This window comes from Nocardia sp. NPDC051321 (genome assembly GCF_044455225.1).
In the GTDB taxonomy this organism is placed as follows: Bacteria; Actinomycetota; Actinomycetes; order Mycobacteriales; family Mycobacteriaceae; genus Nocardia.
This window is the reverse complement of record NZ_JBITEM010000004.1, coordinates 115344-512620: the sequence shown is the minus strand read 5'-3', so window position 1 is coordinate 512620 and position 397277 is coordinate 115344. Positions and strand designations below refer to the sequence as shown.

Below are 397277 nucleotides of genomic sequence, written 5' to 3'. Positions count from 1 at the left end.
ACCGCACCGTGCGTAACACCGCTGAGCGAACCACCCAGGCCCGCACCGGTATCCACCGCACCGTGGGTAATCCCACCGAGCGAACCACCAAGTCCCGCACCGGTGTCCACCGCACCGTGCGTAACACCGCTGAGCGAACCACCCAGGCCCGCACCGGTATCCACCGCACCGTGGGTAATCCCACCGAGCGAACCACCAAGTCCGGCACCGGCATCCACCGCACCGTGCGTAACGCCGCTGAGCGAACCACCCAACCCCGCACCGGTATCCACCGCGCCGCCGAGACCGGTGGACAGGTCGCCGCCAAGACTCGCGGCCGAACCGATCCCCGTCGACAGCCCGGTCTCGAGCCCGGTCGCCGCGTGCGCACCCGCGTCGATACCACCGCCGAGGCCGGTCTCGAGACCCGTCCCGACCTGCGCACCGGCACCGGCCGCACCGTCGAGCCCGGCCGAAAGCCCACCACCCAGACCGGCACCGGCATCCGCCGCGGCCCCGATCCCGGCGGACAAACCCGTCGCCAGCCCGGTTACCGCGTGCGTGCCCACATCAATCGCGCCGCCTACGTGCGCACCCGTATCGAGGGCACCGCCGAGACCCGTCGCCAATCCGGCCGCGGCTTGGCCGGTTGCGTCGAGCGCGCCACCGACACCGGCCGACAGGCCCGTGCCGAGGTTCGCGGCGGTCGCATTGATCCCGGTGGACAAACCACCGGCCAACTGACTGCCGGCATCCACCGCGCCGTGCAGACCGGCACCGAGATCAGCACCGACGGTCGCATCGATGCCGGTCGTCACACCGGTCACCGCGTGCAGCGCGCCTTGCAACCCGGTGGAGAGATCGGCACCGACCTGTGTGCCCGCGCCTATCGCGCCATCGAGTCCGGTAGAGACCTGCCCCACCGCGCCGAGCGCACCGCCGATACCCGTGGACAAACTGGTTTCCAGCCCCGTCCCCGCGTGCAGTCCGGCATCCACCGCACCCTGCACGTCGGCACCGATACCGGTCACCGCCTGCCCCGCCACCCCGAGTGCGCCACCGACCGCGGCGGACAGATTCGCGCCGATATCGGCGACGGTTCCGAGCCCCGCGGACAGACCAGCGCCGAGGTCGGCACCGACCTGCAGCCCGGTGTCGATCGCGGAGTTCAACCCCGCGCTGAGGTCGAGCCCCGTGCCGACCTGACCGCCGAGGTCGATGCCGAGATCAGCGCCGACGTTCAACCCGGCGTCGGCCGCCGCGGCGGCACCGACGGTGCCCGCGGCACCGAGCACAGCGGCAGCACCGGTCTGCGCCCCGGCGGCGACGATCGCCGACAGCTGGGAGCCGCCCGCGACCAGCGCCGACTCGGCGACCATCGGGGCGACGGCGGCGATGTCCTCCGGCGTGACAGCGGGCAAACCCGCCGCCACCAGCGCTTGGGTGGGGTTGGCGCAGTAGCCGACCGCCGCCTCGTGGTCACGCAGCAGGTTGAGGATGAACTCGAGAATCGCGTTGGGTGTCATCAGAAAATCTCCTGAGAGCCGGCGGACCTCCGCGATCCGCATCGTTGGAATGCATTTCACGCTAAGGGCGCCACTCGTTACGCGTAACGGGGCCGACCCCCACAACTCACCCCGGCCCGCCCTTAGGGGCACCGGTGCCATTAGGGGAATTTCCCCGGAACTTCCCCGGAAGCGGTAACGGCTGACCGCCAGCAACCGAAACAACGAGTGCGTCGGCGTGCTCCTACCGCGTGCCGCACTCGGACTACACAACAGCGACACCGGACCACAGAGTTTTCGAACGGGGTTCACGAATGACAGAGCGTCTGGCGCTCGGCATCACTGTCGGGTCGTCGAATTCGGTCGCCGTGGCGGCGCCGGGGGATGGCGGCGACCGCGTGGTCACCCATCCCAGCGTGCTACGGCTCGCGGCCGACGCGCCGCCCGCCCTCGGCGCACCCGTGCACGCCACCGGACGGCATTCCAGCGACGTGCGGCTCGACGGCTTCGTCGCCAGGGTCGGCGATCCGGTCGACATGCTCGCCGAAGACGGCACGGCACATTCCGCCGCCGACCTCGTTTCCGCCGCCGTCGCCTGCCTGATGGACGAAATGAGCACGCAGGCACGCGAGTACGGTTCGACGGTCGTCTGCCACCCGGCGTGGTGGCCGCGGCACACCGTCGACGTCCAGCGCGCCGCCCTCGATCGGGAGGGCTTGCGCGAGGTGACTCTGGTGCCCGAACCGACGGCCGCGGTCGGCTGGCTCGAATCCGCGCACGGCCCGCTCGGCGATGGCGCGGTGCTCGTATACGACCTCGGCGCCACCGGGCTGACCGTGTCGGTGGTGCGGACCGGCGACCATGCCGGGGTGCTCGGCACACCACTGCGGACCACGGACATCGCCGGCGCCGAATTCGATCTGCTGACCATGCGCTACGTGCTGGCAAACGCTGTGCTCGCAAATGATTTCGACCCGTTCGACCCGGTGGTCGAGCGGAAATTGTCGGCATTGCGCGAGCAGTGCCGAACCGCTAAAGAAGAGCTCTCGATAAATACGGCAACCGTCGTTCAAGTGCGGTTGAATCCGGCGGACACGCACAGCGGCAACGTCCGGCTGGTGCGCGGCGAGCTGGAGGATCTGCTGCGCGGGCCGCTGCTCACCTCGACCGAGCTGATCCGCGACGCGGTGCATCGGGCCGGCCTCGAAATCGGCGATATCGGCCGGGTGCTGCTCACCGGTGGCGGCGGCGCGATCCCCTTGGTCGCGGAGCTGATCTCGACCGAATTCGGTCTTCCGGTGGTCGCCGCCGCCGATCCGGCCAACACCGGCGCCCGCGGTGCTGCCGTGCTCGCCGCGGATCTGGCGTCGGTCCGCACACCGGTCACGCCGCCGGTACTGACCGAACCGGCGACCAAAGAACTGCCCTCGGTGGCGATCTCGTCCCTGCCGAGCGCCGACGCCCCGCGCAAGCCGCGATTCGGCGGCAGGCGGCGGGTCGCCATCGTCGCGGGCGCCGCGGTCGTGATCGGATTGCTGGCCACCGGCACCGTCGCGATCGGCACGGGCGCTCAGCCCGGCCCGAACCCGGCGTCGACCGAACAATCGTCCCCGGCGCGGGCGGCGGAGATCGCCGCGACCACCGGCGGGCAGGCCGGTAACTCCAATCTGCCTGCCGCCGCGACGAAACCAGTCACCTCGCCTGCGGGACGCCCGAAATCCGATGCGGGGCAACCGGGTTCCCCTGCCGCGACGACAGTTGCCGTGGTGAACAGCCAGCCCGTCGCCGACCAGCCCGTCGCGCCGCCCGCGGAACCAGGTGCGCCGCAACCGGCCCCACAACCGCAGCCCGCTCCGGCACCCGGGCCCGCCCCTGCGCCAGGCAATTACCCCGCACCCACGCCGCCGCAGGCACCGAGCCTGCCGACCGGCGTCCTCAAGGACCCGATCGACTCCGTCGGCAACACCGTCGGCACCGTCCTGCGCACCCCCGGCCAGATCCTCGGAGGAAACGGTGGCTGACATCGCCTTCGATACCCTGCCGTCCGCGCGCGAGATCCTTCGGGAACTGGAGTCGGCCGACCAGGAGCCGGTAATCTTCCTCATCCGCGGCCGCTCGCAGACCGGTAAATCCACCCTGCTCAACGAGATTCGCAATCGGCTACGCGCCCGCGGCATCCCGCTCCAGGACACTGCGGCGGTCGAGCCGGCGCCAACCGGTAACGGCGGCTCCCCCAACGGATCCGGCGCCCGCCCCGTGCAGGCGACCGAGCTCCGCCCGGCGCTGATCGTCGACAACGCCCACACGTTGCACCAGTCCGAGCTCGAATACCTCTGCACCACCGTCGAATCCGGTCAGCGCACGGTAGTGATCGCGGCCCAGCCGCGCCCGCACGACCTGCGGCTGCGCGCACTCGCCGACACGGTCGCCCGGCGCGGGCGGGTGGTGGAGCTGCGCGCCCTCGGTGTGGTCGACATCGCCCCGTTCGCCAGGGAACTCGGCATGATGGTGCCGCGCCAGGTGTCCCAGCACATTCACCGGCAGACCGACGGCATCCGCGGTGGCGTGGTCGCCGCGCTGGCCGCCGCCTGCTCGGCCCGGCTCGACGCGGGCATCGGCGCGGTCGACGTGGCCGTCGCCGCCTGGGCGCGCTCGCTGCTGGACAACCTCGCACCGGACCTGCTGGAAACCCTGGTGGTCGCCACCACCGGCGCGGGCCTGGACGCCAGCGAGCTCACCGAGGTGCTCGGCGTGGAACCCGTTGCCGCACAGCACCTCATCGACCGGGCCAGGGCCAGCGCCCTGGTCACCGACGCAGACCTGTTGCTCGCCCCTGCCGTCGGCCCGCTGCGCACGCTGCTCGGCGACCGCCGGTTCGTCGCGGTCCAGCGCAAACTGCTCGGCGCGCGACTGGACGCGGGCCTGCTGCGCGACCACACCGCGCTGCTGCTCGCCGAATCCGGCGTCCGCGACCAACGCCTGGCCGAATTCCTCGCCGCCGCCGCGGAAAAGGCGGGCCGCGAGGCGGTGCGCTACTACGCCGCGGCCGCGGCGACCGGTGCCGACCCCGATCTCATCGCACTGCGCTGGGCCGAGGCGGCCGGGCGCAACGGCGACGGCGAGACAGCCATCCGGCTGGCCGAGCCGGTGCTGGCCCGTTCCGGGGTGTCCAGCGCGGAGCTCGCCGACGCGGTGCGGATCTGCGCGGCGGCACTGACCCGACGCGGATTGGTTGCCCGTGCGGCCCAACTGTATTCGTGGCTCGGCGCGCAACGAGTCGGCGCCGATTGGGCCATCGGGGCCACCGTGCTCTCGCTGGCCGGTGACGTGTCCGGCGCGGCGGAGATGGCCGACTCGTCGACGCAGTGGCCGCCGACCGAGGCCAACGCCCACGCCCGGCTGATCGCCACGGCACTGGCCGCTTCGCTGAGCCGGCGCGACGGCGGAATCCCCACCACACCAACGCTATCCACGAATGGCACACCGGCTGCGGTGTCCGCGCTGGTGCAGGCCGCGCACGCCGACTCCGGCGTCGACCGATTCCTGCCATGCACAGCGGTATCCATCGCGACACTGCTCTGCCTTGGCACCGGCGAGCCGCGCCGCGCGGGCGACGCACTGCGCCGCGCCACGGTAAGCGGCCTGCGCTGCCACCAGCTCCAGGTGCTCGCGGCCTGGTCGGCCATGCTCGGCGGCGACGAGCGCGCCGCCGCCGCGACGGTCGCCGCACTCGATCACGACTCGCAGGACGTGCGTGATCGCCTGCTCGCGCACGGTGTCGCGGTCGGCCTGGCCAGGCGGACCGGCGATCACGCCGCGCTGTCGCGGGCCTGGCAGGCGGCCTACCTGATGTTCGACGACGTGGAGGCCGACCTGCTCGCGCTGCTGCCGATCGGCGAATTGTGGCTGGCCGCAATCCGATTGCGCGACGAGGGCCGGATCGCGCCGCTGGTCGACTCCGCAAAGGCCCTGCTTCACCGCATGGGCGATCCGCCGGCCTGGGCGAACGCCTTCCACTGGTACGGAGTGCAGGCCGCGATCCTGCACGAGAGCCCGCGAGAGTTGCTCCCGCATGCCCGGTCGCTGAAGGCCGCGGCCGAGGCGGGTGACCGGCACGCCGCCGTGCTCGCCGACGCGGGCCGCACCTGGGTGCTCGTGCTGCGCGGTGAGGTATCGGCGGCACCGGTGGAAGCCGCCGTCGCCGGATTGAGCGAGATCGGCATGACCTGGGACGCCGCCAGGCTGGCCAGCGAGGCCGCCCTCGCCGCCGCCGATTCGGCGACCGCGACCGCGCTGCTCAAGCTGGCCCGCACGGTGCGCGCCGACGCCAAACCGCAGGACCCGATCGGGCCGCCGACCGCGACACCGCCGCAGCAGGGTGCCGAACCCGCCCCCGATCCGGCGGTCGGCGAACAGACCGCGATCCTCAGCGAGCGGGAACGGGAAGTCGCCGAGCTGGTCCTGCTCGGGCTGACGTACCGGGAGATCGGTGCTCGTCTGTACATTTCCGCCAAGACGGTGGAGCATCATGTCGCCCGTATTCGGCGCCGGATCGGTGCTCGGTCCCGATCGGAGTTATTGTCGATGCTCCGCGCCATGGGACACGGCTCCCTACTGGTGTGACAGAGTGCGGATTCGTCAGCCGGGAAGCCGAAGCGAGGTACTGAGGATGGCCACAGGGGTGGGCCTGCGCATCGCCGAGGACGAGTGCACGGCGGCGATCGTCACCGACGGCGGCGAAGAGCCGTTGTTCATCGTCCGCGAGTCGTTGCTGTACATGTCCGACGACGGTGACGCCACGCTCGGCGGCCCGCCGCCGGACGAGAATGCCCATGCGATCACCGGCTTCGCGCTAGCCGTCGGCGATCCGGCGGGCATCTCCGTCGACGACGGCGAGGCCTACCGGGCCGAAGATCTGGTCGCGACGGCGCTGTTCTGCCTGATCAACCTTACCGCTGACCACCTCAACGGTCCGGCCGAGTTCTACGCGACCCACCCCGGCGACTGGCCGCGCGAATACATCCAGGCCCTGCGCGACGCATTGGACTACTTGGGTCTGCGGTCGGTGCTGCTGGTCAGCGAGGCCGACCTGCCTGCCGCCGAGGCGAACGCACCGGGCAGCACCTTCGCCTACGACGCCGCCCGCGCGGCGCTGGCAGCGGTGCTGTCCACCCCTGCGGGCAGCACCCCGCCCGACCCGAGCCACGCCGAGAACTCGACGGTGGACACCGTCATCATCCCGGCCGTGCCCACGTCCGAACCGACGCCGCAGGCGTACTCGGCGGCCATCCCGATGGCCGAACCCGTGCCGACGGAAGCAACCGAGGTACCGGCGGAACCCGCTCGGAAAGCCGAGCCTGCGAAGGACCGCAAACAGCTCCCGTTGCTGATCAGTGCCGCGGCCTTGATCGGACTCGTGCTCGGCGGCTTCGCGGTGGCCGTGCTGTTCCGCGACGACGGCACCACGCCGGTGCCGCCGCTGCGCGACGCCAAATCGGATCAGGTCTCGGTGAGTCCGACCCCGGCGCCCGCACCGCCGATCAACTTTCCGACGGTGACGCCGACGACCACCGAGGAACCGGTCACCACGACAACTCCGCCGCCACCACCGCCGGAGACGACACCCCCGCCGCCGACCACCGAGCCACCGACGCCGACACCGAGCCCATCCACGCGTCCCCGGCCCACCACCACGACGCCGTACAACCCGTTACCGCAGATTCCGACGATCCCTGGCCTGCAGATACCGGGCAGTCGGTGATTAGTAGAGCCCTTCCCCGGTTTGTACCCTAAAGTGATGCGCTGACCGGTGTTGTCGGATGAATTTGCAGGCGCCCGGTCTGTTGCTGGAGGACGACTGTGAGCCAACGGATTCCAGGCCCGTTGCCGCGGATTGAGCTGGCACGTGCGTGCCAACGAAGGGATTTCATGCGCAAGTTGGTGGCGCGCCGCGCCACGGTCAAAGCTGTCGCCCTCGCTTCGACCGTTTTCCTCGCACCCTTGCTCTGCACAACCGTTGCCGCGGCGGCGCCGGCGACACCCGCGCAGCTGAATGCCGAGAACCTGCCGCCGGAACTGGTGCAGGCGATCGCACGAGATCTGAAGATGACCCCGACGGAGTACCTGGACCGTGCGGCCCGCGCCCAGCAACTGCGCGACTACGCCCGCGATTTCCGCTCGGAACGCCCCGAGGCCTTCGCGGGCGCCTGGATCGGCAACGACGGCAAGCCGGTCGTCGCGGTCACCTCGCTCGACGCCGCCAAGATCGCCGCGGCCGACGGCTACCAGACCCGCCTCGCCCCGGTGTCCGCGGACGGCCTGGAAGGCTCGCTGATGCAGCTGAATCAGTGGATCACCAGCCTGCCGCGCGAGATCTCCACCGCGATCAACTCGGTCGCCATCGACTTCCTCAACAGCCAGCTGGTGCTCAGCGTGGCCAACACCCCGGCGGGTCACGTGCTGAACCTGCCGACCCTGATCGCCAACATCAAGGTCATCCTCTCGCCCGGCAGCGGCGGCGGGGTCGAGCGGCGCCCGATGGGCGGCGACACCTACATCAGCGCCCCGGTTTCGCTGCACGACGCCTCGCTCAAGGGCGTCGACGTCTGCTCGTTCGGCTTCAACAGTGTCGACGCGGCGGGCAACGCGCTCAATATCAGTGCGGGCCACTGCAATCCGAACGTCGACAAGGGTAGCCAAGACGCCACCGTCTACTTCCCCAACGTCAAGGACATCCCGAACAGCCCGGAACTCGGTTCCTTCGTGCAGGCCAAGCTCGGCGGCCAGAGCGCGCTGGACTACTCGGTGATCAAGCTGAACGACCGCGCGGTGCGCGCGGGCATGGACCAGCCGACGGTGCGCGGCGCCAACGGCACCACCATCGCCATCACCGGCACCGCCGACCCGATCACCGGCGCGCCGGTGTGCAAGTCGGGGCAATCGTCCACCTTCACGTGTGGCTTCGTGGTGGCCGATCGGGTCGAGACCCAGCTGTACACCGCGGAGGGCGAGAGCAAGACCGTGCGCGGCTTCGCCAGCTCGGCCTGCACGCTCGGCGGTGACAGCGGCGGCGCGATCGTGTCCGGCACCCTCGCACTCGGCATCACCAGCGGTTCCAACGCGGCCGAGGCACCGGACTGCAACGAGGCCAATATCGCGTTGGCGCAGTACGGCGGCACGGCGAGTCTCGGCATCCCGATCCGGCCGATCCTGGCCGATATCGACGCGTCATCGAACGGCGGAGTCGGCAGCGGCATCTCGGTGCGGACCCGGCCGAACGCCGGGTAGGACGCGCTGAGCACCGAGCGGCGAAACCGGGTCTCGTTATAAGTAGGCATACCGGCCCGGAGCCCATATAGTCTGGGCATGCTCCTGCCACGTATAGGTCATCTCCGATCAGCTGCGCGACAGACCCGGGTCCGAAAAACAGTTATCGCCGCCTCGGCGGCGATACTGCTGTTCGGGCCGACGGCGGCAGTGGCGACGGCACAACCCGATCCGGCGCCGAGTCTGCCCGCCGAACTGGTCAGTGCCATCGCCCGAGATCTGAAGATCTCCCCGGAGGAGTACCTGCACCGCGCCGACGTGGCACAGCAGGTCGCCGGGTTCGCCACCACCGCGCAGCGGCAGTTCCCGGCGGTCTTCGCCGGTTCCTGGCTCGACGACAGCGGTAAGGCCGTTGTCGCGTTGGCCCAGGGTCCCGGTGCCGACGATGCCCGAAAGGCCGCGGAGTCAGCGGGTTTCGAGGTTCGCAACGTCGCCAAGAGCGAGTCCGCGCTGCGTGGTGAGAAGACCGCGTTCCAGCGTTGGCTCGACGGTCAGCCCGAGGCGGTGTCGGCCCTCGTGCGTGGCGTGGTGATCGACACGGTCAATAACAGCATCGCGGTGCGCGTCGACAAGGCGGGCCTGCCGATGCCGAACTTCATCGACCCGGCCAGGGTCATCGTGATGGCGCCGCCGGTAGCCGGTGAGCAGGGCACGCTGCAGGCCACCGAGATCGCCGGTGCCGCGAACGGCGTGCTCGCGGGCGGCGACGGCTACGCCTCGGTCGCCGGTCGCCTCTCGCTGCGCTGCTCGCTCGGCTTCAACGGCACCGACCGCAACGGCAACATCGTGAATGTCACGGCGGGCCACTGCAACCCGGACATCCCGTCAGCGGGCAACGACAACGCCGCGCGGGTGCACGAGCTCAACGGCGACCGGCTCGGCAACGAGCTCGGCCGGTTCGAGAAGTCGGTGCTCGGCGCGCAGGACTACTCGATCGTCCGGATCGCCGACCAGGCGCGGGATCGCTTCAGCAACAACGAGGTCCGGGTGCCCGGTGCCGCGTCGGTGCGCATCGAGGGTGTCGCGACTCCGGTCGTCGGCGCGCCGGTCTGCAAGTCCGGTTCGCGTACCGGCTTCAGCTGTGGCGTTGTCAACGCGGTCGACCAGACCGTGCAGGTCGGCGAGCGTGAGCTCACCCAGGCCTTCTCGGCCAACATCTGCGCGCTGCCCGGCGACAGCGGTGGCCCGATCGTGACCGGCAGGCTCGCCCTCGGCATCTCCAGCGCGTCGTCGGTGGCCGACTACCCGATCTGCGAGATCCCCAACCTGATCGGTGCCCTGACCGGCAACGCGCCGCAGCTGTTCGCGCAGCCGGTGAGCGTGGTGCTCTCGGACAACCCGGGTCTGAAGATTCGCACCAACTAGTTTCACCCGTCGAGAGGCCGGCAGCGTTGCGCTGTCGGCCTTTTCGCTGTCTCGGCGACGCTTCCACTGACCCTGCGCGCCCCGTCCGACCGCCAATACCCGCTGCGTCCGGTAGCGGTGCGGCATCCTGGACTGCATGTGTTTGGTGTTGATCGGCTGGCGGGCTCATCCGGAGTATCGGTTGATCGTCGCGGCCAACCGCGACGAGTTCTATACCCGGCCGACCGAGTCGATGCGGTGGTGGCCGGAGGTGCCGGGGCTGCTGGCCGGGCGCGATCAGGGGGCCAAGAACAAGGCCGAGGGCGACCCGCCGGGCACCTGGCTCGGGTTGATGCGAGAGGACAAGGGCCGCAACCGATTCGCGACGGTGACCAATGTGCGCAACCCGAAGGACGAGCGCGGCGACGCCCGTTCCCGCGGTGCGCTGCTGATGGATTTCCTGCGCGGCGCCTCGGCGCGGCATCCCGGCGCCGATTTCCCCGGCCCAGAGAAGTACCTGCTCGACGTCGCGGCCGCGCCGGACGACTACAACGGCTACAACCTGGTGTTGTCCGACCTGGAATCGCTGTGGTGGCACTCCAACCGCAGCGATGCGCCGCCGCGGGAGCTGGCACCCGGGTTCCACGGCCTCTCCAACGGCACTTTCGTCGGCTCGGCAGGGGTGAACCCGGGCGAGACGGATTTGACCGCCTCACAGCCCATCTGGCCCAAGATACGAGGTGGTGTGATCGAACTGCGAGAGGTGGTGGAGTCCGATCCCGGCGCCGTCGACCGCTATTTCGCGGTGCTGGCCGATCGCACCAAGCCCGAGGACGCGGAGTTGCCGGACACCGGAGTCTCGCGGCTACTGGAGCGCAGGGTGTCGTCCCGGTTCATCGCGGACGCCGTGCACGGCACCCGGGCGAGCACGGTGTTGCTGGTGCGCGAGGACGGCTCGTTCGAGATGGCGGAGCGGACGTTCGGACTGTTCGGACGGCGCAAAGGCACGGTGTCGTTTTCCGGCACGCTGGATCTTCCTGCCTGAAAACGACAATTCGGCCCGCCTCTCCGAGGAGAGACGGGCCGAGCTGTCAGAGCGTAGTTCTTACTTGGCCGGGAGCGGCTTGTCGGCCCACTTGGTGGTGCCGTCCGCGGCCTGGAAGGTGTTGAGCAGCTCGAGGCCCGCGGCGATCAGGGTCGGGCCACCGACCACGATGGTGCCGAGGATGCCGCCGATGCCGGCACCGGCCACCAGGCCGGGGAAGCAGAACGCGGGAATGGTCAGGATGCAACCGATGGTGGCACCGATGGCCGTGCCGACGAAGCCGCCGATCGCGGTGGCGATGCCGAAGTTGCTCGCGAACTCGTTCTGCGCGCGCTGGTTCTCGATCGGCGACGCGATGTCCTGCGCGACGGAGGGCTTGGCGATGACCGGCTTGTCGGTGACGACCAGATCCGCGGGCTTCTGCGGGGTCACCTCGAGAACCGCGCCGTCCTTCTTCACCTCGGTCTTGACCGGAACGAGCTTGCCGTCGACGTCCACGTCGAGCGGGAACGAGACGAGGGTGTTGCCCTGTCCGTCCTTGACGTTGGCGACGGAGATCTTCGGATCAGCGGCGGTTGCTCCGTCCTTCTCGGTGACCGAGAAGGTGCCCCCCTTGAGCGACGCGACTACCGTCTTGTCGACCAGCTTGACGGAGTAGTTGATGCCGGGGTCGGCCGGGGCGGCGACAGGCTCGGCATGCGCGGTCCCGAGACCGATGGTCATCGCGCCGATGACCAACGCGGCACCCGCGGTGGTTCTGCGGAGGTTCATTCAGTTTCCAATCCATCATCAGGTTGCCTGCCAGCTGATCTCCGCACGCGAGAGCGCTCTCATCAAATCCGGGCGGTCGCCCCGGATCCTCCCCGAGCAGTGTGAAGACAGGCAGAGCAGACAGAACGTCGTGAGCGTAATCCACCGGCGACGCAAAGGCGAGATGCATTACGCGCCTTGAAGACTAAGCCTGTCCTTACCGATTAGGCCGGATGCCTCGACGTTTACGGTGGTGATCACCTGGACACGCACTTGGATGGGCAAACCATGTGTGACGTTCATCACAGGCAATTTTTGAGTCAAGCCCCAGCAAGAGGGGGCATAGCTCAGCTGCAAATGGTACGACGGATAGCATATGTTACTGGTGGGTAACTTACCGCCGGTTAGGATACGAGCCAATCGGGGCGGTGCGAACCGCCCTCGCTCGTGTTGCCTCTAGAGAAAGGTCGCGACATGAATGCCCTGACAGTGACGCTGGGCACGATTGGGGCGACGCTCAGCCTCCTGTGTTGGGCGTCGTTCTTCGGCGGCGTCCGCAGCATCGTCCGCGCCATCATGGTCGGGCAGCCGGCACCGGATCGCTGGCGACCGTTCTTCCCGCGTTTCAAGCAGATGGTCATCGAGTTCCTTGCGCACACGCGGATGGCCAAATTCCGCACCGTCGGCTGGGCGCACTGGCTCGTGATGATCGGCTTCATGGGTGGCGCCATCCTGTGGTTCGAGGCCTACGGTCAGACCTTCGACCCGTCCTTCCACTGGCCGATCGTCGGCAACTGGCCGATCTACCACCTGTGGGACGAGATCCTCGGCATCGGCACCGTGGTCGGCATCGGCACGCTGATCATCATCCGCCAGCTGAACCACCCGCGCCTGCCCGAGCGGCTCTCCCGTTTCAGCGGCTCGAAGTTCGGGCCCGCGTACGTGATCGAGCTCATCGTGCTGATCGAGGGCCTCGGCATGATCTTCGTGAAGGCGGGCAAGATCGCCGCCTACGGACATTCCGACCCGTACACCGATTTTTTCACCATGCAGGTGGCCAAGCTGCTGCCCGCGAGCACCACCATGGTGGCGCTGTTCGCGTTCGTGAAGCTGATGTCCGGCATGGCCTTCCTCTACCTGGTCGGCCGCAACATCACCTGGGGCGTGGCCTGGCACCGGTTCTCCGCGTTCTTCAACATCTACTTCAAGCGTGAGGACGACGGCGGCGTCGCGCTCGGCGCGGCCAAGCCGATGATGTCCAAGGGCCAGCCGGTCGACATGGAGACCGCCGACCCGGACAACGACACCTTCGGCGCGGGCCGGATCGAGGACTTCTCCTGGAAGGGCTGGCTCGACTTCACCACCTGCACCGAGTGTGGCCGCTGCCAGTCGCAGTGCCCGGCCTGGAACACCGGAAAGCCGTTGTCGCCCAAGCTGCTGATCATGTCGCTGCGCGACCACGGCAACGCCAAGGCGCCCTACCTGCTGGCCGGCGGCCGCAAAGACATGGGCGGCGACGAGATCGGGCTGGTCGACGCCGAGGGCAAGCCGAACGAGGCCGCGCTGGCGAAGATTTCGGACGCGGCGAAGGCCGAGGCGGAGCGTCCGCTGGTCGGCGGCGCCGACGTCAGCGGCATCATCGATCCAGAGGTGCTGTGGTCGTGCACCACCTGTGGCGCCTGCGTCGAGCAGTGCCCGGTCGACATCGAGCACGTCGACCACATCATCGACATGCGCCGCTACCAGGTGCTCATCGAATCGGAGTTCCCGTCCGAGCTCGCGGGTCTGTTCAAGAACCTGGAGAACAAGGGCAACCCGTGGGGCCAGAACTCCAAGGACCGGCTCAACTGGATCAACGAGGTCGAGTTCACCGTCCCGGTGTTCGGCCAGGATGCCGACAGCTTCGACGGCTACGACTACCTGTTCTGGGTCGGCTGCGCCGGTGCCTACGAGGACCGCGCGAAGAAGACCACCAAGGCGGTCGCCGAGCTGCTCGCCACCGCGGGCGTGAAGTTCATGGTGCTCGGCCAGGACGAGACCTGCACCGGCGACTCGGCCCGGCGCGCGGGCAACGAGTTCCTGTTCCAGCAGCTCGCCGCGCAGAACATCGAGACGCTGAACTCGGTGTTCGAGGGTGTCGAGGACAAGAAAAAGAAGATCGTCGTCACCTGTGCGCACTGCTTCAACGCGCTCAACAACGAGTACCCACAGGTGGGTGGCAGCTACGAGGTGGTGCACCACACCCAGCTGCTCAATCGCCTGGTGCGCCAGAAGCAGCTCATCCCGGTCGCCTCGGTGTCGCAGAACGTCACCTACCACGACCCCTGCTACCTGGGCAGGCACAACAAGGTCTACAACGCGCCGCGTGAACTGATGGAAGCCTCCGGCTCCACGCTGATCGAAATGCCGCGCCACGGCGAACGTTCCATGTGCTGTGGTGCCGGTGGTGCGCGCATGTGGATGGAGGAGCAGCTCGGCAAACGCATCAACGTCGATCGAGTCGACGAGGGGCTCAACACCCTCGCGGCGAATCCTGGTGCCACGCCCGGCAAGATCGCGACGGGCTGCCCGTTCTGCCGCGTCATGCTCAACGACGGTGTCACCGCTCGCCAGGAAAAGGGCGAGGGCGAAGGGGTCGAGGTCGTCGATGTCGCGCAGCTGATGCTGGACGCCATCGATCGGGTGGACGCGGCGAAGCTCAGCGAGAACCTGGTTGTCATCCAGCAGCCGAAAGCTCCTGCGGTCGAAGAGGTCGCCGAGCCGGAGCCCGAGGTCAAGGCCGAGACGCCGGCGGCTGCGAAGGCGGCGCCGTCCGGTGGCGGGCTTGCGATGAAGGGCCCGGCCAAGGCGCCCGGTGGCGGCGGGCTCGGCATGAAGGGTGCTGCCAAGGCGCCCGGCGCCAAGGCTGCGGAATCCCCTGCGGGCGAAGGTGAATCGACTCCCGAAGCACCGGTTAAGGGCCTCGCGATGAAGGGCCCCGGCAAGAAGCCCGGCGGGCTCGGCATGAAGGGTGCTGCCAAGGCGCCCGGCGCCAAGGCTGCGGAATCCCCTGCGGCCGAAGCCGAATCGACTCCCGAAGCACCGGCCGCACCGGTCAAGGGCCTCGCGATGAAGGGCCCCGGCAAGAAGCCGGGCGGGCTCGGCATGAAGGGTGCTGCCAAGGCTCCTGGCGCTAAGGCGACTCCGGCCCCGACCGCTGAATCCGCTCCCGCGGCAGAGCCCGCGGCCGAGGCTTCGGCACCCAAGCCGGTCAAGGGTCTTGGTATGAAGGGGGCCGCTAAGGCGCCCGGCGCCAAAGCACCGGCCGCACCCGCCGCACCCGCCGCGGCTGCTGCCCCGGAAGCGGCTGCCGCCGAACCGGTTTCGGAAACCACCGAAACCAAGCCGACGGTTCCCGCCAAGGGCTTGGCGATGAAGTCCGGCTTCAAACGTCCCGGCCCGAAGGCCCCCGGCAACTCGGCGCCCGCCCCTGCGGCTCCGGCTGAGCCGACCCCGGCTGAGGCATCGGTGGAATCCGTCGCGGAATCCACTGCGCCGGAACCGACTCCGGAGCCGGAGCAGCCCGCCAACGGCAACGGTGCCGCCGAGTCGGCTCCCCCGGCCGCCAAGCCGGGCGGCCTCGGCTTCAAGTCCGGCGCCAAGGCTCCCGGCCGCAAGAACTGATCCACACAACCTCATAGCAGTCCAGCTCGACCCGGGTCCGCACGATGGACCCGGGTCGAGCTGTGTCCGACGCCTCAATCAACCAATCAAGCGTCCGCTTTTCAAACATCTGCCGCGCCAATACGCTCTTGCTGAAAGTGATCTCGGGGGCTCGAGTTCCACCACAGACCAAAAAAGGGGGGCGCATGTCGACGCCTGAGGACAGTGCGAAAGCCAGCAGACCAAGACTGGTGTCGGTGGTGATTCCGGTGTTCACGCCTACACCGACCAAGACGATCGCGTCCATGCCGGTTGGCTGAGCGCGCTGGTTCGTGCCGCCGCCGACTACGACGCGGTCGGCGGGCCCATCGAAACCGAGACGCTCAACAGTCCGGCGGTGGCCGCCTGGCGGCCGACGCCCGCACCCGAGCAGCGCTTCACGACCCAGTATCTGCCGTTCGCGCACGGCAACAACATCGGCATGTGGCGCAACACTTTCGACAAACTCGGCGGCTACGACGAAACCATGCTCGGCGGGGGTGACGACGTCGACATCTCCTGGCGGGTCCAGCAGGCCGGGCTGACCCTCGGGCACGCGCCCGAGGCGATGGTCGCCTACCGGTTGCGCACGACGCTGCGGGCGACGTGGCGTCAGGCGGTCGGATATGGGCGCACCTCGACCGAGGTGTACGTCAAACACCGCGCCCTCGGCTGCCGGCGGCTGCCGCTCTCGATGACCTGGTTGTCGCTCATGATCGTGCTGCGCCACAATCCGGTTATTCCGTTGACGCGCACGCGGATTCCCACCGGCCTCTGGGTGCTGCACGCCGGTGTGCTGGCCGGGCGGATCCGGGCCAGCGTGCGGCACCGCACTTTCTACGTTTAGCGAAATCGCGAGCGACGAGTGGGGAGGCACTGGGGAGTGCTCGCTACGTAGCGCAACAATCGCCAGTTCCCTTACCGCGCTGACGATCCCGGCTGCGATATGGAATACGGGCGGTAGTGCGATAGCTGGGCCCCTTGCCGCGATTCCGGTCAGCGACTTATCGTTTCGGCACATTAAGAGCTCGAAATGTTTTCTCTGACATGACGTTTGATTACTGATCAGTATGCCGGCCGCTGCTGCTCAGGCTATTAGGAGCGCAATGATCAACAAACGAAAGCTGACGGTACTCGGGGCGGCCGTAGGGATTGCCCCTTTCCTGGCGATTCTGTTCCCGGCCGGTCTGGCGAACGCGCACGGTTACGTTTCCTCGCCGCCGAGCAGGCAGGCGCAATGCGCGGCAGGCACGGTGTCCTGCGGCCCGATCAAGTACGAGCCACAAAGCGTCGAGGGGCCAAAGGGCTTACGCACCTGCAATGGCAATCTTTCCCAATTCGCCGATCTCAACGACGACAGCAAGCCGTGGAAAGTGTCGACGGTCGGCCAGTCCGCCACCTTCACCTGGACGAACACCGCCCGGCACAGCACTTCCAACTGGGAGTACTACATCGGCAACACCCGAGTCGGCCTCGTACCCGGCAATAACCAGCAGCCCGGCCAAACAGTCACGCACACGGTGAATTTCGGCAATATCAGCGGCCGCCAGAAACTCCTGGCCATCTGGAACATCGCCGATACCGCCAACGCCTTCTACGCCTGCGTCGACCTGAACATCGGCGGCACACCCCCCACCACCACACCGACCACCACCCCACCCACCACAACAACAGCACCCCCGACAACCACAATCCCGCCCACCACCACCCCACCCGGCTCCCGCCCATGGACCGCGGGCACCAGCTACACGGCAGGCAACGAGGTCACCTACGACGGCCTCCGCTACCTCTGCCGCCAATCACACACCGCGGCCCCAGGCTGGGAACCCCCGAACACCCCCGCCCTATGGCAAAAAATCTGAGCCACCCTCATCCCGGACCTCGACCCACCATCGAGGCCCGGGATGTTTGCCCACGGCTATTCAGTTTCCTTCGGATGCCCAGGCAGGCACCGCTCGAGCAACACCCGCCCAGCAGTTTTGCTGCCCTTCGGCGCATATTCCACGAAGTACCAACGTCCTGCCGCTTGCTCACTCACCGCCCCTTGGGTCGCGCACCACCACCGGCTTGTCGAGGTAGCTGAGGTCGGTGGTGTCGACGCGGATCCTCGGATCGGCATGTGCCGCAGCGGTATCGCGCCACGCCGCCAATGTGGCGGTCAACCCGGCAAGCCGGCCGACGGCGAGCCCTCCTCGCGCATGATTGAGGAAGTCGGCAACGAACTCGGCCCGTTCCGACTCGGGCAGCAGTTCGATCCAGGGGAAGGTGATCGTCAGCCGCCCCACCAATCGTTCGAGGATTTCGTCATCGAGTGCGATCGCCAGCAACTGCGTCAGTGCGCCGAGCGTTTCCTCCGTCGCCGCCGACTCGGCCGCATCGGAAAGCCGCACGGGCGGCGCGGAGCGACGAACGAGGATCACATCCCCGTTCTCCTCCATCGACTCGATGACCCGGTTCGGATCGCGTAGGAACTCCGACCAGGTGGCTGTTGCGCTCATGCCTTCAGTATGTCAGAACTAGTTCAGATGTCGATAGCTGAGCCTTCAGCCCAGGTCAGGACCAGGAACTAGGGCCGGGTCAGGGCGGCGTAGCGGGTCAGGTGGTGGTCGCTGGTGCCGAATTCTTGGTCGATGGCGGTGAGGCGTTTGAAGTAGTGGCCGATGGCCAGTTCTTCGGTCATGCCCATGGCGCCGTGTAGTTGGACGGCGTTCTGGCCGATGAAGCGGGCGGCGCGGGTGATGGTGACCTTGGCGGCGGAGACGGCGCGGGCTCGGGTCGAGGCGTCGGCTTCCAGGGAGTAGATGGCGAGGTAGACGGCGGCGATGGCTTGTTCGAGTTCCATGTACATGTCGACCATGCGGTGTTGCAGGACTTGGAAACTGCCGATGGGCTGGCCGAATTGCTTGCGCTGCTTGACGTATTCGAGGGTGTCGGCGAGCACCTTGCGCATGCAGCCGACGGCCTCGGCGGCGACGGCGGCGATCGCCTCGTCGACGGTGGGTTCGATGGCGACCCAGGCGGTTCCTTCGACGCCGAGCAGTGCGTCGGCGGGCACGGTGAAGCCGGTGAAGACGATGTCGCTGGCAACGCGGTCATCGATGGTCCGATAGGAGTGCACCTCGACGCCGGCGGGCGGGTTGTCCGCGTCGAAGTCGGTGCAGAACAACGAGATACCGTGTTCGTCGCGGCGGCCGCCCGCGGTGCGCGCGGTGATCAACAGATGGGTCGCCAGTGGCGCGCTGGTCACGACGGTCTTGGCGCCGTCGAGGAGCCACGAATCACCTTCGCGCCGTGCGGTAGTCGACACATCGTGCAGCGTCTGACCCGAAGTCGGTTCCAGCGCGGCGAAAGCGGTGCGCACCTCGCCGGACACGATCTGCCGCAACAGCGCGTCGGCCCGCTCACCACCGGACCTGTTCAACAATCCGGCACCGACGACGACGGTGTCCACGAACGGCTCGACCACGAGTGCGCGCCCGAGTTCCTCGGCGATCACCATCAATTCGACCGGGCCACCGCCCATCCCGTCGACCCGCTCGGGCAGGGTCGCGCCGAGAATGCCCAGTTCGTCGGCGAATCCGCGCCACACCGCGGGCTGCCAGCCCGCACCGACCTTCGCCGCGGTGCGGCTCTTCGCCAATTCGTATCGGGCGCCGAGGAATCCGGCGATCGCGGTGCGGAGCAGTACCTGCTCGTCGGTAAGGGTGAAGTCCATCAGAGCCCCAATGCTGCTTTGGCGAGGATGTTTCGCTGAATCTCGTTGCTGCCCGCGTAGATCGAGCCCGCGCGGTCGTTGAAGTAGCGCAACGGCGCGACGGCTTGCCATGCCGCACCGCTGCGGTAGTCATCGGCAGGCGGGATGAATTCCGCTATCGGCCCACCCGGTTTCGTGGCATGCGGCTGGTACACGCGTCCGCGTGGACCGGCGGCCACCAATGCCAGTTCGGTCAGTTTCTGGCTCAGCTCGGTGGCCAGAATCTTCAGCATCGATGAAGCCGGTCCCGGGTTGTGCCCGCGCGACATCGCCGAAATCGTGCGGTACTCCAGGATTTCGAGCACCTCGGTGCGAATCCGTGCCTCGGCGAGCCGCGCCGCGAACCCCGGATCGTCGATCAGCGCATTACCATCCGGCCCAGGCTGTTGCGCCGCGTCGGCGGCGATCTCCTGCGCCATCGCCTGCAGGTACGGCGCCATCGCGCCGCCGCGCTCGTGCACGAGCAGGTACTTCGCGACGGTCCACCCGTCATCGATCTGCCCGAGCACGTTGCTCTTCGGCACTCGCACGTTGTCGAAGAAGACCTGGTTCTGCACCTGCTCACCCGAGGTCATCACCAACGGCCGAATCTCGATGCCCGGCGTGTTCATGTCGATCAGCAGGAACGTGATGCCCTGCTGCTTCTTCCCGGCCCGCGACGTGCGCACCAGGCAGAAGATCCAATTCGCCTCGGTCGCATGGGTTGTCCAGATCTTGCTGCCGGTGCACACCAGGTCGTCGCCGTCCTCGACGGCCGCCATCGTCAGCGACGCCAGATCGGATCCGGCCTCCGGCTCCGAATACCCTTGGCAGAAGAAGACTTCGCCGGTCAGAATCCGCGGCAGATAGAACGCCCGCTGCTCCGCCGTCCCATAAGCGATGATCGCGTGCGCCACCATCTTGATCCCCATCGGCGACAACGCGGGCGCCCCCGCCAGCGTCGACTCCCGATTGAAAATATAGTGCTGCGTCAAACTCCAGTCGCACCCGCCGAACTCCACCGGCCAAGCAGGCGCCGCCCACCCCCGCTCATGCAGAATCCGCTGCCACGCCATGCTCGCCTCGTGGTCCGGATACACACTCGTGGCCAGCCGCCCCGCCCGCCGCAACTCCGGCGTCAGCTTCGCCTCGAGAAACTCCCGCACCTCATCCCGAAACGCCAAATCCAACGCCGACCAGTCGTAATCCATCTGCCCTCCAGCGGGTGCGCACCATTGCTCGCCGTCGACCTGCGGGCCGAAACGCGCCAGGAACCTACGTATCGCTCACCACTGTAGCAAACTGACGGCGCCCGCCAGCACTTACTGCGACAATCGAAGTATCACCGTTTCTAAAACCATGCTGAACTGCATCTATTTACAGATATGGTCTCTTGAGAGACTATATATTCATGGCCGACATGACAGCTGCTGAAGCCGCCGAAGCGCTTGGCGTGACCCCCCGCCAAGTAGCGCGTTTGACAGCGGAAGGCCGAATCCAGGGCACGCGACGAATCGGCCGAACGCTGGTGCTCGACGCCGAGTCGGTGCGCCGGTTAGCCCAGCAGCGGCGGCGCCGCGGGCGGCCGTGGACTGAACGCATCGCTTGGGCGACGCTGATGATCCTGTCGGGCTCAGATGTAGCCTGGATCACCCCACCCGAGCGGGTACGCCTCACCCATCGCCTTCGAAAGGCGGAAGCCGACGACCTTGCCTACCTCACCAGTCAACGTGCAAAGGTCCAGCGATTCCGCTGTCACCCATCCGCACTCGATGAACTCTCCGCTCACGTCGTGGGATCAGGAGCGTCCGCCCTGACTGAGGCCGACCTGCGACGCCTGGGTTTGACCAGAGCCGCCGACCGCGTCGACGGCTACATTCCGTCCGATGCACTCGACCCCATCATCGACGGCTTCGGCTTGTCCGCAGATGTGACCGGAAACGTCATACTTCGAACGGTCGCCACCGAGGACGCCTTTGCCGACGGACAGACTCCACGCGCGGCTATCGCCCTGGACTTGGCCGAATCGCTGGATACGCGAAGCCGCGCGGCAGGGCTACGGGATCTGACAGCTCTTCTCGGAGATTTGAGCCATCGTGGGCGATAGGCACGATCGCCCACGATGGCAAATTCCCACTCCCACAGGCGGTTGCGGCCCCGGTGGCCTCAGGTCGCCGAACTAGTCACCGTTCTGCCCGGAGATCAATGGACGTTGATCGGCGGATTGATGGTTCAGCTGCACCCAATCCGAGCCGGCCTCCCAGCGATACGCGCGACCGTCGATGTCGACATGGTTTTGCATATAGAAGCGGGCGCTACAACTTTCGATCGAGCTCGGCGCGCGTTGGAGACACTGAGATACGAGTTGCAGATTCCGAGCCGTCGCCGAGCTCCGATCCACCGTTTTGTTCGTAAATCCGACCAGCTCGACGTCATGGTGGCCGACCACTTGGCGCCGAGTCACTGTCCAGCGGTAGCGGGGCGGCCGGTTTTTCAGGTGCCGGCGGGGACGTCGGCGCTCCGCAAAACGGCCAGTTGCGAGCTGGAGATCCGTCCCGGCGTCATTATCACGCTGAGCATTCCAGACGTTCTCGGCGCATTGGTACTCAAAGGTGCTGCCTACCTGGAAGATCCACGAGATCGGGACCGGCATCTCGATGACGCGGCAGTACTCGTCTGCGCGCTGACTACGCCGCGCGTCGAAGCGACTCGAATGGCGGGCAGCGACCGAAGCCGGATCCGGACACTGGCCCAGAAGCTCTCAGATCCCACCCACCGATCATGGCTACTGGTCCCCCGGGAGATCCGCCAGCACGGCTTCGATTCACTCCGTGTCCTCGCTCGCCAACCAGGGCAGGACGTCGAGATACCCCGCCTGGGCGGGAGTCGATAGGTTGGGCGACTAGCAGGGGTTGCGCTCGCCGATCTTTACTACGGAAAGCACCGCGTCTGCCTCGCCGATCGGCACTCCAGGCGCGGGAGTCTGCGCGACAACGATCCAATTCGCATCGAGCACCTGCATGCGGCCCTTGCCTGTCGCATCGGTCGACCTCGAATACCAGACTCCCCCTTCCTGGATCTTGTTCTGCGCGGCCTGCAGGTTCATGCACACCACGTTCGGCATCAATGCCTGCCTGGGCGGCGCCGGTTGAGAAGGCGCTGGAGGAGGCGAAGGCGTCGGAACCTCCTGCCGGGCGGTTGTTTTAGGGATAACGACGGCAGGTGATGTGATAGCGGCGGAACTCACCGGCGCGGCAACCGATGTGGTCGTGGAGGCAATGACCGCCTTACCGCTGACGGTGTTCGCCCCACAGCCGCTGGCGACGACCACAACCAATCCACAGATACCCGCGATCATCATTCCCCGCGTCGATGTCCGCCTGTTTCGCGCGACCCGGCACTCTTGCGGCGGCCCTTGCGGATTCGAATAGTGCGATCGGTCCGACGTCATGTCGTTCCCTGCTCCCGTAGTAAGTGAAGGGATCAACCGTACTTCCGCACACGCGCACACCGTGTCGGTCGATCGCCGGACACGAGCACGGCCCGATCGAAACCGAGGCCGCCGCTAGCACCCCTCGAAGGCCGCCTTGATATAGCCCGCGGATTGATAGACGTAGTCGTACGCCCAGCGGGCGACGGACAGTTGGGGTTTCGGGTCGGCGAAGAGAAGTTCACCGTCCCAGCACTTTTCGAGGATGTAGCGGGCTCGGGAGATGTGCGGGGTGAAGGTGACGACGATGACGCGGTGCCAGCCTGCGGCGCGGGCCATGCGGGCGAGTTCGCGACCTTCGCCCCTGGTGGTGCGGGGCGAGGGGTCGAAACACACCACCTCGAAGCTGTAGCCGCCGTGGCAGATTCGGTTGATCATGGCGCTGTGTTCGTAGGGGTTGGAGAAGAGGACGCGGGGAGCCAGACCGTCGTGAGCCATGTGCAGGGCCAATTGTTCGCGGCCGTCGTGGGCTCCGCCCAGTACGAGGATGGCGTCGGCGGGCACCGGAGTGTCGGTGCGCGGGCGGACGTAGACGGGCCAGAGCGACGACACGGCCACCGCGACGACAGCGACCAGAATCAGCCAGGTCCAGGCCCATCGGCGGCGTCGCATCCGATCGATGCTAGCGGGATCCGCGCAGGTCAGAGCATCCAGCCCGATATATGTCGCCACATGTACACCTACCGTTGCCGTGACCCTTGCCTCGGTGACGCGGGGTGGCCACCGGCAGCGCTTATCAATCGATCATGCGATGCACAGTCTTCGGAACCGGGTACCTCGGGGCCACGCACGCAGCGTGCATGGCCGAGCTCGGACATGACGTCATCGGGGTGGATGTCGACCCAGGCAAGGTCGCGAAGCTGTCCGATGGCGTGGTGCCGTTCTACGAACCGGGCCTGGAGGACGTGCTGCGGCGCAACCTCGACACCGGCAGGCTGCGATTCACCACGTCCTATGCCGAGGCGGCGGCCCACGCTGACGTGCATTTCCTCGGCGTCGGCACGCCGCAGAAGAAGGGCGAGTACGCCGCGGACCTGAAATACGTGCACGCCGTGGTCGATACGCTGGCACCGATGCTGGAGCGGCCTTCGGTGATCATCGGCAAGTCGACGGTGCCGGTCGGCACGGCCTCGGCGCTCGGCGTCCGGGCCCGCGCGCTCACCTCGACCGACGTCGAAGTGGCCTGGAATCCGGAATTCCTGCGCGAGGGCTTCGCGGTGAAGGACACGCTGCGCCCGGATCGTCTTGTGCTCGGGGTGGATCGGGAACGCGCAGGCGCGGACTGGGTGCAGGACAAGGTGCGCGAGATCTACGCGGACCTGATCGCCGCCGAGGTGCCGTTCCTGCTGACCGATTTGGCCACCGCCGAATTGGTCAAAGTTTCGGCGAATGCCTTTCTGGCAACGAAGATTTCGTTTATCAACGCGGTATCGGAGGTCTGCGAGGCGACCGGCGCGGACGTGACGATGCTTGCCGACGCGCTCGGCTACGACGCCCGCATCGGCCGTCGATTCCTCAATGCCGGACTGGGTTTCGGCGGCGGCTGTCTGCCGAAAGATATTCGCGCCTTCATGGCGCGCTCCGGCGAACTCGGCGCCGATCACGCGGTGGCATTCCTGCGCGAGGTCGACAACATCAACATGCGCCGCCGCACCAAGGTGGTGGACATGGCGGCGCGCGCCTGCGGCGGTTCGCTGCTCGGCGCGAATGTCGCGGTGCTCGGCGCGGCGTTCAAACCGGAATCCGACGATGTTCGCGATTCGCCCGCGCTGAATGTGGCCGGAATGATCCAACTGCACGGCGCGGTGGTCACCGTGTATGACCCTAAGGCGCTGGAGAATTCACGCCGGGTATTCCCGACGCTGAACTACGCGACCTCGGTGGCGGAGGCCTGTGAGCGAGCCGACGTTGTGTTGGTGCTCACCGAATGGGACGAGTTCACGGCGCTGCGACCGGAGGATCTGAATCGGGTAGTTCGGACAAAGTCGATCATCGACGGGCGGAATTGTCTCAATCGTGCCAACTGGCGAGCGGCCGGATGGGTGTACGCGGGACTCGGCACACCGTAGAGTTGCGTCGCGACGGCGGGTCTATGGCCGGACGAATAGTCCTGCCGTATGCACAGACGCTCGTCGACGGTATGGTCCGGGGAGCGGGCCTTCGCGCTGGCTCGCATGTCGTGAAGTGTGAACGAGATGGGCAGCTGATGAGTTCGGTATTGGGAGTTTCGGTGGGGGCCGGCGCTGTCCGTATGGCGCGTCCGCACACCGCGAACCCCCACGGGCACGTCGAGGCGCACTCTTTCGATCTGCAAACCATTCCGGTCGGCGAGCAGACGGTGGAGGAATTAGCCGCCGAGGCGATCGGCGTCACGCTGGAGACCACACCGGACATCACCGCTACCGCCATCGCGTACCGCAGCGAGCAGCACGCGCGCGCGGTTCGCGCGGCCATGGCGCGCCAGCAGCTCACCAATTACGAACTCGTCCCCGAGGTCGTCGCCTCGCTCGAATTCGCCCAATCCACCGGCGACATCCGGGGCATTTCCTCGCTGGTCGTCTACGACCTCGGCAGCTCAGGGCTCACCGTGAGCGTGGTCGACACCCAGTCGCGCGAGGTGCGCTACAGCGAGCGCACCAGCGATATCAGCGGCGACTATCTCGACTCGCTGATCCGCGAACAGCAGATCGCCTCCGGCCGGATCGCGCATCCGCCGGACGCCGCCGGTCTGGCCACGCTGGACGGGCTCTGTCGCGAGGCCAAGGAACAACTGTCCACGAACACCGCGGTCGCCCTGCCCAGCGAGCAGGGGCTGGTGTTACTGGCGCAGGAGAATTTCGAGTCGCTGATCATGCTGGCGATCGAATCGTCGGCGCGGATGGCGCGCGACGTGATCACCCGCTCCGATCGTCCGGTGCACGGCGTGCTCGCCATCGGCGGTTGCGCCCGGATTCCGCTGGTGGCCAGGGTGCTCGAACGCTGGATGGGCGTTCCGGTGATCGTGCCGGAGAGCCCGGAGACGGTGGTCGCCCGCGGTGCCGCACTGCTGGCAAGGCCGGTGCTGCCGGAGCCCGCGGTGGTCGTCCCCGCCGCGGCCCTGGATCCTGAGTTGTCCCCGGCGTGGTTATCGGCCCCGCCCAAGCGCCGCAAGCGCGAGATCAGCGGCGCGGTGCTCACCGTCAGCGCGCTCGCGGTGGTCGCCGCGATCGGCCTCGGCCTCGGCTACGGACCGCAAGTGCTGCAACGTGATTCACACAGCGAGGGCTCGCCCTCCGCGCCGACCACCACCTCGCCGCGTACCACCAACCTCGCTCCGCAGATCGCGGTCGCGCCCGCCACTCCGACCGAGTCGGCCGCGGAATCGGTCGCCGCACCCCCGCCGCGCCGCCAAACCACCACCGAAGCCCCACCCCCCGCCCCCGGCCCGAACACCATCGTCGTGCCCGGCCTGCCACCCATCGTGGTGCCAACCATCCCCCCGGAAGTCTTCCCCTTCCCCCCACCGCGCTGATCGCTCGCGTCGGCAAGGTGCGCATTCACGCACGCCTTCTGACGTCCCGCACCTGAAATCGCATGCGATTCTCGGTGCTGGAAATCAGTAAGCGTGCGGCGAGGGGTAACCGGAATCAGTTGCGCGCGTGGCGGGGTCGGCGTGGGGGGTCGGTGTGGTCGCGCCTGCCGAAGGGCTTGGCGAGCACGACCGCGATGGCCGTGGTCAGGGGGACCGACAGCGCGAGCGCGATGCCGCCGACGGATGAACGAGCGATCTCGATAGCCACGGCATCGCCGGTCAGCACGTCGCGGATCGATCGGCCCGCGACGCTGAACAACATCAGCAAGGGCAGCGCGCCGCCTGCGTAGGCGAGCACCAGGGTGTATACGGTACTGGCGATATGGTCGCGCCCAACCCGCATGGCCGCCGTGAAAACCTCACGGCGGGTGGCCGACTCGTCGATCGCCGCCAGCTCGAACGCGGCCGACGCCTGCGTGATGGTGACGTCGTTGAGCACGCCGAGCGAGCCGATGATGAATCCGGCGAGCAGCAGGCCGGTGATGCTGACGTGCTCGATATAGGTGGCGACGTTGGTGTTCTGTTCCTCGGAGAGCCCGGTGAGATGCGTCATTTTGATGGCAACCCAGGACAGCCCCGCCGCGACGAGCATCGAGGTCAGCGTGCCGAGCAGCGCCGAGCTGGTGCGCAGGTTCACCCCGTGCGCGAGATACAGCACGGCATACAGGATCAGCGCGCCGGCGACCAAGGCGACCGGGATCGCGGGTTTGCCGTCCAACAGCGCGGGCAGCAGGAACATCACCAGCACCGCGAACGCGAAAATCAGCCCGATCAGCGCGCGCAGTCCGCGCCAGCGCGCCACCACCACGACCACCACCACGAACACCGCGACGATCAGCAGCAACGGCATGCCGCGCGAGTAATCCTCGAACGAATACATCGGGGTGCCGCTCGGATCGGCCTGGCGCACCACCCGGATCTTGTCGCCGGCGTGCAGGTCGGGTTGTCCTGGGCCAGGCGGAAGTTCGAACAGCGTCTTGTTGCCCTTGTGCGGCCCGGACTCGATGTCGACCAGGCTGCGCTGACAGGTGTAGGGGCTGTTGCGCGGCACGTCCGGCTTCTCCACGAACACCTTGCCGTTCGACGCGCTGCCACACGGACCGACGTCCTGCATGACCACCGTGCCCGCCTCGGTCTGCACCGCGCCGCCGCCCGCGTTCTGCATCGGCAGCGGAATGTCGATGTGCTGATTGCTCGGCCATAGCAGGACGGCGCCGAGTAGCACGACGGCGCCGATGACGGTGAGCAACCCGACGACGACGCGGGCGGCGTTGGCACCGATCGCGATCGGACCGGAGTGGTCGTGGTGATGGTGATGCTCGGTCATGACTGCGCGGGGCTCCTACCCTGTAAGCAACGGCTGTTCAGCCCGAGTCGGCTGCCCGCAGCCGAGCTTAAAGGATTTCATTTTCAAAAGCGGCGCGGCGACCGGGAAAGATCGGGCCGAAGTCGGCACGGTGGCCGGGAAGGGGTTCGGAGGGGGCGGCGGAGAGCAGGGGGATGTCTCCGCCGCCCACAGGCCGGCGGCCCAGGGGGGTAGGCGGCCGAACCCGAGACCGGGTTAACCCAGGGGGGTAGGCAACCCGGTCGGGCACTCGAAAGTGCCGAGTCCTACTGTACACAAAAGTACTTCTAATGCGCTAGCTAGTCTCCAAACTTCGCATATATCCGTACATTCGGTCGGTTTATGAGCTAGAAGCGGGGCGACTCGGCGGACCGGATCCGGCCGCGCAACCTACTGGCGATAGCTCGACAGAAAGTTGCCGAACCGCTCGATGGCCACCGCGAGGTCCCTGGCCCACGGCAGCGTGACGATCCGCAGGTGATCATGCTCGGGCCAGTTGAAGCCGGTGCCCTGCACCATCAGGATCTTCTCCTGCAGCAGCAGATCCAGGATCAGCTTCGAATCGTCATGAATCTCATGGACATTCGGGTCCAGCCTGGGGAACGCGTAGAGCGCGCCCTTGGGCTTTACGCAGGACACACCGGGAATCATGTTGAGCCGCTCCCATGCGACGTCACGCTGCTCGAGCAGTCGCCCGCCGGGCAGGATCAGATCCTCGATGCTCTGATGACCGCCGAGCGCGACCTGAATCGCATGCTGCGCAGGCACATTCGGGCACAGCCTGGACGAGGCGAGCAGATCGATGCCCTCGAGCAGGCCGGACGCGTGCTCCTTCGGGCCGGTGATGGCGAGCCACCCCGCGCGGTAGCCAGCCACCCGATACGCCTTGGACAGGCCATTGAAGGTGAGGCACAGCAGATCTGGCGCAACCGAGGCCAGCGAAATGTGCTTGGCATCGTCGTAGAGGATCTTGTCGTAGATCTCGTCGGCGAGCAGCAGCAGCTGATGCTTGCGCGCTATATCGGCAAGTTGCTGAAGAATTTCCGCAGAATATACGGCGCCGGTCGGATTATTCGGATTGATCACCAAAAGAGCCTTCGTTTTATCGGTGATCTTCGATTCGATATCGGCGATGTCGGGCTGCCAGCCGCTGGACTCGTCACACAGATAGTGCACCGGCGTGCCGCCGGCCAGACTGGTCATCGCGGTCCACAGCGGATAGTCCGGCGCTGGGATCAGCACCTCGTCGCCGTTGTCGAGCAGCGCCTGCATGGTGATGGTGATCAGCTCGGAGACGCCGTTGCCGAGATAGACGCTGTCCACGTCCAGCTCCGGGAAGCCAGGCACCAGCTCGTAGCGGGTGACAATCGCGCGCCGGGCGGACAGGATGCCCTTGGATTCGGAGTAGCCCTGGGCGTATGGCAGCGCCGCGATGATGTCGCGCATGATCACATCGGGGGCCTCGAACCCGAACGGGGCCGGGTTGCCGATATTGAGCTTGAGGATCCGATGACCCTCGGCCTCCAGCCGTGCCGCCTGCGCGTGTACGGGTCCACGAATCTCGTAGACGACGTTCTGCAGCTTCGTGGACTGCTCCAGAACACGCGGCGGGCGATGCGGTAGATGACTTGGGCTCACCCGTCCTATGGTGCCATCTGTGGCAACCGGATAAAGTCCCGCTCGGTACCAATTGCCCGCATTTCACTGGCACGGCGCGAGCGTGTCCGTCGTCTTATCAGCCGATGTGATGAGGACCTCAGGAAGCGGGGTTGCCAGGCGGTATCCCTTTCGCTGCCGTCGCGCCGCAGAATTCCTCGATGCGCTCGTCCAGGAAGCGCGCCTCGACCGCGTCCCGGAAGTCCGGACCCGCGATCCGCCTGCGCACCCCGGTCAGCCGCTCCTCCAACTGCGCGATGCGCTTGTCCTCGGCGAGCCCGAGCACCGGCCGCAGCGCCTCGGCGGCGCCGTCGAGGCTGCCGTTGATCAGGTGCGCGGCGGCGCAGTCGACCCGGGCCAGCGACTCGGCGCCGTAGGAACGCTGCTCCGACGGCCCGCTCGCGTACAACTCGATGGCCCGCTGGGTGGCGGCCAGCGCGGGCTCGGCCTGGCCGAGATGGATGTAGGTCGCGCCCGCGTAGTACTGAGCCTTCGCGTCGTTGAACCCGAACACGCCGCCCACGTCGTCGTGCAGCGTGTCGGTCTCGGGCACCTCACGCGCGTCGTCGGCGGCCCGGATGCAGCGGTCGGTGTCGGACGGGCTGCCGAGCCGCGACCAGATCCGCGCCTCGATATTGAACAGCCGCACCTTCGCCGTCGCCGACTCCGCGTACTGATGACCGCTCTGCGCGAGCAACACGCCGCGCCGCGGGCGCTCCGCTTTGTATTCGATGAGCGCGTGCATGCCGCGGGTCCAGGCGCGTAACCCGTTGTGCCCGCACAGTTCGGCATAGGCCCACGCCGCTCTGGCCTGTTCACCCGCCGCGTCGAAATAGCCGAGATCGGTACTCGCGTTGGCCAGCAGACCCGACAGGGTGCCGGCCAGCAGGTAGAGGTGGCTGGTGTCGACGGGTCGCTGATGGCCCTCTAGCAGTCGATACACCCGGCGCCGCACCCGCAACATATCGACCATCATCGGCACCGGAGGAACATGCACATAGTCGTTGGCGATGCGTGTGACATCGGCATCGAGCTGTTCCAGGGTGGTCGCACCCACATTCGTGCTCTCCGCCTGGCCGGCGTGCTCGCTGGCCTCATGGGCAGCCGCCATGATCAGATCCCTCTCCGAAATCGCTGCTAACGCATCGCCTCTCATCGCACCGGCGTCTATGAGAGCCAAAAGGTCCGCGTCGCTCGAATATTGGACGCGCGCCGAGTCATCGGCGGGCGCATCGATTCCAGGCGGGGTGGGTCGGTCGGCCATCGATTGATCGATCATTGCCGCAAACCGTGCCCGCACAACGTCGTCCGACCTGGCCAGGGAGGTATCGAGAGCGGCTTGATTGATCGGACGTGGATGGACCCGGACGCCGCCGGCCTCCCACTTCGACACCAGGCGTTCGTGTACCCCGAGGTGGGCCGCGAACTGCCGGATGCTCATGCGCTTGGCATCGCGAAGGGCACGGGCCTCTTTACCTGACCATTGCCGGACCACGATGTCATCCCTTCCGAACGAACTCTTTCCCAGGGTACGAGGGGTTTGTGAGCACGGCCACATACGAAACAGAGCTGGTATCAGAAGAATCCGAAACGTCGGCTGGTGACAGAGGCAGCGGAAGGGCAGCAGAAGGCGGGCGTGCGGGCAATACCGCATCTGGGGTGGGACCGGGACCCTTGAGGGCGGGAGGCAAGGAGTTCGCCGTGAATGTGGAGAAACTCAGGACTGTTGACGATTGGGTGGCGTTTTATCGGCACGAGTTCGGACTACCGGTGACCGAGCGTGGCGGCTTCGTCATGCTGCCGATCACCGGCCGCGTTTGCGTTGTCCACTTGCCTACCGCTCGTGCCGAAAAGGTGCGTGCCGCACTGGATCAGCAGGGGACCAGGGGGCCCATGCTGGCCAGGCAGATCCGGTGGAGCTTTCTCGCCGAACCGGACAGCAGGCCGGGAACGCAGGTATTGGAGGTGCTCAATCGTCTCGATATCGGCATACCTGCCATCGGCAGTGCCGTGATGTTGCCGACTGGCCTCGGACGGTGGACCCGGGAAGGGTGCTTCTGGGTATCCCCGCCGAGACGCGGCGACACGCTGCCACCGCTATCCGTCATCATCACGACGGCGCTGGCGGTGGGAGCGGGCGGCGGGGACTGATCACGCGCCGCGATCGGTTCCCGTTGCCGCCCGGCGCCGGACCGGGCCGAGTCCGCCCCTTTTTTGGCAGTCGACGGGGCGGACTCGGACCGGGCTTTCGGTGGCACGAGACATGACCACGCAATCACGGCGCCTACAGGCCGAACGCCGCGCAGGCACCGAGGCGAAGCTGATCGACGCGACGATTCAGTGCATCGTCGAGATCGGTTACCACCGCATGTCGGTGCGGGAGATCTGTCAGCGCGCCGGGGTGTCGCACGGTGGACTGTTCGGTCGATTCGACACGTTGTTCGACCTGATCGCGGCGGCCGCCGTGGAGGCAGGGCGACGGTTGGCTACCCAGTTCGTGGCCCAGGTCACCGAACTGGCGGACGGTGCCGACCTCGGCGCGATACTCGAGGTCTTGCGCGACAGTGCGCGGCGGCCGACGAACGCGGTGTGGATCGAACTGAACGTCGCGGCGCGCACCGATCCCGCGCTGGCCGCGCACATGGCCGTCGCTCGCGCCGAATACCGTGCCACCATCGTGGAACACACGGTCACCCTGCCGGTGGCGGCCGGGGTTCCGGCCGAAGCCTTGCGCACGGTGGGCACAATTGCGCTGCAGTACTTCGACGCCAGCGCCATCACCGATGCCGCGTTCCCGACGCCCGACCAGGACAGCGCCCAGTTGGCGGCGTTCGCCACCATGGTGCGGGCCTACCTCGACTCGGTCCGGACCGACTGAGCGGCCTTTACTGTGGGGGAATGGTCAGTGATCGGCTGAGCGACCTGCGTGGGACCTATCAGGTGCGCGCGCACCAGATCGTGCCCGCGCCGGCCGCCGCCTTCGCAGGCCTCGACGTGGTGCGCTGCTTCGGATTCGACGTGATGGAGCCGAATCCGGTGCGGCGCAGGAAGATTCCGGGCGGCACGGTCAAGATCGTGTTCGCGCTGGAGGGGACCTTCGAGGGACGCGGTCTCGACCCCACCGCGCTGGTGATCGGCTTGCACGATCGGGCGGGGTCCGCCGGGCATGCCGGGCGGATGCGCAGTGTTCAGGTGCAGCTCGATCCGTTGACCGCGCGCCGCTTGCTCGGCATACCGATGGACGAATTGCGCAATGGCGCGGTAGAACTCGCCGAATTCCATGGCCGGTCGGTATCACGATTGGCCCAACGCCTCGCCGAAACACCCACCTGGTCCGAACGATTCGACCTGGTGGCCGACTACTTCCGCGCGCTGTCCATCGAACCGGACGAAGACCGCGCGATCACACATGCGGTCCGGGAATTGCGCCGATCGAAAGGAATCCGGCCCGTCGCCACCCTTGCCGCAGAAAGCGGTTGGAGCCCAAGGCATTTCCGACGCCGATTCGCTCAACAGGTCGGACTACCACCCAAGGACTACGGTTCGCTGCTCCGCTTCTCGGCCGCCCTGACCGCGTTGACGAGCCACCCCCGGTACGACATGAGCCGTCTCGCCAGCGATTTCGGCTACTACGACCAATCCCATCTCATCCGGGATTTTCAGCGTTTCGCGGGTTCGTCCCCAGCTCGCCTGCTCGGCTGAGCGTGTCCTATTCGTCCAATACCGCGGCGGGCGGCGGTACGTAGCGTTCCACGGACCTCGACCGCGAAGGAACGTCCATGATGTCCGCTGCACCGGTTGCCGTGCGGGTGGCCGCCCTCGGCATTGTCATTCACGCGATCAACCATGTTCTCGTCCTGGTGTTCTCGCCGTTCAGCTGGAACGTCGGCACCGTTTTCCATCTCATCCACGCACCGCTCTACGCCGCTCTGGTGTGGCCGGTGTTGCTCGGCAAGAACTGGGCGCGGATCCTCATCACCTTTTTGCTCGGTGGTCAGTTCCTCGGGCGGTTCGTCGTGTGGGTGCTGTTTCCCGGTGCGGGCGCGCAGCTGGCGCTGATCGGCGGTTGGGCGCTGTCGGTGGTGGTGCTGACGCTGCTGTGGGTGCCTGGATCGGCTCGTCGGTACTTTCGGCGGACACATACACACACGGTGCCGGAGTCCGCATCGGTCGCGGAAGTGACCGACTGACAGTCACTTTCAGCGCTATCGCGATTTCGCGGCGTCCACCACATCGGTGGGCAGCGGGAAGTTCAGGTAGGACTTCGACGGCGTCGGCCCGCGCTGCCCCTGGTACTTCGAGCCCGCGGTGGCGCTGCCGTACGGGTGCTCGGCCGGGCTGGTCAGCCGGAGCAGGCACAGCTGACCGATCTTCATGCCGGGCCACAGGGTGATCGGCAGATTGGCCACGTTCGAGAGCTCGAGGGTGATGTGGCCACTGAAGCCGGGATCGATGAAGCCCGCGGTCGAGTGCGTCAGCAGGCCGAGCCTGCCGAGGCTCGACTTGCCCTCCAGCCGACCCGCCAGATCGTCCGGCAACGTGCACACCTCGAGGGTGGAGCCGAGCACGAACTCGCCGGGGTGCAGCACGAACGGTTCGCCCGCGGCGGGCTCGACCAGGCTGGTCAGCTCGTCCTGGCGTTGCGCAGGATCGATGTGGGTGTAGCGGGAGTTGTCGAATACCCGGAACATCCCGTCCAATCGCACGTCGATACTCGACGGCTGGATCAGGCTCTCCAGGAGCGGCTCGACGCCGAGACGCCCAGCGGCGATCTCCGCACGGATGTCACGATCGGAAAGCAGCACGCCGAGCAGCGTAGCGCCTGCTCGTCCGTGCTCGGCAGCCGCACAGCGCCAGTGCCGGTCCCGGGCCGCTTTCGTCGCGCGGCGACCAAGCGAGGCCGATATTCTCGCATTCGTTCGGGCGCTGCGGCCCGCCACCGAAGGGATCTACGCATGACCGAGGCTTCGTTGTTCGACCTGACCGGGCACGTGTCCGTAGTCACCGGCGGAAATTCCGGCATCGGCCTCGGGTTCGCCCGCGGACTCGCCCGGGCCGGTGCCGACGTGTGCATCGTCGGACGCAACGCCGAACGCAATGCCGACGCCGCCGACATCCTGCGCGCCTACGGCGGTCGGGTGCTGGCGCTGTCCTGCGACGTCGCGGAGGAACAGCAGGTGATCGACACCATCGCCAAGACGGCCGACGAGCTCGGCCGCATCGATTCGTGCTTCGTCAACGCAGGTGTGCCCGCTGGCATTTCGACGTTCCTGGAGACCGAGCTGGCCGAGTTCCGCCGGGTCACCTCGATCAATCTCGACGCCGCGTTCGTCACGCTGCGCGAGGCCGCGAAGGTGATGGTGGCTCAGGGCGATGGCGGCAGCCTGGTCGGAACCGCCAGCCTCGCTGCCCGCCAAGGTGTTCCGCGCGGACAGTCCTATGCGGCCAGCAAGGCCGGGCTGATCGCGATCATGAACTCCATCGCGGTCGAACTCGGCAAGCACGGCATCCGCGCCAATTCCGTGCTGCCCGGATGGGTCGAAACACCCATGACCGACGGTGTTTTCGCGTGGGACCGGTTCCGCGACCGGGTGCAGCCGCGTATCCCAGCCAAGCGCTGGGGGCGGCCGACCGATTTCGAGTCGGTCGCGGTGTACCTGGCGAGCCCCGCCAGCTCCTATCACACCGGCGACACCCTGCTCATCGATGGCGGCTACAGCATGTTCTGATCGCTCCTCAGCCAATCCTCAGCGTCGGGATGGGATCGTGGGATGGTGACCACGAATCCCTTACCGGGCCGGAGCTGGAACCTGGTCCACGCACTCGCCGTGTCAGCCGCGATCTTGGCCGTTTTCGTCGTCGGATTGACGAGCAACGTGCTCGGGAAGAACGGGCTCACGGTAATCGACACTCCGGTCTCGGATTGGGCCATCGCGCACCGCAACGGCACGCTGACACCCCTCGCGAAAACAGTCAGCAACCTTGGCGGCACCCTCGCGATGACCATCCTGGCCACGCTGGCCGTCGTCGCCTTCGGCATGCGCGGCTACCGGCGGGAGGCCGCACTGATCGCCGCCACCGGCCTCGGCGCCTGGGTGCTGGTGGACGGTGGCAAAAACCTTATCGCCAGGCCACGCCCACCCATCCACGATCACCTCGTCGTCAAAACCAACTACGCCTATCCCTCCGGCCACAGTCTCGGCTCGATCGCCGTGATCGGCATCCTCGCCGTCCTGCTGATCCCCGGCATCCATCGCCCGATCGTCCGCTGGATCGCGGCCATCGCCGTCACCCTATTCGTTGCCGCAGTTGGCTTTTCCCGCATCTACCTCGGCGTCCACTGGCCCACCGATGTGCTCGGCGGCTGGTCGCTCGGCGCGCTCTTGGTGATCGTGTGTTTCGGGGCTTATCGGTACTTCGACCAACGACGAGACCTCGCTGTAGCGCGTGAATAACGTTCGCGTCGGCGGGATCTCGCAGCCCACCGGATGCCTGCGGCGGCTCGAACTGTCGAAAGCCGGGCTTGTCGAATAATGTCTTGGCCTCGAGGGGGTTTCGTAGATCGACGTGCCCCGGCTGGTCTGGTGAGGAGGCGTTCCCGTGGTGGACGGATTGGTCGAGCGTGGGTTCGAGGCGGTTCGCGACGCGTTCGCGCAGGCGCAGGCCGGTGACGAGGGCGCCGCACAGCTGTGCGTCTATCGGCATGGCCGGGTTGTCGTCGATCTGTGGGCCGGGCAGGACCCGGAATCCGGTATGGCGTGGGACGGGGAATCGCTGTCGGTGCTGATGTCGGTGTCGAAAGGGGTGACCGCGACCTGCGTGCACATGCTGGTCGAACGGGGACAACTCGAGCTGTCGGCGCCGGTCCGCGAGTACTGGCCGGAGTTCGCGGCGGGCGGCAAAGCCGACATCACCGTCGCCGAACTGCTCGCACACCGAGCGGGGCTGCCCGGCTTCGACCCGGCGGCAGGCATCGGGGCGCAGGAGCTGACGGACTGGTCGCTGTGCACGTCCACCCTCGCGTCGATGACTCCCCTGTGGCAGCCGGGAACCGCGTTCTACTACCACTCGATCACCTGGGGGTATCTGGCCGGCGAGCTGATCAGGCGAGTCACCGGTAAGAGCGTCGGCGACTTCCTCGCCGCCGAAATCGCCGGACCGCTCGGGTTGAGCCTGTGGATCGGGCTGCCGGAAAACGCGGAGCACCGCGTTGTTCCGCAGTTCAGCCGCAAGGAGCAGCCGACGGCCGCGCAGGTGGCGGCGGTGCTCGGCAACATGGGGATCGATGGCGAGGCACCGTTGATCAAGACGCTGCTCGCCACCGTGGAAACCCGTGAGGCCGGAATCGCGCTGCTCAACACCCGTGCGGGACACGCGGCCGAAGTACCGGCGGGCAATGCGATCGGCAATGCCCGCTCGCTGGCACGGATGTACGCCGCGACAATCGGCGAGGTCGACGGCATCCGCCTGCTGACCCCGGCCACTGTCGACCAGGCACGGCAACCGCAGACCGACCAACTGCGCGGCCCGGCACCCTTGGACATCCTCCCCGTGACCCACCGCTTCGCCAGCGGCTACGAGATCCCCGGCCCCGCCCACGCCATGCTCGGCGACGGATCGTTCGGCCACAACGGCACCGGCGGCCGAATCGGCTTCGCCCACCCCGAATCCGGCCTCGCCGTCGGCTACACCTGCACCAACATGATCTGGGACGATGTAGCAGGCCCCGACCCACGCTGGCTGCCCTGGCTCGCGGAGCTCGAGAAGGCACTCGACTAGGTCACCTCCTCAGGACCGCTTCATGGCGTGCGATGAAAGCACATCCCAGGTGAAACTGCCCGCATCCGGGTCCACGTCGACCGCCAGGAAGTGGAGGGTGTCGACGATCAGTGCGGCGGGGGTTCGGATGGCCGACAGCGATTGTTCGAGGGGAGCGGAATCGCGGTCGGCGGTGCCGTAGCCGAGCGATACGTGCGGCATCGGGGGCGGGGCAGGCAGCGCACGTTCCGCTCCGAAGATTTGCGTGGCCGCATCGCGGGTCGCGGTGCAGAGCTGTTTCCACTGCGCATCCTCGGGGGCGGCTACGCCGATGCCGTAGTCGTGCAGCCATGGGCCCTGCATCGGGATCTCGAACGCGGCGGTATCCGCGGCGACGGCCGCCAGCGCATCCGCATACCGATCGAGCGCATCGTCGTCGACTTCATTGCGCCACCACGGGATTCGAGTGACAGTCGCGTGCTGCCAGCGAGGTTCTACGGCGGCGCAACCCTCGAACGCGGCGGCGACATCCACTGCAGGCTGTACCGCCGCGATGAATTCAGGCTCGGGCAGCACATAGACATGCAGCGAACCGTGCAGCTGCGGCCAGTCGAGGTGTGGTGAATCGAAGAAGTTGCGCACCGGCCGATCCTATGGGCACAGACGACGCGACCGCATCAGTCGATCATCACGAGGGGCGGCCGATAGGCGGTTCGCCGGTGCGGGTGGCTGCCTCAGCGAGGACCGGCAGGTGGATTTGTCACGGCAGCGAACCCAACTCGCGCGCAATGCAATCCGCCGCAATATGGTCGCCGCGAGTGCGCAGTTGGGTAATCCGTTCCCGGACAGCATCGACGCCGTACGTCGCAACGATCTCGTTGATGCCGTGCCGCGACACCGAATAGGCAGCGCTACCCGCGATCTGCTCCCGCGACGCGTGCTGCCCTGGATGCTGGTACATGCCGAGACCTCCCATTACAGCCGAAAGCTTCATCTACACAACAGAATTGGCTTCCGGCGCGGGAGTCGCTCACCAGCCGGGTACTAACGACAGTTTAACACCCCGCAATCGCGGCGAACGCGCCGAAATACGATCCTTGCCGAACTAGGCTGCCCGGTCATGGACCTACCGAGACTGTGGGTTGGCATCGACCTGATCAGCACCCGGCTGCACAGCGAGATCGTTGTTCATTCGGCAGGCGGCCAGCGGGTGGCTCGACGGCTCCGCCGCGTCGCGGGCAAGCTCGGATACGACCACAGCGGGGAAGCCTTGTTTCGCGGTGTCGTCGCCGACGTCATGAACGGACCTCGGCTCGACCATGCACGCACCGAAGCCGGGATCGAATGCCGGACACACTGGATCACCGCCGCAGACGGCACCGCGGTCGCACTGCTCGTGTGGCTGGCGCCGCCTCCGGTGACACCGCGCCCGGTATACAACAGCTGGATTATGGACCTCCGCAGACTCGCCACCGCTCCCGACGGCGACGACTTGGAGCTCTACGGCGTCAAACGCACCGTGGGTGAGTACAAACCGATCACGGCGGTGTTCCGCACCCTGAACCCCGACGACGCACCCGCATGGACCGCCTTGATTCACAACGCCGGACACGAGCGTGAGGGCGTCACCCTCGACGCGGCGTGGTCGATCCGACCGGACAACAACTGGGTGCACTTCTGGTCGTCGACAACGAATCTCGGCGCACCGCGGCCAGGACGCGCCGTCTACGGGCTGACCGTGCAACTGCCCCATCGCGAGCTCGACACCCGGCTCGGCACCCTCGTCCGGTACACCGACGCCAGCCTGATCATGGTCGACGTGCGTACCCGCTGCGTGGTGGCCGGCTGCGGAGATCTCGCCGACGCGCTGCTCACCGACGAACCGCGCCTGGCGCGGGTACTCACCCAGATCGATCTGGACCGCCTTGTCGCGGCGCCCGCCTATGGTGTTGTCGAGCAGACGATTTCGATCGAAGGATCGCTGTTTCAGGCCGCGCTGTTCGCGATGCCCGCCGGTTCTCTTCGGCCCGGCTCGATGTTCGCGATCCTGCTCAGCCCAGCTTCGGACCGGGCACGGTGACCCGTCAGTGCGCTTCGGTAGTGTCCGCCTCCGGTGCGCGGCGCGGCCCGCGCGCGGTCCACACCGCGGCCGAGCCACGCGTGCCGACCTCCACCGACTCGAACGCGCGCTCGAGCGCGGCCACCAGGCCCGATAGGTCATCGGCTTCGTTGTGGAAGACGCCGGTACGCAGGAACCGGCGCATCGTGGCACGGCTCAGCGCCGTATGCGGGACACCGCCGGCCAGCACGGTCGCCCCGAAGAACACGCCGTCATCCGCCATGACATCGGCAATGTGACCGAAAGCCTCGCCTTTGCTGTCCAACCCGCCCGGCACGCAATGCATCAGCCAGGTCGCCGAGACCGACCTGAACCGGCGGCGGTCGGCCGGCAACGGCTGCAACACGCTGCCGACCCTGGCCACCGGGTCGATACCGCGGCGGCGCAACCGCCTGCTCGTCTCATCGAGCGAATGCGGATTCAAATCGACCAGGGTGACCGTTGGCTGGGTCGTCGGATAGGTGGTGTGACACAAATGCCACCCGGTGCCGGTGCCGATGTCCAGGTGATCGCTGGACATGTTGGCGTCGTACAGGGCCAGCGTATCGCGGAGGGGGCAGCGCCAAACGAAACGACAGTTGAACCAGACCCAAAGGTCATAGATGGCCAGGACTTTCGATGAGTACAGCGCCGCCCCGGCGCGCTCAGCCTGACTGATACCAGCCGTTGCATCCATTCCCGACTCCCTCGCCTACCAGGCAGGGCACTCCGAAAACGGATACCCGCCAAGGCATCTGCACCCCGATCGGGAATCACTCACCGACCCGCTATACGCCGATAATTCTACCGCTTCGGCCGTCATCCCGTCCGCGAGTGGATCTTCGGCGTCGATAGCGCCGCTTCCGAGATCGGCGCGGACGATCGCGCTATAGTATTGGCGGACAATCGATTTAGCCTCCTCGGGAGAGACGAGGTCAGCATCGTGTCAGCAGACAGCCGCGAGGGACAGGCGGTCAGCGCGAAAGCGCTCGCGCTCCATCACGTCTCGATCAACGTGCGCGACCTCGATCGAGCCCTGCGCTTCTATGTCGACCTGCTCGGCTTGACCCAGCGCACCGACCGCCCGCACGACCTCGGCATCGAGGGCGCCTGGCTGGATGTCGGCGACCGGCAGTTGCACCTCATCGTGCAACCCGACGTCCCGCCCGCCTTGGGCCAGCATTTCGCCCTTCTCGTCGACCAGCTCGACATCGCGGTGCCCGCGTTGCGATCGCAGGGACTGACCGTGTCCGATCCCGTCCAGATAGGTCAGGGCCGCCAGTCGTTCATGTCCGATCCCGACGGGAACGTCGTCGAGCTGCATCAAGCGTCTCGGACAAGAGCGTAACGACCGTCACCGCCCGCCGCCACGATTCCCCGTTCAAGCAGGTCAGAGGCATCTACCTGGACTTTTCCCACCCGCCTGCGGACTCTGCTAAAGTCTCGGAAGTACCTTTACCGGTCTGCCGATGTAGTTCAATGGTAGAACTTGTGCTTCCCAAGCACACAGCGCGGGTTCGATTCCCGTCATCGGCTCTCAGCAGCAAAAGCCCTGGCCAGCCACCCTGGTGCAGGGCTTTTTCTTTGCCATGCCTTGCGCGCAGTACCGGAGGGGGAGCCGGGATGGCTCGGTGGGGTGATGTGGGCTCGGGATAAGTGGACCGACGATCTGGGACATGTTGTTTGGTCGCGCTGTATTGATCGTGGGTCTGACTGCTGGGCTTGGGATCTCGCGGCGAGCTGCCGAGAGTACACCGGGTCGCTGATGGATCATCTCGATGCGGTGAGCGTCGCGCGGGATGTCGAGGCGGTGCGGGTGGCGCTCGGGGTGGACCAGATCAGTACCTACAGCAGGTCTTACGGGACGATGCCCGCGCAGGCGTACGCGGAGCTGTTCCCGAAACGCTTGCGCGCCATGCTGTTGGACAGCCCGCCGGCAGCCCGCTGCCGCCCGCCGCCCCGCGGCAACAGGGCAAACCGGCACCGATGCCGGAGATCATCGTCTGCTCCGACTGGCGTTTCGACATCGCGAGCCAGGATCAGTGGACGCAACTGTGGCGCGAACAGAACGACAACTCCGCGCCGCTGCGCGCCCACTTCGCCTGGGGCGCGGGCGCCATGTGCTCGGGCTGGCCGATCGCGCCGCCGAACCCGGCGCACCGCCCGCAGATCGTGGACGGGCCACCGGTGCTCATCATGAGCTCACTGCACGACCCGGCGACACCGCACGAGTGGGCGCTGGGCGTCGCGAAGAACACGCCACGCGCCACCCTGCTGACCTACCAGGGCTGGGGCCACGGCGTCTACGACCGCTCCCCCTGCACGACCACCGCCGCCGATCAGTACCTGATCAACCTCACCATCCCGCAAAGCAGCTGCCCCGCAGCCTGATTGGTTAGTCGACGACCAGCCGCCACAGCGAGGTGACTTCCGCGGACCGCGCGGCGTGCAGCGGGTCGGTGGCGTCCTGCGCGCGCGGGTGGCGCGGGGCGGTGTCGGCTTTATCGACGACGCGCAGCCCAGCCGACTCGATGAGGGCAAGCAGGTCGGCACGGGTGCGCAGGCCGAGGTGCTCGGCAAGGTCGGACAAGATGAGCCATGCCTCGCCACCGGGCTCGAGGTGGTCGGCGAGACCGGCGAGGAAGCCACGGAGCATGGCACTGTCCTGGTCGTACACGCCGTGCTCGATCGCGGAGGTCGGGCGAGCAGGCAGCCACGGCGGGTTGCAGACGATGAGGTCGGCGCGACCCTCCGGAAAGAGGGTGGGCCCGACGATATCGACAGACGAGGTGAGGTCGAGCCGCTCGATGTTCTCGCGGGCGCAGGCCAGGGCGCGCGGGCTGTCGTCGGTGCCGACGAGGTGGCCGACACCGCGACGGGCCAGCACCGCGGCCAGCACTCCGGTGCCGGTGCCGAGGTCGAAGGCGGTGCGGTGCGCGGTCGGCAACGGCGTGCGCGCGACCAGGTCGACGTATTCGCCGCGAATCGGGGAAAAAACGCCGTAGTGCGGGTAGATGCTGGCGTCCAGCGACGGTATCCGCACGCCCTTCTCCCGCCACTGGGCCGCGCCGAGCACGCCGAGCAGCTCGGTCAAGGCGATCAGCATGGGCCCGCGCGACGGCCCGTACACATCGTCACAGGCCTTGCGCACATCGGGCGCGCGGCGCAGCGCGAGCGCGTGATCGTCCTCGAGCTGAACGAGCAACTTGCCGAGCACCCGCGCGCGATGGTTGCGCGCCCTGCGCTGCAACCGGAACGACTCGGCCGGACTATCGCCTGGTCCAGGGGTTTTCCGGTCGACGCGGCGGCTCATCGCCTGAAGCAGCTGGCGGGCATTGTGGTAGTCGCCGCGCCACAGCAGCGCGGTGCCCTCGCAGGCCAGGCGGTACGCGGTCTCGGCGGTCATCCGGTCGTCGGCCACCACGATCCGGGTCGGCGCGGGTGTCGCGCTTTCGGAATGCCAGGGCGCGGACCGGACGGTATCGGCTTCGGTCCAGGTCATCGTGGACATCGGTCACCGAGAACCATGCCCACTGTCATGACCGACCCTTCCGAATAGACGCATCGCAGTTTCCCACACGGGCCGCAGAACGCCACGACCAGGGCTGATCGGGTCACGCGAGCTCGCTGGCCTGCGCGCGATCGGTCAACTGGCGATCGTGCTGCGCTCCTCGTGCAATCGACGGAATCGACTGCCATGGAAGACAAGTGGATCGACGTCGGTGCGCGTGGCGATGCGGTGGATCCGCAGAATGACCACCGCGTGGTCACCCGCGGGCACGTGCGCCTCCGGCACGCCCTCGATCCAGGCGGAAGCGCCGTCGATGAAGACCGCCTCACCGGTGCCACGGTGCAGTGTTTGCCCGCGGAACCGGTCGCCGTTGCGCGCGCCGAGCGTGCGGGCGGCTTCTTGCTGATCGGTGCCGAGCAGGCTCAGGCCGAGATGGCCTGCGGCGGCGAGCTTGGGCCAGGTCGAGGAGGAATTCTGCACGCAGAACGACACCAACGGCGGGTCCAGCGAAACCGGCACGAAGGTGCTCACCGCGAGACCGTGTGGGGTGCCGTCGATTTCGGCGCACACCGCGACCACACCGCTGGGAAAATTGGCGAAGGCACTGCGCAGCCCGCCGCCGTCCGCGGGAAACTCGAAGAGCTCATGCATGATTGGTCACCGCCGCGGTATCGGCCAGCGCCCGCACGACGGAGCGCCAGCGGACGCTGTATCTACCGATTGCGCCGTCGTCGTGGAAAGTCCGGTCCGACAGGTACAAACCGGGCAGCGCCGTGGTGGCACCGAGCTCGACGAGCACCGGCTTGAGCAACAGATCGGGTGCCAGCGCGTGCCCGGGACCCGCACCGAGCATCACCGGAACACCGAGGACGCCCGCGAGACCTGTCCCGCCGTCGAACTGTTCGAGAAACAGCTTCAGCAGCCCGGTATAGGTGGCCTTGAAGGTCGGGCTGGCGAAAACGACGAGCTCGGACTCGGATACGGTGCGCACCGCCGCGGCCACCGCCGGATCACCCCAGCCAAGCAGGGCGGCACCGAAATCGACCAGGTCGAGCACGGTGGGCTCCACCTCGGGCCGCAGCCCCTTCGCGACCAGCGTGGCCGCCGTCAAAGTGCGGGAGGCGGGCTTCGGATTGCCTACTACGACCGTCACTGTCACTTTTGTATCCTTTTCGATCACATGCTGTTTCGACCGGACGACCGGTCAGATCACCCCGTGCAGTGGTGGCGCGGTACCGTGCAACAGCGCACGGCCGAGGTGCTGGTACTTCCATCGGATCGGATCGTGCAGGGTATGCGTGCGCGCGTTGCGCCAGAAGTGATGAAGATTGAGATCGGCTGCGGCACTGCGTGTTCCACCCACCTCGAACAGCGCACTCGACACCTCGTTGGCCGCGCGATCGGCAAGCACCTTCGCAGTGGCTACCGCCAGCGATGCCCGACCGGCGGCATTGTCTTGTTCGCTATCAACTGTGCCACGCGAGGCGAATCCGGCAAGCCCCCCGTCGGGGGGTTCCGAAGTACCCTGCCGTCGTGCTCCGGTGGCCGCGTCGACGGCGACACCCGCAGCGGTGAGGGTCGCCTCGGCCGCGGTGACCGTGACGGACAGTTCGCCGAAACGCTGAATCAGCAGCGGGTCGTCGATGGCGTTCGAGACGCCGGACTCGAACCACGGGCGGCTGGTGGTGCGCACGAATTCCGTCGCGGCGGCCAGTGCGCCACGAGCGATCCCGGCATCGATGGCCACGTGCAGCAGCTGCGCGAACGCGCCGTAGCCGGTGGGTGCCTGCACCGCGGCGGAACGACGGATCAGCTGGTCCCGCTCGACCAGCACGTCCTCGAAGGTGACGGTGCCGCTGCCGGTGGTGCGCTGGCCGACGCCGTTCCAGTCATCGATGATCCGCACACCCGAGGTATCGACGGGCAGGTAAGCGATGTACTCCCCCGGCTCGAGACCGGTGTGCCCCGCTGGATCGTCGAGCCTGGTCAGCACGGCCAGTAGATTCGCGAACAGCGAACCGGTGCAATAGAACTTGCGCCCGTCGATGCGGAATCGCTGCCCGTTGGGCCGCAGGGTGGTGGAGATGTCGGCGATGGTGGCGCCGCCGCGCTCGGACTGGGCGTTGGCGATCCGGGCGCCGTCGAGCACCTGCGCGAAGTAGCGCTGCCGCTGGCCCGCGGTGCCTGCCAGCCGCACCAGATTCACGTACACGAAGTGGCTGTGCGGAATCTGCGCGATATTCGGATCGGCGGCCGCGAGGATCCGCACCACCTCGGCCACGGCGCTCGGCGGCAGGTCGGCACCGCCGTACTCGGCGGGCACGGTGATGGCGAGCAGCCCGCTGGCCGCGAGCCGCTCCACCTCCTGATGCGGCAGTATCCGGCCGCGATCCCGCGCGGCCGCCCCCTGGGCGAAATCCGCCGCGAGCTGTTCGGCGACCGAAAAGGCTTGCGCGGCCGACGTTATCCGGTCGGCCGCGGCCGTGGCGGCGAGAGCGCCGGACACCGTCATCAGCCGACCGCCGCGACCGGCCGCCGCGCGGCTTCCAGTTCCCGAACCAGCGGAAGCACTTTCGCGCCGAAGTACTCGATCTCCTCCTGAAAGTGCAGGAAACCACCCAGGATCAGGTCCACACCGAGGTCGCGGTAGGCGACGATGCGCTCGGCAACCTGCTCCGGCGTGCCGATCAGTTGGGTGCGGAAGCCGTCGTTGTACTGCACCAGATCCTCGAACGACGAGTCGGCCCACATGCCCCTGCGGTCCTTGGTGGACGCACCGGCCTGCTGCACCGCGTCCCGGAATCCTTCCACCGCAGGCTTGTTCGCCTTCTCGATGATCTCGCGCAGGGTATCGCGCGCCTCCTTCTCGGTGTCGCGGGCGATGATGAAGCCGTTAAGGCCGAACTTCACCTCGCGGCTGTTGGCCCTGGCGATCTCGCGCAGGTCGTCGAGTTGTTCGGTGACGCCGTCGAAGTCCTTGCCGTTGGAGAAGTACCAGTCGGCGTAGCGGCCACCATTTCGACGCGCCGCGGTCGAGTTACCGCCTTGGAACAGTTCGGGATTCGGGCGCTCGGGAGTGTTCAGCGGCTTCGGCTTGAGCGTGAAGTCACGGATCCGGTAGAAGTCTCCGCCGTAGTTCACCTCGTCCTCGGTCCAGATCTTGCGGATCACCTCGAGGAATTCGGCACTGCGCCGGTACCTTTCGTCGTGCTCCAGCCACGGCTCGCCCAACGCGGTGAATTCGCCGGCGAACCAACCGGATACGACGTTGATGGCGAAGCGGCCGTTCGAGAGGTGATCGGCGGTTGCGCCGAACTTCGCCAGTACCGCCGGGTGCCAGAGGCCGGGGTGAATGGCCGCGATCACCTTCAGCCGTTCGGTCGCGCCGAGCAGCGCGAGGCTGAACGAGGTCGACTCGTGCTGGAACTCGGCGCCGTAGGACGCGGTGTAGCGCACCTGCGACAACGCGTATTCGAAGCCGTTGTTCTCCGCGGTCTGCGCGAGTTTCTTGTTGTATTCGAAATCCCAGCCGGTGCGCTGTTCGATCTCGCTGGTGACCAATCCCCCGCTGACATTGGGCACCCAGTAGGCGAATTTGATCTCATCGGCGATCTGCTCCGTGGTCATAGCTGTGCTCCATGGGGTCGGGGGTAGCCGTCGATCTCCTCCACTCCAGCACCGCGATCCGAGCGGCACGAGGGTTTGAATCTGTGCGATCGGATCGCGGTGCGGGCGGTGTTCGGGTTCTCAGGCGTTGGTGAGGGTGTTCGCGAAGGTGGATCGATCGAACCTTCCGGCGGGTGCGAAGCGGCCGAGCAGCGCCTCCGCGTCCTCGCCGGTGACACGGGCAATGAAGGCATTGGCCGCTGCCACCGAATCGACAGCGAGGAACGGCTGCGGGTGGTGCAGCAGACCGACGAGGGCGGCGGCGAACTTCGGGTCGACGCTCGCCGCGGCGAAGAGCGTGTTGCCGATGTCGGCCAGCTCCGGATCGCCGAGGAACAGCCGGGTGACCTTGTTGGCGGCATCGCCGCGCACCGCGAGGAAGCCCGCGTACTGCTCGGTGAACCAGGCCTCGTCGAACACGCCATCGTGCACCGCGGCGGCCGCGACGAGCCGCTGGGCCTGGATGAGCCCGCTCTGCGCGCCCTGGCCCGCGATCGGGTCGTAGGCGGCGGAGGTGTCACCGAGCGAGGCCACCACGTGCCCGCCCGCGGTGTGCCCGACGGCGGACCGGACCACCGGCCGCACCGCGCCCTTCAACCAGGAATGCGGGTCATCGGCGATCACCTCGGTGGCCAGCACCTCGGGCAGATCCCAATCGATGAAGTCCCGGTACAGATCCTGCACGATCCGGTGCGCGGACTCGGCGGAATCCGCTGCGGCGAAAAGGGTTTCCCATTCACTTCCCGGACGAGCCCAGCCGAGGAAGGCCCAGCTCGGGCCCGCGTCCTTGTGCAGGTACGGGCCCCACCATGCCTCACCCTGCTCGGCAAGGATGGAGAAGCCGCTGTGCCCGCCGCCCGCCGGGCTGCGGTGCGCGAAAACGTCCTTGTCGTAACCGATTCCGGTCACCGTGACGGTGAGCAGCGAGCGCTGCGGTGCGTCGTAGGGGGTACGCGCCTGGTCGATCGCGAACAGATCGGACAGTCCGCCGCGGCCGGTGGCGACCAGCGTGAGGGCGTTGGCCGCGGCGATGGTGTCTAGGGTTTCCGGGGTCACCTGCTCGACGACGAAGCGGCCGCCGCGTTCCTGGAAGGCCGTCAGTCGTTCGTCGGCCTTCAAACGGGTGTCGACGGCGACGCCGACATAACCGTCGAAATGACCGTCGAATTGGATCAATTCGGCGCGATCCGGTCCGGCGATCCGGACACTGAGTCCGGTGTGCCGCGGTGCCCGCGCGGTGTAGGTGTCCAGGCCGAGCGCGGACTCGGCCTGCTGGGTGATGCCGAATTCGAGCGCGGTGCCGGTGGCGGGAACGTCGTCGCGCAGCGCACGTTGATCGCGGTCGCTGTAGAGGGTGACGTCGAATCCGGCGTCGAGTAAGCCGAGTGCCGCAGTGACGCCGGTTTGGCCGGCACCGATTACCGCGGCCGAACGGGTGGAACGGGGAACGGAATTCTGCGTTGTCATGCTCGGATCATCCGGGGTGTGACCCGGCCCTCGTGAGTGTTGCGATCAGCGAGAATCAATGAGCAGACGGGAGTTTTCGCTGGCGTACCATTCGGGCCATGTCGTTCACCGTTGCCGAGCTGACCGGAGACCGGGCCGAGCAGTACCAGCAGCTCGCCGCGCAGGCGGCGGCGCTGGTGGCCGGCGAGCCGGACCGGGTCGCCAACGCCGCCAATCTCGCGTCGCTGGTATTCCACGCGCTGCCGGAACTGAATTGGGTCGGGTTCTATTTCCACGACGGAAACGAGCTCGTCGTCGGCCCCTTCCAGGGCAAGCCCGCGTGCGTCCGCATCCCCATCGGGAAAGGTGTGTGCGGCACCGCGGCACAGACCGGGGAAACTCAGCTGGTGCCCGATGTGCACGCGTTTCCCGGTCATATCGCGTGCGACGCCGAGACACGCTCCGAGGTCGTTATTCCGTTGGTGCACAATGGCGCACTCGTCGGAGTATTCGATCTCGACAGCCCGAAACCGGACCGATTCGATGAAATCGACAAGGACGGGCTGGAATCCATCGCCAAGGCTTTCCTCGATTCGCTCCCGGCTTAGCCCGCCGTTCCGGCGAACACGGAGTGCTCGCCGGAACGACCGGTCTACGGCGCGGGGACGGCGGCTCCTGGACGCGAGACCTCGTCGGGTAACGCGGTGGATCCGGGTGCGCCCACCCGATAGCGCGCACCGCGATGCTCGTCGGGCAGCCGATCGCCCGCCTCGAACAGGGCGTTGCGTAGCGTGCCATGGACGTAGTCGGTGGCGTAGGCGCCGCGTTCGGTAAGGGCCGGAACAACGTGCTGGACAACGTCTTCGAACGAACCCGGGGTGATCGCGTAGGCCAGGTTGAAGCCGTCGAGATCGGTATCGGCGACCCATTCCTGCAGCCGGTCCGCGACCGTGGCACCGGATCCCACGAACACCGGGCCCATGCCGCCGATGCCTGCCCAGCGGCCGATATCGCGCACCGTCCACTCGCGGCCGTCGTCGTCGAACTCCTGGAAGGCGGCGACGGCGGACTGGATGGCGTTGCTCTGCACCTGCCCGATCGGATCGTCCAGGTCATAACCGGACAGGTCGATGCCCATCCAGCCGGACATGAAGACGAGGCCGCCCTCGATGCTGGCGTAGGACAGGTACTCCTCATGTTTGCGCTGCGCCGCTTCGTCGGTGGCGTCGGTGATGATGGTCGCCAGCGCGTAGATCCGGGCCGAGTACGGATCGCGGCCCGCGTCCCGCAGCGCCGCGCGGATGCGGGAAACGGTCTGGGCAAGTAGCCGTTTCGACGGCGCGGCGATGAAGATGGCCTCGGCGTTCTCCGCAGCGAAGCGAACGCCGCGAGTCGAGGCGCCCGCCTGATAGATGACCGGCGTGCGCTGCGGTGACGGCTCCGAGAGGTGGATGCCTGGCACCGTGAAGTGCTTACCCTGGTGGCCGATGTGGTGCACCTTCGCCGGGTCGACGTAGACGCCCGACGCGGCGTCACGGACCACGGCGTCGTCCTCCCACGAGCCTTCCCACAGCTTGTACAGGACCTCGAGGTATTCGTCGGCCTGGTTGTAGCGCTCGTCGTGGTCGAGCTGGTCGTCGGCGCCGAAATTCCTTGCTGCCGAAGGTAAGTAGCCGGTTACCACGTTCCAGCCGATGCGGCCGTTGGTCACGTGGTCGAGGGTGGAGAGCCTGCGCGCGAACGGAAAGGGATGCTCGAACCCGGTGCCGGTGGTGATGCCGAACCCGAGGTGCTCGGTGACCGCGGCCATCGCCGAGACCAGCAGCAGCGGATCGGCGACCGGGATCTGCGCGCCCTGCCGCAGTGCGGCTACATCGGTACCGCCGTAGACGTCGTAGGTGCCGAGCACGTCGGCGATGAAGATGCCGTCGAATCGCCCCTGCTCCAATAGTTTTGCCAGGTCGGTCCAGTAGCTCAGTTCCTTGTACCGGTGCGACTGATCGTCCGGATGCCGCCACAATCCCGGCGATTGGTGGGCGACGCAGTTCATGTCGAAGGCGTTGAAGCGAATTCGCCGGGTCACTGCGCCACCTCCGTCGCGGGCTTGCGTTCGCCCGCGCTCCAGGCGAACGGCAGATCGGCACCGTTGAGCAGGTGATCGCCGATCGCCCTCGCCTTTTGGATGGCCGGGTTGTGTACCGAGATGGTGCGTGCGTTGCGCCAGTGCCGGTCCAGCCGCTGGCGTTCCGAAACCACCGACGCGCCACCGACTTCGAAGAGCAGCGTGGTGGCGGGCAGTACCAGATCGATCACCGCGAGCTGCGCCTGTGCGGCGGCGAGTTCGGCTGCCACCAAAGACTTTTCGTCCTTGGCGCCACCGGCGAGTACCTCATCGAGGACATCGGCGACGGCGAGCACGGCGGACCTGGCGGCGAACGCGGCCGCCGACAGGCGCCCGATCACCTGCTGCACCAGCGGATCCTGCCGCGGCACACCCGCGGTGGAATGCGAGTAGCTGCGCGTGCGTCCCGCCACCCACTCCCGTGCGTCCAGCTCGGCGCGCTGTGCGATACCGGCGAGCACGGCGAGCTGAACCAATTGCAGATACGAGGTCGCGTAGGTCGGGCCGGGTGCGCCGTAGCCGGGGCCGAGGATTCGCTCGTCGGACACTACGACGTCGGTGAATTCCGTGGTGCCGCTTGCGGTCAGCCGCTGCCCGAAGCCGTCCCAGTCGTCGTGCTGGCGCACGCCTTCGGCATTCGCGTCGACCAGCACGCCAACGCGCTCACCGTCGCGGTCGGCCGCGACGAGGATGTAGTCGGCGTACAGGGAGCCGGTGCTGTAGTACTTCACGCCGTTGAGCAGCCAGCGGTCGCCGTTCTGGGCCAGCCGCGTCCGGTAGCGGTCGACCGCACCCACCCCGGGTTCGGTGATCGCATTGCCGACCAGCGTGCTCGTCGCCGTCCGCAGCCACTGCTCGCGACTCGGCCCCGGCTCGGCAAGCAGCTGGTCCTCGACGAACGAGAAGTGCACGCGCAGCGCCTGCGGCAGGTTCGACTCGGCCGCCGCCAGCTCGATCAGCAGCCGGAACAGCTGCCGCACCGAGACGCCGTACCCGCCGAACTCGACCGGCACCCGCAGCGCACCGAACTTCGCCTCGCGCAGCCATCCCACCTCCTCGAACGGCAGGCGACGATCGACTTCCCGCGCCACCGCCCCCTGCGCGATGCGCTCGAAGATCGGTCCGAAGACCGCATCCAGTTCGGAGTCTGTGGCGGATTTGGCCTCGAGGGATGTCATCACCCCACGATGGCGCAGCGCCGTGCTCGGCTCACGGGTTGCGCGCACCGCGATCGAAATGGTGGCCGATCGGCCTCGCCGTCGCCCGATGCGTTAGTGCGGGGCCGTGATGCATTCGGTGGCGATGCGGGCGCTCGCGGTGCGGGCCTTCTCCGCGTCGTCCTTGCTCATGCCGAGGGTTTCCTGGTCGGCGGCCTTGGAGTCGTACTCGTTGCTGACCATCACGCGCAGGCCGTCCTGCGAGATGCCCTGGTCGACAAAGAGTTTCGCGGCGCAGTCGGCGAGTTGCTGGCTCTTGAGGCCCTTGTCCTGCAGGGACTTGGCGAGGTCCGCCTGCGTCACGGTCGGCGCTGCCGCCGCTTTGTCGTTGCCGCATGCCGCGAGCACCGGCAGCGCGATGAGCGCCGCGGCGATCAGGGAGATCCGCACCTGAATCCCTATCTGTCGAATGGACACCGTCGAATGGACGCTGTGGGACGTCGGCCACGATGGTACCGATCAGGTCGGAAACCTTCGCGCGGTGCATGTTTTCACAAATCCATCGCGGCGCGCAGCGCGGTATCCAAACGTTCCAGCGTCTCGGTCTCCATTTCATCGACGCGTTCCGCGAGCCACCCACGGAAGATGCGCCCGATATTCCCGGCGTGCACCCAGCCGTAACTTTCCACCGGCACAGCGAGGATGTCCTGGGGATCGTCCTCGACCACCTCGGCGGCGATCAACCACGGCCTCGGCGACTCGTTGATGCCGTCACTGCTGATGAGCACGACTGTGCGGCGTCGCGGCGAACCATGCGGGTTGTAAATCCACAGTTCACCCCGCCGCACGCATCGCCTCCTCGGCGGCGGCCATCTCGGCCGCATCCGCGGCGGCCTGAGCCGTCACGTCCGACGCCGGACCACAGCCCGTGCGCACGGCTTCACGCCGAGCGGCCTTCGATATCCATGCCGACGGCGACATGCCCGCGCGGGCCGCGGCCTGCTCGGCGAAGGACCAGGCGGCCTCGTCCAGCGAAAGGGTGACCTTACGCGTTGCCATACCAATTACCTTACCCCTGTTCCGCCTCGCCGAGTCATCTGGCCAGATTCAGGTGCCGCTGCAGCAGCGTTGGCGGCCGCCGGTACTGCGGTGTGCGCGTTGGCCCGTCCCCGATGAGTTACCCATGTGCTTGCGAAATCAGTCGGCGCGTCAGCACAAAGATCCATGCGATGGCACAACTGATGGCTGGTGACTGCTGTTACTGTGGGCGCACCGCAGGAGAAGAGTTGGGATGGCTGGCAATGACTACGTTGAACCATCATCGGGTCGGTGCGGGCGAGCCGCTGGTTCTGGTGCACGGCATCGGTAGTCGGTGGCAGGTGTGGGAGCCGATCATCGACACCCTCGCCGAGTCTTATGACGTCATCGCTGTCGACCTGCCCGGCTTCGGCGATTCGGCAGCACTGGCCACCACAACCGTCGACACACTCGCCGATGCGCTCGCCGAATTCCTTGCCGCGCAAGGGATCGACCGGCCACACCTGGCGGGCAACTCGATGGGTGGGTTGATCACGCTGAATCTCGGTGCAAGGGGATTGGCTCGCTCGGTCACGGCTTTCTCGCCGATCGCGTTCTGGGACAAAGCAGGTCGCGTCTGGTGCCAGCAGTCGCTCGGCAAGTCGCGGCTGCTGGCGCGCCAACTGAAGCCGGCGCTGCCGACGATCCTCGGCACGGCCGCCGGCCGAACGGTGTTCCTGAGCCTGGTCTTCGGTAAGGCATGGGCCGTCAGCACGCAGGTGGCGGTGGATACCGCGAACGGTGCCGCCGACGCACCTGGATTCGAGCCCGCTCTCGCCTCGTTCGACAACGCGAAGTTACCCGAAATCGGCGGCCTGGCAGACATTCCCGTCACCATCGCCTGGGGCAACCGGGACATCCTGCTGACCTACCGCACGCAGAGCCGCCGCGCCCGGGCGGAACTACCGAACGCCGAACACCGCACCCTGCACGGCAGCGGGCACACGCCGTTCTACGACGACCCGGCCGCGTGCGCGCAGGCGGTGCTGGACACCGTCGGCAGAAACAGCAAGTAGGTCACCGCTGCTGACGCGGCTCGGTCAGCGTGTCCGGATGCGCCGTGCCAAGCAGGATGCGTACCGCATTACGCCAGCGGTGCTGGATGATTCGGTTCCGATCCACCTCGCCGGTCAACAGCACGCGCAAGGCGAGACCGGTCATGATCTCGATGGTGAACTCGGTGATCGTCGGCACCCGGGGGTCATCCGGGAACTCCGCGCGGAAGACGTCCCGAATGCTGGTGTGCATCAACTCGAACAGCCGATGCTCCAGCGGCAGGAACGCGGCGAGCAGTTCCGGATCGGTGCGCGCACCCACCCACATTTCCAGCGCGGCCCAGAACGACGGGCCGCTGAGCATCCGCATGGTCAATTCGACGGCGGCCTCCAGCCGATCCGCCGCGGCCGGTAGCTCGGCGAATTCCCTTGTCAGCTGGTCGAATCGGCGGGCGGCCAGATGCTCGACCGCACCGGCGAGCAGATCGGCCTTGGTCGGAAAGTGATGCTGCAGCGTGCCGCGCGGTACCCCGGCCCGCTTCTGCACCTCGAGCGTGGTTGTCCCCGCGTAGCCGACCTCGATCAGGCTCTCCACCGCCGCGTCGAGGAGCCGCGTGCGCATGCGCGCTCGGCGCTGCGCCTGCGTCTCCCTGACCCGTTCCCCGGCGGAAGTCAGCGTCCCCGCCATTGTGGTTCACGCTTCTGCGCGAAGGCGAGCGCACCCTCGGCAGCGTCCTTGGAAAATAGCGCGGGCAAAGCGATCTCGCCTTGTTTGGCGAACGCCTCGGTCACCGTCCAGTCCGGCGACTCGTCGATGATCCGCTTGCTCGCGGCGACCGCGAGCGGCGCGGCGGCGGCGATCGCGGCGGCCAATTCCAGAGCCACCTCCAGTGCGGCGCCGGGCTCGGTGATCCGATTGACCAGGCCCAGTTGGAAGAGCCGTTCGGCGCCGATCCGTCCGCCGGTGAGCGCGAGCTCGGCGGCGATGCTGCGCGGCAGGCGCTGGGTCAGGCGCAGCACGCCGCCGCCCGCGGCAACCAGGCCGCGCGTCACTTCCGGGATACCGAACTGGACGTTGTTCGCGGCGACGATGAGGTCGCCGGACAACGCCAACTCGAAGCCGCCGGCCAGCGCGAAACCCTCGACCGCCGAAATCATCGGCTTCACCGGAGGTTTCGCGGCGATGCCGAGCGGCCCGCGCCGCTGCGTCATCGGCATCTCACCCTTCGACGCGGCGACGAGATCCATGCCCGCACTGAAGGTTCCGCCCGCACCGGTGAGCACGAGCACCCTGGCGGTGTCGTCGGCCTCGAACTCGTCGACGGCGGTCTCGATGGCCTGCGCGGTCGCGAGGTTGATGGCGTTGCGGGCCTCGGGGCGATTGACGGTCAGCACCGTAATGGCGTCGCGCCGTTCGATCAAGATCAGATCGGTCATTCGACGGTCCTCTCGGAGAGCAGGGTGAGCTTGTCTGCGGCGGTGATGTCGGCGGCGGCGCCGAGCGGGTCGCCGTCATCGAACGCCGCGACCGTCTCGGCGTCGGACGCCCGGATCAGTATGCGGGCACCGGTCGGCGTCAGCGCGCTGACCACGACGGCTTCGGGCTCGTCGACGTGATCGGGCGCCGGGCCTTTGCGATAGGCAACGGTGTACGACTCGACCGTGGCCGGTCCGGTGTAGCCGGGCGCGGCGTCGCGACGGGCGACGGGCACCGCCGCCTCGATCGAATGAAACAGCCGCGCAGGCGGTTCGGCCGAATAGACGCCGACGCCATGCTTGGTGATGTACCAGCCGAGCGCGGTCGCGAGACCGTAAGCACCGGGGTCCGCGCGCAACAAACCGACCAGGGTCGCGATCGAATGGGTGCTGTAGTTATTGCCGGGACCGCCACCGAAGGTGAGGCCGCCGGTAACCGACAACGGCCGGGCCGGATCGTCGATCGGCAACCCGAGCGCCGCGGCCGCCACCTGCACCGCGACCGGGAAACAGGAGTACAGGTCGATGTGGGCCACCTCGTCGATGCCGATACCGGCGGCGCCGAGGGCAGCCCGTCCGGCGGCCGCGATGGCGGGCGATGCGGCCAGGTCCGCGCGTTCGGAGACGAACCACTCGTCGGTCGCGGTGGCACCACCGTGCGGGAACACCCACCGGTCGCGCGGCACCCCGGCCGCGGTGGCGGCGGCCGCGCTGCACACGATGAGCCCGGCACCTTGATTCACCGAGAGATTCGCGATGAGCAGCTTGGGATACGGCGTAGACACCAGCCGATTCGCCGGTGTCGGCATGGTCAGATCGGCGGCAGTGTGCGCTGTGGGCTGCCACGCGTATGGATTGCCCGCCGCCACGGCCGACAGCCGCGACCACAGTCCGCCGATCCGCGCGCGGTGCTCGTCCTCGCTCAGCCCGAGCCGACCGCGCAGCGCGGTCTCCATCAGCGCGTAGAAGTACACCGGACCCCACAGCCCGGCCGCGGTTTCCATGTCGGAGTTGGGCGCGCGGTCCGAGCCGATGAGTTCGGTCGGGCGCACATCGTCGGGCTGCTCGGGCCAATGCAGTGTGGCACCGGTGCGGGTGGCGGTGTTCCACGCGGCCACCGCCTCGGCGCCGGTGATCAACGCGATGTCGGATTGCCCATCGGCGATCGCCTGGGCGACGGTGTTGAGCAGGCGTTGTGGTGCGTCGCCGCCGAAACGCACGGACTGCATCGTGCGCTTGGGGGACGCGCCGAGCTCGGCCGCGACCAGTGCCCCGAGATCCGGGTAGGGCCTGCTCACCGGTGCCGCGGCCGCGATCAGGTCGGCGGCGCGCAGCAGCCGATCGCCGGTGCCGCTGTCGGCGCCCGCGCGGCGCAGGGATTCGGCGGCGAGTTCGACCGGGCCCGGCAGTCCCGACTCGCCGCTGCGGTGCACGATCTGCCCGGCACCGACCAGCACCGGCGTCCGTGGATCCATTCCCGCTGGCAGCATTGTTCCTCCGATGATCTTGCGGGGCGTCCACGCGCGCTAGGGCCGAGTCGACGCGAATACCGTCAGCATTGACGGTAACTCGGGTTCGATTAGAACAGAGACCGTCCGACCGGGCAATGGTCAGCTGCCGTTGAACTGACTCACGGGTAAGATCCGGGCATGGGCACCAACATCGCGCTGCGGTTCGACGGCGACCGCGCCTACGTCACCCTCGACCGGCCGGACAAGCACAACGGCCTCACCATCGACATGCTCGGCGAACTGATCGACACCGCGCACACCATCGCCGGTCGCGACGACGTGCGCGCGGTCATCCTGTCCGGCAACGGGCCGAGCTTCAGCAGCGGCCTGGACATCGCCAAGGCGACCGGCGACCCGCTGTCCATCGTGCGCAGCTTCGTTCCGCTGCCGTGGCGCGGCACCAATAGGTTCCAGGAAGCATGCTGGGCGTGGCGAAGGCTGCGGGTTCCGGTGATCGCCGCGGTGCACGGCCGCTGCTACGGCGGTGGGCTGCAGCTCGCGCTGGCCGCCGACTTCCGCTTCGCCACACCGGACTCCGAGTTCTCGGTGATGGAGGCCAAGCACGGCCTGGTGCCCGACATGACCGGCGCGGCCACCCTGTCCCGGCTGATCGGCGTCGACAAGGCGCTGCTGCTCGCGATGACCGCGGACACGGTCGACGCCGCCTACGCCGAGCGCATCGGCCTGGTCACCGAGGTCACCGCGGATCCGCTCGCGGCCGCGGAGAAGCTGGCCGACCGCATCGCGACTCGCTCGCCGCATGCCGTCGCCGGTGTCAAGCGACTGTTCGACAAGGCGTGGGAGGCTTCGACACGCCGCACCTTCGCAGTGGAACGCGCGACGCAGCTGCCGCTGATCATTCGGCTGGCCACGACGCGGGGTAAGCCCACCAAGAGCTAGCGGTCGCCGCCCCCTTTTGCGAGACGCACCACATTTTCGCCGACTGCGCTGCTAGCATTTCCTAGAGATTTGCCAGCCAGTCGAATTGTGGTGCGTTGCACACCGCGAGTGGTCTGAGTCTTGCGGTATCCCGTGTTTCGCGCTGCTCTCGGCGAGGAGACGGAGGGCACACGAACTTTGACCAAGACGGCAGCCATCTTACTTTCGGCGTTGACGGGCGCTTCGGCATTGTTCATCACGGCGAGTACCCCCGCCATCGCGGACCCGAACACCATTAATCCGATTCCGGTACTCAACGGAAGCAATGGCCTGCCCAACCTCGTCGGGCGCACCAAGGCCGTGTTTCAGATGACCGGAATGGCCAGCCCGAACAACACGCAGGCCTACAACGTACTCGGTACCGACCTCGGCATCATGTGGGACAACGGCAACGGCGAGTTGCTGACCGCATTCGGCGACACCGCGGGCGTCGGATTTCCGAACCTGCTGGCTGGAAGCATGTGGTCGTGGCGGTCCAATATTCTGACGCGCAGCCACACCCAGAACCCGGCGGGCGGCATCTATTTCGACAGCGTTGTGCGCGATGTTTTCGGTCAGGCGCGCGATCTGATTCCGAGCCCGAAAATCCCGTTTCTGGAAATTAGCCGTATTCCCACGGCGGGCATCTCGGTCGGCGGAGTCCAATTCATGAGCCTCATGTCCGTGCGGAGCTGGGACGAGGTCGGGCAGTGGACAACCAATTACTCCGGACTCGCCGCCTCCGGCGACAACGGGGAGACCTGGGGTGAGCTGCCCGCTACCCGTCGCCCGGATGACGGCGGCAACAGCAACTTCCAGATGAATGCCTTCCTCAAGGACGGCGGTTTCGTCTACGAATACGGCACCCCGTCCGGACGCAACCAGCAGGCGTTCGTCGCGCGGGTTCCGGAGGCCCAGATCGCCGACCTCGGCGCGTACGAATACTGGGACGGCGGCGCGTGGAAACGCGGCGACGTCAATGCCGCGGCACCGATCATGTGGGGCGTCGGCGAACTGTCGGTGATGTACAACGCCTATCTCGGCCAGTACATCTCGCTCACCACCGACCCGTTCAACTCGGTGGTGATGCGTCGCGCGCCGGCGCCGACCGGTCCGTGGAGCGATCCCGAGGTGCTGATCGACACCAGGGAACTGCCGAGCGCGTACGCGCCGTCGATCTTCCCGTATCAAACCGGTCGTGATCTGTACTACCTCACGACCGTGCACAGTCAGTACAACGTGCTGCTCATGCGCACCCCGCTGTAAGCGCTTTCCGGCACCGGGTTCCACACGATCCGGCACGGCCTTGACCTCAACATGACTTCATGTATGAGGCTTGGCTGTGCCGGATCGTCGTCGTTCAGGAGGAACCATGGAAACCGCCGCACCCGAGATCGCCACCGTGCGTGCCTGGCTCAGCGCCAATGCCCGTCCGATCGTCGATACCGATCCCGATTACACCGGACCAGACCTCGATCTCCTGATCGAGCGACTCGGGTCCGCGACGGTGGTCGGACTCGGTGAGTCGACGCGATTCTCCCGGCAGATCTACGGCGTGCAGGAACGGGTTTTCCGCGCACTGGTGCAGCGACATGGGTTCCGCGGGTTGGCGATTCAGGACAGCGCCCGTTCCGGCGAGCGGTGGGATCGGTATGTGCGCGACGGAGTCGGCGATCCCGAATCGGTGCTCGCCGGGTCGTGGCGACCGTGGCGGACGGCGGAAACCGTTGCGGCACTGCGGTGGATCCGCGCGTTCAACCAGGCGCATCCCGACGACCAGGTCCGGGTGTTCGGTGTCCAGCCGCCCAGCGCGGAGCCCGCCGACTGCGACGTGGTGCTCGATTATGTGCGCCGGGTCGCACCGGATCGGCTGGCGGCCATCGAGGCGCACCTCGCGCCGATCCGGACGGCGCATCAGGTGGACGAACACGTCCAGCGTCATCAGGGAATCCATCCGGGACGCCCCTTTGCCGAGCATGCGCGGGACGCCTTCGACTTGCTCGAAAGTCTGCCGACCACAACGGAATACGCACAGATCCGTGCTCACGCGAAGCTCATTCTCGACTTCCATGAGAAGAGCGTTGCCGGGCAGGGCGGGTTCGCCCGCGATGAGCGGTCCGCGGGCCAGCGGGTCATCGATTGGCAGCGCGGCACCGGCACGAAGATCGTCTACTGGGATGGCATCGCGCACACTACGAACCTCCGATTGGGCATGGGGACAGCGGAATTCCGCGGCGTCGGCGCCTATCTGCACGACGAGTTCGGCACCGGCTACGCCTCGGTCGCCCTTGGCTTCCACCACGGCGACCTCGGCATGAACACCGCGCCCGACCCGCAGCCCGATCTGCTCGACGCGCTCCTCGGCTCGGTCGACCTGCCCGCCTACTACCTAGACCTGCGCGACACCGCGCCGGAGGCGGTGCGCGAGTGGCGCGACAGGCCGGCCAAGGCTCGTGTCATCAGCGGCATCTACGACCCGGCCAAGGACGCCGACGCCAACATCTCCGTGGCCTCGCTGGCCGATGCCTTCGATGTGCTGGTGCACATCCGGGAAACCTCGCCGGTGCATTGGCTGCCGATCGGCGATCAATAGACTCGCGGTCATGGATGCGACCGATTGGGACGAGCGCTACGCGCACAGCGACTTGGTCTGGGGCGCACCGCCGAACAACACCGTGGTGGAGCACGTGTTCGGACTGGAGCGACGGATACCGCTGCGGCCCGACACCCCCGGCGGCGAACCGCCCGAGCTCCCGCGCGCCCTGGATCTGGCCTGCGGCGAAGGCCGCAACGCGCTGTGGCTGGCCACCCACGGCTGGCAGGTACACGCCGTCGACTATTCGCAGGTCGGCGTCGACAAGGGTCGCACCATCGCCACCCGGCTGTCGCGCTCGGTGCGCAGCCGGATCAGCTGGCAGTGCGCCGACGTCACCGATTTCGACGCCGCCGAGATCACCGGCCCGTTCGAGCTGATCCTCATGGTCTTCCTACATCTACCCGCCGACCAGCGGAGCAAGGTGGTCGGCCGGGCCGCGGAACTGCTCGCCCCCGAGGGCACCCTGCTCGTGCTCGGCCACGACACCACCAACTTCACCGACGGTTACGGCGGCCCCAAGGACCAGTCCGTCCTCTTCACCCCCGACGATATCGTCGCCGACCTCGGCGCGGCCGCCGCCGACCACCGCATTCGAATCCAGCTGGCCGAGCGTATCTTCCGCCCCACGGAGGGCCGCGACGCCATCGACGCCCTGGTCATCGCCAATCGCCCGGAGCCAGGGTCGGACGAGATCGAACCGGCCTCATGACGTCACGGCAGGAGTAACCGCCAGTACAGGGCCCAGGGTATGAACAAGGCGCCCGCGAGGATCAGTAGCGCGAGCCGGACCCGGACCGCCCCGCTAACCTGAGCCCGCGTCCGCCACCAGGTAATCGCGGTCGCGGCGATCGCGAGCAGCGCTGCACAGGTACAGATCTGCAGCAGTAGCCATGGCAAGGTCCGGCCTGCGACAAACGCGGTTGCCCCCTTGCCGCCGGTAGCGAAGATGCACAGCAGGTAGATCACGGTTCCGACGACGGCCACGAACCCGGTCACGGACAACCATCGGGCAGGCCACCTGACCGGATTGCGACCAGATTCCGCGCGCCGCCCGACCCAGGCGGTGAGCGGATATCCAGCGAATCCGATCAGTAATAGCGCCAGGGTGGCATATCGCACCGCGGCCGCCTCGTACCAAGCGCCACTCGACCGGGCCTGGCTCGTATCTTCTTGCGCAGGAACAGGTTCGACGCTGGACCGCGGTGCGTGTCCGGCTGCCACCGACTGGACCCACGAGGTCATCACGTCGGCATAGCCAGGTCCGAGCGCCCCGAGTGCCTTACCGCCGACGACCAGACCACCGACTTTGTCGAAGCCATCGGTGGTGGCGTGCCCGTTATGGCCGGCCCCGGGCACGAAACGTATGGTGGCGTGCTGGTTACCCGCGCGATCCAGCGCCCGCTGGAACACTGCGGCGCTCTCGGCAGGTGCGGCCTGGATGTCGTGCTCGCCCCACACCGCCAAAACGGGCAATCGAAGCCGCTCGAGCACTGGGACCGGGTCATATCCGGCCTCTGGGAACAATCCGGTGTCGGACATCAGCAACGCCCCCGGTTGCGCGACCGCATCGCGGAACGCTCCGGAAACCCCACGATGGCGTAGCCGATTGCCCAGATACCAGGTCTGCTGACGGAGCGGATCGAGTCCGGACGCGCCGATGGTGACCAGAAACGCGACGTCCGGTGACTTCGCGGCGGCGAGCGGCGCCACCCAGGCGCCCTCGCTGAATCCCCAGAACCCGACCTGGGCCGGGTCCACGTCGGCGCGAACGCGCAGGGTCTCGACACCGGCGAGCGCATCATCGGCGAGGAGGCTGAAGTCTCGTTCCATGAAGGAATAGCCGTCCGTGCGTTTGTCGAAGGCCAGGGTGACAATGCCGGCCCGGGCGAACGCTTCCGCCTCTGAGACGTATTCGCTTCGTGGACCAGGCCCCGCGCCATGGACGAGGACGATGCCGGGCTGCCTTGCGCCGGAGGCCGCGGCACGGGGTATGAACACGGTTCCGCGCAACGTCAACCCGTGGCTCTGGAACGAGACCTCCTCCTGGATCGGATCGTCGTCGGCGCGCGCACCGGCCGGGCCGATGCTCGCGCCGAGACACGCGGCCACGGCGATCGCGACGAGGACCGAGCGACGGAGGAAAGTTCGACGGATTGCTGGCGTGCGCTTCAGCCAGGCGACCAGGGCAATCTGCATGCCATGCACGCTAGAGACAGAAACATCGTCAGACATCGGGCCGCGGACCTAGACCCACAGTCCTACAAGCTCTTTCGACCTACCGCCACCGAGGGATGCGGTGGTCACGAGTCACGAGGTAGCGCAGCCGATGCTGCGGTCAACGACATTGGGGCGTGTCCGCGGCGGGCTGACGCGCTACATACTCCACCGCTGCAACCACGGCGTGACCGTGTCGGCGATGACGTCGAACCCAGTGCGGAACGAATGCGGCTGGCCGGGGATCACCCGCACCTCCGCGGCGTCGGCGGCATCGGGGATACCGAACGGATCGCTGCCGCCATTGATGACGACCACCTCGATGTCCCCGGCGTCGAGCAGCTCCTCGCGCCGGGTCTTCTCCGGCTTCCCCGGTGGGTGCAACGGAAACGACAGCGCGATCACCCCGCGCGCCTGGACCGCGACCGCCGTGCGGCAGGCCACCCGCGCCCCGTTGCTGCGCCCGCCCTGGATCAGCGGAACCTTCTTGATCCGAGTCCGCAGCGCGGCCACGATCTCCAGCCACGCCTCGTCCTGCTTCACCGGCGACCCCGGCGCACGTCGCCCCGCGACCCGATAGGGCTGCACCACCCGGGCCACCGCGCCACCGAGGTCGAGCGCGGCATCGCGCACGGTCAGGATGTCTTTCGCCTCGACGCCGCCGCCCGAACCGTGGGTAAGCAGCAGCAGGAAGGTGGGCTTGCGCGGCCGGTCGAGCTCGATCTCGGCCGGTCCGGCACTCGTCTCGATTCGCACAACTCACGGTAGCCCTGGGTCGGCGGGTCAACTGGTGACACCACGCGCGGCGCTGTTTTTCGCGTCACATTCCCGCTCGAGCCTTTGCCAGTCCATTACCGACCGGTAATATAGACCGTAAGTTACCCGCGAGTAGCATGCGGAAAACCGGCTTACCGGTGACGACAAACGGGCGGGAACGGTCAAACCAACCGACCGCACCAACTCAACGGAGAGTGAGTACTGACATGGGTCACTACAAGAGCAACGTCCGCGACCTGGAGTTCAACCTCTTCGAGGTCTTGGGTCTCGGGTCCATCCTCGACAGCGGCGCCTACGGCGACCTCGACACGGACACCGTCAAGGAGATGCTCAACGAGGTGCGTCGCCTGGCCGAGGGCCCGCTCGCCGAGTCGTTCGCCGACGCCGACCGCAACCCGCCGGTCTTCGATCCGCAGACGCACACCGTCGCGATCCCCGAATCGTTCAAGAAGTCCTTCCGCGCGCTGCAGGAAGGCGGCTGGGAGAAGCTCGGCATCCCCGAGGAGCTCGGCGGCCTCGGCGTGCCGCGCACCGTGCACTGGGCGATCAGCGAGCTGATCCTCGGCGCCCAGCCCGCCGCGTACATGTACGCCGCAGGCCCTGGCTTCAACACCATCTTCCACAACAACGGCACCGAAGAGCAGAAGAAGTGGGCCAAGATCGCGATCGACCGCGACTGGGGCGCCACCATGGTGCTCACCGAGCCCGACGCCGGCTCCGACGTCGGCGCGGGCCGCACCAAGGCCGTCAAGCAGGAAGACGGCACCTGGCACATCGAGGGTGTGAAGCGCTTCATCACCTCGGCCGACGCCGACGACATGTTCGAGAACACGGTCCACCTGGTGCTGGCCCGCCCCGAGGGCGCAGGCCCCGGCACCAAGGGTCTTTCGCTGTTCTTCGTGCCGAAGTTCCACTTCGACCACGAGACCGGTGAACTCGGCGACCGCAACGGCGTCTTCGTCACCGGCGTCGAGCACAAGATGGGCCTGAAGGTCTCGGCCACCTGTGAGGTCACCTTCGGCGGCAACGGCATTCCGGCCAAGGGCTGGCTCGTCGGCGAGGTGCACAACGGCATCGCGCAGATGTTCGACGTCATCGAGAACGCGCGCATGATGGTCGGCACCAAGGCCATCGCCACCCTGTCGACCGGTTACCTGAACGCTCTGGAATACGCCAAGCAGCGCGTCCAGGGTGCCGACCTGACCAAGATGACCGACAAGGCCGCGCCCCGCGTGACCATCACCCACCACCCCGATGTGCGTCGGTCGCTGGCCAGCCAGAAGGCCTACGCCGAGGGCCTGCGCGCGATCTACCTGTACACCGCCGCACACCAGGATCCCGATGTCGCCCAGCAGGTTTCGGGCGCCGATGCCGATCTCGCGGACCGGGTCAACGACCTGCTGCTGCCGATCGTCAAGGGTGTCGGTTCCGAGCGGGCCTACCAGTACCTGACCGAATCGCTGCAGACCCTTGGCGGCTCCGGCTTCCTGCAGGACTACCCGATCGAGCAGTACATCCGCGACGCGAAGATCGACTCGCTCTACGAGGGCACCACCGCCATCCAGGCGCAGGACTTCTTCTTCCGCAAGATCGCCCGTGACCGCGGCGTCGCGCTGGCCCACGTGGCAGGCCAGATCCAGAAGTTCATCGAGACCGAAGCGGGCAACGGCCGCCTCAAGGGTGAGCGCAAGCTGCTCGCCACCGCGCTCGAGGACGTGCAGGGCATGGCCGCGACGCTCACCGGGCACCTGATGGGTGCCCAGGAGAACCCGTCCGAGCTGTACAAGGTCGGCCTTGGTTCGGTGCGCTTCCTGCTCGCCGTCGGCGACCTGCTCATCGGCTGGCAGCTGCTGCGTCAGGCCGAGGTCGCCATCAAGGCCCTCGACAACGGCGCCACCGGTGCCGAGGAGTCGTTCTACCAGGGCAAGGTCGCGGTCGCGCAGTTCTTCGCGCGCAACATGCTGCCGGAGCTGACCGCGGTCCGCACCATCCTGTCGAACCTGGACAACGACATCATGGAGCTGGACGAAGCAGCGTTCTGATCCTGAAGTACTAACCGAATACGACGAAAACGGCCCGGATCGCTCCGGGCCGTTTTCGTGTTTCAGGCGACATTCGATTCGATGAATTCGTCGACGACGACCCGATTGCCGCCCAGCTGTTTGGCTTGATACATCGCGTCGTCGGCCCGCAGGATCAGCGAGGTGGGTATCGGAGAGTCGAGGCCGCCGTCGAAAACCGCGACCCCGATGCTTGCAGTGACCGCGATCGAGTTCTCCGGCTCGGCGACAGCTCGGCGCACCAGCTCCGCCGCGACCCGAGCGGTCTGTGCGTTCAGTTGCCCGAAGAGCACGAACTCCTCCCCGCCCGTCCGCGCCACGACCATCCCTGGTTCCCGCGCAGCACGCAACCGCTTCGCCGTCCGGATCAGCACCTCGTCGCCGCCCGCATGACCGAGACGGTCGTTGATGTCCTTGAATCGATCGAGATCGACCGCGATCGCGCAGATCGGCGACGAGCAACCGGACTCGACCAACTGATGCAGATACAACTCCAGACCGCGACGATTCAGCAGCGTGGTCAACGGGTCGGTGACCGCGTCCTGGCGCAACACCCAATAGCAGAACTGCATCGCGGGCAGCAGGACAACGCCCGCGGCCACCGAGATCAGCACGATCGCCAGGCCGACCATCGGATCGCCGCCCACCGCCACCATGCGAGCCGTCAGCGCCACCACCGAAAGCACCGTCCAGACCGCGTGCACCGCCAGAACCTTGGCGTTGTGCATCACTGCTAAATAGCCGCCGGTGACAACCAGCAGGATCACGCCGAGCGCGCCGTACACCCGGTTAGATTCCTGCAGGTTGGCTACCGTTATCGCGATATCCGCGGCCGCGAAGAGCACCAGGGATTCGGTCCGGCTCGGCCACGGCAACAACCACCACCGCAGGGCCCAGAACAGCGCGAACCCGGCAATAATCCAGTCAAGCGCCTGGCCGACCCGACTCGGCGGACCCGTCTCGGAAGACAACACCAGGATGGCGATGCCCGCGAGCACCAAGCCGCCCGTGCCGACGACCACCTTCGTCCAGTGCACCGCCGCGTGGGAGTGGAGGGCGCGCGCCAGCCAGTGGTAATCGGCGGGATCGTTCCACCAAGCCTTGAGCATCACGCGACCATTGGGCACAAGCCACCACCAAGCGCAGAAGGAGTCATTCCATCGCATACGCCGAGCGCGAGATTTCGCCGTCGGAATCTCACCAGCTAACTGGTCAAGTGTATGACTCTCCATGCAAGGGCGCACTCATCCGGCATGTGGCAGGCGACTCATTTGTGCAGTGTTCTTGCTGTTCAGCCCCATTTCTATCACAACGACCAAGGCCGCGACACCGATCGTCGCCCTCATCACGGTGCCCCATCGCCAGGCGCACCACACCCAGATCTGACAAGCGCCGGCCTCCAGCAAACGACCGATGGCATCCGCGCGCCTCCCGACGTGGAGCAGGTCGCGGATACGACGAAGCGGCCCGGATCGCTCCGGGCCGCTTCGTGAAATTCAGGACGCCCCGCCGTCCATCCCCAGCAGTACGCGGGGCCGCAGCACTTCGTTGAGCTACTTCCCGGCGCCCGCGGAGCCGCTCGACAGCGCCTTGACGATGTCCGCGATGGCCTTGCTCGAGCCCGTTCCGTTCGGATCCGGCTCACCGACGCCGATCACCGGCTGCACCGTGACACCCGGCTCCACAGTGATGGCCGGTGCCGCACCGGCGGTTGCCAAACCCGACCCGGCGACGATGACACCGGCCGCCGCGGCCAACACGACTCCGAACACACGCATTTTGCTCATTCAGCTGTTTCCTTTACAGAATCTTCCCTGGTCGAAAACCCCATTGGTATCGACCGAGGCAGTTCTATCACGCAGATTCCGCATCCAGCGACCATTCAGCCATCGCGGATTTTCGCCATTGATTGCTCGACGATTGCAAGTCGCAGGTCATGCAACTTTCAAAGTGTAAGCTGGCGTATAGCCAGGCCATGACCCGATTTCTATCGGCAATCCCGTTGGGGGCAGGCACTATAGGCGCTGGCAACTGACCGAATATCCAGAGCGATAGACAAACGACATCGACCATTTATGGCATCAGATAGATAGGTATAGCAAATAATTAGCACATACAATCGCGTGCTGAGAAATTCATCGAACGAACGAACCGCACGAACCCAGCAATCCACCGGCAACGCTGTGATTCATCGCATACAGAATGTACGTAACATCGGAGGCCGATCCGCCGAATACAGCGCTGCGATACCAAAGGGCCGCCGACATGCCGGTGACACGATGGTTACAGATCCAATCGCGCGATGCCGGGGTTATGGGCCACAAAAATCGCCTCAGCGATCACCGCTACGCCCTCCGGAGCACTCCTTCATCAGTCATGCCGTCTCCGTGGCTATCCGTTCCGCTTCCCCGTCGGCGAACCTGAGCGAATGGTTTTCCGCATTGGAACCGTCCAGCTGCCCGGCGAATGCCGCGTGCGCGGCCTCGATCAGCGCGGGCGCGATGTCCGGATAGGCGCCGGCCACGCGGGCCAATGCCCGAAAGGTCTCGTAGTCGAGACCCCTGTGGTTACGGATGCCCTGCCCGGCCAGCGCACGCGCGAACTCACCGTCGAAGGCCGCCCGCAGCTGCTCATCCTCGGGGTACATCAATCTTCGCGGTGCTCGTCGGGGTCAACCCGATCTCTGCCAGGCCGGTAGATTGATTGCGGCAAAGCTGACAGCGGTATTACCTTGGCGGCAGCTTCGTCATTCCACCAAAACGATTCGGGGCCATACATGATATCCCTCGCCCAGAAGCCCGCTTCTTCATGAAAGATAATATCGTCACCGGTCAACGTTTGCCCGACGAATCGAGCATTTATTCTGACAACCGCTTCATCTTCGGATATTCCGAATATCGCGATCATTTCATGCACTATAGACCGGACGAACTCCTCGGATTGCTCGTCGATTCGGAATTCAAACGCCCTCATGTAGATAACCTTCTCATATCTCAAATCAGCCCGCTCGGGAACAGGTCCGCCCGCAGAATCTACGTGGGCGTCCGCATGCCTGCCTCTTCGAGCTGTCGGCGAGTCGACTGCTATCCCGTTCCGGTGGAGACAGCCCACGACGGCAACGGTTCGCATCGATCGAGCCATTCAGCGGGTAGACCCGGAATGCCGAGGCGGGCAGCGAGGATGCCGCCGACGATGGCGCAGGTGGTGTCGACGTCACCGCCGGTCGCAGCGGTCGCCCAGCACGCCTCGCCGAAATCCTCGGAAAAGTGGGCGCAGATCCAGAGGCAGAACGGAACTGTGTCCGATGCGGATACCGCTTGCCCGTTGCCCAATGCCGCTGCGGCCGTTTCCGTATCGCGCATGTTCCGCGCGTCGAGGATGCCGTCACGGACAAGTCCGGTCGGGGTACGCTCGGCGACCGCCTCCAGCAAAGCGACTCCATGTAGGTCCGGTCGCGAAACCGCGAGTGCCGCAGCGACGGCCACCGCAATGGCGCCGGCAACGCCTTCTCGATGGGTGTGGGTCACCTGGGCCGATGCGGCGGCCTCGCGCACAACCGCGTCGAGGTCATCGGCGAAGTAGGCACCCAGCGGCGCAACCCGCATTGCCGCACCATTGCCCCACGACCCGCGGCCGCCTCTGGCCTCGGGCGCGAGCGTCCGCCAGTCACCGCCTTTTTCGCGTATCAGTCGCAGGATGCGATTCGTCCCTGGACCGTATCGCCGGTAAATGTCGTGATGCCGGGCAAAGGACTCGGCCAGCGCATCTTGCTCGATCCGCCCATACCGGCCGAGCACGACAACGATCGAGCACGCCATCTCGGTGTCGTCGGTCCACAGCCATGGACCGGGCAGCAACGAGTGCTCCTGCAGCGCAGTTCGATTGATCGGATCCGCAAAACACGACCCGAATGCGTCACCCAACGCCAACCCACGCAGCGACGCAAACGACCGCTGCCGGGCATCAGAAGTCATGACACCACTGCACCTTCTTCGTTATTTGTGGACTCGTCGTTTACTGAGATTCGGTCTCCGCGGCTATCCTGTCCGCTTCCCCGTCGGCGAACCTGAGCGAATGATTTTCCGCATTGGAGCCGTCCAACTGCCCGGCGAATGCCGCGTGCGCGGCCTCGATCAGCGCGGGCGCGATGTCCGGATAGGCGCCGGCCACTCGGGCCAATGCCCGAAAGGTCTCGTAGTCGAGGCCCCTGTGGTTGCGGACACCTTGCCCGGCCACCGCATGCGCGAACTCACCGTCGAAGGCCGCCCGCAGCTGCTCGTCATCGGGGTCATGACTCATCTGGCTCACTGCTGTCTCCTGGATTCGACGAGTAGTCGGTGCAGCACCTTGGCGGGTTCGGATGCGTTGGCACCGTTCATTTCTACCTCAACGAATGCTTCAGCGAGCGCTTCATCGGGGTTCAGTTTGGTGGGATCATTCTTGAGAAAACTGTATCGACTGAGTGCGCCGGTCCAGTCAGCGAACTCCGCATCCAGCTGAGCCGGATCTTTGGAGTGGGGCACGTTTCGGATGAAGTAATCCTTCAGCTCTTTTTCTGCGGTAGCGCTGGCCAGTCGGCGGCCTTGATCATCGAGGACGTGACCGAGCTCGTGCACTGTCACGGCGTAGTACGGACGCTGCTCGTGACCGGGCGGATGGTATCGGAGTGACATATCGTGCTCGATGGCGATCCGCATCCGCTCGGGCGAGATGGCGAACTCCCTGTTCAACATCAGCGTATGCGTGACCCAAGTCCCGTCGGGCTGCTCAAGGCTCCCGGTGGAGGCGTATGCCGTCGATCCTGGGCCTTCGTCGGCGATGCCGACAATCCTCGGCAATGTGATGTCCGGGTATCGCGCCACGACATCGTCGAATGCACGCGCGTACTCGGCCAGCGGCTCGACCGGTAGCCCGGGCTCGGTGAATCCGAAAACGCTGAGCCCGTGGCGATCCACCAGGTAGGCCTCGACCTCTTCGGCCGTCCTCGCCAGGTCGATGGTCGCAGGCACCGGGGCAGCGCCCGGCACTCGACGTTGCGGAAGGCGTGGCAGGCCGCTCGGGTTCTGGCCGGAGTTGCCGCTGCCGGTATTCGACAACCGGGTGGGTCCGCCGCGGGGTTCGGCCAAAGGTGTTTCGAGAACGTCGATTTCGTTGACGATTTCCGATGTCGGCCGGGCCTCGACTGATGGTTCTTTGACGTCAACCGTCGCCGAATAATCGGATTCAGCGCGCGGTTTCGCGGTCGAGGAGATTTTCGGTGCCGCGTCTGGATGTATCGGAGGCAGCTCGAGTCGGGGGGAGTTCGGGGCGCCGGCATGGGGCGGCGGGATGCGCGTGCGTTGATACGCCGTCAGGTCGTCGAGCAACTGCTTTGTCTGGAATTCGCTGCCGATCCTGGTGGCTTGGGCGGCGGTCTCGGCACCGGTCAGGGTTTCCCACAGCTTGGGGGCCGCGTTCCGGATCAGGGCTTTGGCACCTGCCGCCGCGGCAGCGCCGGGACCGGGCACCGTCAGCACGACGTTCACCCCGAGTTTGGCTGCGGCCCAGGTGATCTCCCAACCGCTGTGGTCACCTTCGCCATGCGCGGCCTGCCACAGCACCGTCGCCGGATCGATGAACATGTCGTCGATCGAGTTGTTGACCAGCTCGCGGATGGTGGTATCGGTCCGGTTGGCGTCGATCAACTGCTGGCGTAGCTGAGCAGGGGTGTACTTGGGCGGGGCAATCCAGCGGGCCGGTGCGTCGGGATCGGTGCTGACCGGGATGTTCTCCCGGTCGCTGACGAACTTTTCGATGGCGGGGTCACGCCACGGAATACCGGCCTGCCGCAACCGGATCAAGGCCGCCAGCTGCTGGGCGCGTGCCTCATCGGTCTTGGCGTTGTACTGCGCCCACAGCAGGTCGATGCGCTGCTCTTCGACGGTGTACTGCGCCGCCGACAGCCGCGCGTACGCGTCCTGATACGGATCGCCCGGCCCGACCCACTGGACTGGACCACGGCGCACGGTCGCCATGTCGGCGGCCAACTGCTCCGGCGTATAGCTGAATCCGTTGGCGTAGTTGGTACCGGTACGGAAGGTTGTCGTCGGGTTGGTGATCGATGTCGGCACCACTCCGGGTGTCGAGGAGACGGTGGTGGTGCAGTCCGCGGAAACGGTCACCGGCGACGGCTCTTTGTAGCCGGGCATCGCCAACTCGGCCAGGGTGGGCACCGTCGTCGCCACCGGACTCGGCGAACTACCGTCGAGTCCGCCATACATCTGCTCGAACGCGGTCGGAGCCCTGTTTTCCTGCTGCCCTTGGTTCGCTGGAACCGGGTTGCCCGGCGGTGGCGGGTTCTTGTCGGGCGTCGCACTGGGCACACCCAACTCGGCAAGAGACGATGGGACCGAGGTCGTTGAGCCTGGCGAATTCGCGCCGGGCCCGAGATACGTCTGCTCGGCTGGAGTCGTCGCGTTGGGCTGCACAGCGGGAGGCGTTACGACCGGCGGCGGGACCTCGGTTGGCGGCTTCTTGTTGTTCTCACGAACCTGTTGGTCGTGGGCATCGATCTCCGCCTGCCGCCGGTCCGACTCCTCTTTGGTCGTCGGGCCGGGTGAGCCGAGTCCTTTGTCGAAGCCGATGGGTTTGGCCCCAGTGATGACGACGGGCGATGACGCTGCTTCCGCAGGCGATACGACGGTGTTATCCGCCGCCTCGAAAGGAGCTGAAACAGACTGTAATTCGGTGGTAGTCGACGACTTGGCCGACTCGATCATCGCATTGCTCGCGTAGATTCGCTCGAGCGTGCGGGCGGTGCTTGTCGGAGTCATCCGATGGAAGTCGAAGACTCGGCCGGCCCGGTCGACGTCTGCTGGTCCGCTGATCGATAGCGACGCCAAATGTGCGCCACGGGCGGCCACCCAGGCGGGGACAGCGTCCGGCTGTCGAACGATATCGATATTCGCCATGGCGGACCTCGCAGACCGGAAAGGTAGAAATGGAAAACCGAACGGCCCGAATTGCTTCGGGCCGTTCGGTTCAGCTGAATTCGAGAATTACGCGGTCGGCGGATCGACAGCCATCCACGTGCCGTTACGGAAGACCTTGTGCTCGTAGTACATGATCTGCCGTCCATCACGCATCTTCTGCACACCCAGTTCCCAGTAGCCGTTGAACTGTTCACCGCCTGCACCGATGCGCAGGCGGTGCACTTCGACGCTGTCGTATTCGTATCGAATGATCAGCCTGGCCGTATTGGACCGCTCGTCGCACTCGACCGCCTGGATTTGCTTGAATCCGGGGATGTGGATCGTGTCGCCGTTGATCGTGGGTTGCACTTCGACGACCATAAAACTTTCGTACATGGGTAGTTCGCTCTCTATTAAATGCGCCCGCGATCAGCGGGGCTGTCGTACTTCAGATTTCCTCTTGTAGCGAGGAGGGGATTTTGTAGCGGGCCTTCGGCGGCTCCTGGCCTGGCACGTGCAGGCGGAGGAAGCCGCGCAGTTCATCGATGTGTTGCTGGAGCGCGCGGATCAGGCGGATAGCTTCGCGGAAGCGCTTCTTATCGTCTGCCGCCTGGGTTTCCAGCACGTCGACGCGGGTACGGAGCTTGCCGACCTCCCGCGCCTGCCAGGCGGTGATCGCCCCGATGACGGTCGCGACCGCGATGCCGAACGCTTGCACCAGTTCGGGATTCATCCAGTGCTGGGTCATTCATAGCCTGCCTTCCTGCCGGTCGACCGGGGTCACCGCCGGTCGGATGAGCACACCGGCGATCACCGGGGTGAGCAGGCCGTAGACGGCAAGTACTGCCTCGATCCACGCGGTATCGATCTGGTGGCCGAGGGCAAAGGCGACGACGCCGGTGACAGCGACGAGCACCGACCGGATCAGTGCTGGCTCGGGAATCCTGTTGAGAGACATCAGATCCGCCCTTCAGCCGTGGCAAGCAGCCGGTCGAGCTTGAGTTCGAGCGCCTTCAGGCGCTGTTCGTTGCGGAAGTCGGCGGCGTCGGAGTTGAGCACATAGCCCGCCACGGTGTCACGGTATTCCGAGTCGGCGACGCGGGACTGGAAGCCGTAGGTCAACTCGAAGTGCACCCTGCGCAACTTGTCGAGCAGTTCGCGCTGCTCCATATCCGAGAGTGCCATCAGTGCACTGCCTTTCATTCGCTCCGCGACGTCGGCGCGGAATTGGTTCATATCCATGGCGCCGGGATCCCACTTGCCCTGTTTGGGTCCGGCCCATTCCTTGTGCCCGATCACCCGGTCGGCCCCGTGCCCGAGTTTGCGCAGAATCGCCGCGCAGATCCCGACATAGGCGTCGTACTGCTCGTCCGACCAACCCTCGGTGCCGTTGTTGGCGGCCTCGATGCCGATCGTGTGAAAGTTCGCGTTGTCCTCGGGCAGCCCAGGCCAGGAGCCGGCGCCGGCATGCCAGGCGACGCCGGCGGCGACGACCGTGACGGTCCCGTCCTGAGCCAGATGCACCTGCGACAGCGGGCCGTCCAAAGATGGCACCCCATAGGCTATTTCGGTCGGCGGCGTATTCGAGCCGCCGGTGTGATGGGCGACGATGCCCCATATTTCGCCGAAATCGCCGTGGCCGCGTTCCCGCCAGCCGGGGAATTCCACCACTCGCAGGCCTTCCGCGCGCAGTATTTCCGCAAGCCATACCGGATCGCCGGTCCAAGACATGGTTGTCCTGCCTTTCGCTGAAAAGCTGAGAGTCAGGCGTCGTAGTACAAGTAGGTATTCGAGCCCGACTGCACGGTTACGCCGCGTTCGTCTGTGGTCGCCATGCGGACCCAGATCCGGTCGCCGGATGCGAGGGTGAGGGCGGTGTCGCCGAGGGTGAGTGCTGCGGCGCCGACCGCAAAGTCGGCGCTGGCGACCTGAGTGTTGTTCTGCATCAACAAAAGTCGGAGGTAGCGACTGGTCGCTGTCCAGTTAGCGGCCAATTGGACCCGGCAACGCACGGTCACGGTGCCCGGCCCTTGGGCGACGAGCGCGTCGCCGGTGATGACGGTGTTCGGGAATCCACTGCGCGCCGACCAGCCGGTGAGCGTCACGGCCGCCGGGCCACCGTCTTCGCTGATGACGGTACTGTCGCCGTACTTGTCCATCCCCATCGGCGCCGTCGTAATCGGGGTAACGCCACCAACAATGCGCAACGGCATCGGATCGACCCTTTCTCTGCAACGGCAGGCATCAGGCCGGGTCGAAGTAGACGTAGGTGCCCGTGCCGCCTTGAACCGTGGCGCCGGTGAGGATGTTGCCGTTGACGATGTTCACCGCGATCCGATCGCCCGCCGCGACGGTGATCGCCTGCGCGGGAATCGTCCCAACGGTCTGTGCCTGAGCGAATTCGACGCTGGCGACCTCGGCACCGTTGCGGACGAGTTGTGCCCACAGGCCGCCTGCGCCACCCCAGCCGCTGGCCAGGGTGACCTGGGTACGGATAACCACATTCCCCGGCGCGTTGACGAGCAGCGTGTTGGCATCCAGCACCGTGTTCGGGTAACCGGAGCGGACCACCCAGTTCACCAGTGGCGTGGTTTGGTTCTTGTCGGCGGCCTGGTTGCCGTTCTTGTTCAACCCCATCGAGGCGACCGAGATGGGAACGCCGCCCGCCACAATGAAGGTCATGCGGTCAGCCCCTTCAGACTGGCCTGCAGCCCTTTGCCCGGAGTGGTGTCGACCTGGGTGATGTACACCGTGATTCGATCGTTCGGCAGAAAGGTCCACGGCGCAGGCGGCGTGATGGTCTGATCGACAGCATGATTCGCGGCGGTGATGGTGGCCGCGGTACCGGCGACCGGGCCGTTCTGGGTACGCAGTTCGACGACCAGGTTCCCGGTGCCCGCGGTTTCACCCCGATAGGTCACCGAACTGACGCTGATCTTGCGTTCGATGCGCAGTCCCTCCGGCATCACGTTGCCCGCACCGACTGCCCGAGTTCCACTGTGCGACTTGAACGCGATGTCGTAGGCTTGCCCGGCCGCGGTCGGTGTCCGATTGTCCGTGAGCCGGGTGTCGTTGGCGGCGATCGTGCCGATCGCGGTGCGCGCGGCGGCGGCATCCGCGATCGCGAGCAGCGAACGACCGAACGTGGTCGAGTCGGTGATCTGATTCGCCGAGTGAGTGTGCGCCGTCGGAGCGCGCTGGTCGGTCAGCCGCGGGTCGTCACCCGCCACCGCGGTCGTTGCCGTCGCGCCGATGATCGGGGCGAAAGTGGTTGGCTTGCCGGTGATTCCGGCCCAGTCGCTGGTCCCGGCGGGTCCGCGAATAATTACGCCCTGACCGTTGGGCTGCCAGCCGCCCGTCGCCGCGTGGAAAACATAGAGCAGGCCATCCGCCTTCACGACGTACTGGCTGCCCTCGGCAGGCGCAGCAGGCAACTGGCCGTAGGCGGCGACCAGGCCGTCGATCTTGAGGCCCTCGCCACGCGGGCCCGCGACCACCGCGTTGCCCGGCGAGGCGGGCACCGGTGCGGCGAGCGTCAGATCGACGAGGCCGATCGATCCGATGTCGGGCGATGTTGCGTCGGGCCCTGGAATATATTCGGGCACTGCGAAACTGAAGGAGTCGATCGGAACCCGGTCACCGTCGTAGGACAGGTCGAACGACACCCGCCACGTCCACTGCGAGGGGTTCGTCGCGGCGCTCGGCGCGACCAGCCGCACGCCTGGCTTGCCGCGCCAGGTGAGGTTGCCGAATTGATCGAGCTGACACTCGTAGTGCTTGGGCAGCTGGACGTAGGTGGCCGGCGGTTGCGCGCTGGCCACCAAAACCTTTGGTGCGTCGGCACTGAAAGTGACCGTACCGCTCAGCGGCGGAAATTCGGGCAGGTCCTCGACGTCGGCGCCGTCGATGACGTTGGCGAGAAATCGCCCGACGACTTTGCCGTACTTCAACGGGGGCAGTTCGGCCATGGATCAATGCCTTTCGAACAGCAAGCAGCCGGATACGGCATGCCGCAATCGGAGAGAGGGAAGACTGAGAGCGGAAAGGGCCACGGGCGCAGGCGGTTACCGCGCTGCGGCTGGGGCACGCCTAGATCGGCTGGGCGTAGACGATCAAATAGGCATCGTCGGTCCCGACCTTGTACGGGTCGTTGCCACGGATGCGTTTGATGACGACGTACAGCGTTATCGTCTGATTCGCGGACACCACGCCGAGCGTCGAGGCCGGGGACATCGGGTACGCGAACTCCGGCTGGATCAGCACACCGGAGAAGTTCGGGTCCGAGAATCCGTGTCCTCTGGCGACAACGGCGCCGTTGTCGATGTCGCCGATGCGCACCTCGATGTCGCACTGGGTTCGGCCACGATCGCCGCTGTTCCCGGCGTTCACCCAGCCCTCGACCAGCGGCCGCCACGACACCGGCTGGCTGGGAATCGTGATCGCGGCAAGGGTTTTCCGATCCTCGACGATGTCGATGCCGCCGGCGAACTGGCCCTGGGAGATGGCCCACGGTCCGGTCCGGCGCGGGTTCGCGATGGGAATGAACTTGCCCGCCGCGACGTTCCAGGCCAGCACATAGTCACGGTTGAGCGGGTGATCGCGGTCGACAAGGACATCGGCGGCGTCCTGGATCTGACCGGCGACTCCCGGGTCGCCGATCACCCCGGTCTCGCCGCGCGGAAAGGTGATCTTCACCTGCTGAGCGGGAGCTGTCCCGGTCACCTTGGCGGTCGCGTCGCTGCCTACCGGCCCGGCTTCGCCGGATCCGGTCAGCCGGTTCGCCCTGCCGCGCCGCCCCGGCCTGCCGAAGGCGTCGGCGAAAGCGATGAACTCGAGCCCGGTCCAGTAGTAGACGGCGTTCGCGGCGACCACCCGCCAGGCTTTGCGCGCGTCCGCGGTTGTGAGCTTAAGTGCCTGCAGGGCAGCGACATCGGCGATGTCACCCTGCCACTCCCATGGCCACGCCGGTGCACCGTCCGGGCCTACCGGGCCGGTAAGGCCCTCGCGCAGTTCGATCAATGCGGCGCGGTCGACGAGTTCGATCGGATTGACGGTGTTCGCCAATCCGATCGAGTCGTCGACGCCGCGCATGGTGATCATGACATCGTCTTGGTAGACCGGGTTCTGGTCGTTGGTCACTGTTACGTCTCCATACTCAGCACAGGCGCGCTGATCGCTTACGCGGCCGGGCCCTGTGTCTTGCCGACGGGGCGGACCCAGCACACGATCTGCGCGCCCGCCATGAGGTAGGTGTAATTGGCGTTGCCCACCGCACGTTTGAGGACGACATACAGGGCAACCGCTTGACCGGCCGGCACCACACCGACGGTGCTTTCGGGAGTCATGTGCGCGCCGTAGAACGGCTGAAAACGACAGAAGCCGTTGGCGCCCTGGGGCAGACCCGAGCCGAGCGCGACGATCTGCCCGCTCGCCGAACCCAGATGGACTTCGGCATCGATGCGCGTATCGGCACTGCCTTCGCCCGTCATCGTCACGCAGCCACCGGTGATGAGCGGACGCCAGTCCGTGTCCTGCGCCGGAATCTTCAAGACGGCAACGGTATTCGGCGTGGTGTTGATGTTGCTCTGGGTCGGGGCGAAACCAGGACCGCCGTCCCACGCCTGACCTTCGACGACCGACCACGGTCCGCGCAGGCCGGGATAGGGCCGGCCGACCCATTTGCCGATCGCCGCGTCCCACATCGGTACCGTGAGGTCGACATGCGGTCCGTCGGCGTAGTCCGGCGCCTGCCGAATCGGTCCTGGCCCGCCCTGATCGCCCTTGCGTCCCTTGACTCCTCGCGGCACGGTCAGGTTGAGCGTCAGGTTCGGCGCCGTCCCGGTGATCGTCGCGACCAGATCGGAGCCGATCGGCCCGGTGTCGACGGTGCCGATGGTCACCGTGCACGGCTGGCCGTCCGGCCCCGCGGCGCCGAAGGCGTCGACGAAGGTGTCGAAGCTCGTGCCGTTCCAGAACACCAGGGTGTCGCTGGTCTGCGCGGTGGGCAGCATCCGCCAGGCCTTGCCCGCCTGTGCCGGGCCGAGTTTGCCGGCCAGCGCGTCCAATGCGGCTTGATCGGCGATATCGCCCTCCCAGCGAAACGCCGGGGCCGGCTCGCCCTGCTTGCCCCGATCGCCGACCGTTCCGGTCGCCAGTTCGAGCGAACCGTCGCGCGGGGTACCGTGCAAGGACTGGACGAGACCACGCCCGCCGATGCCCTCATCGATGCCCCGGATGACGGTGGATTGAAAGTATTCACCAATGGTGGACATATCTCACCTCATTCAGATGGGCTGGGCGTACACGACGAGCGACGCCCGTGCGTTTTTGAAACCGATGGCCGCACTGCCGTCACCCTGGCGATCAACGGTCACCACGAGGTTCGCCGACTGGCCGGCGGGCACCGTGGCGAAGGTGGAGGACGGCGACAATGTCTTGGTGGCCTGCCCATCCCGGTACGCCGGAACCAGCGGCACGTAGAGGTAGGCCCCGGCCGCTCCCGTGCCGTAGGCGACGCAAAGACCTTGCGCGTGATGCAGGCGGACCACCGGCTGCGCGCTCTGGGGCCCGCTGCGGGCGGAAAAGGCCGAGATGTGCCCGTACACCACCGGCCGCCAGGCGAACCCCTGCGCGGGAATGGTGAAGGTACCGGCGGTGAGCTGGCTGACCGCGCTCTCCTGGTCGGGGTTGAAGTCTTCCTGATACCAGCACCATGGGCCGACGCCCAACGGCGCGGGAATCGGACGGAACCGTTTAGTCGCCCGGTTATACGCGAACAAACCACCGTGTAGCGGCGCGGCGGTCTGGTCGAAGTCCGGCGAGCCGTTGATCGGTCCGGACACGCCCGGCGGTCCCTTCGGCCCCGCAAGTCCGGCGGGCACCGTCACTTTCAGCTTCTGGTCCGCGCCGGTGCCGATGAATTCGACCGCCGGGTTGGTCAGGTCTTCCCGCTTCGTCGTCTCGACACTGGAGATCGTGTTCGCCGCGGCGACCGGGCCCTGCGGGCCTACCGCGTGCGGCGAGTGGCGCCACTGCGTGCCGGTCCAGGTGTCCATGCCGTTGTCGTCCAGGCGATGCCACCATTTGCCGCGGTCGTCGGGGCCGAGCCCGGTCGGCCGCGCGCCGACGTTGGGAATCTCGCCCATCTTCTGGAATGTGGTCCGCGGCCGTCCCGGCGTGCCCCGCTCACCTTGCGGGCCCTTGGGCAATGACCACCCGGAAGTCTCCTCCGCGACAGTGACTTTCGCGGTCAGAATCGGTAACCCGTCGAGATCCGACTGCCGGTCTACCGTGATGCGGGCGGGAAAATTGATGTCCGCCATGATTTCTCCTCTCCACAGGGAGGGTCAGAAGATGAGCAGGTCGAGATCGGCACCGACGTCGGTGGCCAGATCCTTGATCGCGCTGGCGACACGGCCGAGCCGCTGCCAGGCCTTGACGACTGAATCCTCTTCGTCAGAACCGTCGCCGACGACGATCTGCCATTTCGCGGAGGTTTCGCGGTCGTCTTTGAACGTCAGCTCGGTCACGTAGTCGGTGAAGATCAAATTCTCGACCGCGAAGCCGATCTGATCGCCGAGGCCGTAGTCCTGGCCGAGGACATACGGGGCGTTGTCTTCGACGGTCACCTTTTTGCTGGTGTAACCGCGGGTGAGATGCATGCCCTGGCGAGCAGCGACGAAACCGTCCAGATTGAAGGCCTTGTCACTGCCGGTGATGTACAGCTCACGGAACGCGTACGGTCCCGCGTGGTGCACCCGTTCCATATCGCGGTAGACATTCCACGCGAGGAACACGTCGTTGAGCTGACCGCGGTACAGCCACCCCAACCCGATCAGCGAGAGCAAGCCCTTGATGACCACTTCGATACCCGCGTTCACCCAGCCGGGTGACCGGCCGCCGATGATGACATCGGTGGCGGTCGGCTTGTGCACCGCGATCTCGGACATGCCGATGCCGGAGTACTCCCCTTCGAAGTACCACACCCAGGGGAAGTTCTTGTATGTCCCGTATTTTGTGTACTCGCCGTACACCGCTTCGTATTCGGTGAGAGAGTCGAGGTTCGGATAGCGGACGGGAGTGGTGCCGTCGTCGGCGAATTCCTCGAACCACGACTGGATCCCGTCCAGCAGCGTACCGGTGCGGCCGGTGACGCCCGACTTGTCGACCGTCTCCAGCACCACGGTTGGCCGGTCCAGATAGAACCATTCCGGTGCGGGCTGCTCGTCCTCGTCCGGGAGAAAGAACCGCGCGGTCAGCATGACACCGGAGTCCTCGAGCATGGGCGCGAACAGTTTGTCGGCCATGTCGAAACGTGCCGAGGCCGCGCTCCATTTGCTGGTGTCGGTCATCGGGTTCACCGGGACGACCGCGATCGGGAACAGTGTGTTGCCGACGCCGCCCCATTCCGGCTTCTCCGCGTCCTGCGGCGGCACCCAGCCCGGTGACTGCAGCCGCATCAGGTTCGCCGTCAGGTAGTTGGTGATGATGGTGCGCACCGGCCCGAACTGGATCATGTGCCGAGGGAACTGCGCGAGAATCGGCGCGAAGGGGCTGGCCCAGCAGCAGATCGTCGCGATATGGTTCCAGCAGTGGATGGCCTCGATATCGACCGTTTCGACACCGTACTCGTCCCGGACCAGTGACACCCTGGTGATGTAGCCGTCCCAACGAAAACCCTTGGTGTTCACGGTAATCGGGATCGTAGTGTCCTGACCGCGTTCCTCGTTGTTGAACAGGTGATCGAAATGCACCATGTCGCGCGGGCAGACCATTTTCAAGCCGCCCGCGGAATTGCGCGGATAGCTGAATTCCAGCGAGAGGTAGCTGTGTTCCTCCCCGACCTCCCGCATGAACTTGTCCCAATAGCGCACCAGCACATCGGGATTGCGCCACTGCTCCTGCTCGTCTCGGTGCGCCTTGTCCATCCGCAGCGCCTCGGCCTGCGGATCCCACGTCGGCGTGCTCATCAGTACGGCCTCGACGATCTCGGCGTCATCGACACGATCAGGCTGGACTGCAACGTGCCGGCCTCGACCTGCACCGTGATCTCGGTGCTGCTCCACGGCGGCAGCGACGCCAGCCAGCGACGGCCGCCCAGTTGGGCCCAGACGTTCTGGTATTGCGTCGAAGTGCCCGAGTACAACCGCGCGGTGCGGTGCCTCGGATGGGTATCGATGCGCAGCGTCTGCCCGGCCGTCAGCGTCGGCGTCTGCACCATGCGCAGCCGGTCATCGTCGGTCGGGTCCAGAATGCCCCAGCGGCCGGGACCGTTCATGGTGTACCTCGGCCAGGCGGGCTGATCGGCGGCATTGCGTGCGCGCACCACGCCTTGGCCGAGGCCCGAGGTGTTCGTCCACACCGCGGTCTCGTCGAAGTGACGTTCCAGCGGATCCATCGCGGTGGCCGACATCTTGTACACCGCAAAGGCATTGGTCACCGGATCGACGTCGCCGACCGGCTCGGGCGCCGCATCGAGCTGCGCCTGCTGGAACCGCCACCCCTGGTGCTTAGTGAAGAACCCGACGGTGACGGGCTTGTCGGTGGACCAGCCGCGGAACCAGGCGTCGTGCACCGCGTGAAAGTCCCGAACCGGGCTCATCGTCGCGCCCTTACTGCTCGGCGAGATCAGGATGAGGAAGTCCCATTCCTTCTTCGATCGCACCGACCGAAGGAAGGTTGCGCCGTCCTGCCGGGCACCCTCCGATACCAGCAATTGCACTGGCGCGAACATGAATCCGGTCTGATTCGACAACCTGACGCCTTCGCGTCCCGCGTTGACACCGGCCAGATGCCATACCCTGCCGTTGTTGTCCCAGACGACGATCTTCGTCTGCTGTGCTTCCAAAAGTTGGTGGGTCATCTGCCGAGCCCTCCTCCGCGTTGTTGCGCTGCCGTGCGGCGCCGATGAACCCGTTCGATCGCCGACTTGACGTCCTTCGAGTCCATGCCGTTGATGTTGTAGACGTCACCTCGCGCGGTATGTCCGCCTGGACCTTTGGCGAGATTCGTCAGGCCGAAGCCGCTGCCGACTTCCTCCTTGATGGCATTGCCCGCCCATTCGATCGGCTTGTTGAGGAATTCGGCGGCCGCGCCGCCGACCATCGAGCCGATGGCCTGACCGACGACGGGAGCCAGCGCGCCGACGGGGCCGAGGAACGGCGCGATGGCCGTGCCGATCGCGCCGCCGGCCAGGCCGCCCACCGTCGAAGCGGCACCGGAGATGGCGCCGGTCACGCCGCCGAGCAGGCCGTGCTGCTGCAGGCCGCTGACGCCGCCCTTGAGCGCGGCGAGGCCGACCTGTTGCTCCGGGGTAATCCCTTGCTGCTCAGGCTTCTGCTCGTTCGGCCGCCAGGGGATGCCGGTGATCCGGCCGAGTTCCGTGGCGAGGGGTGCGGTGAATTGCCCGTTGGGATCCGCGTTCTCGGCCGCGGTGCCGACCAGACCGCCGAGCCAGTTGCCAAGGCGGGCGCCATCACTCGGCGCCCGCTCGCCGAAGATCGGCGCGAGCGCGGTGCCGAGGTCCTGGCCGAATTGGCTGCCTGCCACCTGGGTCAGGTCCGTGACGCTGGCCTTGTCCGGTTCGTAGGGCTTGCCCATTTCCGCCAGGGACTGCAGTGGTCCTGACCGGCCGGGCACCGTGAGTCTGCTTGCGCCTTCGGCGCCTTCGACGATCTTGGGCGCGTTGACGCGCAGACCGTTGACCAGGCCGGGCAGGGACAGCCCACCGCCACCGCCGGACCACACGATCCGCGAACCTTCGCCCACTACGGGGGCGTTTGCATCGGTGAGCGAACTACTTAGTGTGCCATCAGCATTCATGCCGATCATGGGTGCGCCACCCGGCCCGCCGCGGCGCTTCAACAGTGCGCGCTCGGCGAACCGATCGGCACCACCGGCATCATCACCGGCCGGGTTCGGGCTTGTCTCGCCGCTCAGCGTCATCGATGCGCGCAGACTGCCACCAAACTTCGCACCGATCATGCTGCCGAGTTGCGCGCCGATCTCCGGTGCAAGAGCGCCGGCCGGGCCGAGCGCGGGGCCGATCGCCGCGCCGAGCGCGGCACCGACCCGGCCACCCGCGTCGACGGCGGCGCTCTCGATGCCTTGCCCCAAAGCATCAGCGAGCACACTCATTTGGTTCAGTCCGGTACCGCGCAGCGCGTCCGGCCCGTTCGACGGAATCAGCTGGGACAGAGTCCCGACCGGGGCCTTGAACGACCGGCCATCGCCAGGGAAGCCCCGCATACCGCTCGGGTCGATCTGCAACGATCCCGTCAGCGGGCTCGGTGCGTCGTTGCCATCCGGCGGCTGCCTGGTTTGGGTAGCCCGCGCGGGCAATCCGGCGGCGCCACCGGCCTGCGCACCGTACAACGACGCGAGCAGACCGCCGGGACCGAACGCCGGAGCGATGGCGGAACCCAGCGCGGAGCCCGCACTCGCGCCCGCGTTCAGCGCGGTGTTCGCAAGGCCGCCAACAATATCCGCGACCATCCCGAACAGACCGAAGTCCGGTGGCCGGAAACCACCCGCGTCGGGGGTGACCGGCTTGCTCGGAGCAATCAGTTCGCCACCGATCAGCTCACGCCAGCGGTTGGCCGTCGAAGACGAGCTCGCCGTGCCGACTTCACCTCCGGTGGCGAACCCCGGCAGCATGCCTGCGAGGAAGCGCGGCGACGGTACCCATCCGCCATTGATCGCTTCCAAGAGCGGCAGCATGTTCGACGTCGCCGCGGCGTTGACCACGAACTCTCCGTTGGACAACCACGCCGCGATCCGATCGTCGGTGGGCCCACCTGCCCCGGTGATATATCCGCCTGTCGCGTGGTGCGGCGCGTTCTTCAGCTCCTCCAGCTTGTGCTGAGCGGCCGCTATCCGAGTGTTCCACTCGTCGTATTTGTCTTTCTGGGCGTGGTAGTCCTCGTAGGAAGACGGGCTCCGGCCGCGGTATCCGGGGCTTGCCGGTTTCGCGGGCGCCCGGCGCTGCAAGTCATCGATGTAGCCGCGCAGAGCTGCCGGATCGTCGGGCAGGAGCCAAGTCGGTGGCGGAGTCTTGATCCGTCCGTCCTCGGCGCCGAAATCTGGTGGCAGTACGTAGTCCGCGGCCTTCGAACCGGCGTAGGAACCGGCGATACCGGCGGCTAAGCCGATGGCGAAGCCTGGAATGGCGCCGACCCCGCCCTCAGGGAGACCGAGAAGGAACCCCGTCAATGCACTGGCGGCCAATCCGGTTGCCAGCCCAGTGCCTTCCCGCACGGACGCTCGCGCTAACGAGTCGCCACCCTCCATGTCGCCCCAGACAGCCAGCGGAAGCGTAAGCGCGGCAATGGGACCACTCATCTTTCCGATACCGAGCGGAATCGGTTTGCCCTGCGGCCCCGGCACAGTGAAGTCGTTCGTTGCCGACGCCACCCGATCGATCGGACCAGGAATCTTCTTGTACAGGTAACGATCCAACCAGGTGGCACCGTCCTGCATCCCCCGGGCAGTCGTATTCGCCAGCGCCCGATCGCCTTCCATACCGCCGATTTGCACTCCGTTGGTCGCTATGACGACCTTGTCGAGTTCGCCCGGTATCAGGGTGAAATTGCGCCGCGCCGGGTCCATCGGAACGACGGTCATCTCGCCGGACTCGAAGAGAATTTCCTTCACGGAGGTCGACCCGTAAACGATGGCCCGCCGCGGCTGGCCAGCGGCGTCCTCCTCCATATCGAAATGCGTGCCGAAACCGGCGATAGGTTCATTGAATCGTCGAGTAGTCAGCCCGAAGTCGGCCAGCGGTGTGCCGTCCGGCCCGGTCATTTTCACCCGACGCTGGAAGAAGTCATCCCCGAGCCAGGTAGACATCGCAAAGGTACTGCCCGACGGCAACGTAACCGATACCGGCGGCGGCGCTTTCGGATTCCGCGCGGAGAGATCGATCTGCGCACTCGTTTGCGCGGCGATGCGGTCATCGTTCACGATCGCAAGTACATCGAGTATGCCGAGCGAAGGCGGCGGCGCGATGCGGGGGCTGCCGACCTGATCGAGGAAAGTGGGCGTCCGCTGCGTCGTGACCGGCGATTGCCCCGGCACCTGCCAGGATTGCGTGGTATTCCCGACGCCACCGTTCACGACGACAGTGCCGCCGGGCAGCTTCGTCTGCTCGCCGGGTCCCAGTTGTGGCACTCCCCCGACAAGAAATGGAATGTCCTGCGCCAGACCTGCATTCGATTGCTTGGGTTGCTGCGGGATCAAGATGTTGACGATATCGGCGTCGGTACCGGTCATCACCGACGGCGCGGGCACGGGCGCGGGCGACGGCACGGGCGCCGGGCTGTCTTTCTGATTCTTTCCCTGCTTGATTATTCCGAGCACGTCGTACAAACTGCCGGTGAATTCCGGCTCAGGTTTCTTCGGTTCGTTGACCGGTCCGCCGTCCTGATAGTGCGGCGCCTCGTGATCTGTCATACTTACACTCCTGTTGAAACTATGTGTGGCAGTGCATTTTCGAGGCGCACTCGACACCGGCGCGGCGTTCGGCGAATCCGGTGGCCGACAACTTTCGCCCACTCGACACCGCCTGTACCGGATGCGACAATGACCCGAAATCTGGCTGCGCCCAAGACCGCCCGACCAGCCGCCGGAACCATGCGTCGTCGTTTTTGGAGTACAGATGAACAACCCTGCGGTCCCGGGCACGACTGGGTCGCCCGCCGACTATCAGTGGCAGTACGTCTGGCGCGAAGGCGGAGGGATCAGCGCTTGGCCCTTTACGTTGCTATTTGCCGCAGGCACTGTGCTCGCACTCACCGTGGGAGTGCAGCGAGGTGACCCCGTGGCTGCCTATGTCGCGATGATCGGCGCATCCTTTGTTGCAATCGGCGTCACCGCAGATGTCACAGCCCGTAGCACTCGCCCCCCAGCAACAGAATTCGATTCGGGATCTGGCGCCTACTCGTTACGCCACCGCCTCTTGTCCATCCGTCAGGTCGTCTTCTACGGCGCCATAACCAGCCTGGGAATCGGATCCCTACTGGCTGGTCGCTTAGAGCACAATATCGAGTTGATGGCCGGCGGGATTCTGGCACTGGCGGCGGCCGCCGCCGTGCTCATCCGCCAGATTCGGCACGCCCGCAACAGCCGTCTCGTGCTGACACCGAAAGGTTTACGCATCCGGACGCAGCAATGCGATTGGGAGTTTCCCTGGGCATCGGTGACCGAGTTCGACGCCGATCTCGACTCTCCGGATGGCGCGATCACGATACGATGCCCCGTTACCGAGATGATCTCCCGGCGGACCGCAGGCGAACCACCTTCGAAATGGCTCCCACCCTATGGGTCCAGTGACGGCCCCTGGCGGATCCCCAGTAATTGGGGAAACAACGACAACTGCTTGCTGTCAACGCTCCGGTACTTTCAAGAACATCCCGAGAAACTCGGCACACTGTCTTCCAGCGAACTGACCGCAATGCTGACGCCACCGTCGTGGGAGACGCGGAAACAACTGGCCAGGACGCACCGCGCGCAACGCAGGAATTCTCGAGACGGTGTGGCGTAGCGTAATTCGAGCCGCTGCACGCGGCGGCGGACTTGCCCAGAGGGCATAGTCCGCCGCCGGCCGTTCAACGAATTCCGTTCGGGCTGTTACTCACCCGCCCCAATCGAGGAACTCGTTCATTTCACCGAGCTCGACAGCCGTACCGATCCGCTCCCTATCGGACTTCACGCCGGGCCGCGGTACCCGCTCCGGCCGGTTCCGCCCATTTCTGGCGTCCTCGGTTTTCGCCCAGACGAGCCAGCGCAGCGAGTCCGTCATGTCGGCGAGCAGGTGCTGGGTGAGTTGCCAGTGATTTCCGTCGGGACTCATCGCGCGAAACAGCGCGGAGTCGGCGGGCAGCCACTTGACGATAGCCTTGAGCTCGCGCCAGCCGAGCACCTCGGTGCCGAGCTGGGACAACCGCAAGCCAAGGGTGATCAGGTCGAATTCGATTGCCTCGGAATGCTCTTCGAGAAGGGCATCGAGGCTCAGGATTCCCCCAGGTTTACCCCCGAGTGGGTGCGCCAGGCATCCAGCAACTCGTGGTAAGCCTCCGGGTCCATGTCATCCAGCGCCGCGAGCGACTCCGCGGACAGCGTCAGCTCGAGCAGCGTGTACATGGCGTCGACATCGCCGAGCCTGCGGATCCGGCGGATCAGTCCCGGCTTGAGGTACGACAGCGACGGCAGGCGCAGCTCGAGGCCGTCCACCTGGTAGACGAAGTCGTCCTTCACCTGAACAGGACGGGTGAAGGTGATGGGGGCTTTCGGGGAAGTCATGTGTGCGCTGACCCTTTCGTTGTTTTCGGTGTGCGCAGGACGTGGTGGAAAAGGCCCAGCGGCGGCGGGCGGGCCTGCGCATAGGTGGGAAATCCCGCCGCCACTGGGGGCTTATCAGGCGGTAGTGGTGATACCGTCGTCGAGGTAGCGGTACGCCTTCACGCCGTCGTCGTCCTTGAACGCTTCGACGGTGACGGAGAAACCGGCCAGTTCCTTCGAGACGAACTTCCGCTCGGTGACCTGCGAGATCGTGGCGTTCGGCAGCACGATCCGCAGCTTCTTGACGTCGTTCTTCATGTCGAACACCCACGAACGCCGCGGCAGCACGAGACCCTTCTCGGTCACCGTGTACTGCTTGCCGGTGGTGGCGGTCGCCGGGATGGGGACGACCTGGTCCTGGCCGAAGATCTCCTTGAGGACGTCCTCGTCCCACACCGCGTACAGGGTGAAGCCGAAGCTGACCGAGTGCTCGGTCTGCAACTTGGCGATGATGTCGGCGTTCCAGTCCTTGACGGTCTCGGTCTTGCGCTCGCCCTTGGACTCGATGCCGTCTTCGGAGATGTAGCCGAGCGGCTTGAGAGCGGAAAGGTCGATGGCTTCCGAGGCGGACTTCGGCACCTTGGCGCCGATCTTGCCGACCAGGACGCCGCCGGTGACGGCGACGGGGGTGCCGGGGCCGATGTACTTGCTCGAGGGGTTGCCCATTATTGTTGTCTCCCTTGGGATTTGCGCAGGCCCAGGGGTGGTTATTCAGTTGTGGCTCCCGGAGGGGAGTCAGGCGAGGGCTTGCCCCGCACACTTTGTGGTGTCGTCGCACCATGACTGCCGAAGTCGGGCAGTAGGGCTGCGAACTGGCATAGTTGCCTGGTCAGTACTGGTCCCGGTCGGCAGGTCGATCATCGGGGACCGCGAAACCGCCCCAGTCGACAATCTCGTAGCCGCCGCTGTACCAAGCATCGGCAAGCTGGGCCACCAGCAACTGCTTCACGGTCTTCTTGCCCCAGAAACTTCGCCCGACCTGATGCGTCTGTTGCATTTCGGCGCCGTTTACCAGGTTGACCTGGTAGTAATCGTCGAAAAACTCGACCTTGAGCTGGGTGTATTGCTTGCGGTCGTAATCGAAGATCGGGTGCAGATCGAAGAGATAGGTCTTCGAGGCGACGCTGACCAACCGCGCATAGCGGAACGGCTCGGCCATCCAGGTCACCAGGAGCGATTCGTCCTTCTTGAGCGCGATTTCACGCTGAGTCACTGCCACTTCTCCTTTGTGGGTATCCAGTTGTGTTGTACGGCGGGCAAAGTCAGGCGATGGTGCCCCGCACGAACAGGTCGGCGGTGATCACCTGGCGCGGCGCGGCCGTCACCGGGTCGGTGTCGTTCTCGACCCCGACGTCCTCGAGGTAGTCGCACCAGACGGGACCGAGATACCCGGGTGCCGCGGCCGCGAGGATGGCGCGGACCAGGCCGGCCAATCCCGCTGCGGCACCGGCGTCGTCGGTGCATTCGAAGACGACGCGCGGGCGGTCCAGGATCAGGTTCGGGCCACGCTGCCCCTCCCGATCCTCCCGATCGAGTCGACGTTTCCGGTCGTTGCGCAGTACCCGAACCATTCGCGTAGGTCGCGGATCCGGCACCCGGGTAACAACTTTCGCGGTGTCGGACGCGGCGGTGAGTTGGGCGGTGAGATAGTCGGCCAGTGTCTTCGCTATGTCGGGGTACACGATTCGTTCGGTCATCGCGCTACCACCTTCCGTGGCTATCGCGCCTCACGGGACTGCTCGATCCGCTCACGCAGCTGATCGACGACCCCCGCATAGGCTTCGGTCTTGGTCGCGGACTCGAATGCGAGACCGCGGGGATGGGTGGCGCACCAGATACCGCTATCGGTCTGGGTGACCGTGATGTCGTCGAGGTCATAGAACGACTCCGGATCCGGTGCGGGCCACTCGCCGTGCTCGTCCTTGGTGATGTGCAGCCCGGTATCGAACGCGCCGGGCGGGCCGCCCGGGGTGGCTACCCAGCGGATCTCTTCCAGCTCGGAATGCATTCGCACACCGCGTTTTATGAGGTATTCCGCGACGCGGTTGGCCTGCTTGATGCCGGTCACCGTCGGATCGGCCGTTTTGCCGATCGATCCCTGCCAGGCAGGCAGATGAATCACCGACAGCTCCTCGGCCAGCGCCTTCACTTGCGGATCAAGCTCCGCGGTTTCCGCCGTCTCGGCAAGCTTCCCGCTCAGTGCCTGCTGGATGAAAGCCAGGAACTCCGGCGTAACCAATTGGCCCGCATCCGTTTTCACATAGCGCGGCGGCGGCTGGTGGTTGGCGAACCGAACGGACTGGACAACTTCCTTGTCGAGCGTGTGGTTCTCGTCGATCATGAATTGCCTCCGAATGCGGGCATGAAAAAAGCCGACCCCTGCAGCAGGATTCGGCTCGGTCAGCGTGAATGGGCGAGGGTGAAGCAGCTCGCGGGTGTCCCGCTGCCGGTACCTAGTCGCCGCACTTACCCTAAATGGCGATGCTTTTCGGCATTGCCGGTGTTCGACCAGGTCACAGGCCGAGGAGGGGCAGGATCAGGGGCGCGAGATCGTAGGCCAGTTTCAGCAGATCGAGGACGATGGTGAGCATGGGTTCACCTCCTCTCCTCAGCGTTGCCGGGACGAGTCCGGCACGATGCGGCCCGCGGCGATCAAGGTGTTGAACGCCAAGGCTTTTCGACGGCAGTGGTCGATGGGGCAGGCGCGGTGGACGCGCATCGACTCGTGCGCCTGGTTCAGGGTGAGCGGTTCGGCCGGAGTTGCATGGTCGGCCAGTTCGAGCAGTTCCAGGAGGGAGTCACCCATGTCGGACCTCAATTAGTCGAAAGATGTTCGGCGTCAAATTTTTTGAGAGCCGATCGATTGAGCTGGCGCCCCACCCCCGATCAGCGGGTGTCCGGGGGTGGGGCGAAACGCCCCGGTCGCTTCTTCCGTCTACGACCGCGAGCGAGCGGGTCGGCGGGAGACGGGAGCGGAAACCGGGGCGGGTATGTGGCAGGCTCTTGCCCGCTTGTCATCGATCTCGAGGAGGTTTCGGGGGCATGCCACACGTCGGGGGCGGAGCGGAATACGCTCTGCTGCTTCAACGTTCGCGGCCCCGATCACCGGAGTGATCGGGGCCGCGACGGAAGCGAGTTCGAAAGTTATTGGTATTACCGGAGATCCCAGGAAGTTCGGGATGAGGGCGCAGCTCTGGCGCTGCACACATCTTCACTTAAAGCTCGGAGGATGTCAAGCCCTGGATCGGTACTGGCCTCGAAACCGCAGGTGGACAGCGACTTTCGACGGGTACTAGGGCAGGCGCGAAGACAACTCGAGCCAAGGTTGAAGTTCAGTAGATGTCGCCGGGACAAAGTCGATCAGTCGGCGTATCGCGCCGAGTTCGTGCTTGATCAAACGCAACTCCAGGATGCGGCTGGTCGGCAGATCTCGCCAGCGCGCGGCATCCGTGACGGCGTCGTCGTAGTCCCCGACATGCCGATCCAAGAAGCAGCGAACAATCTCCGCGGCATCGAGCAGCCCGTCGCCGGCAACGACGCCGTAGCGGCCGATCATCTCGGTCCGCAGCCGCATCGCGCTGATTATCTGTTGTCGGCGCTGGGCATCAGTGCTCATCATGTCCGCGAGCCGAAGCCGAGTGGACACGGCCAGTCGCGCCCATGCGAGGTCAGTTGCAGGTTCTCCGCGCATCGCTTCGAATCCGGCGACCTCGGCGAGACCGAGCCAGTTGAAGTCGGCGGGTACGTCTGATTGCCGCAGCCACGCCTCGATCTCGGTCGGTGGCTGTGCGAGCAGCTGATTCAGAAGGTCGGATGGCTTGTCCATGTGTGCTTCGTTGCCGACTTCCAAGCTTTCCAGGCTCGGCTGGAAGTGGTCGGAATGGGACGGCTGCCCCGGAAACGACAATTGCCCCACCTCCTGCGAGGTGGGGCAATCTTGTCTGCCCTCCGTGCCGATCTGCCCTGCGGTATTGATCAGGGCAGATCGGGGTTTTCATCGACTGCTACTTCGACGCCCCCGAGCCGGTGCTGATCGCCTTGATGAGGTCGACGAGGGCGCTGGAGGAACCGGTGCCCTCATCCGCCACGTTGGCCTTGGCGTCGGCGCTGAGGCTGGCGGAGCCGCTGTCGGCGGAGCCCGTGTCGGCGGCCGAGGCGAGGCCCGAACCGGCCAGGATGATGCCGGCGCTAGCCGCGAACACAACGCCGAACACGCGAATCTTGCTCATCTGGAAATCTTCCCCTTGAAGAATAGGCTCTCCATCGGCGACCTGCTGGTAGCCGAGCAACAATTTTCTATCACAGGGATTCGGCGCCCAGCGACCTTTCAGCCACACCGTGATCGACGGTCTATTGCCCATCGATAACGGGGCTTGCACGGCGAGGGATTCGGAATAGTATCTGCAAATCTGGTGTCCTACTGTGACTTCTACGGTTTCCGAACAGGAACGACGTCCAAATCCGCATACCAGCATGTTGACGACCTGCCAGTAACACCTGGTAGGTCGGCGCACCGCGCGCCCACTCCTGCGATCAGCAACTCCGAAGCATGAATCCAACAGACGACCGTCCCCGATTTCGAATACCCAGCAATTCAGAGGTTATGTTGTGATTCATTTCATATGAAAACACTGTAACTTTTGGCCACTGCCGCCGATTGTTCTGCGGATCTTGTTTCAAGACATGTCAATTCGGATCTTTCGCGTCGGCCCGTACTCGGCGCCGCGTCGGATATGCCAGGTGTTCGTCCAAAACCGCACCCACGGTGTACAACTCCGGCCACCCCGGCGCCCACGGCCCGGGCAGCGGCGCGATTTTCCCCGCATTCCTGAGTGTTTGAATCCGCCGGACGGTAAGTCCCTGGTATTGCGCGCCGAGTTCCTTTGCCAGCGCGGCGATCCCGGACGCGTTGAGGCGATGCCGCCGGGCCCGCGCCACCATCTCCGTGTCGAGCACCACCGGCGCCGCGGGCGGGCAAACAATCCACAGCGCCGCCTCCACCACGGTACGGATCTCCTCGGGCGCGCCCTCCGCGCCCTCGGTCATGGCCAGCGCGATCAGGTTTCGGTCGAGCCAGCGAGCGAGGCCCGGCGTGGACGGCGCGCCGGTGTAGTCGAGACCGCGCTGCTCGCAGACCAGCCGCACCCAGGACACGAGTACCGCGTGCAACTCGTCGGCGGCCCGGGAGGCGGCGGGGTTGTAGGGCAGCGGCTGCTCGCTCGGCCGCCGGTTCATTCGATAGTCACCGCGGGTGCCGAGTCGGGACTGCCTGGTCAGTGAGATACCGAGATCCTCAGCGAGGTCAGGGATTTCGCGAAGCAGTTCGGCGAGCGCTTTGAGCTCGCCGCGGTCTAGGTAGAGGTGGTTGGGCTGGTCGGTCGCCGCCGAGCCCGTCTCGGCAGACCAGTGCGCGGTGGTGGTCGTCATGGTGTCGCTTCCTCTTCGGTGAAATGCCAGTGGTCGAGCGAGGTCACGGTGTGGTGGTCGCAGCGCAGCACTGGCGGATCGGGATTGACGGCGAGCAGTTCGGCGGGTGGATTGCGCCAGCCCGCGTCGTCGCACATCACGCAGTTGCGGGCGGCCTCGCGGCGCTGCACCGCATCGGCGCGGCGGTCGTCGCCGTGTGTGGCGTCCCACCGCTGCCTGGCGCGGCGGGCGTCGGCGCAGGCACCGCACGGTGGCGGCGCCGGGTGCGTGCGGTGGATGAGACATTGCCGAGCGGGCGGCGCGGATCGCGCTCCCCTGGAAGCATTTCCAGGGTCATGGGCAGGGACAGGGGTTGCGGCTTGCTCGGGCAGTTGGTCGACGATCAGCGGAGCAGCGGCTGAAGCTGTTGCCGCAGTGGTTGTTCGAGCATGTGGCGCAGCACTTGCTTGCGCTCGAAGCTGTCGCGCCTGCCCGGAAACCTGTCCGCCTTTGCGACCCGCGTCGACTCGCTTCCGGCGTCGATCCTCTATCTCGGCTTTGGACATCTGCCGTTCGGCCCAGTCATGGAATCGATAGCCGCCGTCGACGGCTGTCCAAAGCCCAACCTCCACAAGCCTTTTCGCCTGTGTCGCAGAACCGATGCCACGCACGATCGCGGCGGGCACGAAGCCCTCGGTGAGCTGCTGCATCGACCACGAGCCCGCCCGCACCCACAGGCCCATCGCGGCATTGCCCGCCGCGACGGCCTTGGGATGGAAGCCGAGCTGGTCGTCTACCTGGAACCAGGGCATCAGCGGACTCCCACAACCACCTCACGGTTGATCGCCTCGGCGAGCAGCCGGGCGTGGCCGTGTCGGATGTAGTCCGTGGTGTGCCGCCCGTCGAACAGATAGCCGCGGGCGTAGGCGATGGCACCGCCCCAGGTGCGCCAGTTGGCGGGCGACCACCAGCGTTGCAGCTGGCGGCGGGTGGCGACCTCGATGATGCTCCGCCCCCAGCGCACCATGGCGTCGGGCCCGGACACGCTGAAATACGCACTGAGGTCGGCGATCAGACGCAGCGGATTCCCGGCGGGCAGCGCGGTGATCGGATCACCCGCCGCGGCAACCCAATACGCCGGGATCCCGGAGATGTTCCGCTGCCCGATCACGCCGTAGCCGCCGGGATCCTTGCCGAGGCACCGCCCAGCTGGCCGCAGCGGGTCCGCGATCAATGCACAGGCAACCACCTCCAGGTGCGGGAACAGTCCATTCCCGATATCGGCGGCGAGATCGCCCGCGATGCCGGCGCCCTGTGAATAACCGGCCAGCAGTATGCGATTGGGTGTTGCCTCGGCTGCTTCGATCAGCGCACGCCTGCCGGTGGCGACGCTGTCGGCGAACGCGACGTGCCGTCCGTAGTCGGCCGGATAGGGCACTATTCGCACGACAAAACGCCGCGGGTCGAGGACTTCGGCGAACGCGGCGGTGATCGCGTCACCGTTCGGATGCCAGGTACCTCCGACCATCAGCACATCGATGATCTCGCCGGGAGCGAGCAACTTGCCGAATAGTCGGCGGCCGAAAATGGCCACGGGTCTTCACCTTTCGTCGACTGAAAGACCGGACGAGCCCATAACGGAACCATCCGATCAGGTCGGAATTGAGATTCGAGGAGTGCCGTATCAGCGCGGCGCGCGGAATACCGGACCGGGTCGAGCTGCCGCGGTTCCACAGTGATCGCAGGTATCCGTTGCCGCGACAGTCGTTTCCAGCCGGAGATTCGACGGGTGGGTGGCGATGGCATTGCCGAGTTCGGCACAGACGGGATTGGGATATCCGTAGTCGACGTACACCATCCGGTGATCCACGTCGACAATGACGCCGTGTTCGACGGCACCACGTTCGGCCGTGAATCCGGTGCAGCTGACCCGCGCGCCGATATGGTGCCGGAAGATTTCGAGGGCTGGGTTCGCGCGGCGAATCCGCGCCGGTTTTCTCACCGTTGGCTCGGTGCGTTGCCGGTGGGCGATTCCGCCGCGCCATGCGGTGTCGCGACGAGCGTCGTACTGCGCACCCGTGGTTCGCGCGGATCGTGAATCAGAACCACTGCGACGGCATGTGGTTCATCACCGCCGAGATACGGAATTCCGGAGATTCCTGGGCGCCACGCGCCGAACCCGGCGAGGCGCGGCACGTTCCGCACCACCTGATCGAGCGCCGTCTCGGCGGTAGCTGATCGATCGCTCAACACGGCTCATCCACCCGGCCGCACGGAGTGATTCGCGTCACAAAATGTTTGGTACGACACGCCGAGCTCTCAGTGACCGTCATCGCACCTCCCCCTCATCCGGCAGGAAGTCGACAACGCGGCAATCCAGCGCCGCCGCGATCCGAACGAGCTCGTCCACCGTGAACGAGCCGTGCGCGGCGAGCAGACTGCGCAGATCGGAGACCGGCAGCCCGGAACATCCGGCCAAGTCCTCGAGGCAGCGCCCTGCGTCGGACATGGCCCGTCGCACCTTCCCGGCAACCACCTGGTCTAAGTGTTCCATACGGAGCACATTAAGGTCCGTTTGGACCAGTTGCAACCCTTTCATGACCTTTATGGGCGAAATGCCCGTTGCCTGCGGAGATCCTCGGCGTTTTTACGGCATGTCGTTTGCCAGGTAGCCATTCGGACCTCAGAATGGTCCGTATGGGTGTGGAAAAGGTACCTTCGGACATCAACCGCGCGGTCGGCGCAGAGCTCAGGGCGGCCAGGGCTCGGCGAGCTCTGACGCGCCCGCAACTCGCCGCGCTGACCGGACTCGGCGTCAGCACGATCCAGCGCTTCGAGAACGGCGATCGATCGCCGGACATGCAGCAGCTGCACGCGTTGTGCACCGCGCTCGACATTCCCATGCGAGAGTTCGTCGCCGCCGCACTGCGCGACGTCGAACGCCCGGAGGAGTAGCGCGAAACCTGAAGAGCGCCATACGCTGCCGTCGCCGCGAGGTCTCGGCGGCGCGAAAGCTAGTGCGCGCGAACTTCGGCCGTAACGACTACCGGCGAACCGTTGTGGCGCAACGTTTCACGCCCTGAATCGACGCCAGACGCCTGAAAAGCGCTGCTGGCAGGTACCTGTTACGTAGCGAAACGCGTTACGCGCAGCGCGGATCGGCGCCGTCGACAGCCACCACGTCGTCGACGATCACTCCGGTCGTCGCCTCGGCGTACTGCAGTACCGCGTCGATCGGATCAACACCCATCGCCCAGGCCGCCAACACGACGTCGCAGAGTGTTCCCGCACCCCGCACAACTCGCAGGGCGACTTCGTCTCCGATAGCCATACCCAGCATGACTGCGGCGTTGTTTCCCCGCCCCGCCGCAAACGGTCTGACTGAGTCGATCTGCTCCACGACTGGCATCCCCTTCATACTTCGCTCAACCTTGAGCCCCACTCCGAGACAGAACCGGACTGGCGTCCCGGAATCTGGCGTAGTTATATCCCATTCGCCGGGAGGTCGCTCACCAAAGTGACCCTGCCACAGAATGATTCGCCGCCCCCTGGCTAAACAGCGACGCGCTGAGGGGTAGCCGGGAGTTGGCTCGAGCCGCGGGGAGACGGCGTATGGTTGCCCGCCGACGGGCGGGGGTCGGCCCGGGAGTCGTTGTGGTCACTCACATTTCACGACGGGGATCGGATCGTATTTGACCGTCCTGGTGTGCCGGGAGACCTCGCGACCGGAGCGCTTGTCGGTGATGATGCGGGTGTCGGAGGTGGTGAAGCCCGGCGCGCCTTCGGAGGCGATGCAGTCCTTGCCCTTCGGCAGTTTGACGGTGGTCGGCTCGGTCGGCTTGCTCCGATCGCCGGTGACGGATTCGACCTCGACCGTCTTGGTGCCCCAAAGTCGCACGGTCACTTCGGAATCCGTGGTGACGGCCTCGATGTAGACCCCGGTGGGGGTGTTGTTGCGGAAGCTCAGATCGATCGCGCCGTCGAAGACGGTCGCCTCGCGCGCGGCCGGGTAACGGGAGATGTAGTAACTGTGCTCGGTGTGGCCCGCGTCCTCCATGCCCGCGAAGTACGCGGCGTTGTAGAGGGTGGTGGCGAACTGGCTGATGCCGCCGCCGACGGCGGTGCCCGGCCTGCCGTGGTCGATGATGCCGGATTCGACGTAGCCCTCGGCGGTGCCGCGCGGCCCGGTGAAGTCGTTGAGCGAGAACGTATCCCCCGGCTTCACCACGGCGCCGTTCACCTTCCTGGCGACCACTTTGATGTTTACGCCGGACGGACCGCTGAATCCGTTGGTGGTGAACGAGCCCATGGTCTCGACGACGCCGAGCCCCTGCGCCGCCTCGGTGGTGAGCTTCGGCTCCACCTTTTCGTAGACCGCCTGGCCGGTCCGCTCCTGCGGCGCGGCCAGCAGCGCGGTGAACTGCTCGAACGTCTTCGGCCAGTTGATCTTGTCACCGACGACGGCGGGCACCACCGTCGGCTTGCCGCCGTTCAGCGCGAACGTCGCGTCCTTCGGCTCGATCTCCGTCGCCACCAGCTGCGGCGCCAGCAAACCGACCGCGATGTTCTGATCGACGGCGAGGCCGAGCCCGCCCTTGCCGTCGGGCACGAAGGAAATCACGGTCGCGATCTGCTCCGGGTCGAGCTTGGCCGATGCGCCCTTGCCCGCGAACGTGATCGGCGCGCGTACCGCGGGCTCGGCCACCGCACGCAAGGCCTGATCGACCGCTTCCGGCCGCACGGTGAGGGGCGCCGGGTGCACCGGCAGGTCGACCGTGATGCCTGCGATCCACTGGTCGATCAGCTCGTCGCGCGCGGCGGACAGGTCGAGCACCCGGCCTGGCACCGGCGCCACGGCGACGGGTCTTGCCTTGTCGAAGGCGATGGTGCCCTCGACGGACGGCCGATCGTGCACGCGCAGCGCGGTCAGCTGACGATCCAGCGCGGCATCGTCGACGGCGGTGGCCACCGCGACATCGCGGGTGGTGAAGAACGAGGCGAGCCGGGTGAACGGATTGAGTGGCTGCTTGCCGACGCGCGCCCAGGTGCCGTCCCAGTCCACCGCCAAACCCGCGGTGGCGGGCACGAGCCGAGTCTGCACGTCACCGATGCGCAGCGGTAGTTCCCGGTCGGATCTGGGGGTGAGCTCCGCGCGCAACCGCGCGTCCGCGGCGGCGGTGTCGAGGCCGCCGACCTCGATGCCCGCGACGACCGTCCCGCGCGGCACCTGCCCGGCGGACAGCACCCAGTCGACCGCGTAGCCGATGCCGGCCACCGCGAGCACCGCACCGACCGCGATGCCTGCCCGCTTCGCCACCGTGCGATTCAGCCGCTTCGGCGGGGGGCCGGAGATCGGCCGCCGCGGCGGGCGCTCGCCGGGCTTGGCCCGATGCGTGGCGCGCCGGGACGGGGTGACCTGGATCGGTTCGGTAGGTGCCGAGTCGTCGCCCCACTTCTCGGCCGAGTTCGCCTCGTTGGCCTGGGTCGATTCGAGCAGCTGGCGTAAGCCGACCTCGCCCGCCGGTTGCTGGCCACGGCGTCCGGTGCTCGACTGGCTCGTCACGAACCGTCCTCCCCGCTCGGTTGAGTTGGGACTCACATGATGCGAGTCCTCGCCAACGATAGTGCGCGACGCCGCGACCGGCCGGTGAGCACGGATCTACAGCAAATTCCGTGCAATGCACCATGGTCGTGCACGTAAAGGGCCCCGCGCAGTTGCCGGGTCGGGGGTCTGGCAACTACGCGGAGCCGATCTGATTATCGGTGCGGCGCACCGTGCGTTACACAGCCGGACAGACCAGGATCGGATCGAAGCGGGACAATCCAGTAGATGAGTGTCCGGCCACCGCACATACGAGGGAGATGGATTGCATGCAGCTGGGAATGATCGGCCTCGGGCGGATGGGCGCCAATATCGTGCGTCGCATCGTCAAGGACGGGCACACCGCCGTCGGCTATGAACGCCGCGCGCACCAGATCGACATACTGCGCGAAGAACTGGGTGCGGACTTCCAGGGCAGCACCGACCTCGCGGAATTCGTGCGGACGCTGGCGACGCCGCGGGTGGTCTGGGTGATGATCCCGGCGGGTGCCACCGGGGCGGTCATCGACCAGGTGGCCGAGCTGCTCGAGCCCGGCGACATCATCATCGACGGCGGTAACAGCCGCTACCACGAGGACATCAAGCGCGCCGAACTGTTGCGCCCCAAGGGCATCCACTATGTGGACATCGGCACCTCGGGCGGCGTCTTCGGCCTGGATCGCGGCTTCTGCCTGATGATCGGCGGCGAGGCCGAGCAGGTGAAGTATCTGGATCCGCTGCTGAAGTCCATCGCACCCGGCGTCGAGGCGGCCGAGCGCACGCCGGGGCGCACCGGCGAGCCGTCGGCGGCCGAGCAGGGCTACCTGCACTGCGGTCCGGCCGGCGCGGGACACTTCGTCAAGATGGTGCACAACGGCATCGAGTACGGCGCGATGGCCGCCTACGCCGAGGGATTGAACATCCTGCACAAGGCGAACTACGGCGCCGAACACGACGGTGAGTTCTCCGCGGAGGAGACGCCGCTCGAGCATCCCGAGTACTACCGGTACGAGATCGACGTGCCCGAGGTCACCGAGGTGTGGCGCCGCGGCTCGGTGGTCGCCTCCTGGTTGCTGGACCTCACGGCGAGCGCGCTCTACGCCGATCCGAACCTCGATTCCTACAGCGGGCGGGTCTCCGATTCCGGCGAGGGCCGGTGGACGCTGGACGCGGCGATCGACACCGGCGTGCCTGCCCCGGTGCTGGCTTCCGCGCTGTTCCAACGGTTTTCGTCCCGCGGCGAGACGCTCTACGCGGACAAGATGCTGTCGGCGATGCGCAAGGCGTTCGGCGGGCACAACGAGCTGCCTGGTTCGTAACGACCACCGCGGCTCCCGCGAGGTGCGGGAGCCGCGGTGCTCAGCGACCGGTCAGAAGCCGGCCGCCTGTGCCATCAGCTTGGCGACCGCCAGCGGGCCGAACCAGAACAGATAATTGATGCCGTAGAGAAATGCCATGGCGGATAATCCTTTTCAGTCGAAGTTGCGGTCTATCCAGTCGATCGTCTGCATGCCGAACAGGTCGGTGCCCCAGCCATAGATATCGGTGAGCATGCGGACCATGCCGCAGTCGGTGGGTTGGTAGGTCACGTCGGTGCCACCCGCCCGATAGATATCGGCTAGTTCCCGCGAGTCCTTGGCGGGCACCAGCGACATCGGCGAGTCGTCGGCGACGCAGGAGGTAATGGCCACCTTGGCCTTCGGCGTGCCGGAGCGACCGAGGATGTTTTCCTCGAACGCGCGCTGGAAGGCCGGTTCATCGGCGGGGCCGAGCCCCGAGTTGAACAGGGTATGCAGCGGCAGGAACGGCAGCCCGAAATAGGCGGGCGTCTGACACTGGGTGCGGAAGGCGTTCGCCAACCCGACGCCTGCCGGATTCAGCTTCGCGTTCACTGCCATCTCCGGGTACGCGGGCTCCAGACCGAGCAGCGTTGCCAGTGCGAAACCGGAGCCGACCGAGCCGTCGGCGACCCGCATGAAGTTGCGCGGATTGACCACCATGCCCTCCAGCACAGCGGATTTCACGTCGAGCTCCGGCGCGTACGCCGGCTGCAGCTCGGCGGCGAAGCCCGCGCCGACGCCGCCGCCCGCGATGCCGAACAACGCCGTCTGCGCCTTCGGGTCGAGTCCGGCCTCGCGATACGCCAAAGCCGCACGGACACCGTCGAGTTGCGCGTGCGCGGCGAACTTGCCCGCGAAGACGCCGTGCGGCGCGTGGTCCCCGTCGTTGCCGACGTCGGAGATCATCACCGCGTAGCCCTTGTCGAACATCAGCGCCAGCGGGCCGAGCGCCGACCACGACGAACCGTCCAGCGGGTCGCCACCGGTCCACTGCGTGCTCGGATGGCAGGACCAGCCGACGCTGTCGTTGGCCTCCTGATAGGAGATCAGCTTTTTCTCCCCAACGGGCACACCGTGATTCGGGATCATCAGGATGCCGGTGCTGATAACCGGGGTGACGCCGTCGATGCCGGTGGTCACGTACATCAGCTTGTAGGCCTCGACGTCGGGCGGCGTGCTGCCGAGGAACATCACGTCGACCTTCTTGGCCTTGAGCAGCGTCCCGGGCTGCTCGGCACCGGTCAGCGGCGGCTCCTGATAGAACGGATCGTTGGCGAGCAGCGCCTGGAACGCCCGGTCCGGCGGAACCGGTTGCGCGCCTTGGATCTGGCCGACGACGAAGCCGTTGAACACTCGGTCCAGTCCTGGCGTCGGCATTTCCCCTTGCGCCGCGGCGGTTCCCGCGCACAGCAGCAGCGCGGTGGCCGTCGCGACGGCAGCGGTGAACAGTTTCATCTAGCGCACCGCCATCGTGTCGATCGGGGTTACCTGGATCTGCCTGGCCGCGGAATCCAGCAGCTGCGGGATGTTGAACAGCGGACGATGCGATTCCATTTGAATCTCGTAGGGCGTGCGCATCACGGCTTCCAGTGCGGGCCAGTTGTTTTCGACCTGGAACTTGTATTTCGGCAGCAGCTCGGTGGTGATGTAGTCCCAGCGGGAGTCGAACTCCGACCAATTCCAATCCGGCAGTGGCAGTGTCACCAGCGCAGGCTGTCCGTTGGCCATGGTGACCCGCATCCGCACGGGATCGAATTCGCGCGGCGGTGCGACGCCCGCGACCGACGGTGAGCCCGCGGCGCCGCTGACGTAGGTGATCGCCTCACCGACGCTGCCCTTGTAGCCGCGCACCGAATCCCACTGGTCGCGGATCACCCACTCCTGTTCCCGGCGCAACAAAGCCCCGTTGCCCGCGGCGATCCGGTCGTGGTCTCCGGAGGCCACTCCGCGCCAGGCTTCCATGAGGTCATCGCCGAACAGCCCGGCCGCCTGGAACTCCTGCAGCGCGGGCAGTCCTTCGGTGACGTAGGCGTCGTGCATGGGCATCAGATCTGAGAAGATGTTCTTCTGCATCACCAGGATCATCCCGATGATGTAGTGCAGGTCCGCGGGCGAAATCTGCGAACCCGCCTCGGCAAGCGCCATCAGGCCGCGCGGAAGTTGGGCCACCGCTTGTGGTCCGGCGGTCTGTTCGACGGCGGCGATGACGCCGCGCGCGGATTCGGAAAGGCCGGGCAGACCGTAGATGTTGCCCATCATCTCGAAATCGACCAGCCCGCCGCCGAAGTCGGCGCCGACCTGACCGCCCATGCCCGCCCACTGCAGTTCGCGGTGGTTCAGCTGCAGGTCTTCGTAGTAGCGGTAGGACCGGACCAGGTTGGCGCGGTTGGCCTCGACGCCGGCGCGCGGGTCCCAGGTCCGCAGGTCGATGCCCGCCTGGTTGGTCGCGTCGACCAGCCAGTACTGGTAGAGCAGGGCGGCATATCGAGTGGGCGGCACGCCTTGGGCACGCGCCTCGTCCAGCAGCCCGCGCAGCTCGTTCACGTCATAGGGCAGCTCGGGGTTGACGCCGCCGGGGCTGGTGGCGGCATCCCGGTTCGCCAGTGGCAGGTCTAGGTAGCGGTCAACCTCACCAACCGCTCCCGCCGGGGCCGTGGACGCCAGTCCGAGACCGGTCGCGGCCACCAGAGCCAGTGCGGTGGCGCGCAGCGCCATACCGATTCGCATCAGCTGTTCAGCCTTCCTCTCTGCTAGCTCGATTCGATCATTCGTTAAGCCGAAGAGTTTGTTCTGCCGGTAGCTGCATGTCGATAAGGCAGCGATAATTCGCCTCACCGATCGCGTGGCCCCGGTAGCACAGTAGGTGACGTGCAGGTAAACACAGAGATCAGCCCCCTCGCAAGAAACGATGTGACGCGCGCCCGGCAACCGAAGAAAACGTGTAACACATAAGTTGCCTGCTAGTTGCTACTAAATTGGCCCGCAGACGTGGCGAAATGCGGCGGGAATGTGAATCGAAATTCATGAGATAGCTCACAAGGGGCGCGAACGGCCCATCGAAGTGGCGAGGACTACCCGAATCCCACCGTCTCAGACAGAATGGGGCGGAAGCTACGTCCACGGACCGCGACCGCCGCGGCCCGGATAGTGGGGTGAATCCATGGCCGAGAAGCATGTGGTCCGCAATGGCGAGGTCGACATCGCCGTCTACGAGCAGGGCAACCCGGACGGACCAACCGTCTTGCTGTTGCATGGATGGCCGGACTCGCATCACCTGTGGGACAACGTAGTTCCGGAGCTGACCGACCGGTTCCGGGTGTTGAGCGTGGACAACCGCGGGCACGGCGAGTCCACCAACCCGCCTGGCGCCTCGGACATTTCGACCACGACGCTGGCGGCCGACTACGTCGCGGTGATCGAGGCGCTCGGCAACGGCGCACCCGTGCACGTGCTCGCCCACGACTGGGGCAGCGTCGCCACCTGGGAAATCGTCTGCGGCCCTGACGCCGGGCGACTGATCGCGTCGTTCACCTCGGTCTCCGGACCGAGCATCGCGCACGTCAGCAAATGGGCGCGGGCCCGGCTGGCCAGGCCGACGCCGCGCAATATCGCGCTGCCGCTGGCCCAGCTCGGCTCATTCGCCTATTCGGCCTTCCTCGCGCTACCGGGACTGCCGAAGGCCGCGATCAAGCTGGGCATGAGCGAACAGCTGTGGCGCTCAGGGCTTTCCGCCGCCGAAGGCGCGTCGCCGGAGCGAATTCACCTGGCCCCGACGTTCAAACAGGACATGGCGAATGGCCTGCGCATCTACCGGTCTACCTGGGCCGCTAATCCGCTGCGGGCACGCGACCAATTCACCACGGTGCCAACCCAGATCATCATCGGCACCCGCGATCCGGCAGTGCGGCAATCGAGTTACGCCGACGAGGATCAATGGGCCGACCAGGTGTGGCTGCGCGTGGTGAAAGGCGGGCACTGGCTGCCGTTCTCGCATCCACGGCTGCTCGCCTCGGCCACCATCGAATTGATCGACTCCGTGACGGGTGCGGCACCGGCCCGTGCACTACGTCGCGCCCGAATGGGTCTGTCTCGCAAGCCGTTCGAGGATCAGCTCGTCGTGATCACCGGCGGCGGCAGCGGTATCGGCCGGGCGACCGCGCTGGCTTTCGCCCGCGTTGGGGCCGAAGTGGTGGTGTCCGACGTCAACGGCGTCGCGGCCGAGGCGACCGTGGCGTTGATCGCCCAGGCAGGCGGGGTAGCGCACGCCTACGAGCTGGACGTGTCCGATGAGGCCGCGATGCGCAAGCACGCCGACGGGGTGATCCGCGAACACGGTGTGCCCGACGTGCTGATCAACAACGCGGGCATCGGGCAGGCCGGGCGGTTCCTGGACACCTCGGCCGAGGACTTCGACCGGGTGCTCGCGGTAAACCTGCGCGGCGTGGTCAGCGGCTGCCGGGCCTTCGCCGGTGCGATGGCCGAGCGCGGCAGCGGCGGGCACATCGTCAACCTGTCCAGCATGGCCGCCTACACCCCGCAGCAGGCCTTCACCGCGTACTCGACCAGCAAGGCCGCGGTATTCATGTTCTCCGACTGCCTGCGCGCCGAATTGGCCGGCAGCGGAATCGGTGTCAGCACCATCTGCCCCGGCATCGTGCACACCAACATCGTGGCGAACACCCGGATGTCCGGCGTCTCCGCCGAGGAGGAGCGGCGCAGACAGCAGCTCTACGACCGGCTCTACCGGCTGCGCGGCTACGGGCCGGACAAGGTCGCCGCGCAGATCGTGCGCGCGGTACAGAAGAACAAGGACGTCGTCCCGGTGACACCGGAAGCCCGGCTGCAGTACGTCTTCGGACGCTTCGCACCGAGCGTGGTTCGATTCGCCGCAGCCCGAGGTAGTTTGGTGCGCTGAACGACGAAAGGTGGCATCCGGCAGGGTCGGATGCCACCTTTCAGTCTGCTATTTAGCGCTCGACGATCGCGACGACGCCCTGGCCGCCCGCGGCACAGATGGAGATCAGCGCGCGGCCGGATCCCTTCTCCGCCAGCTGCTTCGCGGTCGAGGCGACGATGCGCCCGCCGGTCGCGGCGAACGGATGGCCCGCCGCCAGCGAGGAGCCGTTGACGTTGAGCTTGCTGCGGTCGATCGAGCCGAGCGCGCCGTCCAGGCCGAGGCGCTCCTTGCAGTACGCGTGGGACTCCCACGCGGACAGCGTCGCGAGCACCACGGAGGCGAACGCCTCGTGGATCTCGTAGTAGTCGAAGTCCTGCAGGGTCAGGCCGTTTCGGGCCAGCAGACGCGGCACCGCGTAGGTGGGCGCCATCAGCAGACCGTCCGGGCCGTGGATGTAATCGACTGCCGCGACCTCGCTGTCGACCAGGGTGGCCAGCACCGGCAGGTTGCGCTCGGCGGCCCATTCCTCGCTGGACAGCAGCACTGCGGAGGCGCCGTCGGTCAGCGGGGTGGAGTTGCCCGCGGTCATGGTGGCGTCGCCCGCCTTGACACCGAACACCGGCTTGAGGGTGGCCAGCTTCTCGACGGTGGAGCCGGGGCGCAGGTTGTCGTCCCTGGTCAGCCCGAGGAACGGGGTGATCAGGTCGTCGAAGAAGCCACGGTCGTAGGCGGCGGCCATGTTCTTGTGCGAGAGGTAGGCCAGCTCGTCCTGCGCCTCGCGCGGCACGCCGAATTCCTTGGCGGTGATCGCGGCGTGCTCACCCATGGACAGCCCGGTGCGCGGCTCGGCGTTGCGCGGGATCTCGATGCCGAGCATGCTCGGGCGCAGCTGGCCGACCAGCTTGAGGCGGTCCTTGTTGGACTTGGCGCGGTTCGCGTCGAGCATCCACTCGCGCATACCCTCGCTGACGCCGATCGGAGCGTCGGAGGTGGTGTCGGTGCCGCCGCCGATGCCGGCTTCGAAGCGGCCCTGGGCAATTCCGTCGCCGACGGTGACGATGGCCTGGAGACCGGTGCCGCAGGCCAGCTGCAGGTCGTGGGCGGGGGTGTACGGGCTGAGCTTGCTGCCGAGCACGCTCTCGCGGATCATGCCGTGCTCGCCGACCCGCTTGAGCACGGCGCCGCCGACCACCATGCCGAGCCGCTCGCCCTGCAGGCCGAAGCGGCTGACCAGGCCGTCCAGCGCGGCGGTGAACATGTCCTGGTTGGAGGCGTGCGCGTACGCCTTGTCGGAGCGAGCGAACGGAATCCGGTTGCCGCCCACGATCGCGACCGGGCGGGTGGTCTTACCGGTCTTGGCGGTGCTCTTCGCCGAACGGGATTTGGTTGTCACTCGAGTCTCCAGGTCTCGTTGGGGATGTTCGGCGCTCCGGAGTCCGCGTGGAAGTCTCCACTACTCGGCGCCCCGTCGCGGTTGGTTTACATTAAACTTACTCTGGAGTAAGTTTAATGTCGACACCGTACCCCCGCAAATGTGCGTGAGCAGACCAAATGCCGGGGAACCAGCAGACCCGAGAACACCCGTCGCGGCGTGAGCGACAGTCCCGGAGGCGGTAGCTTGCGTAACCACACGGCAGGGACCGTGCACGCCGCATCCAACACAGAAAAGGTAGGAACAGTGGCAGCCAGCAAGAGCAAGGGTGCGCCCAACCTCTACGGATCGTTCGTACACTCCTCCCCCGGTCAGTTCCTGGCGAGCAAGCTCGGGCTGCCGCAGCCGGAGAATCTGCGTCGCTACAAAGCGGGCGAAGCGCCGCTGCCCGGGCCGGTGCTGCTCGGTGGCAAGGGCCGGGTGGCCGAGCCGCTGCGCACCCTGCTGACGGACTACACCTTCGCCGATTCGGCCAGTGCCGGAACCAAGTTCGGCGCGCTGGTGTTCGACGCGACCGGCATCGGTTCGATCGAGGAGCTGTCCCAGCTCTACGAATTCTTCCAGCCCGCCATGCGCAGCATCGCCGCCTCCGGCCGCATCGTGGTGATCGGCACCACCCCCGAGCTCGCCTCGACGGTGGACGAGCAGATCGCGCAGCGCGCGCTCGAGGGCTTCACCCGCTCGGTGGCCAAGGAGCTGCTGCGCGGCGCCACCGCACAGCTGGTCTACCTGCACCCGGCCGCCTCGACCGGCGCTACCGGTCTGGAGTCGACGCTGCGCTTCCTGCTCTCGGCCAAGTCGGCGTTCGTCGACGGCCAGGTCATCCGGGTCGGCAAGGACGACGCCACCGCGCCGGCCAGCTGGGACCGGCCGCTGGAGGGCAAGGTCGCCGTGGTCACCGGTGCCGCGCGCGGCATCGGCGCCACCATCGCCGAGGTATTCGCCAGGGATGGCGCCAAGGTGATCGTCGCCGACATCCCGGCCGCCGGTGAGGCGCTGTCGCAGACGGCGAACAAGGTCGGCGGCACCGCGCTCGCGCTGGACGTGACCGCGCCCGACGCCGCGGAGAAGCTGGCCGAGTTCGCCACCGAGCGCTTCGGCGGCATCGACATCGTCGTGCACAACGCGGGCATCACCAGGGACAAGCTGCTCGCCAACATGGACGAGGGCCGCTGGAACTCGGTGCTCAACGTGAATCTCGCTGCACCGCACCGGATCACCGAGGGCCTGGTGGCTCGTGGCGCGCTGAAGGAGGGCGGTCGGGTGATCGACGTCTCCTCCATCGCGGGCATCGCGGGCAACCGCGGCCAGACCAACTACGGCGCCTCCAAGGCCGGTGTCATCGGCATGGTCAACGGCGAGGCGCCGAAGCTGGCGGAGAAGGGCATCACCATCAACGCGGTGGCGCCGGGCTTCATCGAGACCGCGATGACCGCCGCCATCCCGCTGACCACCCGCGAGGCCGGTCGGCTGATGAGCTCGCTGCTGCAGGGCGGCCAGACCGTCGACGTCGCCGAGACCATCGCCTTCTTCGCCAGCCCGGCGTCGAACGCGGTGACCGGCAACATCGTTCGCGTCTGCGGGCAGAGCCTGATCGGAGCATGATGACGCAAGTGATCTCGCTGAAAGAGACACCGAAGAACGGCCCGCTGTACCTGAAGGCCGCGCTGGGCGCCGTGCCGCTGCCGCTGGTATCGGCGCGCAAGTCGACGCTGCCCGATCGGGCGATCCAGCTCGACGGCCTGCGGGTGGACCCGGATCACCTGGCCGCCTACTGCCGAGCGACCGGGCTGCGGTTCGGCGATGCGCTGCCGCTGACCTACCCGTTCATCCTCACCTTCCCGATCGTGATGCAACTCGTTGTGCAGCGCGACTTTCCGTTCGTCGCGGTCGGTGCGGTGCACGCGGAGAACCTGATCGAGCGGACCCGCGACATCTCGGTGAGCGAGCCGCTGGATATCAAGGCGCGCATCGAGAATCTGCGCGAGCACCCGAAGGGCCTGCTGGTCGACGCGATCACCGAGATCAGCGTCGGCCGGGAGCTGGTCTGGCGGCAGGTCACCACCTTCCTGCACCAGCAGCGCACCTCGCTGTCGGGCGGCCCGAAGCCCGAACCCAAGCCGGAAGAGGCCGCGCCGCCGCCGCTGCGCACCTGGCGGGTCGATCAGAAGACGATCAACCAGTACGCCGCCGCGTCGGGCGACCACAACCCGATCCACGTTTCGTCGTTGGGCGCAAAGGCTTTGGGGTTCCCGAAGACAATCGCGCACGGCATGTGGTCGGCCGCGCATATCCTCGGCACGATCGAGGGCCGGGTGCCAGGCAAGGCCACCTACTCGGTGAAGTTCGGCAAGCCGATCTTCCTGCCGTCGACGGTGAACGTATACGCGGATCAGGTGACGGGCGGCTGGGATCTGGCCGTGCTGAACCCGAAGAAGGGGTTCCCGCACCTCACCGCGACACTGCGCTGACGCACTGAACGAACAGGAGCCGCACCCGCGCCGGGTGCGGCTCCTGTCGTTTCAGCAGGGTGTCGCTTGCCGCGAGAATTGTTGCGCGGCAAGTAGTTCAGCAGCTGCAGTCGCAGCAGCCACAGCAATCGCCGCAGCCACAATCACAGTCGCCGCAATCGCAGCATCCGCTACAGTCGCAGTTGTTGATCCAGGGCTGCTTGCGTTTGCCGGTGCACGGCTGAGTGTGTTCGGCGCAGCAGGCATAGCCGGTGCAGTACGAGCCCAGGATGAGGGTGAGGGATTCCCCGAGGCCGGGGCGCTGACCCGTTCGCCGCGAGTGCAGCTGAACGTCAGCGTGGTCGTGCGTTATCCCGCAGGAGTGGGCGGCTACGGTGCCGATACCGTGACCGAGTTTGCGGAGCACGGACGTCAGCGGGTCGAGCAACATCCAGCGGACGGTGGGCACCTTGTCCAGTTCGGCTTGCGCGACCGCTTCGCGCAGTCGCGAATCCGATTCCCGCAGTAGGTCGTACGCCTGCGGCATGGTGGTTCCGGTGGCGGCGAGCGGATTGAACCGGCCGCGCGTCAAGTCCTGCTCATAGTCCTGCACAGCATCGGCGAGATGCGCGATCCGGCCGAATTGCCAACCCGCCGTGCGCATTGCGTCGACGTTGTCCGGGCGATCAGCCAAAACCGCCGTGTGCGCGAAGAACTCCGATGCGCAGAGCTGGGTCGGTGCGGTCAACCGCGCCAGCGCATCCGCCCCGGCGCCCGCGGCCTGCTCCAACTGCGTCTGCGCGTTCAGCGCGGCGACGAGCGGTGCCACATCCAGGCCGATCCGCTGCGCGCTCACCTGCGCCTGCCCGGCCCATCGACTCGCGGCCTTGGTCATCGGCGTACGAGCCAGGACGGCAGCATCACCATCGTCCACATGGTCACGAACCTTGGCCGACGCCAACAACAGTGACGCCGTCGCGGCCAGCCGCACACCGGGCGAATTCGCGGACGCGACCGACGCGCGCTGCATCCCCCGCAGTGCACACCGCCCCGCCGTCGTGCGCTCGACCGCGCCCGCGGACTGCGCCTCGGTGAGCATGCTCAACACGATGGCATCGACATTCGTTGTCGCACGGGCCAATTGGCCGTGCCCGTCCCGTAACCCCAGACACAGCCCGCACATATGCGTGCGCCACTCGGCCGCATCGATTCCATACTTCGCCGCGCCGTGCGAACACGGCCTGAGCAACCCGAACAAATCCGCCCCGTTCTTCCCCGGCTCGTCCTGGTCGGAGCCGGTCCGTGCTTGATGATCTCCGCACTCTGACAGGCCGTCAACCAGACGGCATTCGCAATGCGGCCGTCGCCTACTCCGCCTTCTTGCGTCCCGCCAGACCACGCCACGCGAGATCGTCGAGCAGGTCGACGGCCTCGGAAACCTCGATGCGGCCGCTGGCCACCCGGTCCGCGATGGCCTCGCCCGCGCCGATCACGGCGACCGCGACCACGTCGAAGTTGGTGCCGGGTTCGGGGTGTTTGGCACTGGATTCCAGCAGCTTGGCGGTCAGTTCGATGACGCGCTCGCGGGCGTTCTCGATCTCGGACGCGAACGCTTGCTGGCCGATGGCCTGACGGTAAAGCACCTGCCAGGAGCGGCGATTGCGGTCGACGAACCCGAGGAAACCCTCCAGCGCGACCCGCACCTGTTCGTGCGGTGACAGCTGCGGATTGCCCGCAGGCACCACCGATTCGATGAAGCGCAGCCCCTCGCGCTGGATGCAGGCGCGGAACAATTCGTCCTTGGAGCCGTAATACAGGTACAGCATCGGCTTCGATATCTTCGCCTCGGCGGCAATGGCATCCATCGACGTATCGTGGAAGCCTTTCCGCGAGAACACCTCGACGGCGGCGTCGAGCATCTGCTGCTCACGAACCGCCCGAGGAAGTCGCTTCGTTCCGCCCGCCATCCACTCTCCTACCAATGGTGAATCTCATATATTACTCCAAGGTAAGTTCCGCGGGCCGTATTTGCTCAGCAGTCGCGGAAACAGTGCCTCAGCAGCGCGGAAGCGCGCCCTTGAAGGTGGCCATCCGCAGCACCGACGCGTCGACCCGTGCCAGGGGTAAGCGGCCGGCCGCGACCGCCTGCTCGAGCTGATCGAGCACGCTGGATACCGCGCCGGTGCTGATCCACAGCGCGTTGTCGGCACCGGCGACCAGCGCGGCCTCCACCGCGTCGGCGATGGACAATCGGCTGGTGATCGCGGCCATACCGCTCAGGTCATCGGTGAAGATCGGGCCGTCGAACGGCGCGGCGCCATAGCCGCTTCCCCCGCGCAGCAACGCCATGACCTGCGGGCTGATGCTCGCGGGCACGTCCGGGGTGGTCAGCCCGGGGACGTCGAGGTGGCCGACCATCACGCCAGCGCCGGACGAGATCAGGTTGCGGAACGGGACGAGGTCGACGGTCTGCAGGTTCTCCAGCGGCGGCGTGCGGACCGCGCCACGATGCGAATCGCCCGAGCCGGAGCCGTGGCCGGGGAAGTGCTTCAACACGGTGCCGACACCAGCCTCGCGCATGGCTCGGATGTACGCATCGGCGTATTTGGTGACCACGGCCGGATCATCGGAGAAGGAACGGTCGCCGATGACGGAATCGTCGGGCTGGGCGCTCACATCGCTGTCCGGCGCGAAGTCCACCGTCACGCCGAGGTCCTTCAGCGCTCGCCCCCTGGTCAGCGTGGCATCGTGGAACTGTTCGGCGGTCATGGTCTGCGCGGTCGCCCTGGCCGATGGCGCTTTACCGATCAGGCTGCCCACCCGGGAGACGCGGCCGCCCTCCTCATCGATGGTCACCATCAGCGGCACCTTGGCCGACTGCTTGACCTGGTCGAGCTGACCGCTGGTGAGCAGCGTGAGATCGGTCCAGCTGCCGACGAAGATCCCGCCGACCTGTTCGGTACGCACCACATTCGCGGCATCGGCGTCGCCGGTGATGCCAACGGTCAACAGCTGCGCCAACTTCTGCCGCAGGGTGAACTGCGCGAGATAGCCTGCCGTGCAATCCGGTTTCGCGGATGGTGTTGCCTGCGTTGACGATCGGGCCGTCGATTCGGCACCCGCCGCCTGCGACGGCGCGGAATCGCCACCACCGCCGCTCGAGCAGGCGGTCGCGACGGCGGCCAGCACGGCGAGCATGAGCAGGGGCGTCTTCCGCATGGAGGTCAACCGTACAGAGCACTTGCGAGCCGCGGATGCGCGAGGGCGCGCTGATCGCCCCGTGGGCCGGCCCGCGTGGTTACCCGCGCCGGGTGTCCGGACGCGAGATCGATTCCGCGCGGCAGCAGGTGGGCCTGGCCCGGCCAAGGTAGCCTTAATCAACAGCCGTGAGTCTCCCACCAGGAGGTCATCGTGCCTTGCGATCTGATGCTCATTGCCTACGACGGGTCCGAGAACGCCAAGCGGGCCATCGAATACGCCGGGCGGTTCCTCAGCGCGGACCGTGCCATCGTGCTCACCGCGTGGGAACCGATGGTGCGCCAAGCCGCCCGCCTGTCCGGCCTGTCCGGGGTGATGCAGCCGGAGTGGGTGCCCGACGAGGAGATCGAGGACGTCGCCTACGTCGACGCCCGCACCGTCAACACCGAGGGCGTCCGGCTGGCCAAGCTCGCCGGGCTCAATGCCGAGGCGCGCACCGCCGAATGCACAACGACCATCTGGAACGCCATCGTCGAATGCGCCGACGACCTGGACGTCGACATCATCGTCGCGGGCACCCGGGGCGCCACCGGCATTCGCGCCCTCATGCACAGCAGCGTCGCCGACGCGGTCCTCAAGCACTGCCACCGCCCGGTCCTCATGGTCCCGCCGGGCAAAGAACCCGTCGCCAAAACGGGCTAGCCGGCCCGCTCATGCCGCAGCCGAGCGCCGGCGAGGCGGAGTCGTGAGTGCGCTCACGGGCAAGGCTCGAGGGGCTGGCGCGGGGTTAGGGTCGAGGGACTATGGATGGATTCCTGCTTGCCCAGCCGGACGGGGTGGTCCGGGCCTTCGGTAGCCGGGTCGCGTTCGACGAGGCTGATCGGGCGGTGGCCGCGCTGCGGGACGGCGCGACGATGATCGTCGGTGCGCTGCCGTTCGATCCGCGTAAACCTGCCGCGTTGAGCGTGCCCGAGCGGGTGCTGCACACCGCGGGGCCGTGGCGGCCCGCCGCGCTGCCCGAGCTGCCCGCCGTGCAGTTCGTCACCGAAATCCCCAGTGCCGCTGAACATATCGCGCGGGTGACGAAACTAGTTGAGCAGCTGAAGGATCCGGCACAGCCGCTACGCAAGGTGGTGGCGGCACGCTCGGTGGTGGCGGCGGCCGCCGACGCGCTGGAGCCCGAACTCGTGGCGGCCCACCTGTTGACGCGGCATCCGCACGCGAACGTGTTCGCCGTCGACCTGACACCCGCCGGGCGTACCGGCGCGACCCTGGTCGGCGCCACACCCGAGGTACTCATCGCCCGGCACGGCGGCACGGTCACGCTGCGCCCGCTGGCGGGCACCGCGCCGCGCCGCGCCGACCAGGACGACGACGCGGCCCAGGCCCGAGACCTGCTGGCCAGCACCAAGAATCGCGACGAGCACGCCTTCGTCATCGACTGGATTCGGGAAAAGCTCGCCCCGGTCTGTGCCGAGCTGACCATCCCCGACGGCCCGGAACTGATCAACACGCACGAGGTGTGGCACCTCGCCACCCCGATCACCGGACGGCTGCGCGACCCCGCGACCACCGCCCTCGAGCTGGCGCTGCTGCTGCACCCCACGCCCGCCGTGTGCGGTACCCCTACCGATCTCGCTCTCGACACCATCGCCGATCTGGAGGAAGACCGCGGCTTTTACGGCGGAGCGGTGGGCTGGTGCGACGCGAGCGGCGACGGCGCGTGGGTGGTCGCCATCCGCTGCGCCGAGTTGTCGGCCGATGGACGCACCGTGCAGGCTTACGCGGGCGGCGGCATCGTCGCCGCCTCGGAACCCAAGGCCGAACTCGACGAGACCACCGCCAAGCTGCGCACCCTGCTCGGCGGCCTGCACTGCGCCATCCCGGCGCACTGATCCACCCGGCCCGATGGGTGCCGCCCGGCGCGCGCCGATAGCGCCGCGAATCCGCTGTGATCGCCGCCCCAGCCGCGTTACCTGCCGAGAATCGGCGGGCTGAACGCACCGGAGACCGGACCGGGCTGCTAGGTTGACCGGGAATGTGCCTGCATCGATGTATTGGAGTGCCGCAATGAAGTTTGCTGTTCCTGGTGTTGCGAGTGCTGTCGGCGGCGCCGTACTCGGCGTGATCGCGGTGCTCCTCGTCACGGTGGCGGTACAGCAGAACTCGCGGCCGGACATCGACCGCAGCGGCGACAAGGACTCCTCGTTGCTGAGCAACGTCGAGTACGGCAGTCGCTGAGCTGACCCCCGCTTCACCCGCCGACTCGCTCGAACCGGCGGCGCGGCGGCACGATGCGGCCGCGCGCAGCCGCGGCCCGCAAGCGCTCGATTCCGCGCCGCTGGGTAGCCGCTGGTTCGCCGCGACGGTGCTGGCGGCGTTCCTGCTGACCTTCCTGCAGACGCCAGGACGCACCGTCGCCGACACCAAATACGACCTCGCGCAGAATCCGCTCGGATTCCTCGAACGCGCCAGCCACCTGTGGAGCAGCCAGGCCCCGATGGGGCAGGTGCAGAACCAGGCCTACGGCTACTTCTTCCCGCACGGCACCTTCTTCTCACTCGGCCATGTCCTCGGCCTGCCCGCCTGGGCCACCCAGCGAATCTGGTGGGCATTACTGCTGCTCGCCGGTTTCTGGGGCATCATCCGGCTCTGCGAGACCCTCGGCATCGGCACCCGCGGCTCCCGCATCGTCGCGGCGGCCACGTTCGCGCTGTCCCCCCGCGTGCTGACCACGCTCGGCTCGATCTCCTCGGAGACGCTGCCGATGATGCTGGCGCCGTGGGTGTTGCTTGCGCCGGCCGCGCTTGGCATCGGTTACCGGAATCGGCGGCGGGCGAACACCGGCCAACCATCTTGGCGACGCGGCGGGGCGGCATCGGCGGCCGGAAGCGCGCTGGCACTCGCGCTGATGGGGTCGGTCAATGCCGTGGCAACGGTCGCGGCCTTTTTGCCCGCGCTGCTGTGGTGGGCCTCGTACCGGCCGAATCGGGAGTGGTGGCGGTTCACCAGGGCCTGGGTTCCGTTGCTCGTGCTCGCCACTTTCTGGTGGGCGGTGCCGCTACTGCTGCTCGGCAAGGTGAGTCCGCCGTTCCTGGACTACATCGAATCCTCCGGCGTGACAACGCAATGGGCCTCACTGGCCGAGGTGCTGCGCGGTACCGACAGCTGGACGCCGTTCGTCTCGCCGGAGCGCATCGCGGGCGCGGTGCTGGTCACCCAACCGGCCGCGGTGCTCGCCACCGGGCTGCTCGCCGCCGCGGGCATGGCGGGATTGGCCATGCGGTCCATGCCGTTTCGCGGGCGGCTGACGTTGATTCTTTGCGTCGGGCTGGTCGGCATCTGCGCCGGATATGTCGGTGAGCTCGGCGGGCCGTTCGCGGATTCGGTGCGGGTCTTCCTGGATTCCGGCGGCGCGCCGCTGCGCAATGTGCACAAGCTGGAGCCGCTGATCCGAATCCCGTTGGTGCTCGGCCTGGCTCAGCTGCTAGCCAGGGTGCCGCTGCCCGCCTCGGTGCCGATGCCGCAGTGGCGCAGCGCGTTCGCGCATCCGGAGCGGGATCGTTCCGTCGCGGTGGCCGCGCTGATCCTGACCGCGCTGACCCTGTCCACCTCGCTCGCCTGGACCGGCAAGCTCGCCCCGCGCGGCGCCTACGACGCGGTGCCCGCGTATTGGCAGCAGACCGCGGACTGGTTGCACCACAACGCTTCCGACACCCGCGCACTGGTGGTGCCTGGCGCACCGTTCGGCAGTCAGGTGTGGGGACTGACCCGCGACGAGCCGTTGCAGGCATTGGCGAGCACGCCGTGGGCGATTCGCGACGCGGTACCGCTGAACCCGCCGGGCACCATCCGCGCGATGGATTCGGTGCAGCGGCTGATCGCCGACGGCAGACCGTCGGCCGGACTCGCGGCGACACTGGCCGGGCAGGGCATCGGAGTTCTGGTGCTGCGCAACGATCTCGATCCGGAGACGTCGCGGTCGACCCGGCCGATGCTGGCGCACAGCGCGATCGACGATTCGCCGGGCCTGACGAAGGTGGCGGAGTTCGGCGATCCGATCGAAGCCAAGGTCATCGCCGAGGATCTGGTCGCCGACGGTGATCTGCGGCCCGCGTACCCGGCGGTCGAGATCTACCGGGTGCAGACACCGACGCCGGGAACGCCGACCGAGGTACGCAGCGGAACCGGTGCACCGCAATCGTTTCCCGGCGCGTACACGGTTCCGCTCGGCGCGGTACCCGTCGTGCAAGGCGGGCCCGAAGTGCTCGAACGACTGCACCGCGACCCGGGGACCACCGGCACCCCCTTCCTGCTCGCCGCCGACGCGGCCCGCGCCGGACTGCCGAGTGGACCGTTGACCGTCACCGACACCCCGATGGATCGGGAGTCCGACTTCGGTCGCGTCGACAACCACAATTCCGCCGTCCGCGCCCCCGACGACGCCCGCCGCACGCACAACCTGGTGCCCGACTACCCGGTGCCCGGCGCCGAACTGGTGCGCGGGGAATGGTCGGGTGCGACCATCACCGCGTCCAGCTCGGCTGCCGACGCCACCCAGCTCGGCGGCGCCGCACCCGGCAGCTCCACCGCGGCCGTCGTCGACGGCGATCCGGCAACGGCTTGGCTCAGCAACGGCTCCGAACACGCACTCGGACAATGGCTTCGGCTCGACCTGGCGCAGCCGATCCGCGTCGGGCAACTGACCTTCAGCACCAGCGCGGCCGCCATCGGCGATCCGGTGAAGTGGGTGGAGGTGCGCACCGCCAACGGCACCGTGACCACTCGAATCCCCGAACCCGGTAAGCCGGTGTCGGTTTCGCTGCCCGCGGGAAAAACACAGTGGGCCACCATCACCGCGGTCCGCACCGAGACCGGCAAGAGCGGCGGGCAGTTCGGCATCAGCGAGCTCACCCTGGACGACTACGCCGACCGTGAGCAGCCGGTCCGTGTCGACATCCGGCACCGGACCGTACTGCCACCGCCGCAGGCGGGTGCGCGGGTCCGCTGGTGGGATCTCGGGCAGGAATTCCCCGGGCGCAGTGCGTGTTTCGATTCGCCCAACCGCGTTCGCTGCAGCAAGGCCCTCGCCTTGGCACCCGAGGAGCCCGGCACCTTCGAGCGCACGCTGTCGGTGCCCGAACCCATGTCCGTCACGCCCGAGCTGACCGTCCGGACAAGGCAGGGTCCGGCGTTGGAGGCGCTGCTCACCGACCACGACCACCCGGTGGCAAGAGGCAAGGCCGACGTCGGCGACCTGCGCGGCGCCGCGTTCGCCGCGACCGATGGCGATCCACGCACCAGTTGGACCGCACCGGAGGACTCGGTGCGGACGCTGACCGGTGCCAAGCCGACCCTCACCATCGAACTGCCCGAGCCCGCGCTGGTGACCGGGCTGGCCTTGACCCCATCGCTCGGTGGCCTGCCCGCCGCACCCACCTCGGTGGCGGTCAACCTCGGTGACGGCCCGCAGGTGCGCGAGCTGGAAAAGCGCGATCCCGGCACGCCCGCTCGAATTTCCTTGCATCCCTACGTGACCGATCGCATCGAGCTGAGCATCCAGTCATGGCAGCCGGTGCTGGACATGACGGCGCTCGGCTTCGTCCAGTCGCAGCCGCCCGGCCTGGCCGACGTGTCGGTACTCGGCCCGGACTACCCCGCGCCCGCGGCGCTGGACCGGGAAATCACCGTCCCGTGCGAAATCGGCCCCACCATCAATATCGACGGCCAGCTGCGGCGCACCACGGTGACCGCCACCGCGGACCAACTCCGTTCCGGCACCCCGGTTCCGGCCCGCCTTTGCGCGGACGACAGTGCGCCCCAGCCCGATTCCGGCGCGCTCGCTTTGCCACCGGGCCGTGCCGATGTCACCGTCGGGCCGACCGATCTGTTCTTTGTCGACCGACTCCGCCTCGACCGCGCCGGACTCGCCGCAGCGGCCGAATCGACCGCCGGAACTCGGCTGCTCGTGCTGCCGTTGAGCACGAACGTCGGTTGGCACGCAACGACTTCCGACGGACGCACCTTGAAATCCGTGGTCATCGACGGCTGGCAGCAGGCCTGGCTGCTGCCACCCGATGCCACCGGGCCCGTCACCGTTTCGTTCCCCACCGATCGCTGGTACCGCCTCGGCATCTTCGGTGGGCTATTCCTACTCCTCCCGCTGATCGCATTGGCCATTCCGCGGCGCGCGAAGACGGTGGCAGCCAAGGCGAATCCCCTGCCTGATCAAGCTGACTCCGACGTGAATGCCATTGGCGGCGAATCGGATTCCGCACCACAAACGTGGGGTCCCCGATGGCTCGGCGCGATCGGCCTGGCGGCCGCGGCGACCTTGATCGCCGGTCCGGCCGGAACCATCATCGCCGCAGGCACACTCGCCGCCGCCCACTTCTATCCACAGTTCGCGCCGAGAGCGCTGGTCATTGTGGCGGGTGTCGGCACGGCTCTGTCGGCGGCCGCGCTATCGACCGGCCCGTGGCGCGCTTCGGGTGGATACATGGGCGGTTCCCTGTGGGCACAACTGCCCGCCGTGTTCGCGGTGGTCGCGGTCGGCGTCGCCGCACTGCCGCCTGGTCGACCATTCGGGCTGCGGCGCAACGGACCTCGTTGATAATGTGACGCCGCGTGAGCGAGCGTCAGCGAGAGAACCGAAATGACAGCGTGCGGATACGCACGACGAAACCGAGCGCTAGCGAGGTGGAGTCGTGAGTACCTGCGTGGAATGCGGTTTCGTCTACGACCTGACCCGCGCGACCGATGTCGCGCCGTTGGCCAGAGAGCACGCGGTGGAATACGCGGACCTGCTCCTCACCGACTCCCCGAAACTGCGGCAGCGACCGAAGCCCGATACTTGGTCGCCGCTCGAATACGCATGCCACATGCGGGATGTGCTGCTCATGCAACGCGAGCGCGTGCTCGCGGCCCGGCGCAGCACGACGCCCGAAACCACGCCGATGGGACGCGACGAGCGGGTCGAGCACGACGGCTACGCGGACCAGCGGCCGTCGGATGTCGGTCGTCAGCTCAGGGACGCGGCGCAACTGTTCGCCAATGTGCTCGAGCGACTGCCCGCCGCCGACTGGGAACGGACGCTGATCTTCAGTTATCCCGAGCCGCAAGAACGTTCGCTGCGCTGGCTCGCGGTGCACACGCTGCACGAACTCCGTCACCACCTGCTCGACATGCATCGGCAGCTGGACAACTGACGCGATCACGGAGCCGCGAGCCGGTCTTCCTCTTCGACCTCTTCGGTCGGCTTGGCCCGGTCCCTGCCGCGCGCCCACTGCCGCATCGGTTCCTCGATCAACGCGTAGCTGGCCGCCGCGACCGGCAGGGTCAGCACGACCGTCAGCACGACGACGTAGCCGAAGTCCCCGCTGAACGGCACGATCCCGAACACCGGGAACACCACCCACAGCACCGCGAGATGCCAGAGGAAGATTCCGTAGGACCAACGCCCGATGGTCGCGGCGACCCGCGATGTCAGCCATCGATGCGGTCGGTTTGGATCGCCGAGCACCAGCGGGGCCAGCAGCGCGAAGCCGATGATCGCGCCAAGCCCCATCTTCGACGCGTACTGCCACGGCTCGGCGTGCGTCAGCCCGCCGGGACCGCCGATGTCGGTGGCCGAGACCAGGAAAGCGGCCAGCGCGATGGTCCACATCAACCACTGATTCCCCGCCAGCCGACGCCACAGTGATAGCCGTTCGCTACCAAAAGATAGTTCGGCGAGCACCATTCCCATCGCGAACCACGGCAGATATCCGGGCAGCCAATTGTCGGAATGGATCGCGTCGGGCGTCGGCACCGGAATGAAGTTCCAACTCAGGCACACCACCGCCAGACCGAGCAGCACCGGAACCCGCCACCGAACCGCGCTGCCGCGCAACCACACCGCCGCGAACGCCAGCACCGGCAGCACCAGATAGAAGGCCACCTCGACCGAAAGACTCCACATCTGCGTGAGCCCATCGGTCAGCGTCAACGGCACGAACACCTGCAGCAGCGCAAGATTCGACACCCAGACGCGCAACCCCGCGGTCCCCGCCGCGCTCGGCAGCAGCACCAGCACCACACAGACCACAGCCCAATACGCGGGCAAGATGCGCGCCGCGCGATGCCGCAGGTAGTAACCGAGCGACGGCGCACGGCCGAGCCCGCGCGCCGCGGCGGCATGTGGACGCCAGAGCAGAAAGCCGGAGAGCGCGAAGAACACCGCGACCGCCATGTCGAACCGCCCCCACACCCGCCCGATCACCGGCATTCCCGCGGCCCCGGTCTGGAACGCGACGTGCGTCAGCAAGACACCGAGCGCTGCCATGCCACGCATGCCTTCGAGCGCGGGGAGAAAGGCGCGGGTGGAGACCGATTCGGTCGCCGGGGCGGAGGCGCGGCGCGGCGCTTCAGGCCCACCCGTCACCCGACCACCGCCCCTCATCAAATCGCTGCGCGATGCTTCAGTCATCGGCTCCAGTCTGCCTTGCCAATTTTTAGGTGATAACTCGACGTTTCACATTCCGCGCTAAACTCGGGCGATTTCCCGGCCGTTTCCGGCCTCGGCACCGCATGGTACGACACCGGACTGTTAGTGTCGGGGCTCACGAGTGCCGCGGGCGGCCCGCCGTACTCGCCGGAACGCCCCCTGTTCTACGACGAGGAGAGTTTGCATGGCACTGAGTGCCGGAACCAGAAGGACGGTGGCCTGCCTGCTCGTGGGTCTCGGCGCGTTGCTGATTGTCGCCGCGCTGCTGATCCCGACCTACACCGTCGGCAAACTGGCGAAGACTCCCCTCGATCTCGAGATCACCACCATCGCGACCAATGTGCCCGGCGAGGACAGCCTGGTGCTCGACTCCAAGTCGCTCACCGCGCCGGAGGGTGCCGCGAAGATCGACTCGAACGTGCCGCTGGTCTCGCAACGCTTCCTCACCGTCGAGGAGCCCTCGGATGCCGACGAGATGACGGTGCAGGCGGGTCAGACGTTGCGCCGCATCGACAAGCAGGGCGACACCGGCCTGCTCACCGCGACCATCGACCGGGTCACCATCGACCGCAAGTCCGGCGAGCCCGTCGCGAAGGATCCGAACGGCTCCATCGCGGTCACCGTGGACAAGAACATGAAGTCGGTCGCGGATCCGGTGCAGCACACCGGCCTGCAGTACCGCTTCCCGATCGGTACCGAGAAGAAGAACTACCCGTACTTCGATCTCAACGCGCGCAAGACCTTCGACGTCAACTTCGTCGAGGAGTCCGAGATCAACAACATGAAGGTCTATCACTTCCAGCAGTCCATTCCGGCGACCAACCTGTACGACGTGGTCAAGGCGCCGACCAACAAGCTCACCTTCCCCGCCGCGAAGTGGGGCGTGCCCGGCGACGGCGACGTCACCATGGCGCGCTGGTACACCAACACCCGTGACCTGTGGGTCGAGCCGAAGACCGGCACCGTGATCAAGGGTGGCGAGCAGATCCACCTGTACTACGGGCGGGATGCCAAGCCCGAGGTCACCGCGCTGAAGTCGCACATCGTGTTCGACGAGAACACCATCGAGTCGCAGATCTCGGTCGCCAAGGAGAACATCGACAAGCTGTCGCTGTACGGGCGGATCATGCCGATCGTGCTCGGCGTGCTCGGCGTCATCGCGCTGATCGTCGGTGCCGTCCTCGGGATTCGCGGCAGCGGTTCGACGCCTGCCGCGGCAGGCGGCGGCGGGCCGCTGAGCCAGGGTCGTGGCGCGCGCCGGGCGGACAGTGAGCCACCGACCGAGCAGATCAAGATCACGAAGCAGCCTTGAGTTAGCTGAGAAGTTCGGCCCCTGGTCACACCGACCGGGGGCCTTTCCGCCTCTCCGCGTATTCAGGCCAGACCAAGTGCCGCGCAATAGCGTTGGCGGCCGGCGGATTGAGGAATCGGTCAGGTCAGCTGGTACCCGGCGAGTTACCCATGTACTAACGAAATCAGTTGATGCGCTGGGTCCTCAACGTGTACACAGCGATGCTGTGTACACGAATTATGCAGCGGCACATGCTTCTTCAGCGATTTCGTTCGCGCCGGGCAAATCTGTGCGCGTCGGCGGCCGGAGGTATATGAGTTGGCCGGGTCAGTTGGCACCCAACGGCCACAGCGATGCATCGCGCGCACGAATTATGTGGCAGTGCATGGCTTCTCCAGTGAATTGGTTCGCGCCGGGGCAAGCTGTGTGTCTTCGCGGTGGCGCCGTGGCAGATTACGCCAGTCGTTCGGGTTCGAGGGTTCGCACGCTACTGTCACGATCGGCGGTGCGCAGGACGATGATCGCGACGACGGTGGTGGTGACGGCGGCGACCGAGGCAACCGTGGTGATCAGGGTCGGGATCGAGCGGGCGAACGAAACCATCAGTGTCACTTCGACGGCCAGGCCGAGCCAGGTCAGTGCGGCCAGGGCGGTGCGGTCCACCGCGATCGCGGAGAGCATCGCGCCCTGCAGGACCGCGAGGATGGCACCGTGCAAGGCGAACAGCCAGAGCAAGCCTTGGATGGGCGCGTAATCCTGGCCTGCCAGTAGCGGGGCCAGCGGCGCGGCGAGAGCGGCGCAGACAACAGCGACGATGCCGATGCCCGACAACACCGCGAGTGCCGATCTGATCGCGCGCGCCGAGTGCGTTGGCTGGGCCATTCGTGGATACAGCACGACGCCGACCGCCTGCGGCAGCCAGAACGCGATCTTCGCGGCGATGGTGCCGAGCGCGTACCGGCTGGCGTCCGCGTCGTCGAGAACCATCCGCACCACGATCAAGTCCGTGGACGAGAGCGCCATCAGCGCCGCCTGTACCTGCGCGGCCCGTAGCACCGGAAGTACCCCGATGGCGTGATCTACCTCGTCTTCGTCGGTCCCGGTGCGAGTCCGCGCGGACGGCGTCCCGGCGACGTATCGCGCGAATACCGCGGCAACCGCGATACCCAACGCGGCCGCACAGAGGGCAAGCGCGGCGCCACCACCCACCGCGAGCACCACAAGCGCGGGCGCGACCCGGAGCATCCCGGCGGCACCGAGCACCACGCCTAACGCTCGAAACCGCCTGCCGCCCTGCAGAACTCCCTGCTCCCCCGACAACAGCACCAACGCGGGCGCCGCACCGAGCGCGGCCGCACACGCCGCGACACCGACATTCAGCGCACTGGTCACCACCGGTACCAGGACCGCGACAACCAGCGCGACGATCACCGCGCACCGCCACTGCAACCCGCGCAGCGCCGCGACGCCTGCCCCCCGAACCAGCTCCCTCGCCACCACGTTCTGCAACGCCAACGCGGGCACCGCACACAGCAGCTGCACCGCGAGCAGACTCGCGAACTCGCTGTACCCGGAAACTCCGAGCCACCGCCCGGCCAGCAATTGCAGCAGATACCCCGCCACATTGGCGGTCATCGCCCCCGCCGTAACCAACGTCAGATCCGCCACCACAGGAAACCGACGGACAGCAGACACGTCCGCCATCGTCCCACCTGCGTGTCAACCGCAACGTCCCGCCCCGCCCCCACCCGACCGAAGGCGCCCTTCATTCGCTGAGACGAGCTGAAGGACACCTTCGATCGGGTGGGCAAGTCCGGCGCGAGACGTGGGTGCCGAATTCTTTTCCGACCGTCGCGGCGCCGTGTGCGGATGGGTGTACAAGGACGTCGGACCGTAGGGTGCACAAGCGTGAGTGCGAGCGGAGTGCTGCGACGCGACCGGTGGGTGAAGGTCGTCCCTGCCGGGTACAGCGCGGTGCTTGCGCTGCTCATCATGGGTCCGCTGCTCGGTTCCGGGTATCTGCTGCTGCGGGACGCGGTGAGTACGCCGCGGTCTTATCTGACCGATTCGGCGCTCGGGCTCGGTGATGCCGCACCGCGGGCCGTGCCGCAGGATGCGTTGCTTGCGATGTTGTCGCCGGTCATCGATGGCGGTCTGATCGTCAAAGCGATTCTGCTCGTCGCGCTGTGGGCGGCCGGGTACGGAGCCGCGGTGCTTGCGCGGGAACTGTTGGGTGCGTCGATCGGTGCGCAGCTGGTCGCCGCGACGGTGGCGCTGTGGAATCCGTATGTGGCCGAACGCCTTTTGCAGGGTCACTGGAGTTTGCTCGCCGGGTATGCCGCGCTGCCGTGGGTTGCCTTGGCCGCGTATCGGATTCGGACCGACGGTACCGCGGGCGCCTGGGCAGGTTTGGCGGGATGTCTTGCCGCGGCAGGGCTCACGCCGACCGGGGCACTGCTCGCCGGTATCACCGCGTTGTCGCTGGCCGGGCGGCGGCGGCTGGCCGGCGTACTGGCCTTGCTGATCGTCGCGTCCGGGCCGTGGTTGACCGCCACCGCATTGTCCGGAGCGGCCAGCGAACCGTCGGATCCGGCGGGCATCGCGGCCTTCGCCGCCCGTGCCGAACCCGGTCTCGGCACGCTGGGCAGCCTGGCGGGGCTCGGCGGCATCTGGAACGGCGACGCGGTACCCGATTCGCGCACAACGCTTCTCGCAGTGATCGGAACGGTGCTGTTGCTCGTCATCGTCGCGACGGGCGTGCGTTCGGTGATCTCCGACGGTGCCGATCGATACGTGCGCCGCGCCCTCGTCGTGCTCGCGGCGCTCGCCGTTCTGCTGCCCGCACTCGGCGCGACCCCATGGGGCATGCACGTGCTGGAGTGGCTCGCCGCCCACGTCCCCGGCGCGGGCCTGCTGCGCGATACCCAGAAGTATGTGGCGCTGGCGATGCCCGCCTACGCACTGTGCGCCGCGGCGGGTTGCGGGGTTCTCGCCAAACGATTCTCGACCGCCCAGGTAACCGGACCAACCGATAATGCACAGCTCGCCGCCGCTACACAACGCTCAGAATCCTTGGCGCGACAAGGGATTGATGACTCGTCTACGACCAATATCGCCGGCAGCTCACCACTATCGAGCGCACCTTTTGACCCGGTCTCGAAGTTATCCCCAACTGTGACGGGCGCAGTCGCGACGATTCTCATCACCCTGCTGGTGCTGCCGCTGCTCGACCTCGCGTGGGGTGTCGGTGGCGCGATGCGACCTGTGCACTACCCGGCGGGCTGGCAACAGGTCGCCGGACAGCTGGCCGACCCTGGCGACGTCGCGGTACTGCCGGGCGGGATGTTCCGGAAATTCCGATACAGCGGGCGAGCGCCGGTCCTGGACCCTGCTCCCCGCCTGCTGCCCCGGGACGTCCTGCAAACCGGCGAACTTCCGGTACGCGGACGCACGGTATCCGGTGAAGGAGCCCGCGCACGCGAGGTGGAAGCCTTACTGCTGCGCGGTGGTTCAGCTCAGGAGCTGGCGAGTAACGGTGTCGGCTTGGTACTGCTGGAACGCGGCACTCCCGGCCCACTCGGTGCATCGAAAACAACGCTCGCACAGCTCGATCCGATATTCAGCAATGCCGACCTCGCCCTGTACCGAGTGCCCGGAGCCGTCGAGCGGCACAATGCGTCATCGATGGATCGCGCCGTTGCCATCGCGGCCCACACACTGTGGCTAGCCCTTCTCGTCGGCGGCCCGCTCGTCGCGGCAATCACGCGCCGCGCACGACGCACACGCTGACCCGCCGCGATTCGAGCCAGCACAACGGGCCGAGTTCAATTCCCGAGTGACGCCTCGGCGCTGTCCCGTTGACGGGAACCCGGACCGGGCAGCTCAGTGGGCGGAGCGAGGCGCAATCAGTCCGGCGGAGTGCTCACCGCGAGCAACGGCGGCCAACACGTCGTACACCCCGTTTCCCGTTTGCTCCCAAGAGAATTCACGCGCCCGCGAACGCGCCTTCTCCCCCATGACGGTGCGCGCGGCCCGATCGTCGAGCAATTCGCCTACCGCATCGGACAATTGGGCGACGTCATCGACCAGGAGACCGGTCACGCCGTCGACAATGGAGTCGGTCAGGCCACGCGAACTGCGGTAGCCGATCGTCGGCACCCCGTGCTGCGCGGCCTCGATCACCGCGAGACCCCAGCCTTCCTTGCGCGAGGGCAACACGTGTACCCAAGCGCGGGAAAGCAATTCGTGCTTACGACGTTCGTCGACGTGACCGTGGAAGGTGACCGCGTCCGCGATGTCGAGACTATCCGCGCCCGCCTTCAGGTTCTCGCCCCACCAGCCGTCGCCGATCACGTCGAGGTGCAGGCCGGGAATGCGGGTTCGTAGTCGCGCGACCACGGCGAGCGCGTCCTCGATCTGCTTGTGCGGCACCAGGCGGGACAGCACCACGATGCGGGGGTTCGCGGCGCGGGTTTCGGCGGCGCCGGTTGGCGCGTCCGCGGGAACCGGTTCGGCACCGTTGCGCACCACCGCGATCCTGGACTGTGCCACGCCGAGGGTGGCCAGTTCTTCGGCCGAGGGCAGCGAGACGGTCAGGTACTGGTTGCGCCGATGCACCCGTGGCGACAGCCGCGACTCGATCCACCAGCCGACCCGGCCGACCAGGCGTCCGGCGACCGGCCACTGCTCTCGGTGCCCGTGGTGCACCAGCACCACGGCGGGCGCCTTGGTGGCGGCGGTGGCGAAGAACGGGATGCCGTTCTGCGTGTCGATCACCGCGTCGGGCCGCAGGCCGCGCAACGGGCCGAGGCCGAGCCTGCCGAATGCCATCGCGGCCAGCGCCCGCGGGTACACGGAGAAGCGGCCGCCCGCCCGGCTGATGTCGATGCCGTCGACGCGCTCACGCTTCGGCGCCCCTGGATAGCGGGCCGTGCGCAGGGTGACCTTGACCCCGCGCGCGGCGAGCTGCGCGCCGACCTGCTCGAGGTACCGCTCGCTGCCGCCGCCCTGCGGGTGCCCGGTGTCTCGCCAGCACAGCAGGAGGACTTCGCGCACGGTCGAGCTTCTCTCGGTCTGGTGGTCCCGGTCGGGAACGTCGGATATCGCGGTACACCCTAACCCGAGCCCTGCGACGGAGGCTGATCACCGGGCCGCCCAGCGCACCGCGCAGCGCCGTTATGCGAGACTCGGCGCCGTGCTGAAAGCCGAAAAAACGCCGTCCGATGGTGTGCGATCGCGCGCGCCCCGGTTTGCGCGCCGGGCGACATTGCGCCGGTCGCTGCGATTGCTCGGCAGTTTCCGGTTCGAGCAGTCCGATCCCGCCGTGTTCTACGGCGGCTTGGCCCAGGACAGCGCGGCGATGATCGGTGATTTCTACGCAGACCTCACGGGCAACGGTTTGGCGGGGGCGACGATTCTGGATGTCGGGGGCGGCCCGGGTTATTTCGCCGACGAGTTCGATAAGACGGGTGCGCGCTACCTTCCGGTCGAGCCGGATCCGTCGGAGATGCACGCGGCCGGGCTTTCGGTGGCGGGCGCGGTGCGCGGCTCGGGGATGGCGCTGCCGTTTCGCGACGACGCGGTGGATATCTGCTTTTCCTCGAATGTCGCCGAGCATGTGGCCAAGCCGTGGCTGATGGCGGACGAGATGGTGCGGGTGACCCGGCCGGGCGGGCTGATCGTGTTGTCGTACACGGTGTGGCACGGTCCGTTCGGCGGGCACGAGACCGGGCCGTGGCACTACCTCGGTGGCGAGTTCGCCGCGCGTCGATACCGGCGCAAGTTCGGCAAGGAACCGAAGAACCGGTTCGGCCAGTCGCTGTTCGCGGTGCGCGCGTCGGACGGATTACGTTGGGCGGCAGCCACTTCCGCCGACGTGCGGATCGTCTTCCCGCGCTATCACCCGCGCTGGGCCTGGTGGCTGGTCCGTATCCCGATGATCCGAGAGCTACTGGTGAGCAACCTCGTCGTGGTGGCTACCAAGAAATAGCTCTAGTGCTCGAGCCAGCCGCGGCGCCAGGTGCGCCTGCCGCAAGGCTCGTGCATCGGCCGCGTCCACGGCGACTCCTGAATGGCCAGTCCGACGGTTTCCAGCGTGGTCAATCCGACCTGATCCGCTAACGCTCCGACGACGGCGACGGCCTCTGCGGCCTGCATGGCAGCGGTGGCTTGCTCGATGGTCAGCGTCCGGCCCGGCAGGAAGGAGACCACCCAGCCGCCCGCACCAACGCTCTTCGCTTGATGCTCTGTTTGATCGCTGGTCATCAACGATCGGTCGACCACTTGCACCGCCATGACTCGGGCTCCCCAATGGTGGTATCGGTTCAGGAATCGAGCGAGCTGATCAGTAGCTACAGCATCCTCTTTCCAGCAATAGAACGCAATAGTGCGTTCTACGAAAAGCGAACCGACAGGTTGGGATTGGTCCTGCTCAGCGGGACTGCCCGGGAGCATAACTGAAACAGGTTACAGACAACTGGGGAGCAAAACTGTAACGTGTTCTCATGCATTACGACAGCTTGTTCATCGGCGGCCGCTGGACCGCGCCAGCCACCGCCGAGCGCGTTCAGGTCATCTCGCCGGCCACGGTCGAGCCGGTGGGCAGCGTCCCCGCGGTGGCGCGCGCCGACGTCGACGCCGCGGTCGCCGCGGCCCGCCACGCCTTCGATCACGGCCCGTGGCCGAAGACCCCGCCGGAGGAGCGGGCCCAGGTACTCACCCGCGCGGCGCGGCTGATCGAGCAGCGCTCGGCCGAGTTGGTTGCCGCGCTCACCGCGGAAATGGGCGCACCGCAGATGATCGCGATGACGCTCAACCAGATTCCCGCCGTTGCCGCGCTCGACGCGTGTGCCGGGCTGGCGAAGTCGTTCCCGTGGCACGAAACGCGCACCGGCCTGTTCGGCACCTCGCGGGTCAGCCGGGAACCGCGCGGCGTCGTCGCGGCCGTCACCGCGTGGAACGTGCCGCTGTTCCTCGCCGCCAACAAGCTCGCGCCCTCGTTGCTCGCCGGCTGCACGGTGGTGCTCAAACCCGCACCGCTGACCCCGATTACGGCCAATATGCTCGCCGATATCTTCACCGAGGCAGGCCTGCCCGAAGGCGTGCTCTCGGTGCTGCCCGCCGAGGCCGAGGCCGCCGAATACCTGGTCTCGCACCCCGGCGTCGACAAGGTCACCTTCACCGGCAGCACCGCCGTCGGCAAGAAGATCGGCGCGATCGCCACCGGACAGCTCAAGAGCGTCTCACTGGAACTCGGCGGCAAGTCCGCGGCAATCCTGTTGCCGGACATGGATATCGCGGGCATCCCGGTGCTCGCCTTCTCCGGTCTGATGAACAGCGGGCAGGGCTGCGTCGCGCAGACCCGCATCCTCGCGCCGCGCAGCCGGTACGACGAGATCCTCGACGCGCTGGTCGAACACGTGAAGACGATGAAGGTCGGCGATCCCAACGACCCGACGGTGCAACTCGGCCCGCTGATCTCCGAACGCCAGCGCGACCGGGTCGAGGGCTATATCGCCAAGGGCAAAGAAGAGGGGGCGCGCGTCGCGCTCGGCGGCGGACGCCCCGAGGGCCTGGATCGCGGCTGGTTCGTCGAGCCGACCATCTTCGCCGACGTGGACAACAAGTCGACCATCGCCCAGGAGGAGATCTTCGGTCCGGTGCTGTCGGTGATCCCCTACGACACCGAGGACGAGGCCGTGGCGATCGCCAACGACTCCGTCTACGGCCTGGCCGGTTCGGTGTGGACCGCGGATGTCGAGCACGGCGCCGAGATCGCCGCGCGGGTGCGGACCGGGACCTACGCGATCAACTGGTACGCGTTCGATCCCAGCTCGCCGTTCGGCGGCTACAAGAATTCCGGACTCGGCCGCGAAAACGGCCCGGAGGGCCTCGACTCCTTCTGTGAGCAGAAGGCGCTGCTCATGCCCATGGGCTGGGTGGGCTGATCAGTCGGTCGGCATAACCACCCGCAGGACGGGCTCGCTGTGGCGGCCCGTGAGGCTCGGCGCGTCGATGATCTCGACGCGCCAGCCGGGGGGCAGGACGGCCTGCAAACGCCCGGCAGCGCGGCGCAGCGGTGTACTAGCGGTCGCCAGTTCGAAACCGGCAACCAGGGGCGTAATCGATGCCCCGGTCTCCAGATCGGTCATGCTCCAACCACCTCTCGCGCGTCGATCTCATCGTTCGCCGCGAGCCTCGCGGAAACCCGATGTCGATAGGGAAGTAGTTCAGTCGATCAGTTAACGGTTAGCAATCGGACTGGTAGGTCATGAGACCAAGAACACGGTAACCATAAGCCACTTGTGCGCAAATCTCGCACACCGGGCAACTGCCCCATATCGAGCTTCGGCAAACCATTGGTGCTCGTGACCTGCGCGCACCGACCATTACCAATAGCACCACAACTTCGGGTCCGCGCGGCGGGAAACACGCCATAACGACCATTGATGATCTGTCATGAAATGTAATGCGGCTTGCCGGGAAGTGGCGACCCGCACACCGACCGGTCATTGCCGCAACGAACGGCGGTAGTCCGCCGGAGTCGCGCCGGTCGCCGCCCGGAGATGGGTGCGCAACGCGGTCACGCTGCCGAAGCCCGACTCTGCCGCGACCACTTCGATTGGCAGGTCGGTGGTTTCGAGCAGCTCGCGGGCCCGCCCGGTGTGCTGCGCGTCGAGCCGGCGCCGCGGCGTGGTGCCGACTCGCAATAAGCCCAATGCGTCGTGGCCGGTCGACCGTCCAACAGACCCGCCCGCGCCAGCACAAACGCACCCACACAAATACTGACCATCGTCGCCCCCCGAGCCGCCGCGGCGCGCAGTGCCACGAGTGCCTCCTCCGGCGGCGGCAGCGTCGGCAACCCGATGCCTGACACCACGACAACTTCCGCAGAACCCAACGCCTCCAACCCATGCTCGACCCGCAGATCGAACCCATTCGGCGTCCACACCGGCCCCGCCCGCACCCCACAGGTCTCCATCTGAAACCCCACCGGCGCCCCGAACTTCCCCGGCCCATGCCGGAACACCTGAACCGCACAGGCGAGGTCATAAGTCATAACGCCGTCGCGCCCGGCTCACCGCGGGCCGCCGCGGCCGGGGGCGCCTCGACTTCGCCGGCCTACGCCTACCGGATTCATCGCTCGCGCGGGCAGCGGAAGCCGAAGCGCACGAGTCACTTTCATCCCACGTTCTCGGCCACTCGTATCGCACCTACTACTTCGGCCGAGTGCTCGCCGACCTGGACGGGGCCCACTACGACGACGAACTGGCCTACGTCTCCTGCCTGCTGCACGACCTCCATCTCGAACACCCCACCGCCGGAAGCTGTTTCGCGGTCACCGGCGCACAACGCGCCGTCGACTTCGTCGCTACCGCAGGAGCAACGCCCACCCAAATCCAGGGGATCGGCGCCGCCATCGCCACCCACATAACCCCGGGCAACGGCAAGGACCTGAGCGATCCCGGCCGCTTCATCTACGCGGGCGCCTCCGTCGACGTAATCGGCGGCCGCATGTCCGAACTCGACCCGGAGTGGGTCGACGACCTACTCCAACGCCACCCGCGACACAACTTCAGCAAGCACATGATCACCGCGTTAACCAATGAGGCCAAAGCCATGCCCCGCGGCCGGACCCGCTGGCTGAACACCCGAACCGGCCTGCTCCACCTGATCCGCTACGCCCCGTTCTCCGAATAGCCCGAAAACCCGGACAGCGGATTATCGAGCGGGATGGTCATTCCCTCTGTTGCGGAATGACTTCCAACAACCTACTGATGATTACTCGTTTGATTACTCGTTCCGGCTGTGCACGATCAGGAGCCTTCGGTCCAGAACTGTTGGAGCCGGGCGATTGCCTCGGCTCTGGTCATCGCCGCAATCTCGTTCTCGGTAAGACCTGCACGGCTGATAAGCAAATGAACGAGGTCGGCGGGCAACGATTCCCGAGATATATCAGGGATTCCACGATCGGGGGGACTGCCGTCCAGCACGCATTGCCAGAATGCCTCTTCGACTACCTCCAACTGGTCGCGCAGAATGTGTGCCCACATGGCGGCGCCATAGGTAGTGCGATTTACTGGATGCGAGACCCTGGTTCGCAGAGTGCGCCCATCGGGAAGCCCGAATTCGTAGGTGACATGGTGTGTTCCGGTCCGGCCGCGCGCGTCTCGAACCCGCGCCCATCCCTCGACCTTGCAGAACTGCTCATGTCGTTCGCGGGTCGGCTGTGGCCAGCTCACTTGGTCGCCCCTACCAGCCAATCACGAAGCTGGACATCGTCACTTAGCGCGATCAGCTGCACCAACCCCCAGTTTTCGCGATGGTTGGATGCGTTCCTCAGCCGACTCTGCCAGTCCTCGGCGTACTCACGTAGCGCATCGATCATCTCGTCAACAGCTTCATCGAATGTGTCGCCGTCAGCAGCAATCGGTAAGCCCGGCAGGAACACCGACCACGCTCCATCTTCGGCCACTACCTCGGCCGTCGCAGGGCACAGCTTGGCGAGGGCGTAGCGAAGCCGCTCCGCATCCACGACTGCGGCGTACTCGGCATCACGCCGGACAGTCGCCACACGCCCCTGACCGGCAGCATCCAACAGATCCTTCAGATGAGCGCGAGCTTCGGTGTAACTGTCGTAGTGGATAGCAGTCATCGGGCACCTTTCAATCCGTACCACTATGGTCTCCTGCAAAGTCGAGTACGTCAAGTACTTTGAGTACTTGGCACAGCCTGGGCCCGATGTGCTGCGTACGACGCGACGTGGACCTGGGATTGTCCACCAGGCTTATGCCGACAAAGCGCTCAATTGCGTCACGGGAAGGCGAGGGGTACGAGTGGCACATGGCTGCAACGGAAAGTCACAGGAGCCCACTCCGCCATGTGCCACTCGTCGGTGCCCGAATTGGCCGCAGGCACAAGCTGTGTGTATCCGGGGCGCGGCTGCTCAAACGGGGGTTTGAAAAGTATGGGGGCGATGGGATTCGGGCTGGCGATGGGAATGGTTGGGGCGCAAACGAAACCGCCCGCACCGTTGGAAACGGTACGGGCGGTTGACGTTACGGGACGGCTCAGCCGAGGCGTTCTTTCAGTGCCTCGAACTCGTCGCGAACACCCGAGGGGAGCTTGTCGCCGACGAATTCGAACCATTCCTCGATGAGCGGGATCTCCTTGCGCCACTCGGCCGCGTCGACCTTGAGCGCCTCGTCGACGTCGTCGGGGTCGACCTTCAAGCCGTCGAGGTCGAGGTTGGCGGCGACGGGGACATTGCCGACCGCGGTGGCGGTGGCCTCGGCGGAGCCGTCGACGCGGCCGACGATCCACTCGAGCACGCGGGAGTTCTCACCGAATCCGGGCCACAGGAAGCGGCCGTCGGCGCCGCGACGGAACCAGTTGACGTAGAAGATCTTCGGCAACTTGGTGGCGTCGGCGTTCTTGCCCAGGTTGATCCAGTGGTTCAGGTAGTCGCCGACGTGGTAGCCCATGAACGGGATCATCGCCATCGGGTCGCGGCGCACGGTGCCGACCTTGCCCTCGGCCGCGGCGGTCTGCTCGGACGACAGGGTGGCGCCCATGAAAACGCCGTGCTGCCAGTCGAAGGACTCGGTGACCAGCGGAATGGTGGTCTTGCGGCGGCCGCCGAACAGGATCGCCGAGATCGGCACGCCCTGCGGGTCGTCCCACTCCGGGGCCAGCGTCGGGCACTGCGACATCGGCGTGCAGTAACGCGAATTCGGGTGGGCGGCAAGGGTTTCGGTTTCCCGCAGGAACCAGTCGTTGCCCTTCCAGTCGATCAGGTGATCGGGCTCGCCCTCCAGCCCCTCCCACCACACGTCGTTGTTGTCGGTCTGCGCGACATTGGTGTAGACGGTGTTGCCGGCCTCCATGGTGGCCATTGCGTTCGGGTTGGAGCTGTGGTTGGTGCCGGGCGCGACGCCGAAGAAGCCGAACTCCGGGTTCACCGCGTAGAGCCGGCCGTCCTTACCGAAACGCATCCAGGCGATGTCGTCACCGAGGGTTTCGGCGCGCCAGCCGGGAACGGTCGGCTGAATCATCGCGAGGTTGGTCTTGCCGCAGGCGCTGGGGAACGCGGCGGCGATGTAATAGGCCTTGTTCTCCGGAGAGATCAGCTTGAGGATCAGCATGTGCTCGGCCAGCCAGCCCTCATCGTGGGCCATCGCCGAGGCGATGCGCAGCGAGTAGCACTTCTTGCCGAGCAGCGCGTTGCCGCCGTAACCGGAACCGTAGCTCCAGATCTCGCGGTCCTCCGGGAAGTGGGTGATGTACTTGGTGTCGTTGCACGGCCACGGCACGTCGGCCTGGCCATCGGCCAGCGGCGCCCCGACGGAGTGCAGCGCCTTCACGAACGGGCGATCGGTGCCGAGCTTCTCCAGCGCGGCCTTACCCATCCTGGTCATCACGCGCATCGAGACGACGACGTATTCGGAGTCGGTGATCTCCACGCCGAGCTTGGGGTCCTCGGCACCGAGCGGGCCCATGCAGAACGGCACCACGAACAGGGTGCGGCCCTTCATCGAGCCGCGGTACAGCTCGGTCATGGTGGCGCGCATCTCGGCGGGGTCGACCCAGTTGTTGGTCGGGCCTGCGTCGGCTTCGCTCTTGGAACAGATGTAGGTGCGCGACTCCACCCGAGCCACGTCGGAGGGATCGGAGAGCGCGAGGAAGGAATTCGGCTTCTTCTTCGGATCGAGCTGCTTGAAGGTGCCCGCCTCGACAAGCTGAGCGGTCAGGCGGTCCCATTCTTCGTCGGAACCGTCGGCCCAGACCACCCGATCTGGCTGAGTGAGTTCGGCGACTTCCTGTACCCAGGCGAGTAGTTCGTTGTGCTCGGTCGGCGGCTTACCGTCGGATCCACGAAGACCAGGAATGGTCGCTGAGGTCATGAAAACTCTCCTGAGATGGGCGGTCCCTACAATGCGTCCCCGCCTGGCCACGACGCCCATGACCAGCGCGAACTAACACCGAGCGCCACCATTGGCGGGAAGGCACCCGCTACGACCAGTCGAAAGCGCGCCCCGGCTGGACGGCGGACGAGGACTTAGCGGACGCCCAAGTTCCTGATTAGAGGTTAACGCGATGTGACGACCGGTACTGAATCGGGTTCGTCACTATGTACCCATTCTTATGAGTTGATCAACCCGTGATCCAACGATCGAGGATCGCGATATCCCTTTCGCATGCCGCCAGCTGGCCCGGTTGTTCGGCAACCATCCGGCGTAAACGGGCCTCGAGTTCGGCGACTCGGCGATCGGTTTCCACCATACGGGTCGTGCTCACCTGCACGACTCGATCGGCCAGCACCGTCTCAGTTTCCACCAGCGCGGTCGCGACGCGCTGCTCGAGCTGGGCTTTTACGTTGATCAGCGCGTCGGACACCCACTGCCGCACGTGCGCGCGATCGGCGAGTTGCCCGCGCGCCCGCACCACCCAGCCCGCCGCGCCCGCACCGAGCAGCAGGGTCACCGGGACGCTCGCGAAATCCAGCGCGGGCACCAGCGAAAGTGGCGAAACCAACAGCCTGCCGAGGCCGACACCCGCCGACGCGCCGAGCGCGATCATGAGGTGATCTTCGACACCGCGGTGCCGCGGATCGGGGTCGGGGCCGACTCGGGGTGCGGGGTCGCGGCGGCGCAGCGGCAGGCTGTTGCCCGGTGCGACCACGCCGTCGATGTGTGCGGTGAGTTCGCCGAGTCGCCGGTCGATGGCGAGGTCGACCGCGCCGGTCAGTTCGGTGGCCGCGTGCTGCAACCGCTCCGGATAGCCGCCGAGCTCGCTGCGGCGCATCCGGTCGAGGTCGGCGCGGGTCGCGGTGTGCAGCGCCCTGATCCGGGCACCGACCTCGGTCATCAGATCGACCCGGGCCAGGTGCAGCTGGCCACGCAGGGTGGACATGGCGGTGGCCCGGCCGCCGTCGCGGCCGGCGAGCAGCACGGCGCGCTCCTCGCGCAGCTTGGCCGTCTCGGCGCCGGAGTGCAGCGCCGTCACCTGCTCGCCGACCCGCTGCCTGGTATCGCTGAGCACGCGCGCGGTGACCGCCGCGAGCCTGCCGCCGCCCTCGGCTTCGGCGCCGAGCGCGGCCGCGGCCAAGGCCGCGTGCAGTGCGCCTAGCCCGGACCGATCCAGCAGTCCCGCGTCGCCCGCGGTGCGCGCCGCGGCCGCGAGCCGCGCCGACACCGCGATGATGTCCAGCTCGACGGCGCCCTGCGCGGCGAGCAGCTCCAGGTCCCGCGCCCGCACCGAGCGCCAATCCTGGTATGCGTGAATGCCGTTCATAGCGAGCAGGATTCGAGTGCCGTCCGCGCGCAGGCGGTGCACGATGCGCAGGGTGTCGGCACCGATGGTGGTCCCGGCGTCCAACAGGATCAGCGCGACCGGCGACGGCGCGGTGCCCGACGGTGCGGTGGTCTCCACCGCCGCGCTCGCGTCGGCCACCGGATCCGCGAGCGCGATGCGCGGTTCGAAGCGGGCCAGCTCGGTCCGCAACAGCGTGGTGTTTGCGTCGGCGGGCCCGATCAAGGTGACCGCACCGGCCGCGCCGGCCTCCTTGACCGCGCGCAGCAACGCGGTGCCCTGCGGATTCCACCGTGCCACAACGGCTTCCACCTCCGGCGGTGGACTGACGGCACGAGCGGCCTCGGCGGGGACGGCTACGTCGGCGGGCAGCTCGAGCGGTCGGTCGGCGCCGACCGGCGGGCCGGCCAAGGGTTCAGAGCCCGGCACTGCTCATCCGTTCCCATAGTCGGATGTAACCGTTGTGCACGCGCAACGCCGCCCGCCGTGCCGTAGGCGGCATATCGCTGGATACGACGGCGCGCCAGCGGGCGGCCCTGGCCATCGCGTCGTCGGCGTCGGACGGCGCCGGGGCCGGGTAGCCGGCCGCGAGATGGGCGACCGCGGGATGCGCCAGGCCCGCGCACAGGCCGAGCCAGCGGGCGTCGTCGCCGAAGAGGTACGCCTCCAAGATGTCTCGGGCCGTGCTGCCCTGCTCGGGGACCGCCCTGGCGGCCAGCCGGGTGAGTTCGTCAAGCAGTTCGCCACCGCGCAGCGCGGAGACCTGCTCGTAGCGGCGGTGGAGCAGGTGGTGCAGCGCGTCGATTCCGCTTGCGGCGTGCAGGATTTGCAACACAGTCTGCGGAGCGAGCTCGGGATCGTGGCCGAGCGCGGCCAGCGCGCAACTCACGCCGTGCAGGTCCCAGCGCTGCAACAGTTGCTCGCGATCGGCGAGATGCGGGCCGGGGGCGACGAACAGATCCGGGGAAAGTGTCAGCGCGGCATCGGCATTCGCGGCCAGCCTGCGCAACGCGATCAGGTCGGCCTCGGTCATCGCACCCGACCTGGTGCGCAGGGCCAGCGAGGCGACAACCGGAAGCACGGCGGTGCCGACCTCCCTGCCGTACTGCTCGGCGGCGGCGACCGCATCGCCCCACCGTCCGCCTATCGCGTCGGCCTTGTTCAACACCACGATGGTGCGCTCGGGCGGCAGCGTGGCGAGCACCCTGCGGTCCGCGGGCGACGGCGCGGCGGACAGTACGTAGATGACGATGTCGGCGTCGAACGCCGGATCGGGCATGTCCGGCTCGTCGACCGGACCGGTCTCCACCGCCGACATCAGCGCGAGCGCCCGCAGCACCGTCGTCCGGCCCGCGTGCGCGCGGCCCATCACCTGGATGCGCGGCGGCGTGCGCCAGGCGCTGACCGCGGCGCCGGCCGCGTAGCCGATCTGCTTGTCGCGTCCGGTGCCGAACCGCAGGTCGGCGAGGAGCCGGTCGAGCTGGTCGTGTTCGCGCGCGGGCACCCCGCGTTCGCGCAACGGTCCGTCAGGCTCGGTGGCTGTCGCCATGGTGCACCCCCTTTACGGTGCGCAATTCTTGCAGAAGACGCCCGCGTTGGCGGCGACGACCGTCAGGTACCGCTGAAGTATTTGTTCACGGTGCGCACGGCCCAGTTGGGTGCGTACTTCGCGGCGGCCGCCAGCACCTTTGCCTGCGCGCCGATCTCGTAGTGCACCTTGGGCAGCCTGGCGCGCTTGCGGGTGGCGTCCCAGATGCCCGTCGCGACGTCCTCGGCGGTGAGCCGGACGCCGAGCGACTTCGTCGTTCCCGTCTGCACCCCGTCCACCATCGCGGTGTCAACGAACAACGGCCAGATCGCGATCACCCGGATGTCGTGCCGCTCCCATTCGAGATCCAATGCCTCCGTGAGGCTTTTGACCGCGGCCTTGCTCGCGCCGTAGCTGGCGAGTTCGGGCTGGCCGTAGATGGCCGACGCTGAGCAGAGATTCACCACCTGGGCGCCAGGAGTATCACGCAGATAGCCGAACGCGGTGTGCGTTCCTGCGAGTACGCCACCGAGGTTGACGTCGATGATCGCCTGATGGGCGGACAGCTCGATGCCCTCGAACGGGCCGGCCCGCAGGATGCCCGCGTTGTTGATCAGAATGTCGAGCCGCCCGGCGTCCGCGTGGAATTCGGCGAGCCGCTCGGCCCACTGGGTGGCGTTCATCACATCGAGGATTCCGGTGTGCACGCTGCCACCGGTGCCGGTGATGTCGGCCGCGAGCCTGGTCAACCCGACTTCGTCGATGTCGTAGGCGCCGACGTGGTACCCCTGCGCAGCGAAAAGCAGGGCCGTCGCCCGGCCGATTCCGGCCGCGGCACCGGTGATGAACACTGACGGTCTGCCCATGCCGCGCAGTCTAGTGCGGCCGACCAGGAACGACCGGGCTTCCCAGAGCCGCCACCGGTCATTTACCCTGCATTCCAGTGGTCGGCGCCATAGTTGGTGCGCAACTTCGCGTTTCGAACGCTGCGCACCGACCTCGAGAAGCGCTTGCGAGCGCGAGCGCGCGAGGCCGCACCGACGAGGAGGTCGCGATGACAGCCGATGTCATCGGCACTGCCGATACGGAGCCCGTCCTAGCGGACGGGAAACCGCTGCTGCCGAGTAGCGACCCGTTCCACCGGCCGCCCAAGGGATTCGCGGCCAAGCCGCCCGGCACCATCCTGCGCAGCCGCAAGATCGAGCTTGCCCTGTTCGGCGTTGTGCCGCAGCAGGTCTCGGCCTGGCAATTGCTCTACCGCAGCTGCGACATGCACGGCACCCCGGAGGCGGCGGTCACCACGGTGCTGCTGCCGGTGGACGCCGATCCCCGAGAAGACCGGCCGTTATTGGCCTTTCAGACCGCGATGGACGCCGTCACCGAGAAATGTTCGCCTTCTTACGCATTGCGCTACGGCGCCCGCGCGCTCGGCTCGGTCACCCAGTTCGAGTGGCTGCTCGTCGCGAACGCGTTGCGCCGTGGCTGGGCGGTGAGCATCGCCGATCACGAAGGACCGCGCGGAAACTTCGGCGCGCCACGCGAACCCGGCTATCGCGCGCTCGACGGCGTGCGTGCCGCGCAACGGTTCGCCCCGCTCGGCCTCGGCCCACACACGCCGGTCGCGGTGTGGGGCTACTCCGGCGGCGGCATGGCAAGCGCCTGGATGGTCGAGATGGCGCCGACCTACGCGCCGGAACTCGACATCGTCGGCGCGGTGCTCGGCGCACCGGTCGGCGATCCCGGCCAGGTCTTCGCCCGGCTGAACGGCACCAGCTACGCGGGCCTGCCCGCGATCGTGATCGCGGCCCTGCGCAGGCTCTATCCCGTGCTCGGCGCGATGCTGCAGAACGAGCTCACCCTGGACGGCCGCCGTTTCGTGGCCCGCGCGGAGACCGCGACGCCGTTCGGTGCCATCTTCGGCCTTGCCAACAAGCGAATGGACGACTACCTGAGCCGTCCGCTCGACGAGGTGATCGCGACGCCGGAATTCCAGGCCATGTTCGACGATCTACGCCTCGGCAATTCGACGCCGACCTGCCCGCTACTCGTGCTGCAGCCGATCCACGACCAAGTGATCCACATGGACGGCATCGACGGCCAGGTCGAGCGCTACCGGCGCGGCGGCGCGCACGTCAGCTATGTGCGCGACCGGCTAAGCGAGCACTTCTCGCTGCTACCGCTGGCCACGCCGATCAGCCTGGCCTGGCTCGCGGACCGGCTGGCCGGGCAACCGGTGAGCGACGAGGGCGACCACACCGTGTGGTCGGTCGCCGCATCGCTGACCGGGGCACGTGGCCTGTACGAGATGATGGTGACCGCCGCCAAGGTCGCGCTGGGCCGACCGCTGCGGCAGGAGAGCGCGCCGGTGGCCAGGATCGACCGCGCACGCGCCGCCTGACCTCCCGCTGGACGTCAAGCACACAGTCGATTGCCGCACCACTCCTTCGATGCTGGACAATGGACGCGTGAACGACGCCGCGAACAATACTGCCGAGTCAGTTCCGGGCCCGCCGTCCACAGGTTCGGCCCGGACCGAGCTCGGCGCCGCCTCGGACCGTCCCGAACCCGAGACCCGGAACAACACCGCCTCTCGCCTGTACCCACGCGTAACCAGCTTCCGGTCGCGCCGTGGCGCGCTGACCGCGACACAGCAGCAATCGTGGGCCCGGATGTGGCCGACGATCGGCCGCGAGGTCGCCGACGAACCGCTGGACGCCGCCGCCTGGTTCGGCCGCGACGCGCCCCTTGTCGTCGAAATCGGCTGTGGCACCGGCACCGCCACCTCGGCGATGGCCCAGGCCGAGCCGCACCTGAACCTGATCGGCATCGAGGTGTACCGCCCCGGGCTCGCCCAGCTGGTGCAGCGCATCGAACGCCAGCAGATCGGCAATATTCGGCTGCTGCGCGGCGACGCCGTCGACGTGCTGGAAAATATGATTGCTGCCGAATCGCTAACCGGCGTCCGAGTCTTCTTTCCCGACCCGTGGCCGAAGGCGCGTCATCACAAACGGCGCCTGCTGCAGCCCGCCACTTTCGCGTTGATCGCCAATCGACTAAAACCGGGCGGTGTGTTGCATGTCGCGACGGACCACGCCGACTATGCGGAACACATTGCTGAGGTAGGTGCGGAAGAACCGCTGCTCACAGGCCTGAATGAGGCCACGGGTGGGGTCAGCGCGGAGCATCGGGACAACGCGCCGATCGGTTTCGAAAGGCCCGTCACGAAATTCGAGGGCAAGGCACATCGTGCCGGTAGCGCCATTACCGAGCTCATATGGGGGAAGATTGAATTATGAGTGTCAGTGAGATGGCCCACGAGGTGGTCGATGTTGCCGGGGAGGTGCAGGGAACCGGATCGGAAGGTCTGGGTGGCGCGACGCCGGACGTGCGCCGGGTCCTGCTCGTGTGGGATGCCCCGAACCTCGACATGGGCCTCGGGGCCATTCTCGGCGGGCGCCCGACGGCGGCCTACCGCCCCCGGTTCGACGCGCTCGGTCGCTGGCTGCTGGCCCGCACGGCCGAACTGTCGGTCGGCACCGTGCACCGGGTCGAACCGGAAGCGACCGTCTTCACCAATATCGCGCCAGGCACCGCCGATGTGGTGCGGCCGTGGGTCGAGGCGCTGCGCAACGTCGGCTACGCCGTGTTCGCCAAGCCCAAGATCGACGAGGACTCCGATGTCGACGCCGACATGCTCGCGCACATCGAACTGCGCAGCCGGGGTGCCGGACTAGCGGGCATCATGGTCGCCTCGGCCGACGGCCAGGCGTTCCGCGAACCGCTCGAGGAGCTCGCCGCCAGCGGAATACCTTGTCAGGTACTCGGCTTCCGCGAGCATGCCAGTTGGGCCGTCACATCCGATACCCTCGAGTTCATCGATCTCGAGGACATCCCTGGCGTGTTCCGTGAACCGCTGCCAAGGGTCAGCCTCGACTCGCTGCCCGACGAGGGCGCCTGGCTGCAGCCGTTCCGGCCGCTCACGGCGCTGCTCACCTCTCGCCCAGCGCAAGGAGTCGCTTAAGTGTTCACACGCTGGGGCGATCTGGTCTACAAGCTGCGCTTCGGCGTCATCGGTATCGTCGCGGCCGCGCTGTTGGCGCTGGGCGGATACGGCCTCGGTTTGGGAGACCATCTCAGCTCCAGCGGGTGGGACGACCCGACGTCGGAATCCTCGCGCGGCGCGCAGATCGCCGACGGCGCCTTCGGGCGCGACCACAACAGTGACGTCATCGTGCTGTACACCGCGCCGGACGGTAAGACGATCGATGATCCGGAGTTCCGGCAGAAGGTCGTCGACAGCCTGAACCGGCTGCCGCGCGACTACCCGGAGATCAGCAAGATCAACGGTGCTTACTGGCCGACCGACACGGGTCAGACGTCGCCGCTGACCTTCGGTTCCAAGGACAAGAAGTACACCTTCGCGTCGATCGCCATCAAGGGCAACAACGACACCGAGATGCTGAACAACTTCCGGAAAGTGAAGGACGTCTTCACTATTCCGGGAGTGGACGTGCGGGTCGCCGGCCTGCAGGCGGTGGCGGGCACGCTGAACGACACCATGGCCGAGGACCAGCACCGGATGGAGATCCTGGCCATCCCCGCCGTCGCGGTGTTGCTGTTCTTCATCTTCGGCGGTCTGGTGGCCGCCGGGCTGCCGCTGATCGTCGGTGGTCTCACGGTGATCGGCGCGCAGGGCATCGTGCTGTTCATCACCAGATTCACCGAGGTCAATTCGTTCGTCGCACCGGTTGTTTCGATGATCGGTCTCGGCTTGGCGATCGACTACGGCCTGTTCATCGTGAGCCGATTCCGTGAGGAACTCGCGGAGGGCTACAGCACCCCGGCCGCGGTACGCCGCTCGGTGATGACCGCGGGCCGCACCGTCGTGTTCTCCGCGACCATGATCATCGCCAGCCTCGGCGGCATGCTGCTGTTCCCGCAGGGCTTCCTGAAATCGATCGCCTACGGGTCCATCGCCACGGTCTCGCTGGCGGCGCTGACCTCGATCACCATCCTGCCCGCGATGCTCGGCGTGCTCGGACCGCGCGTGGATATGTTCGGGTTCAAGCGGTTCCGCAAGACCAAGACCGCCGACGAGGTGGAGAACGGTTTCTGGGGCAAGTCCACCCGCTGGGTGATGCAGCATCCGCTCAAGATCGCGATCCCGATCTGTATCCTGTTGCTGCTGTTGATCATTCCGGTGAAGAACCTGGCCTTCGGCGGCATCAACGAACGATATCTGCCGCCGGACAACACGACCCGGCTCGCGCAGGCGAAGTTCGACTCGATCTTCCCGCTGCGCAAATCCGATCCGATCCAGCTGGTGTTCGTCTCCGACGACAGCAACAAGGTCGGCAAGGCGTGGACCGCGGCCAAGCAGGCGCCCGGCCTCAACGGCACCTTCGACGTGCCGTCCCGCTCCAATACCGACAACCAGGTCTATCGCACCAGTGCGACCCTCGCCGACTCCGAGGACGCCGACCCGACCATCGACTATCTGCGCTCGATCGACGTGCCCGACGGCGTGACCATGTACGTCGGCGGACAACCGGTGATCCAGAAGGACAGCATCGACGCGCTGCTGCACCGGATGCCGTTGATGATCGGGCTGGTCCTGCTCGTCACCACGCTGCTGATGTTCCTGACCTTCGGCTCGCTGGTGCTGCCGATCAAGGCCGCGCTGATGAGCGCACTCGGATTGGGTTCCACGCTCGGCATTTTGACGTGGATCTTCGTCGATGGGCACGGGGCCGGGCTGCTGAACTTCACGCCGCAGCCGATCATGTCACCGGTGCTGGTGCTGATCATCGCGGTGATCTACGGCCTGTCCACCGACTATGAGGTGTTCCTGCTATCCCGCATGGTGGAGGCGCGCACGCAAGGCGCGTCGACCACCGAGGCGGTCCGCATCGGCACCGCGCAGACCGGCCGCATCATCACCGCGGCGGCGCTGATTCTGCTCGTGGTCACCGGCGCGTTCGCGTTCTCGGATCTGGTGATGATGCAGTACCTCGCGTACGGCATGATCGCCGCGCTGTTCATCGACGCCACCATTCTGCGCATGCTGCTGGTGCCCGCGACCATGAAGCTGCTCGGCGACGACTGCTGGTGGGCGCCGGCCTGGATGAAGAAGATCCAGCAGAAGATCGGGCTCGGCGAGCCCATCCTCGACGACGAACGTCCCGGCGGCGGTGAGGTTGTCGACCTGGTCAAGACCACGCCGATCACCGATCCGGTCACCATGCAGATCCCCGCCATCGACAACGGCAATCGACCGCGCAAGCCGCGGCGACCGCGCACGGTGGAGGAGATCGAGGCGGAGGCGCCGACCAAACATCTCAACAAAGTGCCGCCTGCCCCCCCGAACGTGCCCGGCACTGCGGCACCGGCGCCGCTCGACCCGACTCGTCAGCGGCCGACGCCGCCGTCGGGTTTCCTGTCGGATCCGAACATGCCGCGGCCGGCCGGGCCGTCGGCCACCGGGGCTACGGGCATCGGGATGAGCCCGAACGCACAGCCGCACATACCTTTCCCGACGATTCCGCACGATCCCACCGGGCCGCGACCCGCTCCGCCTGCGCTGCCGTTCGACATCGGCGCCGCTCGGCCCGAGCCGTCCTCGGGGTCATCGTTCTCGGCCTTCGAGTCGCCCGCCAGCTCTTTCGAGCCGCCCGCACCGCCTGCGGTTTCCACACCTCCTGCGGTTTCCAGGGACGGCGCCAGACGTCCCGAGGCCAAGTTCGAGCCGACGCAACCGACGCCGTCATTGGCGCCGCTGGAGCCACCGGCATACACGGAATTCATTGCGCCGCGCCAGGATCCGCCGGAGCCGCCCACGCACCACGCCGCCCCCGAGCCCGCTGCCGAGGAGCCGTCCGATGCCGGTGACCCGAACCGCAACAGCATCGAGGACTGGATGGCCGGACTTCGTTCGTCCCGGCGCTCCGGTAAGCCGGACGAGGGGCGCCATGCCGGTGGAGACGGGCGCACCGTCAGCGTCAACGAACTGCTGCGCCGACGCGATCGGGACTGAAACGGCGCAGCGCCGAGCGTGGTATCGACCATGCCCGGCGTAGCGCACGAATTGATGTCGAGACGAATATTTGATGGCTGTCGCATACTTCTCGCGACAGCCATCAATTTCTCAGTCGGCAGATATCGGTCGAACCAGTTGATCTTCGAAACGCAAATCCCTCTGGCAGGCCGACCGGACCGCCAAGGGGCTATTCGGCCTGGTTCGACGCTCCGGCTGCCCCGGCGGGATTGCCTGAAGCGGTGGAGGTTTCGGCGAACGCGCGGGCGTAGCGAGTGCCCGCGCCCAGCAGCAGCACGCCGACTGCCAGGAATGCGGCGACGCGGACCAGGCCGTCCAGGGTGGCCAGGTCGAACAGGAACAGTTTGGCCAAAGCCGCTGTGGTGACCAGCAATCCGGAGCCGAGCGCGAGCTTTGCCACCGCGGTGGACCTGCCGATATTGCGGAGTCCGTAGAACAGGGCGGTGGTGGCGCCCGCCATCCACAGGATGGTCGCGGCGCTGTGGCCGATGACGAAGCCGTCGTCCGCGCCGGTCGCTACGCCGATCGAGACGGTCGCGGCGGTCACCGCATACAGTCCTGCGATGCTCGCGGCGATCCATTGCAGCTCCGCGGTGCTCCGCAAGCCAGGGATTCTGCGCGCGCACCACACGGCAACGGCAACGACGGCGAGTGCGAGTACCGCGCCGAGCACCGTCGAGATGCTCAGGTTATCCGCCGAACGCCGCTGGGAGGCAAGTACTTCCGGCCCAGCGATATTCAGGAACGCGAAGGCGCCGAGTATCGCGAACGCCGCACCGATACCCGCTGCGACGCCGGACCGCCGTTGTCCTGCCACGCCGAGGAAGCCCAACGCCACCAGGAACCACGCCGTCGGCAAGGTTCGCGGATCGGTCACCGCGACACAGACCTCGAGCAGCGCGATGGACCCGGCGATGGCGGCGACCACCGCGGTGTGGCTCGGAATCTTTGCTACCGCAGCCAATTTCGGCGCCAGCGCGGTTCCGGCAACCGCCAGCAACACCACCGCGACGATCCCCGCGATGGTCGCCGCGATGGGCCGATCGACCTCATACAGTCCCGGCGCGGCCAGCATCGGCACCGTTGCCAGCGCCAGCATCAGCGATGCGGTGAGATCGGCAGGCCTGCGGCGGACCACCAAGACGGTCCCGGCCAGCCCCACCACAGCCACCGCCACGGCGGCGAGAAGCAGCAATGGCCGTTCCCCTGCCGACGGCCCGCTCAGGATCGCGCCCGCGATCAGCTGGAACGTGGCCAGCACCGCGGGCAACGTCCGCACCACCTGCAGATACGGCCAGTCCCGCACCAATTGCACCGGCAGACAGGCCAACTGCAACACGATCAGGAACGCCAGCAGCACCAGCTCCGTCGTCAGCACCGGCGACAACACGGCCGCGCCGGCCACGACCAGCACCGCCAACGGCTGCGACTGCCACCGCATCGCCAGCGCGACACCGATGGCCGCGACACCCAGCGCCGCCGCGAACCCGAGCGCCGGATGCAGCCAGTGGTACATCGAGGTCACCGCAACAACATCGAGGTATCCGCCCGCGATACCGGTGGCCGCCAACGCAATACCGCCGACCCGGCCACCGGCCCGACCGAATATCCGCATCCCCGCCGCCACTAGCACCGCCGAGAACACCGCGCCCGCAACAACCCTCGGCACCGGCCCGAACAACCCCGCCTGCGCCGCGAGCACCAGCAGCATCACCACGCCGATCAACGTGACGGCCACCCCCGCCACCGCGAGCAGCCGACTGATCACCCCATCCCGCTGCCACCACGGCGTATGCGGAACGGGCGGCCCCGGCCGCGGCGGAGGCGGCGGCCGCATCCCCGGCGGCAGCATCGGCGCACCCATCGGCGGCACCGGCCCCCGCCCCGCATTCGGCGGCATCGCCCCACCCTGCGCCCCCGGAGCCCAACCCTGCGCCGCCGGAGCAAACCGCGGAACGTAGGACGGTACAACCATGCCAGGCGGGACCGGCTGCCCCGGCCAAGGCATCTGAGCCGCCGGGCCAGCCACCGGAGTCCGAGCCCCCTCCGCCGGTGAGCCCCCCGCCTCGGCCGAAACTTCTTGCACCCCAACAGAACCCCCCACCACCTGAGTCCGCAACAACTCCAAATCCCGCCCGAGCACCCCCATCTGCGCCCCCAACGCAGAGAACTCCCCCGAGATGCGCGAAATCAACGCCGGATCGATAGATGTGGTCATAACCCCATGCTGTCCGCCCCACCCACCCGCCAACATGAGTAATAACCCCCGGTAGACGCCAGATAACTACGCGAGTTCAGCCACAGGCGACACCACGTCGGGATGACAGCCAGCCGGATCCGAGCAGGGCCATCGACCAACCGATCCGACCCCGCGACGGCGACGAATACACCAGCAGACGGCCCACACTGAACGGTCGTCCACCTGAATTCGATGGGGAGGATATACAATGGGGTGGAAAACGATATCAAACTTGGAGGTGCCGATGACCCGCACCGTGCTCGATATCGACGATGATCTGTTGGCACAGGCCGCGGAGATCCTCGGAACATCAAAGAAGGTCGCAACTGTAAACGCGGCCCTGGCTGACGTCGTGCGCCGCCGCAAGCGGGAGCAGTTCGCGTCATGGGTGAAAGCCGGCGGCCTCGTCGACGAGTCGCACACACCCAGTGAGCACTGAGCGATACCTCGTCGACAAGTCCGCCTTGGCCCGTTGGGGCAAGCCAGCCGTAGCGCCCGTCCTAGACGAGTTGTCTGCCCGCGGCACGTTGGCCATCTGCGGCGCCGTCGAATACGAGGTCCTCTACAGCGTGCGTAAATCCGCTGAACTCGAGTTGGTGCGGCAAATGCTGCGTGGCTTCGACTGGCTGACTACACCGGACGAGGTGTGGGACCGAGTCAATGACATCCAGATCGAGCTGATCCGAGCGGGTCGACACCGCGCGTTGTCCTTGCCTGACTTGGTGATTGCCGCCACGGCCGAGCGCCACGGGTACACCGTGCTGCACTACGACGGTGACTACGACATCGTCGCGTCCGTCACCGGCCAACCCAGTCAATGGGTAGTGCAAGCCGGGCTAGCCGACTGACCCCACCAGGCTCCACGCCGAATTCGAGCCGGTGTCTACAGCAGCGTCCTGATCGGCGCGAAAGACCGTCAAGTCGATGATGGGTGCACTGCGCGATCGGGCGGCGAAGGTCGCTCGATCGACAAAGCGGCGAGGGCCCCGAGGCTGCATCAGCCAATCATCGACCCGAAAATCCACCGCGCCAAGTGAATTGCCACCAAGTCCCATGCGCGCCTTCGCCCGTCGCATTGGCGTCAACGCCTGACCCGCGCTCCCGAGTCAGTGGCCCATCATGCGGCGCCAGTGCGCCATGAAGGTGTGCTTGGCGGTGATGGAGCCGAAGCGGACGCGGCCGCGAACCACTAGGTGCAGCGGGCCGAAGGGTGGTCCGGTGCGGACCTTGTTGTTGACGCTGGAACCGATCAGCTCGACATCGTTGAGGTCGACGGTCGCTTCGGCGGGGACGATCAGCGTGAGCGAGCTGCAGTAGTCGTCGACGTTCAGCTCGACCACCTGGGTCGACATGATGGCCTCGGTGAAATCCAGGGTCACCCCGGAGAGCCAGCTGTTGAGCTGCAGCGACGGCGCGACATGCCACGGCCCGCGCCTGTTCACCCCGGACAGCCGGGAGCGGATCACGCCGCCTGGCGAGTTGTGCGCGCCGAGCGGGGACAGTGCCGGACGGTGCTGCTTCACGAACGAGGGGGCGGTGTTCACGAAGGTCGATGGCGGCGCGGCGGGCTGACCGACCAGGCGGACACCGGGCAGATCGATCAGCACGGCATTCAGCTCGCCGCGCGTCTTCGCGGCAAGCGCCGTGTCCATCCGCTCGGTGAACTCGCCGAGCGAGAGCATGCCGAGCCCGACGGCTCGCTGTAGCAGCTGGCCGACGTGCTCGCGCTCGACGTCGGACACGCGTAGATCCCGGTCGCCTATCGCGTCTCCGGAGCCGACGCCAGTGGATTCCGATTCGGGTCCGCCCATGGTTCGAGATTACCGATCCGAAGGGCGGCATGTATCAGGGCAATCCCGGATAGTGGTGTACGACTTTCGCCTCACCTATTACTCATCGAGGCCCTGCTCGATCGCGTAACGGGTGAGCTCGACCCGGTTGGCCAGCTGGAGTTTGCGCAACGTCGCCTGCACATGGTTTTCGACGGTCCGATGGCTCAGCCCGAGCCGCGACGCGATCTGCTTGGCGGACAACCCTTTTGCCACCATCCGCAGTACCTCGGTCTCCCGGTCGGTCAGTGCCGGGCGGTGTGGCTCGTCGGGTTCGGGTGGAGCGGTGGCCATCCGCCGATACTCGCCGAGGACCAGGCCCGCCAGGCCGGGGGTGAAGACCGGCTGTCCGGCCGCGGTCGCGTGTACCGCATCGATCAGCTCGGCCACCGACGCGCTCTTCACCAGGTAACCGGAGGCGCCCGCCTTGATCGCGTCGAGCACATCGTCGCGTTCCGCCGACGCCGAGAGCACGAGCACCCGGCTGTCCGGCGAGACGCGCAGCACCTCCGCGGTGGCCTGCGCGCCGTTCCCGTCGGGCAGCTGCATGTCCATCAGCACCACCGCCGGCCGCACCGCCGCCGCCCGCCTGGTCGCCGCGCCGACCCCGTCCGCGGTGGCGGCGACGTGAAAGCCCGCCTCGGTGAGGTCGCGCGAGACACCGTCACGCCACATCGGGTGGTCGTCCACCACCATCACCGAAATGGCCTCGGTCGCACCATTATCGGTCACGCCACACCTCCTGAGTCGATCGCGACGATGTCATGTTCGCGGCACCCGGAATTCCCACTCGGTGCCGAAGCCGACCCCGCCGTCGTGCTCGGTGAGCACCTCGGCGGTCCCGCCGAGCGCCTCGATCCGGCCGACGATGGATCGGGAAACCCCTAGCCGCCCTTCGGCTTCCGCTTCCGCCAGCCGACCGGGCGGGATGCCGACGCCATCGTCGCGCACGCTGATCACCAGTGCGTCTCCGGTGTCCTCCAGCAGCACATAGGCTTTCGCGTCGGGCCCGGCGTGCAGTGCCACATTGGACAGCGCCGTCGCCACGGCGGCCGCGATCTCCGCACCCGCCCAGCGTCCGATCGGCACCGGATTGCCGGGCGTCGACACGAACACCGACGGCGTCGCGTGCACGGTGAGCAACGGACGCAGGTCGACCTCGGCCCCGCCGGAGTCGTCGCGAACGGCGGTTTCGGTGATCAGCACCCGCAGCGCCACTTCCTGTTCCGCCGCGCGCTGGGCCAATTCCTCGGTGGGCCCGCCGATCTCGGTGCCGCGGCGCTTGATGTAGCTGAGTACCTGCAGCACGCCGTCGTGCACCTCGCGCGAAAGCCGTTCCCGCTCTTCGGTGGCCGCGGTCAGCCGGACCGCGCGTTCGAGCTGATCCTGGGCGCGGCGGGCGGTGTTGGCCGCCAAACCAAGTGCCAGGCCGACTGAAACGAGCACCGGCACCGTCGCGTCGGTCCACACGTCCTGCCCCCACTGGTCGCGCACGGTCAGCGCGACCGCCGCGATCAACGCACCGGACAGCACCCCGGCGACCGGCCCGCGCAGGATCGCCGCCCCGATCACCGCGTTGGTGGCCCACAGGGTCGTCGGCAGCGTCTGGTGTCCGTGATACCAGTCGTAATCGGCGACCAGCCTGGTCGCCGCCATCAGCGCGATTACCACGACGTGGTCGCCGAACACCACCCAGCGGCGTACGCGCCGCACATCGGGAAACTGCCACTGCGACAACATGATCGCCGACGCACCGGACCACACCGCCATCAAGGCGATGAGCACCCAGCTCAGCCGCTGATTCTGATAGTAGGGCGCCGAGGCGACCTGCTGCAGCACCGCGTAGAGCAGCGTCACCAGCCGCAGCGCCTGCGCGGCCCGCCACAGCGGCGTGGTCGCCACATCGGACGAGCGCGGCTCCGCCCCTCGCGCCATCGATCCCCCTGTCAGGCTCGGCCTTTCGACGCGCCGTCATCGGATTCCGGCTCAGCGATCCTGGTTTCGTGGGTTTCTTCCTTCGCCAACGTCGCCACCACATCGAACCGGCCCGGCTCCGGATCGTCCGGCTCGACCTCACCGGTCTGTAATTCCTCGAATACCTCCTCCGGACCGTCCGCGAGCAGCGAGCGGATGGCCGTATTCAGCACCGCGACAAGCGGCACCGCGAGCAGACCGCCCGCGATCCCGCCGAGCACCACGCCGGCGGTGATCGCCAGCACCACCGCCAGCGGATGGATGCTCACGGCCCGCCCGAGCAGCAGTGGTTGCATCACATGGCCTTCCAGCTGCATCACCGCGATGATGATGCCGAGCACGATCAGCGACGTGATCAGCCCCTTGGTCACCAGCGCGATGAACACCGCGACGAACCCGGCGACGAACGCGCCGATGATCGGGATGAACGCGCCGATGAACACCAGCGAGGCCAGCGGAAGCGCCAGCGGCACACCGAGAATGCCGAGTCCGGTGCCGATACCGATGGCATCCACCGCCGCAACGGCCACGGTGGCGCGCACGAACCCGACCAGCGTGCCGAACCCGAGCTGCCCGGCCGTTCGCACCTTCTCCCGTTGGTCGGTCGGCACGATCCTGGTGACGAAGCGCCAGATCTGATCGCCGCCGTAGAGGAAGAAGATGAGGATGAACAGGGTCAGAAAAGTGCCGGTAAGCAGTTCGGCGATGACCGTCGCGGTGGTGAGCGCCCCGCTGGTCAGCCGGTCTTGGTTGGACTGGATGGTCTTGATGATCTGGTCACCCACATTGCGGATCTGATCGTTGCTCAGATGCGGCGGGCCGGTGATCAGCCAATCCTGGATCTTGTGAATGCTGTTGGTGAATTCGTCGGACAGCTGCGGCACGCCGGCGATGAACTGCTCGACGACGAAGGTCATGACCCCCGCGACCAGCCCGAGTGACCCGACCAACGCGACGAACACGCCCACCGACCGCGGCACGCCGAGCCGTTGCATCCAGTCGACCAGCGGAGCGAGCAGCGCGGCCGCGAGCAGTGCGATGGCGAGCGGAATGATCACCGTCGCCAGCTTCTGCACGATCGCGGCGAAGGCGAGCGTCACGGCGAACAGGATGAGCAGGCGCCAGCCCCACTCCGCCGACACCCGCACGATCGGGTGTACGGAGTCAGCGGCAGGCCGCGTCAGGGAGGCTTTCCGCTTCGAGCTTGGCTTGGGGTCCGTCACCTGGCCGAGCATAACGAGCACAGCGGACAGTTGTCCGCCCTCAGCCTGCGCCGGGCGGGGCGAACGCCAGGGGGCTGAACAGCGCCGCGGGGAGGCGCACATGATCGAAACGCTAGATTGTTGGTTGTGTCAGCGCCCTTGGAAGCGGTCAAACAGACCATGCGAACGCGCTGGCCGCTGTACCTGACCTCGATGCTGCTGGCCAACGCTTTCGGCGCGGTGCTGGTCTGGGCGTTCATCCAGTACGGGCTGCCGGTCCCCGAGGGTGCGAACGACGGCGCACGCAGCACCGGCCTGCTCATCCCCGCCCTGGTCTTCCTGACCGGCGGCCTGCTCAGCCTGGCCGCGTCCGCGCTGATGCTGCGCCCGGTGATGCGCTGGCAGATGCGCGGCGGGCCACCGAGCCGCCAAGAACAGATGGCCGCGCTGCATGCCCCGCTGCGGCAGGCCATCCTGCACCTGGCCCTCTGGCTGATCGGCGGCGCGATCCTGGCGTTGCTGATCATCACCGAGGAACCCAAGCTGGCGGGCGCGGTCATCGTCACCCTCTGTATGGCCGCCACCATCGTGTTCGGCTTCACCTACATGCTCGGCGAACGCATCCTTCGCCCGGTCGCCGCCGCCGCGCTGACCGCGGGCACCTTCGACCACACTTTGACACCCGGTGTCGGCACCCGGATGGCAATGACCTGGGGCATGGGCACTTTCGCCCCCACCATCGCGATCGTGCTGCTGTGTATCACCCAGATCTCCTCGGAGGTGAAGTTCTCCGCCCAATCGCTGGCCATCTCCATCCTGCTGCTCTGCGGCGTGGTGATCCTGCAGGCGCTGGCGCTGTCCATGCTCACCGGCTCCAGCATCTCCGACCCGGTGCGCCAGCTCAGCCAGGCCATCGACCGGGTGCAGGAGGGCGCGCGCGACGTCCAGGTCGAGGTGTTCGACGGCAGCGAGATCGGGCTGCTGCAGGTCGGCTTCAACCGGATGATGGAAGAGGCCGCCAAGCGCCGCCAGCTGCAGGAACTGTTCGGTCAGCACGTCGGCGAGGAGGTCGCCCAGCGCGCGCTCGACTACGGCACCGAACTCGGCGGCGAAACCCGGTTCGTCGCCGTGCTGTTCGTCGACATGGTCGGTTCCACCGCGACCGCGGCCGAGCGCCCGCCGACCGAGGTGGTGAGCCTGCTCAACGAGTTCTTCCGGATCGTGGTGGACGTGATCGACCGGCACAACGGCTTCGTCAACAAGTTCGTCGGCGATGCCGCGCTGGCCATCTTCGGCGCGCCGCTGGACCGGCCGGACGCGCCGACCGCCGCGCTGGCCGCGGCCCGCGAGCTGCGTGCGGTGCTCCGTGAAGTGCCCGGCCTCGATATCGGTATCGGCGTATCGGCGGGCCTTGCCGTCGCCGGAAATATCGGTGCCGCAAATCGTTTCGAATACACGGTGATCGGCGATCCGGTCAACGAGGCATCCCGGCTGACCGAACTCGCCAAAGACCAGCCGGGCCGTACCTTGGCCTCCGGCAGCGCATTGTATTTCGCCGATGAAAGCGAGCAGGACAAGTGGGAAACCGGCGACGAGGTACAGCTGCGCGGACGGCGGCGAAAAACGCTGCTCGCCTACCCGAAAGAAGGCGCACACGCTACAGACAGCGAAACGGTGCGTTCGTTAGGCTGACCGGGTGACGGCCGATGGGGAACGGGCAGGCGAACCGCCGCCACCAACGACCGCTCGCCGCCGTGGCAAATTCTGGTGGGTCAAATGGGTGCTCGGCGTGGCCCTGCTGGCATTGTTGATCGCCGAAGGAATCTATCTGTGGCCGCGGCTACACGAATCGTGGCGCAAACTGAGCGACATTCACTGGGGATGGGTCGCCGCCTGTATTTGGCTGCAGGCATTGTCGATGAGCGGATTCGGGCGGGTGCAGAAACAACTGCTCAACGCCGGGGGTGTCGAGGTAAGTCAGCGCAAATCCGTTGCGGTGGTCTACGGCGCCACCGCCATGTCCGTCACATTGCCCGCGGGCCAGGTGTTTTCCACCGCCTTCACCTATCGGCAGACCCGGCGCTTCGGCGCGAGTCCGATCGTCGCGTCCTGGCAGCTGGTGTTCTCCGGCGTGGTCGCCGCCGCGGGTCTGGCACTGCTCGGGGTCGGCGGCACGCTGCTGTCCGGCGGGACCATCGGGCCGTTCAAATTGATCTTGTCGCTGGCGGCGGTGGTCGTGGTGGTGTGGGGCGGCAACTACGTCTCGCGCAATCCCGGCTCGCTGGAAGCGCTGCTGCGTAAAGCGCTCAGCCTGCTCAACCGATTACGCAAGCGCCCGGCCGGCCAGGGTGCCAACAAGATCGGCGATGTGCTCGCGCAGTTGGAGTCGGTGGATCTCGGCAAGCGCGACGGCGCCCTGGTCGCGGTGTGGGCGGTGCTGCATCGGTTCGCCGACGTGGCCTGCCTCGGCGCCGCCTGCTATGCCGTCGGCGCCGAACCACGGCTGGCCGGGCTGCTGCTCGCCTTCGCCATCGGTAAGGCGGTCGGCTCGATTCCGTTCGCGCCCGGCGGGATCGTCTACGTCGACGCGACGCTCATCTATGGCCTCACCGCGGCTGCCGGGCTGCCCGCCGCGCAGGCGGTGGCCGCCGCGTTCGTCTACCGGCTGGTGAGCTTCATCCTGGTCGCGATCGTCGGCTGGATCGTGTTTCTATTCCTGTTCCGCACACCGCAAGACGACGACGCCGAGTTCGAGAAGGAATTCTCCGAGCGCCGCTTCTGAAGCGCGAACACGCAGCGCCGCAGCCGCTTCACATTCGGGTCGACCCGGCCAACTACGCTTGTCCGCGTGAAGAAACTGGTGCCGTTGGTGGTAGATGCGCTACTGGTAATCCTGTTTTGCGCGATCGGCAGGCGCAGTCACGAAGAGGCGGTACTCACCGGACTACTTCGCACGCTGTGGCCGTTCGCGATCGGCCTGGCGATCGGCTGGACCGTGGCGGTGGCCGTCGCGAGCCGGGTATTCGGCGACGCGGGGCGCGACGCGCGATTCGATGGAACCGCCCTGTGGCCCACCGGAATCCTGGTCTGGCTCGGCACCCTCTGCGGCGGCATGCTGCTGCGCGTGGTCAGCGGTCAGGGCACCGCGCTCAGCTTCATCCTCGTCGCGGCCGTGGTGCTCGCGCTGTTCCTGCTCGGCTGGCGTGCGGCCATCACCGCGTTGAAATAAGTTCGAATCAGGTCTCCGGCGCGGCCAGCGACTGCAGCATCCGCAGCGCCATCCGCGCGGTGGCGTCGCCGCTGTCCACGTCGTTGATGTGGATGGCGAAGGCCAGATCGCCCATGGTCGCGATCAGCCAGCCGTCCCGTCCCGCGGTCGCGCTGTACCCGTTGACATCGCGGTACCCGCGCAGGCTCGCGAGATCCGGGGCGTTGGTCGAATCGCGCAGCATGCCGTGCAGCCGGTCGGCGATCTCCGGCGACAGCGGGGCGAGCTGCGCGTCGGTGGTGCTCGGCCTGCCCACCTCGATCATCGGCGGCGGCACCTCGCCGCGGGCGATCGCGGCGGCGGCGATCGCCATCCCGAATGGGCTGGCCAGCACGGCATCCGAACCGCCACCCTGCCTGACCTGCTCGGCACTGCGGCCTGCGACGGCGAGCCTGCCGGTCACCTCGTCGAGGCCGGGCACCTTGAAGTCGATGCCGACGCCGAGCGCGGTCGCGGCCTCGGCCGCCTCCTGTGCCGGAATCTCCTGTGGCGCCTTGCCTTTGGCGACGGCCGCGATATTGCGGAACAGCTCGATGTTGCCGCCGACCGGATAGAGCCCGGTGAAGGCGACCGGTCCGTGCTCGCTGGCCTGGGTGTTCTGCGCGGCCGCGACCACCGCGCCGCTGGACGGCTGGATGGCCACGATCGAGGCGGGTGTCGCCGCGCTCACCACCGCGTCCTCCGCGGCGCGCTGCAGGCGCTGGTCCATGGTGCCCGCGATGTCCGGGCCGGGCGGGCCCTGCGTGCCCGCGAGCTGGCCGACGAAGCGGCCGTCCTGTTCGAAAACCTGCACACCCCAGCCGGAGTGGTTCGCCTGGCTTTCCTGCTGCACCTTGCTGAGCGCGTCGAGCATGGGCGACCAGACCCGGCGGTCGGCGGAGATGAGCCGAGGCTGCTTCTCCATGACCACGCCGGGGATCGGCGCCATGTCCTTCTCCAGGATCGCGAAGTCGGGCTCGCGCAGGTTCACCGCGACCACCGGCTTGCCCTGCGAGGTGGCCACCTGCTGCATCAGCGACGGCCCGGTGATCAGGGGCGCGACCGGCTCGATGGCCTTGGCGAGTGCGTTGGTGGAACCGACCGGGTCGGGCATCTTCGCGGGGTCGAGCTTGATCACATTGATGGTCTGCTCGGTCATCAGCGGTTGGCCCGCGATGTCATTGACCCGAGGGGCCGGGGTCGGCTCGGTGCGCACCAGGCGCACGGTGCGATTGTGGTCGAGCTGCGGCATGACGATCGCCGGGTCCCAGGAGATGCGCCAGCCGATGGCGAGCTTGCGCACGTTGCCCTGGAGGCTGTAGGTCCAGTTCTTGCCCTCGCCGAAGTTCCAGTCGGCGTCCATGCTGAAGATCGCCGCTTCGGAATCGAGGCCGATGTATTGCGTCTTCTTGTAATCCGCCTTGCCCGGCTGCAACCCAGCAAACATTTGCTTCAGCGTTGCCGAAGCCGCAGAAGGGTACGACGTGAGCTCCGAAGCCTTGACGTAGTCCTGCTTGTCCAGCAGTTCGGTGAAGCGCTCTACAACAGCCTCGGCCTCGTTCTTACCCTCGTGTACGCCGCACGATCCCATCGCGATCGCGAGCGCCGCCACGCCCGCGAGTGCCATCGCACCCCGGACGCGAAGGCGGCGGGATCCCCAGACATCCATGTCGCCCACTCTTCACTCTTGTCACTCCAGTAACAAGACCACCGTACCTGAAAAAGACCTGCCTGCGGTGCCTACGCCGCGAGGACGTTACCTATGCTCAGCATCTCAAATGTGCCCGAAATCTCCCGTCTCGGGGGCCCGATCATGAACGTTGTCCAGTGCTACGGCGACAACCGGCGCCGCTACCGTACCGGGGCCCCGCGCAAAGTTGTGCGCTTACTGCCTTACTCGGCGTTTCGGATCAATGAGTACCCAGGGCGAGGGTCCATGAACCGCAAATCACCCCCGTTAACCAGCGGCGAACTCTGTTCGCACAGAGCGGAACCATTGGCTTGGATTGCGACGTAATCTTGTAATCACTGTAAGCAACGCTGAAAAGTAAGTAGGTGATCCCCCTCATGAGACACGAACATCGGGGTCGAGGGTTCGGACGACCGGGCGGCTGGCAGCAGGCCGACCTACCGGATCCCGCGGACGCGCCGGACTGGTTCGCGGGCAGGTTGCCCGAGGACTGGTTCGTCGGTTCCCCTGTCATCGAGATCGACCGCGACGAGATCGTCGTGATCGGCGAACTGCCCCTGACCCAACCCGAGAAGACTCCCGTCGAGGCACCTGCGGAAGGCGACGCGGACGCGTCCACCGAGGAAGTTCCGCAGGCGACCAAGGAGGGCGCCATCTCCCGCTTCCGCGAGTCCACCCGAGGGGCCCGCATGCAGATCGCCGATGAGGCGCAGCGCCGCTATGGGCGCAGCGTCGCATGGGGCGTGTCGGTCGGCGGCGAACGGGTCATGTTCACGCACCTGGCGGTTCCCGTGATGACCCGGCTGCGGCAGCCCGAACGCAAAGTGCTCGACACCCTCGTCGACTCGGGCGTGGCGCGCTCGCGGGCCGACGCGCTGGCCTGGACCGTGAAACTGGCGGGCAAGCACGCGGAATCCTGGCTGGAAGAGCTGCGCGGCGCCATGCGCAAGGTAGACGACCTGCGCTCGGAAGGGCCGCAGGGACTCTGACGACCCGCCCGGACGCGGAAGCTCGCGCCGGGAAGGCCGGCTATTCCCTACGGACTACTGTTGCGTGCATGTCCGCACCCGGTCCGATCCTGGTTCTCAACGGCCCGAACCTGAACATGCTCGGCACTCGCCAGCCGGAGGTTTACGGGTCGGCGACGCTCGACGACGTCGTCGAACTCTGCAGGCAGACCGCGCAACGCTGCGGCCGCGAGGTCGCCGCCTTCCAATCCAATTCCGAAGGCGCGCTGATCGACCGGATCCATGCGGCGCGCGGTACCGAATCGGGCATCGTGATCAATCCCGGCGGGCTCACCCACACCTCGGTGGCCCTGCGGGACGCGCTGGTGATCCCGGAACTCCCCATCGTGGAGGTGCACATCAGCAATGTGCACGCCCGTGAGGAGTTCCGGCATCACTCCTACATCTCGCCGATCGCGACCGCGGTGATCGCCGGGATGGGCATCCAGGGCTACGCGGCCGCGATCGAATTCCTGGCGCGCGCAACCTGATTGCGCTGGAGCACGGCCCCCGCCCGCGCATCGAATAGCTCGTCGCGCAACGGATCGTCAGCAATTCCGGGCGCGGGTGGCAATCTTGTGCGCCGCGTCCGACCCACCGCGTCAATTGATCTGGAAAACCGGGAATCCCGGTGCGATGGCGGCCAATTCGGCGTCGGTCGCGTCCTTGGTGACGCCCTCGAAGAACTTGCCGACCTCCCAGCCCCACTTCTGCAGGTAGAGCCGCAGCAGCGGGACCTTGTCTTCGTCGGCGATCTCGGTGGCGGTGAATTGCTCGACCTTGCGGCCGAGCCGCAGCTCGCCGCCGCCTGACACGCGCAGGTTGCGCACCCACTGGGTGTGTCCGCGCGGGGCGACCAGGAAGCGAGCGTCGTCTTCGCGGACCATCAGGTTGACCATCGTGGTGCGCCACTCGCCGCTCTTGCGGCCGCGGACCGCCAGCAGCCGCGAACCCATGACGCTGATCCCGAGCCTGGGCAGCCAGTTGAAGATCCGGTTCATGATCGGGTCCAGGCCGGCCGGTCCGATGTAGCGGGTGCTGTGGTCCATGATCTAACTCCTTTGTGAGCACTGCTCTCTGTTGCGATAAGTGTTCCACTTTGGCGAACGCAAAGTCAAGAGCACTGCTCTCTTTTTCCGTTTTGGCGGCTCACCGGGGGTGTCGACGGTCTATCCACAGGTCTCACAAGGGGGTGACACGCCTGTGGATCGAATGGGACGGGCCGACGCACGGTAGATCGCAACGCATCCGACAATGTGGGGATGACGCGCGAAGTCGTTCGCCGGGTAGTGCTCGCCCCGGACAAGTTCAAGGGGTCGTTGACCGCGCCGCAGGTGGCGGCGGCACTCGCCGAGGGCATCGCGCGAGTCATGCCGGCGGCGCAGCTTCGGCAGGTGCCGGTCGCCGATGGTGGCGATGGGACTGTCGACGCGTTCGTTGCCGCCGGGTGGACGCGGGTCGAGCTGGCCGCGCCTGGCCCGACGGGCGTGGCCGACCGCACGTCATACGCGAGGCATGCAGCGACCGCCGTCGTCGAGTTGGCCACGGTGGTCGGACTGGAGAAACTCCCTGGGGGCCAACCAGATCCGCTCGGTGCGAGCACTTTCGGTCTCGGTGTCGTCATCGCGCACGCCCTCGACCACGGTGCCACCGACATCGTTCTCGGCCTCGGTGGCAGCGCCTCGACCGACGGTGGTGCGGGGATGGCGCAGGCGCTCGGCGCCCGAATTCTCGACGCCGATGGCGACGAATTGTCCAATGGCGGTGCGGTTTTGGCTGACGCCACTCAACTGGACCTGTCCGACCTGCACCCCGGAATCGCCTCTGCCACTTTCACATTGGCGTGCGATGTCGACAACCCGTTACTCGGGTCCACGGGGGCCGTCGCGGTCTACGCACCCCAGAAGGGTGCTGATACAGCGGATCTCGACACCCTGGAAGTCGCGCTCACCAATTGGGCACGACTCGCGGGACCCGGCTTCGCGAACCAGCCCGGCGCGGGTGCCGCGGGTGGAACCGGTTTCGGCGCACTCGCCCTGCTCGGCGCGCAGGTGCGCAGCGGCATCGAGGTGATCCTCGAACTCCTCGACTTCCCCGCGCTACTCGACGGCGCCGACCTCGTCATCACCGGCGAAGGCTCACTCGATACCCAGAGCCTGCACGGCAAAGCCCCCATCGGCGTCTGCGACACGGCGCGCAAAGCGGGCATCCCCGTCATCGCTGTCGTCGGCCGCACACTCCTTGCCGCCCAAGAGATCCGAGCCGCGGGCTTCACCGCCTGCTACCCCCTCACCGACCTGGAGCCGGACCCCGCCCGCTCGATCATCAACGCGAGTCAACTCTTGCGGCAAGTCGGCACCCGGATAGCACAAGAGCACGATTACCGAGGCCGCTAGGTCGCCGTGGCCAGCAGGTTGCCGAGGAGGTCGTGGCGGTGCTTGTCACCCCACTCCTCGAGGGGGCGCAGGGCCGCGGCGAGTTCTTCGCCGAGCGGGGTGAGGGAGTATTCGACGCGGGGCGGGACCTCGGGGTAGACCTCGCGGTGCACGACGCCGCTCGCCTCGAGATGGCGCAGGTTTTCCGCGAGCACCTTTTCGCTGACGCCGGTCAGCAGGCGGCGGATCTCGCCGAACCGTTGCGGGCTGGCGCTCAGCGCCCACATCAGGTGCAGTTTCCACTTGCCGCCGACGACATCGATCGCCACCGACATGCCACAAATGTCGTGATCCGCGTCACCGTTCATATCCACCGCAGTCCTTCTGACCGTATTTCGTACCTCTAGGTAAGCAACCCCACCTGAACGTGCGGTCTTCCCGACCCCACCTGCGGCAACACAGTATTGGTTCCGGCGCCGACCCCCATTCACCGAGAACCGAAGGGACACATGATGTCCGAACACGCCAGCCCCCGCTCTGTCTCCGTCGTCGGCCTCGGCCCGATGGGTCAAGCGATGGTCAGGGCCTTCCTGGACGCCGGAGTCGAGGTGACCGTCTGGAATCGCGGCACCGACAAAGTCGACGCGATGGTCGAACTCGGCGCCAAGCGGGCCACGACGGTCGCCGAGGCGCTGGACGCCAACGAAGTGACCGTGCTGAGCCTCACCCACTACGCCGCCATGTACGACGTCCTCGGCCAGGCCACCGATCACCTGCCGGGCAAGGTGATCGCCAACCTGTCCTCCGATTCGCCGGAAAAGGCGCGCAAGGGTGCGGAGTGGGTCCGTTCGCATGGCGCACAGTTCATGTCGGGCGGCGTGATGTCGGCGGGTGACAATATCGTGCACCCCGCGTCGTACATTTTTTACAGCGGACCGCGCGAGGTCTTCGACGCGCACGCCGAATTGCTGCGGCCGCTGAGTCCGCAGGAATACCTCGGCGTGGACGACGGTCTCGCACAGGTCTTCTACCAGGCGCTGCTGACGATCTTCCATCCGTGGTTGCTCGCGTTCGACCAGGCGACCGCGCTGATCGACCGCTCCGGGCACAGCATCGCCCAGTTCGTACCGTTCGCCATCCGCTCGGCTGCCGCGTTCCCCTACTTCATGGAGGAGTTCTCGGTCGCCAATCAGAACGGCGGCTGGGCCACCCTGGCCAGCCTGAAGATGATGGACGCGGGCGCGCAGCACATCATCGACGCCAGCGAGGAGGTCGGCGTGGACGCGACGCTCTCGCACACCGCACAGTCGTTCTGGCGCAAGGCCGTTGCCGCCAGCGAGGAGAAGGGCGAAGCGGTGTCGACCTATGCCCTGCTCCGCGACGGACAGGCGTAGCAGGACGGCTCGGAGCGCCGCGCGCTGGCTACCGCGCGCGCTATCCGCTTGCCGGCGCGGCGTTTTCGGTGCTCGAGCCGAGACGTGGGAACGGGTCGATGGCGAAGATGACCTCCACCGCCACCTCGAAGTAGGCCGAAATCCGCAGTGCGAGATGCAAGCTCGGGCTGTACTCGCCGCGCTCCAGGTAGCCGACCGTCTGATAGTGCACGCCGAGCGCCTCCGCCAACTCGCGCCGCGAGATGCCGCGCTCGGCGCGCAGCATCGCGATGCGGTTGTAGATGACCTCAGTAGGCACGCAGCATCGCCTTCTCGCGGCGCAGGGCGACACTGGAGCCGGACTCCCGGCGCGCCATCCTGCGCAGCACCACCGGCGCGGCGAGCAGCCCGACCACTGCCCAAATAGTCAGCACACCAACGGTTTCCAGGTGCCGCCAGGACTGCCCGAGCTCGACGGCCACCGCCTGGTCCGGCAGCATCGCCGAGCGCATACCGAGCCCGAGCCAGTACACCGGAAATACCTGAGCCGCGCCCTGCACCCAGCCGGGCATCGACGTGATCGGATAGAAGATGCCGGATACCGCGACCAGTCCCATGATCGGGAACGTCATGAACGCGAAGTCGCGCGGGTTGGCGAACATCGACCCGAACACCGCACCGGCTGGCAAGGTGGCGAGCAGCCCGAGCACCATCACCCAGAGCAACGTCAGCCACGACCCGGCATGGTCGAGCGCGAGCCCGTCGACGATGAACGAGCCCGCGACCAGGATGACGGCTCCTGGGATCAGCACCATGCCGGACACCTGGATGATTTTGCCGACCAGGTAGCCGACCATGCCGTTCGGGGTCGCCTTGGCCCGCAACAACGTGCCGTCCTCGCGGTCGATGGTGAGCTGCTGACCCATGCCGATCATCCCGTTGATCGCGACGAGCATGCCGATCACGCTGGGCAAGGTCAGCGAGCCGAGCAGCAACCCGCTGGACTGGAACGACGCGTGCCGCATGAAGAACAGCACGATCAGCACGAGTACCGGCCAGAACAGCAGCCCGAACAGATCCTGGCCATTGGTGAGCATCTGCCGCAGCTCGATCACGCCTCGGGTCCACCCCTGCCGGACGGCCACCGCGATGGGGTTCATCGCCTTACCTCCTCGATCGTGTGCACCGCGGTCTCGACCTGACCGGATTCGAATCGGCGCACCAGCGTCATATAGGTGTCCTCCAGTGACGCGCGGCGGACCTGCAGGTCGCCGATCGCCTCGCCGTATTGCTTGAACAGTTCGTAGACGAACTCGGTCGAGGCGGCGGTCGAGTGCACGAACCGCTGCCCGTCGTTGGTCCAGCTCACCTCGGCTGCACCGGCGATCCGACGGGAGAGTTCGTCGGCCGAGCCGTCGGCGATGATCCGGCCTGCGGCCAGGATCAGGATCCGGTCGGCCAGCTTCTCGGCCTCGTCGAGATCGTGGGTGGTGAGCAGGATGGTGGTCTGCTGGTCGTCGGCGAGCCGATGCACCAGATCGTGGAACTCGCGCCTGGCTTCCGGATCGAAACCCGCGGTCGGCTCGTCCAGGAACAGCACCTCGGGGCGTCCGACGATGCCGATGGCGACGTCGATCCGGCGTCGCTGGCCGCCGGACAGGTCGTTGATTTTGCTGGACGACTGTTCGGTGAGGCCCACCGCCTTGATGAGTTCGTCTGTGTCCCATGGCCGTTGGATCCGGTCGGTGCCGTAGGGCGCATAGAAGGCACCCAGGTAGTCCAGCAGCTCCCTGACCCGCCACTTGCCGTGATCACGCCACGATTGCAAGACGACGCCGATGCGGGCCCGCCACGCCTCGCCGCCGTGCGCCGGATCGACACCGAGCACGTCGACGCGCCCCGCCGACCGCATGCGGAAGCCTTCCAGTATCTCGATGGTGGTGGTCTTGCCCGCGCCGTTCGGGCCGAGCAGCACCAGCACCTCGCCGGGCTTCGCCTGGAACGTCACGTCGTGCAGGACGTCGGTGCTGCCGTAGCGCATTCGCAATTTCTCGACGTCGAGTGTGACGCCCTGACCCATCGTCATGCTGATCTCCCCGTTGCGGTCTCCCGTCGATTCGTAGCATATCTACTACATTCCGCCGCGACAATGCTTTCTCTGCGGCGATACTTCTTGACATGCAGCCAACCAGCTGCCTAACCTCAAATACGCAGCCAATCAGCTGCCTATTAGAAAGGTGACATGGACGAGGTATTCAAAGCGCTGGCCGACCCCAATCGCCGGCGGCTGCTCGACAGTCTCAATGCCCGCAACGGGCAAACCCTGCGCGAACTGTGCGCCGGGCTGGAGATGGCACGCCAGTCGGTCAGCAAACACCTCGCCGTGCTGGAGGCGGCCAACCTGATCAGCACCCGCCGCAGCGGCCGCGAAAAACTGCACTACCTCAACGCCGACCCCATCAACGCCATCACCGAACGCTGGATCACCCGGTACGACCGCGCGCGCGTACACGCACTCGCCGATCTCAAGAAAGCCTTGGAGGCAGAACCCATGAGCGACAACACATTTGTCTACACGACCTTCATCAAGACCACCCGGGAAAAGCTGTGGCAGGCGCTGACCGAGCCTGCCTTCACCAAGCGCTACTGGGGCTCATCCTTCGACACCGACTGGCAGCCCGGCTCCGAAATGGTCTGGCACCAACAGGATTGGACGAGCAAGGACCCTGAACAGGTAGTGCTGGAGGCAGACCCCTACAACAAGCTCGCCTACACCTGGCACACCTTCGATCCCGCGTTCGCCGAGGCCTTCGACATGGACCCCGACCTCGTCGCGGCCTGGGCCCGAGAGCCGCGCTCCCAGGTGTCCTTCGAATTGGAGCAGGCCAGCGACGATGTGGTCAAACTGACCGTCGTGCACAACAATTTTCCGCCGAACAGTGCTGTCCGGGAGGGGATCAGCGGTGGCTGGCCGGGCATCCTGTCCAACCTCAAGACCTTGCTGGAGACGGGCGAAGTGCTGCCGGACCTGGCGGTGTAGTTGTCGCGGCGAGCACCGGTGCGTGGCCGAAACGGATTCCCCGCGGCCACGCACCGGTAAGCTGCACAGGTCCGTGTCCAGCTCGGTTGGAGCACGCGTCCGTCAGGGCGACTGCGGGACTGAGCCCGTCGCACAAATTGGGGAAATCATGATCAAGGTTCTGCTCCAAACCTCTATGGGTGACATCGAGCTCGAACTCGACGAAACGAAGGCACCCAAGACCGTGCGAAACTTCCTGACCTACGTCAACAGTGGCCACTACGACGGCACCATCTTCCACCGGGTGATCGACGGCTTCATGATCCAGGGCGGCGGCCTCGACCAGACGATGCGGGAAAAGCCGGCGCCCAACCGGGTCGAGAACGAGGCCAAGAACGGGCTGAAGAACGTCATCTACAGCGTCGCTATGGCCCGCACCTCCGACCCGCATTCGGCGTCGGCCCAGTTCTTCATCAACACCAGCGACAACGCGTTCCTCGACTATCCGGGGCAAGACGGTTGGGGCTACGCGGTATTCGGCAAGGTCTCCCGTGGCAACGACGTCGTCGACCAGATCGGGAAGGTCAAGACCGGCGGCCAGGACGTACCGGTCCAGCCCGTTGTGCTCACCTCGGCCACCGTGACCCGCTGACCAGGGCCGCAGGTATATTGCGGACTCTGAGTTGTGAGGGGTCCGCGGTGGCAGTACAGAGTGATGAGTTCTTCCGGGTCGTCGGCGGCCTCGTCGACGTGCGGGACACCAAGGGTGAGCGGTACACCTCGTACAAGGTGCGCGGGAAGTTGTTCGGCTACTACTGGCCGCGCACCAACACGGTCGGCTTGAAACAGACGCTGTCCGAACAGAAAGCGCTGGTCTCCGAACGACCCGACGTCTTCGAAGAACAGTTCACGGCAGGCGGTTTCGGCTGGGTCGTCGTCCACCTGGCGGGTATCGAGGCCGACGAACTGGCCGAGCTGGTGTTCGAGGCCTGGCGATTGTCGGCTCCGGAAGACCTGGTCACCCAGGTCCCGGACCTGCCGCGACCGAGTAGATGAGCACCTTCTTGTCGCGGGTGCTTTCTATCGGATACGGATGAGGACCTGGTCCATTGTCTTGCGCACGAGGTCGGGGACGACCGCATCTTCGGCGGGGTAGCCGATAGGGATAACCGCGAAAGCCTTTTCGTTGCGGGGCCGCTCGAGGACTTCGGCGAGGAATTTCATCGGGCTCGGGGTGTGCGTGAGGGCGGCCAGGCCGGAGATATGTAGTGCGGCAAGGAGCATGCCGACGGCGATGCCCACCGATTCGTCGCCGTAATAGTGCTTGTAGGTGGTGCCGTCGGGGCGCAGGCCGAAGCGCTGCTGGAAGACGACGAGGAGGTAGGGAGCGTCGGTGAGATGCGGCTTGTGTTCATCGGTGCCGAGCGGACGCAAGGCCGACAACCATTCCTCGCCGAGACGCCCGTTGTACGAGATCTGCTCCTCCGCTTCGGCCGCCGCACGAATCCTTTTGCGCACGTTGGGATCTTCGACGAGCACAAAAGTCCACGGCTGCTGATGGGCACCCGACGGCGCGGTGTTGGCCACCGCGATCGCATCGAGCACCAACTGCTCAGGTACCGGATCGGTCGAGAACATCCGCACGGTCCGACGCTCATCCATCCGCGCACGAAACGCGGCCGACGCGGCAAGGGCCTCCGCGACGGGAATCCGGTTCGGGTGGTAGGAAACTGGTTGATAAGGCTGACCATGCAGCGGCATCCACGTCGTCATGGATTGCAGTGTGATCCGCGTCGACTGGGCAGGCAATGCCGAGACGAACTTACCGTCCACCCAGCCAGACAGACCCTATCCGGCTACGCCCTACGCAGAAACGGAAGTAGCGGCCGGCTTCCGCGTACGCGCGAGAGCCGTTTACCGGCCTCGTTGGGTCAGGGCAGGCAATGGCTGAGCAGAGTTCGGATCCGGTCGCGGGTGGGGGGTTGGGTGGCGGCCATGCCGCGCAGGGTGATGCCTTGCGCGGTGTCGGTGAGCAGGGTCGCGGTGGTCGGGTCGGTGTAGTGGGCGTACAACGTACGAGTGGCTTCGGTAAAGCGGTCGGCGACGGGGCGCAACGCGGGGCGGCGGATGGCCGCGACGTACAACTCGAGCTGCACCGTGGTGATGGTTCGTTCGGTCGTGAAACAGCCGATGAGCGCGTCTGCGGTCTGCTCGATGACGTCGTCGATGGTCAGGCCGGGGTTGTCGACTGGGATGGCGGCCATGATCGCGGCGTAGTCGGCGACGCAGATTTCCAGCGCGGCCTGCAACAGGTCTTCCTTGTCTTTGTAGTGATAGGTCGTGCCCGCGATGGGAACGTCCGCGGCCTCGGCGACCGCGCGGTGCGTGAGCCCTTCCACACCGCGTTCGCCGATTACCCGGATGGCGGCTTCCGCAATGCGCTTCCGACGAGTCGGATCGAACCGGCGGCGGCGCGTGGGAGCGGCCGAGTCGTCGGATTCGTTGGCCACTGTGCCTCCATCAGGGAACGTTCGTACTGGCAAATAGGGCTACAGAGTACATATGTACCTAATGGGATGTAGATCACAAGGGGTTCCGCACGTCAGCCTCCTAAGGTACAAATGTACTCAACAAGAGTTTGCTGTAGATAAGCTGAAAGGAAGGGTGCGCGTAATGACCACCACCCCGAGCGTTCAGGCGGCGGTCCCCACCGGGACCGTCTCCTCTTACGCGTTCTGGGCCCCGGATGGCCGGGCGCTGGCCGAGTTCTACGCGGCGGCGCTGGGTTGGCAACTCACCCAAGACTTCCCGGACGAGAACGGCACGCCCACCGCGTTCATGGTCACCGACGGATCCACGACCTACATCTTCTATACGACCGAGCGTTTCTCCGCACCCAACTGGCCCGCCGATGAGCTGCCATACCACCTCGACCTGGCCTTCGACGACCCCGAAGCCGCCGAGCAACGCCTGCTCGACCTCGGCGCGACCAAGCCGGACCACCAACCCGGCGGTGCGAATTGGACCGTCCTGCTCGACCCATCCGGTCAGCCCTTCTGCATCGCCCGCCCCTGGACCGGCTCCTGACCACAACCCACCAGACAAGGGAGAACGAACATGGCCTTCGCGCCCTGCCTCAGCGTCCACGACACCGCCGCCAGCCTTGCCTTCTACAAGTCCCTCGGCTTCGACGCCGACTCCAGCACCGCCCGCCCCGGCGACGACATCCACATGCTGCTCTACCAGGGCGAATTCTGCGCGATGATCTACCTCAACGCCGACCTGAAGAATTGGCTGCCCACCCTCGCCGACACCCCGATCGGCTTCGCGGGCATGTTCTATCTGCCCGTCGATGATCTCGACGCGGCGTACCGGCATATCGCCGAGCACGCCGAGATCGTCAAACCGCTGACCGCCGACCACAACGGCCAACGCATGTTCTACTTCCGCGACCTCGATGGCTACATCATCGGCGTCAACGACAAAGAACTCCTCGACGCCAGCGAACTCGGCAAATACGCGTAAACCCAAGGGCCACGCGAGTCCTGACGGACGCGGCGGGATCGCGGCGAGCGGGTCAGCGCATCGGCAGCGGCGCCTCAGCGGCTTCGGTGATCGTCACCTGCCCGGTACGCAGATAGGTCAGCACCGCATCGTCGATCACCTGGTTACCGCGGCCGAAATTGCCGTGATCCCCGCCTGCGACGGTGATCAGGGACCCGTTCAGCGCGCGTGACATCGCCGGTCCCCCTTCGTATTTGGTCAACGCGTCGTGGCGGCTCTGCAGGATCAGCGGGCGGGTGCCGAGACCGGCGCCGGTGATCCGGACCGGCGTGGTGACGGGTTTCCATGCCCCGCAGGCCATTCCGGAGCGGACCAGGTCGGCACGGGCGTCCATGGCGTCGCCGCCGGAGGCGATCGTGGCAATCGCCGAGCCGACCACCTCTAGCCGACCGGGAATCGCGTTCTCGTTGCAGGTGATCGCGGCGAAGACGAATTGACCGGTGGTGTCGGTGGAGGTGGCGCCCTCGATGGTGCGCAGGCGCTGCACGTTCGCCGGGTTGGCGAGTGCGTCGGCCATCGCGCGGGCAAAGGTCGGCCAGTAGGTGCGGGTGTAACTGGCGACCGACGTCGCGCCGAGCAACGGCCCCTGGGTGGTTGCACCGCGAGAGATCAAGGTACGCACCAGGTTCTGCAGTTTCCCGGTCTGCTCGAGGCTGCCGGTATAACCGTCGCGAGCGATCTCGGCGAGCGGCTCGGGCAACGAGCCGGGCAGGTCGGCGAGGCTGGCGGGCGGCGGCGTCAGGTTGGCGTACCAGCCGCCGCCCTGGTCGACCGCCATCCGCACCCAGTTCTGATAGACCTGCAAAGCCGTATCGCCGAGGTGATATTCCTGGCTGTGCTCGGCGATCCAGGCGAACAGATCATCGAGGCGTTGCTTGCCTGCGATCTGCTGCTGGGCGAATTCCTCGGTCCACACCCAGTCGGGATTGACGTTGGAGTCCAACACCATTCGCTCGACCCGGTCGGGAAACAGCGAGGCGTACACCGCGCCGAGATAGGTGCCGTAGGAGGTGCCGAGGTAGCTGATCCGGTCCAGCCCGAGCGCGGCGCGCACCGCGTCCATGTCGCGGGCGGTGTTCTCGGTGGTGATGGTGTCGAGGTAGCCGGGATGGGCGATATCGCACGCCTTCTTGATGGCATTGCGGTCGCCGCCGCCGAGCGACACCCGCCCGCCGTCCTCGGCCGCGCAGTCCAACGGGGTGGCCCAGCGCAATCCGCGCGGCTGCACCGCGATCCGGTCGTAGTGGGCGTTGAGCTCGGCGGGCAGCACATCGGTGCGCAGACCCCAGAAGTCCAGCCCGTCCGCACCCGGTCCACCGGGGTTGGCGAAGATCGCGCCGCGCCGCTCCCCGGTTGCCGCGATCCGGCTGACGGTCACCTGGATCTTCGTCCCGTCCGGGTCGGCGTAGTTCATCGGTACGTCGACCACGGCGCATTGCACGCCGTGACCCGCGACGACCGAGCCCGCCGGGCAAGCCCCGAACGACGGCGCGGCGGCGGCCAGGCCGGAAACGATCGATCCACCGAGCAGGCACACGGCCATGGCAGCCGCGGCCCGCGAAAACAGCCGTACCTTCATCAAGTTTCGTACCTCCACGGGCCGCCGCCACGCGCGCGTGCGCGACCCCGATCATGAGCATTCTGCGCAGGTCGCCACCAACAGACAAGTCGAGCACCGGATTCCGCCGGTCAGGCGGCTGCGGGGACCGCCGTCCCCAGTCCGCGGCGGCCGCAGCGCGATGCGTTGCGGAATGCGCGGATGAGGTCGCACGGGAGTAGCGTCGAGCCATGTCGACGGAGGTCCGTATCAACACCGCTCTGGAACGCTTCGAGCTCTATGTCGACGGTGACAACGCCGGATATGTCGAATATCAGGACACCCAGTCCGAACGCGCGTTCGTGCACACCGAGATCTACCCCCGCTACGAGGGCCAGGGCTACGGCCGCGTGCTGGTCGAGGCGGCGTTGAACAGCACGGCGGAGGACAAACTCGGCGCGTTGCCGATGTGCCGAATGGTGCACCACTTCATCGAGACTCGGCCCGAATATCTGGTGATGGTGCCGCACTGGGCACGCGACAGCCTGAACCTGCCTCAGTAAGCGGCGACGGCCCCGTCCAGCGCCTGCTGCAGATCGGTGCGCACCAGCCGCGCGATATCGCCCGGCTTGCTCGGCAATTCGGTGATCGGCACGCCGAAGTAGAAGCTGGCCGACTTGGCCTCCTCCTTGTTCGGCTGCACCGTCGGGTCGGCGCGCGGCCCGTAGCTCAGGCCCATCGACACCAGCACCGGCTCGACGCCGAGCTTCATCGCGCGAAACGCGATGTGCCCGATCCCGCTACCGACCGGCTGCACCTGAGCCGGGTCGACCTCGTTGCAGGTGCCCTCCGGGAACACCGCGACACCGTCACCACGTGCGATCCGCTGCGCGCAGATGTCCATCATTCGCTGACCAGCCGCGTTGACCGCCCGGATGCCGTGGTCCTTGCCGCGGAAGACCGGGATCCCGCCCATCATGTCGATCTTGCGTCGCTGCTCGGGCTCCTCGAACAGCTCGTCCTTGGCCAGCACCCGCACCCGCCCGATCACCGGGCGCAACGCGCTGCGCCACGCCGCCGCCGCGACCGTGTACGGATCGTTCTCGGAAAGATGATTGATCGAGATCAACAGCGGTCGGCCCTGCCGGATCGCCGCGCGCATACCGGCGTGCGCGCCCTCGGCGTAGGAGACGCGGGGATAGTACCGACGACCCAGAATGGCGTATGCGGCCCAGGCTTTCAGCCGATTCTGCCGATGGTCGAGATAGAAGTCGTACACGGTGTCGCTGTTCTCGAGGCGTACCTCGGGAGGTTCCATGACACGGACTCTACGACGACCGCAAGCGCCCAGCATCGGCTCCCGACGCAAATTCATGACACCGAACTGGTCAGCGGAAGCGCATATCGCCGAAACAACTGCGATGATGTCCGAGTGGCACGCGCAGACGACCCGGATGATCGGAAAACTCGCGGCGGGCACGGCGACCGCAAGCGGCGCGATTACCGGCACGGCGAGCAGGTGGTGCGCGCCGGCACCCTGCTGGTGTCGGCGACCGAACTGGCCGAACCGACCTTCCGGCGCACCGTTGTCTACATCATCGAGCACAACGATGCCGGCAGCCTCGGCGTCGTGCTGAACCGGCCGAGCGATACGGCCGTGCACGACGTGCTGCCCCGCTGGACCGAGGTGGCGGCCGCGCCGCGCACCCTGTTCATCGGCGGCCCGGTCAAGCGAGACGCGGCGCTGTGCCTTGGCACCATCCGCGTCGGCGCGACCATCGACGGCATCCCCGGCCTGCGCCGGATCGACGGCCGGGTGGTGCTCGTCGACCTGGACGCCGACCCGGCGGAGATCGGGCAGCTGGTCGAGGGCATCCGAATTTTCGCTGGTTATGCGGGGTGGACCTTCGGGCAATTGGAAGGCGAGCTGGAGAACGACGACTGGATAGTGCTGTCCGCGTTGCCCTCCGACCCGATCAGTACCGGCCGCGCCGATCTGTGGGCGCACGTGCTGCGCCGCCAGCCCCTCCCCCTGTCGCTGCTGGCAACCCATCCCATTGAACTAGAACGCAACTGACGACGTGTACTCCTTGAACAGGCGAATTAGGGCATGGCGACGCGACAACTGAGCTGGCGAGCACATGGGTAACTCATCGGGTCCGCCCAGAACTCGACTCAGTACCAAACCGCCGGCCCGCAACGTGAGCCCGGAGGCACCTACTTGTGCGCAAAATACTCGGAGAGGCGGACAAACCCGACAACCGAACCGAGTTGTTGCGGGTCCTGTACGACGAACACGCGGCCGCGCTGTGGCGGTACACGCTCGGTTTGGTCCGCGACCCCGGACGGGCCGAGGACATCGTGCAGGAAACGTTGCTGCGAGCGTGGCAGCGACCGAACGTGCTGGATCAGTCCGACACCTCGGCGCGCGCGTGGCTGTTCACGGTGGCACGCAACCTCGCCGTGGATGAGCACCGCAGCGCCCGCAACCGGCGCGAGTTCCGCACCGACAGCCCGCCGGAACAGGCCACGCCCGACCAGGCCGACCGGGCCTTGGACGGCTGGGTGGTCGCGGACGCGTTGGGCAGGCTGAGTCCCGACCACCGTGAGGTGATCGTGCGGGCCTACTATCGGGGCCTTTCCACCCACCAGATCGCCGACGAACTCGACGTTCCGGCGGGCACGGTGAAATCCCGGATGCACTACGGCATGCGGGCACTACGGCTGGCATTACAGGAGATGGGGGTGACGAACCAATGACCGATATCGCTGACGACTACGCCACGTGGGACGCGCCCTACGTGCTCGGCTCCTTGACCAGGACCGAGCGCCGGGAATACGAAGAGCATTTGGCCGGCTGCCCCGCCTGCCATGCCGCCGTCGCCGAGCTGGCAGGCATGCCGGGCATGCTCGCGATGGTCGAACCGGCGACCGCGCTCGCGATGATCGATCTGCCCGAAGCCCTTGCGGCACAGCTGGGCTCATCGACGGTCGAGACAGGCCCGCAGGTGCCGCAATTGCTGCCGAGGCTCGCCGACGCGGCCGATAAGCGCAGGCGCCGGAGCCGGTGGGTGTCCGTCGGTGCGGCTGTCGCGGCGGCGGCCGCCGCGGTGGCCATCACGGTTCCGGTGGTCAGCACCGTGTCCTCGCCGGGCGGCGACACCGGCATCGAACAGGTGGTCGCGGAACGCAGTATGCAACCGCTCGAGCCGAATCCGGTGACGGCCAGTTTCAAGGTCGTGCAGGCCAACGGCAAGACGCGGATCGTGATGACCTGCAGCTACGGGGCGAGTAATCAGCAGTACAACTGGAATCTGAAGTTGTTCGTGCTCGGTACCGACGGCAGCCAGACCGAACTCGATCAGTGGCCCGCCGGGCCGGGCACCGAGCTGACGATCGACCGGACCGTCGACAAGACGCCGGAGCAGATCCAGGCCGTGCAGATCCGGTTGGCGTCCTCGGGCAAGACCCTGCTTTCCGGCACCATCTGACGACAAACCGATCCCCCGCCGGGTTCCCGGCGGGGGATCGGTACCCCTCATCGCGTGCTGGCTCAGCTGGTCTGGCGACGGAAAATCGAGTTCGCCCACAGGAATCCGACGAGCGTTAGGCCAGCGCACCAGGCCAGCGCGAGGATGCCGTTGTTACCGATCTCGGTGCCCATCAGCAGGCCGCGCACGGTCTCGGTGATCGGGGTGAACGGCTGATACTCGGCGAACTGGCGCAGCCCGACGGGCATGGTGTCGGTGCCGACCAGACCGCTGCCGAGGAAGGGAAGCATGATGATCGGAAAGACGGTGTTGCTCGCGCCCTCCGGATTCGACGACAGCAGGCCCAAGGCGACCGCGAGCCAGTTCAGCCCGAAGATCGTGAAGCCGAGCAGACCGAACGCGGCGACCCATTCGACCGCGGTGGCATCGGGTCGCCACCCGATGAGCAGCGAGACCACGGCCATCAACACGATGCCGCCCAGCGCCTGCAGCAGCGCACCGACAACATGACCGGTCAGCATCGACGACTGCGTGATCCCCATGGTGCGGAACCGATTCACGATGCCTTTGGAGGTGTCGGTCACGATGGACACCGCCACCGACGCCGTGATGTAGGCAGGCACCATCAGCAGCATGCCGGGTGCGAGATAGTCGATGTAGCTTCCGCCGGAAGACTTTTCGAGCGCACCGCCGAAGACGAACTTGAAGATCAGCAGCAGCACGGTCGGCATCACGATGACGCCGACGCTCATGCTCGGATACCGCTTGGCATGAGTCAGGTTGCGCCGCAACATTGTTGCCGAGTCGGCAAGGGCATAGGACATGTTACTCATGCGACAGTTTCCTTTTCGGAGGTCGGCTGGCCGGTGAGGGTGAGGAAGACATCGTCGAGATCGGGCGTGTGCACGGCGAGGCCGTCGACCTCGATCTGCTCGTAGTCGAGCCGATCCAGCAGCGCCCGTAGCGATTTCACGCTGCCGTCGCTCGGCACGGCGAGCGTCAGGTCGGCGTCGTCCTCGGCGTCGTCGACCGGTTGCGCGGCGACGCCGAGCGCGGCGGACGCGGCGAACAACGCGGTACTGTCGGCGAACCGCAGCCGGATGTGCCCACCGGGCACCAGCCGCTTCAGTTCCGCCGCGGTGCCTTCCGCGACGATCCGGCCGTGATCGAGCACCGCGATACGGTCGGCCAGGTGATCGGCCTCCTCGAGGTACTGGGTGGTGAGGAAGACCGTCACGTTGTAGTCGTCGACCAGCCCGCGGATGAGCTCCCAGATGGCCCGCCTGCTGCGTGGGTCCAGGCCGGTGGTCGGCTCGTCGAGAAAGATGATGCGCGGATCGCCGACCAGCGTCATCGCCAGGTCCAACCGTCGGGTCATGCCGCCGGAGTAGGTGGACGCGGGCTTGTCGGCGGCCTCGACCAGGTCGAAGCGTTCCAGCAGATCCGCTGCCAGCCTTCGGGTTTCGCGCCGGGGCAGATGATGCAGATCGCCCATCAGCTGCAGATTCTCCCGGCCGGTGAGCAGCTCGTCGACCGCGGCGAACTGGCCGGTGACACCGATCGCCTCGCGCACCGCGTCACGTTCGGCCTCGACATCGTGGCCGCCGACCCGGCTTTCTCCCGCATCGGCGTGGATGAGTGTGCTCAGGATCTGCACGGTGGTGGTCTTGCCCGCGCCGTTCGGGCCGAGCAACGAGTAGACCGTGCCCTCGGGGACGGTGATGTCGATACCGTCGAGCACCACCTGCTCGCCGAAGGATTTACGCAGGCCCAGCGCCGAGATGGCGGGTGCGCGATGGCCGTTGACCATGACGGTCCTTTCAGTGAATTTCATAATTGGATGCGCATGTGCGCATGACTACCCCCCACCGCCCCCATGTCTGGGTGCGGCTTTACCGGTCGAGCAGTTGGTGTTCAGTTGTGCGGAAAAGCGATTCGGCTAGATGTCGAGGTCTTCGATCTGCGGCCGCTTCGCGATATCGACCACCCGCTCGTAAACCTTTTCCGGCAGTTTGGGTTTCAATTCCTCGACCGAGTCGACGATCTCCAGGGTGAAATCGCCCCAGTCCTGCTCGCCGACGCCGAGCATGCGCCGCCAGTTCTTCAAATCCTTGATCCAGTTGGCGGATTGGGGATATTCGTCCCAGCTGGCATAGTGCGCGTGCAGCACGAACTTGCCCTTGCGACTGCGGAACACCCGGACATGTTCCATCCGGTGGTCGTTGATGTCGTTGGTTTCGAAAAGCAGGGCGCCGGAGAACCGAACTTGCCGGACGCCGTTGTGCCCGACCCGGACGATGACCTCGTCGTACCCTTCTTGCCGACCCTCTTCCAACTCGATGAACCGGCGCAACGCCGTGGTCACCGCCCCGGAGAGATTGCCGCCGACCAGTTCCTGGGCCCGCTGGAACAGCGGCAGATCGTCATCGGCAACATAGATCGTCTTGTTGGGCATGACACGACTATACGTAGATGTATACGTACATGCAAGCCCGGCGCGGGTAGACCAGCGAAGTCGTCTACAACGACCCCATCGAGTTGAGCTGAGCGTCCTGGCGGTAGCGCGGTCGTTGTCGCGCTGCTAGCCCAGCGTTGAACCGTCCACCCTTCCCACCCGTATTACTCCTGTACGCAGCAAGTGATCTCGCGTGTGCCCAGTGCACGGAGGGACACCGCGGGAAGGAGTGCCGATGCAGAGCCGGGTCGTGGACTATTTGGTACAGGCGGTTTCTGCCTTGGGAGTCCGGCACATCTTCGGCGTGGACGGCGCGAATATCGAGGATCTCTACGACGCCATCTTCGACGCGTCCTACGACGTCACGGGGGTGATCGCCAAGCACGAATTCTCGGCGGCCACCATGGCCGACGGGTACGCCCGCTCGACCGGCGGCCTCGGCGTCGTCGCCGCGACGTCCGGCGGGGGTGCGATGAATCTCGTTGCCGGACTTGCCGAATCATTCGCCTCGCGGGTACCGGTGCTTGCGCTGGTCGGCCAGCCGCCGACCGCGCTGGAGGGCAACGGCGCTTTCCAGGACACCAGCGGACAGGCGGGCACCATCGACGCTGCCCGGATGTTCGACGAGATCACCCGCTACTGCGCGCGCGTCGAGACCGCCGCCGACTTGCCCGATCAGCTGGCCAGGGCGGTCGGCGCCGCCCGGCGCGGCGGCCCCGCGGTGCTGCTGCTGCCCAAGGATGTGCAGCAGGCGGACATGGGGGCGGCGGGCTCGATTCGATTGCCCACCAAGGTATATCGGCGTGACGAGGCGGGCCTGACTCGGCTGCGCGCCGCGCTGACCACGGCGCGGCGAACCGGCAAGGTCGTGATCATCGCCGGTGACCAGGTCGCCCGCGACGACGCGCGGGACGAGTTGGCGCGGTTGGCCGCCGCCCTGGACGCAGCGGTCGGCGTCGCTCCCGACGCCAAGGACACCTACGACAACACCGACCCCGGCTTCTGCGGGGTCGCGGGCTCCATGGGGCATCCGGAACTCAGTGCGGCCGTCCGATCGGCGGCCCTGTGCCTGCTCATCGGCACACCGATGCCGATCACCGCGCGCACCGGGCTGGACGAATTACTGGCGGGCGCCGCGGTGGCGAGCATCGGCGTGACGCCGCCGTACTTGCCTGCCATCCACGCCACCAGTACCGACCTGGCGCGCACGCTGGGCGAACTGGCCGACGAATTCACGGTTGCCACCGTGGCACCCGAGCGGCGCGGCGTCACTTCGCTTACCGCGCTGCATGTTCCGGCGGCCTCCGGCCCCGGGCTGCGCTATCGGCAGCTGGTGGAGACCATCGAAGCCGGACTACCCGAGGGCACCGACGTCTTCGCCGACGCGGGCAATACCGGTGCGGCCGTGGTGCATCACCTGCGGGTGCCGCGCGGCGGCCGGTTCGTGGTCGCGCTCGGGATGGGCGGCATGGGGTACGCGTTCGGCGCGGGCATCGGATCCGCGTTCGCCCGCGGGCACGGACCCGACGAAGTGCGGCGCACCGTGGTGGTCGCCGGTGACGGCGCGTTCTTCATGCACGGCATGGAGATACACACCGCGATCGAGCACGCGCTGCCGATCACCTTCCTGGTGCTCAACAACAACGCCCACGCCATGTGCGTGACCAGGGAACAGCTGTACTACCGAGACCGCTACAGCTTCAACAGGTTCCGGCCCGCGCACCTCGGCGACGGCGTCGGCGCCATGTTCCCCGAACTGCCCGCCTACTCGGTGCGCCTGCCTGCCGAGCTGGCCGCGACACTGCGGCACTGCATGGAAACCGCGGGGCCGTCGTTCATTTCGATCGACGTGGACCCCGACGAGGTGCCCCCGTTTCTTCCGTTCTTGACGACCATCGAGCAATCCAGGAGTACGAAATGACCGCAGCGCGTACCGATTCCATCAATGGTGGCGACCTGGCGACGGGTGGGTCCGACAGCGCCTTGCCCGCACTCAGCGACATCCCGGAGGGCGTGCTGCCGACCGGCCTCTTACGGATCGAGAATTCCGACAAGGACGCGACCACCCCGATCATCATGGACATGCTGCGGTCGGTCTATCCGCACGACCAGATCTTCGGCGACTACTGCCCGGTGCAGGCTTATATCGCCGCGCCGCCGCGCGAGGTGTACGAATACCTCGCCGACACCCGCTCGCTGGAGGAATGGACCTACAGCCTGCGCGGCTTCATGCCGACCGAGGAACCGGGCCTGTGGCTGGCCTACGACCGGCTCGGCGACGAAACGCAAATCTTCACCCGCACCGTCGCGCACCCCGAGGCGATGACCGTCGACTACCACTGTGCCTGGGACCAGTCGCAGCACCTGTGGATGATCTACCTGCTGCGGGTCGTCGACGCGCAGACGGTGTTCAACAAGCCGGGTTCGGTGGTGCTGTGGGTCAACTGCAAGCACCCGTTCTACGACGACAACCCCTATCCCGAGACCGCGCCCGCGAAGCGCCCGGTGTGGGTCGGTGACTTCTGGGAGATGTTCTCCGCCGGTCACCAGCTGGAGATGGACAACCTCAAGGCGATCTGCGAATACCGGGCGGCACACGATCTGCCCATCAAGCCCGACTGGATGAAATGAGACCAGGCATGCTCCCCACCAATCCGGACGCTCCCGCGCTGCCCCCGGTCAGCCTGGTCGATGTGGCCAGCTACCTGCCGGGCGAGCCGGTCGGCACCGAATACTTCACTCAGTACTCCCGCTCGGACCGGATGGCCAAGAACGTGATGTTCCGGTCGCCCAAGGCCCGCCACCATGTGGATCGGGACGAGACCGCGGTGGACATGGTCGAGCGCGCCGTCGCGCCGCTGATCGAACGCCATGGCGCGCAGTTCCTTTCGGACATCGACGTGCTGATCACCCATACCCAGCTGCCGGACAATCCGGTAATGGGCTGCGGACCCGAGGTGGCCAAGCGGCTGGGCGCGCGCCCCGCCTTCGTGTACGACGTGCACAACGGCGGCTGTGCGGCCTTCGTACACATGATGTCGATCGCCCGCATGGTGCTGCAGACCACCAACGCGCGCACCGCGCTGATCGCGGCGACGCAGAACTGCGCGGGCCCGGTGTTCACCCAGCCCGACATCCGCAAGCTGGCGCAGGCGCCGGTGCCCGGCGACGGCTGCGGGGTCGGGCTGCTCGTCAAGGACGACAGCGCGCCGATCCTCGACCTCGAATGCCGCACCTACCCCGAATTCGCCGGGGACATGGAGTTTTCCACCAATGGCGAGCGTAAGTACTGGGAGCCGGGCGAGGGCCAGGGCTGCGTCAGCTTCACCGAATCGAAGATCACCAAGGTGTTCGCGCGCGGCAACCGGCTGGTGCCGGAGGTGGCGCTGGCGGTGTGCGATCGGATCGGGGTGAAGGGCCGCGACATCGACACCTTCGTCACCAATCAGCCCAACCGGCTGTTCCTGCGCAACTGGCACGACGCGCTCGAGCTGCCCGCCGAACGCCATCCGGACACCTTCGACAGGTGCGGAAACCTGTTCGCGGCAGGCATTCCGGTGACCCTGGATGTGGAGAACCGGGCGGGCAGGCTGCGCAACGGCTCGGTGGTGCTGTTGTCGGCGTTCGCGCACGCGGGTGACTTCGCCGGGGCCGCGGCCATCCGGTGGGGCGCGGCGCGATGAGCCTGCACCTCGTCGACGAGACCACGCCGTCGCGGCGCCGTGGCGGGCCGTCAGCGCAGCCGCGATTCGATCTGACATTGAGCGAAAACCCGTTCCCGCCATTGCCTTCGGTGCTTCGCGCAGTGAACAGAGTACTGGCACAGGCCAACCGCTATCCAGAGTTCCTGCCGCGGCGGCTGCCGAAGCTGATCGCGCAGCATCACGGCGTGCATCCGGACCAGGTGGTGGTGGGATCCGGCGCGACCGGGGTGGCGATGCAGATCATCCAGTCGCTCACCACACCCGGTGCCGGAATGGTTTACGCGGCACCGACCTTCGACGGCTACCCGATCCTGGCCGAGATGGCGGGCGTGGAAATGGTGCCGGTGCCGTTGGACTCGGCGGGCAACCAGGATCTGCGGACGATGACCAAGGCCATCGACAAGTGGACCGAGCTGGTGGTGGTGTGCCGTCCGCACAATCCGACCGGCACGGTGGTTTCGGCCGCCGCGTTGCGGACGTTCCTGAGCAGCGTGCCCGCGCGGGTGCCGGTGATCCTGGATGAGGCGTATGTCGAGTTTCTCGGGGCGGCCGACTACATCGACCCGCTCGCGCTGTTGAGCAAGCATCCGAATCTGCTTGTGCTGCGAACCTTCTCGAAGGCCTACGGGCTGGCCGGGCTGCGCATCGGATACGCCTTCGGCAGGCCGGAAATGATGGCCAGGGTGCGCAGGCTGCAATTGCCGTTCGGGGTGAGTTCGGCGGCGGTGGCCGCGGTTTCCGCGTCCTACGCCGCCGAACCCGAACTCGCCGTGCGCACCATGCGGATCACCGCCGCGCGGGAAACACTGCGGAACGCGTTGCGGCGCCGTGGCATCGCGGTGCCGCTGAGCCAGGCGAACTTCCTGTACCTGCCGGGGCCAGGCGTGGCCACCGCGCTGCGCCGGGCAGGCATCGCCGCCAAGGCGTATCCCGATGGGAGTGCCCGCATTTCGGTCGGCGACCCGGAAGCCGATCACGCGGTCCTGCAAGCCCTGGAGACACTGCGGTAGCCGATCGGCCGGATCACTAAGCGGCGGACCGCAGTTCGCCTTCCTCGCCGGGCTCCGCCGCCTTCTTGGCCCAGCGCTGCGCCAAGGCGGCGCAGGTGATCAGCTGGATCTGGTGGAACATCATCAGCGGCAGCACGATCAGCCCGACCGGTTGGCTGGCGAAAAGCACCGTCGCCATGGGCAGTCCGGTGGCCAGGCTCTTCTTGGAGCCGCAGAACACGATCACGATGCGGTCGGCCGTGGCGAAGCCGAAGATCCGGCCGATCAGCATGGTCGCGGCGATGACGAGCGCGAGCAACACACAGCAGACACCGGCCAGCGCGAGAATCCGCCACGGCGAGAGCATGTGCCAGATGCCTTCGACCATGCCCGCGCTGAACGCGCTGTAGACGACGAGCAGGATCGAGCCGCGGTCGACCAGTTTCGTCGGCTCGGCGTAACGGCTGAGCCAGCGATGCACCTTCGGCCGGATCAGCTGACCGACGGCGAACGGCACCAGCAGCTGCAACACGATGTCGCCGATCGAGGAGAAATCGACGCTGGCCTGGCCGGTGGTGTTCATCAACAGGATGACCAGCAGCGGCGTCACGAAGACGCCGATCAGGTTCGATGCCGTCGCGCTCACGATCGCGCCGGGCACATTGCCTTTCGCGATCGAGGTGAACGCGATCGAGGACTGCACGGTAGACGGCACCAGGCACAGGAACAGCAAACCGGTGTAGAGGTCGTCGGTGAGCACGCTGGGCACCAGCAGGTGCGCCGCCAGCCCGAGCAGCGGGAACAGCACAAACGTGCTTGCCAGGACCACGGTGTGCAGCCGCCAATGGGTGAGGCCGGCCAGGGCCTCCTTCGGCGCGAGACGGGTGCCGTACAGCAGGAATAGCAATGCGATGGCAATCTTCGTCAGCACGCTCACTACGTCGGCAGCGGTTCCCCGGGCGGGAAACACACTGGCCAGGGCAACCGTAGCGAGGATCGACAGGATGAAACCGTCGATGTAGAACTTGCTGAGGAATCGCACACCACACGCTAACGCCGACGGTGTTCCCAGGTAGAACCGAAATGTACGTAATTCGTCACACCATGGGACCTCTTGGCATGTTCGATGAATACGAACGTTCGTCCGCACTCCTGCCGGTCGGCGGCCTCGGTGCCTGCGCGTCGGTGACAACGCGCGGCGAACAACCCGGCTAGCGAAGTCGGCGCAGGAACGACTTGCGGGCGCCGCTCGTAGACAGCGCGATACCCGCGTGTCGCGCGAAAGCTGTTGCGTCCGAAGCGGTAGTCGTCTTCGGTTTGTCAGCAGCCCAGGCGATGAACTGTTCGGCGAAGTCGGCACCGCAGGCGTGCGCGAGTAACGGGCAGCGGCGCGCGACTTCACCCGCGCGTTTGTGCAGCAATGCCTTGGCCGCCGCGGCGACGGCTTCGGTGTCGAAACCGTCCGGCGCCGGGCTCCCGGCTACCAAGGCGTGGACTAAAGCCGCCTGCCGCTCGGCAAGCTCGTCGACTTCCCGCCTCGACGAGCGCGGTTCGGGTGTCCTCATGTGCGCGCCGATCGTGCGCGGCCGGTGACGGACGGTCGATGCGCTGCCGCGGCGATGGCGTCGAGTTCGTCGAGGAGTTCGGCCGCGGGCGGATAGTTGCCGTCGCGTTCCAACATCAGCGGCACCGGGTGGATATCGGTGAATTCGCTTACGAGCGTGAGCACTTGGGCAGGAATTGGGTCGGTATGCGTGTCATGGTAGCGGCCGCCGGATTCGTGGCCGCCCGCGACATGGCAGTAGGCGACGCGGTCAGCCGGTAGACGCAGGAGTTCGTCGAGCGGGTCGCGGGCGCGGTTGCGGGCGTTCGCGTAAACGTTGGCGATATCGAGCAGCAGGTAGACCCCGGTGCGGTCGACGAGTTCGGCGAGGAACTCCGACTCGGTGTATTCGTCGTCGGGCCAGTCGAACAGCGCCGCGATGTTTTCCACGGCCAGCGGTACGTCGAGCGCTTCCTGAGTACGGGAAATGTTGCGGGACAAGACATCCAAGGAGGCTTTGCTGCGCGGCACCGGAAGCAGATGTCCCGCTTCGACTCCGCCGGCCCGGACAAAGGCGACGTGCTCGCTCACCAACGGTGCGCCGAGCGCTCGCGCACACGCGGCGAGATGATCGATCCGGTGCTCGTCCAGGGGTTCGGTGCCACCGAGCGACAGCGAAATGCCATGCGGCACCATCGCTACCCCGCGGTCGATCAACGCCGTCAGCTCAACAGGGAGCACAACCCTCGACCTGCCGAGTCGCCGCCGCACCGGCAGCGACTCCGCGATCACCTCACCGAACCCGAGCCCATCGAGCTCCGCGATCACCCCGCAGATCTCCGGACGCCAGCCGATGCCGAGCGCTTCGTCCGCCAACGGTCCGCTCATCCAAGGTCCCGGTGCGCGCCGCGATCAGCCGCCACAACCACCACCGCAACCGCCACCGCCGCAACCACCCCCACCGCTGTCACCGCTGCTGCTGCCGCCGTCGCCGCCCGACGAGCTCGGGGGCTGCACGGCACTCGCGAGCCCTGGGTCGAGGGACACGAGCGCGGCACCACCGAACACGGCGGCGGCAAGTGCGGCGCTCTCCGCGCCGTAGGTGGCGTAGGCAGGCGAATTGGCTGGCCGCAGATGCGCATTGCTGCTCGTCGCGTTCTTGCGGGCCAGCCGGCCGAGTGGTGTCAGCCGGGGTTTGGCCACCACGAGCCAATAGCCGAACGCCTGCACCACGAGCGCGATGACCAGGAACGCGACCGGGTTGTGATGCAGCGTTCCCGCGATGAACCGCACCACGCCGACCGCGGCGACGATCAACAGCGGCAGGCCCGCGTCCCACAGCCTGCGCCGGAAAGCCGCGTCGGGAAAGTAGCCGCGCTTGATCATCGAGTCACGCAGCGGGCCGAGGGCCGGCGCCGAATTGGCGGTCAGCGAGACGACCGTCGGCTTGGCTCCGGCAACGATCCGGTCGTAGATCGACCGGGTGAACGGATCGAGCCGATGCTTGTCCGCATCGGTCATCGGCCGCGCCGGTGCGGCCGCCGAGTCGATCAGGTCGTGGCCGCGCAGCCTGGCCAGCGCGGTCAGCACCGCGCGGCGATCGTCGAACAGCATGGCGATCTCGGGCAGCGACAGGTCCATGCCCGGTCGCTCGATGCCACGCTTATCGACCGCGCCGCGGGTCACCCGCAGCCGCATCAACAATCCGAATAGCAGCGCGAGGCCGATGAATGGCCAATACAACGCCATGAAGTCGGGTCCGGAGATTCCCCACGTATTGCCCGCGGTAACAAAGTCGAGCGAGTTCATTTCCACCCCGAAGATCAAGCTGGTACTACAACGCCCCAAGTATGGGCCGCCGATACCGCCGCCGACAGGGTTCGACCCGAAACGTAACTCGGTCGATTCAACCCACCCGGCCCGCACGGAAAGGCCTGGTCGCCACAGTGCTGCCCGAGGCACCGGAAAATGGTTCGATGGTCTGATGCGACGCGAGTATCAGGTGAACGCGGCACCCGCGCAGGGCACCGCGAGCCGCGTGCTGTTCCGCATTGCCATCGGCCGTCGCGAGTTGGTGCTGCGCCAGACGATCATCGAACCCGGCGGCAGCAGCGGTTGGCATTATCACGACGGCACGCTGCTGGTTGTGGTCACGCGCGGCACGCTGGATCACCCTGGCGCGGACTGCGCACCGGTGACCTATCGCCGCGGGCGTGTCTTTCGCGAACCGAGTGGGTCGAGTTATCCCCATGTCGCACGGAACCGTGGCCCGGTGCCGGTCCAGCTGTGCGTGCTCTACCTCAATCCGCTCGGGAGTCCGCTGTCGCGCAGCGTGCCCGCACCGGAATGCGCCGAATAAGGGTCTAGGTCGCGGGCTGGCAAGCGTCGCGCAGCGAGCACGCTCCGCACGCACTGCCGCAGCCGCCGACCTCGGCGGGCGGCGCGATGGCGGCGGCCGTCGAGGCCGCGGCGTTGGCTCCGGCCCCGAGGGTGAACAGCGCGACGACAGCGGCTCCGGCACCGACGAGCAGCGCGACGACGCCGCTCGCGGCGAGGGCGACGAGACCACCGGCGAACAGCAGCGCCCCGGCCGCCAGCGAGGTGGGGGCGGCGACGCGATTCGCGATGCGGAAGGTCTCGTCATCGGATAGGGCGGCCTCGGTGTGCACTCCGACGAAGCGGTTGCGCGGCAGCCTGCCGATCAGTCCGAGTGCGCCGGTTGCGCTGGCCACCAAGGCCAGCACGAACAGGACGAGAGCGACGACGAGCACCCATGCAGGCTAGCGCATTGGTGTCATTTGCCGACCGGGAGCTCCCCGCAACCGATCAGCACCCGACCCGCCACCACCGGCGGACAGGCGTGTTCCACACTGTGCGGGGCCAAGCCGGCGACGTAGCAACCAAACGCACTGTTGGGACCGCTGGGATGGGAACGACAACCCGCGAGTAACGCGAAGACGGTGCGGCACTGTCCCATACCGACGGGCGGGTAACTTTCTTCGAGGCGCGGACGCGGGCCCGCCGACCGAGTCAGCGCAGCCCGATTTTCGGTACTGCGGTCCGCACGTTCTACCCTGATAGACGAAGTTTGTCGGGGATCGGCGATCACAAGAAGGCAGGACCGTGCAGGACACTCGTGCAACCGATAGCGATGTACCCGAGCACCGGTACACCGCGGAGCTCGCGGGCCGCATCGAACGTCGGTGGCAGCAGACGTGGAGCGAGCGCGGGACCTTCCACGCGCCGAATCCGGTCGGTCCACTCGCCGGTGCCACCCCCGCGGACAAGCTGTTCGTCCAGGACATGTTCCCGTACCCGTCCGGCGCCGGACTGCACGTCGGGCATCCGCTCGGCTACATCGCCACCGATGTGTTCGCCCGCTATCACCGGATGCACGGCCGCAACGTGCTGCACGCGCTGGGCTACGACGCGTTCGGCCTGCCCGCCGAGCAGTACGCGGTGCAGACGGGCGCGCACCCGCGCGACACCACCGAGTCGAACATGCTCACCATGCAGCGCCAACTCGATCGCCTTGGGCTCGGCCACGACCGGCGGCGTTCGTTCGCGACCACCGATCCCGAGTACTACCGCTGGACCCAGTGGATCTTCCTGCGCATCTACAACGCCTGGTACGACCAGGAACTGAATCGGGCCCGCCCGATCAGCGAACTGGCAGACCAGTTCGCCACCGGCGCCCGGCCCGCCCCCGACGGCAAGGACTGGGCGGCGCTGTCGGCCGCCGAGCGTGCGGCCGTGCTCGACTCGTATCGCCTGGTGTACCAGACCGATTCGATGGTCAACTGGTGCCCGGGTCTGGGCACGGTGCTGTCCAACGAGGAGGTCACCGCCGAGGGGCGCAGCGAGCGCGGCAACTTCCCGGTGTTCCGTAAGCGGTTGTGGCAGTGGATGATGCGCATCACCGCCTATTCGGACCGGCTGGTCGACGACCTCGATCACCTGGACTGGCCGGACAACGTGAAGGCCATGCAGCGCAACTGGATCGGGCGCTCGCGAGGCGCACAGGTCAAGTTCGACGCGAACGGCGCACAGATCGAGGTCTTCACGACCCGTCCCGACACGCTGTTCGGCGCGACGTATGTCGTGCTCGCGCCCGAGCACGAGTTGGTCGACACGCTGACCGCGGCCGCATGGCCGGCTGACACGGATGCCCGCTGGACCAACGGCGGCAGCGCGAGCCCCGCGGATGCCGTTGCGGCATACCGCAAGTCGATCGCGGCCAAGTCCGATCTGGAGCGCCAGGAGAACAAGGAGAAGTCCGGCGTCTTCCTCGGCAGCTATGCCACCAACCCGGCGAACGGCGCGCCGATGCCGATCTTCATCGCCGACTACGTGCTGAGCGGCTACGGCACCGGCGCGATCATGGCGGTGCCCGGGCACGATCAGCGCGACTGGGACTTCGCCACCGCGCTCGGCCTGCCGATCAAGGAGGTGGTGGCGGGCGGCGACCTGACCGCGGCGGCCTACACCGGCGACGGCGCGATCGTGAATTCCGGTTACCTGGACGGACTTTCGATCGACGAAGCGAAGGCGACGGTGGTCGCCCGGCTGGAGGCCGACGGCCACGGCAAGGGCACCATCCAGTACAAACTGCGCGACTGGCTGTTCGCCCGCCAGCGCTACTGGGGCGAGCCGTTCCCGATCGTGTACGACGAGGACGGCGCGCCGCACGCGCTGCCGGAATCCATGCTGCCGGTGCGCCTTCCGGACATGGACGACTTCGCCCCGGTGACCTTCGATCCGAACGACGCGGACTCCGAGCCGTCGCCGCCGCTGGCCAAGGCGACCGACTGGGTCGAGGTCCAACTGGATCTCGGCGACGGGCCGAAGCGGTACCGGCGCGACACCAACGTCATGCCCAACTGGGCGGGCAGCTCCTGGTATCAGCTGCGCTACGCGGACCCGACCAACTCGGAAGCGTTCTGCGCCAAGGAAAACGAGCAGTACTGGCTCGGCCCGCGCACGGGCGAGCACGGGCCCGACGATCCGGGCGGCGTCGACCTGTACGTCGGCGGTGTCGAGCACGCGGTGCTGCACCTGCTGTACGCGCGGTTCTGGCAAAAGGTGCTGTTCGACCTGGGTGACGTGTCCGGGTACGAGCCGTACCGGCGGCTGTTCAACCAGGGCTACATCCAGGCCTACGCCTACACCGACGAGCGCGGCGCCTACATTCCGGCCGCCGAGGTGGTCGAGCGCGACGGCAAGTTCTTCTGGACCGGCCCGACCGGCACCGAGATCCAGGTGAACCAGGAGTACGGCAAGATCGGGAAGTCGTTGAAGAACGCCATCTCGCCCGATGAGATGTGCGATCTGTACGGCGCCGACACCTTCCGCTTCTACGAGATGTCGATGGGGCCGCTGGACACCTCGCGGCCGTGGGCGACCAAGGACGTCGTCGGCGCCCACCGCTTCCTGCAACGGATGTGGCGTCTGGTGGTGGACGAGGAGACCGGCGGACTGCGGGTCACCGAGGCCGCGCCAACGAACGAGACGCTGCGGTTGCTGCACAAGACGATCGCCGGTGTGGACGAGGACCTGGCCGCACTGCGCGACAACACGGCGGGCGCGAAGCTCATCGAGCTGACCAACCATCTCACCAAGACCTACCCGGACGGCGCACCGCGCACGGTGGTGGAGCCGCTGGTGCTGATGCTGGCCCCGCTGTCGCCGCACATCGCGGAGGAGCTGTGGGAACGCTTGGGCCACACCGCTTCGCTGGCGCACGGCCCGTTCCCGGTGGCCGACCCAGCGCTGCTGGTGGACGAGTCGGTCGAGTACCCGATCCAGGTAAACGGCAAGGTGCGCAGCCGAATTCAGGTTCCGGCGGACGCGGACACCGCGGCCATCGAGGCGGCCGCGCTGGCCGACGAAAAGATCGCCGCACTCCTCAACGGCGCCGCACCACGCAAGCTGATCGTCGTCCCCGGCCGCCTGATCAATATCGTCGCCTGAGCGCCATCGAGGTGAGTCATATGGTCGCTCAAAGATCTTGTAAAGCAACCATATGACTCACGTATACGTGGCCGTGGGTTGCGGGGTGCTGGGCTAGTGCGGAGGGAGCAGGACGTCGTTGAGGGTGACCATGGCTAGGTTGCGTTCTTTGATGATGTCGACCAGTTGGCCGTAGCAGTGGGTTACCGCGGGGGCGTTGGCGTGGCCGATGATGATGGTTTGGGGGTGGAAGTACTTGCGGGCGCACTCGATCAGGTAGTCCTCGGTGATGACGCCGGAGTCCGATAGGGAGCCGTACCACATGGTCGGGACGGTGTAGCCGAGATCTGCGGCGACCTTGTCTACGGTGGCGTTGTGCCTACCGAACGGGGGGCGGTAGTACGGGGCGCCGTCTACGCCGAAGTTGTTCTGCAAGTAGGTCTTTGCGCGTTGTAGCTGATCGGCGACGGCCGCGGCGGAGAGCTTGGTCAGGTCGGGGTGGTTCCAGGTGTGGTTGCCCAACTGGATTTGACCGGAATCGACCAAGGGACGCAACGCATCTCGGTGAATCGACCATGAGTCGTAGTAGGCGGTTACGAAGAACGTGAAGCGGGCGCCGGTGTCCTTGGCGAACTTGATGTACGCGCCGACCACCTCGGGGCTGGCTCCGTCGTCTACCGTCAGGGCCATACTGGAGCCTGGGCCGGGCAGGGCGGTAATGGTGCTGGCGGGAATCGGCGTCTTCGGGCCGCCGGGCGGTGGCGGCAGCAGGGGTGGCTTCGGCGGGGCGAGCGGGTCGCCACCGGCCGACCCGCTGTTGAGCGGGTCGCCCTCCGCGACCGCGCAACCGGCCAGTACGGCGGCAGTACCTGCGGCGAGCATCAACATCCGGCGTCTATCCACTGCTTCGAAACCCTTGCTCTGATCGAACGACGCCGCCCTCGAGCGGGACGGCGCACAAGACAGCGCCAGGCTACCTATCGAATCTGTCCACAACCTGGACCATTGATCACGCAGGAACGAAGCGCTAGCTCGACGCGGGTCGCAGCACGATCTCTGTCGGATGCCCGTCCCTCGGCGTCTCCACCGCATTGCGGACCGCGGCCGCGACCGTCTCCGCGCGCAGGAACTGCTCCGGGCGGTACTCACGGCCCTCCTGCGCGATGATCTCGCGCTGCATGTCGGTGTCGATGCGACCGGGATGAATCGAGGTGACCCGCAGTGCGGGCTCTTCGAGCCGGAGCGCGTCGGCGAAGGCGCGCAGCCCGAACTTGCTCGCGGCGTAGGAGGCCCAGCCCGCGTTCGCGCGCAGCCCGGCGCCCGAATTGATCAACACCACGTGGCCGTCCGCGGCGCGCAGCGCGGGCAACAGCAGCCTGGTCAACTCGACCACCGCGACCAGGTTGGCCTCCAACGTGTTTCGCCACTGATCGACGGTCGACTCGGCGATCGAGGCGAGGTCCTGGATGCCCGCGTTGTGCACGAGCACGTCCAGCCGCCGGATCGGCTCGATCGCCGCGGCCACCGCCGGATAGTCGGTCAGCTCGACCGGCCACGCGATCGCCTCGGGCAGTTCCTTGCGGATCGCGCGCAACGCGTCGGCGGATCTGGCGCCGAGCAGCAGCTCGTGCGACGGCGCGAGCTCGCGGGCGATGGCGGCGCCGAGGCCGCGGCTGGCGCCGGTGATCAGCGCGGTCGGCTTCGGGGAGCTGGTCACGGCATTGGTCATGCGCCCCACCGTAATAGCCCGCGCAAACACAGCGATGCACGCATACATCACTGCAATAATCTCGGACAGCGAATCAGGGACGGGGCATTCGAGAGTGAGAACCGCCGAGCACGAGCCGCCCACCGGCAGGTGGGACGAGGCCGAGTCGGACACCGCCGAGCGGGCGTACCTGCGGGTGGCATCGCAGAATAGGGGGATGGCACACCCGGGTTTCACCCCGACACAGCTCGCGGCCCGCGCCGCCTATCTGCTGCGTGGCAACGACCTGGGCACCATGACCAGTGCCGCGCCGCGCCTGTATCCGCACATGTGGAGCTGGGACGCCGCGTTCGTCGCGGTCGGGCTCGCCCCGCTGAGCGTGGAGCGCGCCGTGATCGAGCTGGACACGCTGCTGTCGGCGCAGTGGAAGAACGGCATGATCCCGCACATCGTCTTCGCCAACGGCGTCGACGGGTACTTTCCAGGACCGTCGCGCTGGGAGTGCCGCAAGCTGGCCGCCAACGCGCCCGACGGCCCGGACACCTCGGGCATCACCCAGCCGCCCGTGCACGCCATCGCGGTGCAGCGCATTCTCGATCACTCCCGGCGGCACGGCCGCAGCACCCGCGCGGTCGCCGAGGAATTCCTGAACCGCCGCTGGCCGGACCTGGTGCGCTGGCACCGCTGGCTGGCGCACGCGCGCGATCCCAAGGAGACCGGGCGGATCACGCTGTATCACGGCTGGGAATCCGGCATGGACAACTCACCGCGCTGGGACCGCGCCTACGAGAACGTGATTCCCGGCGATCTGCCGCCGTACCACCGCGAGGACGTGCGGGTGGTGGCCGACCCGACGCAGCGGCCGAGCGACCGCGAATACGACCGCTACCTGTGGCTGGTCGAGCAGATGCGCAGGGCGGGCTACGACGACTATCAGCTGGCCTCGACGATGAGCTTCGCGGTCGAGGATGTGTTCGTCACCGGGATCTTCGCGCTGGCCTGCGAGGTGCTCGCGAATATCGGCGAGGAGTACAAGCAGCCGCATGCCGACGTTCGCGATCTATACGCGTGGGCCGACCGCTTCCGGGCCGGCGTTGTCGCGACCACTGATGCGCGCTCGGGCGCGGCCAGGGACTTCGACGTGCGCTTGCAACGCTGGATCGGCACCGAGACGCTGGCGATGTTCGCGCCGCTGCTGTGCGGCGGGCTGCCGCGCGACGCCGAACGCAGCCTGCTGCGCACGTTCGAGGGTCCGCGCTTCTGCGGACATCCGGATCTGCGGTACGCGCTGCCGCCGTCCACCTCGCCGGTGTCGCGGGAGTTCCGTTCGCGTGAGTACTGGCGTGGCCCGGTGTGGCCGGTGATGAGCTGGCTGTTCTCCTGGGTATTCGCCCGGCGCGGCTGGGCCGAGCGCTCGTTCATGCTGCGGGCCGAGGGGTTGCGGCAGGCCAGCGACGGCAGTTTCGCCGAGTACTACGAGCCGTTCACCGGCGAACCGCTCGGCAGCATGCAGCAGTCATGGACGGCGGCTTCGGTGCTCGATTGGCTCGGCTGATAGCGGTCGACGCGGCCGTCAGGTAAATATTGCGCAACTGCACCTTGTGCAACATTGGTCACATTAAGATCAAATAGCTATCGTCGAACACCATGGACACCTCTCGTTGGCGCTCGACCATCCGTCGCCGCGGCACGGCGCTCACACTGATCGCACTATCCGGCATCCTCACGGCTACCCTGTCCGCGAGTGCCGGGGCCACGCCGACGGGCCCGGACGTCTCGTCCTGGCAGCACATCGACGGCCGACTGATCGACTGGTTCGCGGTGAAACGCTCCGGCCATGCGTTCGCCATGGTCAAGGCCACCGAGGGCGTGAGCTACATCAACCCGTACTTCGTCGCGGACAGCCTGCTGATGCGGGCGGCCGGCGTCGCGCGCGGCACGTACCACTACGCGCGGCCGAACCTGGCGCCCGAACCACAGGCCGCGATGTACGCCGCGGTGGTGCTCGGCCAGAACGGCGCGCTCGACCTGCCGCCGGTGCTCGATCTGGAGACCACCGGCGGACTGCCGCCCGCCGCGCTGATCGACTGGACGCGACGGTATCTGAGCTCCGTGCAGGCGCTCACCGGACGGACCCCGATCGTCTACACCTATCCGAACTTCTGGCGGACGGCGATGGCCGACACCAATGAGTTCACCAGGTACCCACTGTGGATCGCCGACTACCGAGGCAACGAGGCACCCGAGGTGCCGGGCGGCTGGCCCACCTGGACGTTCTGGCAGACGACCGACAGCGGCGGCATCGACGGCATCGCGGGAAATACCGATTTGAACGTGTACAGCGGTGCCCAAGGCGATTTCGCGCGCTTCGCCAATATGTAGTCCGCCGACGCGAGAATGCCGCGTTGTTCGAGAATCTCGAACAACGCGGCATTCGTTGCGGGGCTAGGCATTCACCGCAAGGGCGCTGACGACCTCGTGTGCACCACAGCCTGAGTCGCGATGCCACGCGCGGCGATGTCGAGCTTGTGCCTGGTGGTGATGCCCTTGCGGATCATCGACTCGTTCATCGCCCGCTGCGCCATGGAGGTGTCGCCGGACATGTCGACCTCGACCTTGTCGGTCCGGTCGGGCAGATAGCGCACCGGGAGCACGACTCCCGGCTGCAGCAGGGCCAGTTCGGTAAGCGGCACAATCATTTTCGCGGTGGCGGTGAAGTTCTTTCCGTCGACGCCCTCGACCCCGAATTCGACGCGGACCTGCGGTTGGTCGTTGACGGTCAAGCCGGTCTGTGCGAACGACCTGATGGTGCCGAGCCCGACCAGGCCGTTACGGAACTCGGCGCTGTTGCGGCCGGTGAAGGCTGCGGCAATGCCCTCGCCGGTAACTGCGAAAACGATGGGTACCAGCGTGATCGCGGTGATCGGCAGCGCCATTTGCCAACCGACCCAGCCCAGTGCGGCGGGCTCGTATGCGTTGGGGCTGACGTAGGTGAGGCCATGGAAGAGGTAGTAGCCGATGGCCAGGGCGGCCAGTGCGGCGGTGATCCAGCGAAGGGATTTCATGATGCTGACGATCAGCCGCCGACGACGGTCGAGCAGGCGAAGGTGACGTCGAACTTGGACGACTTCGGGCCGGCCAGCGGGTTGGTCAGATCCGCGCTGACGCCCTCGCCGGTGACCTTGTAGGTGTTGCCGTCCTTGGTGAGCGTGGCCGAGCCGCCGGGCATCCCGTTGCCGAAGCCGATCGCGTACGGCTGGCCCGCGTCGCCGCCCTTGCTGCCCGCGATGCCGACGGCCTGCACGGTGTCGGTGCCGGTGACGGTGGCGCTCACCGAGAGGTTGCCGTAGGCGGCGTTGGCGGCATCGGTGAGCGCGAGTGCCAGGGTGCCGCCCTGCTTGGCGCAGGTGGTGGTGAACTTCGCGTCAAAGGCCTTGCCGTCGACCGACGCGGTCGACTTACCCGACGGCGTCGAGTTGGTCTGCGGGGCAGCGGCGGTCGAGGACTTGGGCGGGGTGCTGCTCGCGTTGTCGCTGCAACCGGTGACGAAGAACGCGGCAGCGGCGGCGGAGGCGACGAGGGCGGCGGTGACGGACTTGGTGTTCATGGCATCTCCTGTGTTCGTGCGGCCCGGGTGTCTGGGCCGATACGAGAAACCTAGGAACGCGTCGCGCCCTACCGATCCCAGGTTTTGCCGGGGACGAATCGGACAAAAGTCCGTTAACCTGGTCGAATGCGACGACCGCGCGCCATGGTGCTCGACGAGGTGTGGCGCAAGCTCGACGGCGTCGAACCGCTCAGCGGTCCGCACGGCGGGCCGTTGCGCCGCACGGTGAAGCTGATCCTCGATCCGCTGGTGATCCGGCCGGTCCAGCATCCGGCGTGCGCCGGGCCGATCGTGACGGCCGACGGCGCGGTGCTGCTCGCCGCGCGGGTGCACGCCGCGGCGGATGTGCTGCGCGCGACGGCGGCCTGGTTCACGATGCTCAAGCAGGTGCGACGGGCGTTGCGGATCACCGAGGGGCATCCCCAGGATCTGTACTTCCAACGATGTTTCGAGCTGGCTACTACCTCAGGGACGCCAGATCCATTGCAGGACAGGGCAATAGCCGAGGCAACGCTGCGCGATGTGCACCAGAACGCGGCGGGCCGCACCACCCAGGCGTTGAAGCAGTATGTCGCCGAACGGACTCCGGAGCTTGCGGCGCTGGTCGAGGTCGCGTGGCGACGGCGGCCCTTGACCGGTCCGGCAGGCGCTGACCATACCGGTGCGTTCACCGAACTGCTCGACGCCTGTGCCGCGGCCCGACTGGAGCAGAGTCGGGACAACGGGCACACGGCACTGACCGCGCTGGTCGGTGCCCATGCGGGAACACATGCCGGAATCCGGCTTTGGCGGTCCGAATCCGGTTATTCCGCAGCGGAACTGGGACTCACGACGCATGCCGTGCCGCAGCCACCCGCCATCGGCGCGTCGGCCTCGAAAGCCACCCTGGGCCTGCCGTTCGATCGCACCGTATACGAGCGGGTGTTCACGGCGTTGCAGACGTCCAGCGAACGCGCTGAGCTGCCGCCGATTTCGGAGTTGGTGACCACCGAGATCGCCAGGAGCTGCTCGCCTTGGGCGCTGTTGGACGAGACGCTCCGAGTGGCGGCAACGGCGGGCGTTGCCCTCGCGCACGGGCTTTCGCCGATCCGAACGGCAGTTCGGCGCCCGCGATCCGACGCCGGTGTGGCACGCTTGCCCGCGGCGCCCGCGCGAGAGACCACGGCGCACCGAGTTATCAACAGCCGCTGGCAACGTGAGGCCTACGTGTTGCAGGCTCGTCGGCTGGTGGTTCGCGTCGACACCGAGTCACCACCGACCGGGCCACTCGCCGCTATCGCCGCGGAGTTGTCCACCCCGTGGCGGCCATACCTGCGGCGGCTGTGGGTTCGCCTGCACGGCCGCGATGTTCGGGAATTCGCGGTGGACGACCCGGACGAACTGTGGGATCTGCTCGACGGTGTGGCGCGCTCGGTCATCCTCGATCACCGGACGCGGGTCAAACAGGCGCTGAGTGCGGGTGCGGCCGAATCGGATTCGACGGAATCGAGGGCGAGCTGATGTACGAGACGGTGCGGATCCGGCGGGCGGACGACGGGCTCCTTGTCATCGCGCCCGACGGTGCGCCTACCGTCCTCGATGACGCGGCGGAGATCGACGTGCTGGTGCTTGCGGCTGCGGGCGCGCACTTGACGTGGAGTCTGCTTGCCGGACAGTCACTTCCGGCCGCCGTGATCGATGATGTGCGGCTCGCCCAGGACTGGCTGTGGGCGGTCTTCGGCGAGGAAGTCGCGCTGGCGGTCGACGCGGGTGAAACCGGCGAGCTGGCCGCCGTGCCCGGCTTGCCGGAGCTCGTGTCGAGCGCTCGGCGGCTCGGGTACGCGCACTGGGCGGCGCGGTGGTGGCCCGCCTCGCTCATCGATGGCATCGCGCCACTGGACGAGCGACTGCTGCTCGACGACATCGCGACGCTGTCCGAGGCGTGCGAGATGATCGTCGACGGCGCGGACGAGCCGTTCGAAATGGCCGAATCGCCGACCGACCAGGTATCGGAGACCCGCGGCCGCGCCGAAGACTACGCCCTCGCGGCGGGTGCGGCGACCGCAGCAACGGGTGCCTTGGTGCTGGCGCGTGGCACCGATGGCTGGGACTGGCGCCGCTGCCCACCCAGGTTGCTCGATGCCTCGGAGCAAGCGGTGTCGTGGGAAGTGGTGCGCCGGGCCGGAGACACGACCGTCGCGGTGCGCGCGGTCGCCGCGCCGCAGAGCCACTTTCCGTCCTACCTGCATCCCCACGTGCTGGTTCGCACGGCCGCCGGAACGGCCGACGCGGCGCTGACACTGGCCGGTGACATGTGGACGACCGAGGTGCCCGCACCCGAGGGCGCGGAATCCGGTGTGGCCGTGGCGATCTACGTGCCGGGAGTGGGCTCGGACAGCTCGGAGCACGGCGGCCCGATGGTTCGCCAGCGGCTGCGCGACCTCGCCGTCCGGCGACTGCGCCGCGCGGCCGACCCGGTCGACGATGCCGGTGACGCCCCCTTGCTCGCCGAAATCGACGCCGCCGCTTCGGATTCGGACTTCTGAGATGACCGGCGAAACATCCGACGACGGCCGCGCAATGCTCGCCGCGGGTGCCGACGCGTACAGCCGCGGCGACACCGCCGCAGCCCTGCGCATCTTCGAGGACGCCGCGCGCAACACCACCGGTGATGTCCGCGTCGGCGCCATCGTCAACGCGGCGAGCATGGCGGATGAACTCGGCGATCACGCCGGATCGCTGCGCCTGTACCGCGAGGCGCTCGCCGCCATGCCCGAGGACGCCCCGCGGCTGCGCCCCAACGCGCTGGTCAACATGTCACAGGCGTTGCAGCACCTCGGCGAACTCGACGCGGCGCAGGAAGCCTTGGAGCAGGCACGGGAGTTACTGGCCGAGGCCACCGACCAAGGTGTCCTGCGGGTGGCCTGCCTGCTGTCGTTGACCGCCGTCGCCCTGCATCGGCAGAACTGGGCATACGCTGCCGAACTTGCCACTGAATCCCTGGACGCCGCACGGCTTTTCGCGCCGCAGCTGGCGGGCCATCCGTTGCTGAACCTGGCCGCAACATATTTCGAGACCGGGCGCCGCGATCTCGCGGTCGACTTCGCCGGGCAGGCCCTCGCCGCGTTCGAGGCGGCGGGTGACCACAATGCCGTCGCCGAGACCCAGCAGAACCTCGCCACCATGCTGGTCCGTACCGATCGCTTCGACGAGGCCGAGGCGCCGCTGCGGGCAAGCCAGCACTACTTCGAGCAAGCCGGGCTCGGCTATCGCGCCGGAATCGGGCTCAAGACACTGGCTTTCCTCGCCGAAGGCCGCGCGGATCTCGCGCAGGCGCAGGATTTGTACAGCCGGAGCCTGGCCTACTTCGTTGCATCCGGTGCGGTGCTGGATGCCGCCGATTTGCGCATGCGCCTGTCCACCGTGGCGTTCAAGTGTGGCAGGTACCAGGAGTGCGAGGCGTTACTCGCCGAGGCCTTCGGCGCGTACGCCGAGCGCGGTCTCGGTATGCACTGTGCCCAGCTCGATTACTGGCATGCGACCCTGCTTGAGGGCGCCGTGGCGGACTCGCCCGAACTACTCGCCCGAGCCGTCGATGTCGCGGTGCCCGCCGCACTGGCCATCGATGCGGTGCGCCACACCCTCCCCAACGGCAACCAGCGGGACCAGTGGAACCGCCAGATCGCCGACCCCGCCATGCGATTGGCTTTCCGCTTCGCCTACCTGTCCGGCAACGGGCTGCTCCTCGCCGATCTGATCGAAACACAATGCGCGGGAACCACCTTGAACATCGATCGCTCAGCGGACGGCCGCGCGGTCCGGTTGCCGCTCGAACTCCTGGATCCGCCGGCCGATCTCGCCGAGCAGCCGGGAGCCACCGCACTCCAGTTGGGCGCGGCACTCGCCGAAGTCGCGGCCAGCGCGGGCCTTCCGGTTTCTCCGCCGCCGCGCCTCGCGCTTGCCGCCGAGGGCCGCATCGCGCTGGCTCCCTACATCGCCGCCGCCGAACAACGCTACGGCCGGTTGATCCGAGACAGCCGGGTGCTGACGATATGACGCAAGAACAGCCAACCGTCGTGGTGCGGATGGCGGACGCGGGAGATGTCTACCTGTCCTGGCGCTGGATCGGGGATACCGCGCCACGGGGTGCCGCCATGCTGCCGGGAGAGCCGGTACTCGAAGCCGTGCGGCGGCTGTCCGACGCGCTGCCGCGGCCAGCCGAGCCGGGCGGGCTCGAACGGGCCATGACCACCGGCGCTTTCGCCGAGCTCGATAGCGAGTACCTTGTCGCCCAAGCCCTTTCCCGAGCGCTGCTGCCGCAAGCGCTGGCCGCGCAGCTGTACGAGCTGTATCGACGCGGCATCCGCCCGCACATCCGCCTGCAGCCCTCGCCGCGGGTGGCTCAGGTCCCGTGGGAGATCATCGCCCCTGGCCCGGAGATCCGGCTGATCGACATCGCCGATGTCAGCCTGCTCGCACCGGCCGGCATCGTGCACGCGCCGGTCCGCACCGCGCGCAGCTGGGCCGACACGCACCGCGCACCCGTTGTCGCCGTGCTGGATCCGCGCATCCCCGGCTTCCGCGCCGACTCCATCCTCGGCTCGGTGCTCGGCCGCATGCCCGCGAATGCCCCACTGACCCAACGGATCGCCGGGTACGCGGCGCAGAATCGCCTGCTCCCTTCGGTGGTCGACCCGACGGAGGCGTTCCGCCGGACCGATATCGACCGCACCTGGCTGAGCAAAGCACTACGCGACGGCGCGAGCCGCCTGATCTACGTCGGCCACGTCACCGCCGCGGCACCGGAGTCCGGCCAGAGCGAGGACGCCGAACTCCACCTTGCCTGCACCGCAGACGCTCTCGGCTTTGCCCCTTCCACTCGCACCCATCGCCCCCTGTCCGCGAAGGACTTCCTGCTCGGCACCCACACCCTCGCCCCGGAACCCACCGACGGACAAGACCTTTGGCCGATACCGAGCCGAGTGGCGTTGATCGCCTGCGAGAGCGGCGGCGACATGCGTTTCACCGAGGCACTCGGGCTGACCGCAGCGATGATCAACGGCGGTGCCGAGCTGGTGACGGCGAGCCGGTGGCCGCTGCCCACCGATCTGGCCTTCCACCGCATCGCGGGCGCGCCGCCCGACGCCCACCCGCTGCAACAGGCCATCTGCGCCATCGACGCGGCGCACGAACAGCCGGACCCGGTCGCCGAGCTCGCCGCATGGCAACGCGAGCGACTGCATGCCTGGCGCACCGAACGCACCATCGCGCATTCGCCGCTGCTGTGGTCGGCGTTCGCCACCCTGTGCGCCTGAATCAGCCACGCAGCCCGCGGTCCACGGTCGGGTGCACGCCGAGCACGTCGAGCATCTCCGAGATGGACATCGCCCGGAACTCGGTCGCGCCCGCGTAGCCGGGTCGCGCGGCGTCGGCCAGCTCGGCGTAGAGGTGCAGGCGGTCGTAGTCGGCCATCGACATGATGACCGCCACCTCGGTGCCGTCATCGGTGATCACGGCGTCTTCGCCGGTCGCTATTACGTCGCGGACAACGGCGGTGATGTCCGCGGACAGCTCGTGCAGATTGCGTGTGTTCGTGTTGGGCATGCTCCGCATTCGGAGCGGCACGCCCTTTTGGATCGGGGCTTCACCGTCTTGTTAGCGAGACGACCGGAATTGTGCGGTCGGTTTTGGTTTCGTGGTCGGCGAAAAACGGATAGAGCTGCTTCAACATTGTCCATAGGTGGTCGCGTTCGGCGCCGGTGATCGGAGTGGCGACGGCGTCGTATTTTTCGTCGCCGACCTCGACGATCACCTCGGGGTTGCTGACCAGATTCTGATACCAGTCCGGATGCGTCGGCGCACCGACGTTCGAGGCGATGACCAGCAGTCGGTCGCCGTCACGATGGAACATCATCGGCGTGGTGTGCGGTTTGCCGGTGCTGCGGCCGGTGGTGGTGAGCAGCACCAGCCGCTCGCGGTGCATGCCCTCGATCTCGCCGCCCGCGCGGAATTGGGTGATGGTTGCGCGGTTGATTTCTTTGACGTCCATGAACTCGCCTCCGGTGCGTAGACCTTATTTGTCCACAATTCACTCCCGGTGGCGCTGTGTCAGGGGAACGGCCGCGTTAGGTGCGGTGCGCGAGGAGGTGCCGCATGAGCAGGCGGGTCAATTCCTCGGGTGCCTGCTCGGGGATCCAATGCGACACTTCCTCGAGCATTTCGAATCGATACGGTCCGGTCACGTGCTTCGCGGTGGCCATCGCCGCGGTGGAGCCGACGGAGCTGTCTTCGGTGCTCCACACGTACATGGTCGGCACCGACACCGGTCCGGTCGGCCCGGACAGGTGCATCGCGCGATACCAATTCAGGGCCGCCGTCAGCGCCTCCGGCTGGGAGAGCCGGTGCACGTACTCGTCGATCCGTTCCTCCGGGATCTTCCATTCGAAGATCTTCCGGAGCCCGGCCCCCTCGTCCATGAGCAGCGCCCGCTCGGCCACCCGGGGTTTGCGCAGCAGCGAAAAGTATTGCGACCGTTGGGCCTGATCCTCGTCCTCGGTGATCGCCCGCAGGAAGGCGGCGGGATGCGGCAGCGACACCGCGGTGAGACTGCGGACCCGCTCGGGCAGGTCCGCCGCTGCCGCCCACCCGACATAAGCACCCCAGTCGTGCCCGACCAGATCGAAGCGCTGCCAACCCAATTCGTCGGCGATCGCGAACACATCGCCGACCAATTCGTCGAGCCGATAGTCGGCGACCCTATCCGGCCGCGCGCCGGGCGAATACCCTCGCTGATCAGGCGCTACCACGTGGCACCCACCGCCACCGAGCGCGTGCAGCTGAAACTCCCACTCGATGGCCGCCTCCGGAAAACCGTGCAGCAGCATGACTTCCCGTCCCCCGGCCTCGCCACTGGACAACGCGTCGAACGTCCCGGCGGCGGTAGGAACCTTAATTGCCTCGATCACAGGGCTCCCCCGCCTCTCCGTATATTCAGGCCCGACTTTCGTGCCCGCAATCGTAGCGATGGCGGCGGCCGGAGAGGTTGGGGGTCGCGCTAGTTAGCACACGCGAGTTACCCATGTGCTCGCGAAATCGGTTGGCGCCTTTCGCGAGTGTGGGCTGCTACTCAGTGCTCGTCGTAGTGCCCGTCGTGCGCCGCGTGGCGGTGGCCGTCGTGTACGTAGTCGACGTGGTCGCCGTGCTGGACGGTGTCGTGGCCGCAGTCGGGGCCGTGCTCGTGCGCGTGATCGGTGTGTTCGGCGTGGCCCTGCGGCTCGCACTCGTCGTAGTGGCCGTCGTGTTCGCGGTGCAGGTGGCCGTCGTGCGCGTAATCGACGTGATCACCGTGCTCGATCACCGCGTGCCCGCAATTCGGGCCGTGCGCGTGGTCGTGCTCGGTGTGCTGCATATGTGCCGTTGTCATCAGATCTCCCTCTTTCCAAGCGTGGACAGATGGATATGTGAGCGCAGACACATTAACAGATGCGCATCAGTGAAGTTAACTAAGGGTGCGCTACAGCACCTGGGAGAGGAAGCGCCGCAGGCGCGGAGTCTCGGCGTTGTCGAACAGCGCGTCGGGCGTGCCCGTCTCCACCACCTGCCCCTCGTCCATGAACACGACGCTGTCGGAGACCGTGCGCGCGAAGCCCATTTCGTGGGTCACCACGATCATCGACATGCCGCCCGACGCCAGGTCGGCCATGAGCGCGAGCACACCCTTGACCAGCTCCGGATCCAACGCCGAGGTGGCCTCGTCGAAGAACATCACCTCGGGCTTCATGGCCAGCGCACGAGCGATGGCGACCCGCTGCTGCTGCCCGCCGGACAGGTTCGCGGGCCGCGCGTCGAGTTTGTCGGACAGGCCGACGATCTCCAGCTGCTCCACCGCGACCGCGCGCGCCTCGTCCTTGGACAGTCCGCGCAGCTTGCGCGGACCGAGCGCGACATTGTCGGCGACGCTCTTGTGCGGGAACAGGTTGAAATGCTGGAACACCATGCCGATGCGCTGGCGCAGCCTGTCCGGGTCCTCGGTGAGCACCGACTTGCCGTCGAGCAGCACATCGCCCTGGTCCGGCTCGTGCAGCCGGTTGAGCACGCGCAACAGCGTCGACTTGCCGGAGCCGGACGGGCCGATGACCGTGGTGGTCTTGCCCGCGTCGACGTGGACATCGATGCCGCGCAGGATGTGGTTGTGCCCGAGCTTCAGGTGCAAACCGGTTCCGGTGAGAGAGGAACTCATCTATCCGCGCCCTTCCGTGATCGTGGCGGCCTCGACCTGGTCGATCGGCCGGTCCGGCCCGCCGGTGCGCATGCGGCGGTCGATGTAGTTCACCAGGTGGGTGAGCGGGATGGTCAACAGCAGGTAGACCAGGCCTGCGGCCACCAGCGGAGACAGATTGCCGGTCTGCGCGTTGAGATCGCGGCCGACCGCGAACAGTTCGCGCTGGGTGGCGAGCAGGCCGAGGAAGTAGATCAGCGACGAGTCCTTGATCAGCGCGATGAACTGGTTCATCAGCGCGGGCAGCACCCGCCGGACGCCCTGCGGGATCACCACCAGCGTCATAGCCTGCCGGTAGCCGAAGCCGATGGCGCGGGCCGCTTCCAGCTGACCGGCTTCGACGGACTGAATGCCGGAACGGAAGATCTCGCCGATGTAGGCGGAAGCCAGCAATGCCAGCGCTACCGCGCCGAGCCAGTACGGGTTGCTACCGGTCACGTTGCGGACCACCGGGCCGATGCCGAGGCCGATCAGCAGGATGATCACCACGGCTGGCAGGCCGCGGAAGATGTCGGTGTACACCCGGGCAGGCCAGCGCAGCCAGCGGGTCCGCGCGATGCCCGCCACCGCGAGCAGCATGCCGAGGACGGTGCCGAGGACGCCCGAAACCACCGCGAGGATCAGGGTATTCGGCAGGCCGGTCTTGAATAGGTCGGGAAATGCCTTGCGGTACAACGACCAGTCGAAGAACGTGTCCTTCAACTGTCGCAGCGTGGATTTCGGCGCGACCGCCGTGGTGTCGGCCGGTTTGCGTTCCGCGGCAAGGGCGGCGAAGTCCGGCAGTTGCGGCAGCGGCGCCGCCTTGGAGCCCGGCTTCCAGCCCGGCGGCAGCTGCCTGGGTACCCAGTCGCTGTACAGCTTGGCGTAGGTGCCGTCCGCGATGACCGCGTCCAGGCCGCTGTTCAGCGCGTCGGTCAACGGCTGGTTGGTCTTGGCGACCGCCCAGCCGACGAAGTTGTCCAGGCTGAAGGTGTTCTGCACCACCGACGTTCCGTCGCCCGGCTTGATCGCGCCCTCGGCCTGCGCCGACGGCGCCACCCAGGCGTCGACCTGGCCGGACTTCAGGTTGGCGTAGGCGGTGTTGTAGTCAGGGAACTTCACCGGATCCAGGTGCAGCGTGTTGATCACGTACTCGTCCTGCACGGTGCCCTGCACCACCGCGATCCTGGTGCCCCGGTTGAGGTCCGAAAAGCCCTTGATGCCACCGGAATTCGGGGCGACGAGGGAGAAGTAGCCGAAGTCGTAGCCGTTGGTGAAGCCGACCAGCTGACGGCGCGCGTCGGTGGTGGTGATGCTCGACGAGCCGACATCGAAGCGGTTACCGGCCACCTGGGCGAGCAGCCCGGCGAACTCGGTGCCCGAGAACTCCACCTGCAGGCCGAGTTTCGTGGCGATCGCCGTCAGCAGCTCGTTGTCGAAGCCGGTAAACGAACCCTGGCCGTTCACGCAGATGCTCGGCGGCGCGTCCGACAGCGTGCCGACGCTGAGCTTGCCCGGCGTGATCAGCCCGAGCTTCGAGGTGTCGATCGAGGACACCGGCGCGGTGGTCGCGGTCGTGTACTTGTCCGCGCCCGCGGTCTGTGCGGAGGCCAGGTTGGTCGGCGCGGCCGAGGCCGCACTCACCCCGGGCGGCGAACACAGGTTGCGCTCCGACGACGCATCATCGGAGCCGGAACCACACGCCGTGGCCGCGAGACCGACAGCAAGCAATATCACGGCGATCAACGCACGAGACCGCACAGCGGGCAGACCAGCCATGACGAGAAACCCTAGCCGCGATCAAAGTGTTATCTCGCAGCTACCCCACCGCCGAGACCGCGTCACCTGGAATGCGACAAGTCGGACCAGCGGCGACAGAGTTCAGATCAGCGTGATCCGAACTAGGCGTACTGCAAGCACGCCCTGGTCGGCAATCCAGGTCAGCACCGATCCGAGGGCGTGATCCCACACCACCTAGCGCGGGCACGAACACCCGCCACAGGACCTGATCCGACTATCGGTGCCGTTCAGGCGAGCCCGCTGACCGGCTCCGGGTTCACCTCGTCACGCCAGCGGATCGCTCGCTCGACCTCGCTCAGGTCGTAGCGCGGGCCGCTGACCCCGACGGTGAACAGCGAAACACCGGCCGCGACGAACGCCGAAGCCTGCTCGGCGCCCTGCCATTGCACCGAGCGCTCGATCCGCGACTCGTCGGTGCCGACGGCGGCGCAGTGGTCGGCGAGCACCTTGGTCTTGCGCGCGAGCGAGTCGAGGTCGGCGAAGGTGTGCCACAGGTGCGCGTACTCGGCGACCAGGCGCAGCGTCTTCTTCTCGCCACCGCCGCCGATCAGGATCGGGATTTCGCGGGTCGGCTGCGGGTTCAGCTTCTTCAGGCGGGCGCTGAGCCGGGCCATGTTCTCCTTCAGCAGGGCGAGCCTGGTGCCCGGGGTGCCGAACTCGTAGCCGTATTCGTCGTAGTCCTTCTCGAACCAGCCCGCGCCGAGGCCGAGGATGAGGCGGCCGCCGCTGATGTGGTCCACGGTGCGTGCCATGTCGGCGAGCAACTCCGGGTTGCGGTAGCCGCCACCGGTGACCAGCGCGCCGATCTCCACCCGTTCGGTCTGCTCGGCGAAGGCGCCGAGCATGGTCCAGCATTCGAAGTGCGCGCCGTCGGGGTCGCCGGTGAGCGGATAGAAGTGGTCCCAGTTGAAGACGATGTCGACGCCCGCGTCCTCGGACCGCAGTACGGCATCCCGAATCAGCCCGTACTTGGGCGCGTGCTGCGGCTGCAGTTGAACTCCGATGCGAGCCGGTCGGGTCATGCCTGCACCTCGCTGACGCTCGGCTCCGCCATGCCCGAGGGGGCTGGGTCGATGATTCGCTCGCTCATGAAGTGCTCCTCGTCGCTCGGCTCGGTCCCTCGATCGAGGCTACCGGCGCAACCGGCATCCGGTCCGGCCTCTCGGCAATCCGTCTGCGGCCGAGACGCGTTGCACCATCCGCACTTCGCGCGCGAACTCGAGCATTTCGAGCGCGAAACGAGCAGACATAGTAATGTCGCCGGTCAACCCTTACTCGGATCGTCCGGCACGTTCCTGCCGGTGATGGGATGTGATTTTGTCATGGCCACAGTGACCTTCGACGGTGCTACCCGCCTCTACCCCGGCTCCACCAAACCCGCTGTCGACCAGTTGAATCTGGAAATCGAAGACGGCGAATTCCTGGTCCTCGTCGGCCCTTCGGGCTGCGGTAAATCGACCTCGCTGCGCATGCTCGCCGGGCTGGAGGACGTCAGCGACGGGCGCATCCTGATCGGCGCCAACGATGTGACGCACGCCGAGCCCAAGGAACGCGATATCGCGATGGTGTTCCAGAACTACGCGCTCTACCCGCACATGACCGTCGCCGAGAACATGGGCTTCGCGCTGAAACTGGCCAAGGTCGCCAAGGCCGAGACGCAGAAGCGGGTGCTCGAGGCGGCGCAGCTGCTCGACCTGGAGCCGTACCTGGATCGCAAGCCGAAGGCGTTGTCCGGCGGGCAGCGGCAGCGCGTCGCGATGGGCCGGGCGATCGTGCGCCAGCCGCAGGTGTTTTTGATGGACGAGCCGCTGTCCAACCTCGACGCGAAGCTGCGCGTGCAGACCCGCACCCAGATCGCGCAGCTGCAGCGCAGGCTCGGCACCACCACCGTGTACGTCACGCACGATCAGGTCGAGGCGATGACCATGGGCGATCGCGTCGCGGTGCTCAAAGACGGTCTGCTGCAACAGTGTGCGACACCGCGCGACCTGTACCAGGACCCGGTCAACGTGTTCGTCGCGGGTTTCATGGGCTCGCCTGCGATGAACCTGTTCACGCTGCCGGTGTCCGACGGATCCGTCTCGCTCGGCGGGCACGTGCTGCCGCTGCCCCGCTCGGTTATCGACTCGGCCGAGGGTTCGGTGTCGGTCGGCATCCGCCCCGAGCACTTCGAGCTCGGCAACGGGACCGGTACCGGCATCGAGATGGAGGTCGACGTGGTCGAGGAGCTCGGCTCCGACGCCTACATCTACGGCCGCACCACCTCCGAAGGCAATGCCGTCGGCGAAACCATTGTCGCGCGCGCGGATTGGCGCAACCCGCCCGCCAAGGGCACCCGCGTCAGCCTCTCCACCGACCCCCAGCACACCTACTTCTTCTCCGCCAAGGACGGCCGCCGCCTGCACTGAGCCCTCGCGGTCAGCATCAGCCACCGAGCCCGGTCCGCAACGGACCGGGCTCGGTCATTTCCCCGGCACCGTTGTCAGCGCGCGGTAAATCCGCCGCCACAGCGAAGGCACCGCAGCTCCCGGATCTGTGACAGCGATCGCCGCGGTGCGCGTGCCGTCGTTCCCCGGCAGGTGCACACACCGGACGATCAACTTGTACGATATGTTGTACGAGTATGAGAGGAAGGATGGGATCCCGTGCCGTCGCTACCGATTTCGAACGTGCGCCAGAACCTGTTCGGGCTGGTGCAGCAGGTCAACGATGATCACGATCCGCTGACGGTGGTCACCAAGACCGGCGAAAACGCCGTCCTGGTCGCCGAGTCCGATTGGAACTCGCTGATGGAGACGCTGTACGTGCTGCAAACCCACGGCGGCGTCCACCTACTGAAGTCCGCGCAGGACGCCCGCGACGGACGTACGCAGGCTCGAGCACTCATCGACCCCGACGCGGAAACTCCAGACGAAGTCGACGATGCGAGCACGGCCTCGGCGGAGGCGCCAGTCGAGTCCGACCGGTTGCGAGCGCTTATCGAGAAGCTTGCCGACGCCGCCGCGGCGGCGGGAGCGCCAACCACCGAGTTGATCGAGGAATTGCGGGACGCAGGTGTATCCATCTCGCCGTCCCGGATGGATCAGATGAAGGCCCGCCCCAGGGCCGAAGGTCAGCAGAAACCGCAGGAGGGAGCTCGGGGGCGTGCCTGATCGGAAATTGACCTTCACCGCTCAGGGGTGGCGCAGTTATTCGGCGTGGTTGGCTCGGGATCGAGCGGTGCTGAAAGCGGCAAACAAGCTGATCAACGCCGCGCTGGCCGACCCATTCACTGGAATAGGAAAGCCCGAGCCAATACGCCACCAATTGGCAGGGCACTGGTCGCGGCGCATCACCCAAGAGCATCGACTGATTTATTACGTCACCGACGCCGAGATCACGATCGTCCAGGTAGGTGCGCACTACAACGACTGACAGCGGGCACGAATCGTCTTGTGGCGCTTTGGCGAGTGGGTGGTTCAGCGGTTGGTTTTGCGGGGGTGGATGGTGTCGAGGTAGTCGTCGTTGAGGCGGATGGCTAGTTGTTCGAGGGTGACTTCGTGGCCGGCGTCGCTGCGGATCTGGACGCGGACGGGGGAGCCGGTGGATTCCTCTACGAGCAGGAGTGGGGGCGGGCCGGGTTGGAGATAGGTGTCGCCCCATTGCATGAGGGCCAGGACTACGGGGAGTAGGTCTCGGCCCATGGGGGTGAGGATGTATTCGTTGCGGGTGCGTTTGCCCTGTTCTTGGTAGGGCTGTTTGGTGAGCAGGCCCGCTTCGGTGAGTTTGCGGAGTTGGGCGGCGGCCGCGGCGTCGGTGATGCCGACTCGCTGGGCGAAGCCGTCGAAACGGGTGGTGCCGTAGTACGCCTCGCGCAGGATGAGCACGGCCGAGCGGGTGCCGACGAGTTCGATCGCCTTGGCGATCGAGCAATCGGTGGGCTGCCACGAGCTCAGATCGGCCAACGGTCCTTCCATCACTGCTGCCATGACCAACATCATAGCCTCGCTGACTTGTCTCAACTATTGCCAGGTGTAACCTGACTATGCGTTGATAGAGCCAGGCAAGGCCGCCCGGTTCTCGGTCCGAAAGGAAGCACGATGAGAGACGCGGTAATTGTCGAGGCGGTACGCACTCCGATCGGCAAGGGCAAGCCGAACGGCGCACTGCACGACGTGAACGCGGTGGATCTGCTCGCACACAGCCTGCGCGAAGTGGTCGACCGCAGCGGCATCGATCCGGCGCTCATCGACGACGTGATCGGTGGCATCGTCACCCAGGTCGGCGAGCAAGGCGCCAACATGACCCGGCGCGCGGCACTGGCCGCCGGATATCCCGAATCCGTCCCCGCGACAACGGTGGACCGGCAGTGCGGCAGCAGCCAGCAGGCGATCCACTTCGCCGCCCAGGGCGTTATCGCCGGGGCCTACGACATCGTCGTGGCCGCCGGTGTCGAGTCGATGGGGCGGATCTCCATGGGCGCCAACCTGGTCGGCTCGGACGATGTCTCCGGTGTCGGCTTCGCCGCGCGTTACCCGGAAGGCCTGGTGCCGCAAGGGATCAGCGCCGAACTGATCGCGGCCAAGTGGGGGCTGACCCGCACCCAGCTCGACGAGTTCGCGCTCGGCAGCCACGAAAAGGCCGCGCTGGCAACGAAGAACGGTTTGTTCGCCGGCGAACTCGCGCCGATCAACGGACTGAGCACCGACGAGGGCATCCGAGTCGGCAGCACCCTGGACACCCTGGCCAAGTTGCGCCCCGCCTACTACGACGAGGCGATGGCGGCCCGCTTCCCACAGATCGGCTGGGAGGTCACCGCGGCCACCGCGAGCCAGGTCAGCGACGGTAGCGCCGCGGTGCTGATCATGACCGGCGAACGCGCGAAGGAACTCGGGCTGAAGCCGTTGGCCCGGCTGCACAGCTTCGCGGTGGTCGGCGACGACCCGCTGCTGATGCTCACCGCGGTGATCCCCGCGACCCGAAAGGTGTTGCGGCGTGCCGGACTCCAGATCTCCGACATCGATCTGTTCGAGGTGAACGAGGCCTTCTCGCCGGTGGTGCTCGCCTGGGCCAAGGAGACCGGCGCCGACCTCGGCAAGGTGAACGTCAACGGCGGTGCCATCGCCATCGGTCACCCGCTCGGCGCCTCCGGCTCCCGGCTGGCCACCACGCTGGTGCATGCCATGCAGGAGCGCGGCGCCCGCTACGGTCTGCAAACCATGTGTGAGGCAGGCGGTTTGTCGAACGCGATGATTCTCGAACGCCTCTGAATCGCGCCGACGCGGTGCCCATCGCGGGATGGGCACCGCGTCAGAGCACCAGTGCGATCAGAAATCCGGCCACCCACGCCTCGACGATCAACGGCACCGCGAGTAACGGTGTCCAACCGATCGGCCGGCGCGTACCCGCCTTGCGCACCATCAGCCAACCCGCCCAAATCACCGACGCGACAATCCCTCCCCAGCCCACGACCTGCGCCACCGACAGATACCGCCAGGCCCGCCCATCGTCATCGTCGCGCGCGACCACCTCGTACAGCGGCACGAAAGACGCGGCGAACCAGGCGAAACCGACCGTGATCAGCGAACCGAACACCGCGCGCAGCAGGTCCGGCACCCCGTCTCGCAGTTCCCATGCCATGCCCAAGGATGACCCGCTCGACAGCACGCGCGCAAAGTCTCGGGCCGCGCACGAGTTTGCTGACCATCACATGCGTAGCAGCCCAATCGTGGCCGGGAGATATGAACGCGCGTATGAATTCGCTGACGATTACACACGCTGCGGCCCAATTCGTGCGCGACAGCGGTGCGTGCGAATTCGGTGCGTAGCTGAACAATTCGCGCAAGCTAGCAGGTCACTCAAGAGGATGGGTATACCTGGGAGGCCAGGGCAACTCCTGCGGCGAACGAACCGACAATCATGATCGCGGCCAGCACCGGCCAGTACCACATGTACCAGCGCTTCATCGCGGCCACGATGATCATGATCAGAGCGCCGACCAAGGCGAGCGCGGTGCCGCCCCAGGAGACGATGAAGGCGGCGCCGAGGTAGCTGTCGTTGCAGTTGTTCGCGCCGCAGGAGTCGGCGGCGAACGCGAAGAAGCAGGTGGCGTAGGCGGCGACCAGGCCGAGCAGTGCCGCGCCGCTGTACAGGACGATGGCGAGCACCAGGTCCCAGGTCCGCTGCTGTGGTTGCGGGGACTGCTGCGGCGGCTGCGGCCACGGCTGCGACTGCTGCGGCGACGGGGGCGACTGCTGCGACTGTTGCGTCGACGGGGGCGACTGCTGCGACTGTTGCGTCGACGGGGGCGACTGCTGCGACTGTTGCGTCGACGGGGGCGACTGTTGAGACTGCTGCGGCGATTGCCAATGCGACTGCTGCGGCGGCTGAGCCCCTTGGGGCTGAGACTGCTGCGGCGGCTGAGACCCCTGGGCCTGAGACTGCTGCGGCGGGGGCTGCTCCCACCATTGCGACTGCTGCGGCCATTGCTGCTGCGCTGTCGGGAAGGTCATGCACTCAGCATCACGATCGGATGCCGCGCGGGGGACCGCAAAACTACTCAGGCCGCGTGGGGAGAATTCGCGGCGGGTGGCCAGGAATGGGCTGGTCCGGCGACCGCGGCCGATACTCGATCCGAACCCGATAGCACCCCGATAAGCTGGCTGGCGATGACCGATCACGTTGTTGAGAGCATCGTCTACGCGATCCCGATGCGCACCCGCTTCCGTGGCATCACCGTGCGCGAGGGGATGCTGATCCGGGGTCCGCTCGGGTGGGGCGACTTCTGTCCGTTCACCGAGTACGACGACCGGGAGGCGGCCGGCTGGCTGGCCACCGCCCTCGAGCAGATAACGGTGGGTTGGCCGGAACCGGTGCGCGATCGGATTCCGATCAACTGCACGGTGCCCGCGGTCGATCCGGCACGCGCGCACGCGATTGTCGCGGAATCGGGTTGCGGCACCGCGAAGGTGAAGATCGCCGATCATCCCGATTCGCTCGCCGAGGACCTCGCCAGGGTCGAGGCGGTGCGCGACGCGCTCGGTCCGCGCGGCGCCGTCCGGGTGGACGCGAACGCGGTCTGGGATGTCGAGACCGCCGTCGCGCACATCACCCGAATCGACAAGGCCGCAGGCGGTTTGGAGTACGTCGAGCAGCCGTGCCGGACCATCGAGGAACTGGCCGCGGTCCGCCGCCGCGTCGACGTGCGCATCGCCGCCGACGAATCCATTCGCCGCGCCGAGGACCCGCTGCGGGTCGCCGTCGCGGGTGCCGCCGATATCGCGGTGCTGAAATGCACTCCGCTCGGCGGCGTCCGCCGCGCGCTCCGGGTGGCCGAAGCCGCCGGGCTGCCGTGCGTTGTCTCCTCGGCCCTGGAGACCAGTGTCGGCCTGGCCGCGCAACTCGCCCTCGCCGGTGCCATCCCCGAACTCGACTTCGCCTGCGGGCTCGGCACATTGTCGCTGCTCACCGGCGATGTGGTGGTCGATTCGCTACGCCAGGTCGGTGGGTATCTGCCGGTTCCGCGGACGCCGCCGCAGCCTGATCCCGCTCTCGCCGAGCAGTACCGGCAGCGCGACCCGGATCGAACCGCGTGGTGGGAAGAGCGGCTGGCGCGCGTTCTGCTACTGGCCGAGGCACCGCCGGTCTGAGCGGACATTTTTCGCGGCCGGCACGCCGAAATAGCCCCTGCGGCTCCGATATTGACCGCACAGACCGGTGCTACCCGAGCCGCACACCGCAACCCAGCATCGTCGCGCGCAGCACCAACGCCGCCTCGGGACCGATGATGCCGTCGACCAATTCCAGGTAGCGGGTACAGAATTCGGGGCCGTGCGGGGCGACGGAGCCGACGTTCGGCTCCAGATGATGGGCCAATTCGTGCAGGATCACCAGTTCGCGCAACGCCCATCCCCTACTGCCCGTATGCAGCGGTACCGCGAGGACCGCGTCGCCGGCCTCGTAGTGCGCGGCCGTCGCGCCCGCGCGAGAGCGCACCCGAACCGCGGTCTCGGCGCGATCCCATTGTCCCCGAACCCAATTGAGCGCGAGCACCTTGTCGGCATAACTCTGCACGGAATCGACGGAGGCGAAGCGCCGTTCGATCGGCAGCGTGAGGTGCGAACCGTACAGCTCGACGGTGCGACCGCCGTGCTCGTCGGCGCGGTCGAACATCCCACGCACCAACTGCTCGGCGTCGTATACCTTGGCGCGCTGCGTATCTCGCACACTCACGACGCCACCCCGCCGGCGCTCAGTCGCGTCGCGCGAGTGGACGCACTGCGTCTTTTGTTCACTCGCTGACGCTCACGTACGACGCCGCCAGCGCTCGACGCGGTCATGCGCGAACGCGCACGGTGACTTCGGTTCGCCGGCTGACGCACGCTCACGAGCATCGTCCACGAACGGCGCGTACGCGACCGGAGTCAGCGCTGCCCCGCGCGTCCGAACGCAGACACGCCGCAGCCCCGCACGCACTCACGCTGACCCATTGTTCGAGCCGCGAGGCTTGCGCGTCGTCAATTGCCCACGCGCGGCGCCGAGTTCCGGCGAGGTACCGAGCCGTGCCGCCTTACCGGCCCGGTCCCCCGCTCGCCGCGCCGCCGCCGAATGCCCGGCCGACGCCTGCGGCCCACGCCAAGTCCCGCGGGCTTCGGACGTACTTGTGTAGAAGTCGGTGAGCTCGATCTCCTTGTTGCGCAACGCCAGCGCGGTGCTTGTTCCGGCGCTATCGCCGGGCACCACCTCGGCCTCGACCTCCGCCTTCACCGCGGCCAGCCGCTGCCCGATCCGTGCCGCGAACGCCATCTGAAAGTTCAACCGCGCGGTTACCCCCGCGACCGGCGCTTGCACCCGCCGTTGCACCCTGCGCCCCCAGCGCTTTTCGGTGACCACCTTCTCCACCGTCGCCGAGCGGTACTGCCCGGACTTGATGTATTGATCCGACGCACGCACCATCTGCACGAGCAGACTCGCGTACAGCGCCTCGCAGGTGTCGATATCGGAATCGAAACCGTAGGCGTACACCTGGGTCGAGGTGCGAGCGACATCGCAGCGCACATCGTTGGCGTGCGCGATGGCGACGAACAATTGGACGTAGGTGCGCAGCCCGCGCTTGCCGGGCTCGCCGATCGGGACGATCCGCTGAATCGGCGTCGGCCTGCGCTCACGTCCCGCGATGTGCGCGCGGGCCACCGTCAGATCGATGGACGATCTGGTCGCCAGCCGCTGGGCCGCGGCGAGAAACGCCTCGGCCTCGTGCTCGTTATCGGTGGATTCTGCCTGGCGCAGCAGCCCACCGATGCGGGTCAGCATCCGCTCGGGAACCGGGTTCGGCGATGTCATCACACGCCAGAGTAGCGAGGACTTCCCGCCACAATCCCCCGAGTCACTCCCGCACCATGTATCTTGCGTTGTGCAACCGGCAGGGTGTGCTAATGCTCACGATCGACTTGGAGTGTCCGCGATGGCTGTGAAAAAGGTGTCGTCCCTACGTACGTCGCTCGTACCGAAGGCCGCGCTCGCGGCCGTCTCGGTCGCGCTGCTGGCGGCGACGTTCACCAGCTCCTGCTCCAGCGACAGCGGCGGGAGTCCGGCGAGCCAGAACCTCAGCGGGCGCGGGCCGATCACCTACGTCGAGGGCAAGGACACCACCGAGACCGGTGCGGTCAAGCAGCTCATCGAGCGCTGGAACGCCTCGCACCCGGACGAGCAGGTGACGTTCAAGGAACAGTCGAACGACGCCTCGCAGCAGTACGACGACCTGGTCGAGCACATGCGGTCCAAGCAGTCCAGCTACGACGTCGTCGCCCTTGACGTGCCGTGGACCGCCGAGTTCGCCGCGAAGGGCTGGATCCAGCCGCTGAAGGATTCCTTCGCCATCGACACCTCCGCGCTGCTCTCCCCGCCGGTCGCCAGCGCCACCTACAACAACACGCTGTACGCGGCGCCCCGAAACACCAACGGCGGCTTGCTGTTCTATCGCAAGGACCTGGTGCCCAACCCGCCGAAGACCTGGAGCGAGATGATCTCCCAGTGCTCGGTGGCCAAGGCGCAGAACATCGGCTGCTACGCCGGGCAGTTCGCGCCGTACGAGGGCCTGACGGTGAACGCGGCCGAGGTGATCAACGCCTACGGCGGTAGCTTCGTCGGCGCCGACGGCAAGACTCCGACGGTGAACAGCCCGCAGGCCCGCGCCGGGCTCAAGGTCCTGGTCGACGCCTACAAGGACGGCAACATCCCGCAGGAAGCGATCACCTTCAAGGAGCCGGAGAGCAGCAACGCGTTCGCGCAGGGCAAGCTCATGTTCCTGCGTTCGTGGCCGTCCACCTACGGTGACGTCGGCGGCGACGCCTCCGCGGTGAAGGACAAGTTCGGTGTCGCCCCGCTGCCCGGCGAGAACGGCGTCGGCGCGTCCACGCTCGGCGGCTACAACGCGGCGATCAGCTCGTACTCCAAGAACAAGGCCACCGCGCTTGACTTCCTGCGCTTCCTGATCAGCGAGGACGCCCAGCACATCGTCGCCTCGGGTGCGCTGCCCTCGGTGCGTGCCTCGATGTACGACGACCCGGCGCTGATCGCGAAGATGCCGTACCTGCCCGCGCTCAAGGATTCCATCGCCAGCGCGGTGCCGCGTCCGGTCACGCCGTTCTACCCCGCGGTGTCGAAAGCCATCCAGGACAACGCTTATGCTGCGCTCAAGCAGTCCAAGTCCGTCGACGACGCGATCATCGGGATGCAGAAGGGCATCGAGACCGCGGGATCGTAGGCGGAGAGCGCAACGGACCCGACGAGACCCGTAGGAGAGAGAAACGGTGTCGGATCCTTCGGGAGCGGCCAGCACTGTGCCGAGTGACGAGTTCCTGCCACGCAAGCGTGGCCTCGGCGAGACCCTGGCTGTGGAAATGCGTCGCTCCGGTAAGTCGTGGCTGTTCGTCGCGCCGGTGCTTCTTGCGCTGGCGGTAGTCATCGGCTACCCGGTGATCCGGGCGCTGTGGATGTCCTTCCAGAAGGATTCGGGTCTGGACCCCGCGACGGGCATGTTCGTCGAGGGCGGCAGCGCGGGCTTCTCGAACTACACGCACTGGCTGCTGCAGCAGTGCCAGGCGGCCGGTGAGACGGTCAGCTGCCCGACCGGCAACCTCGGTTCGCAGTTCTGGCTGGCGATCGGCGTCACACTGTTCTTCACCGTGGTCACGGTGACCCTGGAGGCCACCCTCGGCCTCGGCTTCGCCATGGTGATGGGCAAGACGTTCAAGGGACGCGCGCTGCTGCGCGCCGCGGTGCTGATTCCGTGGGCGATCCCGACCGCGGTCACCGCGCGGTTGTGGGAGTTCATGTTCCAGTACGACGGGGTGGTGAACCGGGTGCTCGGCACCCACATCCTGTGGACCTCCGACGCGTGGCCCGCGCGGTTCGCGGTGATCGCGGCCGACGTGTGGAAGACGACGCCGTTCATGGCGTTGCTGCTGCTCGCCGGCCTGCAGGTGATTCCGGCCGACGTGTACGAGGCGGCCAGGGTCGACGGCGCCTCGGCCTGGCAGCGGTTCACCCAGATCACGCTGCCGCTGCTCAAACCCGCGCTGTTGGTCGCGGTGCTGTTCCGGACCATGGACGCGCTGCGCATGTACGACCTGCCCGCGATCATGACGCTGAGCAACCCGGCCACCCGGGTGGTCTCGATCCTGGTGGTCGATCAGGTCCGGCAGGGCCCCAACAGCGCGGCCGCGCTGTCGACGATCACCTTCCTGATGATCTTCGCGGTGGCCTTCGTACTGGTGAAGGTGCTGGGCGCCAACGCGGTTCGCACTCAGGAAGAACAGCGGGAGGCGCACTGATGTCTGTTCGGACTGCTGAAAAGCCTGCCGCGCAATCGGTTCCGTGGCTGCAACGGCTTCGGTCGGTGCGGCTCTACGTCGGTGTGGCCATCGTGCTCGTGTGGGGCCTCGGGCCGTTCTACTGGATGACCGTCACCGCGTTCCGCGATCCCGACTACACCTTCGACAGCACGCCGTGGCCGACCCATCTCACCTTCGAGAACTTCCGCAACGCCTTCGACACGAGCCGTGGCAACAACTTCGGCAAGGCACTGGCCAACAGCGTGATCATCGGCTCGGTCACCACGGTCGTCGCGCTGGTGCTCGGTGTGCTGGCCGCGTACGCCCTGGCGCGACTCACCTTCCGGGGCAAGTACCTGGTGTCCGGGCTGATCCTGAGCGCGTCGATGTTCCCGGTGGTCGTGCTGGTCACCCCGCTGTTCCAGCTGTTCACCAACATCGGCTGGATCGGCAAGTACCAGGCGATGATCATCCCGAACATTTCGTTCGTGCTGCCGATGACCGTCTACATCCTCGCGTCGTTCTTCGCCGAGCTCCCCTGGGAACTCGAAGAGGCAGCGCGGATCGACGGCGCCACCAAGCTGCAGGCGTTCCGGCTGGTGATGCTGCCGCTGGCGGCGCCCGCGGTATTCACCACCGCGATCCTCGCCTTCATCGCCGCGGTCAACGAATACCTCTTGGCCCGACTGCTTTCCAGCGGCGGCACCGAGCCGGTGACCGTCGCGGTCGCCCGCTTCTCCGGCAACAACCCGCTGGTCGAGCCGTACGCCGCGATCATGGCCGCCGGTGTCATGGTGTCGATCCCGCTGGTCATCATGGTGCTGCTGTTCCAGCGGCGCATCATCTCCGGCCTCACCGCGGGCGGCGTCAAGAGCTAGAAACACCGCTCAGGACAGGTTTTTCCGGCTATCGCCGGAATCACCCGGTGCCGCGTCGGCCCGGTGATAGCATCGCGGGTCACCCACGGCGCGAGTAAAGTCGTGCCCGCGGGGTAGGTCCATTTCCGATCGTTGTTCGTGCAGGTGAGTTTCGGCCGACGCTCCGGGAGGAGATGATCGTGAACGAGCGCCACCAGGGATATCCGGTGCCGAGCCGCCGCGAGGCGCAGTCGTGAGTTCGTTCGGTAAGCGGCGACGCAATGCGAGAGCCAAACCGGAGACCGCGCCCTATGCGTCGATCGCAGGCTTCAATGAGCTCGACACCACTCCGGCACGACGGAAACGACCCACTCGCTCCGCGAAAGAGTCCAAGACTCCGCGTCCAACGCCCGATCCGAATCGCCCGCCGCGCACCCGAGGGGAACGCTTCCGGCGCCTGGTGCTCGCCCTGTTCATCATCTTCGGCGCGGTGCCCGCACTGCTGTTCGTGCTGGTCTACTGGAGCGCCGAGATCCCCGATCCGGATTCGGTACAGACCAATCAGATCGCCACCGTTCTGGCCGCCGACGGCAGCACGGTGATCGCCAAAGTCGTGCCGCCCAACGGCAATCGGACCCCGATCCCGCTGGCCGAGGTGCCACAGCCGGTCCGCGACGCGATGCTCTCGGCCGAAGACCGCAACTTCTACACCAACCCCGGCTACTCGGCCTCCGGCTTCCTGCGCGCGGCCCGCGACAACCTGCTCGGCCGGGACAACGCGGGCGGCGGTTCCACCATCACCCAGCAGTACGTGAAGAACGCCTTCCTCGGTTCCGAGCGCACGCTCACCAGGAAGATGCGCGAGCTGGTGATCTCGGCCAAGATGGCCAGGCAGTGGAGCAAGGACGATATTCTCGCGGCCTACCTCAACACCATCTACTACGGCCGCGGCTCCTACGGCATCGCCGCGGCGAGCAACGCCTACTTCAACAAGCCGGTGAACCAGCTGACGCTGGCCGAGGGTGCGGTGCTCGCCGCGCTCGTGCGCACACCGTCGATCCTCGACCCAGAAACGCACCTGCCCGACCTGACCGCGCGCTGGAAGTACGTGCTCGACGGCATGGTCGAGATGGGCGTGCTCTCGCCGGGCAATCGGGACGCCACGGTTTTCCCGCAGATCATCCCGCTCAACGAGATCCCCGACGACACTGTGGCGCGCGGCCCCGAGGGCCTGATCCGCGCCCAGGTGGTGCGCGAACTGCGCTCGTCCGGGATCAGCGAACACGAGCTGGACACCGGCGCCCTGCAGATCACCACCACGATCGACGCCAAGGCGCAGCAGTCCGTGCTCGACGCGGTGCGTGACCGGCTCGGCGGGCAACCGCCCGAACTGCGCGCCGCGATCGTGTCGATCGACCCGCGTTCCGGCGCGGTGCGTGCCTACTTCGGCGGCACCGACGGCATCGGCTACGACTACGCCCAGGCGCCGCTGCAGACCGGGTCGGCGTTCAAGCCCTTCGCGGTGGTCGCCGCGCAGCAGCAGAGCATTCCGTTGAACCGCATGCTGGACAGTTCGCCGGTCACCGACCGCGGCACCAAGATCACCAATGTTGAGGGCGAGACGTGCGGCCGATGCAGCATGGCCGAAGCACTGAAGCGCTCGCTCAACACCAGCTTCTACCGGCTGACCATGTCGATGTTCGACGGGCCGAAGGCGATCGCCGACGCGGCACACGCGGCGGGCATCCCGGAGCAGATCCCCGGCGTCGCGGGCAAGACGCTGACCGAGGACGGCGGGCGGCCGCTGAACGGAATCGTGCTCGGGCAGTATCTCGTTCGCCCCATCGACATGGCCTCCGCGTACGGGACGATCGGCGCGTCCGGCGTTTATCACCAGCCGTACTTCGTGCAACGCGTGGTGACCGGTGACGGGCGGGTGCTGCTCGACCGCGGCGCGCCCGAGCAGCGGACCGGCAAGCAGCTGCCGGACGGCCAGCAGCGCATCCCGCGCGCCATCGCCGAGAACACCACCCAGGCGATGACGCCGATCGCCGCATACTCCAACGGGCACGCCCTGTCCGGTGGCCGGCCGTCGGCGGCGAAGACCGGCACCACCCAGCTCGGCGAGTCCAAGCTGAACAAGGACGCCTGGATGATCGGCTTCACGCCCTCGCTGTCCACGGCGGTCTGGATCGGCACCGAACAGTCGCAGCCGATACACACCGCCCGCGGCACCGACATATACGGGTCCGGCCTGCCCGCCGACATCTGGAAACAGGTGATGGACGGCGCACTCGACGGCACCCCGGTCGAACAGTTCCCCGCCGCGGCGGGGGCGGCGGCAGCCATCGCACCACCGTCGGCGAGCAAGCCGTCGGGCGGTAACTACGACATCCTGAATCCGCCGCCAGGCCCGCCGCGGCAGCCGGTGGTCATCATCCCGCCCGCGCCGCCAACACCTAAGGAAGTGGAAATTTTTCCCGGACTGACCATCCCGGTGCCGGGATAGCGATGATGCTGTGACCTTCCCGCACCCAGGGGAACGGATGACATGGCAGCATCGTTTGCCAGAGTGAGAGCGAACAGCGAGTGTGTCGGACAAGGCCGACGCCGACGCCGCGGGATCGATGCGGAAGGATATGCGCTCGAGCGACGACGCCGCCAATTGGAGACAGACGAGACATAGGGGCTACGCCGGTGGATTTCAATGTCGTTGACCAACCCGAGACGCTGGTGGCGGGAACAGTACTTCGCAGCCCAGCGCTCGCGGTCGAGGGACCGCGCCGCGCGAAAGTCGAAGAGGCGTGGAAGCGTAACCTGGCCCGCCAGCTGCCCGGGGCGCCGACGACCGCGTACGTCGACCACGCGCCGGAAATCAATTCCTACCTGACCCACATCGTCGGCTACCGCTGCCGCAGCGTGGACGACTTATTACCCGGTGACGTGCTGGCCCGGGTGCCCGCGGGCCGCTTCGCCCGATTCATCGCCAGCGGGGACAACCTCGGCGACACCATCGTGCACATCTGGCGCTCGGTGTGGGACGCCGAGGCGGCCGGCCGCTTCGTGCGCGCGTACACCGGGGATTGGGAGCATTATCCCGACGCGCGCACGGCCGAAGTTTTCGTAGCGCTGGCAGACGATCAAGTCGACGGGTAGGAACAACACTGTGGACTTCGAGATTGTCACGTTGGACGAGAGCCTGGTCGCCGGACTAACCGTCCCGCTCGCCGGACGCGAGGTGACCGCGCGCGACCTCGACCTGGTGAACTTCACCTGGGACCGCTATCTGGCGCGGGAGAAGAACGTGCCACGGGTAGCCGCCTACATCGGCCAGAACGACCACGCCGTCGCCGTGCTCGGCTACGAGGTGGCGTCGATGGACGACATGGACGCGGGCGACGTGCTCACCCGCGTCCCGCAGGGCCGCTACGCCAAGTTCGTCGTCTCCGACAAGCCCTACGACCTCCTGCGCACCGCCTGGGCCCAGGTCCGCAAGGCGGAGAGCGCCGGAACCATCACCCGCTCACACACCGCGGAGATCGAGCGCTACACAGGCCCGACCTCGGTCGAGGTCTACGTCTCGCTGGACTAGAAGTACCCCGAACAGCAAGTCGCCCGGAGGTTTTCACCTCCGGGCGACTTTCGTTGACTACCGGCCTCGCACAGCGCGAGTCTTACGAGCGCGTTCGTGGCCCGTCTCGCGTCCGAGTGGACGAAGCGCATGCGCCGCAGGCGCGAGTCTCGTCCGCTCGGACGCGAGACACCGGGGGCCACGAACACGCTGCGGCCACGCGGCCAAATATCAAGCGCCGATGATGAACGCTTCGAGCTGAGTGCGGGCGACGTCGTCGGCCAGCTGCTTGGGCGGGGACTTCATCAGGTAGGCCGAGGCCGGGATGACCGGGCCGCCGATGCCACGGTCCTTGGCGATCTTCGCCGCGCGGACCGCGTCGATGATGATGCCCGCCGAGTTCGGCGAGTCCCACACCTCGAGCTTGTACTCCAGGTTCAGCGGCACGTCGCCGAAGGCGCGGCCCTCGAGCCGGACGTAGGCCCACTTGCGGTCGTCGAGCCAGCCGACGTGGTCGGACGGGCCGATGTGCACGTCCTTGGCGCCCATTTCCTTCTTCAGGTTGCTGGTGACGGCCTGCGTCTTGGAGATCTTCTTCGACTCGAGGCGCTCGCGCTCCAGCATGTTCTTGAAGTCCATGTTGCCGCCGACGTTCAGCTGCATGGTGCGGTCGAGCTGCACACCGCGATCCTCGAACAGCTTGGCCATCACGCGGTGCGTGATGGTCGCGCCGACTTGGCTCTTGATGTCGTCACCGACGATGGGCACGCCCGCCTTGGTGAACTTCTCGGCCCACACCGGGTCGGAGGCGATGAACACCGGCAGCGCGTTGACGAAGGCGACGTTCGCGTCGATGGCGCACTGTGCGTAGAACTTGTCGGCCTCCTCCGAACCCACCGGCAGGTAGGAGACGAGGACATCGACGTTGTTGTCCTTCAGGACCTTGACCACGTCGACCGGCTCGGCCTCGGACAGGTCGATGGTCTCGGCGTAGTACTTGCCGATACCGTCGAGCGTCGGACCGCGTTGCACGACAACGTCGCTCGGCGGCACGTCGGAGATCTTGATGGTGTTGTTCTCGCTGGCGAAGATGGCCTCGGCGAGGTCGAAACCGACCTTCTTGGCGTCGACGTCGAACGCGGCGACGAACTTCACGTCCCGGACGTGGTACTTGCCGAATTTGACGTGCATAAGTCCGGGCACGGTCGCGGTCTCGTCCGCGTCCTTGTAGTACTGCACACCCTGGACCAGCGAGGAAGCGCAGTTACCCACACCTACGATGGCGACGCGTACTTCTGTGGCGTTGTCAGCCTTTTTGTCATCACTCATGGCCGATATTTCCCTCTTTCTGTGGTGCCGCCTTCGTCGATTGCTCCGCCGCAATCAACTCGTTGAGCCAGCGCACTTCGCGCTCGCTTGATTCGAGTCCGAGCTGGTGGAGCTGCCGGGTGTAGCGATCGAGTGACCCGCTGGCCTTCTTGATCGCCTCCCGGAGTCCTTCTCGGCGCTCCTCGACCTGGCGTCGCCTGCCTTCCAGAATCCGCATCCGCGCGGTGGCGGGGGTGCGGCTGAAGAAGGCGAGATGAACGCCGAAGCCGTCGTCGGTGTAGTTCTGCGGTCCGGTGTCGGCGAGCAGTTCACTGAATCGCTCGCGGCCGGCCGGAGTCAGTTGGTAGACGCGGCGGGCACGTCGGGTGACCACGCCCGCCGGAATCTCCTCGGCGATCAACCCATCCGACTGCATGCGGCGCAGCGTGGGATAGAGCGACCCGTAGGAGAAGGCCCGAAACGCGCCGAGCAGGCCGGTGAGCCGCTTACGCAGCTCGTAGCCGTGCATGGGCGATTCGAGGAGCAGCCCGAGGATGGCCAGCTCGAGCACCGGGCTTCACCTCCCTGACTATGTACAGACCTAACCGATGGATGCGACTGCCAACTATATCGGACCGATATAACCGTGCACAGGCCTGGTCGATACAAACAGGGATCTACCGGGCGTCTGATACCCCTGAGCCAGGGCGGCCCCTCGGCAACACCGCTACTCTGGTTCTCGTGCGAATCCAGCGGCAAGTGGTCGACTACGCCCTACGGCGTCGGTCGTTGCTGGCTGACGTGTATGCGGGCCGCGTCGATGTCGCCTCGGTATGTGATGCGAATCCCTACCTGCTGCGTGCGGCGAAGTTCCACGGTCGGGGGAGCGAGGTCACATGCCCGATCTGCCGGAAAGAACAGCTCACGCTTGTATCTTGGGTCTACGGCGACGGTCTCGGACCGGTGGCAGGGTCTGCTCGCACACCAGAGGAGCTGACCCGCCTCGCCGAGACTCGTGAGGAGTTCTCGGTCCATGTCGTCGAGGTATGCCGCAGCTGCAGCTGGAATCATCTGGTGCAGTCCTACGTCCTCGGTACCACGCCGGCGCCAACGCGGCGTCGCACCGGGACCCGGCGCACCGCAGCCGAATGAAGTGCCTGGTCATCTGCCCGTCGGATGACTCGCGGAGCCAGCACGTGTCCGCAGCGGTCGAGCTGACCGCCCCGAGCCATCCGCAACGTTACGAGTTATGGAGATCTTGTCAGTGAATTCGCCCTACGAGACTTCCCCTTACGGCGATGAACCGCACGGCGGCCGTCCTCCACGGAGTTCACAGCCTGGTCCCAATCCGTATCAGAATCCACGCCCCGGCCCGCCGCCCGGCGCCCGGCCCGGGCCGCCCCCGCCGCAGCGCCCCGCTCCCTACCCCGGGGAACTTCGTGGCCCGCAGCCGCAGCGTCGTCCAGGACCGCCCCCGCCGCAGCAGCGGCCGCCGCAGGGCAGGCCGAACCCGGCACCGCCGCCCGGCGCGCAGGCAACCCAGAAGATCGAGCGGAATTCGCTGACCGACGCCGTCGCCGAGCGCGGCAGGCGTGGTGGCCCGCCCACCGGTCCGCGGCCGACCGCCGACCGGGCCCGCCGCGTCGGCGACCCGGGCAACGGCACCGGCGAACGCAGGCAGACCGCGGGTGGACCGCCATCCGGCCCGCCCCCGCGCCGCAACGGCGGCAGCGGCGGCGATGGTTCCGGCCCGGGCAAGCGCAAGCCCGGCGCGAAGAAGAAATCGCCGTGGCGAATCGTGCGCCGGGTCATCTACGTGATGATGGCCATGGCCATCCTGATACCCAGTGGCGTCTTCCTCATCGCGTACACGACTGTTTCGGTACCCAAGCCCGGTGACCTCAAAACCAATCAGGTCGCGACCATTCTTGCCTCCGACGGCGAATCGGTGATCAGCAAAGTCGTTCCGCCGGAAGGCAACCGGACCGACGTCACGATCGAGCAGATCCCGGCGCACGTCCGCAACGCGGTGATCGCCGCCGAAGACCGGGACTTCTACTCCAACCCCGGCTTCTCGATCTCCGGCTTCGCGCGCGCCGCACGAGACAATGTCCTCGGCAAGGAAAGCGCCGGTGGTGGTTCCACGATCACCCAGCAGTACGTGAAGAACGCACTGGTCGGTGACGAACGCTCGCTCACCCGCAAGCTGCACGAGCTGGTCATCTCGGCCAAGATGGCGCGCCAGTGGAGCAAGGAAGACATCCTCGCCGCGTACCTGAACACCATCTATTTCGGTCGCGGCGCCTACGGCATCGACGCCGCCGCCAAGGCCTACTTCGAAAAGCCGGTGACGGAACTGACCGCCGCGGAGGGCGCGGTGCTCGCCGCCACCATCCAGCAGCCGTCCGGCCTGGACCCGGAGAAGAACCCGGAGGGCGCGAAGACCCGCTGGAACTACGTGCTCGACGGCATGGTCGCCGGCGGCAACCTGCCCGCCGCCGAACGGCAGGGCATGCAGTACCCGCGCGTCGCCCCGGTGTCGACCACCAAGGACAAGACCCTGGACACCGGTCCGGAGGGCTTGATCAAGACGCAGGTGCTCAAAGAGCTGTCCGCAGAAGGCATCAGCGAGCAGCAGATGAACCAGGCGGGCCTGTCGATCACCACCACGATCGACCCGAAGGCGCAGAAGGCGGCCGTCGACGCGGCGCAGAAGAAGATGCAGGGCGAGCCGGAGAAGCTGCGTGCCGCGGTCGTCTCGGTGGATCCGAAGACCGGCGGGGTGCGTGCCTACTACGGCGGTGAGGACGGCCAGGGCTGGGATTACGCCAACGCCGGCCTGCAGCCGGGCTCGTCGTTCAAGGTGTTCGGTCTCGCGGCGAATCTCGAACAGGGCGTTCCGCTTTCGCAGATGTACGACAGCTCGCCGGTCACCGTCAATGGCATCAAGATCACCAATGTCGAGGGTGAAGGGTGCGGCACCTGCACCATCGCCGAGGCACTCAAGCGGTCGCTGAACACCAGCTTCTACCGCATGGAAGTCGACATGGGCAACGGGCCAAAGAAGATCGCCGACATGGCGCACAAGCTCGGCATCCCGGAGAACATTCCCGGCGTCGGCCCGTCGCTCACCGAGTCGGACGGCAGCGGCCCCAACAACGGCATCGTGCTCGGTCAGTATCAGTCGCGTCCGCTCGACATGGCTTCCGCCTACGCCACTTTGGCGGCCTCGGGCATCTATCACAAACCGCATTTCGTGCAGAAGGTGGTCGCCGCGGACGGCACAGTGATGCTCGATCGCGGTGAGGTGGCGGGCGAGAAGCGGGTCGACGCCGCGGTGGCCGACAACGCCACCGACGCGATGAAGCCCATCGCGGCGTGGTCGCGAAACCACAACCTGGCGGGCGGCCGCGAGTCGGCCACCAAGACCGGTACCGCCCAGCTCCTCGATACCGGCGAGAACAAGGACGCCTGGATGGTCGGCTACACGCCGTCGCTGTCCACCGCGGTATGGGTGGGTGCCGTCGACAGCACGGCGCTGCGTAACTACCAGGGCGGCATGATCTACGGCTCCGGTCTGCCGTCCGACATCTGGAAATCCACCATGGACGGTGCGCTGGAGGGCACGAAGAACGAGACCTTCCCGAAGCCCGCCCCGATCAAGGGCCAGGCCGGTGTGCCCGCGTACTCGGCTCCGTTCACTCCGCCGTCGACCACCGAGGCGCCGCCGCTGATCCCGCCGATCATGCTGCCGCCGCAGATCGACACCCCGTTCGGCCCGATCCAGATTCCCGGAGCCCAGCCGCGGCCACAGGCGCAGCAGCAACCGCAACAGCAGCAACAGCGCGAAGACGGCCCGACGCCGCTGCCCGGCCAGCCGATGGCGACGACCGAGGCGCCGAGCGGCGCGCCTCGGCCAGGCACCAACGGATACACCAATCAGGGCGAAACCACCGGAGCTCCACCCACCACCCGCAGCAGGTAGCCCGACCCTGCGGCACCTGGCCGAATCCGGCACGGTGTCGCACGGTCGCGGTAAAACGCCTGCGGAAGCGTAATCCGCACTGCGCGTACCGTCGCCACCCAGCCGAGTGGGGACCACGCGATCCGAACCCATAGCCGAACTCAAGGTAGCGTCGGGTGCCGTGACCGAGCAGGAACTGGTGGACCAGCGAACGAACGGGAGCGTGCCGCAAACGGGTGGGGCGTCTTCCGGGGGTGCGCACTACGTCGCGCCCGGGCCGCTCGCGCCGGATCTGCGGTCGGCCGACGCACGGGATCGGCCAAGTCGCAATGATTCGCTCACCGCGCAGTTGTCCACCGTCATCGGGGGGCCGGTCGGTGAGCATGCGCTGATCGGGCGGGTGCGATTCTGGACGCCGATGCGGGTGCTGCTGGCGTTCACGGTGGTGTTCCTCGCGTTCGGCTGGTTCGGCAAGGCGGGCTGCATTCAGCAGACCGGCGCGGACGGGTCGCTCTCGCTCGACTGGAACAACGGCCGCCAATACGTGGCGATGTGCTACTCGGACACGGTGCCGCTGTACGGCGCGGAACGGTTGAACGAGGGCGCCTTCCCGTACAAGAAGGACTGGACCGAACAGACATCGGACGGTGGCCGGGAAACCAGGTACATGGAGTATCCGGTGTTATCCGGTCTGTACCAATACCTTTCGATGCGGATCGCCAAAGCCTGGGATGCTTCGCCGCTGCCCGGCGCGCTGCAGGTGGTGATCTACTTCAACGTCGTCGCGTTCGGCCTCGCGCTGGCCTGGCTGGTCACCGTGTGGGCGACGGCGCAGCTGGCCGGGCGCCGGGTGTGGGACGCGGCGCTGGTCGCCTGCTCGCCGCTGGTGATCGTGCACATCTTCACCAATTTCGACGCGCTGGCAACGGCTTTGGCCGCGACCGGCCTGCTCGCCTGGGCGCGCAAACGCCCGGTGCTCGCGGGCCTGCTGCTCGGCCTCGGCGGCGCCGCCAAGCTGTATCCGCTGCTGCTGCTCGGCCCGATCGTGGTGCTGTGCCTGCGCGCCGATCCGATGCAGCGGCTGCCGAGCACCCGGCTCGGGCTGCGCCTGCGCGATATCGACGGCTTGGCGACGGCGCGGGACTGGCTCCGCGAAACCCCGTATCGCATCCACTTACTCAGCACCAGGCCGCTGGGCGCCGCCGCCGTGACGGTCGGGGCCGCGCTTGGCACCTGGCTGGTGGTGAACCTGCCCATCGCCGCGCTGTATCCGAACGGGTGGCGGGAATTCTTCCGGCTCAACACCTCCCGGCACGCCGACCCGGACTCGATCTACAACGTGATCACCTCGTTCACCGGCTGGCCCGGTTTTGACGGGACGCTCAGCCACGAGCAACAGCCGGTCATCCTGAACGCGGTGTCGCTGCTGGTCTTCGTCGCCGCGTGCGCGGTGATCGGCTACATCGCGCTCACCGCGCCGCAACGCCCACGGCTCGCACAGCTGTGCTTCCTGGTGGTGGCCGCGTTCCTGCTGACGAACAAGGTGTGGAGCCCGCAGTATTCGCTGTGGCTGGTGCCGATCGCCGTGCTCGCGCTGCCGCACCGGCGCATCCTGTTGGCCTGGATGACGATCGACGCGCTGGTCTGGGCGCCGCGAATGTTCTACTACCTCGGCCTCGACAAGAAGGGCCTGCCCGAGCAGTGGTTCACCGGCACCGTGGTGCTGCGCGACCTCGCGGTGATCGCGTTGTGCGCCTTGATCGTTCGGCAGATCTACCGGCCCGGCGAGGATCTGGTGCGCCGCGACTACGTCGACGACCCGGTCGGCGGCGTCGTCGACCGGGCCCCGGATCCGTTGCTGCCCTGGCTGCCCGAGCTGCTGCGGCCCCGGGTGGCACCGACCCGCGAGTGGCACTCGCAGGTCGGCGAGAGCGTCCGGCCCGGAGGCGGCAGCGCGGGTAACCGCGCGGGGGTAGCGAACGCCGCAGATCCGAATCAGTGGGTGCGCAGATAACGCGCTAGCAGCGCCGGTTCCTGGGGCAGCAGGTCGAGGTCCAGCTGCCACGGGCTGCCGGTCCACGGATCGAACAGCGGGGTACCGTCGATGGTCGGCAGGTGCCTGCAGGACTGAGAAAGCATCGCCACGGTGCTGTCGTCCGAGTCGGATTCGTCGCTGCCGATGATCACCGTCGACAGCCCGATCAGGTCGCCGCGCATGATCAGCGAACCGATCCGCTGCGCGTCCGAACTCTGGTAGCCGTGCGGGAAATCGGCGGCGATCAGGATCCGATGCTCGGTGGGCGGACTGCCCATGCCGCTGGTGAAGGCCAATTCGGCCAGCTCGGCGGCCTGCACCAGGGCCTGCAACCGCGCCGAGATGTCGGCGTGGTCGGTGACCGGCGGTCCGTTCAGCACCGGCGCGAGCAGTCCGGTGAAGCCGCTGAACGCCCCGGTCAGATCGATGATGTCGACCAGGGTGCGCCGACCTGGTGCCGAGGTGAGCAGCCGCGCGAGCAGCGCGCCCACCACCGGCGCGACCGCGCGGGTGGACTCGGTGTCGATCCACAGCGGCCGATTCAGCGGTACCGGAACGCAATACGGCACCCGCAGCGTCCCGCGTTCGCGGGCGTACAGCTCGCCGAGCCGGATACCGTCGCTCGGCCGGATCGGCTTGTCCCAGGCCGGTGAGTCCCAGGACGCCAGCGCAGGCGGCAGCATCAGGTCGGCATCGGCGAGCTCGCGCACCAGCTGTGCGCTGTCGCGCTGATGGTTGCTTTCGGCGGTGGCGATCAACTCCTCGCTGCGTTGCTCGGCGGCCCGGCGCGCGGCATCGGCGGCCGGGGTGTTCCGCGTCGCGGGATCCGAGACGGCGACCGACATTTCGTGATCTAGGCGCTTGGCCGCGTAGTCGCGGGCGGAGACCAGCGCGGCGGCCGAGCGGGCGGCGTCCTCGAAGATCATCCACAGGCGTTCCAGGCCGTGCCCGACTTCCAGCGGCGCCGCCCCGGCGGAGCGGGCGTCGCTCGCCATCGGCCCGGCCATGGTGTGCACGCCGGGGCCTGGCTGCCTGGTGGCGCTCGGCTGCGGCACGTCGCCGGTCTGTGCCGCCGAACCGGTTTGCGCCGACGGGTCCGCGGGATCGTCCTCGACCTCGACGCCGTGCGCGGTCAGCAGCACCCCGAGACCGCCGGAGTAGCCCTGGCCGACGGCGCGCAACCGCCAGTCGGTGCCGCGGCGGTACACCTCCAGACAGATCAGGGCCGCCTCGCCGGACGACGGCGTGATCACGAATTCCGCTGCTAGCTGCTCGTTTTCGGACAGCGTCGCGGTAATGGTGCCGAGGCCGCCAGGCCGGCCCGGCACGGCCGGGTCGGCACTGACAACCAGCAGCACCGACTTGGCGTCGCCGCGCACCTCGGGCAGCGTGACGGTCACCTGGTCCGCGTCCAGCCGCACGCCCTGGGCGCTCGGCTGGTTGTAGAAGACGAAATCGTCCGGACTGAACACCTTGAGGTTCTCCGCCACGACCAGCGCCGAAACATCCAGCGCCGCCTCGGCTTTCGCCCCGAACCGAACGACATCACCGGTCAGCGGCATGTTCTGACCGGGCTTCAGTTGAATCACGTTGTCTGCCTTGCTGTTCGCGTCACCTCGATCAAGCGTGCTGCAGAAACCGGCCGAGGTGGGGCACGGCTTCGCCGGGGTGCTTGGCCGCGAAGCCCTCGCCGATCGCCTGCAGCTTCCAGTCGTTGCCGACCCGGAACACCTTGGCCATCGCCATCGCGGTGAACGGCATGCCGCCGGCCAGTGTGTACCTGGCCAATTCGGCGTTGTTGGTGCCATCGACCAAGCGGCAGAACGCATTCTGGATCTGCTCGAAGGTGTGACCCTTGTAGGAGGTCACGATGAACACCAGCGTGCTCACGTGCGCCGGAATGCGGGTGAGATCGACCAGGATCACCTCGTCGTCGCCCTCGCCCTCACCGGTGAGGTTGTCACCCTGGTGCCGGATCGAGCCGTCCTTGGAGGTCAGCTGGCCGTAGTAGGCGACATCCACCGGGTTGGAGTCGGCGAACATCACCACCGACGCGTCGAGATCCACGTCGACGGTGCGGTTGCCGAACATGCCACGGTTCTTCACCGGATCCCAGCCGAGACCCATCTTGACGAAGGTCAGCGCGGCGCCACCCTCCTTGCGCAGGGTGACCCGCTGGCCCTTGGTCAGGCTGACCGGGCGGTCCTTACTCAGGCTCACCTCGGCGGGCGGCTGCTGCGGCACCGGCTGCCCCGGCGGCGGATAACCGCTCTGCGCGGGCGGCGGATAACCACCTTGCGCGGGCGGCGGGTAACCACCGGGGCCGGGCGGGGGCGGGTAGCCGGGGCCGGGCGGGGGGTAACCGGGTCCGGGCGGCGGGTAGCCACCGGTCGGCGCACCCTGCGGATTCTGGTACGCGGGCGGCGGGTAGTTCGGCGCGGGCTGCGTCGGGTAGGCCGGGGGCTGCTGGGCCGGGTAGGCGGGCGGCGGTGGCGCGGACTGCTGGACGGGCGGCGCCTGCTGCGTCGGCTGGGCCGGCGAGTCGTCGACCGTCACGCCGTGGTCGGTGACCAGCGCGGCGAAACCACCCGCGTACCCCTGCCCGACGGCGCGCACCTTCCAGCTGCCCTGGCGGCGGTACAGCTCGAGCGCGATCACGATCGACTCGGTGCTCAAACCCTCGATCTGGTACTCGAACAACCGGTTACCGGTCGCGTCCGACACGATCGCGGTCGGCGCGGGGAACCGGCCGAAGTTGCTGCTCGCGTCGTCGAGGGTGATCACCGCGCGGATCTGCGCGATATCGGCGGGCACCGCGTTCAGCGACACCGCAAGCGAGGCGGGCTGCCCGGCGGGCGCGGGCTGCAAGTTGACCCCGGGTCCGCTCGGCTGATTGAAGAAGACGAAGTCCGCGTCGGTACGGACCTTGCCCTGTTCGGTGACCAATAGTGCGGACAGATCCGCGGGCGCCGTGAGCTGGATGGAGACCACCACGTCGTTCGTGGCCAGCGGACCGTTTTGGCCCTTGGCGAGTGTTGCGGACAAGTTAGACCCTTCGCTTGTCGGTGCTTTCGAATGCCACTCTACGAGAAACGCCCGGGTGCCGGTTCCGGTAAACGAGTCGATGAACCCCGGCAGTTCTTGGGGGCCATCAGTTAATGTGACGACACGCAGTTGGAATGTGGCGGTTTTCCATGTTCCCATCGAGACAGCAGGCAGCACACCCGCATGGCGCAACTGTTCGAACAATCCAAGAAGGTGATCGAGGCGCATCTCGCCGGGACCAGTCTCCGCTCGATTTCCGGCTCGATGGTCGCTTACGAAGGCAACGTGCAGTTCAAGGCCGCCGGTTTCGGCGGCGGCGATGGCGTGCTCGCCGGGCTCAAGCGCCGCGCGACGGGCGAGAAACTCGCCCTGATGGAATGCTCCGGCAACGGCCGGGTGTTCTTCGCGGTGAACGGCCAGCACGTCACCGTGGTCAACCTCGACAACGAGACGTTGCAGGTGGAATCCCAGCAACTGCTCGCGTTCGCCGGAAATCTGCGCACCGACGTCCGGTTCGCCGGGCTGCGCGGGGCGTCGACCGGGGCGGGCTTGTTCACCACGACGGTAACCGGACAGGGGCAGGTCGCGCTGCTCTCGGCGGGCGGACCGCTGATCCACCTCGAGGTGTCGCCGCAGTACCCACTGGTGGTCGACCCGGACGCGTTCGTCGCGGCGCGCGGCAACCTCAATCAGTCCTTCGTCACCGACGTCTCGTGGCGCACACTGGTCGGCCAGGACGCAGGCGAGGCGTTCTCGCTGCGCTGGGACGGCCACGGCGTGGTCTTGATCCAGCCTGCGGAACGGTAAGGGCGAGCGGATGTTCGAGAAAGTCAACGGCAAAGTAGTCAAGGTCAATGTCGGAATGGCGGGCGGGGTGGCCGCCCGCACCGGCGCGATGCTGTTCTATACCGGCGATGTTTCCTTTGCGCCGCACCAGATTCCGGGCGGCCAGGGCATGGGTGGCGGCGGCGGGCTGATGCGGGTGGCCGGTCGGATGATGGCGGGTGAGCACGAGCGCACCATGCTCGCGCAGGGCACCGGCGAGGTGCACTACGGGTTCGCGGGGCTGGAAGTCCATGTGGTCCAGCTGCAACCGGGTGCGACGCTGCGGGTCGAGGCTTCCCGGCTGCTGGCCAATACCGCCGGATTGCAGAGTTCCATTGTCTCGGTGATGAGTTCGGGTGGCGGAAGCGGCGGCGGGTTGATGGGTGCATTGCGCGGAGCCGCGACAGGTGCGCTGACCGGTCAGGGCATGTTCACCACGCAACTGTCCGGGCAAGGGGCCGCGGTGCTGCTCGCTCACGGCGGGTTCCTGGAACTGCCCGTTGGCGGGCCTGATCCGATCGTGGTGGACCCACAGGCGTTCGTCGCCGCATACGGAAATGTGCAGACCGAACTGAAAACGGCACTCAGCTGGCGCGACGCGGTAGGACGTGGCTCCGGCGAAGCCATGCAATTGCATTGTGTCGGACAAGGTGTCGTGTACGTGCAGGCCTCGGAAGAGAAGTTGTGAACATGCCGGAAATCCTGAATCCGATGAATCTCGGTGAGAGCGACAATCTTCCGGGAAACAGCTACGCCTACTGCATCGATCTGAACAAGCCCTGGTTCATGCGCAAAGGCGCGATGATCGCCTACTACGGCGACATGCGATTCCAGATGCTCACCCACGGCCTGCAGGGCGGGCTGTTGCACATGGTGGCGCAGCAATTCTCGGCGCCGCTGTTCACCGGCGACTACGTGGTGGCCGAGGGGCACGGGAAACTGATCATCGGCGACCGCGGCTACGACATCAATTCCTATGACCTCGAAGACAACGGCAACCTCACCATCCGCGCCGCCAACCTGCTCGCGTTCGAGCCGGGCCTGTCGCTGAACCAGTCCATCGTGCCCGGCTTTCTGACCCTGATCGGCACCGGCAAGTTCCTCGCCTCCTCCAACGGCCCGGTCATGTTCGCCGAGCCGCCGCTGCGGGTGGACCCGGAGGCCCTGGTCGGCTGGGCCGACTGCCCCTCCCCCAGCCATCACTACGACCAGCGCTGGATCTCCGGTTTCCTGGCCGCGGGCGCAGCTCGTTTCGGCGTAAACTCCGGCGAGGAACGCCAATTCGACTTCACCGGCGCGGGCACCGTGCTGATCCAATCCAGCGAGAAGGTGCTCAGCGACGCCATGCTGGTGCGCACCATCGAGGGCCAGATCCAGAGCGGCATCACCCCGACCGGCCTGCAACGCCTCCAGGGCGTCATCGCCCGGCAGCTCGGTGGTCAACAGGGCCACTGAGCCCGGCGGTCGGACCTGCGAATCCTCCCCCTGGTCATCAGTTCGGCGGACTCAGCGAGCCGCGGCACGGCGTTAGTTTTCCGGCAGGACTTCTCGCTGGGAGGCGCTATGAGTGTCGGATTGATGTTGGTCATCATCGCCGGGGCGATCGTTTTGATCGTGAAACGGTTCATGGGGGAACCGGTGGACGCGCGGGATACGTTCGTGACGCCGTTGATCCTGGTGGGAATCGGTGTATACAGCGTGACCAAGGTCGAGGACCTCAGCGGGATCGACATCGTCTGGTTGGTGATCGGCGGGGTGGTCGGCATCGCGTTCGGTGCGGTGCGTGGCACCACCACCGTGCTGTTCGAACGCGATGGGCATCTCTGGCAGCGATACACCGTGAAAACCCTTGTCGTCTGGGGGGCTTCGGTGGCGACGGGTTTCGGGGTCAGCGTGCTCGGCGCCACCATGGGGATGCATCACGATGCCAAGCCGATCACGTTGTCGATCGGTATCGGCATGCTCGGCGAGATGCTCACGCTCGGGCTGCGCGCGCTGTCCACCGGGGTTCCGTTCGCGCCGGACAAGAAGGCGGCGGCTCGGTCGAATACTTATGGTCAACGCCAAGAGGATAATTCGTACCTCGACCGTTTCCTCAACAACCTCGGGCACCCGGGGTCCGCGCAACCGCGGGACCGCGACTTCGACCCGAGCCCGCCACGCGACTGGTCCGATCAAAACCATTCCGCGTCGGCCGAGGCACGATACGACAACCGCGCCTACCGGGAGCAGCCGCGAAGCGATCGCTCGCCGACCCTGCGCGACGGCCTCGACTGGCTCAACCGGGCCCGCGACCGCAGGTCTTGATCACTGCGGGCAGCTCGGCGCCTCGGCCTGCGTCCACCCATCGCGGAGAATCGTATCGATATCGGATACTTTTGTCTCCCAATGTAATTCAGTGCGCGCCCGGCTGGTGTCGCTGACCAGCCGTGGCGGCTCAGGGGCCGCGGGAAGATGCTCGACGGAGATGGTCCGGCCGGTCAGCCGTGCGGCCGCCGCCACCAGTTCGTTGACACTGGTGCCATTCCCGCTGCCGATGTTGTATCGCAGGCACGAACCAGGGACGGGCAGGTGCGTGAGAGCTGCGGCGAAAGCTGTTGCGGCGTCATCGATATGCACATAGTCGCGAACCGCGGTGCCGTCACCGTTGATCGCCAGACAAGGACTGTCACCCGCCGCCACCGAAAGAACGCGCGGCACAATCCTGGTCGGATCCGGATCGGCGCCACCCGCAATATTGAACAGCCGTAGGACGATTGCGGACAGCCGACCGGTCGCCGCCTGTGCGGCGATCACCAATTCAGCGGCCTGCTTGCTCGCCGCGTACGGATGCGGCGGACGGTCCGGCAGGTCCTCCGACATCGGTTGCCGCTCCGGCGTGCCATAGATCGACGCGGTGGACGCGAAAACCAGCCCGCGCACCTTCGCCTCGGCCATCGCGCGCAACAGCGAGACCGTGCCGCCTGCATTGACCTCGAAATAGCGCAGCGGATCGGCGAACGATTCGCGAACGCGGGTGAGCCCGGCCAGATGGCACACCGCGTCGACCTCCTGAAGAGCCGCGGTCAGTGACTCGGTGTCGAGCAGATCGCCGACCAACACCGGCACCCCGTACGGCACGCGCGTCCGCCCGGGACGCACCAGTCCCACCACGTCATGCCCGCCAACACGCAATGCCTCGACCACGGCACCGCCCAGATATCCGTTCGCTCCCGTCACCAGTACCCGCACCGAGCTATTGTCGGCCCGGTCGCCGTTTCTGGCCTACCCGGCAGCCCGTGCGCCGGGCCAGTAATTCACGCCTATTCAGCCGTCGGCGAGCCCTTGATGAACCAGTTGATGATTTCCTCACCGGCGAGAATGCCGGTGGCACGGGTGACGGTGAGGTTCGGATGAGTCCAGTTGAGGTGTTCGAGTTCGCCGTGCCGTGGGCGGATGGCGTAGTCGGCGGCGCGCAGCATCTCGGCATCGAGTGCGCCGTCGCCTGCGGCGAAAGTACTTGCCTCGGTGGCGAGTTCACCGGAGTCGAGGAGGCGGCGGCGAACCTCTGCCACGGCGTGGCTCTTGCAGACGGCGTCGGGCATCGAGTAGATCTTGCGGCCCTGCTGGGAGGCGGACCAGCCGCGGGCCCGGCACCAGGCGTCCCACTCGGCGAGGAAGCCGGCCGGGACCTCTTTGGGGCGGACGACGAGGTAGCAGAAGAGGTCGTCGGCCTCGCGGAACTTGGTGACCCACGAATCGTCGACGCGGGTACGCAGTTCGGCGGTGACCTCGGACAGGGTCGCGCCGCCCGCGCGGACCTTGGCGTCGATGTCGATGCGCCAGCGCAGGTCGGGCACGCCGTCGACGAGGATATTGCCGCCGTTGCTGGTGATGGCGTAACGCCATGGGGCGCCGGGCAATTGGATACGATTGAACTGCTTGATGGTGCGCGTGGTGGTGGGAATGACGGCGGCGGGCTCGGTGAGGGTCTGCATGCGCAGCGCGGCGGCCGTCGTCATGAACGACAGCGGCGCGCCCTCGAGATGCTCCACGCAGACGGTCGGCACGTCGGTGTTCGCGCTGAAAGCGTTGCGCGAGTAGATCATCGTTCGATCCAGGTCGGTGGCGACCAGCGTGTGTCTTCGACGCCTGCGTAGCTCCATCATGTCTGCTGCACGTCCTTGATCAGTCCCATACACGAGTAGGCCAGGTCGGGCACGACCTCGACCGGCACGCCGCGGGCCGCGGCGAGCAGACGAATGTGCGCGTGCTCGGGCGCCTCGGCGTCGCGCACCAGCACCAGCGACGGCATCCGCCGCAACAGCACCCGGGTGGTCTCGCCGACCCCGGGCTTCACGAAATTCACACTGGCAATGCCGTATTCGGCGCGCACCTGCTCGACCGAGGCCCAGCCCGTCCAGGTCGGCCTGCGATCACTGTCCCGAATGGCCGCCACTTGCGCGGGCACCCGGTCGCGGACGGCGTCGAACGCGGCACTGACCGTGTCGAGCAGGCGCAGGGAGACGTCGTCGCCCGCCAGCTCGCGGTAGTACTTGGCGCCGTGGAACTCGCCGGGCCCGATCAACGTGTCGTTGAGCACGGTGCGCGAAACCAGGCCGGACACGGTGGAATTCAGGCAGGCCGAGGCAATCAAGAAATCGTCGCGGGTGCCATAGGTGCGCACACAATGCCCCGGATCGGCCAGCACGGCTAACTCGCCGTTGAACCGGGCGCCACCCGCCGCGTGATAGGCGTCGAGGGCCTCGCTGAGCTCCCGCGTGATCGCGCCCTTGCCGGTCCAGCCGTCCACGAACACGATCGACGCCGGGTCATGATGCCGCGCAAGGTAATCCAGTGCCACCGCGTCGATACCGCGATCGCGCACGATCGATACCGCATAGTGCGGCACCTCGAGACTCGGCAGGTCGGCGCCGCGCCCGGACCGCAGCCACCGTCGCATCAGGATGCCGATCGGCGTACCGGCGCGGGCCAGCGACACCAGCACGATGTCGTCACCGCGCTCGGCCACCACGAGTTCCGCGACGGTCGCCACGGCCAGCGCCAGCCGCTCGGCACTGTCGGCGAGCACCTCGTCGAACAGCGAACGATAGGCGGCATCCGGCTGGTATTCGATCGGCAGCGACTCCGCGTAGTGCGCGGCACCGGACTGGATGCGCCGTTCCCGGTCGGCCACGTCGGCCTCGAGGTCGACCTCGGACAGGTCCTTGAGCAGCCAGGAAACCTCCTCGGCCGCATACGATCCGAACGCGGGGCCGTGCAGCGACTCGGGCAGCGTGGTCGCGCTGCGCTCGGCGCGCAGCCTGCGCGGATCGGCGGCGGGAAGTACCGCGACAAGCACATCCGCTCCCGAGGCCGTCAGCACGTCGACGAGCCCCCCGTCCGCGACGAGTTCCGCGGTGTCGGCCGGCGGATCGATGACGACCACCAGGACCGGATCGACAGCGGCGGGCCGGACAGGCTGCTCCGACTGACCGGAGAATTCCGCCGCCCAGTGCGCGTTGTACAGATAGCGCGGCTGTTCCTGCCCGGATTCCGGTGCGGTGAAACGGAATCCGCGACGCAGCGGATAGCCGGGCTCATCCAGTACATACGCGGGCGACCGCGTGGTGGTCTGGTACCGAGTGGGCATGCCGGAATCGGCCAACTCCGCGGCCAACCGCAGCGGCAGATACATCAGCTCCTCGTGCGCGAGCACGATCACCGGCCGACCGGCGAACTCCGCGTCGAGCCGCGACCGCAGCGCGTCGTTCGCCGCACCGACGGCCGCGTCGAATGCGGTGAAGTCCGAACGCAGCACCCCGTGCCTGCCACCTTCCGGCACCGAAGCAGGCCATGGCAGATCGATCCGAGAATACGAACCACGCTGCGCGGCAACCGGGTTCAGCACGGGCTCGGGCAACTCCGCAACGGCGTCGACCAGTCCGTCCGGCAGCACGGTGTGGCCCGACGCCAAGCAGACAGTGTCGATGCTCGTGCCCAACTCCGCCGCCGCCTTGTCGAAGGCGATGCGATCCGCCGCCGAACGCATATCCACCAGCGAGGCCAGCACATATTGCGAGCGTGGCGAGAACGCGTGCAGCGCGCGAATCGCGTCCAGCGCGGTAGCGCCGGTAGAGATTTCGTCGTCGACCAGCACCAGCGGCAGATCGTTGACGAAGATATCGGCGGGCATGGGTTGCAGCTGATGCGAGGTGGCGTGCGAGTGTCCCTCCTCGAATCCGGTCAGTGTTTCCGCCGCGGCGACATCGCGCCGCGTCGAATGCAGATAGCCGACCGCATCCATCCGGGCCGCGACGCAGTGCCCGAGTCCTGTTGCGGTTTCGGCGAACCCGAGCACCAGCGCCTCGCGGCCGCCGAGCACCTCACGCACCAGATCACCGAGCCGGTCTCCGCCGTCGAGCACCACCCGAGGGTCGGTCGGCAGATGTTTGCCGAGCACCGTGGACACCAGCAGATGCACTCGCTTCGGATTACGCCGCAACCCGGGCTGAATCAGCTCCGCGATCGCCAGCTCGGCGGGCAACGCACTGTCCGGCCGGGCCACGCCGTACGACTCCTCATGATCCAGCCGCAGACCGAGATTTTTTGTCGCCCAAGGAATTCCAACAGTATCGAGCGTGGCGCTCATACCGTCACCAACGCCGTCAGCAAATCCACGAACGAAACTCCCTTGTTGGCCACACCGAACACCCGCGCCCGCAACAGCGTCTGCCGCGCCCAACTACGGTGCGGCCGCATCTCATTCATCTTGTTCCGATAGCCCGACGCCGCGACGCCGCCGACATCCACCTGCAGAATGTCCAGCGCGTCCGAATACTCCTCGTGCGTCACCACCGACAACGCGTGCACCGCCGCCACATGCGACGGATGGATCACCGTCTTGCCCTGGATCCCATTGGCCCGATCGAGAGTGATCTCCCGCAGCAGCCCGTCCAGGTCCCGGCTCACCAGGTATTGCCGGAACGGCACCGCGTCGGATTCCTCGAACGGCGCGGTGCGCAGTAACGGCCGGAACATCCGCTCGTGATCGGCGAAGTACTCCCAGACCGGCCCGGTGATCACGAACCCGGTCCCGTCCGCGCGCCCGAGGTAGTTCACGATGTCGGCGATGACATCGGCGACCACCCGCACGTCGTAGATGGTCAGGTCGCGGTCGCGCCGGATGCCGAAGGTCGAACACATGTCGGTCGCGCCGACCCGCACCGCGAGCACCCGCTCTCGATGCTCGGCCAGCAGCTCCGCGATCCGATTGAGTTCCTGGTCCCGGGTCTGCCGGTGCACCAGCCCCGCCGATTCCAGCACCGGCATCCCATAGATCGGCCGGTCGAGCAGCTGCACCGCCGCGCTCAGCGCGTTCAGATACTTCGGTCCCGTCGTGCTGTCGAACTTCGGGAAAACGAACCCGGTCAACACCGACGCACCCGCACCCAGCTGCTCCGCGATCTCGGTGATCGTGTCCGCGTCGCGCACCCGGACGAACAGCAAAGGATTCGAATCCCCGTTGGACGCAAGCAGATTCAGCGTCTCAACGGTCTGCCGCTTGGCGAACTCGACCTCGTGATCGGCGACCGCGTCCTCGAGATCGATCACCATCGAGCACACCCCGCGCTCGGCCCGTTTGCTGATGGTCGAGGCCAGGTCCGGCCGGGTGGCCGGCGCGTACAGCGTCGCGCCGAGCGCGACGGCCAGTAATTCTCGATCGGTGTAGTCGTCGCCGAACGGCTCCGGCGCCCGGTGAAACAAATTCCGTGCCTCGGGGCCGTGCAGCTGCCGGAAGTGGCGCAGCGGCATTCGCTTCCGCAGGGAAACTTCCCGCTGGACGGCGACGCCTGCGGTCATCGTTATCCCACCCTCATTCTCGTCGTGGTCCTGCTTGTTTTCTCATGCGATCCACCACCCCGGCGATGAAGTCGGTGATGGTATCCAGCTCGGCCACATAGGCCCAGTAGTCGGGATGCCGCCCCGTCAGCGTTTCGCTGATTCGATCGATCCGAGCGGCCTGCGCGTCCAGCACAGAGCCCCATTCGGTGACGAGCCCGCGACTCACCGCGAGCATTTGGGCGTCCCGCAGCCGAAATCGTACGGCCTTGGCTTTCTCTTGCGGGTCGGACCGGACTTCACGCAACGTAGCGAGCCGCTTGGTGACGGCGTCGACCTGGTGCTCGGCCTCCGTGAGATACCCGCGAGCGGATGTGGTCAGATCAAGTGCAATCTCCGGGTTGTTCTCCGCCGCTGCCGCACGCGCGCGGCCGAGGGCCGCATCCGCGGCGTCGATGGCTCGCTGACTTTCCCGCTCATTGTCAGCTAAATCCGCGGAACTCGCAGCGTTGAATTCGCGCAGCAACCCCGAGTAGGCCGGGGCCAGCCCCTCGGCCCTGGTCCGCGCCGCGGCCAGCCTGGTGCTCACCGAGGAGATCGCGGTCTTCGCGGCGGCGGCCCGAGATGGGGCCTGCGCCAACGCATCCGCCAGCCTTTTGCTGGCCGCCTCCAGCCGGTTCGCGCGTTCCCGGACCACCGCCGCCGACGCGCCCGAATCCGCGGCCGCCAATGTGATGAGAGCCTCATCCACGGCCGCGGCGTGTTCGCGCACCGACGGGTAGTTCGCGTACTCGGACTCGGCCGCCTGCCTGCGCACCCCCGCCGCCGCGATCTTCACCTGCTCGGCCAGTTGCGGCACGGTGGCGAGCACCGCGACCGCGTTCTCCAGCTGGCCCTGATTGCCGCGATAGAACTCATCGACCGCGCGGGCCGCGTCGGTCAACTGCCTGGTCACCGATTCCGCTTGCTGCGGTCCCTGCGGCAGCGGGGTTCCGTCCCGTTCGACCTGCTCGAGCTGCTCGGTCAGCGTCACATACGCCCCGGCAGCGTCGTAGCAACGACTCCGCACCGGCTCCCAGGCCACCGCCATCCGCCGGTCCGGGAACACCTGCTCGGCCGCGTGCACCGCCGCCTCGGCCGCGCTCTGGCGCTGGTCCATATCGAGGAACGCCGAGGCCAGCGACTGTCGCGCCGCGACGACCCATTCGTTGTTCCCGGCGGACCGGAACCATCCACGCCTGCGACCTACCACGCCCCGATCTTAGAGATCTCCGGTGTTCACCGGGGGTTCTGCGGGTTCCTACGCAAGTTCGCGGAAACCTACTACTGTCGTAAGGCGTACCCGGCGATTCGGACATGCTGGGAACCAATGACGGACTATTGAAAGGGAATCCCGCATGGGTGTCAGTTTGTCCAAGGGCGGCAATGTCTCGCTGACCAAGGCGGCGCCTAACCTGACCGCCGTCGCCGTCGGCCTAGGGTGGGATGTGCGGACCACCACCGGTACCGACTTCGACCTGGATGCCAGCGCGATCGCGACCGGCGCGGACAAGAAGGTGCTTTCGGACCAGCACTTCGTGTTCTTCAACAACCTGAAGTCGCCGGACGGCGCCATCGAGCACGCGGGTGACAACACCACCGGCGAGGGCGAGGGCGACGACGAGGTCATCAACGTCGACCTGGCAAACACCCCGCCGACCATCGAGAGCATCTTCTTCCCGGTCTCCATCTACGACGCCGAGACCAGGCAGCAGTCGTTCGGTCAGGTGCGCAACGCCTACATCCGCGTTGTCGACCGCAGCAACAACAACGAGCTCGCCCGCTACGACCTCACCGAGGACGCTTCGACCGAAACCGCCATGGTGTTCGGCGAGCTGTACCGCAACGGGGCCGAGTGGAAGTTCCGCGCGATCGGCCAGGGCTACGCCTCCGGACTGGCCGGGATCGCCCGCGACTACGGCGTGAACGTCTAGAGCACACTTCGAGGTTCGAAGGGGGCCCGGCAACGGGCCCCCTCGTCATGCGCCCGGGCAGCCCGGGACGACCCAGGAACGCCCGCCGCTGCGGCGGCGCGACACCGTTGGACATCCAGCGGTCCAGCGGCCACGCTGGTAAGGGCGGCGTCAGATCGGTTTCATCAAACTAGCGTTCGGACGGATTCACGTCCGGCCGACGCAAACGAAAGGTCCCCCGCGTGGTCCTGCGTATTTTCGGCATGTCAATCATCGTGACGGTGCTGTCGCTCGCCGCCGCGCTGCTCTACGGAGGACCGACCGCGCTGGCGCTGGCCGCGATCCTCGGCATCCTCGAAGTGTCGTTGTCCTTCGACAACGCCGTCATCAACGCGACCGTGCTCGAGCGGATGAGCGCGTTCTGGCAGCGCATCTTCCTCACCGTCGGCGTGCTGATCGCCGTGTTCGGTATGCGCCTGGTGTTCCCGCTGGCGATCGTCTGGGTCACCGCGGGGCTGAACCCGGTGCGCGCGTTCGATCTGGCACTCAACCCGCCCGCCGACGGCGCCTCGCATTTCGCCAACGGCGACCCGAGCTATGAGACGCTGCTCACCGACGCGCATCCGCAGATCGCGGCGTTCGGCGGCATGTTCCTGCTGCTGCTGTTCCTCAACTTCATCTTCGAGGAGCGCGACATCACCTGGCTGTCCTGGCTGGAGCGCCCGCTCGCCAAGCTGGGCAAGCTCGACATGTTCTCGGTGGTCGTCGCGGCCGTCGCGCTGGTGCTCACCGCGGAACTGATCGCGGCCGACGATGATCGCGCCACCGTCCTCGTCTCCGGCCTACTCGGCATGGTCGTCTACATCGTGGTCGACGGTCTCGGCTCGATGTTCCACACCGAGGAACACACCGAAGGCGGCCCTTCCGAGCTGGTCAAGGCGACCGGCAAGGCCGGATTCTTCCTGTTCCTCTACCTCGAGGTGCTCGACGCGTCGTTCTCCTTCGACGGCGTCATCGGCGCGTTCGCCATCACCTCCGACCCGATCGTCATCGCGCTCGGCCTCGGCCTGATCGGCGCCATGTTCGTCCGCTCGATCACCGTCTACCTGGTGCGCAAGGGCACGCTGTCGGAGTACGTGTACCTCGAGCACGGTGCGCACTGGGCGATCGGCGCGCTGGCGATCATCCTGTTCGTCTCGATCGGCGTGCACATCAACGAGATCATCACCGGCCTGGTCGGTGTCGCGTTCATCGGTGCGGCGTTCATCACCAGCGTGATTCGTAACCGGCACGAAGACGATGAAAAAGTGGACAGCGAACGAGAGCCGACCCCGGTAGGCTGATTTCGGCAAGCAAGCCGAAGACTCGTGCGGCAGCGGCCACTCCCCAGGAGGACCGCTGCCGCTCTCATATCTGTGTAATGCACACGGCCCGAGGGGGATCACGCCGATGGCGAACGACAGCAACGCCGGTGGGGTCAACCTCTCGAAGGTGACCCTGTCGAAGGCGACACCGAGCATCAACCTCACCAAACCCGGTGAGCAGCAGGGCACCATGCGGGTCAACCTGAACTGGTCCACCGGTGCCAAGGGTTTCTTCCGCCGGGCCAAGCCGGTCGATCTCGACCTCGGCTGCCTCTACGAACTGGCCAACGGCACCAAGGGTGTCGTACAGGCGATCGGCAACAACTTCGGCTCGCTCGACGCCGAGCCATACATCAAGCTGGACGGCGACGACCGCAGCGGCACCGCGACCGGCGGCGAGAACATGCACATCAATCTCGCTCGGCCCGAACTGTTCCGGCGCGTGCTGATCTTCGCCTTCATCTACGAGGGCGTGCCGAACTGGGCCGCCGCCGACGGTGTGGTCACGCTGTTCCCGACCGCCGGCCCGCAGATCGAGGTCCGCCTCGACTCCCCGGTGGACGGTGCCCGCTCCTGCGCCATCGCGCTGCTGCAGAACCAGGGCAGCGGCATCACGGTGCACCGGGAAGTGCACTACATCAACGGCGCGCAGAAAGAGATCGACGAGGCCTACCGCTGGGGCATGAACTGGCACAGCGCCCGCAAGTAGCTCAGCGCACCGCGACTACCGGACGTGGCGCGACGGTGGGTACCGCCGGCGATTTGCGCGAGGCGAAGACCAGGCCGATCAGGCCCACCGCGAGTCCGGCAATGGTCAACGGCCGCAACGGCTGATCGATCAGCACCCAGGCGAGCACCGCGGTCACCGCGGGAGTGGCGAAGAACAGTCGGCCGACCCTGTTGGCGTCCCAGCGCCGCAGCATCGAGTTCAGCAGCAGGAACACGAACATCGAGTTCACCAGCACCATCCAGGTGAGCGATCCGGCGAACCTGGTCACGTCCGTTACGTGCAGCTGACCGGTCAGCCAGGCCAGCACACCGGCGACCGGCGCACTCACCAGCACGTGCACCGCGGTCGACGCCCTGGGATCCACCTCTGGCACGAATCGCTTCTGATATACCGTGCCGATGCTCAAGCCGAGCAGCCCGATCACGCACAGCACCAAGCCGATCCGCGAAAAGTTCGATTGGTCCATGACCGCCATCGCGACACCGACCCCACCGATGCCGAAGCCGAACCACTGCCGCGCCGTGACGGTCTCGCCGAGCACCCCGGCGAATAACGCGATGACCACCGGATTCAAGCCCTGTACCAGCGCGATCACCGCGCCGGACACGTGCTCGCCCATCGCCGTGTAGAACGCGCCGAACTGCACCGCCTGCATCAGCAACCCGGCGACGGCGACGTGGCGCCACTGACGCCCGCGTGGCCACGTCGCGCGCATGGCGAAGGCATATCCGATGAGCAGGACGCCTGCGATCGCGTAGCGCGCGAACAACACCATCATCGGCGGCGCGGCACCTACGCCGATGATCCCGGCGATGAACGCGCTGCTCCACAGCACGACGAATAGCGGCTGTGCGGCCACCGACATGAACTGAGTCTTCACGGACCCTCCTGAACTAACCACCTTGGGTGGTTATTACCGTCGCAGGTAGTCGCATAACCTGTCAAGGTGGTTACTATGAGGAGGTGTTCACCTTCGTCAGCGGCAACCTCGCCCTGGATTTCGCGGGCACGGTCAAGGCCCGCACCGGGTCCTTCGACGACGCCCTCGACTCGCCAGCCGCTCTCGCGGACTGGCTGGTCGCCGCCGAATTGCTCGACCGCGCACCCGACTGCGACGCGGCGACCCTCGACCGCGCCGTGCGTTTGCGTGAAGCCGCGTACCGGATGGCGGTAGCCGTGTCGCACGGCAAATCGCCGGCGGAGGCCGACCGCCGGATGGTCAACGACTGCGCCAAGGGTGAACTCCCGGCAATCAGCCTGCGGCTCAACGGCACCGTGGCCCGCTCGGGCACCCCCGGCGCCGCGCTCACCGCGATCGCCCGCTCCGCCGTCGAACTGCTCGGCAGTTCGGCCTCGATCAAAGAATGCGGTCGCCCAGAATGCACCCGCCTCTACGTCGACGCCTCGCGCGGCGGCACCCGCCGCTGGTGCGACATGACCATCTGCGGCAACCGGGTCAAGAGCGCCGCGTTCCGCGCGAGGCACGCCGAATAGGTCGCTGGACAGCGCGTTCGGTGGACATTCCGGCCACGTTCAGTCGACTCGGCGATGATCACCGGTCTACGCCGCGGGCGCGGCCAAAGCCGTTGTACGCAAAGCTCTTCCGATGTTGCCGGAGTCACCTGCGAGCCGGGCTAGCTCAACCCGAGCCGGTGGGCGCGGGCGATCGCATGCGGGCGATCGCGGACGTGGAGTTTCGCGAACAACGAGTTGATGTGACTCTTGACGGTGCTGACACCGATGAACAGTTCCTTGGCGATCTCGGAGTTGTTCTGCCCCTTGGCGATCAATCGCAGCACGTCGAGTTCCCTTGCACTGAGCCCTAATTCGGCAATGTCGGCAGCAGTCGACGGTGCGGCCGCGGCCGACGACAGCGAGGCGACGAGACGCTGGCCGACCTCGGCGGCGAAGGTGGTTTGCCCGCCCGCGACCGAGCGAATGGCCGTGGCGATCTCGCGACGGCCCGCGTCCTTGGTCAAATACCCACGCGCACCGGCACGCAACGCGCCCGCGATCGATTCGTCATCGGCGTAGGTGGTCAGCACCAGCACCGCGGTGCCGGACTGCGCCGCGGCGATCGCGGCGGTGGCGGCGACGCCGTCGAGGACCGGCATCCGCAAATCCATCAGCACGACATCGGGCGCGAGCCGGTGCACCAACTCGACCGCTTCGGCCCCGTCGCGGGCCTCGCCGACCACCTCGATATCCGGCAGCAGCGAAAGCACCGTGGTCAGCCCCTCTCGCACGATGGTCTGATCATCGGCGACCACCACCGTGATCACCTGCGCGGCACCGTCATTCGCACTGTCCACCGGTCACCCACCTTTCCCGCCTCCACTGTGCCGCCAAGCGCGCCGATCCGCTCGCGCATACCGAGCAGACCGGCACCCATCCCCGACGCCGACAGCAAGCCGAGCCGGTCGGCCAGCGGATTCGACGCAACCAGCTCGACCTGTTCCGCGCCGATCCGCAGCCGCAACTCGACCTCGGCGCCCGGCGCGTGCTTGCGGGCATTGGTCAGCGACTCCTGCGCCCCGCGCAGCAGTGCGACACGCACCTGCTCGCCGAGGTGCTGAGTGTCGCCGTCCAATTGTGCGCGCACCCTGCCCCCCGCTGCCCGATGCTCGGTGACCAGCTGGTCGAATTCGTTTGGTAGATCGATACTTTCGGCCCGCAGCACACCGACGACCTGCCGAGTATCGTCGAGCCCGGACGCGGCAAGTTCCCGCGAAGCGCGGATCTTGTCGGCGGCCCGTTCCGTCTCACCCGCCTCCAGCAGCGCGTCTGCGGCGTCGAGTTGCAACACCAGTCCACCTAACGTGTGCGCGAGCACGTCGTGCACCTCGCGCGCGATCCGCCCGCGTTCGGCAAGCGCGGCCGCGCGGTCTCGCTCCGCACGAATCTCCCTGCTCTGCTCCACCAGCAGCCGATTCTGCTCAGCGGTCACCCGAAACTGCCTGCGGCTCAACCCGAGCAGTGCGACCAACAGCACCCCGGCCAGCAGCCCGAGGTAGGCGCTCGGTGCCCGGTGCGCCGCCACCGACGACGCACTCACCGCGATGACCTCGATACCAACGATCAACGCCCCGAGCGTGGTCGAGTGCTGCACCACCGCGAATCCGGCGAACGCGGCGACGAGCAGCGGGAGCATCGAGGCGCCCACCTGGGCGACCGTCAGGCCGCCACCGACCGCCATCACCACGAGCGCGAGCCTGCTGAGCCACGGCCGTCCCATCGGGCCGACCGCCCAGAACACCAACCCGAGCCCGGCCAGACCGGCCAGGATCAGGATCGGTATCCCCACCTGCCCGAGCTGGTCGTCGCGGAGCAGCGCGACCATGGCGATGACCCCGGTCAGGCGCAACAGCCTGTTCGGGGTCGTCGGTGCGCTGCCGGGCGGCATCGATTCAGTGTGCCCGAACCGTCGGCCGCGAGCCGGTCAGCCGTTCCGCCCGCGCCGAGATGACCAGGACCCGGCCGAGCCGGTTGACCGCGAGCAGCACGATGATCGCGCCGGCCGACACCGCGGCCTTCGCACCGATATCGACTGCGATGACGTCCACGCCGATGCGCGCCGCGATCAGCACCACCCACAGCGCCGAGGCGAACGCGCCGGTGCGCACCATCAGTTGCCCGTCCTGCCTGACGAACTTCGACAGCGCGCCCATCAGCGCGCCGACCGCCAGCCCGAGCACCGCCTCGAAGACCAGCAGCGCGATATCCACGGTGTGGATCGCGGGGGCGTTGTCCGCGGACGCGAGCATCACTACTCCGACGATGCCGAGGACCAGTGGCCCGCGCCACATCCGGGCCGGATCGAACGGGCGCCACTGATTCTGGCGGTAGATGATCCAGCCGAGTATCGCGATCACCAGCACGGCGGTGAGTAAGTTGTTCGAGGTCATGCCCATAACACTCGGGGAATCGCCGAGTATCCGGCACCACCCGAGGGTGGAACCACGGGTGGAATCCGCCGGACTAGCCGACCGGGATCAACTCACCCGGCGCGAACCGAGGCACCGGGGGCGGCACCGGCCGAAACCCACGCGGCCTTGCCCGCAGGAACAGGAAGAACAACACGACCAACAGCACCGCCCGGCCCCACACCCCGAACTGGACGAGCTTCTCCATCTGCTCCGCGGGGCGACCCGTGCCCAGCGCGTAGAAGTACCGGAACACCCCGATCCCGAGGGCAGCGTCGGCGATGAAGTACGCACCGATCGCCGTCCACGGCACCTCCAGCAGCACCAGGAACGGCACCAGCCACAGCGTGTACTGCGGCGAATGCACCTTGTGGAACAACAGGAATCCACACAGCATTGCGCCGCTCACCCCGACCCACGGGAACACGCCCGACGCCAGATAGCGCTTCCAGCCGAGCCACATGGCCAGCGCGAACGCGGCCAGGATCAGCGTCGGCGAGGCGACCGACACCACCTGCTGGAACAGCGTTTCGCTCTGCGTGTCCGTGCCGAACAGCTGCCGAAGTCCCCAGTACCAAATGGAATTCGTGGTGATGTCGGCCTGCCGCAACTGCTGGAAGGTGATCGACGCGCGCCAGCCCTCGTAGCCGGTCAGCGCGAACGGCAGGTTCACCGCGACCACGGTGGCGACGGCCGCGCCCGCCGTCATGAGCGCACCGCGCACGTCGAGGCGCCGTTCGCCGGGATCGCGTTCGACGCCGCCGGTGAGCACGTACGCCAGCAACGGCAACACGAAAATCCCTGGATAAAGCTTCAGGCAGAATCCGAGACCGAGCAGGATCGCGGCCAGAACTCCCCTGGTACGCAACGAATATCGGGTCAAGGTGGCGACCACATACACCGCGGCGACCGCCGTGCACACCACCGGGAGTTCCCAGTTGTGGAAGGCGTAGAGCACCAGCGGCGGCCCCGCCGCCCACAGCAACGCCGCGCGGCCCGCGAGCCGAGCCAGCATCCAGGCGGTCAGCAGCGCGAACGGCGCGAGCAGCAGCGCCGAGTGCCGCAGGAAGTCGGCGTCGTTGTGCGCGCCTAGCGCGCCGAGCCACATCAAAGTGCCGCTGAGCACCGGATATTCGACCGCGCCGCCGACCAGCGTGCCCTCGTCGGTGATGCCGCCCTCGACATACGGGAAGACGTGCTCGTTGATATCGCGCCCCAGCCAGAGGAACTGGATATCGGAGTAACAGACATCCGAATCCTTGGCGACATCGAATACCGTGCTGCGCCCATCCGCGGTGAACGGCCCTCCCGCACAGCGCGCCTTGTTCGCGTACCCGAGCACGAGCGTGAGCCCGCACAGCACGAGCACCACCGCCGCCAGCGCCGCGCGACGACCGACGCGACGCGCGATCAGGTCGCTGTTGGCGAGTCCGCTCGGCATGTGGACCACACTAAGCGGCGCGATACGTCGATGCCCGCGTTCCCTCGCCGAAGGGATCGATTTCAATGGTCAGGGGCGGTTCATGTAGCCTGGTCGGGTTGCTGACGCAACGACCCTCCTGCCACGGAGAGCCCGTGGCCGTTTCCTAGTCCACAGGAGGTGATTGGTCCGTGCGTCATTACGAAGTGATGGTTATCCTCGATCCCAGTCTGGACGAGCGCACCGTAGCCCCGTCTCTCGAGACGATGCTCACCGTGGTTCGTACCGAAGGCGGCAAGGTCGACAAGGTCGATATCTGGGGCCGCCGCAGGCTTGCCTACGAGATCGCCAAGCAGGCCGAGGGCATCTACGCGGTGGTCGATCTGACCGCGGAGCCCGCGACCGTGAGCGAACTCGACCGCCAGCTCGGCCTGAACGAGTCGGTGCTGCGCACCAAGGTTCTGCGCCACGACAAGTAGTCCCGCGACCCTCGATTGCGTCGGTGTCTATCTCTAGGCTCTAGCGCAACTAGCGAGATGCGGACTGCACCCCGAGCAGGAGGAACCACATGGCAGGCGACACGGTCATCACCGTCATCGGAAACTTGACGGCCGATCCCGAACTTCGATTCACGCCCGCGGGAGCGGCGGTGGCTAATTTCACCGTCGCATCGACACCCCGCATGTTCGACCGTAATTCGAACGAATGGAAAGACGGCGAAGCGCTTTTCCTGCGCTGCAATATCTGGCGCGAAGCTGCGGAAAATGTCGCCGAAAGCCTGACCCGGGGTTCGCGGGTCATCGTGAGTGGGCGGCTGAAGCAGCGCTCCTACGAGACCGCTCAGGGTGAGAAGCGCACGGTCGTCGAGCTCGAGGTCGATGAGGTCGGCCCCTCGTTGAAGTACGCAACCGCGAAGGTCAACAAGACCAGTCGCGGCGGCGGTGGCGGCGGTGGCGGCTTCGGATCCGGCGGCAGCGGTGGCTCCGGCGGTGGCAACGCCCCGGCCGGCTCCGGCGGTGGCGGCGGCCGTTCCGGCGGTGCCGAGGACGACCCTTGGGGCAGTGCGCCCGCGGCAGGCTCCTTCGGGGGCGGCGGCCGCGTAGATGACGAACCGCCGTTCTGATAACGGCAATTCATAGGTCTACCTCGCGTGGACCATCACTGATTACGGAGTAAAAGACCATGCCTAAAGCGCCAGCGCGCGAAAAGGTGCTCAAGAAGAAGGCCTGCGCATTCTGCAAGGAAGCCAAGTCCGGAATCGTCAACATCGATTACAAGGACACGGCACTGCTGCGTAAGTACGTCAGCGATCGCGGCAAGATCCGCGCCCGCCGCGTCACCGGCAACTGCGTGCAGCACCAGCGTGACATCGCGGTTGCCGTCAAGAACTCGCGTGAGGTGGCCCTGCTTCCTTACGTGTCGACGGCTCGCTGAGTAAGGGAGACACGCAAATGAAGTTGATTCTGACTGCAGACGTGGACAACCTCGGTGCGCCCGGCGACACCGTCGAGGTCAAGGACGGCTACGGCCGTAATTTCCTGCTGCCGCGCGGACTGGCGATCGTTGCCAGCCGTGGGGCCGAGAAGCAGGTCGCAGGCATCCGCCGGGCGCAGGACGCGCGCAAGGTGCGCGACCTGGATCACGCCAACGAACTGAAGCAGGCCATCGAGAACCTCGACGCGGTCGCGCTTTCGGTGAAGACGGCGGGCACCGGCAAGCTGTTCGGCTCGGTGAGCCAGGCCGACGTCGCCTCGGCCATCAAGTCGGCCGGCGGGCCCGTGGTCGACAAGCGCAGCATCGAGCTGCCGAAGTCGCACATCAAGTCGACCGGCAAGCACGGCGTCATCGTGCACCTGCACCCGGACGTGGTGGCCAAGTTCGACCTCACGGTCGCTGCCAGCTGATATAGCACCACTTCGAAGACCACTCCCGTGTTCGGCACGGGAGTGGTCTTCGGCTGTGCGATGCTGCCCACGTTTTTGGATAACTCATTGTTTGCCCGTTGAGTAGTCCTGCCGGATGGAACATTCTGGGCAAATCATTGCTGGTCATCGGGGTTCCCGTAGACGGGCCTGTGGATTACTCAGGAAACCGACCGGTGGCAATGTGATTCAGCTCATAGCAGTTACCCGTGCTGTTAACTCAACACGCCCGGCTGTTCAACTTGTCCGACACGCCCGACTTTATTCATCCACACGTGGATATCTCGTGAAATCGATACCTATCTGCGGGTATCCGCGGTGTGACCTGGGTTTTCCCCAAGTTGTACACAGGGGGTGCACACAGTTAGGTGAACAGTCCCCAACTTATCCACAGGTGTGTGCACAGTACGGTTTGTTGACCGCCCTCGGGTCGCCTAGGTTCGTCGCTACGTCGTGAAACGAACGGCCCCGAACGTCCGGATCCATCGATATCGCAACGGTAGCTGGAACTCGCAGGTGGCATCAACCATCGCGCGGGTGACAGCCACTGCCCCTGCGGCAGACGTGTCGGAGCCCGAGAGTGGGACCAGTCATCAATAGGGTGAGCCCGGTAGGTGGAGAGAGGACGGTCGAGTCTGATGGCAGTCGTCGATGACCGAGGGCATGCGAACTATCCGCCCGAGCCGCCCGGCGAGGACTTCGGGCGCCAGCCACCGCACGACATGGCGGCCGAGCAGTCCGTGCTCGGCGGCATGCTGCTGAGTAAGGACGCGATCGCCGACGTCATCGAGGTGATGCGGCCCGGCGACTTCTACCGCCCCGCCCACCAGCTCATCTACGACACCATCCTCGACCTCTACGGTCGCGGCGAACCCGCCGACCCGGTGACCGTCTCGGCAGGCCTCGACCGTCGCGGCGAACTCAAGCGCATCGGCGGACCGCCCTACCTCGTCACGCTCACCCAGACCGTGCCCACCGCGGCCAACGCCAGCTTCTACGCGGAAATCGTCGCCGAAAAGGCCATCCTGCGCCGCCTCGTCGAAGCGGGCACCCGCATCGTCCAGTACGGCTACGCGGGCGCCGACGGCCAGGACATCGCCGAGGTCGTCGACCGCGCCCAAGCCGAGGTCTACGAGGTCACCGAACGCCGCACCACCGAAGACTTCCTCCCGCTGGAGGAACTCCTCCAGCCGACGATGGACGAAATCGACTCCATCGCCAGCCGCGGCGGCATCTCCCTCGGCGTCCCCACCGGCTTCACCGAACTGGACGAACTCACCAACGGCCTGCACCCCGGCCAAATGATCATCGTCGCCGCGCGACCCGGTGTCGGTAAGGCCCTCGCCCTCGACACCCCACTGCCGACCGCCAGCGGCTGGACCACCATGGGCGAAGTCCGCGTCGGCGACAAGCTCCTCGACGCCAACGGCCACCCGACCCGCGTCCTGGCCGCCACCGACATCCTCACCGACCGCCCGTGCTACGAGGTCGAATTCGCCGACGGCACAGTGCTCGTCGCGGACGAGGAACACCAGTGGCTCACTGCCACCCGCTCCCCAGGGGCTCGACCGGCCGTACGGACAACTGGCGACATCGTCCACACCCTTCGATCGGCGGACGGCAACCTGAACCACGCCGTGCCAGGCACCGCGCGTTCGGAGTCTCGGCAGATCGTGGACGTCCGCAAAATCGACACGGTCCCCGTCCGGTGCGTCGAGGTCGACAACGCCGACCATCTCTACCTCGCCGGGCCGACCATGGTGCCGACACACAACTCCACCCTCGGCATGGACTTCATGCGCAGCTGCTCGATCAAGCATGGGCTGGCCAGCGTTATCTTCTCGCTGGAGATGAGTCGTACGGAAATCGTCATGCGTCTGCTTTCCGCCGAGGCGAAGATCAAGCTCGGGGACATGCGCTCGGGGCGGATGAGCGACGATGACTGGACCAAACTGGCCCGCCGGATGAGCGAGATCAGTGAAGCGCCACTGTTCGTCGACGACTCGCCGAACCTCACCATGATGGAGATTCGGGCGAAGGCACGGCGTCTGAAGCAGCGCCATGACCTGAAACTCGTTGTGGTGGACTACCTCCAGCTGATGAGCTCAGGTAAAAAGGTCGAATCCCGCCAGCAAGAAGTCTCGGAATTCTCGCGACACCTGAAGCTGCTCGCGAAGGAACTCGAGGTTCCGGTGATCGCGATCAGCCAGCTGAACCGTGGTCCCGAACAACGAACCGACAAGCGCCCCATGGTCTCCGACTTGCGTGAGTCCGGATCGCTGGAACAGGACGCCGACATGGTCATCCTGCTGCACCGCCCGGATGCCATCGAACGCGACGACCCACGCGGCGGCGAAGCCGACCTGATCGTCGGTAAACACCGAAACGGCCCAACCGCCACCATCACCGTCGCCCACCAGCTGCATCTGAGCCGGTTCGTAGATATGGCCCGCGGCTGAGGCACTGTTCCGGCTGGTTGGTGGATGATCTTCGCCAGTTAGCTTCCGTATCAGGAGGTTTCGAGTTGGCGAGCGTGGCGCCCGCAGGAGCGCGCGCACAACCGACAGATGCGTCACAAGTGCGCGTTTTACGCGTTCGGGTCCCAGTCTGCGAGCTGCTCCATCGGCTCGGTGTCGCCGGTGGTCTCCAGGCCGTCGAGCGGGACGCGCGCGTAGCAGTAGAGGACCAGTTCGCTCGCTGCGCCTCGCATCGCCATGTCGCCCGGCTCCGCGTCGGCGGCGAGGTCGTCGCAGCGGACACCGTCGGCGTTGAGGGTCAGGCGCCAGGAGCGGCCCTCGGTCGTGTGCAGGTCGATGGTCGCCGGCTTGAACGGCCAGGGGACGGTCGTCGCCGAGACGGTCGTCAGGAACTCGTCGACGCCCTCGACCGCGACGTCCGTCGGCAGCGGCTGTGCGGCCCCCTGGGTGAGCTGGGCATCGTAGGTGTGGACGGCGATCTCCTGGATCTGGTGCCGGGCCACGGCTCCGCTGGTCTCCGGGGCCTGCGAGCGGCCCCACCAGGTCCAGCAGCCGCGGTCCGGGCCGGCCTCGCGCATCGCGTCGAGCATGAGCTCGGTCGACTCGGCGAGCCAGGCATCCAGGGCTTCGCGGTCGCGGGGCGCGGTGGGGGCGCCCTTCGGGTCTGTCTTCGCCGGGGGCTCAGCGCCCGGGCCCGCCGCGACGATGACGGCCTGGCGGCGGCGGCCGTCGCCGAGGTGCTGCGCCAGTTCGCGCAGCGTCCAGTCCGGGCAGGTCGGGACCTGGACGTCAAGGTCGGGGGCGGACGCGATCGCGGCGCGGAACGCGGCCGAGCGGTCTTCGATCAGCCGCAGGACCTCGGGGAACTCCACAATGTTTTGCACCTCGGTGGTGTATCACGGCGCTCCGGCCGCCGGGTAGCGAATTTGTCGGACGGACGCGTCGTCTAGTTGGCCCGTTCTCGGGCGATTCCTACTGACCGCTGGCACCCCGGCAACCCGGATCGAACCCACCCGTGGCCACAACGTGAGACAAACCAGAAAAGCCCAGGTCAATCAATTGGCAGATGCCACGACTTTCGGGACCCTACAACTAGTCGTTCGCACACTGGATGGCGTTCAGCACTCGGTTCAGGCCGAAGTTCCAGGCCTGCTCGAGGTCGCCGCCCAGCCGGAATGCTTTTGCGAGTTCCATCGTGATGAACCCGCTGGCCCAGGCGACGATGGTGCGGGCGGCCGGTAGTGCGTGCTGCGGGCCGGCCAGCTCGGTGACCAAGCGCAGCAGCGTGGCCGATGAGCGTTCCGATCGCGCGGTCGCGCCGGGGATCGCCTGGGGCGCGTTCATGAGCGCATAGGCGACCGGGTTGGCGTGCGCGAAGTCGCGGTAGGCGGTCAGCAATGATCGCAGGTCAGCGGTGGGGTTGCCGGAGTTGGCCGCCGCGTCGGTCACCGCGGTCAGCTCGTCGGTCACGTTCTCCAGGATCAGCCGGAGCAGGTCGGCGCGGCTGCGCACCCGCTTGTACAGCGACGGCGGGCGGACGCCGACCGCGGCGGCCACATCGCGCATGGTCAACGCGTCCGTCCCATGTTCTTCCAGCAGGCGGCGTCCGGCCGTGACGACGGCGGCGGTCGAGGTTTGCGCGTGAGCGGGCATCCCGGCCTCCTGATCGTCGGTGGTCGAAATCCTACTTGCGGACCGCCTGAAGGCTAACTAGGGTAGCCATTCGAAGGCTAATTCTCATAGCCTTGAGTTTGTCTAGGAGTGTCACATGCAAATTGCCGAGGGTCTGCACCGGATCGGCTCCGATGTCGTCAACTGCTACCTGGTCGTCGACGGGGATGGTGTGACGATCATCGACGCGGGACTCCCGCGTTACTGGACACTGCTGCGCGATGAGCTCGCGCAACGTGGGCTGACCCTCGACGACGTGCGGTCGCTGATCCTCACGCACGGGGACTCCGACCACATCGGTTTCGCCGCCCAGCTCTCCCGCGAGAAGGGCATCCCGGCCTACCTGCATCCGGCCGACTTCGACCGGGCCCGGCTGGAGGTGAAGAAACCCAACAGCGGCTGGGGCCCGATCAAGGTCAAGCCGATGGCCGAGTTCCTGTGGTACTCCGCCCGCAAGGGCGGTCTGCGCCCCCGGCCGGTCGGCGAACTTCGCCCCATCGAGGACGGTCAGGTGCTCGATGTCCCTGGCTCGCCCCGGATCATCCACCTGCCCGGCCACACGCCCGGCAGCGTTGCGGTGCACGTCCCGGCGGTCGACGCGCTGTTCCTCGGCGACACCATGACGACCCGCAACGTGCTCACCGGCGCGACCGGCCCCAAGCCCGCGCCGTTCACGCTGGAACCCAGGGAGGCAATGGCGTCGCTCGCCCGCATCGAAGAAGTGGACGCGACCTGGGTCCTGCCCGGTCACGGGCCGGCCTGGGACGGCGGGGTGGCCGAGGCGGTCCGGCTCATCCGGCACGCCGCGGACCAGTAGCGCCATGCAACGGCTACCGATCTGGTTCGAACGGGCCGAGAACCTGGCCATCGTTGTCGTGGTCATCTTCGGGTTCGTCCACTTGCACTTCTCCTGGTGGTGGCTGCTTGCGCTTTTCCTGGCGTTCGACGTGGCCATCGTGGGCTACTTGGTCAACGAGCGAGTGGGGGCCATCTGCTATAACCTGACGCACGGCTATGTCGCGCCCGCGGTGCTGCTGCTCGGCTACGTACTGACCTCGGCCACCTGGTGCGCATTCGTCGGGCTGGTGTGGGCCTTTCACATCGCGACCGACCGAGCACTCGGTTTCGGCCTCAAGTTCGCGAGCGGCTTCCAGGACACTCACCTCGGCCGGATCGGCAGATCCGAAGTGCGAGAACCGGATTGACGAAATACCAACGCCGCGGCCGAGTCGCCCGACCGAGCCGCCGCTGAATGATCGATCGCCTTCGCCGATTGCTTTGCAGGGCAGTAGGATTCGCGCTATCGATGGCGGCGCTGGTGCAGCCTGTTCGGTCACTGCCTGCCTGTTCCGGCACCGGCTGATCGCGGACATTCTTGCGCATCAGCAGATCGTGTCTGGATATGCTGACGCTTCGCGCGATGGTCGTACTCGGATGCGTTCGGTATGACCTGATTAGAGAGAGATCGGCATGACAACAGAGGGCGTCGCGAGCGCTGACCATCCCCACCGAACGTTCTCCTACGAGGACGGCGGTACGGCGTTCACCGGATTGCTCGTCCCACGTGCACCGGGCGCATCGGCTCGGGGTGGGGTGATGATCGCACCCGATTGGCGCGGACTCAGCCCATTCATGCGGCAAGAGGCGGCCCGTCTGGCCGGCGACGGTTTCGACGTCGGCGTCATGGATCTCTATGGCGACGGCCTGTTCGCGACCGAAGAGTCGCAGGCTGGGCCCTTGATCGGCGGCTTGATCGCTGATCGCGCCAGCGGCGTCTCCCGGATGGCCAGCTGTCTCACGGCGTTTCGGCACGCGACCGGCGCCGCGCCGGTGGTCCTGATCGGATACAGCATCGGCGGCATGGTCAGCCTCGACTTCGCCCGCACTGGTGCCGACATCGCCGGGGTCGCGCTGTGTTCGGCGCTGCTCAAGACGGCCGAGCCCGGTGCACCCACAAAAGTGAGCGGCCGCGTGCTGGCCCTGCACGGCACCCGCGATGTCGTCTGCCCCATGGACATGGTCAACGCCCTGTCCGACGAAATGGACATTGCCGGCAACGACGCCACGATCGTCCTGTACACCGGCGCCCATCACGCGTTTTACAACCCTGAGGCAGGCACCGACCCCACCGCCCGCCTCGTCTACTCGGCAGCCGCTGATGCCCGCTCCAGAGACATGATCGACAGGTTCCTCACGCAGGCACTGACCTGATCGGTCCGGCACTCCCTACCGGGGGCGCTCGGCGATTACTTCTATGGTGTCGGCGTCGATCAGCAACAGGCTCGGAACCAGCTCGGTGCCGGTGTCCGGCGAGGTGAGTACGGCTTGCCTGATGTGCTCGACCTGACCCGAGTCTGCGCCCGCGATGAGGATGTGGTCGGGGCTGATCAGGCCTACCACCAGCCGGTCCGCACCGACCTGCTCGGCGCACTTCTCGTGGAAATCGTCGAGCAGGATCGCCGACGCCACACAGGGGCCGTCACGCTCCAGGGTGGCGAGGGTTCCGAGTTGCTCGTCCGGAGCCACCTTGAAGTTGAGCCCGGACTTCACGTTCCCGAGCGCCTCGAGAGCTAACTCCTCGATCGCCTCAATGCTCATGGCGTCGAACTTGCTCCGAGTCAGATGGGACATACCGATCCGGCCCTCGGGCGTGGTGGTAACTCTGGCGAACCCGAAGTACAGCTTGCCCTCCACCAGCGGGAGCGAGGCGGAAAACGGCAACGGCTCGGCGGCGCTGTGCAGGATCGGCAGCCATTCACCAACCCGCTCGGCCTGCGCGAACGTCTCCTCGCTTCGCTGCCGCAGCTTGATGTTCTCGACTTCGTCCATCACCCGTTTCGCGTATTCGAGCGCATCGGTCCAATCGTCGCCCTCGGGGCGTTCGAAGAGGTGCGAGTGCTCGGCCTCGGGGAACGTCGCGGCAAGGAAGTCCCGGTCGGCGTCGGCGGGCTGCCAGGTGCTGTGCACCCTGGTCACATCAGAAGGCTGAAAGTGCCGCTGCCCCTTGGCCTGCTGCCATGCCTGCCGTACGGAGTCATGAGCCTGCGCGGGCGCGGCTGCGGTGATCAAGTCTTTGTCGTTCGAATTCAGCTGGAAGACAACGACATTCAAGGTCAAATCCATCACAGGGCGCTAGCAGATCCCCGGCACTTCGCCATGGATCAGGACTTGGATGAAGCACTGCAGGTTCGAGCTGCCCGAACTCGGGGCGGGCGCCGGGTCCGCGCTCGCGGCCGGCGCGGCCACCAGTGCCGTCAGCACGAAGGCGGCAGCCGATACCGACACAGCTACACCGTTCCTGATACTCACATCAATCTCCTTGTCTAGGAGCTAGATCAACTAGGACCTAGATCAAGCTATCGATGTTCGAGCAATCCCCCCAGCCCCTACTTTCCTGGAGCGGGCTAGGTCCGAACCGGTGGCGCCAGTTGGATCAGCTCACGCGAGACTTCGACGGCGAGCTCGATGGTGCGGGCCACCAGCGGCGACTGACCGCGGCGCCCTGGCGGCCAGTGCAGATAGATCTCGCGCGTGAGGGTGGGGGCGAGTTCGTGCACCCGCAGATCCGGCCAACCCTCTGGTCCATGAATCGCACCGCAGGAGCGGCACACGACGGGGTGGATCGCCAGCCAGGGCAGCACAGCGAGACCCATCCCCGCGCGCACCATCGATAACATGGTTTCGTTGCCTGCTGAGCGAAACACGATGTGCGGCTGTGCCCCCGCCGCCGCGAGGGACTGCTCCAACTTGGGCTGGTCACAGGTCGCAGGCCAGGCCACCATCGCCTTCCCATCCAGCATCCGCGCGGACACCGGGCCGTCCGGCAGCTCCGCTGGCAGCGCCACCACCAGATAGGGGTCCGCCATCAGGAGGACGGATTCCGTATCGTCGCTGATCGGCCCGTCGTAGAACAGCAAGTCGAGCTCGCCGATCTGCGCGTCGTCCGGTTCCGCTTCCGAAAGCCTGATCTCGCAGTGCGGATGCTCGTCCCGAAGGCGGCGCAACATGGTCGGCAGGATTACGTTGGAGACGCTCTGCAGGGTGCCGACGTCGATGCGGCCATCGCCTGCCTTGAATCGATCGACCGCATGTGCCAAGGCTTCGGCCTTCGACAGCAGCTCCCTGCCCTGCTCGAGCACCACGGCGCCGAGTGGGGTTATTCGCACCGGCCTCGGCCCGCCTGGCCGATCGAATACGGAACCGCCGACGGCCTTCTCCAGTGCGGCGATGTGCTGGCTCACGCTGGACTGGGTGTAGCCGAGCCGGTTCGCCGCTCGGGAGAACGTGCCCTCCTCGGCGATCGCGATCATCGTCGTCAGCTGCCGTATGTCGATCTCGGCCATGGCTGTATGTATAGCAGATTGCGATGGATATGATCGTAAATGATCGCTTTTATTGATCAGCCTTGGCTCATAGCGTCAACGGCATGACAGTCCTTACGGCAACCGCCGACATCAGCGCGAACAACCACACACCGCGACTACCAGCCCTGGCGTGGTCCCTCGGAGCGTGCCACCTCGTCGCGCGCGCCGGCGGCTTCGTGCAGCCGATGCTGGTGCTGTATTTGACCCAGCAACAAGGGATGACCCCGACCGCGGCGGGTGCGGTGGTGGCGGCGGTGGGCATCGGCGACTTCGGGTCGCAATTGCTTGGCGGCTGGCTCGGGGACCGGCTCGGACGTCGGCAGACGATGCTCCTTGGGTTCCTCGGGACGGCAATTGCGCTGGCCGCCTTGGGATCTGCCGAAACAACCACGGTAATCTGGGCTGCGGCAGTCGGGTACGGCCTCACCGCGGGGCTCTTCCGCCCGGCAGGCTCAGCGGCCGTTGCGGACCTCCCGCCCGAGCAGCGAGTACGCGCCTACAGCCTCCTCTATTGGGCGGCGAACCTCGGATACGCCATCGCCGCAACGGTTTCCGGAGTCTTGGCAAGCCACGGCTACGGCCTGCTGTTCTGGTTGAACGCGGTGGCCGTGCTGGCCGCGGCGTTGATCGTGGTGATCGCGGTGCCGGAAACCCGCTCGAGCGCGAGCGGCGCTCGACGCGCGCTGCTGCCCGCGTTGCTCGGCGACCGACTGATGGTCACCATGACGCTGATCCACGTCGCCTACTTCACCCTGAATATGCAGGCGTTCGCCACATTGCCGCTGCTGATGACCGGGCAGGGATGCGGCCCGGCCACCTACGGCGCCGTGCTCGCCCTCAACGGACTCGCCATCGTCGTCCTGCAACCGCTGGCCGTTGTGCTGCTGGCGCACCGCGATCGCGGGACAGTACTCGCCACCTCGATGCTCTTGACGGGGCTGGGCGGCGGCCTCGTCGCGCTGAGTGAGCCCGCCGCGGGATATGCCGTCGCGATCCTCATCCTGAGCCTCGGGCAGATCGGGATGGCGGTCCAGTTCGGTGCCACGTTCGCCGACCTTGCGCCAGCCGATCTGCGCAGCAGGTACATCGGCGTGGCCTCGAGCACCTGGAGCCTCGGCACCATTCTCGGCCCGCTGGTCGGCACGGCGCTGCTGGAGCACACTGACCGAATCTGGTTGGGTGCCTGCGCGATCGCCGCCGGACTCCTCCTCTTCGCGGCGCAGCAAGCCGTTGCCGGATCGCTGCGCGAGCGGCAGGCAGCAGGCAATGATCGTGGCTACCGGTCGCAGAGCTGAATCCGCACCGACAGCACTGACCGGTCGCTACTCGGGTGGTGGTAGGTAAGCGATCTGGACTAGCTGGGGCTCTTGGGATCTGGTGACAATAGTGCCTCGCCCGGGGGGTAGCGGGGTAGCGCGGAGATCAGGGCCGAAGAGTTTTCCTTCTTCGGCAGGGGCGCTCATGAGCAGGGCGGCGGCGCAGACTTCGTGGAGTCGGCCCAGCAGGCTGCCGTGTAGCGCTCTGGCCAGGCCGGCCGCTCGGCGGGTGATTATCAGGTGCAAGCCAACGTCGTTGGCGGTGGGCAGGAATTCCAGGAGGGGTTCCAGTGGGTCGTCGCCGTCGGCGACGATCAGGTCGTGGTCGTCGACGACGACGTAACACTCGGGACCGGTCCACCAGCTGCGGTCGCGGAGTTGGTGCGGGCCGATCTCAGGCCCGGGGATGCGGGAGGTGAGCAGGCGGCACAACTGCTCGATCGCGTCCGGAACCGTTGCCGCTGAGGCACAGTAGGCGCTCAAGCGGGCCGGATCGACGGCGTGCAGCAAGGCGCGCCGGTAATCGATCAGAAGGATCTGGGCCTGCTCGGGTATCGAATTCTCGGCGATGCCGAGCAGGATGTTGTGCAGGAGCGTGGTTTTGCCGCAGCCCTTGTCGGCGAACGCCATGAGATGCGGCTGGGCATCGAAATCTATTATCAGTGGCAACAATTCGTTTTCGCCGACGCCGACGGCCACGTGCGTCGCGTCCTGCGCGATGCCCGCGTGCAGAGCTGACCGCAGCACGTGCGCGCGGGAAATCTCCAGGGGCAGCAGCCGAACCTCTGGGGCCCGCCGCGAGCCGTAGATGGTGCGCAGCTGCCGGGCGGCCGCGGCGATACCGCTCGGCAGCTCCTTCGGATCGGTGCGCGAATCCAGTCGCGGTAACGCGATGAGCAGATGCAGTTTCTCCGGCGAGAGCCCGCGACCCGGACGATCCGGCGGCACCGTTCCCGCTGCCTGGCGGTCCAATTGGGAGTCCGCTGGGTCGCCGAGCCGCAGTTCGATCAGCGTGCCGACCATGTCTGGCAGCGCGAGCCGGGTCCTGGTCCACGGCGGTAGCGTGACCACGACGTGCACGCCGTAGCGAGGTCCTTGCGTCGCGATGGCGACGATAGTGTGCTCGAGTACCGGATAGTCCTGCTGGACGACATCGATGCCATCGACCATCAGGAAGACGTCACCGTACCGGTCCGTTGAGATCGGGTCGGCGGCTTGCTTTTCCAGCGTGATATCGACCAATCCCGCCTTACGGGAACGAAATTCGTGCATCGAGGTGATACCGAGCTCGCGGAACCGTTGTTCCCTGCGACTTACCAGCGCGGCCACCTCGGCGACGGTGCGGCGCACGCGATCCGAGTCGCGCCGCCCGGCGACCGATCCCACATGCGGAAACTCGGCCAGGCCCGCAAGGGCGCCGCCTAGATCCAGGCAGTAGAACTGCACCTGCTCGGGGGTGTGCGTGGCCGCTGCGGCCACGCACAATGTTCGCAGCGCGGTCGATTTCCCCGATCGCGGGCCGCCGACGATCGCCATGTGACCGGAGCTGTCCGACAGATCGGCGCACAGCACCTCGCGATAGTGCTTACGCGGGACATCGACGACCCCGATCGGCAACCGCAACAACCCGGGCCCGGACGACGGCGAATTCCACTGCCGCAGCAGCGTTCCCACCGTCGGCGAATCGCGCAACGGATCGGTCCACACCAGATGTGCCGCAGACCCGTGCCTACCGAGCGCGACGGCGAGCGACTCCGACACCGGGCGATCGACCGGCCCGGAAGCGCCGTCGCCGGGCACCGACGGCCCTGGACCGGAGGCGTAGGCGACCCGGAAGCGCGTCGCGGTTCCGGTGCCGATTCGCAGATATCCGTAGCCGGGTACGCGCGGCAGGTGATAGGCATCGGTGGTACCGAGGACAAGTCGCGATTCAGCGGTCGAAAAGGTGCGCAGCGCAATGCGATACGACAGATAGCTGTCCAGCGCGCGCAACCGCCATTCGTCCGGCCGCTGGGTGCCGAGCAGCAGATGCATGCCGAGCGACCGGCCGAGTCGCCCGATCCGGACCAGCGCGTCGACGAATGTCGAAGTCCCGGAGAGCAATTCCACGAACTCCTCGATCACGATCACCAGCGCGGGCAGCGGCGGCAGCGCCGCGCCGCCCGCGCGGGCCTGCTCGTATTCACCGATGGTGGTGTACGGCCCGCTGTCCTCGAGGTGCTTGCGCCGTCGGTCGATCTCCCCGTCCAGCACGTCCTGCAGCCGTTCCCGCAGGTAGAGATCCTGTTCCACGTCGCGGACGTGGCCTGCCAGGTGCCGCAGGCTGGTCAGCGGCTGGAACGTCGCGCCGTTCTTGAAGTCGACGAGCAGGAAGTTCACCTCATCCGGGCTGTGCCGCAAGGCCAGCCCGAGCACGATGGTCCGCAGCAGCTCCGATTTTCCGGAACCGATCGCACCGACCACCAGTCCGTGCGGGCCCATGCCGCCTTCGGCGCCCTGTTTGAGGTCGAGCAGCACCGGGTCACCCGGTCGCGTCGCACCGATCGGGATGCGCAACAGCTCCCGTGCGGGGCGTTCGCGCCACCAATGACCGATGTCGAACACCGAGCCGTGGTCGAGGCCGTGCAGCGCGGCGAAGTCGGCCTCGACCTCGGGCCCGGCCGACCCGGGGCCGGACCCCGCGGTCGTGTGCCGCGCCCGCAGGCGCGCAACGAGATCCGCGGCGCCGTCGGTCACGTCGTCCACCAGCGCGGGATCCGCGGGTGGCTCGCGGATGTCTGGCACCGCGATCCGGAACGGCTGTTGCTGGTGCAGCGCCCACCCTGGACCTTCCGGCAGGCGCACCGCGAGCTCGGGATCGATGTGCGAATCGCGGGGCTGATGCATGCGCAGTTCGATCTGGACGGCCAGGAGTCTGGACATCCAGTCCGGCACCTCGTTCCAGTCCCGCACGGTGGCGATCACGTGCACGGCGTATTCCGGCCCGGCATCGGCGATGCGGCGCACCGTATCGGCGGCCTTGGGCAGCAGCTCGGCGAAATCGTCCCAGCGGTCGAGCACCAGGAACAGATCCGGCACCGGCCCCTCCGGCAACCCGTCGCGGGCCGCGCGCAGACTGTCCGGCGAATCGATATTGTGCTTGCGGTACAACCGCTTTCGGCTGCTGACCTCCTCGATCATGCGCTGCAGCATGGCGGCGACCTGCTCGGGCTCGTCGTCGCTGACCACGTCGGCGACGTGCGGCAGCTCGCGCATCGAGCCCAGCCGATTGCTGGATTCCAGCACATGGACGCGCGCCTCGTCCGGCGAATGCGTCAAGACCAGTGCGGCCACCAGGGTGCGCAACAGTGTGCTCTTGCCCGAACCCGCGCGCCCGACGACCAGCAGGCCGTTTTCCGGCCCGGCGAATTCGAGCTGCACGATATCGCCGACGGTGCCGTCCGGTCGCCGTTGCCTGCCGATCGGGACGGCCAACTTGCCGGTCCCCCACCAGCTTTCCGCGCGTAGGCCGGCGTCTTCGACCTGCTCCAGCCGGCCGAGCAAGCTACCGAGCAGCACCCGATCACCGCCATCGCTCGCACCCGCGGCCCGTCGTCGCGTCCGAGCGATGTAGACCTCGTCGTTCAAAAAGCCGTAGTGGCTTGGTGTTTGACGATCAGTACGACGCCGCACCTCGTCACTGACATACGTCCACAGATCGTGCGTACTGATCTCTCCGGTCCCGTTGCCCGCCAGCCCGGTGGTGGTGATGCCGTTGACGATCGCCGAGGTGAACATCGACAACGGCACTGAATCGGCTACGGCGGCACGGTTCCCGTCCTCGGCGATCTGCACGCCGGTGCAGGCCGTCATCACGCAGATACCGTCCCCGGTGACCAGGTGCTCGCCGACCCCGTCGTCGATGCCGCCGACCGCCTTGATCACGTCGTTGCCGAGAAACGCTCCGCTGTAACAGCAATCGAGCAGGATGATCTTGGCAGCGGCGCTCGACTCGCGGATCAGCTCCTTGATGAACGCGGACGACACCGCCGAACTGCTCGGCAGATTCGGATCGGTATTGCAGGCCGCCAGATACAGGTTGCGACTGGTGCGGAAGCCGTGACCGGAGTAATAGAACAGCACGAGGTCCTCCGGGCCCGCATTGCGGAACAACCGCTCGATGCTGCGCTCGATCTCCGTCTTCGACTCGTTGACGAGAATTTCGGCGGGCTGGAACGCGCCGATGCTCGGGTCGTGCAACAGGTTTCGCAGCTCCCTAGCGTCCGAGACCGGCGCGTAGAGCTGCGAGATCGACGTCGAGTAGAAGGTGTCGTTGGCGACGAACAGCGCGATCCGGCGACCCCGCGGGCTAGTCATCGGCGAATAGACTCCGCAACTGATCGACGACGCCGTCGACCTGTCCATCGGTCGGCCGGACGATGGTGATGTCGCGGTCGCCGTTGCGTACCGTCACCGATTCCGCGCGGCCGCGCGCCAGGAACCGGAGGACGATATCGCGGATCGCCCAGGTCGCGGTGCTCAGCGCACCCCCGGATACGAGCAGCTGACCGATCTCGAGCGCGGTGCCGGATTTGGTGCCGGGACTGGCCGCCGTTGTCGCCGCCCCGACCGTCACCCCGGAGATTTCGCGTAGCTCGTCGGCCAGTTCGTCGGCCAGCCGATCCAGCCGCCGCGCGTCCCCCGGACCGGCCGTGACGATGAACAACACGTCGGCCATGGCTTGCCTCCCCGTTTCACCCCGCCGCATGGTGCGGCACAACAATATTCTAACTACGCGCCCGCCCACGAACACGGCAAATGATGTGTGGGCTTGCACCTCGGAAAGAACGTCGGGCTCAATTGCCGTATCGCGTTATCGTGACGGTGCGCCGAAAAACGACGTCGATGGTGGGGCTGTAGTGGATGAGCAACAACAGGATTCGCATTTCGCCCGCTCGATGTTCACCCGGGTTGACCGGCATGTCAAAGCGTATGCCGACCTGGACCTGTATCCGTTCTTGGCGAAGAACTGGGTCGACCGCAGGCGGGACGGGGAACAGGACCTACTGGATTCGTTCAACCGGCACGTCGAAGCCGTGATCGCCGGATACGACCCGCCCGGCATTCGACGGCGCAGTGACAGCCTGCTGTTCGCCCGCTGCTACGCGGATCTGGGCAAGGCGTCCGACACCGGGGCGCCAGTAGCGCCGGAGGTACTGGTCGCCTTGTTCGCCGCCGAGGTCGAATACCGGGGCCCATTGAAGTTGAGCCGCACGCAGAGTCGACGGCTCGCCGAGGTCTACGAACAGATCGGCGGCACGCTGGCGCTCGTGCTGCCCTGCCACGCGGCGCTGTCGTTCCGGCGCGCGTGGAGCCTGTACCGCCAGGACGGGGATACCGACGCGCAGGACCGCTGCGGCTTGAGTCTGGCGCGGGCCAAGCGGTGGGCTCAGCCGGTCCGGTGGCGGCGCTTCGTCGGCTACTTCTCGGATCTGGTGTGCGGCTACGGTTATCGGCCGTATCGGATGCTGCTGTGGATCATTCTCCAGGTCGCGTTGTCGATCGTGGTCGTGCGTTCGCTGTCCACCGCGTCGACCCTGTCGATCGTCTACGACTGCGCGATGAACTATCTGAATCCGCTCGGCCCCGCGGATACCGCGGGGCTCGAGGGGACAGATCAGCTGGTGTTCGTGGTGGAGGCCTACGCCGGGGTGTTGTCGACGTCGGTGTTCTTCGCGCTGCTGGTGCGTCGCTGGTTTCGGCTCTAGCGATTCACCAGTCGTGACTGATGATCTTGGAATGCCGCAGTGCTTTGAGCGTCGCGGTCGTCATGCGGTCGCGCAATTGCCCGACCCGCGCGGTCCATTGGCGGGTGAAGCCAGGGTCGGACTCCAGATCCGCCCACAGCGGCCGCAGCTGCGGTGCGGTGTGTGCGCCCGGCATCCACAGCGGCACAAGCTGGTCCAGCAACGGCACCAGCTGATCCAGCACGGTATCGGTCTCGTGGTCGTTGCGTCCCGCGCGATCGGCGACCTGCCCGATGGTGGTCAGCAGCCAATCGTGGATCGCGAGATCCTCGCAGAAGCGTTGCGCCGCAGCGAGATCCGGCCCACCAAGGGTGAGCCGCACGGTCCGCAATGTGTTGCCTGCCAGGTGAAAGGCGAAGCGGGGCAATTGATCCCCCTGCTCACCGACCTCGACGGCCCAGCGCAGCCGCGTGCTGCCCGCGCGGAACGGCATTTTCTGATCAAGCCGCGGATCCACCCTGGCGAACGTCGACATCCGCTGGCTGATCGAGGTCAGGTCCAGCTTGTCGTCGCCGTGCGACCGCAGATGGCCGTCCACCAGCCGACCGGCCGGCGCGGTGCCGAGGTGGCTCACCGCGTCTACGGTGCCCGGCCTGCTCAAGTAATACGACCAGGGCTGCCGGTCCTGCGCGCGCATCACGGTGGTCTGCGACGAGCCCTGCAGGACGCGTCCGCCCACCACCACGGTGCGCGAGGCGATGGTGCCGACCACGTGAATGTGCTTGCCCGACGCCGGGATCAGATCGCAATCGACACCCTCGAAACGATTCGGCGAGATCACCAGCGGCATCGGCCGTTCCCGGGACGTCACCGTGAGGCCGCGCTGCACCGCGCTCAACAGTTCGATGCTCGCCGCCGTGTCCAGCACGTGCTGGGACGGCAGCAGACAGGTATGTATCTCACCGAGCACGACCAGCGGCGGCTCGTCGGAATCCGCAAGTGCGTCGGTCATCTCATGCCCCTTCGACACGGGAACGCTTGACGACCTCGTCGACGAACATGTGCGACAGGCGTCCGGTGACCTCCCGCGGCATCGAGATCCCCTCGCCGTCAGCACGTTTGATGGCCTTCTCCAAGACTTCCTGATCGATGACGATGTGGTCGAGGATGGTCTGCACCGCGTGCTCGATCTTCACATATTCGCGCGGCAGAATGGACAGCGCTCGATACGCCTCGAACGGCGCGGCCTGCGGGTTCAACTTGATCACCGACGGCATTTCCCACCAACTCGCCGGCCAGCCGTCACCACGGGGTTGCGGCTCGACCACCGCCCTGCCCTCGTAGCGAACCATGCCCAAGCGCAGCAGCTGCCAGATCGACGCCAAGAAGGGGCACGACCAGCGGGTGTGCTCCTCGCCGTCCTTGTTGATCTGGGTGTTCCACATCTCGATGTCGAGGAAGATCGTGTGTTCCCGGCGCGCGAACTCCTCCGGGCGGCGATACTCCGCCACCTGCATCGCCTGCTCCGAATCGTGTTCGGAGGAGCGGCGCCCGTTGCACAACCAGCCGGACTCGACATCGGGCGGGCGCCGCCCCGTAGTCTGCTTCAACGGCTCGGCGACCACCCAGGACGCGACCATTTCGGCCAGCGGGATCTGCTGCCCGGTCAGCCGGCCGTCGACATACAGCGGCGTCTCCCAGCACCCGGCCTCCCGCGCGAGATAGTCGATGCGCAACCCGCATTTCTCGGCGATGCCGAGCACCTTGTCCAGCACCTCGGTGGGGTTGGTGTTCGAGCCGAAATAGTCGTCGACCAGGAAGCAGGTGCTCACCCGCGCCGACGGGCCGTACTCCGCTCTGGCCTCCGCGGTGTGCAGCTCGACCAGCCTGGCCACCCGCTCGAAATGCGCGCGAATCCGCTCTTCCCCGTCGCGCAGGCTCTTCATGTAGAAGTGCCCGGTCTCGATGGACAGATGCGCGAAGTTCACCCCGGCGACCTGGACCTGCTCGGCCGCCTCGCTGTACACAGTGGCACCGTTCATCGTCAGAAGAGCCTCTCCCACGTCGCGTCGTCCATGAGTTCAACTGCCAACTCTTTGAAGGCGGTCACCGTCTCGTCGTTGGCGATCTTCGCGTCGATGTCGGCGTCGAGGATCAGCTGCTCGCGCCACTGGAGCACCGGCTCCATCGGCGTCGTACCGAGTTTGACACTGGAACCCAATTGATTGGCCAGGGCGAGCTGTTCCAACGCCTCGTTCTGTTTGCGCAGCCAAGCCCATTGCGGCCCACGGTCTTTGTCGCCGGACCCTTCGTTGGTCGACGGCACCGCGGTGCGGATGTAGCGCACCGACTCGAGCAGGTCGCCGACGTCGTGACCGCACTTCTGGCCCGCCTCCAGCAGGCCGTTCGGCCCGTGCACCAGGCCGTTCGCCGCGAGAATATGCTGGCGGGTCCACCGGTGGAAGACAAGCCACCGCGCGGAGACGTCGCGCAAAGATTCGGCGGCCGTCGCGCGCAGCACTATCTCCAATGCCGCCGATCGGCCCGCGCTGAGATCCACAAAGGTGACGTCGAATTCCTGCTGGCAGATCATCAAGAGTTCGACGCATTGCTTCACCACCTGCGCGGTCGCGGGGAACTCGCCACCGCCGCGATCCCCCGGAAACAGCGTGAGCTGATAGGGATGCCGAAGCGCGTGCAGGTCTTTGCGATTGGTCTCCGACCGGATATCGCATCTGGCCGGAATCGTGATCCGGCCGTTCAGGTATTCGTGCAGCCCCTGCTTGCCCGATACGCCGCGATCCATCTTCTCGATCTCGAACAATGCTCCCGAAGTCGGTGAGCCGAAATCGAAGTCGAGATAGGCGACGCTTTTACCGTCCACGCTCAGCCGGTAGGCGATATTGCAGCTGGTCACCGATCGACCGGTGCCGCCCTTGTCCGAGGTGGAGAAAACAAGTATGCGCTCGCTCAACCTATTCACCCCTCATAGCGTCGAGGCCGGCGACTTCGAGCCCGTCCAATTCGCGCAGCGCGTCGACGCAAAGACTGAACGCCGTGGCCGGACGCTCGTCGATCAATTTGGCGGCGCGCACCAGATTCTTTTCGATGTTCTCCAGGGCCCGGCGATTCGGTGTGTTGTCCCGTTCGCTGAGCTCCAGGAATTTTTGATTGAGCAGATGGTCCGCCTCGTCGAGCAGTTCCAGCGCCCGGGTCAGCGAGGTCGGCGACCGGAACGGCACATTCTGATAGCTCGATTCGGCGACGACCAGGCATTCGATGATGCGCTCGGTGAAATACCAGGAGGGTTGCTGCGGTCCGTCCGGCTCGGACTGGACGGGCTGGCCGGTCGGGCCGGGATTCACGAAGACCCGTGCCACATCATCCCAGAGCCCCTTGCCCGGAACACGTTGGAACGCACGCAGTTCCAGATGATCCATGGTGGATTGCGCCAGTTCCAGCAGCCGTCTGCGGGTGGACAGGGTGCGCGACAGCTGCGCCGCCTGCAGCGTCCGTTTCAACAGCATCGGCGCGTAATCCGACACCGCCCAGTACAGCAGCGGTCCGTCGTCGATCAGCTCGGTGCCGTTCAACCGCAGCATTACCCCGGGGATGTGCAGTGCGCGTGCGGGATCGCCCTCGGTGAGCCGACGGGTGATCCGCCCCCGGATCGCCAGCTCGTCGAAAACTCGGGTGGCCCTGGTGAGGTCGTCGTCATCGGCTTCGCGGGCGATCAGGTCCTGGATCAGCAGACCGGACACGCAGAGGCTGAAGTAGTCCGACTCCTCGCCGTCGGAGGTGCGCCATGGAATGTCCTCGAGCGGCCAATCCCCCTCGCCGAAGCGGGCCATCGCCGACCAGTAGCGTTGCGCCAGATCCCAGCGCAGTTGCAGCGCGTCGGCGAGTCGGCGCTGGTCCGCGTCGAGCAGGTCGAGCTCGCGGGTGCGCGGCTGGGTCAAGTCGTTGATGCCGTCCAAGGCGGTAATGGTGAAATAAAGGTAGGGCCGCGCCACCGCGAAACCCTCCGACTTGGCGATCGGCACGTCGATGAAGTCGATCACCTCGGCGCCTTCGATCACGCCCCAGCTCCAGCCACATTCGAACATCAGGGCCGGGCTCGCGAGGTCGGCCTGCGGCGTCTTGTTCAGCGTGACATCGCGGAGCAGCCGCCCACGGACCCGTTCGAGCCGTTTGGCGACGCCGCCGACCACCGCGTCGTTTTCGGCGCCGGTCTGATTGAACATGCTGAGCATCGCTAAGCCGGTGTCGGTTTCCGGATCCACCGACTGCACAACGAAACTGCGCACCAGCCCGACCATCGCGGCGGTGAGCCGCTTGTTGAGCCGGACCTCCACCGGTTTGATCAGCCGCTCCAGCCGCTGCTGATCGCCGGGACTGATCGAATCCTGCAGCGAGCGAAGGTATTGCAGGCCGGCCAGGCAGACCGTGAGCGACATCGAGTAGGAATCGACCACATCGACAGTCCGCTGCCGATCGGTCGCCTCGGCCCCTTCCTTGGCGCGCAGATAACTACCGCCCGCGAAGACCGGCTGATCGTCGCGTTCGTAGCGCCGCAGATACTCGTCCATCACCTCGACGATCTTCAGGCCGATGCGGCGTTCGCGGCCAAGCGGTTTCAGCGTCGTCCGGACATCGTCGGCGATCCGGTCGGGGTTGTGCAGCGCGAAGCTACTGATTTGGGTGGCGGGGTATAGCAGGCACAACAGTTGTTCGGCGTCACTGATGGAGTTCGAGCCGTCCCGCCCACCCCAGATCCAGGTGTCGTCTTGATAGCAGGCAGCCAGCAGTGAGCTCCAGACATTCAAAATCTGGCGCCGTGGCTGGATTCTCATTGATCGCAGCCTTTCTGTCGTCTCAGAGGACTCGCATGAGAACAGAGCGCCCGGCAATAAAGCCGACCGCCCAGTTTCTTTATCTGGTTAGCCTTTACGCGGACAACACCGTTCGCGGTCGTGTGTCGACCAGAGCCCACCTATTGCCTGCAACAGAAGCGTATCGCGGTACCCGGTGACACGTGCGGTTCCCGGCAAACATCAACAGTCCAGTAGGACCATTCCAAATCTTTGCTAAAGATTTGCACCCGGAATGGCCTGCGCGACATCGGCGAGACCGCTCAGGCCATTGTCGAATGCATTGCGTGACAATCTTTCACGCTACCGGTCTTTGAGCGCCACTTCGATGACGGCCGCTGCGTCGACAAGCAACGCATCGGGTGCCTGTAGACCGGTGGCCGCGAGATAGGCGTCGACGAGCCGGTTTCCGGCGGCATAACCCGCCCCGGTCGGCAACCCGACGGGCGTACCGCCGAAACGCGCCGCGATCGCATCGCCGAGGACGTAGGCGGCGAAGTTCTGCATGCCGCGCACGCCGAGGCCACCGATGACCTTGTCGTACACCGCGTCATCAGCCAATGACGGCACGCCGATGCGGGTATAGCCGAGGTCGCCGTACAGGTGCCTGGCGAACGCGTCGGCGAGGCCCTCGCTGATCACGTGCTCACCGACCGTCACGGTATCCGGGTCCCACCGCACGTTGCTGTAGCGCAGATTGTGGTTCAGCTCGTGCACGGCCGCGCACTCCAGCCGCGCCAGGTTCTCCGGGCTCGGCCAGAACGCCAGCCACACGTATCCGGAGACGCTGCCGTTGCCGCTCATGCCGAGGGCGACGTCGATGAAGTGCGCGTCGGTGTGGTCGCCGAGCACGATCATCACCTTGATGTCGGGGACCTGGATATCCGGTGTCGCGTTCAACTGCACCGTCAGCGCCGCGTTCATGGCGGCTTCGATCCGATCCCACGCCCGCGCGTCGTGCAGCGCTTCGAGCCCGGCCAGCGCGCCGTCGACCTCGCGGTCCACCCGGAACCCGCTGCCCATGTGGTGCAGCTGCACCAGATCCGGGGTGCCGGGGAAGTAGCGGTACATGCCCGCGGTCGGCTGCAGCATCCGGCGCAGCAGCTCGGGGCGTTCGGCGAGCGGTGCGGTCAGGATGGCGCGCGTCGCGGTATAGCTGTCAAGCACGGTGATCGTCACGGTCGATGACGATAGTGATCGACGCACCGTCACTGTCAACGTTTTTTCGCACGGCCACTCGGGATCCCGAGTCGGCAATGTCACTTTTCAGCCATATGAGCGGTTCTCGACACGGTCAAGATCGAAATTCGCGGAATCCATTACCTCGGTATTCATCAGCTGTAGCCGACCTCAACCGGACGGTCGACAGGAATGGTCGATGCCCCTATTAGTGGGGGCAAATGCTGTGGCCACAACGTGACTCGATGGTGTCTTCCGTCGCCTTACGGACTCGACACCGTAACGCTCACCTCCCCTTTCCCGACGTCCTTGGTGACGCACGGCCTCGGGGGGCCTGCCCGTCCAACATGCCGGTAATTGGAATGGGGAACAGGACATGGATTTTCGCGGGTTCTTCGCCCGACATCGTATTGCCTCGGCTGTCGCTGCGCCCGCGGTGCTCGGCGTCGCGGCGGTCGTCGCGACCACTTTCGCGCTGACGTCGTCGCCGCAAACCAGGGATACGCAGCTCACCTCGTCGGTCACCGAGTGCCACGACATGGTCAGTATCTCGGTGGCCGGACGCAATGACACACCGAAGCAGGGCACGACAAAGCTGCTGGTAGACGCCAACGGCAACGAATTGCCCGCCGCGCTGTCGGGTGACCACAGCAGCGAATGGGTCGATCCGGTGGTCAACCCGGCCGCCGGTGCCGTCGCTCCCGGCTCGTACGCCGCCGTCTACATCGCGTACCCGGCGAACATGGCCACCTACGAGGACGCCGTCAACGCCGGTGCCGCGAATACCGAACAGGTGATGCGGGATATCGCGCAGGCGTGCCCGGACACCAAGTTCTCGATCGTCGGTTACAGCGAGGGCGCCGACGTAGTGCGCCGCGTGGCGATGAAGGTCGGGCATCAGGAACCAGGCAAAGACGGCGCGTACGGGATCGTCGATCCGGCCAAGGTCGTTGGCGTGGTCATCCTCGCCGACGCCGGTCGCTCGGCGGGCGACGGGCCGTTCCCCGGCGCGAAGGACCCGAGCCATCCCGACGGCTTCGACCAGAATTACCAGAACGGTAAGAACCCGACGCCGGGCCAGGGTGCCCTGCCGGGTACCAGCGGTGACTTCGGTGCGCTGAACGGCAAGATCGCGTCGTTCTGTTCCGACGGTGACCTCACTTGCTCTGCGCCGCAGAATATTTCACTGCTGCAGCTGGTGGTGAACGTCGGGCGCCAGATCAATGTCGACGCGCTCCAGCAGGACGGGCTCACCCCCGCGACCGGTCAGGACGTCGCCGTGGTGCTCGGTCGTATCGCGCTCGCCGCGTTCGCCGACATCTCCTCGCAGCCGAACTGGCTCAAGAGCGACGAGACCTTCCTCCAGGTGCTGCTGAAGGTTTCGGACCCGGCCTACAAGCCCGGCCAGGCGCCGAAGGAGCCGGTGGCGAAGGCGGACGCAATCGCGGCCGACAACATGTCGCCGCTGGCCTACCTGCCGCAGAAGATCCTGAACGAGATCATCGGTCTCATCGTGACCAACCAGAACACCATCCCGGTGGTCATGAGCGACCCGTACAAGCTCACCCTCGGTCCCGACCACACCGGTCACCACTTCGATTACTGGCACGACGCCGACCCGGCCAACGGTAAGCCGATGACCTCCGCCGAGTACGCGGCCGCGTGGATCACCCACCTGGCGCAGCAGGCCCAGGCGGGCAAGAAGGTCGACACCGAAGCCAAGCCGACCGAGGCCGATCTCGCCGCGGCCTACAAGGCAGCAGCCCCGACCACAACCACGTCGCCTGCGCCAACGCCCACCAAGACCGCGACGTCCACCAGCGCCGCCCCCACCACAAGCGGCACCGCGACAACGCCGGCCCCGACAACCACGTCGCAGGCAACAACACCGACCACCACGGTGGCGCCACAGGCAACCACCTCCCCCGCTGCACCCTCGGTCACCCCGACCGACACCACAGCGCCAACCACCACCCCAACAACAACATCCCCTGCCCCAACCACTACCAGCGGCACCCCGACCACGGCCGCCGTCGGTTAACTGAATCCGAAACCGGCCCAGCGCATCACGCGCCGGGCCGGTTTTGTTTGTCTCGATCAGTGTTACGGCCGCCCGATAATCGGGTGCTGACCGCCGGTCGCCGAATTAGTGTCAGGCCCATGCGTTTTCTCGTGCCCTATCACCTCGACGAGTATCTACCCGAACTCGATGCACCGGTGGACCCGGACGAGGTGATCGCCCCGGAATTGCCGGACGTCGATGATCCGTGGGCACGGATGGCGGTGCTGTACGACACGGTCGCGGAGCGGGTGGCCGGGGCCCTGCGCAAAGCCGATCATCCGGTGCTGGTCGCGTCCGGCGACTGCACGACCTCGCTGGGTGTCGTGGCGGGACTGCAGCGGGCCGGATTCGATCCGGCGATCGTCTGGTTCGACGCGCACGGCGACGTTCAAACGCTGGAGACGTCCGCCTCCGGATACCTCGGCGGCATGCCGCTGCGGATGCTCACCGGGTACGGCAGGCACCTGATCGCCGATCGAATCGGCTTGTCCGACATCCCCGAAGAACGCGCCATCCTGGTCGACGGCCGCGACCTGGATCCGCCGGAGGCGGAGTTCCTGCGCACCGCGCGGATCCGGCAGCGCACGGTAGACGACCTCGACGACCTGCCGGACGGCCCGCTCTACCTGCATCTCGACTGCGATGTGGTCGATCCGAGCGACCTACCGGGACTGCTGTTCCCCGCGCCGGGCGGCCCGAGCCTACGAACCGTCTCCGGTGCCATCCGCGGCATTGTGGACACCGGCCGAGTGGCCGCCTTCGGACTGGCCTGCACCTGGCACAACGACCATGGCGCCGCCGCCCGCATGCGGCCGCTGGTCGATTCGGTCTAAGCCTTATCCATTGCGCGCGACCGAAAAGCGCTGGCAATCCGACCGACCCGAGGAAGTGGCCTGGTCCAAGCCCCAAGAAGTGGATCTGTCGGATGATCGGATCTCCTGTATAAGCTCCCGTTTGATCGAAAGCGAGTGAGCATGCCAGTTACTACCTCCCCCCTTCTTCTGTGCCGACGGGCGGTCGTGCGATGACGCGGCGCGGCTGGTTGCTTTTCCTCGCGATGGGCGTGATCTGGGGCGTGCCGTACGCGATGATCCGCATCGCGGTGACGGACTTCGACCCGGTGGTTGTCGCGTTCGGCCGGACGTTGATCGGCGCACTGGTGCTGCTGCCGATCGCGTTGTACACCAAGGCATTAGCGCCGGTGTTCCGCCGGTGGCGGCCGCTGCTGTTGTACACGGTGGTGGAGATCGTCGGGCCGTGGTTGTTCATCGGGTTCGCGGAAACCACGCTGAACAGTTCGACCGTCGGGTTGTTGATCGCGGCCGTGCCGTTGATCGCGGTGGTCATCGTGACCAAACTCGGTCAGGACCGGTTCGACCGGCGACGCGTCACCGGGCTGCTGGTCGGTTTCGCGGGTGTGGCCGCGCTGGTCGGCCTCGATATCGACCTGTCCAATCCCGCGGCCCTCGGCGCGATCGCCTTGACCACCATCGGTTACGCGGTCGGGCCGATCGTCATCAACCGCGCGCTGGCCGACCTCCCGCCGCTCGGCGTGGTGACCGCGTCGCTGATCATCGCCGCCGTGGTCTACGCGCCGTTCGCGGCCTTGCGCCGACCGGCCAGTTATCCCGCCGACGCCACGCTGTCCGTCTTCGGCCTCGCGCTGATCTGCACCGCCGCCGCGTTCCTGTTGTTCTTCGCGCTCATCTCCGAGGTCGGCCCGGCCCGCGCGACCGTCATCACCTACATCAATCCGGCCGTGGCCATCGTGCTCGGCGTCGCGGCACTCGGCGAACCACTCACCGCTGGCATGGCGATCGGCTTCCCGCTGGTGATCCTCGGCTCGATCCTCGGCACCGCCCGCACCCGCGAGATACCCGAGGAGTCCCTGTGCACCACCCCGGCGGCCCCAGAGGCGGCCACCATTACCCGCGAGGTGATCGACCGCGGCCAGACCGATGAGCATGCCGCCGCGAAGGGGGACGACGTCGAGACCGGTACGCGGACAGCCTGAACCGGCTACCGTCGAGGGCAATGTCTGAACCACTCTGGCGCTGTGGATGATGTTGGGGTGGTTGGAAATCGGAACGCCCCCGCCGACGTGGACATCACCCGCAACGCCTACAACGACATCGCGGACGTCTACGCGGAATTCGCCAAGAACCATCTCGCCGGGCAGCCGCATGATCGCGCCATGCTTGCCGTATTCGCGGAACTGGTGCAGGCCAACGGTTCCGGTGCTGTCGCCGACATCGGTTGTGGTGAAGGACGAATCACCGCACACCTGAACACTCTCGGGCTAACGGCCTTCGGCATCGATCTGTCCTCGGCGATGATCGCCCTGGCCCGGCGGCAGTATCCGGAGCTGTCCTTCGACGAGGGCTCGATGGAGCAGCTGGCGCTCGGCGATGCCAGCGTGCGCGGGATCGTCGCGTGGTATTCGTTCATTCATCTCCCGCCCGAACGCATGCCGCAGGTGTTGGCCGAGTTCTATCGGGTACTCGCGGGGGAAGGGCACGCGCTGCTTGCGTTCTTCGCGACCGACGCAGCCGACACGGTAGAAGCGTTCGACCACAAGGTAACTCGCGCCTACCGATGGTCACCGGAGCGACTTGCCGCACTGTTGCGGGACGCCGGGTTCACGGTGCGTACGCGGATGGTCAGGGAGCCGGATCCGGGCGAACGATTCCAGCAGGCCTACTTACTGGTATCAAAGCTTCGCTAAAGACAGCGCAGCGTCCGTCCGGACCAGGTAACTTAGTGGTGTCGCGCAGGATTCATGGCTGCGCGCGGGCCCGCCCGACAACGTGGTCGATTCGATTACACACCACCACCTGTCGTCAGGGGGCGACCACACCATGGATCTCATCGCACCGATTGATGCTGTCTTCCTGCTCGCCGAATCCCGCGAACACCCGATGCACGTCGGCTCGCTCCAGCTGTTCGAGGCGCCCGACGACGCGGGACCCGACTTCGCCGGGCAGACCTACGAAAAGTTGTTGGCCCGCACGGACATCGATTCGACCTTCCGTAAGCGCCCGGCCACCCTGTTCGGCGCCCCGCAAATGGCGTGGACCAGGGAAGACAACGTCGAGCTCGAATACCACGTCCGCCGCATCGCGCTACCGCGCCCCGGCCGGATGGACCAGCTGGTCGAGCTGGCGTCCCGGCTGCACAGCAACCTGCTCGACCGGCACCGGCCGCTGTGGGAGGTCTACCTCATCGAGGGCCTCGCCGACGGCCGCTTCGCCGTCTACTCGAAGATGCATCACGCCCTGATCGACGGCGTCTCCGCGCAACGCGTGATGCAGCGGACGCTGACCAGCGAACCGACCGCGCACGAGGCCGAGGTCCCGTGGAATCTGCCGAGGACGCCACGTAAGCCCGCGGCCGAGTCCGGCTCCGGACTGCGCGGCGCGGCCCGAAACCTGTTGTCGGCGGCCGCATCCGGGCCGACCCTGCTGCGGACCGCGCGCTCGGTGCTGCTGGAGCAGCAGCTGACCATGCCGTTCGAGGCACCGCGCACCATGTTCAACGTGCCCATCGGCGGAGCCCGCCGCACCGTGGTCCGCTCCTGGCCGCTGGAGCGGATCAAGCAGGTCAAGAAGGCCACCGGCTCGACCGTCAACGACGTGGTGCTCACCATGTCCGCCGGTGCGCTGCGCTCCTACCTCGTAGAGCGAGATGCCTTGCCGGACAAGCCATTGATCGCGATGGTGCCGATGTCGCTGCGCTCGGCCGACGATGTCGAGACCAATGGCGTGAAGGTCGGCGCCGTGCTGTGCGACCTCGGCACCCACATCGCCGATCCGCTGGACCGACTACGCGTGGTCAGCGAATCGATGCGCAAGAGCAAGGACGTGTACGGCTCGCTGTCCAGCGTCCAGACGATGGCGTTGTCCGCGCTCATGGTGAGCCCGGTAGCCCTCAGCCTGCTGCCCGGTCTCATCCCGCTGACCAAACCGGCGTTCAATATCGTCATCTCGAACGTGCCCGGCCCGCGCGAACCGATGTACTGGAACGGTGCCCGGCTCGACGCCACCTACCCGATGTCCATCCCGTTCGACGGCCAGGCCGTGAACATCACGCTGACCACCAACGCGGGCAATCTGGACTTCGGTCTGGTCGGCTGCCGACGCAGCGTTCCGGAGCTTCCCCGCCTGCTCGACCACCTGGAAAACGCGCTGAGCGAGCTGGAGGAAGCCGCCGTCTGAAAGCGGCCTGCCGAGCAAAACTAGAACGTGTTACTGTCGAGGAATGGTGTACCGACCAGTCGAGGACGCCGCGGCCGTGTCATGGCGATCTCTGCGGCCCGCGGCGAATTCGACGGGTCGGGTCCGAGCATGCTCCGGACGGCACCGCGGACAACTATGTAACTCGTTCTAGGACAAGCTGCTGTACGTCGTTCGCGGCGCGGCAGCGAGGGAGACCAGCACGCCATGCGTACCGAAATCTGCGAACGGCTCGGGATCGAATTCCCCATCTTCGCGTTCACCCACTGCCGCGACGTAGCGGCCGCGGTCAGCAATGCCGGCGGTCTCGGCGTGCTCGGTGCGGTCGGCTTCACCGCCGAGGAGTTAGAGGTCGAGCTGAGCTGGCTCGATGAACATGTGCACGGCGTGTACGGCGTCGACCTGGTGATCCCCAGCAAATACGAGGGCAAGGGCATCGACGGCCTCACCCCCGACGAGCTGGAATCCAAACTGGCCGAACTGGTTCCGCACGGCCACCGCGATTTCGCCGAGAAGATCCTTGCCGACCACGGCGTGCCCGCGCTGCCCGACGGCGAGCGGCACAACCAGTTGCTCGGCTGGACCGCGACCACCGCGGCCCCGCAGGTCGAGGTGATCCTGCGGCACCCGAAGGCCAAGCTGGTCGCCAACGCCCTCGGCACGCCGCCCGACGACGTGATCAAGCAGGTGCAGGACTCCGGCAGGCTCATCGGCGCGCTGTGCGGCTCGGTGAAGCACGCGCTCAACCACAAGAACGCGGGCCTGGACTTCGTGGTCTGCCAGGGCACCGAGGGCGGCGGGCACTGCGGCGAGATCTCGTCGCTGGTGCTGTGGCCGCAGGTGATCGACGCCGTCGGCGACCTGCCCGTCCTCGCGGCGGGCGGCGTCGGCAACGGCCGCCAGGTCGCCGCCGCGATGGCGATGGGCGCGGCGGGCGCGTGGACCGGCTCGCTGTGGCTCACCGTCGAAGAGGCCAATGTGCCGCCCGCGCAGATGCAGACCTACATCGACGCGTCCAGCCACGACACCGTGCGCTCGCGCTCGTGGACCGGCAAGCCGTGCCGCATGCTGCGCAACGACTGGACCGACGCCTGGGAACAGGCCGACACCCCCGACCCGCTGCCCATGCCGCTGCAGATGATGGTCGCGCTGGACGGCGTCAAGCGCGGGCACCGCTATCCCGAGGCCGCCAAGGACGTGAACTTCAACCCGGTCGGCCAGGTGGTCGGCATGATGACCAAGGTCGAGCGTTCCGCGGACGTGGTCAACCGGCTGATCCAGGAATACGTCGAGGCCTGCGACCGGCTCAACAAACTCAACGGCAGCCTTTAACTACTCCGGCTCCCCCGCCCCTCCGCGTCATCTGCCGGTCGTGAGTGCCACGACCGGCAGTTCGCGGGCCGGCGGCCAGGTGCTGAGTCGAGTTGTGGGCGTACCCGGTGAGTCACCCATGTACTCACGAAATCTGTTGTCCGCCTGGCGTTCAGATGCTGATCATGCCGGCCAGTGCGCGGCCCCTCGCTTCAGCACCGGGTCGGTGACGCCGCCCCAGCAGGTGAGCTGGACGGTGTCCCACCCGGCCAGCTCGGCGCCGTTCGCGTAGACGGACTGGAAGAACTCTAGTGCGGCGCCGACCGGGTCCGCGGTCTCGCGGGCGGCGTCGTACGGGTAGTACGCCGAGTGGCCCGCACCGGAGGCGACCCAGTGGGCGCCCGCCGGGGTCAACGCGCGTTCGGCCAGCCCGGCGGGCTCGGGTGCGGTGTAGGAGTAGAAGGTCGGCTCGGGCACCTTGTCGTCGCCGAACCAGAAGCCGGAGCTGATCACCTCGCGGGAATACGCCTCGCGGGTCACCGAATCCACCGTGCTCGGCAGCTCGATGTGCCGCGGCGAGAACCGCTGCACCGCGATATCGAAGGTGTGCCAGAACAATTGGACCGGACTGATCTTGCCGGAGTAGGTCGCGCTGAACTCCTCCAGCACCCGCCCGACCTGGCTCTGCACGCGGAACGCCAGCTGTGCTTTGTCAGTGTCGTAGTCCCGGTGTTCGTCGTCGTCCTCGAACGGGCGCCGCACGTCCGGCAGATCGAACGGATGTGGGTGCGCGAGAACGACATCCACGTCCAGATCGCGGAGCCCGTTCAGCACATCACCGTAGAAGGTGGCCACCGACTGATCGATGAGATCGATCTCGACCTGCGTCCCGTGATCCGTCGCGATCCGCAGCACATGATCGAAGAAGTCGAACGCGCAGGTGAACACGGGACCGTTACGGGCCGAGCCGAGCGGGACGGTGGTCCAGCCGCGCGCGGTGAGCCGGTAGGTCATATGCCACCAGTGGTTGCGCCGGACCCCCTTGGCCAGCGCCACCTTGCCCACGATCTGGGCGTAACGGTGCAGCGTCTCCTTGGTCGGCCGCCAGGTTTCCAGCGGAATCGCGGGCAACGGTTCGGATGAGACGGTCATGCACAAACGGTACGCCGACCTCCCCACCAGCTCAGCCAGCCGATCACCACCGAACTCACGACCGTTGCGGCATGGGGCTACATTCCTGAGGTTGCCACCTTCCGGATGGTAGGAGCGACCGTGAACGTGGCAACCCTCGAGGGTTCGCCCGCTCGGCGTTAGGCGGCGGCGCCATCTTGGTTGAAACCAGGCAGCCAACGGGAGACCAGCTCGACGAACGGTCCCTCGGCGTCGAGCTGGGCACACACCCCGACCACGCCCGCGAACACCCGGCCGAGCATCGCCAGCTCCGGAATCTCGGTGGGGGCCTGCACCGCCCTGGTGTTGATCAGTGACACGTTCTTCATGTCGAGCGCCCGAGCAGTGTGCCCCTGCAACAGTTCCCGGCTGATGTGCACACTGTCGCCATTGAGCTGCGCCACGATCGGCGCGACCAGGCGTTCGATGGGGCCGAGTTCCAGCGCGTGCCCCGGACGAACGAAACCGTTGTCCCGCAACACGATTGCCAACTGCTCGTAGTCCTCCTGCACCGCATGGCGGGCCAGCTCTCCGATCACTGCCGGGATCCCCGCGGGCAGGGCGATCGACGCGCCGAAGTCGATGACGCCGAGGCGACCGTCCTCGAGCAGCTGGAAGTTGCCGGGATGCGGGTCGCAGTGCAGATAGCCGACCCGCACCGGGGAGGACAGTGCGAACTCGACGAGCAGTCGGCCCGCGCGATCCCGCTGCGCCTTGGTGCCGTCGACGATGATCTTGGCCAGCGGGGTGGCTTGCATCCATTCGGAGACAAGGACTTTCGGTGCGCTCGCGATGACCTTGGGTACCTGGAAAGCTGGGTCGCCCGCGAATACTTTGGCGAAGCGGCGCTGGTGATCCGCCTCGATCCGGTAGTCGAGCTCGTCGGCCGTGCGGTCGATGAATTCGGCGATCAAGGACTTGGTGTCCGCGCCGGGCAGCATGAGACCGAAAGCGCCGGAGAACATCTGGAGCATCTTCAGGTCCGACATGAGGGCGGTGTCGGCACCCGGGTACTGCACCTTCACCGCGACCGCGCGGCCGTCACGCCATACGGCACGGTGCACCTGCCCGATGCTGGCTGCGGCGATCGGCTTGTCGTCGAACTCGGTGAAACGCTCGCGCCAGCGGGTGCCGAGCTGTTCGGCGAGCATCCGGTGCACCGAAGCGGTGGGCATGGGCGGCGCCTGCGACTGCAGCCGGGTGAGCGCGTCCCGATAGCGGTCCGCGAAACGCGGCGGGATGCTGGCCTCGGCGACGCTCAGCGCCTGACCGAGCTTCATCGCGCCGCCCTTGAGCTCGCCGAGCACCGCGAACATCTGATCCGCGGCCTTGTCGATGAGCTCGTCGTCGAGTTCGCCGCGCGGTATGCCGGTCATCATCGCGCGACCGGTCGCGGTGACCCGGCGGGCCATGATGCCCATCGGCAGCCCGGCCAATTTCGCCGACCGCGCCAAACCCTTACGCCTACTGCCTGCCATGGTTACCTCGCTTCGGTGCGTACCACCCACCCTATTCTGTCTGAGACAGCGGGGCAATGGGCCGATACGTCAGCGCAGGCGGAATTCGGCGCGCAAAAAAGCGACACCTGCCGAGCGTGGTTGAGCGATGCGCACCGTCAGGCGGTAGCCGCGTGCTTCCGGTCGGTTTGCTCGCCGGATGCGCCGACCAGCTCGTCGAACCGGAGGATCACCCGCTCGTGGTACATCCCGAACAGGTCCTCGAACAGCGCGACCTGCGCCTCGGACGGCCCGGAACCGGAGTCCCACACCGCCGCTAGCGCCCGCCAGACGAGCACATGCAGATCCGGCGCGCCCGCGAAAAACGCCTCGACCGCCTCCGGCACCTCGAGCACCATCTCGCCGACCGAGTTCAGAATCGCCCGCTGCATGGTGAGCCCGAGCGCGGTGAGCAGCCGACGAACCAGACTCACCTCGATGCTCAGAATCTGGCGCAGATCCGGATCGTCCTGTCGGGCAATGGCTTCGAGCTTGTCGATCTCGGCCTTGAGTTCGGCCTGATCGATCGCCTGCTCGCTGCCCGTGTAGGCGAGCAGCGTCTCCATCACGATGCCGCGCTCGACATCGACGATGTCGCGGAACATCTCAATCGCGATGTCCGGCATCGGAATCGAGAAGCGGAACAGCTGCCGGTACACGTCGACGCCGCCCGCCTCGCGGACGTCACGAATGGTGAAACCCTTGCCACGGCGCGCCTCGACGAACCCGTTTGTCTCCAGCCGCCCCAGCGTCAGCTGCGCGGTCGCCCGGTTCATATCGAACTCTTCGGCTACCTGGCGCACGGACGGCATGAGGTCCCCCGGCTGATACTCCCCCGCGGCAACCCGGCGTGCCAATTCATCGGCAACGTCGGCGACTACCGTCTGGGATCCCATCGAAGTCACCTTTCGACTACGTTAGATTACGTCCCAGACAGTCTAAGCCCTACTGTGCCAGACTGCACGTGTGCAACACTGGTCCGCGCACAGTGTGAGGTGAGTCATGGCTATCCGGCGCAGCGGCGACAGTTCTGACGAGGGTTCAACGGGCAGGCGCTCGCGCTTGTTCGCGTCGAGGTCCGACGGCAAACCCCCAGTTCGCGCGGCTGTTCGCAATGCCAAGCTCGCCGCGCTGCCGATCGCCTTCGCCGGACGGCAGGCCGCGGGCGTCGGCAAGCGCGCGCTCGGCAGATCGTCCGAAGAAGTCAATCGAGACATCCAATTGCGCACCGCGCAGCACATGTTCGAGGTGCTCGGCGAGCTGAAGGGCTGTGCCGCGAAACTCGGTCAGCTGCTTGCCATTTACGAGCTGGGACTGCCGCCGGAAATCGCCGAGCCGTACCGGATCGCGCTGAGCAGGCTGCAGGATTCGGCGCCGATCATGCTGCCGAGCACCGTGCACGAGGCCATCGCGGCCAGCATGGGCGGGGACTGGCGCCGGCATTTCCGGGAGTTCGACGATCGGCGGGCGGCCGCCGCCTCGCTCGGCCAGGTGCACCGCGCGGTGTGGCACGACGGCAGACAGGTCGCGGTCAAGGTGATGTATCCCGGTGGCCGCCAGGCCGTCGAGGCCGACCTGGAGCAACTGCGCCGGATCTCGCATCTGGCCACCGTTTTCCTGCCCGGCGCCGACGTCAAAGCCGTTACCGAGGCGATCTGCGATGGCGTCCGCGAGGAGCTGGACTACGCGGCCGAGGCCGAGCACCAGCGCACCTTCGCCGCGGCCTACGCCGATGATCCGGACTTCTACGTGCCGCAGGTGGTCGCGCAGCGCGGCGACGTGTTGATCACCGAATGGGTCGATGGCACCCCGCTGACCCGCATCGTCGCCTCCGGCGCACAGGCCGAGCGCGACCGTGTCGGCATGCTGATGGTCCGCTTCGTGACCTCCGGCTGGGGGCGGCACGGGCTGCTCTACGCCGACCCGCATCCTGGCAACTTCCGGGTGCTGCCGGACGGACGGCTCGGCGTCGTCGATTTCGGGGCCTGCTGTGCCTGGCCACCGGACGGTTTCGAGGAACTGGCGCTGGACTACTGCAAGGCCTTCTTCCACGGCGGCGGCCCGGACAAGCTGGCGGCGGCCACCCGGCGGCACGGCTTCGTCACCATCGGCCGCCCGTTCGATACCGAGGCGCTCTACGCGGTCGTCGAACCGTGCAGCGAGCCACTCAAGCACGCGACCTATCGGATGACCACACCCTGGCTGCGCAAGCAGGTGCTGCGCACCACGAATCCCCGGCTGTCGAACGTGGTGCGCGAGATGACCATGCCTGCCTACTTCACCCCGTTCGCCAGGGCCGCGCTCACCCTGGTCGGCGTGCTGAGCCAGCTGGAGACCGAGGGCCCGTACCGCGCGGAGATCCTGCGCTGGATGCCGGCGCTGGCCGAGGCGCTCGGGGCCGTCGACGCGCCCGACCCGGACCGTCCGGTGGACTTGGCCGCCGTGCGCAAGCGGCGAAACGACACGGACAACCGGCAGATGTCGGTCGGCTGACCCGATAGCTCGCAGACTTCGCGGACCTGGTCAAACTGTCCCAGACGGTGTTACCTTCGGAGCAGCACTACCGAGGAGAGACATGCGCAGCAGAATCATCGGCCGTCGCAAGCGGCGCAAGGCAAGTCGGGCACTCGCGGCGGGCCAGCCACCGCGGCAGCCGGTCGTGATCGCCCAGCGGACGCCGGACAGCTTGCGCGCGCGGGCATTCGGGCTCGGGCTCGCCGGTACCGGTGCGGCGCACTTCACCGCGCCGCGCGCCTTCGATCCCTTGACCGCACGGGCCTTTCCGCGCGCCACCCGCCGCTGGACCTATCGCAACGGATTCACCGAGATGGTGCTTGGCCTGGCGATCACCTTCCGGCGGAGCAGGCCGATCGGATCGGTCGGCTTCATCGCCTACCTGGCCTTCCTCGGCGCTCGGTTCTCGGGCGCCAAGCCGGTCGAAGAGTCCGGCGCAAGCACCTGGTAGGCGCGCCGTGAACAGCTGAGGCCGATCCGGGCTCGTTTCCCGGCCTGATCATTCGCACCCCCACTCCCCCCTGCGTACAAAACGAACACCACCTGCGCGGGGCGCGAACTGGGCAATATGATCGCGAGTGGTTCGACCGGGAGGGAGTGATTATGTGACAACCGAGTCGGTACTCGAGGCACAGACGCGGCCGGAGCGGTTTGCCGACCTGTTCGCCCATCGGCGTTGGATCCGGCGCAGTCAGCCGTTCCCGCACGTGTACGCCAGGGACGTGTTCGTGCCGGAGTTCTATCAGCGGATGACCGATGACCTGGCCCGCGTCCAGCGCGAACGCCCCGAATTGGCCGGACGGGTGGCGGCGAACTACAGCGCCGACGGGATCGGCCTCGGCGATCTGCGCGACACCTCGCTCGCGGTGTTCACCTCCCGGGAATGGCACGACCTGGTCGCTGGAATCGGGGGCGTCACCGCGACCGGCGATGTCGAGGGCTCGGTGCACCATCACTCGCCGGGCGCCCCGTACGGGTGGCCGCACAACGATCTCAATCCCGCCTGGTTCCCTGGCGAGGCGCCGGGGCCCGACGAGGTGCGGCTGCCGGACAGCACGGTGGACACCAAGTTCGGTACCCGTGCGCCGGATGTGCTGGCGCGCCAGTCGGTCCGGGCGGTGGCGATGCTGTTCTATCTGGGCAACCCCGGCTGGCAGCCGGGCGACGGCGGCGAGACCGCGCTCTACGATCACATCGCCGAGGGCGAGAAGCTGCCGGAACTGACGCTCGTTCCGCCGCTGGACAATTCGCTCATCATGTTCGAAGTCACGCCGCGCACCTGGCACACCTTCGCGGGCGGCAACACCAAGGACCGCAACAGCGTGGTCATGTGGGTGCACCGGACCAAGGACGACGCTATCGCACGCTGGGGAGGAGACCGGATTGTCTACTGGTGAACGCCGGGTCTGCCTGATCACGGGCGCGGGCGGCACGCTGGGCAACGTGTTCTGCCGCTCGTACTACACCGACTACGACATCGTCGCGGTCTGCCGCACCCGTACGCCCGCCGTGCCGTCGCAGCTGGAGTGGTTCGTCGATCCGCTGGAGCCGGAAAAGGCGGTGCCGGAGAATGATTCGAGCGTCTATGTGATCCGCGCCGACCTCACCGCGCCGGGCGAGGTGGAGCGGGTGGTCGATCTCGCGCTTGCCCGCTTCGGCAAGGTCGATCTGCTTGTCAACAATGCCGCACACGTCCAGCTGCAACCGCGCGGCATCGTCGACGGCGATGCCGCGCTGGAGCAGTTCGATCCCCATTTCACGCTGAATGTCAGCGTGCCGCTGCGCTTTTCGGCACGACTGGCGCAACGCTGCTGGCTGCACGCGGGGGCGCAGAATCGCGCGGCGAACCGGAACATCGTCAATGTCTCCAGCATCTCCGGCTCGGAGGTGTACCAGGGGCAGACGCTGTATTCGGCGTCGAAAGCCGCGCTCAATCAGCTGACCCGCAACATCGCCGAGGAGTTCGGCGAATTCGGGGTGCGCGCGAATGCCATCGCGCCCAACAGCTTTCCGGCGGTCGTGCCCACCGAGCAGGTCGCGCAGGCGATCGTCGAACTCGACGCGGGCAGCTTCACCGGCGGGGTATTCGGTGTCGGCGAGGAGCCCGCGTAGTCCTATCCGGCCGACCCGGTGACCCGCTCGGACATCTCCCACAACTGTTGCGCGAGAGCGGAATCCACCGCCTGCTTGGTGCTCGGCGGCTCCAGTTTGAACCGGTGAAAATACTGCCCGTTGATGTCGTCCGCGGTGGTCACCAAGTGCACCAATGGTTCCGAGCCCTTGTCCGGCCGAATGAAAAACGGCTTGGACAGCGGGGACCGGATGAGCCAGCCGAGGCCGAGCGGCGCGTGGTCGTACACGTGGGTGGCGACCGCGCCGGGATGGAAGGCGGCGGTGACCACCCCGGTGCCCTCGGTGCGCCGTGCCAGCTCCCTGGTGAACAGGATGTTCGCCAGCTTCGACGCGGCATAGGCGCCCATCTGATTGAACGAGCCCGTCGTCGCGTTGACGGTGTCGAGGTTCAGCTTGGCCATCCGGTAGGTCACGCTGGCCGTGTTGATCACTCGGGCCTGCGACTGCACCAGCCGGTCCAGCAGCAGGGTGGTGAGCAGGAACGGGGACAGGTGGTTCACCTGGAAGGTCAACTCGTTGCCGTCGTCGGTGGCGGTGCGCTTGGGCCAGGAGCCGCCCGCGTTGTTGGCGAGCACGTCGATCCGCGGATAGCGGTCGAGCAGTTGGGCCGCGAGCTTGCGTACCTCGTCGAAACGGGCGAAGTCGGCGAGGAACGGCTCGGCACCCGCCTTGGCCGCCACCGCCGCCGTCCGTTCCGGCGAGCGACCGACCACCGCGACGGTGGCGCCCCGCGCGGCCAGCGTCGCGGCCGCCTCGGCGCCGATGCCGGAGCTCGCGCCGGTCACCACCACGGTTTTCCCGGTCAGATCCTGGTCCTGCACAGCCATCCCTGGCCTCCTGTTCAGAGCGCTTGCGAGTCGCGGACGCGCGCGGCCGCACGTCGGTCTAACTGACCTGATCGTCTTCGGCGCGGCCGGATTCGGCAAGAGCAAACGCGCATACTCGCGCTAAACGGCCGCGAAATGCGCGGCGATCTCGTCGGTCGTGGTCAGCCACACGCCGGGATGGTTCGCCACATACTCGAGCGCCTGGTCCAGATATTTGGCCCGGAACGCCTGCCCGATGACGAACGGGTGCAGCGCGAGCGCCATCACCCGGCCGCTGTCGGCCGACTCCGCGTAGAGCTGGTCGAGCTGATCCTTGACGATCTGCACGAAGTCGGGCCCGCTGGTCCCCTTGCCGAGGAACAGCGTGTTGTCGTTCAACTCGACCGTGTATGGAACACTCAGCATCCCTGGCACATTCAGCTCGTATGGCTGATCGTCGTTGGTCCAGTCGAGCACGTAGTTCAGCCCGAGCTCGGCCAATAGTGCTGGGGTGTTGAAGGTTTCGGTGAGCGCGGGACCCATCCAGCCGCGCGGCCTGCGGCCGGTGGCCCGCTCGATGGTCTCGACCACCTCGGTGAGATAGCCGCGCTCCTGCTCGATCGACATGTCGGCCTGGAAGATCGAGTTGTTCTTGCCGTGCGCCAGCCAGGCCCAGTCCCTGGCCAGGCCCGCCGTGATGATCTGTGGATTATGTTGGACCACATCGGAATTGAGCAGCACGCTGGCGCGGATGCGGTGCCGGTCCAGGATCTGCGCCAGCCGCCAGATGCCGACCCGCGGGCCGTAGTCGCGCCAGCCGTAGTTCAGCGGATCGGGGGAGAGGCCGGCGGTACCGGGGAAGATGCTCGTCGAAGGCCGATCCACCTGATAGTGCTCGACATTGAGGCCGACGTAGAAGGCGACCCGTGCCTCGCCGGGCCAGCGGATCGGCGCGCGCTCGGTGATCGGGCTGTAGTCGTAGAGCTCGTTGTCCATGCACCCATTCTCAAACCTGCCACTAATGTCAGCTTCAACCTCCGCGCGGGTGAGATACCGCACAGGGCGGCGGGCTTGCCGACATTTTGCCGAGGCAGACACGGCGCGTCGGTGTGTATTCTCCCCCGCGGACAGAACAACTGATTTCGTACGCACATGGGTAACTCGCCGGGTACACCCAGGACTCAGCCTGCCCTGAACCTCCGGCCCGCGACGGTACGTTAAGCGCACCCCACGACCGGCAAAAGGCGCGGAGAGGCGGAGAGGCGGAGCTACATGCGAGTCGATGGGCGGGACATCCCGGTAACGGGCAACCTGCTGCAGCCGCTGATCCGGCGCACGAGTGACATCATCCGCGTCGTGCTCGCCGCGGTATGGGTGGCGATCGTCGTCGCGGCATCAGTGATCACCCGGCCGGAATGGCTTGCGCTGGAACGTTCGGTGTCCAACATCGTCGGATTCCTGAATCCCGACCAATCGAACCTGGTCTATCTCGTCTACGGCATGGCGATTCTGGCGTTGCCGTTCGCCATCCTGCTCGAGCTGATCATCGGCAGGCAGTGGAAGCTGCTGGCCGGCTACGCGGCGGCCGGTCTGACCGCCGGGCTGCTGCTCTCCATCACCGGTACCGGCCTCTCGGCACCGAAATGGCATCTGCAGGTGCCGGATCGACTCGATACCTTCCTCTCGCAATTCCTGGACGATCCCCGCTGGATCGCGATGCTTGCCGCCGTGCTGACCGTGTCGAGCCCGTGGCTGCCCAACCGTCCTCGGCGGTATCTGTGGTTCCTGCTGCTGGCGTTCGCGCCGATCCACCTGGTGGTCAGCACCGTGGTGCCCGCGCGGGCGATGTTCGGGTTGGCCGTCGGCTGGCTGGTCGGCGCGGTCATCGTGCTCGTCGTCGGCACGCCCGCGCTGGAGGTGCCGCTCGACGCCGCGGTGCGGGTGCTCGCCAAACGCGGACACACGGTGACCCGGTTCACCGTGGTGCATCCGGCCGGGCGCGGACCGCTGGTGCTGGCCGCCGCCATCGACGGACCTGAACGCGGACTGGTCGTCGAGATGTACGGCAAGAACCAGCGCAGCTTCGGCGCGCTGCGCCAGCTGTGGCGCTGGCTCACCTTCCGCGCCAGCGAAACCGCGGCCATCCACGGATCCATGCATCGCGCGGTCGAGCATCGCGCGCTGATGGGCCTGGCCATCGGCGAGCTCGGTCTGGCGAGCAGCACGCCGGTCGCCGTCGCCGCGCTTGACCGCGGCTGGATGCTGCACGCGCACACCATGCCCAAGGGCACCCGGATCAGCGAGGCGCCCGTCGAGCAGCTGGCCGGGGTGTGGAAGTCGCTCGACGACCTGCACCAGGGCCAGATCTCGCACGGCGACCTGCGCCCCACCGAGATCCGAATCGACAACGGCAGCACGCTTTTCGGCGGCTTCTCCAGCGCGGAGTACGGCGCCTCGCTCAAGCAGCAGCAGTCCGACATCGCGCAGCTGCTGGTGTCGACGACCTCGATCTTCGGCAAGGAGCCCGCGGTCAGCGCGGCCATCGAATCCCTCGGCGAGCAGCCGGTGCTCGCCGCCGCGAGCCGATTGACCAAGTCCGCCATGCCCGCCGGTCTGCGCAAGACGGTGCCGGACTGGAAGGACGCCATGTCCGCCGCGCGCGACGAGGTGCGCAAGCAGACCGGACAGGACCGAATCCAGGCCGAGCAGATCACCCGCTTCACCCGCAACCAGATCATCCAGCTGGTGCTGCTGATCGGGTTGGTCTACGTCGCTTATCCGTTCATCAGCGCAGTGCCGACCTTCTTCACCCAGTTGAAGACGGCCAACTGGTGGTGGGCCCTGCTCGGGCTCGTGGTCTCCTGCCTGACCTATGTCGGTGCGGCGGCGGCGCTGTGGGCCTGCGCGTCCGGCGCGGTGAGTTTCAAGAACCTGGTGATCATGCAGATCGCCAACACCTTCGCCGCGACGACCACCCCGGCCAGGGTCGGCGGGCTCGCACTCAGCGTGCGATTCCTGCAGAAGGGCGGCGTCGGCACGGTGCGCGCCACCGCCGCGGTGGCGCTGCAACAGGCGGTACAGGTGATCACCCACCTCTGCCTGCTTGCTGTGTTCAGCGTGGCAGCGGGCACCTCCGCGGACCTCTCACACTTCGTCCCGGACGCCACCGTGCTGTATCTGATCGCCGGCGTCGGTGTCGGCATCATCGGCACCTTCATGTTCGTGCCGAAATTGCGGCACTGGCTGAACAATTCGGTGCGCCCGCAATTGCAGGAGGTGCTCGGCGAGCTGGCCGATCTGGCGCGTGATCCCCGGCGCTTCTCGGTGATCATTCTCGGCTGTGCCGCGATCACCCTCGGCATGGCCGGTGCGCTGTGGGCCAGCGTGGAGGCCTTCGGCGGTGGCACCACCTTCATCACCGTCACCATCGTCACCATGATCGGCGGCACGCTGGCCTCGGCGGCGCCGACGCCCGGCGGGGTCGGTGCCGTCGAGGCCGCGCTGATCGGTGGTCTCGGTGCCTTCAACGTGCCGCTGGACATCGCGGTCCCTTCGGTACTGCTCTATCGGGTCCTCACCTGCTGGCTGCCAGTGCTGTGCGGCTGGTTCACGATGCGCTGGATGGCTTCGAAGGACATGATCTAGCCGCCGATTTCCTTGGTAGCGAGCAGCACTCCCGGAACATCTGCGCGATGGCTACCGAGCGTTGTGCCTCCGGGATATGGTGCATGGCGAAGGTAGAGGTCACCAGATCGAAGCAAGCATCGGGCAACGTGAGTGTCTGCGCGGCACCGAGTTCGAATCGGCAATTTGTCACCGCATTGGATTTTTGGTCGCGTAGTTGATCATTTCCGCCGCCGGATCGACACCGATGACGCTGCCTTCCTTGCCGACTCGCACGGCCAACTTCTGGGCGAGATCGCCTGGGCCGCAACCGATGTCGGCAACTCGATAGCGGGGCTTCGCCCCGCTGAGTGCGACCAGCCGAGTGTTGAGCCTGTCACCGCGACCGAGTAGGAATAGGGCCTTGAATGTGCGGTAACTCCGTGGCTTGGTAAGCAGAACACCGGTTTCGGTGTCATGGTGGCCTTGTCGAATGGAAGACTGGGGTGCGTTTTTGGTCATGTGTTCATGGTCGGGAGGGGCCGCCGCTTCGACCAGAGGCAAAACCACGGAAACCGTTCCATTCGGGACGGATTCGCGACATTTGTACGGGAGGCACATTGTCGTCGGAAGTGAAAAGGCTGACGGGCAGCACGGATCGCCGGGTACGGCGGACGAAAAGCCTGCTGCATCGGGCGTTGATCGAACTCATGCTAGAGCGCGGCTACGACCGAATCTCGGTGCGGGACATACTGCATCGCGCCGATGTCGGACGGTCCACGTTCTATGCGCACTTCCGGGACAAGGACGACCTGCTGCTGCTGAGCAGCACCGACTATCTGCGTGCGGCGGTCACCGCGCCGGGCACCGACGCCGGTGCCGACGCCGCGACGCCACTTGCGCCGGTGCGCACACTGTTTCAGTTGGCCGCCGCGAATCCCGAGGTGTACCAGGCCTTGCTCGGCCGCAAGAGTGGTGCCCTGTTGCTGCGGACCACGCGGGAAATGGTCGCGGAGATCCTCGCCGAGCGCCTTGCCACGCGGCTCGACATGGACGACGCCGAATTCGAGTCGACGGTGACCTTCCTGTCCTGGGGGGTGGTCGGCGTGCTCGGCGCGATCGCCGACGCGGATCCGCCGATGGCGCCCACCGAGGCGTACCAACGCCTGGAACGCCTGATCGGACCCGGCCTGTCCGGGCGGGTCCGATCACGCTGACTCAATTCCCGTACTGCGCGGTCTCCGGGCGCTCGATCAACAGGGTGTGCGCGGGCCGCTCGGCGACGGGACGGTGCCGAACACCCTTGGGCACCACGAAGAGTTCCCCAGGGTGCAGGGTGACCGGGTCGTGTCCGGCCAACTCGATCCGGAACGAGCCGTCCCAGCACAGGAACAGCTCGTCCTCGTCGTGCTGGTGCCACGGGAATTCGCCCGCCAGCTGAGCGACGCGAACGACGGTGTCGTTGACGACGGCCAGCTCGCGCTGCTGAAAGGGACCGGGCAGCCCGGCGACCACGTCCTTGATCGATACCGGACCGGTGATTCTTGCTGCTGTCATGGCAGTAATCGTGGAACGGCCGCCGTCGCGACGCCATGGCCAATCGGGCAGAATTGGTTTGGTTATGGATCCAATCAATGTCGCCGAACGCCTCGGCCGCTGGTCGGCGGGCCGTGGCGCGTTGTACGCGCTGCTGGCCGCGCGACTGCGTTGCCTGATCGATGACGGTGAGCTGCCCGCGGGCACGCCGCTGCCGCCGGACCGGGTGCTGGCGAGCACGCTGGCGGTGGGGCGCAGCACCGTGGTCGCCGCCTACGACCTGCTGCAGTCCGAAGGCCGGATCGTCCGGCGGCAGGGCAGCGGGACCAGGGTGGCCGGGGATGCGCTCACCAGGCCCGCCGAAACCACCAGTGCGCCGGTATTTCTCGATCTGCTCGAGCCGCGCGCGGACGTCATTCCGCTGGCCTGCGCGGCACCCGATGCCCCACCGGCGGAGCTGGCCGAGTGCTACGCCCGGATGCTGCCCGAGCTGGCCGCGACCACCGGCGATATCGGCTACTACCCGACCGGCCACCCCCGGCTGCGGCACGCCGTGGCCGAGTACTACCGGAACCGTGGTGTACCAACCTCTTTCGAGCAGATACTGATCACCACCGGTGGGCAACAGGCGCTTTCGCTGCTGGCCCGCTGCTTCCTGCAGCCGGGCGATCGGGTGCTGATGGAATCGCCGAGCTCGCCGCCCGCACTCGAAGCTTTTCGTGCGGAAGCGGCGGTGATCCAAAGTCTTTCACCTGGGCTGGCCGGGTTTGCCGCGGCCGCACACGATCATCGTCCCGCGCTCGCCTACGTGATCCCTACCTTTCAGAACCCGACCGGTTCGGTGCTCCCGCCGCAGGCACGCAGGCGGTTGGCGGAAACCGCGGCCGCGCTTGGCATTCCGCTCATCGAGGACGAGGTACTCGCCGAGCTCGGCTTCCCCGGCTTCAGCACCCCACCACCGCTGGCCGTCCACTCCGACGCGGTGATCACCGTCGGCTCACTGAGCAAGACGGTGTGGGGCGGCCTGCGCATCGGCTGGGTCCGCGCCGCGGCACCGACCATCGCCCGGCTAGCCCGCATCCGCGCGGTACACGACCTCGGCGGCGACGTCCCCACCCAGCTGGCCGCAGCCGAACTGCTACCACACCTAGCCGCCATCTGCACCCGACGCGCCCCCGAACGAAAGGCCAGGCACGACCACCTACGCGCCGAATTAGCCCGGCTACTGCCGGATTGGCACGCCCCCGCCGTCACCGGCGGTCAAACCCTCTGGATCCGTTTGCCATACGGCGACGGCACCTCCTTCACCCAGACCGCCCTCCGCCACGGCGTCGCCATCCTCCCCGGCAGCGGCCTGGACCCCACCGGCGCCAGCGAAACCCACATCCGCGTCCACTACCTACACCCCCCACCCACTCTCACCGAAGCAGCCCGCCGCCTCGCCGACGCCTGGCACACCTACCACCCACCCCCAATCCCCGTCCCCGCCCCGCCCGCCCTTGCCATGTAGACGGCGGGGTGATTACCGGATGACGGTGTGGGCCAGGCGGGCGGTGATGAGGGATTCGGCTTCGGCGACTATGCGGGTGATGAGTTCGTCGCAGGTGGGGATGTCGTGGATCAGGCCTTGGACCTGGCCTGCGCTCCAGATGCCCGCGTCCAGGTCGCCGTCTTCGAAGACGCGGCGGCCGCGGGCGCCTGCTACCAGGTCGCGGACGTCTTCGAAAGTGCCGCCTGCCTTTTCGATCTCGACGACCTTGCGGCTGATCTCGTTGTCGGCGACGCGGGCGGTGTTGTGCATGGTGCGGAAGATCAGCTGGGTGTCGCGTTCGGTGTGCGCGACGATCTGTTCCTTGACCTTCTGGTGCACCGCGGACTCCTGGGTGCACAGGAAGCGGGTGCCCATGTTGACGCCGTCCGCGCCGAGGGCGAGGGCGGCGACCAGGCCGCTGGCATCGGCGAAACCGCCGGACGCGATCATCGGAATGTCGAGCACCCGCGCGGCGGCGGGAATCAGGATCAAGCCTGGCACGTCGTCTTCGCCGGGGTGGCCCGCGCATTCGAAGCCGTCGATGCTGACACCGTCGACGCCGATTCGCTGCGCCTTGAGCGCGTGCCGCACGCTGGTGCACTTGTGTAGCACCTTGATGCCCGCGTCCTTGTAGTACGGCAGGAACGGCTCCGGATTGCTGCCCGCCGTCTCGACGATCTTGATGCCGCTGTCGATGATCGCCTGCACGTACTCGGCGTACGGCGGCGGGTTGATCGACGGCAGGATGGTGACGTTCACGCCGAACGGCTTGTCGGTCAGCTCCCTGGTGCGGGCGATCTCGCGGCGCAGGTCGTCCGGCGTCGGCTGGGTGAGGGCGGTGATGAAGCCGAGCCCGCCCGCGTTGGCGACGGCCGCGACGAGTTCGGCGCGGCCGACCCACATCATGCCGCCCTGCACGATCGGATGTTGCACGCCGAACGTCTCGGTGAACCTGGTCCGCAGCATTGCGCTCTCCTCTTGCCTCGCGCGGGCGTGCCAGTTCGCCCGAAGACCTGAATGGTGACACGAGAATCCACTCGGGTTCAACCCATAAGTAAGCCGACATTCGCATCGGCATAGCGATCACCAGGCCGTGAAGCCTCGGAGCGAGCGTTCGATTCTGCCGCAAAATCGCAGTTGAAGCCGCATTTGTCAGATCAGGTGCCGCTGCGGTCGGATTAACGACGGTTCATCTACCAATCCCTTGCCGACCGGCTAAGTTAGTTGATATTCTGCGCTCAGTTCAGCCCGTCACAGCTGTTGGCCATCCCGGCGGACACGAGTGGCGGTCCGAGAGGAGTTCGTGGCATGACCACCGGTGTACACGGGGGACGGCAGCCGGCGGGGTTGGCGAGCACTTCGCTCGACGAGCCGCTCAGGTCGCGGCGCAATCACTGGAACAACCACGTCGCCGTGCACGCGCAGATGCGCCCGGACGCGGTCGCGCTGCGGTTCCGTGGCGCCGACACCACCTGGCGCCAGCTGCATGAGCGCTCGCTGAAGTTCGCCGACGCGCTCGCCCGCCGCGGTGTCGGCTTCGGCGACCGGGTGCTGATCCTCGCGCTGAACTACCCCGAATACGTGGAGGCCGTGTTCGGCATCAACGCGCTCGGCGCCATCGCGGTCCCGGTCAACTTCCGCCTCACCCCGCCCGAGGTGGCCTACATCGTCAGCGACAGCGGCGCGAAGGCGATCGTCACCGACACCATGCTGCTGCCGCTGGCAACCGCCGTTCAGTCGCAATCCGACACGCTGGAAACATGTTTCGTGATCGGTGGCCCGAGCGCGGACGGGGTGTTCGGTTTCGAGGAGGTGCTCGCGGAGGGCGGCGAGCCGCATACCCCGCTCGACATCCCCGAGGACACGCCCTCGCTGATCATGTACACCTCGGGCACCACGGGCAGCCCGAAGGGCGCGATCCTGTCCTACGCGAACATGAATTCCCAAGCGCTGACGGTCATTCGGGCGCTCGCGACCGAACAGAGCTCGATCGGGTTCTGCACCTCACCGCTGTTCCACATCGCCGGACTCGGCAGTCTCGCACCGTGTTTCCTGCTCGGCGCGAAGACCGTGCTGCATCCGCTCGGCGCGTTCGACGCCACCGAATTCCTCGACGCGATCGAGCGCGAGCAGGCGACGAGCGCGTTCTGCGTGCCGGCGCAGTGGCAGGCCATCTGCGCCGAACCCAGGGTGAAGGAGCGCAAACTCGCGCTGACCGCACTCAGCTGGGGTGCCGCCCCCGCCTCCGACACGGTGCTGCGAGCGATGGCCGACTGCTTCCCGAACGCGTTCAACGTGGCGGTGTTCGGGCAGACCGAGATGTCGCCGATCACCTGCGTGCTCGACGGCAAGGACGCGCTGCGCAAACTCGGCTCGGTCGGCAAGCCCATCCCGACCATTCAGGCCAGGGTCGTCGACGACGAGATGAACGATGTCGCGCCCGGTGAGATCGGCGAAATCGTCTATCGGGGGCCGACTCTCATGCAGGGTTATTGGAACAAGCCCGAGGCGACGGCGGAGGCGTTCGCCGGCGGCTGGTTCCACTCCGGCGACCTGGTCAGCCAGGACGAGGAGGGCTTCGTCTGGGTGGTGGACCGCAAGAAGGACATGATCATCTCCGGCGGCGAGAACATCTACTGTGCGGAGGTGGAGAACGTGCTCTTCGCGCACCCGAAGATCCGCGAGGCCGCGGTGATCGGCCGGGCGCACGAGAAATGGGGCGAGGTGCCGGTCGCCGTTGTCGCGCTCAACGGTCCCGAGGACGAGCTGACGCTGGACGAGCTGACGCTGTTCCTCAACGAGAACCTGGCTCGCTACAAGCATCCCAAGGATCTGGTGCTCGTCCCGGAGTTGCCGCGCAATGCCAGCGGCAAGGTCGTGAAAGTGCAACTGCGCAAGGATTATTCGTCCTGACCAGCAGCCCCGAAGGTAGGGTCGGGAGATGGCGATCCCTCGTATCCGCGCGGCCGTGCTCGCGTTGCACTGGCAGGTGAATGTGATCAAGCCCGAAGGCTTCTTCGGGCCCATGCTCGCGGCACCGGTCGCGGCCAGCGGGGTCGTCGCGCGCGCGGTGGACTTCCACGAAGCCGCCGCCGCACACGGTGTTCCGCTGATCTTCACCCGGTTCACCATCCCCGTCGGCGAGGGTGAGCTGGTGCGCAATACCGGCTTCATGCGGTCGGTGGGTGCGGCGCAGACCGAGTTCCGGCCGGATTCGCCTGGTAGTCAGCTCATCCCGGAGATGGCCGCGCAGGCGAGCGAGGTCTTCGACAACCAGAAGCTGTCCGGGCTGGCCGGCAGCAAACTGGCCGAGTGGTTCGCCGACCAGAGCATCGATACGTTGTTCGTCACCGGTGTCGCGACCAATCTGACCGTGGAGCAGACCGCGAGACACGCGACCGATCTCGGCTTCACCGTGCATCCCGTGGCCGATTGCACCGCCGCGGCCAGCACGGAAGCACACGAGGCGGCGCTGACCAACCTCGAACTGGTCACCGCTGGTTCGCTGGCCGCGGCGCAGGCGCTGACGTCGATCACCCGCCGCTGATCTAGGTCCGACGCGTGGCGCGGTACCAGAATGGGTACCGGCTACATGACCGCTACGGCCGAATCTCGGTGCGTCTTCGCCGATCCGGTCGCTTCGCCCAAAGATCAGGAGCCAACTCGGTGAAACCCGCCAACCTCGTGATAGTCGCCGCTACCGCCCTCGCGGCAGTGGCCGGCGCGACCGGCTGCGGCAAGGCCGCCACCGAGGACCACTCGGTGCACGCCATCGCGACCTCAGCCACCGCGGCGCCGCTGCACACCGCCAACGCGAGTAAGCAAGCACCGGCCCCCGTGGTGGACGACGTCGACTGCGGTCCGGTCACCGACGCGGGCGGCGGCACCCGCACCGTCATCGCCGTCGGCACCGCCGCGGGCCGCGTCGGCTGCACCGAAGCGATCAATGTCGCGACGACCTACGCGACCACGGTCAGCAATACCGACACCCAAACGATCGAGGGCTGGCAATGCAGCGCCCAGCCCGACCCCGCCACCCCGTCCAGCTGCACCAAAGACGGCTTGATCATCGGTCTGCGGGCCAGCTGAGAGATTGGTCAGCCGGCGGACCAGAGCAGCAGCATGATCCGGCGGCTGATCAAGACGCGCTCGACGCCGCGGGTCACCCGACCGCGCGGGCCAGCACGGCGTCGTAGTCGTGACTGGCGATGACCTCGATGTCGGCCGGGAGCGCGTGCAAGCGCTGAATGGTGCGGAACGCGGCGTCACGGTCGGCGTCGAAGAGATTGCCCGGCATCGGGGCCTTCTCCCGGATCAGCTTGACCTGCAAAGTGTTCCAGACCGCGTCGCCTGCCAGCAGTACCCGGGTGCCGTCGTCCACCGCGAGCAGCACACCGATGCTGCCCGGGGTGTGCCCCGCCAGGTCGACCAGGATGACGGCGCCGTCGCCGAAGACGTCGTGGCTGCGCGGAAAGGTGAGCACGGGCGGACCGTCGAGTTCCACCGGCGCGACGGACTGGCCGCGCAACGGTTCGCGAACCACGCCGATCGGCGCTGTGCCGCCCCGCATGGCCCAGTCGTATTCCACCGCCGGAACGCGGAGTTCGGTCGAGTCCGGCAGCTCCAGCAGGCCTGCGACGTGGTCCCAGTGCAGGTGGGTGGCCAGGGTGAAGTCGATATCGGCGACCGCGAGGTCGCGGGCCGCGATCGCGTTGCTCAGCCCGAGCACCGGCTTGTCCGGCGACACCAGTTTGCCGACGGGAAAGGGATGCCCCGGCAGCACTCGCGCGTGCACGTCAGCGCAGATGGCGGGATCGACGAGAAATCTGGCCTTCGGATGCTCGACCAAGAACGCACCCATCGACATCGGCAACTCGCGCAAACTGCGCACGCCCTCGGCGACGATGAAGGCCGGCGCGGACATGGTGGCCTGCGGCAGCGCGGTCAGCCGGACCGTCGCGGTGGCCTTCGGGGCGGGCGCGACGACCAGGCTTGCCAGAAACGCCTGGTCGGGGCGACGCGGCCGGAGCAGGCGGGCCGGCGTCGCGGCCAGTGCGGCGCAACAGCGCACCAGCGTGCCGAGGGTTCCTCGCCGTCCATCGGCCAGCCGTGCGGGGTTTTCGCTCACCCGGCAACGGTAAGCGATGGGCCTCGTCGGCGCAGCGGCACGCGGGCCACGCAAAAGACTCTTCTCCATAGTGCGATATCTCGGCATAATCGCGGGGGGTGTACCTGGGTGGTCGAGACGAGCCGCCGCTTCGGGGGTAGTGCGTCTGGGATGGATCGGAGCTCGATGGTGCGCAGTCGTGCGGCGCTGACGACCACGGCGGTAACGGCCGTGGCCGAGCTCCTCGGCGTCGACGCGACCGCCGTCTGCACCGACGCGCCGTTTTCCGATCTGGGCCTGAGCTCTACCCAGCTGGCCCGGCTGACGGCGCGGCTCGAGGATGCCATGGGTGTCGAGGTCTCGCTGACCGCGATCTACGACTACCCCGACATAGATCAATTGGTCGAGTATCTCGCGATGCGATGACCGGGATATCCATCGTCGGGATCGGCTGCCGGGTACCGGGAGCCGAGGGCGCCGACGAATTCTGGCGGCTGCTGCTCGCGGGCCGCGACGCCACCGGAGCGCCACCGGCCGGGCGCCTCGGCACTAGGCGCGGCGGATATCTGGACGGCCTCGACGCGTTCGACAACGAGTGGTTCGCGATCGCCGACCGGGAGACCGCGCTGCTCGACCCGCAACAGCGGCTCGCCATGGAGGTCGCGGTCGAGGCTCTCGATGACGCCGGGATCGGTTACCGCGCAAAGGGTTCGGGTGCGGCGGTAATCTTCGGCGCGGGCAGCTATGACCACGGCATCGCCGTGCTCGGGCGCGACGGATTCGACGCGCACTACGCGGTCGCGGGTTCCGCGCTCAGCCTCATCGCCAACCGCCTGTCCTACGTGCTCGATCTGCGCGGGCCGAGCCTGGTGCTCGACAGTGCGTGCTCCTCGTCGCTGGCCGCCGTCGACCTGGCGGTGCGGCTGCTCGCCGACGTCGCGGTGCCTTTCGCGATCGTCGGCGGTGTGCATCTCACGCTGCTGCCACACGCTTCGAACTACCTGGCGGCAGCCGGATTGCTGGCGCCGGATGGACGCGTCAAACCGTTCGACGCCACCGCGGACGGCTACGCGCGCGGCGAAGGCTGTGCCGTAGTAATTCTGCAGCGCACCGAAGACGCGGTGCGCGAGGGCAACCGGGTGTACGCGGAGATCGCCGGGACAGCGATCGGTTCGGATGGGCGTTCCAACGGGCTGCACGCGCCGAACGGTCGCGCACAGCAGGACACGATGCGCGTCGCCTGGTCACGCGCCGAGCTCGAGCCGCGGACCGCCGGATATTTCGAATGCCACGGCGCCGGAACGCCGGCGGGCGACGCGGTCGAGGTCGGTGCGCTGTCTGCCGTTATCGCACATGACACTTCGGCGAGCACGAAACCGATCTGGATCGGCTCGGTGAAGCCCAACATCGGGCATCTGGAAGCCGCCTCAGGCGTCACCGGCCTGATCAAGGCGGCGCTCACCATTCACCACGGTGTCATCGCGCCCACCCTCGGATTCCGCACCGAGAGCCCGCTATTGAAGCTGACCGAACGCGGCCTGCGGGTGCCGACCGCACCCGTCGACTGGAGCGCGGTGCCGCTCGATGAACGCCGCGCCGGTGTCAGCTCGTTCGGCTTCGGCGGCACCAACGCGCACGCGGTGTTGCGCGGTATCGATATCCCCCGGGTTGTCCGCGGGGACGACCCGCCGCTGTTGATCCCGGTCAGCGGCCGCGACGCCGCGGAACTGGGCGCCCAGGCCCTTCGGTTCGCCGACCGGCTCGCCAACAGCGTTGAGTCGCTGCGCGAGTTCGCATCCGCCGCAGCTCGATTGATGCCTGAGCGTACTCGGGCCTGTGTGCTGGTGCGCGACCGTGGTGATGCGGTGCGGCAGCTGCGGGCGCTCGCCGAGAACGATTCGAGCACGGCGATCGGACCGTCGGCGACGCGGCGGCGCGGTGGGGTGTTGTTCCTGTTCGCCGGGCAAGGCGGACAGCATCTCGCGATGGGGCGGGCGCTCGCGGCGCGACACAGCGCTTTCGCCTGCGCCGTGGCCAAGGCCGCCGACGCGATCGTGACGGCAGGCGGCCCGCGGATCTGGACACCGCGGCACGGCTTCGCGCTGGCGGCCAATGGCAGCTCCGGAAACGGCTCGCACGCTATGCCATTCGCCTATCCCGCGATCTTCGCGTTCCAGGTGGCAATGGCGGAGTTGCTGGCGGCGTGGGGCATTCGGCCCGACGCGGTGGCCGGGCACGGACTCGGCGAAATCGCCGCGGCCGTCGTCGGCGGTGCGCTGTCGCTGTCCGACGCGGCACTGATCGTGGTGCGGCGCGGCAAGATACCGGCCGCACCGGATGGCACGCTGACGATGGCACTGCTGGAAGCGGCACCGGAGGAGGCGGCGAAGCTGGTGGAGCCGATGCGCACGCAGGTGGGCATCGCGGCGGTCAACGGTCCGCGGTCGGTGCTCGTCGCCGGGACACCGCGCTACATCGATACGCTGGTCCGGCGGGCCAAGCGGCGAGCTATGCCCGCGCTGCGGATCGCCGACGACGCCACCGCGTACCGCCCGCTGGTCACCAGCGTGCCAACGGAATTCGTGGAAGCGCTCGCGGTCCTGCAGCCGATGCCGCCGCACACACCCGTGTATTCCACGGCCCGCCAGGCAGAATTGATCACCACGGCGGCCATGGACGGCGCCTACTGGGTCGAAAACGCCTCGGGAACAGTCGAACTCGCTGCCGCGCTGGAACACGCCGCCGCGGACGGGGTGTCGACCGTGCTGGAGATCGCACCGCATCCGCTGCTGGTCGACGCCGTGCGGCAGTATCCCGGGTTCCGCGACGCAACACACCCGGTGGCAACTCGCGACGACGAGGCCGGCGGGTTCCTCACCTGCCTGGCCCGGCTCCAACTGGAAGGCCGACCGGTCGACTGGTCCGCGCAAGGCCCGTTCCGCACCGCGCCACGGCGCGCGTGGCGCAAGCGCCGGTTCCCCTTGATCACCGGCACCGCGAAACCGGAAGACGCCGAATCCGGCTTTCCACCTGAGGATCTCACCGATCACGTGATCAACGACGTGCCGACCGTGCCCGCGACGTTCTGGCTGCGCAGGCTGCTGTATCTGGCGCGCTCGGAGACCGGGGCAGCGACGACGCTCACCGATTTCGTGGTGCACGAACGCACCAAGCTGTCGGCGTTGCCGGAGGTGAGCTATCGCAGGCACGGCGACGGAAGTCTGCGGGCGGAAGTCACGGCGGCCGCGGCGCTGGCTTCGGCCCGGCCGGCCGGTGACCCCACACCCGCGGATATCGTCGCGTGGATGCGGGTGGTGGATGCCAATCGGGCTGGGCGGCACCGCATGCGGATGATCGCACCCGCCGCCTTTTACGCCGAACTGCGCGGGCTGCGGTTGGCGTACGGTCCGCGTTTCCAGGTGCTGCGCGGCATCGCGATCGGCCAGGATAGCGCGATCGGTCAGTTCGATGTCGCCGAATTGCTCCGCACCGCAACGCTGGACGGCTGCCTGCAGCTACTCGCCGCCACAGTCCTCGACGACCTTCCCGCTGCGGTGATCCCGCTGCCGACCGGCATCGGATCGGCCTGGCTGTCCGCCGAACCGAATCGGACCGTGCTCGAGGCGCACGCGTTCCTGCGCGAGCGCACGGCCACCGGGCTCACCGGCGATGTCATCGGTACCGACCAGCACGGCGTGCCCTGCCTCGCGCTGTCCGGCGTGCGCATTCGGTTCGCCGGACCTAATCCGCCCGCTCGGATCGTCGCGGCACCGCGAGCTGCCGATCGCCCCGCACCCTTCCGCCAGGAAAGCTGGCAAGCACCCGAACCCGAGTTCCTCGACGCGCCGGATGGCCGGATTGCCGAACGTGCCTTGGTGATCGGCGAATCCGAGCTGGCCATTCGGTTGTCCGACGCGCTCGCGGTCATCCTGCCCACCGACCGGCTGGCCCGCGAACCCGACGCCGCGCGTCCCCTCATCACCGCCTTGCCCATCGGACAAATCGGCAACGCACGCACCGCGGTCGTTCTGGTCTGGCCGACCGAAATGGACTCGGCGGCAACGAACTCCGGCCCCATCGGGCCGGGCCGGAGCGCCGCCGCGACGGCAGGCCGCGTCCTCGACCTGCTCCAGCGGGTGCACGCCGACGACGGCACCGCCTCCTTGACCATCGTGCTGCCCGCACCCACCGTGCCTGACCCTCAGCGACGTGATGCCGATGTCGTCGCCGCCCCGCACGCGATCGCCGGTCTGGTGCGGTCACTGCAGCTCGAATCCCGCCGCGTGGTCCGCCTGATCTGGGTGGACGCGGACACCAGGAGCCTCGCGCCGCTCGGTCGACTCATCGCGAAGGTACCGGGGCCGACGCGCACGTTCCCCGACGAATTACGGTTCTCCGCAGGCGATCTCGCCGTCCGCCGCTTCATCCCCGCGCGGCTCCGCTCGACCCCGGCCACCATCGACGCCACCGGAACCTACGTGGTCACCGGCGGATTGGGTACGGTCGGCGCGGTCGCGGTGCGCTGGCTGCTCGACAGCGGTGCCCGCGACGTGGTGGTACTCACCCGCGCGCCCCGCCCGGTGCCGCCGCTGCTCGACGGATGGGAGGACCGGATCGTGGTGGTCCGCTGCGATGCCGCCGACCGGCGTGATCTGGCCAACGCGCTCAACGACATCCGCGCCTGCGGCTCGACCATTCGCGGCCTCGTGCACGCGGCGGGCAGCACGGCGGACGCCGCCTTCGATGCCATTACGCCGGGGCAGCTGACCACACTGTTCGCGCCCAAACTGACCGCGGCGAGCAACCTGATCGACCTCACTTCGGCCGATCCGACCGACTTCATCCTGCTGTTCTCCGCCGCCACCGGCGCGCTCGGCGGGCCAGGCCGCGCCGCCGAGGCCGCCGCCAATGCCGCGATGGACTCCCTCGCATCGGCGTATCCGGGGCGCGGCGTGCTCAGCATCGGCTGGGGCCGGTGGACAACGGGTTCGGTGGCCGGGGCGCCCGCTCGACAGGCGGGTATCGCCGCGTTCGACACTCGCTACGGTGCCGCGCTGCTGTCGGAGGTACTGCGATATGCCGGGGCGTACCTCTCGGCAGTGGACTACACCCCAACGGCCGACACCTCGCCGATGGCGACGCGGCTGTCGAATCTCCTTGCCCCCATGAGCACTTCGTTGAACGGCGGGCGGCTGACACCAGCACCAGGCGCCGGCCCGCCGCCGAACATCTCGATACCGCCGCTCGATCCGACAGGCCCGCTCGTCGTCGCACACACCGGCGAGGCCACATGACATCCGGCAACAGTCTCGCCACCAGGATCGCCGAGTTGGCCGCGGCCCGGCCGGACGACATCGCCTACACCGAGCTGCGGTACCGCATGCACGAGCGACTACCCGTCTCCATCACCTACGCCCGCTTGCATGCCGCCGCGGGCGAACTCGCCGAGCGCGTGCGCGACGGGAGCGCGCCCGGCGACCGGGTTGCCATTCTCTGTGCACACGGACTCGACTACGCCGTCGCGTTTCTCGCTTGCCTGTACAGCAATCGCATTGCGGTGCCGTTGTTTCCGGCGGCGGGCACCCGCAACAAGGAACGGCTGCTCGCGGTGCTCGCCGACGCGCGACCGACCCTGGCCTTGTTGTCGCACGGCGACTCCGCCAGTGCGTCCGTGCTGGGTCCCATGCTCGGTCAGGTCGCCGAGCTCGCCGCGGATGTCACCGCCCCGTCGGCGGATTCGACCCAACCGGTCATCGATCCACTCCGCGCCGAGCTCGCCTATCTGCAGTACACCTCGGGCTCGACGCAGTCGCCCGCGGGCGTCCGGGTCACCCACGCGAACCTGACGACGGCGCTGGAACAACTGCGGCAGGCACTCGAGCCGGGCAAGCCCATCCTGACCTGGCTGCCGTTCTTCCACGACATGGGCCTCATCCTCGGCATGTCGCTGCCGCTCTACTGCGGCGTGCACGGCTTGACCATGTCACCCGCGGAATTCGCGAAGCGGCCGATCCGGTGGTTGCGCGCCGTGAGCGACTACCGCGCGGGCATTACCGGCGGACCCAATTTCGGTTTGGCCCTCTCGGTTTCGGCGACAACGCCGCAAGAGCGAGACGGGCTCGACCTGTCCGGGCTCGACATGCTGCTCAACGGCTCCGAGCCGATCCGGCCCGAGGCGCTCACCGAATTCACCGAGACCTTCGCCGCGTACGGCTTCCGGCACCGCGCGCACACGCCAGGCTTCGGCCTGGCCGAGGCGACGCTCACTGTGACCATCTGCGATTGGCGCGACGAACCCGTGGTTCGGCGCTTCGACCGCGGCGCGCTCGCCGAAGGCCGGGCGGTGCCGCCCGCCGAGGAGCAACCGCTCGGCGGCACCACGCTCGTCGGCTGCGGCGCACCGGTCGGCCAGGATGTGCGCATCGTGCACCCGGTGTCCTGCGCCGAGCTGCCCGCAGGCCGGGTCGGCGAGATCTGGGTCGCGGGCGCGAATGTGTGCGACGGCTACTACGGCAGACCCGACGCCACCGCCGAGGCTTTCCACGCCACCCTGCGCGGCAGCGATGCCCGCTGGCTGCGCACCGGCGACCTCGGTTTCTGGTGCGACGACCAGCTTTTCATCGCGGGGCGGCGCAAAGACGTGATCGTCGTCGACGGCCGCAATCACTTCCCCGGCGACATCGAGGCGACGGTCGAGGCCTGCGCCGCCGAGATCCGGCCTGGGCATGTGACGGCGTTCGGACACGACGACGGACGCCGCGAAGACCTGGTCATCGTCGCCGAACTGAGAATCGTCGAAGCCATCGAGCCCGCCGAACTCTCGGTGCTCGCCCGCCGGATCCGCACCGCGGTCGCGGCCATCCACGAGGTGATACCGGGCTCGGTCATGCTGGTCGAGCCGGGCCGTATCCCCAAGACCACCAGCGGAAAGCTGCGCCGGGGCGAATGCCGGGCCCGCTATATCGCCGGTCAGCTCGACCCGGTGGCGATGATCTGAGCGCGCCCGAAACACCGTCGAGATCCCGCTGATCCGGGCCGCCGACCGCGATGATGAGGCGCATGGCGACCGACATCATCACCGTGAAATGGAAAGACGCGCCCGAGGACCACGACTATCCGGCAGCCGCCGACTACCTGGAGTTGCTGGCCGGGCCGAAGGTGGTCAGCGCCGTGGTCGACGACCTGCGCGCGGGCCCCATCGTGCACAAGAAGGCCAAGGACATCCTGCGGGCCGCCGGGCTCGAGCTGCTGCCGCCGGAGAATCCGCATGTCCGGCGGGACTTGATCAAGATCAATAACGGTAAGGCGCTGTCGCCGATCCTGCTGGTGCGCGGCGATTTCCGGGTGGGGGCGCCGATGGTGATCGCCGACGGCTACCACCGGGTCTGCGCGATCCACTGGGCGGATGAGAACATCGCCATTCCGGCGAAGATCGCCGCCATGCCGTGACCTTCTCCACCCTCGCGCTGGTCCTCGCGCTCGGCCTGTGCGGTCCGCTGCTCGCGCTGCGCAGCTCGTGGCACGTGCCGGTGATCCTCGGCGAGGTGATCGCCGGAATTGTCTTCGGCGCCACCGGGTTCGGCGTGCTGCACAGCGCTGACCCGATCTTCACGTTCCTCGCGGACATGGGGTTCGCGGTGGTCATGTTCGTCGCGGGAACCCATGTGCCGGTGCGGGATCCGTCGGTCCGGTCCGCGCTCGGCGTCGGCGCGATCCGCGCGGTGTTTGTCGGATTACTCTCTGTAGCAGCGGGATTCGCTATCGCGCACTGGTTCGATACCGGTCACGGTGCCATGTACGCGGTGTTGCTCGCTTCCTCCTCGGCGGCGCTGGTGCTGCCGATCATCGACTCGCTCGGGCTGCGGGGCCAGCCGGTACTGGCACTGACCGCACAGGTCGCGATCGCCGACACCGCCTGCGTGGTCGCGCTGCCATTGGCGATCGACCCCGGTCACGCGGGCCGAGCGGCGCTCGGCGCCCTTGCGGTCGCCGCCTGCGGAGTCGTGCTCTTCGCGCTGCTGCGCTGGCTGGCGGTGTCCGGGGTGCGACGCCGGGCGCATCGGTTGTCCGAGGACCGCAAGCTCGCCCTCGAACTGCGAGTGAGCCTCGCCGTGCTCTTCGCGCTGTGTGCCGTGGCCACCCAGACCCGCGTGTCGATCATGTTGGCTGGCTTTGCCACCGGCCTCGCGGTGGCCGCGATCGGCGAACCGCGCAGGGTGGCCCGGCAACTCTTCGCGATCAACGACGGCTTCCTCGGACCGCTCTTCTTCGTCTGGCTCGGCGCTCGACTCAACCTGCGCGATTTCGGCGAACACCCCAGCCTCATCGCGCTGGGTCTGGCGCTCGGCGTCGGCGCGGTGCTCGTCCATCTGGTGCCACGGCTGATCGGTCAGCCGGTCGGCTACGGCGCGCTCGCGGCGGCACAGATCGGTGTTCCGGTCGCCGCGGTCACCGTGGGCACGGAATTGAAGGTGCTCGTTCCTGGAGAGGCGGCGGCGCTGATGCTCGGCGCGCTGTGCACGATCGCCGCGGCCGCGGTGGCGGCAAACCGGCTGGCCGCGCGGGCCCCAGCGAAAGAGCCAACCACGTAAGGCTCAGTCTTCGGTGCGACCGAGGAGGCGATCCGTCTCGCGCCGTTCGCGTTTGGTGGGTCGGCCGGAGCCACGATCGCGGCGCGGCAGGGTGGCGAGGATCTCCCGGGAGGGCGGCGGCGGGCTGCGATCGATCAGGCATTGCGCGGCGAGGGGAGCGCTGACGCGCTTGGTGACGATCTGCTCGACGATCACGATGCGTTCGATGCCGCCGATCCGGATGCGCACCTCGTCGCCGGGCTTCACCGACTGCGCGGGCTTGGCGGCTACGCCGTTGACGCGAACGTGGCCGCCCCGGCAGGCCTCGGCGGCAGCGGATCTGGTTTTGAACAGGCGCACGGCCCAAGTCCATGAATCGACTCGGGCCTGCGTCGCGGTGCTCTTGTTTCCGTTCGCACGGATGCCGTTTTCGGCGGGGGTCACTCGTTAGACGATACGGCGTGCGGTGACGATGTCGCCCTGGCGGAGCGGGGTGTAGGAGACGGGCGAGCCGGACTGAACGGCATTGAGCAGCTTGCCGTCACCCGCGTAGATGCCGACGTGGCCGCCACCGTTGGTCACGACGATGTCGCCGGGCTGCAGGTTCTGGAAGGCCACCGGAGCGCCGACGTGCGACTGCTCGAAGCTGGTGCGGGGGAGTTCGACGCCGGCCTGCCGGTAGGCCCACTGGACCAGACCCGAGCAGTCGAAGTTGGATGGTCCTGCGGCGCCCCAGGAGTACATCGCGCCGACCTTGGTCTTGGCGGCGTCGAGCGCGATATCGCTGGCACTGGGTGCGGGGTTGAACAGGCCGGGCATGTTCGGCGCGAAGTTCGGGACGCCGGGCGCCGCCTGCTGCGGTGCGCCGGGAACCTGCGCGTTCGGCATGGCCGACACGGCCTGCTGGATCTGCTGATTGAGTTGCTGGACGGGCGCCTCGTATTCCTGCGGCACAGGAACATCGAAGTTACCCAGTCCGGGGAGGTTGATGGTTGCCGCCATCGCGGGGATCGCGGGCATCGCGCCGGTTGTCGCGGCCACCGCGCCCATGACGAGGGCACCCTTGACGGAATTCGGCAAGCGCGAATCCCGCTGCATGCTGTGTTTACCCACCGAGCTACGTCTCCGATCTTCGTACTCTCCCGCCGACCGGTGAGCGACCAGTAAATGGCCGCAAGGAATCACCCAGTCGAACACTGTGGGTGTTCCCGGCACGGCAGGCGGGAAGATGGCCCCGACGGCCGCTAAGGCGGTAACTCCGTGGCGCCGCTTCTCTTTCGAAACGACAGGACTCCACTAAGTCACGAAGAGATTACGATGCCGACGCGGTGTTGTCCAGCGCACAGACCTGGTAGTTTTCCGATCCCGACAAACTCCCTGGACGATCGCCCGGAATCTCGACACGCCCACCGGGTCACGACACGATATCGGCGAATAAGTGTCTGTTACCAATAGGTGGCAAATGTCCGAATCGTCCGCTGGGAATTCAGGATTCGCGGCCGTTCGAGGCCTCGCCGTCGCGTTCGGCGAGCGCTTGCTCGAGGTCGCCGATCCGGCGCCGCGCGTCGGCGAGTCCCACTTCGAGCTGACCGAGCGCCATCACCAACGGCCCGACCGCGAGGTCGGCGACCAGCTGCGGATCGTCATAGCCGCGCTCTATCGCGACCAGGATGTTGTCGCGGATGCGTCGCGCCACCATCGCCCCCGGTGGCACGTTCCAGGATTCGACCACCTCGGCGGTGGTCGGGGTGGGTTCGTCGGACATGACCCTCCGATACTCGCTGGAAACGCCACCAGCGTAATGACTTCCGTGCCGATCTCAACCGTGCGAGAGCAATCGTGCAATATCGGCCGCTAGCAATATCTAGGACACGCCGTAGATTTCGACAGATTTCGCGGACATCACGCGCTACGGTGTTAGGGCATGGACCCCGTGCGGAATCCGTATGCTCCCGGAGCCGGACAGCGCCCACCCGAATTAGCCGGGCGCGACAAGCAACTCACCGCTTTCGACATCGTGCTGGAGCGCATCGCGCGCGGCCGCCCCGAACGCAGCGTCATGCTTACCGGCCTGCGTGGCGTCGGAAAAACGGTGCTGCTCAATCAACTTCGCTCCACTGCCATCTCGCGCGGCTGGGGCACCGGCAAGATCGAGGCGCGGCCCGATCAGGAACTGCGCAGGCCGCTGTCCTCCGCGCTGCACATGGCGGTACGCGCGATCGCGATGGCACATCCCAATTCGGAGCGGGTCGACGACTTCCTCGGCATCCTCAAGGCTTTCGCGCTGCGCGCCACCGCGGACAAGGGGATGCGGGAGCGCTGGCAACCCGGCATCGACGTGCCCGCGGTCACCGGCCGCGCGGATTCCGGCGATATCGAGATCGATCTGGTGGAGCTTCTGGTCGAGGCGGCGGCGCTGGCCAGCGAAATCGGCGTCGGCATCGCGATTTTCATCGACGAGATGCAGGATCTCGGTCCCGCCGACATCTCCGCGATCTGCGGCGCCTGCCACGAGTTGAGCCAGGACACCGCGCCGCTCATCGTCGTCGGCGCCGGCCTGCCGCACCTGCCCGCGGTGCTGTCCGCGTCGAAGAGTTACTCCGAGCGACTGTTCAGTTATCACCGCATCGATCGACTCGACCGGGATTCGGCCGACCTCGCGCTGATCGCGCCCGCCGAGCGCGAGGAGGTGAAGTTCACCGATGAGGCGCTGGATGCGCTGTACCACAAGGCGGATGGCTATCCGTACTTTGTGCAGGCCTACGGCAAAGCGGCCTGGGATCAAGCGCCGGAGAGCCCGATCTCGGCCGAGGACGTCGAGGTGGCCGCGCCGACCGCGGAGGAGGAATTGGCGGTCGGCTTCTTCGGCTCCCGCTACGAACGGGCAACGCCGGCCGAGCGAGAGTACATGCGCGCCATGGCCGATCTGGCCGGCGACGACGGCCCGGTGGCCACCTCGGCGGTGGCCAGCGAACTCGGCCGCAAGCCCGCCTCGCTCTCGCCTGCGCGCGACGGACTGATCAAGAAGGGCCTGATCTATTCGGCCGAGCGCGGCACCATCGGATTCACCGTCCCGCACTTCGGTCGCTACCTGCGCAGCGTCTGAGTCCGAAAAACAGACAATACGAACACCGGAAGATAACCGCCTATTAGCTTGCCTACCAAGATCATTAGAGATCGATAGAAATCAATCGACCTGCAGCCCTACCGGCCGGTAACTAAAGTTCTTACACTCGAATGTGATCCTGATCACGTCCGAGGAGGACATCATGGCGACAGCCGCGAAAGTCGACGCCACCGAAGAACAGGCCCGCGCACTTGTCGAGGAATCTCGCGAAACCACCTGGGCCAAACCATCGTTCGCGAAGGAGATGTTTCTCGGCAGGTTCCGGCTCGATCTGATCCACCCGTACCCCCAGCCGGGGACCGAAGACGCCGCCCGCACCGAGGCCTACCTGGCCAAGCTGCGCCCGTTCTGCGAAGCCATCGACGGCCGGGTGATCGAGGCCGCGGGCCGGATTCCGGACGAGTACGTCAAGGGGCTTGCCGAGCTCGGCTGCTTCGGCCTGAAGATTCCGGAATCCTATGGCGGACAGGGGCTTTCCCAATTCGGCTACAACCGCGCGCTGATGCTGGTCGGCTCGGCCCACCCGAGTCTCGGCGTGCTGCTCTCGGCGCACCAGTCCATCGGCGTGCCCGAGCCGCTGAAGCTGGCGGGCACCGACGAGCAGAAGGCCGAGTTCCTGCCGCGCTGCGCCGCGGGCGCGGTGAGCGCTTTCCTGCTCACCGAGCCGGACGTCGGTTCCGACCCGGCCAGGATGGCGAGCACCGCGACGCCGATCGAGGACGGCACGGCTTACGAGCTCAACGGCGTCAAGCTGTGGACCACCAACGGCGTGGTCGCCGAGCTGCTGGTGGTGATGGCCAGGGTGCCCAAGAGCGAGGGGCATCGCGGCGGCATCTCCGCGTTCGTCGTCGAGGCCGATTCGCCGGGCATAACGGTGGAGCGGCGCAACGCCTTCATGGGCCTGCGCGGCATCGAGAACGGCGTCACCAGGATGTACAACGTGCGAGTGCCGAGGGCCAATCTCATCGGCCGCGAGGGCGACGGCCTGAAGATCGCGCTCACCACCCTCAACGCGGGTCGGCTCGCCATCCCGGCGCTGTGCACCGCGTCGGCGAAGTGGTCGCTGAAAATCGCCAGGGAGTGGAGCACCGAGCGGGTGCAGTGGGGCAGGCCGGTCGGCGAGCACGAGGCGGTCGGTCAGAAGATCTCCTTCATCGCGGCAACCACGTACGCGCTGGAGGCGGCACTGGACCTGTCCGCCGCCATGTGCGACGAGGCGCGCAACGACATTCGGATCGAGGCGGCGCTCGCCAAGCTCTGGGCCAGCGAAATGAGCTGCACCATCGCCGATGAGCTGGTGCAGATCCGCGGCGGGCGCGGCTACGAGACGGCGGCTTCGCTCGCGGCCCGTGGCGAACGCGCGGTCGGCGCCGAACAGCTGGTCCGCGATCTGCGCATCAACCGCATCTTCGAGGGTTCCAGCGAGATCATGCGGCTGCTGATCGCCAGGGAGATGGCCGACGCGCACATGTCCGCGGCGGGCGCGCTGGTGGACCGCAACGCCGAGTTCAAGGACAAGGCGAAGGCCGCGGTCGGCGCGACCGGCTTCTATGCCAAGTGGTTCCCGCAGCTCGCGGTCGGCTCGGGCACCGTGCCCGCGACTTACACCGAATTCGGCACGCTGGCAAAGCATCTGCGCTTTATCGAGCGCAGCGCGCGCAAGCAGGCCAGGTCGCTGATGTACGCGATGGGCCGCTGGCAGGCCGGGCTGGAATACAAACAGAACTTCCTCGGCCGAATCGTCGACATCGGCGCCGAGCTGTTCGCGATGTCGGCGGCCTGCATGCGGGCGCAGTCGCTGCGCACCGCGAACGCGCCGGAGGCCACCGCGGCCACCGAACTCGCCGACGCGTTCTGCAAGCAGTCCAAGGTCCGGGTGCGCAGGCTGTTCGACGCGCTCTGGGACAACACCGACGACGACGACCGCACCCTCTCCCGCGGCGTGCTCACCGGCCGCTACACCTGGCTGGAGGAGGGTGTGTTCGATCCGAGCGAGGGAACCGGCCCGTGGATCGCCGAATGGCAGTTGGGCCCGTCGACCGAGGAGAACCTGCTGCGGCCGTTCCTGCCATCCACCCGCAGCCACTCGGCACCCTGACCGAAGACGGTCGGCCGCTCACCGGGCGTCACGTTGTCGACAGACGTGGCGTCCGGCGGGTGCCGTCATCAGCTCAATATTCAGCTGAATCGGCAAATCGCTAGATAGCAGTAGATTTCTATGACGGGGCGAGATCCCTACTCGGTAGCCGAATCTAGGGGACTCTAGGAAATCTGATCGGGAGCCCGATATTCGGCAGGCGACGGCCGATCATCCCTCTCTACCGAAATCTAGCGCCAGACCAACAAACCCTTAGATTGCCGCATCTTCCAGGACACCTGATCTCGCACGGACATGGGTAACTCACCGGGTACGAGCCGACCCACCCAGAGCCCCGACCGCCGGTCGCCAACGCGGCCGTAGTGGCACCCAAGCCTGGCCTGAATACGCGGAGAGGCGGATGAGCAGAGGCGGAACAGCATCGGTTGGACAACTTGTGCATAACACCGGGTATGGGCTGGTAACGCAGCGGAAATGTATATCGACAACCGGGCAAGAACGCTCCGCAAGGATGCACCCTCCTAGGAGGACGTCATGTCCACGACGATCGCCCGCTGCGCCGCCGATTACGACGGTCACCGTGTCACGGTGCCGGCCGAGGACGGTGTCCCGATCTCGGTGCGCACGTTCGGCACCGAGTCCGCGTCCGTCACCGTGGTGTTCGTGCACGGGCACTGCCTGCGCACCGAATCCTGGTTTTTCCTGCGTGACGAACTGCTGCGGCAGTGGGGCGCCGAGACCAGGATGGTCTTCTACGACCACCGCGGCCACGGCGAATCCGGCCAGGCTCACCCGTCGACGTACACCATCGACCAGCTCGGCCGCGATCTCGACACCGTGCTGCGGACGGTAGCGCCGACCGGCCCGGTGATCCTGATCGGGCATTCGATGGGTGCGATGGTCGTCCTCGCCTACTCGCGGCAGTTCCCCGAGACGATCGGCACCCGGGTCGTCGGCGTCGGCCTGATCGCGGGCGCCGCGAACGGTCTCACCGAGGTTGGCCTCGGCCGGTTCCTCAAGCGCCGCGCGGTGCACTCGCTGCAGGTGGCCGTCGTCCGCGCGCCGCGGGTGATGCAGGGCTCGAAGCGGCTGTCCCGCAGGATCTTCGAGCCGATCATGCGCGCGGCGAATTCCGGCACCAGGCGGGTGAATCCGCGGATGGTCGCGGTGGCAACGGCCATGCTGAACGACACGCCACTGCTGACCATGTCGAGCTTCCTCGCCTCGCTGATCGCCTTCGACGAGACCGCGACGCTGCACCGGCTCGGCACCATCCCGGCGCTGGTGCTGGCGGGCACGGCGGACATCGTGGTGCCGTTCGCGCATTCGGTGGTGCTCGCCTCGCAGCTGGCCGGTTCGCAGCTGGTGCCGCTGGAGGGGGCCGGGCACAGTGTGATCTTCGAGCGGGCCGAGGAGGTCGCGCTGTCCATCGTCGGACTGGTGGATCAGGTGGTCGCCGGGATGCGCGGGCAGGGGCCGGAGTACGCCGTCGCCGGATGAATGCTGGGCGGCCCGGCATGACCGAAGTTGACCAATCGGTGGTTCACACCAAGCGCGACGGGCGACTCCGAGCAACACTTGGGCGAACTGCCGAAGATTCGCAGCTGACGAGCCAGATCTGAATTCTTTCTGTACTGTGTTAAAGATCACGTTGTGTGGTGAGTCACACGGCTTGGTGCAGCGCGCTTCCAGGCAGACCATGGAAGTACCCGTTACCCACCGAGTTCGCAGGTCTGTCAGGAACACAGGAGGTATCGATGACACGCAGCGAAATCGCGGAGCTCCGCTACACGGTCGGCCAGCTCCGGCAATCCATCGGCGCACTGCGGTCGCACTACGGTGACGCCAATATGGTGCGGCGGTTGGAGAACGACCTCGAGCGGCTCGTCATCGACGCCGACGAGCTCGAGCAGTCGCCGCCGCCGGAGGTGCGTCGCCGCCCGCAGGACACCATCTACGTCCCGGACAGCAAGTCCGACGAGGCGGCCTGGATGGGTGCGCAGGACGAGGGCCTCGGCTTCCACTCACGCCCGCGGACCGAATAACGCAGGACTGAACTTCGCGGGCCCGCTCCGTGCCGGCGGGCCCGCGATTTTGTACGTCCACCCCAGACCGAGGTTGGCCTTCGGTCGAACCGCAGTCAGGACCGAGGTGCCCCTTGGTCGGATAGATGGGGCCTTCGGTCGGTGAGAAGTGGGGTCAGGCGCGGTGGCGACCTAGGCGGCGGGCGGGGCGGGCGCCGTGGAAGCGGGCGCCTCGTGGGGTCTCGACTACAGGGCCGGAGCCGGCCGATTCGAAGAGTGCGGCGATGCCGTGGTCGTGGCCGAGAGCGATGGCCTCCAGGCCGTAATTGCCGCCGGTGCGGGACAGTTCGTGCAGCATCGTGGTCATGATCCGCAGGCCGGTGGCGCCGACGGGATGCCCGAGGGCGATGGCCGAGCCGTTCACGTTGAGCCGGTCGGTCGGATCGAAGTCCCATTCCCGGGCCAGCGCGAGCACTTCCACCGCGAAACCCTCGTTCACCTCGACCAGATCGATGTCGTCCAAGGCGATCCCGGCCCGGCCGAGCAGCTTCGCGACGGCCGGAGCAGCACCGAGAGTCGCTGTCGCCGAATCACATCCGGCCGCGGCCCAGCCGACGAGGTACGCCATCGGGACCAGACCGAGATCGATGAGGCGGTCCTCCGCCACGACGAGACAGGCCGACGCGCCGTGCCGGTGGGCGCTCATGTTGCCCGCGGTGACCACACCGTTCACGAGCAGCGGTCGCAGCGCGGCCAAAGTGTAGGTCGACACGTCGTCGAGTAGGCCCTCATCACGCAGAATCCGATGTCCCCCAGTGCCTTCGAGGCCGGGGTCGGTCCACCCCGGCTCGTCGACCACGCCGACCGGAATCACCTCGGCGGCGAAGGCGCCCTGCCGCCAGGCGCGCGCGGCCTTGCGATGGCTGGCCACCGCGAACTGGTCGGCTTCGATCCGGCTGATGCCGTAGTGACGGGCCAGCTCCTCGGCGTTCCGCAGATCGGTGCCACCGGCCGATTCCTCATGGCGGGCAACGGCATTCGCCGCGCACTCAACACCGCCGGCCACTACCACGTCGGCCGCGCCGGTCTGCACCATCATGGCCGCGGTGATCACCGCCTGCAGGCCGCTGCCGCAGCGTCGATCGGTCAGAAACCCGGGCACGGCGAAGGGGAGACCTGCGCCGCGCGCGGCCGGGGGGACGGCAGGAGGCGGAGCCGACGGGGTGGGTAAGCGCAGCCTGCTCAACGCCGGGCCGGTGGCCAGACCACCGTCGAGGTAGGCCATCGCGACATCCTCGATGCGCATCGGGTCGATTCCGGACCGGTCGATCACCGCCGACAACACCGTCGAAGCCAGCCATTCCGGCGGCATGCCGGACAGCGCACCCCCCTCGATCCCACTCGGCGTACGCACCGGCGCAACGATCGCGGCTCTTCTCATCGTGGGCTCCTTCCCCCGGCCGAACACCGCGTCAGATCAGCGGGGCTCGCGGGTTCCCCCGTGGTGTCGCAGGCCGCCGGGGCCTACCTCGCACGCCGCGGGCGGTGTGGGTATCAGCGCACGTCAGCGGGCACATCTGGAGGAAAGAGGACCACAAATATGTTGCCTGCGTGTGACAATCGGCGCGTCAGTATTTCGACTTCAGGTTTCGTTTAGCCGGACAGTCCTCGAATGCCGTTCCGGTTTAGTCGAGTTCGAAGAGGTTGCGGTCGGTTCACCACGCGACCAGGCAGATGAAGCGACATCCAATGTGTCGCAAATCACGGGCATCCGGACGGGTCTGGAATGCCGGGACCCCGCTCGAGCGATAGCGGGGGTGTCGTATGGTGCTGGGCATCACATTCGATTTGCGGAGGTATCGATGACCAACCGCACAGCAGATCAGCGAGGCATCCACCTGTGAGTGAGCGCAGCGAGCGAACCAAAAACACAGTGCCCTCGGCATTCACGGCTGTGCCGAGCGTCAGCGAGGCGCGGTCGTGAGTGCCCCCTCGACCACCACCCCGGAAACGGGGACCGGTGTCTTCAGCAAGACCAGGGCCCGAATCTCCGAACGCACGCTGCGCACCGATCGATGGTGGGTGCCGCCACTGGTAACGGTGCTCGGACTCGGTGCGTTCGTTATCTACGCGACGGTCAGAGCCTTTGTGCGCACGGCATATTGGGACGACCGATACCACTACCTTTCGCCGTTCTACTCGCCGTGTGTGAGCACCTCGTGCGAGCCCGACGCCCAGCACTTCGGCGCCTGGTTCGGCGCGCTGCCCAGCTTCATCCCGCTCGGGTTCCTGGTGCTGCCCTTCCTGCTCGGCTTCCGCCTGACCTGCTACTACTACCGCAAGGCCTACTACCGGGCGGTGTGGTTCTCCCCGCCTGCCTGCGCGGTCGCCGAGCCGCACGCCAAGTACACCGGCGAGACCAGGCTGCCGCTGATCATCCAGAACGCGCACCGCTACTTCTTCTATGTAGCAGTGGTGGTTTCGGTGATCAACACCTACGACGCGATCGCCGCGTTCCATCCTCGGTCCGGCGGTTTCGGCTTCGGCCTCGGCAATATCGTGCTGCTGGTCAACGTGATCCTGCTGTGGGCGTACACCCTGTCCTGCCATTCGTGCAGGCATATCGCGGGCGGACGGCTCAAGAACTTCTCCGCTCATCCGACCCGCTACTGGTTCTGGACCCAGGTCTCCAAACTGAACACCCGGCACATGGCGCTGGCCTGGACCACCCTCGGCACCCTCGTGCTGACCGACTTCTACGTCATGTTGGTTGCCAGCAAGACGATTTCGGACTTGCGGTTCATCAACTGATCCGCCCCAACCCCAGGAGTATTCGCGGCCATGCCAGAAGTGGAACGGCACAAGTACGACGTCGTCGTCATCGGGGCCGGTGGCGCAGGATTGCGCGCGGTGATCGAGGCCAGAGAACACGGCCACTCCGTCGCGGTGGTGTGCAAATCCTTGTTCGGCAAGGCGCACACCGTGATGGCCGAAGGCGGCTGCGCCGCGTCGATGGGCAACGCCAACGAAAAGGACAACTGGCAAACGCATTTCAAGGACACGATGCGCGGGGGCAAGTTCCTGAACAACTGGCGCATGGCCGAATTGCATGCCCAGGAGGCACCCGACCGGGTGTGGGAGCTGGAAACCTATGGGGCACTGTTCGATCGGACCGCCGACGGCCGGATCAGCCAGCGCAACTTCGGCGGCCACACCTACCCGCGGCTCGCCCACGTCGGTGACCGCACCGGCCTGGAAATCATCCGCACCATGCAGCAGAAAATCGTCTCGCTGCAACAGGAGGATTTCGCGGCGACCGGCGATTACGAGTCGCGCATCAAGGTCTTTTCCGAATGCACCATCACCGAACTGCTGAAGGACGGCGACCGGATTTCCGGCGCGTTCGGCTACTGGCGCGAATCCGGCCGATTCATCCTGTTCGAAACGCCCGCAGTGGTTTTGGCGACCGGCGGCATCGGCAAGTCGTACAAGGTGACCTCGAATTCGTGGGAGTACACCGGCGACGGCCACGCGCTCGCACTGCGCGCCGGGGCGACGCTGATCAACATGGAGTTCCTGCAGTTCCATCCGACCGGCATGGTCTGGCCGCCCAGCGTCAAGGGCATCCTGGTCACCGAGGGGGTGCGCGGCGACGGCGGCGTCCTGAAGAACACCGACGGCAAGCGGTTCATGTTCGACTACATCCCGCCGGTCTTCAAGGGGCAGTACGCCGAGACCGAGGAGGAGGCCGATCAGTGGCTGCGCGACAACGACTCCGCGCGCCGCACCCCTGACCTGTTGCCCCGCGACGAGGTGGCACGCGCGATCAACGAGGAGGTCAAGGCCGGCCGAGGTACCCCGCACGGCGGCGTCTTCCTCGATATCGCCTCGCGGATGCCCGCCGAGGAGATCAAGCGCCGCCTGCCGTCCATGCACCACCAGTTCAAAGAGCTTGCGGACGTGGACATTACGGCGGAGCCGATGGAGGTCGGGCCCACCTGTCACTACGTGATGGGCGGTGTCGAGGTCGATCCCGATACCGGGGCGGCCACGGTGCCAGGCTTGTTCGCCGCGGGCGAGTGTTCCGGCGGCATGCATGGCTCCAACCGGCTCGGCGGCAACTCGCTGTCGGACCTGCTGGTGTTCGGCCGCCGGGCCGGGCTCGGTGCCGCCGCGTATGTCGAACAGCTCAGTGAGCGCCCGGCGATCACCGACGCCGATATCACCGCGGCCGCGAAAGTCGCGCTCGCGCCGTTCGATCCGCCCACCGAGGGGGCTGGCGAGAACCCCTACACCCTGCACACCGACCTGCAGCAGACGATGAACGACCTGGTCGGCATCATCCGCAAAGAACACGAGGTGCGGGAGGCGCTGACCAAGCTCGACCAGCTCCGGGCCCGGTTCAAGCAGGTCACGGTCGAGGGCCACCGGCAGTTCAACCCGGGCTGGCACCTCGCGCTCGACCTGGAGAACATGCTGCTGGTGAGCGAGTGCGTCGCGAAGGCGGCGTTGCTGCGCACCGAAAGTCGCGGCGGGCACACCCGCGACGATCACCCGTCGATGGATCCCGACTGGCGCAACAAGCTGCTGGTCTGCTCGGTGGATCCGAGCACGGCGGGGGAGACGATCCCCGATGTCACTGTGACGCCCAAGGATCAGATCCCGATGCGGCCCGAGTTGCTCGCCCTGTTCGACCTCAGCGAGCTGGAGAAGTACTACACCCCGGCCGAAACCGCCGGGCATCCGGCGGGTGCCGGGAAATCGACAGAGGGAAAGGCGTAGCGATGGGTTACGACGCCAAATTCCGCGTGTGGCGCGGCGACCTCGACGGCGGTGAACTGCACGACTTCACCGTCGCGGTGAACGAGGGCGAGGTGGTGCTCGACATCATCCACCGGCTGCAGGCCACCCAGGCCCCGGATCTGGCGGTGCGCTGGAACTGTAAGGCGGGCAAGTGCGGTTCCTGTTCGGCCGAGGTGAATGGGCGCCCGCGCCTGCTGTGCATGACGCGGATGTCCACCTTTACCGAGGCCGAGGTCATCACGGTGACCCCGATGCGCACCTTCCCGGTGATCAAGGACCTGGTCACCGACGTGTCCTTCAATTACCAGAAGGCGAGGGAGATCCCGTCGTTCACCCCGCCCGCGGACCTCAAGCCGGGTGACTACCGGATGAAGCAGATCGACGTGGAACGCTCGCAGGAGTTCCGCAAGTGCATCGAATGCTTCCTGTGCCAGAACACCTGTCACGTGGTGCGCGATCACGAGGAGAACAAGACCTCGTTCGCCGGGCCGCGGTTCCTGATGCGGATCGCGGAGCTGGAAATGCATCCGCTGGACGTCGGGGATCGGCGCGATCTGGCCCAGGACGAGCAGGGGCTCGGGCTGTGCAATATCACCAAGTGCTGCACGGAAGTCTGCCCGGAACACATCAAGATCACCGACAATGCGCTGATCCCGATGAAGGAGCGCGTGGCGGATCAAAAGTACGATCCGCTTGTGTGGTTGGGCAACAAGCTGTTTCGCCGCTGACCGGCTATTTCAACGCTGACGATCTGCCCTCCGGCGATGCCGGAGGGCAGATCCATTTACAGCATGGCCACCACGCCGACGGCGACAATGCCGACGAGCAAGCCGATGACCAGCGATGACATCAGCGAGCCGGTGAGAATGAACAGGCCGACCGTCGTCACGGCAAACAGCAACGCGACGATCAGCCATTCAACCCAATCACCAGGTCGCAATTTCTTGTACCGGGAGTGGGAGCCTTTGAGCCCACGGTCCACAAAGAGTGGTCTACCCAATTGTTATACAAACTAATCCGCCTCTCCGCGTATTCAGGCCAGACTCGGGTGCGGAGCGGGTTGCGTGGGCGCCCGGCGGTCAGGCCGTACGGCGGTTGCCCGTACCCGGTGAGTTACCCATGTGCGTTCGAGATCAGTTGTCCGGTTGGTCAAGAGCCCTTGGACCGGTGCACTGTAAGCGGCAGGGGCTTACTAACTATTCGGGCCGGTCGAGCTATTCGGGGCGGTCGAACTCGCCGTCGTGTACGCCCGCGGTGAACGCGGCCCACTCGGCGGGGGTGAAGACCAGTACCGGGCCGTCCGGGTTCTTGCCGTCGCGCAGGCCGATGTGGCCGTCGGCCAGCAGGGCTACCTCGACGCTGTCCCTGCCTTCGCCCTCGCCCGCCTTGCGCCAGGTCGCGCCGGACAGATCGACATTCGCGCCACTATTGATGCTCACGAAGCCGCCTCCGTCGTGCGCACCGGCGCGCTGTGCCTTTGATTCACTCGCTGACGCTCGCTCATGACAACTCCTTTGTTGACCCAGCGTGACAACCGAGGAATCCGCTCGGCGCCATCCAGGCAGTGAACGTAAACTATTGCGCCCCAATTAGATCGATACTTACACCGCGAACTCTTTCGACACCTGCCGAAGCAGTTGGCGACTGGTTTGGATATCCAGTGCGGCGTGCTGGAGGCTCCCGTGTGCCCGATGGTACCGCTGCACATCGACGGGTCTTTCGAGATACAGATCTCCGGTGAAACCCTCTACGTACACCACCGGCGGCTCGACCGGTTGCCCTTTGCCATCGGTACCGAACTCCAGCACGGTGAACGGGCCCGTGGCGTCGCCGAGCGGAATGCCCGCCGTGAACGGCAGAATACGCAACGAGACATTGTCGGTGGTGCTCAAATCCGCGAGGTGTCGTAGCTGCGCCGCCATCACTTTCACGCCACCGACCACGCGGCGCAGCACCGATTCGTGCAACACCACGGCAACCTTCGCGGGGGACGTCCGTCTGGTGATCAAGGCCTGGCGCTGCAACCGCAGTTGGACGCGACGCTCCAGTTCCGACTCGGAATCGTCCGGATAGCCGAGACGATGCAGCGCCCTGGCGTACTCGGCGGTCTGCAGCAGACCGAGCACCAGTTCCGAGTGGTAGGAACTCAGTTGCTGGGCCGATGCCTCCAAACCCACGTAGACATCGAAGTTTTCCGGGATCAGGTCGCCGTAGGCATGCCACCAGCTCTTGACCGCCGCCTGCTGGGCCAGGCCCTTGAGGCCGTCGGCCAGCTCCTCGTCGATGCCATAGATGCGGCACAGTTCCTGGATGTCGATGGTGCGGATGCGATCGGCCTGCCCCTTCTCCAGGCGCTGCAAAGTGCTTGCGCCCCATTCCATCAGCCGCGAGGCCTCGGCGATGGTCAGCCCGGCCTGGGTGCGCCAATCGCGCAGATACCGGCCGAGCTGCCTGCGCGGCAGGGTGGAGGAGGCGCTCTCGATACCGGTCGGTCTGTCGAACCCGGACATTCGCTCCGGACTCGTCGACGCTCTTGCCGAACTCGCTGACACAGCACGCTCCGTTCTGTGTTCGGCTGCTCACCCGTGGTTTTCCGGGGGCAACCAGCAAGCTCGGTTCCCCGTCACTTCGCTTGGGCAGCGGGCTCTTTCGTCCACTATGGAGAATCCTCCCCTCCCGGCTGGTTTTCGTGCTGGGAATTCGCGCGAAAACTTTGGATATCCATCGCGGGCGTTGTTTCGTGCCCAGGACAATGGTGTGCTGGAAGTATGCCCGGACGGATCGAACGCCCTCCCCGGCGTCTCCGCCTCGAAACTTCCGGGCACTCAGCAAGAGTCGCCCGCAGGAACGAGGAGTCATGGCTGTACATGTCATTGCGTCGTCCTTGATGACCAGCGATCTCACCGCGCATCGCGCGCGCAGCGTCGGACACGGCAGCTGGGTGGTTTCCTACCTCCCAGGCCGCACCCTGACGTGTGCGCAAGCCGTTGCCGCACTGCGGGTTGCCGAGGTGGTGCCGACGCTGCTCGATCTGGTCGGCGAGCTGGCCGACGAGGTCGGGCTGACCGCGCTGGAGGCGGTCGGCATGGCGGTGCGGCAGTCCTCGTGGCCGGAGGAACGCCCCCATCCCACCCGGCATCGATGGAGCGTCGGCGCGCATCCGGCGGAGGTCGCCTGATGCAACTCACCAACCTGAATATGCACGTGGCCGCCATGCTGGCCTGCGGAACCGACCCCGGCCTGCTGAACGTCGAACAAGCCCATGCGGCAATGCAGTTGCACCTGGATTGCACCGTCGACCGGTGCCGGGTGCGGCGGCGGGCGCGGGCGACACTGGTCGAGGCCGGGCGATGCGTGCTCGACGAGCGCGCGCTGCCGTCCTGAGCTACACCTGACCGATGCCGAGCCGATCAGTTACCGTTCTCTGCGCAAGTAGGTACGTGAGAGGCGAGTCTGGTGTTGGTGCGGATGTTCCGGCGGTCGGTGGCGGTGGTTGCGGTTTCTATGCTCGCCGCGGTGCCGGTGTACAGCAATGCGGCGCCGGGCGACGAGGCTCGACCGGTCGGCATGGACCGGTTCTACGGCCAGCAGTTGGCATGGCATCCGTGCGATATCGCGAATCTGGATAAAGCGGGCGGCGAGTGTGCCGATGTGCTGGTCCCGCTCGACTATGGGCGGCTCGACGGCCGGACCATGACCGTGGCGATATCCCGCGTCAAAGCTACCGATCCGGCTCGGCGCCAAGGGATTTTGCTGGCCAACCCCGGCGGGCCCGGCGGCGAGGGACTGGACAGTATCGATCTGCTCGGCGATGTGCTGACGCCGGAGGTCACGGCGACGCACGACCTGATCGGGATGGATCCGCGCGGCGTCGGGTCGTCGGGGCGGAGTCCGCGGTGCGGCTGGCCGGTCGGCGAGATGATTCGCTCGGCGGGTCTTGATCCGCTCGGCTTCGCGCACGACACCGTGCAGTCGGTGGGCATGGCCGCAGGCTGTCTGGTCCACGACCCGGAGATGATGCGGCAGTTCACCACTCGCAATACCGCCAGGGACATGGACATCGTTCGTGGCGTGCTCGGCGAGCAGAAGATCGACTACTTCGGGTTGTCCTACGGCACCTACCTCGGCGCGGTGTTCACCCAGATGTTCCCGGAACGCAGCGGCCGGGTCGTGCTGGACAGCGCGATCGATCCGGACCGGTATTGGGAAGGGCTGGTTCAGGATTGGGGACCGGCGGACGAACGGGCCCTGGACGACTGGGCGGCCTGGGCCGCGACGAAGGATGACACCTACCGCTTGGGCGCGACGCCACCGCAGGTGCGGGCCACGGTGGAGGGGCTGGTGCGGAGTGTGGCGCGGCAGCCGATCGTGTTCGACGGCTTCGCGGTCGACGATCACTGGCTGCCGTTCCTGCTGCACGGGATGCTGATGAACTTCCGGCTGAACGAGAAGCTGGCCGACGTCGTGCGCGAAATCGCCGATGCGGCGGGCGGCCCGCCGACAAAGGCGCGGACCCCTTGGCTCGCGGCGATTGTGGAGTCGTTGCGGGACGGCGAGGATTCGACGTTGGCGCAGATCGCCTGTGGAGACGTCGGTGCGCCGCGGGATCCGGGCTGGTACTGGCGCAACATCGAGGAGACCCGGGCGACGCAGCCGGTGTTCGGGGCGATGGCGGGCAATATTCAGCCGTGCGCGTTCTGGGCGGGACCGGTGGAACCGGCGACCGTGGTGCGTAATGCGGTGCCCGCGCTCATCCTGAATTCGACCGGCGATCCGCGGACGCCGTACGCGCACGCGGTTCGGCTTCATCAGGACATGTCCGGCTCGCGGCTGGTCACGTTGCAGGATGTGCGTATTCACATGACATTTCGGCCGGGACTCAGTGCTTGCGTGAACGACGCGATCAATACTTACTTCGGTGCGGGGACGCTGCCTGCCGAAGATACGACCTGCTATGCCGATCAGGCGAGCCAGTAGTCGAATTCGGCGATCGGTATCCCACGGTTCTGCGCGATATTCGCGGCCAATTCCGTGTCATCGCACCGAATATCAAATCGGCAAGTCTGTTGACGGGGCATCCAGCGCGAAACTGTCAGACCGTCGGCAGCGTGTAGGGATTGTCATCGGTCCAGGGTTGGCCATCGGCGAATCGGGTCGACCGGAACGGCGCGAGATCGACCAGCTTCGCAGCGCCGTCGGTGATCCATTCGGCCAGGCATACGCCGATCGCGGGGGCGGTCTTGAAAGAAGTACCGCTGTCGCCGGTCATCACCCACAGGCCGGGCACGGCCGGGACCTGATCGATGAGGGGATGGCCGTCCGGGCTGCGCATGTAGGTGCCCGCCCAGCCGCCGCGCATCGTCGCCGCGGCGAAACCGGGGAAGCGGTGCGCCAGCACCGCTCTGGCGCGGTCGACCGCGGGGACGTCGATGGTTTCATCGACGTCGTCCGGATCGGTCGGACGGGCCGCCGACCCGACGCCGACCAGCGTTGCGGCGCCTGCCTCTGGCCGGAACCAGGAGCCGTGCGTGGAGTCGACGATGACCCGATGCTTGCGACCGAGGTCGACCGTTGCGGGCCAGCGAAAGATCACCACCTGGGTGCGCACCGGGACCAGGCCGAAGTCGAGTCCTAGTGGCCGCAGCAGTTGATCGGACCACGCACCGGCGGCGAGTACGGCGGCCCCGGTCGAGATCAGTCCCGCGGCGGTGCCGACGCCGGTGACGCGATCGCCGCGGGTCACGATCTCCGTCACGGGCGTCTCGGTCAGTATCGTCACGCCGAGTTCCCGTGCGGCCTCGGCGAATCCGTAGAGCGCGCCGTTGGGATCGGCGACGCCAGAACCCGGCTCGAACGCCGCGACGGTCAGGTCGTCGGCGCGGATCAGCGGTTCGATCGCGCGCAGGTCATCGGCGGTGACGACGCTCGTCTCGATCCCAATTGCCTGCTGCGCCGCGACATTCGCGCGCAGCTGGGGTTCGTCCGCCGGTATCACGAGACGAAGGAAGCCGACCGGGTCGAAGCCGGGCGAGCCCGCGCCGACCTCATCGTCCCAGGCGCGGAAAATGCGGAGGCTCTCATAAGCTAAGCGGGCCTCGGGCACATTCGCGTAATGGCAGCGAATGAGGGCACCCGATTTCCCGGTCGCACCGGCCCCCAATTGTTGGCGTTCGACGACGACTACGTCACGGATACCCCGCTTCGCCAATTGAAAAGCGGTCGATACGCCGACAATGCCGCCGCCGATAATCACCACGTCGGCCGTTTTCGGCTGCTGGACCGCCATTACCGCCCTTTCGCTCATCGCGCGCCTTCGTCGACCGCAGAAGGAACATACGCGTGCCGAGTCGGCTCGTGCCGTATCCCAATGTATTGCTATTCGGTGTGTCGGGACGGGTGACGCTGTGCGATTTCTTAATTCATTCGCCGACGCGCGGAAGCGACCCGGGTCGCCGAGCCGATGCCGCTAGCCGAGCGGCCAGGCACCGGAGCTGGTCCGTCGACAAGCTGAGTGCGGTACGACTGGGCAGTCCGGCTGCCACCAGCTGAGTGTGCTTGCTGTGCCGCATGATTCATCCCCACGCGCCCGGCCAGGAGCTGATCGGACGCGGACGAACAGGGGACCGGGCCTCGGTCAGACGGCCACGGTCACCGGTTCATCGGCGAACTGGGTGCGGTACAGCTCGGCGTAGCGTCCCTCCGCGGCCAGGAGCTCAGTGTGCGTGCCGCGCTCGATGATTCGACCGTCCTCCAGCACCAGGATCTGGTCGGCCGCGCGGATGGTGGACAGGCGGTGCGCGATCACCAGCGCGGTCCGGCCGGCCAGCGCCTCCGAGAGTGCTTCCTGCACCGCGGCTTCCGAGGTGGAGTCGAGCGAGGCGGTGGCCTCGTCCAGGATCACCACGCGCGGCTGCTTGAGCAGCAGGCGGGCGATGGTGAGGCGTTGACGTTCACCGCCGGAGAGGCGGTAGCCGCGCTCGCCCACCACGGTGTCCAAGCCGTCCGACAGCGACTCGACCAGATCGCGTAACCGGGCCCGCTGCAACGCGTCCCACAGTTCCGACTCCGGTGCCTCCGGGCGGGCGAGCAGCAGGTTCGCCCGGATGGTGTCGTGGAACAGGTGCCCGTCCTGGGTGACAAGGCCGACCGTCGCCCTGATCGACCGGGTGGTCAGGTCACGCACGTCGGTGCCGTTCAGCCGGACCGCGCCGCCGTCCACGTCGTACAGCCGGGAAACCAGCTGGGCGACAGTGGATTTACCGGCGCCGGACGAGCCGACCAACGCGATGAGCTGGCCGGGCTCGGCGCGCAGCGACACGCTATGCAGCACGTCGACGCCGCCGCGGGTGTCCAGGGTCGCGACGTCCTCCAGCGAGGCCAGCGACACCTTGTCGGCGGACGGGTAGCCGAAGGTCACGTTGTCCAGTTCGACGGCGACCGGTCCGTCCGGCACCGCGACCGCGTCGGGCGCGTCCTCGATCAGCGGCTTCAGGTCGAGCACCTCGAAGACTCGCTCGAAGCTCACCAGCGCGGCCATCACCTCCATCCGGGCGCTGGCCAACGCGGTCAGCGGGGTGTAGAGCCTGGTAAGCAGCAAGGACAGAGCCACGACGGCACCGGCGTCCAGCTGCCCGCGCAGTGCGTACCAGCCGCCGAGCCCGTAGACCAGGGCGACCGCCAGCGCGGACACCAGGGTGAGCGAGGTGACGAAGATGGTCTGCAGCATCGAGGTGCGCACGCCGATGTCGCGCACCCGGCGGGCGCGCACCTCGAACTCACCGGATTCCTGCTGCGGACGGCCGAAGAGTTTCACCAGCGTCGCGCCGGGCGCGGAGAATCGCTCGGTCATCTGGGTGCTCATGGCGGCGTTCAGCTTGGCGGCCTCGCGCTGCATGTCGGCGAGGCGGTTGCCCATCCGCCGGGCGGGCAGCACGAACACCGGCAGCAGGACCAGCGCGAGCAGGGTTATCTGCCAGGAGATGCTGAGCATCACGCCGAGCGTGAGGGCGAGGGTGACCAGGTTGGCGACCACGCCGGACAGGGTGTCGCTGAACGCGCGCTGTGCGCCGATCACGTCATTGTTCAACCGGCTGACCAGTGCGCCGGTGCGCGTCCTGGTGAAGAAGGCGATCGGCATTTTCTGCACGTGATCGAAGACGGCGGTACGCAGGTCCAGGATCAGGCCCTCGCCGATGCGCGAGGACAGCCAGCGGATGCCCAACCCGAGCACGGCATCGAAGACGGCAAGGGCGGCGATGATCAGCGCGAGGATGACCACGACCCGGGGCGCCGAACCACCGATGATGTTGTTGACCACCCGACCCGCCAGCACCGGTGTCGCCACCGCCAACAGCGCCGAAACGACGCTGAACACCAGGAACACGCCGATCCGGCGCCGGTGTGGCGCGGCGAACCGGAGAATGCGCCGAGCGGTGGCCAGGCTGAATTGCCGCTGCTCCTGCGGCGCGTTGGCCCGCCGGTACATCTGGCTCCAAGCCACCGATTCGATACTCACGACTCCGCCTCGCTGACGCTCGGCTCCGTCGCGCGCATCAGCACGCTGTGTCCTTGGTTCGCTCGCTTGCGCTCGCTCACGTTTTTCTTCCTCTCGCTCCCCACCCATCAAAGCCTTCGGCACCGACACTAAGACCTCAACAAAGGTTCAGAGCAAGTCGTTTCCCGCCCGGTCCCGATTCCGCGCACAGCGAAACTTTCGCCGCCGCGCCTAGGCTGGCGAGGTGACCAAGGACCGGGTGGTGGCGGCGCTGGGCGGCAGGCTCGATGGTGAGGTCGACGCCTCGGAGCGCCGACGGGCGGAGTATTCGTCGGACGCCTCCAATTATCGCGTTCCGCCCCGGGCCGTCGTCTTTCCACGCACCGACGAGGACGTGGCCGTCGCGCTCGAGGTCGCCACGGAGCACGGGCTGTCGGTCACCGCGCGCGGTGGCGGGACCTCGGTGGCGGGCAATGCCATCGGACCCGGGCTGGTGCTGGACTTCAGCAGGCACCTGAATCGGATCCTGGAGATCGATCCGTCGGCGCGGGTCGCCCGGGTGCAGCCGGGTCTCGTGCTGTCGGAATTGCAGCGCGCGGCTCGGCCGCACGGCCTGCGGTTCGGGCCGGATCCGTCCACGCAGAACCGGTGCACCCTCGGCGGGATGATCGGCAACAACGCCTGCGGCCCGCGCGCGGTGGCCTGGGGGCGCACCTCGGACACGGTGCGGGAACTGCGGATCCTGGACGGGACAGGTGCCGAGCGAACGCTCGCCAACGATCTGTCGGTGCTGCCGGGACTGACCGAATTCACCATGGCGAATCTCGCGGTGCTGCGTACCGACTTGGGTCGCTTCGAACGCCAGGCCTCCGGCTATGGGCTCGAACATCTACTGCCCGAGCGTGGTTCGGCGGTGGCGAAGGCGTTCGTCGGGTCAGAGGGCACCTGCGGCCTGCTGCTCGACGCGACGGTCCAGTTGGTCGCGCTGCCGAAGGCCGCGGTGCTGACGGTGCTCGGCTACCCCGATATCGCCACCGCCGCCGACAATGTCGCCGCGGTGATGGCTTGCGAGCCCACCGCGGTCGAGGGCATCGACGCGCGGCTGGTCGATGCGGTCCGCGCTCATCGCGGCACCGTTCCCGAATTGCCACGCGGCGGCGGGTGGTTGTTCGTGGAGACCGCGGGCGACACACCCGCCGAGGCACTGGCCGTCGCCGAACGGTTGCGCCGATCCGTCGACGCGCTCGACTCCCGCGTCGTCGCCGATCCCGCTGCCGCGGCGGCACTCTGGCACATCCGCGCGGACGGTGCTGGCCTGGCCGGTCGCACACCGGACGGGCAACCCGCCTGGCCGGGGTGGGAGGACGCGGCGGTGCCGCCGGAGCGGCTAGGCGACTACCTGCGCGATTTCGCCGACCTGACGAACGAGCACGGTGTGGACGGCTTGCTCTACGGGCACATCGGTGACGGCTGCATCCATGTGCGCCTCGATCTCCCCATCGCCGACGCACCGCAACGCTTTCGGCGCTTCCTGTTCGACGCGGCCGAACTTGTGGTGCGACACGGCGGTTCGCTGTCCGGCGAGCACGGCGACGGGCGCGCCCGCTCGGAGCTGCTCTCGCTCATGTACTCCCGCCGGGTGCTCGACGTATTCGCCGGGTACAAAGCGCTTTTCGATCCCGCCGAGGTGCTGAATCCCGGGGTGCTCGTCGAACCGCGGCCGATCGACGCCGACCTACGGCTGGCCGGGCTGCCGCTGATACCCGCTTCCGGCGGCTTCGCCTTCCCACACGATCACGGGGAGCTGAGCACGGCGGTGCACCGCTGCGTCGGTGTCGGCAAGTGCCGCGCCGACACGAGCGCCACCGGTGGCTTCATGTGCCCGTCCTACCTGGCCACCAAGGACGAAAAGGACAGCACCCGAGGCCGGGCCAGGGTGTTGCAGGAGGCGGTCCGCGGCGCACTGTCGTGGTCGTCCGAGGCGGTCGCCGAGTCGCTCGATCTGTGCCTGTCCTGCAAGGCATGTCGCTCCGACTGCCCGGCGGGCGTCGACCTGGCCACCTACAAGGCCGAGGCGCTGTACCGGCGATACCGGCACCGGCCACGGCCGATCGATCACTATTCGCTCGGGTGGCTGCCGCGCTGGCTGGCGTTGGCGACCCGGATGCCGCGCGTCGCCAACGCGCTGGCGGACAACCCTGTGCTGCGCCGAATCGGATTGCGCGCGGCGGGTATCGACCCGCGCCGCGCGGTGCCACGGCTGGCGGAGCGCAGCTTTCGCCGCAGGTGGCGTGATCTCGGCGGAGTCGCGCCACGCACGGCGGGCGAACGCGAGGCGGCCCAGCGTCCAACCACCGCATCGGAAGTCGGCGCGGATCGACCGGAGGTGATGCTGTGGGTCGACACCTTCACCGACGCGTTCGATCCCGAGATAGCCATGGCGGCGGCGCAATTGGTGCAGTCGCTCGGCTACCGGGTGCGCATTCCCGCGCGCCGCGTGTGCTGCGGGCTCACCTGGATCAGCACTGGCCAGTTGGACGGTGCCCGAGCCCGGTTACGCGCCACGCTCGACGCGTTGGATGAGCACGTGCGGGCCGGCGGCATCGTGGTGGGGCTGGAACCGTCCTGCACCGCGGTGCTGCGGTCGGAGCTGCCCGAACTGCTGCCTGCGGACCCGCGCGCCGCCGCGACCGCACGGGCGGTGCGCACGCTTGCCGAGTTCCTGTCCGAACAACCGGACTGGCGGCCGCCACAATGGCCGGGCCGAACCGTGGTGGTTCAGCCGCATTGTCACCACCATGCGATTCTCGGATTCGAGGCCGATCGCCGGTTATTAGCCACAATGGGAATCAATGTGACTGAAATCACCGGATGTTGCGGTCTCGCGGGAAACTTCGGAATGCAGCGGGACCATTACGACATTTCGGTCGCGGTAGCCGATAACGGAATGTTGCCCGCGCTGCGTACCGCCGATAGCGAGTCGACTTTCCTCGCGGACGGCTTCTCCTGCCGAACCCAGGCCGCCCAATTGGCCGGCCGCCGAAGCCGCCACCTGGCCCAACTCCTGTTGGAGCAGTGAGATTTTCGGTCAGCTGCCGAAAGGCAGGGTGCCCGGCGGAATCTGATAACCCGAGCTGCCTGCGGAAACGCCGCCCCAGGCGGCGAGCAACCAGTTGAGCAAGTTGGTGATCATTCGATACCTCCATGTGGCGCTGGGGGACGGTAGCCGGCGCAGCCGGCGGGGTGGGTAAGAACTGCCAGCTGTTTGCCGATCGGAACGAATATCGCCACATCCATTCTTAGCGTTACAAAATACCGGGTACCTGCGATGATGCATATTCGGTATCGGATACCGGCGAAATGCGTTGTGCGCAACCAGTTTCTCGATCGGCAGTGGACTGGCGCGCATTCCGGGCCGCGCCATCGGGCAGAATGGTCCGATGCGTAACGCGATGGTCGAGCCGGTAGGTGAACCAACCGGTCTGACCAGGACCGTGACGTCCGACCACCCGATCGACCTGGCGTGCACGATCGCCCCGCTGCGCCGCGGCGCCGGCGATCCGTGCCATCAGACGACCCGCGACGGCGCACACTGGCACGCCTCGCATATGACATCGGGGCCGGTCACCTACCGGCTGACGCAGTCAGGACCGTGCGCGGTCCAGGGCAATGCCTGGGGACCCGGCGCCGAGGAATTCTTGGACGGCCTCGACCACATGCTGTGCCTGGACGAGGACCTGGACGGATTCGTGCCGGACCATCCCAAGCTCGTCGAGGCGCATCGCCGCTTCCCCGGCTTGCGGATGTTGCGCACCGGCCTGGTCCTCGAGGCGCTGGTGCCCGCCATTCTCGAGCAGAAGGTACACACCATCTCGGCCCGCGGCTCGTGGCGAAAACTGGTGCGGCAGTTCGGCGATCCCGCGCCGGGCCCGGCACCGGAGGGACTGCGGCTGCCGCCGGAGGCCGATACCTGGCGGCGCGTGCCGTCCTGGGCGTTCCATCGGGCCAACGTCGGTCCGCAACGGGCGCAGACGATCGTGCGAGCGGCCAGGGTGGCGAGTTCCTTGGAGCGGGTGGCCGGTGTCGACCCCGCCGAGGCCGCGCGCAGACTCCGGACGATCCCGGGGGTCGGCGTGTGGACCGCCGCCGAGACCGCGCAGCGCGCGTTCGGCGACGCGGACGCGTTGTCGGTCGGCGACTTTCACCTCGCGGCCATCATCGGCTGGACGCTGCTCGGCCACCCGATCGACGACGACACCATGGTCGAATACCTGGAACCGCTTCGGCCGCACCGCTATCGGGCGGTGCGGCTGCTCGAGATCAGCGGGCAGGCGCACAAGCCGAAGTTCGGCCCGCGCACGCCGCTCACCGATCACACCTGGCACTGAGCAGGTCAGCCCCGACGCGCTTCGAGCCCGTCCAGGATGCGATGCAGGCCATAGCGAAACTTCCGGTCGCGCTGCTCGGCGGGGTCCGCGTCCCAGTTCGCATGCTGAGACTTCGGGTAATCCTTGGCCGCTTCCTCGGCGACCGGGCGCAGCTGCGCCACCATCTCGTGCTCCGTCTGCCCAGAGCGGGCCAACAGGCCTAGCCAGGCCGCCTCGCTGATGCCCATGCCCACCACGTAGCTGGTGACGAGGCTGATGGCGTCGCTCGTCTCGTCCTCCGGAAATCCGCCCGCCTCGAACAGGCCGACCAGCAGTTCGGTGAACCGCATGACATTCGGGCCCAGATAGGATAGGCCAACCTGGCCGAGGGTCGAAGCCATCCACGGGTGCCGCAGGATCATCGCGCGCAGGCTCTCGGCGCATCCCTCGGCGGCGGCACGCCAGGCCGACGGATCCGCGATCACCGGGACCCGGACCTCGCCGTAGACCTCGTCGACGATCAGCTCGATCAGCTCATCGCGGTTGGCGACGTGCCGGTAGAGCGAGGTCGCGCCCGCGTTCAGCCGGGCACCGAGTTGGCGCATGGTGAGCGCCTCCATGCCCTCGGCATCCAGCAGAGCGACGGCCTCGGCCACGATCTGCTCCCTGGTCAGCGCGGGCTGCTCCCTGCCCTTGCGCGGACGCGTCCACACCGATCCGACCTGCTGCTTTTCGACGGCCACGTCGACTCCCTTCCGTTGCCACCAGCGTAGCGCACAACGTTCGCACTTGCGAACGTCAAATATTCATGCGTACAGTGTTCGCAACAAGAGAACGACGCACGCAATACCGTGAGAAGAGAGTTTCCGATGGACGCGAGTGAGACCCGCAATCCGAAGCGCTGGTGGATTCTGATCGTGCTGTGCCTGAGCACGCTGGTCCTGGTCATCGACAATTTTGTGCTGGCCGTCGCGGTGCCCGCACTGGCCGAGGATCTGCACGCGAGCGCCCAGGACATCCAATGGATCCTGGACTCCTACATCCTCGTTTTCGCGGGCCTGCTGCTCACCTCCGGCAGCCTCGCCGACCGGTTCGGCAGGCGCCGGGTGATGCTGATCGGCCTCGCCCTGTTCGGTGTCGCCTCACTAGGCGCCACGCTGGCCGCGAGCCCGATCGAAATGATCGTGGCCCGCACCGCCATGGGCATCGGTGGTGCGCTGGTGCTGCCGAGCACGCTGTCGATCCTGATCACCGTGTTCGACGACGGGGAGCGGCGTAAGGCGATGAGTTTCTGGAGTGCCGCCTCGGTGCTCGGCCTGGTCGGCGGCCCGGTGCTCGGTGGCGTGCTGATCGCGCACTTCTGGTGGGGCGCCGCGTTTTTGATCAACATTCCGGTCGCGGCCGTCGCCATCATCGCCGCGCTGCTGTTGATGCCGGAATCCAAGGGGCCGTGGACCAAGCCCGATGTGCCCGGCGCGGTGCTGTCAATGGTCGGAATGATCGCGCTGGTCTGGACCATCATCGAATTCCCCAAGGGCGGTTTCGATCACGCGTCCACACTGATCACGCTGGCCGTCGCCGTCGTCAGCCTGGTCGCGTTCATCGTGTGGGAAAAGCGCGTCGAGCATCCGATGGTTCCGCTCGACCTGTTCGGCAACCGCGACTTCGCCGGTGGCAGCCTGTCGCTGACCCTCGTCCAGGTCGCCAACGGTGGCCTGCTGCTGGTGCTGACGCAGTATCTGCAGTTCGTGCTCGGTTACTCGCCGACCAAGGCCGGGCTGGCGTTCATCCCGATGATGGCCGCCTCCATCGTGTGCAACGGACTTGGCGCCGGTCTCGGCGGCAAGGTCGGCAATCGCACGCTGGCGGTCACCGGCATGCTCGTCTCGACCGTCGGGCTCGGCCTGCTGGCCGGTCTGTCCGCGGACAGCGGTTTCGGTGTGCTGTCCATCGCGCTGGTGGTGCTAGGCGCCGGTGCGGGCCTCGCGCAGCCCGCGGCGATTGCCGCGCTGATGGGTGCCGTGCCGCCGGAGCAGGCCGGTGTCGGATCCGCGCTGAACGACACCATTCAGCAGGCGGGTGCCGCGCTCGGCATCGCGGTACTCGGCAGCATCCTGTCCAGCACCTTCACCAGCAGCATGCCCGACTCGACCCCGGAGCTCGCCCGGCATTCGATCGGCGATGCGCTGGCGCTGGCCGCTGGCACCGGCGATACCGAGTTGCTCGGTACGGCACGGGAGGCGTTCACCACTGCCATGTCGGTCAGCTTCATCGCGGGCGGTGTCGGAATCCTGGCCGGGGCGATCGTCGCCCTGTTCGTCATGCGGAACAAAAAGACCGCACCGGCGGATGCGCCGCACGAGGCGGCACTCGTCAACTAGGACAACCGAATACAGCGAAAGACCGGCTCGATGACTGAGCCGGTCTTTCGCTTCGCGCTATCGATTCAGAATTCGCCGAGGACGTTGAAGACGGTGCGCCCGGTATGCGTGCCGTTCTGGATGGAATGCAGCACCTCGGCCGCGTCGGTGATCGACGCGAACTGGGTGAGCGACGAAAGGTGTTGCGGCCGCAGCTCGTTCGCCAGGCGCGTCCACAGTTCGCGGCGCTTCTCGATCGGGCAGAAAACCGAATCGATGCCGAGCAGTGCGACGCCGCGCAGAATGAACGGCAGCACGGTGGTCGGCACGCCGGAGCCGCCGGTCAGGCCGCTGACCGCGACCGCGCCGCCGTAGCCGATGGCGCTGAGGATGTAGGCGAGCGACTTGCCGCCGACACTGTCCACCGCGGCGGCCCAGCGGGCCTTGTTCAGCGGGCGCGGCTTGGCGTCGGGGTCCTCGGGCAGGCGACCGATGATCTCGTTGGCGCCGAGCTCGCCGAGCAGGTCGCTCGCGTCGGTCTTGCCGGTGGAGGCGATGATCTCGAAGCCGAGGCCGGACAGAATGTCGATGCTCACGCTGCCGACGCCGCCGGTCGCGCCGGTGACCAGCACCGAGCCCGTCTCCGGGGTGATGCCACGGTCGAGCAGCGACTGCACGCTCAGTCCCGCGGTGAAGCCCGCGGTGCCGAGCGCGGCGGCGTCCCTCGGGCTCAGGCCGTCCAGCTTCACCACCCAGTCGGCGGGCACCCTCGCGTACTCGGCGAACCCGCCGTGCTGCGCGACCCCGATGTCGTAGCCGTGCGCCACCACCAGGTCGCCGGGCGCGAAGTCGTCGTCCGCCGACGAGACCACCTCGCCGGTGATGTCGATGCCGGGAATGATCGGGTACTTGCGCACCACCCCACCACCCGGCGTGATCGCCAGCCCATCCTTGTAGTTCGCGCTGGAGAAGTGCACCTTGATCGTGACCTCACCAGCCCCGAGGAAATCCTCGCCGACCTCCTGTTTGGTCAGCACGATCCCGCTGTCCGATTCATGCGCCACCATCGCCCAGAACTCCATGCCGACGAGCATACGATCGTGGGCCGCACCCGCGCAGCTCCCGCCGTCCGCGCAGCCCGGTCTACTCGGGGACGAGTTCGAGGCGGACGCCGAGCAGGCGGATGGGACGGTCGAGGGGGAAGCGGTCGATGATGCGGAGCGCGGTTTCGGTGATGTCGGCGGGGTCGATGGTTGGCGTCGGCAGTTTTTCTTGTTTGCTGCGGGTGTAGAAGGTGTTGGTGCGGACGGTCACCGAGACCCGGGTGCCGATGCGGCCCGCTTCGGCCATTTCCTCGGCTACCTCGGTGGCCAGGCGGGCCACCTGGGCGCGGATTTCGGCGGGATCGGTGAGGTCGTGCGGGAAGGTTTCGGATTTGCTGCGGCCCAACGGGATTCGGGGTTCGGTGGTGACATCGGTGTCGCCCTTGCCGTGACCGAGGACCCACAGGTAAGGGCCCGTATTCGGGCCGAATTCGGCGGCAAGGCGATGCCGGTCGGCGGCCATCAGGTCAGCGACGGTGTTGATGCCCAGGTCGGCGAGGCGGGTGGCGATCCGAGTTCCGATGCCCCACAACGCGTTTGTCGGGCGGTGCGCCATGACCTCGGTCCAGTTGCCTGCGGTGAGGCGGAAGATCCCGGCGGCGGCACCCTCGTCGGTGGCCGGGCCCGCGGCCGACTTGCCGGTCGATTTGGCGAAGCCGGTGGCGAGTTTGGCGGTGAGCTTGTTGTCGCCGATGCCGATCGAGCAGGAGAGCTCCAATTGCTCGATGGCGCTGCGGATTTCGCGGGCCAGCGCTGCCGGGTCGGCGGTGTCTGCGGCGAGGAAGGCCTCGTCCCAGCCCCACACCTCGACGCGGCCGGGGAAGGTCCGCAGCAGCGCCATGACCTCGTCGGATGCCTCCTCATAGCAGGCCATGTCCAGCGGCAGGAACACGCCAGCGGGACACTTGCGCTGCGCGCTGCGCAGCGCCATCCCGGCCCGGACGCCGAACGCGCGGGCCGGATAGGACGCGCAGGTGACGACCTTGCGCGGCTCGGCGGGATCGCCGTTGCCGCCGACGATGACCGGCAGGCCGCGCAGCTCCGGGTGCCGGCGGAACTCCACCGCCGCCTGGAACTGATCGAGATCGACATGCAACAGCCATCTGGCCATAGCACCGTCTTACCCCACCGGTGTGACAAACAGTCGGTATACCGGTCCGATCGGCCGCTGACGGCGGCGCCGACCGGTGTCATGGCCGTACGATTTCTTTGAGCCCGAGCAAGGAGATCAGACCGATGACCGATGCGCAGGACGAGCCCGTCGCGCTGCCCGCGGTGCGCGTCGGTGCCGCCGACCGTGAGATCGCGGTACGACGGCTGCACATCGCGGTGACCGAGGGTCGCCTGGACGTGCTGGAACTGGACCGGCGACTCGTCCAGGCCTACTCGGCACGGACCAGCGCCGAGCTGGTCGCGGTCACCGCCGACCTGCCGACGAGCAATGAACCGGTCGAACTGCGCACCAAGAGCGGCTCGCGCGACAAGCGCGGGCAGTGGATCGTCCCCACCGAGCTCATTGCCGAGTGTGGTTCCGGCAGCATCATTTTCGACTTCACCCAGGCACTATGCCCGCACAATGAGATCGCGCTGCACGCTTCCGTCGGCTCCGGCACCATCAAGCTGATCGTGCCGCGCGGGTGGCGGGCCGACGTCGATCGGGTGCGGACCAAGAGTGGCAGCGTGTCGAACCGGGCGACCGAGCCGCCGCTGCCGGGCGCGCCGGTGCTGCGGGTTGATGGGAAGGTCGGCTCCGGTTCCATCAGCGTGCGGTATCCGCGGCGGCCTCGCCGATCCTTCCTGGGCTGGTTGTTGCGCCGGCCACGCCCGGCCTGACCCCGTCGTGTTCTGGTGCGGGCTATTGCGCCGTCCGCAAAACAGAACTAAATTCTGTCTGTGAAGATTCGAGATCGGTTGCTGTTGGCGGCCGAGCGGCAGTTCGCGGAGCACGGCGCGCTGGAGGCGACGCTGGCCCAGATCCGCGACGCGGCGGGTGCCAGCGTCGGCGCTCTCTATCACCACTTTCCGGACAAGGCGGATCTGTATCGGCAGGTGTGGGCCAACGCCTTGGTCGACTACCAGCAGCACTTCTGGTCGGCGGTCGGCGACAGTTCCGATGCCAGCGAAGGGATTACCGCAGGCGTGCGGGAACACCTGCGCTGGGTCGCCGAGAATCAGTACCGGGCAAAGGTTCTCCTCTCCGCGCGGCCGCCGGGAGTACGGGAGAGCGACAGCAATCGCGAGTTCATGCGCAACGTCGCCCGCTGGTGGCGCACGCACGCCGGGTACGGCGCGGTGCGCGATCTGTCGCTAGATCTCGTCTACGCGCTGTGGCTCGGCCCGGCGCAGGAGTACTCGCGACATTGGCTCGACGGCAACATGCTCGCCGCGCCGACCGAGGTCGCGGACGAACTCGCCGACGCGGCCTGGCTGACGCTGGGGACGGCGCGGCCATGAAGCACGTTCCGCACCAACGACTATCGCGCCCATCCTGCGCGACCAAGGGATAGCTGATGACCGCAACCATCGATATCGACCTCGCCAAGAAGGTCCTCGCCGCGCAACCCTTCGCCGAGCTGGTCGGCACCGAGATCGCCGAATTCGGCGACGGCACCGCCACTCTGGTCGTCCCCCTTCGTCCCGAGCACGGCCAGCAATTCGGCTTCGTGCACGGCGGCGTGCTTGCCTACGCGGCCGACAACGCGCTCACCTTCGCCGCTGGCACCGCGCTCGGCGCGAACGTGCTGACCGGCGGCTTCGCCATCACTTATCTGCGCCCCGCCAAGGGCATTCGGTTGCGGGCCGCTGCCACCGTCACCGGAGCCACCCGCCGCCAGGCTGTGGTCCGCTGCGAGATCTATGTCGAGAACACCGACGACGAGCCGGTGCTGTGCGCGGTGGCGCAGGGCACCGCGCACAGTGTCGAACGGGAGCTGGCCGGTCACGCGTGACAGCCGTCCGCGTTGCCGTCCCGGGCCGGGCACGGTGGGGTTGCCCGGCCCGGGTTCGCCGCTCAGGCACCGGCTGTCGCGGCGACGTCGTCGAGAGACTCTGTCTCGCTGGCGGTTTTGCCGACGATGCGACGCAGCGCAGCGGTGAGCGCGCGGGGGTGGAGGTCTTCGTCGGAGCGACCGGCGACGATCCCGTCCGGCCGGACGAGCAGCGCGCCGCCCTCGGGCAGGCCGGTACGCGCGGACCATTCGGCGGCGGGTATTGCGTGCACGGTGATGTCGATTCCGGTGTCCCACTGTGCTTCACCGACCGCGTCGCGCCAGGCGGCCGAGGTGCCGGTGACCAGCAGCGCGAAGCCGGGGCCGTTCATATCCAGCGTAGAGATCTGCTGCGGCTCGTCGATCCACAGATGCGGCACCCGGGTACCGACCTGGCCGGTCAGTTGGTCGACGTGCAGTGCGTCCGCGTTGCCGCCCAGGACAGCGGACGAGGCGTACCGGTACCGGGTCATTACCGTGTCGGTACCGAGCTGGCGGGCGAGATCGGCTGCGTTGTCCGGGGTTTCGATGCCGTAGCGGGTGGCGAAGTCGGTGCCGAGCCTGGCCTGCTCGGCGGCGACGATCGCGCGCGGTCGCCGTTCCGGCTGGTAGCTGTCGAGCAACGTCGGGCTCGCCGTGCCGGACAGCACCGCCGCGAGTTTCCAGATCAGGTTGTGCGCGTCGGCGATGCCGGTGTTGGCGCCGTAACCACCCCACGGAGCGTGCCGGTGCGCGGCGTCGCCGACCAGGAAGATCCGGTCGCGGCGGTACTCGTTCGCGACGAAAACACCGGTGTCCCAAGCGGTTTTCGCCAGTACCTCGACCGCGATATCGGGCACGCCGATCGCGGCGCGGACCAGCTCGGCACAGCGCTTCGCCGAGTAGTCGGCGAGATCGGTACGCGCAGCATCGTATTCGACGTGGAACGACCATTCGTCGGTGTTGTTCTTCGCCAGCACCAGCGCGCGCACCGTGTCGTTGGCGATCTCGCACTGGCTGAAGGTGCGGCCGTGCAGCACCTCGGTGAGGTCGGTCCGCACGAAGATGTTGAGGTAGTGGTGCGTCGGCGGCAGTTCCCAGGCGGTGATCCCGAGCGCGCGCCGAATCGGGCTGCCCGCACCGTCGGCGGCGATGAGGTAGTCGGCCTGGATGGTCGAGATAGCGCCGGTCCGATCCCGCACAGTGGCGATGACACCGCGATCGGTGACCTCGAAGTCGCTCAACTCGACCCCGAAACGCAAGTCACCGCCGCGCTCGCGGGCCACGTCGGTCAGCAACGGCTCCAGCTGCACCTGTGGCAGGAAACAGAAGGTGGATGGACTCGGCGCGGGGTGCTCCAGGCTTTTCATGAAGTTGGCGAGCTCGAGCTGCTCGGCGGCCACCAGCGTGGCGCCCCGGCTCGCGCCGCCGAACCGGCCCGCCTTTATCGCGGTCGCGGCGGCCTGCTGGACCCGGTTCTCGATGCCGAGCTGCCGGAACAACTCGACGGTCCGGGTGTGCACGCCGCGGGAACGGGGCAGCACCGACCCGCCCGTCCGCTTCTCGACGAGCACGAAAGGCACGCCGTGATACTCGAGGAAGAGCGCGGCGGACAGTCCGACCAGACCACCGCCGACGATGAGAACGGGTACTTGCTGCGTCGAAGTCATGCATCGATGGTGTGCGTATCCGCTTGCACGACCCTTGCGTGTCGATTACACGAGCAGAGGCCGGGCACCTGAGGTGCCCGGCCCCGTTGCCCGCGTGTCAGGCGGTGGCCGCGAAGGCCCGTCCGTCCAAGGCGGGCTCGGCGACCGGCTCGATGGCGTAGGCCAGGATGTCGGCCACGTCACCGACGGGGCGGACGTCAAGTGCGGCAAGCACTTCGGCCGGGACGTCGTCCAGGTCCGGCTCGTTGCGGGCCGGGATGAACACCGTCTTCAGGCCTGCCCGCTGTGCCGCGAGCAGCTTCTGCTTGACGCCGCCGATCGGCAGCACCCGCCCGTTCAGCGTGACCTCGCCGGTCATGCCGACATCGGCGCGCACCTGCCTGCCCAGTGCCAGCGACACCAGCGCGGTGACCATGGTGACGCCCGCCGACGGTCCGTCCTTGGGGACCGCACCGGCCGGGAAGTGCACGTGGATATTGCGATCCAGCACCGACGGTTCGATGCCGATCTCCTCCAGGTGCGAGCGCACGTAGGTCAGCGCGATCTGCGCGGACTCCTTCATCACATCGCCGAGCTGACCGGTCAGGGTGAGCGAGCGCTCGCCCTCCGCGACGTTGGCCTCGATGTAGAGGACGTCGCCACCAAGGCCGGTGACCGCCAGTCCGGTCGCCACACCCGGCACCGCGGTGCGTTCCACCGAGTCGGGGGTGAAGCGTGGACGGCCCAGGTACTCCTTCAGATCACCCAGGTCGATGGTCAGCGACTGCTGCTCGCCGCCTTCGGACTTCACCAGCGCGTCGTTGCCCAGCTCGGCCTCGTAGCCGAGATCGGCTGTCGCCGAACCCGTTCCGTCCTCGGACAGCCGAGTCGCGGCCTTGCGCAACGCCTTCGCGATCAGCCGCTCCATCTGCCGAACTCCGGCTTCCCGGGTGTAGTTTGCGGCGATCTCGCGCAGTGCCTCGTCGGTGACGGTCACCTCGTCGGTGGTCAGCGCGTTGCGTTCCAGCTGCCTCGGCACCAGGAAGTCGCGGGCGATGCCGACCTTGTCGTCCTCGGTGTAGCCGTCGACGGTGATCAGCTCCATCCGGTCCAGCAGCGGGCCGGGGATGGTGTCCATGACGTTGGCGGTCGCGATGAACAGCACGTCGGACAGGTCGAGATCCAGATCCAGGTAGTGATCGCGGAACGTGTGGTTCTGCGCCGGATCCAGCACCTCGAGCAGCGCGGCCGCCGGGTCGCCACGGAAGTCCGAGCCGACCTTGTCGATCTCGTCGAGCAGGACAACGGGATTCATCGAACCCGCCTCCTTGATGGCGCGGACGATGCGGCCCGGCAGCGCGCCGACATAGGTGCGCCGGTGACCACGGATCTCGGCCTCGTCGCGCACACCACCGAGGGCGACGCGAACGAACTTGCGGCCCATGGCGCGAGCCACCGATTCACCAAGCGAGGTCTTGCCGACGCCGGGCGGACCGACCAGCGCGAGCACCGCGCCGGAACCACGTCCACCGACGACCTCCAGCCCACGCGAGGCCCGCCGGGAACGCACCGCCAAGTACTCGACCATCCGATCCTTGACCTCATCCAGGCCGTGGTGATCGGCGTCCAGCACCGCGCGGGCGGCCGAAACATCGGTGCTGTCGGTGGTTTTCACCGTCCACGGCAATTCGAGCACGGTGTCCAGCCAGGTCCGGATCCAGCCGGATTCCGGGCTCTGATCGCTGGCGCGCTCCAGCCTGCCGACCTCGCGCAGCGCCTCGGCGCGCACGTTCTCGGGCAGATCGGCCTGCTCCACCCGGGTGCGGTAGTCGTCGGCGCCGTCCGGCTCGTCCTCGCCGAGCTCCTTGCGGATCGCGTTGAGCTGCTGGCGCAGCAGGAACTCGCGCTGACTCTTCTCCAGGCCCTCGCGGACGTCGTCACTGATCTTCTCCGTGACCTCGGCCTCGGCGATATGGTCCTTGGTCCACTCGATCAGCGTGTTCAACCGCTGGATGACGTCGGGGGTTTCCAGCAACTCGCGCTTCTGATCGTCGCTCAGGTACGGCGCGTAGCCCGCGGTGTCGGCGATCGCCGACGGATCGGTCAGCTGATTGACCGCGTCGATGATCTGCCAGGCCTCGCGGCGCTGCAGTACCGAAACGACCAGCTTCTTGTATTCGGCGGCAAGCTCTTTTGTCCGGCCGTCCGGAGCGGGGACCTCGACCGGCTCGGCCTCGACCCACAGCGCGGCACCCGGCCCGGTCACCCCGTGCCCGATCTTCGCGCGCCGTTCGGCCTTCAGCACGGCCGCCGGTGCGCCACCGCGCATCCGCCCGACCTGCTCGATGGTTGCCACCACGCCGTAAGAGGCGTAGCCCTCGGTCAGCCGCGGCGCGAGCAGCACCGCGTCAGTCTTGGCCGCACGCGCGGCATCGATGGCAGCCTGCGCCGATTCGTCCAGTTCGATGGGCACGACCATGCCCGGCAGCACGATCGGATCGGTCAGGAACAGCACCGGCAGGTTCTGTGGTGTAGTCACGTGTTCGACCCTTCCAAAAGTTGAGCGATACCAACTCAACCCCGGCCCTCCCACCTTTGTTCCGGATATTTCCCGCGTTCGCTGTGGGCGAAGCAGGGGCCCGGCTGCGGGCTGGGGTGGTGTGGTGGGCGTGTTCCCAGGTAAACGCGGTGGGCTGGCTTATCGTTGGGGCGGCTGCGCCGCTGGTCGGTGGCAGTTTCGGTAAGGGCGCAGCGGACCCACGGAGGGGAGCATGTGCGTGAGTGGGCCGATGCGGGCCGGGCACGACTGGAAACAGGCCGGGGTGGTGGTCGCGGTGATCGCGGCGTTGATCGCGGTGCCGTCGGCGCTGGCCGCGCTGGTGCCGACGCGGGAGACGACGGTTGCCGCCGACGCGGAGATCGAGGTGACGGCGCCGGGGGAGGAACCGGACACGGTCGGGTTCGGCGGGGTCGGCGGGTGGCAGCGTAGGCCGACGGGGGATCGGACCACGGCGGTGCTGATCGCTCCGGATGGTTCGCGACTGGCGGTCAGTGTGATCGACGGGGTCACGGACTTCGATGACGCGGCGGACTGGCGGCTGAAAGTGCTCGGCGCGCAAGGTTTCGAGGCGTCCTTCGACGGCGGGGAGGTCAAGACGCCGAACGGGTTCAGCGGGCGGACCTGTCGCGGCACGGACCGCGCTGGGGTGTGCGCGATCGTCGGCAACGAGAAACTGGCGGTGACGCTGGTGCTGATCGGTGCTGACGCCACGCTGCCCGAGCTGACGCCGGTGCTCGAGTCGCTAGCGGTGCGCCGATGAGGTGGTTCCAGCCGACATCGGCGCTGTTCTGGGCGTACTGCCTGATCTCATTCCTCGGGCTACTCGGGCTGGTGTTCCAGTTGGCGCCGGTGGCCGCGCTGACCTGGCGTGACATCCTGGTCGGCCTGCCGTTCACGCTCGCGACCCTGCTCGTCTTCGGTTGGCTCGTCCTGCACCTGGATCGGTTGCGCGCACGGCGGCGGATCCGGACGCCGCTGGTCATGGGCTTTCTCTGGGGCGCGCTGGCCGGGCCGGGCATCGCGATGTTCGCCAACGACAACAACATGCGCATCATTCAAAACCTGGCCGGTGACGCGTTCGCCGTCGACTGGCAGGCACCGATTTCCGCGGCGATCGTGGAGGAGGCGGTGAAGGGCGTCGGCGTGTTCGCCGTCGCGTGGCTCGCTCGGCCGCTGCTGAATCGGCCGATCCACGGGCTGCTGCTCGGCGGCTGCACCGGCCTCGGCTTCCAGGTGGTCGAGAACATCACCTACTCGGCCAACGCCGGTTTGCTTTCCGCACAAGATGATTCGGCGACCGCGGTACTTGTCGGCATCGTGCGACTGCTCACCGGCATCACCTCGCACTGGATGCTCACCGCGCTGGCCGGCATCGGCATCGTGCTGGCGGTGGCGCGCCCGGATTGGCCGGCCGGGCGGCGCGCGCGGGTCCTCGTCACGTTCTATTTGCTCGGTGCCGCACTACATTTCGGCTGGGACGCGCCGAGCCCGGCGAGCATCCCGGTCGGATCGATCATTGTGCGGACGGTCCTCTACATCCTGATCTTCGCCGTCGTCTACACCTGGGTGCTGCACACCGAACGGCAATGGTTCCGCGCGGTGGTCAATTGGGCGGTGACGCGCGGGATCGCGCCTGCCGGTGAATTGAGCACGTTGATCTCGCGGCGAAGCCGGCGACGAGCCCGTAAAGCGGAGCGGTTGAGCGGTCAGTACAACCGTCGCTATCAGGTACAGCGGCAACGTGTGCTGCTCGACTGGGTGCAGGAGACCGGCGCGGGATCGGGCATTCGTATCCCGGCGTGAGGCTCACTTGCGCCTGGTGATCACCACCGGCTTGATCTCGGTGGGCACGCCGGCGAACGCGGCGACCGGAACCCCGAACGCGGCCGCGAGAATCTCGCGGGGCAGCGAATTCACCGTGGCCACGATGCCGATGTCGTCATTCGGTTCCTGCGCGCTGGTATTGAAAACCACCAGGACCTGCAGGGGTTGTTCGGTGCTCGCGTTGCCGAAGTAGTGGAAGAAGCCCTGCGGCACGAACACCAGATCGCCCTGCTTCGCCGCGAAGGCGTCGTTGCGATAGGTGCCGTCCGGATGGGTGCCGAGAATCGTCCAGTCGGCCTTGCCGGAAATGATGTAGTTGAGTTCCCACGCGGTCGGATGCCAATGCGGCTCCCGAATGGCGCCGACCTCGAGTTCGACAAAATAGACCGAGGCCTGCTGACCCGTCAGCACCGGAAAGGTGCCCTCGTGCGCGCCACGCAGGGTGCCGCCGTCGTACCGATCCGGCTCGGCCGAGGTGAGCCGGAACAGGTGTGAATCGGTGTCCAGCTTGGCATTCGATTCCGACGCGGGCATCGCGTTGCCCTGCTCGGCCCTGGCCGACCCACCCACCGTCGCGGCGAGCGCACCACCGATGGCCGCACCGCCGATGGCGGCACCGGTCCCGATGACCCGGCGACGACTGACCCGCGCCTCGTCCTCGGTCTGCGGAGCATCGGACTCTGGCTCTTCGGACACGCGACCTCCTGCGACGTCGGCGGTCCGCGACCGCGCGTAGGGGATGTCATGCTCGCGCCCAGGTCCAGCTCGGGCGCGCTCATGGTAGCCCCGCCGCGCTACCGTTCCCCCGCGTTGACACTCGCTCCGGCGCAATGACAATGTTGGGGCCTTGATACCTCATACCGGCGGTTCCGCCGGTTCGGCCTAGGGAGATCCATCGATGAGTTCACTCGCCGCCGGCGTGTTCATCGATTGGGAGGATCTGACGGGCCAGTCCAAGTTCGTGGTCGATCTGGTGACGTTCCCGATCTTCAGCGCGCTGGCGGGCTGGCTGACCAACTGGACCGGCGTGCTGATGTTGTTCTGGCCGGAGCGATTTCGCGGCTTTCGGATCCCGGGGCTGTATCTGCTCTATCCGTATTTCCCGCGCCGGGTACAGGTGCTGCCGACCTTCTCCGGCGACGGGCAGCAGCTCGGCTTCCAGGGGTTCATCCCGGCGCGGGCCGAGAAGATGGCCAGCATCTGCGTCGACAAGGCGCTGATGCGGATCGGCAGTCCGCGCGACTTCATTCACGAACTCGACCTGGACGGCATCGCCGACTACGTCGCGGTGCTCGCACGCAAACAGGTGCAGCCGCTGGTCGACGAGCTGATGAACCGGGAGAACCCCGACCTGTGGCGCAGTGTGCCGCGCGCGGCCAAGCAGATCATCTACCAGCGGGTGGATCGGGAGATGCCCGCGCTGTCGCGGCGCGCGTTCGAATCGCTGGGCGACAACGTCGATCAGCTCATCGATATCAAGAGCTTCGTCATCCGGTACCTGCAGGACAACCCCGGCATTCTGAAGGATCTGACCACCACCATCGCGGCGCCGGAGCTGCGCTTCATGGTCCGGATCGGCCTGCTCGGCGCGCCGTTCGGTTTGCTGCTCGCCCTGTATATGCATGTGCACCAGCACATTCCGGTGCTCGGCTGGGTGCCTGGCTGGGTGATCGTGCTGCTCGCCTCTGCGACGATCGGCGTGATCGTCAATGTCGTCGCGGTCAAGATGGTGTTCGAGCCCGGCGACCCGCAGCCTTGGTACAAGTACCTCTGGCAGCAGGCGCTGCTTGCCAAGCGGCAGCCGCAGGCCGCCACCGACCTCGCGCACATCCTGGCCTACCAGGTGCTCACCCTGCCGAACCTGTCGCGGGAACTGCTGGACGGCCCCAACGGCGACAAGACCCACCAGCTGCTGGAACGGCTCATCTCCGACGAGATCCATCGGCAGCTCGGCCCGACCACCTCGTTCGTGCGCGCGGCGCTCGGCCGTCGCAAGTTCGACAACCTCAAGGCGGGCGCGGCCGGTGCCGCCGTCGGGCTCGCGCCGAGCCTGGCCGAGGACGAGGAATTCATCCTGGAGCAGGCCAACACCATCGATGTATTCGCGGCACGCAAGCTCAGGCAGCTGACGCCGGGGGAGTTCATGGAGATGTTCTATGCCTCGGTCGAGCAGGACGCGTGGCTGCTCTATCTGCATGGCGCGGTGCTCGGGTTGGCGGTCGGCGCCTCGCACCTGATCATTTTCGGCTGGTGAACAAGCCTGCTGGGCCGTCGGCATAAATACAAGCACGCGTGCTTGCATTTATTGGCGGCCACTGCGATGCTGAACCGCGACGGCACACGAGGTGGTGTGCGTTCGAGTGATCGGCACGCGGCGTGCGCGACGGGCCCGAAGGCGGCAGCCTACGTGACCACGGAGGGACCCGTGCACGCCGCGATTAGATAGGGAACAGATGGCTGACCTCGAGGCGCTGCTCAACGATTTCGCCGACGAGTGCGCGGACCTGGAACGCATCGTCACCCCGCTGCCCGCGGCCGACTGGGCCCGCCCGACACCCGCGGCCGGCTGGACCATCGCCCATCAGATCGGCCATCTGGCCTGGACCGATGAGGTCGCCACGCTGGCCGCCGCCGATGACGCGGGCTTCCAGCGACTGGTCGCCGAGGCCGCGCCCAACGCGCTGACCTTCGTCGACGAGGCTGCCGAGGAGGCGTCGACCACGCCGCCCGCGGAGCTGCTCGACCGGTGGCACCGCGGCCAGCAGACACTCACCGACGCTCTGCGCGTCGTCCCCGCTGGCAGCAAGCTGCCATGGTTCGGCCCGCCGATGAGCGCCGCCTCGATGATCACCGCCCGCATCATGGAAACCTGGGCACACGGTCAGGACGTGGCCGACGCCCTCGGCATCACCCGCACCCCCACCGCGCGGCTGCGCACCGTGGCCCACATCGGCGCGCGCACCAGGAACTACGCCTACACCGTGCACGGAAAGACCCCACCCGCAACCGAATTCCGGGTCGAGCTCACCGCACCCGACGGCACGATCTGGCCGTGGGGGCCCGAGGACGCGGCGCAACGGGTGACCGGACCGGCCCTCGACTTCTGCCTGCTGGTGACCCAGCGCCGCCACCCCGACGACCTCGCGATTACGGTGGTCGGCGCGGACGCGGCGGAATGGCTCACCCTCGCACAGGCTTTCGCCGGACCGGCGGGATCGGGCCGGACAGCGGGTCAATTCGCCTGAAACGGCAGCGACGGCCGGATGCGTACATCCGGCCGTCGCCCACCCGACCCGATCCATAGATTCGGGAGCGGGCGAGCGCCACACTTGGGTGCGCCGTTCGTGTCGGCCGGACGCCATTGGCCGGGTGTCTCGATGTGGCAGTCGAGGATGACGCTCGCCAGCTAAAGAACTATTTACCCGCCCTCGAGGTGCTAGAAACATAAACAACCCCCCGGATTCGGCGCTGGTTTGCCGACCGATCCGCTCGGGTGTGTGATTCTGCTCTCCCCGGCGCGATACCCCCTACGGCCACGTCGTAACCTGGACGACTGTACGGCTTTCAACGATGCGGGCCGCGCTGCCAGGGGGAGCAGGGGCACCAGGGAAGGGACGCATCGTGACCAGAAACAAGCACGGAGCGCTTGCGAGCCGCGCATGCGCGAGGCCGCACGTCCAGATCGCTCGGCACGCCGCGATCGTGCTCGCGGGTGCCGCAAGCCTCAGCCTCACCGTGGTCGCCGGGACCTACATCGTGCACGAGATGGCCGAGCTCAATCGACCCGGCGGCGAGGTCGCCGCACCACCCGTGCAGGCCGTCGAGGGTCCGCTGAGCGATACGGGCTGGACAGACACCGTGCTGACCGGCGGTCACTTCGAATTGCCCGCGATCTTCACTACGCACCCGCACACCGTGGTCGTGCCCACCCCGAAAGCGGCTGACCCGCACGTTGATTCGACGTTCGTACCACGACCGAGCGTCGGCGGGAACCTGCGGCTCGGCGACGCTTACCTGGACGCACAGGTGGCCGCCGTGCGCACCGACACGATCTCGATCACCGTTGGCACCAACGCCTTCACCGTGCTGACCGGCCACACCCCGCTCGACGAGCACGCGAGGGCAACCCAGCTGCGTACCGAATTCGATACGCGCAGTGGCGAAGTGCTGCTGATGCTCACCGATCCGGCACTGGGCGAACACGATCTACGTCTCAATCGCACCCCGGCACCGAATACGAAACCCGCGCCGGAGACGACCCGCGGTCTCGAACCGACCGCAACCGAGCCCGCCAACGCGCACCGCGGCGCGGAACCGGCCGTGGCCGTATAACTCTCGGCCTACTGTTCTCCTATGCCGGACAGTACGTACGACTTCTGTGTGATCGGCGGTGGCATCGTCGGGGTGGCGACGGCGCATCGAATACTGCAACGCCATTCCGGTGCGACCCTCGTGCTACTGGAGAAGGCCGCGGCACTAGCCACCCATCAGACCGGGCACAACAGCGGCGTCATCCATTCGGGTATCTACTATCCGCCGGACAGCCTGAAAGCGCGGCTGTGTCGCCGCGGAGCGAGCTGGACAAAGAAATTCGCTGCGGCACAAGGAATTCCGTTCGAGGTGTGCGGCAAGCTGCTGGTCGCCACCGATGCGGCCGAGCGGCGCAGGATGCTGGCCCTGCACGAGCGTTCGATCGCCAACGGCGTCGCGGTCGAGCTGCTCGACGCCGCCGAACTCCATCGGCGCGAGCCGAAGGTGACCGGCGTCGGCGCGTTGTTCGTGCCGGACACCGGCATCGTCGACTACACCGCGATAACCGGCGCGCTCGCCGACGAGGTCCGCTCTGCGGGCGGGCAATTGGTCTTCGGCGCCGAGATCACCTCGCTCACCGAGACCGCCGCCGCGGTCACCGCCGCGGGACCGACTGGGTCGTGGACCGCCCGCACCCTGGTGGCCTGCGCGGGCCTACAGGCCGATCGGCTGGCCCGAATGGCCGGGCTGCGCAACGATTTCCGGATCGTGCCGTTCCGCGGCGAGTACTACCAGCTGCCGCCGGAGCGGGCCGGGCTGGTGCGCACGCTGATCTACCCGATCCCCGATCCCACGCTGCCCTTCCTCGGCGTGCATCTGAGTCCGACCATCGACGGCACGCTGACCGTCGGCCCGAACGCGGTGCTCGGGCTGGCCAGGGAGGGTTACCGCAAGGGCAGTTTCGACGCCAAGGACGCGCGCGCGGTGCTCGGCTTTCCCGGCGTGCACCGGGTGGCCGCGGCGAATGTCCGAACCGGGCTGCGCGAACTGCGTAATTCACTGTTCAAACGCGGGTATCTGGCCGAATGCCGGCGCTACTGTCCCGAGCTGACCCTCGCCGATCTGCGGCCACGCGAGGCGGGCATTCGCGCGCAGGCGGTGCTGCGCGACGGAACGTTGGTGCACGACTTCATGATCGAGCGCACGCCTCGCTCGGTGCATGTGCTCAACGCACCGTCGCCCGCGGCCACCTCCGCCATGCCGATCGCGGAGCACATCGTCGATCAACTCTGAGCCGATGACTCGAACGAGAACCAGACCGACCGGTCCAATACAGCTACTGACCAGCGATAATTGCCAAGCAACCGCTCGGTAGCAATGTGGAAAACCAGCGCACCAAATACCGCCCAACCCCTCCAATAAAGAGGAGAACTGTAGTACTTTTAACGCCAGTCGTGGAACCCAGCGACGTGAGCCACCGGCCAGGAGGAGGCAGCTCACGTAACCACGGAGGGACGGCGAAGGCCGCCAATCTAGCAGGGAGGGCCGATGGGCCACATCAAGTACGCGAGTGACGTCGGGGCACCGGTCGAGGTGGCCTTCACCTACACGGACAACCATCTGTTCGTACCGGACTGGATGTTCGCGGTCGCCGCCTTCGAGCCGACCGGCCAACTCGACTCCGGCGTCGGCGCCCGCTTCACGACCACCGCGCGGCTGGTGCTCTGGCGGCCGACGATGACATGCGAGGTCACCGAATATCGTCGCAACGTGGTGATCGGGTATACGCTGCGTGGGCGTTTGTCCGGGACCCTGACGCTGCGCTTCGACCCGCTCGGATACGGGCGGTCGGTGCTGACGTCCGAGGCGGAGTACAGCCCCCCGCGTGGCTTGCTCGGCCGCCTCTGTGCCGGTCTGGTGGATTCCGCCGTGAAATCGGCGCTCCGCCGCACCGAGTCCCAATTGCGAAGGGAGATAGAAGAATTCCACGGTACCGATCTTGTCGGTCGGATTGCGTAGGGTGCCAGCCATGATCATCGTGAGCACCGACGGATCCTGCCTCCGCAATCCCGGTGGCGCCATCGGCTGGGCTTGGGTCAATCATCAGGGCTCCTCGTCGAGCGGCGGCGGGCCGACGGGCACCAATCAGGTCGCTGAGCTACGCGCGGTACTGGAGGCGATTCTCGCCCATCCCGGCGCCGAACCCCTACTGATCGAAAGCGATTCGCTCTACGCGATCAAGTGCGCGTCGGAATGGATCTCCAGTTGGCGGGTCAACGGCTGGCGCACCTCCACCGGCGGCGCCGTCAAGAACGTCGAGCTCATCCGGCAGATCGACAAAGCGATCGCCAGCAGGCCGGGCCCGGTCCGGTTCCGTTGGGTCCGTGGACATGTCGGCAACTACTTCAACGAGCAGGCCGACGCGCTTGCCGGTGAAGCGGCTCGGAAGGCAGCCGTCTCGGCGGCCGTCGCCGAGGCGAACACCGCGGAAATTCTCGCGGTGACTGTGGAAGAAACGCCGACGGCGCCGGAAGCGCCGATCGACAAGGCCGCGGGGAAGGTGGCCGCGCCGTCGGCGCCGCAGACTCTGACGCTGTTCTGAACCGTCAGCGCGGACAACGACTGCCCGAATGACCTCCGGCGGTGGTGGCTCGGCCCACCGCCGGAGGCACTCGTAGAGCTAGTTACCCGGCTGCGGGGCGGGCGCGGGCTGCCCGCCCGGCGGCGCGGGTGCCCCACCGGGAGCAGGTGTTCCACCGGGCCCGGGCGCACCGGGGGCGGGAGCCGGAGCACCGGGCAGCCCGGTGCCAGTGCCCTTGAGCATCGGCGAATCGAGCTTCTCGACCAGCCACTTGTCGCCGGACTTGGTGAGCTGCGCGACGAAGACGACGTACTGCCGCTCCGGCGTCGTCTGGGTGAAGTTGGTCCGGTACTGGGTGAGGGTGACCAGCACCTTCGCCTCGGTCTTGTCACCGGACTGGTAACCGCACTGCACGTCGTCGGTCCAGGACTTCACCTGAGCCTTCACCATGGCATCCTGCAGCGCCTTGGTCGCGTCGTCGAACTCCTTGAGGAATTCGCCGCTGGCCCCGGACTTCACCTTGGTGAAGTAGTCGTCGAGATTCTTTGTGTAGTCGTAGTCGGAGACGTCCTTGGCGAAGGCGCATCCGGCCTGCGTCGAATCCCGGATCGCGTCGAGCTTGTCGCCGCGGTCCTTGCCCTGCAGGAAGAACACCACCACCGCGGTGATCGCGGCCACCGCGAGCACGCCGGCCACGAACGCGGCGATCAGCGGCACCGAGGTGGGCCGGCCCTTGGTGGCCGGGCTGCTGCCCGCACCCTTACCGAGATCGGTCTTCGGCGCTGCCTCATCGGCCTTGTCGATCGCGACGGTGTCGGTCGCCGACGACTCGGAATCCGGCTTCGGCAGTTCGGGCTTCGCCGCGGTCGCGTCCTCGGCCTTCCCTGCCGCATCGCTCGCGGGCACCGCGGCGCCCTCGGTGTCTTTATTGGTGTCGGCGTCATCGGTGGACATCGATACAAACCTGCACTTTCCCGGCGCGCGGGCGCACCGATCGACTGACGGGCCCGCATCTCGGGCGAACCGTACGCGTTGTCTCGGCGAGTATGCCCGGACCCACGGTTTCGTCGCGGGACCGGGGGCGACTCACCGCACCGGGGGCAGGGTCCGCTCGTTCGGATCCACACCCGGCGGCATTTGCGCGCCGTTGTTCGGCACATCGGGGCGCGGCGCGTTGGCCGCGCCACGGATTTCCAGGCCAGGAGGCGTGTTCTCGCAGTAGTTCCACTTGGGAATCGTGCCGTCCTGGACGACTTCATTGCGGATATGCGGCGTGTTGTAAGTGCAGTACGGCCGCGGCCAGATGTCGAGGATGGCGTGGAATTCGCCCTCGTGCGCGGGCACGCCGAGCGCGTCCGCGCCGAGCGCGAGCGAGGGGAACAGCGCGCGCAACGCGGGCAGACGCAGCTGCGCGGCCTTGGTCATCGCGGCGAAGTTGGTGGCCAGGCTGGTGATCGGATCACTGGTCTTGTCCAGCACCGCGCCGAGGCTGCTCAGCTGTCCGGGCGCCTTTTCGAGGATGCCTTGCAGTTCGGTGTTGGCGTTGTTGAACTGTTCGAACAGCGTGCCGGAATTGCGGGTCAGCGTGCCGAGGTCGGGCTGGGCATTGGAGGTCGTGTTCGCGACGGTGCGCAGGTTGGCAATCAGGTTGGTGGTCTGCGGCAGCAGATTGTCGAACCCGGCCATGGCCAGACTGATGCCGTTGATCATGCCGCGCAACTGATCAGGGCCGCCGCTGAGCGCGGTATCGAGTTCGCGCAGGATGACGCTGAACTTGTCCGGATCGACCTGCGCGATGAGCGCGCTGGCGTTTTCGAAGACCGACCAGATCGGGGTCGGCGTCTTGATCTTCGCCGCGTCGTACTTGATCACCGCGCCGTCGCCGAGAAACGGCGCCCGCTCGGTGGCCGGGCGGAAGTCGATGTACTGCTCGCCCGCGCCGGAGAGGGCCTGCACCGAGATCTCGGTGTCGACCGGGATCTTGTACTTGCTTTCGATTTCGGCCGCCGCGGCGATGGCTTGCCCGCGATCGGTCAGCTTGATCGAGGTCACCTTGCCGACCCGGTAGCCGCGCAGGGTCACATCGTTGCCCGGCTGCAGCCCGCCCGAGCGGTCCAGGTTCACCGTGACGGTGTAACTGGACTTCAACGGGTTCACCCGCATGACGCTGATCATCAAGTAGGTGGCACCGATCAGGAACACCAGCACCAGGCCGATGCTGGACAGCACCAGCTTGTGCTGCATCAGTTTCGCCATCATCGGTGGCCCCCCTGCACTCGGTTCTGCACGATCTGCAGCACCTGGATCAAGCTGCCCGCGAGATCCTGGATGTCACGCAGGTCCTGGAATCCGCCGTGCTGCGGATCGGTCAGCGCGCTGAGGTCGAGGTTGGTCGCGGTGGCGTAGATGGCGAAGCTGCCGCCGCGGAAGGTGTTGTCCACCTTGGGCCGGATCTCCCGGAACCGATCGAGCAGGATGCCGAGGTTGTCGCCGGTATTGGCCAACGCGTCCATCAACTTGTGGGTGTTGTCGAGCAGGCTGCCCAGCTGCTGGCCGGAGGTGTCGGCGTAGTCACCGAGCGCGGCGCTGGTGGTGGACACCTTGGTCAGCAGATCGCCGATGGCCCGGTTGTTTTCGGCGATGGCGCCGATCATCTGCGGCAGCGTGTCGGCCACCTGGCCGAGCTCACCGCGGCGGGCCTCGATGGTGTTGGCCAGCGCGCTGAACTCGTTGAGCACGCCGTCGACCTTCGCGCTGTTGTCGTTCAAACTGCCGACCACACCGGTCATTTCGGTGATCAGGTGGGACAGCTGACCGCCACGACCACCGACGATGGAGTCCAGCTCCGAGGTCAGCTTGCTGAGGCTGGCGACACCACCGCCGTTGAACAGCAGCGAGATCGAGATCAGCAGCTGCTCTACTGTCGCGCCCGCCGAGGTCTTGTCCAAGCCGAGAGTGTCGCCGTTGTGCAGCATTTCGGTGCCCGACCCGGCCTTGGCCTTGGACACCGCGACGAACACGTCACCGAGCGGCGTGGCCTGGCGCAACTCCGCGGTGCTGTCCTTGGGCAGCTCGATGTCCTTGCGGATGGTCAGGTCGACAACGGCCTGGAAGTTCTTGGTCTTGATGTTGGAGACCACCCCGACATCGGAACCGCCGATCTTCACCTTCGCCTGGTCCGGCAGGTTCAGCGCGTTCTCGAAAACCGCGTGCACGGTGTAGGTTTCGCCGGAAACACCGGGCTTGGGCAGCGGAAGTTTCTCCACCGTGAGACCGCAGCCGGAGGTGATCCCGACGCCCGCCACCGCCGCGACGGCCACCAGCGCGCGGCGTGCCTTGATCGTCATTCGGTACGTCATTTCGTCAGTCCGAGCAGCGCTGCGGTGAGACCGTAGTCGGGTCCGAAGTCGTGCATGTTTCCGGTGCGGCAACCGTCTGCCTTCATCTGGATGCGCTCGCAGAACAGGCTCACCAGTTCGCCGCTCAGCGTGGTGCCGATGAGCGCGCTCAGCCGGACGTAGCCGTGCTCGCGGTTCATGATGTTGTTGACGTTCTGGAAGACCATCGGCGCCACATCGACGATTTCGGTGAGGCCGTAGGCATTGTCGCGCAACTGCTGGGTGACGTTGGTCAAGCCGGCCAGGCTGCCCGCCAGCTGATCCTGATGCTGCGCGAGAGTGCTGCTGGTGTTGGCCAGGAAGTCGTTGATCTGATTCAACGTCGCCTCCAGGCCGGGCGCCTGATCGGCGAGCAGGCCGGTCATCTGGGTCATCCGGTTGCTGAAGTCGCGCACCGACTGGTCGTTGTCGGCCAGCATCGTGGTCAGCTCGTTGAGCTTGACGATGATGTTGGAGACCGCGTCCTTGTTGTCGACGCCGACCTTCAGCGCGCCGGACAGCGCGTTGAGCGTGTCGCGCATCTTCTCGCCGTTGCCGTTCATCATCGGGTACAGCACCCGGCCGGAGAGCGGGCCGATGCCCTCGCTGCCCGGTTCCGGCTTGAGCGCGGCGGAGAACTGATCGATGGTCTTGATCATCGTGTCGAGTTCGACCGGCGTCTTGGTCTTGGCCAGCGGCAGGTGCGCGCCGTCGGCCAGCGTGTCGCCCTTGGTATAGACGGGGGTGAGTTCGACGTGCCGGTCGGTGACGATGGACGGCGAGATGATCGCGGCCATCGCGTCTTTCGGGATCTTCACGTCGTTGTTGATCGACATGTGCACCTCGATGAAGGTGCTCTTCGGCACGATCTTGTCGACCTTGCCAACATCGAGGCCGAGCACGGTGATCGGGTTGCCCTCGTAGATGCCCGCGATGTTCTCGAAGTCCGCGGTGATCTGCATCGTTTGGCCGAGCGCGTTGTTCACCGAACTCGGCACCAGCGAGCAACTGCCGACGGCGAACGCCGCGGCGCTGATCACGAGCGTTTTGACGATAGTCCGTACCTTGACGGCCTTCAGGAAGGTCATCCCTGGCACCCCTCTATCACTTGAGCGAAGCACAGCCAGTTGTCCGGGAAGATCCACGGCAGCCCGACGCTGCCGTACGGTCCGTTGCCGCCCCAGGAGTTCGCCAGGTAGCGCACGGTCGGCGGCATCAGCGACAGCAGTCGATCCAGGTTGTCCTTGTTCTTCTGCAAGCCCTCGGACATCGTGTTCAGCTGCTCGATGGTCGGGCCGAGCTGGTTGTCGTTCTGGGCGCCGATCTCTTGCAGCTGCTTGGTCAGCGACGCGACGTTGTCGAGCAGCTGACGCAGCAGACCCTGACGTTCCATCACCCGGTTCGCGATGGCCTCACCCTGGGTGATCACCAGCAGCACGCTGTTGCGGTTGTCGCCGAGGATCTGGGTGACCCGGTTCAGGTCCTTCAGCAGGCTGTCGACCTCGCCCTTGCGGCTATCCATCACCTTGGCCAAGGCGCCGACGCTGTCCAGCGCCTGCGCCATCAGCTGGGGGGAATCGCCCATCTGCTGGTTGATCAGGTTCAGCGAGTCCGACAGTTTCTTGGTGTCGAGTGCCTCGAACTTCGGCGTGCCCTCCTGCACCACATCGGCCAGGTTGTACGGAACCGCGGTGTTGGACACCGGGATTCGGCCGCCCTTGAGGCCCGAGCCGTCGCCGGGATCGAGGTCGACGTACCTGGCGCCGAGCAGCGTGGCCATCTTGATCGAGGCGTGCGCATCGGGGCCGAGCTTCACGCCGTTGTTGACGCTCAGCGTCAGCAGCACGTGATCGCCCTCGAGCTTCGCGCCGTCGACGCGGCCGCTGGTCACGCCTGCCACGCTGACCCGGTCGCCGACCTTGACCCCTGCGGCCTGCACGAACTCGGCCTTGACCGTCTGCTCACCGACGCCGATCAGCTTGACCAGGCCGGACGCGAGCAGCAGCACCACGATGAGCGCGCCGCCGAGAATGCCGAGCCAGAAGTAGCGGTTGGCGGCGAATCTTGCTTTCAGCTTCGTCATCATGGGCGGCACACCGCCGAGTGCGAAGTGCCACCGATCTGCGAGAACAGCCCGCGCGGGAACAGCACGCCGTAGAGCGAGACGTCCAAGCCGCAGAGATAGGCGTTGGCGTAGCCGCCCTCCGAGGTGTGCCTGCCCGCGGCCGACAACAGCTTGGGCAGGTCGACCGCGGCCTGATCCAGCTTGGCGCCGTTGGCAAGCAGCAGGGTCAGCGCGGCGCTCGTCGAGTTCTGCGCGGTCTGCAGCTTCGGCTGGATCTGACCGACCATGTCGACCAGCGAGCTGGTCGCGTTGGCGATCTGCACCGTCGAGGTCTGCAGCGACTGGCCCTGCTCGTACAACCCGCCGATCAAGGCCCGGGTCTGCGTCACCAGGGTCTCCAATTCATCACCTCGTTTGGCCAACCCCGCCATCACGCCGGAGAGGTTGGAGATCACATCGGTCAGGATCGCGTCGCGGCGCTGGAAGTCGGTGGCCAGCTGGGCGGCCTGAACGATGAACGCGCTCAACGAGACTCCGTCACCCTGCAACGCTTGGATGAAGGTCTCGGAGAGGCGGTTCACCTGCTCGGGCTGCAACGCCTGGAACAGCGGCTGAAAACCGTTGAGCAGGCCCGAAACGTCGAACGACGGCTCGGTCCGGTCCAGCGGGATCGACGCGTTGTTCTTCAGCTGCGCCGGGCTCGACGACTTGCCCGGGGCCAAGGCCACATACCGCTGGCCGATCAGATTCTGGTAGCGGACAAGGGCTTTGGTGTCGTCGAAGAGCGTTTGATCCCGCTGCACGACGAAGGTCACCTTGGCCACTTGCTTTTTCGACTTGGCGTCGCGGTTCAGCTCGATCTTGTCGATCTTGCCGACCCGCACGCCCGCCATTCGGACATCGTCGCCCTCATGCAGGCCGAGCACATCGGAGAAGGTCGCCGAATACGTGTTCGTATCACCATTGACGATGCGCGCCAGCGTATTCCAAACCACGATCGTGACGAGAATCGAAACGATCGCGAAAATACCGAACCCGATCAGCGGTTTACGAATACTCATCGGCCTACCCGGTTGTCGGCCACGTGCATGGTCCCGCCCTTCAAAATCGAGCTCAGCAGCAGATATTCGGCGATGGTCGGCTTGCGGCCGAGCAATGCCGTGATCGCCGCGTCACCCTGGTAGGAGATCTCGCTGGCCGACGGTGTGCCTGCCGGTGCGGCAGCCGGCGCCACCGGTCCCTGGGCCGGAGCGGGCGCCGGAGCGGGCGGCTGACCAAGGCCGGGCAGCATCGGGAACAGACCCTCGAGCGGGGTGCCGGCGAACGGCCGTGGCGCGCTCGGCACCGCGGCGTCGGCGGGCCGCGAGTCCGGCATGGTGACGCCGGGTATCGCGGGCAGTCCTGGCATCGGCACCACCGGCGGCAGGCCTGCCGCCGAGTCGAGCGCCCTCGGCTTCAGGTTGTCCGGCAGCGGCGGCAGCTCGTTCACCGCGGGCGCGGTGGCACAGCTCGGTCCGGCCAGTTCGCCGTAGCGCGGGCAGTCGGCCACCGTGTACGGCTTGTACGGGGTGAGCGTGATGCCCGCGTCCCACCGCTGCTGATGCTGCGGGCCCCAGGTGAAGGTGGAGTCCATCCTGCGGGTCGTTTCGCTGAGGTTCAGGATCGTCTGGGTGATCGCGTTGGGATCCGCGGCCAACGCGCCGAACATGTCGCTGGTGCCCGCGGTCACCTGCTTGCCGACGTCGCCGTTGCGGGCGAACAGATCGTTCACGGTGTCGATCGTGCTGCTCGTCCCGGTGATCAGCGAGACAAGCTCGCTGCGCCGATCGGCGATGGTCCGCGCGGTCTGCACCGAGGTGCCGAGCACGTCGAGCAGTTCCGGCGAGGACTCGTTCAGCGCGTGGAACGAGCTGGAGAAGTCGCCGAGCATCACGCCGAGGTTCGGGATCGCGTCGTCGACCGATTGCAGCCAGTGGTCGAACCGCTCGACGGTCGAGCCCGGCATCCGGCCGCTGCCGTCGAGCGCCTGGGACAGCGTGCCGAGTACCCGGCCGAACTGCACCGGGTCGATCCGGTCGAGGATGTTGCGCACCGTGGTGAGCGTGTCCTGCAGCGCGAGCGTGCCCTTGCTGCGGTCTTCCTCGATGATCGAGCCCTCGTGCAGGTACTGGTCCGCCGGTCCGTTGAAGACCAGCTCGACCGAGGTGACGGCGAACAGGTTGCTCGGCACCACCCGGGCGGTGACGTTGGCGGGCACGCCCTTGGCGAACTCCGGCTTCACCTCGATCTGCACCTTCTGCAGCTCGCCCTTGGCCGCGACCTCGACCTGCTTGACCGCGCCGACCAGCACGCCGCGGAACTTGACGTCGGCCTGCGAGGGCAACCCGTCACCGGTGGTGGTGAGGTTCGCCGTGACGTTCACCTTGTCGATGAAGTACCCCTGGTAGCGCAGCGTCAGGAAGCCGAGCACCAGCGCGAGCACGATCAAGCCTGCCAGTCCCGCGACAAGCAGCTGACGCATTGTGGGACCACGCCCACTTGGATCGATGATCATCTGGTGCTACCCCGAGATCCTGATGCCGGGGTTGATGCCCCAGATCGCCAAAGTCATGAACAGGTTCGCGAAGACGACCGCGATGATGCACACCTTGATCGCCCGGCCGGCCGCGACGCCGACGCCTTCCGGTCCGCCGGAGGCGAAGAAGCCGTAGTAGCACTGGATGAACGTGGTGATCGCGACGAACAGGATCGCCTTGACCAGCGAGTAGATCACGTCCGTCGGCACCAGGAATTGGTAGAAGTAGTGCTGGTAGGTGCCGCTGGCGGTGCCGCCGATCAGCTGCACGGTCAGCGAGCAGGAGAGGTAGGCCATGGCCAGGCCGAGGCAGTACAGCGGGATGATGGCGACCATCGCCGCGAACATCCTGGTGCTGATCAGGTAGGGCAGCGGCCGGATCGCGATGGACTCCAGCGCGTCGATCTCCTCCGAGATGCGCATGGCGCCGAGTTGCGCGGTGAACCGGCAGCCCGCCTGCGCGGCGAAGGCGATGGTGGCGAGCAGCGGCCCGAGCTCACGCGTGGTGGCGAAGGCGGAGATGGCGCCGGTGATCGGGCTCAGGCCCAACAGGTTCAGCGAGTTGTAACCCTGAATGCCGACGGTCATGCCGCCGAACGCGCTGAGGATGACCACGACGCCGATGGTGCCGCCGCCGACGACCAGATTCCCGTTGCCCCAGGAGACATCGGAGAGTAGCCGCCACACTTCCTTGGGATAGTGCTTGAGCGCCAACGGGATCGAGCCGATCGAGCGCAGCAGGAAGAACACCTGATGGCCCAGTTTGGCGAGCAGATCGACCGGCGCGTTCGCGGACTTGCGAAGCTGCTGGAACGGCCGCAGCAGCGGGGGAACATATGTCGACGACACTCAGACCACCTGTGACGGGAACAGTGCGTTGTACACCTGCGTGATGACGAGATTCACGCCGAACAGCATGATGGCGGAACTCACCACCGCGGAATTCACCGCGTTGGCCACGCCGCCGGGGCCACCGCGCGCGTTCAATCCGTTGTCGCACGCGATGATTGCGGCGAGTAGTCCGAAAATCAACGATTTGACAAGCGCGACAAAGAGATCGGTAGTAACCGCGAACGACGAGAACGTGCCGATGTAGGAACCCGGCGTTCCGTTCTGCGCGAAAATGTTGAAGATGTAACCGGTCAAGAATCCGACAAAAACGACGAAGCCACAGAGCAGCACACTCACCAGCATCGCCGCGCCGAGCCGGGGGGCGACCAGCCTGCGCATCGGATCGACGCCCATCACCTTCATGGCGTCGATCTCTTCCCGGATGGTGCGCGAGCCGAGGTCGGCGCACACCGCCGAGCCGACGGCGCCCGCGATCATCAGCGAGGTGACGAGGGGAGCGCCCTGCTGAATGATGCCGAGGCCGTTTGCCGCGCCGATGAACGAGGTGGCACCCACCTGGCCTGCGATCGAGCCGACCTGGATGGAGACGATGACGCCGATCGGGATGGCGACCAACAGCGTGGGCGCGGCCGAGACACTGGCCATGAACGCGCACTGGCGGACGAACTCGTTGAACGGGAAACGGCGGCGGAAGATGGCGATGAACAACTCGGCGACCGCGGCGATCCCCATGGTGATCTGGCGACCGAAGGTCTCCAGCGAAGCCTTCGGATGGTCCGTCCAGTAACCCTTGGTCCAATCGACCGCATCACTCATCCGTGATCCTGTTGGAGGACTCTTGGTCGACTGCACTGGCTAACCCCTCTCGACGCCGGTTGGCTGCCCCGACGACTTGTTTGCTTGACGCACCTTACTACGTAGTAAGCCAGAACACACCACCCTCCTGTGATTGCAGTCATAGACCTCGGTCACTGTGGTCTAAACGCTATGGCGCAGGCCACCAGCATTGGGTCAGCGCCCAAAAAAGTGGGTGGTTCTTCTGGAACAAGTTACAGGTCAACCAGGCGAATCTGCCGCCCAGACATGATCATCACACTAATTTATTCGGATAGAGTTCATTCAAAATCGCATTTGTTTCCGGAACCGAACAGAACGGGCTGTACTACTGTTCGAGTACAAACTCCAAGCGGCTATCCTTCCTTTTCATAGCCTGTCGCTATTATTACAAATAAGAGACATAATGTGCTTATGTCTAAAAATGGGGTTAAGGCTCGCCCGTGGCGGGACACCCCGTAGTAGAAGACGCGCCCGGGCTCGAATACTGACACGATGGGTGCGACAGATTGATATCGTGCGGACTTCCGACGTCTGGAGGGACATGTTCAGCAAACTCGCCAAGGTGGCAAACGCCGCCTTCGCCGTAGCCCTCGGTGCGGCGCTACTCGGGACGGGCGCGGGGGCCGCTCAGGCCGAGCCCGGGCCGCCGGTCGTGGGCGGAGGTTCCGGCATCATCATCGATAACCAATTCGAATGCACCGTCACCACCGTCGGCCACGACAACGCGGGCAGGCTCGTCGGCCTGACGGCAGGCCACTGCGGCGATCCCGGTGCCGAGGTATTCGCCGAGAGCAACCGCGGCGCCGGCGTGATCGGCCGGTTCGTCTACTCCAACCATGATCTGGACTACGCCGTTATCCAGTTCGAGCCGGGCAAGGTCGTCCCGGTGAACCGGGTCGGCAATGTCACCATCACCGGGCTCGGCGCACCCGCGGCGTTCCCGAACATCGTGTGCAAGGAAGGCCGCACCACCGGCAACACCTGCGGCATCAGCTGGGGTGACGTCTTCGGGTCGAACATGGAGACCTGGAGCCAGATGTGCGTGGTGGAAGGCGATTCCGGCGCGCCGGTGGTCATCGGCTCCACCCTCGTCGGCATGGTGAACGCCTACCTCGCCATGGCCTGCTTCGGCCCCGAGGTCGGCACCAACATGAGCACGATCATGGACGACATCAACGCCCGTGGCGGCGTTGGCGCAGGTTATTTGCCCATCTGAGACGACTGATCCCGGGGAGTACATGGGTAACTCCCCGGGTACGGGCTTACCCATCCACCCCCCGGCACCGTCGGCCGCCGACGCCACAGTCGCGCACCTAGATCTGGCCTGAATACCCGGAGAGGCGGGACTGCGCGGGCGCCCCGGTTGACTGAACCGGTTGCGCCCGCCCACTTCTCGTTATTGCGCTGACTTCTCGGTCTGGACCGGTGCGATCGCAGGTCCGGACACCGCGCACTGCGGCATGCAGTCGACGCTGTCCAAGGTGGCGGGGCGGCGGGCCGGCCGGAGCAGCGCGGCCGCGAGTACCGCACCGGCGAGCAGCAGGCCGGCACAGATCCACATGGCGGTACCGAAGCCGTGGTTGAAGGCGACCGGATCGCCGAGGGCCCCGGAGATTCCGGCCAGGCCGGGCAGCGCGGCGACGGCGAGTAGTTGCGCGGTCCGCGCGACGGCGTTGTTCACCCCGGAGGCGATGCCCGCCTCGCTGGACGGCACCGCGCCGAGCACGGCCCCGGTCAGCGGGGCAACCAGCGCCGCCAGGCCGAAGCCGAAGACCAGCACGCCGGGCAGCACATCGGTGAAATACGCGGTGTCCGGCCCGATCCGCAGCAGCAACAGCAGACCGCCCGCGGCGAGCAGCGGGCCGATCGTCATCGGAATGCGCGGGCCGTGCTGCTGCGCCCAGCGTCCGGCGGGCGCCGAAAGCACCAGCATGATGAGCGTGATCGGGACCGTCGCCACGCCCGACATCAGCGGCGAATATCCCGCCACCAGCTGCAATTCCAGGATCAGCAGGAAGAAGACGCCGCCGAGCGCGGCATAGACCGCCAGGGTGACCAGGTTTGCGGCGGTGAATACCCGGGAGGCGAACAGCACCGGCGGAACCAGCGGATGATCGCTGCGCATCTCGATCACCACGAACGCGGTGAGCAGCAGTACGCCCGCCACGATCAGCAGCGGCATGGTCTCGATCAGGCCGAAGGTCAGCGCGCCGAGCGCGAGCGCGACCACCACCGCGCCCGGCACGTCCAGCCGCGCTTTGGCATTCGGATCATGGCTCTCCGGCACGTGTTTCAGCGCGACGAGCACCACAACGAGGGTGAGCGGAACATTGATGAAGAAGATGGAGCGCCAGCCTGCCAGCTCGATCAGCCAACCGCCGAGGAACGGCCCGAACGCGCCCGCCACCCCGCCGAAGCCAGACCACAGGCCGATCGCCGCGCCTTGATCACGCCGATCGATGGAGGAGGAGATCAGCGCGAGGCTGCCCGGCGTCAGCATGGCACCCGCGACGCCCTGCAGGATGCGTGCGAACACCAGCATCTCGATGTTCATCGCGGCGCCACACAGCACCGAGGCCACCGCGAAACCGATGGTGCCCCAGACGAACACCTTGCGCCTGCCGAGGCGGTCGCCGAGCGAGCCGCCGAGCAGGATGAACGAGGCCAGCGTCAGCGTGTACCCGTTCAACGTCCACTGCAGGCCTGCCACATCGGTGTTCAGCGATTCGCCGATGCGCGGCAGCGCGATGTTCACGACGGTGGCGTCGAGCGAGGCCACCGACGAGCCGAGGATGGTGGCCAGCAGAATCCAGCGGCCGGTGGCCGATTTCAGCCGGGGGAGATCAGTCGTGCTCACCGACCCAACTTAGCCGCCCGATGCCGGGTTTTCCGGCAGTTCACGCTGGGCGCAACGGTGTCAGATCTCCTGGACGCAGACGACGAAGTGGCGCTGCTCGTAGACGTATCCGGTGCCGCTGCCGCAGACGTTAACGTCGTCGGCGCCCTCCACCCGCTTGACCACCTTGACGCCCTTGACCGGCGACGCGCCGGTGCAGTCGACCCGCTTGGGGTCGTCCCCGCCGACGTCCATGCAGCCGCCGACCACCCAGTCGATGTCCAGGCAGTACGCGCCCTGCTCGATCCCGTTGAGGGTCTCGGCGTAGTAGTTGTCGGCGTCGCCAACGCACTGGGTGCTCTTCGGCGCCTTGCCGATCACCTTGTAGTTGGCCGCGCGGCTACCACAGGACGCCTTCGCGATGGTGGCGTTCGAGGTGGTGCCGCCGAGGGTGACGCAATCGCCCTCGTTGGCCTGGAAGTCGGTGTTGCCGCCCTTGCTGGTCGGCGTCGGCTTGCCGGTGGTCGGCCGGCCAGGGGACGGCTTCGGTGTGCTGGTGATCGAGACGGCGTTGATGGTGCCGTTGTCCACCGCGGGCTGCGCGTGACCGCTGACCGTCGAACTACAGCCGACCAGTGCCAGCGCGGCCGCCGCGACGAATGACGCAAACGCGACACGACCCCAGGTCAGTTGACCAGACACGAAACAGTCCTCCCGAGCTGTCACGCTCCGAACTCACGCCCCCGTAAGAATCCGAAGTAAACAAAATAAAGCTGTGCTTGAAATACACGCCATGCATACACCATGGAACGCGCACACGTCGACTCGACCGTGGAATCGAGGTTCCAGCAACCGATCTGAGTACAGTGGGTTTTCAGAGTTGGAGAGGAGGTGCCGGTGAAGCTGATCAGCGTGATCGTCTGCTCGGCCGCCGCGGTGGTCACCTCTCTCGGAGTACCGGGGCTGGCCTCAGCTACCGATGTGCATTGCACTTCGGAAAACGGGACGGACATCACAGTCATCGAGGGGCGAACGGCCTGTCGTGCCGCCACCGACCTGCTCGGACAGGCGAAATCCCTTGGCATCGACGGTGTCGGCTACGCGAACGCCACCGCAGGAGCCACGGCGGTCGGCGTCGGCGTCCGCGGTGGCGTCGGCGCAAGCAGCGGTGCAGGCGGGATGCCGATCGCGATCGGGATCGGCCAGGACGCGATCGCCTCGAGTTCCATTGACAGCGGTGAGGTTTCGGCCAGTCCCGGAGTGCCGATCGTCGCGGTGTCGGTCGCGCTGGACGGGTCCCGGGCCGGCGCGCAGAGCGCCGATCACGCCGTGGTGTGCCTGGGTGGCGGGGCTTTCGCCTGGAATTCGCGGACCGGCGACACCTGCCTCAGCACGCCCTTCGGCCGCTGGCAGACCCCGGCGCACCAGCTACCCTGAGGGACGCACCCGCAATCGGTGGTGCGGCCTCGCGCACCGGCGCTCGCAAGCGCTCCGAGGAGGTGAGACCTGATGGTTTCGGCAATGGCAGCGGGCGGCTTCGACGCCGCCGACTCGGCGAACGGCAAGCTCGCCGCGCCCAAAGAGATGCGGGTCGACCCGCGGTTCATCCGCCTGGCCGACCAATTCTTCGGCATGTTCAGCCAGTCGAGCCGCGGCGGCGGAGCCCTGGCCGTCTACCTCGACGGCAAGCCCGTTGTGGATATCTGGGGTGGCTGGGCCGCTAAGGATCGACGCTGGAACGGTGACACCGTCGCGCTGACCTTCTCCACTGGCAAGGGTGTCGCCTCCACCGTGGTGCACCGGCTGGCCGAACGCGGACTGATCGACTACAACGCGCCGGTCGCCCGCTACTGGCCCGAATTCGCCGCGCACGGCAAGGACGACATCACCGTGCGCGATGTGCTCTCACACCGGGCCGGGCTGCATCGGGTGCGTGGCCTCGTCCCCGGCCGGGAGGGCATCCTCGACTACGACGCGGTGATCCAGGCGCTGGCGGACAGCCCGCCGGATCCGCGCCGCATCCGCACCTCGGGCTATCACGCGATCACCTTCGGCTGGCTGGTCGCCGAGATCGTGCAGCGCGTCACCGGTGATCCGTTCACCGACGTGGTGCGCAGAGAGATCGCCGAGCCGCTCGGTCTCGACGAATTCTGGTTCCGGGTACCGGAATCGCAGCGCTATCGGATCGCCAAGATCTTTCCGCACCTGAGCCCGCCGGGAATTCGCTGGAACACCGCCTCGTCGGTGCTGTCCTGGGTGCGCCCGATTCGCGGGCTGGCCGAGGCAGGCATGCCGGAGAGCTTCGACGAACTGGTCCGCGACCCACGGGTACACGACGCCGTGATGCCGGGCTGGAACGGCGTCTTCTCGGCGCGCGCGCTGGCCAGGATGTACGGGGCGCTGGCCAACGAGGGCCGGGTCTACGTGCCGCAACGCGGCGAGACCGTGCAGTTCCTGCGGCCGGAGACGATCGAGACCATCAACCAGGTGCAGCCCGCCGAGAGCCGCGACTACGTGCTCGGGTTGCCGCTGCGGTTCACCCTCGGATACCACCGGCCGGTGTTGATGTCCAAGCAGCAGCCGCGAAAGGCGTTCGGGCACTACGGTGTCGGCGGGTCGGGCGCCTACGCCGATCCGGAGCTCGGCATGTCGATCGCCTTCGTCACCAACCGGCTCGGCAACGCGGTGACCGCGCTGGGCGACGCCCGGCTGGCTCGGTTGGCGGCGACCGCGCGCAATACCGTGCGCAGGGCCAAACCGACGGTCGTCGTCGACGAAACCGATTCCTAGACCGCGTCGAACCCACGGACCGGTGAGTTCGTACCTATAGATATGGACGTGGGCGCCGCCGAGCCGGCTACCGATGCGCCGCGGGCACCGCGGCTGATCGTGCTGCACGCGCTGGCCGCCGGCCTCGACTTCGAGCGGTACTTTCGCTGGCGCCGGGCGCGCGAGGGCGATCCGTTCCTCGTGCGCTTTCCCGGCTTCGGGTCAGGTCTGTTCACCGGCACGGCCGCGGGCGCGCGCGAACTGTTCCGCGCGCCGGCCGACGCGCTCGAACCGCCGCGGCCGAATCCGATCGAGCCGCTGGTCGGCACGGCGTCGCTGATCCTCGCCTCGGGTGAGCGGCATCGTCGCGATCGGGCGCTGCTGGCACCGGCCTTCCATGGTGCGCGGATCCGGGCGTACGGGGAGATCATCCGGGATTCGGTGCTCCAGGAGATAGCAGGAGACACCGGCCAGCAGTGGCGGCCCGGCGCACGGATCGATGCGCGGGCCGCGTCGCGGGCGATCACGCTGCGGGTGATCCTGGAGGCGGTGTTCGGCGTGGACAGTCACCAGCGCCGGGCCGAATACACCAGGGCGGTAAGCGAATTCCTCACCGCGTTCTCCGGGCCGCTGATGCTGGTGCCACTGCTGCGGCACGGGCTGTTCGGGCAGGCGCCGTGGGATCGGTTCGTCGCGGCCCGCGAGCGGCTGGATCGGTTGATCCGCGACGACATCGCGCACCGGCGGACGGTCACCGGGCGCCCGGCCACCGACATCCTCGGCATGTTGCTGAGCACGCGCTACGACGATGGCACCGCGCTCACCGGCGACGACCTGTGCGAGCAACTGCGCACGCTGCTTGTCGCCGGGCACGAGACCACCGCGACCACCCTGGTCTGGGCGCTGTTCCACCTGCACCGCGAGCCGGCCACCCTGGCCCGGCTGCGCGCGGAGTTGCGCGCGGCCGGACCCGGCGCGAGCCCGGTCGAACTGGCCGGACTGCCGTATCTGGACGCGGTGTGCCAGGAGACGCTGCGTCTGCACCCGGCGGTGCCCATCGTGGTGCGCAGGCTGACCGCGCCGTGCACGCTGCGCGGGGTGGCCTTGGCGGCCGGGGACACGATGGGAGTCGCGGTGCCGTTGCTGCACTCGGATCCGCAGGTGTGGTCCGACGCGGCGCGATTTCAGCCGGAGCGATTCCTCGAGCGCAAGTACGGGCCGTTCGAGTTCGCGCCGTTCGGCGGCGGGCATCGGCGCTGCGTCGGGGCCGCGCTCGCGGACTACGAACTGCGAATCGCGTTGGCTACCATCGTGTGCCGAGTACGGCTGCGACTTGCCCCTCGGTATGCGAACGGCCGTGCGCCAATGTCGGTGCCGCACAACATAGCAACCGGTCCGCATCGCCCGATTCTGTTCGACGTCGAGAGTGATTTACATCACGAAGACGTTTGTTAACACCGGCAGGCCGACCTACCTGCGGCATCGATCGCCACACCGGACTCGCCGACGTGACCGGTAGCTTTCGCGGAAGCGACCGACCACCGATGGGTTATGTGACGGCTACCACACCGGACGGTATGGACGAATCATTATGAAACGCAACTGGCTTCGAGCCGCACCCGGACGGTAGGAAGGAGGTCGGGTCGGGCCGTCAATACCCGTGGGGTGAGCTCTGCCCGCTCCACGCCGATGAGAGATCTCGTGCCACGCGTGCGCCTGCGCGGGTGCGGCGAGAGATGGAATGGACGAGAAACCTATGCATGTCGCTTCGCACACCGGGTCGCTACCTGCCCACCGCAGGAGAGCACAGCTAACCCGCAGGCTGCGGGCCGGCGCCCTGTTGTCCGCGACGATCGCGGCGGCGGGCGTCCTGCTCGTCGCACCCGCGGGCGCCGACCCGTTCCCGTTCGGCTCCGGTTCCGCCGGTTCCGCGACGGACCCGGCGCCGCAGCAGCCGAACTTCGCGCCGCCGTCGATCAACATCGCCGACGGCGAGGTCGTCGGGGTCGCGCAGCCGATCATCATCAACTTCAAGGACCCGGTGCCCGATCACGGCGCCGCCGAGAAGTTCATCAAGGTCACCTCGTCGAAGGACGCGCCAGGCCACTTCTACTGGCGCGGCGACAAGCAGGTGCGCTGGCGGCCGAACGAGTTCTGGCCGGACAACACCGACGTGACGGTCGAGGCGGGCGGCACGCACAGCGCCTTCAAGATCGGCGACGCGTTCGTCAGCACGGCCGACGACAACACGCACATGATCACCATCACCCGCAACGGTGAAGAGGTGAAGACGATGCCGACCTCGATGGGCAAGACCAAGCACGAGACGCCGAACGGCACCTACGTGGTCGGCGAGCAGCTGCGCAAGATGATCATGGATTCGTCCACCTACGGTGTGCCGACCACCGACCCCGAGGGCTACAAGCTCGAGGTCGAGTACGCGACCCGCATCTCCAACAGCGGCATCTTCGTGCACGCCGCCCCGTGGTCGGTCGGCCAGCAGGGCAACTCCAACTCCAGCCACGGCTGCCTCAACGTGAGCACCGAGAACGCCAAGTGGTTCATGGAGAACTCCCGCAAGGGCGACCCGGTGGTCATCGTGAACACCAAGGGCGGCTCGATCGGCACCAGCGACGGCCTGGCCGGAGACTGGAACGACTAGCTAGCCAGCACAACCGAAGACACGTCATCGAGCCGAACATTACGATCAATTAAGCAATTCGCTGATCGTGATGTTCGGCTTCTTGATTCACTAGCCCCGTGCTCGAGAAGTTCAGCGTCCCTACGGATAGCGTTAACCGGTTGTTTGCCCCAGTCCGTAGAGTGCGCGACGTGCGAGCGAAGCCGGAACGAGTACTACCCCAACCGCGCGGGCGCGGTTTGCGGAACCGGCCCTGGCAGGATTACGCCCTGTTCTTGGTATTGGTGGTACCGAATCTCGCGCTGCTGACGCTGTTCGTCTATCGGCCGTTGATCGACAACATCCGGCTCTCGTTCACCGACTGGAACATCTCCGACCCAGTGGCCACCTACATCGGGGTGGACAACTACACCGAGTGGTGGGGCCGGTCGGATTCCTGGGACATCGTTACCAACACAGTCGTTTTCACGCTGGCCGCAGTGGTCGGCAGCATGGTGCTCGGCCTCGCGCTTGCCATGCTGCTGGACCGGAAGCTGTTCGGCCGCAACGTGGTCCGCTCGGCGATCTTCGCGCCGTTCGTCATCTCCGGCGCCGCCATCGGTGTGGCCTTCCAGTTCATCTTCGATCCGAGCTTTGGCCTGGTGCAGGATGTGCTCGGCCGCCTCGGCGTGGACAACGTCCCGGACTTCTACCAGAACCCGCACTGGGCACTGTTCATGGTGACGGTGACCTACATCTGGAAGAACCTTGGCTACAGCTTCGTCATCTATCTGGCCGCGCTGCAAGGGGTTCGGGCCGAGCTGATGGAGGCGGCCGAGATGGACGGCGCGAGCCGGTGGACCACCTTCACCAAGGTGTTGCTGCCGCAGCTGCGCCCGACCACGTTCTTTCTCTCGATCACGGTGCTGCTGAATTCGTTGCAGGTCTTCGACATCATCAACGTGATGACCCGCGGCGGGCCGCTCGGCACCGGCACCACCACGATGGTCTACCAGGTGTACGAGGAGACCTTCCGTAACTTCCGCGCCGGGTACGGCGCGACGGTGGCCACCATCATGTTCGTGGTGCTGTTGGTGGTCACGCTGGTGCAGGTTCGCGTCATGGATCGGAATGAGCAGTGAAAAGCGCAGGCGCTGAAATGAATACCTACCGGCGGCGCCAGCGCGGGGTGATGCTGCTCGGCTACGCCGCCATGGTGTGCGTGCTGATCATCGTCGGCGTTCCGCTGTTCTGGATCATCATCACCTCGGTCAAGGACCGTCCGGACATCTACGTGCAGCCCGCGGTGTACTGGCCGCACAGCTTCCATCCGGAGAACTATCAGGACGCCACGACCAAGCTGCCGTTCTGGACCTTCTTCCGCAATTCGGTGATCGTCACGGCGATCATCTCCGCGGTGAAGTTCGTGCTCGGCGTCCTGAGCGCGTATGGGCTGGTGTTCCTGCGGTTCCCCGGCAAGTCGGTGGTGTTCCTGGTGATCATCGCGGCGCTGATGGTGCCCAACCAGATCACCGTGATTTCCAACTATGCGCTGGTCGCCCAGCTCGGCTGGCGAAACACACTGGTGGGCATCATCGTTCCGCTCTGTGGCGTCGCCTTCGGCACCTTCCTGATGCGCAACCACTTCCTCTCGCTGCCGTCGGAGGTCATCGAGGCCGCCAGGATGGACGGCGCGAACTGGTGGCGGCTGCTGGTCAAGGTGGTGCTGCCGATGTCGGGGCCGACCATGGTCGCCTTCGCGGTCGTCACGCTGGTCAACGAGTGGAACGAATACCTCTGGCCGTTTCTGATGGCCGACGGGCCCGAGGTGGCCACGCTGCCGGTCGGCCTGACCCTCTTGCAGAACACCGAGAATCCGAGCGTCACCAACTGGGGGCCGGTGATGGCGGGCACGCTGCTGACCATGCTGCCGATTCTCCTGGTGTTCCTGCTGCTGCAACGCCACATGATCAAAGGCCTCACCTCTGGTGCGGTCAAAGGTTAGATACAGGAGAAAATCACGTGTCCACTTCTCAGTTCCCAGCGCTGTCCCGGCGCGGATTCATCGGGCTGGCCGGCGCCGTCGCCGCGGGCGCGGCGCTGACCGCGTGCGCGGGCAGCGGCGGTGGCGCCAAGCAGTCCGGCGATTCCAACACCATCAACTTCTGGTCCAACCACCCCGGCAGCTCGAAGGATCAGGAAGCCGAGCTGATCAAGCGCTTCCAAGAGAAGTTTCCCGACCTGAAGGTCAACCTGATCGACGCGGGCCGCAATTACGAAGAGGTGGCGCAGAAGTTCAACGCGGCCCTCACCGGCGGCGAACTGCCCGATGTCGTTGTGCTGTCCGATGTCTGGTGGTTCAACTACGCGCTCAACGGCACCATCGAGCCGCTGGACGGACACTTCGGCGACGCGGGCGTGAAGCTGGACGACTACGTCGACTCGCTGGCCGCCGACTACCTGTTCAACGGCAAGCACTACGCGCTGCCGTACTCCCGCTCGACACCGCTGTTCTACTACAACAAGGACGTCTGGGCGAAAGCCGGTCTGCCGGACCGTGGTCCGAACAGCTGGCCGGAGTTCGACGAGTGGGGCCCGAAGATCCAGGCCGTGGTCGGCGACGGCAAGCTCGCGCACGGCTGGGGCGATGCGAAGAACTACCTTGCTTGGACCTTCCAGGGCCCGAACTGGACCTTCGGCGGCGCCTACTCAGATCAGTGGAAGCTGAAGTTCACCGATCCCGGCTCCATCACGGCGGGTCAGTTCTTCCGGGACATGATCCACACCAAGAAGTACGCGGGCATCAAGCCGCAGATCGCCGTCGACTTCGGCACCGGCGTGATCGCCTCGACCATCGCCTCCACCGGCGACCTCAAGGGCATCAAGCAGAACGCGGAAGGCAAGCTGCAATTCGGCACCGCGAACCTGCCGCACCCGAACGGGCCCGGCGTCACCACCGGCGGCGCCGGTCTAGCGATCCCGGCGAAGATCTCCGATCAGCGGAAGGTGAACGCGCTCAAGTTCATCGAGTTCATCACCAACGCCACCAACACGGCGTACTTCTCCCAGGCCACCGGGTACATGCCGGTGCGCAAGTCGGCCGTCGCCGATCCGAGCGAGCAGGACTTCCTGGCGAAGAACCCGAACGCGAAGGTCGCCATCGACCAGCTGCCGCTGACCAAGTCGCAGGACTACGCCCGGGTGTTCGTGCCGGGCGGTGACCAGATCATCGGCACCGGGCTGGAGCAGATCGGGCTGCAGAACGCCGACCCGGCAACGGTTTACGCCAATGTCACCAGTCAGCTGCAGGCGATCATCGACCGCCAGATCACCCCGAAGCTGCCCAAGTAACACCCGCACCCCGGTGGCGGCCGCGCTGTGTGGCCGCCACCGTGAGTTCACACGAGGAGATCGACGCCCATGGCCACAGTGCAGTTCGACGGGGTGACACACCTGTATCCCGGTGCGCCGACACCGGCCGTCGACAGCCTGGAAATCGACATCGCCGACGGGGAATTCATCGTTCTCGTCGGGCCATCGGGTTGCGGCAAGTCGACCAGCCTGCGCATGCTGGCCGGGCTGGAATCGGTGGAGGCCGGTCGAATCCTGATCGGCGGCAAGGACGTCACCGGTCTGCCGCCGCGGGCCCGCGACGTGGCGATGGTGTTCCAGAGCTACGCGCTGTACCCGAACATGACCGTCGCGGAGAACATGGGCTTCGCGCTACGCAACGCCGGCATCAGCAAGGCCGACACCCTGGTCCGGGTGCAGGAGGCGGCGAAGATGCTCGAACTCGAGCAGCTGCTCGATCGCAAACCAGCGAAACTATCTGGCGGACAACGGCAACGGGTCGCGATGGGCCGGGCGATCGTGCGCAGGCCGCAGGTGTTCTGCATGGACGAGCCGCTGTCCAACCTGGACGCGAAACTGCGCGTGAGCACCCGGTCGCAGATCGCCGCGCTGCAGAAGCGGCTCGGCACCACCACGGTGTACGTCACCCACGATCAGGTGGAGGCGATGACCATGGGCGACCGGGTCGCGGTGCTCCTCGACGGCAAGTTGCAGCAGATCGCCGCGCCCCGTGAGCTTTACGACAACCCGGTGAACACCTTCGTCGCCGGTTTCATCGGCTCGCCGGGCATGAACCTGCTCGAGGCGCCGGTGCGCGACGGCGAAGCGGTGCTCGACGACCTGCGAATTCCCTTGCCACGCACCGTAAAAGCGGACGACCGGGTGATCGTCGGCATTCGGCCGGAATCGTGGGAGGTGACCACCGAAGACAGTGGCCTCACGGTGGCCGCCGAACTGCTAGAAGAACTGGGCGCGGAGTCCTTCGTCTACAGCCACGGCATCGCCGCGGACTGGAACAGCCGCTCCGGCAAGGTAGTTGCCCGCGTCGACCGCCGCTTCCAGGTGACCCTCGGCGATCAGCTGCGCCTGCGCCCCAAACTCGACGACGTCTTCTTCTTCGACGCCCAGACCGAGCAGCGCCTGCACTGACCGCCTTTTCTGATCCGCACCAGTGCGACTGATCCGCTGCGCGTCAGGCCCGCAGTGCACTCATGCTGCGAGTTTACTGCTGCCGGGGGTCAGGTCACCAGATCTTGACGCGCTCTGCCGGGTCCAGATACAACGCGTCGCCCGGGGTGACGTCGAACGCCTCGTGGAAGCTGTCGATGTTGCGGACGACCGCGTTGCACCGGAATTCGGGCGGCGAGTGCGGGTCGACGGCGAGGCGGCGGATGGCCTCCTCATTGCGGGCCTTGGTGCGCCACACCTGAGCCCAGCCGTAGAAGACCCGCTGCAGACCGGTGAGGCCATCGAGCTCCGGTGCCTCGGCGCCGTCGAGGGAGATCTTGTAGGCCTGTAGCGCGATGGATAGGCCGCCGAGGTCGCCGATGTTCTCACCGATGGTGAATTCGCCGTTGACGGTGTGCTCGTCGGGCAGTTCCTTCGGCGAGAGCACGTTGTACTGGTCGATCAATGCCTTTGTCCGCTTGCCGAATTCGGTGCGGTCGTCGTCGGTCCACCAGTCGACCATGTTGCCGTCGCCGTCGTACTTGGCGCCCTGGTCGTCGAAGCCGTGGCCGATCTCGTGGCCGATCACCGCGCCGATCCCGCCGTAGTTGGCGGCGTCGTCGGCATTCATGTCGAACATCGGCGGCTGCAGAATCGCGGCGGGGAAGACGATTTCGTTCATGCCGGGGTTGTAGTAGGCGTTCACGGTCTGCGGCGTCATGAACCATTCGTCGTGATCGACCGGGCCGCCGAGCTTGTTCAGGTCGCGATCATGATCGGCGGCATAGCCGTTGCGGTAATTGCCGACCAGGTCGGACGGATCGATGATCACGTCCGAGTAGTCGCGCCACTTGTCCGGGTAGCCGATCTTCGGGGTGAACTTCTCCAGCTTGGCAAGCGCGGCCGCCCTGGTGTCGGCGCCCATCCAGTCCAGCTGGGCGATATTGCGGCGGTAGGCCTCCTGCAGGTTGGCGACCAATTCCACCATCCTGGCCTTGGCCTGCGGCGGAAAGTGTTCGGCGACATACAGTTTGCCGACCGCCTCGCCGAGCAGATCCTGCACCAGCGTGACGCCGCGCTTCCAGCGCTCCCGATTTTCCTGGGCGCCGGTCAGCGTGCGGCCCGCGAACGCGAAGTTCTCCTCGATCAGAGCATCGGTGAGATACGGTGCGCGCGAACGGATCAGCCGCCAAGCCGCCCATGCCTGCCAGTCGGCCAGCGATTCCGCGGACCACACTTCGTTGAACGTGCTCAGGTAATCCGGCTGGCGAACAATAACTTCGGCGAACAGGTCAGGGCCGGCACGGTCGACGCCCTCGGCGAGCGCCGAAGTCCACGCTGCCCAATCGAATTCGGGGTAGTCGGCGACCAACGCGTCGAAGGTGGTCGGGTTGTAGCTGCGTTCGGCGTCGCGGCGGCGTACCACGTCCCAGTGCCCGGCCGCGAGCTTGCGCTCCAGCTCGAACACCCGCTGCCCGACCGTGTCCAGATCCGGCGGGAGCAGCGCGGCGATCCGGGGATCCGCTGCGGTCAGCGCGAACATCCGGCCGATGTGGGCAACATATTCGGCACGGATCTCAGCGGATTCGTCCTGGCGGTAGTACGACTCGTCGGGCAGCCCGATGCCGGACTGGGAGGCATGCACCAGGTAGCGGGTGGAGTTCTTGTCGTCGGTGTCGACGTAGAAGCCGATGGCGCCGCTGACACCGGTGCGCTGCAGTCTGCCGAGCAAAGCCGCGAACGCGGTGCGGTCGGTGATCGCGTAGATGGCGGCGAGCTCTGCCGAGATCGGCGCGAGCCCGGCGGCGGCCACGGTCTCGGTGTCCATGAAACTGGTGAACAGATCGCCGATCTTGCGGGCATCGCTGCCCGGCTCGGCCGCCTGGGCGGCCGCGTTCTGGATTATTACCTGCACGTCGCGCTCGGCCTGGTCGTACAGCGTGCGCAGCGCACCGTCCACCGCGCGATCGGCTGGTATCTCGTGGTCGGCCAGCCATTTGCCGTTGACATGCGCGAACAGGTCATCCTGCACCCGCACGCCCTGGTCGAGATAGGACAGATCGATACCGGAGGGACTGCTCAGCTCGGAGGTCACGACCTCCAGTATGCCGACGATGAACGAAAGTCGGCCCCCGGCCGCGAACGGCCGGGGGGGAGCGGTCAGTTGTCCAGGAAAATCAGAGCGTCGTTCAGACGGTGAGTGCGATGCGATCGAACTCGCCATCGCGCGCGCCGAGCAGGAATGCGTCCCACTCCTGCGGGGTGTAGCTGAGGACCGTGCCGCCGTGCCGGAGCACGGTGTGGCCGTCGGCGGCGGTGTGCGCGGTCAGCGCGCCGGGCGTTCGGCCCGGCGTGTGGAGCGCGTCGAGGAACGCGGTCCATTCCCGTGCGGTGATGGTGATGATCGGTTCGTCGGCGGGATGGTTGGCAGGATCGCGGCGGTATTTGCTGTCACGGACGAGCACCGCGTCACCATCGAAGCGGACCTCGACACATTGGTTGCCGTTGTTCGATCGAGTCGACCGGAACCAGTCGGTAGAAACCGACCGGGGAGTAACGGTGGTGGCCATGGGCAGGATTTTACACTCCGGCATACCGTCTGATCAGGGTCGATGACGCGACACGGTCCAGCGATTGCTCTTGTGCGCGAACGTAAGCAAAGCTCAGATCGCGGACCAGTTCCGGGTCGTCGACCGCGCCGCCGAAGACGGCGCTTTCCGCCCAGCCGAAGGTCGGCAGCTGCTCGCCTGCGAAGTCGATCAGGTGGAAACTCGACCCACCGAGCACCGCGCCCGCGGTGGCGGTGAACGGGATGACCCGCACCTCGACGGTGTCGAGCTCGTCGATCAGCTCGGCCAGATGTGTCAACTGCGCGCGCAGCACGTCGGGGCCGCCAGTTTGCTGCAAAAGAGTGCCCTCGCCGATCACCGCCGTGAGCTCGACCGGCTCCGCACCGCGCAACCGCTCCTGCCGGTGCAGCCGAATCGCGACCAGCTGTTCCACCTGGACCGGGCGGATCATCACGTCGGCGCTGATGAGTGCGCGGGCGTACGCCTCGGTCTGCAGCAGGCCCGGCACCACCAGGCTGTCGTAGCTGCGGATGCTCTGCGCACCGTATTCCATGCCGTACAGCCGCTGCAGCTCGGGACCGATCAACGCGGACGACCTGGTCCACCAGCCGCGCTGCTTGCTGGCGTCGAGCAGGGCGAGCAATTCCGCGCGTTCCTCGGCCTCCACCTCGAGCAGCTCGAGTACCGGGCCGATGGTGTTGGTGGTGAGCACGCGGCGGCCCTTCTCCACGTGCGACCAGTTGGCCGGGGTGAAACCGACCCGTTTGGCGAAACCCGCCGAATCGAAGCCGCGCTGTTCGCGCAGCTCACGCAGCCGCAACACCAGTTCCCAGCGGGCAACGGCGGGCGAGACGGGTGCCATGACAGGCGATCGTACGCGGGGTGGACTCACCGGCGTGTGACTATTGTCAACCCAGTTGTGCGGCATTAGGGTCGGGTCTCAGCGGTCGATTCTCTCCCCCTTCACGCGATCCACCCGCATCGAGGCGAGGTTCGTCATGAGTTTGTCCCGCACTGAACCAGGCAGTTTCCCGGCGCCCTCCGATTACACGACGATGCAGGACGCCATTGCCCGCTGCCGCCGCTACCGCAAGGACCACAGCCTGTACGGCGTCGTGGATCCCGTGCTCGGCCGCATCATGCTGGAGGTAGGCGCGGTCGGCGCCGTTGTCATGCCCGCCGCGCTGGGCCGCCGAGTTCGGCTGCGGCTGACCGAGGAAGCACCCGACGGTCCGGCGGGCCCGATCGTCGGGCATCCGCGCTCGGACCGGTGGACCTTCCTGACCGGCCCGACCGACAACTCCTATCTGGACACCGAGCTGTTCGCCGACCTGTTCCGGGTCTGCGCCTCGGTCGCGTTGCCCGGCAGTCACATCGTGCTGCCCTCGCCGACCGACGAGGGCAGCGGCTACCGCAAGTGGATCGCCGTGCCCGAGCGCGACTTTCGCCCGGAAATGGGCGACGTGCTGGCCGCTACCCGGGCCTGCGCGGCGATCAGCGGGGAGTAGGGGCACGTGAGGGAGCGTCAGCGAGCGAACCAAAGACACAGCGCGGTGCTCGCGCCCTCGCCGGAGCCGAGCGCTAGCGAGGCGTAGGCGGGGGCGCGAGCGTGACGCTGAACTTGTCCTCGAGCCGCTGATTCCATTCGCTCTCGCACTGATCGATCTTGGACTGGTCGCCGCCCGCCTTGTTCACGCAGTCGACGAAGTCCTTGCCGCCGCTGTTGACGAAGAAGCTGTAGCCGACGACGGTGACCACGATGGCACCGATCAGGCCGAGCGCGCCGAGGATCAGGCCGGTGATCGCCAGGCCGGCGCCGCCCGCCCGACCCGACCGGGTCTTCACCAGCGCGACGATGCCGAAGATGATCGCGAAGGCGCCGAACAGGTAGCCGCCGACCAGCGTCCAGAAGCTCAACAGCGCCAGGATGCCGAGGACAAGCGCGGTGATCGCCAGGCCCTTGCCCTTCGGCGACTCCTGCCAGTACGCGGGCTGACCGGGTTGACCGCCCGGCGGCGGGTACCCGGGGGGCGGCGGGTACTGGCCGGGAGGCGGATATTGCGACATGGACTTCCTCTCCGTCGGTGCCTCGCGCCGCCCGATCCGGACCAGGTGGTCCGGCGGGTGCGCGGGGGATCGCCTACTGATCGCCCGCGCTACGGGCGGATGTTAATGCGAGGTATGCCCATTTTGTCGCACCCCGCCGGACTCTGTCGGCTGGACGCGCCTGGCCGGCCCGAAAATTGGCGGCCGCCCTACTGGGCGCCGAGGCGGGCGTGCATCTCCCAGACCAGGATTTCCGATGGCCTGCGGGCGATCACGCGCTGCCCACCGGTTCTGGTCAGCCGGACCGCGTCACCCTCGTCCAGGATGCCGACACCCTCCATCTCCACCTCGCCGTTGGCGACGAAGACGTGCAGGTAAGGGGCATCGGGCAGGTCGATTGCCTGCTCGGGATCGCCGGTCATCCTGGCCACGTGGAACGCCGCGTGACTGCTGTTGATGGCGATGGCTGTTCGGTCGCGATAGCGCGGCAACCCCGCGGCCACGGTCACCAGGCCGCCGGTGGCCAGCGCCGCATCGATCTCGAGCTGTTGATAGCCGGGCGTCAGACCTGGCTCGTCGGGGACCACCCACATCTGCACGAAATGCACCGGCTCGTCGTGTTCGGCGCCGTCGATCCGCCACGCGTCGTTCTTCTCCGAGTGCAGGATGCCGGTGCCCGCGCTCATCCGCTGCGCCAGGCCCGGATAGATGATGCCGCTGTGGCCGAGCGAATCCTGGTGTACCAGGCTGCCGCCGAGCACCCAGGTGACGATCTCCATGTCCCGGTGCGGATGCGTGTCGAAGCCCTGACCGGGAGAGACGACGTCGTCGTTGTTCACGAGCAGCAGGCCGTGGTGGGTGTTGTCGGGATCGTAGTGCTCCCCGAACGAGAACGAATGCTTCGAATCCAGCCAGGACACCCGCGTCTTCATACGGTCGCCTGCTCGATGGACGTCGATGTGGGGTGTCATGAGCGAACGAAGTGAGCGAGTCATGTCACAGCGTGCGGCGCGCGAGCCGGAGCCGAGCGCCGGCGAGGCGCAGGCTTGAGTGTGGACATCAAGGTCCTCCTCTCGGGACCGTGCACCGATCACCTTTCAGGGTAGGAGCACACACGGCGCGGTACTCCACATTCCTAGTAAATTGTCCTGCACTCGGCATTTTACGCGAGCGACCAGCGGGTGAACGTCAGGCGAGCAGAACCAACCGGTACGTCGAGACGGCGGGTGATTACCGCACGCGCCGGTACCGGGCCCGGTCCGAATTCGTAAAATGATGCGCCGCAATGCAACCGGAGGTGACCAGGAGATGCGACCCGAGACCCTCGCGCGCATCGAGCGACAACTCCGCGGCGAGGCCCGTCGCGACGGTATCGCGCATTTCGTCGTGGGCGTCGCGGTGTTCCGCGACCGCAAACTTCTAGTGGTCCGCCGGATACCGGACGACTATCACGGCGGCATGTACGAACTACCCGGCGGCGGAGTCGAATCCGGCGAGACCTTCGCCGAATGCGTCGAGCGTGAGCTGTTCGAGGAGACCGGCCTGCGGATGCGCAGCATCACCGACTTCCTCGGCGGCATCGACTACGCCACCAGAACCAAGTCCAGGGTGCGCAAATACAGCTTCGTGGTGGACGTCGAACCGGGCGAGGTCGCGCTGGAACCCGGCGAGCACGACGCGTTCGCCTGGATCGACGCCGACGCCCTCGACGCCTTGCCGATGGCACCGGAAATGCGCGAGGCAGTCAGCGCCCTGGTCACCGAATCGCGCTGATTCGGCGCGTCGGCGCCCCGACCAGTACCCTCGCGGCGTGTCCACTGGTCGCTCGGAGAGCTCCATTCCCTCGGACGAGCGGCCGGAGCCGCTGTGGACCGCGTTACGCGAGAGCCCGGGTGTGGTCCGCCTGGCCATTGTGCGGTTCATCGGGCAATTCGGCGACGGGATGTTCCAGGCGGCGCTGTCGGGGGCGATTCTGTTCAATCCCGAGCGGCAGACCGATCCGCTGGCCATTGCCGCCGGATTCGCGGTGCTGTTGTTGCCGTATTCGCTGATCGGACCGTATGCGGGTGCGCTGCTGGATCGCTGGGATCGGCGCACGGTGTTGCTGGTGGCGAATGTGGCGCGGGCGGTGTTGATCGTCGTGGTGGCCGCGGGGCTGCTCGCCGGTATCGGGGAGACGCCGCTGCTGTTGCTCGCGCTGGCCGTGGTGGGGATCAGCCGGTTCGTGTTGTCGGGTGTGTCCGCGGCCTTGCCGAGGGTGCTCGCCCAGCACTGGCTGGTGCCGATGAATTCGGTGCTCGCGACGGTGGCCTCGGGTTGTGCCGGGCTCGGCGCGGCCGCCTCGGTGGCGGTGATCGGGCTGATCGGCGCGGGAGATTTCGCCTCGGCGGTCGCGGTCGCGGTGAGTGGCATCGGGTCGGTGATCAGCGCGCTGCTCGCGGCCGGGTTCGCGCCGCGGGTGCTCGGACCGGACGCGGGCGCGACGGCGAACGAGAGCGCGCTGCACGCCATTGCCACCGGGCTGCGCACCGGTGCGACGGCGGTGTGGGAGTCGGTGCAGGTGACCACCGCGATGCTCGGCATCGGGACGCATCGAATCGTGTTCGGCCTCAACACCTTGATCATGGTGCTGGTGTTGCGGCAGGCGCCGACGGATGGTTCCGGGCTGAACAGCGGGCTGCTCGGCTTCGGCGTGGCCATTGCCGCCACCGCTTCGGGCATGCTGGTGGCGGCTATTGTTGCGCCGCTGCTGATTCCGCGGCTCGGCCGGTCGAAGACGGTGCTCGCGGGTTTGCTGACCGCGACCGTGGTGCAGTTGACACTGGTCACCCCGATCGCCGTCGCGGACGCGGGGTCGGCGGTGCCGCGGGCGCATCATCTCTTGCTGGCCGGGGCGTTCCTGCTCGGTCTCGCCGGGCAGACGATCAAGTTGACCGGCGACGCGACGATGCAGATCGATATCGACGACGCGCGGCGCGGACAGGTATTCGCCTTGCAGGACACGGTGTTCAATATCGCGTTCATCCTGGCGATTGCCGCTGCGGCACTGGTTATCCCGGACGACGGCCGGTCATTGCCGGTGATTGTGGTTGGCGCCGGAATCTATTGCGCGGGTATTGCCGCCATCGCGCTCAATATGCGGCGGCGGACCATCGGCGCAGCGCCCACGGATATTCGGTGACGTTCGAATTCAGGTGATGATCGGCTCGTCGTCGAGGTGGCGCCCGGTGGGATTCATCCACTGGCCTAGGTAACCGGGTAGGTCGTCCGGCGGACGGTGCGACGGCGGCGCGTCGGTGAGCGACGGATGAACGATCGGCGGCAACTGGTCGGCGTCGAAATCCGATGGCGCCGAGCTCGAATCCGGCTGTGCGGCATAGTGCTGCTCGGCCTCCTGGTGATCGGTGCGCACGATCCAGTCCAGCGGTTCGCTGACCGCGTCAGAAGCGGTCCCGGTGATCTGGTGGTCCCAGGTGCCGAGCCCGCCGGGGTCGGTATAGAAGTGGTCCAAGACGCCATCGTCGTCCAGGTCCAGGGCCGCCACCTCGGCGATGCCGGAACCACCGGAGTCCCACATGGCGTCGTCGGCTAGGCCGTCGCCGTCGAAGTCGAGGCGGATCGCGTCGGCTGCGGCCGGTCCGGCCAATTCCAAATCGGCCGGGCTGTGCCAGACGTGCACCGTGCCGTCGCCCGTACCGAACACGTACTCGATCTCGTTCATATGTGTTTGGACGCGCGCGAGCGACATTCGGTTCCCTATTTCTCCCACGATATTCCGGTACGGTCGTTTCGCTTCAGCCCGATTCGACAGGAGTCAGCCAGCCATGGGTTTTCCGGCGAAGAACCCCGATAATGCGCGAAACCTACTAGACGGGTGGGTAACTGGGTCAGTTCCGCGCACTCGGATCGCCGAATAACCAGGCCCGCCCGACGTGCCGCGCCACTTCGGAAGCCGAACACCGTGTGCACCGGCGTTGTTCGGTGTCTTGCTCGGCGGGTTGCTCACCCTCCCGGTACCTGCCGCACAGGCGGCCCCGTTTCCGTGGGCGCCGTCGCCGGTGAACAGCTGCGGCGAGGTCGGTTTCGATCCGCTGAATCGCGAACCCGATCCCGCGCTGCCGCCGCCACCGCCGGTGCTGCTGACGGACCGGATCGATATCCCGGTGCCGATTCCGCAGCTCACCCCGATCACCGTGCCCGGCCCCGCACCGGACAAGACCAGGATCGACGCCGGACCGCTGGCCGCCGATCCGTGCCACACTCCCTGCCCGGACATCCGCGATATCGCGAAACCACCTGAGCAGGACCCTGATCCGCGTCCCATACCGGAGACCGGCAACCGGCCGAGTTCGGGTGATCCGATCAAGGTTCCGCACATCGAGTTCAAGCCGGAGATCGAGCCCATCCCGGTACCGGTGCCCGGCGGCCCCGGCGTCGAACCGCAGCCGGCGCCACCGCCGGTGGTGCACCCCGCCGAGCCGGGTCCACCGGCCGCCGCGGTGGCCGCACCGCGCGTGACGTCGGTGGGGCTGGCGGGCCAGATCACCGGGCACGGCTCGCAGAACCGTACCGATGTGCGCTGGCAGGTGGACGGCACCGACCTCGGCGTGATGTGGGAAACCAAGCCGGGTGAGGTCGCCGTCGCCTTCGGCGACACCTTCGGCAAAGGCTGGCAGGTCGGCGGCGCCGGGCACGACGACCAGGATTGGCGCAGCAATGTGCTGGGTTACAGCACCGATCACGAGCTGTCCGACGGCCTTTCGCTGGACAACATGGTGCAGGACAGTCGCTGCCACGCCGCCGAGATCCTGGACAGCCGCAAGCTCAAGAACTGGGAGACGACCATCATTCCGACGTCCGGCTTCGCGCTGGGCGATCGCCAGTATCTGAGCTACATGTCGGTGAATCGGTGGAGTCGGATCCCCGGCCTGTGGTCGAACAACTATGGCGGGCTCGCCTATTCCGACGACGACGGCCGCACCTGGACCAAGGATCAGCATGCCAAGTGGGACAACCTGTTCGGCGTCGGCCGGTTCCAGGTCACGGCGATGGTGCCGCAGGGCGACTACGTCTATATGTTCGGCACGCCCAACGGACGGGTCGGCGTGATCGGGCTGGCCCGAGTGCCGAAGGACGATGTGCTCAACACCACGGCCTACCAATACTGGGTGAACGGCAGCTGGGCGCCCGCTGCCGAAAACCAGGCGACCCCACTGGTTCCCGGCCTGGCCGGCGAGGTGTCCGTGCGCTACGACCAGGACAACGCGCAGTGGCAGATGGTGTACCTCGACTCGGCCCGCGGTGCGATCGTGGTGCGCAACGCGGCGGCCCCGCAAGGCGGCTGGACCGAGGCGGCCCCGTTGCTCTCCACCACCGACTATCCGCAGGCTTACGGCGGCTTCATCCACCCGTGGTCGACCGGCAAGGACCTGTACTTCACCATGTCGTCGTGGGCTAGCTACAACGTGTATCTCATGCACGCCCAGCTGGATTCGGCGAACTGAGCTAGTCGGTCTCGACGAACCGAACGAAACGGCCCGCGCGGATCAGCGCGGGCGGATCGCGGTCCACATCCCACATCCGCAGGTCCGTGGTTCCGATGAGGTGCCACCCGCCGGGAGTGCTGCGCGGATACACGGCCGAATATCCGCCGGCCAGCGCGACCGCGCCCGCCGGGATGGTGGTGCGGGACTGTGGTCGGCGCGGCACGGTCAACCGGGCATCGGGTGACTCCAGATAGCCGAAGCCCGGGGCGAATCCGACGAAGGCGCATCGCCAGACCGTCCCGGTGTGTTCGGCGATTACCTCGGCCTCGGTCCGGTCGAGTAGTCGCGCGACCTCGGCGAGATCGGCACCGTCATAGCGCACCGGAACCAGCAGCGGATCGTCCGGAGATTCGTTGTCCGGCAGTGTTCCACGGGAAACAATGTCCGAATCCTGCCTCGCCGCGGACCGGTGCAGTTCGCGCAGCACAGTCAGGAGCTCCTGGCGGACGGAGTCCGCGTGCTCCGGCGAAAGCAGTGTCACCAGAACGGTTTCCGCGGCGGGCAGCACGTCTTGCGCCCCCGCCGGTGGGTGGACGCGCAGGGCCGCAACAAGTTTAGCGACGTCGTCGTGGCGGGACGGCAGCACGAGCAGTGCGCCATCGCCTGCCGCCCGGATCAGCCGATCCGGGTCGAAGTCCGCCGGTGCCGAATCGCCATTCGCCGCACGGCTGCCGGTCATGCTCAGCCGAACGATTCGACCGGCACACCGACCTCGTCCAGGGCGGTGCGGATGAGCCGGGCCATCTCCACGGCGGCGGGGGTATCGCCGTGCACGCACACGCTGGCCGCGCGTACCGCGACCTCGCCGGAGCCGTCGACCGTGCGCGCCGTGCCGGACATGGCGATCGAAACCGCCTGCGTGACGGCCTCATTGGTGCCGAGGACCGCACCCGGCAGACCGCGCGCGGCAAGCGTGCCGTCCGGTGTGTACGCACGGTCGGCGAATCCCTCACCGACGAAACGCACCTTCGCCGCCTCGGCGGCATGCTCCAGCTGAGATCCGGCGGGACCGAGCAGTGCCAGCTCCTGGTCGTAATCGACCATCGCGGCCAGCACCGCGTCCGCGAGCCCGCGCGCACGCGAGGCCGAATGATAGAGCGCACCATGCGGTTTCACGTACCGCACCCGATCGCCCGCCGCCTTGGCGAACGCGTCGAGACTGCCGATCTGATACAGCACCTCGTCACGCAGTTCGGCGGGGTCCATCGTCACCTCGCGACGACCGAACCCGGCCAGATCGCGGTAGCCGACATGCGCGCCGATCCGCACCCCCTTCTGCACAGCGAGCCCGCAGGTCCGGCGCATGATCGAGGGGTCGCCCGCATGGAACCCGCAGGCGATGTTGGCGCTGGTGACGATGTCCAGCATCGCGGCGTCGTCGCCCATCTTCCACGGACCGAAGCCCTCGCCGAGATCACTGTTCAGATCCAGCGGCATATGCACCCTTTCCGTGGCGGTATATCGGAGACAGCACCCCGATTGTCGTTGTGACTGCGTTCTGCAAGCAAGAATGCCCGGTCAGCGGGTAGTCCGGCGGCGGCAACGCGACCTGAGTCACAGCACGATGGTCCCGTTCCGCGTCGGCAAGTACGCTCGGACCAATCATGGCCACGTATTTCGATCCGAAGTCCTGGTCGCCGCTACGGGCCGTCGATCTCGGCAAGCGCCTGTTCGAGCAATCCTGGCTGGAGCAGTGGATCACCGTCACCACCTCGTGGGTGGACGCGGGCGCCGACCTCGGCGCGGGCACCGTCACGGCGCTGATGCCGGACGTCCTGATGACCGTGCTCAGCGAGGGCATCCTCAGCCGGTTCGGCGGACAGGAAGTCAGCGCGACCCTGCTCGGCCACGACGTGCACGCCACCCTGCAGGTGCTGAAGGTCCGGCGGCGCGGCGCGCACTTCCAGACCAAGACCGTGCTGTCCCGGTTGCGCTGGGACGACCATCCGATCGAGGCCGTGACCGTGATCGCGCACGGCGTCCGGTTGATTCCCGGCGTGCCGACGAAGGTGCGGGCCGCGCGGCTCGACCTGGAGGGCACCGTCACCACGGCGGCCCTGGTCGGCTGGATCAACAGCCAGCCGCTGGACTGGGCGCTCGACATCGACGACAGCGGGCTGATCCGCGCCAGACACCGGCGCCGACGGCTGACCGCGCTGGTGGACGCCGCCGTGACGGACAATCGCGTCACCGTCGACGTGCACCGGGCCACCTGGCTCGGCCTGCGGCTGCCCCGGCGGATGATCGGCGCACCGGCGCTGCTGCTGGAACACCTACCGCATCAGGCGCGCATCGTGCACGCCACCCGCGACGGCGACCTGGTCCGCTTCCGGATCGAACTGCCGGAGATCACCGGGTCGTTCGATCTGGCGCAGATCCGCTCCGCCATCGTCACCGGAACGACGCTGATCGTCTTCTAGCCCTGGGCTTTCCACCACTCCTGCAAGGCCGACTCCGCCTCGTCGCGGGTCATCGGGCCGCGATCAAGGCGCAACTCCTTGAGGTATCGCCACGCCTTGCCGACCTCGGGTCCCGGTGGCAGGCCGAGCAATTCCATGATCGCGTTGCCGTCCAGATCCGGGCGGACCTTGGCCAGATCCTCCTGCTCCTGCAGCGCCGCGATGCGCGACTCCAGGTCGTCATAGGTGCCGCGCAATGCGGCGGCCCTGCGCTTGTTGCGAGTGGTGCAGTCGGCGCGGACCAGTTTGTGCAGGCGGGGGAGCAGCTCATCGGCATCGGTGACGTAGCGGCGCACCGCGGAATCGGTCCACTGGCCCTTGCCGTAGCCGTGAAACCGCAAGTGCAGGAACACCAGCCGGGCCACGTCCTCGGTGAACTGCTTCGGGTACTTCAGCGCCCGCATCCGCTTACGCACCATCTTCGCGCCGACCACTTCGTGGTGGTGGAAGCTGACACCGCCGCCCGGCTCGTTGCGCTTGGTGTCCGGCTTGCCGATGTCGTGCAGCAGCGCGGCCCAGCGCAGCACCAGATCCGGATCGCCCTCCTCTAGATCGATGGCCTGCTGCAGCACGGTGAGCGAATGCCAGTAGACATCCTTGTGCTGGTGGTGCTCGTCGATCTCCAGCTTCATCGCGGGCACCTCGGGCAGCACCCGCTGGGCCAGCCCGGTCTCGCACATGATGTTGATGCCGTCGATCGGGTGCGCGCCGCCGATCAGCTTGTCCAGCTCCACCCGGACCCGCTCGGCGGTGATTCGATCGATCTGGTCGGCCATCGCGGTGATCGCCGCGTGCACCCTCGGCTGCAGTTCGAAGCCGAGCTGGGAGACGAAACGGGCGGCGCGCAGCATCCGCAGCGGGTCGTCGTTGAACGAATCCTCCGGCGCCGCAGGGGTATCCAGCACGCCGGCCAGCAACGCGTTCATCCCGCCGAGCGGGTCGACGAACTCCAGCGCACCGTCCGCGCCGATCCGGACGGCCATCGCGTTGACGGTGAAGTCGCGGCGCACCAGGTCGTCGTCGAGATTGTCGCCGAAGGTGACCTCGGGATTGCGCGAAACCCGGTCGTAGTTATCGCTGCGGAATGTGGTGATCTCCAGTTGCTGGCCGCGCTTGGACCCGCTGACCGTGCCGAACGCCAAACCGCCGGTGTCCCACAGATGATCGGCCCAGCCGCGCAGCAACTCCTGCACCTGCTCGGGCCGCGCGTCGGTGGTGAAGTCCAGATCGGTGCCGAGCCTGCCGAGCACCGCGTCGCGCACACTGCCGCCAACCAGGTACAACTCGTAGCCCCGCGCCGCGAACATCTCGCCGAGCGGTTCCAGTACATCCGACAGCCTGCCAAGCGTCACCGCCGCGGCAGCCAGCAATCGGGTACGTCTATCCAGCTCTGCGTCCTCGGACTCGGTCGAAACCACGAATCAGCAGCTTACCGAGTCTGATTTGCCGCCCCCGCGGCGCTGCGCGTTCGCGGCCCCGGGGAAGGCTCCGCTCGAACCCGAGGTCTGCCGACAGGAGCGGGCCGAATATCGATGGCCGACCGAGACAGCCGAGTTCAGCGCCGCGACGAAGATTCGGCAAATGCGCACAGTAGGATGTTTTGGTGTCTCCGGCCGATCGCGCGAACAGTCGACGCCGCCAGCCTCGGCGCCGCGGTTCGGCCGCCAACGCGGCGAAACCGCGCATGCGCACGGTACGGGAAACCTCAGCTGGCGGGCTTGTCGTCGACGGCTTGGACGGTCCGCGAGAGAAACGCAGCGCGGCGCTGATCGGGCGGACGGACCGGCGCGGGCGGTTGCTGTGGTCGCTGCCGAAGGGGCACATCGAGGAGGGGGAGACCTCCGAGCAAACCGCGATCCGTGAGGTTGCCGAGGAGACCGGCATCAACGGCGTGGTGGTCGCCGAACTCGGCAGCATCGATTACTGGTTCGTCACCGATGGCCGGCGGGTACACAAGACCGTGCACCATTATCTACTGCGTTCCACCGGCGGCGAACTGTCCGACGCCGACGTGGAGGTCACTCAAGTGGCGTGGGTGCCGTTGAGCGAGTTGAATTCTCGACTGGCGTACGCGGACGAACGCCGCTTGGCCGAGGTGGCGAACAAGCTGATCGACCGGATGGAGACCGGCAAGCGATGACCCAAACTTTTCGGCGTCGCGCTGCGATTCCGTGGGGGGTGGTGGCCGGCCCAGCACTGTTCCGGATCATCGTGGCCGTGCTGATCACCCTGGGTTCGGCCCTGACGATGCCGATGCTGATGTCGAGCGCGGCGCAGGCGCAGCCCACCGGTACCGGGACGACGTCGGGGCCGAAATTCCTGAAGCTGTCGCTGGATTCGGTGACGCCGACCGCGGTCACCACGACCACCGATTCGACGCTCACGGTGTCGGGCTCGATCATGAATATCGGCGATCGCATGGTCAAGGACGTCACCGTCCGGGTGCAGCGCGCGGCCGCCGTCGCGGCACCGCGCGACCTGCGCGCGACCTTGCTGCAGGATCAGGTCAACTACGAGGTGAACGGCGACTTCGAGGACGTCGTGCCGCAGCTCGACAAGGGCGAGCGCACCAAATTCACCGTGACCATCCCGCTGCGTCCCGGCGAGAGCGCCACCAAACGCGCACTGAATATCAGCGAACCGGGCGTGTACCCGCTGCTGTTGAACGTCAACGGCAAACCGGACTACGGCAGCCAGGCTCGGCTCGACGACGCCAGGTTCCTGCTTCCGGTGCTCGGTGTGCCGCCCGTGTCGAAGGGCACCGAGGCGCCGGACGCGAGTCAGGCGGTGACCGCGCCGACCGACGCGCCGGTGGCGACGACGATGCTGTGGCCGCTGGCCGACCGGCCGCGCCTGGTCGGCGGCATTCCCGGATCGGCGCAGGGGAAGGTCGAACTCACCGACGACGAATTGGCCGCCTCGCTCGCCAAGGGCGGGCGCCTTGACCAGCTGCTCGGCGCGTTGGAGACGGTGTTCGACACCACGCCGACCCGCGACCGCGCCCTCGCCGCCTCGGTGTGCCTCGCGGTCGACCCCGATCTGCTGGTCACGGTGCAGGCGATGACCAACGGCTATCGGGTGCTGGCCAGCCCCTCCGATCCGGACGGTGCGACACGGCCTGGTACCGGTGCGGCCCAGGCACAGACGTGGCTGGATCGGTTGCGCGCCCTGGCCGGGACGATGTGCACCGTGGCGCTGCCGTTCACGCAGGTCGACCTCGACGCGCTGGCCGCGGTGAACGATCCGGACCTCTCGGCCAGGGCGATGAACGCGCCCGCCGAGCTCATCGACTCGATTCTGGCCACCAAATCGGTGCGCGGCGTGAGCCTGCCGGATTCCGGCAGCATCGACAACGGTGCGGGAATCTTGTTGCGCAGCCACGGTTTCAGCACGGCGGTGCTGGCCGACTCCGCCGTCACCCCGGAAGGCACGGCGGGTACGGCCGAGGCTGCGGCGCCGGCCACCGGGCGCGGCGACCGCAAGAACCAGCCCGCCTCGAATCAGACCACGTCGAGCCAGACCTCGGATGTCACCGACCCCGACATCGTCCGACTGCCCGCGGTCACCGCGGCCGTGCCGCCGCCCGCCGCCAATCCGTCGGCACCGAACGGGAATCCGGCGGCCCCCCCGGCCGTCGATCCGTCATTGCGCGTCGCGTCGTTCGACATCTGGTCGGCGACGGCGCTCGCCGCGCTCGGCTCGAACCCGCCGACGCCCTCGTTCACCCCCGCCAAGGTCCGCTACGAGGTCAGCAACGACTCCCGCGTCGCCCGGCTGCAGGACGCGATCGGCGCTATCTCCTGGTCCGCGCTGAATCCGCAGCCGAATCAACCGCGTTCCTTACTACTGGTCCCGCCGCAGCAGTGGAGCGCGAGCAAGGACGAGGGCACCACCCTGCTGCGGCAGATCGAGCTGCTGGTGCGTAGCAATCTCGCGACGCCGCGATCGTTCCAGGACCTGATCCAGCAACCCCCGGACCCGCAGCCCTACGAGCTCGACTACCTGCCGCAAGCCGCCGCCGACGCGGTGCCGGACCGGTTCGTCGCGCCGGTGGGTGCGCAGGGCCACCGGATCAGCGAGCTGATGCGCGCCCTGGTCGATGTGCCCGAGGCCGATCCGACGCCGCGCCAATTCCTCGATCCGCTGCGTGACGACCTGATCCGGGTGCTGAGCCTGTCCGATCGGCGGACCGGTGACGCCGACCAAGCGGATACCTTCGCGCAACGACGGCTCGATCAGAACACCCGGGCGCTGGACAACATCTACCGCTCGGTGACCGTGCTGCCGCCCGGCGGTGTGTACACCCTCGCGTCCGAGCAGAGCCCGTTGCTGCTGGTCGCGCGGAACAATCTGCCGGTGTCCATCCGGATCAAGTTCCGCATCGAGGCGCCACACGAGGCGAAGATCACCGACCTCGGCGAGCAGCAGCTGCCGCCGAAGGGGACACGCTCGTTCCAAATCCCGACCGAGGTGAGCGACAGTCGTAACCTGGTGATTCCGATCTCTCTTACCACACCGGACGGGATCCCGCTGGGGAATGCCACCTCGGTTTCGGTGCGCTCGAACGCCTATGGTCAAACCCTGGCAATAATTACCGCATGTGCCGGAGTACTGCTGTTCCTGTTGGCTGGGCGCCGCTTGTGGCGCCGGTTCCGTGGCCAGCCGGATCCGGCCGACGAAGGCTTTGATCCAAGCACCCGACGCCGGGTCAATCGGTACCGGCGTGCCAAGAACCGAGTCATTCAGCAGGAGCAGCAGGAGGCACAGTGAGGGACGGTGAGCTAGCGCCCCCTGGTGTCTCCCGATCGATCGCCCGGCATGATTCGGCCCCTCGGAGACCGGCCGCGTCTACCGGATTTGGACGTCCGACAAACCACAGTGGCAGAGTGGAGGACAATCGCGGAAGGCTCGCGTCGGCGCAGGGGCGGTGTGAGTAATGGGCAGTACCAGGAGGAACGGTGAGCGATTCAGCCTTGACGCCGCTCGCCGAGCCGACCGGGATCCACTGCCTCTCCGGGCGCAGGAGGCATGATGAGCGACGATGACTCATCGGCGCATCGGCCTCGATCCGATCGGCGAGACGGGCCACCGGCCCGTCGGGCGCCGGTTGCGCCGTGGGAACGGCTACCGCCGGCGGAGACCGAGGACCCGGACATGAACGCCGGCCCTTACGAAGCGCCCTCACCCCGAGTGCCGCACATCAGCAGGCCCTCCGCGCCGCCACAGCCATGGCCGGGCCAGCGCATGCCGCCTGGGCCACCCCAGCGGCCGCCGGCTCCGCCGCAACGACCCGCACCCGCACCACATCCGGGGCAGCGGCAATATCCGGCGCCACCGCCACCGGCGCAGCCTCGCCCGATTCCCCCCGCTCAGCGGCCAGGACCGCCGCCAGGTCAATCCGGTGCGATCCCGGCCAGCCCACCTCGTCCCGCACCAGGTCAATCCGGTGCGATCCCGGCCAGCCCACCTCGTCCCGCACCAGGTCAATCCGGTGCGATCCCGGCCAGCGCACCTCGTCCCGCACCAGGACAGTCCGGCTCGATTCCCGCCAGCCCGCCGCGTCCCGCACCAGGTCCACCCGGTGCGATGGCGCCTGGCGCCCCACGCCCGGCGCCGCCGCGCCCCGCACCCGGACAGTCCGGGCCGATCCCGATCGGCGCACCCAGACCCGGCGAGTCGGGCCCGATACCCGCAGGGCCGCAGTCCAGCCGGATGCCACCGCCGCGATACGCCCCACCGCGGGCCCGGCCGGAGCCGTACCCGCCACCGCGCCGGGCGCCCGCAGCCCTCGCCGAGCCTGCCGAGGTAGGTAACCGGCCGCGGACGCACGAGTTCCCCGCCGCAACGAAGTCGGCCGAGAGGACGAATTCGAGCGCCCGGCTGCTGAGCGACTCCGGATCGATGGCGCTCGTGACCCTGCTCAGCCGGATCACCGGCTTCGGTAAGCAGCTGCTGCTGCTCACCGTGCTCGGCCCGGCCATCGCCAGCGCGTTCACCGTGGCAAGCCAGATCCCGAACATGATCTCCGAGCTGGTGCTCGGCGCGGTGCTCACCGCGATCGTGGTGCCGACGTTGGTGCGAGCGGAACAGGAGGACCCCGACCACGGCGAGGCCTTTGTGCGCCGCCTCGTTACCGCGGCGTTCGTGGTGCTCGCCACCGCGGCGCTGCTGGCCACCGCCGCCGCGCCGCTGCTCACCACATATGTGTTCCTGTCCGACGATGGCAAGGTCAACACCGGGCTGACCACGGCACTGGCTTTCCTGCTCTTGCCCGCGATCCTCTTCTACGGCATGTCCGCCCTGCTGACGGCCATCCTGAACACCCGTCAGCAGTTCAAGCCCGGCGTGTGGGCACCGGTCCTGAACAACCTGGTCGTACTCACCGTGCTGGGTCTGTATGTGCTGATGCCAGGAGAGATCAGCCTGAACCCGGTGCGGATGGGCGAACCGAAGCTGCTGGTACTCGGCGTCGGTGTCACGCTCGGCGTGGTGGTGCAGGCACTGAGCCTGGTGCCCGCGATTCGCCGCGAGCACATCGACCTGCGGCCGCTCTGGGGTATCGACGCGCGACTCAAGCAGTTCGGCGGGATGGGCGCGGCCATCATCCTGTACGTCCTGATCAGCCAGGCCGGGTTCGTCTTCGCCACCCGCATCTCCTCGCATGCCGACGCCGCAGGCCCGGCGATCTACAACAACGCGTGGTTGCTGCTGCAGCTGCCCTACGGGGTGCTCGGTGTCACCGTGCTCACCGCGATCATGCCGCGGCTGAGCCGCAACGCCGCCGCCGATGACACTCCCGCCGTGGTCGACGACCTTTCCGCGGCGACCCGGTTGACCATGATCGCCCTGCTGCCGGTGGTCACCTTCCTCACCCTGGCCGGCCCACAGGTCGGCCAGGCGCTCTACGGATACGGCAACTTCGGGGGCGACGACGCCTCCCGCCTCGGTCTCGCGGTCAGCTGGTCGGCCTTCTCGCTGATCCCGTACGCGCTGGTGCTGATCCATCTGCGCGTGTTCTACGCCAGGGAACAGGCCTGGATCCCGACCTGGATCATCCTCGGCATCACCGCCGCCAAGATCCTCTTCTCGGCGATCGCGCCGATGGTCACCGACGCCGAGCACGTGGTGATCGCGTTGGGTGTCGCGAACGGCCTCGGGTTCGCGGTCGGCGCCGTGGTCGGCGGCTTCCTGCTGCACCGCAGTCTCGGCGATCTGCGGATGTCCAACGTGAGCCGGACGATCACCAGGGTCCTTTTCGCGTCGGTGGCCGGCGGTGCGGTCATGTGGATTGTCGACCGCGTGCTCGGACTCGACCGGCTGACCACCGCGTTCGGCGGCCCCGGCTCGCTCATCCGGGTCGCGATCACCGCGATCGTGATGTTCGCGGTCGCCTTCGGCCTGATGCGCCTGGCCGGTGTCCCCGAGGTCGTCGCGATCACCGTCGCGATCTCCCGTCGCCTCGGCTGGACCCCGCCCGCACCCGATCTCGATCTCGACGGTCCGGTCGACGATTACGCGACGACGGTATTGCGCAGGCCGGATCCGTATCTGGCATACCCTGGGTACGACCCGTACATGGATGCTCAGACCATGGTCTTGCCCGTGATCCGAGCCGATGCCGTTGACATCACCGGCATGGGCGAGTTCCCGTACCCTGTTCGGCAGAGAAGCACAAGTGGCGAAATCGCCGGAACCTCGAAGTACCAGGGCGAAGGAGGACCGAGGGTGAGCGACGACGCGGTGGGCGGCGTCCCAGCCGCTGATTCTTCGGCGAGCACGGCAGGCGGGTTGTCCACGGACGCTCCGTTACCCGGTGGCGAGCCGTCGGATCCCGCGTACGCGAACCGCGAGACCGGTACCGGTCCGCCGGATCACGACGCGGCCGCACCGGATCACGACGCGATCCCGCAGGGACCGCACGAGCGCCAGAGTCCGGTACCAGCACGCGATCCGATGTACGACACCGGGATGATCCCGATCGGATCGCCCGAGATGCCGCCGCTCGGTGGCGAGAACCTCGGCTCGCGGCGCACGCCGCGCGGTCCGAAGCTGATTCCGGGCGCGTCGGTGGCCGGTGGCCGTTATCGGCTGCTCGCCGGGCACGGTGGGGCTCGCGGCCTCAAGTTCTGGCAGGCACTCGATATAAAACTCGACCGTGAGGTGGCGCTGACTTTCGTCGACGCCGACCAGAAGTCGAGCGAGAACTCCGGGCACGACGGTCCGCAGGCGATTCTGTCCCGCACGCTGCGGCTCGGGCGGATCAACTCGCCGGGCCTGGCCCGGGTGCTCGATGTGGTGCGCGGCAGCTCCGGCGGCATCGTGGTGGCCGAGTGGACCCCCGGTCGCTCGCTGCGCGAGATGGCCGAAACCGTGCCGTCGCCGATCGGTGCCGCCCGCGCCATCCGCGCGCTGGCCTCGGCCGCCGAACTGGCCCATCGCGGCGGTGGATCGCTGTCCATCGACCACCCGGACCGAGTGCGGATCAGCGCGACCGGCGACGCGGTGCTCGCCTTCCCCGGCACCCTGGCCGATTCGGACGCGCAGTCCGATGTACGCGGCCTCGGCGCCATGCTCTACGCCTTGATCACCGCCCGCTGGCCGATTCGCTCCGGTGGCGTCACCGGCACCGCCGCAACCGTCGGAGGGTTGCGGCTCGCCGATTTCGGCCCGGACGGCACCCCGGTGGAACCGCGCCAGATAAGACCCGAGGTGCCCTTCGAGATCTCGGCGGTCGCGGTGCGGTCGCTGGAATCGAACAAGGGCGTGCGCACCGCCGCGACCGTGCAGCATGTGCTCGAGCAGGCGTCGGTGGTCGACCAGAAGACCGATTTCATTCCGGTGCTCCGGCTCGGTCAGCGTCCGCCGTCGGCACCCGACGAGTCGCTGGCCGACCCGGAACTGCTTGCGGCCGAACGCGAGAGATCCCAGCGCATGATGTGGATCATGGTCGGCCTCGGCATCTTGGCCGCGCTGGTGGTCGGCGTGGTGATCTGGTGGATGGTCAGCATCTTCGCGCCGGGCGCCTCGGACGCGCCGCTCAATGAACAGCGCAATATCGGCCTCACCACGAACAACAGCGCGCCGGCCGCCCCGGCGGCCGCCGCACCGACCCCCGGGTCGGGCGGGGTGCCGGTTCCGGTGACCGGGGTGTCGGTGTTCTCGCCGGAGGGCACCCCGGACGGCGTCGGCAGCGTCAACGCGGTGCTCGATCAGAATCCCGGCACCCTCTGGCGCACGGACCAGTACTTCCAGCAGTTCCCCGCGCTGAAGAAGGGCGTCGGGCTGCTATCGACGCTGCCTAGTCCAGCCAAACTGACGAACGTCTCGATCAACTCGCCAAGCCCGGGCACCTCGGTAGAGATCCGCACCTCGCCGACCGCGCAGCCGACCCTGGATCAGACCCAGCTGATCGGCTCGGCCAAGCTGGGCGACGGGGTCACCGACATTCCGGTACGCACCGATCAGGCCGCCCGCTACGTCCTCGTCTGGATCACCGGACTAGGCAACTCCGGTGGCCAGTTCCAAACCTCGATCGCGGATATACGTTTCGACGCTGCGCCCTAGCTCCACTGCCCGCCGCACGTGACGTGACACCGTGCAGGCCACGCGCTGACGCCCGCTACCGCGTCGCGCATCGAATCCCGATACCCCCGGTTTAGTTGCTGCCTAATCGCGAGTGACGATATGATCTCCTCGCGCTCTCAGCACAGGGGAGCTTCCCGGGTTCTGGTTTTTTCGATCCTGGATGCTGCGAAATTTCGGTGATGGTCGTCCGTGTCCGTTGCCACCGTGAGCGCTGTCCAAGGGGTTGGCATTGTCGTCGGAATTGAACGAGGAAGTCCGCGGGGGGACGTCGCGGCCTGCCGCGCACCGCGAGCGCTCGTTCGTGGGCGAGGACTACACCGATATCGAGCTGTTGCAGGCGCACGTGCGCGGCCGGCGGCACGCCTTCGCCGAGCTGCTGCGCAGGCACAACGATCATCTGTGGCAGACCGCCCTGCGCACCTCCTACACCCGCGAGGATGCGGCGGATTCGCTGCAGGACGCGCTGCTCTCGGCGCACCGCACGGCCGCCACCTTCCGCGCCGAGGCCGAGGTGCGCAGCTGGCTGCACGCGATCGTGGTGAACGCGTGCCTGGACCGCATTCGGCGCAACAAGATCCGCAAGGCGGTTTCGCTCACCCCCGAGTCGATGCCGGAACCGCGGGACGAGCGGGACGCGGTGGCCGAACTGGAGATGTCGCTGGTGGTCGATCACGCGCTGTTCTCGCTGCCCCCCGATCAGCGAACCGCACTCGTTGCCATCGATCTCGAGGGGTATAGCGTGGCCGAAGCCGCCGCTATGCTCGGAGTCCCGGAGGGGACTATCAAGAGCCGTTGTGCCCGCGGGAGGCAACGTCTGCAAGAACGATTGGAATTTCTGCGCGATCCGGGGAACCGGAGGTAGTTGAGATGCGTCATTAATAGTGACGGACCCGTAGACGATGTCCCTATAGTCCCCGCTTTCGACGGGATCCCCGCGATGTCAGATGAGAACACTGGAGGTGCGATGGCAACCCGGTCGATGCCGCAGCCTCCGTTCTCGCCCGAGCTGCTCGCCGACCTGCACGCCGACAATGTGACGCCCGAGCTCCGGGAACAGCTGTGGCCCGCGGTCCGGCAGGACGGGGACGCGCTGCGTTTCGTGCACGCCTTGGACGAGGTCAGCACCGAACTGCGCGCGCTCGGCCGCAGCGATCAGGTCATCCACGCGATGCCCGACGACATAGCCGCGCGGCTGGCAGAGTTCGTCGACGGTTTCGATCTGAACGAGGAACCCACCGAGGCCGGCGCGACCATCTATCAGCTGCCTCGCTCGGCGGCGCCCGAAAACGACGAACCCACAGTGGTTTTCAGCACGCCGGCCGCGCCGATCTCGCTCGATGACCGTCGCCGCGGCAGGCTGCGCTGGTTCACTGCCGCGGCCGCCGCGGTGGCGGTCGTCGCCTGCGCCTCGATCGCGCTGACCGTGGTGCGCGGCAACGACGCCACCCCGTCCGCCCAACCCACCTCGAACACCGCCCAGCTCGGCGAAGAGCTCAACGCACCGGCGCTGCTCAGCGCGCTCGGCCGCAACGACGCCACCGGCCTGCTCGGCAGCCAGGCCGCCAGGGAACGCTGCGTGCACGCCAA

The 397277-nt window shown here is 67.0% G+C and carries 368 protein-coding genes, 2 tRNA genes and 3 pseudogenes (1 of these 373 only partly in view); 177 read left to right on the top strand and 196 right to left on the bottom strand.

Annotated features, from left to right (window positions below):
- Nucleotides 1-1505, bottom strand: a 1505-nt coding sequence (locus ACIA8C_RS12055) for an IniB N-terminal domain-containing protein (RefSeq protein ID WP_397133653.1), incomplete at its 3' end; no start/stop codon positions are given.
- Between the two features lie 293 nt (nt 1506-1798).
- Here ACIA8C_RS12055 and ACIA8C_RS12050 point away from each other — a divergent pair.
- From ACIA8C_RS12050 to ACIA8C_RS12025, 6 genes are all read left to right on the top strand, one after another.
- A complete protein-coding gene (locus ACIA8C_RS12050; RefSeq protein WP_397133651.1) occupies nt 1799-3505 on the top strand; it encodes an Hsp70 family protein in 1707 nt (568 codons plus the stop codon).
- Nucleotides 3498-6107, top strand: coding sequence for a LuxR C-terminal-related transcriptional regulator (locus ACIA8C_RS12045; RefSeq protein WP_397133649.1), 2610 nt, complete (start codon nt 3498-3500; stop codon nt 6105-6107). Before ACIA8C_RS12050 ends, ACIA8C_RS12045 begins: the two co-directional genes overlap by 8 nt.
- 46 nt (nt 6108-6153) lie before the next feature.
- Nucleotides 6154-7245 (top strand): hypothetical protein, encoded by a 1092-nt coding sequence (locus ACIA8C_RS12040; protein WP_397133647.1) that lies wholly within the window; start codon nt 6154-6156, stop codon nt 7243-7245.
- Nucleotides 7246-7412: 167 nt separating this feature from the next.
- Nucleotides 7413-8771 carry a S1 family peptidase gene (locus ACIA8C_RS12035; RefSeq protein WP_397133645.1) on the top strand — a complete coding sequence of 453 codons (1359 nt, stop codon included), beginning with the start codon at nt 7413-7415 and terminating at the stop codon, nt 8769-8771.
- A gap of 78 nt (nt 8772-8849) precedes the next feature.
- Nucleotides 8850-10175, top strand: a complete 1326-nt coding sequence (locus tag ACIA8C_RS12030) for a S1 family peptidase (RefSeq protein ID WP_397133643.1) — start codon at nt 8850-8852, stop codon at nt 10173-10175.
- 136 nt (nt 10176-10311) lie between these two features.
- The gene (locus tag ACIA8C_RS12025; protein ID WP_397133641.1) at nt 10312-11199 is read left to right on the top strand and encodes an NRDE family protein; all 888 of its coding nucleotides are present in this window, start codon (nt 10312-10314) and stop codon (nt 11197-11199) included.
- Between the two features lie 60 nt (nt 11200-11259).
- Here the strand turns inward: ACIA8C_RS12025 and ACIA8C_RS12020 are convergent, their stop codons facing one another.
- Nucleotides 11260-11970: a hypothetical protein gene (locus ACIA8C_RS12020; RefSeq protein WP_397133639.1), complete on the bottom strand. Its 711-nt coding sequence runs from the start codon at nt 11968-11970 to the stop codon at nt 11260-11262.
- Between the two features lie 453 nt (nt 11971-12423).
- Here ACIA8C_RS12020 and ACIA8C_RS12015 point away from each other — a divergent pair, with 453 nt between their 5' ends.
- The 3 genes from ACIA8C_RS12015 to ACIA8C_RS12005 all read left to right on the top strand — a co-directional run bounded on the left by ACIA8C_RS12015 (nt 12424) and on the right by ACIA8C_RS12005 (nt 17492).
- Complete coding sequence (locus ACIA8C_RS12015; RefSeq protein WP_397133637.1) at nt 12424-15612, top strand: (Fe-S)-binding protein; 3189 nt, start codon at nt 12424-12426, stop codon at nt 15610-15612.
- A gap of 376 nt (nt 15613-15988) precedes the next feature.
- Nucleotides 15989-16477 (top strand): glycosyltransferase, encoded by a 489-nt coding sequence (locus ACIA8C_RS12010; RefSeq protein ID WP_397133635.1) that lies wholly within the window; start codon nt 15989-15991, stop codon nt 16475-16477.
- 259 nt (nt 16478-16736) lie between these two features.
- The gene (locus tag ACIA8C_RS12005) at nt 16737-17492 is read left to right on the top strand and encodes a lytic polysaccharide monooxygenase (RefSeq protein WP_397133633.1); all 756 of its coding nucleotides are present in this window, start codon (nt 16737-16739) and stop codon (nt 17490-17492) included.
- Nucleotides 17493-17660: 168 nt separating this feature from the next.
- Here ACIA8C_RS12005 and ACIA8C_RS12000 read toward each other — a convergent pair whose 3' ends face one another.
- The 3 genes from ACIA8C_RS12000 to ACIA8C_RS11990 all read right to left on the bottom strand — a co-directional run bounded on the left by ACIA8C_RS12000 (nt 17661) and on the right by ACIA8C_RS11990 (nt 20574).
- On the bottom strand, nt 17661-18128 hold the full coding sequence (locus ACIA8C_RS12000) for a hypothetical protein (RefSeq protein WP_397133631.1): 468 nt from the start codon (nt 18126-18128) through the stop codon (nt 17661-17663).
- 68 nt (nt 18129-18196) lie between these two features.
- Nucleotides 18197-19345: an acyl-CoA dehydrogenase family protein gene (locus tag ACIA8C_RS11995; RefSeq protein WP_397133629.1), complete on the bottom strand. Its 1149-nt coding sequence runs from the start codon at nt 19343-19345 to the stop codon at nt 18197-18199.
- Nucleotides 19345-20574, bottom strand: a complete 1230-nt coding sequence (locus tag ACIA8C_RS11990) for an acyl-CoA dehydrogenase family protein (protein ID WP_397133627.1) — start codon at nt 20572-20574, stop codon at nt 19345-19347. The genes ACIA8C_RS11995 and ACIA8C_RS11990 overlap by 1 nt, the downstream gene beginning before the upstream one ends.
- A 200-nt stretch (nt 20575-20774) precedes the next feature.
- Between ACIA8C_RS11990 and ACIA8C_RS11985 the strand changes: the two genes are divergently transcribed.
- Nucleotides 20775-21470 carry a helix-turn-helix domain-containing protein gene (locus ACIA8C_RS11985; RefSeq protein WP_397133625.1) on the top strand — a complete coding sequence of 232 codons (696 nt, stop codon included), beginning with the start codon at nt 20775-20777 and terminating at the stop codon, nt 21468-21470.
- Between the two features lie 72 nt (nt 21471-21542).
- On the opposite strand, the gene ACIA8C_RS11980 is transcribed toward ACIA8C_RS11985, so the two are convergent.
- The 3 genes from ACIA8C_RS11980 to ACIA8C_RS11970 form a co-directional block, all read right to left on the bottom strand.
- A complete protein-coding gene (locus tag ACIA8C_RS11980; protein ID WP_397133623.1) occupies nt 21543-22016 on the bottom strand; it encodes a hypothetical protein in 474 nt (157 codons plus the stop codon).
- A 249-nt stretch (nt 22017-22265) separates the two neighbouring features.
- On the bottom strand, nt 22266-22724 hold the full coding sequence (locus ACIA8C_RS11975) for a hypothetical protein (RefSeq protein ID WP_397133621.1): 459 nt from the start codon (nt 22722-22724) through the stop codon (nt 22266-22268).
- A 204-nt stretch (nt 22725-22928) separates the two neighbouring features.
- The gene (locus tag ACIA8C_RS11970) at nt 22929-23465 is read right to left on the bottom strand and encodes a YdcF family protein (RefSeq protein ID WP_397133619.1); all 537 of its coding nucleotides are present in this window, start codon (nt 23463-23465) and stop codon (nt 22929-22931) included.
- 134 nt (nt 23466-23599) lie between these two features.
- Between ACIA8C_RS11970 and ACIA8C_RS11965 the strand changes: the two genes are divergently transcribed.
- Both ACIA8C_RS11965 and ACIA8C_RS11960 read left to right on the top strand, forming a co-directional pair.
- Nucleotides 23600-24922 (top strand): UDP-glucose dehydrogenase family protein, encoded by a 1323-nt coding sequence (locus ACIA8C_RS11965; protein ID WP_397133617.1) that lies wholly within the window; start codon nt 23600-23602, stop codon nt 24920-24922.
- A gap of 137 nt (nt 24923-25059) precedes the next feature.
- Nucleotides 25060-26364, top strand: coding sequence for an Hsp70 family protein (locus ACIA8C_RS11960; protein WP_397133615.1), 1305 nt, complete (start codon nt 25060-25062; stop codon nt 26362-26364).
- Between the two features lie 115 nt (nt 26365-26479).
- Here ACIA8C_RS11960 and ACIA8C_RS11955 read toward each other — a convergent pair whose 3' ends face one another.
- The 3 genes from ACIA8C_RS11955 to ACIA8C_RS11945 all read right to left on the bottom strand — a co-directional run bounded on the left by ACIA8C_RS11955 (nt 26480) and on the right by ACIA8C_RS11945 (nt 30536).
- Nucleotides 26480-27751 (bottom strand): YibE/F family protein, encoded by a 1272-nt coding sequence (locus ACIA8C_RS11955; RefSeq protein WP_397133613.1) that lies wholly within the window; start codon nt 27749-27751, stop codon nt 26480-26482.
- Between the two features lie 408 nt (nt 27752-28159).
- Complete coding sequence (locus ACIA8C_RS11950; protein WP_396971517.1) at nt 28160-29416, bottom strand: pyridoxal phosphate-dependent aminotransferase; 1257 nt, start codon at nt 29414-29416, stop codon at nt 28160-28162.
- A gap of 109 nt (nt 29417-29525) precedes the next feature.
- On the bottom strand, nt 29526-30536 hold the full coding sequence (locus ACIA8C_RS11945) for an XRE family transcriptional regulator (RefSeq protein WP_397133611.1): 1011 nt from the start codon (nt 30534-30536) through the stop codon (nt 29526-29528).
- Between the two features lie 590 nt (nt 30537-31126).
- Here ACIA8C_RS11945 and ACIA8C_RS11940 point away from each other — a divergent pair.
- The 4 genes from ACIA8C_RS11940 to ACIA8C_RS11925 all read left to right on the top strand — a co-directional run bounded on the left by ACIA8C_RS11940 (nt 31127) and on the right by ACIA8C_RS11925 (nt 33615).
- Nucleotides 31127-31576, top strand: coding sequence for a hypothetical protein (locus ACIA8C_RS11940; RefSeq protein ID WP_357384834.1), 450 nt, complete (start codon nt 31127-31129; stop codon nt 31574-31576).
- Between the two features lie 112 nt (nt 31577-31688).
- Complete coding sequence (locus tag ACIA8C_RS11935) at nt 31689-32303, top strand: TetR/AcrR family transcriptional regulator (RefSeq protein WP_397133609.1); 615 nt, start codon at nt 31689-31691, stop codon at nt 32301-32303.
- Between the two features lie 20 nt (nt 32304-32323).
- Nucleotides 32324-33127, top strand: coding sequence for a helix-turn-helix domain-containing protein (locus tag ACIA8C_RS11930; RefSeq protein ID WP_397133607.1), 804 nt, complete (start codon nt 32324-32326; stop codon nt 33125-33127).
- 77 nt (nt 33128-33204) lie between these two features.
- Nucleotides 33205-33615, top strand: a complete 411-nt coding sequence (locus ACIA8C_RS11925) for a hypothetical protein (RefSeq protein WP_397133605.1) — start codon at nt 33205-33207, stop codon at nt 33613-33615.
- A gap of 15 nt (nt 33616-33630) precedes the next feature.
- Here ACIA8C_RS11925 and dcd read toward each other — a convergent pair whose 3' ends face one another.
- Nucleotides 33631-34230 (bottom strand): dCTP deaminase, encoded by a 600-nt coding sequence (dcd, locus tag ACIA8C_RS11920; protein ID WP_397133603.1) that lies wholly within the window; start codon nt 34228-34230, stop codon nt 33631-33633.
- 150 nt (nt 34231-34380) lie between these two features.
- Between dcd and ACIA8C_RS11915 the strand changes: the two genes are divergently transcribed.
- From ACIA8C_RS11915 to ACIA8C_RS11905, 3 genes are all read left to right on the top strand, one after another.
- A complete protein-coding gene (locus ACIA8C_RS11915) occupies nt 34381-35154 on the top strand; it encodes an SDR family NAD(P)-dependent oxidoreductase (protein WP_397133601.1) in 774 nt (257 codons plus the stop codon).
- A 45-nt stretch (nt 35155-35199) separates the two neighbouring features.
- The gene (locus tag ACIA8C_RS11910) at nt 35200-35880 is read left to right on the top strand and encodes a phosphatase PAP2 family protein (RefSeq protein ID WP_397133599.1); all 681 of its coding nucleotides are present in this window, start codon (nt 35200-35202) and stop codon (nt 35878-35880) included.
- Nucleotides 35881-36025: 145 nt separating this feature from the next.
- Entirely contained in the window at nt 36026-37204 is a 1179-nt protein-coding gene (locus ACIA8C_RS11905) for a serine hydrolase domain-containing protein (protein ID WP_397133597.1), read from the top strand.
- A 9-nt stretch (nt 37205-37213) separates the two neighbouring features.
- Here the strand turns inward: ACIA8C_RS11905 and ACIA8C_RS11900 are convergent, their stop codons facing one another.
- The gene (locus tag ACIA8C_RS11900; RefSeq protein ID WP_397133595.1) at nt 37214-37825 is read right to left on the bottom strand and encodes a 2'-5' RNA ligase family protein; all 612 of its coding nucleotides are present in this window, start codon (nt 37823-37825) and stop codon (nt 37214-37216) included.
- A gap of 118 nt (nt 37826-37943) precedes the next feature.
- On the bottom strand, nt 37944-38177 hold the full coding sequence (locus ACIA8C_RS11895) for a hypothetical protein (RefSeq protein ID WP_397133593.1): 234 nt from the start codon (nt 38175-38177) through the stop codon (nt 37944-37946).
- A gap of 126 nt (nt 38178-38303) precedes the next feature.
- Here ACIA8C_RS11895 and ACIA8C_RS11890 point away from each other — a divergent pair, with 126 nt between their 5' ends.
- Nucleotides 38304-39263: a hypothetical protein gene (locus ACIA8C_RS11890; RefSeq protein ID WP_397133591.1), complete on the top strand. Its 960-nt coding sequence runs from the start codon at nt 38304-38306 to the stop codon at nt 39261-39263.
- A 4-nt stretch (nt 39264-39267) separates the two neighbouring features.
- On the opposite strand, the gene ACIA8C_RS11885 is transcribed toward ACIA8C_RS11890, so the two are convergent.
- Nucleotides 39268-39978, bottom strand: a complete 711-nt coding sequence (locus ACIA8C_RS11885) for a class I SAM-dependent methyltransferase (RefSeq protein ID WP_397133589.1) — start codon at nt 39976-39978, stop codon at nt 39268-39270.
- A 246-nt stretch (nt 39979-40224) separates the two neighbouring features.
- On the opposite strand from ACIA8C_RS11885, the gene ACIA8C_RS11880 reads away from it, so the two are divergent.
- From ACIA8C_RS11880 to ACIA8C_RS11865, 4 genes and pseudogenes are all read left to right on the top strand, one after another.
- Entirely contained in the window at nt 40225-40629 is a 405-nt protein-coding gene (locus tag ACIA8C_RS11880) for a VOC family protein (protein WP_397133587.1), read from the top strand.
- Nucleotides 40630-40746: 117 nt separating this feature from the next.
- A tRNA-Gly gene (locus ACIA8C_RS11875) sits at nt 40747-40817 on the top strand.
- 103 nt (nt 40818-40920) lie between these two features.
- A pseudogene (locus tag ACIA8C_RS11870) lies at nt 40921-41250 on the top strand (alpha/beta fold hydrolase); the annotation flags it as partial.
- A gap of 17 nt (nt 41251-41267) precedes the next feature.
- The gene (locus ACIA8C_RS11865) at nt 41268-41672 is read left to right on the top strand and encodes an alpha/beta hydrolase (RefSeq protein ID WP_397133584.1); all 405 of its coding nucleotides are present in this window, start codon (nt 41268-41270) and stop codon (nt 41670-41672) included.
- A gap of 4 nt (nt 41673-41676) precedes the next feature.
- Here the strand turns inward: ACIA8C_RS11865 and ACIA8C_RS11860 are convergent, their stop codons facing one another.
- The 6 genes from ACIA8C_RS11860 to ACIA8C_RS11835 all read right to left on the bottom strand — a co-directional run bounded on the left by ACIA8C_RS11860 (nt 41677) and on the right by ACIA8C_RS11835 (nt 47925).
- Entirely contained in the window at nt 41677-42792 is a 1116-nt protein-coding gene (locus tag ACIA8C_RS11860; RefSeq protein WP_397133582.1) for a methyltransferase, read from the bottom strand.
- A gap of 135 nt (nt 42793-42927) precedes the next feature.
- Nucleotides 42928-43443 carry a flavin reductase family protein gene (locus ACIA8C_RS11855; RefSeq protein WP_397133579.1) on the bottom strand — a complete coding sequence of 172 codons (516 nt, stop codon included), beginning with the start codon at nt 43441-43443 and terminating at the stop codon, nt 42928-42930.
- Nucleotides 43436-43945 (bottom strand): NADPH-dependent FMN reductase, encoded by a 510-nt coding sequence (locus tag ACIA8C_RS11850; protein ID WP_397133837.1) that lies wholly within the window; start codon nt 43943-43945, stop codon nt 43436-43438. The genes ACIA8C_RS11855 and ACIA8C_RS11850 overlap by 8 nt, the downstream gene beginning before the upstream one ends.
- 51 nt (nt 43946-43996) lie before the next feature.
- Entirely contained in the window at nt 43997-45304 is a 1308-nt protein-coding gene (locus ACIA8C_RS11845; RefSeq protein WP_397133577.1) for an acyl-CoA dehydrogenase family protein, read from the bottom strand.
- A complete protein-coding gene (gene sfnG, locus ACIA8C_RS11840) occupies nt 45304-46419 on the bottom strand; it encodes a dimethylsulfone monooxygenase SfnG (RefSeq protein ID WP_397133575.1) in 1116 nt (371 codons plus the stop codon). The genes ACIA8C_RS11845 and sfnG overlap by 1 nt, the downstream gene beginning before the upstream one ends.
- Nucleotides 46420-46539: 120 nt before the next feature.
- Nucleotides 46540-47925 (bottom strand): styrene monooxygenase/indole monooxygenase family protein, encoded by a 1386-nt coding sequence (locus ACIA8C_RS11835; protein WP_397133573.1) that lies wholly within the window; start codon nt 47923-47925, stop codon nt 46540-46542.
- Nucleotides 47926-48023: 98 nt separating this feature from the next.
- Between ACIA8C_RS11835 and ACIA8C_RS11830 the strand changes: the two genes are divergently transcribed.
- Complete coding sequence (locus ACIA8C_RS11830) at nt 48024-48512, top strand: GAF domain-containing protein (RefSeq protein WP_397133571.1); 489 nt, start codon at nt 48024-48026, stop codon at nt 48510-48512.
- 44 nt (nt 48513-48556) lie between these two features.
- Here the strand turns inward: ACIA8C_RS11830 and ACIA8C_RS11825 are convergent, their stop codons facing one another.
- From ACIA8C_RS11825 to ACIA8C_RS11805, 5 genes are all read right to left on the bottom strand, one after another.
- On the bottom strand, nt 48557-49987 hold the full coding sequence (locus ACIA8C_RS11825; protein ID WP_397133568.1) for an LLM class flavin-dependent oxidoreductase: 1431 nt from the start codon (nt 49985-49987) through the stop codon (nt 48557-48559).
- Nucleotides 49984-51204 carry an acyl-CoA dehydrogenase family protein gene (locus ACIA8C_RS11820; protein ID WP_397133566.1) on the bottom strand — a complete coding sequence of 407 codons (1221 nt, stop codon included), beginning with the start codon at nt 51202-51204 and terminating at the stop codon, nt 49984-49986. Before ACIA8C_RS11820 ends, ACIA8C_RS11825 begins: the two co-directional genes overlap by 4 nt.
- A gap of 93 nt (nt 51205-51297) precedes the next feature.
- Nucleotides 51298-51633, bottom strand: coding sequence for a hypothetical protein (locus tag ACIA8C_RS11815; protein ID WP_396998344.1), 336 nt, complete (start codon nt 51631-51633; stop codon nt 51298-51300).
- 101 nt (nt 51634-51734) lie between these two features.
- Nucleotides 51735-52031: a hypothetical protein gene (locus tag ACIA8C_RS11810; protein ID WP_397133564.1), complete on the bottom strand. Its 297-nt coding sequence runs from the start codon at nt 52029-52031 to the stop codon at nt 51735-51737.
- A complete protein-coding gene (locus tag ACIA8C_RS11805; protein WP_397133562.1) occupies nt 52018-52242 on the bottom strand; it encodes a hypothetical protein in 225 nt (74 codons plus the stop codon). The genes ACIA8C_RS11810 and ACIA8C_RS11805 overlap by 14 nt, the downstream gene beginning before the upstream one ends.
- Before the next feature lie 242 nt (nt 52243-52484).
- Here ACIA8C_RS11805 and ACIA8C_RS11800 point away from each other — a divergent pair, with 242 nt between their 5' ends.
- Nucleotides 52485-53276, top strand: coding sequence for an alpha/beta fold hydrolase (locus tag ACIA8C_RS11800; RefSeq protein WP_397133559.1), 792 nt, complete (start codon nt 52485-52487; stop codon nt 53274-53276).
- Nucleotide 53277: 1 nt separating this feature from the next.
- Here the strand turns inward: ACIA8C_RS11800 and ACIA8C_RS11795 are convergent, their stop codons facing one another.
- The 3 genes from ACIA8C_RS11795 to ACIA8C_RS11785 are packed head-to-tail and all read right to left on the bottom strand — an operon-like array spanning nt 53278 to nt 56221.
- Entirely contained in the window at nt 53278-53877 is a 600-nt protein-coding gene (locus ACIA8C_RS11795) for a TetR/AcrR family transcriptional regulator (protein WP_397133557.1), read from the bottom strand.
- A gap of 50 nt (nt 53878-53927) precedes the next feature.
- A complete protein-coding gene (locus ACIA8C_RS11790) occupies nt 53928-54692 on the bottom strand; it encodes a crotonase/enoyl-CoA hydratase family protein (protein ID WP_397133555.1) in 765 nt (254 codons plus the stop codon).
- Nucleotides 54689-56221 carry an acetyl-CoA acetyltransferase gene (locus ACIA8C_RS11785; RefSeq protein WP_397133553.1) on the bottom strand — a complete coding sequence of 511 codons (1533 nt, stop codon included), beginning with the start codon at nt 56219-56221 and terminating at the stop codon, nt 54689-54691. Before ACIA8C_RS11785 ends, ACIA8C_RS11790 begins: the two co-directional genes overlap by 4 nt.
- A 159-nt stretch (nt 56222-56380) precedes the next feature.
- On the opposite strand from ACIA8C_RS11785, the gene ACIA8C_RS11780 reads away from it, so the two are divergent.
- The 4 genes from ACIA8C_RS11780 (at nt 56381) to ACIA8C_RS11765 (ending at nt 60465) form a co-directional block, all read left to right on the top strand.
- On the top strand, nt 56381-57142 hold the full coding sequence (locus ACIA8C_RS11780; RefSeq protein ID WP_397133551.1) for a crotonase/enoyl-CoA hydratase family protein: 762 nt from the start codon (nt 56381-56383) through the stop codon (nt 57140-57142).
- A 177-nt stretch (nt 57143-57319) separates the two neighbouring features.
- Complete coding sequence (locus ACIA8C_RS11775) at nt 57320-58426, top strand: DUF4185 domain-containing protein (protein ID WP_397133548.1); 1107 nt, start codon at nt 57320-57322, stop codon at nt 58424-58426.
- 106 nt (nt 58427-58532) lie between these two features.
- Nucleotides 58533-59753 (top strand): erythromycin esterase family protein, encoded by a 1221-nt coding sequence (locus tag ACIA8C_RS11770; protein ID WP_397133546.1) that lies wholly within the window; start codon nt 58533-58535, stop codon nt 59751-59753.
- Between the two features lie 10 nt (nt 59754-59763).
- Nucleotides 59764-60465, top strand: coding sequence for a class I SAM-dependent methyltransferase (locus ACIA8C_RS11765; protein WP_397133544.1), 702 nt, complete (start codon nt 59764-59766; stop codon nt 60463-60465).
- Nucleotides 60466-60467: 2 nt separating this feature from the next.
- Here the strand turns inward: ACIA8C_RS11765 and ACIA8C_RS11760 are convergent, their stop codons facing one another.
- The gene (locus ACIA8C_RS11760) at nt 60468-61952 is read right to left on the bottom strand and encodes an alpha/beta hydrolase family protein (protein WP_397133542.1); all 1485 of its coding nucleotides are present in this window, start codon (nt 61950-61952) and stop codon (nt 60468-60470) included.
- A gap of 177 nt (nt 61953-62129) precedes the next feature.
- Entirely contained in the window at nt 62130-62726 is a 597-nt protein-coding gene (locus ACIA8C_RS11755; protein ID WP_397133540.1) for an alpha/beta family hydrolase, read from the bottom strand.
- Nucleotides 62727-62953: 227 nt separating this feature from the next.
- Between ACIA8C_RS11755 and ACIA8C_RS11750 the strand changes: the two genes are divergently transcribed.
- The gene (locus ACIA8C_RS11750; protein WP_397133835.1) at nt 62954-64789 is read left to right on the top strand and encodes an acyl-CoA dehydrogenase; all 1836 of its coding nucleotides are present in this window, start codon (nt 62954-62956) and stop codon (nt 64787-64789) included.
- A 62-nt stretch (nt 64790-64851) separates the two neighbouring features.
- Here ACIA8C_RS11750 and ACIA8C_RS11745 read toward each other — a convergent pair whose 3' ends face one another.
- From ACIA8C_RS11745 to ACIA8C_RS11650, 20 genes are all read right to left on the bottom strand, one after another.
- Nucleotides 64852-65916, bottom strand: a complete 1065-nt coding sequence (locus ACIA8C_RS11745; protein WP_397133538.1) for a diguanylate cyclase domain-containing protein — start codon at nt 65914-65916, stop codon at nt 64852-64854.
- A gap of 444 nt (nt 65917-66360) precedes the next feature.
- Nucleotides 66361-66594: a hypothetical protein gene (locus tag ACIA8C_RS11740; protein WP_397133536.1), complete on the bottom strand. Its 234-nt coding sequence runs from the start codon at nt 66592-66594 to the stop codon at nt 66361-66363.
- A 587-nt stretch (nt 66595-67181) separates the two neighbouring features.
- Nucleotides 67182-67454: a hypothetical protein gene (locus ACIA8C_RS11735; protein WP_397133534.1), complete on the bottom strand. Its 273-nt coding sequence runs from the start codon at nt 67452-67454 to the stop codon at nt 67182-67184.
- On the bottom strand, nt 67454-67714 hold the full coding sequence (locus ACIA8C_RS11730) for a hypothetical protein (protein WP_397133532.1): 261 nt from the start codon (nt 67712-67714) through the stop codon (nt 67454-67456). The genes ACIA8C_RS11735 and ACIA8C_RS11730 overlap by 1 nt, the downstream gene beginning before the upstream one ends.
- Before the next feature lie 176 nt (nt 67715-67890).
- Entirely contained in the window at nt 67891-68781 is an 891-nt protein-coding gene (locus ACIA8C_RS11725) for an ADP-ribosylglycohydrolase family protein (RefSeq protein WP_397133530.1), read from the bottom strand.
- 40 nt (nt 68782-68821) lie between these two features.
- Complete coding sequence (locus ACIA8C_RS11720; protein WP_397133833.1) at nt 68822-69106, bottom strand: hypothetical protein; 285 nt, start codon at nt 69104-69106, stop codon at nt 68822-68824.
- A 5-nt stretch (nt 69107-69111) separates the two neighbouring features.
- Complete coding sequence (locus tag ACIA8C_RS11715; protein ID WP_397133528.1) at nt 69112-71757, bottom strand: hypothetical protein; 2646 nt, start codon at nt 71755-71757, stop codon at nt 69112-69114.
- A gap of 87 nt (nt 71758-71844) precedes the next feature.
- Nucleotides 71845-72126, bottom strand: a complete 282-nt coding sequence (locus ACIA8C_RS11710) for a hypothetical protein (protein WP_397133527.1) — start codon at nt 72124-72126, stop codon at nt 71845-71847.
- A gap of 79 nt (nt 72127-72205) precedes the next feature.
- Entirely contained in the window at nt 72206-72505 is a 300-nt protein-coding gene (locus ACIA8C_RS11705) for a hypothetical protein (RefSeq protein WP_375921380.1), read from the bottom strand.
- Nucleotides 72506-72715 (bottom strand): hypothetical protein, encoded by a 210-nt coding sequence (locus ACIA8C_RS11700; RefSeq protein WP_397133525.1) that lies wholly within the window; start codon nt 72713-72715, stop codon nt 72506-72508.
- Nucleotides 72715-73488 carry an N-acetylmuramoyl-L-alanine amidase gene (locus ACIA8C_RS11695; protein ID WP_397133523.1) on the bottom strand — a complete coding sequence of 258 codons (774 nt, stop codon included), beginning with the start codon at nt 73486-73488 and terminating at the stop codon, nt 72715-72717. Before ACIA8C_RS11695 ends, ACIA8C_RS11700 begins: the two co-directional genes overlap by 1 nt.
- 32 nt (nt 73489-73520) lie before the next feature.
- Complete coding sequence (locus ACIA8C_RS11690; protein WP_397133521.1) at nt 73521-73970, bottom strand: hypothetical protein; 450 nt, start codon at nt 73968-73970, stop codon at nt 73521-73523.
- Nucleotides 73971-74001: 31 nt separating this feature from the next.
- Nucleotides 74002-74439 (bottom strand): hypothetical protein, encoded by a 438-nt coding sequence (locus ACIA8C_RS11685; protein ID WP_397133519.1) that lies wholly within the window; start codon nt 74437-74439, stop codon nt 74002-74004.
- A complete protein-coding gene (locus tag ACIA8C_RS11680; RefSeq protein ID WP_397133517.1) occupies nt 74436-75725 on the bottom strand; it encodes a hypothetical protein in 1290 nt (429 codons plus the stop codon). Before ACIA8C_RS11680 ends, ACIA8C_RS11685 begins: the two co-directional genes overlap by 4 nt.
- A gap of 121 nt (nt 75726-75846) precedes the next feature.
- Complete coding sequence (locus ACIA8C_RS11675; RefSeq protein WP_397133515.1) at nt 75847-76896, bottom strand: hypothetical protein; 1050 nt, start codon at nt 76894-76896, stop codon at nt 75847-75849.
- A 38-nt stretch (nt 76897-76934) separates the two neighbouring features.
- Entirely contained in the window at nt 76935-78029 is a 1095-nt protein-coding gene (locus ACIA8C_RS11670; RefSeq protein ID WP_397133513.1) for a hypothetical protein, read from the bottom strand.
- Between the two features lie 12 nt (nt 78030-78041).
- Nucleotides 78042-79079 carry a hypothetical protein gene (locus ACIA8C_RS11665; RefSeq protein ID WP_397133511.1) on the bottom strand — a complete coding sequence of 346 codons (1038 nt, stop codon included), beginning with the start codon at nt 79077-79079 and terminating at the stop codon, nt 78042-78044.
- A 24-nt stretch (nt 79080-79103) separates the two neighbouring features.
- Nucleotides 79104-80726, bottom strand: a complete 1623-nt coding sequence (locus ACIA8C_RS11660; RefSeq protein ID WP_397133509.1) for a phage tail protein — start codon at nt 80724-80726, stop codon at nt 79104-79106.
- The gene (locus ACIA8C_RS11655) at nt 80726-81619 is read right to left on the bottom strand and encodes a phage tail protein (RefSeq protein WP_397133507.1); all 894 of its coding nucleotides are present in this window, start codon (nt 81617-81619) and stop codon (nt 80726-80728) included. The genes ACIA8C_RS11660 and ACIA8C_RS11655 overlap by 1 nt, the downstream gene beginning before the upstream one ends.
- On the bottom strand, nt 81616-85206 hold the full coding sequence (locus ACIA8C_RS11650; protein ID WP_397133505.1) for a hypothetical protein: 3591 nt from the start codon (nt 85204-85206) through the stop codon (nt 81616-81618). The genes ACIA8C_RS11655 and ACIA8C_RS11650 overlap by 4 nt, the downstream gene beginning before the upstream one ends.
- A 367-nt stretch (nt 85207-85573) precedes the next feature.
- On the opposite strand from ACIA8C_RS11650, the gene ACIA8C_RS11645 reads away from it, so the two are divergent.
- Complete coding sequence (locus tag ACIA8C_RS11645) at nt 85574-86296, top strand: hypothetical protein (protein WP_397133503.1); 723 nt, start codon at nt 85574-85576, stop codon at nt 86294-86296.
- A gap of 90 nt (nt 86297-86386) precedes the next feature.
- On the opposite strand, the gene ACIA8C_RS11640 is transcribed toward ACIA8C_RS11645, so the two are convergent.
- From ACIA8C_RS11640 to ACIA8C_RS11570, 15 genes are all read right to left on the bottom strand, one after another.
- Nucleotides 86387-86701: a DUF5361 domain-containing protein gene (locus ACIA8C_RS11640; RefSeq protein ID WP_397133501.1), complete on the bottom strand. Its 315-nt coding sequence runs from the start codon at nt 86699-86701 to the stop codon at nt 86387-86389.
- Between the two features lie 62 nt (nt 86702-86763).
- The gene (locus ACIA8C_RS11635; RefSeq protein ID WP_397133499.1) at nt 86764-87054 is read right to left on the bottom strand and encodes a hypothetical protein; all 291 of its coding nucleotides are present in this window, start codon (nt 87052-87054) and stop codon (nt 86764-86766) included.
- 114 nt (nt 87055-87168) lie between these two features.
- Nucleotides 87169-87759: a hypothetical protein gene (locus ACIA8C_RS11630; RefSeq protein ID WP_397133497.1), complete on the bottom strand. Its 591-nt coding sequence runs from the start codon at nt 87757-87759 to the stop codon at nt 87169-87171.
- A 163-nt stretch (nt 87760-87922) separates the two neighbouring features.
- Entirely contained in the window at nt 87923-88306 is a 384-nt protein-coding gene (locus ACIA8C_RS11625) for a hypothetical protein (RefSeq protein ID WP_397133495.1), read from the bottom strand.
- Nucleotides 88307-88355: 49 nt separating this feature from the next.
- A complete protein-coding gene (locus ACIA8C_RS11620; protein WP_397133493.1) occupies nt 88356-88790 on the bottom strand; it encodes a hypothetical protein in 435 nt (144 codons plus the stop codon).
- A 20-nt stretch (nt 88791-88810) separates the two neighbouring features.
- Nucleotides 88811-89434 (bottom strand): hypothetical protein, encoded by a 624-nt coding sequence (locus tag ACIA8C_RS11615; protein ID WP_397133491.1) that lies wholly within the window; start codon nt 89432-89434, stop codon nt 88811-88813.
- A 267-nt stretch (nt 89435-89701) separates the two neighbouring features.
- The gene (locus ACIA8C_RS11610; RefSeq protein ID WP_397133489.1) at nt 89702-89899 is read right to left on the bottom strand and encodes a hypothetical protein; all 198 of its coding nucleotides are present in this window, start codon (nt 89897-89899) and stop codon (nt 89702-89704) included.
- 486 nt (nt 89900-90385) lie between these two features.
- On the bottom strand, nt 90386-91000 hold the full coding sequence (locus ACIA8C_RS11605; protein ID WP_397133487.1) for a hypothetical protein: 615 nt from the start codon (nt 90998-91000) through the stop codon (nt 90386-90388).
- Between the two features lie 97 nt (nt 91001-91097).
- Nucleotides 91098-91322, bottom strand: a complete 225-nt coding sequence (locus tag ACIA8C_RS11600) for a hypothetical protein (protein ID WP_397133485.1) — start codon at nt 91320-91322, stop codon at nt 91098-91100.
- Between the two features lie 457 nt (nt 91323-91779).
- On the bottom strand, nt 91780-92520 hold the full coding sequence (locus ACIA8C_RS11595; RefSeq protein WP_397133483.1) for a hypothetical protein: 741 nt from the start codon (nt 92518-92520) through the stop codon (nt 91780-91782).
- A complete protein-coding gene (locus tag ACIA8C_RS11590; RefSeq protein ID WP_397133481.1) occupies nt 92517-93311 on the bottom strand; it encodes a hypothetical protein in 795 nt (264 codons plus the stop codon). The genes ACIA8C_RS11595 and ACIA8C_RS11590 overlap by 4 nt, the downstream gene beginning before the upstream one ends.
- Nucleotides 93311-94093: a hypothetical protein gene (locus tag ACIA8C_RS11585; RefSeq protein WP_397133479.1), complete on the bottom strand. Its 783-nt coding sequence runs from the start codon at nt 94091-94093 to the stop codon at nt 93311-93313. The genes ACIA8C_RS11590 and ACIA8C_RS11585 overlap by 1 nt, the downstream gene beginning before the upstream one ends.
- Nucleotides 94094-94183: 90 nt before the next feature.
- On the bottom strand, nt 94184-94501 hold the full coding sequence (locus ACIA8C_RS11580; protein WP_397133477.1) for a hypothetical protein: 318 nt from the start codon (nt 94499-94501) through the stop codon (nt 94184-94186).
- Complete coding sequence (locus tag ACIA8C_RS11575) at nt 94498-94749, bottom strand: hypothetical protein (protein ID WP_397133475.1); 252 nt, start codon at nt 94747-94749, stop codon at nt 94498-94500. The genes ACIA8C_RS11580 and ACIA8C_RS11575 overlap by 4 nt, the downstream gene beginning before the upstream one ends.
- A 79-nt stretch (nt 94750-94828) precedes the next feature.
- Nucleotides 94829-95008: a hypothetical protein gene (locus tag ACIA8C_RS11570; protein ID WP_397133473.1), complete on the bottom strand. Its 180-nt coding sequence runs from the start codon at nt 95006-95008 to the stop codon at nt 94829-94831.
- A 188-nt stretch (nt 95009-95196) separates the two neighbouring features.
- Between ACIA8C_RS11570 and ACIA8C_RS11565 the strand changes: the two genes are divergently transcribed.
- Complete coding sequence (locus ACIA8C_RS11565; protein WP_191093744.1) at nt 95197-95454, top strand: helix-turn-helix domain-containing protein; 258 nt, start codon at nt 95197-95199, stop codon at nt 95452-95454.
- A 187-nt stretch (nt 95455-95641) separates the two neighbouring features.
- Here the strand turns inward: ACIA8C_RS11565 and ACIA8C_RS11560 are convergent, their stop codons facing one another.
- A complete protein-coding gene (locus tag ACIA8C_RS11560) occupies nt 95642-95899 on the bottom strand; it encodes a hypothetical protein (RefSeq protein WP_397133472.1) in 258 nt (85 codons plus the stop codon).
- A gap of 258 nt (nt 95900-96157) precedes the next feature.
- Nucleotides 96158-98062 carry a VanW family protein gene (locus ACIA8C_RS11555; RefSeq protein ID WP_397133470.1) on the bottom strand — a complete coding sequence of 635 codons (1905 nt, stop codon included), beginning with the start codon at nt 98060-98062 and terminating at the stop codon, nt 96158-96160.
- Nucleotides 98063-98370: 308 nt separating this feature from the next.
- Between ACIA8C_RS11555 and gnd the strand changes: the two genes are divergently transcribed.
- The gene (gnd, locus tag ACIA8C_RS11550) at nt 98371-99399 is read left to right on the top strand and encodes a phosphogluconate dehydrogenase (NAD(+)-dependent, decarboxylating) (protein WP_397133468.1); all 1029 of its coding nucleotides are present in this window, start codon (nt 98371-98373) and stop codon (nt 99397-99399) included.
- 153 nt (nt 99400-99552) lie between these two features.
- Here the strand turns inward: gnd and ACIA8C_RS11545 are convergent, their stop codons facing one another.
- Both ACIA8C_RS11545 and ACIA8C_RS11540 read right to left on the bottom strand, forming a co-directional pair.
- Entirely contained in the window at nt 99553-100875 is a 1323-nt protein-coding gene (locus ACIA8C_RS11545; RefSeq protein WP_397133466.1) for a lipase family protein, read from the bottom strand.
- A complete protein-coding gene (locus tag ACIA8C_RS11540; protein WP_397133464.1) occupies nt 100876-102147 on the bottom strand; it encodes a hypothetical protein in 1272 nt (423 codons plus the stop codon).
- Between the two features lie 433 nt (nt 102148-102580).
- Between ACIA8C_RS11540 and ACIA8C_RS11535 the strand changes: the two genes are divergently transcribed.
- Nucleotides 102581-104335 (top strand): SDR family oxidoreductase, encoded by a 1755-nt coding sequence (locus ACIA8C_RS11535; protein ID WP_397133462.1) that lies wholly within the window; start codon nt 102581-102583, stop codon nt 104333-104335.
- Nucleotides 104336-104387: 52 nt separating this feature from the next.
- Here the strand turns inward: ACIA8C_RS11535 and ACIA8C_RS11530 are convergent, their stop codons facing one another.
- Entirely contained in the window at nt 104388-105710 is a 1323-nt protein-coding gene (locus ACIA8C_RS11530) for an acetyl-CoA C-acetyltransferase (protein ID WP_397133460.1), read from the bottom strand.
- A 285-nt stretch (nt 105711-105995) separates the two neighbouring features.
- On the opposite strand from ACIA8C_RS11530, the gene ACIA8C_RS11525 reads away from it, so the two are divergent.
- Together ACIA8C_RS11525 and ACIA8C_RS11520 are read left to right on the top strand one after the other, a co-directional pair.
- Nucleotides 105996-107354: a 3-oxoacyl-ACP reductase gene (locus tag ACIA8C_RS11525; protein ID WP_397133458.1), complete on the top strand. Its 1359-nt coding sequence runs from the start codon at nt 105996-105998 to the stop codon at nt 107352-107354.
- On the top strand, nt 107351-108220 hold the full coding sequence (locus ACIA8C_RS11520) for a MaoC family dehydratase (RefSeq protein ID WP_397133456.1): 870 nt from the start codon (nt 107351-107353) through the stop codon (nt 108218-108220). Before ACIA8C_RS11525 ends, ACIA8C_RS11520 begins: the two co-directional genes overlap by 4 nt.
- 97 nt (nt 108221-108317) lie before the next feature.
- Here the strand turns inward: ACIA8C_RS11520 and ACIA8C_RS11515 are convergent, their stop codons facing one another.
- The 3 genes from ACIA8C_RS11515 to ACIA8C_RS11505 all read right to left on the bottom strand — a co-directional run bounded on the left by ACIA8C_RS11515 (nt 108318) and on the right by ACIA8C_RS11505 (nt 111418).
- Nucleotides 108318-109448 carry a DUF5685 family protein gene (locus ACIA8C_RS11515; RefSeq protein ID WP_397133454.1) on the bottom strand — a complete coding sequence of 377 codons (1131 nt, stop codon included), beginning with the start codon at nt 109446-109448 and terminating at the stop codon, nt 108318-108320.
- Between the two features lie 118 nt (nt 109449-109566).
- Nucleotides 109567-110166, bottom strand: coding sequence for a TetR/AcrR family transcriptional regulator (locus ACIA8C_RS11510; protein WP_396998249.1), 600 nt, complete (start codon nt 110164-110166; stop codon nt 109567-109569).
- 88 nt (nt 110167-110254) lie between these two features.
- Nucleotides 110255-111418: a glycoside hydrolase family 3 N-terminal domain-containing protein gene (locus ACIA8C_RS11505; RefSeq protein WP_397133452.1), complete on the bottom strand. Its 1164-nt coding sequence runs from the start codon at nt 111416-111418 to the stop codon at nt 110255-110257.
- A 192-nt stretch (nt 111419-111610) separates the two neighbouring features.
- Between ACIA8C_RS11505 and ACIA8C_RS11500 the strand changes: the two genes are divergently transcribed.
- The 5 genes from ACIA8C_RS11500 to ACIA8C_RS11480 all read left to right on the top strand — a co-directional run bounded on the left by ACIA8C_RS11500 (nt 111611) and on the right by ACIA8C_RS11480 (nt 118605).
- The gene (locus ACIA8C_RS11500) at nt 111611-112099 is read left to right on the top strand and encodes a universal stress protein (protein WP_396998245.1); all 489 of its coding nucleotides are present in this window, start codon (nt 111611-111613) and stop codon (nt 112097-112099) included.
- A 101-nt stretch (nt 112100-112200) separates the two neighbouring features.
- Entirely contained in the window at nt 112201-113292 is a 1092-nt protein-coding gene (locus ACIA8C_RS11495) for an isochorismate synthase MenF (RefSeq protein WP_397133450.1), read from the top strand.
- A 175-nt stretch (nt 113293-113467) separates the two neighbouring features.
- Nucleotides 113468-113638, top strand: coding sequence for a DUF2613 domain-containing protein (locus ACIA8C_RS11490; protein ID WP_396998241.1), 171 nt, complete (start codon nt 113468-113470; stop codon nt 113636-113638).
- Nucleotides 113639-113765: 127 nt separating this feature from the next.
- On the top strand, nt 113766-118010 hold the full coding sequence (locus ACIA8C_RS11485) for an alpha-(1->3)-arabinofuranosyltransferase (RefSeq protein WP_397133448.1): 4245 nt from the start codon (nt 113766-113768) through the stop codon (nt 118008-118010).
- A 106-nt stretch (nt 118011-118116) separates the two neighbouring features.
- On the top strand, nt 118117-118605 hold the full coding sequence (locus ACIA8C_RS11480) for a DinB family protein (protein WP_397133832.1): 489 nt from the start codon (nt 118117-118119) through the stop codon (nt 118603-118605).
- A 5-nt stretch (nt 118606-118610) separates the two neighbouring features.
- Here the strand turns inward: ACIA8C_RS11480 and ACIA8C_RS11475 are convergent, their stop codons facing one another.
- Nucleotides 118611-119837 carry an acyltransferase family protein gene (locus tag ACIA8C_RS11475; RefSeq protein WP_397133831.1) on the bottom strand — a complete coding sequence of 409 codons (1227 nt, stop codon included), beginning with the start codon at nt 119835-119837 and terminating at the stop codon, nt 118611-118613.
- A gap of 229 nt (nt 119838-120066) precedes the next feature.
- Between ACIA8C_RS11475 and ACIA8C_RS11470 the strand changes: the two genes are divergently transcribed.
- Entirely contained in the window at nt 120067-121194 is a 1128-nt protein-coding gene (locus ACIA8C_RS11470; RefSeq protein WP_397133446.1) for a DUF3068 domain-containing protein, read from the top strand.
- A gap of 432 nt (nt 121195-121626) precedes the next feature.
- Here ACIA8C_RS11470 and ACIA8C_RS11465 read toward each other — a convergent pair whose 3' ends face one another.
- A complete protein-coding gene (locus ACIA8C_RS11465; protein WP_397133444.1) occupies nt 121627-122877 on the bottom strand; it encodes a polysaccharide biosynthesis protein in 1251 nt (416 codons plus the stop codon).
- Between the two features lie 288 nt (nt 122878-123165).
- Here ACIA8C_RS11465 and ACIA8C_RS11460 point away from each other — a divergent pair, with 288 nt between their 5' ends.
- Nucleotides 123166-124962: a hypothetical protein gene (locus tag ACIA8C_RS11460; protein WP_397133829.1), complete on the top strand. Its 1797-nt coding sequence runs from the start codon at nt 123166-123168 to the stop codon at nt 124960-124962.
- 93 nt (nt 124963-125055) lie between these two features.
- Here the strand turns inward: ACIA8C_RS11460 and ACIA8C_RS11455 are convergent, their stop codons facing one another.
- A complete protein-coding gene (locus ACIA8C_RS11455) occupies nt 125056-126228 on the bottom strand; it encodes a glycosyltransferase family 4 protein (protein ID WP_397133442.1) in 1173 nt (390 codons plus the stop codon).
- A gap of 139 nt (nt 126229-126367) precedes the next feature.
- Between ACIA8C_RS11455 and ACIA8C_RS11450 the strand changes: the two genes are divergently transcribed.
- Nucleotides 126368-127162 (top strand): methyltransferase domain-containing protein, encoded by a 795-nt coding sequence (locus ACIA8C_RS11450; protein WP_397133440.1) that lies wholly within the window; start codon nt 126368-126370, stop codon nt 127160-127162.
- A gap of 2 nt (nt 127163-127164) precedes the next feature.
- Here the strand turns inward: ACIA8C_RS11450 and ACIA8C_RS11445 are convergent, their stop codons facing one another.
- Nucleotides 127165-127467 (bottom strand): hypothetical protein, encoded by a 303-nt coding sequence (locus ACIA8C_RS11445; protein ID WP_396995162.1) that lies wholly within the window; start codon nt 127465-127467, stop codon nt 127165-127167.
- Nucleotides 127468-127676: 209 nt separating this feature from the next.
- Here ACIA8C_RS11445 and ACIA8C_RS11440 point away from each other — a divergent pair, with 209 nt between their 5' ends.
- Nucleotides 127677-129119 carry an aldehyde dehydrogenase gene (locus ACIA8C_RS11440; RefSeq protein WP_397133438.1) on the top strand — a complete coding sequence of 481 codons (1443 nt, stop codon included), beginning with the start codon at nt 127677-127679 and terminating at the stop codon, nt 129117-129119.
- Here the strand turns inward: ACIA8C_RS11440 and ACIA8C_RS11435 are convergent, their stop codons facing one another.
- Nucleotides 129120-129323: a hypothetical protein gene (locus ACIA8C_RS11435; RefSeq protein ID WP_397133436.1), complete on the bottom strand. Its 204-nt coding sequence runs from the start codon at nt 129321-129323 to the stop codon at nt 129120-129122.
- 357 nt (nt 129324-129680) lie between these two features.
- Nucleotides 129681-130231: pseudogene (locus ACIA8C_RS11430) on the bottom strand (helix-turn-helix domain-containing protein).
- A gap of 170 nt (nt 130232-130401) precedes the next feature.
- Here ACIA8C_RS11430 and ACIA8C_RS11425 point away from each other — a divergent pair.
- Nucleotides 130402-130872 carry a hypothetical protein gene (locus ACIA8C_RS11425; protein ID WP_397133434.1) on the top strand — a complete coding sequence of 157 codons (471 nt, stop codon included), beginning with the start codon at nt 130402-130404 and terminating at the stop codon, nt 130870-130872.
- Between the two features lie 538 nt (nt 130873-131410).
- Here ACIA8C_RS11425 and ACIA8C_RS11420 read toward each other — a convergent pair.
- The 5 genes from ACIA8C_RS11420 to ACIA8C_RS11400 form a co-directional block, all read right to left on the bottom strand.
- Nucleotides 131411-131827, bottom strand: a complete 417-nt coding sequence (locus ACIA8C_RS11420; protein ID WP_397133433.1) for a prevent-host-death protein — start codon at nt 131825-131827, stop codon at nt 131411-131413.
- Between the two features lie 415 nt (nt 131828-132242).
- Nucleotides 132243-134075, bottom strand: a complete 1833-nt coding sequence (locus tag ACIA8C_RS11415) for a phosphoenolpyruvate carboxykinase (GTP) (RefSeq protein WP_397133431.1) — start codon at nt 134073-134075, stop codon at nt 132243-132245.
- Between the two features lie 250 nt (nt 134076-134325).
- Nucleotides 134326-135912, bottom strand: coding sequence for a hypothetical protein (locus tag ACIA8C_RS11410; RefSeq protein ID WP_397133429.1), 1587 nt, complete (start codon nt 135910-135912; stop codon nt 134326-134328).
- Nucleotides 135899-137032 (bottom strand): hypothetical protein, encoded by a 1134-nt coding sequence (locus ACIA8C_RS11405; protein ID WP_397133427.1) that lies wholly within the window; start codon nt 137030-137032, stop codon nt 135899-135901. The genes ACIA8C_RS11410 and ACIA8C_RS11405 overlap by 14 nt, the downstream gene beginning before the upstream one ends.
- 62 nt (nt 137033-137094) lie before the next feature.
- On the bottom strand, nt 137095-137877 hold the full coding sequence (locus ACIA8C_RS11400) for an SDR family oxidoreductase (protein ID WP_397133425.1): 783 nt from the start codon (nt 137875-137877) through the stop codon (nt 137095-137097).
- A 188-nt stretch (nt 137878-138065) separates the two neighbouring features.
- On the opposite strand from ACIA8C_RS11400, the gene ACIA8C_RS11395 reads away from it, so the two are divergent.
- From ACIA8C_RS11395 to ACIA8C_RS11380, 4 genes are read left to right on the top strand one after another with little or no spacing between them, the layout of a single operon-like run.
- Nucleotides 138066-139409 (top strand): lipase family protein, encoded by a 1344-nt coding sequence (locus tag ACIA8C_RS11395; RefSeq protein WP_397133423.1) that lies wholly within the window; start codon nt 138066-138068, stop codon nt 139407-139409.
- A 49-nt stretch (nt 139410-139458) separates the two neighbouring features.
- On the top strand, nt 139459-140307 hold the full coding sequence (gene trmB / locus ACIA8C_RS11390) for a tRNA (guanosine(46)-N7)-methyltransferase TrmB (protein WP_397133421.1): 849 nt from the start codon (nt 139459-139461) through the stop codon (nt 140305-140307).
- Nucleotides 140304-141032, top strand: coding sequence for an NYN domain-containing protein (locus tag ACIA8C_RS11385; RefSeq protein ID WP_357384686.1), 729 nt, complete (start codon nt 140304-140306; stop codon nt 141030-141032). Before trmB ends, ACIA8C_RS11385 begins: the two co-directional genes overlap by 4 nt.
- Complete coding sequence (locus ACIA8C_RS11380) at nt 141033-144044, top strand: MMPL family transporter (protein ID WP_397133419.1); 3012 nt, start codon at nt 141033-141035, stop codon at nt 144042-144044. It begins immediately after the preceding gene.
- Nucleotides 144045-144234: 190 nt separating this feature from the next.
- Here the strand turns inward: ACIA8C_RS11380 and ACIA8C_RS11375 are convergent, their stop codons facing one another.
- The gene (locus ACIA8C_RS11375; RefSeq protein ID WP_397133417.1) at nt 144235-145965 is read right to left on the bottom strand and encodes a DUF2339 domain-containing protein; all 1731 of its coding nucleotides are present in this window, start codon (nt 145963-145965) and stop codon (nt 144235-144237) included.
- A 583-nt stretch (nt 145966-146548) separates the two neighbouring features.
- On the opposite strand from ACIA8C_RS11375, the gene ACIA8C_RS11370 reads away from it, so the two are divergent.
- Complete coding sequence (locus tag ACIA8C_RS11370) at nt 146549-146743, top strand: type II toxin-antitoxin system VapB family antitoxin (protein WP_397133415.1); 195 nt, start codon at nt 146549-146551, stop codon at nt 146741-146743.
- Nucleotides 146733-147152, top strand: a complete 420-nt coding sequence (locus ACIA8C_RS11365; RefSeq protein WP_397133413.1) for a PIN domain nuclease — start codon at nt 146733-146735, stop codon at nt 147150-147152. The genes ACIA8C_RS11370 and ACIA8C_RS11365 overlap by 11 nt, the downstream gene beginning before the upstream one ends.
- 258 nt (nt 147153-147410) lie before the next feature.
- Here the strand turns inward: ACIA8C_RS11365 and ACIA8C_RS11360 are convergent, their stop codons facing one another.
- The 4 genes from ACIA8C_RS11360 to ACIA8C_RS11345 all read right to left on the bottom strand — a co-directional run bounded on the left by ACIA8C_RS11360 (nt 147411) and on the right by ACIA8C_RS11345 (nt 151291).
- Nucleotides 147411-148067, bottom strand: coding sequence for a DUF1707 domain-containing protein (locus ACIA8C_RS11360; RefSeq protein WP_397133826.1), 657 nt, complete (start codon nt 148065-148067; stop codon nt 147411-147413).
- A gap of 126 nt (nt 148068-148193) precedes the next feature.
- On the bottom strand, nt 148194-148829 hold the full coding sequence (locus tag ACIA8C_RS11355) for a response regulator (protein ID WP_397133824.1): 636 nt from the start codon (nt 148827-148829) through the stop codon (nt 148194-148196).
- Between the two features lie 66 nt (nt 148830-148895).
- Entirely contained in the window at nt 148896-150068 is a 1173-nt protein-coding gene (macS, locus tag ACIA8C_RS11350; RefSeq protein WP_397133411.1) for a MacS family sensor histidine kinase, read from the bottom strand.
- Between the two features lie 11 nt (nt 150069-150079).
- The gene (locus tag ACIA8C_RS11345; protein WP_397133822.1) at nt 150080-151291 is read right to left on the bottom strand and encodes an AI-2E family transporter; all 1212 of its coding nucleotides are present in this window, start codon (nt 151289-151291) and stop codon (nt 150080-150082) included.
- A 198-nt stretch (nt 151292-151489) separates the two neighbouring features.
- Between ACIA8C_RS11345 and ACIA8C_RS11340 the strand changes: the two genes are divergently transcribed.
- From ACIA8C_RS11340 to ACIA8C_RS11330, 3 genes are all read left to right on the top strand, one after another.
- A complete protein-coding gene (locus ACIA8C_RS11340) occupies nt 151490-153001 on the top strand; it encodes an adenylate/guanylate cyclase domain-containing protein (RefSeq protein WP_397133820.1) in 1512 nt (503 codons plus the stop codon).
- A 4-nt stretch (nt 153002-153005) separates the two neighbouring features.
- Nucleotides 153006-154091, top strand: a complete 1086-nt coding sequence (locus tag ACIA8C_RS11335) for a YbhN family protein (RefSeq protein ID WP_397133409.1) — start codon at nt 153006-153008, stop codon at nt 154089-154091.
- Between the two features lie 66 nt (nt 154092-154157).
- The gene (locus tag ACIA8C_RS11330; RefSeq protein ID WP_396995141.1) at nt 154158-154538 is read left to right on the top strand and encodes a DUF3054 domain-containing protein; all 381 of its coding nucleotides are present in this window, start codon (nt 154158-154160) and stop codon (nt 154536-154538) included.
- 7 nt (nt 154539-154545) lie between these two features.
- Here ACIA8C_RS11330 and ACIA8C_RS11325 read toward each other — a convergent pair whose 3' ends face one another.
- Nucleotides 154546-156225 carry an NTF2-like N-terminal transpeptidase domain-containing protein gene (locus ACIA8C_RS11325; protein WP_397133407.1) on the bottom strand — a complete coding sequence of 560 codons (1680 nt, stop codon included), beginning with the start codon at nt 156223-156225 and terminating at the stop codon, nt 154546-154548.
- A gap of 398 nt (nt 156226-156623) precedes the next feature.
- Here ACIA8C_RS11325 and ACIA8C_RS11320 point away from each other — a divergent pair, with 398 nt between their 5' ends.
- Together ACIA8C_RS11320 and aroQ are read left to right on the top strand one after the other, a co-directional pair.
- Nucleotides 156624-157235, top strand: coding sequence for a hypothetical protein (locus ACIA8C_RS11320; RefSeq protein WP_397133405.1), 612 nt, complete (start codon nt 156624-156626; stop codon nt 157233-157235).
- Nucleotides 157236-157303: 68 nt separating this feature from the next.
- Nucleotides 157304-157744: a type II 3-dehydroquinate dehydratase gene (gene aroQ / locus ACIA8C_RS11315; protein ID WP_397133404.1), complete on the top strand. Its 441-nt coding sequence runs from the start codon at nt 157304-157306 to the stop codon at nt 157742-157744.
- A gap of 111 nt (nt 157745-157855) precedes the next feature.
- Here aroQ and ACIA8C_RS11310 read toward each other — a convergent pair whose 3' ends face one another.
- Nucleotides 157856-158302 carry a nitroreductase/quinone reductase family protein gene (locus ACIA8C_RS11310; RefSeq protein ID WP_397133402.1) on the bottom strand — a complete coding sequence of 149 codons (447 nt, stop codon included), beginning with the start codon at nt 158300-158302 and terminating at the stop codon, nt 157856-157858.
- A gap of 213 nt (nt 158303-158515) precedes the next feature.
- Here ACIA8C_RS11310 and ACIA8C_RS11305 point away from each other — a divergent pair, with 213 nt between their 5' ends.
- Nucleotides 158516-159649: a glycerate kinase gene (locus ACIA8C_RS11305; RefSeq protein WP_397133400.1), complete on the top strand. Its 1134-nt coding sequence runs from the start codon at nt 158516-158518 to the stop codon at nt 159647-159649.
- Here the strand turns inward: ACIA8C_RS11305 and ACIA8C_RS11300 are convergent.
- Nucleotides 159646-159996, bottom strand: a complete 351-nt coding sequence (locus ACIA8C_RS11300) for a winged helix-turn-helix transcriptional regulator (RefSeq protein WP_397133398.1) — start codon at nt 159994-159996, stop codon at nt 159646-159648. The two genes, ACIA8C_RS11305 and ACIA8C_RS11300, sit on opposite strands and share 4 nt — an antisense overlap.
- A gap of 144 nt (nt 159997-160140) precedes the next feature.
- Between ACIA8C_RS11300 and ACIA8C_RS11295 the strand changes: the two genes are divergently transcribed.
- Complete coding sequence (locus ACIA8C_RS11295) at nt 160141-161022, top strand: NAD(P)-dependent oxidoreductase (protein WP_397133396.1); 882 nt, start codon at nt 160141-160143, stop codon at nt 161020-161022.
- Nucleotides 161023-161062: 40 nt separating this feature from the next.
- On the opposite strand, the gene ACIA8C_RS11290 is transcribed toward ACIA8C_RS11295, so the two are convergent.
- The 3 genes from ACIA8C_RS11290 to ACIA8C_RS11280 are packed head-to-tail and all read right to left on the bottom strand — an operon-like array spanning nt 161063 to nt 163087.
- Nucleotides 161063-161320: a helix-turn-helix transcriptional regulator gene (locus ACIA8C_RS11290; RefSeq protein WP_397133394.1), complete on the bottom strand. Its 258-nt coding sequence runs from the start codon at nt 161318-161320 to the stop codon at nt 161063-161065.
- Complete coding sequence (locus tag ACIA8C_RS11285; protein WP_397133392.1) at nt 161310-162161, bottom strand: ABC transporter permease; 852 nt, start codon at nt 162159-162161, stop codon at nt 161310-161312. Before ACIA8C_RS11285 ends, ACIA8C_RS11290 begins: the two co-directional genes overlap by 11 nt.
- Nucleotides 162158-163087 (bottom strand): ABC transporter ATP-binding protein, encoded by a 930-nt coding sequence (locus ACIA8C_RS11280; RefSeq protein WP_397133390.1) that lies wholly within the window; start codon nt 163085-163087, stop codon nt 162158-162160. Before ACIA8C_RS11280 ends, ACIA8C_RS11285 begins: the two co-directional genes overlap by 4 nt.
- 156 nt (nt 163088-163243) lie before the next feature.
- On the opposite strand from ACIA8C_RS11280, the gene ACIA8C_RS11275 reads away from it, so the two are divergent.
- The 3 genes from ACIA8C_RS11275 to ACIA8C_RS11265 all read left to right on the top strand — a co-directional run bounded on the left by ACIA8C_RS11275 (nt 163244) and on the right by ACIA8C_RS11265 (nt 165076).
- A complete protein-coding gene (locus tag ACIA8C_RS11275) occupies nt 163244-164041 on the top strand; it encodes an ArsR/SmtB family transcription factor (RefSeq protein WP_397133388.1) in 798 nt (265 codons plus the stop codon).
- Between the two features lie 148 nt (nt 164042-164189).
- The gene (locus ACIA8C_RS11270) at nt 164190-164672 is read left to right on the top strand and encodes a peptidylprolyl isomerase (protein ID WP_150400255.1); all 483 of its coding nucleotides are present in this window, start codon (nt 164190-164192) and stop codon (nt 164670-164672) included.
- Between the two features lie 47 nt (nt 164673-164719).
- Nucleotides 164720-165076 carry an MmcQ/YjbR family DNA-binding protein gene (locus ACIA8C_RS11265; RefSeq protein WP_397133386.1) on the top strand — a complete coding sequence of 119 codons (357 nt, stop codon included), beginning with the start codon at nt 164720-164722 and terminating at the stop codon, nt 165074-165076.
- A gap of 24 nt (nt 165077-165100) precedes the next feature.
- Here the strand turns inward: ACIA8C_RS11265 and ACIA8C_RS11260 are convergent, their stop codons facing one another.
- Nucleotides 165101-165793: a nitroreductase family protein gene (locus ACIA8C_RS11260; protein WP_397133384.1), complete on the bottom strand. Its 693-nt coding sequence runs from the start codon at nt 165791-165793 to the stop codon at nt 165101-165103.
- A 158-nt stretch (nt 165794-165951) separates the two neighbouring features.
- On the bottom strand, nt 165952-166530 hold the full coding sequence (locus ACIA8C_RS11255) for a TetR/AcrR family transcriptional regulator (protein WP_397133382.1): 579 nt from the start codon (nt 166528-166530) through the stop codon (nt 165952-165954).
- A gap of 163 nt (nt 166531-166693) precedes the next feature.
- Here ACIA8C_RS11255 and ACIA8C_RS11250 point away from each other — a divergent pair, with 163 nt between their 5' ends.
- A complete protein-coding gene (locus ACIA8C_RS11250; RefSeq protein WP_397133380.1) occupies nt 166694-167107 on the top strand; it encodes a VOC family protein in 414 nt (137 codons plus the stop codon).
- 30 nt (nt 167108-167137) lie between these two features.
- Nucleotides 167138-167545, top strand: coding sequence for a VOC family protein (locus ACIA8C_RS11245; protein WP_397133378.1), 408 nt, complete (start codon nt 167138-167140; stop codon nt 167543-167545).
- 52 nt (nt 167546-167597) lie between these two features.
- On the opposite strand, the gene ACIA8C_RS11240 is transcribed toward ACIA8C_RS11245, so the two are convergent.
- The gene (locus ACIA8C_RS11240) at nt 167598-169163 is read right to left on the bottom strand and encodes an alpha/beta hydrolase (RefSeq protein WP_397133376.1); all 1566 of its coding nucleotides are present in this window, start codon (nt 169161-169163) and stop codon (nt 167598-167600) included.
- A 209-nt stretch (nt 169164-169372) separates the two neighbouring features.
- Here ACIA8C_RS11240 and ACIA8C_RS11235 point away from each other — a divergent pair, with 209 nt between their 5' ends.
- Nucleotides 169373-169684 (top strand): GNAT family N-acetyltransferase, encoded by a 312-nt coding sequence (locus tag ACIA8C_RS11235; protein ID WP_150400259.1) that lies wholly within the window; start codon nt 169373-169375, stop codon nt 169682-169684.
- Here ACIA8C_RS11235 and ACIA8C_RS11230 read toward each other — a convergent pair.
- Nucleotides 169678-170439, bottom strand: coding sequence for a lysophospholipid acyltransferase family protein (locus ACIA8C_RS11230; RefSeq protein WP_397133374.1), 762 nt, complete (start codon nt 170437-170439; stop codon nt 169678-169680). The genes ACIA8C_RS11235 and ACIA8C_RS11230 overlap by 7 nt on opposite strands.
- Before the next feature lie 114 nt (nt 170440-170553).
- Here ACIA8C_RS11230 and ACIA8C_RS11225 point away from each other — a divergent pair, with 114 nt between their 5' ends.
- From ACIA8C_RS11225 to ACIA8C_RS11215, 3 genes are all read left to right on the top strand, one after another.
- Nucleotides 170554-171198 carry a YqgE/AlgH family protein gene (locus ACIA8C_RS11225; protein ID WP_396995122.1) on the top strand — a complete coding sequence of 215 codons (645 nt, stop codon included), beginning with the start codon at nt 170554-170556 and terminating at the stop codon, nt 171196-171198.
- 146 nt (nt 171199-171344) lie between these two features.
- Nucleotides 171345-171881 carry a sigma-70 family RNA polymerase sigma factor gene (locus ACIA8C_RS11220; RefSeq protein ID WP_397133371.1) on the top strand — a complete coding sequence of 179 codons (537 nt, stop codon included), beginning with the start codon at nt 171345-171347 and terminating at the stop codon, nt 171879-171881.
- Nucleotides 171878-172612 carry an anti-sigma factor family protein gene (locus tag ACIA8C_RS11215; RefSeq protein ID WP_397133369.1) on the top strand — a complete coding sequence of 245 codons (735 nt, stop codon included), beginning with the start codon at nt 171878-171880 and terminating at the stop codon, nt 172610-172612. The genes ACIA8C_RS11220 and ACIA8C_RS11215 overlap by 4 nt, the downstream gene beginning before the upstream one ends.
- A gap of 62 nt (nt 172613-172674) precedes the next feature.
- Here ACIA8C_RS11215 and ACIA8C_RS11210 read toward each other — a convergent pair whose 3' ends face one another.
- From ACIA8C_RS11210 to ACIA8C_RS11200, 3 genes are all read right to left on the bottom strand, one after another.
- Nucleotides 172675-173445: an ABC transporter permease gene (locus ACIA8C_RS11210; RefSeq protein WP_397133367.1), complete on the bottom strand. Its 771-nt coding sequence runs from the start codon at nt 173443-173445 to the stop codon at nt 172675-172677.
- Entirely contained in the window at nt 173442-174422 is a 981-nt protein-coding gene (locus ACIA8C_RS11205; RefSeq protein ID WP_397133818.1) for an ATP-binding cassette domain-containing protein, read from the bottom strand. The genes ACIA8C_RS11210 and ACIA8C_RS11205 overlap by 4 nt, the downstream gene beginning before the upstream one ends.
- A gap of 129 nt (nt 174423-174551) precedes the next feature.
- Entirely contained in the window at nt 174552-175067 is a 516-nt protein-coding gene (locus ACIA8C_RS11200) for an EXLDI protein (protein WP_397133365.1), read from the bottom strand.
- A 235-nt stretch (nt 175068-175302) separates the two neighbouring features.
- Between ACIA8C_RS11200 and ACIA8C_RS11195 the strand changes: the two genes are divergently transcribed.
- Genes ACIA8C_RS11195 through ACIA8C_RS11180 form a run of 4 tightly spaced genes read left to right on the top strand, consistent with a single transcriptional unit; the run spans nt 175303 to nt 179781 of the window.
- Nucleotides 175303-176988 carry a thiamine pyrophosphate-binding protein gene (locus tag ACIA8C_RS11195; protein WP_397133363.1) on the top strand — a complete coding sequence of 562 codons (1686 nt, stop codon included), beginning with the start codon at nt 175303-175305 and terminating at the stop codon, nt 176986-176988.
- A complete protein-coding gene (locus tag ACIA8C_RS11190; RefSeq protein ID WP_397133361.1) occupies nt 176985-177698 on the top strand; it encodes an SRPBCC family protein in 714 nt (237 codons plus the stop codon). Before ACIA8C_RS11195 ends, ACIA8C_RS11190 begins: the two co-directional genes overlap by 4 nt.
- Nucleotides 177699-177706: 8 nt before the next feature.
- Nucleotides 177707-178750, top strand: a complete 1044-nt coding sequence (locus ACIA8C_RS11185) for a 3-oxoacyl-ACP synthase III family protein (protein ID WP_397133358.1) — start codon at nt 177707-177709, stop codon at nt 178748-178750.
- Nucleotides 178747-179781, top strand: a complete 1035-nt coding sequence (locus tag ACIA8C_RS11180) for an aminotransferase class I/II-fold pyridoxal phosphate-dependent enzyme (protein WP_397133356.1) — start codon at nt 178747-178749, stop codon at nt 179779-179781. Before ACIA8C_RS11185 ends, ACIA8C_RS11180 begins: the two co-directional genes overlap by 4 nt.
- 16 nt (nt 179782-179797) lie before the next feature.
- On the opposite strand, the gene ACIA8C_RS11175 is transcribed toward ACIA8C_RS11180, so the two are convergent.
- The 4 genes from ACIA8C_RS11175 to ACIA8C_RS11160 form a co-directional block, all read right to left on the bottom strand.
- The gene (locus ACIA8C_RS11175; protein WP_397133354.1) at nt 179798-180802 is read right to left on the bottom strand and encodes a bile acid:sodium symporter family protein; all 1005 of its coding nucleotides are present in this window, start codon (nt 180800-180802) and stop codon (nt 179798-179800) included.
- A gap of 169 nt (nt 180803-180971) precedes the next feature.
- Nucleotides 180972-181325: a hypothetical protein gene (locus ACIA8C_RS11170; RefSeq protein WP_397133352.1), complete on the bottom strand. Its 354-nt coding sequence runs from the start codon at nt 181323-181325 to the stop codon at nt 180972-180974.
- Entirely contained in the window at nt 181322-182191 is an 870-nt protein-coding gene (locus ACIA8C_RS11165; RefSeq protein WP_397133349.1) for a DUF692 domain-containing protein, read from the bottom strand. The genes ACIA8C_RS11170 and ACIA8C_RS11165 overlap by 4 nt, the downstream gene beginning before the upstream one ends.
- Nucleotides 182192-182215: 24 nt before the next feature.
- The gene (locus ACIA8C_RS11160; RefSeq protein ID WP_397133347.1) at nt 182216-183112 is read right to left on the bottom strand and encodes a TIGR04222 domain-containing membrane protein; all 897 of its coding nucleotides are present in this window, start codon (nt 183110-183112) and stop codon (nt 182216-182218) included.
- A 175-nt stretch (nt 183113-183287) separates the two neighbouring features.
- On the opposite strand from ACIA8C_RS11160, the gene ACIA8C_RS11155 reads away from it, so the two are divergent.
- Nucleotides 183288-183662, top strand: coding sequence for a cupin domain-containing protein (locus ACIA8C_RS11155; protein ID WP_397133345.1), 375 nt, complete (start codon nt 183288-183290; stop codon nt 183660-183662).
- 4 nt (nt 183663-183666) lie between these two features.
- Here ACIA8C_RS11155 and ACIA8C_RS11150 read toward each other — a convergent pair whose 3' ends face one another.
- On the bottom strand, nt 183667-184074 hold the full coding sequence (locus tag ACIA8C_RS11150; protein WP_397133343.1) for an SdpI family protein: 408 nt from the start codon (nt 184072-184074) through the stop codon (nt 183667-183669).
- 352 nt (nt 184075-184426) lie between these two features.
- Between ACIA8C_RS11150 and leuS the strand changes: the two genes are divergently transcribed.
- A complete protein-coding gene (gene leuS, locus ACIA8C_RS11145) occupies nt 184427-187273 on the top strand; it encodes a leucine--tRNA ligase (RefSeq protein WP_397133341.1) in 2847 nt (948 codons plus the stop codon).
- Between the two features lie 93 nt (nt 187274-187366).
- Here the strand turns inward: leuS and ACIA8C_RS11140 are convergent, their stop codons facing one another.
- Together ACIA8C_RS11140 and ACIA8C_RS11135 are read right to left on the bottom strand one after the other, a co-directional pair.
- On the bottom strand, nt 187367-188140 hold the full coding sequence (locus tag ACIA8C_RS11140; RefSeq protein WP_397133816.1) for a polysaccharide deacetylase family protein: 774 nt from the start codon (nt 188138-188140) through the stop codon (nt 187367-187369).
- A 139-nt stretch (nt 188141-188279) separates the two neighbouring features.
- Complete coding sequence (locus ACIA8C_RS11135; RefSeq protein WP_397133339.1) at nt 188280-188981, bottom strand: SDR family oxidoreductase; 702 nt, start codon at nt 188979-188981, stop codon at nt 188280-188282.
- Nucleotides 188982-189177: 196 nt separating this feature from the next.
- Between ACIA8C_RS11135 and ACIA8C_RS11130 the strand changes: the two genes are divergently transcribed.
- Both ACIA8C_RS11130 and ACIA8C_RS11125 read left to right on the top strand, forming a co-directional pair.
- Nucleotides 189178-190515: an MGH1-like glycoside hydrolase domain-containing protein gene (locus ACIA8C_RS11130; protein ID WP_397133337.1), complete on the top strand. Its 1338-nt coding sequence runs from the start codon at nt 189178-189180 to the stop codon at nt 190513-190515.
- A 92-nt stretch (nt 190516-190607) separates the two neighbouring features.
- A complete protein-coding gene (locus tag ACIA8C_RS11125; protein ID WP_397133335.1) occupies nt 190608-191342 on the top strand; it encodes a glycoside hydrolase family 25 protein in 735 nt (244 codons plus the stop codon).
- Between the two features lie 71 nt (nt 191343-191413).
- Here the strand turns inward: ACIA8C_RS11125 and ACIA8C_RS11120 are convergent, their stop codons facing one another.
- Nucleotides 191414-192025: a hypothetical protein gene (locus tag ACIA8C_RS11120; protein ID WP_397133333.1), complete on the bottom strand. Its 612-nt coding sequence runs from the start codon at nt 192023-192025 to the stop codon at nt 191414-191416.
- 11 nt (nt 192026-192036) lie between these two features.
- Nucleotides 192037-192567, bottom strand: a complete 531-nt coding sequence (locus ACIA8C_RS11115) for a lipoprotein LpqH (protein WP_397133331.1) — start codon at nt 192565-192567, stop codon at nt 192037-192039.
- Between the two features lie 144 nt (nt 192568-192711).
- Here ACIA8C_RS11115 and ACIA8C_RS11110 point away from each other — a divergent pair, with 144 nt between their 5' ends.
- From ACIA8C_RS11110 to ACIA8C_RS11095, 4 genes are read left to right on the top strand one after another with little or no spacing between them, the layout of a single operon-like run.
- A complete protein-coding gene (locus ACIA8C_RS11110) occupies nt 192712-194067 on the top strand; it encodes a hypothetical protein (protein WP_397133813.1) in 1356 nt (451 codons plus the stop codon).
- Nucleotides 194067-195092: a hypothetical protein gene (locus ACIA8C_RS11105; protein WP_397133329.1), complete on the top strand. Its 1026-nt coding sequence runs from the start codon at nt 194067-194069 to the stop codon at nt 195090-195092. Before ACIA8C_RS11110 ends, ACIA8C_RS11105 begins: the two co-directional genes overlap by 1 nt.
- A gap of 1 nt (nt 195093) precedes the next feature.
- Nucleotides 195094-196602 (top strand): tetratricopeptide repeat protein, encoded by a 1509-nt coding sequence (locus ACIA8C_RS11100; RefSeq protein ID WP_397133327.1) that lies wholly within the window; start codon nt 195094-195096, stop codon nt 196600-196602.
- The gene (locus ACIA8C_RS11095) at nt 196599-197861 is read left to right on the top strand and encodes a CHAT domain-containing protein (RefSeq protein WP_397133325.1); all 1263 of its coding nucleotides are present in this window, start codon (nt 196599-196601) and stop codon (nt 197859-197861) included. The genes ACIA8C_RS11100 and ACIA8C_RS11095 overlap by 4 nt, the downstream gene beginning before the upstream one ends.
- 1 nt (nt 197862) lies before the next feature.
- On the opposite strand, the gene ACIA8C_RS11090 is transcribed toward ACIA8C_RS11095, so the two are convergent.
- The 7 genes from ACIA8C_RS11090 to ACIA8C_RS11060 form a co-directional block, all read right to left on the bottom strand.
- Entirely contained in the window at nt 197863-198150 is a 288-nt protein-coding gene (locus tag ACIA8C_RS11090) for a type II toxin-antitoxin system Phd/YefM family antitoxin (protein WP_150400283.1), read from the bottom strand.
- 40 nt (nt 198151-198190) lie between these two features.
- Nucleotides 198191-198595, bottom strand: a complete 405-nt coding sequence (locus tag ACIA8C_RS11085; RefSeq protein ID WP_397133323.1) for a nitroreductase family deazaflavin-dependent oxidoreductase — start codon at nt 198593-198595, stop codon at nt 198191-198193.
- Between the two features lie 76 nt (nt 198596-198671).
- Nucleotides 198672-199511 carry an alpha/beta fold hydrolase gene (locus tag ACIA8C_RS11080; protein WP_397133321.1) on the bottom strand — a complete coding sequence of 280 codons (840 nt, stop codon included), beginning with the start codon at nt 199509-199511 and terminating at the stop codon, nt 198672-198674.
- A 161-nt stretch (nt 199512-199672) separates the two neighbouring features.
- Entirely contained in the window at nt 199673-199969 is a 297-nt protein-coding gene (locus ACIA8C_RS11075) for a hypothetical protein (RefSeq protein WP_397133319.1), read from the bottom strand.
- Nucleotides 199970-200059: 90 nt separating this feature from the next.
- A complete protein-coding gene (locus tag ACIA8C_RS11070; RefSeq protein WP_397133317.1) occupies nt 200060-200785 on the bottom strand; it encodes an amino acid ABC transporter ATP-binding protein in 726 nt (241 codons plus the stop codon).
- Nucleotides 200786-202582, bottom strand: coding sequence for an ABC transporter substrate-binding protein/permease (locus ACIA8C_RS11065; RefSeq protein ID WP_397133315.1), 1797 nt, complete (start codon nt 202580-202582; stop codon nt 200786-200788).
- Nucleotides 202583-202830: 248 nt separating this feature from the next.
- Entirely contained in the window at nt 202831-203625 is a 795-nt protein-coding gene (locus ACIA8C_RS11060) for an LLM class F420-dependent oxidoreductase (protein ID WP_397133313.1), read from the bottom strand.
- Between the two features lie 300 nt (nt 203626-203925).
- On the opposite strand from ACIA8C_RS11060, the gene ACIA8C_RS11055 reads away from it, so the two are divergent.
- The 3 genes from ACIA8C_RS11055 (at nt 203926) to ACIA8C_RS11045 (ending at nt 206017) form a co-directional block, all read left to right on the top strand.
- Entirely contained in the window at nt 203926-205011 is a 1086-nt protein-coding gene (locus ACIA8C_RS11055) for an ABC transporter ATP-binding protein (RefSeq protein ID WP_397133311.1), read from the top strand.
- Between the two features lie 237 nt (nt 205012-205248).
- Nucleotides 205249-205755, top strand: a complete 507-nt coding sequence (locus ACIA8C_RS11050; protein WP_397133309.1) for a type II toxin-antitoxin system Phd/YefM family antitoxin — start codon at nt 205249-205251, stop codon at nt 205753-205755.
- Nucleotides 205748-206017, top strand: coding sequence for a Txe/YoeB family addiction module toxin (locus tag ACIA8C_RS11045; RefSeq protein WP_397133307.1), 270 nt, complete (start codon nt 205748-205750; stop codon nt 206015-206017). Before ACIA8C_RS11050 ends, ACIA8C_RS11045 begins: the two co-directional genes overlap by 8 nt.
- Before the next feature lie 44 nt (nt 206018-206061).
- Here the strand turns inward: ACIA8C_RS11045 and ACIA8C_RS11040 are convergent, their stop codons facing one another.
- Entirely contained in the window at nt 206062-206583 is a 522-nt protein-coding gene (locus ACIA8C_RS11040; RefSeq protein WP_397133305.1) for a winged helix-turn-helix transcriptional regulator, read from the bottom strand.
- Nucleotides 206584-206682: 99 nt separating this feature from the next.
- On the opposite strand from ACIA8C_RS11040, the gene ACIA8C_RS11035 reads away from it, so the two are divergent.
- Complete coding sequence (locus ACIA8C_RS11035) at nt 206683-207852, top strand: thiolase family protein (RefSeq protein WP_397133303.1); 1170 nt, start codon at nt 206683-206685, stop codon at nt 207850-207852.
- A gap of 40 nt (nt 207853-207892) precedes the next feature.
- On the opposite strand, the gene ACIA8C_RS11030 is transcribed toward ACIA8C_RS11035, so the two are convergent.
- Together ACIA8C_RS11030 and ACIA8C_RS11025 are read right to left on the bottom strand one after the other, a co-directional pair.
- Entirely contained in the window at nt 207893-208222 is a 330-nt protein-coding gene (locus tag ACIA8C_RS11030) for a hypothetical protein (RefSeq protein WP_397133301.1), read from the bottom strand.
- Nucleotides 208223-208440: 218 nt separating this feature from the next.
- Nucleotides 208441-209094: a hypothetical protein gene (locus tag ACIA8C_RS11025; protein WP_397133299.1), complete on the bottom strand. Its 654-nt coding sequence runs from the start codon at nt 209092-209094 to the stop codon at nt 208441-208443.
- A gap of 156 nt (nt 209095-209250) precedes the next feature.
- Between ACIA8C_RS11025 and ACIA8C_RS11020 the strand changes: the two genes are divergently transcribed.
- Nucleotides 209251-210231 (top strand): o-succinylbenzoate synthase, encoded by a 981-nt coding sequence (locus tag ACIA8C_RS11020; protein WP_397133297.1) that lies wholly within the window; start codon nt 209251-209253, stop codon nt 210229-210231.
- Nucleotides 210232-210301: 70 nt separating this feature from the next.
- Here ACIA8C_RS11020 and ACIA8C_RS11015 read toward each other — a convergent pair whose 3' ends face one another.
- Together ACIA8C_RS11015 and ACIA8C_RS11010 are read right to left on the bottom strand one after the other, a co-directional pair.
- The gene (locus ACIA8C_RS11015; RefSeq protein ID WP_397133295.1) at nt 210302-210814 is read right to left on the bottom strand and encodes a TIGR04338 family metallohydrolase; all 513 of its coding nucleotides are present in this window, start codon (nt 210812-210814) and stop codon (nt 210302-210304) included.
- 243 nt (nt 210815-211057) lie between these two features.
- Nucleotides 211058-211924 carry a DUF2786 domain-containing protein gene (locus tag ACIA8C_RS11010; RefSeq protein WP_397133293.1) on the bottom strand — a complete coding sequence of 289 codons (867 nt, stop codon included), beginning with the start codon at nt 211922-211924 and terminating at the stop codon, nt 211058-211060.
- A 121-nt stretch (nt 211925-212045) separates the two neighbouring features.
- Between ACIA8C_RS11010 and ACIA8C_RS11005 the strand changes: the two genes are divergently transcribed.
- The 6 genes from ACIA8C_RS11005 (at nt 212046) to ACIA8C_RS10980 (ending at nt 218865) form a co-directional block, all read left to right on the top strand.
- Complete coding sequence (locus ACIA8C_RS11005) at nt 212046-213347, top strand: ABC transporter substrate-binding protein (protein ID WP_397133291.1); 1302 nt, start codon at nt 212046-212048, stop codon at nt 213345-213347.
- A 136-nt stretch (nt 213348-213483) separates the two neighbouring features.
- A complete protein-coding gene (locus tag ACIA8C_RS11000; protein WP_397133811.1) occupies nt 213484-214416 on the top strand; it encodes a carbohydrate ABC transporter permease in 933 nt (310 codons plus the stop codon).
- Nucleotides 214416-215294: a carbohydrate ABC transporter permease gene (locus ACIA8C_RS10995; RefSeq protein WP_397133289.1), complete on the top strand. Its 879-nt coding sequence runs from the start codon at nt 214416-214418 to the stop codon at nt 215292-215294. The genes ACIA8C_RS11000 and ACIA8C_RS10995 overlap by 1 nt, the downstream gene beginning before the upstream one ends.
- A gap of 232 nt (nt 215295-215526) precedes the next feature.
- Nucleotides 215527-217782 carry a transglycosylase domain-containing protein gene (locus tag ACIA8C_RS10990; protein WP_397133287.1) on the top strand — a complete coding sequence of 752 codons (2256 nt, stop codon included), beginning with the start codon at nt 215527-215529 and terminating at the stop codon, nt 217780-217782.
- 188 nt (nt 217783-217970) lie between these two features.
- Nucleotides 217971-218429 carry a GyrI-like domain-containing protein gene (locus ACIA8C_RS10985; RefSeq protein WP_396995079.1) on the top strand — a complete coding sequence of 153 codons (459 nt, stop codon included), beginning with the start codon at nt 217971-217973 and terminating at the stop codon, nt 218427-218429.
- Nucleotides 218430-218439: 10 nt separating this feature from the next.
- On the top strand, nt 218440-218865 hold the full coding sequence (locus ACIA8C_RS10980; protein ID WP_397133285.1) for a GyrI-like domain-containing protein: 426 nt from the start codon (nt 218440-218442) through the stop codon (nt 218863-218865).
- 210 nt (nt 218866-219075) lie between these two features.
- Here the strand turns inward: ACIA8C_RS10980 and ACIA8C_RS10975 are convergent, their stop codons facing one another.
- Both ACIA8C_RS10975 and ACIA8C_RS10970 read right to left on the bottom strand, forming a co-directional pair.
- Complete coding sequence (locus ACIA8C_RS10975; RefSeq protein WP_397133283.1) at nt 219076-220173, bottom strand: inositol-3-phosphate synthase; 1098 nt, start codon at nt 220171-220173, stop codon at nt 219076-219078.
- On the bottom strand, nt 220166-220723 hold the full coding sequence (locus ACIA8C_RS10970; RefSeq protein ID WP_107653374.1) for a PadR family transcriptional regulator: 558 nt from the start codon (nt 220721-220723) through the stop codon (nt 220166-220168). The genes ACIA8C_RS10975 and ACIA8C_RS10970 overlap by 8 nt, the downstream gene beginning before the upstream one ends.
- A gap of 170 nt (nt 220724-220893) precedes the next feature.
- On the opposite strand from ACIA8C_RS10970, the gene ACIA8C_RS10965 reads away from it, so the two are divergent.
- From ACIA8C_RS10965 to ACIA8C_RS10955, 3 genes are all read left to right on the top strand, one after another.
- On the top strand, nt 220894-221304 hold the full coding sequence (locus tag ACIA8C_RS10965; protein ID WP_191093751.1) for a DUF5318 domain-containing protein: 411 nt from the start codon (nt 220894-220896) through the stop codon (nt 221302-221304).
- A gap of 97 nt (nt 221305-221401) precedes the next feature.
- The gene (locus ACIA8C_RS10960) at nt 221402-224137 is read left to right on the top strand and encodes a transglycosylase domain-containing protein (protein WP_397133281.1); all 2736 of its coding nucleotides are present in this window, start codon (nt 221402-221404) and stop codon (nt 224135-224137) included.
- Nucleotides 224138-224339: 202 nt separating this feature from the next.
- Entirely contained in the window at nt 224340-226130 is a 1791-nt protein-coding gene (locus tag ACIA8C_RS10955; protein ID WP_397133809.1) for a glycosyltransferase family 87 protein, read from the top strand.
- Here ACIA8C_RS10955 and ACIA8C_RS10950 read toward each other — a convergent pair.
- Nucleotides 226112-227740, bottom strand: coding sequence for a TerD family protein (locus ACIA8C_RS10950; RefSeq protein ID WP_397133279.1), 1629 nt, complete (start codon nt 227738-227740; stop codon nt 226112-226114). The two genes, ACIA8C_RS10955 and ACIA8C_RS10950, sit on opposite strands and share 19 nt — an antisense overlap.
- A gap of 31 nt (nt 227741-227771) precedes the next feature.
- Nucleotides 227772-229196 carry a TerD family protein gene (locus tag ACIA8C_RS10945; RefSeq protein ID WP_397133277.1) on the bottom strand — a complete coding sequence of 475 codons (1425 nt, stop codon included), beginning with the start codon at nt 229194-229196 and terminating at the stop codon, nt 227772-227774.
- A gap of 183 nt (nt 229197-229379) precedes the next feature.
- Between ACIA8C_RS10945 and ACIA8C_RS10940 the strand changes: the two genes are divergently transcribed.
- From ACIA8C_RS10940 to ACIA8C_RS10925, 4 genes are all read left to right on the top strand, one after another.
- Nucleotides 229380-230003, top strand: a complete 624-nt coding sequence (locus ACIA8C_RS10940; RefSeq protein ID WP_397133275.1) for an AIM24 family protein — start codon at nt 229380-229382, stop codon at nt 230001-230003.
- A gap of 10 nt (nt 230004-230013) precedes the next feature.
- Nucleotides 230014-230709 (top strand): AIM24 family protein, encoded by a 696-nt coding sequence (locus tag ACIA8C_RS10935; RefSeq protein ID WP_397133273.1) that lies wholly within the window; start codon nt 230014-230016, stop codon nt 230707-230709.
- Between the two features lie 2 nt (nt 230710-230711).
- On the top strand, nt 230712-231476 hold the full coding sequence (locus tag ACIA8C_RS10930) for an AIM24 family protein (RefSeq protein ID WP_397133806.1): 765 nt from the start codon (nt 230712-230714) through the stop codon (nt 231474-231476).
- Between the two features lie 108 nt (nt 231477-231584).
- A complete protein-coding gene (locus ACIA8C_RS10925) occupies nt 231585-232328 on the top strand; it encodes a hypothetical protein (RefSeq protein ID WP_397133271.1) in 744 nt (247 codons plus the stop codon).
- On the opposite strand, the gene ACIA8C_RS10920 is transcribed toward ACIA8C_RS10925, so the two are convergent.
- The 5 genes from ACIA8C_RS10920 to ACIA8C_RS10900 form a co-directional block, all read right to left on the bottom strand.
- Nucleotides 232329-233252: an NAD-dependent epimerase/dehydratase family protein gene (locus ACIA8C_RS10920; protein WP_397133269.1), complete on the bottom strand. Its 924-nt coding sequence runs from the start codon at nt 233250-233252 to the stop codon at nt 232329-232331. It abuts the gene before it with no gap.
- Nucleotides 233253-233323: 71 nt separating this feature from the next.
- Entirely contained in the window at nt 233324-234169 is an 846-nt protein-coding gene (locus tag ACIA8C_RS10915; RefSeq protein ID WP_397133267.1) for an HAD family hydrolase, read from the bottom strand.
- Entirely contained in the window at nt 234166-236652 is a 2487-nt protein-coding gene (locus ACIA8C_RS10910; protein WP_397133265.1) for a phosphoribosyltransferase, read from the bottom strand. Before ACIA8C_RS10910 ends, ACIA8C_RS10915 begins: the two co-directional genes overlap by 4 nt.
- Nucleotides 236649-237863, bottom strand: coding sequence for an HpcH/HpaI aldolase/citrate lyase family protein (locus ACIA8C_RS10905; RefSeq protein ID WP_397133263.1), 1215 nt, complete (start codon nt 237861-237863; stop codon nt 236649-236651). Before ACIA8C_RS10905 ends, ACIA8C_RS10910 begins: the two co-directional genes overlap by 4 nt.
- 13 nt (nt 237864-237876) lie before the next feature.
- Nucleotides 237877-239094 carry a hypothetical protein gene (locus ACIA8C_RS10900; protein WP_397133261.1) on the bottom strand — a complete coding sequence of 406 codons (1218 nt, stop codon included), beginning with the start codon at nt 239092-239094 and terminating at the stop codon, nt 237877-237879.
- A gap of 145 nt (nt 239095-239239) precedes the next feature.
- Here ACIA8C_RS10900 and ACIA8C_RS10895 point away from each other — a divergent pair, with 145 nt between their 5' ends.
- The 3 genes from ACIA8C_RS10895 to ACIA8C_RS10885 all read left to right on the top strand — a co-directional run bounded on the left by ACIA8C_RS10895 (nt 239240) and on the right by ACIA8C_RS10885 (nt 241867).
- The gene (locus ACIA8C_RS10895) at nt 239240-239815 is read left to right on the top strand and encodes a TerD family protein (RefSeq protein WP_396995065.1); all 576 of its coding nucleotides are present in this window, start codon (nt 239240-239242) and stop codon (nt 239813-239815) included.
- Nucleotides 239816-240036: 221 nt separating this feature from the next.
- The gene (locus ACIA8C_RS10890; RefSeq protein ID WP_397133259.1) at nt 240037-241137 is read left to right on the top strand and encodes a DUF475 domain-containing protein; all 1101 of its coding nucleotides are present in this window, start codon (nt 240037-240039) and stop codon (nt 241135-241137) included.
- A 106-nt stretch (nt 241138-241243) separates the two neighbouring features.
- Nucleotides 241244-241867, top strand: a complete 624-nt coding sequence (locus ACIA8C_RS10885; protein ID WP_396995063.1) for a Tellurium resistance — start codon at nt 241244-241246, stop codon at nt 241865-241867.
- Between the two features lies 1 nt (nt 241868).
- On the opposite strand, the gene ACIA8C_RS10880 is transcribed toward ACIA8C_RS10885, so the two are convergent.
- Nucleotides 241869-242768: a DMT family transporter gene (locus ACIA8C_RS10880; RefSeq protein WP_397133257.1), complete on the bottom strand. Its 900-nt coding sequence runs from the start codon at nt 242766-242768 to the stop codon at nt 241869-241871.
- A gap of 83 nt (nt 242769-242851) precedes the next feature.
- Here ACIA8C_RS10880 and ACIA8C_RS10875 point away from each other — a divergent pair, with 83 nt between their 5' ends.
- A complete protein-coding gene (locus ACIA8C_RS10875) occupies nt 242852-243382 on the top strand; it encodes a CGNR zinc finger domain-containing protein (protein WP_397133255.1) in 531 nt (176 codons plus the stop codon).
- 140 nt (nt 243383-243522) lie between these two features.
- Here ACIA8C_RS10875 and ACIA8C_RS10870 read toward each other — a convergent pair whose 3' ends face one another.
- The 4 genes from ACIA8C_RS10870 to ACIA8C_RS10855 form a co-directional block, all read right to left on the bottom strand.
- Nucleotides 243523-244200, bottom strand: a complete 678-nt coding sequence (locus ACIA8C_RS10870) for a response regulator (RefSeq protein ID WP_397133253.1) — start codon at nt 244198-244200, stop codon at nt 243523-243525.
- A complete protein-coding gene (locus ACIA8C_RS10865; RefSeq protein ID WP_397133251.1) occupies nt 244167-245291 on the bottom strand; it encodes a sensor histidine kinase in 1125 nt (374 codons plus the stop codon). Before ACIA8C_RS10865 ends, ACIA8C_RS10870 begins: the two co-directional genes overlap by 34 nt.
- A 4-nt stretch (nt 245292-245295) precedes the next feature.
- Nucleotides 245296-245793, bottom strand: coding sequence for a hypothetical protein (locus ACIA8C_RS10860; RefSeq protein ID WP_397133249.1), 498 nt, complete (start codon nt 245791-245793; stop codon nt 245296-245298).
- Nucleotides 245794-245866: 73 nt separating this feature from the next.
- Nucleotides 245867-247252 carry a hypothetical protein gene (locus ACIA8C_RS10855; protein WP_397133247.1) on the bottom strand — a complete coding sequence of 462 codons (1386 nt, stop codon included), beginning with the start codon at nt 247250-247252 and terminating at the stop codon, nt 245867-245869.
- A gap of 170 nt (nt 247253-247422) precedes the next feature.
- Here ACIA8C_RS10855 and rpsF point away from each other — a divergent pair, with 170 nt between their 5' ends.
- The 5 genes from rpsF (at nt 247423) to dnaB (ending at nt 251612) form a co-directional block, all read left to right on the top strand.
- Nucleotides 247423-247710 (top strand): 30S ribosomal protein S6, encoded by a 288-nt coding sequence (gene rpsF / locus ACIA8C_RS10850; protein ID WP_150400327.1) that lies wholly within the window; start codon nt 247423-247425, stop codon nt 247708-247710.
- An 89-nt stretch (nt 247711-247799) separates the two neighbouring features.
- On the top strand, nt 247800-248354 hold the full coding sequence (locus tag ACIA8C_RS10845) for a single-stranded DNA-binding protein (protein ID WP_396995054.1): 555 nt from the start codon (nt 247800-247802) through the stop codon (nt 248352-248354).
- A gap of 59 nt (nt 248355-248413) precedes the next feature.
- A complete protein-coding gene (rpsR, locus tag ACIA8C_RS10840; RefSeq protein WP_014989074.1) occupies nt 248414-248665 on the top strand; it encodes a 30S ribosomal protein S18 in 252 nt (83 codons plus the stop codon).
- A gap of 17 nt (nt 248666-248682) precedes the next feature.
- Nucleotides 248683-249135 carry a 50S ribosomal protein L9 gene (rplI, locus tag ACIA8C_RS10835; protein ID WP_397133245.1) on the top strand — a complete coding sequence of 151 codons (453 nt, stop codon included), beginning with the start codon at nt 248683-248685 and terminating at the stop codon, nt 249133-249135.
- Nucleotides 249136-249791: 656 nt separating this feature from the next.
- On the top strand, nt 249792-251612 hold the full coding sequence (gene dnaB / locus ACIA8C_RS10830; RefSeq protein ID WP_397133243.1) for a replicative DNA helicase: 1821 nt from the start codon (nt 249792-249794) through the stop codon (nt 251610-251612).
- Nucleotides 251613-251740: 128 nt separating this feature from the next.
- Here dnaB and ACIA8C_RS10825 read toward each other — a convergent pair whose 3' ends face one another.
- On the bottom strand, nt 251741-252514 hold the full coding sequence (locus tag ACIA8C_RS10825) for a maleylpyruvate isomerase family mycothiol-dependent enzyme (protein WP_397133241.1): 774 nt from the start codon (nt 252512-252514) through the stop codon (nt 251741-251743).
- A gap of 208 nt (nt 252515-252722) precedes the next feature.
- A complete protein-coding gene (locus tag ACIA8C_RS10820) occupies nt 252723-253283 on the bottom strand; it encodes a TetR/AcrR family transcriptional regulator (protein ID WP_397133239.1) in 561 nt (186 codons plus the stop codon).
- Nucleotides 253284-253398: 115 nt separating this feature from the next.
- On the opposite strand from ACIA8C_RS10820, the gene ACIA8C_RS10815 reads away from it, so the two are divergent.
- From ACIA8C_RS10815 to ACIA8C_RS10805, 3 genes are all read left to right on the top strand, one after another.
- Entirely contained in the window at nt 253399-254118 is a 720-nt protein-coding gene (locus ACIA8C_RS10815) for an MBL fold metallo-hydrolase (protein ID WP_397133237.1), read from the top strand.
- A 4-nt stretch (nt 254119-254122) separates the two neighbouring features.
- Nucleotides 254123-254506, top strand: coding sequence for a DUF4260 domain-containing protein (locus tag ACIA8C_RS10810; protein ID WP_397133235.1), 384 nt, complete (start codon nt 254123-254125; stop codon nt 254504-254506).
- Between the two features lie 265 nt (nt 254507-254771).
- Nucleotides 254772-255512, top strand: a complete 741-nt coding sequence (locus ACIA8C_RS10805; protein ID WP_397133233.1) for a dienelactone hydrolase family protein — start codon at nt 254772-254774, stop codon at nt 255510-255512.
- Between the two features lie 15 nt (nt 255513-255527).
- Here the strand turns inward: ACIA8C_RS10805 and ACIA8C_RS10800 are convergent, their stop codons facing one another.
- The 3 genes from ACIA8C_RS10800 to ACIA8C_RS10790 all read right to left on the bottom strand — a co-directional run bounded on the left by ACIA8C_RS10800 (nt 255528) and on the right by ACIA8C_RS10790 (nt 257644).
- On the bottom strand, nt 255528-256424 hold the full coding sequence (locus ACIA8C_RS10800; RefSeq protein ID WP_397133231.1) for a hypothetical protein: 897 nt from the start codon (nt 256422-256424) through the stop codon (nt 255528-255530).
- A gap of 9 nt (nt 256425-256433) precedes the next feature.
- Nucleotides 256434-256610, bottom strand: coding sequence for a hypothetical protein (locus ACIA8C_RS10795; protein WP_397133229.1), 177 nt, complete (start codon nt 256608-256610; stop codon nt 256434-256436).
- Between the two features lie 95 nt (nt 256611-256705).
- Nucleotides 256706-257644 (bottom strand): LysR family transcriptional regulator, encoded by a 939-nt coding sequence (locus ACIA8C_RS10790; protein WP_397133227.1) that lies wholly within the window; start codon nt 257642-257644, stop codon nt 256706-256708.
- An 83-nt stretch (nt 257645-257727) separates the two neighbouring features.
- On the opposite strand from ACIA8C_RS10790, the gene ACIA8C_RS10785 reads away from it, so the two are divergent.
- Nucleotides 257728-258960, top strand: a complete 1233-nt coding sequence (locus ACIA8C_RS10785; RefSeq protein WP_397133225.1) for an MFS transporter — start codon at nt 257728-257730, stop codon at nt 258958-258960.
- A 27-nt stretch (nt 258961-258987) separates the two neighbouring features.
- Here ACIA8C_RS10785 and eccCb read toward each other — a convergent pair whose 3' ends face one another.
- Together eccCb and ACIA8C_RS10775 are read right to left on the bottom strand one after the other, a co-directional pair.
- Nucleotides 258988-263337, bottom strand: coding sequence for a type VII secretion protein EccCb (gene eccCb, locus ACIA8C_RS10780; protein WP_397133223.1), 4350 nt, complete (start codon nt 263335-263337; stop codon nt 258988-258990).
- Nucleotides 263330-263698, bottom strand: coding sequence for a hypothetical protein (locus ACIA8C_RS10775; RefSeq protein WP_397133221.1), 369 nt, complete (start codon nt 263696-263698; stop codon nt 263330-263332). Before ACIA8C_RS10775 ends, eccCb begins: the two co-directional genes overlap by 8 nt.
- A gap of 181 nt (nt 263699-263879) precedes the next feature.
- Here ACIA8C_RS10775 and ACIA8C_RS10770 point away from each other — a divergent pair, with 181 nt between their 5' ends.
- Nucleotides 263880-264728: a hypothetical protein gene (locus ACIA8C_RS10770; RefSeq protein ID WP_397133219.1), complete on the top strand. Its 849-nt coding sequence runs from the start codon at nt 263880-263882 to the stop codon at nt 264726-264728.
- A 4-nt stretch (nt 264729-264732) separates the two neighbouring features.
- Here ACIA8C_RS10770 and ACIA8C_RS10765 read toward each other — a convergent pair whose 3' ends face one another.
- From ACIA8C_RS10765 to ACIA8C_RS10745, 5 genes are all read right to left on the bottom strand, one after another.
- A complete protein-coding gene (locus tag ACIA8C_RS10765) occupies nt 264733-265719 on the bottom strand; it encodes an SCO2521 family protein (protein ID WP_397133217.1) in 987 nt (328 codons plus the stop codon).
- Between the two features lies 1 nt (nt 265720).
- Nucleotides 265721-266749 carry an SCO2522 family protein gene (locus tag ACIA8C_RS10760; protein ID WP_397133215.1) on the bottom strand — a complete coding sequence of 343 codons (1029 nt, stop codon included), beginning with the start codon at nt 266747-266749 and terminating at the stop codon, nt 265721-265723.
- Nucleotides 266750-266751: 2 nt separating this feature from the next.
- Nucleotides 266752-267690, bottom strand: coding sequence for an SCO2523 family variant P-loop protein (locus ACIA8C_RS10755; RefSeq protein ID WP_397133214.1), 939 nt, complete (start codon nt 267688-267690; stop codon nt 266752-266754).
- A complete protein-coding gene (locus tag ACIA8C_RS10750; protein ID WP_397133213.1) occupies nt 267683-269560 on the bottom strand; it encodes an SCO2524 family protein in 1878 nt (625 codons plus the stop codon). The genes ACIA8C_RS10755 and ACIA8C_RS10750 overlap by 8 nt, the downstream gene beginning before the upstream one ends.
- Before the next feature lie 321 nt (nt 269561-269881).
- Entirely contained in the window at nt 269882-270757 is an 876-nt protein-coding gene (locus ACIA8C_RS10745) for a DUF2268 domain-containing protein (protein ID WP_397133211.1), read from the bottom strand.
- Nucleotides 270758-271133: 376 nt separating this feature from the next.
- Between ACIA8C_RS10745 and ACIA8C_RS10740 the strand changes: the two genes are divergently transcribed.
- Nucleotides 271134-272798, top strand: coding sequence for a cutinase family protein (locus ACIA8C_RS10740; RefSeq protein WP_397133209.1), 1665 nt, complete (start codon nt 271134-271136; stop codon nt 272796-272798).
- A gap of 354 nt (nt 272799-273152) precedes the next feature.
- Here the strand turns inward: ACIA8C_RS10740 and ACIA8C_RS10735 are convergent.
- Nucleotides 273153-273257 (bottom strand) — tRNA-OTHER (locus ACIA8C_RS10735).
- Between ACIA8C_RS10735 and ACIA8C_RS10730 the strand changes: the two genes are divergently transcribed.
- The 5 genes from ACIA8C_RS10730 to ACIA8C_RS10710 all read left to right on the top strand — a co-directional run bounded on the left by ACIA8C_RS10730 (nt 273248) and on the right by ACIA8C_RS10710 (nt 278383).
- Nucleotides 273248-273652 (top strand): arginase family protein, encoded by a 405-nt coding sequence (locus ACIA8C_RS10730; RefSeq protein ID WP_397133207.1) that lies wholly within the window; start codon nt 273248-273250, stop codon nt 273650-273652. The two genes, ACIA8C_RS10735 and ACIA8C_RS10730, sit on opposite strands and share 10 nt — an antisense overlap.
- Before the next feature lie 191 nt (nt 273653-273843).
- Nucleotides 273844-274833 carry a DMT family transporter gene (locus ACIA8C_RS10725; protein WP_397133205.1) on the top strand — a complete coding sequence of 330 codons (990 nt, stop codon included), beginning with the start codon at nt 273844-273846 and terminating at the stop codon, nt 274831-274833.
- A 57-nt stretch (nt 274834-274890) separates the two neighbouring features.
- Nucleotides 274891-275544, top strand: coding sequence for a class I SAM-dependent DNA methyltransferase (locus ACIA8C_RS10720; RefSeq protein ID WP_397133203.1), 654 nt, complete (start codon nt 274891-274893; stop codon nt 275542-275544).
- A gap of 133 nt (nt 275545-275677) precedes the next feature.
- Nucleotides 275678-277033, top strand: coding sequence for a wax ester/triacylglycerol synthase family O-acyltransferase (locus ACIA8C_RS10715; protein WP_397133201.1), 1356 nt, complete (start codon nt 275678-275680; stop codon nt 277031-277033).
- A 225-nt stretch (nt 277034-277258) separates the two neighbouring features.
- Nucleotides 277259-278383, top strand: coding sequence for an NAD(P)H-dependent flavin oxidoreductase (locus ACIA8C_RS10710; RefSeq protein WP_396995025.1), 1125 nt, complete (start codon nt 277259-277261; stop codon nt 278381-278383).
- 162 nt (nt 278384-278545) lie between these two features.
- Here the strand turns inward: ACIA8C_RS10710 and ACIA8C_RS10705 are convergent, their stop codons facing one another.
- The 3 genes from ACIA8C_RS10705 to ACIA8C_RS10695 all read right to left on the bottom strand — a co-directional run bounded on the left by ACIA8C_RS10705 (nt 278546) and on the right by ACIA8C_RS10695 (nt 281924).
- Complete coding sequence (locus tag ACIA8C_RS10705) at nt 278546-279514, bottom strand: DUF5996 family protein (RefSeq protein ID WP_397133199.1); 969 nt, start codon at nt 279512-279514, stop codon at nt 278546-278548.
- 158 nt (nt 279515-279672) lie between these two features.
- Nucleotides 279673-281010, bottom strand: coding sequence for an ABC1 kinase family protein (locus ACIA8C_RS10700; RefSeq protein WP_397133197.1), 1338 nt, complete (start codon nt 281008-281010; stop codon nt 279673-279675).
- A 137-nt stretch (nt 281011-281147) separates the two neighbouring features.
- A complete protein-coding gene (locus ACIA8C_RS10695) occupies nt 281148-281924 on the bottom strand; it encodes a GntR family transcriptional regulator (RefSeq protein ID WP_397133195.1) in 777 nt (258 codons plus the stop codon).
- A gap of 106 nt (nt 281925-282030) precedes the next feature.
- Here ACIA8C_RS10695 and ACIA8C_RS10690 point away from each other — a divergent pair, with 106 nt between their 5' ends.
- The 4 genes from ACIA8C_RS10690 (at nt 282031) to ACIA8C_RS10675 (ending at nt 285654) form a co-directional block, all read left to right on the top strand.
- Complete coding sequence (locus tag ACIA8C_RS10690) at nt 282031-283521, top strand: ABC1 kinase family protein (protein WP_397133192.1); 1491 nt, start codon at nt 282031-282033, stop codon at nt 283519-283521.
- Nucleotides 283522-283603: 82 nt separating this feature from the next.
- Nucleotides 283604-283993, top strand: a complete 390-nt coding sequence (locus ACIA8C_RS10685; protein ID WP_397133190.1) for a hypothetical protein — start codon at nt 283604-283606, stop codon at nt 283991-283993.
- 154 nt (nt 283994-284147) lie between these two features.
- Nucleotides 284148-284939 (top strand): 2OG-Fe(II) oxygenase family protein, encoded by a 792-nt coding sequence (locus ACIA8C_RS10680; RefSeq protein ID WP_397133188.1) that lies wholly within the window; start codon nt 284148-284150, stop codon nt 284937-284939.
- On the top strand, nt 284926-285654 hold the full coding sequence (locus ACIA8C_RS10675) for an SDR family NAD(P)-dependent oxidoreductase (protein ID WP_397133186.1): 729 nt from the start codon (nt 284926-284928) through the stop codon (nt 285652-285654). Before ACIA8C_RS10680 ends, ACIA8C_RS10675 begins: the two co-directional genes overlap by 14 nt.
- Before the next feature lie 2 nt (nt 285655-285656).
- Here the strand turns inward: ACIA8C_RS10675 and ACIA8C_RS10670 are convergent, their stop codons facing one another.
- On the bottom strand, nt 285657-286502 hold the full coding sequence (locus ACIA8C_RS10670) for an SDR family NAD(P)-dependent oxidoreductase (protein ID WP_397133184.1): 846 nt from the start codon (nt 286500-286502) through the stop codon (nt 285657-285659).
- A gap of 120 nt (nt 286503-286622) precedes the next feature.
- Entirely contained in the window at nt 286623-287477 is an 855-nt protein-coding gene (locus tag ACIA8C_RS10665; protein ID WP_397133182.1) for a polysaccharide deacetylase family protein, read from the bottom strand.
- A 276-nt stretch (nt 287478-287753) separates the two neighbouring features.
- Between ACIA8C_RS10665 and ACIA8C_RS10660 the strand changes: the two genes are divergently transcribed.
- On the top strand, nt 287754-290126 hold the full coding sequence (locus ACIA8C_RS10660; RefSeq protein WP_397133181.1) for a flippase-like domain-containing protein: 2373 nt from the start codon (nt 287754-287756) through the stop codon (nt 290124-290126).
- Here ACIA8C_RS10660 and ACIA8C_RS10655 read toward each other — a convergent pair.
- A pseudogene (locus ACIA8C_RS10655) lies at nt 290089-290606 on the bottom strand (class I SAM-dependent methyltransferase). The gene ACIA8C_RS10660 and the pseudogene ACIA8C_RS10655 overlap by 38 nt on opposite strands.
- 110 nt (nt 290607-290716) lie before the next feature.
- Between ACIA8C_RS10655 and ACIA8C_RS10650 the strand changes: the two are divergent.
- Nucleotides 290717-291301, top strand: a complete 585-nt coding sequence (locus ACIA8C_RS10650; RefSeq protein WP_397133180.1) for a TetR/AcrR family transcriptional regulator — start codon at nt 290717-290719, stop codon at nt 291299-291301.
- Nucleotide 291302: 1 nt separating this feature from the next.
- Here the strand turns inward: ACIA8C_RS10650 and ACIA8C_RS10645 are convergent, their stop codons facing one another.
- A complete protein-coding gene (locus ACIA8C_RS10645) occupies nt 291303-291641 on the bottom strand; it encodes a cupin domain-containing protein (RefSeq protein WP_396995011.1) in 339 nt (112 codons plus the stop codon).
- A gap of 64 nt (nt 291642-291705) precedes the next feature.
- On the opposite strand from ACIA8C_RS10645, the gene ACIA8C_RS10640 reads away from it, so the two are divergent.
- A complete protein-coding gene (locus tag ACIA8C_RS10640; protein ID WP_397133179.1) occupies nt 291706-293130 on the top strand; it encodes a PLP-dependent aminotransferase family protein in 1425 nt (474 codons plus the stop codon).
- 12 nt (nt 293131-293142) lie between these two features.
- Here the strand turns inward: ACIA8C_RS10640 and ACIA8C_RS10635 are convergent, their stop codons facing one another.
- Nucleotides 293143-294117 (bottom strand): NAD(P)H-dependent flavin oxidoreductase, encoded by a 975-nt coding sequence (locus ACIA8C_RS10635; protein WP_397133177.1) that lies wholly within the window; start codon nt 294115-294117, stop codon nt 293143-293145.
- Between the two features lie 342 nt (nt 294118-294459).
- On the opposite strand from ACIA8C_RS10635, the gene fadD5 reads away from it, so the two are divergent.
- From fadD5 to ACIA8C_RS10620, 3 genes are all read left to right on the top strand, one after another.
- Nucleotides 294460-296064, top strand: coding sequence for a fatty-acid--CoA ligase FadD5 (gene fadD5, locus ACIA8C_RS10630; RefSeq protein ID WP_397133175.1), 1605 nt, complete (start codon nt 294460-294462; stop codon nt 296062-296064).
- A gap of 28 nt (nt 296065-296092) precedes the next feature.
- On the top strand, nt 296093-296698 hold the full coding sequence (locus tag ACIA8C_RS10625; protein ID WP_397133173.1) for a cysteine hydrolase: 606 nt from the start codon (nt 296093-296095) through the stop codon (nt 296696-296698).
- Nucleotides 296699-296817: 119 nt separating this feature from the next.
- On the top strand, nt 296818-297240 hold the full coding sequence (locus ACIA8C_RS10620) for a hypothetical protein (protein ID WP_397133171.1): 423 nt from the start codon (nt 296818-296820) through the stop codon (nt 297238-297240).
- 73 nt (nt 297241-297313) lie between these two features.
- Here the strand turns inward: ACIA8C_RS10620 and ACIA8C_RS10615 are convergent, their stop codons facing one another.
- Nucleotides 297314-298279: an MBL fold metallo-hydrolase gene (locus tag ACIA8C_RS10615; RefSeq protein WP_397133169.1), complete on the bottom strand. Its 966-nt coding sequence runs from the start codon at nt 298277-298279 to the stop codon at nt 297314-297316.
- Nucleotides 298280-298444: 165 nt separating this feature from the next.
- Between ACIA8C_RS10615 and ACIA8C_RS10610 the strand changes: the two genes are divergently transcribed.
- The 5 genes from ACIA8C_RS10610 to ACIA8C_RS10590 all read left to right on the top strand — a co-directional run bounded on the left by ACIA8C_RS10610 (nt 298445) and on the right by ACIA8C_RS10590 (nt 306849).
- Nucleotides 298445-298684: an acyl carrier protein gene (locus tag ACIA8C_RS10610; protein ID WP_397133167.1), complete on the top strand. Its 240-nt coding sequence runs from the start codon at nt 298445-298447 to the stop codon at nt 298682-298684.
- The gene (locus tag ACIA8C_RS10605) at nt 298681-303552 is read left to right on the top strand and encodes a type I polyketide synthase (RefSeq protein ID WP_397133165.1); all 4872 of its coding nucleotides are present in this window, start codon (nt 298681-298683) and stop codon (nt 303550-303552) included. Before ACIA8C_RS10610 ends, ACIA8C_RS10605 begins: the two co-directional genes overlap by 4 nt.
- Nucleotides 303549-305255 (top strand): fatty acyl-AMP ligase, encoded by a 1707-nt coding sequence (locus ACIA8C_RS10600; protein ID WP_397133163.1) that lies wholly within the window; start codon nt 303549-303551, stop codon nt 305253-305255. The genes ACIA8C_RS10605 and ACIA8C_RS10600 overlap by 4 nt, the downstream gene beginning before the upstream one ends.
- Before the next feature lie 74 nt (nt 305256-305329).
- A complete protein-coding gene (locus ACIA8C_RS10595) occupies nt 305330-305707 on the top strand; it encodes a hypothetical protein (RefSeq protein WP_397133804.1) in 378 nt (125 codons plus the stop codon).
- The gene (locus ACIA8C_RS10590) at nt 305704-306849 is read left to right on the top strand and encodes a cation:proton antiporter (protein ID WP_397133161.1); all 1146 of its coding nucleotides are present in this window, start codon (nt 305704-305706) and stop codon (nt 306847-306849) included. The genes ACIA8C_RS10595 and ACIA8C_RS10590 overlap by 4 nt, the downstream gene beginning before the upstream one ends.
- A 3-nt stretch (nt 306850-306852) precedes the next feature.
- Here ACIA8C_RS10590 and ACIA8C_RS10585 read toward each other — a convergent pair whose 3' ends face one another.
- The 3 genes from ACIA8C_RS10585 to ACIA8C_RS10575 all read right to left on the bottom strand — a co-directional run bounded on the left by ACIA8C_RS10585 (nt 306853) and on the right by ACIA8C_RS10575 (nt 308593).
- Nucleotides 306853-307272, bottom strand: a complete 420-nt coding sequence (locus ACIA8C_RS10585; protein WP_397133159.1) for an RNA-binding S4 domain-containing protein — start codon at nt 307270-307272, stop codon at nt 306853-306855.
- Between the two features lie 3 nt (nt 307273-307275).
- On the bottom strand, nt 307276-307908 hold the full coding sequence (locus tag ACIA8C_RS10580; protein WP_397133157.1) for a C40 family peptidase: 633 nt from the start codon (nt 307906-307908) through the stop codon (nt 307276-307278).
- Nucleotides 307909-308314: 406 nt separating this feature from the next.
- A complete protein-coding gene (locus ACIA8C_RS10575) occupies nt 308315-308593 on the bottom strand; it encodes a hypothetical protein (RefSeq protein ID WP_396994999.1) in 279 nt (92 codons plus the stop codon).
- 159 nt (nt 308594-308752) lie between these two features.
- Between ACIA8C_RS10575 and ACIA8C_RS10570 the strand changes: the two genes are divergently transcribed.
- From ACIA8C_RS10570 to ACIA8C_RS10555, 4 genes are all read left to right on the top strand, one after another.
- On the top strand, nt 308753-309934 hold the full coding sequence (locus ACIA8C_RS10570; protein ID WP_397133155.1) for an AAA family ATPase: 1182 nt from the start codon (nt 308753-308755) through the stop codon (nt 309932-309934).
- 163 nt (nt 309935-310097) lie between these two features.
- A complete protein-coding gene (locus ACIA8C_RS10565; protein ID WP_397133153.1) occupies nt 310098-312053 on the top strand; it encodes an acyl-CoA dehydrogenase family protein in 1956 nt (651 codons plus the stop codon).
- Between the two features lie 534 nt (nt 312054-312587).
- Entirely contained in the window at nt 312588-313553 is a 966-nt protein-coding gene (locus ACIA8C_RS10560; protein WP_397133151.1) for an alpha/beta fold hydrolase, read from the top strand.
- Between the two features lie 257 nt (nt 313554-313810).
- Nucleotides 313811-314098 (top strand): hypothetical protein, encoded by a 288-nt coding sequence (locus ACIA8C_RS10555; protein WP_364725441.1) that lies wholly within the window; start codon nt 313811-313813, stop codon nt 314096-314098.
- 154 nt (nt 314099-314252) lie between these two features.
- On the opposite strand, the gene ACIA8C_RS10550 is transcribed toward ACIA8C_RS10555, so the two are convergent.
- Nucleotides 314253-315518 carry an acetyl-CoA acetyltransferase gene (locus ACIA8C_RS10550; RefSeq protein WP_397133149.1) on the bottom strand — a complete coding sequence of 422 codons (1266 nt, stop codon included), beginning with the start codon at nt 315516-315518 and terminating at the stop codon, nt 314253-314255.
- Between the two features lie 539 nt (nt 315519-316057).
- On the opposite strand from ACIA8C_RS10550, the gene ACIA8C_RS10545 reads away from it, so the two are divergent.
- From ACIA8C_RS10545 to ACIA8C_RS10535, 3 genes are read left to right on the top strand one after another with little or no spacing between them, the layout of a single operon-like run.
- Complete coding sequence (locus ACIA8C_RS10545) at nt 316058-316888, top strand: hypothetical protein (protein ID WP_397133147.1); 831 nt, start codon at nt 316058-316060, stop codon at nt 316886-316888.
- Nucleotides 316889-316918: 30 nt separating this feature from the next.
- A complete protein-coding gene (locus ACIA8C_RS10540) occupies nt 316919-318859 on the top strand; it encodes a fumarate reductase/succinate dehydrogenase flavoprotein subunit (protein ID WP_397133145.1) in 1941 nt (646 codons plus the stop codon).
- Nucleotides 318860-318861: 2 nt separating this feature from the next.
- Entirely contained in the window at nt 318862-319608 is a 747-nt protein-coding gene (locus tag ACIA8C_RS10535; protein WP_397133143.1) for a succinate dehydrogenase/fumarate reductase iron-sulfur subunit, read from the top strand.
- A 56-nt stretch (nt 319609-319664) separates the two neighbouring features.
- On the opposite strand, the gene ACIA8C_RS10530 is transcribed toward ACIA8C_RS10535, so the two are convergent.
- The 3 genes from ACIA8C_RS10530 to ACIA8C_RS10520 form a co-directional block, all read right to left on the bottom strand.
- Nucleotides 319665-319862, bottom strand: coding sequence for a hypothetical protein (locus ACIA8C_RS10530; protein ID WP_397133141.1), 198 nt, complete (start codon nt 319860-319862; stop codon nt 319665-319667).
- Nucleotides 319863-320094: 232 nt separating this feature from the next.
- Complete coding sequence (locus ACIA8C_RS10525; protein ID WP_397133139.1) at nt 320095-320319, bottom strand: DUF397 domain-containing protein; 225 nt, start codon at nt 320317-320319, stop codon at nt 320095-320097.
- A gap of 162 nt (nt 320320-320481) precedes the next feature.
- Nucleotides 320482-321390 (bottom strand): helix-turn-helix domain-containing protein, encoded by a 909-nt coding sequence (locus ACIA8C_RS10520; protein ID WP_397133137.1) that lies wholly within the window; start codon nt 321388-321390, stop codon nt 320482-320484.
- Between the two features lie 347 nt (nt 321391-321737).
- Between ACIA8C_RS10520 and ACIA8C_RS10515 the strand changes: the two genes are divergently transcribed.
- From ACIA8C_RS10515 to ACIA8C_RS10505, 3 genes are all read left to right on the top strand, one after another.
- Nucleotides 321738-322058 (top strand): hypothetical protein, encoded by a 321-nt coding sequence (locus tag ACIA8C_RS10515; RefSeq protein ID WP_397133135.1) that lies wholly within the window; start codon nt 321738-321740, stop codon nt 322056-322058.
- Entirely contained in the window at nt 322058-322264 is a 207-nt protein-coding gene (locus ACIA8C_RS10510) for a hypothetical protein (protein ID WP_397133133.1), read from the top strand. Before ACIA8C_RS10515 ends, ACIA8C_RS10510 begins: the two co-directional genes overlap by 1 nt.
- Nucleotides 322265-322336: 72 nt before the next feature.
- Entirely contained in the window at nt 322337-323857 is a 1521-nt protein-coding gene (locus tag ACIA8C_RS10505) for an alpha/beta fold hydrolase (RefSeq protein WP_397133131.1), read from the top strand.
- Between the two features lie 115 nt (nt 323858-323972).
- Here the strand turns inward: ACIA8C_RS10505 and ACIA8C_RS10500 are convergent, their stop codons facing one another.
- A complete protein-coding gene (locus ACIA8C_RS10500) occupies nt 323973-325184 on the bottom strand; it encodes an NAD(P)/FAD-dependent oxidoreductase (RefSeq protein WP_397133129.1) in 1212 nt (403 codons plus the stop codon).
- Between the two features lie 330 nt (nt 325185-325514).
- The gene (locus ACIA8C_RS10495; RefSeq protein WP_397133127.1) at nt 325515-327395 is read right to left on the bottom strand and encodes an ABC transporter ATP-binding protein; all 1881 of its coding nucleotides are present in this window, start codon (nt 327393-327395) and stop codon (nt 325515-325517) included.
- A 223-nt stretch (nt 327396-327618) separates the two neighbouring features.
- Between ACIA8C_RS10495 and ACIA8C_RS10490 the strand changes: the two genes are divergently transcribed.
- On the top strand, nt 327619-330453 hold the full coding sequence (locus ACIA8C_RS10490; RefSeq protein ID WP_397133125.1) for an FAD-binding and (Fe-S)-binding domain-containing protein: 2835 nt from the start codon (nt 327619-327621) through the stop codon (nt 330451-330453).
- Nucleotides 330454-330814: 361 nt separating this feature from the next.
- Entirely contained in the window at nt 330815-331762 is a 948-nt protein-coding gene (locus ACIA8C_RS10485; RefSeq protein ID WP_397133123.1) for a DNA-3-methyladenine glycosylase family protein, read from the top strand.
- 5 nt (nt 331763-331767) lie between these two features.
- Here ACIA8C_RS10485 and ACIA8C_RS10480 read toward each other — a convergent pair whose 3' ends face one another.
- Nucleotides 331768-332484, bottom strand: a complete 717-nt coding sequence (locus ACIA8C_RS10480) for a TetR/AcrR family transcriptional regulator C-terminal domain-containing protein (RefSeq protein ID WP_397133121.1) — start codon at nt 332482-332484, stop codon at nt 331768-331770.
- Between the two features lie 126 nt (nt 332485-332610).
- Between ACIA8C_RS10480 and ACIA8C_RS10475 the strand changes: the two genes are divergently transcribed.
- The gene (locus ACIA8C_RS10475; RefSeq protein WP_397133119.1) at nt 332611-334122 is read left to right on the top strand and encodes an MFS transporter; all 1512 of its coding nucleotides are present in this window, start codon (nt 332611-332613) and stop codon (nt 334120-334122) included.
- A 65-nt stretch (nt 334123-334187) separates the two neighbouring features.
- Here ACIA8C_RS10475 and ACIA8C_RS10470 read toward each other — a convergent pair whose 3' ends face one another.
- The gene (locus tag ACIA8C_RS10470; protein WP_397133117.1) at nt 334188-335183 is read right to left on the bottom strand and encodes an oxidoreductase; all 996 of its coding nucleotides are present in this window, start codon (nt 335181-335183) and stop codon (nt 334188-334190) included.
- Between the two features lie 61 nt (nt 335184-335244).
- A complete protein-coding gene (locus tag ACIA8C_RS10465; protein WP_397133115.1) occupies nt 335245-336315 on the bottom strand; it encodes a DNA polymerase IV in 1071 nt (356 codons plus the stop codon).
- A gap of 125 nt (nt 336316-336440) precedes the next feature.
- On the opposite strand from ACIA8C_RS10465, the gene ACIA8C_RS10460 reads away from it, so the two are divergent.
- Genes ACIA8C_RS10460 through ACIA8C_RS10450 form a run of 3 tightly spaced genes read left to right on the top strand, consistent with a single transcriptional unit; the run spans nt 336441 to nt 338152 of the window.
- Nucleotides 336441-337037, top strand: coding sequence for a DUF1707 domain-containing protein (locus ACIA8C_RS10460; protein ID WP_397133113.1), 597 nt, complete (start codon nt 336441-336443; stop codon nt 337035-337037).
- Between the two features lie 60 nt (nt 337038-337097).
- A complete protein-coding gene (locus ACIA8C_RS10455; RefSeq protein WP_397133111.1) occupies nt 337098-337658 on the top strand; it encodes a TetR/AcrR family transcriptional regulator in 561 nt (186 codons plus the stop codon).
- 56 nt (nt 337659-337714) lie between these two features.
- Nucleotides 337715-338152 (top strand): PaaI family thioesterase, encoded by a 438-nt coding sequence (locus ACIA8C_RS10450; protein WP_397133109.1) that lies wholly within the window; start codon nt 337715-337717, stop codon nt 338150-338152.
- Between the two features lie 62 nt (nt 338153-338214).
- Here ACIA8C_RS10450 and ACIA8C_RS10445 read toward each other — a convergent pair whose 3' ends face one another.
- Entirely contained in the window at nt 338215-339840 is a 1626-nt protein-coding gene (locus tag ACIA8C_RS10445) for an FAD-dependent monooxygenase (RefSeq protein WP_397133107.1), read from the bottom strand.
- A 97-nt stretch (nt 339841-339937) separates the two neighbouring features.
- Nucleotides 339938-342298, bottom strand: a complete 2361-nt coding sequence (gene lon / locus ACIA8C_RS10440; protein WP_397133802.1) for an endopeptidase La — start codon at nt 342296-342298, stop codon at nt 339938-339940.
- Nucleotides 342299-342596: 298 nt separating this feature from the next.
- Between lon and ACIA8C_RS10435 the strand changes: the two genes are divergently transcribed.
- Nucleotides 342597-343139 carry a hypothetical protein gene (locus tag ACIA8C_RS10435; protein WP_397133105.1) on the top strand — a complete coding sequence of 181 codons (543 nt, stop codon included), beginning with the start codon at nt 342597-342599 and terminating at the stop codon, nt 343137-343139.
- Nucleotides 343136-344182: a PrsW family intramembrane metalloprotease gene (locus ACIA8C_RS10430; protein ID WP_397133103.1), complete on the top strand. Its 1047-nt coding sequence runs from the start codon at nt 343136-343138 to the stop codon at nt 344180-344182. Before ACIA8C_RS10435 ends, ACIA8C_RS10430 begins: the two co-directional genes overlap by 4 nt.
- A gap of 3 nt (nt 344183-344185) precedes the next feature.
- Here ACIA8C_RS10430 and ACIA8C_RS10425 read toward each other — a convergent pair whose 3' ends face one another.
- The gene (locus tag ACIA8C_RS10425; protein ID WP_397133101.1) at nt 344186-344899 is read right to left on the bottom strand and encodes a cupin domain-containing protein; all 714 of its coding nucleotides are present in this window, start codon (nt 344897-344899) and stop codon (nt 344186-344188) included.
- Nucleotides 344900-345101: 202 nt separating this feature from the next.
- On the opposite strand from ACIA8C_RS10425, the gene ACIA8C_RS10420 reads away from it, so the two are divergent.
- The 6 genes from ACIA8C_RS10420 (at nt 345102) to ACIA8C_RS10395 (ending at nt 351056) form a co-directional block, all read left to right on the top strand.
- Nucleotides 345102-346457 (top strand): hypothetical protein, encoded by a 1356-nt coding sequence (locus ACIA8C_RS10420; RefSeq protein ID WP_397133099.1) that lies wholly within the window; start codon nt 345102-345104, stop codon nt 346455-346457.
- Nucleotides 346458-346656: 199 nt separating this feature from the next.
- A complete protein-coding gene (locus ACIA8C_RS10415) occupies nt 346657-347448 on the top strand; it encodes a TIGR03084 family metal-binding protein (protein WP_397133097.1) in 792 nt (263 codons plus the stop codon).
- A gap of 376 nt (nt 347449-347824) precedes the next feature.
- Nucleotides 347825-348535, top strand: a complete 711-nt coding sequence (locus ACIA8C_RS10410) for a hypothetical protein (protein ID WP_397133095.1) — start codon at nt 347825-347827, stop codon at nt 348533-348535.
- Nucleotides 348536-348556: 21 nt separating this feature from the next.
- Nucleotides 348557-349747, top strand: coding sequence for an L-2-hydroxyglutarate oxidase (gene lhgO, locus ACIA8C_RS10405; RefSeq protein ID WP_397133093.1), 1191 nt, complete (start codon nt 348557-348559; stop codon nt 349745-349747).
- Between the two features lie 255 nt (nt 349748-350002).
- Nucleotides 350003-350473: an SRPBCC family protein gene (locus tag ACIA8C_RS10400; RefSeq protein WP_397133091.1), complete on the top strand. Its 471-nt coding sequence runs from the start codon at nt 350003-350005 to the stop codon at nt 350471-350473.
- 10 nt (nt 350474-350483) lie between these two features.
- Nucleotides 350484-351056, top strand: coding sequence for a ribonuclease H (locus tag ACIA8C_RS10395; RefSeq protein ID WP_397133089.1), 573 nt, complete (start codon nt 350484-350486; stop codon nt 351054-351056).
- 78 nt (nt 351057-351134) lie between these two features.
- On the opposite strand, the gene ACIA8C_RS10390 is transcribed toward ACIA8C_RS10395, so the two are convergent.
- The 9 genes from ACIA8C_RS10390 to ACIA8C_RS10350 form a co-directional block, all read right to left on the bottom strand.
- The gene (locus ACIA8C_RS10390; RefSeq protein WP_397133087.1) at nt 351135-351989 is read right to left on the bottom strand and encodes a hypothetical protein; all 855 of its coding nucleotides are present in this window, start codon (nt 351987-351989) and stop codon (nt 351135-351137) included.
- 132 nt (nt 351990-352121) lie between these two features.
- Nucleotides 352122-353294: an MlaD family protein gene (locus ACIA8C_RS10385; protein WP_397133085.1), complete on the bottom strand. Its 1173-nt coding sequence runs from the start codon at nt 353292-353294 to the stop codon at nt 352122-352124.
- Complete coding sequence (locus ACIA8C_RS10380) at nt 353291-354382, bottom strand: MCE family protein (RefSeq protein ID WP_397133083.1); 1092 nt, start codon at nt 354380-354382, stop codon at nt 353291-353293. The genes ACIA8C_RS10385 and ACIA8C_RS10380 overlap by 4 nt, the downstream gene beginning before the upstream one ends.
- Before the next feature lie 8 nt (nt 354383-354390).
- Nucleotides 354391-355500 (bottom strand): MCE family protein, encoded by a 1110-nt coding sequence (locus ACIA8C_RS10375; protein ID WP_397133081.1) that lies wholly within the window; start codon nt 355498-355500, stop codon nt 354391-354393.
- Complete coding sequence (locus ACIA8C_RS10370) at nt 355497-356495, bottom strand: MCE family protein (RefSeq protein ID WP_397133079.1); 999 nt, start codon at nt 356493-356495, stop codon at nt 355497-355499. Before ACIA8C_RS10370 ends, ACIA8C_RS10375 begins: the two co-directional genes overlap by 4 nt.
- Nucleotides 356495-357538 (bottom strand): MCE family protein, encoded by a 1044-nt coding sequence (locus ACIA8C_RS10365; RefSeq protein ID WP_397133077.1) that lies wholly within the window; start codon nt 357536-357538, stop codon nt 356495-356497. Before ACIA8C_RS10365 ends, ACIA8C_RS10370 begins: the two co-directional genes overlap by 1 nt.
- Nucleotides 357535-358998: an MCE family protein gene (locus tag ACIA8C_RS10360; protein WP_397133075.1), complete on the bottom strand. Its 1464-nt coding sequence runs from the start codon at nt 358996-358998 to the stop codon at nt 357535-357537. Before ACIA8C_RS10360 ends, ACIA8C_RS10365 begins: the two co-directional genes overlap by 4 nt.
- Nucleotides 358999-359037: 39 nt before the next feature.
- Complete coding sequence (locus ACIA8C_RS10355) at nt 359038-359901, bottom strand: ABC transporter permease (RefSeq protein WP_396994950.1); 864 nt, start codon at nt 359899-359901, stop codon at nt 359038-359040.
- Nucleotides 359902-360720: an MlaE family ABC transporter permease gene (locus ACIA8C_RS10350; protein ID WP_396994948.1), complete on the bottom strand. Its 819-nt coding sequence runs from the start codon at nt 360718-360720 to the stop codon at nt 359902-359904.
- A 562-nt stretch (nt 360721-361282) separates the two neighbouring features.
- Between ACIA8C_RS10350 and ACIA8C_RS10345 the strand changes: the two genes are divergently transcribed.
- The gene (locus ACIA8C_RS10345) at nt 361283-361957 is read left to right on the top strand and encodes a serine protease (protein ID WP_397133073.1); all 675 of its coding nucleotides are present in this window, start codon (nt 361283-361285) and stop codon (nt 361955-361957) included.
- 180 nt (nt 361958-362137) lie between these two features.
- On the opposite strand, the gene ACIA8C_RS10340 is transcribed toward ACIA8C_RS10345, so the two are convergent.
- Both ACIA8C_RS10340 and ACIA8C_RS10335 read right to left on the bottom strand, forming a co-directional pair.
- Nucleotides 362138-363598, bottom strand: a complete 1461-nt coding sequence (locus tag ACIA8C_RS10340) for an MFS transporter (protein WP_397133071.1) — start codon at nt 363596-363598, stop codon at nt 362138-362140.
- 60 nt (nt 363599-363658) lie between these two features.
- Complete coding sequence (locus ACIA8C_RS10335) at nt 363659-364279, bottom strand: hypothetical protein (protein WP_397133069.1); 621 nt, start codon at nt 364277-364279, stop codon at nt 363659-363661.
- Nucleotides 364280-364474: 195 nt separating this feature from the next.
- On the opposite strand from ACIA8C_RS10335, the gene ACIA8C_RS10330 reads away from it, so the two are divergent.
- The 8 genes from ACIA8C_RS10330 (at nt 364475) to ACIA8C_RS10295 (ending at nt 373466) form a co-directional block, all read left to right on the top strand.
- Entirely contained in the window at nt 364475-365014 is a 540-nt protein-coding gene (locus ACIA8C_RS10330; RefSeq protein WP_397133067.1) for a DUF6764 family protein, read from the top strand.
- A gap of 84 nt (nt 365015-365098) precedes the next feature.
- Nucleotides 365099-366367 (top strand): serine hydrolase domain-containing protein, encoded by a 1269-nt coding sequence (locus tag ACIA8C_RS10325; RefSeq protein WP_397133800.1) that lies wholly within the window; start codon nt 365099-365101, stop codon nt 366365-366367.
- Between the two features lie 48 nt (nt 366368-366415).
- Nucleotides 366416-367801, top strand: a complete 1386-nt coding sequence (locus ACIA8C_RS10320) for a cytochrome P450 (protein WP_397133065.1) — start codon at nt 366416-366418, stop codon at nt 367799-367801.
- Nucleotides 367802-368102: 301 nt separating this feature from the next.
- Nucleotides 368103-369008: an Ig-like domain-containing protein gene (locus ACIA8C_RS10315; RefSeq protein WP_397133063.1), complete on the top strand. Its 906-nt coding sequence runs from the start codon at nt 368103-368105 to the stop codon at nt 369006-369008.
- A 170-nt stretch (nt 369009-369178) separates the two neighbouring features.
- Nucleotides 369179-370108 (top strand): carbohydrate ABC transporter permease, encoded by a 930-nt coding sequence (locus ACIA8C_RS10310; protein ID WP_397133061.1) that lies wholly within the window; start codon nt 369179-369181, stop codon nt 370106-370108.
- A gap of 17 nt (nt 370109-370125) precedes the next feature.
- Entirely contained in the window at nt 370126-370971 is an 846-nt protein-coding gene (locus ACIA8C_RS10305; RefSeq protein ID WP_397133059.1) for a carbohydrate ABC transporter permease, read from the top strand.
- 17 nt (nt 370972-370988) lie between these two features.
- Nucleotides 370989-372317 (top strand): ABC transporter substrate-binding protein, encoded by a 1329-nt coding sequence (locus ACIA8C_RS10300; RefSeq protein WP_397133057.1) that lies wholly within the window; start codon nt 370989-370991, stop codon nt 372315-372317.
- A 69-nt stretch (nt 372318-372386) separates the two neighbouring features.
- On the top strand, nt 372387-373466 hold the full coding sequence (locus ACIA8C_RS10295) for an ABC transporter ATP-binding protein (RefSeq protein WP_397133055.1): 1080 nt from the start codon (nt 372387-372389) through the stop codon (nt 373464-373466).
- A 94-nt stretch (nt 373467-373560) separates the two neighbouring features.
- Here ACIA8C_RS10295 and ACIA8C_RS10290 read toward each other — a convergent pair whose 3' ends face one another.
- From ACIA8C_RS10290 to ACIA8C_RS10280, 3 genes are all read right to left on the bottom strand, one after another.
- A complete protein-coding gene (locus tag ACIA8C_RS10290; RefSeq protein WP_397133798.1) occupies nt 373561-375588 on the bottom strand; it encodes a M13 family metallopeptidase in 2028 nt (675 codons plus the stop codon).
- A gap of 85 nt (nt 375589-375673) precedes the next feature.
- Nucleotides 375674-376054, bottom strand: a complete 381-nt coding sequence (locus tag ACIA8C_RS10285; protein ID WP_397133053.1) for a DUF397 domain-containing protein — start codon at nt 376052-376054, stop codon at nt 375674-375676.
- A 10-nt stretch (nt 376055-376064) separates the two neighbouring features.
- Complete coding sequence (locus tag ACIA8C_RS10280) at nt 376065-376916, bottom strand: Scr1 family TA system antitoxin-like transcriptional regulator (RefSeq protein WP_397133051.1); 852 nt, start codon at nt 376914-376916, stop codon at nt 376065-376067.
- A gap of 136 nt (nt 376917-377052) precedes the next feature.
- Here ACIA8C_RS10280 and ACIA8C_RS10275 point away from each other — a divergent pair, with 136 nt between their 5' ends.
- Entirely contained in the window at nt 377053-377562 is a 510-nt protein-coding gene (locus ACIA8C_RS10275; protein WP_397133049.1) for a hypothetical protein, read from the top strand.
- 73 nt (nt 377563-377635) lie between these two features.
- Here the strand turns inward: ACIA8C_RS10275 and ACIA8C_RS10270 are convergent, their stop codons facing one another.
- Both ACIA8C_RS10270 and ACIA8C_RS10265 read right to left on the bottom strand, forming a co-directional pair.
- Nucleotides 377636-378121 (bottom strand): DUF4190 domain-containing protein, encoded by a 486-nt coding sequence (locus ACIA8C_RS10270; protein WP_397133047.1) that lies wholly within the window; start codon nt 378119-378121, stop codon nt 377636-377638.
- Between the two features lie 188 nt (nt 378122-378309).
- Nucleotides 378310-379095, bottom strand: a complete 786-nt coding sequence (locus ACIA8C_RS10265; RefSeq protein WP_397133045.1) for a pirin family protein — start codon at nt 379093-379095, stop codon at nt 378310-378312.
- A 313-nt stretch (nt 379096-379408) separates the two neighbouring features.
- Here ACIA8C_RS10265 and ACIA8C_RS10260 point away from each other — a divergent pair, with 313 nt between their 5' ends.
- Both ACIA8C_RS10260 and ACIA8C_RS10255 read left to right on the top strand, forming a co-directional pair.
- Complete coding sequence (locus ACIA8C_RS10260) at nt 379409-379873, top strand: NUDIX hydrolase (RefSeq protein ID WP_397133041.1); 465 nt, start codon at nt 379409-379411, stop codon at nt 379871-379873.
- Nucleotides 379874-379937: 64 nt separating this feature from the next.
- Complete coding sequence (locus ACIA8C_RS10255; protein ID WP_397133796.1) at nt 379938-381281, top strand: MFS transporter; 1344 nt, start codon at nt 379938-379940, stop codon at nt 381279-381281.
- A 9-nt stretch (nt 381282-381290) separates the two neighbouring features.
- On the opposite strand, the gene ACIA8C_RS10250 is transcribed toward ACIA8C_RS10255, so the two are convergent.
- Complete coding sequence (locus ACIA8C_RS10250; RefSeq protein WP_397133039.1) at nt 381291-381848, bottom strand: hypothetical protein; 558 nt, start codon at nt 381846-381848, stop codon at nt 381291-381293.
- A gap of 226 nt (nt 381849-382074) precedes the next feature.
- Between ACIA8C_RS10250 and ACIA8C_RS10245 the strand changes: the two genes are divergently transcribed.
- On the top strand, nt 382075-383604 hold the full coding sequence (locus ACIA8C_RS10245) for a DUF4185 domain-containing protein (RefSeq protein ID WP_397133038.1): 1530 nt from the start codon (nt 382075-382077) through the stop codon (nt 383602-383604).
- 1 nt (nt 383605) lies between these two features.
- Here ACIA8C_RS10245 and ACIA8C_RS10240 read toward each other — a convergent pair whose 3' ends face one another.
- Nucleotides 383606-384325 (bottom strand): allophanate hydrolase subunit 1, encoded by a 720-nt coding sequence (locus ACIA8C_RS10240; protein ID WP_397133036.1) that lies wholly within the window; start codon nt 384323-384325, stop codon nt 383606-383608.
- 2 nt (nt 384326-384327) lie between these two features.
- Nucleotides 384328-385083 (bottom strand): LamB/YcsF family protein, encoded by a 756-nt coding sequence (locus ACIA8C_RS10235; RefSeq protein WP_397133034.1) that lies wholly within the window; start codon nt 385081-385083, stop codon nt 384328-384330.
- Between the two features lie 167 nt (nt 385084-385250).
- Between ACIA8C_RS10235 and ACIA8C_RS10230 the strand changes: the two genes are divergently transcribed.
- Nucleotides 385251-386066 (top strand): hypothetical protein, encoded by an 816-nt coding sequence (locus ACIA8C_RS10230; RefSeq protein WP_397133032.1) that lies wholly within the window; start codon nt 385251-385253, stop codon nt 386064-386066.
- On the opposite strand, the gene ACIA8C_RS10225 is transcribed toward ACIA8C_RS10230, so the two are convergent.
- Nucleotides 386063-387523, bottom strand: a complete 1461-nt coding sequence (locus tag ACIA8C_RS10225) for a CCA tRNA nucleotidyltransferase (RefSeq protein ID WP_397133030.1) — start codon at nt 387521-387523, stop codon at nt 386063-386065. The two genes, ACIA8C_RS10230 and ACIA8C_RS10225, sit on opposite strands and share 4 nt — an antisense overlap.
- 185 nt (nt 387524-387708) lie before the next feature.
- Between ACIA8C_RS10225 and ACIA8C_RS10220 the strand changes: the two genes are divergently transcribed.
- Together ACIA8C_RS10220 and ACIA8C_RS10215 are read left to right on the top strand one after the other, a co-directional pair.
- The gene (locus ACIA8C_RS10220) at nt 387709-388245 is read left to right on the top strand and encodes an NUDIX hydrolase (RefSeq protein WP_107659875.1); all 537 of its coding nucleotides are present in this window, start codon (nt 387709-387711) and stop codon (nt 388243-388245) included.
- Nucleotides 388242-390875 (top strand): DUF6049 family protein, encoded by a 2634-nt coding sequence (locus ACIA8C_RS10215; protein ID WP_397133028.1) that lies wholly within the window; start codon nt 388242-388244, stop codon nt 390873-390875. Before ACIA8C_RS10220 ends, ACIA8C_RS10215 begins: the two co-directional genes overlap by 4 nt.
- A 430-nt stretch (nt 390876-391305) precedes the next feature.
- Here the strand turns inward: ACIA8C_RS10215 and ACIA8C_RS10210 are convergent, their stop codons facing one another.
- On the bottom strand, nt 391306-391683 hold the full coding sequence (locus tag ACIA8C_RS10210; protein ID WP_397133026.1) for a hypothetical protein: 378 nt from the start codon (nt 391681-391683) through the stop codon (nt 391306-391308).
- A gap of 134 nt (nt 391684-391817) precedes the next feature.
- Between ACIA8C_RS10210 and ACIA8C_RS10205 the strand changes: the two genes are divergently transcribed.
- The 3 genes from ACIA8C_RS10205 to ACIA8C_RS10195 all read left to right on the top strand — a co-directional run.
- On the top strand, nt 391818-395669 hold the full coding sequence (locus ACIA8C_RS10205) for a murein biosynthesis integral membrane protein MurJ (protein ID WP_397133024.1): 3852 nt from the start codon (nt 391818-391820) through the stop codon (nt 395667-395669).
- 322 nt (nt 395670-395991) lie between these two features.
- Entirely contained in the window at nt 395992-396552 is a 561-nt protein-coding gene (gene sigM / locus ACIA8C_RS10200) for an RNA polymerase sigma factor SigM (protein ID WP_397133794.1), read from the top strand.
- Between the two features lie 102 nt (nt 396553-396654).
- A protein-coding gene (locus ACIA8C_RS10195; RefSeq protein WP_397133022.1) for a hypothetical protein crosses the window boundary here: on the top strand, nt 396655-397277 show its 5' portion. 169 nt of this gene lie beyond the right edge of the window; only the first 623 of its 792 coding nucleotides appear in the window; it begins with the start codon at nt 396655-396657; its stop codon lies off the right edge, out of view.

Excerpts from the sequence above, each read along its gene's own strand:
- ACIA8C_RS10740 (WP_397133209.1), top strand. The coding sequence starts at position 271,134 with ATGGATTTTCGCGGGTTCTTCGCCCGACATCGTATTGCCTCGGCTGTC.
- ACIA8C_RS11475 (WP_397133831.1), bottom strand. The coding sequence starts at position 119,837 with ATGAGGGGCGGTGGTCGGGTGACGGGTGGGCCTGAAGCGCCGCGCCGC.
- ACIA8C_RS12035 (WP_397133645.1), top strand. The coding sequence starts at position 7,413 with ATGCGCAAGTTGGTGGCGCGCCGCGCCACGGTCAAAGCTGTCGCCCTC.
- ACIA8C_RS11610 (WP_397133489.1), bottom strand. The coding sequence starts at position 89,899 with ATGGGTGACTCCCTCCTGGAACTGCTCGAACTGGCCGACCATGCAACT.
- ACIA8C_RS10370 (WP_397133079.1), bottom strand. The coding sequence starts at position 356,495 with ATGACGAAGCTGAAAGCAAGATTCGCCGCCAACCGCTACTTCTGGCTC.
- ACIA8C_RS11280 (WP_397133390.1), bottom strand. The coding sequence starts at position 163,087 with ATGACGATGGGTCAGGGCGTCACACTCGACGTCGAGAAATTGCGAATG.
- ACIA8C_RS10280 (WP_397133051.1), bottom strand. The coding sequence starts at position 376,916 with ATGGCACCCGTCTCGCCCGCCGTTGCCCGCTGGGAACTGGTGTTGCGG.
- ACIA8C_RS11140 (WP_397133816.1), bottom strand. The coding sequence starts at position 188,140 with ATGTTGATGCTCGCCGCAGGTACTGCCGCCGTACTGGCCGGTTGCGCG.
- ACIA8C_RS11165 (WP_397133349.1), bottom strand. The coding sequence starts at position 182,191 with ATGAGCGGACCGTTGGCGGACGAAGCGCTCGGCATCGGCTGGCGTCCG.
- ACIA8C_RS11820 (WP_397133566.1), bottom strand. The coding sequence starts at position 51,204 with ATGACATCCCTCGAGGCCAAATCCGCCACAGACTCCGAACTGGATGCG.
- ACIA8C_RS11250 (WP_397133380.1), top strand. The coding sequence starts at position 166,694 with ATGACCACCACCCCGAGCGTTCAGGCGGCGGTCCCCACCGGGACCGTC.
- ACIA8C_RS11025 (WP_397133299.1), bottom strand. The coding sequence starts at position 209,094 with ATGACCTTCCCGACAGCGCAGCAGCAATGGCCGCAGCAGTCGCAATGG.
- ACIA8C_RS11160 (WP_397133347.1), bottom strand. The coding sequence starts at position 183,112 with ATGAACTCGCTCGACTTTGTTACCGCGGGCAATACGTGGGGAATCTCC.
- ACIA8C_RS11075 (WP_397133319.1), bottom strand. The coding sequence starts at position 199,969 with ATGACAACGGCACATATGCAGCACACCGAGCACGACCACGCGCACGGC.
- ACIA8C_RS10570 (WP_397133155.1), top strand. The coding sequence starts at position 308,753 with ATGGACCCCGTGCGGAATCCGTATGCTCCCGGAGCCGGACAGCGCCCA.
- ACIA8C_RS11890 (WP_397133591.1), top strand. The coding sequence starts at position 38,304 with ATGGACCTACCGAGACTGTGGGTTGGCATCGACCTGATCAGCACCCGG.
- ACIA8C_RS11750 (WP_397133835.1), top strand. The coding sequence starts at position 62,954 with ATGGGTCACTACAAGAGCAACGTCCGCGACCTGGAGTTCAACCTCTTC.
- ACIA8C_RS11065 (WP_397133315.1), bottom strand. The coding sequence starts at position 202,582 with ATGGCTGGTCTGCCCGCTGTGCGGTCTCGTGCGTTGATCGCCGTGATA.
- ACIA8C_RS10445 (WP_397133107.1), bottom strand. The coding sequence starts at position 339,840 with ATGACTTCGACGCAGCAAGTACCCGTTCTCATCGTCGGCGGTGGTCTG.
- ACIA8C_RS11680 (WP_397133517.1), bottom strand. The coding sequence starts at position 75,725 with ATGGCCGAACTGCCCCCGTTGAAGTACGGCAAAGTCGTCGGGCGATTT.
- ACIA8C_RS11055 (WP_397133311.1), top strand. The coding sequence starts at position 203,926 with ATGGCCACAGTGACCTTCGACGGTGCTACCCGCCTCTACCCCGGCTCC.
- rplI (WP_397133245.1), top strand. The coding sequence starts at position 248,683 with ATGAAGTTGATTCTGACTGCAGACGTGGACAACCTCGGTGCGCCCGGC.
- ACIA8C_RS11195 (WP_397133363.1), top strand. The coding sequence starts at position 175,303 with ATGCAGAGCCGGGTCGTGGACTATTTGGTACAGGCGGTTTCTGCCTTG.
- ACIA8C_RS11765 (WP_397133544.1), top strand. The coding sequence starts at position 59,764 with ATGGATGCGACCGATTGGGACGAGCGCTACGCGCACAGCGACTTGGTC.
- ACIA8C_RS11650 (WP_397133505.1), bottom strand. The coding sequence starts at position 85,206 with ATGACAGATCACGAGGCGCCGCACTATCAGGACGGCGGACCGGTCAAC.
- ACIA8C_RS11930 (WP_397133607.1), top strand. The coding sequence starts at position 32,324 with ATGGTCAGTGATCGGCTGAGCGACCTGCGTGGGACCTATCAGGTGCGC.
- ACIA8C_RS11630 (WP_397133497.1), bottom strand. The coding sequence starts at position 87,759 with ATGGGCAACCCCTCGAGCAAGTACATCGGCCCCGGCACCCCCGTCGCC.
- ACIA8C_RS11770 (WP_397133546.1), top strand. The coding sequence starts at position 58,533 with ATGGAAACCGCCGCACCCGAGATCGCCACCGTGCGTGCCTGGCTCAGC.
- ACIA8C_RS10935 (WP_397133273.1), top strand. The coding sequence starts at position 230,014 with ATGTTCGAGAAAGTCAACGGCAAAGTAGTCAAGGTCAATGTCGGAATG.
- ACIA8C_RS11715 (WP_397133528.1), bottom strand. The coding sequence starts at position 71,757 with ATGGCGAATATCGATATCGTTCGACAGCCGGACGCTGTCCCCGCCTGG.
- ACIA8C_RS11355 (WP_397133824.1), bottom strand. The coding sequence starts at position 148,829 with ATGGTGGTGGACGACCACCCGATGTGGCGTGACGGTGTCTCGCGCGAC.
- ACIA8C_RS10905 (WP_397133263.1), bottom strand. The coding sequence starts at position 237,863 with ATGACCGCAGGCGTCGCCGTCCAGCGGGAAGTTTCCCTGCGGAAGCGA.
- ACIA8C_RS10345 (WP_397133073.1), top strand. The coding sequence starts at position 361,283 with ATGTTCAGCAAACTCGCCAAGGTGGCAAACGCCGCCTTCGCCGTAGCC.
- ACIA8C_RS11170 (WP_397133352.1), bottom strand. The coding sequence starts at position 181,325 with ATGAGGACACCCGAACCGCGCTCGTCGAGGCGGGAAGTCGACGAGCTT.
- ACIA8C_RS11000 (WP_397133811.1), top strand. The coding sequence starts at position 213,484 with ATGCGTCGCTCCGGTAAGTCGTGGCTGTTCGTCGCGCCGGTGCTTCTT.
- ACIA8C_RS11960 (WP_397133615.1), top strand. The coding sequence starts at position 25,060 with ATGAGTTCGGTATTGGGAGTTTCGGTGGGGGCCGGCGCTGTCCGTATG.
- ACIA8C_RS10910 (WP_397133265.1), bottom strand. The coding sequence starts at position 236,652 with ATGAGCGCCACGCTCGATACTGTTGGAATTCCTTGGGCGACAAAAAAT.
- ACIA8C_RS11465 (WP_397133444.1), bottom strand. The coding sequence starts at position 122,877 with ATGGCGGACGTGTCTGCTGTCCGTCGGTTTCCTGTGGTGGCGGATCTG.
- ACIA8C_RS10475 (WP_397133119.1), top strand. The coding sequence starts at position 332,611 with ATGGACGCGAGTGAGACCCGCAATCCGAAGCGCTGGTGGATTCTGATC.
- ACIA8C_RS11115 (WP_397133331.1), bottom strand. The coding sequence starts at position 192,567 with ATGAACACCAAGTCCGTCACCGCCGCCCTCGTCGCCTCCGCCGCCGCT.
- ACIA8C_RS10730 (WP_397133207.1), top strand. The coding sequence starts at position 273,248 with ATGCCGCTGCGGATGCTCACCGGGTACGGCAGGCACCTGATCGCCGAT.
- ACIA8C_RS10790 (WP_397133227.1), bottom strand. The coding sequence starts at position 257,644 with ATGGCCGAGATCGACATACGGCAGCTGACGACGATGATCGCGATCGCC.
- ACIA8C_RS10395 (WP_397133089.1), top strand. The coding sequence starts at position 350,484 with ATGATCATCGTGAGCACCGACGGATCCTGCCTCCGCAATCCCGGTGGC.
- ACIA8C_RS10785 (WP_397133225.1), top strand. The coding sequence starts at position 257,728 with ATGACAGTCCTTACGGCAACCGCCGACATCAGCGCGAACAACCACACA.
- ACIA8C_RS11180 (WP_397133356.1), top strand. The coding sequence starts at position 178,747 with ATGAGCCTGCACCTCGTCGACGAGACCACGCCGTCGCGGCGCCGTGGC.
- ACIA8C_RS10540 (WP_397133145.1), top strand. The coding sequence starts at position 316,919 with ATGCCAGAAGTGGAACGGCACAAGTACGACGTCGTCGTCATCGGGGCC.
- ACIA8C_RS11975 (WP_397133621.1), bottom strand. The coding sequence starts at position 22,724 with ATGATGATCGCGGGTATCTGTGGATTGGTTGTGGTCGTCGCCAGCGGC.
- ACIA8C_RS11615 (WP_397133491.1), bottom strand. The coding sequence starts at position 89,434 with ATGATCGACGAGAACCACACGCTCGACAAGGAAGTTGTCCAGTCCGTT.
- ACIA8C_RS10600 (WP_397133163.1), top strand. The coding sequence starts at position 303,549 with ATGACATCCGGCAACAGTCTCGCCACCAGGATCGCCGAGTTGGCCGCG.
- ACIA8C_RS11420 (WP_397133433.1), bottom strand. The coding sequence starts at position 131,827 with ATGACTGCTATCCACTACGACAGTTACACCGAAGCTCGCGCTCATCTG.
- ACIA8C_RS11260 (WP_397133384.1), bottom strand. The coding sequence starts at position 165,793 with ATGACGACGTGGATGCCGCTGCATGGTCAGCCTTATCAACCAGTTTCC.
- ACIA8C_RS11720 (WP_397133833.1), bottom strand. The coding sequence starts at position 69,106 with ATGAGTCATGACCCCGATGACGAGCAGCTGCGGGCGGCCTTCGACGGT.
- ACIA8C_RS11695 (WP_397133523.1), bottom strand. The coding sequence starts at position 73,488 with ATGTCTTGGACCGGCGATCCGGTATGGCTTGCGGAAATACTGCGCGCG.
- ACIA8C_RS11215 (WP_397133369.1), top strand. The coding sequence starts at position 171,878 with ATGACCGATATCGCTGACGACTACGCCACGTGGGACGCGCCCTACGTG.
- ACIA8C_RS11965 (WP_397133617.1), top strand. The coding sequence starts at position 23,600 with ATGCGATGCACAGTCTTCGGAACCGGGTACCTCGGGGCCACGCACGCA.
- ACIA8C_RS10515 (WP_397133135.1), top strand. The coding sequence starts at position 321,738 with ATGGCTGTACATGTCATTGCGTCGTCCTTGATGACCAGCGATCTCACC.
- ACIA8C_RS10670 (WP_397133184.1), bottom strand. The coding sequence starts at position 286,502 with ATGGCTGTGCAGGACCAGGATCTGACCGGGAAAACCGTGGTGGTGACC.
- ACIA8C_RS10450 (WP_397133109.1), top strand. The coding sequence starts at position 337,715 with ATGACCGCAACCATCGATATCGACCTCGCCAAGAAGGTCCTCGCCGCG.
- ACIA8C_RS11435 (WP_397133436.1), bottom strand. The coding sequence starts at position 129,323 with ATGACCGATCTGGAGACCGGGGCATCGATTACGCCCCTGGTTGCCGGT.
- ACIA8C_RS12040 (WP_397133647.1), top strand. The coding sequence starts at position 6,154 with ATGGCCACAGGGGTGGGCCTGCGCATCGCCGAGGACGAGTGCACGGCG.
- ACIA8C_RS10610 (WP_397133167.1), top strand. The coding sequence starts at position 298,445 with ATGGTGCGCAGTCGTGCGGCGCTGACGACCACGGCGGTAACGGCCGTG.
- ACIA8C_RS10385 (WP_397133085.1), bottom strand. The coding sequence starts at position 353,294 with ATGATGGCGAAACTGATGCAGCACAAGCTGGTGCTGTCCAGCATCGGC.
- ACIA8C_RS10700 (WP_397133197.1), bottom strand. The coding sequence starts at position 281,010 with ATGGCAGGCAGTAGGCGTAAGGGTTTGGCGCGGTCGGCGAAATTGGCC.
- ACIA8C_RS11735 (WP_397133534.1), bottom strand. The coding sequence starts at position 67,454 with ATGTACCCCGAGGATGAGCAGCTGCGGGCGGCCTTCGACGGTGAGTTC.
- ACIA8C_RS10215 (WP_397133028.1), top strand. The coding sequence starts at position 388,242 with ATGACCCAAACTTTTCGGCGTCGCGCTGCGATTCCGTGGGGGGTGGTG.
- ACIA8C_RS11685 (WP_397133519.1), bottom strand. The coding sequence starts at position 74,439 with ATGACCTTCATTGTGGCGGGCGGCGTTCCCATCTCGGTCGCCTCGATG.
- ACIA8C_RS10640 (WP_397133179.1), top strand. The coding sequence starts at position 291,706 with ATGGATCCAATCAATGTCGCCGAACGCCTCGGCCGCTGGTCGGCGGGC.
- ACIA8C_RS11020 (WP_397133297.1), top strand. The coding sequence starts at position 209,251 with ATGACCGATCACGTTGTTGAGAGCATCGTCTACGCGATCCCGATGCGC.
- ACIA8C_RS10205 (WP_397133024.1), top strand. The coding sequence starts at position 391,818 with ATGCCACCGCCGCGATACGCCCCACCGCGGGCCCGGCCGGAGCCGTAC.
- ACIA8C_RS12050 (WP_397133651.1), top strand. The coding sequence starts at position 1,799 with ATGACAGAGCGTCTGGCGCTCGGCATCACTGTCGGGTCGTCGAATTCG.
- ACIA8C_RS11415 (WP_397133431.1), bottom strand. The coding sequence starts at position 134,075 with ATGACCTCAGCGACCATTCCTGGTCTTCGTGGATCCGACGGTAAGCCG.
- ACIA8C_RS10510 (WP_397133133.1), top strand. The coding sequence starts at position 322,058 with ATGCAACTCACCAACCTGAATATGCACGTGGCCGCCATGCTGGCCTGC.
- ACIA8C_RS11970 (WP_397133619.1), bottom strand. The coding sequence starts at position 23,465 with ATGCGACGCCGCCGATGGGCCTGGACCTGGCTGATTCTGGTCGCTGTC.
- ACIA8C_RS10380 (WP_397133083.1), bottom strand. The coding sequence starts at position 354,382 with ATGACGATCAAGGCACGCCGCGCGCTGGTGGCCGTCGCGGCGGTGGCG.
- ACIA8C_RS11205 (WP_397133818.1), bottom strand. The coding sequence starts at position 174,422 with ATGGTCAACGGCCATCGCGCACCCGCCATCTCGGCGCTGGGCCTGCGT.
- ACIA8C_RS10820 (WP_397133239.1), bottom strand. The coding sequence starts at position 253,283 with ATGCCCGCTCACGCGCAAACCTCGACCGCCGCCGTCGTCACGGCCGGA.
- ACIA8C_RS11995 (WP_397133629.1), bottom strand. The coding sequence starts at position 19,345 with ATGGACTTCACCCTTACCGACGAGCAGGTACTGCTCCGCACCGCGATC.
- ACIA8C_RS10265 (WP_397133045.1), bottom strand. The coding sequence starts at position 379,095 with ATGACTCGCTCACTTCGTTCGCTCATGACACCCCACATCGACGTCCAT.
- ACIA8C_RS10285 (WP_397133053.1), bottom strand. The coding sequence starts at position 376,054 with ATGGCCACCACCGTTACTCCCCGGTCGGTTTCTACCGACTGGTTCCGG.
- ACIA8C_RS10350 (WP_396994948.1), bottom strand. The coding sequence starts at position 360,720 with ATGAGTGATGCGGTCGATTGGACCAAGGGTTACTGGACGGACCATCCG.
- ACIA8C_RS10275 (WP_397133049.1), top strand. The coding sequence starts at position 377,053 with ATGAGTTTGTCCCGCACTGAACCAGGCAGTTTCCCGGCGCCCTCCGAT.
- ACIA8C_RS10420 (WP_397133099.1), top strand. The coding sequence starts at position 345,102 with ATGAGTTCACTCGCCGCCGGCGTGTTCATCGATTGGGAGGATCTGACG.
- ACIA8C_RS11325 (WP_397133407.1), bottom strand. The coding sequence starts at position 156,225 with ATGGATGTCTGGGGATCCCGCCGCCTTCGCGTCCGGGGTGCGATGGCA.
- ACIA8C_RS10765 (WP_397133217.1), bottom strand. The coding sequence starts at position 265,719 with ATGACCGACGCACTTGCGGATTCCGACGAGCCGCCGCTGGTCGTGCTC.
- ACIA8C_RS11060 (WP_397133313.1), bottom strand. The coding sequence starts at position 203,625 with ATGACCCGACCGGCTCGCATCGGAGTTCAACTGCAGCCGCAGCACGCG.
- ACIA8C_RS10460 (WP_397133113.1), top strand. The coding sequence starts at position 336,441 with ATGACCGATGCGCAGGACGAGCCCGTCGCGCTGCCCGCGGTGCGCGTC.
- ACIA8C_RS10690 (WP_397133192.1), top strand. The coding sequence starts at position 282,031 with ATGGCTATCCGGCGCAGCGGCGACAGTTCTGACGAGGGTTCAACGGGC.
- ACIA8C_RS11300 (WP_397133398.1), bottom strand. The coding sequence starts at position 159,996 with ATGAACGGTGACGCGGATCACGACATTTGTGGCATGTCGGTGGCGATC.
- ACIA8C_RS11805 (WP_397133562.1), bottom strand. The coding sequence starts at position 52,242 with ATGGCAACGCGTAAGGTCACCCTTTCGCTGGACGAGGCCGCCTGGTCC.
- ACIA8C_RS10930 (WP_397133806.1), top strand. The coding sequence starts at position 230,712 with ATGCCGGAAATCCTGAATCCGATGAATCTCGGTGAGAGCGACAATCTT.
- ACIA8C_RS11595 (WP_397133483.1), bottom strand. The coding sequence starts at position 92,520 with ATGACGACCACCACCGCGCACTGGTCTGCCGAGACGGGCTCGGCGGCG.
- ACIA8C_RS10860 (WP_397133249.1), bottom strand. The coding sequence starts at position 245,793 with ATGACCTCGAACAACTTACTCACCGCCGTGCTGGTGATCGCGATACTC.
- ACIA8C_RS10760 (WP_397133215.1), bottom strand. The coding sequence starts at position 266,749 with ATGAACGGTGCCACTGTGTACAGCGAGGCGGCCGAGCAGGTCCAGGTC.
- ACIA8C_RS10270 (WP_397133047.1), bottom strand. The coding sequence starts at position 378,121 with ATGTCGCAATATCCGCCTCCCGGCCAGTACCCGCCGCCCCCCGGGTAC.
- ACIA8C_RS10325 (WP_397133800.1), top strand. The coding sequence starts at position 365,099 with ATGGCAGCGGGCGGCTTCGACGCCGCCGACTCGGCGAACGGCAAGCTC.
- ACIA8C_RS11760 (WP_397133542.1), bottom strand. The coding sequence starts at position 61,952 with ATGCAGATTGCCCTGGTCGCCTGGCTGAAGCGCACGCCAGCAATCCGT.
- ACIA8C_RS11990 (WP_397133627.1), bottom strand. The coding sequence starts at position 20,574 with ATGGATTACGACTGGTCGGCGTTGGATTTGGCGTTTCGGGATGAGGTG.
- ACIA8C_RS10465 (WP_397133115.1), bottom strand. The coding sequence starts at position 336,315 with ATGGCCAGATGGCTGTTGCATGTCGATCTCGATCAGTTCCAGGCGGCG.
- ACIA8C_RS10805 (WP_397133233.1), top strand. The coding sequence starts at position 254,772 with ATGACAACAGAGGGCGTCGCGAGCGCTGACCATCCCCACCGAACGTTC.
- ACIA8C_RS11005 (WP_397133291.1), top strand. The coding sequence starts at position 212,046 with ATGGCTGTGAAAAAGGTGTCGTCCCTACGTACGTCGCTCGTACCGAAG.
- ACIA8C_RS11590 (WP_397133481.1), bottom strand. The coding sequence starts at position 93,311 with ATGCCCTGGTTCCAGGTAGACGACCAGCTCGGCTTCCATCCCAAGGCC.
- ACIA8C_RS11035 (WP_397133303.1), top strand. The coding sequence starts at position 206,683 with ATGAGAGACGCGGTAATTGTCGAGGCGGTACGCACTCCGATCGGCAAG.
- ACIA8C_RS10750 (WP_397133213.1), bottom strand. The coding sequence starts at position 269,560 with ATGAGAATCCAGCCACGGCGCCAGATTTTGAATGTCTGGAGCTCACTG.
- ACIA8C_RS11885 (WP_397133589.1), bottom strand. The coding sequence starts at position 39,978 with ATGGATGCAACGGCTGGTATCAGTCAGGCTGAGCGCGCCGGGGCGGCG.
- ACIA8C_RS11565 (WP_191093744.1), top strand. The coding sequence starts at position 95,197 with ATGGGTGTGGAAAAGGTACCTTCGGACATCAACCGCGCGGTCGGCGCA.
- lon (WP_397133802.1), bottom strand. The coding sequence starts at position 342,298 with ATGGTCGTGCCCATCGAACTGGACGAATCGGCGCAGGCTGCCATCGAT.
- ACIA8C_RS10415 (WP_397133097.1), top strand. The coding sequence starts at position 346,657 with ATGGCTGACCTCGAGGCGCTGCTCAACGATTTCGCCGACGAGTGCGCG.
- ACIA8C_RS12015 (WP_397133637.1), top strand. The coding sequence starts at position 12,424 with ATGAATGCCCTGACAGTGACGCTGGGCACGATTGGGGCGACGCTCAGC.
- trmB (WP_397133421.1), top strand. The coding sequence starts at position 139,459 with ATGCTGGACAATGGACGCGTGAACGACGCCGCGAACAATACTGCCGAG.
- ACIA8C_RS11200 (WP_397133365.1), bottom strand. The coding sequence starts at position 175,067 with ATGCCCAACAAGACGATCTATGTTGCCGATGACGATCTGCCGCTGTTC.
- ACIA8C_RS11855 (WP_397133579.1), bottom strand. The coding sequence starts at position 43,443 with ATGCATGAGCTCTTCGAGTTTCCCGCGGACGGCGGCGGGCTGCGCAGT.
- ACIA8C_RS12000 (WP_397133631.1), bottom strand. The coding sequence starts at position 18,128 with ATGAGCGCAACAGCCACCTGGTCGGAGTTCCTACGCGATCCGAACCGG.
- ACIA8C_RS11340 (WP_397133820.1), top strand. The coding sequence starts at position 151,490 with ATGCGAACGCGCTGGCCGCTGTACCTGACCTCGATGCTGCTGGCCAAC.
- ACIA8C_RS10390 (WP_397133087.1), bottom strand. The coding sequence starts at position 351,989 with ATGTCCACCGATGACGCCGACACCAATAAAGACACCGAGGGCGCCGCG.
- ACIA8C_RS10940 (WP_397133275.1), top strand. The coding sequence starts at position 229,380 with ATGGCGCAACTGTTCGAACAATCCAAGAAGGTGATCGAGGCGCATCTC.
- ACIA8C_RS10305 (WP_397133059.1), top strand. The coding sequence starts at position 370,126 with ATGAATACCTACCGGCGGCGCCAGCGCGGGGTGATGCTGCTCGGCTAC.
- ACIA8C_RS11985 (WP_397133625.1), top strand. The coding sequence starts at position 20,775 with ATGGCCGACATGACAGCTGCTGAAGCCGCCGAAGCGCTTGGCGTGACC.
- ACIA8C_RS10815 (WP_397133237.1), top strand. The coding sequence starts at position 253,399 with ATGCAAATTGCCGAGGGTCTGCACCGGATCGGCTCCGATGTCGTCAAC.
- ACIA8C_RS11440 (WP_397133438.1), top strand. The coding sequence starts at position 127,677 with ATGCATTACGACAGCTTGTTCATCGGCGGCCGCTGGACCGCGCCAGCC.
- ACIA8C_RS11790 (WP_397133555.1), bottom strand. The coding sequence starts at position 54,692 with ATGACCGATCTGATCTTGATCGAACGGCGCGACGCCATTACGGTGCTG.
- ACIA8C_RS10575 (WP_396994999.1), bottom strand. The coding sequence starts at position 308,593 with ATGTCCGACGAACCCACCCCGACCACCGCCGAGGTGGTCGAATCCTGG.
- ACIA8C_RS11495 (WP_397133450.1), top strand. The coding sequence starts at position 112,201 with ATGGATGGATTCCTGCTTGCCCAGCCGGACGGGGTGGTCCGGGCCTTC.
- ACIA8C_RS11570 (WP_397133473.1), bottom strand. The coding sequence starts at position 95,008 with ATGTCCGACGCAGGGCGCTGCCTCGAGGACTTGGCCGGATGTTCCGGG.
- ACIA8C_RS11600 (WP_397133485.1), bottom strand. The coding sequence starts at position 91,322 with ATGAGCAAGATTCGCGTGTTCGGCGTTGTGTTCGCGGCTAGCGCCGGC.
- ACIA8C_RS10635 (WP_397133177.1), bottom strand. The coding sequence starts at position 294,117 with ATGCTGCGGACCAGGTTCACCGAGACGTTCGGCGTGCAACATCCGATC.
- ACIA8C_RS11305 (WP_397133400.1), top strand. The coding sequence starts at position 158,516 with ATGACGCGCGAAGTCGTTCGCCGGGTAGTGCTCGCCCCGGACAAGTTC.
- ACIA8C_RS11740 (WP_397133536.1), bottom strand. The coding sequence starts at position 66,594 with ATGAGCAAAATGCGTGTGTTCGGAGTCGTGTTGGCCGCGGCGGCCGGT.
- ACIA8C_RS11620 (WP_397133493.1), bottom strand. The coding sequence starts at position 88,790 with ATGACCGAACGAATCGTGTACCCCGACATAGCGAAGACACTGGCCGAC.
- ACIA8C_RS11210 (WP_397133367.1), bottom strand. The coding sequence starts at position 173,445 with ATGAGTAACATGTCCTATGCCCTTGCCGACTCGGCAACAATGTTGCGG.
- ACIA8C_RS10715 (WP_397133201.1), top strand. The coding sequence starts at position 275,678 with ATGGATCTCATCGCACCGATTGATGCTGTCTTCCTGCTCGCCGAATCC.
- ACIA8C_RS10885 (WP_396995063.1), top strand. The coding sequence starts at position 241,244 with ATGGCGAACGACAGCAACGCCGGTGGGGTCAACCTCTCGAAGGTGACC.
- ACIA8C_RS11275 (WP_397133388.1), top strand. The coding sequence starts at position 163,244 with ATGGACGAGGTATTCAAAGCGCTGGCCGACCCCAATCGCCGGCGGCTG.
- ACIA8C_RS10260 (WP_397133041.1), top strand. The coding sequence starts at position 379,409 with ATGCGACCCGAGACCCTCGCGCGCATCGAGCGACAACTCCGCGGCGAG.
- macS (WP_397133411.1), bottom strand. The coding sequence starts at position 150,068 with ATGGCGCGAGGGGCGGAGCCGCGCTCGTCCGATGTGGCGACCACGCCG.
- ACIA8C_RS11655 (WP_397133507.1), bottom strand. The coding sequence starts at position 81,619 with ATGACCCACCAACTTTTGGAAGCACAGCAGACGAAGATCGTCGTCTGG.
- ACIA8C_RS10695 (WP_397133195.1), bottom strand. The coding sequence starts at position 281,924 with ATGGGATCCCAGACGGTAGTCGCCGACGTTGCCGATGAATTGGCACGC.
- ACIA8C_RS10925 (WP_397133271.1), top strand. The coding sequence starts at position 231,585 with ATGAGTGTCGGATTGATGTTGGTCATCATCGCCGGGGCGATCGTTTTG.
- ACIA8C_RS11190 (WP_397133361.1), top strand. The coding sequence starts at position 176,985 with ATGACCGCAGCGCGTACCGATTCCATCAATGGTGGCGACCTGGCGACG.
- eccCb (WP_397133223.1), bottom strand. The coding sequence starts at position 263,337 with ATGACTAGCCCGCGGGGTCGCCGGATCGCGCTGTTCGTCGCCAACGAC.
- ACIA8C_RS10555 (WP_364725441.1), top strand. The coding sequence starts at position 313,811 with ATGACACGCAGCGAAATCGCGGAGCTCCGCTACACGGTCGGCCAGCTC.
- aroQ (WP_397133404.1), top strand. The coding sequence starts at position 157,304 with ATGTCCGCACCCGGTCCGATCCTGGTTCTCAACGGCCCGAACCTGAAC.
- ACIA8C_RS11540 (WP_397133464.1), bottom strand. The coding sequence starts at position 102,147 with ATGCGAATCGGTATGGCGCTGCGCGCCACCGCACTGGCTCTGGTGGCC.
- ACIA8C_RS11705 (WP_375921380.1), bottom strand. The coding sequence starts at position 72,505 with ATGACCCAGCACTGGATGAATCCCGAACTGGTGCAAGCGTTCGGCATC.
- ACIA8C_RS11125 (WP_397133335.1), top strand. The coding sequence starts at position 190,608 with ATGGACACCTCTCGTTGGCGCTCGACCATCCGTCGCCGCGGCACGGCG.
- ACIA8C_RS10375 (WP_397133081.1), bottom strand. The coding sequence starts at position 355,500 with ATGACCTTCCTGAAGGCCGTCAAGGTACGGACTATCGTCAAAACGCTC.
- ACIA8C_RS11670 (WP_397133513.1), bottom strand. The coding sequence starts at position 78,029 with ATGTCCACCATTGGTGAATACTTTCAATCCACCGTCATCCGGGGCATC.
- ACIA8C_RS10775 (WP_397133221.1), bottom strand. The coding sequence starts at position 263,698 with ATGGCCGACGTGTTGTTCATCGTCACGGCCGGTCCGGGGGACGCGCGG.
- ACIA8C_RS11395 (WP_397133423.1), top strand. The coding sequence starts at position 138,066 with ATGACAGCCGATGTCATCGGCACTGCCGATACGGAGCCCGTCCTAGCG.
- ACIA8C_RS10845 (WP_396995054.1), top strand. The coding sequence starts at position 247,800 with ATGGCAGGCGACACGGTCATCACCGTCATCGGAAACTTGACGGCCGAT.
- ACIA8C_RS10725 (WP_397133205.1), top strand. The coding sequence starts at position 273,844 with ATGACGCGGCGCGGCTGGTTGCTTTTCCTCGCGATGGGCGTGATCTGG.
- ACIA8C_RS10625 (WP_397133173.1), top strand. The coding sequence starts at position 296,093 with ATGGCGATCCCTCGTATCCGCGCGGCCGTGCTCGCGTTGCACTGGCAG.
- ACIA8C_RS11490 (WP_396998241.1), top strand. The coding sequence starts at position 113,468 with ATGAAGTTTGCTGTTCCTGGTGTTGCGAGTGCTGTCGGCGGCGCCGTA.
- ACIA8C_RS11635 (WP_397133499.1), bottom strand. The coding sequence starts at position 87,054 with ATGACTTCCCCGAAAGCCCCCATCACCTTCACCCGTCCTGTTCAGGTG.
- ACIA8C_RS10500 (WP_397133129.1), bottom strand. The coding sequence starts at position 325,184 with ATGAGCGAAAGGGCGGTAATGGCGGTCCAGCAGCCGAAAACGGCCGAC.
- ACIA8C_RS11660 (WP_397133509.1), bottom strand. The coding sequence starts at position 80,726 with ATGAGCACGCCGACGTGGGATCCGCAGGCCGAGGCGCTGCGGATGGAC.
- ACIA8C_RS11030 (WP_397133301.1), bottom strand. The coding sequence starts at position 208,222 with ATGGCATGGGAACTGCGAGACGGGGTGCCGGACCTGCTGCGCGCGGTG.
- ACIA8C_RS10855 (WP_397133247.1), bottom strand. The coding sequence starts at position 247,252 with ATGCCGAGCGGACTCGCCAACAGCGACCTGATCGCGCGTCGCGTCGGT.
- ACIA8C_RS11535 (WP_397133462.1), top strand. The coding sequence starts at position 102,581 with ATGGCCGAGAAGCATGTGGTCCGCAATGGCGAGGTCGACATCGCCGTC.
- ACIA8C_RS11370 (WP_397133415.1), top strand. The coding sequence starts at position 146,549 with ATGACCCGCACCGTGCTCGATATCGACGATGATCTGTTGGCACAGGCC.
- ACIA8C_RS11270 (WP_150400255.1), top strand. The coding sequence starts at position 164,190 with ATGATCAAGGTTCTGCTCCAAACCTCTATGGGTGACATCGAGCTCGAA.
- ACIA8C_RS12005 (WP_397133633.1), top strand. The coding sequence starts at position 16,737 with ATGATCAACAAACGAAAGCTGACGGTACTCGGGGCGGCCGTAGGGATT.
- ACIA8C_RS11925 (WP_397133605.1), top strand. The coding sequence starts at position 33,205 with ATGATGTCCGCTGCACCGGTTGCCGTGCGGGTGGCCGCCCTCGGCATT.
- ACIA8C_RS10995 (WP_397133289.1), top strand. The coding sequence starts at position 214,416 with ATGTCTGTTCGGACTGCTGAAAAGCCTGCCGCGCAATCGGTTCCGTGG.
- ACIA8C_RS10360 (WP_397133075.1), bottom strand. The coding sequence starts at position 358,998 with ATGCGTCAGCTGCTTGTCGCGGGACTGGCAGGCTTGATCGTGCTCGCG.
- ACIA8C_RS11375 (WP_397133417.1), bottom strand. The coding sequence starts at position 145,965 with ATGCCGCCGAATGCGGGGCGGGGGCCGGTGCCGCCGATGGGTGCGCCG.
- ACIA8C_RS10915 (WP_397133267.1), bottom strand. The coding sequence starts at position 234,169 with ATGATGGAGCTACGCAGGCGTCGAAGACACACGCTGGTCGCCACCGAC.
- ACIA8C_RS10665 (WP_397133182.1), bottom strand. The coding sequence starts at position 287,477 with ATGGACAACGAGCTCTACGACTACAGCCCGATCACCGAGCGCGCGCCG.
- ACIA8C_RS10535 (WP_397133143.1), top strand. The coding sequence starts at position 318,862 with ATGGGTTACGACGCCAAATTCCGCGTGTGGCGCGGCGACCTCGACGGC.
- ACIA8C_RS10605 (WP_397133165.1), top strand. The coding sequence starts at position 298,681 with ATGACCGGGATATCCATCGTCGGGATCGGCTGCCGGGTACCGGGAGCC.
- ACIA8C_RS11460 (WP_397133829.1), top strand. The coding sequence starts at position 123,166 with ATGGGTCCGCTGCTCGGTTCCGGGTATCTGCTGCTGCGGGACGCGGTG.
- ACIA8C_RS11745 (WP_397133538.1), bottom strand. The coding sequence starts at position 65,916 with ATGCTCAAGGCTTGGTGGAACGATCCCGCCGATTACCACTGGCTGGCG.
- ACIA8C_RS11780 (WP_397133551.1), top strand. The coding sequence starts at position 56,381 with ATGGGCACCAACATCGCGCTGCGGTTCGACGGCGACCGCGCCTACGTC.
- ACIA8C_RS11445 (WP_396995162.1), bottom strand. The coding sequence starts at position 127,467 with ATGGCGGTGCAAGTGGTCGACCGATCGTTGATGACCAGCGATCAAACA.
- ACIA8C_RS10470 (WP_397133117.1), bottom strand. The coding sequence starts at position 335,183 with ATGGAGTTCTGGGCGATGGTGGCGCATGAATCGGACAGCGGGATCGTG.
- ACIA8C_RS11110 (WP_397133813.1), top strand. The coding sequence starts at position 192,712 with ATGGTGCTCGACGAGGTGTGGCGCAAGCTCGACGGCGTCGAACCGCTC.
- ACIA8C_RS11835 (WP_397133573.1), bottom strand. The coding sequence starts at position 47,925 with ATGACAACGCAGAATTCCGTTCCCCGTTCCACCCGTTCGGCCGCGGTA.
- ACIA8C_RS11135 (WP_397133339.1), bottom strand. The coding sequence starts at position 188,981 with ATGACCAATGCCGTGACCAGCTCCCCGAAGCCGACCGCGCTGATCACC.
- ACIA8C_RS11845 (WP_397133577.1), bottom strand. The coding sequence starts at position 45,304 with ATGACGGTGTCCGGCGCTCTCGCCGCCACGGCCGCGGCCGACCGGATA.
- ACIA8C_RS10685 (WP_397133190.1), top strand. The coding sequence starts at position 283,604 with ATGCGCAGCAGAATCATCGGCCGTCGCAAGCGGCGCAAGGCAAGTCGG.
- ACIA8C_RS11700 (WP_397133525.1), bottom strand. The coding sequence starts at position 72,715 with ATGTCTCTCAACAGGATTCCCGAGCCAGCACTGATCCGGTCGGTGCTC.
- ACIA8C_RS11235 (WP_150400259.1), top strand. The coding sequence starts at position 169,373 with ATGTCGACGGAGGTCCGTATCAACACCGCTCTGGAACGCTTCGAGCTC.
- ACIA8C_RS11085 (WP_397133323.1), bottom strand. The coding sequence starts at position 198,595 with ATGGACGTCAAAGAAATCAACCGCGCAACCATCACCCAATTCCGCGCG.
- ACIA8C_RS11070 (WP_397133317.1), bottom strand. The coding sequence starts at position 200,785 with ATGAGTTCCTCTCTCACCGGAACCGGTTTGCACCTGAAGCTCGGGCAC.
- ACIA8C_RS10810 (WP_397133235.1), top strand. The coding sequence starts at position 254,123 with ATGCAACGGCTACCGATCTGGTTCGAACGGGCCGAGAACCTGGCCATC.
- ACIA8C_RS11980 (WP_397133623.1), bottom strand. The coding sequence starts at position 22,016 with ATGCCGGTCCCGATCTCGTGGATCTTCCAGGTAGGCAGCACCTTTGAG.
- ACIA8C_RS10895 (WP_396995065.1), top strand. The coding sequence starts at position 239,240 with ATGGGTGTCAGTTTGTCCAAGGGCGGCAATGTCTCGCTGACCAAGGCG.
- sfnG (WP_397133575.1), bottom strand. The coding sequence starts at position 46,419 with ATGACCACGGAGCAGATCGCCGATGAGATCAAATTCGCCTACTGGGTG.
- ACIA8C_RS10235 (WP_397133034.1), bottom strand. The coding sequence starts at position 385,083 with ATGCCGCTGGATCTGAACAGTGATCTCGGCGAGGGCTTCGGTCCGTGG.
- ACIA8C_RS10315 (WP_397133063.1), top strand. The coding sequence starts at position 368,103 with ATGCATGTCGCTTCGCACACCGGGTCGCTACCTGCCCACCGCAGGAGA.
- ACIA8C_RS10645 (WP_396995011.1), bottom strand. The coding sequence starts at position 291,641 with ATGACAGCAGCAAGAATCACCGGTCCGGTATCGATCAAGGACGTGGTC.
- ACIA8C_RS11470 (WP_397133446.1), top strand. The coding sequence starts at position 120,067 with ATGGCACTGAGTGCCGGAACCAGAAGGACGGTGGCCTGCCTGCTCGTG.
- ACIA8C_RS11725 (WP_397133530.1), bottom strand. The coding sequence starts at position 68,781 with ATGACTTCTGATGCCCGGCAGCGGTCGTTTGCGTCGCTGCGTGGGTTG.
- ACIA8C_RS11520 (WP_397133456.1), top strand. The coding sequence starts at position 107,351 with ATGATGACGCAAGTGATCTCGCTGAAAGAGACACCGAAGAACGGCCCG.
- ACIA8C_RS10560 (WP_397133151.1), top strand. The coding sequence starts at position 312,588 with ATGTCCACGACGATCGCCCGCTGCGCCGCCGATTACGACGGTCACCGT.
- ACIA8C_RS11945 (WP_397133611.1), bottom strand. The coding sequence starts at position 30,536 with ATGGCGGCTGCCCATGAGGCCAGCGAGCACGCCGGCCAGGCGGAGAGC.
- ACIA8C_RS10865 (WP_397133251.1), bottom strand. The coding sequence starts at position 245,291 with ATGCCGCCCGGCAGCGCACCGACGACCCCGAACAGGCTGTTGCGCCTG.
- ACIA8C_RS10240 (WP_397133036.1), bottom strand. The coding sequence starts at position 384,325 with ATGACCGGCAGCCGTGCGGCGAATGGCGATTCGGCACCGGCGGACTTC.
- ACIA8C_RS10230 (WP_397133032.1), top strand. The coding sequence starts at position 385,251 with ATGGCCACGTATTTCGATCCGAAGTCCTGGTCGCCGCTACGGGCCGTC.
- ACIA8C_RS11665 (WP_397133511.1), bottom strand. The coding sequence starts at position 79,079 with ATGGCGGACATCAATTTTCCCGCCCGCATCACGGTAGACCGGCAGTCG.
- ACIA8C_RS11505 (WP_397133452.1), bottom strand. The coding sequence starts at position 111,418 with ATGCGGAAGACGCCCCTGCTCATGCTCGCCGTGCTGGCCGCCGTCGCG.
- lhgO (WP_397133093.1), top strand. The coding sequence starts at position 348,557 with ATGCCGGACAGTACGTACGACTTCTGTGTGATCGGCGGTGGCATCGTC.
- ACIA8C_RS11230 (WP_397133374.1), bottom strand. The coding sequence starts at position 170,439 with ATGGAACCTCCCGAGGTACGCCTCGAGAACAGCGACACCGTGTACGAC.
- ACIA8C_RS11130 (WP_397133337.1), top strand. The coding sequence starts at position 189,178 with ATGGCACACCCGGGTTTCACCCCGACACAGCTCGCGGCCCGCGCCGCC.
- ACIA8C_RS11545 (WP_397133466.1), bottom strand. The coding sequence starts at position 100,875 with ATGAAACTGTTCACCGCTGCCGTCGCGACGGCCACCGCGCTGCTGCTG.
- ACIA8C_RS10800 (WP_397133231.1), bottom strand. The coding sequence starts at position 256,424 with ATGGATTTGACCTTGAATGTCGTTGTCTTCCAGCTGAATTCGAACGAC.
- fadD5 (WP_397133175.1), top strand. The coding sequence starts at position 294,460 with ATGACCACCGGTGTACACGGGGGACGGCAGCCGGCGGGGTTGGCGAGC.
- ACIA8C_RS10705 (WP_397133199.1), bottom strand. The coding sequence starts at position 279,514 with ATGACCGTCTCATCCGAACCGTTGCCCGCGATTCCGCTGGAAACCTGG.
- ACIA8C_RS10295 (WP_397133055.1), top strand. The coding sequence starts at position 372,387 with ATGGCCACAGTGCAGTTCGACGGGGTGACACACCTGTATCCCGGTGCG.
- ACIA8C_RS10710 (WP_396995025.1), top strand. The coding sequence starts at position 277,259 with ATGCGTACCGAAATCTGCGAACGGCTCGGGATCGAATTCCCCATCTTC.
- gnd (WP_397133468.1), top strand. The coding sequence starts at position 98,371 with ATGCAGCTGGGAATGATCGGCCTCGGGCGGATGGGCGCCAATATCGTG.
- ACIA8C_RS11800 (WP_397133559.1), top strand. The coding sequence starts at position 52,485 with ATGACTACGTTGAACCATCATCGGGTCGGTGCGGGCGAGCCGCTGGTT.
- ACIA8C_RS11155 (WP_397133345.1), top strand. The coding sequence starts at position 183,288 with ATGCGACGCGAGTATCAGGTGAACGCGGCACCCGCGCAGGGCACCGCG.
- ACIA8C_RS11915 (WP_397133601.1), top strand. The coding sequence starts at position 34,381 with ATGACCGAGGCTTCGTTGTTCGACCTGACCGGGCACGTGTCCGTAGTC.
- ACIA8C_RS11095 (WP_397133325.1), top strand. The coding sequence starts at position 196,599 with ATGACGCAAGAACAGCCAACCGTCGTGGTGCGGATGGCGGACGCGGGA.
- ACIA8C_RS10550 (WP_397133149.1), bottom strand. The coding sequence starts at position 315,518 with ATGAGAAGAGCCGCGATCGTTGCGCCGGTGCGTACGCCGAGTGGGATC.
- ACIA8C_RS11405 (WP_397133427.1), bottom strand. The coding sequence starts at position 137,032 with ATGGCGACAGCCACCGAGCCTGACGGACCGTTGCGCGAACGCGGGGTG.
- ACIA8C_RS11090 (WP_150400283.1), bottom strand. The coding sequence starts at position 198,150 with ATGCCCAACACGAACACACGCAATCTGCACGAGCTGTCCGCGGACATC.
- ACIA8C_RS11860 (WP_397133582.1), bottom strand. The coding sequence starts at position 42,792 with ATGTCCACGATGACCTGGACCGAAGCCGATACCGTCCGGTCCGCGCCC.
- ACIA8C_RS11385 (WP_357384686.1), top strand. The coding sequence starts at position 140,304 with ATGAGTGTCAGTGAGATGGCCCACGAGGTGGTCGATGTTGCCGGGGAG.
- ACIA8C_RS12025 (WP_397133641.1), top strand. The coding sequence starts at position 10,312 with ATGTGTTTGGTGTTGATCGGCTGGCGGGCTCATCCGGAGTATCGGTTG.
- ACIA8C_RS11690 (WP_397133521.1), bottom strand. The coding sequence starts at position 73,970 with ATGCCGTTGCGCATTGTTGGTGGCGTTACCCCGATTACGACGGCGCCG.
- ACIA8C_RS10365 (WP_397133077.1), bottom strand. The coding sequence starts at position 357,538 with ATGAGTATTCGTAAACCGCTGATCGGGTTCGGTATTTTCGCGATCGTT.
- ACIA8C_RS12030 (WP_397133643.1), top strand. The coding sequence starts at position 8,850 with ATGCTCCTGCCACGTATAGGTCATCTCCGATCAGCTGCGCGACAGACC.
- ACIA8C_RS11955 (WP_397133613.1), bottom strand. The coding sequence starts at position 27,751 with ATGACCGAGCATCACCATCACCACGACCACTCCGGTCCGATCGCGATC.
- ACIA8C_RS11310 (WP_397133402.1), bottom strand. The coding sequence starts at position 158,302 with ATGGACCACAGCACCCGCTACATCGGACCGGCCGGCCTGGACCCGATC.
- ACIA8C_RS10960 (WP_397133281.1), top strand. The coding sequence starts at position 221,402 with ATGGAGATCTTGTCAGTGAATTCGCCCTACGAGACTTCCCCTTACGGC.
- ACIA8C_RS11185 (WP_397133358.1), top strand. The coding sequence starts at position 177,707 with ATGCTCCCCACCAATCCGGACGCTCCCGCGCTGCCCCCGGTCAGCCTG.
- ACIA8C_RS11895 (WP_397133593.1), bottom strand. The coding sequence starts at position 38,177 with ATGAAGCTTTCGGCTGTAATGGGAGGTCTCGGCATGTACCAGCATCCA.
- ACIA8C_RS11795 (WP_397133557.1), bottom strand. The coding sequence starts at position 53,877 with ATGCGCACGCGGCTCCTCGACGCGGCGGTGGAGAGCCTGATCGAGGTC.
- rpsR (WP_014989074.1), top strand. The coding sequence starts at position 248,414 with ATGCCTAAAGCGCCAGCGCGCGAAAAGGTGCTCAAGAAGAAGGCCTGC.
- ACIA8C_RS11100 (WP_397133327.1), top strand. The coding sequence starts at position 195,094 with ATGACCGGCGAAACATCCGACGACGGCCGCGCAATGCTCGCCGCGGGT.
- ACIA8C_RS11785 (WP_397133553.1), bottom strand. The coding sequence starts at position 56,221 with ATGCTGCCAGCGGGAATGGATCCACGGACGCCGGTGCTGGTCGGTGCC.
- ACIA8C_RS10250 (WP_397133039.1), bottom strand. The coding sequence starts at position 381,848 with ATGTCGCTCGCGCGCGTCCAAACACATATGAACGAGATCGAGTACGTG.
- ACIA8C_RS12020 (WP_397133639.1), bottom strand. The coding sequence starts at position 11,970 with ATGAACCTCCGCAGAACCACCGCGGGTGCCGCGTTGGTCATCGGCGCG.
- ACIA8C_RS11830 (WP_397133571.1), top strand. The coding sequence starts at position 48,024 with ATGTCGTTCACCGTTGCCGAGCTGACCGGAGACCGGGCCGAGCAGTAC.
- ACIA8C_RS11285 (WP_397133392.1), bottom strand. The coding sequence starts at position 162,161 with ATGAACCCCATCGCGGTGGCCGTCCGGCAGGGGTGGACCCGAGGCGTG.
- ACIA8C_RS11400 (WP_397133425.1), bottom strand. The coding sequence starts at position 137,877 with ATGGGCAGACCGTCAGTGTTCATCACCGGTGCCGCGGCCGGAATCGGC.
- dnaB (WP_397133243.1), top strand. The coding sequence starts at position 249,792 with ATGGCAGTCGTCGATGACCGAGGGCATGCGAACTATCCGCCCGAGCCG.
- ACIA8C_RS11040 (WP_397133305.1), bottom strand. The coding sequence starts at position 206,583 with ATGATGTTGGTCATGGCAGCAGTGATGGAAGGACCGTTGGCCGATCTG.
- ACIA8C_RS11730 (WP_397133532.1), bottom strand. The coding sequence starts at position 67,714 with ATGATCGCGATATTCGGAATATCCGAAGATGAAGCGGTTGTCAGAATA.
- ACIA8C_RS11935 (WP_397133609.1), top strand. The coding sequence starts at position 31,689 with ATGACCACGCAATCACGGCGCCTACAGGCCGAACGCCGCGCAGGCACC.
- ACIA8C_RS10400 (WP_397133091.1), top strand. The coding sequence starts at position 350,003 with ATGGGCCACATCAAGTACGCGAGTGACGTCGGGGCACCGGTCGAGGTG.
- ACIA8C_RS10975 (WP_397133283.1), bottom strand. The coding sequence starts at position 220,173 with ATGAGTGATGACAAAAAGGCTGACAACGCCACAGAAGTACGCGTCGCC.
- ACIA8C_RS10485 (WP_397133123.1), top strand. The coding sequence starts at position 330,815 with ATGCGTAACGCGATGGTCGAGCCGGTAGGTGAACCAACCGGTCTGACC.
- ACIA8C_RS10430 (WP_397133103.1), top strand. The coding sequence starts at position 343,136 with ATGAGGTGGTTCCAGCCGACATCGGCGCTGTTCTGGGCGTACTGCCTG.
- ACIA8C_RS10520 (WP_397133137.1), bottom strand. The coding sequence starts at position 321,390 with ATGTCCGGGTTCGACAGACCGACCGGTATCGAGAGCGCCTCCTCCACC.
- ACIA8C_RS10660 (WP_397133181.1), top strand. The coding sequence starts at position 287,754 with ATGCGAGTCGATGGGCGGGACATCCCGGTAACGGGCAACCTGCTGCAG.
- ACIA8C_RS11120 (WP_397133333.1), bottom strand. The coding sequence starts at position 192,025 with ATGAAATCCCTTCGCTGGATCACCGCCGCACTGGCCGCCCTGGCCATC.
- ACIA8C_RS11320 (WP_397133405.1), top strand. The coding sequence starts at position 156,624 with ATGAGACACGAACATCGGGGTCGAGGGTTCGGACGACCGGGCGGCTGG.
- ACIA8C_RS11510 (WP_396998249.1), bottom strand. The coding sequence starts at position 110,166 with ATGGCGGGCGGAACGAAGCGACTTCCTCGGGCGGTTCGTGAGCAGCAG.
- ACIA8C_RS11295 (WP_397133396.1), top strand. The coding sequence starts at position 160,141 with ATGTCCGAACACGCCAGCCCCCGCTCTGTCTCCGTCGTCGGCCTCGGC.
- ACIA8C_RS11865 (WP_397133584.1), top strand. The coding sequence starts at position 41,268 with ATGCCGGAGATCATCGTCTGCTCCGACTGGCGTTTCGACATCGCGAGC.
- ACIA8C_RS11245 (WP_397133378.1), top strand. The coding sequence starts at position 167,138 with ATGGCCTTCGCGCCCTGCCTCAGCGTCCACGACACCGCCGCCAGCCTT.
- ACIA8C_RS10565 (WP_397133153.1), top strand. The coding sequence starts at position 310,098 with ATGGCGACAGCCGCGAAAGTCGACGCCACCGAAGAACAGGCCCGCGCA.
- ACIA8C_RS11010 (WP_397133293.1), bottom strand. The coding sequence starts at position 211,924 with ATGACATCGCCGAACCCGGTTCCCGAGCGGATGCTGACCCGCATCGGT.
- ACIA8C_RS11105 (WP_397133329.1), top strand. The coding sequence starts at position 194,067 with ATGTACGAGACGGTGCGGATCCGGCGGGCGGACGACGGGCTCCTTGTC.
- ACIA8C_RS11240 (WP_397133376.1), bottom strand. The coding sequence starts at position 169,163 with ATGAAGGTACGGCTGTTTTCGCGGGCCGCGGCTGCCATGGCCGTGTGC.